Below are 337,799 nucleotides of genomic sequence, written 5' to 3'. Positions count from 1 at the left end.
TGGAAATCCCAAAGGGAGAAAGATTTTATATCTCATCATTCGGAACATGATCCGCCAGCAGAAAGCAGCTCCTAATCATATTGTCGAGTATTATTACAAATTAAAAAAGCAACCTACCCCCAAGAAGGACAAGGTTGCCGTTGTCGCTTGTATGAACAAGCTCATAAAGTGTATGTATTCCATGGCTAGGAATCATACAGAGTACGATTACTCGCACGCGGTCTCAATGGACCAATAACTGTAGTATACCATAGGAACCTTATTTAAAAATAGACAGGGATAAGGTTTATTTCCTATGCCTAGATTTAAAAATAACATCATCAGAATTATTATAAAAACCCTATTGACTAAACGTAGGAAAGAGGCTGGGACATAACGAAAAGTAGTATTTGAAAGGACGAATAGTCTAAAATATGCTGAGTAGCACCGCTACAGGAGAATCCTTCGCTTTCCGGGGACACGGCCTCAGCCTCCTCCGTGGAAAACCGCCACTCCAGAGTCTTCAGACACGTGCTGATCCCCCAGGAGTCTTCGTATTCTCCTTCAGCTAATTTCCATATAAAACAAACGACGAACGTTCCTATTTTCAGGAATGTTCGTCATTTTGGTCTGTCTATCTACTTTTTTTCCCAGCCTCTTCCTTTTATTACACTTCCATAATAATTGGTAAGATCATTGGACGACGCTTTGTTTTTTCAAACAAGAATCGGCTTAGCCCTTCGCGAATGTTGCTCTTTAAACTAGACCACTCGCTTACATTTTCCGTCACACACTTTTGTAAAATCGACGACACCAACTCGTTAGACTGATCAAGTAAGGCTTCCGATTCACGTACATATACAAAACCACGAGAAATAATATTTGGACCAGACACAATCGTACTTGTCTTTTTGTTTAATGTAACAACAACAACAAGAATTCCATCTTTTGAAAGCAAACGACGATCTCTTAACACAATATTACCAACGTCACCAACCCCAAGACCATCAATAAGGACGTGTCCAGAAGGAACTTTCCCTGCGCGGCGTGCTTGATTGTTTGAAAACTCGACCACTTCACCTTTTTCAACGATATAAATACGCTCCGGCTTTATACCAACGTTCATTCCTAGGTCTCTGTGAGCGTGCTGCATACGAATCTCACCGTGAATAGGCAAGAAATATTTCGGCTTCATTAAATTAAGCATTAGCTTGAGTTCTTCTTGAGAACCATGACCTGAAGCGTGTACAGCCTGCGACCCATAAACAACATCAGCACCAATCCGATGAAGTTGATCAATGACAGAAGAAACGCTTTTTTCATTCCCTGGAATCGCAGACGCCGCAATAATAACCGTGTCATTTTCTGTTATGGTAATGTGACGGTGCGCGCCTCTTGCCATCCGTGTCAAAGCAGACATTGGCTCCCCTTGGCTACCTGTAGTTAAAATGACAACTTGCTCTGGCTTATAGCGATTGACTTCATCAATATCGATAACCAGATCCTTAGGCATCTTTAAATAGCCTAACTTAGAAGCAATGGTAATGACGCGAACCATACTCTTTCCAACGATGGACAATTTACGGTTCGCAGCAGCTGTCGCTTGAATCACTTGCTGTAAGCGGTGCACATTTGAAGCGAAAGAGGTAACAATTAAACGTCCTGATGTTCGTGCAAATACATCTTTAATACCAATACCGACTTCTGCTTCAGACTTCGTCGTTCCTGGTCGTTCTGCGTTCGTTGAGTCTGAAAGTAAGCAGAGTACACCTTTTTGACCAATTGCCGCCATTTTACCAATTTCAGCATGTTTTCCATCAACTGGTGTTTGGTCAAACTTAAAGTCTCCCGTATGAACCACTGCACCTTGAGATGTTTCAATACATACGCCTACACAATCAGGGATACTATGGCTTGTACGGAAAAATGATACAGGTGTTTTCCCTAGTTTTACTCTTGAATTAGAATCAATTAAGCGAAGGGTGGTTTCTTTTAAAATGCCTGCTTCTTTTAATTTTTCTTCTACTAAACCTAGGGTTAATTTTGTACCATAGACAGGCACATTTATTTTCTTTAACACATAAGACAAGCCACCAATGTGGTCTTCATGACCATGTGTTAAAATAATTCCTTTTACTCGTTCTTCGTTTTCTACTAAGTACGAAACATCTGGAATGACGATGTCGACACCAAGCATGTCATCGTCAGGGAACATTAACCCAGCATCAACAACAATAATGTCTTCATCGACTTCAATGCCGTACATGTTTTTTCCAATTTCTCCTACACCTCCGAGGGCAAACACTCGGACTTTTCCGTTTTCTATTTCTTGCTTAGACAATGATTTATCCTCCTAAATAATTGGTTAGATTCTCTATTTTATTTATTGATCAGAACGTAATCACGCGTATACTAGGTTCATTATTAGGTCACCGTTAAAGAAACATCTAGAAAGCACAGCGCTAAAAACCTTTTGAACCGCTCATCAGCATTTGCCTAATGTCCCTGAAATGAATGGCAATATTCATACTACACAAGCTTCAAAAGATAGACACACAGTCTTTCGTACAGTCCCCGTTAACAATGAAAAAAAGAATAGATGGTGATCTTCTCACCTTACCCGAACGCATCACTTGAAAACTAGTATACCTTAATTTTCTAGTTAAAAACAAGAGCCTTTCCTCGAACACCGATTCTCCGACAAAAATTATCGATCCTTTTCAAATGGTTTCTTTTTTCGACAAGCGCACACTCTCCCATTTACTAAACAAAAAAAGACATGCAGAGCAACAAGAAATGGTTTGCTCCACATGCCTCACATTTAATTCAATTCTGCTTTATTTTTCATCGTTGCGAAAGTTGCTAAAGCATAATCCACTTGTTTCTTTTCCAGCTCATTTAGTGGAATTAACGGTAGCTGTACATTACCAACGTTTACACCTAGCTGATTTAGAGCATATTTAACACAACTAGGATTCGGAGCTAAGAACATCGCTTTCATCGCTGGCAGTAATTGTCGATGGGCCTTTGCAGCGTCTTCTTTCTGTCCTGTAAGAAATGCGTTAACCATTTGTTTCATTTCCTGTCCGAGCACGTGGGAAGCAACAGACACAATGCCGTCTCCACCAATGGCTAGAACGGGTAATGTTAGTCCATCATCGCCGCTATATACTGCAAATGAGTCTGGCGTTCCTTCAATGATCGCCGCTATTTGTTCCAAATCCCCACTCGCTTCTTTAATGGCAACAATTGAGTCAATAGTCGATAATCGAATGACTGTTTCAGCTTCTAAATGGCAACCTGTGCGGCCTGGAACATTATAAAGCATAATTGGTAGCGACGTTTTCGTTGCCACATGTTGAAAATGAGCATACAACCCGTCTTGTGAAGGCTTATTGTAGTAAGGTGTCACAAGCATAATTGCATCTACACCTGTTTCTTCCGCCATTAGCGATCGTTCAACTGTTGTTTTAGTCGAATTCGTTCCTGTACCAGCGACGATTGGCACTCTACCGTTTACATACTTCACACAAAAGCGAAACAACTGCTCACATGCTTCAAGGGTTAAAAACGGGGACTCACCCGTAGTGCCAGCAACCACAAGTACATCTGTACCGGTGGCTATTAAATGATCTATTAACGATTCAGACGCTTTAAAATCAATTGACCCATTCTCATGAAACGGTGTTACCATCGCCGTCCAGAGTGGTCCGTACTTCCCAGTAGGTTTCACTTGCAATCCCTCCATTTACGCGCTAACGGAATTACGTGATGACTTCATTAAGTTGAAACATTTTGTGAAGAGCATTCACTGCTTTGCTCATATCTTCATTTTTAACGAGAACCCAAATGGTTGTGTGCGAATCAGCGGATTGTAAGATTTGAATGTTTTCCCCGCTTAAAGCCGAAACAATACGCGCAGCAACACCAGGCACACCTGTCATTCCTGCCCCAACAGCGGATACTTTTGCGCACCCTCGCTGAAGCTGTGGCTTGTAGCCTAACTCTGTTAAGATTCGTAAAGCATCGTCTGCCGCTTCGTCTAAGACCGTATACATAACGCCGCTAGGGCTTATATTTATAAAATCAACACTAATTCCCGCTTTCGCCATCGATTTAAACACATTCTCTTGTAAATCAAATTGTCCCTCTTTGGCCGAAACTTTAATCTGCGTTACATTAGACACATGAGCGATACCTGTAATCATTCGTTCATGAATATCCATTCCATGATTTAAAACCCCTGAATTGACTAACGTTCCTTCTGAATCAGAATACGTAGACCGAACGCGAATTGGAATTTTCGCCTGCATCGCTATCTCTACTGCTCTTGGATGGATCACTTTTGCGCCTTGATATGCCATATTACAAATCTCATTGTAGGACATTGATTCAAGCGCTCGAGCATCTTTAACAATACGAGGATCAGCTGTCATCACCCCTTCAACATCCGTAAAGATATCAACGTAATCGGCTTGGATGGCAGCACCTATTGCCGTAGCAGACGTGTCACTACCTCCACGACCAAGGGTCGTCGTTTCACCACTCTTAGACTGACCTTGAAAGCCTGTTACAACCGCAACATCACACGACTCTAATGTCTTTAACAAATGGTCGCATTTCATTTCTCTTATTTTTGCATTTTGGAATTCTTCGTTTGTTACAAAACCAGCCTTTGCCCCAGTCATCGCTTCTGCCTGAACACCGTGAGCGTTTAGTTGCTCTGAAAACACAACCGCTGAAATGGTTTCACCACACGATACGAGCATGTCTTGCTCACGCTTTGAAATATGAGCTTTATGAACTAATGAAAGCAAAGTATCCGTTGCATAAGGATCACCACTTCGTCCCATTGCCGATACGACCACAACGACTTTGTAGCCATCATTTACTGCATTTTGAACATGTTTTATCGCAAGATCTCGTGATTCCTTGGATTTTACTGATGTGCCGCCAAATTTTTGTACAATGATCTTCTTCATACTTATGCCTGCTTTTTTATCAGATTCAATTTAATAAGACTTTCCGCAATTTGAACAGAATTCCATGCAGCACCTTTTAATAGATTGTCAGATACGATCCATGCATGAAAACCGTTATCACGATCTAAATCTTTACGAATGCGACCAACGAATACATCAGGCTTACCAACCGCTGTTGTAACCATTGGATAAACTTGATTAGTCGGATCATCTTGCAACGTGACACCAGGAGCATTGCTTAACCGTTCTTTTACTTCTGCTGCAGATGCACCACTTTTTTCTGTTTCGAAATAGACCGACTCTGAGTGACCTGTTTCAATTGGCAATCGCACACAAGTCGCTGCCACTTCAAGAGAAGGCAAATGCATAATTTTCTTAGTTTCATTGATCATTTTCATTTCTTCAAAGGTAAATCCATTCTCTTGAAACAAGTCAATTTGTGGAATGGCATTAAAGGCAATTTGATAATGATTTTTATCACCTGAAACGGGCAATACCGATGCAGACGCTTCTTCTCCAGCAAGTACCGCTTTTGTTTGAGCTTCCATCTCTTCTACAGCATCAAGACCCGCGCCTGAAACCGCTTGGTAAGTTGAAACAACTACCTTATTTAAGCCGTACGCTTGGCGAATAGGCTCAAGGGCAACCACCATTTGAATGGTTGAACAGTTTGGATTCGCGATAACCCCTTGATGCGACTGTAAATCGTGTTCGTTCACTTCTGGAACCACAAGTGGTACATCTTTATCCATGCGGAACGCACTTGTATTATCTACACAAACAACACCGCGTTTAACGGCTTCTGGAATTAATGCTTTTGATACAGAACCGCCAGCAGAAAAAAGTGCAATATCGATCCCTTCAAATGATGCTGGTGTTGCTTCCTCAACTGTATACGGCTGACCGCGAAACGTAATTGTTTTACCAGCTGATCGTTTTGAAGATAATAGTTTAAGAGTGGATATTGGAAAATCACGCTCTTCAAGTGTTTTTAACATTTGTTGTCCAACCGCACCTGTAGCACCGACAACGGCTAATTGATAAGATTTGTTCGTCATGGTATTCTTCCTCCCTAAAGTTCAGCAGTGGATCTTCTTTATCTTTGTCCTCTACTAAACTTTACGGGATTTAAGAGCAAGACGCAACTGTCCTGCGCCTATTTTTGTGGTTCCGTCGTTAGAACGGGCTGAAGTTGAGTGTAAGAAAGCGCTGCTTCCGCCGCTGGAACAAGCTGATTCATGTCTGCAACAAGAGAATTAGGCTTTTTCTTATAGTCATCCTGACCATAAGGGATAAAGAAAATATTTTTCGTTGCCATCAACCTCATAATGTTCACTCCATTTAAACCAAGACCATCATTTGTCGAGATCCCTAATAAGACCGGTTTACCATTTCGCAGGGTGGATTTGGCCCCCATTAGAACAGGAGAATCAGTCATGGCATTTGCAAATTTTGAGATTGAATTCCCTGTAATTGGTGCAATAATCATTAAGTCTAACGGTGTTTTTGGTCCGAACGGCTCTGCCTTGACCATAGAGTTGACGAACGGTTCTTGTGTAATGCTTTTTAACCGTTTCATCCAATCTTCACTATCCCCAAACTTTGTATCCGTATGCTCAACCGTATAAGTTAAAAAAGGGGATACTTTTGCTCCTAACTGGACGAGTTTTTCAATTTGAGGATACACAGCTTCATATGTGCAGTGGGAGCCTGTTAAACCAAATCCAATATGTTTACCTTTTAACATGTTTTAAACTCCTTTTCCTTCTTATTGGGCGCGTGTTTGTTCAAGCAATAAATCACTCATTACATTGGCAAGAATTTTTCCAGCTGTTTTTGGCGCTACCATACCTGGCAACCCTGGAACAATCATGGATTTCAATCCTCGTTTTTGGGCATAATCATGGTCAATGCCACCTGGTTTTGACGCTAAATCTAATAGAAACGCATGCTGCATCATTTCAGTTAATACGCTTGAGGTTACAATTTTTGCTGGAATTGTATTGATGACTACGTCTACTTGTTTTAGTGCCTGTTTTATGTCATCTAAATGAAACGGCTTCATACCTAGTTGAAAGGCTCTCGCAAGTGATGCTGACTCTTTATCGCCTACAGAGACGTTTGCACCTAACGTTTTAAATGTAGTAGCAAGGGTCATTCCAATTCGACCAAGTCCTAATATAGCGACATTGGCACCATGAATGGTTGAATCCGTATGCTGAATAACAAACATAACAGCACCTTCTGCTGTTGGTATGGAATTGTAGATTGCCACATCATCTCTGTTCATGAGTACCACAATCTCTCGTTTTGCTTGGCTTGCCACTTTCTCTAATCGATTAGACGTAATTCCTGTAAAAATGGTGCATGACTCCGGTGTTTGCTTTAAATGCTTAGCCTCTATCTTGATTTTATTGGAGGAGAATACACTATTAATAAAACCATCATTACCGATGCCTCCTACCGGTAACAAGATCGCTTCAACGGTTTTCCAGTCAATATCATCCATCTCTTCTTTACTAACCCCGATAAAGCCAGCTTCTATCTGTTCAAATCCAACAAGAGAAACACGTGCATCCAATGTTGATAGTTTTCGAACAATTTCAATCTGCCTTGCGTCGCCACCGATCATTACAACATGAATTCCTGTAAGCATGATTGGCCCTCCTACTCGTTCGATTACCCGTCACGATTTATCCGTGCTTCTCTACCATATGTCTTGAAAAACAATTCCGTGCAAACAGAAAAAGCCTGTCACAAATGACAGACTTCTAGCTTTCTTACAACGCTTTTAAAGGCAACGTCGTAGCTCACGTATTTAATTTCTTAAGGATTGTGTATCAATAATAATCATATCTTGACCGATCTTTTTTATTTGCTGCCAGTAAACGGTCACTTCTTTATCTTTACGATTAAATTGATACCACTTGGAAACCGGAACAACAAACGCATGGATATCACCTGATTGCTCATCTAACAACACATCTGTTTGACCTAAAATGCCGAGCCGTTCCCCTTTTTCAAAATCAATAATTTCTTTGTTGGCAATTTCGCTTAATCGCATCACGCTCACCTCTTTCTTCATCGTATGAGGCTTGTCGCTATTCTAGACTATCTCGTAAAGATTGTATCTGGCATTGTTTCGCTTGGTGAAACAATGGATAAAGCAGGAGCATCTTTAAATAGTTGATGAGCTAATTCGTTCACATCATCTAAAGAAATATCGTTAATTCGATTTAGTAGCTCATCTAAACTTTGGTGTTTCTTTAAGAGTAACTCGTTTTTTCCATTCCGGCTCATACGGCTACTTGTACTTTCCAGTCCTAGCATAAGACTGCCTTTTAGCTGTTCTTTTCCATTCTCTAATTCTTTTATTGTTAACCCACCTGCTTGCAGTTGCACTAATACGTTGCTCATTGATTCAGATAAAGCTTGAAGCTGATTCATTTGTGTACCTGCATACACAGTAACCGAGCCGATGTTTTCATAGGCAGAGTGATAGGAAAACACAGAATAACATAATCCTCGCTCTTCCCTTATTTCTTGAAACAAACGACTCGACATACTTCCACCTAAAGCATTATTTAATAAAATTAAATTAAACATTTGATCGGAGCCCACTTCAAGACCGGGATAGGCTAAGCAAAGGTGAGCTTGCTCTGTTTCTTTTTGCAAATGCTTTTGTACAGGAAGAAACATGGCTTTCCGGGTCTGGTGTTGCTTATTAGCAGAAGGGACAGCTGAAAACGTATCTTCTAATTGCGCTAGCAAATCTTCTTGATAATGACCGGCTACCGAGATCACAACACGCTCACCTACATAGTAGTTGTCCATATACGATAAAATTTGCTCTCTAGTAAAGCTAGCAAGGGTTTCTTCAGTTCCTAAAATCGGGTTTGCTAAAGTCGACTGACCAAACGATGCTTCACTTAACAGCTCATGAACAAGGTCGTCTGGCGTATCTTCTACCATTCGTATTTCTTCTAACACGACATTTTTTTCTCGTTCTATTTCTTGCTCGTCGAACACAGAGTGAAAAAACATATCTTGTAATACGTCTACAGCAATGTGGGCATGTTCATCTAGCACTTTGGCGTAATAACATGTATATTCTTTTGCAGTAAAGGCGTTTACTTGTCCGCCTATACGGTCAAAAGCTTCTGCTATCTCTTGTGGGGATCTCGTTTTTGTTCCTTTAAACAACATGTGCTCAATAAAATGAGAAATACCATTCTGTTCATTGTCTTCATTACGAGAACCTGTTTTCACCCATATGCCAATTGCTACTGAACGGACTGTATTATTTTTTTCAGCCATAATTCGTACACCGTTACTTAGCTCTCTTTTATTAATCACTACTTGAACCCCCATTGATGTCTACTTCCATGTTTCGCGGTAAACGGTTTTCGCTCATCAAGTCAGAAACCGTTCCTATTAGTAAATTCTTCTCTTTGATCCCTTTTATCATCGCGTCGAGTCCTTGTGATGATGACTCCGTTGGATGCATGAGTAACATTGATCCAGCTTCCATTTTTGGCACAACTCGATTGACCATTGATTGAACCTCAGGCTTCTTCCAATCAATCGTATCGACTGTCCACATAATCGTATTCATACCGTGAGCATGAGCACGATCAACAACAAGCTGATTATAATCACCACTAGGCGGGGCAAACCACTTAGGTGTTTCGTCTACTGTTGCTTCAATTACTTCTGTTGTTTTTTCTAGCTCTTCGTCTATTTTTTCTATACTTAGTTTACTCATTTGCGGGTGGGAATAAGCATGACTCCCAATCTCGTGTCCCTCTTCTTTTATCATCACAGCTAATTGGGGATTTTTCTTTACCCAAGAACCATCTAAAAAGAACGTGGCATAGACTTGGTGCTGACGAAGCGTTTGAAGCATATCAGGTATATACTCATTTCCCCAAGCCACATTAATAAGCATGGCAGTCATTGGTTTCTCTGACACTCCTCGATAAATGGGTGCAGGGTCTAAATCACTTAAATGTACCTCTGGCTTAGCATCTTTAAAGATCAACATCGATTGGTTAAATGTGCCAGATTCTTTCATCTTATCATAGGATTTTTCAACGTCAACCTCTAGTCCATTGTATCCAGGCATTGCCTTCCAAACACGATCCATTCTCGCATCAATCGCCGGAATATTCACTTTATTGGCGTGTTCAAGAATGGCTTCGTAAAGTGGATCTTCAATGGCTTCAACCATCATCGATGCGTTTAATTTAACCGTTTCTACATATTGATTTGAAAATGGATTTTGGATTGCAACAAGAGCTACTATAACAACGATAGAACAAAGGATAACATGAATAACTTTGTGCTTCATTTATTCCCCTCCTTAACCATGGAAATGCTTCTCTTAGCATGTCTATGTTTTAAGAAGGGCAACTAGAATGAGCAAACAAAAAAGACTAGGAATTTTCCTAGTCCATCTATTACGACTGTTCTTGCTCGTTTGATTGTTCTTCTTGAGCTTTCTCTTCTTTCTCACGCTGTTCCTTTAAAAGAACTTTGCGAGACAAGTTAACACGACCTTGATTATCAATTTCCGTTACACGAACGTCGAGCTCATCACCTAATTTTAAGATGTCCTCAACTTTGTTTACTCGTTCTTCCGCAATTTGTGAAATATGCAGTAAACCATCTTTGCCTTTGAAAATTTCAAGGAACGCACCGAATTTTTCAATTCGCTTTACTTTACCTGTATACGTCTTTCCAACTTCAACTTCACGTACAAGGTCTTCAATAATTTGTTTTGCTTTTCGATTCATCTCAGCGTCAAGGGAAGAAATGTAAACCGTGCCATCCTGTTCGATGTCAATCTTTACATTTGTTTCTTCAATAATCTTATTGATGACTTTCCCACTTGGCCCAATCACATCACGAATCTTATCAGGATTAATGGCTAATGTTAAAATTTTCGGTGCATAGTCCGAAAGTTCTTTACGTGGTTCTTGAATAGCCGTTAACATATTATCAAGAATTTTCAAGCGACCTTGTTTTGCTTGCTCAAGGGCTTGTTCAAGTACTTCTCGGTTTATACCAGAAATTTTGATATCCATTTGTAATGCAGTAATACCAGTTGCTGTACCTGCTACTTTAAAGTCCATGTCGCCTAAGGCATCTTCCATCCCTTGAATATCTGTTAGGACAGTCATATGGTCGCCTTGCTTCACAAGACCCATTGCGATACCTGCTACTGGTGCTTTAATTGGAACGCCAGCATCCATCATCGCAAGAGTACTCGCACAAATACTTGCTTGCGACGTTGAACCGTTTGATTCAAGCACTTCTGACACAAGACGGATCGTGTAAGGAAACTCCTGCTCTGAAGGAATCACTTGCTCAAGCGCTCGTTCACCTAATGCACCGTGTCCAATTTCACGACGTCCAGGAGCCCGAATAGGACCTGTTTCACCAACGCTAAATTGCGGGAAATTATAATGGTGCATAAAACGCTTCGTTTCTTCAATGCCAAGGCCGTCCAAAATCTGAACATCCCCTAATGCACCTAAAGTACAAATGCTTAACGCTTGAGTTTGTCCACGTGTAAACAAACCTGAACCATGTGTACGTGGCAGCATATGAATCTGTGAATCAAGTGGGCGAATTTCGTCTACACCGCGACCATCAGGACGAACCTTATCAACAGTAATAAGACGACGAACTTCTTCTTTTACAAACATTTGTAAAATGCCTTTGACTTCACTTACTTCAACTGTTTCGTCTTCTTCATAACGCTCTACTTGTGCTTTAATAACAGCGTCAATCGCATCTTGACGAGCGTGCTTTTCTTCCACACGAACAGCTTCTTTAATTTGCGCCTCTACAGTTTCTCTAAGGGCATTTTCTAGCTCAGCATCAAATGTTTTTAATTTCAGCTCGCTTTTTTCTTTTCCACATGCTTCCACAATTTTTTCTTGGAACGCAATCATTTCTTTAATATTTTCATGACCAGCTAGAATCGCTTCCAACATCACTTCTTCAGGTACTTCTTTTGCACCTGCTTCAACCATATTAATGGCTTCTTTAGTACCAGCAACAATTAGTTCAATATCACTCTCTGCTAATTGAGCAGGAGTAGGGTTCATAATAAATTCACCATTAATACGACCAACCGTTACCCCAGCAATTGGGCCACCGAAAGGAATATCTGAAACAGATAAAGCAAGAGATGAACCAATCATTGCAGCCATTTCAGACGATGCGCTTTGATCAGAACTCATGACGATGCTAATGACTTGTACTTCATTTCGAAACCCATCGGGGAATAATGGACGAATGGGACGATCAATTAAACGACTTGTTAAGATCGCTTGTTCACTTGGACGCCCTTCACGTTTAATGAACCCTCCTGGTATTTTTCCTGCTGCATATAAACGTTCTTCATAATTGACCGTTAGTGGAAAGAATGGTAGATCTTTAGGTTCCTTCGACGCTGTTGCTGTCGATAAAACCGCAGTCTCACCATAACGGACAAGAACTGCACCATTTGCTTGTTTTGCGAGTTGACCAACTTCAACGCTGAACGTACGTCCAGCCCAGTTGATTGTAAACTCGTGACGTTCTTGATCCATGTATGTGTACTCCTCTCGTACATCTAAAAAAATTCTCATTCTTTATTATGACCGAAACAGCCTAAGTTTAAAAGAGCGAATTACAGCTGTTTCAATGTTTTTTAGATTCCATTGTTTTTCACATGAAGAAAAAAGCGGGAGAACATCCCCCGCTTTTACAAACCTTATCGACGTAAGCCAAGTTTGTCAACTAAGTTACGGTAACGCGTAACATCTTTTTTACGCAAATACGTTAACAAATTACGACGTTGTCCAACCATTTTCAAAAGACCGCGACGTGAGTGGTGATCTTTCTTGTGTGTACGTAAATGATCGTTTAATGAATTAATTTGCTCTGTTAAAATCGCCACTTGAACTTCTGGAGAACCAGTGTCCGTGTCGTGTGTTTTGAAGTCTGCAATTAGTTCATTTTTACGCTCTTGTGTTAAAGCCATTAGAGCCACCTCCTTGTAATGTAACCCTAGTTTCCGAGCAAACGTTGGTGAATCGCTTTGCCAAGAAGCGGGCTGTCCACTGAAAACTTCAGCGAACATTAGTTATTATAGACGGTTGCTCGTAAAAATGCAAGTGCTTTAGTGGATGTTCTCCTCAAGCCATCGCAAACTCGTTTCTTTGTCACGGGTGAGCTGAGCTTTGATCTCATCAATACCGTTAAACTTCTGTTCTGCTCGAATCCACTTAAGGAACTCCACTTCAACTATTTCTCCATAAATATCCTCAGCAAAATGAAAAAGATTCACTTCCACACTTGGTTCTGGTAGATTGTCTACAAAAGTCGGCTTGTAACCAACATTAGCCATACCGTTATACTTGTTCCCCTTTACATAAAACGCAACAACATATACACCGGTTTTCGGTATATGATAGCGATCAGCAGCACTCACGTTTGCAGTCGGGAAGCCAAGTAAACGTCCCCTTGCATCGCCATGGATGACCTCTCCTTTTACTTTATAAGGATAACCAAGAAGAAATGATGCTTTTTGAACGTTGCCTTCCTCCAATTCTTGGCGAATACGTGTCGATGAAATTTTTTCGTCTTCATCCGTTACTTTTTGGATTGTACTATATGTGAAGCGCTTGTTTGCATAGGCGCCGAGCTGCTCCATCGTTCCAGCACCTTTTATACCATATGTAAAATCAAACCCTGCAACGACATGCTCAACCTGAAGGGAAACAATAAAGTCATCGACAAATTGCTGCGGTGTTAACTTAGAAAATGATGGCGTGAAACGAACCGCATAAATTCTGTCGACACCAAGAGCTTTTAAGCGCTCAATCTTTGAATCAAATGGAGTTAAATAGCGCATAGGCACTTCTGGATTTCCAAGAACCTCTTTAGGATGAGGGAAGAACGTCATAACTGCTGCTTCAATTCCTCGTACGTTTGCTTCGTTTATTGCTTTTTTTATAACAGTTTGATGCCCTTTATGAACACCATCAAAATACCCTATTGCCAGAACAGAACGAGTGGCTTCTCTCGTCCACTCTTGTTTATTCATATGATCTAAATCAATTTTTATAAGCTTCATTCCATAAGCCTCCTAAAGTCCTGCTGCCTGAGAGAAAAGCTTTACTGGCTTTATCAATCCTTCTTTTGTCGGGTGAGGTTGATAAAGCGCTAGACATTCTCCATCCTCATTATAAAATAAAAAACGCGTGTCTCCAAAAATTTGGTCTTCGTTCGCTAGTACAGCGCCATTTTTTATTCGTTCTTCGAGAGTACGGTCAGCCGTTCTTCTTGGAAAGTTTGTTAGCGCATGATCAAACGGTAACAGCTTCTCGTACCGTTCTTCTAACGTTAGATTCTCTAACGTTTCAAAGGTGATGGTGTTGGCTAGCTCAAATGAGCCGGAAGCCGTCCTAGTTAAAGAAGACATATGGGCAGGGAAACCAAGCAGATCACCAATATCCACTGCTAACGTACGTACATACGTACCTTTACTGCAGCGTACATGAAAAGAAAAACGTTGGGTGTCATCCTTCGCTTCTTCTACATGTGTTAAGGTTAGCTCATGAATGTTCACTTGCCTCGTCGGTCTATCTACTTCAATACCTTTCCTTGCATATTCATACAATCTTTTCCCATTTACTTTAACAGCCGAATAATAAGGAGGCGTTTGCATGATAGCACCTTGAAATTGTGTGAGGGCTGCTTCGATTTGGCTCTTGGAGACAGATTGGAGAACAGGACGTTGTTCTACTACTTCTCCATAAGCATCCTCAGTCGTCGTCGTAAATCCTAATGTAACGTCTCCTTTATAGGTTTTATCGAAGTCAGACATATACTCAGCCACTTTTGTCGCTTTGCCAATACAAATAGGCAGTACCCCATCAACTTCTGGGTCTAGGGTCCCTGTGTGACCAACTTTCTTTGTTTTGTACAACCGACGAATACGATTCACGCAGTCGTGTGATGTCATTCCCCTTGGTTTATACAAAGCTACTATTCCTGCATCCATTAAGACGATTCCCTTCGCTTAAAGTTATGTAAAAAATGAGGATAGCAATGTTTGCCACCCCCACTTTTTTTACTGACTTTCGTTATCGCTTTTGACTTCTCGTAAAAGCGACTCAATTCGATTTCCGTACTGAATTGATTCATCAATTGAAAAACTTAGCTCTGGCGTTTTTCGAAGACGGATTCTTTTTCCGATCTCTGAACGGATAAACCCTTTTGCCTTTTCTAATCCAGCAAGCGTTGCTTTTTGTTCTTCTTCATCACCAAGAATGGTAATAAAAGCCGTTGCTTGTTGAAGATCACCAGTTACATCAACACCTGTTATGGTGACAAATTTAACTCGTGGATCTTTAATTTCACGTAGAAGAATGTCGCTAAGTTCTTTCTTGATTTGTTCACCAACTCGTTCAGCACGATTGTTCGCCATGACTTTCACCTCTATCAATCTGACTATTCATCAAATCCGTTTGATTCGATCCTACTTCCATGGAGTGCCCTTTTTTAGGACAGATTAAACCCATTCCCAGTCGGTTAAAGTACGCTCTGCCTCGTCATGCCGATCAAGAAGATCGAGGGCTTTTTGCAGTTCTGTTTCAACGCTTTGTTTAGATGAACTCACTGCCGCGATGGTTAGTTCTGCTCGCTGCCATACATTTTGATGGTCAGTTTCTGCAACACTAACATTTAAACGTTGCCGCATTCTCGTTACAATGCTTTTAACAACAGATCGTTTATCCTTTAATGACTGCGCCATAAAGATAAAGCATTCACAACGGACAACCGCTACGTGCATTAGCGCTTAACTTCTTCCATCACGTAGGCTTCAATAATGTCGCCTTCTTTAATGTCGTTAAACTTCTCAAGGGTAATACCACATTCATAACCTGCAGCAACTTCTTTCGCATCATCTTTAAAGCGTTTTAATGCGTTCAGTTCACCTTCATACACAACAATTCCGTCACGGATTAAGCGAACAGCAGAGTTACGGGTAATTTTCCCTTCCGTTACATACGAACCTGCAATGGTACCGATTTTCGATACTTTGAACGTTGTACGCACCTCTACCTGACCAATGACTTTTTCTTCAAACTCAGGGTCAAGTGCACCTTTCATCGCTTGTTCAATTTCATCAATTGCGTTGTAAATAACACGGTGTAGACGAATATCTACATTTTCGGCTTCAGCTACTCGCTTCGCATTAACATCAGGACGAACATTAAAACCGATAACGATGGCATTTGATGCAGAAGCTAAAATAATATCCGACTCGGTAATAGCACCAGCGCCTGTATGAATGATATTCACTTTTACGCCAGCGACATCAATTTTTTCAAGTGATCCTTTCATTGCTTCAACAGACCCTTGAACGTCCGCTTTAATGATGACATTAATATCTTTAATATCCCCTTGTTGGATTTGATTAAAGAGATCATCTAAGCTGACTTTTGATGTTTCAGACAAGTTTTGTTCACGGAAACGAGCCATTAAGCCTTCACCAACCTGGCGCGCTTTTTTCTCGTCTTTAAATGCTTGGAAACGATCGCCTGCTTGTGGAACTTCATTTAACCCTGTTATCTCGACTGGCGCAGACGGACCAACCGTTTTCACACGGCGACCAAGATCATTTACCAATGCACGGACACGACCGAATGTGCTGCCGACAACAACCGCATCTCCAACGTTTAACGTACCACTTTGAACAAGAAGTGTTGCCACAGGGCCACGACCTTTGTCAAGCTGTGCTTCAACAACAGTACCTGTAGCAAGCTTATCAGGATTTGCTTTTAGCTCTTCTACTTCTGAAACAAGTAGAATCATTTCGATCAACTCGTCAATGCCGTCTCCATTCAATGCGGATACGTTAACAAAAATAGTATCCCCGCCCCAAGCTTCTGGCACAAGTTCGTATTCTGTTAATTCTTGCATAACACGGTCAGGATTGGCAGTTTCTTTATCCATTTTATTAACAGCGATAATAATTGGTACTTCTGCTGCTTTTGCGTGACTAATCGCTTCTTTTGTTTGTGGCATTACACCATCATCAGCTGCTACAACAATAATTGCAATATCGGTTACTTGCGCACCACGTGCACGCATCGTTGTAAATGCGGCGTGTCCAGGTGTATCTAAGAACGTAATCTTTTTATTGTTTTGCTCAATTTGATACGCGCCGATATGCTGGGTAATACCACCAGCTTCACCTGCTGTTACTTTTGTATTACGAATAGAATCAAGTAATGTCGTTTTCCCGTGGTCAACGTGACCCATGATGGTGACAACTGGCGGACGCTCTTGCAGTTCTTCTTCTTTATCTTCGCTATCATATAGCTCAATATCAAGTTCATCCACAAACACTTCTTCTTCCACCGCTACGCCGTAATCGGCAGCAAGTAATTCGATTGTATCTTTATCGAGTTCTTGATTGATAGTGGCCATTACACCAAGCTTCATTAGTTTTTTAATTAGTTCAGATGCTTCACGGTGTAGTTTCGCTGCAAGCTCACTTACACTTAAGCTACCTGAAATCATAATTTTTTCAGGTAAAGGCATTTGTTGGTGATTTGGACGGTTTTGTGGTCCGCCACGTTTCTTCCCACGACCTTGATTACGTCGGTTGTTATTTCCAGGTCGTCCTTGATTGCGGTTTCCGCCACCACCAGGACGATTTCCTTGCCCTTGGGCACGGTTATTTGGACCACGGTTTCCACCTTGAGTCGCGTTTCCTTGCTTTTGCGCGCCGCGCTGTTCTTGGCCTGCTGGTTTTTTATCGTTCGGTCGATCATCTGTTTTTTTGTTCATACTTTTTTGATCTCCATTTCCTCCAGAAGCCTGTACTTGTTGGTTGGCTTTCTTTAATGTCTCCTCTTCCACAGTCGACATATGGTTTGACACAGTTTCACCCATCGCTTTTAGCTTTTCGATTAATTGTTTGCTTTGAACATTATTTGCTTTTGCGTATTCATGAATTCGCATTTTTGACATATACATACCTCCATTATTGGTTCAGTAATGCAGCAATTTTCTTAGCAAACCCTTTACTTCGTATGCCTATTACAACACGTGCTTCTTTCCCAATTGCAGAACCGAGTTCGTAACGATCACTAACTGCAAAAAGAGGAACATGATAATAGCTACATTTATCCCGCACTTTTTTTGCTGTATTCTCACTTGCATCACTAGCTAGTAAGACAAGTGCTACATTCTTTTTGCGGACTGCTTCTAACGTTAATTCTTCACCTGTTACAAGCTCGCCTGCACGCATACAAAGCCCGAGTAATGATAAATAGTGTTGGTTAGGGTTCATTTCTTTTTAACCTTCTTTAAATCAGTTAAAAGCTGATCATACACTTCAGCCGTTACGTTCACTTGTAAGTGTCGTGTCAAACTATTTCTTTTTTTCGCCAGCTCAAATACATCTTCATCGTGTGATAAGTAGGCTCCACGACCGTTCTTTTTTCCAGTCGGATCTAGCTCTACGGTTCCTTCAGGTGTTCGGACAATTCGAATCAGTTCACCTTTAGGCTTCATTTCGTTAGTAACGATACATTTTCTAAGCGGTATTTTTCGTTGCTTCATCTTGACCCCCGCCTTATTCGATTAATCTTGCTCTTGTCCAAGAAGATCTTCATCTAGGGTTTCCTCAGCGTCAAGTAAACCTAACTCTCTAGCTTCTGTTTCATTCTTAATATCGATTTTCCAACCGGTTAATTTAGCTGCTAAACGCGCATTTTGACCACGCTTCCCGATCGCTAAAGAAAGCTGATAGTCGGGTACGATCACTTGAGTCATTTTATCCTCTTCGTTTACATTCACACGCATCACTTTTGCTGGGCTTAATGCATTTGCAATATAAACAACTGGATCGTCAGACCATTCAACAATGTCAATTTTTTCCCCTTTAAGTTCGTCCACAATAGTTTGAACGCGTTGTCCTCTTTGTCCAACACATGCACCAACAGAATCCACTTCAGGATTTTCAGAGTGAACGGCAATCTTCGAGCGGTCACCAGCTTCTCGTGATACCGATTTAATTTCAACGGTTCCATCATAAATCTCTGGTACTTCTAGCTCAAACAACCGCTTTAATAAACCCGGGTGCGTACGAGAAATTAAAATTTGAGGTCCTTTTGTTGTTTTTTCGACTTTCGTAATATACGCCTTAATACGATCATTGTGGCGATATACTTCATTCGGCATTTGTTCTGTTAATGGTAACAGTGCCTCTACTTTACCAAGATCGACATAAATAAAGCGGTGATCCTGCCTTTGCACAATTCCATTCATGATGTCTTCTTCACGATCAATAAAGTCTGAATAAATGATGCCACGCTCTGCTTCACGCACACGCTGTGTGACAACTTGTTTTGCCGTTTGCGCAGCAATTCGACCAAAATCTTTTGGCGTAACTTCAATTTCAACGACGTCGTCTACTTCAAAGTTTTGATTAATTCCTTGTGCTTCTTCTTCTGATATTTCTAGTCTTTTATCAAACACTTCTTCAACCACGACTTTACGTGCAAACACACGGATGCTCCCGTTCGTACGGTTTACATCAACACGAACGTTTTGCGCTTGCCCAAAATTCCGTTTATAACCAGAAATAAGTGCTGCTTCAATCGCTTCTATGATGACTTCTTTTTTAATCCCTTTGTCAGCTTCAAGGGTTGTTAAAGCTTCCATAAATTCGCTATTCATGGAAAGCACCTCCTTCGTTTTCTTAACCTAGAACAGAATCGATAAGCGGATATTCGCAATTTTATCGTAAGGAATGGTGTACGTCACAGTACGTGTTTTCACTTTTGTATCCACAGTAAGCTGATTATCTTCAAAAGCCTGCAGCTTCCCTTCAAAGGTTTTTTCTCCATTTAAAGGTTCGTAAGTTGTAATGTAAACACCTTTTCCAACCGCTTTTTCCACGTCTGCTTTTTTCTTTAATGGACGCTCCGCCCCTGGTGAAGACACTTCAAGGAAATAAGCTTCTTTAATAGGGTCCGCTTCGTCTAGCTGTTCACTAAGTTTTTCACTGACCTTTTCGCAGTCATCTAGATCAACGCCTTTATCTGAATCAATATAAACGCGTAAAAACCAGTTCGGCCCTTCTTTTTTGTATTCTACTTCTACTAGTTCAAGCTGTAAGTCGTCTACAATTGGAAGGACCAATTGTTCCACTTTACTAGAGACAATTTTACTCAAGCATCTGTCCCTCCTTTTTCACATAATAAAAACGTATGCCTATCACCAGCATACGTCATCAGGCATATCCAACTTTTCATGCGCCTAGCGAGTTGCGAACAAAAAGAGTGGGTTGCCCCACTCTTTCATCATTCCGTATGCTAACTATTACCATAAACGATTTTATCACAGGATAGAGCCTCGCGCAAGGCTTGTTCTATTTCTTAGAAAAGTGATAGCTGGTTTGACTCAGGGAGATCGTGTAAACATCCGTGATCAGACAAATTTTCGACAACTGTTTTTGTTAACTTCGCACGTTGTTGTAGATCCTCTTTTGACAAAAAGTGACCGTTTTCTCGTGCTTTCACTATATTAAGAGCTGCGTTTGTACCAACCCCGTTTAGTGAGTTAAATGGCGGAAGTAGCGTATCGCCATCTACAATGAATTCAGTTGCCGACGATTTATAAAGGTCGACTTTTTGGAATCCAAAGCCACGTTCACACATCTCAAGAGAAAGTTCAAGGACAGTTAAGACTGCTTTCTCTTTCGGCGCGGCATCTAAGCCTTTTGCGTTAATTTCATCGATTTTAGCACGAATGGAACTTGAACCTTTTATCATCACATCCATCTCAAAATCATCTGCTCGTACCGTAAAGTACGTAGCATAATAAAGGATAGGATGATGCACTTTAAAATAAGCAATTCGTACAGCCATTAACACATACGCTGCAGCGTGGGCTTTAGGGAACATATATTTTATTTTTGTACAAGAATCAATGTACCAGTCCGGCACGTCATGCTTTTTCATTTCTTCAACCCATTCAGGCTGGAGTCCTTTTCCTTTACGAACAAATTCCATAATTTTAAATGCGAGTGAAGACTCTAGCCCTTTGTAGATTAAATAAACCATAATATCATCACGACAGCCAATAACGTCTTTTAATTCACACGTACCATTATAGATCAACTCGTTAGCATTGCCGAGCCATACATCCGTACCGTGGGATAACCCAGAAATTTGCAGAAGTTCAGAGAACGTGCTCGGCTTTGTTTCTTCAAGCATTTGACGCACAAACCGTGTTCCAAATTCAGGAATGCCTAAAGTTCCTGTCTTACACATAATTTGCTCTTCTGTTACGCCTAAAATGTCTGGAGAAGCAAATATTTTCATAACGTCTGGATCATCTGTTGGGATGGTCTTTGGATCAATTCCACTTAAGTCTTGAAGCATTCGAATTGCCGTTGGATCATCGTGTCCGAGTATATCCAGTTTCAAGAGGTTGTCGTGGATGGAATGGAAATCAAAATGAGTGGTTTTCCACTCTGAATTTTTATCGTCTGCCGGGTATTGAATTGGTGAAAAATCATGGATATCTTTATAATCCGGCACAACAATGATTCCACCAGGGTGTTGGCCAGTTGTTCGTTTAACACCGGTACAACCTGAGACGAGCCGGTCAATTTCTGCTCCCCTCATTAATAAATCGTGATCACCTTGATAGCCTTTGACAAAACCATATGCCGTTTTTTCGGCAACTGTTCCGATTGTTCCCGCACGATAGACATACTCTTCACCGAATAAGTCTTTCGTATACGCATGGGCTCTCGGCTGATATTCACCAGAAAAGTTCAAATCAATATCGGGTACTTTGTCTCCTTTAAAGCCTAGAAACGTCTCAAAGGGAATATCTTGACCATCTTTTTGATAAGCCGATCCACACTTAGGACAATTTGCATCTGGTAAGTCATATCCAGATGCAACAGAGCCATCATCAAAGAAATGGGAATGCTGACAGTTCGGACATACATAGTGTGGCGCTAAAGGATTGACTTCAGTAATTTCCGTCATCGTTGCAACAAACGAAGAACCGACGGAACCTCGGGAACCAACCAGATAGCCATCATCAAGTGATTTCTTAACCAGCTTCTGTGAAATTAAATAAATAACTGCAAAGCCGTGCCCAATAATACTATTAAGCTCTTTTTCTAGACGTGCCTCAACAATGTCAGGAAGGGGATTTCCATATATAGCTCTAGCCCTTCCATAGCTCATTTCCCGCATTTCATCATCTGCACCTTCAATTTTCGGTGCATATAATTCGTCTGGAATAGGGTGAACCTCTCCAATTTCATTTGCAATACGATTCGAATTCGTCACAACGAGGTCGTAAGCTTTTTCATCTCCAAGAAATGCAAATTCAGCCAACATTTCATCGGTTGTACGGAAATGAACAAGTGGAAGTGCTTGTCGATTTAATGGATTCGCACCACCTTGAGAAGCAATTAAAATTTTACGGTAAATGGCATCATTTTCATTCACGTAATGAACATTTCCTGTTGCTACAACGGGTAAATTGAGCTGATCTCCTAACGAAATGATTTTCCCAATAATTTCTTGAAGCGCCTGTTCATCTTTAATGAGTTCTCGTTCAATAAGGTGGCGATAGAGACCCGGCGGTTGAATTTCTAGAAAGTCATAGAAACGTGCGATGTTCTCAACTTCGTCTGCTGATTTCTGCATCATGCCTTCAAACACTTCGCCTTTGTCACATGCTGAACCGATTAACAAGCCTTCACGATGCTTGTTTAATTCAGAACGTGGAATTCTCGGCGTGCGGAAGTAATAATTGACGTGAGACATCGTTACAAGCCGGTAAAGATTTTTTAATCCTTCTTGAGATGTTACATGAATCGTTGCGTGAAAAGGGCGCTGCCGATGAAAATTGCCTTGTCCCATATGATTGTTTAATTCATCGTGAAACAAAATCTCTTTTTCCGCTGCATCCTTTACCATTTTCCATAATAAGTAGGCTGTTGCTTGGGTATCGTATATAGCGCGGTGATGACTGACCAGCTCGATATCAAATTTCTTACATAATGTATTTAATCGATGATTTTTTAATTCAGGATAAAGAAATCGACCTAGTTCCAATGTATCAATGACTGGATTTTGCACTTCTGTAAAGCCCATTTTCTTATAGCCAACATTTAAAAATCCAATATCGAAACTTGCATTGTGCGCAACAATCGTTCCAGTGCCTGCAAATTCTTTAAATTGCTTCAGCACATCTAGTGGGTCAGGAGCGCCTTGTAGCATATCATCTGTTATCCCTGTTAAATCAATAATCGTTGAGGATAGAGGCTCTTTAGGATCAGCAAACGATTCAAACGTATCAACGATTTCACCATTTTTGATTTTGACTGCTGCAAGCTCAATCACTGTATTGTAAACTGCAGATAGCCCCGTTGTTTCCACGTCAAACACAACATATTCTTCATCCAGTAGTTTACGATGATCTGAATTGTAGGCAATCGGTACACCATCATCGACAATATTGGCTTCCATTCCGTAAATCACTTTTATGCCATGTTTTTTACTAGCGTTATATGCTTCAGGAAAGGCTTGTACAACACCATGATCCGTAATTGCTACTGCACGATGGCCCCATTTCGCTGCTTGTTCCACATATTGACCAACCGAAGCCATTCCATCCATTTGGCTCATTGTTGAGTGGGTATGCAGCTCAACTCGCTTCTCTTCTGCTGTATCGATACGAGATTTAGGTGTTATTTGATTAAAATCATTTGCAATCATCACAAGATCGCGTACAAATGTATCGTTTTGGATACCTCCGCGGACCTTCATCCACATACCTTTTTTCACAGCTTGTAAAATCGGAATATCTTCTTTATCCCGTGAAAACATCTTCACTAATATTGAATCGGTGTAATCGGTAATTTTAAACGTTAAGAGTGTTCGACCACTTCTTAGCTCTCGGGTTTCTGCAAAAAACACATATCCTTGAACCGTAATTCTTCGTTCTTCATCCACAATTGCTTCAAGGGGAATTGGATCATCCTTAATCGGATAGCCCATTGATAAATTCGCAGCAGAAACTTGTTTCGTCATCTCTTCTTCTTGACGCTTTTTCTCAAGCATTGCCTCTACAACTTTAGAATGATCTTCTTCTTGACGCTTTCGTACAAATTCATCATACGCTTCTTTTGATTCTTCCACCGATATGTGCAACGGAATCGTCGGTAAGCCATAACGAGTACAGATCTGTTTGAACGGTTCCACAAGTTTCCGCTTCATAGCTTGTCCCTCTGCATCATTTTGCGCCACAAGCGCCAAAGCGCCTTTGCTCATGTCTGGCGTTTGCTTTTGTAGTGCAGCTGCAAGAGGTGGTGACAATAGGGAAAACTCACTCATAATAATTGGCCAGTAGTTGTTCCAAGCCTCTTCTGTCATTTCGTTATGATCATACGTGATTGTACAGGTCGCTTTCGCAATCTCTTTAAACGTTACTTCTAATTTCGAGGTAAACAATTGGGCTAAATCAGCAGGAAGAATCGTTTGCAAATGAATATAAAAATGCCACGATTTCGTCTCTCGCGTGATCGCCAATTTTTTTATATAACCGTTTTCGAAATACGCATGTCCATCTGTCGGGACTTGTAGTTGTTCAAGTAATAAACGAAGGCGTTCTTCTCTTGATCCCATTTCATTGTTCACTAAAAATCACTCCCCCGTGCAAGGAAATGGACTGACCGATTGGCCAGTCCACTTCTGTCAATTGGCAAATTCCTTTACCCATTGTACTAGATCTTCTTTTGATAGCTCAAGCTGTTCGCCTGTTTTTCTTACTTTCACTTCAACAATTCCTTCACCTGCACGTTTACCAACTGCAATTCGTACAGGAAGACCAATTAAGTCAGCGTCTTTGAACTTCACTCCGGCGCGCTCACCACGGTCATCAAATAATACATCGATTCCAGCCTGTTTTAAGTCTGTGTAAATCGCTTCTGCTAGTGCTTGCTGCTCTTCATTTTTCACATTAAGGGCTAGCAGGTGAACAAGAAACGGTGCAATAGATACCGGCCATACGATCCCATTTTCATCGTGATGCTGTTCAATCACTGCCGCAATGGTTCTTGAAATGCCAATCCCATAGCAGCCCATTAAAAACGTCTGCGCTTTGCCATTTTGGTCAAGGTATTTGGCTTGTAAAGATTCAGAGTATTTACGACCAAGTTTAAAGACTTGACCTACTTCAATGCCTTCTGCAAATTGAAGGGTTCCTTGTCCATCAGGAGAGGGGTCTCCTTCTTTTACTGTACGCAAATCCTTGTACGCGGTAGCTTGATAATCTTTCCCTGGCCCTACATGCACATAGTGGTAGCCGGTTTCATTTGCACCACAAGCAATGGTTTCCATTCCGTGAATGCGGTGGTCTGCATAAATAGGTACATTGTTCACGTTGACCGGTCCAATAGAACCTGGTGTTGCTCCAAACAGGTCAACAACTTCTTCTTCTGTAGCCATACGCATCTCTTTAGCACCTAACTCATGAAGAGCTTTTACTTCATTTAGCTCATCATTCCCTCGGAGCAGTAAAAGCGAACCTTCACCATCAACGAATACAACTAACGCTTTTAAAATATGATCAGGATCAACACCTAATGCAGCTGCTGCATCATTGACTGTTTTTGCATCAGGAGTTGCTTTCTTTTCAAGTAAGCCATAATCCTGTGATTGAGGCGGTTCTGGTGCGAGGCTCGAAGCCATTTCAAGGTTCGCCGCATAATCCGATCCGTCTGAGTAAGCAATGGTGTCTTCACCAACGGAAGCGAGTGCCATAAATTCATGTGTATCCTTACCACCCATCGTACCAGAGTCAGCAATAACCGGACGGAATGTTAGCCCTACACGTGAAAAAATACGGGAATACGCTTCGTGCATGGCCCAATAGGTCTCATGTAAACTTTCTTCTGAGTCATGAAACGAATACGCATCTTTCATAATAAATTCACGACCACGCAACAAACCGAAACGAGGTCGGCGCTCATCTCTGAATTTCGTTTGGATTTGGTATACATTTAATGGGAGTTTCTTATAAGATGTAATGCCATCTTTAATGATAGTAGTAATGACCTCCTCGTGGGTTGCACCGAGGGCAAAATCACGATTATGACGATCTTTTAACCGGATCAATTCATCGCCCATATCTTCCCACCGCCCAGACTCTTGCCAAAGTTCAGCTGGGTGCAAAGCTGGCAACGTTAATTCCTGAGCGCCAATCCCATCTAATTCTTCACGAATAATCGCTTCAATCTTCGTCATCGCTTTTTTCGCTAATGGAAGATAGGCATATACTCCTGATGCAAGTTGGCGCATCATTCCAGCCCGAAGCATAAGTTGGTGACTTATCGCTTCAGCATCGGCGGGAACATCACGCATCGTTGGTACCAAATAAGTTGACTGTCTCATTGCGTCACTTCCTTTACTCACTTCATCTAACTTAAGAGAATAGCTTGCTTATATCGTTCCACGTCACCACAATCATTAATAACATAACTAACGCAAAACCGATAAATTGAATGGCTCCTTCTTTTTCTGGCGAGACGGGTTTCCCTCGAATGCCTTCGTACGCTAGAAACATTAATCGTCCACCGTCTAGAGCAGGAATTGGGAACAAATTAATGACCCCTAAATTGACACTGAGCAGTGCCGCAAAAAAGAATACTTGGTACGTGCCTGCAGCCACAGCAGAATCCGTTATATTATAAATCCCAACAGGACCAGAAATATAATCCAGTGAAAACTCACCAGTAAGAATCAAACCTAGTGTACTAAAAATAGATGTGGCGAAATCTACAAATGTTGTTGCCGATTCGCCAACAGCTGCAACGAACCCGGATTCTCTTAATGGCGCTACGCCAATCACACCGATTTCTTCGTCAATTTCTGACACATAGTTTGAGCCAGTCGTCAGAGTTACTTCTTGCTGTGAACCATCACGTTCAAAAGTAATCGCCACATCTTGATTTGGTCTTTCACCAATGGCTTGTTGCATATCTTGCCAACGTTCTGTTGCATTTCCATCAACAGCTACGATTAAATCCCCAGCTTGCAAACCGGCTTGTTCTGCTGGCGATCCTTCTATTGGATCAATTTGATTTGTAGAAAAGCCCGCAATGGAGAACAATCCTAACAAAATCACGTACGCTAAAATAAAGTTCATTAATGGTCCTGCAAAGATAGCCATTGCACGAGCCCCTAATGATTTAGACCCAAACTGCCGATGCCATGGCGCATTCATTTGTGCAACTTCATCTTGCACAATCATTGCTTTTTCATGAATAGAATAGCGTATAAGCTCGCCTGAATCCTCATCCATTGTTTCAATATACAGATCATGAACAAGATCAATTCGTTCAACTTGCACAACATGAGCTTCAGGGTGTTTTGATTTGTTGTTAACAATAATTTCGGTTACGCGCTGCTGGTCATCAAATACGAGTCCAACTTCATAACCTGGACGAATAACCGTTTGCTCTGGCTCTTCACCAGCCATTCGAACGTAGCCACCGATCGGTAGTAGACGCACTGTATAAATGGTGTCGTTTCTTTCAAAAGCAAACAGCTTCGGCCCCATTCCAATTGCAAACTCGTAGCAAAGAATGCCTGCCCTCTTTGCAAAAAATAAATGACCCCATTCGTGTACAAATACAAGCACACTGAATATGGCAATAAAAGCTAGTAACGTATTCAACAGCCATACCGCCTTCCTGTTAGTTGTTCATTACACGTGCACGAACTGCTTGGTCAACAGCAAGAATTTCTTCAAGTGAAGGATTCGCTTGCCGTGTGTGTGTATGTAATGCTTGTTCAATTACGTCTTCAATCTGTAAAAAAGTAATCTCACCTTTTAAAAACTTCGCCACAGCCACTTCATTTGCCGCATTTAAAACCGTTGGCATTGTGCCTCCACTTTTGCCTGCTTCATATGCAAATTTCATACAGCGATAACGTTCAAAGTCAAGATCCTTAAAATGGAGCTTCCCAAGTTCGGCAAGATTTAAGCGCTCTCCTTCGGGTCGTGCAAAACGATCAGGGTACGTCAGTGCATACTGGATAGGGACACGCATATCAGGTGTTCCTAATTGAGCAATGACACTCCGATCATGAAACTCTACCATTGAGTGAATAATACTTTCCTTATGGATTACTACATCAATATGGTCATAATCTGTGTTAAATAACCAATTTGCTTCAATCACTTCCAAGCCTTTATTCATCATTGTAGCAGAATCAATCGTAATTTTTGCTCCCATTGACCAGTTTGGATGGGACAGAGCTTGTTCCACAGTGACATCCTGTAGCTCATGACGAGCTTTATCCCGGAAACTTCCCCCTGATGCAGTTAGGATTAATCGATCAATGGCTTTATGAGGTTCTCCATTTAAAGCTTGAAAAATAGCAGAATGCTCACTATCGACAGGAATAAGTGAAACACCTTTTTTTTGCGCTGCTTCCATCACTAGATGGCCTGCTGTTACGAGGGTTTCTTTGTTCGCAATGGCAACAGGCTTGCCAGCATCAATGGCAGCCAATGTTGGTAGTAAACCGACAGACCCTGTAATAGCCGTAACCACCACATCGGCATCAGACGACTTTGCAACCTCTACTAAGCCAGAGTCACCATAATAGAATTCCACTTCTTTGCCAAATTCCCTTTGAAGATTTTTAGCATCCTCTTCTTTTGCCACTGAAACAAGCTTCGGTTTAAATTCTTTAATTTGGTTACGTGCAAGCTCGATATTCACCCCACAGGATAATGCTACTAAGGAAAATGCTTGAGGGTGATCCCGAATCACATCTAATGTCTGTGTACCAATTGAACCTGTCGAGCCTAATAAACTAATTTTTTTCATCGTTTCTCCTCTCCATCTCGCAAGCGTACTACTTTATCTTTTAGATTAATTGCAAAAGATGCAAGAGCGGCATGACAAAGATTAAGCTATCAAATCGATCCAAGATACCACCATGTCCAGGTAGTACATTTCCTGAATCTTTCACGGCATAATGTCGCTTTAACGCTGACTCTACTAAATCACCAATTTGCCCAAAAACGGCTGTGGCAAGCATAATGAAGACAGCGGTTATGTATGAAGTAAATGCCGGAGTAAGGAAAAAGAACAGACTTCCGACGATAACAGCCAATACAATCCCACCGAGAGAGCCTTCAATCGTTTTATTTGGACTAATTTCTGGCCAAAGCTTGTGTTTCCCCATCGCTTTTCCGACGAAGTAAGCACCTGAATCAGTTGTCCAAATTAAGATGATGACAAATAAAACGAGCCATAGGCCGACTTCGGTTACGTTTCGAGCCTCTATTAAGAAATGAAAACCAAAACCTACATATACGCTCGAAAGGATAATAAACCCAACCTCATCAAAGGTCAGTTTATTCTTCGTTAATACCGTTAGCATTAACAAAATGAGGATAAGAAAAATAAACAATTCTATTTTCGTATTTTCTATCGGAATAAATTGATCAAACCAGTTCGTTGGGATTAATAGCAACCACATAGATATCAGGCCGGCTATTCCTCTTAACGATAAGGCTTGAATTTTTTTCATTTTAAGTAATTCCATCATCGCGATTGTTGCCATTAAGGTTACAAAGATGGAGAACCACCAGCCACCTAAAAAAACAAATGCTAAAATGACAACCCCAATCGCTAATCCTGTTACAATTCGTGTTTTCATTACTGTCGCCCTTCCTATAATCCTCCGTAACGTCTACCACGATTTTGATACGTCGCAATGGCTTCACGGAAATGATTCTCATTAAAATCGGGCCAAAGTACAGATGTGAACCAGAATTCACTATACGCAAGTTGCCACAGCATAAAATTACTTAGTCTGATTTCACCACTTGTGCGAATCAATAAGTCTGGATCTTTTAGCTGACAACTCATCAAATGCGCACCAATCACATCTTCATTGATGTCTTCTGCTCGAAGCTCACCTGATTCTACTTTAAACGCAATTTGTTTCATAGCTTCCGCCATCTCAAATCGACTGCCATAATTAAGAGCGAAATTAAGAATTAACCCGGTATTATGCTTAGTCTTTTCAATTGCCTCATCCACAGCTTGAATGGTATGAACTGGCAACGCTTCTTTTGTTCCCATAATTCGGACTTGTACATTTTCTTTAATAAGTGTTGGGAGTTCGCTTTTAAGATAGCGTTCCGGTAAACTTAATAAAAAATCAACCTCCGCTTTCGGGCGCATCCAATTTTCTGTTGAAAATGCATACAGGGTAAGTACTTCCACGTGTAACGCATTTGCCGCTCGGACAATTTTGTTTACATTTTTCATCCCTTCACGATGACCAGCAATGCGAGGGAGGCCTCGGCTGGATGCCCATCTACCGTTGCCATCCATTATAATGGCGACATGCTTTGGAATTCGACTTAAATCAAGGTTTCTATCATATTGCTTTTCCTCTTCTGTATGAAAAGCTTGCTTCCATTTAGAAAATTTCTCGAGCATTCTTCGCCCTCCGTCTCACTAGCGGTTCGCCCTTCACGATGCTTAAAAGTGTAAAAAACCCCCTATTAAAGAGGGTCTCCTACTTTTCTTTATCATACACGTAATTTAATCAGACTTCCATAATTTCCTCTTCTTTTTCTTTAGCACGTGTATCAATTTTACTAATATAAGAGTCTGTTAACTTTTGAATTTTGTCGGTCTCTCCACGAAGCTCGTCCTCTGTCATCTCGCCATCTTTTTGACGTTTTTTCAAATCGTCATTGGCATCACGGCGAATATTACGAACAGCTACTTTAGAGTCTTCGGCAGTTCTTGACACAATTTTACTTAATTCTTTCCGACGCTCTTCTGTTAACGCTGGAATAATAATACGTATAACTTGTCCATCACTTGATGGTGTCAAGCCAAGGTCAGCCTTCATAATTGCTTTTTCAATATTACTAATTGCTGATTTATCAAAAGGTGTAATTAAAAGCAAACGCGCTTCAGGTACCGTAATTGAAGCAAGCTGGTTTAACGGTGTTTCTGCTCCATAATACTCTACCGTAACACGGTCTAAAAGAGCTGGATTTGCGCGACCGGCACGCAATTTCGCTAGTTCACGGTTTAAAGACTCAATGGCTTTATCCATTCTTCCTTTAGTATCATCTTGAATTTGTTTTGACATATCAATTATTTCCCCCTGACCACTGTACCAATTTTTTCGCCTAAAACGGCGCGTTTAATATTGCCTTCTTCCATAATAGAGAATACGACAAGTGGAATGTCGTTGTCCATACATAAGGATGAAGCAGTTGAATCCATTACTTGAAGCCCTTCTTTTAAAACATCCATATACGTAATCGTGTCATATTTTGTTGCATCCTCATTCGTACGAGGGTCTGCATTATAAACGCCATCTACATTGTTTTTCGCCATTAAGATGACTTCTGCCTCGATTTCCGCCGCACGTAGCGCAGAAGTAGTATCCGTTGAAAAGTATGGGTTTCCTGTTCCAGCGGCAAAGATCACAACCCGCTTCTTTTCCAAGTGGCGAATGGCTTTTCTACGAATATAAGGCTCTGCCACTTGTCTCATTTCAATTGATGTTTGCACGCGTGATTCAACACCAATGGATTCAAGGCTATCTTGAAGAGCAAGGGAATTCATTACTGTCGCGAGCATGCCCATATAATCAGCAGTGGCGCGATCCATTCCTTGAGCACTACCAGCCATACCACGCCAAATATTCCCGGCACCAACAACGACGGCTACTTCTACTTCTAGTTCAACAATCTCTCTAATTTGCGTAGCAATAGATTTAATGATTGTCGGATCAATTCCATACCCTTGTTCTCCAGCTAATGCTTCTCCACTAAGCTTTAAAACGACACGATTGTATTTGTTCATTGTGACCTCCGAATTTGCTTTGTTCCTTATCTTTTCTTGTAAAAAAGGGACACGAACGAATGTTGTGTCCCTTTACTAGGTTGTTATTTTTTCACTTGAGACATAACTTCTTCAGCAAAGTTATCTTCACGCTTTTCAATACCTTCGCCTACTTCGTAACGCACAAACGTTTTCACTGTAGCATTTTTCCCTTTAACATACTTCCCTACTTTTTGATCGCCATCTTTAACGAAAGGCTGGTCAAGTAGACATACTTGTTCAAAGAATTTGCTTAAGCGACCTTCAACCATTTTTTCAACGATGTTTTCAGGTTTGCCTTCGTTAAGCGCTTGTTGCTTAAGAACTTCACGCTCACGATCAACAACATCACCCGTTACCTCATCGCGAGAAACATAAGTTGGGTTAATAGCAGCAACGTGCATCGCAATATCTTTAGCAAGTTCTTCATCATTTGAAGATCCAATTAACGTAAGAACGCCAATACGCCCACCCATGTGTAGGTATGAACCAAATACATCACTGTCTTCTTTTTCAACAACTGTGAAACGGCGTAGGGAAAGTTTTTCACCAATTTTTGCAATCGATGAATTAATGTGAGAGAGAACAGTGTCGTCTCCACCTTTAAAGTTTTGCTCTAACGCTACTTCAACTGTTGCTGGGTTTTCAGCTAAAATGTGCTCAGCCAATTCTTTAACAAGCCCTTGGAAGTTTTCATTTTTCGCAACGAAATCTGTCTCAGAGTTCACTTCAACGATAACCGCTTTGTTTCCACTTGTTACAACTGACGCAAGACCTTCTGCTGCAACACGGTCTGCTTTCTTCTCAGCTTTTGCAATACCCTTTTCACGTAGAAAGTCAATTGCTTTGTCCATATCTCCATCAACTTCAACAAGTGCTTTCTTACAATCCATCATGCCAGCGCCTGTTTTTTCACGAAGTTCTTTTACCATACTCGCTGTAACTGCCATTTAAATTCCTCCTATTAACAAATCTTTTTCACAAAAAAAAGGCGGGAAAGGGTTAATCTCCCTTCACCACCCTTTTTGGAGTCCAACATTTATGCTGTCGTCGTTTCCTCAACGTCTTCAGAATTCGTATCTTCTAAGACTACTTCTTCTTCACCAGCAGTTGCTTCAATTACAGCATCAGCCATTTTTCCAGTTAGTAATTTAACAGCGCGAATCGCGTCATCATTACCTGGAATAACATAATCCACTTCATCTGGATCGCAGTTTGTATCTACAATCGCAACGATTGGGATATTAAGCTTGTGTGCTTCAGCAATTGCAATACGCTCTTTACGTGGGTCAATAACGAATAAAGCGTCAGGAATGCTATTCATGTCTTTAATACCGCCTAAGAATTTTTCTAGACGATCCATTTCTTTTTTAAGAAGGATAACTTCTTTTTTAGGAAGAACATCAAATGTGCCATCTTCCTGCATTTTTTCAAGATTCTTTAAGCGTGTAATACGCTTTTGAATTGTCTCGAAGTTCGTTAATGTTCCACCTAACCAACGTTGGTTAATGTAGTACATTCCAGAACGAATCGCTTCGTCACGAACCGAATCCTGTGCTTGTTTCTTAGTACCAACGAAAAGAATTTTTCCTCCGTCAGCCGCAAGATCGCGAACGAAATTATACGCACTCTCGACTTTTTTGACCGTCTTTTGAAGGTCAATAATATAAATACCGTTTCTTTCTGTGAAGATGTAGCGATCCATTTTTGGGTTCCAACGACGAGTCTGATGACCGAAGTGAACACCAGCCTCTAGTAATTGTTTCATGGAGATAACTGCCACACCAAACACCTCCTTATGGTTTTTTTTATCCTCCGCAGCATTCATTTCTTGACGACACACTTATCAATGATAAGAGCACCTTCGCCAAAATCCTTCTGCGTGTGTATTTAACACCGTCAGTAATCGTATCACATTTGCCGTTGATAAGCAAGGAGACGGTGCTAATTATTTTAGTTTTGCTTGTTTAAATGTTGAATAAGCTCGACTTCTCGTATGCCAATCTGTAACGTTTTTGCAATATCAGCAGGACCCTTTCCATTCTGCTGGTAAGTACGCACCTTATCTACTACTTGATCACGATTAAACGATGCCGTTTTATTTTTAGTAGGACGGCTCGTTTCCGTTTTAAAATCGACGACAGTAGACGGTTTTTCGTTCGAATGATTGATTTGTTGATGAAACGTATCCATGACGATTTCATTATCCTTTTTAATGTCGTGTAAAAAAGTAGCAAGCGCTTCTTCTAATTCTTCTTTCGTTAAGCGTTGATTTAGCTGCTGCTGAAGCTTTGTTATCTTGATAGCTAATCCAATGACAGCGAATACAAGTAAGATAATCCATATATCCATTTAACCCCTCCTTCTAACGAACGAACGCTCGTTCCACAAATCCTTGCTTTAGTTTTTTTATCGCTTTTGCGTGAATCTGTGAAATCCTTGATGTAGATAGATTTAATACTCTACCAATGTCGGTTAACGATAGTTCTTCGAAATAACTGAGTTGAATGACAAGCTGCTCGTTTTCATTTAACGCCTTTAGTCGCTCAATCAGTTCATTCTTTGTATCTGTTTGAATAAGACGCTCGCCAGGTTGTTCCATTTGTTCGTCTTTTACCTGCGTTTGATAAACACCATCACCTGTTGATGACACTAGCTCGTCAAACGAAACATTCATACTGATAAATTGATCATATCGAATAGAAGAGATTTCTTTTGATGATAATTTCATTTCAGCAGCAATTTCAGCTTCATGTACGGATCGACCTTGAGCTTGCTCTAGTTGCTCAACAATTTGATCCATTCGCTTAATTTTTTCGCGAATCGTCCGTGGTAAACGATCTTCTTTCCGAAGACCGTCAATCATGGCACCTCGAATACGAAACGACGCATATGTATCAAATTTTAAGTCACGACTTGGATCGAATCGCTGGATGGCATCAAATAATCCTTCTAAAGCATGACTTTTTAATTCATCTTTCGTCACTGTTGCGGGCAATGTTTTTGATACACGCTGAACATGAAATTGAACGAGAGGTAAATAATAGTGAATTAATGCTTCAATCGCTTCACTTGATTTTGATTCGTGCCACAATGCCCAAAGCTCAGCTTCTGATTTCATTCTCTTCCTCTCCTTCTATATCTGTTTAATCGTTTTGCTCGCCGTACGCACATGCATGACGAAAGTAGGAAGTGTAAATTCCACGGTTCTTCCACATGCTCCACCAACATCTTTTGCAACTACTGGGATATAGGCATTTTCAAGCCATTGTGTTACCGCTTCTACATTTCGCCTTCCGATTTGCATGTATTCTTGTCGCATTGCGTGACGGAACATTTGCGCGCCACCTGCTATTTTTGCTTGTAAGTTGCCAGCACCTTGATTAACTAACTCCCTATGTAAAAGCGTCAACGCTGTATCCGCATAGCGCCAAGGATTAAATGCTGTTTTTCTAGCTTGTTTTGAATCTGGAAGCATAATATGCACCATACCGGCGTGCATATGAGTATCATCGTATAGAACAACACAAACACAAGAGCCTAAGCCACACGTTCGCAGTGTTCCTGTATGACTCAACACTTTCCATTCACCTATTGAGATTGTTTCACGTTGCTCTATCATGGACGATCTCTTTCAAGAGCTCTTTTTAATACTGAAACAGCCCTCTCATTCGGTATAAATAGCAAGAAACCTTCCATTCCTTCTTCTTCATTTTTCACTCTCATGGCCGTTTCCATTAGAAAAAACTGATCTACTTCAACAAGCTGATAGGTCGCCTCTGCTAAAACTGCACTTCCAATATCAATGGTTAACTCCGTTACAAGTGGGTAAAGGGTTAATGACGTGAGAGAACCAATCGCTGTTACATAAGAGCCTATAACAATGTTACCAATCTCTTGAAACGCAGAGGAAGCAAGTGGATAAGCTTGTACATCAAGATCATTTACCACATTCGGTAAAACCATATTGACTAGGCGGACCGCTGTATCCATACTTGTTAAGAAAAACATTGTCCCTTCCACGTCACCAGCAATTGGTGCATGTACCGTCGCACACACTTCATGGTGGTATCCACTCAATCGTGGTAAATCTTCCATTTCATGAAGGGCGATTTCTGGCACATTCATCGCTACTTGTCGCTGTAAAAGAGTTGACAAAGCCGTTGCCGCATAACCTGTACTAATGTTGGCAACTTCTTTTAACAAATCTTGTTCCATTGTCACAATGAGCCTCCCCTTTCGTGTAACCATTTTCCAATGTCGATATGAGTCAATTCCCAGTCTACTTGTCCAGTCTTAATGGCTGCATCAGGCATACCGGAAATAATCGCACTTTCTTTCGCTTCCGCTAAAATAGTGCAGCCACCTGATTGTTTTACTGCTTGTAAAGAAGCAGAACCATCTCTTCCCATACCGGTTAAAACAACCAAGATCTTTTTGTTAAAAAACGTAGTCGAAGCAAACAATGTATTAATGGAAGGATGATACAAATCAGCTTGATGCGGTTCTGTGATTTCGAAAAAAGCACGATTTCCTTTCTGGACAAGGGTTGTTTGCCATCCTCCAGGTGCTATATAGACAACACCATTTTGAACTACCTCATCATGCTGGGCTTCCTTTATTTGAAATGAGAACTGCTCATTTAAACGTTTAGCCAATAAAGCGGTAAAATGCCCGGGCATATGCTGGGCAATAACAATTGGGTATGACAAGTGATGTGGTAGCTGTTCAAACAGCTTTTGCAAAGCATTTGGACCACCAGTGGAGCTGCCGATGGCAACAATAACAGAGTGACCATTCCGATCATTCACTTGATTTCGTTCAATCATCATTTTTCTAATAACCAATCTTTTATTAGCAACCCAATTGCCTCATAGACCGCATCCGTAAAACTGGCGCTTGCTTTATTGACTAATCCGAGATCCACTACTTCAATTTGCAGAAAGCGATTTGCCGTTTCACGTAAGTTTAACCGGGCTTGTTGATTTCGTTTCGTTGAATCTATTTCAGATCCGATGATGTAAGCACGAGGAGGTGTATGTTTTTTTAATAATTGATACGCGGTGATGAGTCGCTCTTCATTTGCAGATAGAAACAAAATAGCTGGAATATCGGCTGATCGTAGCACTTCTTCTCCTTCAACTTGGATGAAAAGACATACATCGATCCGCAAAGACGAAGATTGTTGTAGAACATCTGGATGCAGAAGCTGATCTTGAAATTTCGGTCTGAAACGAGCCTTCGCTTCTGGTGTGGCAACGCAAAACGATTCATATCCGTAATCACTCAATGATTGAATCAGTTGCTCGATAATTAGCGCATCCTCTTTATGCTGTATATAAAGATGCAGTGACTTTCTTTTTTTAAGTGCATGCTCAACTGATCGTTGCCGTAAATCATACGCTTGATCCATTGTGTTCCTCCTCCAAACGTAGCCATCCCATTAACTGCTTGGCAGTTGGATAACACAAATCGTTTGGTACATGTTGTCCTGTTGTAACACAGGAAACAGGCTCTTTACGTTTATAAAGTAGCTCTGTCAATAGCGACATGGTTCGTGTTTCATCTTTTTTTGTTAAGATAAAGCTATCGATGGTGATAGGTGAAAACGGCTTTAACAGTTCTTCAAGATCGCTTGATTTCATTGTTAAGCTTAACGCTACGTGGCATTCGACGTCGCTCCTTGTTGTTAAAAATTGAACAAGAGGATCGGCGAGTTGTGAATGCAAATAATTATCTCCTGGTGTATCAATAAAAATCATATCAGCGTTGACCTTCGTGCATAAGGCAGTTAATTCAGATGCATCATATGCAACGTGGCACGGACAGTCTAAAATCTCACTATATTTTTTTAACTGCTCGACTGCAGCAATTCGGAACGTGTCTAATGTAATAAAAGCGATTGATTTTCCTTGCTCATACCGAGCATGAGCAGCAAGCTTCGCAACGGTTGTTGTCTTTCCTACACCGGTTGGTCCCAAAAGACAGCAGATCCGCTTTTCTCCGATTACCGTCGTTTGCGGTTTGATAACAGCCTGTAGCATTTGGTTATAAACTGTTACACCCCCTACTACACCACGATCTTCTATCATTTTTGCCGTTAGGGCCAATCCTTTTTTTACTGTTGGTGTAACCTCTAAACGATCAATATAGGTGTTGACGTTTTGAGCTTCTTTCACAAAGGTACTTTCGTAGGAGGGGGTTCGTTGCTTTTGTTCTTCGATCCCAACCGTCAGTTGACATACTTCTTTTTTAAAGAATCCGAGCCAACCACCCTCCGTTACATAACGAGAGTGCAAGATAACGGCTTTTGAACCGATGCTTTGGCGCATCAATTCATAGGCTTGCTCATACGTAGGTGCTTTGATTTTTTTTATGATCACTGCAATCTCACCACCCCTACACTTTGTACCTCAACACTAGCATCTAATTCATTGTATGAAATGACTGGTACTTGAGGAAGGTAACGTTCAATTAAATGTCGCATATACATCCGAACAGCTGGTGAACATAGAATGACAGCCTGTTGCCCCATTTCTGCTAATTTCGTTGTTTCCGATGCAGTCTGCTGCAAAATCGTTTGTGAATCAGCCGGTGCTAAAGCTAAAAAATGCCCGTTTTCATTTTGTCCAACTGCATCCGCGATACGCTTTTCTACTTCACTCGCAAGGGTAATAACGGCTAGTTTATTTTGCTCGTCTGTTAACTGCTCTGAAATTTGCCGAGAGAGTGCTTGACGAACATATTCCGTCACTACGTCCATATCTTTTGTTCGCGAACCATAATCTGCCAGAGTTTCAAAAATCATTGGTAAATTACGAATGGATAGCTGTTCTCTTAATAGATTCTTCAATACTTTCTGTACATCTCCAATAGATAAAGGTGTTGGCGTAACCTCTTCCACTAGAGTTGGGTACGTTTCTTTTACGTGTTCAATTAACGCCTTGGTTTCTTCTCTTCCTAAAAGTTCGTGCGCATAGGTTTTTAACAACTCGGTTAAATGAGTCGAGATTACCGTTGGCGGATCAACAACCGTGTAGCCAGACAGCTCTGCTTCTTCTTTCACATCTTCTGTTACCCACATGGCTTCTAGACCAAAAGCGGGCTCGACTGTTGCTATGCCTGTAATTCGCTCATCTTCAATCCCTGTGCTCATCGCCATATAATGATCAAGAAGAACCTCTCCTTTTGCAACCACATCACCTTTAATTTTTATTGTATACGCGTTAGGTTCTAACGATAGGTTATCTCGGATGCGAATAACAGGAATCATGGTTCCAAGTTCAAGTGCCATTTGTTTACGAATCATTACGACGCGATCAAGCAAATCGCCCCCTTGATTCGCATCGGCAAGAGGGATCAAACCGTAGCCAAATTCAAACTCTATTGGGTCCATCTTCATTAACGACAGTACAGATTCAGGACCTGTAGGCTCTGGTACATCTGTTGTTTCTTCTTGTAATTGGTGTTCCATTTCCTCTTCAACTGTCCGAGCCTTCGATAAGCGATAACCAGCAAACGCAAGCAATCCAGCAACAGAAAACGTCACAACTTTTGTGATAGGCGTCGTAACCCCTAAAAGGAAAATTGTTGCAGCGGTCACATACAACAGTTTTGGATAAGCTAAAAGTTGCTTTGTTAAGTCATTTCCTAAACTGCCCTCAGAAGCAGCTTTCGTGACAATGACACCTGTTGCAGTTGAAATGAGCAATGCTGGAATTTGCGTAACAAGACCATCTCCAACTGTAAGTAATGTATAGGTACTCGCCGCCGTCGATAAATCCATTCCCATTTGCATCATGCCAATGACAAGACCAAAGACCATATTAATGATGACGATTATAATGCTAGCAATAGCATCTCCTTTTACAAACTTACTTGCTCCGTCCATTGAGCCGTAAAAATCGGCTTCATTTTCAATCTTTTCTCGACGGGCTTTTGCTTCACGATCAGAAATTAACCCTGCGTTCAAATCGGCATCAATACTCATTTGCTTTCCTGGCATTGCGTCAAGGGTAAAGCGGGCACCGACTTCCGACACTCGTTCAGCACCTTTTGTAATGACAAGGAACTGAATAATAATGAGAATCAAGAACACGACAAATCCTACAACTGCATTCCCACCAATTACGAAGCTTCCAAACGTATCAATAACGTTCCCAGCGTGTGCTTCACCTAAAATGGAACGGGTTGTTGACACACTTAATCCTAAGCGAAACAGCGTCACAAGAAGAAGCATTGTCGGAAACACAGAAAATTGAAGCGCGTTTTTTGTATTTAGTGCCACAAGTAAGATAAGCAAAGATAAAGAGATATTAAAAATAATTAATACGTCTAACAAAAATGGAGGGAGTGGTATGATGAGCATCACAATGATTAAAATCACACCAGCAAGTATACTTAAATCTTTCGCTTTCATTGTTTCCCTCCTTCCTTTTTATGTATGGCCGTTTAGTTGATACACATAAGCCAAAACTTCAGCTACCGCTTCAAACATCTCTTCGTTGACTTGGTCATTTACTTGTAAGTTGGCATACATCGTACGTGCAAGCCATACATTTTCAACCATTGGTATGTGATGTTCGCGGGCAATCTTTTTTATTCGTTCTGCAGCATAATCCATTCCTTTAGCTAAAACGTAAGGAGCATCTGCTTTAGCTTGATCGTATTTAAGCGCAACAGCAAAATGAGTCGGGTTTGTAATAATGACGTCTGCCTTAGGAACATCTTGAGCCAATCGCGCCATCGACATTTCCAGTTGCTTTTGCTTTCGTCTCGCTCGAATTTTCGGATCTCCTTCACTCGTCTTGTGCTCATCACGAATATCTTTTTTCGACATTCGTATTTGTTTTTCATGATCGTACCGTTGATAAAGGTAATCGGGTATAGCTAGAATGAGCAAAAGAATAGCAGCAACAATCCCCATCATTAAAGCAAGTTCCCCTACTGTAACAGCACTCACTTCAATATTTTTTTGCGACAACAATAAAACATCTTCAATGTTCATATACAAGACAATGATGACGGCTGCTCCAACAAAAACAATTTTCAGAATGGATTTCGCTAGCTCCACTAATGCTCTCGCAGAAAAGATTCGCTTAGCCCCTTTTATAGGGTCGAGCTTTTCCAGCTTAAGCTTTAGGGGGTCTGTTGTAAAAAGCGACCCTACTTGTAGAAAGCTTCCAAAAGCACCAGCAAGAACTGTAATAGCCATGAGTGGCAACACAAGTATGGCCATGTTCCACGTTAACGTTCGAAACAAACTAGCAATGTTCGGCGTAGTCACATCCATATGAAGAAAGCGTGAAAGGCTATCAAGCATCATCCCTTGTAAGCCACTAAAAATAGCTGGTCCAGCAAACAGCCATAAGATGATAAACGCTACAAAGAGCATAAGCGCTGTATTGACATCTTGACTCTTTGGAATTTGGCCTTTTTTTCTAGAATCTTGCCGCTTTTTCGGTGTTGCTTTTTCGGTTTTTTCATCAGCAAACCATTGTAAATCCATCACAAGTCTACTGTTCACCCTGATCCACCGAACCCTTCTAACAACTCCCGCATGGCAAGAATCATTTCTTTAAACAAATAGTTCATACTCATAAAGAAAACGCCGATATAAATAAAGAGAATAATAAGTCCAGCCATTAGTTTAATCGGCATACCAACGACAAACACATTCATTTGTGGAACGGTTCTAGAAACAATTCCTAAGGCAATATCAACTAAAAATAAAGAACCCACTACCGGAAAAGCCATTGAAACGCCAAAGGCAAATAGAAATCCCATTAACATAGCAACCTGCTCTACTACCGACCCTTGCGCCAGAGGTAAGAACAATTGATCAATTGGGACAAACTCAAAGCTATACACAGCGCCGTCTAATAATAAGTGGTGACCGTCAATAATAAGTAAGTATAGTAGTGCGAATACGTATAAGTAGCTACCAGTAAGCGGACTTTGCGCACCGGTTTGTGGATCAACAACATTTGCAAGCATAAAGCCCATATGAAAATCAATTAATCCCCCGGCAATTTGCACAGCATACAAAAGCATCATTGCGACTAATCCAGTTAAAAGACCAACGAGCGCTTCTTTTATAAGTAATATGGCGTACGTTGCATCAATTGAGACAATCGGAAAATCAACTGACATAACAAGCAGTAACGCAACCATACTAGCGATGCCGACTTTAAATGGTAGTGGAATCGTCCGGTAATTGTATAGCGGAAGCACAAGAAAAAAAGACGCAATCCGAACAAAAACAAGTAAAAACGTCGGATATAGTTGAATAAATACGTCCATTTAGCCAATATACCTAAATAAGTTGCTATAAATGCTATAGGTCATTTCCGTTAATTGCGATAGCATCCATGGCCCAAGAATGACTAACCCAACTAAAACCCCAACAATTTTTGGGATGAAAGCAAGTGTTTGTTCTTGAATTTGTGTTGTGGCTTGAAAGATACTTACGAAAAGACCTAAAGCTAACGCAATAAGTAAAAGTGGTCCGGCAACAAGCAAGACCGTCCATACACCGCTTTGAGCTAGGTTCGTTACCGTTTCAAGATTCATGAAACACGCTCCTTCCTATTGATAGCTAATGAGCAGACTCTGTACGACGAGATACCAGCCATCGACGAGAACAAATAACAAGATTTTAAAAGGTAAGGCAATCATAACTGGTGGTAACATCATCATCCCCATTGACATTAGAACACTCGCGACAATCATATCGATGACAAGAAACGGAATAAAAATAAGAAATCCAATTTGAAAGGCTGTCTTTAATTCACTAATAGCAAAGGCAGGAATAAGCGCTGTAATCGGCACATCTTCTAACGTTTCAGGTTGCTCATAGCCGCCATAGCCCATAAACAAAGCGAGATCCTTTTCTCTTGTGTGTTGTGCCATAAATTGTTTTATTGGTACAATCGCCGCATCAAGTGCCTCTTCTCCTGTAAGCTCACCCTCGGTTAACGGAATATAAGCTGTTTCATACACATCTTGTATTACTGGCGCCATAATAAAAAATGTCATAAATAGAGCCAGTCCAATTAATACTTGATTCGGTGGCGTCGTTTGTGTAGCTAACCCTTGCCGAACAAAAGAAAGAACGATAATAATCCTAGTAAAGCAAGTCATTAAAATTAATATTCCTGGTGCAATTGACAAGATCGTTATGAGTAAAACAATTTGTAGCGTCGTTGCAATACTACCTTCATTTGTTAAGTCGACATTTAAAAACGAAAGAATAAACAAATCCATCATAGAGAGTTCGGACCTTTATCATGCATTTTTACTTTCTTTTTCAACCCTTGATTTTCTAAATTTAATCGAGAAGTCAAGATGTCTTGAAACGTTGAAGACGATGGTCGTTGGTTATCCGTCGTCTTTAACCAAGGTAAGATTTGCGTTAGTCCACCTTGTTCTCCGTCAGGCTGTTGCTTTTTAAGTATGGCTTCAATTTCATCTGGATCGTCTATTGTATCCAATAACCGCACTTGATCACTTACACCAATAACAAGCAGCTTTTCACCAATTCGTACTAGCTGTATCGATCGATTTCCACCTAGTGAGACACCTGAAAGCAAAGACAATCCCTTTGATTCTTGAAAAGACCGTGAGCGTTTGTTTATAAACTTCAATAGTGTTACAAGTAAAAAAATAACAATAAGCAGTGCACCAATCATCTTTAAACCACTAATCCATGGAGACTCGTTAGCTACTGCCGTCTCCTCCTGCTCAGCATCAGAAGAAGCACATGCTTCTGAATCCATTGCTTCCTGTACACTACAATCTTTCGCAAAGGCGTGCTCGTGCTCTACAAGGGCAAAGCAAAGCACGACCACTACGAAAAGAAACCCCTTAACCGATTGCTTTAGAAATGGCATCAATAACTCGATCAGCTTGGAAAGGTTTGACAATAAAGTCTTTTGCCCCTGCTTGAATGGCATCAATAACCATTGCTTGTTGCCCCATTGCCGAGCACATAATCACGCTTGCGTTAGGATCGTACTCTTTAATTTCTTTTAATGCGCTTATTCCATCTTTGTCAGGCATTGTAATATCCATGGTTACTAAATCTGGAGAAAATTCTTTGTATTTCTCAAGCGCTTCGTTTCCATCGTTCGCTTCAGCTACAACCGTAAAACCGTTCTTTTCTAAAATATCTTTTAACATCATTCTCATAAAAGCTGCATCATCTACAATTAAAATTTGTTTCGCCATCGTTGTTTTCTCCCTTTTTCTCAACTAATTCAAGTGATTAATTCGTTCTTTTTTACTAACGATATCTGTAATTCGAACGCCGAAATTCTCATCAATAACGACTACTTCTCCTTTAGCTATAAGTCGATCGTTTACGCGAACATCGACAGGTTCACCAGCTAACTTATCTAGCTCAATAATAGAGCCTTGTGAAATTGTTAAAATTTCTTGTATCGTTTTTTTCGTCCTTCCTAGTTCTACCTTTACTTCTAAAGGGATATCTAGGAGCATATCTAAATTTTTCATCTCGCTATCCGGTAAGTTTGGTTTTTCAAAATTAGAAAAAACCGCTTTTTCGACAAGTTGCTCTTTAGCCATAGTTGGCGTTGGTTGTTTAACACGATTTGGTTCCTCATGTTGTTGAAAGTACGTAGGTTCTTTTATTGATTCCTTTTTTTCTACATGCGTTTCTTCAACTTCATGTGTTTCTCCTAGTAAGGCTTGCGCGTAACTTTTTCCAAATGGCACATTTATAATTTGTAATAATTGAGAGTCAATTAATTCCCCTAACTTCAATGAAAACGAAATGCCGATAAGATGATCGCCTTCCGGAACATACTCAGGCTTTTTTTGTGTATTAAAGTCGACAATTTGCACCCGAGGAGGGGAAATATCAACTCTCCTGTTAAATAATGTAGACATTGATGTTGAAGCAGATCCCATCATTTGATTCATCGCTTCTTGTACAGCACTTAAGTGCATGTCTGTTAGTGTTTCATCTGGTTTCTCACCAGTACCACCTAACATTAAGTCTGCAATAATAGCAGCGTCTTTGGTCGTAATAACAAATAAATTAGAGCCTTCAAAGCCCTCTGTATAATCAACATGAACAACGACGTGAGGATGAGGAAACAAATCATGTAGTGTAGATTGATCTATTGACGTAACAGTCGGCGTTGTGATTTCCACTTTTTGATTTAACAAGGTGGATAACGCTGTCGCAGAGCTACCAAAAGAGATGTTCCCTATTTCCCCAATGGTGTCTTGCTCCATTGGTGTAAGGATGTCAGTAATTTCAACGGTTTCATGCTCTTGGTCATTTTTCTCAGGCTCAGATGGTTCGTCTTCTTTTAACCCTTGTAATAATGCATTAATTTCGTCTTGAGAAAGAGGTCTATCACTCATCTTCCGTTCCTCCTACAATATCTGTCACCTGAATAGCCATTCTGTCTCGCTGTAAGCCTGGTTGACCCTTAAATTTCAATGCGCCACCGACATTCATATGTAAAGGTGATGATAGTTCTTGGTCTAGCGTTATTACATCATCAATGCTTAATTTTAAAAACTCTTCGATTGTAATAGCAGATTTCCCTAAATCTACAGAAACATCAATGGTCGTTTTTTTAAGCTGTCGATTCATCATTTCCTCTTCTTCTGGTGAAATGGAACGTCTTTGCTCTTGGAACCAATGATGATTCGTCAACTTGGGTAAGACATCTTCTAAAACAACATGTGGTAAACAGATCGTCATTAACCCAGACGTCTCGGCAATACTCGTCGCTAATGAGATGACTACAACCGTTTCATTCGGTGAGACCATCTGCAAAAAGTGTGGGTTAACCTCTGTTACTTCTGAAACCGGTTCAAGTTGAACGACAGATGACCACGCTTCTGCAAAACTTCGAACCATTGAATCAAACAGTCCGGACAGAATGTTCTTTTCAATATCTGTCAAATTATCAATTTTGTTAATGCTTGTTCCTCTGCCTCCAAGAACACGATCAAACATCGCATAAGCAACATTAGGATTTGTTTCAAGCAAAAATCGACCACTTAACGGTCTTGGTTCAACTACATTTAAAAACGTCATCGACGGTATAGAACGAACATACTCTTCGTAGGGCACTTGCTCCACAGAGGCAACTTGAATCTGTACAAGTGAGCGGAGCCTTGCTGAAAAATAAGTTGTTAAAATGCGTGCGTAGTTTTCATGAATGCGTGACAAGTTTCTCATCTGGTCTTTGGAAAAACGAAGGGCGCGCTTAAAATCATAGGTTCGCACCTTTTTCTCCGCTTCAACCTTTAATAAGTCTTCTGCACTCTTTTCACCGGTTGTTAATGCTGAAAGAAGTTCGTCAATCTCCCCTTGTGACAATACATCTGCCATAAGCTCACCTCTTCTCTACTGAACAACTTTAGTCGTAGTATATACCGCTTCCACACTCCCTGAATCGAGGTGCTGGTTTAATTGAGTCTTCATTTCTTCTTCTAGCTCTTGGATGCCTTCCGCACCTAACAAATCTTCTGCTGTTGTCTCAGCTAACGCTAATAAGACAACGTGCTTAACTTGAAAATTTCGCTCTTCAAGTTCTGTTAATGTGGTTGCATCATCAAGCTGAATACGAAATTGGGCGCGGATAAATTCACCGCTTTTTAAGTTTGTCGTAATTTCTTCTGTATCAAAGGAGCGTTTATTAATGTTTTCAATAGAGGCACTTGCTTGTTCTGTGCCACTTTGAAACGGACCTATCCCTAAAAGATACAGCCCTCCTACTAGAAGAGCAGCACCCATAACAATACTGAGGAAAACACCTATAATCCGTTTACTCATTCTTCATCCACTCTTTGCTGCTTATAGGAACCAACGAGTCCAATTTCTTTCATAGCTTGATTGATGTTGTTCCCTACCGTTTCTATTGAATCAGCAACAACGATTTTCTTGCCACTCACGAGTGTAATCGTTGTATCAGGATGCGCTTCAATATGCTCGATTAATAATAGATTTAAGAGCATGGAACGCCCGTTTAATCGCGTAACCGAAATCATAGTTATCTCCTATCTCTTTAGATTAACAATTTCTTGTAATATTTCATCAGATGTCGTGATTACACGTGAATTTGCCTGAAAGCCTCGTTGTGCCACAATCATTTCCGTAAATTCATCCGTTAAATCTACATTTGACATTTCTAAAAACCCACTTTGAACTTCTCCAGCTCCGTTTGTATCCGTTATGTTCGGTGCTCCAGAAGCTGCTGTAGCTGAAAATAAATTACCGCCTACCTTCGTTAACCCATCAGGATTTGCAAAAGTTGCAACTTGTAACGTTGTTCCAGGTGCATCCGAACCAACAAAGTTAATCGTTCCTTCAGAATCAATCGTCACTTCCGTTGCATCCTCTGGAACCTCAATTGGTTCACCTGCTTGATTAAGTAAATACGCTCCAGAACTATTGACAATATTATTGTTAGAATCAATATAGAAGTTTCCAGCTCGTGTATAGTACGTCTCACCATTAGATTGGACTGCGAAGAATCCAGCACCATTCATCATTAAATCTAGGCTACGACCGGTGTATTGGGCAGGGCCCTCTCCATGAACCGTATCGATAGCTCCTACAGTTGAACCTGTACCTACTTGCTGAGGGTTTACACCACCTTGGTTCGCTCCTGGTGCAAGAGCTGACTGCATCTGTTGACTCATTAAGTCTTGAAACATAACCCGCCCTTTTTTAAAACCATGGGTATTAACATTGGCGATATTATTACCGATAACATCTAACTTTGTTTGAAACCCTTTCATGCCAGATATGCCTGAATACATTGATCGAATCATGCTTATCGCTCCTTTTCTGTTTGCGTAGCTTGTGTTATTTGTAGCAAATGACCTGCTTTAATCCATTCATCACGATTAATTTCAACGATTAGTTCTCCGTTTTTATCATACTTAACAGCAGTTACTTCACCACTGCCTTCCTTGTCTTCATTTTTCCAAGTCACATGTTTGCCAATTAATTCACTTAAACTCATAAGCTGCTGACTTTTTTGATCTAAATACATATACTGCATAGTCGCATTTAGCTGAGTTAACTGTTCTAGCTGAGAAAACGTTGCTAATTGTGCAATGTATTCACGATCTTCCATCGGATTTGTTGGGTCCTGATGTTGGAGTTGAGTGATTAATAGTTTTAAGAACGCTTCTTGACCTAACGGATTGGATTGTGACTTCGCTTGTTGTTTCTGTGAAGAAAGCAATAGACTTGGATCAATTTGGGTCATATTCTTTCACTCCCCTACTTAATATAGTAGACATCCAGTCTTGAAAATCAGTTGTGTTTTTCTTTTGAGCCGCCTCCAGCAATCGTTGTTTCCTTGTCTGGTCATCTTCTTCTTGGCGCTCTTGCTGCTTTTCTTGGTCAGGTAAATCATCTTCCACCTTCACCACTTCGACTTTTGTGTCCTGTAAAGAACTAAGCTGACGAAGTTGATGAAGAGATCGATCTAAGGATTCTTTCGCCGTCTGACGTTCAGCAATAATTTTCACTACGAATCCTTGGCCTTGCTGCATAAATTGAATGGTCACTCTTCCAAGAGACTCAGGATGAAGCTTCACTAGCACCTGTTGTTGTCGATCAGCCGTATAAGTTGTTTTAGCTGCTCGAATGATTCTTAGAAGTTGTCGGGTTAATAGCGTATCGTTTGACTCTTGTCGTTTTACAGCCTCTGCTCCTACTTTGTCTGCCACCTGCTTGTCGACTACGTATCGTTCACCCGTGTGGATATCATCCTCTTTCTTTGTCGATTCTGGCGTCACTGTAGGAGGTTGACGAGGCGTTCCTGATTGAGACAACTCTTTTTGCACATATTCTTCTGTTAAGGGATGCTTCTCCATGTGGAGAGAACGAACATCCTCTCCACCTGCTTCTTCAACTAGTCCACCATTTGAATTGAAAGCCTTCTCGTCTATCGGTCTCTTACTACCAACATCTGGTGTCACTTGTTTCAATGAAGTTTTCTCAAAGTCTTGTTGCTTTTCGTTTTCTTTTTGTATCCCTTGTTGTTTACTGTTTTCTTGCTTTATGTTTTCTATTTGTATCTCTTGTTGTTTACTGTTTTCTTGCTTTGAAAGCAACTCTTTTCCCTGTTTTTCAATCATGTTAGCAGAAGCTTTTTGGGCTCCCTCATCTACTACTTGTTCAATCAATTGATTAACGTCTCTATTCAATTGTGGTGCGTCATCTTCAGTAATCAGCATAATTCCATCGGATTTATTTAATACCACTGGTTCACTAAGTTGTCTGTCAAACTTAACTGGGCGTATCTCCGTCTCTTTAGACTGCCCATCATCAACTTCCAAAGTAGACTTTAGCGTTAGTGTTGATTGTTCTAGCGTTGAATCTTGTATCATTGGACGTTCAGAAGCATTAACCGCCTTGCCTTGCTTCATTTCAATAGAGGTTTCGCTCATTTCTGCTGAAGAAAAAGTTTCCTTTTCTACTAAACGCGGTTCAGAATCTACAAGCTTATCACCATTTTTAATTGTGTCTCCCTTAAATGAATGGTTTGAAAAAGTGGATTCCTGTTTTATTTCTGTCTGGTAAAACATGTTGACCAGTTCAATTTCTTCTTGCAACGGTATTTGCGAACCCTTGTCGTATGTACTTGTTGCTTCGCCGCTGTCAAGTTGCTCTTCCTTGTTATGACTTTCCATTTGGAATGATACTTGTTCCTTGTATAAATCCATTGTTGTCGAAAATAAAGCCGTTTTTATAGATTTTGGCGAACCACGTTTCGTAAGAATAGAGCCAACTGTAGTTGAGCGGCTTTCCGGTACCGTATTTGTTTGGTGCGTCATTTTCTTAGCCACCCTCATTCGCTAATCGTTCTATTAATTCAGCTCCTTTTTCAGCTGGCAAACGTCCTATAATCGAAGCTCTAAGCGACTCATCCATGGCTTGTACATGCGAGAACGCTTCTTCAAAAGGAAGTTCGTCAATAATTGCTGCCGCTCGCTTAGATGACATTTCCTTATAGGTATTAACAACAGAACGTAGTCGGTTCTCTTGATCTGTGGGACCATTCATTTGCGACGGAACGGAAGCTGATTCTTGTACACCCGTTTCTTCTTCTGACTGTTGGGAAGCACTACTCATTACTGCTAATTCATTTTCTGTTTCACGAAGTTGTGTTTGTAACTGAATAATTTCTTGTTCCAACTCTGCTATCGTTTCTTCTACTGCCTGATCCACATCCGAACGATTTTCTTGGAACAGCGATCCAACGCTTGGTAAACCAAATAATGGACCTATATAAATATAGCCAACAATAAGCAGTAGAACTAACGGTACAAGTGTAGAGACAATAAGCAATTTTGATTGTTTTCGCTTGTCTTTTTTCATCCGATTAATGCCCGATTAAACTGATTTACACTTATTTCGTCCATTTGTTGCTGTTCACGTTTTCGCTCGTCCTGCTCGTATTGCTGTGCTTGTCTCTCTTTTAATCGCTCAAACTGCTTATGTGAACGAGCAGTAAATTGAAATTGCTCTTCTCGTTTTTGCATTTCCATCCGTGCGTGATCTGTCTCTTCTTTCATTTTCAAAATGACCTTCTCTAGCTGTGAAAGATAAAGGGCCGTTTGTACACATTCACTCACTTTCATTCCTAAAGCTTGATTCGATTGAACTGATTTTTCAAGGGTCTCCTTTTCTTTCAATCGTTCATATAAAGACGTTGCTGTACGTTCAAAGGAATCACGTGCCAAGTCAACTTGTTTTTTTGCTTGGATCTGTTCGTTTTTCTTCACATCCATTACTTGCTGAAGAGAAAATGAAAATGTCATTATTCTTTCTTCACTCCTTCCACTAAGTGCATCATTTCGGCGAATGTTGACGAAAAATCATAACTTTCGCCAGAGCGTTGCGACAAAAACTGCAACAACCGCGGCATCGCTTCAATCGCACGGTCAATTGCCGGCGACGCACCCTGCTTATAGGCACCAAGCTGTATTAAATCTTCTGTTTCTTCATAATCAGCAAGCCAGCGCCTCATTTCTTTAGCAGCTCGTGCATGTTCATCGCTTACCAACTCACTCATTAAACGACTAACACTTTTTAACAAATGAATAGCTGGAAATTGTCCTTTATTTGCTAAACCACGATCAAGAATAAAATGACCATCTAAAATACCACGAACAGCATCAGCAATTGGCTCATTCATGTCATCCCCATCAACTAAGACAGTATAAAAGGCGGTAATTGTTCCTTTTTCGCTTGTACCTGCTCGCTCTAACAATTGCGGTAACTTGGCAAACACAGATGGTGGATACCCTTTTGAGGTTGGGGGTTCACCAATTGCTAGTCCAATTTCTCGGTGTGCCATAGCAAAACGAGTAACTGAGTCCATCATTAAGTTAACCGACATACCTTGGTCACGAAAGTATTCTGCGATAGCTGTTGCAGTTAAGGCACCTTTTACTCGCTGCAAAGGTGGCTGATCAGACGTCACGACAATTAGTACAGATTTTTTTAATCCCTCTGACCCAAGATCTCTTTCAATAAAATCCCTTACTTCCCTGCCTCGCTCACCAATAAGGGCTATCACGTTTACATCTGCATCGGACTGCTTTGCAATCATTGACATTAACGTACTTTTCCCAACGCCACTTCCAGCAAAAATGCCTACTCGTTGACCTTTACCCATCGTTAGCATACTATCAATTGCTTTCACTCCAACGCTCATTGTTTCACTAATTCGAGGTCGCGTCATTGGTGGAGGCGGTTCACTATCAGCTGGATAAAACATGTCAAAAGAATCAGTAAACCCATCAGCCGAGTCAAACGGAGTACCAACACCGTCTACTAATTTACCAATCAATGCAGGTCCTACTGGAATGGTTAGGCATTGTTTTGTTGTTTCAACTAAGCTACCTAGTTCTATATGATCAATTCGATCAAGAGGCATAAGCAACACACGATCATGGTCAAAGCCAACTACCTCTGCACGAATCTTCTTTTTTTTATCTTGCCCAGTCCATATATAACAAAGTTCACCGATAAAAGAACGTGGGCCAGAAGATTCAATCGTTAGTCCCGTCACTTTCTTCACTTGTCCGTACCATTTATAAAGTGTACTAGCCTCAACTTGATCAATTAGTTGTTTCCACATAGTCTTTTCCTATCACACGGGTTAGTTGTTGTTTTAGCTCAAGAAGTTGTGTATCTAAAGAAGCATCAAGCCGACCTGCATTTGTAACAATGACACATTCTGTTTCATTCCGTTGACCATCTGGTATAATTCGGAAATCCTGACATGCCGGTAGCTGTTGTTGGAGCTCTTCTTTTGAATGTACGAGCTTTTTGTACCATGAAGGATGTACATACACTTTGACTAATTCCATATCTTTCACTTCTTGCAAGATTTGAGCAACCATTGTAGCAAGGATACCTTCGTGTTCTAACTCACTTTTTAGTACGCGTCTTACGATGGAAAGAACCAGTTCGATTAAGAAGGGTTCATTCTTAACAATTGACTGCTCTACTTGGTCTTGAGCTTGTTCCAATAAATGATGAGCCTCTGTTAATTTCCCTTCATAAATGGACAGCGCCTGTGATTCGCCAGCACTAAAACCGGTTTCATATCCCTCTGACTGCGCTTGTAGCTTTCGTTCTTCCCATTGTTGTTCCAATTGGGTTGCTCGTTCCGCTAGTTCTACTTCAATCTGTTTAGCCCGTGCTCTTGCTTCCAGCAGAATAGACTCTGCTTCTCGGTTCGCTTGAGCTACAAGCTGCTTGCTTTCATCGAGCAACGTCTTCTCTACTTCTGTCTCTGAAACGGTTTCACTTACAGATGGTAGGTCCTGTTTAATTTCCTGGATCCCAATGGCTCGTTTTTTTGACAACTCTGTGCTTACACGAATAACATTAGACAAGGATGTCCTCTCCATTCGTTCGCGCTAAAACGATCTCTCCCATATCTTCAAGGTCACGGATTTTAGCAACAATTCTAGACTGTGCTTCTTCTACATCTCGTAAACGAACCGGCCCCATATATTCCATTTCATCTCTAAACGCCTCAGACATACGCTGTGACATATTTGAGAAAATCGATTCTTTCACATCATCACTCGCTACTTTTAAGGCTAACTGTAAATCATCGTTTTGTACGTCTCGAATCACACGCTGAATAGCTCTCTTTTCAAGAGTGACAATATCTTCAAACACAAACATCCGTTTTTTAATTTCTTCTGCTAGCTCTGGATCTTGGATATACAAGCCGTCAAGAATTGTTCGTTCTGTTGATCGATCGACTCCATTTAATACCTCTACAACGGCTCCAATGCCACCAGCCTCTGTATAGTCTTGAGTAATCGTTTGTGATAACTTTTCTTCTAATACTTTCTCGACTTGAGAAATCACTTCTGGTGAAGAGCGATCCATCATCGCAATTCTCCGCGCCACGTCGGTTTGTATCATTTCTGGTAAGGATGAAATAATTTGACCGGCTTGCTTTGACGGAATATATGCTAGAACAACAGCGATTGTTTGAGGGTGCTCATGCTGTATAAAATTTAAAATTTGCGATGGATCTAGTTTTCTTGCAAAATCGAACGGTCGGACTTGAATTGTTGCCGCCAAACGGTCAATAACAGACGCTGCTTCTTCTTCACCTAACGCTTTCTCTAAAACAGATCGGGCATATCCAATGCCCCCTTGGGATAGGTATTCTCTTGCATCAACAATGGCTTTAAATTCATCTAGCACGTTCGCCTGCGTCTCTTTATCAATTTTTCGCACTGCAGAAATTTCAAGTGACAACAATTCAATTTCTTCTTCTGATAAATGCTTGTATACTTGTGCAGCTGAATCTGGACCAAGCGAAATTAACAATACTGCCGCCTTTTGTTTTCCAGTTAATTGTACGATAGCCAAGCGATCACACTCCTTTACTAATCCTCAGACAACCACGTTCTAAGTAATTTAGAAAATTCTTCTGGGTTTTGATTCGCTAATTGATTCAACTCTTTCAGTTGCTTTTTCTCTTCTTTTTCTTCTTTCTCAGTAAAGCGAATTGGCTCATCTTCTTCTATATCTAGATGGGTGCTTTGATCTTCTAACGCTATGGCATCCACTTGTTTACGGGTCCGAAGTAAAAGAACAATAAGCAAGATGATAAACAGAAGTAACGCTACAGCAGCAATGATCATCCACATTGGCACGCCTTGTGCTGGTTGCTCGTTTTCAATTTGGGCTGATTCAGCGAACGGAACCGATGAGATAGAGACTCGATTCGTTGCTGCCGATGCCTCTTCTACTGTTGCTGGTATCGTTGTCTCAACAATTGTATTGAGCATTGCTGATAGATTGTCCATTTGCTGAGCCGGAAGTTGCATCATCCCTTCAGGTGGATTCACCATCGCCTGTATACTTACATCTCGAATCCGATAGGGGCTTTCAATAATTTCTTTGTGGATTCGATTAAATTCATAATTAATTCGTTCTTCAGTACGTTCTGACTCGCTATCTCCACTAGCAACTGTTCCCGTGTAGTTTGGAATCTCATCACCGGTACCGGTTACACCACCTTCACCGGCTCCAGTACCTTCATAAAATTCGGTAATTCGTTCCGCACTAACGGCTAGCCCTTCCATGTCCTCTTCATTAATAGGCTCTACTAAGTCTTCTGTTCGTTGTTCCTGTGTAAAATCAATGTCTGTTGTGACAGAGACAATAGCATTATTCGGTCCAACAACAGCATGAAGAAGTTGCATAATAGTTTGTTCTAAGTCTGCTTCAATTTGTTGTTTAATTTCTCTTTGAGACTCGAACGAACCAGCTGCGTACGATGAATCATCTTCTTGATATGTATAACTCGTAAAATTTGAATCTGATAAAACAATGTTTTCTACTGGTAGATTTGGTACGCTTCTTGCTATTAAGTGATAGAGTGCTTTTACTTGAGTTTGATCGAGGGATGTACCCGGAGCTAAATCCAATACAACAGCGGCTGTAGCTGACTCTTGACCTGAATTTAGCCACACGCTGTCTTCCGCCAACGTAATGACAACATTGGCATTTTGCACACCTGATATGCTGCTTATTAATCCTGCTAACTCTGTCTGCATGAGAGATCGTTCGATGACGGTGAATTCATTGTCCGTCATACCAAATCCCATTTGCTCTTGAAAGAAACTATAATCAATGCTCCCGCTTTGCGGTAACCCTTCAGCTGCTAAATCTACTTTTAATCGATCCACTTCTCGCTCTGGAACAAGGATGGTTGTACCATCATTTGCTACTTCTGTTGTAACCCCTCTACTTTCAAGTACTTCTTGAATTTGACCAGCCTCTGCTAAAGATAGGTTGCTGTACAAAGGGGCATAATTTGTTCGAAAGCTGAGCGCAATAAGCGCAGCAATCAGTAGCATTAGGACGAATACACTTGCCACAAGTAACAGTTTCTGTGTTTTTGTTCGCTCATTCCAGTAAAGCTTTGCCTTATTTGCTATGTTCGTTACTTTTTCGTTCATGACGCCTCCACATAGGGTTTCATTATACTTGCATGCGCATCATTTCTTGATAGGCTTCTATTACTTTATTCCTTACTTCCAACGTACCTTGCAAGGCAACAGATGCTTTATTTGCCGCAATCATTACTTCATGAAGATCAATGGGTTCTTTTCTTGCCATCGCTTGTGTAGCAGCAGAAGATTGCAATTGAGCTTCATTTACTTTTGATAATGCATCCGTCAATACTTGTTGAAACGACTGATTTATAGGCACATTTTGCTTGGTAGTCGTTTTTTCATCAATTCCTAATTGAAACGGTGATTGCATGGAATGGATTTGCATTAAATTCGCTTACCTCCCAATTTCTAGTGACTTCATTAGCATCGTCTTACTTGCTTGAAGAGCTGTGACATTCGCCTCATAAGAACGAGTAGCGCTAGTCATATCAACCATCTCACGAGCAATATCGACATTTGGCTTGGCAACGTATCCTAATTCATTCGCATCAGGATGAGCAGGGTCATAAACAAGACTTGAGGGTGTTTGGTCATTAATGATGCCTGTTGCCACTACCCCTTCGCTCAATTGTTCTTTTGCTCGATTTAAGTGGCTGGAGAAAGATTGGGACTGTTGGACAACCATCTTTCTTTGATAAGGTTGCCATTCACCATTAACAAGTTCTGCTCTCGTCGTATCTGCATTGGCAATGTTACTTGATGCTACGTCCATTCTTAAGCGTTGCATCGTTAAAGCAGAACTCGAAACGTTCATACTATCGAACATCTTCTTTCCTCCTATCTACTTCCTTTTATAGCAGTTTCTAATGATTGGAAATTACTAGATATTCGATCTACAAGTGCCTGATGGTAAAGTTGATTCTCTGCCATCTTACTCATTTGTTTATCAATATCAACACTATTGCCATTATGGTTATATTGCTGCAAACGTTCATGTAAACCTTGTGTATGAGATTGCGGCAAAGGGAAAGCCAAGTGACGTTCATTTGTTTGTTTCGCTTGAAACTCATTAGAATTTGACTGCGCCGTTTGTAGGACATTTTGAAATGAAACTGACTTCTCTTTGTAATCTGGTGTATCAACATTAGCAATATTAGACGAAATGACTTTCTGCTGATTAGCCGCAAAGTGAAGCGCCTCTTCTAAAACCGAAATCGATTGTGTTGTAAACATCATACCCTCCAATCACGTTAAAAAAGACCTACAACTTTTAAAATAAGCATATTTTTCCAGTTGCTCTACATATGATAAAATTTTACTAGTTATTTTATCTTTTGTCTAAGTACTTTTAGTTTTTTTTTGATTTTGAGCAAAAAGAACTAAGTGTAAAAAGATTTAATAAAACTAAATGCCTATAAATAAATAAGGGTACACGCCTAAAAACCTATATAAAATTTTCTATCTCTGCTAAAATAATGGGAATTATACTATAGGGATGGAAATAGGTTTTATTTTCCATCTCCTTTTTAATCCCATTAAAAAAGTGCTACAATCATTTGATTGCAGCACTCTGACTTTGACGATTTAGTTTTCTTTTAAACGATCCAATTCAACTAAGAATTTATCATTTAATACTTTAATGTACGTTCCTTTCATTCCTAAAGAACGAGATTCAATAACACCAGCACTTTCTAACTTACGTAGCGCATTGACAATAACAGAACGTGTAATACCAACACGGTCCGCGATTTTGCTTGCAACAAGTAAGCCTTCTCGACCATCAAGCTCTTCAAAAATGTGCTCAACCGCTTCAAGCTCACTGTAAGACAATGAACTAATAGCCATTTGTACAACCGCTTTGCTTCTTGCTTCCTCTTCAATTTCTTGGGTTTTCTCATGAAGGATTTCCATACCTACAACGGTAGCACCGTACTCAGCTAAAATTAAGTCATCATCACTAAAATGGTTTTCTAATCTCGAAAGAATAAGAGAGCCAAGACGTTGCCCGCCACCTTTAATTGGTACAATCGTTGTTAAACCATTTTTGAAAATATCACGATTTTCAACAGGGAACGCTGTGTATTCACTGTCTACATCAATATTTGCTGATGTTTCTTCAATTTTGAACAGCCCTTCTGTGTACTCTTCTGGGAATTGACGCTCATCTAGCATTTTTTTCATGCGATCATTTTCAATTTCTTCTTCGATAGAAAAACCAAGAAGTTTCCCTCTTCTACTTACAACAAAGACATTTGACCCAATTGCTTCTCGCAATGTGATCGCCATTTCTCTAAAGTTTACGTGCTGACCACTTGTTTTTTGTAGCATTTCGTTAATTTTCCTAGTTCTTGTTAATAAATCCATTAAAATTCTCTCCTTAAATGTCTATAATATGAATTGACTTAAATCTTGATTCTTGGCAATGGTTCCGAGTTTCTCTTCAACATACTGTTCTGTAATTTCTAGTTGTTCCATGTTGATGTTCGGTGCTTCAAACGATAGATCTTCTAGCAGTTTTTCTAAAAGCGTGTGCAGTCTTCTTGCGCCAATGTTTTCTGTTTCTTGATTTACTTGACTTGCAATCGTCGCAATCTTATGAACAGCTTTGTCTGAAAAATGAATTTCTATACCTTCCGTTTGCAAAAGAGCTTGATATTGCTTTGTTAACGCATTATCCGGTTCTACTAGAATCCTCACAAAATCATCAACGGATAGGCTTCCGAGCTCGACTCTTATAGGGAAACGACCTTGTAGTTCAGGAATGAGATCGGATGGTTTAGCCATATGGAATGCCCCTGCTGCAATAAACAAAATATGATCTGTTTTTACAGCTCCATATTTAGTTACAACGGTTGAACCTTCTACAATTGGTAAAATGTCACGTTGTACACCTTCTCTTGAAACATTTGCACCTTGATCATTCTTCCCCGCTACTTTATCAATCTCATCTATGAATATCATGCCTACTTGTTCGGCACGTTTAATGGCTTCTTGCGTCACATCATCCATATCAATTAGCTTTTGCGCTTCTTCTTCTGTCAAAACGATCCGCGCATCAGCAACAGACATACGTCTTTTTTTCTTTTTCTTTGGAACCATATTCCCGAGCATTTCTTGCATGTTCATGCCCATTTGTTCCATACCGGCTCCACCTTGAAACAAATCCATGAAGCCTTGCGACTGTTCAGAAACTTCAATAGTCACTAATCGTTCCTCTAGTTCGCCATTTACAAGCTTATCGTACATTTTCTTTTTCAAGTTTGCACGATTTACATCTTCTTCTTCCTTCTTGTTCTCATCTTCGTCTTCTTCTTCGCCTGGAGATTGAAACAACATCTCAAACGGATTTTTATAACTGCTTTCTTTCTTTAAAGATGGAACGAGAAGGTTAATTAATTTTTTATCGGCTAGTTCTTTTGCTTGTTCACGAACGAGACCTACTCGCTCCTCTTTAACAAGCCGGACGCTAGATTCAACCAAATCACGTACCATGGATTCCACATCTCGTCCTACATAACCAACTTCTGTAAACTTTGTTGCTTCCACTTTAATGAACGGTGCACCAACAAGTTTTGCCAGCCTTCTAGCAATTTCTGTTTTTCCCACTCCTGTAGGACCAATCATTAAAATGTTTTTCGGCGTAATCTCATCTCTCATATCTTGATCTAAAAGAGTCCGTCGATAGCGATTTCTTAAAGCAATAGCAACAGAACGCTTAGCGCCTTGTTGACCTACGATATATTGGTCCAGCCGTTCCACAATTTGACTCGGTGTTAGTGAACTAGTCATCTACAGCGCACTCCTTTGTCATGATTAAGATTTAAAGCTCTTCAACAATAATTTGATCATTGGTATACACACAAATCTCTGCCGCTGTCTTTAAAGCTGCTTCTGCAATCTCTTTAGCCGATAATTGTGGAGCAAACGTTTTTAAAGCTCGACCAGCACTTAAGGCATAGTTTCCACCGGAACCAATTGCTAGAATACCATCATCAGGTTGAATAACTTCTCCAGTTCCAGAAACTAACAAAAGATCGCTTTTATCCATTACGATTAGCATAGCTTCAAGCTTTCTAAGAACCCGATCACTTCGCCATTCTTTTGCAAGCTCTACAGAAGCACGCTGTAAATTCCCGTTGTACTCTTCAAGCTTTGCTTCAAACTTTTCAAACAATGTAAATGCGTCTGCAACAGAACCAGCAAAGCCTGCAATCACGTTCCCCTTAAAAAGTTTTCTCACTTTCCGGGCAGTATGTTTCATAACAACAGCGTTTCCAAGCGTCACTTGACCATCACCAGACATAGCAAATTGTCCTTTATGTGAAACAGCAAAAATCGTTGTTGCGTGAAAAGATTCCATTGTTTCGCGCTCCTTTTTTCGCACTAGGCTCTCGGATGAGTATGTTTATAGACTGTATATAAACGCTCTTTACTGACATGCGTGTAGATTTGTGTGGTCTTTAACGATTGATGACCCAACAATTCTTGTACCGTTCGTAAGTCGGCTCCCCCATTTAACAAGTGTGTAGCAAAGGAATGTCGAATAGCATGAGGACTTATTTTTTTTTGTACAGCTGTTTGTTGAATCTTTTTTTCCACAATCTTCCGAATGCTTCGATCACTTAATTGATTCCCTCTATTATTAAGAAACAAAGCGGTTGATTCCACGCCTTCTTTTAACAATTTCGGTCTCGCTTCTTGTAAATAATCATGCAAAGCCTCTTCAGCTTTTTTGCCAAAAGGAACATAGCGCTCACGCCGGCCTTTCCCAAACACTCGAACCGTTCCACTTTGCCAGTGAACTTGTTCAAGGTGTAACAAACTACATTCTGACACACGAATACCCGTAGCATAAAGCAATTCGATAATGGCTTTATCTCGTCTATCATAAGGAGTAACTGTTGGTAGCAAGCCTAACCAATGATCCATCTCCTCTTCGTATAAGAAACGAGGCAGCTTCTTATCCTGTTTAGGAGAATACGCATGTAAAAAAGGATTTGTCGTGAGAAATCCTTCTCTTTCTAAGAATTTCCCAAAGCTGCGCAACGATGATAGTTTACGGGCAATCGTACGTTTTGAATAGCCTTCATCAACAAGATGACTAACGAAATAACGAACATCTTGATGAACAAGTTCTTCTAAATGTTTAGATGTTTTTGTAGACAAATAGGTAAATAACTGTTCAATATCTTTTGAATAGTGGGTAACTGTCCATGCTGAACAATTTTTTTCTACTTCTAAATATCGAACAAACCAACTCAGCCATTGCGCTTCCTTGGACTCCACCACATTGTCCTCCTTCTTAGAACTTATAAATTTTAACACAAGTGCGGATCATGAGGCAACAAAAGTCACATATCTTTCATAAAATTCTGAATTGACCCTAATGCCCGTTGAGCTAACGCTTCGTAGCGTTCTTTTTTGTCTTTAATCCGAACATTCATCGGCGGAACAAGACCAAAGTTCGCATTCATTGGTTGGAAGTTATCTGGGTTTGCTGTAGTAATATACGCTGCCATACTTCCAATCATCGTTTCTTCTGGGAAAGGCACTAGTTTTTCGCCAACGCTTTGCTTGTACGCATTGATGCCAGCAGTCAACCCTGCTGCAGCTGACTCTACATATCCTTCTACGCCAGTAATTTGACCAGCAAAGAACAAATCGTCACGCATATGGGTTTGGTAAGTTGGACGCAACAGTTTCGGCGAATTCAAAAATGTATTTCGGTGCATCACACCATAGCGCACAATATCTGCATTTTCAAGACCTGGTATCATTCGAATGACTTCTTTTTGGGGTCCCCATTTTAGATGGGTTTGAAAACCCACCATATTATAAAGGGTACCAGATGTATTATCTTGTCTTAATTGAACGACTGCATAAGGTCGCTTCCCTGTTTTGGGGTCATCTAAACCTACTGGCTTTAATGGACCAAAGAGCATCGTTTTTCTTCCTCTTCCAGCCATTACTTCAATAGGCATACAACCTTCAAAGAAGATTTCTTTTTCGAACTCTTTTAATGGTACAGTTTCTGCCGCAATAAGCGCTTCATAAAAGCGATCAAATTCTTCTTCAGTCATTGGACAATTCAAATAAGCAGCTTCGCCTTTATCGTAACGGCTTTTTAAATACACTTTGTCTCGGTCAATCGTTTCAGCATCAATTATTGGTGCTGCCGCATCATAGAAATAAAGCGATTCTTCCCCTGTTAAAGCTTGTAGTTGTTCAGATAATGCTTTAGATGTTAAAGGGCCAGTTGCAATAATGGTTGGTCCATCTGGAATTGTTGTTAGCTCTTCATTAACAACGGTTACATTTGGGTGCTCCTTCACGTACGTGGTTACTTTTGCTGCAAAATCATGACGATCAACAGCTAGCGCTCCACCAGCAGGAACAGCAGCTTCATCAGCTGCTTTAATAATAACTGAATCCAATCGACGCATTTCCTCTTTTAACACACCGACGGCATTTGCAAGCGAATTCCCTCTTAACGAATTGCTACATACGAGCTCTGCAAATTGATCAGTATGGTGAGCAGGCGTTTGCTTTACAGGTCTCATTTCGTACAACCTTACTTTACCGCCACGTTGCGCGATTTGCCACGCCGCTTCACTCCCTGCCAGACCAGCGCCAACTACATGTATTTCTTTTCGCTCTGTCATCTTCATTCCCCTTTAATTCATAAAAACTATAACAGTATGTACCTTCTTATATCTTCAGCTTCACCTAAAGAAATGAACAGTTATTCGTTCATAGAAACGCCTCCACTCTTCGGCAGAGTGAAGGCTTATTTGTGATCGTACTCATATCATAGTCTCTTTAGTCACGAATTTCAACTAATAGCTACTATAAAACGATGAATTTCGACATTTTACTGTTTTTCTTCCTCATAATCACATGAAGTACATGCGACGAATACACCTTTTTTCGATTTCTTTTCCACTAAAAGGCTTTCGCATTTCGGACAAGGACGGGCGATTGGTTTATCCCATGAGACAAATTCACACTCTGGATAACGATCACATCCATAAAAAATGCGACGTTTTTTACTTTTTCGCTCGACAATATTCCCTTCTTTACATGTCGGACATTTCACACCAATGTCTTTTACAATGGCTTTTGTATTTCGACAATCAGGGAAATTAGAACAAGCCATAAATTTGCCGTAGCGCCCCATTTTATAAACCATTTCATGGCCGCACTTCTCACAGTCTTCACCTGCTGGCTCGTCCTTGATTTCTACTTCTTCCATTTGTTCTTCTGCTACTTCGAGTCGCTTCTCAAAGCTTTTATAAAATTGATCAATAATCTCAATCCAGTTATCGCGTCCGTCTTCAATACTATCAAGATCTTCTTCCATTTTTGCTGTAAATTCAACATCCAATATCTCTGGGAAAAACTCAACGATTAAATCTAATACAATTTCCCCTAGCTCTGTTGGAACAAAACGCTTTTCATCAAGAGCCACATAGCCTCTGCGCTGAATCGTATCAAGGGTTGGTGCATACGTTGATGGGCGTCCAATACCTAGTTCTTCTAACGTTTTTACCAATCGTGCCTCAGTGTAACGCGGAGGCGGCTGGGTAAAATGTTGGTTTGGATTAAGCTCTTGTTTCTCAACCATTTCATTTTCTTGTAAGTCAGGGAGAAGACGATCTTCTTCTTTTTTGTTATCGTCATTTCCTTCAATATACACTTTCATGAAACCTGGAAATTTAAGCTTAGACCCATTTGCGCGAAAAATTACACCGTTATTTTCTAAATCTACGGTCATGGTATCCATTACAGCAGGCGCCATTTCACTTGCAACAAGACGTTCCCACACTAAACGATATAGGCGTAGTTGGTCTCGAGACAGATATTCTTTCATCTGCTTAGGTTCATACATAACAGACGTTGGGCGAATGGCTTCGTGGGCGTCCTGGGTTTTCTTATCTTGCTTTTGTTTTTGCACTTCTTTCTTTGTATACTCTTCACCGTAATTTTTTTGAATATACTCAAACGTCTCTTGTTTGGCGGTATCAGAAATTCTAGTAGAATCTGTTCTCATATAAGTGATTAGACCAACTGTACCTTGCTTTCCTAAATCAATACCTTCATAAAGCTGCTGGGCAATAAGCATGGTTTTTTTTGCTCTAAAATTCAACTTGCGAGCAGCTTCTTGCTGTAAGGAAGAGGTTGTAAATGGCGCAACAGGATTTCGTTTGCGTTCGCGTTTTTTCACTTCAGCAATACGAAAATCGGCTCCACTCAATGTATCAAGAATATGATGAACGTTTTCTTCTGTAGAAAGTGTCTCTTTGTTACCATTTATACTGTGGAATCGAGCTTCAAATTGTTCTTGCCCATAAGAAAATTGTCCTTGGATACTCCAATACTCTTCTGGTACAAACGATTGGATTTCTTTTTCTCGGTCCGTTATTAATTTAACAGCGACAGATTGAACACGCCCTGCGCTTAGTCCTTTTTTTACTTTCTTCCATAATAACGGTGAAATATTATACCCCACTAATCGGTCCAGAATTCGTCTTGCTTGTTGTGCATCAACGAGATCCATATTAATAGGTCTCGGCTGCTTAAAAGCATCTTTAATAGCATTTTTCGTAATCTCATTAAAAACAACACGACAGTCAGAGTGCTCATCAATATTTAGACTGTGAGCTAAATGCCACGCAATTGCTTCCCCTTCGCGATCCGGGTCAGCCGCAAGATAAATGCGTTTCGCTTTTTTTGCCGCAGTCTTTAATTCTTTTAACACTGGTCCTTTACCACGTATTGTAATATACCGAGGTTCATAATTTTCTTCTACACTAACGCCCATTTGGCTTTTAGGCAAATCTCTCACGTGACCCATAGAAGCTTTAACGACATACTTCTTACCTAAATACTTACCAATGGTTTTGGCTTTAGCGGGAGATTCCACGATTACTAAATAATCGGACATGTAAAGCAACTCCCTCATCTTAGTTTCTCTATTTATGAATTAAATCTTCCTCATTATTAAACAGACTTTCCCCGTTTGTCAAACCGAACTTCATTTAATTAAGAAAATCGCTTTCGTTCGATCGATTTCGACATAAAGTTTGGCATGTATTCAAATAGCGTTTGTTCATTGTATAGACAGTATGCTCCTTGACTAATAAGCCAATTCGTCCCCTCTGATTCTGGAGAAAAAATTGACCCTGGCACTGCAAAAACTTCTCGACCTTGTTCAAGAGCTAGATCAGCTGTAATAAGAGAACCGCTTTTTCGCTTTGCTTCTATAATAATGGTGGCATAGGATAAGCCACTAATGATTCGGTTGCGTGTAGGAAAGTGCCATTTTTTCGGCTTTACGTGAGGGGGGTATTCACTGACAACGAGTAAAGACTGTGGAGAGGTATCAGTCAGAAAAGCTTGATGCTCAGGTGGATAAGGATGGAAAAAGCCTGAAGCAGTAACCGCAATTGTACAACCACCTGCCTTTATAGCGCTTTGATGAGCTTCTATATCTACTCCTCTAGCCAGACCACTGACAATCGCACTACCTGTTTCTACAAAGACCGTGGAGAGTCTTTTGACTACTTGTTTACCGTAAAGTGACGGGGTACGAGAACCAACCATCGCTACTTTCTTCATCGTTAATAAATGTTGATTTCCTTTACAATATAATAAAATAGGGGGATCGTAAATATGTGAAAGAAGGGTTGGATAGTGGGAATCTTCAATTGATAGTGGGAAAATATTGTGATGTTTCAACATTGCAACGTATTCGAAGGGGTTAGATTGGTTAAGCCACTGAACGAGCCTTTTAGCAGTTAGATCGCTTATTAAGAGGTTTTTTCTTATTTCGTTTGCGGAGGCGTTATAAATGTTCTGAATGGTCGGGTCCCAAGCTACTAAACGTTTCCAGACACTCGTTTGGCTATAAAGAAGGGCATGCACATGAATCATGCGAACATAACGATCGATGGCACTCAGTCCTTTCTAGAAATGTAGAGAAAACTCCTTACACGTATGCAAGGAGTTCATATTCTCTTAATGGGTAACGCTTTTATCGTAAATATCATTTGCTTTCAAAGATTCAATGAGTGTTTCACCCATAACAGATGGCGTTGCAGCAACACGAATGCCACATGCTTCCATTGTTTTAATCTTTTCTTCTGCTGTTCCCTTACCGCCAGAGATAATCGCGCCAGCATGGCCCATACGTTTTCCTGGAGGAGCTGTTTGGCCACCGATAAAGCCAACAACAGGTTTCGTCATATTTGCTTTCACCCATTCAGCCGCTTCTTCTTCAGCCGTTCCGCCAATTTCACCTATCATAATAACCGCATACGTATCAGGATCATCATTGAAAAGAGATAACACATCAATAAAGTCTGTTCCGTTTACAGGATCTCCACCGATACCAACAGCAGATGATTGACCAATACCAGCTGTTGAAAGTTGGTGAACCGCTTCATACGTAAGTGTTCCTGAACGAGACACAACACCAATGTGGCCTTTTTTATGAATATAGCCTGGCATAATCCCAATCTTACATTCTTCTGGCGTAATGACACCAGGACAGTTTGGTCCAATTAGTCTCGTTTTCTTACCTTTCATATAGCGCTTAACGTTTACCATATCAAGTACAGGAATACCTTCTGTAATACAGATTGCTAGATCAAGCTCAGCATCTGTTGCTTCCATAATAGCATCCCCTGCAAATGCAGGTGGTACATAAATAACGGTTGCGTTCGCACCAGTCGCTTTTACTGCTTCGTCAACAGTATTAAAAACGGGAACACCTTCAATTTCAGTGCCGCCTTTTCCAGGAGTAACACCACCAACTACATTCGTACCATATTCAAGCGCTTGCTTCGTATGAAACAAACCAGTAGCGCCAGTAATACCTTGAACAATCACTTTCGTATCTTTATTAATTAAGATGCTCATTTGTCTAGCTCCACCCTTCTATTTCACTAAAGCTACAATTTTTTGTGCGCCATCGGCCATTGAATCAGCAGCTGTAATATTTAAGCCTGACTCTTTTAATAGTTGTTTTCCAAGCTCTACGTTTGTTCCTTCTAAACGAACGACTAACGGAATCTCAAGACCCACTTCTTTTGTAGCTGTAATGACGCCTTCAGCGATAATGTCACATTTCATAATTCCACCGAAAATGTTTACAAAAATACCTTTTACATTTTCATCTGATAAAATGAGTTTAAATGCCTCTGTTACTTTTTCCGCTGTTGCACCGCCCCCAACGTCAAGGAAGTTTGCGGGATCACCATTGTAATGCTTAATGATATCCATTGTAGCCATAGCGAGGCCAGCTCCATTAACCATGCAGCCGATATTTCCATCTAGTGCAATATAGTTTAAATCATGTTTAGAAGCTTCAATCTCTTTTACATCTTCTTCTTCTAAATCACGTAATTCGACAATATCTTTATGACGGTAAAGCGCATTGGAATCAAAATTGAATTTCGCATCAAGCGCCATTACTTTGCCATCTCCTGTTGTAACAAGAGGGTTAATTTCTGCAATGGATGCATCTTTGTCAACAAACACTTTGTATAGACCCATCATAAATTTAACCGCTTGACCAACAAGCTCTTTCGGTATGTTTATGTTAAATGCAACACGTCTTGCTTGAAATCCTTGTAAACCGACAGCTGGATCAATGACTTCTTTAAAGATCTTTTCAGGAGTCGCTTCCGCAACCTCTTCAATCTCTGTTCCACCTTCTTCAGAGGCCATAAGAACAACGCTTGATGTTGCACGATCGACTACGAGTCCGATATAGTACTCTTTTTGGATGTCGCAACCTTCTTCAATTAGTAAGCGCTTTACTTCTTTACCTGCTGGTCCTGTTTGGTGTGTAACAAGTGTTTTCCCAAGAATTTCATCCGCATATGTACGAACGTCATCCAAATTTTTTGCGACTTTTACGCCACCTGCTTTTCCACGTCCGCCTGCATGTATTTGCGCTTTTACGACAGACACAGAAGAACCAAGTTCCTTTGCCGCTTCTACTGCTTCGTCAACAGAGAATGCTACTTTACCGTTTGGAACGGCAACTCCGTAAGAACGAAGAATTTCTTTACCCTGATACTCATGGATATTCATTCTCTCTCCAGCCTCCTGTTATATCATACACTCGACTCTCGTGTACGAGAATTTTCGTTACTAAGACGAAATCCTTTTTCATTTTAGCATTTTTTTTCATGCTTGTGGAGGGGTAAACGCTATCATTCCGACAATTTCATTTCTTTTCTTTATTATTTTTCTTTTTTTCGTTTTTTTTCTCGTCTTTGTCACCTTTTTCAAATAATTTCTTTAATCCTTTTGCCTGTTGATCTTGTTGAACTTGAGGGAACAATTGGCCAAATTCTCCTGAAAACTCTTCTTCATGATTCTGTTTGTTCGACATATACACACCTCCATTTTTCTTTTTAATATGGTTAAAATGAAAGCTTTTATGTACGTTGAACTAAATTCGTAAGTCCAATGAGGATTTTTGCATTACTTGCCTTTGCTTTAATGCAACGTATGCAAAAACGCTCCTTTTAACGAGGTCTGTCGACATATCCCAGTTATGGTTAGTCAAGCACGTATAGGTAGCTTGAATCATTGTTAAAGATTGCTCACCAACTCTCATCATATTTCCACTTTCTGAAAATTGATTTAGTTGCTGAACAATCCTATCCTGTGTTAACGGTTGCTGCTGAAGTGCATGAATCCATTTAAGATGCTCGTCTGTTAGAGACAAGTTCCACTCTTTCACGCAAAGATGAATAATGGTTTTAAAGGTAGTTAAGCTCATGCTCAATTGTTTTTTCACGGTGAACAGGTCCCGAATAAGGCTATGACTAATGGGACTTTGGCTATTGTAATAGATGTTTAGAAGCCACTCGTCTATACGAAAATATGCTGCTACAGCCGAAATGGATGAATCTGTTTGAAGAAGACGCAGTGTTAGAGCTGGTGCAGGCTTTGTTAGTTGAAACCAATAACTTTTTCCTACTACTAATTCTGCATCTATATCAGCAATAAGCTGTTGATTTTGAATGCGAATCATCGCTCGTTTTTTTTGCGGATAAAGGGCGACGATTGTTCCGAAAACGAGCTGGTTCGTCCTCCAAAGGATATTCATTTACTGATCCTTAGGATGGATACGAGACTTGCCTCGCTCAAGGACAGGCCTGAAGGTCCGACGATGTTCACTTGTCATGCCGTGTCTTTCTAATGCGTCTAAATGCTGCTTCGTTCCGTAACCAGCATGTTGCTCAAAACCATACTCTGGATAAACATGCGCTAGTTTTTCCATATAGTCATCACGCCATACTTTAGCCAGTACCGAACTCGCTGCAATGGATACACTTCTTGAATCGCCCTTAATAAGTGAACGTTGGGACGTTCCGATTGGAAGCTCAATTGCATCAAGTAATAAATAATCTGCAGCAACCCGCAATTGTTGAATCGCTTGCATCATCGCTCTTTTTGTTGCCATTAAGATATTTGTTTCATCAATTTCTTTTGCAGACAAGCTGACAATTTGATAATCTACCGCGTGCTCTTTTATGTATGCTGCATACTGTTCTCGATTTTCTTTTGATAATTTTTTGGAATCCGTTAAACCGAGCAATTTAAAATCGGTTGGCAAAATCACTGCAGCAGCTGTCACAGGACCAGCCAATGGTCCTCTTCCTACTTCATCTACACCGCAAATAGCTTGATAGCCTTGTTGACGTAATTCAAGCTCATAGGTGCTCATATCTAGATGCATTTGCTCAATGGAAGCCATCCGCATTTGAGTGGCATCGTATCGTTTTAGTAGCGCCTGTACACCTTTGCGTTGATCTTCTCTTAGTTCGTTTACCTGTTCTCTCGTTAACTCATTGTTCGCCAATTGGCTTTTTATGGTTGTTATTGAAATCACGTTCTTCTTCTCCTTTTTATCTTTTCATCTATGATATAGTAGGAATGCACGTTTTATAGAGTAGGAGTTTATATGTATGGCATTGGCAGAAGTTATTATTCTTATTGTTATCGGTTTTATAGCCGGAGTCATTAACACCGTTTCAGCAGGAGGTTCTCTATTAACATTACCTTTACTACTTTTTATTGGACTACCTGCAACAGAAGCAAACGCTACAAATCGAGTGGCGATCGTCGCTCAAAGCATTACGTCTATCATTACTTTTAAACGAAAGCAATCGCTTCAATTAAGAAAAAATGCGACGATTTATTTAACGTCTGCTTTTGGCGCTATTTTTGGTGCTTTTTCAGCTTTGTCGATTAGTGACCGTACGTTTATCTTTATTTTAGCCCTAACGATGGTTACATCGATTTTATTTTTAATTTGGAACCCACTTAAAGCTGTCAATCGCACTGTTACACTAACGCCCTTTATGGCGTTTATAGGCGGTGCACTATCTATGGGGATCGGCTTTTATAGTGGTTTCATCCAAGTTGGTGTCGGTTTTTATATTATGATTCTCGCTATCTTACTTTATAAAAAATCATTTGCTGAGGCAACGCTTATTAAAATTATTGTTGCTGGTGTATCAGTGTCTCTCTCTCTTTTCATTTATGCAGCTAATGGACAAGTTAACTGGCTCGTCGGCATTGTTCTCGCGTTAGGAAATATGGCTGGTGCACTAGTAGGTAGCCGTATTGTTTTAGGAAAACAAACTAAGTGGATTCGAATTGTTCTCATCTGTACCATCTTGTTGATGGCCGTTCGCTTGCTGTTCGAACTGTATACGTAATCCTTTCAAACACACAAAACCGAGAATGGCCATTACGTCATTCTCGGTCTATACCGTTCACTCATTCAGGCGTTGGTACACGCTCTAGCGTAATACGGCCAATTGTGCCACTTCTAAGCTCTCTTAATAGCAGTTCAGCCGTACGATCATAATCAACAAGTCCTCCACGCAACATACAGCCTCGTTTACGACCAATCTCATCAAACAGACGACCTACATCTTCACCATCTACATCATCATCAAGCTGATAACGTTTTTGTAGGAGTTCGGGATAAACGTCGAGACAATAGCGCAAAACGAATGCAGCGACATCACCATAATCAAGCAATTCATCTTTAATTGCGCCAGTCGCAGCTAATCGAAAACCAACTTCTTGATCTTCAAATTTTGGCCATAATATTCCTGGAGTATCAAGTAGATCTAAGCTTGTACCAACTTTAATCCACTGCTGTTGCTTTGTAATTCCAGGTCGATCGCCTACTTTAGCTTGCCGCTTATTGACGAGACGATTAATAAACGTGGACTTTCCGACATTTGGAATACCAAGAATAACGGCTCGAAGCGCCCGAGGCTTCATTCCTTTCGATTCCCATTTCTTATATAAATCTTTTGCTAGTGCTTGGCATGCTGGTACAATCTTTTTGATTCCTTGACCGGTTTGGGAATTCACTTCAACGACTGCATGACCTTGCTTTTCAAAAAAATGCTTCCAGCGCTCTGTTTGTTTCGGATCTGCTAAATCTGTTTTATTTAATAAAATAAGACGAGGCTTCTGCTGAACAAGCTCATCAATTACAGGGTTTTGCGATGATACGGGTATGCGCGCATCTAAGAGCTCAATGACAACGTCAATCATAGACAATTTCTCATTGATCTCTCGTCGTGCTTTTGCCATATGCCCTGGATACCATTGAATGGTTTTCATGTCTACACCTACTTACTATTCTACAATTGATATATTTTCAAATGGATAAAAGATGACATTTGCTTTTCCAATAACGTCCTCTTTTGAAACGAGTCCGATGGCACGGCTATCTTTACTTAAGCGTCGATTGTCTCCCATAACAAAGTATGATTCTTCTGGAATGGTGGTACTACCAGTAATCTCTTCCAACGTAAAATCGCCTGTTAAAAGTTGACCTTGTTGTACGCTTTTCTTTAAGCTTTCGAGATAGGGTTCTTCTACAGCCTCTCCGTTAATGAACAGGGTATCCTCTCGATAAACTAATTCATCACCTGGCACACCAATAACTCGTTTAATATAATTTTTCCCTTCAGGAGCATGAAACACAATGATATCAAACCGCTCTGGCTTCGAAAATGTATATTCAATTTGATTCACAATCATTTTGTCACCCGAATCAAGTGTTGGCTGCATTGAATGACCGTCTACCACAATTGGTGCCAACAAAAACATGCGGACGAAAACAGTTGTAATTAAAGCAATGCTGAGGATCTTTGCCCACTCTACAAGATTTGTGCGACTTTTCATTTCGTGCCCCCCTTCCTTCTATCATACCATGTTTTTTCCCATCAGGCATTTCGAATATTGAAAAGGGTTTTTTCTCATAAAAGCGTAGTGAACAGTCCCATTGTCGTACGTCATTTTATAAAAATAGACGCCCTATTAGACGCAAAAAGAAGCGTCCCTCAAATCGAGGAACGCCTCTTCTTTAGTGGTTATATGGACTACAACCACAAATGGTACATTAACGACGAATTTCTTTAATACGTGCTTTTTTACCACGTAAGCTACGTAGGTAATAAAGTTTCGCACGACGTACGCGTCCTTGACGCTTCACTTCGATCTTTTCGATCTTTGGTGAATGTAATGGGAATGTACGTTCAACACCTACACCGTAAGAGATTTTGCGTGCAATAAACGTTTCGCTGATACCAGATCCACGACGCTTAATAACAACACCTTCAAATAACTGAATACGCTCACGAGTACCCTCTACAACTTTTACGTGAATAGAAAGAGTATCTCCTGGACGAAAATCAGGATGATCAGTACGCAACTGCTCTGTAGTGATTTCTTTAATAAGGTTGCTCATCGTATCGTTCCCTCCTTCCCTACAGACATTCTTGCTTAATCAAGCAGCGGAATATCGTAATCTCGCTAATGAAAGCTCATTAGTCACAACTATTATCATAGCACAAACCATTGCCTTAGACAACCAAACAATTAAATTCTTTCAAGCTTTGGTAGTCCTAATATAGAAAAAATCATTTCTAATTGTTCCTTAACGAGCTCTGTTAGTTTTAACCTTCTCTTTTGCTCGTCTGGTGTTGCTTTAATAACAGGACAAAGCGCATAGAAGCGATTGTATAAACTTGCTAATTCAAATGCAAATGTACAAAGTAAGTTCGGCTCTAGCTCACTAATCGAACGTTCAAATGTCCCATTCCATCCAGACACATGTTTAAGGATCGCTCGTTCAGCGTCATCTGCATCGGCAAATGACCCATCAGTTGATGTTAAATGAGCTGCTTGAGCTTTTTGCAAAATGCTATTTGCCCGTGCATATGTGTAGATTAAATAGATTCCTGTGTTGCCTGTTACTTGTGTCGCCTCGTCTAAATCAAAAATAATATCTGATGTTGTGTTATAGCGCAACATATTGTATCGAATCGCAGCAAATGTTAGTGCTTCAATTGTTTCTTCATTTGCCTCTGGGCTTTGCACACGTATAGCTTCCTTCATTTCTAAAATAAGCTCACTAATTTTAATGCCTATTCCTTTTCGACCAGACATCGCATATACTGCTTTTCCTTCTACTGTTTCTAAACCTAGCTTTGCTGCCGTATTCTTACTAAGTGACACGACTCCGTAGGAAACGTGCTTTAATTGTGCAGCTTCCTTCTCATAGCCAGCCGCGTGCAAGGCTTGCTTCACCACTTTCTGTGGATACTCTTGACGGTAATCTATGACATTAATGACTGCATCTCCACGTCCAAACGGTTGTGATTGCCCGACTGCACTAGTTGTCCAAAGAGTCTCTGTTTTTGGTTTATACAAGAAATCATTCTCGAGCAAGCCAAATTTCCACATATGATAAGCAATATCTTTTGCCGTATACGTTAACACACCATTAGAACGAATTAATACTTTGTCTGCTTGGTGTTCAACAGACTCCTCGCTTGCCTCTTGCTTTTCATTTGTTCGAATGACCCAGCAGCCAGCTTGAGGACCGTGCTCTTGTTTAAAAAACACTTCGCTTGTTTGTAATTTTTCAAATGCACGATCCCAAAATCCATTGGCAACAATGTCTCGCTCCCATACTAATAAATCGTAGGTAATATCAAACTGTCCCATTTCCTCTACGTGCTCGGCAGACAACTTATCTGCGACTGCGTAACCTAGCCAAGATATGCTGTTATTTCCTTCTTCAAGCTTATGCAATACGTCATCACGCTTATCTGTAGACAACTCCCCTTTATCGTACAACTGATTTAAAGAGGAATACACATCCCAACAATAGTCACCAAAGCGTGTTGCCGGTTTTTTAGATTCTGTATGTAAAAGAGCCGTGAGGGTATCTGCTAACTGATTACCAAGATCATCTATGTAGTTATGAGTCTCAACTTCTTGATGATCCTGTTTCATCATTCGAGCTAACGTATCACCGATACATGCATTACGTAAATGACCAATATGCGCTGATTTGTTTGGATTAATCGATGTATGCTCAATGACAACTTTCTGTTTATCCACTGGTTTAGTCGTTGATGAAAAAAAATTCACCCTATCCCATGCAATAAAAAAATTAATAAACCCTGGTCGAACAACATCTATTTGTTTAACTGGCAACTCTTTCTCCACAAGCTTCTCTTTTAAATCAAGTGCAATCTCGTATGGATTTTTTTTCGCAACTCGTGCAAGCTTCATCGCAATATTCGTTGCATAGTCTCCATGAGCGAGTTGTGCAGGTTGCTCAATTTCTACCTGCACATCGCCATCATACGTTTTCACAATGTCTTTAATGGTTTGCTGAAGAATCTGGCCGATTTCCATTCTGTTACTCCTTTGTATGATTATTCTGTTTCGTTTTTTAGCTGTTCAATAAAAGCTGCTTCTTCTTTTGTTAATGCATACCCTTTTAATAAATCTGGACGCCGCTTAAATGTACGGCGCAATGATTCTTCTCTCCGCCATTTCTCAATGTTTTCATGGTGACCAGATAATAGAACATCTGGTACCGCTAAACCTTGAAATGTTGACGGTCTTGTATAATGAGGGTGCTCGAGTAAACCAGTAGAATACGAATCGGTTACGGCAGAATTTTCATTTCCAAGCACACCTGGAAGAAGACGTGTGATACTGTCAGTAACAACCATCGCCGCCAATTCGCCACCAGTAAGAACAAAATCCCCAATGGAAATTTCATCTGTGACAAGTGACGTTCGCACACGTTCATCGAACCCTTCATAATGCCCGCAAAGGAAGACGAGGTGGTCTTCTTTGGAGAGTTCTTCTGCCTTTGCTTGCGTAAAGCGTTCCCCTTGTGGGCATAGGAGCACAATTCTCGGTTTCTTTCCACCTTGTTCCGTCACATGGTTTACTGCATCAAAAATCGGCTGTGGGGTGAGCACCATGCCAGCACCGCCACCGTATGGATAATCATCTACTTTCCGATGTTTATTCGTCGTAAATTCACGAAAATCAATGGCTTGATACGTAACGAGGCCTTTCTCCTGAGCCTGCTTTAAGATAGATGACCCAAACACACCTGTAAACATTTCTGGAAATAGGGTTAAGATATCGATTCTCATACATCATCCAGTCCTTCAAGTAGATGCACTTTTACTATACCTTCGTTTAGGCTCACTTCTTTAATGACATCTTCTATATAAGGAAGCAATAAGTCTTTCTTGCCCTTGCGTTCTACAACCCATACATCATTTGCCCCAGTTTCAATAATCTCTTTAATCATTCCTAAAGAATGACCATCTTCATCGATAGCCTGACAACCAATAATTTCATGGTAATAAAATTCATTTTCTCCAAGCTCGCTTAATTGTTTTTCGGAAACGTACATATACTTCCCTTTAAATTCTTCCACTTCATTCATATTCGTATAGCCTTCAAAGGTTAATAAGTCAAAATTCTTATGTTTCCGATGGCTCTTCACTTGAATTAATGTGCCTTTTTCATCTGGTGAAGACGCCACTTTTAACTGGGAGCCAATTGCAAAGCGTTCTTCCCCAAAATCTGTATTCGATAGTACACGCACTTCTCCACGAACACCATGAGTGTTTACTAATCTTCCGACATTAAACCAGTTTGTCATGTTTCTCTGTTCTCACTTTCTCTTATCTCATGAACAACACCGTCTTTAACCACAATCGTCAGCGCATTCTCAGCAGATACCCACTTTGAACCAACTTCGACATCGATGAGGACATCTGTCATTTCAAAGAACAACTCACTTCCTTCTGTCAAATGATTAAGTTGATCCATTTTAAACTGAAGCGATTGTTGTTTTTCTTGACGCCTGTTAATTTCATGATCGAATTTTTCTTTTAATGAAGGAACCATTTGCGAGGGTGTTTTCTTTTGCGCATGATGATACTGAAATTCTAACTGTTTTATTTCACGCTCTAACTGCACTTTTTCCTCTTCAAATGATCGGGTCAGTTCAGCTCGTTTCGTTGACGTTAACACGTGCTTAACAGACGCTTTTCGAATGCATTTCATCACACATTCCTCCTATGCAAAAAAAGGGTGAGGTTTCCCTCTCCCTTTTCAATCAGCAATATCGAGTCGCACACGCTCATGTTGTTTGTTCGCAGCATAAAGCACTGAACGAATCGCTTTCGCTGTTCTTCCTTGCTTTCCAATCACTTTCCCCATATCATCTGGATGTACAGAAAGACGCAAGACGGTTGTTCTTTCCTCATGGGCTTCTTCAACTTGCACAGCATCAGGGTAATCCACTAATGATTTCGCAATATGTTCAACCAAAGCTTTCATCCATTTGATCCTCCTCGGGAGTGATTATTTTGCGTTCTTTTCGTTGTGAAGCTTCTCCATAAGACCCGCATTTGAGAACAAGTTACGAACAGTATCAGATGGTTTTGCACCTTTTAACATCCACTCAAGTGCTTTGTCCTCTTTAATGTTCACTTGTGCTGGTTGAGCGATTGGGTTATACGTTCCAATCTCTTCAATGAATCGTCCATCACGTGGGAAACGAGAATCTGCAACTACTACACGGTAAAATGGGGCTTTTTTAGATCCCATACGTTTTAATCGAATTTTAACAGCCATTAGCTGTACACCTCCAAATAATATTAAACACAATTTTTAATCATATCACTAATGATACGTTCGGACAAGGTTTTTTTAAATCATTTACGATTTAAAATGGGAGTTTAAACCCACCAAGACCTTTGCCACGTTTCTTTCCTTTACCTGCCTGCATCCCTGTCATTTGTTTCATCATCTTCTTCATATCTTCAAACTGCTTTAGCAAACGATTCACATCTTGAATGGTCGTGCCGCTTCCTTTCGCAATTCGTTTCCGACGACTTCCATTAATGACAGCGGGATCACGCTTTTCGAGGGGAGTCATTGACTTCACAATCGCTTCCACTCGAACGAGCTGGTGTTCATCAACCTTTAAATCTTTCATCCCTTTTTTGTTCATTCCAGGCATCATACCAAGCAAATCTTCTAAAGGGCCCATGCTTTTTACTTGCTCAAGTTGTTCTAGGAAATCATCAAATGTAAAATCCATCGTCCGCAATTTTTTCTCAAGCTCTTTTGCTTTCTCTTCATCTACATTTGTTTGCGCCTTTTCAATTAAAGAGAGTACGTCTCCCATCCCAAGAATACGGGACGCCATACGTTCAGGATGAAACGGCTCAAGCTGATCAATCTTTTCACCCATACCTGCAAACTTAATCGGTGTATTGGTGACGGCTTTAATGGATATAGCCGCACCACCACGAGTATCCCCATCAAGCTTCGTTAACACAGCTCCGGTAACATCAAGCTGTTCGTTAAAACTCTCTGCAACGTTCACGGCATCTTGACCAGTCATGGAGTCAACAACAAGCAAAATCTCGTCCGGTTTAACCATTTCCTTAATATCGGAGAGCTCTTTCATTAATGTTTCATCGATATGCAGACGACCTGCCGTATCAAGGATAACATAATCATGATGCTCTTCTTTTGCCTTTTGAACCGCTTGTTTTGCAATTTCAACTGGGCTCACTTGATCACCTAGAGAAAACACAGGCATATCCAGCTGTTTACCAAGGGTCTCTAATTGTTTAATGGCGGCTGGACGATAAATGTCACATGCCACTAAAAGAGGCTTTCGGTTATGATTTTTACGCAAATGATTTGCGAGCTTTGCTGTGGTTGTTGTTTTACCAGCACCTTGCAAGCCAACCATCATGACAATCGTTGGGGCCTTAGCTGCCACAGCAATTTTACTTTGTTCAGAGCCCATTAGCGCTGTTAACTCTTCATTAACGACTTTTATCACTTGTTGACCTGGCGTTAGACTTTTCATAACCTCTTGTCCTAACGCCTTTTCTTTTACACTCGCAATAAACTGCTTCACGACTTTGAAGTTAACATCTGCTTCGAGAAGGGCGAGGCGAACTTCACGCATCATATCTTTAACGTCTTGTTCACTTACTTTCCCTTTTCCGCGGATTTTGGTTAACGTATCTTGCAGGCGTGCGGCGAGTCCTTCAAAAGCCAATCCAATCGCCTCCTACGTCCTAATCAAGTTTTTCTAATTGATCCGCCAGTTCATTCAACAGTTGCCTACGATCGTCGTTTTTGGCATAGTCGCGCAACTGGGCAAATATAGAGCGACGGGCTTCAAACTTCTCTAGCAGACCAAGCTTTGCTTCGTAATCTTCAAGCATGGTTTCTGTTCGTCGAATGTTATCGTACACTGCTTGGCGACTTACTTCGTATTCATCTGCAATTTCACCAAGGGAATAGTCATCTAAATAATAACGGGTCATATAGTTTTGCTGTTTATCCGTTAATAAGGGCTGATAAAAATCAAACAAGTAGTTCATGCGTAACGTTTTATCGAGCATGGTCAAATCTCCTTGTTAAGTCAATTCCCTTTACGTTTAAACATGTTACTACATCAAGCTTCTACTGTCAAGATTTTATCTTAACAACATTTTTAAGCCTCTTTTGTTTCAATCATATCTTTAAATAATCCATAGACAAATTGCTCTGCGTTAAACGGCTGGAGATCATCTTTTTGTTCTCCTAAGCCAATGAACTTCACCGGTATATCAAGCTCTTGTCTTACCGCAATCACAATTCCGCCTTTTGCTGTTCCATCAAGCTTTGTTAACACTAATCCGGTAACATCTGTTGCTTGTCCAAACGCTTTTGCTTGCGCTAACGCATTTTGTCCTGTAGTGGCATCAAGTACGAGCAATACTTCGTGCGGAGCGCCTGGCACTTCTCGCTCAATGACTCGCTTTACTTTCGCTAACTCATTCATTAAGTTTACTTTATTTTGCAGTCGTCCCGCCGTATCGCAAATAAGCACGTCTGCTTTGCGAGACTTTGCTGCTGCCACCGCATCATACATCACCGCAGCCGGATCAGAACCGGCTTGTTGTTTAATCACGGGTACACCAACCCGTTCTCCCCATACGTCAAGTTGCTCAATGGCCCCAGCACGAAATGTATCTCCCGCTGCAAGAACGACTGATTTCCCCTCGGTTTTCAAATGGTGGGCAAGCTTTCCAATAGACGTTGTTTTACCAACTCCATTTACGCCAACAACAAGAATAACCGTTAAGTCTTGCTCCTGTATGTTTAAGGATGTATCATCGCCATCTTTTTCAAGCAATCCAGCTAACTTCTCCGAGATAACCGGCTGGATATCAGCAGTATCTTTAATGTTGCGAAGCTTTACTTCCTCTTTGAGCTCATCCACCAACTCCATTACGTTCGAGACACCAACATCTGCACTAATGAGAAGCTCTTCCAGCTCTTCGAAAAAATCTTCATCTACTTTACGGTAGCGAGCAACAAGCTCATTCATTTTTCCTGAAAAGTTTGTTCTTGTTTTTTCAAGCCCTGTCTTAAATTTCTCTGTCACATCTGTTGTTTGTTGTGTCATTTTCTCTTTTAATTTTTTAAAAAAACTCATCGGCTCACCTAACTTTCTAGTAATTGTTTTGACTCCTCTAATCGAACAGAGACAATTCTCGAAACGCCTGATTCTTCCATCGTTACCCCGTATAACACATCTGCACCTTCCATTGTGCCCTTACGATGCGTGACGACAATAAATTGAGTCCGAGTCGAAAACTCTCGTAAATATTGAGCAAATCGGCTAACATTGGCTTCATCTAAAGCCGCTTCAACTTCATCCAGCACACAGAATGGAACTGGGCGAACCTGCAAGATTGCAAACAGCAACGCAATGGCGGTTAACGCTCGCTCTCCTCCTGAAAGCAAACCGAGCTGCTGTTTTTTCTTTCCAGGAGGTCGTGCAACAATATCAATCCCGGTTGTTAACGGTGCATTTGGATCAGTTAAAATCAGGTCTGCATCCCCACCACCAAATAATTTCACGAACACTTCTTGGAAATGAGTACGGATACTTACAAAAGTCGTCATGAATCGCTTACTCATCTCTTCATCCATTTCGTCAATTGCTTGGTCAAGAGATTGGCGCGCATCAAGCAGATCGGTTTTTTGAGCCGTTAAAAATTGATAGCGGCCATTAATTCGATCGTACTCATCGATTGCACCTAAGTTAATCACGCCAAGCTCTTCTATGGAGCGCCTTAGTAAAGCTAATTGTTTGCGGGAATCGTCCAAAGGCTCTCTTAACGAGTACTGTTGTTTTGCACCTTCATATGAAAGCTCATACTCTTCTCTCAGTCGATTTAAGCGATAATCTAAATCGACATCAAGACGGTTCACGCGAACTTCTAATGCCTGACTTTTTGATAGAACTGTTTCAAGCTCGTCTTGATTTCGTTTATTCTCCAATCCTAAACGTTCATACTGCTCGTTATAGAGTCGCTCTTCTTCCTGTAATGACTGGAGCTGCTTGGAAAGTGCTTCTTTTTCAGCGTTCGCATCAGCAATCAATGTTGTTAACGATTCTCTCGTTATAGTCTGTTCTCCTGCAGTAGAATGCAGAAGTTGATAGTTTTCTGTTTCGATTGCTAGAACACGCTTCACTTCATCGAACTGTTTAACCGTTTCTGCTAGCTGTGTCTGGTGATACGTTAATTGTTGTCTAATTTCAGCACGCGCTACTTTTAATTCAGTTAATTCTGCTTGCCCTTTTTCTTTTGCAAGTTGTTCATGATCAAGCTGAAGCTGGAGTTCTTCGATACGCTTTTCTAATTTTGATGCCTCGGCGGCGGCACGCTGTTCGCCTGCCTCAATTTCCTTCAGACGATTTTTCGTCGCATCGCCTTCTTGCTTTTCGCTTGCTTTCAATCGTTCTAGACGTTCATACTCTCGCTTCGATTGAGTCATTTCCAGCTCTTTGTTTTGGTAACGTTCTCGTACTCGGTCGTACTCTATTGTTAAGGTTTGCTCTTTCTTTTGGAGCTCTTGAATGCTCTGTTGTTTTTCAATGCGCGCTTCTTTTAAGTTTGTTACTTGTTTTTCAAGGGATTCAATCGCATGATCAAGTTGTTTTTTCTTTCCATCAAGTTCTTCTTTTTCACGTTTTCGGCTTAACAAAGAAGATTGATTTTGTTTAACACTTCCACCTGTCATAGAACCACCAGGATTAACAATGTCCCCATCCAATGTCACGATTCGATAACGGTGATTGAATTGCTTAGCAATGCGATTTGCAGACGTTAGCTCTTCTACAATAATGGTTGTGCCAAGTAATGACTCAATGATAGGGCGATATGAATCCTCTACTTCTACAGCTTCAGAAGCCAAACGAACAAATCCTGGTTGTCCTTTTAATCCCTTAGCAACTGCTTCAGGGATTGAACGTGGCTTAATCGTGCTCACAGGCAAGAATGTTGCTCGACCAGCGCGCTGTTCTTTTAAATAGCCAATAGCGGCACGAGCAGCCTGCTCCGTTTCAACGATGACGTGCTGCGCTTGTCCACCTAAAGCAATATCAATGGCTTTTTCGACTTTTTGCGGTACATGGATCAGTTCTGCAACTGCACCAACAACACCTGTTAGACGCTCTCTCTGTTTTAAAACTTCTTTTACACCGTGGAAAAAACCAGAAAAATCATCTTCCATTTCTTGCAACGCTTCTCTTCGGCCATCTATTTTTTGCAGGAGTTTGTACGCTTCATACAGCTTTGTCTCTTTTTTAAATAATGCTTCCTTTGCTTCTTCTTCTGATTGCAAAAGGGTACGTAAAGCATGTTTGTGTTCATCCAACTGCTGTTTCGTTGATTCAAGCTCAGTTTTGTCAAGTTCTAACCTTTGTTCTCCTGACTCAAGTAACTGTCTTACCGTTGCCAGCTCGCTTTCACTTTTATCCGAGAAACGTTGTTTTTGCTCCACTTGTTCATTTAAATAGCGACGTTCATTTCGTAAGGATGCCTGTTCATTTAACCACTCAATATAATCCCCTTTTGCATCTTCAATATCTGCAGCAATGGTTTCCTTTGATTGAGAAAGGGACTGTTCCACCTTTTGATAGGCAGAATCAATGTCTTTACTTTTCGCCTTTAACGATTGATAGGTTTTTTCGAGGTCATCTTTCTTTTTAGCCAGCTCCTCTTGTTCCGCTTCTTTTTGAATGAGTAACTGCTTGCTTTGCTCTTCATCCTTTTGCTTACTTCGCTGTTTCTCTTCTAAAATGCCTTTACGGCCTTCATTTTTTTCTAATTCTTCACTAACTTGAAGATAGCGTTGCTGAATGGAGGAGCTTTTCTCTCGACTCAAGCGCTGTTTTTCTCGAATCGATTCTAATTCGTCTTCGTTCACTGCAAGCTGTTTGCGTTGTTCTCCAATCATCGCTTTTAACTTTTTAAGTTCCTCTGATTGACTTTCCCACTCTGTATGTAACTGAGAAATCTCTTCTGTTGTGACAGCTATGTCAAGGTTTTCTTGCTCTTCTTTAAGGCGTATAAATTCCTTGGCGATTGCCGCCTGTTCCCGAAGAGGCTCAACCTGATCTTCTAATTCATTTAATATATCGTTTACACGATGCAAATTTTCTTCCGTTTGGTTTAACCGTTTTTCTGCTGTCTGCTTCCTAGTTTTATACTTTAATACACCTGCAGCTTCTTCAAAGATTAAACGTCGTTGTTCTGCTTTGCTACTTAATATTTCTTCAATCTTTCCTTGCCCGATAATGGAATAGGCTTCTCTCCCTAATCCAGAGTCAAGGAATAAATCAGTCACATCTTTTAAGCGACAGGTTGTTCCATTAAGTAAATATTCACTGTCGCCAGACCGGTATAGTCTACGAGTCACTCGCACTTCACTATAATCAATCGCCAAATGTTCATCTTCGTTATCTAATACAAGCGATACTTCCGCTACATTAACTGCTTTTCGCGTATCGCTTCCTGCAAAAATAACATCTTCCATTTTCGCTCCACGCAGCGACCGTGCGCTTTGCTCGCCTAATACCCAGCGGATTCCATCGGAAATATTGCTTTTTCCACTTCCGTTTGGCCCAACCACGGCCGTAACACCTTGGTCAAAATCAACTTGTATAGGCTCGCCAAAGGACTTAAAACCTTTGACTTCTATCCGTTTAAGGAACATAAACTTCCCTGCTTTCTTACTCCATACTAACTCGTTTGGTTCATTATGAACCACCCTATTCTATCATATAAAGAACCTCTCGTAATCCAGAAAACCAATTCGTAGTTTTGTTTATAGAGAAAACATGGTATCGTAAGTTTATTCTTACTAAGGGGGACTATAAAATGAGTCAATCTCTATCTATAGATGAAGTCGAGGCTTTACTTAATGATATGAAAAAAAAGTTAAACATTGTTAATGCTAGCGTCATTAAAGCAGACGCTGTTCACGATCGTAAACATCAGGATCTACTTGCCTTACATACGCACGTCATGAGACAACCATCCTTTTCCATTAGTGAACTAGATGAAATTGTTCAAGAGCTTGGCCAACTTCGGGAAGAAGAATAAAAGAAAGCTAGAAAAAAGGAGCCGAACCGCTTCTTTTCTCTAGCTTTTTTTCCAATTGAGCGCATCCAATGCTTGTTTTGCTGCTAACTGTTCCGCTTCTTTTTTGGAGCGGCCGGTTCCACTTCCGATCGTCTCATCATTTAAGCGGACGTTCGATACAAACTCACGATCATGAGCTGGTCCACGCTCTTGGACAATTTGGTATTTAATTTGACCACGATTATCTCGCTGTACAAATTCCTGAAGCTGGCTCTTAAAATCCATTTTATGGGTAAAGGCACCTTCTTTTATTTTCGGGTACATAAACCGTGATAAAAATAAGAAAACGGCATCTAGCCCTTGATCGAGATACAAGGCACCAATAAACGCTTCAAACACGTCAGCGAGTAACGCCGGTCTCGTTCTACCGCCAGTCACTTCTTCTCCTTTTCCAAGTAACACAAGCTGACCAAATTGAAGCTCTTCTGCAAACATGGCGAGAGACGGTTCACATACAATGGAAGCACGCAGCTTCGTCATATCTCCTTCACTCATCGATTTATATGTTTTAAACAAATACTGTGAAACTGCAAGCTCTAATACAGCGTCGCCAAGAAACTCCAGCCGTTCGTTATCTGATGAAGAGAAGATACGCTGCTCATTCACATAGGAGGAATGAGTAAATGCTTGAATCAACAGTTTGCGATTTTCAAATGTTAATGAAGTCCGTACGAGTAAATCGTCGAATTGACGTTTCTGAGCTTCTGTCAATTCTAAACGACGTTGCGTACGTTTTCGATCATTTGGTCTTGGTTTTCTTTGAAATTTAGATGGTTGTACCATACACTTACCTCCAGATGCTGGAGCTCAAAAAGTAAAAAGAGTTCGTTCTTCTTATTTCTTTCTCCTGTCATCATTTTAACAGATTCTTGCTGATCTTTATATGTAAAGATGTGTTAAAGAGCCCTAACAGGTTCGCTGAAAGGGCTCTCTTCAATCGGTTATGCGTTGTTATTTATGTAATCGACAACATCCTTAACCGTTGCAATTTTTTCTGCGTCTTCATCAGCAATTTCCATGTCGAACTCATCTTCAAGCTCCATTACAAGCTCCACCACATCAAGTGAGTCAGCTTTAAGGTCGTCTTTAAAAGATGCCTCAAGCGTTACTTCTGATTCTTCTACACCTAAACGGTCAACGACGATTTTCGTTACGCGCTCCATTACGTCAGCCACACTAGTCACCTCCTTTCAAAAGTACTGGCAAAGTAAAATTGTACTGACACAAGTCGTACGTGTCAAGTAGCCTTTTACGGCATTGCCATTCCACCATCTACATGAAGAGTTTGTCCAGTCATATACTTTGCATCGTCACTTGCTAAAAAGCGCACAACACGAGCAACGTCGTCTGGTTCTCCTAACATACCTAACGGGATTTGTCCAAGTAATGCCTCTTTCGCATCGCCACTTAATTCATCGGTCATATCGGTTGTAATAAAGCCTGGCGCAATGGCATTCACTAAAATATTTCTAGAGGCAAACTCTTTCGCTAGTGTTTTTGTCAACCCTATAACCCCAGCTTTTGCTGCAACATAATTGGCTTGACCTGGGTTTCCAAGCACACCAACAACCGATGCGACATTAATAATGCGTCCAGAGCGCTGTTTCATCATTTGGCGACTGACACCCTTTGCGCAAAGAAATACACCTTTTAAATTTATATCTAGCACATCGTCCCAATCGGATTCTTTCATTCGCATGACTAAATTATCTTTTGTGATCCCAGCGTTATTTACTAAAATGTCAACAGACCCAAACCGCTCTACCGTTTCCTTAATCATGTTCTTTACTTCATCTTCATTTGCAACGTTTGTTTGGATGGCGACTGCTTCTTGACCAATAGCGTTAATCTCACTAACAACTTCTTCAGCTTTCGCTTGATTTCCTGCATAGTTTACAATAATATTGGCACCGTTTTTCGCCAATTCAAGGGCTATCGCTTTACCAATCCCTCTTGATGCACCCGTCACAATTGCTGTTTTTCCAGTAAACATGGCTATTCCCCTTTCAATATTCCCAATACGTTGTCGAAGGAAGCTTGATCCTGGACAGCATGGGCTTGTACTTGACGGTTGATTTTTTTTACAAGCCCCGTTAACACGTTGCCTGGACCAATTTCAATAAATGTATCCACACCTAGCTCAATCATGCGGTTAACGCTTTCTTCAAATCGAACAGGTGAATAAAGCTGTTCTGCTAGAAGGGCTCGAATAACTTCTGGAGCATGTACTTCATCTGCCGTCACGTTCGCAATAACCGGAACCATTGGCATGGTAATGGTTGCACTATGTAAGTCACTTTCAAATTGTTCAGAGGCTGGCTTCATTAGAGAAGAATGAAAAGGACCACTAACCGCAAGCGGCAATGCTCGTCTTGCTCCTTTTTCTTTTGCCAAAGCACTTGCTTGTTCAATACCTGTCGCTGTACCTGATAAAACTACTTGGCCTGGGCAGTTTAAATTTGCCACATTCACTGCGTTACCCGCTGATGTCACCTCTTCACATATAGATTGAAGAGTGTCTTGGTCAAGCCCTAGAACAGCAACCATAGCCCCTTGACCATTAGGTACCGCCTGTTCCATTAAAGTCCCACGCTTATGTACAAGACGGACCGCCTCTGCAAAAGGCAACGCTTCACTTGCTACAAGAGCTGAATATTCACCTAAACTGTGGCCAGCAACATAGTCAGGCTGAATGCCTTCATCTTTAAATAATTGCAGCAAGGCCGTACTCATTGTCACAAGTGCAGGCTGTGCATATGCCGTTTGCTTTAACGTGTCCTCTGGTCCTTCTTTCATTAACTCACTAATGGAAAAGCCTAAAGCGGTATCCGCTTCATTTACAATAGCCGCAGCTTTTTCATTTGTTGCAAAATAATCCGTACCCATACCGACTTTTTGCGAGCCTTGACCAGGAAACAAAAAGGCTATTTTACTCATTTTCCTGCCTCCTATTTAGTAATAAATTGGCTTCAATGACAGCTACTACGTCTTGATCTACCATCTCTTTTGCCTGGCGGATTGCGTGAAAGAATGCATTCGAATCTGAAGAACCATGCGCTTTAATTACCGGTGCTTTTAAACCAAACAAGCCTGCACCACCGTATTCCGAGTAATCCATTTTCTTTTTCAAGCCGGTAAGCTTCGGTTTAAGCATTCCTGCCGCTAGCTTCGCTGAAATCGAGCTAGTTAGCTCTGTTTTCAACATTGAAAATAGCATTTTTGCTGTTCCTTCTATTGTTTTTAAAACAAGATTCCCGGAAAACCCATCACAAACGACAACATCGCAAACACCGTCAAGTAAGTCTCTCGCTTCGACGTTCCCGACAAAATGCAATGTGCTTTCATCCAATAAACGATAGGCTTCCTTCGTTAGCTCTGTTCCTTTCCCTGCCTCCGTGCCTACATTTAACAAGCCAATTCTTGGTTTTTCCACTTGATGGATTTTTTGCATATACGCATCACCAATTACAGCATACTGAAGAAGATGTTCTGCTTTTGCTTCCATATTGGCACCAACATCCAGCAACAGAAATCCATTCCCATCCTTTGTCGGTAACATAGGGGACAAAGCTGGTCGATCAATTCCTTTTTGTCGTCCAACGTAAAGCAAGCCTGCCGTCATAAGTGCGCCTGTATTTCCTGAAGAAATGCAGGCATCGGCATGTTGTGCCTTCACTTCATTTACAGCTAACACCATTGAGGCATCTTTCTTTCGTCTAACGGCCGTTGTAGGTTTATCTGTATCTAAAATAGATTCCACAGTGTGGACCATTGAAATCCTGTTGTGGGAATCCGTTAGCAACGGCTTCATTTTCGTCTCGTCACCAATTAATGTAATTTGAAGATCCGCGAATTCTTTTACAGCACGAATTGCTGCTTCTACTTGTGCATGTGGCGCATGATCGCCGCCCATTGCGTCAATTGCAATTTTCATTCATGATCAACCGCCCTCTTCCTCTGTTTCATGTTGCTTAAACATGACAAAGTCTCCATCGAATACGATTTCTTGATTCACTTTACTTGTAACTGTTACTTTTGTTCGATCTCCATGGGTATTGACAACTTCGGCCTTTGCAATGACACGTTCTCCAAGACGTACTGGTCGTTTAAAGTGAATATTTGCCTTCGCTGTTAAAACCAGCTCATTGTCCATTAATGCAACTGCGAGCGAATTCGCTTGTGCAAATAAATGATGACCGCGAGCAATACCATTTCGAGCAAATACGTGCTCTTCGTTTACCTCAAACATGGAAATCGCTTGTTTTTCAAGGACAAGATCAATAATTTCTCCAATGACTTCATCTGGGGAAAGCGAGATAACCGTATCTCGGTGCTGATAAGCAACATCTTTAATCCGTTCTCGTAATTCAGGTATATTCTTTTCCATCCGGTCTAAACGAATGGTTTGTATACTAACGGAAAAATGCTCAGACAGTGCTTCATCTGTCATAAATGGATTTTCGTTTAACAATTTACTTAATTGTAGTTGTCGTTCTTTTTTCTTTAATCGCATCGTTTGCTTCTCCATCCGTTTATCTACCATTCGTTTTATGACTAGGTACTAAGACTAGTATAAAGTTCTTTCAACAAACCTTCAAGGGTTAATCAATTTTTTCTCCTTCATATGCGCCAATTTCTTTTAAATAGCGGGCTAAATGCGCATACTCTTCATCATGCTCAAGAACATTTGACGAAATAATGACATCAGCATCTTGTCGAGCCGTTTCTAACGTCCGATAATCGTGAACCACATCTGCTAGCTTGAAGTCTGGCAATCCACTTTGTTTAGAACCAAAAAAATCTCCTGGACCTCGTAACTCCAAATCACGTTCAGATAGTACAAAACCATCTGTTGTTTCAGTCATAATACGCATTCGTTCCTTACCGACTTCTGATTTGGGCTTTGCAACTAATATACACGTTGATTGTGCGTCTCCACGCCCTACTCTACCTCGTAACTGGTGCAATTGTGCTAAACCGAAGCGATCAGCGTCATAGATCACCATAACTGTTGCATTTGGAACATTTACACCAACTTCAACAACCGTTGTGGACACAAGGAGCTGTGTGTCATTATTAGCAAAAGCACTCATTACATCCTCTTTTTCCGCAGCAGACAAGCGTCCATGCATTAACCCTACCTGAATATTTCCTTGATAATGGTTTGCGAGCATTGTATAGAGGTCAATGGCATTCTGTACGTCAAGCTTCTCTGATTCTTCAATAAGCGGACTAATGACGTACGCTTGATGTCCGGCCATCACTTCTTTTTCAATAAATCCAAGTACTCGTTCAAATAAATCGTGAGTGACCCAATAGGTCTCAATTGGTTTTCGACCTGCTGGCAGCTCATTAAGCACCGATACATCCATATCACCAAATACTGAAATAGCCAATGTTCTCGGTATTGGTGTGGCAGTCATAAACAGCACATCAGGACTTTCCCCTTTACTTCGTAGCACTCGTCTTTGCTCGACTCCGAAACGATGTTGTTCATCAGTGATAACGAACCCAAGATTGTGGAAGAAAACATCCTCTTGTATTAATGCATGTGTTCCTACGACAATATCTATCTCACCTGTAGCAATTTTTTCAAGAAGTACTGTTCGCTTTTTGCCCTTTACAGAGCCAGCTAAGAGGGCAACAGATAAACCTAGAGGCTCAAACCATTCCGCTAACGATTTCGCATGCTGCTCTGCTAAAATCTCTGTTGGGGCCATTAAGGCGCTTTGGGCTCCAGCTTTTACAACAGCATACATACAGGCTGCTGCAACAGCAGTTTTTCCCGAACCTACGTCTCCTTGTAACAGACGATTCATTCGATAAGGAGAAGAGATATCTGCTAAAATATCGTCAACTGCCTGATTTTGTGCCCCAGTTAATGAAAATGGCAATTGTGCAAAGAATGAATCTAGTTGATCACGACTAACAATAAGCTGTCTTCCTGTTTGCAATTCACGGTGTTGTTGCTTAAATACTCGCATTCGTAGCTGGAAATAAAGCAATTCCTCATAGACGTAGCGTCTTCTCGCTTGTTTAACCAACTCCGGATGAAGCGGATTGTGGAGATGTCGAATGGTTTCTGTTTTATTTAAAAGTTTATACCGTTCCCTTATGGTTGCTGGGAGAGGTTCAACAATCTGATGTTCATACATCTCCAACGCCACTTTTATCCAACGTTGCAGTTGTTTACTTGAAATGGTGCTTGTTGCATGGTAAACAGGCTCAACGTTGCCTTGACGCTCGATTTCACCAAACTTCAACTCACTTCCGGTTATCGTTAGTCGATGGGCATCCCATTTTCCTGTTACCGTCACTGTACTCCCTAGTTGAATCTTTGTTTTTAAAAAAGCTCGATTAAAAAAAATCACCTGAACGAGCACACCATCAACAACCATACGAAAACTTAAGCGATTTTTTTTCTTACCGAAGTAGCGGACAGAAGGCTCACTTTGAATGGTTCCGATCATCGTCACTCGGTCTTCGTGAGCTACGTCTCCTGGAGATTTAAGGGAATAATCTTCATAGCGAAATGGAAAAAACTCTAAAAGGTCTTGGACGGTATAGATCCCAAGACCTCCTAACGCCTTAGCGCTTTCCTCGCCAATGCCTTTTACTGTATCTACACGTAACTGAGACAAATTCACTTCGCACGTTCAGCTGTCTTTCCAAATACAGCTGCCTCCAGTCGACGTCCAGTAGGCGTCGCAGCAAGTCCACCTTCACCTGTTTCTCGCAACGATTCTGGCATCGTCTGACCAATTCGATACATCGCTTCAATTACTTCATCACACGGAATTCTACTCTCAATTCCAGCAAGGGCCATATCAGCAGCCGTAATCGCTAGAGAAGCACCGGCGGCATTTCGTTTTACACAGGGTACTTCAACAAGTCCAGCTACAGGATCACATACCAAACCGAGCATATTCTTTAATGCAATGGCCATCCCATGAGCAGATTGCTTTGGTGTTCCACCTGCAAGCTCTACTAAAGCTGCTGCTGCCATTCCAGTAGCTGATCCTACTTCCGCTTGACAGCCTCCAGCTGCTCCTGAAATAGACGCATTATTGGCGACAACAAAGCCAAGAGCCCCACTTGTAAATAGGAAAGCAAGCTTCTCATCTTCAGTTGGATTAAATTTCCCTTCTACACCGAACAGTACACCAGGAACCACACCGGCAGATCCAGCAGTTGGGGTTGCGCAAATCGTTCCCATTGCAGCATTGACTTCATTTGTCGCCATAGCATTCGCCACTGCTAGTAGGGTTGTTTCACCACCAATCATGTTTCCTTTACGAATATATGCTGCAAGTTTCTTTCCATCGCCCCCTGTTAAACCTGAAACAGAAACGACATCTTCTTCAATCCCACGTTTTACAGCCGCTTCCATTGTGGCTAAATTAATACGCATTTTATTTAGTATTTCTTCACGGGATTTACCTGTAACATTCATCTCTTGTTGAATCATCACTTCTGAGATTGAACACTGTTTTTCTTCTGTTAATGCAAGTAGCTCTGACACATTCCGAAACATTCGTACCCCTCCTTAGTCGTGTATTTTAGTCACATGGGTAATATGAGGTAAGTTTTCTAAAGGATGTAATATAGACTCGTCCACATTTTGATCTACTTCAATAACCATGAGCGCTTGCTCACCTTTTTCCTTCCGAGAAACCTCCATATGCCCGATGTTCAGCTGGTGTTTTGCTAATAAATTACTTACAGCAGCAATGACGCCATACCGATCTTGATGAACCACAAGGATAGCAGGATGATTCCCTGATAATCGAAGCACGAAACCGTTCAGTTCAATAATTTCAATTTTGCCGCCACCAATGGACACACCTACAAGTTCAAACGTCTCTTCTCCTTTATACAGTTTAATGCGAACTGTGTTTGGATGGTGATCAATGGCACCTTCTTCATGAATCGAAATCGTCAGCTTTGCTTTTTCCGCTTCTTCATAGGCTTGACGAATTCGCTCATCATCCGTTTCGTAATCAAGTAGTCCTCCAATAACAGCAACATCTGTCCCATGTCCTTTATACGTTTTCGCAAATGACCCATAAAAATGTAAGTCGGCATGATCCGGCAACTGACCAAACAGCGTTCGTGCTACTTTTCCAATACGCGCAGCGCCTGCTGTATGTGAACTAGATGGGCCAATCATAACTGGGCCAATAATGTCAAACACCGTTCTATACTTCATCGTCTCGCCTCCATTAAAGAACCAAAAAGGTTGCCATCAATGACAGTTGGCAACCTTTTTGTTACTTAGAATCTACTTTTGTCATTGATAAGGAAACCGTTCCTGGCCCGACATGTGCACCAATAACCGCGCCAATCTCAGTTATGACCAACGAGTCAACGGTAAAAGCTTGCTTAATTTCTTCCGCTAATTTTTGCGCAAGCTCTTCATTAACTGCATGTGATATTCCTACTTGAACAGAGTCGCTTCCAAATTGTTCTTGCAGCAATGCCATCATCCGAGACACTGCTTTTTTCTGCCCTCGCACTTTCTCATGTGGGTATACCTCACCATCATCATTGAGAGACAAGATAGGCTTCATTTTCAAAAGGGAGCCTAACAATGCAGAGGCTTTCCCAATTCGTCCATTCTTTTGAAGAAATTCAAGCGTATCAACCATAAAATAAACATTGGTATCGTTCAGCATTTGCTCTAAACGAGCTTGACACGTTGCAAGGTCCGCACCTTGAGCCGCTAGTCTCGCAACCTCCACAACGATTATTCCAATGGCATAAGAAGCACGCTTCGAATTACACACATGAATTGTTAGTTCATTTGCTAGCGCGTCTTTAGCAATTAATGCAGCTTGTACCGTCCCACTTAATTGAGCTGAAAGATGGATAGACAAAATAGCTGATGTGTCCTCGTCTGCAATGGAGCGATACAAATCTTCAAATTGCTGTGGTGATGGCTGTGATGTTTTCGGCATAACGTCTGTTTCTTTTAAACGCTTATAGAAATCACGAGGTTGAAGGGTGACGCCGTCTTCAAATTGCTCATCGCCGAAATGGACATTTAACGGGATAACAGAAATATTTAGTTCGTCAACAAGAGCGTTTGGAATATCCGCTGTTGAGTCAGTCACAACTTTCACTTTCGCCATTGAACGTTCCTCCTCATTTATTATTCAACAGAAAAGATATAGGAATAGAGTGGCTGTCCGCCTTCAACGATATCAATCTCTACATCCTCTGCATGCGTTTGAAGATACGTTTCTAGTTGTTCTGTCACTTCTTCACTAGAACCCTCTCCAGTAATAATCGTAACAACTTCTGAATCATCGTCTACCATTTCACTCAGGAGGTTTGTTGCTGTTTTTACAACATCTTGACCGTTAGCCACGATTTTCTTATTAAAAATACCCATAAAATCGCCTTTTTTAATGGATTGACCGTCCATTTCCGTATCACGAACTGCATACGTCACTTCACCAGTTTTAACATCCATCATCGCCGCTTCCATCGCCGCTGCGTTTTCTTCAATATCACGACCTGGATTAAACGCTAGTAATGCAGCTAAGCCTTGTGGAACTGTTTTCGTCGGCACAACAACACAATGAACATCAGCCACTTCGGCAGCTTGTTCAGCTGACATCACAATGTTGCTATTGTTGGGCAAGATAATAACATTTTTAGCGTGAACTTGCTTAATGGCTGATACGATGTCTTCTGTACTTGGGTTCATCGTTTGACCGCCTGCAACAACCTCATTTACCCCTAAACCTTTAAAGATCTTTTCAATACCAGCACCAACAGAAACTGCTACCATAGCAAACTCTGCGAGCTCTTTTGGCTTAGAAGCTTTCTCTGCTTTTTTCATCGCATGAGAATCAGACAAATTTGACTGCTGTTCACGCATATTTTCGACTTTCACTTGAACAAGGGAACCGTATGCTTGCGCCTCAGTTACGACTTGCCCAGGGTACTCTGCATGAATGTGTATTTTTAATAAGTCATCATCTGATACAACTAATAGTGAATCGCCATACTCACTTAGCTTTAAACGAAACTGATCTTCATCATATGGGTTACGAGCTAACTGTTCGGCGTCAAACTTCACCATTACTTCTGTACAATAACCAAATTCAATCTCACTTGGATCCATGTTTTCATGCCCATCATGATGGTGTTCAGCACGAATAAAATCGTCCATTTTCGGCTCTTGTAAGATTTGTAACGATTCTCCACCTGTAAGCGCTTGTAGAAACCCGACATAAATATATAATAAACCTTGTCCACCAGAGTCAACCACACCAACTTCTTTTAAAACAGGAAGCAAATCTGGCGTACGCGCAAGGGATCGTTCGCCTTCTTTTATAACGGATGTTAAAAACGATTCAAACGCTGTTTCTTTTTTCGCTAGTTTCAAAGCGTGCTTCGCCATCTCTTTTGCAACGGTTAAAATGGTACCTTCCACAGGCTTCATGACTGCTTTATATGCAGTCTTTACGCCTGCTTCCATCGCCTCAGCAAATTGCTCCGTCGTTAATTCTTTTTTTCCCTCAAGTTCTTTTGAAAACCCGCGAAAGAGTTGCGATAGAATGACACCTGAATTTCCTCTTGCGCCCATTAATAAGCCCTTTGCAAATGCAGCTGCCACTTTACTCGCTTCATCAAGTGATGCTTGACGCACTTCCTTTACCCCTGAGGTAATGGTTAAGTTCATATTCGTACCAGTGTCTCCATCGGGTACAGGAAATACGTTAAGCGAATCTACAACTTCCGCTTTTTTCCCGAGCTCATTTGCCCCTTCTATAAACATGTGCGCAAGCTCTTGACCTTTCAGTTTCCTTGTCACCTTGTCTTCCCCCTTTACTCCTATGGATTCGTCACACGAACCCCTTGTACAAAAATATTGACTGATTCTACATCAAGTCCGAGCATTTTTTCCAAATGATACTTAACTTTTGATTGGACGTTATGCGCAACCTCAGATATTTTTGTACCATAACTGACGATAATGTACATATCTATATGGAGTTCATCTCCGTTTTCTCTCGTAATAACACCACGTCTGAAATTCTCTCTACCAAGTAGGTCACTTAACCCATCTTTAAATTGTTTTTGTGAAGCCATTCCGACAATCCCGTAACAATCGATTGCGGCACCTCCTGCAATAGTTGCAACGACATCTTGAGACACATCAATTGTGCCAAACTGAGTTTTCAATTCAATAGTCATGGTTTGCCTCCTTCAATAAAATACAGTGTGCATACGTATCAATATCTTACTATATCACCTACCATTTTAAAAGTCATTTTTTAGTCAAGGAGATTTACTTGTCTTTACTTATTGCTTTCTGTTGATGGCTATGCTAAGATACTTGGGTGACTAAGTCATCGTGATGAAAAACGAGACTGTTTTTAAGGAGGTGCCACTGACATGGCTCGTGAATGTTATATTACTGGTCGTAAAGCGCGTTCTGGAAACAAGCGCTCTCATGCAATGAATAAAACAAAGCGCCGTTGGGGTGCAAACGTACAGAAAGTTCGTATCATGGTAGATGGAAAACCTAAACGTGTATACGTTTCTGCTCGTGCACTTAAATCCGGAAAAGTAGAACGTGTTTAATCAAAAAAAACGCCTTGCAGTTGCAAAGGCGTTTTTTTTGATTAGTCTTTTTTAAACGAGCCAAGCATAACTCTAACAAATCCTCCCAAAAACTTCGGTAGCTTGATCGTATAGAATTTCATAGATCCTCCTCCTAAAGAGCATTTGAGCCGGCCCTTGCTCTAGAAATGTCGTTCGAGTACACATTACGAATAGATGAAGGTCTGACGCACCTGCTAGAGCCAATCGCCTCACTAGCTCTTTACCTATGCATAGAACTTTTTCTATCACCGAACGTGTCCACCCGTCGTTACTCTAGCGTATGCGGGAGAAAAGAAAATCAGACCTACTTTATCCTCGAATTTCTGCAATCGCTTTCTCATAGTGATCGGCTTGAAAAATGGACGACCCTGCTACTAAAATAGTCGCTCCTGCATCTACGCATGCTTTTGCCGTTTCCACATTGATACCCCCATCAACTTGTATATCGACAGGTAGTTTGTATTCATCAATTAAAGCCCGTAGACGTTTAATATTCGTTAACGTCGTTGGAATAAAGGATTGTCCGCCAAAGCCAGGATTCACCGTCATTTGAAGCACGAAGTCAACATCCTGAATAACAGGAATAATGACGTCTGCATACGTGCCTGGATTTAAGACAACCCCTGCTTTAAGCCCTGCCTGTTTAATCGAGTGAATCGTTTTATGTAAATGATTAGTTGCTTCAACGTGAACACTTATACAATCTGCTCCTGCTTTAGCAAAAAAATCAATTTGATTTTCAGGGGCTTGAACCATCAAATGAACATCAAGGGGCAGGCTAGTTAACGGGCGAATCGCTTCTACCATTTGATGACCAAACGTAATCGGTGGTACAAATTGACCATCCATTACATCTATATGAATCCAATCAGCTCCTGCATGCTCCATTTCTTTAACATTATCACCCATTCTTGAGAAATCACTGGCTAAAATAGACGGGGCTATTTTTATCATCTTTAATATCTCCTTTTCTGACTTTTTACTTCTTCTAAAAACTGGAGATAGTTGGTGTATCTCGATTGCTGAATCTCTCCCTCTTCCAACCCTCTCTTCACACCACAACCTGGCTCTTTATCATGCAAACAGCCGCGGAATTTACATTCATCCATTGCTTCAACAAATTCAGGAAAATAAAAGCGTAAATCTTCTTGCTCCATTTGCTCAAAATCTAGTGAGCTAAATCCCGGAGTGTCGGCTATTAAGCCTTGCTCGATTTCAATTAATTCGACATGGCGAGTCGTATGTTTCCCACGCCCTAAATGACTTGAGATTTCATTAGTCTCTAAATTCATCCCTGGTTTTAATAAGTTAAGTAAGGACGATTTTCCGACTCCTGACTGTCCAGCAATTACAGTTACTTTGTCTTTAATAAGTGGTGTTAACTCACTAAAGTCCAGCTCTACTTTTGAGGAAGTATACCGTACTTGATAGCCAATTTTTTCGTAAAGCGAAACAAATGATTGAATAGTCTCCTTCTCATCATCTGTAAGTAAATCCATTTTTGTTACGATTATGATTGGCAAGATCTCTTGTCTCTCTATATGAACGAGAAAGCGATCTAGAAGTGCTGCTGAAAAATCAGGTTCTTTAACAGAGAACAGTAAAAACGCTTGGTCAACATTGGCAATCGGTGGTCGCACAAGTTCATTGCTTCGTTCTTGAATATCCATAATATAGCCATCTGTTGTATTTTCCGCTTGATATTCTACATGATCTCCAACAAGGGGTGAACGCTTTTGTTTACGAAACACACCTCTTGCGCGACACTGTATGATGGTTCCTTTGTCATATACGTAATAATAGCCTGCCAATGCCTTCATAATCAATCCATTCGGCATGCAACTCCTCCTTAAAAAGGCGCGAGAAACGCGCCTTTATTCTTCATATTCATACACATCCGATTCTCGATTAAACTCATCATCGATAAAGACTTCATACGAACCTGGGTAGCTTGGGCTGACCCGTAAATCAATCGTAAAATCTGTTGTCGTCGTAATGGTTTCTTCAATAACAACCCGCTCATCACCTTGGGAATTAGCATCTGTTGCGACGATTCGCACAGCAAAGCTACGTTCCTCTGATTGATGTTCTTCTGAAACAACAACTGTTTGTGTAACTCGATAGACCGAGCTTGGCTCCTCTTCTTCTGTAGGATCTTCTACAGGATCAGCGGCTACCGGGTCCTCGACTTCTCCTTCAGGTTGTTGTGGAACTTCAGGGGTTTCATCTGGTTGATTTGGTTCAGGTCCTCGGGATAACACTATTTCAACACGATCACCTTGTTCCATTGTTGTTAAAGGTTCAGGTGATTGTCGAATAACGCGTCCTGCCGGTATATCCTCATCATGCTCGCGTTCGAACGTACCTCTTAAGCCCTCTGCATTAAAATACGCCCGAACATCTTCTTCGGTTTGATTGACGAGGTCATCTAGCTGAATGGTTTCTGGAACAGCAACAGTGAGTACCACCGTCGTATCGGCTGGAACAACGCTTGAACCATTTGATGGGCTTTGTGAAATGACGGTTCCTTCTTGGGCACTATTATCTTCTCTAGACTGCTCTTCCACTTCAAAACCAAGCTGCTCAAGCAAACGCTCCGCTTGTGTAAACGTATAACCAGAGTAGTCATCTAACGTTACTTCTTCTCTCGATGCTACGACATATAGAGTAACTTCCGATCCTTCTTTCACCGTACGACCAGCTCGTGGAGATTGATTTGCTACTTGTCCGGGTTCATATTCATCTGTTGAGATCGGCTCAACGTTTGCTATCAACCGCTGGTTTTCGATTTCATCAATTGCTTCGTTCTCTTCCATTCCTTCCACATCAGGTATGGTTGTTTCTTCTACAAAAAACACTTCACTCCACAACGTTAGCGCTAGGATAAACGCCCCTATTAATACACCAATGCCAATAATACTGATCCACAGCCATTTCTTTTTCGCTGGCTTTTTTGTTTGTTCTGCTTCCTTTTTTGGACCTTCTTGGTTGACTGCCTCTATTGGGACACTCTCTTGTTTTTGTACTGGAATTTCAATCGTTTTATCTTGATCTTCATTATTCGAAAAGCCAGCTACAATCGGTAGTTCTTTCGTCTTTTCTTCATCGGCTTCTTCTGATTGAGTATGCAACTGCAAGGATTGATTTGGATCTAACGCCATATCACAAGCCCAGATGACGTCTTCGGCAGAATTAAACCGTTGTGACGGGTCTTTCATCGTTGCTTTTTTTATAATGTCTTCCACACTTTGCGGAATACTCGATACTAGTTCCTTAGCCGATGGAATGTCGTTTTGCAAATGCTTAATTGCAATAGATACAGCAGTATCTCCAGAAAACGGAATTCTTCCTGTTACCATTTCAAATAGAACAATCCCTAACGAGTATAAGTCAGAACGGTACGTCACATGACCGCCACGAGCTTGTTCGGGAGATAGATAGTGAACGGACCCCATGACTGAATTTGTATGAGTAATTGTCGTGGATGTCATTGCACGAGCAATCCCAAAGTCAGTTACTTTTGCTTCCCCATCTTCGCTAATAAGAATATTTTGCGGTTTCATATCACGATGGACAATTTGCATAGCGTGGGCATGTCCTACGCCATGCAAAATTTGTTTGAAATAGTCAAGGGCAGTGGCAATATCTAAAGGACCATCTTCTTGAATGACTTCTTTTAGCGTACGGCCCTTTACATACTCCATGACAATATAATAAAGATCTTCTTCTTCTCCAACGTCGAAAATATTGACGATATGAGGATTATTCAAACTTGTTGCTGCTTGCGCTTCTCTTCTAAAGCGCTTAATGAACTGTTCGTCTTTTGAGAATTGAGGCTGAAGTACTTTTACTGCGACATGACGATCTAAAATAACATCAAGTGCTAAATAGACATTCGCCATCCCACCTCCGCCGATGCTGTCCAAAACGACGTAGCGGTCGCCAATTCGTTCTCCAATCATGCTACTCAAGCTCCTCTGTAAATCGTACTAACGCAACAGAAATATTATCTTCGCCTCCACGGTCATTCGCCCGTGCTACTAGAGACTTAGCAATTTGGGACAGCTCATCCTCACGGTTTAATTCTGTAGCTAGTTCAGTATCTTTTACTTTATCAGAAAGGCCATCAGAACAAATCATTAACAAACGAATAGCGTCAGCGGCTATGGTTTCTGTATCAACTTTCACAACAGATTCTGTGCCGAGCGCTCTTAAAACGATGTTTTTTCGCGGATGATCTTCTGCTTCCTCATGGGACAATTGACCATTTTTCACAAGTTCTGCAACAAGGGAATGATCCATCGTTTGCTGCTTTAATCCTTCTTCTGTTACTAAATACAAGCGACTATCGCCAACATGAGCGATGGCAATATAGTCTTCAGTACAAAAAGCAGCAACAGCCGTCGTCCCCATCCCTTCACAATCTTTATTTTCTTTAGCATGGGTATAGATTGCTTGGTTCATTTCAACGAAAGTTTCTTGTAGAAAAGCCTCTGCTTCTACTGCAGACAACGAAACCGGTAATTCATCCCAATTATTCTTCATAATTCGAAGGGCTATAGCACTCGCCACGTCACCAGCTGAATGGCCTCCCATACCATCAGCAACAAACGCTAGTGTTCCCGATGAAGACGTTAAAACTGCACCATTATCCTCATTGTTCGAGCGAACTTTTCCAATGTCAGTTAAAAATGCCGTGCTCTCTACCAAATCCATCACCTCAATTTTTGAATGGCTTATCCTTGTACAATGATTACACGCGCTTTAAAGCAACCATAAAGAATCCATCTGTCTGAAAATCTTGCGGAAGAATGGTTAAACCGTATTGACCAAAACGACCCCTCTCTCTTACTTGCTTCGGTAAACGGTCAAACGCCGCCTCATCAACAACAAAAGGATGATTTGAAAGAAACGCTTCAACAACACGTTCATTCTCTTCACGGTCAACCGTGCACGTACTATACACAAGGGTACCAGTAGGCTGCACAAATTGGCTGGCGTTTGCTAAAATAAGCTGTTGTGTATGTGTAATGCGATTAATATCTTCTTCAGTTTTTGACCATCGAATGTCTGGTTTACGGCGAATAACACCTAATCCGGTACAAGGTGCATCAACAAGAACCCGGTTATAAGAATGGTCTATTCGATCTGTTAACTTTTTGGCATCTTGTGTATCTGCCGTTACATTCGGTAACTGTAAACGCGTCACCTGTTCATGAATGAGTTTAATCTTTTGCTTATGTAAATCAAAAGACGTCACACTTCCTGTTCCATTTAACGTTTCTGCTAGGTGGGTCGTTTTCCCTCCAGGAGCAGCACATGTGTCTAGTACATCCATATCTTCTTCAGCACCCACAAGTAGGCCAACAAGCATAGAAGCTTCATCTTGAGCTGTAAAATAGCCGTTCTGATAAGCGGCTGTTGAGAATGGATTGCCTTTTTTTACGATAACAGCAAGATCAGGCAGGAGCACTGAAGGAACGACTTCCACCCCTTCCTCATCTAACTTACGAATGACTTGTTCCACTGTCGCTTTCATTCGATTTACTCGCAGACTCGTTTCAGGTGGCTCGTTGTTTATGAACGCCATTGCTCTTGCCTCATCATAGCTATACTGTTCTATCCACTTTTTTAATAGCCATTCAGGATGGCTTGTTTCAATGGCTAAGCGAGCCACTTCATCTTTTATGGCACTAAACGTTGGAAGGCCTTCGCGTTGAATGGAGCGCAATACACCATTTACAAGTCCACTTATTCCTTTATGTCCTCGTTTATTGGCAATGGTCACTGCTTCATGAACGATGGCCCGGTCTGGAATACGGTCTAAATAAACCATTTGGTAAACAGAAAGACGCAGTAACACATCAACCCACAACTCTCGCTTCTTCTTGCTTTTCGTTAAAAATGGCGCTAAGTAATAATCGAGTGTTAACCGTCTTGCAACCGTTCCATAAACAAGTTCTGTTAATAAACCTGTATCTTGATGGCTTAGTCCTGCTTCTTTTAACGTATGATTAACGAGTAAATGGCTATAAGCTTGGTTCTTCTCGATCTTAACTAGCGCATCCATTGCGACTTCACGTACGGTTGCTTTATCCTTCGTCATGCTGTACTCCTAAATGATTTGAAATAGTAAATTGATGCGCAAGTAAGCTGGCATCAACTGCTTTTTTTCCTGCAAGCTGAACGTTTTGTAAACAAAGAATCGTTCCTTCTCCACTTGCCACATAGATGCCTTCTTTTGATGCGCGAATAATGACCCCTGGTTGTTCTGATGTTCGTTCATCCGTTGCCATAGCTGCCCACACTTTTAAACGTTTTCCATCCATCCACGTAAATGCACCTGGCCAAGGCCGCATGCCTCGAACTTGATTAGCTAGCTGCTGTGCGGTTTTGTCCCACTGTAACTCTTCTTGTTCACGACGAATGTTTGGCGCAAAGGTTGCTTCTTCATGCACTTGTGGAACAGGATTTGCTCGTTTTTCACGTAAGTCTTCTATTGTCGGGATGAGCAACTCAGCCCCTAACTGACTAAGTTTTGCATGCATCGTGCCTACATCATCTTGGTCATGAATGGGAATGGCTTTTTTGGAAATAACATCACCAGCGTCTAGTTTTTCTTCCATATACATAATTGAGATGCCCGTTTCCTTTTCTCCATCTATTATCGCTTGGTGTATAGGCGCTCCACCGCGGTATTTTGGAAGTAACGATGCATGAACATTAATACAGCCAAGCTCAGGTGCATCAAGTAGGGCTCTCGGTACAATTTGACCATAGGCGGCTGTAACAATGAGATCTGGTTTTAAGGCTACAATGTCTGCATAGTCGTCACGAATTTTTTCTGGTTGTAATACCTGAATGCCGTGCTTTTCCGCCTCTACTTTTACAGGGCTTGGTGTAAGCACACGCTTTCGTCCAACTGGACGGTCAGGCTGTGTAATAACTGCTATAACCGTATAATGGTCAAGTAATGTTTTTAAAATCGGGACTGAAAAATCCGGGGTCCCCATAAAAATAATGTTCACATTCGTCACTCCTGTCCTTACATAAAAAAGTACGGATGGACATCCATACTAATTGATAACCGTTTCGTTGTCGTATCCCGTTGATAATGGTTTAATACGGTTTCTAATGTCTCATATAATTTCGGCTCATGTTTATATTTTATCACGCATTGATAGCGATATCTATCTTTGATACGGGCAATTGGCGAGACAACAGGGCCAAGAACGACCGTATCCTTGCTTAGGCTACGTTTTAAGTATTCCGCTATTTTCCCGGATGTTTTTATTACTATGGCTAAATCTTGATCAGAGATCGTAAGAAGAGCCATATAATAATAAGGGGGATAGCCACCTTGCTTACGTATTCTCATTTCACTTGCGAAAAATTGCTCGTAGTCGTGTTGCTTTACAAGTTGAATGCTGTAATGCTCTGGGGTGTATGATTGAACAATCACTTCTCCTGTTAATTCTGCCCGTCCTGCTCGTCCTGCAACTTGTTCTAACACTTGAAATGTCCGCTCTGCACTTCGAAAATCTGGAATATGGAGCATTGAATCTGCAGCAAGGACACCGACTAACGTGATGTTTGGAAAATCAAGCCCTTTTGCAATCATTTGTGTACCAAGTAAAATATCGCCTTTGCCTTGTCCAAATGCATCGAGTAATGCCTTATGAGAGCCTTTCTTTCTTGTTGTGTCGACATCCATTCGAATAACGGTCGCCTCTGGGAAATGTTTATACAGCTCTTCTTCGACTTTTTGTGTACCTGAGCCGAAGAATCGAATGTGTTCACTTCCACACTCCGAGCATGTTGTTGGCATTGGTTTTTCATCGCCGCAATAATGACATTTTAACGAATGCCCTTTTCGATGGTAGGTGTATGAGATATCACAATAATCACATGATGCCACATAGCCACAATCTCTACACATAACAAATGTTGAATAACCACGTCGATTTAAAAATAGCACCGATTGTTCTTTTCGATCCAACCGGTCTCGGATGCCTTGAAGCAACGCTCTAGAGAACATTGAACGATTACCATTGCGAAGCTCCTCACGCATATCCACAATTTCTACTTCAGGCATCGGCCGTGCATTTACTCGTTCTTGCAACGAAACCAACGTATAGTTGCCTTTCTTTGCACGAGCGAACGATTCAATTGATGGGGTCGCACTTCCTAATATGACTGGCGCTCGATGGATCTCTCCACGGTATTTCGCAACATCTCTTGTATGGTAACGTGGTGCTTCTTCTTGCTTATAACTTGATTCATGCTCTTCATCAACAATAAGTAAACCGAGGTTTGTAAATGGTGCAAATACAGCGGAACGAGCTCCTACAACAACACTGACTTCTTTTCTATGAATTTTCCGCCACTCGTCATATTTCTCCCCATTGGACAAACCAGAATGCATAATGGCTACTAAATTGCCGAAACGAGCTTTAAAACGATTCACCATTTGTGGAGTAAGCGAAATTTCAGGAACAAGCATAATAGCTTCTTGCCCTTTTTCCAGTACTTTAGCAATTGCTTGTAAATAGATTTCCGTTTTTCCACTTCCTGTGACACCGTGCAGTAGAATCGTTTCATATCGGTCTTCCTCAATGGGACGTGAAATCATGTGAAGTGCTTCTTGTTGCTGTGGCGTTAATAAAAGCGGCTCTGATTTGTTAAACGTCTCATTGCTTGTCGGATCCCGGTACACTTCTTGTGCCCACTCACGAACCAACCCTTTGTCAAGTAATGCGTTTAGCGTCGCACGACTCGTTTTCGTTTCGCTCATCGCTTGCTGTGATGGGAAAGGCTGCTTTTTTTTCTTCAAGTATTGAATCAATTCAAACTGCTTCTTCGCTTTTCGCTGAACGGATTCAAGCTCTGCGTCAGATACATCACTAACCGTAACAACTCGTTCTGTTTTCATTTTCGTATGCGCTTTTGTTGCATATTCAATTTCAACAAGACCCGCTTCTATAGCCTTTTTCATTGTAAGAAGATGACTTGGTTCCCCTTTTTTTAACGCATCCCAATCCAATTGATTCCCATTACCAAATAAGATACGTACCTGTTCTGGCAGCTCCGTTTTTTCAACCCTTACTTGAATTTTTTTAGAGACTTTTGTCTTTAATGCCGCTGGTAGCATCGCTTGAAAAGCAGTAACTTGAAAACAAATCGTTGCCTTTGCTAACCACTTGCCAAGGGCTAGCAATTCATCACTCAGCACCGGCACAGGATCCAGTACTTCAATGATGGCTTTCATATTTTTCACGTCACTTGTATCAGTTCGCTCCATAACAAAGCCTTGGATTTTACGCGGTCCAAAAGGTACGACAACCCGAATACCTGGCTGAACAAGCATATCCCATTCGTTTGGAACTTTATAATCAAAGAGTCGATCTGTTTGTGCGGTAGGTACGTCTACAATAATACGCGCAATCACAAGACATCGCTTCTTTTCATATAGGCTTCAATTTCATCAAAAATATGAAGAGCCACATCTTTCTTTGATGCAAGTGGGTAACGTTTCTCATAGTGATCTTTTGCATAAACAGTCACGATATTTGTATCATGATCAAACCCTGCGCCTTCCGTTGTAATATTATTCGCAACAATGAGGTCTAGGTTTTTTCGTTCAAGCTTGTCTTTTGCGTAGAATTCAACGTCTTGCGATTCAGCTGCAAATCCAACAAGCACTTGGCTTTGCTTTAACTCACCTAAACGCTTTAACGTGTCACGGGTTTTCTTTAGCGGTAAAGACCATTGATCTGTTTGTTTCTTACGCTTTTGATTTTCGACAATTTCAGGAGCATAATCTGCTACTGCAGCAGACTTCACAACAATATCAACGTCATTAAATCGCTTTGTCACTTCTTCATAGAGGTCTTCAGCTGATTGTATCGGCACAACATCTACACCGCTAGGAGGCTTTAAGCCTGTTGGACCCGTTACAAGCGTTACATGAGCCCCACGGTTTCTCGCTTCTGTAGCAAGGGCATAGCCTGTCTTGCCAGAAGAATAGTTCGACAAATACCGAACAGGATCGATTTTTTCCCGAGTTGGCCCTGCTGTAATCAACACCCGCTTTCCGGTAAATACAGTTTGATCTAAGCACATCAGTTGAACGAGTTCCAATAAGTCTTCTGGCTCTGCCATTCGACCTTTGCCGACCCATCCACAGGCTAAATAGCCAGCATTGGGTTCAATCACTTGAAAGCCGTACGCTTTTAATTGCTGTAAATTTCGTTGTGTGGCTGGATGGTCATACATATTAACGTTCATAGCCGGGGCAAACACAACAGGTGCTTTCGTTGCTAATAACATCGTCGTTAACATATTATCGGCAAGTCCATTTGCTACCTTTGCCACTGTGTTTGCGCTAGCAGGCGCAACAAGGACAAGGTCGGCTTGATCTGCAAGATCGATATGTGCAATTTTTGTTGAATCAGGCTCATAAAATGTATCTGTATAGACTTCGTTTCTAGACAGTGCTTGAAATGTCGTAGGGGCAATAAATTGCTTTGCAGAGTCAGTCATCACGACATAAACATTTGCCCCAGCTTGTGTGAGTTTGCTAACTAATGCCGCGCTTTTAAAAGCAGCAATTCCTCCACTTACTCCAATAACGATCGTTTTATTTTTAAACACTTTGGTCACCTCGCATAAAAAAAGCTGTCTCCTCTACTAATCACTTACTTTACAAAAGAAGTGCTTTTTAGTCTACGAAGACAGCTTGCTATTTAGTATTTACTCTTTATTGTCCATTTCGTCTTGTGACGGAACGCGATGGGTTAAACGATCTTGCACAATTTCCTCTAAAGCTAATCCAACGAATTTATACGATTTCGGTTGAGTTGCTAGAGGTACTCGACTAGCTACTTCTTTCATTTCTCGAGCACGTCTTGAAGAGACGGTCACAAGTGAGTATTTTGAATCGAGTTTTTCTAATAAGCTATCAATGGATGGATAAAGCATTATTTCTTCACCTCAACTAATTCTTGGTATTTTAATCGCTCACGACGACAGTGTTCAGCTGTAACAATTGCTTTAATACGCTCGACAGCAAGCTCCACTTCATCATTTTCGACAACGTAGTCATACATGCGCATTAAATCAATTTCCTCTTTCGCCACATGCATCCGTTCATTAATAATATCTTCTGTTTCTGTACCTCGACCAACGATGCGATCCCGTAGTTCCTTTAAGCTTGGAGGAGCTAAGAAAATAAAGACACCTTCAGGGAATGCTTTGCGAACCTTTTGTGCTCCTTGAACTTCGATCTCTAAAATAATGTCTCTACCTGCATCAATCGTTTCTCTCACATAATCGATGGGCGTTCCATAAAAATTACCTACATATTCTGCCCATTCAAGCAACGCGTCATTTTGAATCATTTCTTTAAACTCTTCTCTTGATTTAAAGAAATAGTTGACTCCATGTTCCTCTCCAGCTCTTGGCTTTCTCGTTGTCGCAGAAACAGAGTATTCAATCGCTGTATCTTGATTCCGAAGAGCGCCACAAACCGTCCCTTTGCCAACACCAGCTGGACCTGATAGAACGATTAATAGCCCCTTTTCTCGCTTCATCAAAATGGTTTACCTCCCGCTTTTAAGCCTCGTCAGCTTCTTCGTCTTTCGTATGTAATCGTTGAGCAACCGTTTCTGGTTGAACCGCACTTAAGATTACATGGTCAGAATCTGTCACAATGACAGCCCGAGTTCTTCTTCCGTATGTCGCATCAATTAACATATTCCGTTCTCGAGCTTCCTGCATAATGCGCTTGATTGGTGCCGATTCTGGACTGACAATCGAAATAATTCGATTTGCGGAGACAATATTGCCGAAGCCAATGTTGATTAATTTAATGGTCATTCTTCAATCCTCCATAAAAGTAAACGAGCTGCTATTCTATCACTCATTATACCAAATCTCTCTATTGTTATACGGGTAAATATCCGAGAAACTCGTACAAGATTCATGTAAGTACTAATTTTACCTTATTTCGCATGTGCCGTAAAGATCACGAAAAAGGCTGCCTGCCAAAAGAGTTATACGAAAACCTCTTGGAGCAACCTTCGCTATCATTATTGAGCTGTACGTACGTCTTGCTTTTTAAACAATTGAAACCCACCGAGAACAACGGTTGGTATAGCGGCCATACCCATAACGAGTAACCACTCTTGTAAACCTAGAGGGACAGTATGGAAAATGGGTTGAAGCTGAGGTACATAAATAACCGCAATCATGAGAAGAACTGAGATGAATACAGCTCCTACTAAGTATTTGTTTTCAAATAAATTTCTGTGATAGATGGAGTATTCGCTGCGGCAATCAAACACATGTATTAATTGCGCCATCACGAGTGTTAAAAAGGCAACAGTTTGCGCTAAAATAAGTTGTTCAGGATTATTGTTGTACGTAAGTGCAAAAGCCGCGATTGTTACAACACCAATCATAATGCCCCGGCTAATAATTTTCCAACCAAGCCCACGTGCAAAGACACTTTCATTTTGTTTTCGAGGCTTCCGTTTCATAACATCTCCTTCAGCCTGATCCATACCTAATGCAATCGCTGGCAAACCATCTGTTACGAGATTGATCCATAGTATTTGTATCGCTACTAGTGGCAGTGGCATGCCTAATATCATGGCAAATAACATCACTAAAATTTCGCCGACATTAGATGCTAACATGTAGCGAATAAACTTACGAATATTTTCGTAAATATTACGCCCTTCCTTAATCGCTTCTTTAATTGTTAAGAAATTATCATCGGCTAACACTAATTCAGACGCTTCTTTTGCAACATCTGTACCGGTGATTCCCATCGCAATTCCGATATTGGCGGCTTTTATAGCCGGTGCATCGTTTACGCCGTCCCCTGTCATTGCTACAATATGATCACGTTTTTGGAGAGCTTGAACGATCTTTAATTTATGTTCTGGCGATACTCTAGCATAAACGTAAATATCTTCTACCCTATTTTCAAGTTCTTCGACAGAAAGTGTATCAAGGGTCTTCCCATCGATGACAAGACCCCCTTCTGGCAAGATGGTTAGTTCTTTTGCTATCGCTGCTGCTGTTATCTTATGATCTCCAGTAATCATAATCGTTTTAATCCCGGCTTCACGACACTCTTGGATGGCTTGCTTTGCTTCTTCTCGTGGAGGATCGATCATACCTTGAATACCAATAAGGGTTAGATTCGACTCTGCTTCTGTCGTTGTTTTGCACGTTTCGCCTACCTTTAAAGGACGATACGCAATGGCAATCGTTCGTAGCGCTTTACTTGCCATACTATCAACGATAGCATTCACTTGCTTTCGCTCTGTCCCTGTTAAGATGTCATCTAACGTCCCTTTCTGAATACGTTCGCAATGAGCAAGAACAACGTCTGGTGCCCCTTTTGTAATAACATACGATTGCCCCTGCTTATCCTTTACAACAACTGTCATCATCTTTCTTCCCGAATCAAAGGGAAACTCTTGAATTCGATTAAATTGCCCTTGCAAACCTTCTTGTGAATAACCTGCTTTTAAAGCAGATAAAAGGAGTGCACCCTCAGTTGGATCCCCATCTAACACAAGTGTTGTCTTCTTTTTGCGTTTTTCACGCACTTCCTTTTCTACAAGCGTTGCATTATTACAAAGCACTCCATAGCTTAATAGACGACTTACGGTCGGTTTTTTATTGGGTACTACGATCAATTCTTTGTCTTTAAACTGCCCTTCTGTTTCAAAACCATTTCCGGTAACAGTGACGTGTTCACTAGCTGTCCAAAGCTCTTTTACTGTCATTTTATTTTGTGTAAGTGTACCAGTTTTATCTGAACAAATAACAGAAGCGCACCCTAGTGTCTCAACAGCAGGAAGCTTTCGAACGATACCTCGTCGCTTGATCATTCGCTGCACTCCTAGAGCTAATGCAACCGTCACAATAGCAGGTAATCCTTCCGGAATAGCTGCGACAGCCAACGACACCCCTGAAATAAACATCGTTTGCACATCGTGACCTTGTATAACACCAATGCCAACAACAAGAGCTGTTAGCAATAGCGCAACAGCGATTAACGTCTTTCCAAGTTGCTCTAAGCGTCGCTGCAATGGTGTAACAACATTCGTTGTACCTTGAAGAAGGTGAGCAATTTTTCCCATCTCTGTTTTCATTCCTGTAGCAACTACAATGCCTGTTCCACTACCTTGGGTAACCATTGTCCCCATGAAAGCCATATTTTCTTGATCTCCTAGTGAGACGTCTGTATATTCGATAGCATGCTCATGCTTATGAGTTGGAACAGACTCACCGGTTAGAGAAGCTTCATCAATTCGTAAACCGGATACAGATATTAACCGAAGATCAGCTCCAACACGATCTCCAGCACTAACTTTCACATAATCTCCAGGTACAATTTCGCTGGATAGCACTTTCACCCATTCACGATTTCGCAAAACAGTCATTTGCGGTGCCGACAGTTCTTTTAAAGCATCTAGTGACTTTTCTGCTTTTCGTTCTTGCACAAAACCTAGAATTGCATTCAGGAAGACAATACCCATAATTGTCACAGCATCAAGCATTTCGCCTATTAATCCAGATATTAACGTTGCGGCGAGTAATACGAGAACCATAAAGTCTTTAAATTGCGCCAAAAAGGTTGCCAAAGCAGACGCCTTTTCGGCTTCTTTAAGCTTGTTCAATCCATACGTACTGATTCGCTTCTTCACATTCTTATCCGTTAGCCCTTCTGACAAGCTTGCATTGGTTTTATGCTCCACTTCTTCATGCTTCATGTTATACCATTTCATGAATACACCTCACACATCTACATCCATCCTTTGTCCTCATAAACTGTACATGCTATACTTACAAGCCATCTTATTCAGCAAGTCCGAAAAACATGCTATACTTTATCAAGGAAACGAGTTGTAGAAAGTAAAGAGGTGATCACATGTCTTATGATGGCATGATGACAAGAGCTATCACATATGAACTTCAACACTTAATAGGTGGGCGAATATCAAAAATTCACCAACCATTTAAAACAGAATTAATCATGACGATACGAGCAAAAGGAAAGAATCACTCATTGCTCGCTTCTGCCAATGCTCAATTCGCACGTCTTCATGTAACAACTGAAAAATATGACAACCCAAGTGAACCACCAATGTTTTGTATGCTACTACGTAAGCATCTTGAAGGTGGCTTTATTCGTTCGATTAGTCAAGACGGCTTTGATCGCGTCATCCGAATGGCTATCGCAAATAAAGATGAACTTGGCGACCAAACAGAACGCATATTGATCTTTGAAATTATGGGACGTCATAGCAATATCATTCTTACCAACCCCCACTCAGAAACGATTTTAGATAGTATAAAACACGTTCGTTTTGACCAGAGTAGCTATCGAACGGTGGGACCTGGACAAGTCTATAAAGCCCCTCCCGCCCAAGATAAAGTAAATCCATTTCAAGCGGATGCATCTGATGTTGTAAAACACCTTGACTTTAATGCTGGTAAAATGGACAAACAACTGGTATCAGCATTTGCAGGTGTCTCTCCATTACTCGCTAAAGAAATTGTCCATCGGTCAGGCTTTGCAAACAAACAAACGGTACCACATTCGTTTGTTACGATTATGGAACAGATTCAAAATCATCAGTACACATTCACCTTGCGAAAAGGTGCAAAAGAGACTTTTTCTTACCTTTCTCTTCATCATGCAGAAGGAGAAGAACGAGTGTTTCCGACTGCTAGCGAGCTACTGGATGCGTATTACTACGGCAAAGCTGAGCGAGATCGGGTGAAACAGCAGGCTCATGATTTAGAGCGACTGTTGAAAAATGAATACCAAAAAAATATTCGTAAACAAAAAAAACTTGAGCAAACATTAACCCAAGCAGAAGAAGCGACTCAGTTTCAAAAAATGGGTGAACTGCTTACAGCGAATATTTTTGCGATTAAGCGTGGAATGACTGAAATCGAAGTTGTTGATTATTACGATGAGGCAGGCGGAACGATTATCATTGAGCTTGACCCACAGAAAACCCCTTCTGAAAATGCTCAATGGTATTTTAAAAAATACCAGAAAGCCAAAACCGCTCGATTAGAAGTTGTTGATCAGCTAACAAAAACAGAACAAGAATTAGCGTATTTAGAATCCCTTATTCAACAAATGGACTCTGCTTCTCCACGAGATGTTGAGGAAATTCGTGAGGAATTAATGGAAGAGGGCTATGTTAAAAAGCGTCAGCAACAAGGGAAAAAGAAAAAAAAGCAAGCAGCTAACCCAACTCTTGAACGGTATCAATCTTCAACAGGAATTGAATTTCTTGTTGGCAAAAATAACCGTCAAAATGACTATCTTACGAATCGACTGGCTCGCCAAAACGAGATTTGGCTGCATACAAAAGAGATTCCAGGCTCACATGTTGTTGTTCGAGATATGAATCCTGACGAGATAACGCTAAAAGAAGCCGCTCTTATCGCTGCTTTTTTCTCTAAAGCACGGGATTCAAGCTCCGTCCCAGTTGATTATACGAAAATTCGCTACGTAAAAAAACCAAGTGGCGCTAAACCTGGTTATGTCACATACGATAACCAAACAACCCTTTTCGTCACACCAGATGAAGACATTGTGAAACAATTGAAGCTGTAATAAAAACTCATCTGAGGCATAACAACATCATGCACAAAAAAACATAAGAGCGCAAACGACTTCTGATTACTCGTCGTTTGCGCTCTTTTTATTCGTTTTTAATAAGCTTTTGTCAATAGGCCGAGCCCGTCAAGCACCGGTTCATGATCAATGGTGAAATAACCAGCTTCTTTTAACAATTGTGTTAACTGGTGTTCACTTTTGCGATGACGTCGCTCCGATACCGTTGCCCATTTTATAAGAAAGGCGGTTTCCTTTTCCGAAAATTGATGAGTGCTTGCATATGTATTTGCCGCTGCTATTGACATATGAGGAGCAGGATTTAATAAAAAAAGATTGCCACCAGGAGTCGTTGCTTTTCTTAGCTCATGGAGCCCTGTCTCAATAGAAGGTAGTAAAAATAGCGCACACGTTGAAAATACAAGATCATAAGTAGTGCCATTTAAAGGTAAATTCATGGCATCACCTTCAACTGCTTTTGCCTTATTCTCCATGTTAGCTTCTTTAAACAATTCATTTGCTTTCTTAACCATTTCCCTGGAAATATCTATGCCGGTTAACAATTTCGCTTCATGAGCGCCTCTAAGCAGCAGTCGACCCGTTCCGCATCCTACGTCTAAAACCGTCTTGTCTTGCCACGTGCCTGAGAACGCTTTTAGCTGTTGGTGAATCGTTGAAAGCCATTTTGTAGAAACCATTTCATCAAAAAACTGAACCAATGGATCAAATTCGCTTCCTTCCATTTTTCTCACCAGGCTACACCGCCTTTACTTTATCATTGTACCACTAGCCACTCTTCGTTTTGAGGATTGTCCCGCCACAACTCAAGCTTACGTTGCTCTTGTTCCGATATGAATCCTCTTTGTTTTGCTTGTTCAATCAGCGTTTCGTACTCACTTAACACATGGTAAGGCAGGTTCGCTTCTTGAAACTGTACTTCTGCTGCTTGCAATTGGTACGAAAAGATTGCTGCAACAAAGCAAACGTCTCCTCCACTTTCACGCACTGCTTCAGCAGCAGCAATTGAGCTTCCACCTGTAGAAATTAAGTCTTCAATAATAATTACTTTGCTAGCGGCAGCTAAATGTCCTTCAATTTTATTTTTCTTTCCATGCCCTTTTGCACTTCCTCTTACGTAAATCATTGGTAAATTGAGTTCGTCTGCTACCCAAGCAGCGTGTGGAATGCCTGCTGTAGCGGTTCCTGCAATGACTTCAGCATCAGGAGCATATTTCATTATTAATTGCGCTAACCCTTTAGCAATGTCTTTACGCACATTAGGATAGGAAAGTGTCAAACGATTGTCGCAATAAATCGGTGATTTTATTCCTGAGCTCCAAGTAAAGGGTTCATTTGGCGATAATGTTACCGCCTTGATATCTAGTAAGTGATTGGCAATTTTTTGACTCATCGTAGAGCCACTCCCTTCCAGTCTGCATTCATTTCTTTGTATACATGTAACGGATCATTCACTGTTGTTAAACTTCTCCCGACAACAATCCCCCAACTTCCAAGTGCTCTTGCTTCTGCCGGTGTGACAACTCGAATTTGATCACCATGATGATCCGTATGTCGACGAATACCTGGTGTGACAGTTAGAAAGTCAGCCCCACAGCCTTTCTGGATCAAAGGAACTTCTTTAGCGGAACAAACAACCCCATCTAAACCAGCCTCTTTGGCAAGCTGGGCGTACGAACACACAACGCTTTCTAGTGAGCCCTCAATGTGCAGCTGTTGCTTGAGCATTTCTTCATTCGTGCTTGTTAGCTGTGTCACTGCAATCAGTTTCGGTCGTTCTTTTCCTGGTCTTGTACCCGCCTCTAATCCTTCAATGGCGGCTTCCATCATCACTTGACCTCCGGCAGCATGCACGTTCACCATTGAGATTTCCATTTCAGCTAACACACGCATCGTTCGGTTTACAGTATTAGGAATATCATGAAGCTTTAAATCAAGAAAGATCTCATGGCCAGCGTCTTTTAATTCCTCAATCACTTTTACCCCTTCTCGATAAAAAAGTTCCATCCCAACTTTTACGTCGATTTGCTCATCTTGAAAATGCTCTAAAAATTGGCGTCGTTTTCCTCTATGATTAAAGTCTAGTGCAATGAAGAGTGGGTTTTGCAATGTTTCCAGCTCCCTCCTATAATATCTGTCACTGTATTCATTTCCAACTCATCTAACCATTTTGGCAGTTCGTCAATGATTGTCGGGCATGTATATGGATCGACGAAATTTGCTGTTCCTACTGCTACACAGCTTGCACCCGCTAGTAAAAACTCAATTACATCTTGAGCCGATTGAATCCCGCCCATCCCAATAATCGGAATGTCTACTTGCTGACTGACTTGATGAATCATACGGAGGGCTACTGGTTTAATGGCTGGTCCAGACAAGCCACCATACGTATTAGCTAGAATCGGCTGTCGCGTTTTAACGTCAATTCGCATACCTAAAAGGGTATTAATCATTGATAGACCATCTGCACCTGCGTGCTCAACTGCTTTTGCCATAGCAACAATATCACTCACGTTCGGAGACAATTTTACATAAACAGGCACTTGAGAGACAGCTTTTACTTCTCTTGTTAATTCGGCTGCTGTTTCAGGTATAGTACCAAAAGCGATGCCACCCTGCTTTACATTTGGGCACGAAATATTCAGCTCAAGGGCATGGACATTCGTTTCTGCGGAAAGCTGTGCTGCTACTTCAATATAATCGGACATTGTAGACCCGGCAATATTAGCAAGAATCGGCACATCATAGTCGTTAAAACGTGGTAATTCCTTTTCAATTACGCCAGCTAAACCAGGATTTTGTAGTCCGATGGCATTTAGCATTCCAGCTTTTGTTTCCGCTACTCGAGGAGTAGGGTTTCCAAACCGTGGCTCTGGCGTTGTTGCTTTAATGGCAATGGCTCCTAACTCATTTAAATTAAAAAATTGCGCATATTCTTTACCAAATCCAAAGCAACCAGACGCAGGCATAACCGGGTTTTTCATTTTTAGCCCTGGTAAATCTACTCGTAAACGATCCATTTACAGCACAACCTCCCCTACTGGAAAAACAGGTCCATCGGTACAAATTTTTCTGTATTCGTATGCTTCACCCTTTTCAACTGCACACACACATGCAAAACAAGCGCCAATTCCACAACCCATTCGTTCTTCGAGTGAAATAAATGCTCGCTTCCCTCGATATCGCTCTGTTAGCACCTTTAACATTGGTGTTGGTCCACAAGAATAGAGAATATCAGACACTAGCTGTTTGTCATCAATTGCGTTCGTTACGAAACCCTTCATTCCATAAGAGCCGTCTACTGTCGTTACGTAGACGTCACCAAGTTCTCGAAAAGCATCTTCATAGAAAACGTCTTGTTTAGAGGCAAAACCGAGGACGGTTTTAACCGTTACGCCTTTTGCGACAAGTTGTTTAGCCAGATAATACAAAGGTGGCACACCAATACCACCACCAACTAATAGCGCAACATCGCCTGTTTTCGCTTCATTCACAGGAAACCCTTGTCCAAGTGGTCCCATTACATTTAATGATTTGCCTGTTTCATAGGTTGCTAGCCGTTTTGTTCCTGCACCACTAGCACGATAGATCATAGTCACTCGTTTTTTACTGAGATCGACATTTGCAATGCTGATTGGCCGACGTAAAAGCAAGTCTTCTGTTTCGTCAACTCGTACATGAAGAAATTGACCTGGTTCCTTCATCTGCCCAACTGTTGGTCCTTCAAGTACAAGTTCATAACTATCTTTTGCAACCTGTGTTTGGCTAACAACCGTTAGCTTGCCGTAACGATCTCTCATCTTTGTCACTCCTTCATGATTTCATGGAAAGAGTCACTTGCCTGAGGCAGTGACTCCCACGTTTTATACGGGTTGTGGCATACTTTCTGCAGCAAATGTAATGGATTCAAGTACGCTTAGTAGCGCTGCTGCTGTATCAATCGACGTAAGACAAACGACACCATTTTCAACTGATTCTCGTCGAATTCTAAAGCCATCTCTTGCTGGTTGTTTGCCTCTTGTTAGTGTATTGATTACAAACTGCGCCTCACCTTGGCGAATAAGATCAAGTAAATGTGGCTTTCCTTCGTTAATTTTATTAACGATTCGAGCCGGAATTCCTACTTGTTTGAGCTTTTCCGCAGTTCCTGAAGTTGCCATAATGCTAAAACCAATTTCATGAAAACGTTTAGCAATCTCAATGGATTCTTCTTTATCTTTATCCGCAATAGTAAACAACACAGAACCATGCGTTGGAATATTCATTCCTGATGCGACCAGACCTTTATAAAGCGCCTTTTCGAGGGTTCGATCACGTCCCATCACCTCTCCAGTTGACTTCATCTCAGGTCCAAGAGTAATGTCGACACGTCTTAATTTCGCAAATGAGAAGACTGGTACTTTCACTGATACTTCCTTCGCTTCAGGGTGATAGCCTGTACCATACCCTAGCGAAGCTAATGTCTCTCCTAACATGACCCGAGTTGCAATATTTGCCATAGGTACGCCGGTAATTTTACTTAAAAAGGGAACCGTACGGCTCGAACGCGGATTCACTTCTAATACATACACATCATCCTGGTGCCACACAAATTGAATGTTCAGTAAACCTATAATGTTTAGCCCACGAGCAATTTTTGTTGTCCGCTCAATGAGTCGTTCCTTTAAGTAATCAGGTACCGTTTGTGGAGGATAAACAGCGATAGAGTCCCCTGAGTGGACACCTGCTCTTTCAATGTGCTCCATAATCCCTGGGATATACACATCTTCTCCATCGGATATAGCATCAACCTCAAGTTCTTTCCCTGTTAGATAGCGGTCAATTAAAACTGGGTGCTTCGGGTTCACTTTAACAGCTGACTTCATGTACCGTAGCAATTCCTCTTCATGATAAACAATTTCCATTGCTCGACCACCCAGCACATAAGAAGGTCGAACCAGTACAGGATAGCCTATATCCGTTGCAATCACTACTGCGCCTTCCACCGATGTTGCCGTTTTACCAAGTGGTTGAGGAATGTCCAGCTGCATAAGGGTTTGTTCAAATTTATCTCGATTTTCAGCTCGATCCATATCGTCTAGTTGAGTTCCAATAATCGTCACGCCTCTTGCCGCTAAATCAGCAGCAAGATTAATTGCCGTTTGACCACCGAATTGCACTATAACCCCTTTCGGTTGTTCTAGCTGAATAACGTTCATGACATCTTCAATCGTTAATGGTTCAAAATAAAGCTTATCCGATGTTGAAAAGTCAGTTGACACCGTTTCCGGGTTATTGTTCATAATGATTGCTTCATAACCAGCTTCTTTGATCGCCCATACTGTATGCACCGTTGCGTAATCAAATTCAATACCTTGACCAATACGGATAGGACCTGAGCCTAACACCAAAATGCTTTCTTGTTCCGTCACAATCGACTCGTTTTCATGTTCGTAGGTGCTGTAAAAGTATGGCGTAGGCGAAGCAAACTCCGCCGCACACGTATCCACCATTTTATAGACAGGCTTTACCCCGGCTGCATCTCGTAACTCGTATACAGCTTGTTCTTCTGTTTTCCATGCTGAAGCGATAAAGGAATCTGAAAATCCTGCTCGCTTTATTTTTCTTAACACATTCTCATTTGTTCGTGCTTCTTCTAACTGCTCTTCCAAGTTGACAATTCGGGCTAGCTTTCTTAAGAACAACCGATCAATCTTAGTCGTTTCATAAATGTCTTCTATGGATATGCCTTTTCGAAGGAGTGCACCGATGGCAAACAAGCGCTCATCATCCGCTTTTGATACTTTTTGAAGTAATGCATCTGCTGTTTGCTCTTCTAACGTTGAATCAATGAGATGATCGTAGCCTGCCTCCAAAGAGCGAACCGCTTTTAAAAGCGATTCTTCAAGAGATCGCCCAATCGCCATCACTTCACCGGTTGCCTTCATTTGCGTTCCTAATGTTCGATTAGCGCTTTCGAATTTGTCAAACGGCCATCTTGGAATTTTGGAAACAACATAGTCAAGAGCAGGCTCAAAGCTGGCGTACGTTGTTTCAGTAACAGGATTTTTTAATTCATCGAGATGATAGCCAACTGCAATCTTAGCGGCAATTTTAGCAATTGGATAGCCTGTTGCTTTTGAAGCAAGGGCCGAAGAACGACTAACCCGTGGATTCACTTCAATAATATAGTACTGGTCGCTGTGAGCATCGAGGGCAAATTGCACATTACATCCACCTTCAATTCCAAGAGCTCGAATAATTGAGAGGGAAGAGTTACGCAACATTTGATAATCTCGATCTGATAACGTTTGGCTTGGAGCAAAGACGATTGAATCGCCTGTGTGTACGCCAACCGGATCAAAGTTTTCCATATTACAGACAACGATGGCCTCGTCTTGAGCGTCACGCATTACCTCATATTCCACTTCTTTAAACCCAGCTATACTTTTTTCTACAAGACACTGAGTTACCGGGCTATACTTTAAGCCACTCGCAACAATTTCTTGTAAATCTTCTTCATTGTAAGCAATTCCGCCACCTGTTCCCCCTAGGGTGTAGGCAGGTCGAATAATAACAGGGAAACCAATGTGCGCTACAAATTTTTCCGCTTCGGCTAATGTATGAACGATTTCACTTTCAGGTACAGGCTCGCCAAGTAAATTCATGAGCGCTCGGAATTGTTCACGATCTTCCGCTTGTTCTATTGCACTAAGTTTTGTGCCAAGCAATTCAATATCGTATTGTTCGAGTACACCTGCGTTTTTAAGTTCTAACGCCATATTAAGACCGGTTTGTCCTCCTAACGTTGGCAGGAGACCATCTGGACGCTCTTTGCGGATTATTCTCGTTACAAACTCTAATGTTAACGGCTCAATATAAACCTGATCTGCCATCGTAGTGTCTGTCATGATGGTAGCTGGATTAGAATTGATAAGAATAACTTCATACCCTTCTTCTTTTAATGCTTGACACGCTTGAGTGCCTGCATAATCAAATTCCGCTGCTTGACCAATAACAATCGGTCCTGAACCAATCACAAGAATCTTTTTTAAATCTGTACGCTTTGGCATATCAACACTCTCCCCTATCTCAATTAAACAAGTACGTTCGTTTTCGCTGTATTCATCATCCCTATAAATCGATCAAACAAATCGTTTGCATCGTGGGGTCCTGGATTTGCTTCCGGATGGTATTGAACACTAAACGCATCAGCGTAGCGATGTTTCAACCCTTCAACCGTTCCATCATTAACTGCTTCATGAGTTAACATAAGTTCAGTGCCTTCAATGGAATCTAAATCAACTGTATAGCCATGGTTTTGGGCTGTTATATCGATTCGTCCTGTCTCTATCTCTCTTACAGGGTGATTTGAACCACGATGACCAAATCGTAATTTACTCGTTGTCGCCCCACACGCTAAAGCAAGTAGTTGATGGCCTAAACAGATGCCAAAGAGAGGAACTTCTCCAATTAAGGATGCAACAGTTTGAATGGTTTCAGGGACATCTTCTGGATTGCCTGGTCCGTTTGAAACGAGCACGCCATCTACACCTAGACGTTTAATTTCTTGAGCTGTTGTATCATAAGGCACTACAACAACATCGCAGTGGCGTTCAATGAGCGATTGTAAAATACCGTGCTTCATACCACAATCAATTAAGGCAACCCGTTTTCCTTTTCCAGGAACATGATAAGCAGTATTAACAGACACTTGTGATACTTGGGTTGTTAATAGTGGCGAATCCTGCAACATTTTAACAACGTCTTCCACTTGAACGGATAACGAGCAAATGTAGCCTTTTACTGTTCCATGAGCACGTATTTTCCGTGTGAGCATTCGTGTATCAATTCCAGCTATTCCAGGTATGTTTTTGGCTACTAGTAAATCATGGAGAGATTCTTGCTCTCGGTAGTGACTTGGCTCGTGCTCAACTTCTCTTACAATGAGCGCAGCAATGGCTGGATTTAATGATTCAAAGTCATCTCGATTAATTCCGTAGTTTCCAATGAGTGGATACGTAAGCATCACCATTTGTCCACAGTAAGACGGATCGGAAAGAATTTCTTGATAGCCGGTCATTCCTGTATTAAAAACTACTTCTCCACTTATCTCGACATCAGCTCCGAAGCCTTCACCGATCAATACTGTTCCATCTTCCAAGATTAGTTGTTTATCCATTGATGATCCGCTCCTTTGTAAAAACCGCTTTTCCAGCTACATAGGTGGCTTGAGGTACACCTGTTACTTCCCAATGTGCAAATGGTGTATTTTTCCCTTTACTAAAGAACGTTTCAGGGTTAATGGTTTCTTTTGCCTGCAAATCAATAAGCGTAAAATCGGCAGGTGCCCCAACTGATAGTGAGCCGTAAGGAAGGTTAAACGTCTCCGCTGGTTTCACCGTTAACCAATTAAGTAGCTGAGTTAACGTGAACCGACCAGTTTTTACAAAATGGGTATACAAGAGTGGAAAAGCCGTTTCAAGTCCAACAATTCCAAAGGGTGCTCGGTCTATAGTTGATCGTTTCTCTTCTTCTGTATGTGGCGCATGATCCGTTGCAATAAAATCAATCGTTCCATCCAACAGTCCATTTATTAAGGCTTGCTGATCTTCCTTTGCCCGTAGTGGCGGATTCATTTTAAAGTTCGTATCTTGTCCTTCAATGTCATCTTCGCATAGTAAGAGATGATGGGGTGTTACTTCTGCCGTTACGCGAATGCCCGCTTTTTTTGCATCTCGAATTGTTCGCACAGATTCTTTCGTAGAAACGTGACAAACATGGTAGTGACAATCCGCCGCCTCTGCTAGTAGCACATCTCTAGCGATATGTACCGATTCACATACCGAGGGAATACCGTTCAAGCCTTCTCTTCTTGAATAGGACCCTTCATGCACGGAGCCGCTATTAATAAGGGAATTATCTTCACAATGGGCAACAACTGCCATATTAAGTTTAGCAGCTTCTTTCATCGCTTGAAGCATCATACCTGCTTCTTGTATACCGACACCATCGTCTGTGAAAGCGAACGCACCTGCTTCTTTTAACGCAGTAAAATCCGTTAATTCTTTCCCTAGTTGTCTTGTAGTAATGGAGGCATATGGTAAAACACGCACAAAAGCTTTTTCTTCTATACGGTTAACAAGATCCCTCATCGTTTCTTTTGTATCTGGCACTGGGCGTGTATTCGGCATAGCTGCAACCGTTGTGAATCCTCCACGAGCTGCGGCTTTTGTGCCTGTTTCAATCGTTTCCTTTTTCTCTCCACCAGGCTCTCGTAAGTGGATGTGTACATCGACAAATCCTGGGCTAATGAGACATTGACTTGCATCCACTTCTTCTGTGACGTCTGCTGTTTCTTCTACAAAATAGCCATCTTTTATATAAATGTCTTTTTGTTCCTTTTCTCCAGCTTGGTTTAGAATAAATCCGCCACTAATTTTTGTTGTCATCTCTCATCATCTCCCTTATTTGCTTCACATGTTTAACGATTAAATGCTCTTTTTAATACAGCCATTCGAATGGCAACACCGTTTGCACTTTGTTTATAGATTCTTGAACGTTCACATTCAACGAGTTGGCTATCAATTTCCACACCGCGATTCACGGGTGCTGGGTGCATAATAATACTATCCCGCTTCATTTTTCTTTCCCTATCCAGAGTTAAGCCATATTGACCGTGGTACGCTTCCTTAGAAAAAGAATCTCCACTTCCGTGTCGTTCATGTTGTACTCTTAATAACATCATGACATCTGAGCCTTTTACCGCTTCATCCATCGTGACATAACGGTAACGAGTCTGGAAGTCTCCCATCCATTCTGTTGGTCCTGCTACCGAAACCATGGCCCCTAACCGGCTTAAAATTTCTGCATTTGACCGTGCAACTCTACTATGATGTAAATCTCCAACAATGGTAACGTTTAGGCCGTCAAACTCACCGAACTCTTGCTTAATCGTTAACAAATCGAGAAGTGACTGTGTAGGATGATTCCCACATCCATCCCCTGCATTAATAATTGGAATGTCAATGTCTTTTAACTCTTCATAAAATTCATCCTTTGAATGGCGGATTACGACGGCGCTCGCTCCGATTGATTGTAATGTCCGAACCGTATCGTAAAGCGTCTCTCCTTTTTGGGTACTTGAAGACGCACGATCAAATTGCAAAATGTCGAATCCTAACTTCCGTTCAGCAACCTCAAAACTAAATCGAGTTCTTGTGCTAGGCTCGAAAAACAAATTAGCGACAAACGTTTGTTTTTTAGGGTGCCATGCTTCTCCAGCATGAAATTGTTCAGCTTGGTGAAGAAGCTCATATACCTCTTCAATTTGCAATTGAGACATTGTATAGAGGCTCTCATTATGAGAGCCGTATAATTGAACCGCCATTCTTGTCAGCCTCCTTTTATTCGCTCTTTATCCCTTCTTGTTCTTGAAACAGTGGTTGTGTTCCATAGCTTACTTTTTTGTTTGGCAAAATGGCATGTAAGAGTAAACCAATAATTGTTGCTAATGACATCCCGGCTAGTTCAAACGTATCTGAGAATTGAACGGTTGCTCCTCCAATCCCTACAACCAGTATGATCGAGGCAACGACCATGTTTCTCTTTTCACCCATATCTAGCTGATTGTCAACGAGCATTCTTATTCCTGCTGAAGCGATGATGCCGAACAGCATAATTGAAATTCCTCCCATAACGGCTTCTGGAATGGAACTAATCAGTGCGGCCACTTTACCGATAAAAGCAAAGGCGATGGCTAACACGGCTGCTCCTCCGATGACAAACACACTAAATACGCGCGTTATGGCAATGACGCCGACATTTTCACCGTATGTTGTATTCGGTGGTCCACCAATACTTGCGGCAATGATTGTAGCAAACCCATCTCCCATAACCGTTCGATGCATGCCTGGTTTTTGCAGAAAGTCTTTACCGGATATTTTGCTTAGAACCATAAGCTGACCTGTATGCTCTGCTAGTGTTACGAGGGCCACTGGCGCCATAATGGCTACGATTGCCCAATTTATTGAAGGTTCATACGTATAAAACGGTATGATTAACTCTGGTACGGCAAACCAATTTGCTTCTCGTATAGGTGTTAAATCAATTAATCCTTGGCTTAAGGCGAACAAATAACCAGCGATTAAGCCGAGTAAGATAGGGATTAAATTTAAAAATCCTTTAAAGTACATGGTTGCAATAACGGCTACCGCGAGGGTAATGCCTGCCGTAGTAATATGGATCAAGCTGTACTCATCTGTACCTGGTAAATACATGGCGTTACCAACTGCAGTTGTAGCTAAACTTAAACCGATGACCATAATGACTGGCCCAACAACAATTGGTGGTAAAACTTTCTTTATCCATCCTGTTCCAGCCGCTTTAATGACAAGGGCAACGATTCCGTAAATTAACCCTGCAAAGAAACTACCGATCATGGCTCCTTCTGTACCACCAATCGCTTGTGCCGATAGGATCGGAGCGATGAAGGCAAAAGATGAACCTAAGTATGCAGGTACCTGCCCTTTTGTAATAAGTAAGAAAGCGAGCGTTCCAAGTCCACTTGAGAGAAGGGCCGTGGCAGGGCTCATATCAATTAAAAATGGTACTAATACAGTTGCACCAAACATAGCGCATAAATGTTGCAAGCTAAACAGTAGCCATTGATCAGCTCTTGGTACTTCTTGAATTCCTAATCGCATGTTTTTATCGTTCATGTCGTTTCTCCTTTTTTCCCCTCGTACTCCATAGAAAAAGCCTCCTAGTATGTCTAGGAGGCGGCAAGAAAGAAGCACAAATCAACTACTTTGTGATCTTTTTCCTCTTGCCAGCCTCACAGGACCATTTTTAAAGAGGATCTATACAATTGTTACTTCATCGATTTCATCGACTTCTTTTAATTTCGCAGAGATTCGCTCTTGCTTTGACGTTGGCACGTTTTTCCCAACATAATCAGGACGAATGGGCAATTCCCGGTGTCCTCGATCAATTAATACAGCTAGTTGGATAAGTGACGGTCTCCCTAAATCAATTAACGCATCAAGAGCAGAACGAACTGTTCGCCCTGTATAAAGAACATCATCCACAAGAATGACCGTACGACCATTGATATCAACTGGAATATCCGTACCTTGTAATATCGGTTCGTGATCACTCGTTTTCGGTGTTAAATCATCTCGATAAAGGGTAATATCCACTTCACCAACAGGAACGTCTTGACCTTCAATTTCTTTAATTCGCTGAGCCAATCGATTGGCAAGATAAATGCCTCGTGTTTTTATTCCGACTAACACACAATTCTCCACGCCTTTGTTACGTTCAATCACTTCATGTGACATCCTTGTAATAGCCCGGCGCATTGCATCCTCATCAATAATCATTCTTGCCATCTAATTCCCTCCCTACGAAAAAATCCCTAGCTGTCCTTAAAGGAGCAGCTAGGGATTTAGACAGACGCATCCAAATTCACCGACTCCTTGCTAGCCTCACAGGACTATGCTTAAAGGACATTTTCTCTTCTTACGTAGTATGCATCATTTGTTTCTTTTTGTCAATCTTGTTTTCGCAAATCTTCCAGTAGTCCAACCATATCTGCAGGCAACGGAGCAGTGAAAAGACAATTCTCGCCAGTGCGCGGATGAACGAAGCCGAGTGTTTCAGCGTGTAATGCTTGGCCTTCAATTGGTAACGTCTTTTTATAACCGTATTTTGGATCTCCAGCAAGCGGGTGTTCAATATAATGGAAATGAACACGAATTTGGTGAGTCCGACCTGTTTCTAGTTCACACGTTACATACGAATATGCTTGGAACGTCTCTTCAAGGGTAAAATGGGTGACAGCTGGTTTGCTGTTCTTATCGGTAACAGCCATTTTTTGCCGATCCTTTTGATCTCTTCCAATTGGTGCATCAATGGTTCCTTTTTTATGAGAAAGCACACCATGTACAATTGCTTTATAATGACGAATCGTTGTTTTTTTCATTAGTTGTTGAGATAAATGTTCATGAGCATGATCATTTTTTGCTGCCACAATTAGACCAGACGTATCTTTATCAATGCGATGTACAATCCCCGGGCGAGCTTCACCATTAATGCCTGATAGATCATTACAGTGGTAAAGAAGTGCGTGTACCAGCGTTCCCGTATAATGACCAGGTGCTGGATGAACCACCATTCCCCTTGGCTTATTCACAACGATAACGTCCTGATCCTCATAGACTACGTCAAGAGGAATGTTCTCGGCTTTTATTTCCGTTGACTGAACTTCGGGTTCCTCAAGCGCAATAGTGTCTTCTTCTTGGACTTTATAATTGGCTTTTACAAGCTGATTGTTTACTTTCACATGTCCATCTTGAATCCATTTTTGAACATGGGTTCTTGATGTGTCTCCATGTAGCGATACAATTACTTTATCAATTCGTTCGTTTTGTTGCGTTTCATCTATAATCCATTGTTTCATATTAGTTCTTGCTCTCCTTCTTTTCACGCCTAGATTCAAGTAGTAAATTGATTAAAAATAACCCGACACCAACTGTTAAAGCAGAATCGGCAATATTAAAGATCGGGAAGTTTCCGAATGTATCAATGAAATCAACAACCTCTTGGCGGAAAAGACGGTCAATAAAATTACCAATGGCACCACCTAAAATAAGCCCCAGCGCCCATTTTAATAATGTGTGCTTTTTTGCTTCCGTTTGGATAAGATAAATAATCACGCCGACCATTACAACGGTAATAATGTAAAACAACCACATTTGCCCTTGTAAAATGCCGAATGCCGCCCCTGAATTTCGATGAGAGAAAATATGAAAGATATTTTCAATAACGGTGATTCGTTCACCAAGCATCATGTTTTCAACGACAAGCCATTTCGTCAACTGATCGAATCCAATAATAATAATCGCAATTATGTAAGCCATTCAATATCCTCCACTACGTAATAGGCTTAGTGTAGCATAAATATAGAAAAAAGTCTTTGTCGATTCCATGCACGAATGAGCTAGCCTACTGCTTTTAAACTAAATGCAATGAAGCCTCACCAGATAAGGGAGACTTCAAAAAAGCGATGGGGCCATTTCTTATTGATTTCGTTGACGATAAGCTTGATAATGTTCATTTTGTTCAACATGGACACTATCTGGTCCATGATAACCGTCAATTCCTGTGGAAAGGAACCCTTCAAAAGATTCAACGCCATTCGCTCCGTATAAATCTGTATCTCCTGTTTCCTCTTCATATTCAAGTGAAGTATCGTTAAAACGTGCTACTTGTTGATAGGCATCTTCCCCGTCAAATTCTGTTTCCCGCTCCTCTTCATCGTGATTATAGTTTTCAAACCCACCCAAGACATCCTCTTCTGCTGGACGATCAGAAGGAACTCCCGTTTGTTTAATGGAAGCTACCGTCCTCGCTTCAGGATAGGCTCGCAAACGTTCTTCTGGTATAGCCTCTCCTGTTTTTTCGCATATGCCATAAGTCCCGTTATCAATCTTTTCAAGTGCATCTTCAATATCGTGTAACGCTTTTTCTGCGTGATTGAATAAAGCTTCATCCTTTTCTCGCTCAAATAATTCCGTACCGTTATCGGCAGGATGGTTATCATAATTTGACAGTTCGTCTTGCCGTTCAGTACGATCATGAGAGGATTGATGCTGTAGAAGTTCTTTCCTTCTCTGTTGTAGTTGCTCTTTAAACCACGTTGTATCCACTAAGATCACTCCTTTTTCTTAGGATGACCTATTTTTAAGAATGGTTGAGCGGCAAATAAATCCATCACAAAAAAAACAGAAGACTTTAGTGGCATGTTTATCACTGACGTCTTCTGCTTAAACGTTACTACGCTTTTATGTACCGTTATGATTTGCTTTCTTGCTCTTCAAATTCCTTCAACAATTCTTCTTCATTGAATTCGTCATCGCTTCCGGCAAATTGTTCCCAGTCATCGGTTTGAAGCATTTCCATTTGCGCTTCAATTAACATTTTAAAACGCATTTTGTAAACGGAGGCTTGCTTTTTAAGCTCTTCCATTTCCATCATTACTTTTCTTGATTTGCTAAGCGCTTCATTTACAATACGGTTAGCGTTCTTTTCTGATTCCTTAACGATTAGTTGCGCTTCTTTTTGCGCGTTTGAACGTAAGTCATCTGCCGCTTCTTGCGCCACCATAATGGATTTATTTAACGTTTCCTCGATATTGTGAAAATGAGCTAGTTTTTCGTCTTGCGTATTGACTTGCTCAAACAATTCTTTCTTTTCTCGAAGAACAGCTTCATAATCTTTAATAATTTGATCTAAAAATTCGTTTACCTCATCTTCATCATAACCACGAAACGAGCGTGTAAATTCCTTATTATGAATATCTAACGGTGTTAATGGCAACCGTCCCACCTCCATGAAATCCTGATTCTTTTCTTCATTCGACATTCCCCGAAAAATACCTTCTTAAAACTACAAATTTCGCCTCTAAACCAGAATTACTTCTTTCTTCCTACTGTTAAACGTACCTTATCTTTCTTCGTTTGTCCATTTTCTTCTAATACTTTTGCACGACCATACCCTCTTAATGAGAGATAATCGCCAACAGACAAACTGTACGAAGACTGATCAATTGGCTTCCAATTGACTTTAACGTATCCCTTTGTAATCGCTTCGACACTTTTCGAACGAGAGAGATGATACACTGCAGCAAGAACCGTATCTAAACGCCATGATGATACAAGTACGTGATCCCTTTGCCAACTTTCTTCTTCCACTTCAAAGATGTCTGCTTCTTCAAGTGTAATGGATGTTTTACCAACTTGGTCAAGAGTCGCACGCACATACACTGCTGTATCTACAGCTGTTGCAAACGTAAACGAATCTTCCTGAACAATAATGTCTCCAAACTTTTCACGCTTTAAACCGCTATTCATAAGGGCGCCAAGCACATCTCGGTGAGAAAGGGTAACAAATTTTGAGGAGAACGTTGCTTTTAAGAAAGCCAGCTCCCATTTTGGTTCCTCACCACTTAAATAGCTCGGTCTTATAATCGCCCTTTTTCGCTCACAACCTGATGATCCACCATTAAAAAGTAGCTCACAATCAGAATGTTTACCAATTAATGAAGCTAGAATGTCTTGTTGTCTGGGATCAAGAAAATCCGTCAGCCGCTCTTGATGATACAAGGTGACGGACTCCACTAGGTCGTTTACTTGATCAATAAAAGGACGTTCTTCTGGTCGAAAGTGTTCGTACATCTCAAATCCTCCCTTATAATAACGAAAGAACCCAAGCATGTATGAGATTTAGTCCCTGTCGTGCCATGTTGAATAAAAAGATTGCAATCAGTGGTGATAAATCTATCATCCCTATTGGAGGGATAATATTTCTAAAAATAGATAAGTATGGTTCTACAATACTGCCTATGAATTCACCAAAGGCTGAATCTCTTCCACCTACAAAAGACATGACTATCCAAATAAACATTGCAAAAAGATATGCTAACGCTAAATATCCAATTACATTAAATATAAAATTCACAAACAATTCCATCTTGCTGTTCTCACCTACCTTATCAATCACAATTGATTGGCAATATCACTAATTGATCCTGATATTTCCACATTATCCGGTGCACAAATAAAAATGCTTGCTCCGATTTTTTGGATGTCTCCTCCAATAGCATATACGGTTCCACTTAAAAAATCTACTACCCGTAATGCTTGATCATGTTCCATTCTTTGTAAATTAATAACGACTGTTTTCCGGTTTTTTAATTGATCGGCAATGTCTTGACTTTCATCATATGAACGCGGTTCAATGAGAGTCATTTTCGCATGCTGCTGAACACTTTTTAAACTAACGATATTTGATTGCGCGTCTTTTTCTTTTATTTCATTACCTTGAAAACGATTTGGCATCGCCCGCTCCTCTTTTTCCGGCTCATCGACATAGCGTTCGACTTCTTCGACATGGTCATCTAAATTAAAGTAAGTTTTAAACTTTGACTTAAAGCCCATTTCCATCCTCCTTATTCGGACACTTGCTCATTACCTACTAGAATGGTTCCAATGCGAATATACGTTGCACCTTCTTCTACTGCCACTTCAAAGTCATTTGACATGCCCATTGATAGCTCTGTGCAAGGAGCGTGTACATATTCTTTATCAGCAATACGCTGTTGCAGTTGTTTTAAGGCTTTAAAATGCGGACGCGTTTCTTCTGCATTTTCCGCATACGGTGCCATTGTCATTAATCCGATTACTCGGATACGATCATATTCAGCCAACGCCTTTATAAACGAATCGACTTCTTCTGGAGCTAGTCCACTTTTCGACGTTTCTCCTGAAACATTAACTTGTACGAAACAGTCAAGTGTCTTTTCTCGTTCGACTAAGCGCTTTTGCACTTCTTTTGCCAAACTTAACCGATCAAGAGAATGAAGAACACTTATGTGTCCGATGACATCTTTGACTTTGCGCGACTGAAGCGAACCAATGAAGTGCCAAGTTGCGCCATCGCCAATAACTGCTTTTTTCTCAAGCAATCCTTCTAGACGATTCTCGCCAATATGAGAGATGCCTGCTTTAATGGCTTCATTCGCTGTTTGAATGGATACATATTTCGTCACAGCGATAACATGAATCTCTTCTACTCGTCTTCCTACTTTCGACGTAGCTCTCTCCATACGCTTTTTTAACGCGTCATATTGTTTTTCAACCGTTGCATTCATCATTCAACCACCTTCTTCATTCCAATCATACTCATCATTCTACCTGTTTTTCCTTGGTCTTGTCGATGAGAAAAGAAAGCATTGTCTCTAAATGTACAACGATCTGATTCAATAATATGGGCAGACAGAACCCCTGCTTGTTCGAGCAAATAGCGATTTAACGCAGGTAGATGAAGCTGAAAATGATCCGTTCCAGTAGGTGTATAAATCCCTTTATGGTTCGAAGGCAATTGTTCGTCTACTCGGTCTATGACCGTACGATCCACTTCATACTTTTGTTGTGAAATACACGGCCCAATGAGAACATAGATATCAGTGATCTGTACGTGGTGTTTCTCGACCCATTCTTTCACCATTTTGGGTCCAATTTGATCAACCGTGCCTTTCCATCCAGCATGGCATAAACCAATGATCTGATTCTTAGGTGAATAAAAATAAAGCGGGACACAATCAGCATACAAACTCGTTAGCAATATATCCGTTTCTCTTGTGTAAAGTCCATCTGTCTCGTTTATCGCGGTACAAAGAGATCGTGCACCTCGACCTCGATCAGACTTTGTCACTTCTTTAATAACCGAAGCATGTACTTGTTCAGATCCAACCCAATAATCAAGAGAAAAACCTACATCTTTGGCAACGCGTTCACGATTTTGAACCACAGCATTAACCGAGTCTCCTACATGAAACCCCATGTTTAACGTTTTATAAGGAAATTCGCTAACGCCACCATTACGAGTTGTGAAGCCAGCAAACAACTTTTGGTCTAATCCATTAAATTGTTCTTCATATTCAACTCGTTCAGACAACCGCTGCCAGTTTGCTTTCATCTCTGCATGCTCCTTTTTGTATTCCTCGCTTTATTTTACCATAATGAATCTCTAGAATAAATGTTTACGAATAGGGATCTTTTCTTTCCATTGCATGCTCAGCTGAAGGAACAGATTGCTTGTATCGTTCTGGAAGCTCAACTAGGATGACATCAGAGCCAATTTTCACTATATTTTTCCAAGGTATCACGGTTTCGCCTGCATCTCTATTTCCTAAAAACGTCATCATTTTTCCTTGATTTGATATGATAATGGCTTCAATTCTCCCTGTTTCTAGATTAATATCTAAATCATTTAAATGGCCAAGCCGCTTACCGTTTTCCATGTTAACAATGTCTTTAGCTGATAGCTCAGATATTTTCATCATTGTACATCCTCCTCACTAATCACTATATGCGCACCCATAATTACTTTATGAAAAAAAAAGCCGCTGTTGCACACAGCGGCTTTTATCATGATTCAATATGTTTATTCATCTGATGAATAGCACCTTTTTCAAGCCGTGATACTTGTGCTTGAGATATACCGATTTCATCTGCCACTTCCATCTGCGTTTTCCCTTGAAAGAAGCGCATATTTAAAATGACTTTTTCTCGGTCATTTAAACGAACCATCGCTTCCTTAAGTGCAATTTCTTCCACCCAATTGACATCCTTGTTTCGTTCATCACTTATTTGATCCATGACAAAAATTGGATCTCCTCCATCGTTGTAAATCGGTTCAAATAACGAGACAGGATCTTGAATCGCATCAAGCGCAAAAACAATGTCTTCTTTCGGCACATCTAATACAGCTGCAATTTCTTGAACAGTTGGTTCATTTTCACGTTTCTTTTCTGCCATCATCTGATCCCGAACTTGTAATGCTTTATAAGCAATATCTCTTAATGAACGTGATACACGAATAGGATTATTATCCCTTAAGTACCGGCGTATCTCACCAATAATCATTGGCACTGCATACGTAGAAAACTTAACATTTTGACTTAAATCGAAGTTATCAATCGATTTCATTAAACCAATACAACCGACTTGAAATAAGTCATCCACGTTCTCGCCACGGTTATTAAAGCGCTGAATGACACTAAGGACTAAACGAAGATTTCCATTTATTAACGTATCTCTTGCTGGCTCATAACCAGACTGGAGCTGTGAAAATAATTCTCGCATCTCCATATTTTTTAAAACCGGCAGTTTGGATGTATCTACTCCACAGATTTCTACTTTATTTCGAGCCAAATTCTTTACCCCCTAGACGGAAGATGATGTCAAAAAAAGTATCTCCCTGGGAAAAAAATTTATGCACTCTGTTGAAGTAGAAATTTGTTAAAAATAGACACTACCCTTGTCACGACACTGCTAAAAAATAGAAATTATTTTTTTACGCTACACCATTTTATTAAATTCTTTTTGCAGTCGTTTAATAATTCGTTTTTCTAAACGGGATATGTAGGATTGCGAGATACCCAGCATATCCGCGACATCTTTTTGTGTTTTTTCTTCTGTTCCAGTTAAGCCGAAACGTAGTTCCATTATTTGTTTCTCACGGTCTGACAATGTATGAAGAGCTTTGACAAGCAATCGACGATCAACTCTTTCTTCTATCCCCTTCGTAATGATGTCCTCTTCTGTTCCTAGTACATCAGAGAGCAACAGTTCATTCCCATCCCAATCAATATTTAACGGTTCGTCAAAAGACACTTCTGAGCGCGTCTTATTGTTACGACGCAAATACATAAGAATCTCATTTTCAATACAGCGAGAGGCATACGTGGCTAACTTAATTTTCTTTTCAGGATTGAATGTATTAACGGCTTTAATTAGCCCGATAGTACCAATGCTAATCAAGTCTTCTATATTAATTCCGGTGTTTTCAAACTTTCTAGCGATGTATACGACTAAGCGGAGATTACGTTCAATTAAAATCGAACGTACAGCTTCATCACCACTCGGTAGCTTTAGTAGGAGCTCTGCCTCTTCTTCTTTTGATAACGGTGGTGGTAAGGCTTCACTGCCACCAATGTAATAAATTTCATCTTCCTTTAAGCCAAACTTTCTTAATAGGCGATAGATGAACAATCTCCATTTCATTTTTATCATCGCGTCCTCCTTAGCTTACTTGTGATATAACAAGCTGTGGGTGAATAATCGTTTGATAATGCCCTTCAGGCGACAATGCTTCCCCATACAGCCCTAACAACACACGCTTTGTGACAAATTGTTCACCGTCATAATAGATCGTTACTTGATCCGGTTTAAAAGCTGTTAAGTATGGTTGTTTTTGGCCAACCGCCTTAAATGGTACTAATCGGATTCGATGCATAAACGGATGATTTTCTTTTGTTGACATTGTTAGCATGTCATCTGTTTGCTGCTTACCAAGAAATGGATGTAAAAGATCTGCTTCAATAATCATAACAGGTGTTCTCGTTAATGGGTCTTTTAATTGGTTTCCAGTGTCGACTAGCCCCCTTGCCTCAAATCTAAAGTCATCAATAACAATTTCAACTGTTGCCATGTCATTTGCTTGAACTTTCTTTATCTTGAATGTATCAACTTGTTGTTTACTAAACCAAAAAACGAGAGGAAAACCAATCAGAACTAGAGCCCAGCTAATCGTACTTCCACCAAACCCTGGTAGATGACTCGTTAAATCTAATTCACTTTGAAAAAAGTAATGCATGGCAAAAAGCCCGCCGCCAGTAACAAAAGTTAGAAAAAAGAAGCCTGCTAGATTTTGTACGAAATAAGTAAAGCGTATGTATCCAAACGCAATGAATACAATCATACAAGAATAAAAAAACTTTACCATTGGGTTCATAAAGAATGTTACGTAAGGCGTAAACATAAAGAAAACCACAAGGGATGCAACCAGTGATGCCATTCCTATACGAACATAGTTTTTCTTTCTTTTTAACAATAAAGCGGTGCCAATAATAAGGAGAAAATCAATGCCTAGATTCAGTAGCCAGATTAAGTCTAGATAGATGATCATGAACGTTCCTCCTGTATTAATAAAATTTAGTATAGTAGATAGAAAGAAGGAAGTCTGTCATTTCATGGCAAAGACAAGCCTGTTATTTTGAAAGCTTTTGACAAACGTTGTCCTTTCTCTTTTCACCTTAAAGAAAAACAAAAAAAAGACCTACTACCGTATAAAGCTGGTAGCAGGTCTTTTCCATTATCGATTTCTTCTATTTCGGAGGAACGTTGGAATATCAAGTGTATCTGTTTGTTCTTCAGAATTGGCTTTTTGCTTTGAATCTACTGATTTTGATTCAACTGGTTTTGACGATGTCGGCTTTTGAGCAGACGGGCGTGACTGTGGCTTTCTTTCTGCTTCTTCAAAGCCCGTCGCAATAACCGTTACGACAATCTCGTCTTTTAAATTCTCATTAATAACAGATCCAAAAATCATATTAACCTCTTCGTCGCAAGCTTCAGACACAATTTCTGCGGCTTCATGCACTTCGTAAAGGCTTAAGTTCGTTCCACCAGTAATGTTCATCAACACACCTTGAGCACCATCGACGGATGTTTCAAGCAATGGACTAGAGATGGCTTTTTTTGCTGCTTCTGCAGCACGATTCTCACCAGTTGCTACACCAATCCCCATTAAAGCAGAACCTTTTTCACTCATCACCGTTTTAACATCCGCAAAGTCAAGGTTAATCAATCCAGGTGTCGCAATTAAATCAGAAATTCCTTGTACACCTTGTCGAAGAACGTTATCCGCTTCACGGAACGCTTCTAGCATTGGCGTATTTTTATCGACAATCTCTAGCAGTCGGTCGTTTGGTATAACAATTAACGTGTCGACTTTTTCTTTTAATGCAACGATACCAGATAACGCTTGATTTTGACGCTTACGCCCTTCAAACGTAAATGGTCGTGTGACTACACCTACCGTTAGTGCACCAATTTCCTTTGCAACTTCGGCGATCACCGGTGCAGCACCTGTTCCAGTACCTCCACCCATTCCAGCTGTAATAAAGACCATATCCGCCCCATCAAGGACTTCTTCTAACTGTTCACGACTTTCTTCAGCCGCTTTTTTGCCGATATCAGGATTTGCACCTGCACCTAGGCCTCTTGTTAGTTTTCCACCTAGCTGTAGTTTCTTTTCAGCTTTTGATAGGTGTAGTGCTTGTGCATCTGTATTAACGGCGATGAATTCAACGCCTTGTAGTCCGTTTTCAATCATTCGATTAACAGCGTTCGAACCACCGCCACCACATCCAATGACTTTTATTTGTGCTAATTGTTCCATGTCCATTTCAAAATCAAACATTTCGTTGTCCCCCTAACCATACTGGCAGTCAGCTGCTCTTCATTAATCAAAAAATGTCTTAAACCAAGATTTCATCTTGGATTCTTTTTTCTCTTCTTGCGGTTGCTCAACTTCTTTACGCTTGCTTCTTTTGGAAGTTGCTACTGGGTTCGCTTCTTCTTGATTCACTTCTGACTGGGAAAAAGCAGCTGCAATTTCCTTGCCTTGCACACGTCCATTTTTGTGTGCAAAATGAATTAACCCAATACTTACTGTATAGCGCGGCTCACGCACCCCAATATAATTCGGGATGGCAACACGGACATTTCCTTCAAGCATGTCTTTTGTTAATTCAAGAACACCCGGCATCATCACAGCTCCACCGGTCAATACAAAGCCACTTGGAAATTGCTTAAATCCTAACCGAACCAATTCTTTTGCACATAGTTCAATAATTTCTTCTACTCTTGGTTCAATAATACCTGCTAATTCTTGCTGTGTAATTGTATGCCTTTCATTTGAACCGATCTTTTGAATGGTAATCTGTTCTTCTGTAGATGCTTCTGGTACAAAGGCATGTCCATGTTTGCATTTAACGCGCTCTGCCTCTTCGGTTGTGAGCTTTAATCCAACAGCTAAATCATTTGTAATGTGATCGCCGCCGATCGGTAAAACAGATAGTGCAACAAGTGAACCTTGTTCAAAAACGGATACGGTTGTTGAACCGCCTCCAATCTCAATCACACAAACACCTAAACTTTTTTCATCTTTTGAAACAGCTACAGATCCTGTTGCTAAAGAGTTTAAGCTTATTTCAGCAATTGAAAGACCGGCGCGCTCCACACACCTTAACAAATTATGTAAGACGGTTTTTGAACCTGTTATTAACGTTCCTTCCATTTCCAGACGAACGCCAATCATTCCACGAGGGTCAGTAATCTCATCAAGCCCATCCACGATAAATTGTTTTGGAATCACATCAATCACTTCTCTCTCAGGAGGAATTGACATGACTTGTGATGCATCGATGACTCTACGAACATCTTCTACGTTTATTTCTCGATCTGGACTGGAGACAGCGACTACTCCATGACAAGGAGTTAATTCAATGTGACTGCCATTCACTCCGACCACAACATGTTCAATTTTTATGCCAACCATACGTTCCGCTTGCTCCACTGCCCTCTTAATTGACTTAACCGTCTCATCTATATCGACGACGGCTCCTTTCTTAATTCCTTCAGAAGGAACACTACCGACACCTAAAATGTTAATTGACCCTCCAGCAATTTCCGAAACAACGACTTTTACTGAAGAAGTTCCAATGTCTAAACTTACATACGTTTCATTACTCACCAATGGCACCTCCTCATCTGCACAATCATGGTGTTCAACTTTAATAGTTTCATTTTTTTTTATTCACACAAGCAGTATTCGACAAGTGTTAGTAGAATCCTTTAATTCTCGTAGCATTATGTATGTTTTAAGGCTCTTGCTCTTTAGTCTACACCATGTTCTTACAGGTGAAAAGGCAAAACCTCTAGCAATCCTTTATTAAGAATGTGTTACATAGAGTACTGAACCTGATCACGAAAGCTTTTAACCGTAAAAACAGCAGAAACACAAGGAAATAAGAGTAGAAAAATCCTTCAAAACTCCTACTCCTGAGCCGTATCATTTTCCCTAAAATAGGGACTCATTTTCATATAGAGGACACCATCCTGTGCTCCATCGATTTGTGTATGCACTTGCGGATAAGGCTGCATATACTCTGCAAATGAAGATAAATCTGTACGTACTTCCATTCCATCTGTCATATAAAGGGTTAATTCCTCTGGTGCATCCTCAGTAGGCGTATACATAATTTCCGAGATTCGACTAACAATCTCTGGCGCTGTTTGCATTAATTGTTCGCCAATTGTCTCTCTCAATGATTCTTCAGTAAAATCCACCAATATAGGTGCGTCTCCAACAAGTTGACTATCATGTACAGTGTCTAAGATTTGCCCATTTTTTAAAAGGGGCAAATAACCTTCCTCACTATACACATAAGCAACCCGGGGATACTCCTTTACCTGTATAAAAAGAGAAGATGGCAAACGACGGCTTATTTCAATGGACTCCACTTCTTTTAATTGTGTTGTTTGCTCGATTCGAGTGTTCCGATCGATATTCCAAATATTCATTCCTTCACTTAAACCGCTAGCTTCGAGAACCTCTTCATCTGTTAAAAGCTGATTACCACTCACTTGTATGGATTTCACTTCACTCAATGGACTTTGGAAGTACACAAGTACCATCATTAAGACAAAGAACAATACGACTATACTTAATAAACGCTTGTTCGCTTTGCGTCGTCGCTTTTCCTGTAGAGTCGGAATTCTTTCGTTTACAGAAATGACTTTCTCATCATGACTCACATTCATTCCTCCAACTACTTCATTCAGCTGATGAGTGAATACAAGCAAATTAATCTTAGACCTGCTTCTATTCCCTATTTTACTTTTTTAAAACCTATTTTACTGTTGTTTTCTGCATTTTATCATATATTTCCTTTACAATTCTATGAATAATAAATAGAGAGTTCAAAAAAACGAACTCTCTACATGTATCGACACCATCTATCCATTTGTTTAAGGTACATTATTAGCGAGTATGTCTACTAATATTAATTAGCAGACCAATTGACATCAGCATGAGTGTTAAGGATGAACCACCGTAGCTTAAAAGTGGCAGCGTAATGCCGGTAACAGGCATTAAACCAGTAACAACGCCGATGTTTATCATTACTTGAATAACAATCATCGTTACAATACCTGCGGCTAAGAAACTACCAAATAAATCAGGAGCACCTAAAGCAATTCTTACGCCACGCCAGAAAATAATACCAAATAAAAGCAACACAAATAAACCGCCTAAAAAACCTAGTTCCTCTGCTAAAATAGCAAAAATAAAATCGGTTTGTGGTTCTGGCAAATAAAAATATTTTTGCCTACTTTCACCTAAACCCATTCCTAGTAACCCTCCTGGGCCAATGGCTAATAAAGACTGGATAATCTGAAAGCCACTTTCCATTGGATCTGCCCAAGGGTCTAGAAAAGACGTAATCCGTTTAATCCGATAAGGAGCGCTAATGATTAGAACGACAAATCCTGCTACACCAATTAAAAACAAGCCCATAAAATGCTTTACTCTTGCTCCCGCAATAAAAATCATGGCAACGCACGTTCCTACCATAACAGTACCAGTCCCTAAATCTGGCTGGAGCATAATCATTCCAAAGGCAACCATCACAAAAGCGAGCGCCGGTAATAACCCTTTTCTAAACAAGACAATTCGCTTTTGATTCACCGCTAAAAAGTTTGCCAAAAAAATAATCATGGCAATTTTCATAAATTCTGATGGTTGAATCGAAAATGCGCCAATTCCTAGCCAGCTTCTTGCCCCACCTCTAACAAGACCAACACCAGGAATGAGTACGAGCACAAGCAAAATAAAACAAATAATTAGTAACAGCTTTGAATACGTACGCCACGTCCAGTAATCGACTCGAGAAATAAAAAACATCAAGAGGACGCCTACACTTCCAAAAAATAATTGTCTTTTAGCAAAAAACAACGAATCGTTAAAGCGATAGGTTGCCCATGCTTCACTTGCACTGTATACCATAATTAAGCCAACGCTAAGCAAGACAATCGTTGCAACAATTAAGATATAATCGGGCGCCTGTCTTTCTTTATTCATTGTTCACCCCCAGCAAGTACCCTACTACCTAACTATATGAATGAGGTAAAGAAAACATGTCCAAAACATTTGTACATGCTTGAAAGTGTTGTAAAGAAAAAAAGAGGCTGGGACATAACGAAAAGTAGTAGTTGAAAAGACGAATAGTCTAAACTATGCTGAGTAGCACCGCTACAGGAGAATCCTTCGCTTTCCGGGGACACGGCCTCAGCCTCTTCCTTGGAAAACCGCCACTCCAGAGTCTTCAGACACGTGCTGATCCCCTAGGAGTCTTCGGATTCTCCTTTCGCTAATTTTCTTATAAAACAAACGACGAACATTCCTATTTTCAGGAATGTTCGTCATTTTGGTCTGTCTATCTACTTTTGTCCCAGCCTCTTTACCTTATTCCATTAATTGACTGTTACTTAATTGTGAAACAGTAGCTAAAAACGCATCTCCCCGTTCTTCAAACGTCGAGTACTGATCCCAACTTGCACATGCTGGTGAAAGTAGAACAACGTCCTTTACGTTTGAATGTTCAAATGCTTTTGTCGCTGCATCTCGTACATCAATAGCCTGTACAACGTTAATTCCTAATTTGTTCCCTAAAGCTGTTAATTTTGTTTTTGTTTCACCAAAAACGACGAGCGTTTTCACATGGGTTAAACTTGGGCTCAGTTCATCAAACTCATTCCCACGATCCAAACCACCTGCTAGTAAAACAATATCTTGCTTAAAGGAGGCTAATGCAGCTTGTGTCGCCAAAATGTTTGTCGCCTTTGAATCGTTATAGACTTTACGCCCATGAACGTCACCAACGAACTGAAGTCGATGTTTCACGCCAGTAAACGTTGTTAGTACGGTTTTTATTTGCGCATTGGTCCCGCCAGCTAATTTTGCCGCTGCAACAGAAGCAAGCATATTTTCAATATTATGAGCTCCTGGTAAAACAATTTCATCTAGTGGGCAAATGCGTTCTTCGCGAAAATAAATCGCATTATCCTTTATATAAGCACCTGTTGGCAACTCTAATTTCGTTGAAAAAGGAACAAGAGTCGCCTTTGATTGCTGAACATGCTTGGCAACGATGAGATCATCCGCAGAATAAACAAGATAATCCTCTTTCGTCATGTTTTCATACACTTTCGCTTTTGCTTCTATATACAATTCCTTTGACCCATGGTAATCCAAATGAGCATCAAACAAATTAAGCCAGACGGCCACTTTAGGTTTAAATTGCTCCGTACCCATTAATTGAAAACTTGACAGTTCAAGTACCATCACATTCTCTTTTGTTGCTTCTAAGGCTACACTTGTCGCTACAGTTCCTATATTACCAGCAATTAAAGGTGTTCTTTCACTATGCTCAAGCATGGCATGAACGAGAGTCGTCGTTGTTGTTTTTCCGTTCGAACCGGTTATTGCGACAATCTCTGCTTCAGCAATGCGATAGGCAAGTTCGACTTCAGTCCATATAGGAATATTTCGATTCATGGCTTCAGTGATTAAGAGGTTGGAATAGGGTATGCCAGGGTTTTTTATAATTAAACTAGTTGTATCAAGTAAGTGAAGTGGATGACCTCCACAGACAACTTCAATCCCTTTTTCCTCTAGTGCATCCACTTCTTTGCTTTCCGCTCTTGGTTTTCCATCATTTACTGTCACAATAGCACCTAATTTATGAAGAGCTACTGCTGCAGCCATGCCGCTTTTTGCTAAACCAAGCACAAGCACCTGCTTTTTATTTACATGTGGGAAAGGCTTCATGTTAACCACACTCCAATGTAAATTCCCATAATGGCAAAGACTACGCCTAGTAACCAGAACGTGACAACTACACGCCACTCTGACCACCCGACTAATTCATAATGATGATGAAGCGGACTCATCTTAAAAACACGCTTGCCAGTTGTTTTAAAAGAAATAACTTGAATAATAACGGATAAGGTTTCAATGACGAACACGCCACCAATAATGATGAGCATAAGCTCCATCTTAGTCAAAATGGCAATACCTGCAATGGCTCCTCCTAACGCTAACGAACCCGTATCACCCATAAAAACTTTTGCTGGATGAGCATTAAATACAAGAAACCCAAGGAGAGCCCCAGTAATAGCCGTTGAAAATAAAGCTGCATCAATAAAGCCAGTGCTCCAAGCTAGTATCGCAAATGCGGCAAAAGCAATGGCGCCAGTCCCTGATAATAAGCCGTCTAAACCGTCTGTTAAGTTTACTGCGTTACTTCCAGCAAGCAGCATAATCACAACAAGTACAGCATAAAACCACCCTATGTCAAGACCGATGTCTGTTCCAGGAATGGATACTATTGTATCTAGTTCAATGTAAAGTAATCCTACATAAAATAAGCCAGCGATGATCAGTTGCCCAACTAATTTCTGTTTTGATGTTAATCCAAGGTTATGTTTGCGTGCAACTTTTAAATAGTCATCAAAAAAACCAACGACCCCATAGCCGATTGTAACAAGCATAAGTAATAACAATTCTGGTGTAAATTCAAAAAAGACAAAACCAATTAATAGGGATGTCACTAAAATCGATAAGACAATGACAATTCCGCCCATTGTCGGTGTACCGCTTTTCTTTTGATGTGATTTCGGTCCTTCTTCACGAATGCTTTGCCCAAACTTTAAACGCCTTAAAAACGGAATAAAAAGAGGACAAAGGATGACCGCGAATAAAAAGGATAACGATAGGACAATAAGTAACGTCCACTCTTCCATTTTCTAAGCGCCTCCTTTGACAGCCGATAACACTTGCTCCAAAGCAAGACGACGTGATGCCTTCAGCAATACAACGGTGTCATGATTCAAAAGGGGTCGAATGGTTTCAGCTACATCTGAAACGTTCTCAACATGTTCAACCGCAATCGCCCCGTTTTGTTGTTTTACTTCATCATATATCCAATAGCCTTTTTCACCGACACAAACAACGTTGGTAATCGGTGTATCAATCGCACTTACCACACTTCTATGAAGCGCTTCTTCATCTGGACCTAGTTCATAAATATCACCTAATACAACAATTCTTCTCTTAAATTCAGGTAATGATTTTATCGTTTCAATTGCCGCCTTCATTGAACTAGGGTTTGCGTTATACGCATCATTAATGAACGTTGATCCATTTGGTCCTGCTACTTTCTCAAGACGCATACCTGTAATCGTAACGTTTGCTAGTCGTTCTTTGATCGTTTCCGGTGCAAAGCCAACTTGACGCGCAATCCATATGCCATAAGCAGCATTCTTGACGTTGTGCTCACCTAATAGAGGCAAATACCAATCCTTTTCATCTAAAAATGAAAAAGTAAAGCCATCTGCTTTAGGCTGAAACGTTGCGATTGCTTCCTTATTTTGATGATTAAACCCAATTGAAACGGTTTTCTCTTGCTGAAATCCATTTAATAAAGGTTCATCTCCATCTAGCACAAGGAAGCCGTCTTGTTTTAATCCATCTAACATTTCCATCTTTGCGCTTGCAATCCCCTGTCTTGAACCTAAATGCTCGATATGGGCTTCTCCAATATTTGTCACAATAGCTAAATCTGGCTTTGCAAGTTTTGAGAGAAAAGAAATTTCCCCGGCATGGTTCATCCCCATCTCTACAACGGCAAATTTACATTCTTTAGGCATTGAAAGCAACGTTAATGGAACTCCGATATGATTGTTTAAGTTTCCAGCAGTTCGATGGACGAATGGTTCACCACCAAGAAGTTGGAATACAATATCTTTTGTGGTTGTTTTTCCGTTTGAACCTGTTATCCCAATCACATATGGATTGATTTCATCTCGATAGAGCTGAGCCAATTCTTGTAGAGCATGTAGCGGGTCATCCACGAAATAAAGCTGAAACGACGCTGGTATTGACGTAGGCACAGGCTCCTGTTCTTGCCAGATTGCCGCTATCGCTCCAGATGCAATCGCCGAGTCGAGATAATGGTGTCCATTAAACCGTTCACCACTAAGCGGAACGAATAAAGCTGCGTTTGAATCTTTTCGCGAATCGGTTGTGACACTATGAAAAGAAACCGGTCCATCCTGTAGACGTGTCCGCTTCGCAACAGATTCAACTAGTCTTGCTTCAATCATTTTATCCGCTCCTTTAATGCAGCCCTCGCTACTTCACGATCATCAAAATGCGTACGTTCTCGACCGACCTCTTGATAGGTCTCATGGCCTTTACCGGCTATAATGATTATGTCATTCGTTTTCGCTTGTTTCATCGCGTAATGGATCGCCTCTGAACGGTCTACAATTAAGCGATACTGATCTCGATCTAATCCAGCCGTCATCTCTTGTAATATCGTGTTGGGATCTTCTGTTCTCGGGTTATCGGATGTGAAAATGGTCTCGTCTGCATATTTCACAGCAATTTCACCCATAATAGGGCGCTTCGTTTTATCCCGGTCTCCCCCACAACCAACCACTACTCGAATCTGGTTATTCGCAAAGTCTTGTACGGTTTTCAACACATTCTCTAAGCTATCTGGTGTATGAGCATAGTCTACAATAACAGCAAAATCCTGACCAGAGTCTATCGCCTCAAATCTACCAGCTATACCTTCAATGCTTTCTAAGCCTTGTTGAATCGCTGAAAGAGAAATGTTTGATACATAGGCAGCTGATACAGCAGCTAGAACGTTGTAGACATTAAACAGCCCGATTAAGCGTGTTTGGACTTCAATCGATTCACCAAATACAGTCAGCGTAAATGTGGTTCCAGTTGCAGCAGCCCGAATGTTAGACGCCATGACGTCCGCTTGTTTTTTAATTCCGTACGTTATAATATCAGCTGTCGTCATTTGAATTAGTTGATCTGCCACTTGATCGTCGCCATTAAAAATGGCCGTTTTTCCTTCATAAGTGTTTCCAAGTTGTGAAAACAGTAAACTCTTTGCATACATATAGTGATCCATTGATTGATGGTAATCAATATGGTCTGGTGACAAGTTTGTAAAGATGGCAATATCAAAGTCACACCCACGTACTCGACCTAAGTGAAGAGCATGAGAGGATACTTCCATTAATGCCGTATCAACCTGTTTGTCGACCATTTCCTGAAACCTTTGTTGCAAAACGAGTGATTCAGGCGTCGTGTTTTTTGTTTCAATATACACATCGTCTATTTTTGTGTACATCGTGCCAATTAACCCAGTTGTACGATTTTGACCTTTAAACAACTGCTCTAAAATGTGCGTAACCGATGTTTTACCGTTCGTACCAGTTACACCAATGAGTTGTAATTTCTTGGTCGGATGATCGTAAAAGCGATTCGACAGTTGCGCCATTGTTCGCTTTGTATCACGAACCACGAAAACTGGAATTGGTACATCTAACGGGCGTTCTGAAACAATAGCAACTGCCCCTTTTTCATAAGCACTTTGTGCAAAATCATGACCATCCACAGTATAGCCATTAATGCAGAAAAACAACGTGCCTGGACGGACTTCTCTTGAATCCATTTCAATATGATGAATGTCAACTGTCGCTTCCTTTACATTTAACGTATTCATGCCTCTTATACCATGAAGCAATTCGCTTAATTTCATTTTTATTGCCTCCAACGTTCAACAATCAATCTTATCCACGTTTATTTGTTTAAAAGATGAATGAGTAATAAAACACACGTCTCTTATTTTAGTCGTTCTCATTCGTTTTGTCACCCATATAGACACGGATTGTTGAATCTTTTGGAACCCTTGTACCTGGTTCAGGTGCTTGTCGGGCGACAGCTTCCCCTTCACCAGATGCTGAGAGGCGCAATTCATAATGAGATTCATAAATGTCCCTCTTCGTTCGCCCTAACAAATTTGGTACTTCTACTAAACCTTCTTCATCCCATTTAAGTTCTTTTTCAATTTGATCTTTTCTTTTTTCAACACCCATTGCTTCTAAGCTATCCCCGATAATCTTCCCAGCGATTGGAGCGGAAACTTGGCTACCATATTGAACGGCTCCTTTAGCATTATCAATTGCCACATACACAATAATTTCTGGGTCATCCATTGGGGCTACACCAAGAAATGATAGGATATAGTTGTTCTCTAGATAACGACCATCTTTAGCTTTTTGAGCCGTACCTGTCTTTCCACCAACACGGTAACCATCAACAAAAGCTTTTCCACCTGAGCCTTTGGCAACAACATTTTCCATCGCATAGCGAACTTTTTCAGATGTTTCAGGCGAAATGACTTGTCGTTTCATCACCGGATTGTTTCGTTCAACAACCTCCCCTGTGACATCATCTACCCACTCTTTTGCAATGTAAGGTTCGTACAAATAGCCTCCATTGACGGCGGCTGCGACTGCCGCCACTTGTTGAATCGGCGTTACTGCAACCCCTTGACCAAAGGCTGTTGTTGCTTGCTCTAACGGACCTACACGTTCACGATTAAACAAGATGCCTTTCGCTTCACCTTGTAAATCAACGCCGGTCTTTTGACCGAACCCGAAGTCTTCAATATAATCAAACAATCGATCAGTACCTAAGCGTTGACCAAGTTCAACAAATCCTGGGTTACATGAATTTTGCACAACTTCTAAGAACGTTTGTGAACCGTGCCCTCCTCGTTTCCAACAGTGGAGCTTTGTACCTGCTACATCTACGTAACCAGGGTCGTAGAAGTGATCATTGTCTAGATCAACGACATCTTCTTCTAACGCCGCTGCAAGGGTAATTAATTTAAACGTTGAACCAGGCTCATACTGCATCCAGACAGGCTTATTTTGATTGTATATTTCAGCTGGAACATCTCGATAGTTTTCCGGGTTAAAGTGTGGTCGACTGCTCATTGCTAGAATCTCACCATTTTTTGGATTCATCGCAATGGCTATCGCTCCATCTGGATTATACTTTGCTTCTGCAATATCTAACTCCCGTTCCACAATCGTTTGAACACGACTATCAATTGTTAATTTTAAATTTAAGCCATTAATTGGAGCTGTATATTCATCAGCTAAATTTGGCATTTTTGTATTTTTAGCCGTTGAATAAAAGGATACATACCCCTCTGTACCTTTTAACTTTTCATCATAGACGAATTCTAAACCTGTTAGACCTTGATTGTCGATGCCTGCAAATCCAAGTACATGGGATAAATAACTCCCAAAGGGATAGTGACGCTTCGAGTCTTCTGCTATATAAATGCCTTCTATATTTAAACTTCGCACCTCTTGCACTGTTTGTTGGTCCATTTTTTGTCCTTCTGGGCGAATATACACTTTACTTTCTTTTTTCGTTAAATCTTCGTATACCTCGTCCTTATTTGCATTTAATACGGATGCTAATTTTTCTGCTGCATCTGCAGGGTCTTTTATCTGTCTTGGAAAAATAATAATGGAAGGCGTACTAATATTCGTTGCTAATTCGACATCATTTCGATCTAGTATATCGCCTCGCTTTGGTTCAAACGGAATATCTCTCCCCCAAGAATCCTCTGCTTTTTCAGTAAGCCATAAACCTTGTCCGAACTGAACATACCCTAGACGTGCTCCAATGACTGTAAACACGACAATTCCTACAACAAATAACAATAGCAGCCGTTTCCTAACTGTTACATTTGAAACGCGCACGGCTCTCCCCCACTTTCGTTTATCAACATCCTGTCCTATGGTTAACCCTATGAACAAAGACAACTATTTAGAACAAGCTAACGTGGGCATCAGTTCCTATCAAAAACAAAACAAAGAAGACTTAACCGTGGTTAAGTCTTCTTTGTTTTCTTTAGTCCTTTTTAAGAATCATCTTCCGTTTCAGTTTGGTCTTGTTCTTCTTCCATTTCTTCTACCTCTTCTGGAACTGTCGATTCCAAATGGACTTGGAGGGCTTCCCCTTCCGATATGGGCGTTCCAGCAACTGGGCTTTGTTGAACAACATAGCCATTACCTGAATAATCAAGCTCTAATTCAAGGATATTGGTCATTTTTAATACATCTCGGCGTGACCAACCACGCATATCAGGCAACGCTCGGCTTTCCCCATCTGTAATTAAGAGAATAGGCTCATCGTTCAAAACACGCACACCTTCTGCTGGTTCTTGATAGTCAATGCGATCACCTTCACCAACAACAATTACTTTTTTATCCTCTAAAAGCTCGGTTGCATAGGTTGTTCGTTCACCTACGACGTTAACCATATCAAAACCGCTTTCTTCTGCTTCCTCTAGTAATTCTTCTTCGTTTGGTTCTAAATCCAAATAGACCATACTACTTTGCATCACTGCATTAAAGATCATAGAAACAGGATCATTCCCTGATTGCTCAGTCGTTAAGTTGGGCTTCGTTACCGATACGTAAACGACAATTTCAGGGTCCTCATAAGGTGCCATGCCTAAAAAGGAGTATAAATATTGCCCATGGCCATTTAAATAACCACCTTGCTCCGCAATTTGCGCCGTCCCCGTTTTTCCAAGAACATCTACACCTTGAATATCGTACTTACGCCCTGTACCATATTCTTCTGTCACGACACCACGAAGCAAATCACGAACGTGAGCCGCTGTTTCTGCAGAAATAGGCTCACCAACCACTTCACTGCTGCCTTCTTGAAGGACTTTCCCTTCATCATCCTTAATTTCTTGAACAATATACGGTTTCATCATCTTTCCACCGTTTGCAATAGCCGTAGCCGCTTGAACAAGCTGAATAGGAGTCATAGTGGACGTTTGACCAAAGGCGGTTCTTGCAGCATCTGAGCGTCTTCCTTTTTCAAGTTTACCGGCACTTTCTTGACTTAAATCAATCCCTGTGGATTTGGAGAAACCAAAATCTTCTAGATATTGATAAAAAGGTTCAATCCCTAGATCCTCTAACACGAGTTTGGACATCAATACATTCGAAGAACGATGAACGCCCTCTTCATACGAAATCTCTCCCCACCCTTCTGGGTTTACATCTCTAACAGGGTTACTATGCAAATCAATTTCATACTCACCTGATTGAAAGTAGTGATCGTCTTGAAAATAACCTTCTTCAATGGCGGCTGCCACTGTAAACATCTTTAACGTTGATCCAGGTTCAACTGCATCTGCTACTGCATAATTTAAATAGTTTTCAATTTGCCCATGTTGATTTGGGTTAAAGCTTGGTCGATTCGACATTGCCAATATTTCACCTGTTTTTGCATCGGCAGCAATGGCTGTCATCTTTTCAGGGCTAAACTCTAATTCAACTTGCGACATGGCTTGCTCCATAGACGCTTGAATTCGTGTATCTAGAGTTAGTTGCACAGAAGCACCGTCCGATGGTAGCGTAATGTTTTCAGCTGGAGAATTTAAGCGTCCTAAACGGCTATATTCAATTGAGCCATCCGTTGAAGCTAAAAATTCATCAAGTCGTCCTTCTAAGCCAATGCTTCCAATATCTTCGTTAATGCTTTTTTGACCGATTACATGAGATGCAAACGTTTGATTCGGATAATAGCGGCGGGTTGCTTCTTCAAGCTGGATGCCCGGCAGTTTCAAATCTTGAATCGTTTCTTTCGTTTCAAACGATAGATAGCGAGAAGTTGGTCCTAATTCAATTTGATAGCGACCCTCGTCTTTTCCGTCTGTGAGCATCCTCGTTAATTCTTCTACTTCTAGTTGAATAATTGGCGCAAGTTGTTCAGCTGTTCGTTCAATATCTTCTATATAGTTGCCTTTTCCTTGATTTTCAGAGAGCACAGCAAGAACATGATAAGCAGGAATATCTTCAGCTAGCACGCTTCCATGACGATCCGAAATGCTTCCTCTTTCACTTGGCAAAACCTCTGATCGTGAGTAGCGTTCTTCTGCCATAGCGACAAGGTCATTACCTTTGACCTCTTTTGTTACTTGTATATAAGCAATGCGACCAACTAAAACAACAAAGACAGCTAAGAACAGAAATAACAAGACAACGGCTCTCTTATTTGTCACGGCGCGTTTAATTTCCATTTCAATCCCTCCTTTTCACTTAGTAAAGAAAAAACTAGTTCATAGTGAACTAGTTCATCCCTTGTTCTTTCGCTCGACGCATAACATTCTCTGGCGCACTCTCTTCTGCTAGAATGGTCTTAAGCCCGTCATTTTCAACAGTGATTTGGTTCACTTTCGTTTGTTCGGTTTGCAAAGTTGTACTCAACCCATAAAGGTTGGAATAATTATGTACAATGAGGCAGAGCATAGCAAAAAGTACGGTAGCTAGAAATGTCGCAATGACTTTCTCTCCTAATGTAATCCTTGCACGGTAACGAATCACTTGTTTTTCTTTTTGCACCACCCGTTCTTGCGGTTGAGTATACGATTGTCTAGCTAACATACTTTATCCTCCTTTTAATCAAGCCTACAATTTTTCTATCACGCGTAACTTAGCTGATCGCGAGCGGTTGTTCTCTTCTAGTTCGTTGTCTGAAGCTACAATTGGCTTTCTTGTTACTAAAGTGAAAGGAGCTTTTTTATCATCTGGTATAATGGGCAACCCTTTCGGTAGATCTGGAATGGTCGTTTTCTCTTTAAACACTTGCTTGCATAAGCGGTCTTCTAAAGAATGAAAGGTAATAACGGCGAGTCGCCCCCGTTCATTCAACAGCTCTAATGCATCTAGCAATCCATCTTCAAATGCTCCCAATTCATCATTAACAGCAATTCGAATCGCTTGAAACGTACGCTTAGCAGGATGCCCACCTGCACGACGAGCTGGTGCAGGAATAACATCTTTTATGATCTCAACTAACTCCGCTGTTGTTTCAATCGGCTTCTTTACACGTTCACTTTCAATTTTACGCGCTATTTGCTTTGCAAACTTCTCTTCTCCATACCTTGAAATAATGGAAAGTAGCTTTTGAAACGGCCATTCGTTTACCACTTCTTTTGCCGTTAATGGAGCACGCTGGTCCATTCTCATATCGAGTGGCGCATCCTGATGATAACTAAATCCTCTTTCCGCTTCATCTAGTTGAGGAGATGACACACCTAAATCAAACAACACGCCATCGACCTTCATTACCCCATGGGCTGCTAGTTCTTCTTTTAAATAGCGAAAATTACTCCGAATAAACGTTACGTTATGTAGATGATCCTTCAATACTTCTTTTGCATGATTTAATGCAACTTCATCTTGGTCAAATGCGTATAAATGACCTGTTTCAAGTTGCTCTGCTATTCGCTTTGAATGACCTGCTCCACCTAATGTACAATCCACATAGATGCCATCTTTTTTTATATTCAACTGTTGGACTGACTCTTCTTTTAATACGGTTGTATGTAGAAACATCTTGCACCTAATTCCTTTTTTCAATTTACGTTAACGTTATAAGTCAAAGTCAACGAGGTTTTCTGCAATTTCAGCGAAAGAGTCTTCAGAATCTGATACATACTCTTCCCAAAGTGTCTTACTCCATACTTCAACACGACTCGATACGCCAATAACAACACACTCTTTTTCTAATTTAGCATATTCTCTTAAATGATTTGGGACATTTATTCTTCCTTGTTTATCCAATTCACATTCAGCTGCTCCTGAAAAAAAGAATCGTGTAAATGCCCGGGCATCTTTTTTCGTAAATGGGAGTTCTTTTAATTGCCCTTCAAGCTTGTCCCACTCTGACTTTGGATACACAAACAAACAGTGATCTAAGCCTCTCGTTACAACAAATGAAGGACCAAGTGGCTCTCTAAACTTGGCAGGAACGATCATGCGGCCTTTATCATCTATAGAATGCCGATACTCGCCTAAAAACATACTCTGCCAACCTCCCACCACTTTGTACCCTTAACTTACCACAAACCCCCACTTTGTACCACTCTGATCTTCTCATTTCCACAGAATAAAAAAAAATCCTGCATTCCTGCAGGATTTTCAGTAGATTTTTTTATTGACAAAGGTAGACACCTTTAGATGTAAATCAAAAGATGACGACGCGGATGTTGCTCTAATTCATTGAGCAAGCGTTGAACGATGTCGCTACCTGTTACGTTAAGAAGAACGATTGGGTTTAACATTCGTTCTTGTGGACTCGATTGAGGTCGTAACCAACAAATGGCCTCATCATACTTGTTTAATTCTGTTTCATACCTTCGCTTAATCTCTTTCGTCATAAACGTTTCCAAACGAGTTAATTGATCTTGGATAAACGCTTTGTTTTTCAAACTAATGTCATATAACGTCTCGTTCATTTCTTTTGCAAGCTCTCTTAATGGCTGATGAGCTTGCTCCATTTGCTCTTGCGCCCGCTTAATATACGTTTTAATTTCAAATGAGTGCTGAGCATCAAGCCACTGTTGCTTTAAAGTTTCACCGTTTCCTTCTATATAAAAAACTGGATCTTCGCCTTGTTCAACTAAGTGTTTTTCAACATGGCGTGGAATAATCGTTGCCGACATACGTTGCATAACAGGTGTTACGTGAAACTGAAATAAAGAGAAGCTCTCTTTTAACGTTCCCCAATAGGCCAATTCGCCTGGACCTGCAACAAACGCTACCGTCGGTAACAACCATTCCTGCATCAATGGGCGAGTGACAACGTTATTGCTAAACCTGCTTGGGTGTTTTTCTACCTCTTCGACTAATTCATCCTTTGTAAATGTTAGTGAATGATCAGCCATATAGAAGACACCGTCACTATAGTTTAAGCGATACCGCTTTCCGTCTACAGTATAAAAAAGATGCGCATTTTCTTGATCCGTTCCAATCGGTTTTCCGTAGCCTTGTGTGGCAAAGCGGGTTTCCCCTTCTATTTGTGCTGCCTGTAGCTCCTCCACGTGTAAAATTAACGATTTAAAAAAAGGTTTCTCTATTTCTCTTAATACATCATCATCACTATCTAGATAAAGCAACCCTTCCTCAGCAAACAAGTCGTGCATCATACTCATAAAGAAATCTACGTATGTTTTTGACTCAGCTGCACAATTCTCTACCTTTGCTTTTAATTCAGTCGTGTAGGCCGTTTCAGGTAATGATGAAAAAAGTTCTTTTATAAAATCGTGCAATTCACTTTGCGGCAAATGCTTTTTTGATGCTGCCGTGCCGTCTACCTCGTCTGCAAGCAACCGTTTTTTCCATTTATGTTCCTCTTTTTTATAAATTGTCCGTACTTCATCCAAATCATGGTCTTCTCCAGCAATCCAAAACAACGGGACAACAGGTCGTTGTAATTCTTTTTCGTACGTTTTGGCAAGTATAATGACCGACATTGCTTTATATACACTGTATAAAGGACCTGTAAAAAGCCCTGCCTGCTGTCCACCCACGACAACGAGTGCATCTTCATGTTTTAATTTATGTACATTTTCGTCTAGTTTGTTTCGATTGGGCAATCCTTTTGTCCGATTTTCTACATACGTCACAAGCTCTTGTTTATGAGAAAAACGACGTTCACGTAAATCTTGACATCGTTTTTGAAGCCACTGCGTATCCGATGGCATGTAAGAAAAAAAGTCTTTAATGGGCTCTAGACCTTTCTCGTAATCGGCAGCAAAGCCTTTTAACGTCTCCTTACTAAGCTCCTCCATTTTCATCGCTTAAAATCTCCTCACCATGCATTTTCCATATCCGCTTTCCATCATAGCAAAAACAACAAGTACAACCAAATAAGTTGCTTCAAGATTTTTTATTAAGAGCCTTTTGTTTTCCTTTCAGCATCGTGTAAACGAGCTGAAGAGTTGGCATCAGAATGCCACGAGTTTCCCCTCTTTTTAAAATGTAGCCAACAATGGCATCTAATTCAAGTGGGCGTTTATGAATGAGATCGGTTAACATAGATGATTGATTCTCTTTCGTATCCTTACAAAGACGTTCTACTTCCACCCATTTTTCCTCTCGATCGCTCCGTTCTAGTGCCTCTATAATCTCAGTAAAACAAGAGCGCATGGCTTGTTTATAGTGCCCATTCTCTACGAGTTCACCGTTCCTCACATGCAATAAAGCAGTTAATGGATTTATACATGCGTTAAGGATTAACTTTGATTCAAGCATTTCTTGGTAGTCATCTCTCCATAAAACAGTCCATACATCTTGGTTAAAAAGTGACCCCCACTCAGCTTTCCCTGCAGATGAGGTTCCGCGAAAAGGAGCGATTTTTATTCTTCCTTCCCCTTTAACCGACACACGATTTTTTTGTTCTTTTTCTTTTAAGAGTCCATATTCAACTACTCCGACATATGTTGGGCTAGTCATGGTCTCAATCCATTCTAGGTGCCCCATGCCATTTTGAAGAAATAACCAGTTCGTGTGTCGGTGCCCTACATGTTTATAATCAAGCAATACCTGTTCTACTTGATACGACTTTACACACACAATGACACCATCAAAATCCTTTGTATTAGACGGGTTCATTTGTATATCCGTTATGATCGTCTTTTGATTCTTTTTATATAGATGAATACCCTCGTTTTCAAATAACGATTGTTCTTGTTGATTTTTAAGATAAAGGGCGACTTCCACCCCTTGTTGTTTTAAGGATGCAGCCACGAATAACCCTACTGCACCTGCTCCGATAACGGCCACCTTCATCGTCAACACCACCAGTTCATTCAATAACGTCTATTATACGTGTTCTTATAGGATTGTAAAATCAGCTAATGAAGGTTTTTTAATGCGCTTTCATTCATTTTATAGTAAAATAGTAGATGAAATCATCAGTGGAGCAGGAGGATTATACACAATGATTAAAGTAGAACGATTGCTAATTAATTATAAGACGTTAGAAGAATTTACAAATTTTCGTGACTATGGTGCAGCTGAACTGTCAATGAAAGACGATCTTAATCAAAGCATCGTGGAGAATGATAGCGAGTCTCCTTTTTATGGCATTTACTATGGCAAAAAACTTGTTGCCCGTATGAGCCTCTATCAAATTGATGGAGACTTTGATCAGTATTTTGATCCTCCCCAAGATTATTTAGAATTATGGAAGTTAGAAGTATTAGAGCCTTATCGTGGTAAAGGCTATGGAAGAGCACTTGTTGATTTTGCCAAAGAATTTGAAATTCCAGTTAAAACAAATGCGCGTCAAAGTACAGGTGACTTTTGGTCGAAGCTAGGATTTGAACCTATTACGTACCGTGAAGAGCGTGATAGAGGTGAAAGCCCCTACGTTTGGTTTCCTTCAGGCGTGTATGAGCAAAAGAAACCGAAAGAAAAACAATCACAAGAATAGGAAAAAAACAGCCGCGTGTATGCACGTGGCTGTTTTTATAATGATTTTTCAAGTAACGTATGATTGGTCAGTTTTCGAGCTCGATCCATAATTTCAAGCAGAGAGCGATAGTCTTGTGTGATAACACTCTTCTCCTTCTCTACTTTCTCTAGTTGCTCTTTTAACTTTTCATTTTCTGCTTTTAATACACTTGCTTCATAAGCGGCTACTTGTTTTTCTTTCATGGATTGCAAGTAATCGATAACCGCTTCTAAATCTAACGTTTGATCAGATGTCGTTTGGTGTACGTGTTGGAGTGTTTCTGCTGGTTTTTCCTCTTCTTGCTGTAGCACGAAGCTCGACTCCGATTTGGCCTTTTCCTTCTTTAGCACCGTTCGTTTTTTCTTTGCCATATTGACTTCAGCTGTGTATTTCTTTCGAATGGTTGAGTTCCATCTAAACCCACAAGCTGCACTTGTACGTGAAAGCGCTTCTGCTACTTCTTCAAACGCTGCTAGCTGCGTACTGCCTTCTCTAATATGACGCAAAACGGTGTCAGCTAAAAGTAAATCATCTTCATGCGACCAGGCATCTTGACGATTTGCTGTCATGTTCAGCCCCTCCCTTTCCTAATTCTCTTAAACCGTATTAAAGTGTATGCTTCCAACGACCAAAATAGACGTTTCTATTAAATCATCATCTCCAAGTCTACTCCTACTTATACAAAAAAAGAAAGCCATCGGAATGGCTTTCTTTTTATTTTGAAGCTACTTTTTCACCTTTGTAAGAACCACACGCTTTGCAGACACGGTGAGATAGTTTATACTCTCCGCAATCTGGGCATTCTACCATACCTGGTACTTCTAATTTAAGATGTGTACGACGCTTGTTTTTTCTTGTTTTAGATGTTCTTCTAAATGGAACTGCCATGTTTGTTACACCTCCTTAAAATTAAATCGAAGAAAAGCGATTATTTTTCATCGAAGAATTTCGCCAAGTCAGCAAGTCTTGGGTCTATCTGGTCACTGTTCTTCTCGTCTGAAACCAATTCCCAATCCTTCCCAGAAGAAGGAGCAGCTGTTTCGGTTGGTTTATCAGCGAACACTTGCATAGGAATCTCTACAAGAATACGCTCTTGTATCATATGAGATAAATCAATCACATCGCCAGAATACGTAAAGACATCTTCTTCATTTAAATGAGAAGGCGGCATTTCACCTTCTGGTACATAGTGAGCTTGACCCTTTATTTCATATGGCCATTCGACGTCCGCTAACGTTCGGGAACAAGGTAAAACCAAATGTCCCTTTACGACAAACTGAAATGTAAACACATTTCTATTTGCAGTTGCTGTCCCTTTTAAGGAAACAAGACTTGCGGCACGAACATCCTGGTGTTCTTTTAATTGATCTTCCAACAGTACATTTTCATCAAAATGAAGCGATTCATATCGCGCTTGTTGAAGAGCTTGAACGGTCCATTTCATGTATCCTCACCTCATAGGCAACAAAAATTATTATAAGTCTCAACGACTCGAATGTCAACCTTATTTCTTTACAGTAAAAGCCGTTTATTCCGAGCCATTATTCTTGTATAATGTAGCCAAAGACGCCTACTATGTAGTGTATCATGTGAATGTTTTCTATGCAAAAAAAGGAGGAATGTCATGAAAGCCGTTGGTCTTGTCGTTGAATACAACCCGTTTCATAACGGTCACCTTTATCATGTTGGCAAAGCAAAAGAGGACGCTGGAGCGGATGTAGTCATTGCGGTTATGAGCGGCTCGTTTTTACAGAGAGGAGAGCCTGCCCTCGTTTCAAAACATGTCAGAGCAGAAATGGCGCTTCAAGCTGGCGTTGACCTTGTTGTTGAACTCCCTTATGGCTATTCCGTTCAGACTGCTCCGTACTTTGCAGAAGGGGCCGTTCGCCTGCTAACAGCATTACAATGTGCGAACCTTCATTTTGGAAGTGAAGAAGGCGACATTGACCGATTTCTTCAACTTCTTGCTTTTATGAAGAAAAACGATCACGCTTATCAGCAACAGACAAAAGAATTTCTAAAAAAAGGCTATGCTTATCCGAGAGCGAGCGCAGAAGCATTTGCCCTCCTTCACGGTTCAAGTACGCAGCTATCGTTAAATGAGCCAAACAATATTTTAGGCTTTCATTATGTTCAACAAATAGATGCTCAAGCATCTTCCATGGAGCCATTAACAACCTTACGCATCGCAGCAAGCTACCATGATGAGAATATGGGGGAAGGAACGATTGCCAGCGCAACAAGCATTCGTAAAGCATTGTTACATAAAAAAAATGTGGAGTACGTCCTCCCTGCTTCAACAGCAAGGTTACTTGACCACTATAAACAAAGTCATGGCCATGTCCACTTTTGGGAAGACTACTTTCCTTACTTAAAGTATCAAATCCTCACGCGAACACCTGCTGAGCTGAAACAAATTGCTGAGTGTGGAGAAGGATTAGAATACCGATTAATTGAAACAGGAAGGCAAGCGAATTCCTTTTCCGATTGGCTATCACGATTAAAAACAAAACGGTATACGAAAACGAGGTTACAACGCTTATTTGTTCATTTATTAACAAACACAACGAAAGAAGAAATGGCTACAGTTCGGAGTGGTCAGGAGAATCATTATATTCGTTTGCTCGGTATGAGCGAAACAGGAAAAAGCTATTTGAATCAAAATAAAAAGTCATTCGCCTTTCCAATTGTGACACGAGAATCCGAACTAAAGCAGTTTGGCGCATTAGCCTCATTAGACCAACGAGCAACAGCCTGTTATTGGTTAACAAAACCGGGTGCTCTTCATTCTGAGGCGATGAAGCAAGAATTTCAAGTCACGCCTCTTTTATTAAAAAACAGCTAGCATTTTCATGCTAGCTGTTTTCCTTAATCATTCTGCAACGTTTCAAGAAAGGCTATTGCCTCTTCAAAAGTTTCGATCGGAACGATTTCCATATCTGTATTGATTGACTCAGCCGCTGCTCGTGCCTCTTCGTAGTTGTTTCCATTTTTCGGAACCAAGAAATAATCAGCACCCGCACGATCAGAAGCAACTACTTTCTGATTTGCTCCTCCGATTGCACCGACTTCTCCGTCCTCATTAATCGTACCCGTTCCAGCAATTTGTAATCCACTCGTTAAATCAATTTCTTCTAGCTGACTATAGATTTCTAACGCAAAAATTAAACCCGCTGACGGTCCACCAATAGCACCTGCAGCAATGTCTACTTCTGGTGAAAACGTCGCTGTCCGAACGGTCTCCACAGAGACGCCAACGCCAACACGTTCATCACCTAAGTTTAGCTCATCAGGAAAAGTCGAAAAAGCTAAATTTTTCATCAGTGTTTCATCATCCCGTTCAAATGTCATCGTAACAATGTCGCCATCAGAGTAAGCAGCTAGTAAGTCTATAAGCGCTTCACTTGTGCCTACTTCTTCCCCATCGACATGGGTAATAACGTCACCTGGTTCTAGTTGATCAGCTGCTGACATCCCCTCTGTTGTGCCAACGACATAGACACCAGAATAGTCAATCTGCACATCTCCCTTGTTCGATGCACGAAACGCAGCAATTTTTGCATCGTCCTGTGAATGTGCCATTAACAGTTGCTGTCTCTGATTGTATTCTTCGTCCGTCATTCCTGAAGGAGCTGGATTTAACGACCGAAATTCACTAAACAACGACCAGAATAGTAATGCCGGAGTCGCTTTTGCACTCCGAACCGTCGTTAACATAAACGTTCCTTCATCGTCTTTTATTCCGCCTTCAACTGTCACCATCTCTTCAACAGATTCTGCCATTCCAGGTTGACTATAATAGTAAGGAAGCTCAAAACGAACAATCAAGAAGAATACAATAATTAAAACGACCCATTTAATCCATGGAAACGACTTTCGTTTTTGTTCCATTCTTTACCTCCATTGTTTCATTCTTTCTAAGATGTCGGGTAGAAGTTCTCGACATGCTCGTTCACCTTGTTCGATTAATCGTTCGGTTTCCGAAAAATCGAGAGGGGACGAGTGTTTGATAATTGGTCGAACCATAACATCTCCCTGTTCTTTTTGTTTACGTGCTAATTCTCTACCCATTATGTCCATCGTTTGCATGACAATTTCATGAATAGAAGGAGATTGTAAATGTGAACGAAAAAAAGATACATCCACACCAAGAACAATGTCGGCTCCCATTTCACGGACAACGGATACAGGCACTCTTTCTACAACGCCTCCATCTACAAGAAGCTGATCTCCCCATTTTACCGGAACGAAAATGCCTGGAATAGACATACTTGCACGAATCGCTCTTGCCACATCTCCAGTATCGATGACCACTCTATTGCCTGTTAACAAATCTGTGGCAACGACTCGGACTTCTTTATGTAGTTGATGAAAGTGCATCTTTTTTGCTAAGAGTCGCACGAGACTTTCAATTCGATCGCCAGCGATTAAGCCTTGGCGTGATACGGTAAAATCTAAATAAAACTTATTTTTAAATAACCTTGCAAAGCGTTCCATATGTTCAATTGAATGACCAACTCCGTACATAGTAGCAACAAGAGCCCCCATACTGCTTCCTGCTAAGTAGTCCACTTTAATCCCTGCATCTTCCAACGCACGAAGGACGCCGATATGGGCAAACCCACGTGCTCCACCAGAGCCTAAAGCAAGTCCAATTTTAGGGCGTTTTGCTTCCAAAAAAGCTCCTCCTTTACTTGTAAACGAATACGGATATACGTTTTAATCTTATGGTCTAAACCTAAGTGTTATGCGTATATTTAAAAGGACATGCTTTTATCTACTCGTTATTATAAAGGAGTCCTGAACACATGCTTGAAGCGCGACAATCACCTCAACTAAAATCAGCATTATTTGCAATAGCAACCATTGTTTTCGCTTCATCTCTCGTGTTTTTTCCTAAAGAAGCGCTGGAGGCCTCGACAAGAGGGTTAGACATGTGGTGGAATGTTGTCTTTCCTTCTTTATTACCATTTTTTATCGTTTCTGAGCTTTTAATTGGCTTTGGTGTTGTCGCTTTCTTAGGCGTGCTTCTTGAGCCACTCATGCGTCCTCTTTTTAAAGTTCCGGGTATTGGTGGATTTGTTTGGGCTATGGGTCTTGCTAGCGGAAATCCAGCTGGCGCGAAACTAGCTGTTCAGATGCGAAAACTTGGGAAGATCTCACAAATTGAAGGGGAACGTCTAGCTGGCTTTACTAACTCGTCAAATCCATTATTTATTTTCGGCGCAATCGCTGTCGGTTTTTTTCATAACCCAGCTTTAGGCATGATCTTGGCACTCGCTCATTATATTGGCAACATCGTCGTCGGCTTTCTATTTCGTTTTCATGGTAAAAACATGAAAGAAGTGCCCCTCACCCGGGGACCATCATCACTAAAAATCATTGACGCTTTCTCCGCGATGCACCAAGAGCGACTAAAGGATGGTCGTACGTTTGGCAAACTAATTGGTGATGCTGTTCGCTCTTCCATTGAAACCTTACTTTTAATAGGCGGCTTTATTATTTTATTTTCTGTATTAAATCAGCTACTAAGCCTTCTTGGTATACTTTCGCTTATTGCTGCTAGTATTAGTATGTGTTTTGCCTTCATTGGCCTTTCACCAGAACTGGCATATCCATTTATTTCTGGTTTATTTGAAATTACTATAGGTGCTCAAATGATTAGTCAAACAACTGAAGCGAGCTTCTTATCACAACTCATCGTTGTTTCCTTTATTCTCGGATTTGGTGGTTTTTCGATTCAAGCACAGGTAGCAAGCATCTTAGCAGAGTCAGATATTCGCTTTCGTCCTTTTCTCTTGGCTCGTTTTCTTCAAGGATTAACAGCGGCTTGCCTTGTTATTCCTCTGTACTATCTTTTTTATGAGCCGCTAACAGATGAAGTGAGCAGTGGTGGCGTGCGTATCCCAGCCTCCATCGAACAAGGATGGCACTATTTTCTTCATGTCTCACCTTACATCACATTTAGTTTTCTTTGTTTGTTTATTTTACTAAAAACCATGCATCTAAGAAGAAATTCGTTTAGCCGTTAACGGTATACGCTTTTTTTAGTGCTTGTGCAACTGGTTCTGGTACGAGACTCGATACGTCACTACCATAACTTGCAGCTTCTTTCACAATGCTTGAGCTTACATAGCTATATTCCGGCTTTGTCATGAAAAAAAGTGTATCTACTTCTGGAACAATCGTTTTATTCATGGCTGCAATGTTTTCTTCATAATCATAATCCGTACTAGAACGTAATCCTCTTATAATAGCCGAAGCACCATTCGTTTTTGCATATTCAACGAGTAAACCTGTAAATGGTTCCACTACAATATTTGGAATGTGCGCCGTCGCTTGTTTTAAAAGAGCGACTCGCTCTTCTAGTGAAAAAAGCGGACTCTTTTTATTATTGACAGAAACAACAATGATTAACTCATCAAACTGATTAGCAGCTCGCTCAAATAAATCAACATGGCCATTCGTCACCGGATCAAAACTACCTGAGCTAACAGCTCGCCTCATAGTCATTCACCCTTTCATAAATTGTTATTTTCGTCTCTCCATATTGCTCTGTTCGAATGATTTGAAGCGTTGGAAAAGAGGCTAGTTCACTTGATGAAGCTGTTTCACATACAATGAGCCCACCTTCTTCGAGTACCCCACTTGCATCAATTTTTGCCAGCGCTTCTTTTATGTACAACTCCGCTTTTGCGTAAGGCGGATCAATAAGCAATAATTGAAACGTTTCCCCTTTACTTATTAATGCTTGGAGGCCCCTTAAACTATCATTTTTAAACACAGATGCTCGCTCACTCAAGTTTGTATGGCTTAGATTTTGACGTATCGTTTGAATAGCTGGATGTTGAGCGTCAATAAACACACACCGATCCATACCACGACTCAAGGCTTCAATTCCTAAAGCACCGCTTCCGGCAAACAAATCAAGTGCTTGTCCTCCATCAAAATACGGACCAATCACATTAAAGATCGACTCTTTCACTTTATCTGTTGTCGGTCTTGTCTGTTTCGCTGGAACTGGTTTCAACCTTAACCCACCTTGTTGACCAGAAATCACTCTCATATTCTCACCTTACCCTATCAATTAATGAATACATGTATAAAGCACGCAGCTAGCGTACATACTAAGTCTAGCAACACAGTACGTGTTGCGACAACCGCGGAGAAGACTTACATTTCCCCATAAGATCTTCCTCCGGTTTCTCCTCTCCCATTGCCATGTGAGATCATGGCAAGGCATTCTTCTTTATGAAGAATGCCTTTTTTTATCGACACACATCAAAAGTCATGATATGATGCAATCGATTCTTTCAGAAGGAAGTAGGAAAAACAAATGAACCAACGCGTTATAAAATTAGGCAATGGTTACGCGGATTTTTTTGAATTAATGGAACTTGCTGTAACCAATCAATCTCGTTTGATCGCTTGCTTCCAATTAGAAACATTAGATGACAGGATCTCACTTGGCATCGTTTTAAAACCTGCTAAGCACCCTTCTACGTTTATGCCGATCTACCTTTGCCTAGAGGGCTTTAAACGTGATAGTAAAAGAGTACACCAATTTCAAGAGTTTGCAAATCAAGAAGGTCATACGCTACATACTGTTGCGGTGAAGCCTTTGAATCTTTTCTATGATGATGAGCAGTATGCTCGCTATCTAATCGGCTTGCTTCGTTCTCAACGAGTCCTTCCACCTATGGGGTAAAAAATAAACCAGACGAGCGTCTGGTTTAAATGCCTAACTTATAATCGTATTCTTTTGCTTTATCTGGTTTAGCATCTTCAAACTCTGTATTCACAAACGGACGCATGGACGGCTTCACATCAGTTACAAAATGAAACGATTGTAGTTTATTTGTAATGTCATCTACTTTTGCTTGGTCGCAATAGAACAAAACATATTTCATTTTTTTTGATACATATTGGACATGACCAAAGCGCCGTAACTGCCTTGCATATTTTAGTGATGTAAGCCAAACAACAATCCCTTGACGACTTGGACTTATCATTTTTTATACCCCTCTTTTAAAGTTCATCCAACCTTATTTTACCACAATTTTCTTTTTTTATGCAAAAAGAATGTAGCTGCGTTAGCCGCAACTACATCCACCACCAGAACCACAGCCACCACTACAAGACATCGAGTCAAAGAATGGATTTCCAGTTGGTACTTTTATAGATGGCGAAACCATAGACGCTAAGACACCACTTAATTCATTTAGTAAGTCTTCAAGCTCGGTCTCTGCTTTTTTAAATTGAACGACAGATTCGTCCCGATCAAGCTCTCTTTTAGCCATTCGAATATCCGCTGAAACTGTCTTAAAATCAGGGTGGTACTTACCAAACCGCTGTACTTCCTCATGAGAAATTTTCAAGGTTGTAAACCGTTCAATCTTATATTGTGCTTCTTTATCTTGATTAAGGCGATCACGCGCTTCAATATACTGGGAGAACAGTTCTGATTGAAGAATAATAGAAGCCAGTTCATCAGAAGCATTTAAAAGTTCTACCGTATCTAATGTTGCAATCACAGCTGCACCTCCTCCACTTTATTGTATCATGGGTATTTAGTAAATCGAAAGGTTTTTTTCTAATTGACAAGAACGATCAACTTCCCTATAATTCTTTCGACACGTACTGGAGGAAGCTTACATGAATCTTATTACTTTCAACCCTTTCCGCACGATAGGGATACCTGGCATCGATTATGTGAAGCCAGAAAATATGTTTAAAGAGCAAAGCCGCATTGAGCAAGCCGACCTATGTTTATTTCCAGAAAATTGGCAAGTGAATAGCCTTGTTTATGGGCTGAAAAAAAGGATTTTTCCAAGCATCGAGAGCATACACCTCGGCTACAACAAAATTGAAATGACAAGGGCTATGTGGACGGTTTGTCCTGACCATGTTCCATATACACTCATTCTAGGCTCTAGCCCAAAAACCATCCAAGATGTCCTTGAAACATTTCCATTTCCTTTCGTAGCAAAAACAACCCGTTCTTCGATGGGAAGAGGCGTATTCCTCATTCAAAATGAAGCGGACTTCCATGCTTACGCTACCAACCATGACGTTCTGTATGTACAGGAATACATCGAATCACACCGAGATTTACGTCTTTGTTTAATTGGTAATAAAGTTGTAAACAGTTATTGGCGAGAAAGCAGCGGTTTTAAGAACAATGTAGCTCAAGGGGGCGTCATGACTTTTACAGATATTCCGCAAGCAGCCATTACGCTTGTGGAAGAGGTAGCAAGCCGTCTTTCTCTTGATCACGTTGGCTTTGATGTCATTGAACGAAATGGACAGTATTATATACTCGAATTCAATACATTGTTCGGCAATCAAGGCTTTCTTGCACAGGGCATTCGCGTAGAGGATTTCATTTTTGACCACTTAAAAAGTCTGTAACGAATTAATTCGTTACAGACTGTACAGTTTCGGACACCGTATTCGAGCCCATCTTAATCATTTCCATTAACATTACCATCATGCTAACGTTATTCTGCATTCTTTCTACCCGCTGAGGGAATGTTTTCCCATAAAAATAATTCGATTCTTTTTCCATTTCCGCTAAACGCTCTGGATTTCGAGATAAATGCCGATACCATTCTGGATGATACCGCATGAACTCACGGATCTTTTGATCTTGCATCATTTTTGCGCGAATGTCTGCTCTCATAACAACTCCTTAATCTCGTCGAAACGAAAACGGGGAGTCACTTTCTGATCGACGAGTAGGTTCTTGAGGTTTTTGGAACGTTTGCATTAAGTTCTGTACATTCCCAAGTACAGAGCTAAATTGCGTTAAATGGGATTGCAAATCTTGCACATTCATCTTTTTCACTAACCCCATTAGTTGCCCAAGAAATTCTCCTGTCCCCACTGAACTTGCCTCTTCACTTGTATCACTAGTAGATTGATTTGCTTCAACACGCTCTTGTTCTTCTTGCTGACTCTCTGCTACATGCTCTTGCTGAACGTCTTCTGTATACAAGAATGGCTGCCATTGCTCATGCTCTTCTCCTAATATCGACCATTCTTCATAGATGTCTTGCAACGTACGCTTGCCATCCTTCACTTCAGTTACTAAACCAGGATGGTTTTTCACAAAGACTTTAAACTCCCGAACTGAAGGATGCAGATTGGTCGGATTCGTCATCTGTTTCATCCCCTTAATTAGACTTCTGTATGATTAGTGTATACAACAGTCTGGTCCAATGTTCATGTTTTTTTGCTATTTAATCGTGACTTTTGATAAACTAAGACGTGTGCGTAATCTAAGGAAGTGAAAAGGTGAAAACAGTGACAGTAGAAGAAAAGATCCAAGCATTTTTGAACGAAGCATCTCCAGAGGAAAAAAACGTTTTTGAACAAGTTGTTGATGGTTTTATTGCCAAACAACAAAAACAACAATTAACTTATCTATCGGGTATCACACAAGCAGAAGCATCGACTCCTTCAAAGGATACATTCTCCATCCGTGTTCCCATCACACCATTAATCCATAACCCTTTATCAATTGTTCACGGCGGTATGACGGCCACACTACTTGACTCTACAATGGGTGGTGCCGCTATGCAATCGTTACCGGATCATTTAACAGCTGTAACGTCCCAATTAAATATTCATTATATGCGACCTGGTGTTGGCGAGTACCTTGAATGTTTTGCAACAGTTGTTCATTCCGGTAAACAATTGATTGTTGTAGAAGGAAACGCCTATAACAATGAGAAGAAACTAATTGCCAAAGCAACGGGGACATTTTTCGTGATCCCGCTAAACAAATAAACGAGCTTTCTACAGATGCAATAAAAAAACGTCTTAGCGAAACCCTAAGACGTTTTTTTCATTAACCTTCAAATAAGAAGTTCTGAGTGTAATAGGCGTGGTGGACACCGACACCGAGATGAGTAAATTTTTCATGAAGCAGTACAATACGATGGCTATCACTGTTTAACCACCCTTCTACTGCTGCTATTCCGTCTACGTAGTTATAGGCGATATTTTCACCAGCATCCGTAAACAAAACGCTTCCTGCATGAAAGCGATCAGATAATGTACCAAATGTGGGTGACACGTGATCAAAATAATCATCCTTATACATATCCTTACTATGATCCAATGCAACTTTTGCTACCTCGTCAGACCAAACAAATGGTTCTAATTCAAACTTTTTGCGAATTGTGTTCGTGAGCTCAAAAATTTGTTTCTCATTCGCCTTGTCTACTGCTGCAAGTTCGGAAGAGTCTAACACTTGTTTATCCGGTAACTCATTCGTATACCCAAATGAATAAGGTTGTTGGCTTAAAAGCACTTCATTTGATAGAAGACGAACGCTTGAAAGCTGATTTGTATGCACATCCATATAGAACTGTACCCAATAGTCACCAATCTGTGCTAGAGGACGCATCTTCATATCTTGCTCAGATAGTTGAAACGTATACAGTCCTTGCTCCATTTCCAATGGTATCCGATCTTCAAACAAAAACATTCGATTCAATGCTTCATAGCTATGTTGCTGCTCACCTAAAAAGCGCTGGATCGGAGCACCATTAGCTACAACGGTAGTCACGTTTCCATCTTCAACACCAACAGTTAAATACCCATCGTCAATCGAATTATATACCCATGTATGATAGCCAAATGCAGATGGATCAATGCGGTTTGGCTCGCCTAACCACTCTAAAAGATCTTCCTCACTAGCTCCCATAAGTAAACCAATGTGCTGGTTAAATGGAAGATCTGTTTCCTCCACGACTTCATCATCCGTTAGTAAAGCAGGTGTTACCCGCGCCGCGTAGTCCATATGCAAGGACGGTTGCTTTGTTGTAAGAAACTGACCAGCTACCGGCTCTGGAGGAATTTGCCTGTAGTAATAAATGAGGATCACCAACATAACCGTTAAAACCATTAAAAGACTAAGACGCTTATTCATATCCACTGCTCCCTCCTATTCTATCGTATGTTCCTATGCTAGCTATGCATTCACCTTATTCAACTAAACCTTTCACTGTTTAAACAGACCTTCTGAAAAAGTCTGTTTAAACGTTGCATAAGAAAGCGTTTCATACTATGATTAAGAAGTGTGAAACAGCAGTTAAGGAGGAATACTTTTGAAATTCACCGAAACAGGACTAGAAAATCATCAAATTAAATTTACACTTGTACATGACTCAGCAGAATCAGTTGGCTTCGTCCACGCCGATCAATGGGATTACGAGCGCGCTATGTTTGACTACAAAATGGTGCATCACGAAGGCACATTTTACTTGCGAGTTCCCGTTTATGCCGTAAAAGGCGATATTCCTGCTCAATCCACTATCGTTCAAATTATGACTCCTATTCTAGGAAAGCATTATTATCCACATGGTGTTGAATACGAAGGGGAAACATACCCAGATGCAATTGTAGAGAAATCGAAGAAAAAGCTAGAACTATTAGCGCAACGAATTGAAAACGAACTATAAAAAGAGCTGTCCCTTGTGACGGCTCTTTTATTAATAGAATCGACTTCCTTCGTTTTAATATCTTTCTTCATTTACGTTAATAATGGTGTAAAGTCGGTATGTACCGTCTGAACCTTCAACTGTATGAAAGCGAACCTCCCGCTCTATATCTTCCACCGCATCTCCAGTCACCACACGTACATGCTCATGTGCTTCGACAAAGTAATCGCCTTCTTCTGGGTCATACCATACATCGTGAACATCTAGCGAAATGAGCTCCTTTTGTGCATTGCTTTTTTGTAAATCATCCTTTAATCGATGAAGTGCATGATAGAAAGATGTATTCGGTATCAAAAAATCATTTTCTAGACGCTCTGTTTGATTTTCGTTAATGGCAAGCAGCATCTCCGCTTTATAATCATGCACAAAAGTGGATAGCTTTTCAATCACTTCTTCATCGGTAACTTCTTCCAACTGTTCCGGTTCATTGTATCCACATGCCGCTAATACAATAAATAGAAGGAACATTGGAAGCGTTCGAATAAGTGTCCGCACAACAAACCCTTCCTGTTCGCCTGTCCTTCATTAGTATACAAAAATCCTAAAAAAAGAGGAACCTTTAATAGTAAGGTGAAATCAAGATGTAAACTAATACACCTGTAAAGCTTACGTAAAGCCAAATTGGCATTGTCCATCGTGCAATCTTTTTATGGCGCGCATTTTCGCCATTCCATGCTCTTGCAACACTTGTCAATGCAAGCGGCACAATGACAGCTGCTAACACAATATGTGTAATTAAAATGAAATAATAAAAATACTTAATGAAGCCATCAGCACCAAACGCCGTTGATTCTGCTAAAAAGTGGTGCGCTACATAGGTAAAGAGAAAGAAAGTAGTAGTCACAAATGCTGCATAGATAAACCGTTTATGGATGCGTACCTTTCCTTTTATAATGGCAATCAATGCACCTACTAAAAAAAGAAACGTAAATGTATTAAAAATGGCATTCATAAGCGGAAGAATGGTGACATCAAAAGCATCAAATCCCTCTACACCCGGTAATCCTGCTAGAATGCCAATCGCACCAATAAGCACGACAGAAATAATAATAATAGCAGGCTTGTAATTTCGTTTTTTTATTGGTTTATTAAAACCGTTGTCCATCCTTGTCACTCCTTAAACGTTCATCTGTTTCTACTAGTAGTATACTACATAAGAAACCCATCCTACACTAACCCTAGTATTTACAATCTAGTGAACATTAAACATAGACAAATCTTCTTGTCAAACTGTCACATTTAAAGATACGCTTTCAGGCGCAAAAAGAAAAACGAGTATGGCGTAACCTCCATACCCGCTTTCCTTTAACCGTGCATCCTTTTTACTCTCTAGTATTTTACAACACCAATTAGCAACATTAACGCAACAATGGTCGGCATTGTAACAAATATACCAGTGATCATAAAGACAGTTGCCCAAGCATGATCTTTATCTTTCATATGCATAAAAAACAGTAGCTGTAAAAGCAATTGAACGATCGCAAGAATTAAAATGAACGGCACCGCAAAATTATTTGGTACTAAGTCAGCACCTACAGCAACAAACGCGAGAACTGTTAAAAATAAAAGTAAGATAAACACAACAAATTGTTTCTTAATATCTCGCTTCATCTCACGTTTTTCAGCTTCCGTAAGTGAACTCTTTTCAAACGGTTTGCTTAAGTGGTCATCAGCCATATTAATAACCTCCTGCTCCCATTAAGTAAACGACCGTAAAGATGAATACCCACACGACGTCAATAAAGTGCCAGTAAAGACTTGCCACATAAAATTTAGGCGCATTTGTCAACGTAATCCCTTTGCCCCAATTGCGGATAATAAGCAAAGTGATCCAGCAAAGACCAAATAATACGTGAGCCCCGTGAAGACCAACAAGTGTGTAGAAAGCAGATGAGAAAGCACTTGTAGTAAAGCCAAATTCATAATCATGGACATAGTGCTGGAACTCATAAATCTCTAAACCTAAGAATACTAAACCAAGAAGGACTGTGATAATCATCCACGTCATCATTTTCTTAAATTGGTTTTTCTTCATCGCAAACATTGCCATGACACTGGTCATCGAACTTGTTAAAAGAATCATTGTCATAATAAAAACAAGTGGTAATGTAAAGAGTTCATCAGAAGCTGGACCGCTTCCAACACCGTTTCGTAATCCTAAATACGTTCCAAAAAAAGTGGCAAACATGATGGTTTCTCCACCAAGAAAGAACCAAAAGCCTAAAAATTTATTTTTCCCTTCAAGGGTAGCTCGCTCCGGATGAGACGGTAAGCCTTTTGTTGTATCGACTGCACCAGCCATATTATTTGCCACCTCCTAGCTTTTTAAGATCAGCTTTAACTACGCTCTTTGGAATATGATAGCCATGATCATCTTTCAATGAACGCATTGCCATGCCACCGAATGTTAACAAGCCACCAAGAGCAACAACAATCCATGGACTCACAATCGGCTCAGACATCTCTAGCATAATTAAACCAAAGCCTAGGAAATATAAACCAATTGAAATGATAACAGGTAGAATAGAACCATTCGGCATATGAATGTCATCAACTGGTTCAGCCGGTTTCATTGTGCCATCTCCGTGTACTTTCTCGTAAAACAATGGATCAAGTGAACGGATTTGTGGCGTTTGAGCAAAGTTATATTCTGGAACAGGTGTTGGTGTTGCCCATTCCAACGTACGTGCATCCCATGGATCATTGATCCCAATAACGCGCTCACCTTTAATCGCTGAGTAAACGATGTTAATAACAAGTACAATGACTGCAGCAGACATAAAGAATGTTCCAATGGTACTAATCATGTTGAATTCATCAAGACCTTGACCGCCTAAATAGGTATAAACTCGGCGAGGCATTCCCATTAAGCCAAGGAAATGTTGAACAAAGAATGTTAAATGAAAACCAATCGTGAAAAGAATAAAGAACACGATTCCTAATTTTTCATTTAACTTATGGTTAAACATCTTCGGATACCAGTAAAATAATCCAGCAAACAGTGCTAACACAATTCCGCCGACAATAATGTAGTGGAAATGCGCTACAACAAAGTACGTATCATGGTACAAGTAATCTACAGGTGCCATTGCTAGCATAACCCCTGTTACTCCTCCAAGAACGAACGTTGGAACAAACGAAGAAGCAAATAACATTGCCGTATTAAACGTAATTTTTCCGCCCCACATTGTAAAAAGCCAGTTAAAGATCTTAATACCTGTTGGTACAGCAATCGTCATTGTCGCAATCGCAAAGATTGAGTTGGCTACTGGGCCAATTCCTACTGTAAACATATGGTGAGCCCATACCATGAATCCAAGAAAGGCAATAATCATTGTGGCAAAGACCATTGCAGTATATCCGAACAAACGCTTTCTTGAGAATGCTGGAATAACCTCTGATATAATTCCAAATGCAGGTAAAACAAGAATATATACTTCTGGGTGACCAAAAATCCAGAAAATATGTTGCCAAATGACCACGTTTCCTCCTGCTGCCGGGTTAAAGAACTGGGCATCGAAAATCCGCTCTAACATAAGAAGCGCAAGTCCTGCCGCAAGTGGCGTAAATGCAAAGAGAATAAGTGTTGAAGTCACAAATGATGTCCACACAAAAAGAGGTAAGCGCATCATCGTCATTCCTGGCGCACGCATATTAATGATTGTCACTAAGAAGTTAATAGCTGAAATTAATGTACCAATACCAGAAACCTGTAAACCAAGTACATAAAAATCAAGACCAAGCTGTTCTTCATTTAACGATAAAGGAACATAAGCAGTCCATCCTGCATCTGGGCCTCCACCAAAAAACCAGCTTGTTGATAGTAATAAACCACCTGATAAGAATATCCAAAACCCTAATGCATTGACGAATGGAAACGCAACATCTCGAGCACCGATTTGAAGCGGAATCACAAAGTTCATAAATGCAAATAAGAGCGGGGTGGCTGCGAGGAACAACATGATCGTTCCGTGCATTGTAATAAATTCGTTAAACGTTTGCCCGGTTAAAAAGCTATTCTCAGGCATGATAAGCTGAATTCGCATAAAAACAGCCATCAAACCGGCTTTTAAGAAGAAAAGCGTCCCGGCAATCAAGTACATGATGCCGAGCTTTTTATGGTCAACCGTTGTTAGCCAGTCCCAAATGACGCCTTTTTCTTTTTTATAACTAGCCAATCAAGACCCTCCTTTACCCAATCTTCCTTTTAATAATCCGAATCTGTTGGACGTACTTGTAATGAACGTAAGTACGCAATTAAATCTTCCATGTCATCATCACTAATGTCATGTGGTGGCATGTTGTTACCTTGTTTTAACTCTTCAGGGTTTCGAATCCAATTCGCAAGTTCTTCATCGTTATCGATGTCGTACACGCCTGCAAATTTTTGACGATCGCCAAAGTTTGTTAAGGTTGGACCCGTTGCCATTCCTTCTCCACCGATTGCATGACAATTAATACATGCATTTTCTTGGAATACTTCATAGCCCGCTTCAGCGTTTGCAGCTGTTTCTTCAGCTTCAACGGCAAGCATATCGTCTACCCATTGGTCGTACTCATCACGCTCAAGGGCAATAACTTTGAAATCCATAAGCGCGTGGGAAGGTCCACATAATTCTGCACATTTCCCTAAATAGACACCTGGTTCTTCTGCTTGTAGCCATAAAGCATTTGACACACCAGGGATGTTGTCAATTTTGCCGCCTAGCGCAGGCACCCAAAAAGAATGGATAACATCTTCTGCATTAAGCTCAAATACAACACGCTCTCCAACAGGAATATACACTTCTTGACCTGCTGTAAAGCCTTCCTCGTAATCAAACTGCCACCAGTACTGGTGACCAGTCACGTTTATGTATACTGCATCTTCGTGTTCAGCTGGATCAGCATCAACATGGAATTCAAACGTTCCTGTTACGGTTGGAATAAATAAAATAATGAGCAATAGTACAGGAATAACAGTCCATGTAATTTCCATTGCTGTATTTCCGTGAACTTGCTTCGGTAGTTCATCATCGCCTTCTTTGCGGCGGAACTTCACGACGATAATGAAGAATATGGCAAACACGATCACTGATACAAGTGTCATAATCACTAATGACAAGATCATGTTGTCATAGATCCATTGTGCCGCTTCTCCCTTTGGATCAAGCGCAGTCAAGTTCTCTTCACCAAGACAGCCTGATAAAAAAACAAGCACTAGAGCTGCAGGTGTTAAGCGCCACAGTAGGTTTTTTAACATGTTCGATTCCCTCTCTTTCTATGTAGTTGTCTTGGTCTTTTCAAACAGCGGCGTGAATGATAAAATGGCTAGTCCGTCTATGAAACTCGAAAACGGATACAACCCTTCTTAAGCTTTACGGAATATGAGGATAAGTCACCACACATATTCTTACATTCTCCCACATATTCGATTATAACCGAAAATGTGGGCGGTTTCATCAAATTCCTTTTGTTCACATGATTTTCACATTTACAATCTTCAAAAATTGTTCGCAGCTGAAAAATTGACTTTACCCTGTACGTTTTCTTATCATGGAGAAAGTACATTATAAGACCCAATACTAACTTTATCATACTTTTTAACAAGTTTATAGAAGGAATGGTGAAACGATTGCATAAAGGACTAAAAAGATTTGGCGTATTCACCTCACTAGGTGTTCTCCTTGTTCTCATCCAAGGAGCAGTTGTAACAAATACGGGCTCTGGCGAGGGATGTGGTCAAACTTGGCCGCTTTGTTTTGGTCAAGTTATACCACTTGATCCACCACCAGAAACGGTTATTGAATTCTCTCATCGCCTAATTGCAGGAATTGTAGGGATGCTCGTTATTATCATGGCTATTTGGTCATGGCGGACACTAAAGCATTTATCGGAAACGAAATTTCTAGCAATTATTTCTGTTTTCATGATTATTTTTCAAGGTTTACTTGGAGCAGGCGCTGTTGTATTCGGTCAATCTGATCTCATTATGGCACTGCACTTTGGGTTTTCAGCTCTCTCTTTTGCATCTGTCGTCTTATTAACAAGACTTGCATTTGAAGACAGCAACCCTAAAAGACATTATGTACCAATTGTTTCTAAGTCATACAAATGGTTTGTTATTGGTACAACGATTTATTCGTATCTTGCCATTTATACTGGGGCCTACGTCAAGCACCGAGATGCAACCCTTGCTTGTTCTGGTTTTCCACTTTGTAATGGAGAGCTGATTCCCAGTGTCTTCCACGATGCAATTGCTGTGCAACTGCTACACCGAGCTGCGGCAATGATCCTTGTCACTTTACTTCTTATCTTATTTGTTTGGACATTGAAAGCTTATAAAAAACAATCCGTCCTAGTTTTCTGTTCGGTACTCACGATTATTCTCGTTGCTGGACAAGCCGCTTCCGGGATTGCTGTTGTCTTTACCCAGAATTCAACACTGACGATTGGCATTTTCCATGCGCTTTTAATTTCCCTTCTCTTTACTGTACTTTGTTACATGGTCATGCTTGTCAACCGACATAAGCAGAGCTAAAAAAGCCGCCCTTAGGCGGCTTTTTTGCTTAATAGGATTATTCGATTTCAATTAATAGATCGCCTGTAGAAATGGCTTCACCATCTCTAGCATGAACCTTTGTTACTACTCCATTTTTAGCAGCTTGAACGGTTGTTTCCATTTTCATTGCTTCGGTAATCATAAGATGATCGCCTTTTTTCACTTCATCCCCTTCAGAAACGAGTGCTTTCACAACGGTGCCAGGCATTGATGCACCAATATGATTTACATTGTTTTTCTCAGCCTTCGGTCGCAATACCGCATCTGACTTAATGTCTAAATCCAGAATGTTGACTTCACGAGGTTGACCATTTAACTCAAAGTAAACAATTCTTGTGCCATCTCGCTGTGGGTCAGAGATAGAGATTAATTTTACGATTAACGTTTTTCCTTGCTCAATTACAATCTCCACTTCTTCTCCGAGGTGTAACCCGTAGAAGAAGGTTGGCGTATCAAGTACAGACACATCGCCAAACCGTTCACTAAACTCTTCATATTCTTTAAATACTTTTGGATACAGCAAATACGATAGAACGTCATGACTGGTCACTTGACGATCAAGCTCTTTAAACAGCTGCTCGCCTACTTCTTTAAAATCAACGGGCGCAAGTGCTGCACCAGGACGTCCTTCAATCGGGGTTTTACCTTTTAGTATAATTCGTTGAAGTTCCTCTGGGAAGCCTTGATATGGTTTACCAAGCTGGCCTTGGAAGAACTCGACTACTGAATCAGGAAAATCTAAGCTTGCCCCTTTTTCATAAAGATCTTCTTCTGTCAGCTCATTTTGTACCATATAAAGAGCCATGTCACCTACAACTTTAGAAGAAGGTGTTACTTTCACAATGTCACCGAACATGTCGTTTACTGTGCGGTACATTTTCTTCACTTCATTCCATTTCTCATACAGTCCTACCGCTTTTGCTTGCTGCTGTAAATTACTGTATTGACCACCAGGCATTTCGTGTTCATACACCTCTGTATGTGGTGCATTCATACCGCTTTCAAACCCTCTATAAAACTTACGTGTATCATACCAAAATTGATCCAGCTTCTCATATGTCTCAATATTCATTTTCGGCTGACGATCCGTTCCAGCAAGGGCATAATAAAGGCTGTTTGCACTTGGTTGAGATGTTAAACCTGCCATTGAACTAACAGCAACGTCAACAATGTCCACACCTGCTTCTACTGCACGGGCATATGAGAATACACCGTTACCGCTTGTATCATGCATATGGAGATGAATTGGAATATCAATGGTCGCTTTTAACTCACTAACAAGCTGGTACGCCGCTTCGGGTTTTAACAACCCTGCCATATCTTTAATCGCCAAGATATGAGCACCTGATGCTTCGAGTTCTTTCGCCATCTTTTTATAGTAAGGTAAATCGTATTTAGTTTTATTTTTGTCTAAAATATCTCCTGTGTAGCACACTGCTACTTCTGCTACTTTCCCACTTTCACGAACCGCTTCTATTGCTGGTTTCATTGCTTCAACCCAGTTCAAGCTATCAAAGATACGGAATACGTCAATTCCTGCTTCAGCTGATTTTTGAACAAAATCATATACTACATTATCTGGGTAGCTCGTGTATCCAACTGCATTGGAAGCACGAAGCAACATTTGAAATAAGATGTTTGGCGCTTTTTCCCTTAACACGAGCAGTCGCTCCCAAGGGTTTTCATGTAAGAAGCGCATTGCTACATCAAAAGTAGCACCGCCCCACATTTCAAGTGAGAATAAATCAGGTAAAAGATGAGCAGTTGGCTCTGCCACTTTCTTCAAGTCATGCGTTCGCACACGAGTAGCCAGTAAAGATTGATGTGCATCTCGGAATGTTGTATCGGTTAATAGAACGTCTTTCTGTTCATTGACCCACTTAATCAATCCTTCAGGTCCTTTTTCATCCAATAGCTGCTTGGTTCCTGGCTTCACTTCGTCAAGACGATTATAGGCAGGCAAGACCGGCGCATCAAACACCGGCTTTTCTCCTTTTTGTAAGCCTGGATACCCGTTCACAACTGTTTCTCCAATAAAAGACAGCATTTTCGTTCCACGGTCTTTAACCTTTGGAAAGACAAATAATTCTGGTGTTTGGTCGATAAAGCCTGTATTGTATTCCCCATTTAAAAACTTCTTATGGGTCACGACATTCTCTAAAAAGGCTATATTCGTTTTAATGCCGCGGATACGAAATTCACGAAGATTACGTACCATTTTTAACGCAGCATCTTCAAACGTCAATGCCCACGTAGACACTTTTACAAGTAAAGAATCATAGTGCGGACTAATAACTGCACCTTGGAAGCCATTCCCTGCATCTAAACGTACACCAAAACCACCACTAGAACGATACGCATTAATTCGTCCTGTATCTGGCATAAACCCATTAGCTGGATCTTCTGTTGTTACCCGTGATTGAATTGCATACCCGAATAAATGAATATCCTTTTGTGCCGGGATATTGATCTCTTTTTCATGTAATTTATACCCTGCTGTTATCTTTAGCTGAGATTGGACAATATCGATTCCTGTTACCATTTCCGTAATCGTATGCTCAACTTGTACACGAGGATTTACTTCAATGAAATAAAACGCCCCATCGTCCGTCACAAGGAATTCTACCGTTCCCGCGTTCACGTACTGGATGTTTTCCATCAGCTCAACTGCCGCTTGGCAAATATTCGTTCGTACTTCATCCGTTAACGACACACTTGGTGCGATCTCCACTACTTTTTGATGTCGACGCTGTACGGAACAATCTCTTTCATGTAAATGAACAATATTGCCATGCTTGTCCGCTAAGATTTGAACTTCAATATGTTTAGGACGTTCGACAAACTTCTCTACATACACTTCGTCGTTCCCGAAAGCCGATTTAGCTTCTGATTTTGCCCGATCATATGCTTCTTTTAATTCTTCTTCAGCGCGAACAATTCGCATTCCTCGACCACCGCCGCCTAAAGAGGCTTTAATAATAAACGGATACCCATGGTCTGCTGCAAAAGATTTCACTTCATCTAAGTCATTAACCGGTCCATCACTACCAGGAATAACAGGTAAGCCAGCTTTAAGAGCTTGTTCTCTTGCTTGAATCTTGTCACCAAACATCTCTAAGTGCTCCAGCTCTGGACCCACGAATAAAATACCTTCTTCTTTACAACGTCTGGCGAATTCAATATTCTCTGACAAAAAGCCATAGCCTGGATGAATGGCATCAACATCATTTGCTTTAGCGGTCGCAATAATATCTTCAATATCTAAATATGCATCAATTGGCTTTTTTCCTTTACCAACTAAGTACGCTTCATCTGCTTTATAACGATGAAAAGCTCCTGTGTCTTCTTTCGAATAAATGGCAACCGTGCGAATGTTTAATTCTGAACATGCTCGAAAAATACGAATAGCAATCTCTCCACGGTTCGCTACAAGAACTTTCTTAATTGTATGTAATCCATTCATCTCCTTATTCCCTCTCTCCATTTTTTCTCTTTACTTTGACTGATTTCTCTAAATTTCGCAACTAATATGCACAAATTTGATTTCAGAAAAACCGGGCGCATCTGCGTCCCGGTTTTATGTTACTTTAGAGAAGAATCATGAAGTAAAGCTAGTTTTCGTTCTAACTCACTCAAAATTCCCTTCCCTTTTTCTTCTTCAACAAGCCCAAGTCGAATGGCAAAATCAATTTCCCTTGATAAACCAAACATTCTTGTATCTAAAACCTCTTCGTAGAGGGGGCATTGCGGCATTGTCAAGTTTTCAAGCTGAACCTCAATTAGTTGACGGATTTTTTCCGCATCCTCTTGAAGTAAACTATATGCTTTTTCACTTTGGCTTGTCACAGCATGTAACGTCAAATTATCCCCTCCTCGTCTGAGTTCATATCCTACTTCCCATAGTATAGGTGTTTGACGGAAAATGCAATCATTTTCATTGTACGAGATAAGTTTCCAATCGTGACAAATGTCGAATGAAGGCGTATACTTTTCTCTATCGTACATAGTTTTGGAGGGATTCCATGCAAGAATTTGTGTTTTTCATTTCTGGTAAAGTAAAGAAACCACTTACTATCGATCCTACCGTTTGGATTTTTGATGAACGAAAGATTGATTTAACAACATTCTTTGAATCAAATTTGCAGCTAGAAGAAGAAAATGATTTAATTCATTATACTCAAAAGATCTCTCAACAATTTGATAAGGAAATGCTTGAAGGGTCAGAGCCACCTAATCCAAATCGAGATTCGAACCGCATTAAATATAACCGTCAAGAATTAATAAACGGTTCTTTTGGAATGCCTTTACGTTCATTCATTCGTAATGCCGCTCCTTATGAGGATGCACAATCCATTGTCGTTGAAACTACGGAAAATCAACACGTAACACTTCCAATAGAGAAAGCTGATTATTTAATTGCTGCATTCTCGGATAATGGTAAGCCTCTACATAAAGATGGACCTGTACACCTTTATGTAGCTGACGGCGTTAGTCAAACAGCGATTAAACGCGTAAAGCAGCTATCATTCATTTAAAGTAAATCGGCTGCAAGCTGTGCAAGTGCTGAGCGCTCACCTTTTACTAGCTTTATATGACCGCTCAGCGCTTCATTTTTAAACGTCTCTACTGCGTATGTTAAACCATTTGTATATTCATCAAGATACGGATGATCGATTTGTTGAGGATCTCCCATTAATACAACTTTGCTTCGTTCTCCTACACGAGTCAGTATGGTTTTCACTTCATGCTTTGTTAAATTTTGAGCTTCATCAATAATAATGTATTGATCGGGTATGCTTCTTCCTCTAATATACGTTAATGCTTCCACTTGGATAGAGCCAAGGCCAGCAAGAATGCGATCAAGCTCTCCAGGCTTTTTCGTATCAAACAAAAACTCTAGATTATCATAGATTGGTTGCATCCATGGTTTTAACTTCTCTTCTTTTTCTCCGGGTAAATACCCAATGTCTTTTCCAAGAGGCACGATCGGTCTTGCAACAACCAGCTTTTTATAAAGATGCAAATCTTCCGTTTGTAAGAGCCCAGCCGCTAGTGATAGTAACGTTTTGCCTGTACCCGCTTTTCCTACTAATGTGACAAGTGGCAAGTCATTTCGTAACAACAATTCGAAAGCCATTTTCTGCTGTGCATTTCGTGGCTTTATCCCCCATATGTGTTCATGCTCACCAATTAACGGTTTAATTTTTTTACCAAGTAAATCGACTTTACCAATTGCGGAACTAGAAGTTTGTGAATAATCCTTTAAAATGACAAATTGATTCGGATAAAGATGCTCTACCTCTAATTTGTCCACTGCAATTTCACCGTCTTTATAAAAAGCCGTAATCACAGCTTGATTTGTATAGCAATCCTTGTAGCCGCTATATCCTTCGTCACTTTCGATCACCCGATCATTTAGGAAATCTTCCGTTAACAAATCAAACGAATCTGCTTTTACCCGTACAAGAGCATCTTTGCTTACAAGAACGACATCTCGTCCGTTCGCTTTTTCCTTTTCTTCATTTTGTAAATTAAGTGCAACCGCAATAATACGGTTATCATTAGTCATATCTGCAAAGACATGCTTTAAATGTTGGAAGGAACGATGATTTAGTTCAACTCGAACTGTTCCTCCTTCGTGTAGCTTTACTCCTTTATGAAGCTTACCTCCTTCTCTTAATTGGTCAACTATACGAGCAATCATTCGTGCATTTCGACCAACCTCATCCATATTTTTCTTTTTTGAATCCACTTCTTCTAGCACAATTGCCGGAATAATAACCTCATGAGGCTGAAACTGATAGATTGAATAAGGGTCTTGTAACAATACATTCGTATCAAGAACATACATTTTCTTGGCATTAGTCAAAAAAACGCCTCCTAAGTAAGTGCGTTATATATTTGCCTTTCAGTAGAAGCAAGCTTCCTCTCTACTTAATCGTATGAAAAAAGCGCACAACTTAGACGAAGGATTATTGATTATTGTAGGAGTTTCTTTTTGCTCTATTATTCGATACACTAGATGTACCATATGGGTAAAGTGAGGTGTCTGTCTTTAAGACGACAAAATGAAAGTACAATGCGTAATATGCGACTGTATTGAAGATATTGATGACTATAGTGTCATTGCCAAAAAACTCCGTAACCGACCAATTCATACGTACATGTGTAGCAGCTGCCAACAACGGATTGCAAAACGAACAGATGAACGTAAAGCTACCGGCAGTTTCTCCGTTCCACATACACAAAAAGAAGAGAGCGATTGGCCTTAACCAACGCTCCCTCCATTTTCTTCTGATCTCGCTTTTTCTTTTCGGTGCATAAACAAACGAAATCGATAAATACCTAGCACAAGTGCTGAAATGGCTAAAACCGCCATTATTGGTGCCCCAAAAACAAATTCCAAAAACCATAACCCAAAGCTTCCAATGATCAGCATGACATAAACGACAATCATTTTAAGAACAGGTAGTTTTCGCGCAAACCCTAAATTAAAAACAAGAACTGTGAGCAACGTCGTAGCGATAAATGCGACAAAGCCAATCCACGGTTGCTCATAGGTAGCCTGCATAAGCCAAGATAGGTTTTCAACAGGTACCATCTCTTCACCGTTTCGCATAATCCTGCCCCCCTTCGTTCATCTTAAGATTTCGAAGCTAGCTTACGACGTTTTTCTTCTCTTTCACGCTCTGATTTATTTAAAATTTTCTTCCGCAAGCGAATGGATTCAGGCGTCATTTCACAATACTCATCGTCATTTAAATATTCCAATGCTTCTTCAAGAGTTAATATTCTTGGACGTTTCATTGTAACCGTCTGATCTTTCGTTGCTGAACGAACGTTCGTTTGTTGCTTCATTTTTGTAATATTAACCGTTAAATCATTTTCTCGGGTATGCTCTCCGACGATCATACCTTCATAAATTTCTGTACCAGCGTCAAGGAAAATCGTTCCTCGATCTTCAACACCCATAATACCGTATTGAGTTGCTTTCCCAGTTTCCATTGAGACAAGCACACCTTGACGACGACCACCAACGTGACCAGCAACCATTGGCTGATACGAATCAAAGGAATGGTTAATAATACCATATCCGCGTGTTTGTGTTAAAAATTCCGTTGTATAACCGATTAACCCACGAGCAGGAACTAAGAAGTCCAATCGTACTTGTCCTGTTCCAGTGTTTGTCATGTTAACAAGTTCACCTTTACGCTCACCAATTGATTGCATCACCGCACCTTGGTACTCTTCCGGTACATCAATTTGGACACGTTCAACAGGCTCACTTCGAACCCCATCAATGTCCCGAATGATAACTTCTGGTTTAGACACTTGAAGCTCGTACCCTTCACGACGCATATTTTCAATAAGAATGGACAAGTGAAGTTCGCCACGACCAGAAACCACCCATACATCTGGTGAATCTGTGTCTTCAACACGCAAGCTTACATCTGTTTCTAATTCAGATTTAAGACGCTCTTCTAGCTTACGACTCGTCACGAATTTCCCTTCTCTTCCTGCAAAAGGCGAGTTATTGACTAAGAAGGTCATTTGCAATGTTGGTTCATCAATTCTAAGGGTAGGAAGAGCATCTTGATGGTCAATCGGACAAACCGTTTCACCAACGTTAATTTCTTCCATTCCAGAGACAGCAATAAGATCGCCAGCTTTTGCTTCCTCAATTTCCACTCGCTTTAACCCGAGGAAACCAAATAATTTGGTTACACGGAAATGTTTAACCGAACCATCAAGTTTCATTAATGCCACTTGTTCGCCGACTTTCATTGTTCCTCTAAAAATTCGTCCAATTCCGATACGACCTACATAGTCGTTGTAGTCTAGTAACGTAATTTGGAATTGAAGTGGCTCATCGCTATTATCAACCGGCGCAGGAATTGACTCAATAATCGTATTAAACAAGTCTTTCATTGAATCCTCTTGTTTATCAGGCGTTAAAGAAGATGTTCCATTAATGGCTGATGCGTACACCACCGGAAAATCAAGCTGATCTTCATCTGCACCTAAATCAATAAATAAGTCAACCACTTCATCTACCACCTCAGCTGCTCTCGCTGCCGGACGGTCAATTTTGTTTACAACGACAATAGGCGTTAACTTTTGCTCAAGCGCTTTTTTCAGAACAAAGCGAGTTTGAGGCATACAGCCTTCATACGCGTCAACGACGAGCAATACACCGTCAACCATTTTCATAATACGCTCAACTTCACCGCCAAAATCAGCGTGACCAGGCGTATCCATAATATTTATGCGCTTATCCGCGTAGTTGATCGCGGTATTCTTTGCTAAAATGGTAATGCCTCGCTCTTTTTCCAAAGCATTTGAATCCATCGCGCGCTCTTGAACAGTTTCGTGCTGCTGGAATGTGCCAGATTGTTTTAACAATTCGTCAACCAAGGTTGTTTTTCCGTGGTCAACGTGAGCGATAATCGCAATATTTCTTATATCTTCACGTACATTCATTCTATTCTCTCCTTTATTTCCTCCATAGAGATGTTCAACTGTCTAAGTATAGCATAAAGTTGTTTCAGTTCCTATTTTATTTCAAAAACAGCTTCTCACGAAAAAATGTTTCCCATTTTGTCACACGTAACCCTTTCCCTCGTAGTGAGAAAGCGGTACACTATTTAATAGTGAATAGAGGGGGTAAGACGATTTTGAATAAAGAAAATGTGATATTCCTAACACTATCCATTATAACGGTATTGTGTATTATGGGGATTGGCGTCGCTGTTGCGGAACGTAGTCTTCTAATTGCTGTTGTCTCAATCGTTGGAATCGTTGTCTCCATGGGACTTGGATTTGGATTAAGAAAAAAAAACGTGAATAGCCAAAATTAAAATGTAAAAAAGGAGAGCCATTAATGGTTCTCCTTTGTTCGTCTTTTTACAATACTGTTGGTCGCTTCTTCCAAAGGACGAATAATAGCACTCACATCCTGATGGCCGTATTTTTCTTTTGCATGAGCAACTTTTTCCGCTCCTACTTTCACAACATCAAGGGGCATATTAAGCTCTTCAGCTAGTCCTAAAGCTAGTTTAATATCTTTATCTAACAAATTAATGGAGAATCTGGCATCGAAGTTCCGATCCAAAATGGCATCAACGGCCCAATCCATACTTTTTGAAAACCCAGCACTTCGCTTAATAACGTCATACGCAATAGCAGGGTCTACTCCTGCTTTTTCAGCCATTACATAACATTCTGCTAATGCCGACTGGTGCACACCTATTAACATATTGTTTAATAGCTTTACAGTTGTTCCACTTCCGACTTGACCTACCCGAATGATATACTCACCAAACGCTGTTAAAACTTGTTGTACCGGTGGAAACACTTCTTCATCGCACCCACACATAATGGTTAATGTACCAGCTTCGGCTCCCATTGGTCCTCCACTAATTGGTGCATCGACGAAGGCCGTTCCCTTCTTAGCGCTTTCTTGATAGCACCACTCGTTTGTAGCAGGATTGACAGTTGAATGGTCAATAATGACTTTGCCTCTTGAAGCACCAGCAAGCAGACCCATTTCCCCATCGTAAACGTCTTTTATTGAATCAGGTGTTGGTAAACAAGTCATTACAACGTCAACGGTTTCTATTAATGCTTTAGGCGTTTCTTTTTCGAACGCTCCAAAAGCAAGAGCTGTTTCAATCGGTCCTCTACTTCGACTAACCACATACGTTTCATAACCTGCTTCAACAAGGTGTCTAGCCATCGGTAGCCCCATCGTACCAAGTCCAATAAACCCTACCTTCATTGCGATCCCTCCTGCAACTGCTGAACGACGATTTCATGCAATTGTTTCTTTGCAGCGATTACCGTACCTTTCTCAAGAAATGAAAGATCTTCATTCGTAAATCGAGTCGCTTTACAGCCAGCTTGTTCTAACAGTACCGCCCCACCTGCATAATCCCAAGGTGATAGATTAAAGCTTATATAAGCGTCCATGCGATCAACTGCAACATACGCCATTTCAAGAGCAGCCGAACCGTAGGATCTTGTGCCACGACATTTTTGTGCTAGCTGCACTAATTCCGGTTGATAGGCTCGATCTTCAAGTAGCCAATTTGAATTTACACCAAGTATAGCTTCATGAAGCGGCCTCTCTGTTTGTTTCGTCACTTTCTTCTCATTTACAAACAAACCCTCTTCATCATTTGCGTGAAATAACTCCCCTTTCATCACATCGTAAACGATTCCAATCTTACCTACACCGTTTTCGTATATACCGATCGAAATGGCAAAATTCTGCTTCTGATGAACAAAATTCATCGTCCCGTCAATAGGGTCGACAATCCAAACGATTCCTTCTAAGTCCTCAATACCCTCGCTTACCCCTTCTTCTCCGAGAAAACGATGGTCAGGAAACGTACTTGTAATTCGGTTATACAGAAATGCTTCTGTCGATTTATCAACATCGGTTACAAGATCATCAGGATTTGATTTTGTCTTAATTTGAAAGGATCCTTCTAATGCTTCTTTAATGGACTCTCCAGCTTCTATAACCCACTCTTTTGCGTACTGTTCAATTTCTTTCCACGTTGGTTGCATCTTGACCTCCTACATGCTTCATTCCTCTTTATTATCGCACAAACAAATTTGAATACAAAGTTCTGTACCTTCAAAAAAAGAAAAAGTACAAAAATGTACTTTTTCTTTACTATTCTTGAAGACTTAGCCATTCTTGTCTAAATTCATTTAACAATGCTTTACTATGAGTAATCCTGTCACTATCTTCCGCCACTAGTGCATCATATAAGGTCATTAATTGATAATCAATTTCAAGGCGCAAGACGGACAAACGATTTTCAGGTTCAAATGAATGAAAGGACGGAAGAACTTGTTTCATCTGCGACTCTCCTTTTGTACTCAAGGTACATGTTTTTAATTTTCAGATATTATAACATAAAACAGGGGTATCGACTAGTCATTTCTTAAATCTCTGGCAATTGATCTTTCATAAAAAATTCGCTAAGCTTACGGTAAAGAAAAAAAAGGAGCTTTTTCTCATGACAAAAGTTGGTTTTTCTACTGAAGATTTTAATACATTTACGATAGAAGGGCTAGAACCACGTATGGAGGCTATTCGCTCTTCAATTCAGCCAAAATTTCAGCTTATCGGCGAAGAACTTCGGTTGTATGTAGAATCGTTGCTTAATCAAGATATGCATCTGCACATCGCTCAACATGCAAGACGGACAACAAATCCACCAAAAGATACTTGGTTAGCTATTGCAGCAAACAAACGTGGCTACAAAAAACACCCTCATTTTCAAGTTGGTTTATTTGACGACCATCTCTTTGTATGGCTGGCTTATATTTATGAACTACCAGGTAAACAGGACATTGCAAAGCTCTTTCTTGAAAACGAACACGACATGAAAGAGACTGTTCCCGATTCATATATGGTGTCTCTTGACCATACAAAGAAACAAGCTGAACCATTTCAAACCCTTGATCTTACCGCTTCACTTGAACGCTTTCGAGACGTAAAAAAAGCAGAGTGGCTCGTGGGACGTCATTTCTCTGCTTCTGACCCCCTTGTTCAAGATGGTGAAGCTCTTATGACTGAATTAAAACACACTGTTCAAACACTCGTTCCTCTGTACAAGCTATCGTACACTGCTCTTCAATAAGGTATTTGTTCATTTAAAGGATAGCACATTAAAGAGGCTGGGACATAACGAAAAGTAGTATTTGAAAAGACGAATAGTCTAAAATATGCTGAGTAGCACCGCTACAGGAGAATCCTTCGCTTTCCGGGGACACGGCCTCAGCCTCCTCCGTGGAAAACCGCCACTCCAGAGTCTTCAGACACGTGCTGATCCCCCAGGAATCTTCGGGTTCTCCTTCCGCTCATTTTCATATAAAACAAACGACGAACGTTCCTATTTTCAGGAATGTTCGTCATTTTTGTCTGTCTATCTACTTTTGTCCCAGCCTCTTTCTCCAAAGCTAATTCACACTATATTGTTTTCTACAAAGTTGTTGTCCACTAATTAGCGGAATCATTTAAGCTTGAATCTTGCCCTCTTGCTCATTTGCCTGCTTAACTACTTTGTAGCAGGACAAGTTTAATTGCTCGTCTACATCTTTAAATAATTGTTTCTCTTCTGCTTTTGATGGGACAACATGCTTGAAAGCACGATAAGCACTTTTAAGCACACTAGCGTCAACACCCTTTTCTTGCGTTTGTGCAATAAGGTCAAAAAACTCCGCTACTACAACAATCTCTTCTTGACTCCACTCATAACGAATTGGAATATTCATTCTTTCTCACCCTTTCAATTTTTAATAGGCAAATCTGCATTCATTTGCTATACTCTTCTTGTTTGCGTAAATCAAAAACGCATACGTGCATAAGAAATGAGGTGTTCGTTTCATGGAACTGAACCAACAAAAAACGCCATTATTCACAGGGCTTAAACAATATGCAAGCAAAAATCCAACGCCATTTCACATTCCAGGTCATAAAAAGGGTCACGGAATGGATCCTTCTTATCGAGAATTTATAGGGGAAAATGCATTGTCAATTGATTTAATTAATATTGCACCTCTAGATGATCTCCATCATCCACATGGCTTTATCCATGAAGCTCAGCAGCTCGCTGCACATGCTTTCGGTGCAGATTATACCTTTTTTTCTGTCCAAGGCACAAGTGGTGCAATTATGACAATGATCATGAGCGTTTGTAAACCAGGTGACAAAATTATTGTTCCCCGTAACGTTCATAAATCCATCATGTCTGCCATTATTTTCTCTGGAGCGCTTCCAATATTCGTTCACCCAGTAATTGATCGAGCTCATGGAATAGCTCATGGCGTGACGACTACATCCATTCAACGGGCAATTGATGCTCACCCGGACGCTAAAGCCGTTCTTGTTATAAATCCAACCTACTATGGGTTTGCATGTGATTTAAAAGAGATTGTGACTATTGCCCATGCCGCAGCGATCCCTGTTCTTGTCGATGAAGCACATGGGGTTCACACTCATTTCTCTAAAGAACTACCCATTAGTGCTATGGAAGCAGGCGCTGATATGGCAGCAACGAGCGTTCATAAACTTGGGGGATCCTTGACACAAAGTTCGGTTTTAAATGTTAAATCTGGACTTGTCTCTGTCGATCATACCACTGCCATTATGAGCATGTTAACGACCACATCGACGTCGTATATTTTGCTTGCCTCACTCGATGCTGCTCGAAAGCATTTAGCAACAGAAGGGGAAAAAGAACTAAAGCGGGTCATAGCTTTAGCTCATTCTGCTCGTAAACAATTAAATGAAATAAATGGACTTCATTGCATTGGGGAAGAGTGTTTAACCTCTTCCGCTACATTCGCCCATGACCCTACTAAGCTGTTCATTTCGTTAAATGAACTTTCAATTAGTGGTTACGAAGCAGAAGTATGGCTAAGAGACCGTTACGGTATTGAGGTAGAACTATCCGATTTATATAATATTCTCTGCATTATTACCCTAGGCGATGATCAAGCGAAAATTGATTTATTACTAACAGCTATGACCGAACTTGCTGCGTCATTTCGACAAACAGACAAACAATCCATTTCGTTGTCTGTAAAAGTTCCAGATATTCCAACGCTCGCCATTTCACCACGAGATGCCTTCTATTCACAAACGGAATTTGTTTCATTTGATCAATCAGCTGGACGCATTATTGCCGAATTTATTATGGTTTACCCACCTGGAATTCCTATACTGAGTCCAGGAGAATTAATTACGCAAGAAAACTTAGAGTACGTAAAAGAAAATATGAAAGCAGGATTGCCTGTACAAGGTCCAGAAGATCAAACCCTTGCTTTTCTAAAGGTCATTAAGGAGCAGTCTGCTATCCAATAAAAAAACAACGTAGCTTTGAGCTACGTTGTTTTTTGTTGGTTTAATTTTGAGACGAAGAAGGTTTTGCGGATTTTGATTCACAATGCGTACAGTTCGATACAGAATAAAGACGGCTCACTTTCTCTCCCTCAAAGTGGCCTAGTGCCTGACTGCAAACTTGACAAATAAATGTTCCCACAATACATCCTCCTCATAAATTGTAATCGCTTACGTCTTTGTACTTCTATAATAGTATGTATTATTATAGTCGTCAAGGGGTAATTAGTGTGACATAATTATTTTAAAATGTTAACATATTTATAGTTTTAATGGCATACAGTTAATGTTTAAGCATTATGTGGAACAGGGCATACTTTTTCATTTGGTAAGCTTGTCGTTAGACGTTTAACAAAAGACGATCACTACTTAAAAGTAGTGATCGTCTTTATGTTTATTTCAATTGCGCTGGATTAAGAAGTCCATACCCTTTATCACGTAAGCCATTCACTATCTCTTCAAGACCTTCATTTGTCCACTCACGGTCATGCATTAATAAATTACCCCCATTGCCTAGCTCTGGCGCATTTACCATAATATCTGCAATCGATTCTGCCGTCATATAGTTACTGTCCCAATCATATCCATACGTCCAGTTCATTAAGGTCATGCCTTCTTCTTCAACGATCTCTTTTGTAAAATCAGTATTTACCCCAAATGGCGCTCGGAAAAATCTTGGTCGTTCTCCAATGATTTCTTCTATCTGATCATTTAAGCCAACGATTTCTTCTCTTTGCTGCTCTTCTGAAATCTCACCTAGATTCGGGTGGGACATAGTATGGTTGCCAATTTCAAAGCCCATCTCATGAATTTGTACCAATTGCTCCGCTTTTTCATCTGTATTAATAAAATGGCCATTTACAAAGAAAATTGCGGGAGCATCTAACTCTTTCAACGTTTTCGCCATTTCTACTCCATGTTTATCTGGTGCATCATCAATTGTTAACAAAACAACTTCTGGGTCTGCCTCGGTTCCTTCAATCGGTTCAACCGTCCACATAGCTGGATTAATTTCATAAACAATTTCAACTTCTTCTCTCTCAGGCTCATCATCTAAAGCCTCGTTTTCTTCTTCATCTTCCTGAACGTCATCAACTGTTTCGTTATCTTCTGTTTGTTCAGGTTCATCTGCATCGGTAGTTTCAGATGAGCCTTCCTCATTTGAACCACAAGCTGAAAGTGCCATTAGACTTACAGCAGGTATCAAAAGCCATTTCTTCATTTCATAGACCCCTCTCAACAATTTCTTGTCTCATCGTAACATTTTCTTCCTTATTTCGACAGCATAAAAAGGGGAAAGGCCAATATTCATCAAACCGTCAAATGCATAAAATAATTTTCTTCTCCTATACTAAAAAGGCGTTTATGACTTGCTGTGGTAGGGTATTAATAACTGTTGTTACAATCGAGGCGACTGGCACATTGAAAAAATGTATGCTATGATTTTGTCTTGCTTAAAAATGAAATTTCTTTGGAAAGGTAGACAATCACTATGAAGCAAACAACGTCCGTATTTTATATTTCAGTCATTGTTGCACTTGCATTCATTTTTTGGGGTGTTGTTTTTCCAGAAAATATGCTAAATGTAACCGAAAGAATTCAAGGATTTATCTCAACCGAACTAGGATGGTTTTACTTACTTTCAGCAACCTTCTACGTAGCTGTCGGTATTTATTTAATCGTAAGCCCATTTGGTAGTATTCGCTTAGGGAAGCCTGATGAGAAACCAGAATATACATATTTAACTTGGTTCGCATTTTTATTTACTGCTGGTATGGGAATCGGTCTTGTCTTCTGGGGTTCCGCAGAGCCATTATCTCATTATTTCACACCTGCTTCTGCCGACCCAGCTACACAGCAAGCCGCAGCAGAAGCGATGCGCTATTCTATATTTCACTGGGGAATTCATCCTTGGGCCATATACGCTGTTGTCGCGTTAACACTTGCTTACTTTCAATATCGAAAAGATGAACCGGCACTCTTTAGCTCTACCTTTCGTCCTTTAATTGGGCATCGCGTTACTGGTCCAATCGGAAAAACCATTGACGTATTTGTTGTTTTCGCAACGATCTTTGGAACAGCTACATCTTTAGGGTTTGGAGCTGCACAAATTACAGCTGGTCTTATTTATTTATTCCCTTCCTTGGGAAGCATTGACTACAATATTTTTCAAATTGTTGTTATTTTAATTGTTACTATTCTATTTTCTATTTCTGCAACTACAGGAATTGATAAAGGGATTCGCATCTTAAGTAATCTGAATGTACGTCTTGCCATACTATTGATGGCTTTTATACTTCTACTTGGACCAACTAGCTATATTATGGGCGTATTTACACAAGGTATTGGAAGCTACGTGCAAAACTTCTTTGGTATGAGCTTCAGTATGGATGTTTATGATCCAGACTCTTCTTGGGTACAAGACTGGACGCTATTCTACTGGGCATGGTGGATTTCTTGGTCACCATTTGTTGGAGCGTTTATTGCACGGGTATCTCGTGGACGTACCATTCGCGAATTCGTTATTGGCGTTATTGCCTTGCCTTCACTGTTTGGGGCATTTTGGTTTAGCGTATTCGGCGGCTCAAGCATTTACTTCGAGAATCGCGGTGGCGGCCTCTATGAACAAATGGACGCAGGCGGAACGGAAATGGCTTTATTTGCTTTACTTGAACAATTTCCACTCACCTTCTTCGTTGCGTTAATTACTGTTCTATTGATTGCATCCTTCTTTATTACATCTGCTGACTCAGCAACGGTTGTACTAGGCATGCAAACAACAGGAGGTAATTTAAATCCTCCAAATGCTGTAAAATTAATTTGGGGTCTTATTATTGCTGGTACAGCTGGCGTACTCCTCGTTACAAGTGAAGAAGGTTTAGATGCTTTACAAACTGCATCCATTATCGGGGCGTTTCCATTTGCAATTATTATCATTCTCATGATTGTTTCGCTCTTTAAGGAACTACGAAATGAAAAAGAAACGTTGAACGTGAACCGAGAACGATTACGCCAAGAACGTCTTGCGCTTCGTAATGATCGTGAGCGAGTTAAACGTGAACAGCAGCTATTAAAAAAAGAACGTCGTCGTCTTCAAAAAAACAATGAAGAGATGGAATCAAACAAGAAGAAGAAAAACTAACTTTGGAATTTGGAATCGTGGTCGCCTTACAAGATCTTTCTTGATCTGTAAGGCGGCTTTTTTATGTGTTGAACGTAAACGTTACTTCCCCTCCTTAACAAAACCGTAAAAAGATTAATAAATGGACGTTTTTTTCCTATAAATGGTGGGTAAAGAGTACAAATGGAAATTACTGATAAAGGAGTCTGTCAGAATGAAGACACATCACCTCTTATTCGTTGTCTTGTTTAGCGCGATCATCCTTGTATTTATTTTGACATCGACTTCTTTTCTAACAACTGGAAAATCCCATTCCATTGGGCATGATGACATCACCCTTATTTTGTTTTCTGATACAGATGAACTATCTAAAGAACGTACTTATTATCGTGCTATTCAATATTCACAAGAAAATGAAGCGTTTTCTTTTCAAGAGCTTATTTTTAAAGAATCTACGGATATGCGCCCTATCTCTTATTACAATATTGAACATTTTCCAAGCTTACTTATTTATAAAGGAGAAGAGGAACTACTCCGAATATCAGGAAAGCAAGAATTTGAACAGCTCGTTCTCGCTATTACCAACGCCGTGACAAATTAAAAAGATAAGTGCCCACACTTATCTTTTTAATACAAAGGCTTATGCTTTTGAGTCAAACGCGTCCCTTAGCCCATCACCAATGAAATTAATGGCAAGTACGGTAAACAAGATACATAAACCCGGAGGTAACCATGCTTCCGGATTATTACGCAACAATCGAACGCTCTGCGCTTCAGTTAACATATTTCCCCACGTTGGTGTTGGTTGTGGTATACCAAATCCAATAAAGCTTAAAGCAGATTCAGCTACGATCATTGTGGCCATAATAATGGTAGCACTCACAATAATTGGACCTACCGCATTTGGCAAGAAATGCTTACGAATAATTCGAGCATCGGAACAACCTATGCTTCTAGCACTTAATACGTATTCTTTCTCTCGAATTGACATAAACGTCCCTCGCAAAATACGACAGATTTGCGGCCAAGAAGTAATAGCGATAACCATTATAAAGATTGGGACTGTTGTTCGCTCAAGAATAGCCACGATCGTCATAAACAATAAAATAAACGGGAAAATCAACACAATATCCGTCATACGCATGATAAGAGAATCTACTTTTCCCCCATAATAACCTGCAATTGATCCTAGCGTTCCCCCAATAAGAACAGTAAATAACATTGCAAAAAATCCTACCGTAAGGGAAATTCTTGCTCCATATACTAGTCTAGAAAAATTATCTCGACCTGACCCGTCGGTTCCCAACCAATTCTCGCTATCCGCTCTTGCTTCAATTTTTGTTAATTGTGAAGCAGTTGGATCATGAGTAGCAATGACATCTGCAAAAATAGCAATGACAATCATTATACTTAAAAACACAATGCCTACGATTGCTAATTTATTTTTTCGGAAACGGCGGAAGGCAAGCCTTGTTGGACTCACACTTTTCTCCTCAGTTACATTCGGTAGTGTAGGGGCAATATCAGGTGTTTCGTTTAATCTCGGTTCCATTCTTCACTCACCTCAATCAAGTCGAATACGTGGGTCAATGACCGCATAAAAAATATCCGCCAATAAATTTCCTATTAAAACAGATAACCCAATGAGTAAATTCACTGCCATAATAACAGGATAATCTCGATTAGACATACCAGACAGGAACAAGGTCCCTATACCAGGATAATTAAATACGGTTTCAACGATAAACGCACCACTTAGCAGCATGCCAATTTCCATCCCAAGCAAAGTGACAATTGGTATCATCGCATTTCGTAACGTATGCTTGTACAAAACAGAATTTGCCCCAATCCCTTTTGCACGTGCTGTACGGATAAAGTCACTTCCCTTTATATCGAGCATTTCCGATCTCATATAGCGCATAAAGATTGCCGTACTTGAGAGTCCAAGTGTAACACCAGGTAAGACAAGGTGTTGAATTCGACTAATAAATGCTTCAAAACCTGTTAAACCTGGTGAACCAATCGATCCTTGGGTTGGAAACCATCCAAGTCCAAATGAAAATACATAGATCGCTAATAACCCTGCAAAAAAGTTTGGCGTTGCTAATCCTACAAACGCAAATGAAGTAGCCGCGTAGTCTAATACAGAGTATTTTTTTCTTGCTGAATAAATTCCGATTGGGACCGAGACGATTAAGGTTACAAATAAGGCAAAAGCGCCTAAATAAAACGTATTCCCCAATCGCTGTGAAATTAATTCGCTAACGGAACGCCCTGTGAAATGGGTTGACATCCCTAAATCTCCAGTTACCGCTCTTCTTAGCCAATTCCAGTATTGAATATGTATCGGATCATTTAATCCTAATGCAGCTCGCCGTTCCTCAATTACTTCTCGTGGTGTATTGGGATCAATGGCTTCCCCACTTAAAGCATCTCCAGGCGCCAAATAGGCAAACAAGAAAACAATGACAGTAAGAAAAAAAACCATTGGGATAAATTGTATTATGCGCCTTAAAATATATTTGAGCACGTAGGCCACCTCTTTTTAAACCAAAATGAAAGAAAGTTGAAGCAGCTTAGTAAAGCTGCTTCACTCCATAACCTATTCTGAAAGATACCATTCGTGGGTATCGTCTTTAAATGTGAACGGCTTAATAGTTAGGCCTTGAACACGGTTATTAAAAACATGGATTTCACTTTCAGCGTAAAGTGGCACTGTATATGCGTTATCGATATAAAGCTGAGCCCACTCTCCATATTTTTCACGTCTAAATTCTTGATTATCAAATGCTAATTCAGGATCAACCGCTTCTTCTAATAGTTCTTCCTGTGCTTCATCATAGAAACGAGAATAGTTATAGCCTGCTGTTCCACCATTGATTGGCCATGGATCTGGGTCACCTGATGAGAGAGACCAGCCTGCCAAGAACAAATCTAAGTCATTATCATTTTGTTCAATGAGGTCAAAATGTGCTGGCGCTTCACGTGGTGTATTTAAGTTTACTTGAATACCAACCGCTTCTAATTGTTCCTTAATGACTGGCGCTACCTGTTCCCGAACCGGGTTTCCAACTGGATAATCCACATTAATAACAAGATCGTTTCCATCTGGATCTTCTACAAAACCATCACCGTCTACATCTTCGTAGCCAGCATCAGCTAGTTTTTGTTCTGCTAGCTCTGGGTCATATGCTAGCCCTTCAACAGCATCTGGGTTATACGCCCATGAAGCTTCAGGGAACGGCGCATCTAACACTTCACCATGTCCACGTAAAAATCCATCAACAAAGGATTGACGATCAATAGCATGCACAATCGCTTGTCTAAATTCAACATCTTGAAGCTTTTCATTTGGTTCCCAACTATCACGATCCGTTAAACGATCATTCGGACCATGATTCACTTTAAATCCAAGGTACTGGTAACCAAGTTGTGGTTGTTCTTCAATTGTTAATGAATCGTTTCCTTCAATTGTTGCAACATCAGCTGCCGGGAAGTCTCTTGGAACGTAATCAAGTTCCCCTTGTTCAAGCATTCCAGCTGCTACAGAAGCTGAAACAATATTCCACGTAATAGAGTCTAATTTAGGTGCACCTAGGTAGTAATCTTCATTAGCTGTTAATACATACTGCTCATTCTCTAAAGCTTCAGTTAATTGGAATGGACCTGTTCCAATAATTTCACCTGGGTTGATAGAGGCACTATGCGAAGCCATATCTCCAACTTCCACATCGGCAAACACATGCTCAGGAAGAATCGCCATCGCTGTATCTGCTAATGCTTTCACGCTAGGTGTATCGAAGATAAATTTAACAGTGTACTCATCAATTTTCTCTACTCCAGGAAACGCATCTGCATCACCACTTACATACTCCTCGTAGCCAGTAAGTGTATTAACGTAGTTTTGTCTAATTCCTCCAGCACCCGCATAATCTGGATCAGCCATAGCGGTAAATGTAAACACAACGTCATCTGCAGTAAAATCTTCTCCATCATGCCACTTTACATCTTCGCGTAAATAATAGGTCAATTCTGTATTGTCATCGCTAAATTCCCAGTCTTCCGCTAACTCCGGTATAAATTCAAATTCTTCATTTTGCTGTACAAGGCTTTCATGGGTAATGTCTAATATATGAGCATCGTATAAGGACGTATAAAAAATGGGGTTAAATAAGTTATCAGGTGGTGAAAACATGGCTAAATTAACATTTCCACCCTCGACTTCCCCTGCGTCTCCGCCATCGCTTCCCCCGTCATCTGTACCAGTATCTGTATCTCCCCCATTACAAGCGACGAGTGCTGTGGCAAACACAGCTGTTGCTAAAAATGTGTAAAACGGCTTCTTTTTCATTCATCTTCCCCCTATTTTTTCATTCACCTGCTGGTAAGACGTTCATATGTAGAAGCCTCACCCCCCTTAAAAAGTTCAATTTATTCGCTTTTTTCTGTATACAAGTGACAAGCAACAAAATGTTCTGGTTTGTATTCAACTAAATCCGGTCTTTCTTGTTTGCAACGATCATGTACGTGTGGACATCTCGTATGAAATGCACAGCCTACAGGCGGATTTGCAGGACTTGGCAATTCACCTGTTAACGTAATTTTTTGCTTCTTTTGCGTAACGTCTGTGGATGGTACAGCTGAAATTAATGCTTCCGTGTACGGATGCAACTTCCCTTCATACAGATCTTTTTTTGTAGCCACTTCAACAATACGACCTAGATACATAACGGCCACTCTCGTACTAATATGCTTTACGACACTTAAGTCATGAGCGATAAATATATATGTAAGCTTAAATTCATCTTGTAAGTCTTTCATTAAATTTAATACTTGCGATTGTATAGATACATCTAAGGCAGAAACAGGTTCATCTCCGATAATGAGGCTAGGTTTTGTACTTAATGCTCTTGCAATTCCAATACGCTGCCGCTGGCCCCCGGAAAATTCATGTGGGTATTTATCGTATGACTGTTTTGGAAGACCAACCGTTTCGAGTAATTCTTCTGCTCTTTTTTTTCGCTCCGCTTTTGTTGCAACTGTTTTATGTACTAAAAGCGGTTCCTCAATTAATTCACCTATGCTCATTCTAGGATTTAGTGAAGCATACGGATCTTGAAACACCATTTGCATATCTCGGCGAAACGGTCTTAATTTTCGATTTGAGATACCTGAAATTTTCTCTCCCTTGTAAAAAACATCACCGTTGGTTTGATTTTGAAGTTGTAAAAGGATTCTACCTAATGTTGATTTACCTGAACCTGACTCACCAACAATACCAAGGGATTCACCTTCGTAAATTTTTAGAGAAATTCCATCTACTGCCTTTATATGTCCAACGGTTCGTTTTATGACACCTTGTTTGATCGGAAAGTACATTTGTATGTCTTTCGCTTCTATTAGGACATCCTTCATGAATGAACCTCTCTCTCCTGAAGACGTTGTTCGTTAGGCGTTAATGAACCTTCTTGATACATAAGACAGCGAACTTTACGTGCCCCTTCGGTCTTAACTAATTCCGGCAAAACGTCGTTGCAGACATCGGTTGCATAATCGCACCTTGATGCGAATCGACATCCAGAAGGAAATTGATGAGCTGGTGGAACCATCCCTCTTATCGCCTCTAAACGTTCCTTATCGTCCTCTAAATTTGGCATACTTTTTAACAGACCTTGAGTATAAGGGTGACTTGGGCTTGTAAACAATTCATAAGCAGGTGCCTCTTCCACAATTTGTCCTCCGTACATCACAAGTACTCGATCCGCTGTTTCCGCTACGACTCCTAGATCATGGGTAATTAATAGAATAGAAGATTGAAACTCATTTTTCACTTTAATCATGAGATCTAAAATCTGCTGTTGAATGGTTACATCTAAAGCAGTTGTAGGCTCGTCTGCAATTAATAGCTTCGGGTTACAAGACATAGCCATAGCGATCATGACACGCTGTCTCATTCCCCCAGAAAGTTGATGTGGGAATTCTGTTAAGCTTTCTTCAGCCCTGCTAAAACCAACAAGCTTTAATAATTCAATTGCACGTTTTTTCGCCTGATTCTTCGACACATTCGTATGCTTTCGGATTGTTTCAATAATCTGATTTCCGACTGAGAACACAGGGTTTAATGAGGTCATTGGCTCTTGAAAAATCATCGCAATGTCTTTCCCACGAAACTTGTCTAGTTTTTTAGCAGACAACGTATTTAAGTCAGTACCATTTAACGTAATGGCGCCTGTCACTTTTCCCGGTGAGTCTACTAAACCCATAATGGACATGGACGTCATACTTTTTCCACTACCGGACTCTCCTACTAAAGCGACAACTTCATTCTGGTCAATGTGGAAACTAACGTCATCTACAGCTTTAACGAGACGATGCTTGTTCACTTGAAAATAGGTCTTAACATTCTTCAGCTCTAGTAACGGCTTTCCCATCTGTACCTCCGTTAATTTAATTTGCTAATTTTTTGATAATTATAGCACACATTAACCGTTTGCCAATCTTTTTTTGAAAGGATTTCTTACATTATTTTTTTAACACATAAAAAAACCCCTTATTATGATCGAAATCACATAAGGGGTAATGAATGTATTACATTGTGTGTATTGGTGTTCCAAGGGCTACTTCCGCTGTTTCCATAGTAATCTCCCCAAGAGAAGGGTGAGCATGAATGGTAAGAGCAATATCTTCAGCAGTCATACCAGCTTCAATCGCAAGACCTACTTCAGCAATCATATCTGAAGCATTTGGACCTGCAATTTGAGCACCGATAACTAAGCCATCTTCTTTACGTGTTACAAGCTTCATGAAGCCTTCTGTGTCATTAAGAGACAACGCACGGCCGTTTGCTGCAAATGGGAATTTCGCCGCTTTTGCATCATAACCAGCTTCTTTTGCTTCTGCTTCTGTATAACCAACTGTTGCAAGCTCTGGTTCAGAAAAACATACTGCTGGAATAGCAAGATAGTCAATTTCAGACGCTTCGCCGCTAATCGCTTCAGCTGCAATTTTTGCTTCATAAGATGCTTTATGTGCAAGCGCTGGACCAGGAACGATATCACCAATCGCATAAATGTTTTTCACATTTGTACGACATTGCTTGTCAATCTTAACAAGTCCACGATCAGTCATTTCAACGCCGATTCCTTCGAGACCAAGTTCGTCTGTATTCGGTGTACGACCAACTGTAACAAGAACATAATCAGCTTCAATAACCGTCTCTTCACCTTTTACTTCTGCTGTTACTTTTACGCCTTTATCTGTTTCTTCCACGCCTTTAGCCATTGCTTCTGTGTGGAATGTTACATGATTGGCTTTTAATTTCTTTTCAACTAGTTTCGCCATTTGTTTTTCAAAGCCAGGCAAGATTTGTTTGGATCCTTCAAGTACAGTAATTTCGGTACCTAGGTTAGCATATGCACCTGTAAGCTCAATACCGATATACCCGCCACCAATAACAACCATTTTCTTTGGTACTTCTTTTAATGCAAGAGCACCAGTTGAATTGATTACACGGTCTGTGTACTTAAATGATGGGATTTCAATTGGACGAGAACCTGTTGCAATAATACAGTTTTTAAACTTGTATGTGCTTGAGTTCTTTTCATCCATAATTTTAACGGAATCTTCTCCAGAAAAATAAGCTTCTCCACGGATGATTTCCACTTTATTACCTTTTAAAAGTCCTTCCACGCCTCCTGTTAATTTCTTAACAACAGAACCTTTCCACTCTTGGACTTTATCGAAGTTCACTGTTACCTTCTCAGCAACAATTCCCATGTCTTCAGAAGATTTTGCTTGGTGTGCACGATGTCCTGCCTGAATTAATGCTTTTGAAGGAATACATCCAACGTTTAAACAAGCGCCACCCATGCTGTCTTTTTCTACAATAGTTACTTTCTGTCCAAGCTGCGCTGCGCGAATTGCCGCAACGTAGCCTCCTGGACCAGAACCGATTACGAGCGTATCTACTTCTTGTGCGAAATCTCCTACAACCATGTCTTACCCCTCCATCAATAGTAATTGTGGGTCATTAAGCAATCGCTTAATCTGATTTAAAGCGCTTTGTGCCGTTACACCATCAATTAAACGGTGATCGTAGCTAATTGATAGTGATAACATTGTACCCACAACAATTTCGCCATCTTTTACAACTGGCTTCTCTTCAATTCGACCAATCCCAAGAATCATTACTTCTGGGTGGTTAATTACTGGTGTGAACCATTGTCCACTTGCAGAACCAAGGTTTGAAATCGTTGCAGATCCACCTTGCATTTCCGCACTTGAAAGCTTTCCATCACGGGCTTTTACTGCTAGCTCATTAATTTCATCTGCCAATTGGAAGATTGATTTACGGTCTGCGTCTTTAACAACTGGAACAACTAAACCTTGCTCAGTGTCTGCCGCGATTCCGATGTTAAAGTACTTTTTGTAAACAATTTCGCCTGCTTCGTCATCAATAGATGCATTAAGTGCGGGGTACTTACGAATGGCTGATGTTAATGCTTTTACAACGTAAGGAAGATACGTTAATTTTGTACCTTGATCTGCTGCAACTTGCTTGTACTGCTTACGATGAGCAACAAGTGCTGTTACATCAATTTCATCAAGATGCGTTACGTGAGGCGCTGTCTGTTTTGACTTCACCATTGCTTTTGCAATTGCTTTACGGATTCCTTTAAGCGGTACACGTTCTTCAAGTTGTTCGCTAGAAGCAGCAGGTGCAGATGTTGTTGGTTTCGCTGATTTTTCTTCACGTTGATCTGCTGATGAAGTTGTTTCATCGCTTTGATCACCAGATAAGAATGCATCAATGTCTTCTTTTACAACACGTCCATTTTTCCCTGAACCTTTAACGCTTGAAATGGAAACACCTTTTTCACGTGCATACTTACGTACCGATGGCATTGCAATAACACGGGCACCATCGCTTGATTCTGAATCAGCTGATTCAGAAGGTTTTTCTTCTGTTTTCTCAGCCGATGCTGCTTCTGATTTTTCTTCTTTAGCAGACTCATCGCTTCCGCTTTCTTCCTCGCCATCATCTTCAGAACCGTCATCAATGACTAAAATAACGTCTCCAACATAGCTGGTTGTACCTTCGTCTACTTTTACCTCAAGTACTTTACCATCAACTGGCGATGGCAGTTCCACTACAGATTTGTCGTTTTGCACTTCAAGAAGAATATCATCCTCTTTAACTTCGTCGCCTTCTTTAACAAACCATTTTACAATTTCGCCTTCATGGATTCCTTCGCCCACTTCTGGCAGTTTATATTTATAAGCCACGGCTAAGCGCCTCCTTCATTATAACTCGAATTTAATCTCTATAAAAGAAAGAACGACCTAGTTTTCGACTAGCTTCGTTTCTTTCTTAAAATTTTCTTAGAAGTTTATTACTTCTTTTGCTTTTTCTACAATAATAGCTGGGTTCGGTAACCAAGCATCTTCAACTGCAGCGAATGGATAAACCGTATCAGGTGATGTTACACGAAGAACAGGTGCTTCTAAAGAAAGAATCGCACGCTCAGTAATTTCAGCAACGATTTGTGACGCGATTCCAGCTTGTTTTTGCGCTTCTTGTATAACAATTGCGCGGTTTGTTTTTTCAACAGAAGCAATAACCGTCTCAACATCGAATGGGGCAACTGTCATTAAGTCAATGACTTCTGCTTCAATGCCTTCTTCAGCAAGCTCTTCAGCAGCTTTCATTGAAGCTTGTACCATTGCGCCGTAAGCGATCATCGTAATATCTTTTCCTTCACGCTTAATGTCTGCTTTTCCAAGCTCAATCGTGTATTCTTCTTCAGGTACGTCTTGACGGAATGAACGATACAATTTCATATGCTCAAGGAATACAACAGGATCGTTATCACGAATCGCTGAAATTAATAACCCTTTTGCATCGTAAGGATTAGAAGGAATAACTACTTTTAAACCTGGTGTTTGCGCCATTAATCCTTCTAAAGAATCAGCGTGCATCTCAGGTGTTTTTACGCCTCCACCAAATGGTGAACGTACAGTGACAGGCATGGTTTGCTTGTTACCTGAACGATAGCGCCAACGAGACATTTGACCAGCAATAGAATCAAATACTTCAAACACGAATCCAAAGAATTGAATTTCCATAACCGGACGGTGTCCAGTAAGTGCAAGACCAATTGCTAATCCACCAATACCAGACTCTGCTAATGGTGTATCAAACACACGATCTTCACCGAATTCTTTTTGTAAACCTTCTGTTACACGGAAAACGCCGCCGTTTTGACCGACATCTTCACCAAAAACGAGTACATCTTCATTTTTGTTAAGCTCATTACGCATGGCATCCGTAATCGCTTGTGCCATTGTCCAATTACCCATGGGTTACTTCGACTCCTTTGCCGTATACTCTTCCAATTGTTCACGAATGTTTACTGGAGGGTTTTCAAACATAAAGCCTAGCAAGTCTGTAACGTTTTGCTTAGGTGTTTTATCTGCATCTTTAATTGCTTGTTTGATGTCCTCTTTCGCTTGTTCAACGACTTCGTTTTCTTTCTCTTCACTCCAAAGCTTTTTGCCTTCAAGGAATTTACGGAAACGAATAAGTGGATCTTTTTTCGCCCATTCATCATCTTCTTCTGATGTACGGTAGCGAGTTGGATCATCACCAGCCATTGTGTGAGCACCATAACGGTACGTAAGTGTTTCAATAAGTGTCGGACCTTCGCCAGCTAGCGCACGTTTACGCGCATCAAGAGTGGCTTTATAAACAGCCAATACGTCCATTCCGTCAACTTGAATGCCTTCAATTCCAGCTGCTACAGCTTTTTGAGCGATTGTTCTCGCTGCTGATTGCTTTTCAACTGGTACAGAAATAGCAAAACGGTTGTTTTGAACGATGAATACTGCAGGAGCATTGTACGCACCAGCAAAGTTAATTCCTTCATAGAAATCACCTTGAGATGCTCCACCGTCACCTGTATACGTAATCGCAATGTTTTCTTTCTTTTTGCGCTTTAGTCCAAGAGCTACACCGGCTGTTTGGATGATTTGTGCACCAATGATGATTTGAGGAACAACAATATTTAATCCGTCAGGGAATTGGCTTCCTCCAAAATGTCCACGAGACCATAGAAACGCTTGATGTAAAGGTAAACCGTGGAATACAATTTGTGGAATATCGCGATAACCAGGTAAAATCCAATCTTCTTGCTCTAAAGCAAAGTGTGAACCAAGTTGAGATGCCTCTTGTCCAGCCGTCGGCGCATAGAATCCTAAGCGTCCTTGTCTGTTAAGGGAAATCGCACGCTGATCCCAAATACGCGTATAAACCATACGGCGCATAATTTCTTGTAGTTGTTCGTCGCTTAAATCAGGCATTTCTGATTCATTTACGACTTCTCCTTCTTCGTTAAGAATCTGGAAGGTCTCAAATTGTTCTTCAACTTGATCAATTGTCTTTGTACTCAATTTGTTCACCAATCCTTTCAATAGTTAAAAGCGGTATGTGAAGTCTTGCTTGTATACGTTTTTCATTTGAAAAATGCACTGTTAGCATGCCCAATCCTAATGAATACATAACCGCAATAAGTCGTTGTTAAACCAGACAACTGTTTTAGCACTAATCACGCGGTCATCTGTTACAATGAATTGTAATTACTAGTAGTACAACTTCTTACTGATTGTTAGTCTACATGAAGAGCATAATGATCGTCAATCCTTTTGCTTACATATTCCTTACGTTATTCACTAACAATCTTTGGAAACGTTTCATATTTAATGTGTTATAGTATACATTTAATCTGGACTAATACAGTTTGAACACTTTTTATTTCGGTGGTTGGAGTAGGTCACTACATGTAAACGCCATCATTTTGAAATCACTAGAAAGGCCTTTGTTCTATTAAAAACACCCTCCTCCATTTCCACTTTTTACAGTGTGTTTTGAGAGAGGGTGTACAAGTAAGCTTACCTACACTTATTCAAACCGTACTTCTAAATCAGACGCTTCATAAAAAGCTCGCTTTGCGTCATTATAAGCCGTTGTATGTTCATTGAATTGCTCTGTGGCTTCACGACGCTCTTCATACTTTTGGTTTGTTTCTTCAATATGAGCTGTCAGAGTTTCAGCGTCTAACTCTTCGTCTTTTAACATTTCATAAAGCTGTTCATCCAAGTTTAACGATTCTTCATAAATAGTATGTAGGTCTTGATAACTGGCATAACGATTGTCCATCGCTTCTTGAACATCGTTTGCTAAGTTAAGTAAATTTTCATCTTCAAGCTCTGAAAAATCAGCTACAGCATTCTCAAACACATTGTATCCTTCTTCAATGCTTTCTTGTTCATTTGCAAGTAACTCTCGTCTCTCACCTACAGAAGCAATAGCTTCATCTGCTAAGCGAACGATTTCATCATAAGCATCCATGTCCAAATCAACAATTTGTGAATACAGCTCAGCTTCATGTTCTTCCGCATCCATCATCGGCTGTTGTTGCTCATCAAATCCTTCGTTTTCTATTTCAGCGGCCTCTTCTAATGAACTATGAATCGACTCGGTTGCTGTTTGTCCACAGGCTACTAAAAACAAGCTTGAAAATGCCACGGTCGCTATAAACCTTTTCGACAAAAACTTCTCCTCCTTCGAGCTTTCTCAACTCTTTTTTCTCTTCTCTCACAATATCTAACAATAGATCATTTGGCAAGCTTTTACTATTATAAAAAAAGATATAGGCATTTATCCAAACACTTTTTTCTTTCTTGCATAGGATGTGGATATAAATCGCCTAGTGGCGGTTATTAAAGGAGGAACTTTAAATGAGTTATGGAGAAAAGTACGGATATAACTATGGTTACGATCAATGCTGTGAGCCTTATGGGTATGGTTACGGTTATGGGCACCATTGTGGAGGTGGCGGTGGAAAAGGATTTGCGTTAATCGTTGTTCTTTTCATCCTTCTAATTATTGTTGGCGCATCTTGGTTCTCTGGTGGTATAGAGGAAGGTCCAGACTGTGGCGGTTATCAAGGTCCTGGCCCTGGTCCAAAAAAATAATCAAAAAAAGCGACGCGAGTTGTTCGTGTCGCTTTTTTCTGCTTGCACATCGGATTATTTATCCTTAAACTATTGAAAGATAAGTAAAGGAGTGAGATCCATATGATCACAATGAAAGATGTGGTTCGTGAGGGACATCCTGTGTTAAGGAAAGTGGCAGAGCCTGTAGAAACCCCATTAAGTCAAGAAGATAGAGCAACATTGCTTTCCATGCTTGAGTTTTTAAAAAATAGTCAAGACCCTGAAACCGCAGAAACATACGATTTACGCCCTGGTGTTGGTCTTGCGGCTCCACAAATCGGTGTTTCAAAACGATTATTCGCTGTACATGCAACAGATGAAAACGACAAGCTCTATAGCCTTGGCATCGCCAATCCTAAAGTCATTAGCCATTCTGTAGAACAAAATCAGTTGGATAGCGGTGAAGGGTGCCTCTCTGTTGACCGTGAAGTAGACGGGGTTGTGCCAAGACATGCTCGATTAACCGTAAAAGGCATCGATCATAATAACGAAGAGGTTACATTACGCTTACGTGGTTATATTGCTATCGTCTTTCAACATGAGCTTGATCACTTAGATGGGATCATGTTCTATGATCGAATTGAAGGGCTTGAAGATAAATTCAAGCAGCCACTTCCTGGCTTCGCTCTTTAATTTCCAATAACCCCCTCGTGTTTATTTTGTTTGGCAACACACACTAGGAACAAAACAACGAGAGAGGGGGTTTTTCTTTTGTTAAAAAAGTGGCGTGAAAAACTCTTAAAACGGTGCAAAGATCTTTTGCCAAAGTCTTTATTTCTTGATGTGTAATCCAACTTAATTGTGGAAAGACTTGAAGCCATCCGGTATTATTTATACGGGTTGGCTTTTTGGCATTTCTAAAAAGCGTTATTTCCGATATAATAGATAAACAATGGTATTAAAAGGAGAGGTTTAATCATGATCTTTAAAGTGTTTTTTCAAGAAAATTATACACAGGCGCCGGTAAGAGAGCGCACAAATTCTCTATATATTGAGGCTGAAAGTGTAAGTGATGTTCGGGCTAAATTAATCGAACACCCTTACAATATTGAATACATTACACCGCTCACAGGCTCGTTTTTAGAATATGAACAGCAACGTGACGGTTATAAGGTTGTGAATGGATAAATGAAACAAGTAAAGAACAATCAAACCGCTGTATTTGCTCTCGGGGGTATGGGTGAGATTGGGAAAAATACATACGGTGTTCAGTTCCAAGATGAAATCATTCTTATTGACGCAGGCATTATGTTTCCAGAAGATGATTTACTTGGCATCGACTATGTCATCCCAGACTATACGTACCTCGTGAAAAACAAAGATAAAATTAAAGGCTTATTTATTACCCATGGTCACGAAGATCATATTGGTGGCATCCCTTATTTATTAAGAGAGCTAAATATTGACGTATATGGTGGAAAGCTTGCACTTGGACTGTTAAAAGGAAAGTTAGAAGAGCATGGTTTGCTTCGAAATGCGAAGCTGCATCCAATAGCGGAAGACCAAGTTGTGAAGTTTACGAAAACCGCCGTCTCTTTTTTCCGGACAACCCATAGTATTCCTGAGTCTTATGGAATTGTAGTAAAAACCCCTCCAGGAAATGTTGTTCATACTGGAGACTTTAAGTTTGACTTTACACCTGTAGGAGAACCAGCTAATTTAACTAAGATGGCTAAAATCGGCGAAGAAGGCGTCCTTTGCCTATTGTCCGATAGTACTAATAGTGAAATTCCAGACTTCACCATGTCTGAACGAAAAGTTGGTGATAGCATCAACAATATTTTCCGCAAAGTCGATGGTCGAGTCATTTTTGCTACTTTCGCTTCCAATATCCATCGATTGCAGCAAGTCATCGAGGCGGCAGTTGCGAATAACCGTAAAGTTTGTGTGTTCGGTCGTTCCATGGATTCAGCTATAGCAATTGGACAAGAGTTAGGACATATTGTCGCACCAAAAGGAACATTTATTGAGCACTCTCAATTAAATAAGCTTCCTGATAACCAAGTAACGATTCTATGTACCGGTAGTCAAGGAGAGCCAATGGCTGCCTTGTCTCGTATAGCATTTGGTACTCATCGTCAAATTCAGATTATCCCTGGTGATACGGTTGTCTTTTCAAGCTCTCCAATCCCTGGAAATACATTATCTGTCGGTAAAATTATTAATCAACTTTATCGGGCTGGTGCAAATGTTATTCATGGACCACTTAACGATATTCATACGTCTGGCCACGGTGGACAAGAAGAGCAAAAGTTAATGCTTCGCTTAATGAAGCCGCAATATTTCTTACCGATACATGGCGAATACCGGATGTTAAAAACCCATAATAAGCTGGCGCAAGCTTGTGGAGTACCAGCCGATAATTGCTTTATTATGGACAATGGCGACGTCTTAGCTCTTCATCCAAATGAAGCTGGTGTTGTTGGAAAAATTCCTTCTGGTTCTGTTTATGTGGATGGAAACGGCATTGGCGATATTGGGAACATTGTTTTACGTGACCGCCGAATTTTATCTGAAGAGGGTCTCGTCATTGTAGTCGTTAGTTTGGATATGAAGGAATATAAAGTGACTGCAGGGCCTGACTTAATATCTAGAGGCTTCGTTTATATGCGGGAGTCTGGGGACTTAATTCATGAAGCTCAAAAATTACTTACTGCTCACTTGCATCAAGTAATGGAACGGAAAACAAACCAATGGTCTGAAATTAAAAATGAGATTTCGGACTTACTAGGACCTTTCTTATACGAAAGAACAAAAAGGAAGCCAATGATTCTTCCAATTATTATGGAAGTGTAATAACAAGCTTGTCCCATTAAAGTTTAAAAAACAACTTTAATGGGATGAGCTTTTTTTGTAGTCAGTACAGTACCCTTTTGAGAAATTCCGTCAAATATGATACGCTCTACTTTGCAACGAAAAAGGAAAGGGATGAACGTATGTTTGAAAACCTGAATGATTGGCTTTATCATCCAATCACGCAAACACTATGGCAAGTTCTATTTGCCATTATTATTTATTTTATTGTTCGATCAGTTGGTAAAAACATTATTAAAAAGGTATTTGATAAAAAACAATCGAAACAAGTGTCGAAAGCACGATTGCAAACACTTGAGAAATTGCTTCTAAATGTATTTTCATACGTGCTGTTCTTCATCATCGCTTTTAATATACTTGATACTCTAGGCTTTAACTTAGGACCCGTTCTTGCTGCAGCTGGTGTTGTAGGTCTAGCAATTGGTTTCGGTGCTCAAGGGTTAGTAAGTGACGTGGTAACTGGTTTCTTCTTGCTGTTAGAAAGACAGCTAGAGGTTGGAGACTATGTTACGGCAGGTGGTGTTGATGGAATTGTAGAAGAGCTTGGGTTTCGCACAACGATGATTCGAGGCTTTGACGGCACACTGCATTATTTGCCAAATCGCAACATTACAAATGTAGATAATCATTCACGCGGGAATATGCGTGCCCTTGTTGATTTAACGATTCCATCAGGCGAACAAACCGATACTTCCATAAAAAAAGTTCAAGCAGCAATTCAGTCTTTTGACCACCCTGCTTTAGTGACAAAGCCTGAAGTGATTGGCGTTGAAACAAATGACCTATCTACTACTGTTATACGAGTCATTGCGAAAACGGAGAGTATGCAACAATGGGCTGTTGAACGTGAATTACGTAAAGTCATTCGTGCTTATTTTGAAACACAAGAAAACGATGCTTAAAAAAGAGTCTACCAACATCTACGGTAGACTCTTTTGTTATTTGTTTTGATTTGCTAATACTTGTTCTACCCGCTCGCTTACTTCTTGAGCAGTTAAACCATCTGCTGAAACGATACTTCCTTGCCCTTGAGGACTCACCCCTGCTACATCTGCATCTCGACCGGAAACAATACAACAGTCGCAATCACTTGTCTCCGTATTCTGTTGCATATGAACAACATCATGTCCTCGTGATTGAAGCTCGTTTTCAATATCCGTTAATCCAGTTTGAATTCCAATTCTAGCCATTCTCATGACCTCCTTTTATCAATCGTTACTCAATCTAGTTTGCAACGATCAAAAGGAAATTATTCATCCTTCTTGTTTCTGGTTTAAAAACGAACACATATGTTTAACGGCTATTCCAATTGCTTCTTCATGTGGATTTAGCCTGGCATCATGAAGACCAAAAGAGCTATCAACCCCTAGCCAAAACATGAGCCCTGGATAGGCTTTAAGGAAGTAACCAAAGTCCTCTCCAGTCATTGCTTCTTTCGCATGTACAAACTGAATGCCCGGCTGATCTTCACTAAAATCGATAAAAGCTTGTGTTAGCGCTGTATCATTGTTCACTTCACAATAATTCGATCCATAATCAATGGTCGCTTCGCAAGAAAAGCCAACTTCAATCCCCTTAACGAGGGCTTCAATGCGTTGTTTTACTTTCTTCATGGCTTCCATTGACAATGTTCGAATGGTTCCTTCCACTCTCGCTCCACTAGCTATCACATTTTGCTTTGTTCCACCATTTATTACGCCAATAGTAACAACAGCCGAATCAAGGGGATCAACATTTCTCGAAACAATCGATTGCAATTGCGTCACAAAATGAGCGGCGGCTACAACCATGTCATTTGCTGTATGCGGGTAAGCAGCATGACCCCCTTTTCCTTTAAAGTCAATAAAGAGCTCTGATGTGTTGGCAAACAGTAGACCTGTCTTCGTAGAAATTGTTCCAACTGGTAAGTTCGGATCAATATGAAGAGCGTACATCTCTTCCGGCTTCCACTTATCTAATACTCCTGATTCGAGCATTGGTTTTGCTCCACCCGGGCCTTCTTCAGCTGGTTGAAAGACGAACAGCAGCGAAGTTGGTGGTTCATTTTCACTAAAATAATCGAGCATCCCTAGAGCGATTGTCATGTGAAGATCATGACCACAGGCATGCATGGCACCCTCATGAAGTGAGCGGTAAGGAAGGTTCGTTTCTTCTTGAACTGGTAATCCATCCATATCTGCTCGATAAGCAATGGTGTAAGGGGACTTTCCGTCGACTTTTACAATAACGCCTGTGCGCCACTTCGTTACAGTTAACCGCTCTTGGTTTAACGATCCGACTGTGTCTAAAATCAACGCTTGTGTTTTGTGTTCTTCAAATCCAATCTCAGGAATTTGGTGGAATTTACGTCTTAGTTGGATAAGTGCTTCATGATTCATACGTTAAGCTCCTGCTCCACCTCTTGCAACACGCTCGTGAAATGCGAAATAAACAGATCGACTTCTTCACTTGTTACGACCAAGGGTGGTAATAAGCGTATAATTGTTCCTTGTGTAAGGTCAACAAGCACACCTTTTTCAATCATACGTTGTTGAATAAACGCTGCTTGCTTCGGTGTTCCTTTAGTTGGCAGACCTATCATCATCCCACGCCCTCGGAAATGGTCTAAAATATCCGGGAATTGTGCTTGTACGTCGGCTAATCCTTTTTGTAATTGCTCCGAGCGAAGACGACTAGTATGAAGTAACCCTTCTTCAAGCAAATCTAAGACCGTTAACCCTAACGCACAGCTTAAAGGAGACGGTGCGAAGGTTGTTCCATGATCACCAGGTGCAAATAAGTGGGTTAAGTGTGGGCTAACAATCATTCCACCTAGTGGCAGGCCGCCACCAATCCCTTTTGCAAATAAAATAACGTCCGGCTGAACATCAGCCTGCATGTAGGCAAATAACGTTCCTGTTCGCCCCATCCCTGTTTGAATTTCATCCATACAAAAAAGAACATGATGGTCTGCGCACAACTGCGATACAGTTTGCATATATTCGTGGGATAATGGGACGACACCACCAGAACCCAATACTGGTTCCATTACGACAGCGGCTGGTTTCTTTTGAACAAGAATGTCTTCTAACCCTTTTGCATCTTCAGGCTCCACTTCATACACAGGTAGGTCATGTAACGGAAAATCTTGATAAACACCTTCTTGCCTCGTTAACTTCATCGCCCCGAGAGTCCGTCCATGAAAGCTCCGTTTTAAAACAACAACGCCTTTTCTAGAGAAATCATGCTGTTTGCTCCATTTATGGATGAGCTTAATCACAGCCTCTGTCGCCTCTGCGCCAGAATTTGCAAAAAAGACTTTCCCTCCAATTGTCCTTTCTGCCAATTTCTCGGCCAGCTCTACAGCAGGCTTATTCACGTATAGGTTGGAAATATGTAGAAACTTGCTTCCTTGTGCTTGAAGTGTTTTCAAAATAGCAGGATGTGAATGACCCACTACATTAACCGCTAGACCTGTTATGAAATCTAAGTAGTGACGACCTTCTTCATCAATTAAAAAACTTCCTTTTCCCTCGTTAATGACAAGAGGGAGTCGGCGATACGTTCTCATTAATGCTTGTTCATCTCTTTTTAGCCAATCCATGACAAAGACTCCTTTTTATGAAAACAGCTTTGCCTCAAAGGCAAAGCTGGATTATCTAATTAATCTTCATTTAAACGACGAAGCTCTTGCTTAATTTCTGTTTTTCCTTTTGTTTTTTCGTCGATTTCCTTAATCACTTTTGCTGGTGTACCAGCAACCACTGTATTGGCTGGAACATCCTCTGTTACAATTGCACCTGCAGCAACAACAGCTCCTTCTCCAACACGTACACCTTCAAGAATAACCGCATTTGCACCAACAACGACCCCATCTTCCACAATAACCGGGGAAGCGGATGGTGGTTCAATAACACCAGCTAATACAGAGCCTGCGCCGATGTGACAGTTCTTCCCTACCGTTGCACGTCCACCAAGTACAGCATTCATATCAATCATTGTTCCTTCACCAATAACAGCACCAATATTAATACTTGCGCCCATCATGATGACAGCACCTTTGCCAATCTCTACTTGATCGCGAATAATAGCACCTGGTTCAATACGCGCTTCAATTCCTTTCAAGTCAAGAAGCGGGATCGCTGAGTAACGTCGGTCATTTTCCACAACGTAATCTTCAATACTAGCTTCATTCTCTTTTAATACTGGCTCAATAGCGGCCCAATCTCCAAAAATAACCCCAGTATTGTCATTAAAGAACGTTTGTACTTCTTCAGCAAATGAAAGTTTTTCAAGCTGTCCCTTAATATGTATTTTTACAGGTGTTTTCTTCTCTGCTTTTGAAATAAATTGAATAATTTCGTTTGCATCCATCATGTTCATCTGTATAACCTCCTTATGTCACTGTTCATTATGATAAAGTGTGTTTCGAAAAAATGCAATGGACTAGCCTAAGATCCATAGAATAAATGTAATGGAAAACAAACTAAATAAGGTAGTAATGAGTGTAATTGTTGATACTAACTTAGGTCTTGCATCAAATCGAACCGCGTACATAACAATTGTCGCCGCACTTGGCATGGCAGCCGCAACAATAAATACATTTCGAAGCATATCATCTATTGGTAAAACTAACGTTATCCCATAAGCGATGACTGGCGAGATTATCATACGTAGAAACACACCAACACCAATTTTTTCCCATTCAAACTGCTTCCACTCAATCATGGCTAGCTGCATTCCAAGTATGAGCATGACAACTGGAATCGCTGCTGCAGCAACTAAATCAATTGATGCAAACAGTTGTGCAGGAAACGGAACCGAAAAAACATTTAAGCTAAGGGCAAGAACCGTCGCATACGTCGCAGGCATTTTTAGGATGGCTTTAAGGGCTACTGCGATCGTTGCTTTCCCTCTAGCTGCATAGTAAACACCGAAACTATTCATTATGATAGACTGCAAAACCATGAAGGAAATGGCAAGTTCAAAAGCAGTCTCACCGTAAGCGAATAAAATAATAGGTGTTCCATAGTTACCAACATTCATAAAGGCTGTCGATAAAATCATTCCGCTTTCATCTTCAATCGATAATGATCTTGTTTTTGCATACACTTTTGCAAGAATAATTAAGGTAACCATTAAAGTAATTGAAAATATAACCATATAAAAGTAGTCCATATTTAGAGGAGATGTATAAAATGTTCGAAAGACGAGACACGGTGTTAATATGTAAATAGCAACACTTGATACAGAACGTATATCAAGCATAAACGCACGCTGAAGTAAAAACCCTGCTCCAAAAATACAAAATACAGGTAAAACGACTTGAAAAAATAGTGTCACTTAGGTCAACCTTTCTTCTTACAAAACAATGAAGCGTTTAGTAAATTAATGAATAAACAACGTATAATCTTTTGCTAAATCCACTTTCTTAACAGCTTCACCGTGTCGCTCAGCGATGCCTTGAGGAATCATCGTCACAATCGGACGGTGGGGTAACCCTTTATTTTGAGCAACTACGACGCCATAATTTCCGTTCGATAAACGTACCTGACTTCCAGTTGGAAAAAACGTCACACACATCATAAAAGCACTTAAACACAATGAGCTGTATCGCTTAGGAGCAAATGCCAGCATAAATTCTAACGCCTTTGCAAAACTCATTAATGGTTTCTTTTTCCTCTGATTTGTCAATCGATCAAACACATTTGCAATGGCAATTGTCTGTGTTAATTCATGGAGGAAGTTCGCTTTGATTCCCCGTGGATAACCACTACCATCAAGGGATTCATGATGACTAAGAGCAACAATGGAAGCTAAAGGGTCTAGATTTCTTTGCGTTTGCAAATAATTGTATCCTCGCCAAGTATGATCATTTCCTAATGCTTCATTTCCTTCATTATAATTCTCTGAAACGACTTTTCCAATATCATGAAGCAAGGCTGCTCGAACCACTCGCTTTAATGGCTCCTCATTTAACCCATTTTCCATGCCTATTGCGGTAGAGAGAAAAGCAACTGTTAAAGAGTGCTGATAAAGGCTTTCATCTTTCCTATTTAGCAACGCTAACGAGTCTTGCATTTCGGTTTGCTGAAGTACGAGCGTGAAGATTTCTTTCAGTTTAGCGTTCCAGATAAGTGATTTCTCTTCAACTAGTAGGTGTTGATTCGACATATAGAAACGAGTATGTGCGCAAAAGACTGTCTCCTCTGCACTCTGCTGCGATAGTGGGACCAACAATGGTAATGTATCAATACCAAACTGTTTTAACCGTTTTAAATGAACGGTCGTTAAAGAAACCCCTTTTTTTAAAAGGACTTGTCCATCCAAGGAAAAAATCTCTTCACCTAACAATGATCCTGGCATGACATCTTTTAGACGAACGTATTTCGTTTCTAATCCAACTACCATACACATCCCCCCTTCATTCGTTAACGCTTTCATTAAGTATAACTAAGGAACGATGATTTAGGAAGTACGTTAGTTAGGAAAAACCTTGCACATCTATGCAAGGTTCGTTAACTTTCTGCTTTTTCCAACTGATGTCGTTCATGTTCATGGGCGTCAAAGACAACAATAGGCTTTAGTACCGACACACCTTCTTTTGATAGTATATCGAGTATCTCATAGTTAATCTCTTCTTTCACTTCATGCCATTCTGACCAAGCAACCGTTTTTGTGAAATAGTAAATAAAAATGTTATAGCTTGATTCACCAAATTCATCAAAATAGATCATCACTGTGTCCGTTACAACTCCTGGATGACTAATGACAAGCTTGCGAATTTCTTGAACCGAGTGCTCTAAATCCGTTCGCGTTGTTTCTTGACCAACACCAATTGAATAATTAACTCGTCGCATATTCATTTCGGACCAATTCGTTATCGCCTCATTCGACAATGTTTTATTTGGTACAACCACAACAGCATCTGCAAACGTACGTATCTTCGTACTTCTAAATGTAATATCTTCTACCGTCCCTTCTACAGAAGCAGAAGATATCCAGTCGCCTTTTTTAAACGGCTTTTCCGTAATGATGACAATCCCACCAAAGAAATTGGCAACCGTTTCCTGAGCCGCTAATGCAAATGCTAATCCACCTAACCCAAGACCAGCAACAAAACCATTGACATCGACATCAAAGCTAGAGAGTACGGTAACAAAAGTAAGAGCAATGACGACAAAACGAAGAATATTTGAAATAAAGGGCAGCAACATATGGTCATCGCTTAATTGCAGCTTATTCTTTGTATAAGCCATAAACGTACCATGAGTCGAAACGTAGTTGTACAACCCCCATCCACCAAGAATGATTAAACTGGCATTAAAAAAGTTTTGAAGGGCTTCAATATCAGAAAATTTGACGCCGTAATAGACTAGCGCTACACGGGCACCAATAATAACAAAAAGAAAACGAAGGGGTTTCTCATATGAAAGCAACAGTTGAGTAAGAAGTGTTGCGTGTGTTTTACGGGAAAGCCCTAAAATTAATTTAAACAGATACGAAATAAAAATCTTTCGAAATACGAGAAACAAACTAAAAATCCCTATAGTAATTAATAACTTCATCCATGGAAATTCCACAAAAAAACTAACAATTGAATCCCAAATCGTGCTCATGGTCCAACTCCTCTTACAAACAATCTACCCGTATTCTAGCATGGCGAAATGGTTTAGGCTATTGTAAAAGAATGCGAAATAAACGACCCAGTTTGGATTTTTGATTAATGGTGTAAAATGTCGGTCGATTGTTCACATAGGCAACAGGCTTTGATGAAAGTGGAATAATGCGTATCATTACCACTCCTACAAACGCTATAATAAAAATAAAAACATCCACTTTGCGAATAAGCATTCTCGTGTATTCCTCCACTTTTTTTGTTAGTATGCAACAGGATCTGAGCAATTATTTGAGTACCCATGATTTTGATTAATAGAAGCTGTCTATACTAATAATCGTGACAATTTTGTAGACAGGGAAAGACTTCATCAAAAGCACACAATTTATTGATACAATACAAGAGAATATGAATTGGAGGGTTACAAATGAAACGAGGTTTAACAAGTTTTTTGCTTTTCCTTACACTTATGCTCGCATTGCCTAATTTGGCTCACGCTCATTCGCACCAAGAATCGTCTTCACCAGCAGAAAATGAAGAAGTAACAGCACCTTTAGATGAAATAACCGTTACGTTTGATTCAGGTATCGCTAGTGGGAACATGACGGTTACAAACAATACAACAGGTGAAGAAGTGGAGCCTGACTCAATCGACGTAGAATCAACGGTTATGATCGCATCTTTCAATGAAGCACTTCCAAACGGGGAATACGTTGTTTATTGGGAAAACATTGGTGATGATACCCACCATATCGATGGCGAGTTCACTTTTGTAGTCAACGTTGAAGAAGAAGCCGAGGAAGAGTCAACTGTAGAAGAAGACATGACTGAGGAAGAATCAACTGAGGAGGCAACTGAGCAAGAAACAGATTTGGAGCAAGATCAAGCTGAAACAGAAACAGCAGAATCAGGATCTGCCGTTTTATGGATTTCCATCATTCTAGCGATTCTATTTATTGGCGGTCTAATTGGATTTGTTGTATCACGAAAGAAAAAGAACTAGAGTAAGGAAAGAAGTCACTGATGTGGCTTCTTTTTTACTTCATTGATATGGTTTAAGTGCGCTCCTTATGAGCAACCCCGGTTTATGTTGTCAGAAACTAAAGCAACCGATCACTAGAGCAAGGAAAAAATGTTTAAAATCAAGAAGTTTTCGTTTTGAGATTAGACACTTTCAGCTATAATAGTAGTAAGTACTTGTTTTTCAACACATTTCATTTGATGACTACAGATAGCCCCTTTACAAATGTTTATGCTCGGCTACATTAAAATAACGTGTTGTGTTGTATTAAAGGAGGTTGTCTTACATTATGCTTAACCGCACCGTTTTAAAGAAGCTCTTCATTGTTATACTTATTGTTGCAGCGGTGCTTTTTGTTTACTTTAATTTCTCGGCTTTTATGCCTATTCTGTTAGCTTTATTAACGGCAATGATTTTCGAACCGTTTGTTAAATTCTTGAAACGTAAGTTGAAAAGTGAGCGTCGACTGCTACCTGTAACGATTGTCTTCCTCTCGTTTCTACTGATTTCAGGTTTAATCTTGTATGTTTCAGTAAGGTATTTAGTGGAATCGATTTATAGCTGGTCATTGCAAGTGCCTCAATACGCATTTGAAGTACAGCAGTTTGCAGATGAAATGATTGAAGGATTTCAAAACACTCTAGAAAGCATCCCTCAGGGAACAGCCATTATTGCCGAATTAGAGCGATTGTCGACTACAATGGTCGATGCTGTTCTTGGAATTACGGCGACTGTTATCACAACGGTTGCTTCGTGGTTGCAATCTATACCTAATTTACTCTTTGTTGCGTTAATTTACGTGATTACCTTGTTTTTATTTAGTCTAGATTTACCTCGTCTACTAAATAACACCTTTAATTTATTTAAAGACGAAACATCACAAAAGCTTCGATTTGTTTTTCAACGAATGGGGAAAGTGTTTTTAGGTTATTGGAAAGCACAGTTTATTTTAAGCGTAGGCGTTTTTATTGTTTGCTACATTAGCTTACTTTTTATTGCTCCTGGACCAGCACTTATTATGTCCATTCTTATCTGGGTTGTCGATATTATCCCCTTATACGTTGGACCAGCACTTATCCTTGTTCCATGGGGACTAGTGGCAATGATACTAGGAAACACAGCTCAAGGTATTCAGCTCATTATCCTTGCACTCGTTCTACTCATTATCCGCAGGATTATTGAACCAAAAGTATTAGGTGACTCCATTGGTTTAAATGCTTTACCAACTGTGTTATCGATGTATTTCGGCTTTGTTTTCTTTAATGTAATTGGTTTGATTCTCGGTCCTTTTGTCTACATAGCGATTCGTTCAGCAAAAGAAGCTGGCTTATTTCAATTAACCGTTGAAAAAGCACCTATACCGAACAACAAACAATCTCCTTAAAAAAAGCGTAACGAATGTACCATTCGTTACGCTTTTTTATACTAAAGATTTGTTAATGCTTCTTCAATGGTTTCATTTCCGCTCGTTAAGTCAAACGATTGATTAATCGTACGCTCATCTTCAAGACAAGCCATAATAACATTGGCAACATCTTCTCGCGGAATATCTCCGCGATCCAATTCAGCGCTTATCTTCACTTTGCCGCTTCCCTCATCATTTGTAAGGCCACCTGGTCTGATAATCGTATAGTGTAAACCACTTTTTCTGAGCCACTCATCTGCATAATGTTTAGCGGCGCTGTAGTATGGGGCTTTCGACATCCAATTATTGCGATCATGTACGCCAATTGCACTGATGATAATATAGCGGTTAACATTGGCTTGTTTCGCCGCTTCCATTGACTTAATAGCGCCATCAAAATCAATCATCATTGTCTTATCGGCCCCTGTATGACCACCAGAGCCAGCTGTAAAAATAACCGTGTCCACATTTTCCATTAAGGAAGCTAACTCCTCTACCGTCCCTTCAAGGTTTCCGATAACAGCATGTATCCCTAAGTCTTGGTAATTTTCCTGCTGTTCCGTTTTTCGGACCATTGCAATTGGCGTGTGTTCTGTATGCTTTTCTAATTTTTGAACGATATGCCGCCCGATTTGCCCATTTGCACCTATAATTAGTACATTCATTTTATTCATCCTCTCCTCTTTTTCACTCTTTTCACTATACCCTAGTCTAAAATGAGAAAAACATGAAGGAAACAGAAAGCAAACAAAAAAACACCGCATAGTTAAGCGGTGTTCCAAGATGCGCTGTACAAGATTTGAACTTGTGACCCCTTGCCTGTCAAGCAAGTGCTCTCCCACTGAGCTAACAGCGCATACTATTATGTAGGACCAACAAGATATATCTTAGCAAATATTCCTTAAACCGTCAATCATTTTTTCGTGCATTTACTAGCGCAATTATTGTGCAAATAGGTCGTTTTCATGCTAAAATACGAGTATTATGATAGAGAGATGGTGAACGCTGTTGGAATCCGAAAGTTTTAGTACCCCTCGACTAATATTACGTGAGTTAACGCTAGAAGACGCAGCATCGCTCTTACCAATTTGGTCTGACATTCGTGTCACAAGGTACATGAAAATTGAACGATTAACAACGGAAGAGGAAGCTCAGCAATTAATTCAATTATTAAAAAGCCAAATTAAAGCTGGACAATCCTCGCGATACGCAATTATTTTAAAAGACACTAATGCCATTGTTGGTACATGTGGTTTTGAGAGTTTTCAAACAGAACATCATAGCGCTACAATTAGTTATGAATTAGGTAAACGTTACTGGGGAAAAGGATACGCTTCGGAAGCACTATGGGAAATTATTGAAGACGGCTTCCAACGACGTCATATACATCGGATTGAAGCTCGCATTGAACCTGAAAATGACCGTTCTATCCATGCTTTACATAAACTAGGGTTTATGCATGAAGGCCGTTTAAGGGGTGCACTAAAAAAAGGAGATAAATTTGTGGATCAGCTTATTTTCTCCATCTTAGCTGAAGAATTTGAATCATCCTTACGATAATAAAACGTGCGCGATCTTTTCGCGCACGTTTTATTGCTGTTCAATGTCGTATCCTTGATCTTCAATTTCCTGTTCAATCTCTGAGATGCTTACTACGTCGCTATTATAGCGAACAGTCACTTCATGTTTTTCTAACAATACATCTACTTTTTCTACACCGGTTAACCCACCAACAGCTGATTCAATTGCTTGAACACAATGTTGACAAGACATACCGCTTACCTTTACTTTCTGTTCCATGTTGAACAGCTCCTTTGAGATTTACTTTGAAAACCGACTAATCACGTCCATCAGCTCTGAGATCGCTTCATCTCCATTTCCATTTTTAACAGCATCTGCTACACAATGTCTTGAATGATCTTCTAGCATTGTCATACTCACTTTTCTCAACGCTGCTTGAATTGCAGATAACTGGATGAGCACATCCACACAATATCGGTCTTCTTCGACCATTTTTTGAATCCCACGTACTTGTCCTTCTATTCGTTTCAGTCGATTGGTCAACGACGTTTTATCATCATGATGTCTGTGTGTTTTCTGTTCCATTTGCTGCTCGTTCAACCGTGTCACCCCACTTTCTTTTAGTATACAAGAACAACTATTGATTGTAAAAGCAATGACCTCTCTTATTGACACAATGGATCCAATACGATATGTTTTGTTGGTAAATGTCTTACATTAGAGAGATAAAATTTAGATATTGGGAGTGGAGATATGGAGAAGGCAACGGTTTTTTTTGATATTGATGGGACTCTTTTAGATGAAAACAAAGAATTACCTGTATCAACTAAAGAATCGATTAAACAGTTGCAAGCGGATGGACACGATGTGGCGATTGCAACTGGAAGGGCTCCTTATTTTTTCAAAGAGCTAAGAGAAGAGTTACAGATTGATTCTTATATTTGTTTTAACGGCCAATACGTTGTTTATAAAGGTGAGGTCATTTATCAAGACACATTAAACCCAACAACATTTAGTCGCTTTGAGCGCTATGCTACTTCGGTTAATCATCCGCTCATTTTTATGTCAGCTGAAAAATATACAGCAAACCATGCTGAACATCCCTATATACTTGAAAGTATCCATTCATTAAAATTAGACTTACCTTCGTATAACCCGAACTATTACGAGCAAACCAACCTGCACCAAGCGCTACTCTTTTGTAAACCTACGGAAGAAGAACAGTATCGGGAACGGTTTCCTGACTTTAAATTCGTACGCTGGCATCCTCTTTCAGTAGACGTACTGCCTGCTAACGGTTCGAAAGCCCTCGGCATTTCGAAATTTATTGCCCATGCAGGAATTGATTTAAAAGATGTGTATGCATTTGGCGATCAACTAAATGACCTTGAGATGCTGTCTTATGTTGAGCACGGGGTAGCGATGGGTAATGCGCCACAAGAGGTGCAAGCACAAGCACGCTACATTACAAAACACGTGAATGAAGACGGGATTAAGCACGGTCTTTCTCTTGTGGGATTGTTATAAGCTTTAACGTTCTCCCTACTAAAGAAAAAAGAGCAATCAGCAGATCGCTCTTTTTTTCTTAGTTAGAGTATGTATTATCGGCAGTTTACAAAGGTTAATGAACGTCATTACTCGGAGTAATCGACAAGGATTTTTAATTAAAATTTAATAATATTTATATTATTCATAATGAACACTTCTTAAGTTAGAATATAAAGATACTGTAAATAGACATACTTTAAATCTATGTAAGTAAACAAAAGAAAAAATGAGGGGAACTTATGAAAACTTATCCTTTAACAGAGAATGATTTTAACTTAATTGATGAAGCTAAGCGTAAAATTACTCAGCTCTACGAAGATGATAGACATCATATAGGAGCAGCTTTAAAAACAAAGTCAGGTACTATTGTTTCTGCGGTACATATAGAAGCATATATTGGACGGATTACAGTATGTGCTGAAGCTATCGCGATTGGAAATGCCATTTCAAACGGAGAAAAATTCTTTGATACAATTGTTGCCGTTAGGCATCCTTATTCTGATGAAAAAAATAGAGAGTTAAGAGTCGTTAGTCCGTGTGGGATGTGTAGGGAACTCATCTCCGATTATTCACCAGATTGTTTTGTTGTTTTAGATATAGATGGCGAGTTACAAAAAACTAAAATTGGTGAACTAATCCCACTAAAATATAGTCGCGAATCATAGTTTAGAAACTTTAATGAACTAACAGCGAGCGTTAGCAGTATAAAGTATATTAGCTATTAATCTTATGATAGCTTATTTATGCCTATCTATAGTCCAACATAGGACCAAAAACAGGTGCTCTTTACCTCTTAAAGCGACACAAAATAAAGACAACCTCTCCCTTTTTAGGTGTGCCAAATTCTATCCATGCAAAACGCCTCAAAAGCATCGTCAAAAGACACCTCGCGTAAGCTTTCGTAATTACTTAGTGACCGATATTCAAACGACTCTAACTTATTTTTGCGCATAAAAAAGACGCCTCCCTTCAATATCGAAGAAAAGACGTCCATATACGCGAGACTTTTTCCGCATAGTCTTGCGTTTAACGACCAATTATGTAGCGTACAAACCGCATTATAGCGGGCTTTCAACGCGCCTAGCAGGATTCGAACCCACAACGCGAGAACCGGAATCTCGTGTGATATCCCCTTTCACCATAGGCGCCAACGACACGTATAAATATACTTGAATAAGAGGGAGTTGTCAATAAAAATCTCCCTCCACTTATCGTCACGTTGACTGTTGGTTGCTTTCACCTTCAGCAAACATGACTTTAAAGCGCTCATTAATGTCTTCTTCTTTATAACCAGCTTGTCCCAAACGAACACCGAAGTTCTTCGCATAAAGCTGTAATCGCTGAGACATTTTCTTATATTTCTTCGCTTCTTGATTTGAGGCTTCGCTTGCACGACCATCGGCATTTGAAATAATGTTCTCAACAACAAATAACGCCTTCCATAGCGTTTCTTCGTCCATTCCTTGATGAATCGTACTTAATTCATCTACAACTTCTTTATAAAACTGCTGAAACTCTTTAAAGGTAATATCTTCTTCCATATTTAAATAATGTTGGATTTTATCGTATTGCGCTTGCATGTTTTTGACCTCCTTTATTCTCCGTTATTATACCATAGGAGTGATGAGCGTGCGACAGTATGTCGGATCGATTGCCATCGAAAACCCACACAAAAAAAGCTTACTTTAAGAGGAACTTCATCCTCCTAAACTAAGCTTTTCATTTTTATTTACAGTATTCATCAAATGCTTGTTCAAGCTTTTGTACAACTTGTATTGGTTCGTGACCTTCGATTTCGTGGCGTTCCACCATCATTTTAATTTCTCCATCTTTTAAAAGGGCAAACGATGGAGATGAAGGACCGTATCCTTTGAAGTACTCTCTCGCTTTAGCCGTTGCTTCCTTATCTTGACCAGCAAATACAGTCACAAAGCGATCTGGTGTTGCTTCATAGTTTTTCATATATGCCGCCGCCGGACGAGCAATCCCGCCAGCACAACCACATACTGAATTAACCATTACAAGTGTTGTCCCTTTTTCAGTAAGCGTCTGGTCAACATCTTCAACAGTTTGGAGCTGCGTGTAGCCAGCTTGTATCATATCATTTCTTGCATCTTGTACGACATCATTCATGAAAAAATTAAATTGTTGCATGAAATCACCCTCCTCCCTATTATTTTAGGGGAAACGAAACGAATGCACAAGTTTAAAAACTTCCGTTAATAAACAGATGTCGTTTCGTTAATAGCTTCAAGCTTTGTTTTAATAGCTTGTAAAAATTTCCCGCAAATCAGTCCGTCAAGCACACGGTGATCAAGAGAAAGACAAAGGTTCACCATGTGACGAATGGCAATCACCTCTCCTGCTTCTGTATCCAGAACAACTGGTCGTTTAACAATCGATTCCACTGAAAGTATCGCCGCTTGTGGGGTATTAATGATTGGTTGAGACAGAATGGAACCAAATGACCCTGTATTGTTAATGGTAAATGTTCCACCTGTCATATCATCGCTTTTTAACTGACCTGTTCGGACTTTAGTAGCCAGTTCATTTGTGCGCTTCGCTAATCCTTTAACAGTTAATTCATCTGCATGTTTAATAACAGGAACATACAAAGCATCTTCAGTCGCTACTGCCATCGAAAGATGAATGTCTTTTTTACGAATGATCGCGTCACCTACCCACTGGGCATTGACTTCTGGAAATTCTTTTAGCGCTTCGACACAGGCTTTCATGAAGAATGGCAAGTATGTTAAGCTGAAACCCTCTTTTTCTTTAAAGGAGTCTTTTAACCCTTGTCGGACTTTAACTAGATTCGTCACGTCCACTTCAATCATCGTCCATGCATGAGGCGCTTCTGTTTTGCTTTTTACCATATTTGTTGCGATCGCTTTACGAACACCTGAAACAGGAATGCGCTCATCATCAGCAGATGCTACACTGGACGATGGGGTATCAGTGGATTTTATACCGTGTTTTTCCACAGAAACTTTGCTTCCATCTCCTTGCTGAGGATTTGCCACTCCATTTTGTGTACGGTAAGCTTCAACATCTTTTCTCGTAATACGGCCACCTTTTCCAGAACCGGTTATGTCTGCTAAATCAATACCATAATCTTGTGACAAGCGTAAAACAGCTGGTGAATAACGTTGACGCTGGTCTGTTGTTTTTTCTTCGGTTGTCTCTACGTTTGGTTGAACATCGGCTTCATTCGGTGTTTCAGAAGGCTTCTCTTCTTGGCTACTTCCCTCTTCTTCAATCGAACAAATTGCTGTTCCAACGGAGACCGTATCTTCTTCTTTAACAAGTAACGCTTGTATCGTACCTGTATAGGAAGAAGGAATCTCGGCGCTCACTTTATCTGTCATGACTTCAGCTATCGGTTCATATTTCGTTACTTTATCACCAGGCGCTACGAGCCATTTGCTAATCGTTCCTTCTGTTACACTCTCACCTAGCTGAGGCATCGTCATGTTCGTTGCCATCATATTCCTCCTTCTAAAACTCCGCCAGATCGCGGATGGCTTTTTCAACTTTATCAGGATTAATCATAAATTCTTTTTCTAACGTAGGCGCATACGGCATTGCAGGTACATCAGGTCCAGCAAGACGTTTAATAGGTGCATCAAGATCAAATAAGCAATGCTCTGCAATAATTGCGCTCACTTCACTAATAATACTGCCTTCTTTATTATCTTCTGTGATTAATAAAACTTTCCCTGTTTTTCTAGCCGCTTCAATAATACCGTCTTGATCAAGTGGATAAACGGTTCTTAAATCAAGAACATGGGTTTGAATGCCTTCTTTCTCCAAGCGCTCCGCTGCTTGTAAAGCAAAGTGGACGGCAAGACCATAGGTAATGACCGTTACATCGTCTCCTTCACGTTTTACATCTGCCTTGCCAATAGGGAGCGCATAGTCTTCATCCGGGACTTCGCCTTTAATTAATCGATACGCTCGTTTATGTTCAAAGAAAAGAACGGGATCATCAGAACGAATGGCCGCTTTTAGAAGGCCTTTCACATCGTATGGCGTTGATGGCATAACAATCTTTAGCCCGGGTGTATTTGCAAACATCGCTTCAACGCTTTGTGAATGATAAAGGGCTCCATGGATACCACCCCCGTAAGGAGCTCGGATTGTAATCGGACACGTCCAGTCATTGTTTGTGCGGTAGCGGATTTTAGCAGCTTCAGACACAATTTGATTTACAGCTGGCATAATAAAATCAGCAAACTGCATCTCAGCAACAGGTCGCATCCCATACATAGCAGCACCAATTCCTACGCCTGCAATTGCCGACTCAGCTAGCGGGGTATCAATCACTCTCTCCTCACCGAATTGGTCATACAAGCCTGCTGTTGCACGAAACACGCCGCCTCTCTTACCAACGTCTTCACCTAAAACAAAGACACGTTGATCTCGCTCCATCTCTTCATGTAAAGCCTTCGTTACAGCTTCAATATATGATAATACTGCCATTAGTTGCCCTCCTCACTATAAACATGCAAATACATGGTGCTTGGATCTGCGTATGCTGCTGCTTCTGCATATTCTGTTGCTTCATTTACAAGCTGTTTTACCTCTGCTTCCATTTCCTCAAGCACCTGATCAGTTAACAAACTAGCTTCTTGTAAATAAACGGCATACGTGTGAAGGGGGTCCTTTTCTTTTGCTTCTGCTACTTCTTCCCTTGAGCGATAGGCGCGATCATCATCATCACTTGAATGAGGAGTAAGACGATAAGAGACTGTCTCTATTAAAGAAGGACCAGCTCCAGCTCTTGCACGATCAGCCGCTTCCTTTACAGCTTCGTAAACAGCAAGAGGGTCATTTCCATCTACCGTTACACCTGGCATTCCGTAACCAATTGCTCGGTCCGACACTTTCTCACAGGCAAGCTGTTTTTCAATTGGAACACTTATTGCGTATTTATTATTCTCACACATAAAAATAACAGGGAGCTTGTGAACGCCGGCAAAGTTCGCTCCTTCGTGGAAATCACCTTGGTTGGAAGAGCCTTCTCCAAAAGTAGTAAACGTAACAAAATCTTTCTTTTCTAGTCGACCACCTAGTGCTACGCCAACGGCATGTGGCACTTGTGTCGTTACTGGAGAAGAGCCTGTTACAATTCGATTATTTTTTTGTCCAAAATGACCAGGCATTTGACGGCCAGCTGAATTTGGATCTTCTTCTTTTGCGAAACCTGAAAGCATTAAATCTTTTGCAGTCATACCAAATGTTAACACAACCCCCATATCTCGATAATAAGGGAGCACATAGTCTTTGTCTCGGTCAAGTGCAAAGGCCGCGCCTACTTGCGCCGCTTCCTGGCCCTGACAGGAAATAACGAATGGAATTTTCCCTGCTCGATTTAATAACCACATTCGCTCATCAATTCGTCTAGCAAGCAACATCGTGCGATAGATATCAACTGCTTGCGCATCCGTTAACCCTAATTGTTCATGTTTGTTTTTTGTCATTCAAATATCCCTCCCATTACATGTGAATAGCACGTTTATCAATTAATAGAGCCGCCTCACCGATTGCTTCTGACATTGTCGGATGGGGGTGAATCATCTCACCTAATTCGATATGAGCAGCATCAACGTATTTTGCAAGAGCCGCTTCACTAATTAAATCCGTTGCATGAGAGCCAATTATATGAACGCCTAAAACATCATTTGTTTTCTCATCTGAAATGACTTTCACAAACCCTTCTTCTTCTCCTTGAACAAGCGCTTTACCAACTGCGGCAAATGGAAAGGTACCTACTTTCACTGAATGATGTTGTGCTTTTGCTTCCTCTTCTGTCAAGCCTACTTGTGCAGCCTCTGGAAAACTATAAATACAAGATGGGACCATTGTTTTGTTTAGAGGGTCTACCTTTTCACGGGTCATGTGAGCTACGGCGATTAACCCTTCGTGTGTTGCAACGTGAGCGAGCTGCAAGCCGCCAATGCAATCGCCAATGGCATAGATATGCGATTCTTTCGTTTGACCGTACTCATTCACCTTTATGTAACCGCTTTCTAAATCAATTTCTGTGTTTTCTAAGCCAATGCCTCGAACATTCGCCGTTCTTCCAATGGATACCATTAACTTGTCAACATGAAATGGAATTGCTTCTTCTTTTGTTTGTACACTCACTTTTACTCCGTGATCCTCCACAGCAATTGAAGATTCATCAATTGTAGCGTTCGTATAAATGGCCACGCCTCTTTTTTGAAGCTGTTTCATCATTTCCTTGGAAATATCACGATCGGCTGTTGGTATAATACGACTTCCTGCTTCGACAATCGTTACTTTTACACCAAAGTCAATGAGCATGGATGCCCATTCTACTCCAATAACACCCCCACCTACAATGACGATCGAAGAAGGTAATGCGTTAAACTGAAGTGCCTCTTCTGAGCTAATAACCGTTTCCCCATTAAACGGGGTATTCGGTAACGATCGTGGAGAAGAACCTGTTGCTAGTATGACATTTGAGCCTATTAACATTTCATTTTCTCCATCGCCTAAGTCAACTGAGACTGTTCCTGGCGTTGGTGAAAAAATAGACGGTCCTAGCAATGTCCCTCTTCCTTTATATACATCAATTTTTCCTTTTTTCATTAATCCTTTTACACCATTAGCTAAACGGTCAACAATAGTTTGCTTTCGGTTTTGTACTTGTGTGAAATCTAGTTCTGGTTCGCCAATTGACACACCATAGTGACTAGCTTCTTTTGCTAACCGAAAGACTTCTGCACTTCTAAGCAATGCTTTACTTGGAATACACCCTTTATGTAAACAAGTTCCACCTAGGGATTGCTCTTCTACTAGGGCCGTTTTCAACCCTGATTGTGAAGCACGGATGGCGGCAGCATAGCCACCAGTACCGCCACCCACTATTACGAGATCATAATTCTCTGCCATGATAGTCCGCCTCCATTACTTTTTGCGAGAAAGAATATGGTGCTCATTTTGCAAAAATGTTCCTCTTGCGTAACGCATCCGTTCAATTCGTTCTTCTGCCATTTTATCCGCAGCCTGTGAAGTAGGGATTCGCTTTGTATGAGCAATTTCAAATACACGAGAAACATTATCATAAATGCCTTCTACTTTTTTAAATGCTCGATCTCGGTTGTACCCATTTAATTCATCCGCCACATTAATCACGCCACCTGCATTAATAACATAATCAGGGGCATAGGCAATGCCCATATCTTGCAAAATTTGACCATGACGCTCTTCTTTTAATTGATTGTTAGCCGCACCAGCGATCACTTTAGCCGTTAATTTCGCAAGCGTTTCATCATTAATTACGCCACCTAATGCACATGGAGCAAAAATATCACAGTCTTGCTCATAAATATCATCAGGGTCTACTGCTTTTGCCCCAAATTCGGAAACCGCTCGTTCAACAGACGGTTTGTAAATATCTGTAACAATAAGTTGAGCGCCTTCTTCATGCAGATATTTACATAAGTGATAAGCAACATTACCGACACCTTGCACCGCAATCGTTTTACCTGCTAAATCTTCCGAGCCTAGTCCTGCTTTAGCCGCAGCTTTCATCCCAACATAAACACCATAAGCTGTGACTGGTGATGGGTTTCCTGAAGCACCAAAAGCAGGAGAAATACCTGTAACATAATCGGTCTCATCGTGAATAATATCCATATCTTCAACGGTCGTGCCTACGTCTTCTGCAGTAATATAGCGTCCGTTTAATCCTTGAATATAGCGACCAAATGCTCGAAACATTTCTGGATTTTTATCTGTGCGAGCATCGCCAATGATTACTGCTTTACCTCCGCCGAGGTTCAAGCCAGCTGCCGCATTTTTATATGTCATCCCTCTTGAAAGACGTAAGACATCTTCAAAGGCATCCTCTTCTGATTGATAATTCCACATTCTTGTACCGCCAAGTGCAGGTCCTAGCGTTGTATCATGAATCGCTATAATTGCTTTTAACCCTGACGTTTGATCTTGACAAACAACAAGTTGTTCGTAATCTTTTTCTACCATTTTTGTAAATAAATTCATTTTAAATCCCCCTATAAGAATTCTGGCTCGTCTTCACTAGTCACATCTATGCTACATGCAAAAACAATGCCAACTGCTAATCTTAAGGAAATAGGCTAATGTCACCCTTCGCTTGCAAAATCTTGCACTCCCCTGAAATTTTTTGCATGCAAAATCATTCAATCCCATATTTCTCTAATTTATAGTAAAGCGATCGGACAGAAATACCGAGGCGTTTTGCCGCTTCTGTTTTAACATAATGAACATGAGCTAACGTCTCTAAAAGAAACCCACGCTCTTGTTCCGCTAAAAACTGCTCTAGCTTTTCTGGCTTAGTACGATCTACTTTAGGTGCACTTCCTGGTTTTAGCATACTTATATCTGCATGTGCAACAAAATCGATTTCTGTTTCACCTAAGTTTTTGTATATCATTTCTCTTGCCAATACATTTTCTAACTCCCGAATATTACCAGGCCATGTATACTGTTGAAGCTGAGCCAGTGCATAATCCGACAAGTTTCTAATATTGCGTCCATAATCTTCGTTTATCTTTTCAATAAGCCGCAAAGCAAGTATAGGTATGTCTTCAATTCTTTCCCTCAATGGTGGAATATAAATTGGCAATGTATTTAAACGATAATAAAGATCTTCTCTAAACCGTTTTGTTGACATAAATAATTGTAAGTCCACATTTGTGGCTGCAATGACCCGGGCTTTAATTTTAATTGGTTTTGTTCCACCAACTCGAACCACTTCACTTTCTTGAAGAACACGTAATAATTTTGCTTGTGTTTGTAACGACATTTCGCCTACTTCATCAAGAAAGATACTTCCTTCTCCAGCTTCTTCAAATAACCCCTTTTTTCCTGTACGTAAGGCTCCAGAAAAAGCACCTTGTTCGTAACCGAATAGCTCACTTTCAAGAAGTGTTTCTGTCAACGCTGCGCAGTTCACTCGTACAAACGGTTGGTGACGACGTTCACTTTCATAATGGATCGCATGTGCGAATAATTCTTTTCCAGTACCCGTTTCGCCTAATAGCAAAATAGGTAAGGCCGTATTCGCTCCTAATTTCCCTTGAGCAATGGCGTGCTGGATCCCACTGGATTGCCCTAGTATATCTTGAAACGTGTAATGGGATTCAAGACTGGCAATTTTCTTTTTTGCTTGCTTTAATTCACCCATAAGGGAATTTAATTCAGATACATCATGGATAACGCCTATACTTCCTTTTAATTTCTTGTCTACCATAATAGGTGCAACATTTACTATTACGTCTCGTTTCGCTGGACCTAACTTTAACCGCGCCCCTCGCACGGGTCGCTGAGTTTGCAAGACTTGCATATGAATGCTTTCGCCCTCTGAAATGTCCGTTGTTGCTGGTTTACCAATAACTTGTTCTTCCGTTAAACCAGTAATTTTCTTGTAAGCTGGATTTATAAGAAGACCGACGCCATACTCGTCAACAACCGATATTGCATCATTAGAGGAATTAATGATGGCTTCCAGCATTTCTCTCATTCGATTAAGGTCTGTAATTTGCTCAGCCATTTGCCTTGCTTCTGTGACATCTTTAAAGACGGCAATTGCACCTGTAATGTTTCCTTTTGTACTTAACGGCATACGAGTGGTCACGATTTTCGTCCCGTTTGTAAATGTTTGAAGCTGATTGTATTCTGGCTGCTGGCGTTCAATCACACGTGGTAAACCACTTGTTGGCAGTAAGGATTGAATGGCCTGACCAACACTTTCCTGCCGGTTCACATCAGCCATTTCAGCCGCTGCATCGTTTAAATACATGACCGTGTAGTCTGCTTTGACAATAATCACGCCATCATCAATCGAGTCAATTGCTTTTTGCATGAGAGATTGTTTCGAGAACTCAGCACTAATGACTGCCCACACTTCTTCATATGACCAAACATTGTCTTCTGTTTTATCTATCTTTGTATGCCTTTGAATGATTGTAAAATCGTATTGCTTACATGACTGTTCATCCACTAAATCTATATTGTGCTCTGCTGCAAAATCGCTTATTTTAGCTGTTTTGCTATGTATGGCGGCAACAGTAAACATAGGCAGATGCATTAGACATCGTAATAAAGGAAATGCATCAGGACCATCATCAATAAACAGAATCGTATTCATTCTCGCACCTCTGACATTTTTAGTAGTTGGTCATAAATGCTACTGCCATTTATTTTAGTATCGTACAATTAACGATCTTATGCAAGATTAAACTTGTCCATAATGGTTTTTTTGGTCTACAATAGATGTGAAATACGTACAAGAAAGGATGTTCCATGGGCAGAGTAATTGCTTTATTCCTCATTCTCATCCCAATAGTTGGCGCTGGGTATGGTATCAAATTAATGCGTGATGCATTTTTCCTTGTTGAACTATTTCCTTATCCTACTTTATGGATACAATTTTTTGCTGGCTTACTTTTCTTCCTTATTGGATTAGGATTGATGGCAGGATTTATATTCCATAGAGACAAAAAACGTGGCAAAGTAGCAGAAACGTTTTTTAAGAAAGATGATCAACAGCTGTGAGGAGAGCGAATACTTCAGCTGTTGTTTATTTTATTCTGTTGTACCTATTCTTTTAGCCCATTGACAATATGCTCCTTGTAGCACAGGCCAAAAGAAGAATAAAACAATACTTATACAAGCTAATAAAAGGAATAGCAACTGCCCTGATGTTTCTGGAACCGTTACAGTCCATAATGCAAGGGATGCACCAAGAATAAGTGAGCCATTGATACCGTAAACAGCTTGGCCTTCTACTTCTAAAACAATAATGATGTAAAAAATTGTTGTAACATACAAAATGTCTATAAATGTAGGGATCGCCATAAAAAAACAACTAATGATCAGTAACAGTAAATAGTAGATCGTTAATCTAAGCGATACTTTGTTTGCCATATAGCTTGAAAGAGGGAACAACATAAAGCAAGCCGTATTGATACTGAACGCTTTTATATTTCCCATAGACAAAAGATAAGAGAAGAAAACAAGTAACACGACATAACAGCAAATAATTCCAGTTTGATTCATCATTTGCTTCGTTTTTTTCTGCTGTTTTTTTAACTGGCTTAAATCAAGATAAAAACCAACAGCCCAAGTTAAAAAAATGTACGCAACCGCCAAATATGAAAAATAGAGATGAGTTCCCGTTAATAACGAGCTAAGTGCTACATAACTATATAAAAGAAAGCTCCCGAGACTAAATGGGATGAAAGTATGCTGAGCGTTTTTTTTGCTCCATTGTACATCTTTAAAACCGTACATTAAGGCAACAGCAATAAACGGAAGTGATAAAAATAAGGAAGAAATCATGGAACGATCACTTGCTTCCAATTATTCTCTAAAGGATGTATTGCTTTCTTAAAACGTTTAGTTTCTACATTCATTTCAATCCTCTCCCTTTCCTTTTTCTTAGTATTTGGAGAAGGATTGAATCCATACAAAAAAGCGTGTAAATGATCAGATCATTTCACGCTTTTTTTAAAACAATTAGCTTACTTTATGTTCGATTCGAAGTTTATCCGCAACCATAGCAATAAATTCAGAATTCGTAGGTTTTGCTTTAGTGTGACTAACAGTGTAACCAAACAAGTTTGAAATTGAATCAATATTGCCTCTGCTCCAAGCTACTTCAATGGCATGACGAATGGCTCTTTCAACCCGACTAGCCGTTGTATTAAACTTTTTTGCAATGTCAGGGTAAAGCACTTTCGTAATTGAGCCAAGAAGCTCAATATCTTTATATACCATTGTAATGGCTTCTCTTAAATACATGTATCCTTTAATATGTGCAGGAACACCAATTTCGTGAATAATGCTTGTAATGCTCGCATCTAAATTAATTTGCTTACTTTCTTTCCTAGGTGCTGATGCAAACGACATAGACGTTGTTTTTGGTATACGAACCTGTTGTTTTCCTGCAATTTCACGGATTTTTTCCATTAATGCTTCCATGTCAAATGGCTTGAGTACATAGTAAGCAGCTCCAAAGTCTACAGCTCGCTTCGTCACATCTTCTTGACCAAAAGCCGTTAACATGACAATTTGGGGTCTATTGCTTTTTTGACTAAGGCGCTCTAAAACAGCTAATCCATCTAAGTGGGGCATGATAATATCTAACAGTAATACATCTGGTTCTTTTTCTTCAACCAAGCTTAAGCATTCCTGTCCATTAAATGCCGTTCCAGCTACTTCCATATCTGGTTGCGCACCTATATACTCACTCAATAAATGCACTAATTCTCTGTTATCATCAGCGATACAAACGTTAATTTGACTCATTATGTTTTCCCCCAGTTCCTTTTGTTGTATGTAACCGATTCGACAAAGATGCAGACAATCCTTTTAAATAAATCATTTAGATTTTAATTATAGGAAATCCTACGTTTTTCTTGTAAATCTTCTTCTTTTCGACAGATTTTCAATCGTACTTTCTTTTTAATATACCATATCCTTAAAAGGGATGTGACGATTCTTGAGGATTTCTTCACGGTGATTTGGTCTTATAAATGTAAGTAAGAAAAACAAAAGCACCAAGCTAAGCAGAGAATTAACTCGCTTGCGCTTGGTGTTTTACTAATCCTGTATGAATTCCAGATTCCTCTAGCATCCAGCTAATATGACATCCGTATCCAGAAGTAGGATCGTTTACAAACACATGAGTGACTGCTCCAACAATTTTATCCCCTTGTATAATTGGACTACCGCTCATGCCTTGAACAATGCCACCTGTCTTTTCTAACAACCGTTTGTCTGTAACCTTTATAATCATTCCCTTGGTTGCCGGGCTTTCTTGTGGCGTGCTTGAAACAATTTCTATATCAAATTGTTCAACTTCTTCTCCATCTAATACCGTTAATATTTTTGCAGGGCCTTCCTTTACTTCTGAAGCCGTAGAAATCGGTAATGGTTGGTCATAGACGTTATTTTTTAATTGAACCGTCTCATTTAATGTGCCATAAATTCCTAATGCGCTGTTTTTATGAATGGTTCCTAAAATTTCACGATCTTTCGATATACTAGCAAGCTTTTCACCAGGTTCTCCATTGATACCTCTGGAAATGGAGGTAACCGATGATCGTAATAACTGCCCATTTAATACAGAAACTGGCTTCTTTGTATCAATATCCGATATAACATGACCAAGTGCGCCGTATCGCTTACTCTCTGGTTCATAGAAAGTCATCGTGCCCACACCCGCAGCAGAGTCACGAATGTATAAACCAAGACGATACAGATGATCCCCTTTTGCTTTTTCTGGCTTTAGTACAGTCGTTATTTCTTTTTCCCCACGTAATACTTTCACTTTTAATTCCTGATTTTCTTCTCCTGCATGCTGAACTTGTTTAGACACTTCGCTCATCGTATGCATTTTTTCTCCATTAATGTTTGTAATCATATCCCCGACTTCAATTCCTGCAAATTCCCCTGGGGATCTTTGTCCTGATTTTGTGTCTATTTTATGATGACCAACAACTAAAACGCCTTCTGTGTTTAATTTGACTCCAATGGATTGACCGCCTGGTACCACTTTTATTTCTGGTAAAACAGATACATCAATTTTTTTTGCAGGCCAATTTCCATTTTGCAAAGTCACATTTGTATGACCTGTCTTTATTCCTTGAAGAATCGTTTGACTTTCCATTTGCTCTACTTCTATGTGCGAATTTCCCTCAATAGCAAAGCCGTTCGCTTCAATTGCCGTCTCGCTTCCCTCAAATAGAACAATGGATGTGGGAATGTCTATAAACTGTTTAAATTGTGGATTAAATCCCAAAAAAAGTAGACAAACTAAAAACAAGACCCCAATAACATACCGTACACCCTCTTTTAGCAACCTTTTCACTCCTCACTCCCAACCTACACCTCCATGCTGGCTGTACTATTAATGTTGCCTTCACACGGACGAAATATAACTGTAAATAAAAGAAAAAAGCCACCTAATCAAGGTCGCTTTTCCAGTTATCCTTTTTTGTGGGTTGCCAGTTCAAGCAGTTCTTTAGCATTTTCCTTCGTAATCTCAGTCACTTCAAACCCAGACAACATTCTTGCAAGTTCGTTTGTTTTTTCGTCGTCGTTTAATTGAATGACGTCTGTTTTCACTCGTCCTTCAATGGTTTCTTTTCGTATAAATAAGTGGTGATCTGCCATAGCTGCTACTTGAGGTAGGTGCGTAATACATAACACTTGTGAGCCCTCTGATATACGGTACATTTTTTCAGCAATCGCTTGCGCCACTCGACCGCTCACACCTGTATCCACTTCATCAAAAATAACAGATGTAATCTGTTGAGAAGCAGAGAAAATGGTCTTAAGGGCAAGCATGATACGTGAGATTTCTCCACCTGATGCCACTTTTACAAGAGACTTTAATGGTTCCCCTTCATTTGTGGAAATTAAAAACTCTGCTTGATCTTGACCATTTTTATAGAATGTTTCGCCTGTTTCAAGCTGAACGTTAAAGGATGCTTTTTCCATATACAACTGGCTTAACTCGATCATCAGTGAAGATTCAAGCTTTTTTGCTAAACGTTTACGAATATCTGTTAATGCTTCACCTTCGATGGTTAAATCTTCAATAATGGCGTTCCTTGTGTCTTGAAGCTCTTCTAAATGAATGTCCTTATTTTCCATTTCTTCCAGCTCTTGCTCGATGGCTTCTGCATATGCTAACACATCGGCTATAGACTCACCATATTTACGTTTCACTTTTTCAATTTCAGCCAAGCGATTTTCTACATCCTCTAATACTGTTGGATTAAAATCAACTTGATCCAAAGCTTCTCGAATCGAGTAGGAGGCTTCCTCGATGAGGTAATAACTTGATGACACTTGTTCATAAAGTGGTTGCAAATCTGTATCAATGCTTGCTGCTGTTTCCAAATGACTTAGCATACCACTTAAATAATCAAGACCCTTATCTTCTCCATAAAGATGCTCATAGCTTCTTGTTAGCGCTTCGTACAATTTTTCACTATTAGCAAGCTTATTACGGTTTTTTTGGAGTTGTTCATCTTCGCCAATTTGTGCATTTGTCTTGGAGATTTCACCTAGTTGATACGTATATAAATCGGTCTTTTGGGCAATTTCCTGAGCATTTTGATCAAGCTCGTTAATGCGCTTCATTGTGGTTTGAAGCTTATTGAAAAGCTTACGGTATTCATGTAGCGCTTTTTTTATAGCATCCCCACCAAACTGATCTAATAATCCTAAATGTTCATCAGCTCTCATTAGAGACTGGTGCTCATGCTGACCGTGAATATCAACAAGAGCTTGTCCAATTTCGCGTAGGGTTCCAATCGTCATGAGCTTTCCATTTATGCGGCAAATGCTTTTACCTGTATGAGTAATTTCCCGTCTCATAATGAGCATATCATCTTCAACATCGATGCCTAAGGATTCCAACTTAGCTTCTAGTTGATGCCCTTCTTCCATTACAAACAAGCCTTCAATCTCCGCTTTCTTCTCACCGTGGCGAACAAACTCAGCTGAGCCTCTTCCACCTAAAAGCAAGCCAATAGCATCAATAATAATCGACTTTCCAGCACCAGTCTCTCCCGTGAGAACAGTTAACCCTTTCTCAAATGGAATGGTAAGGGAAGAAATGATTGCAAAATTTTTAACGGTTAATTCCATTAGCATAGTAGATTGCCCACCTCATTAAAGCATATTTAAAAATCGTTCCGTGACGGTTTCGCCATTTTTTTCTGTCCGACAAATAATGAGAATGGTATCATCTCCACATATCGTTCCCATTAGTTCTGGCCAGTCTAAATTATCAATGAGAACAGCAATTGCATTCGCATTACCAGGCATTGCTTTCATCACGACTAAGTTTCCAGACTGATCAATGCTTATAAAGCTATCGGTTAATATACGCTTAAGCTTTTGCTGAGGATTAAACTTTTGATCAGCAGGTAAGCTATATTTATAGCGGCCGTCCTGCATAGGGACCTTCACTAAATGTAGTTCTTTAATATCTCTTGACACAGTTGCTTGCGTGACATTGTAACCATCACTTCTTAATTGATCAACTAAATCATCCTGTGTCTCAATTTCTTTATTTGTAATAATTTCTCTTATTTTTATATGGCGTTGTCCTTTAGTCATGCCATCACCTTACCTTTTAACAAATTGATTATGGTTCAGTCTCATCTATTATCTACGGTTTACTTGTTTTGAGCAAGATTTCAAAGCAGAACAGTTTGATTAAGCTGTAAAAGAACCCTCTTTTGCAAGCAAGAAAAAGGTCATCATTGTGTCCATTTCAACGCTAGTATAAAAGAGGGTATCTCTCGTTATTTACTTTCGAAGAGCTTGCGCTGCTTCTACAATGTGCTCAATCGTTTCTGTAGTCAATTCTACGTGTTCCGTTTGTTTTTTTAGATGAAGTAAAAATTCAATGTTGCCGTCCCCACCTGTAATGGGTGAATAATCAAGTGCAAGAGAACTAAAGCCAAGCTCATGAGCAGCTGTTAGAACGGAATGAATAACATGCTTATGCACAAGAGGATCTCGCACAATGCCCTTCTTTCCGACGTGTTCCCTTCCTGCTTCAAATTGCGGTTTCACTAGCGCTATAACATCGCCACCATCGGCAAGAATGGAGTACAACGGCGGTAAAATCAACCTCAAAGAAATAAACGAAACATCAATTGAAGCAAATTCTGGCTGAGATTTGGCAAAATCGTCTTTGGTTGCGTAGCGGAAATTCATTCGTTCCATGACTGTTACACGTTCATCCTGCCTAATTTTCCAAGCCAATTGATTGTAACCAACATCCACAGCATACATGGCTTTTGCATGGTTTTGGAGTGCACAGTCTGTGAAACCTCCAGTTGATGAGCCAATATCTAAACCTACCTTGTTTGCTAGCTCTAAGGAAAAGACGTCAATCGCTTTTTCTAATTTTAAGCCTCCGCGGCTAACGTATTTAAGAGTATCTCCTTTTATACGTAAAGGAACGTCTCTGTCTACTTTTAAGCCCGGTTTATCTAAGCGCTCATGCTCACTGTAAACAAGTCCAGCCATAATACTTCGCTTTGCTTTTTCTCTTGTGTCAGCTAAGCCCCGCTCAACTAATAAGACGTCGAGCCTTTCTTTTTTTCCCATTTGTCATTATGCTCTTTTCTTTTTTTGTGGTAGTTCTGACAGAAGAACATCCGCTATCCGCTCAGGCGTCAAACCAATTTCTTCATATAATTCATCAACACTACCGTGTTCTATAAACCAATCTGGTACACCAAGTCGTTTGATCGATGCTTGAAGGCCATGATCATTATAAAATTCCATTACAGCACTTCCGAAGCCACCTTGAAGGATCGCTTCTTCTACAGTCAAAATCGGTAACTCTTCTTCAGCGATTGTACGGAGCATCTCTTCATCAAGTGGTTTTACTGAATTCGCATTAACCAATCGAACATTATAACCTTGGGCCGTCATGTTTTCAATTGCTTTTTCAGCCACTGGAATCATCGTTCCAAAAGTAAGAATGACCGCATCTGTACCTTCGTTTAACACTTCCCATTTGCCAATTGGGAGCTGCTTTAATTGTGCGTCCATTTTTACGCCAGTTCCATTCCCTCTAGGATAGCGAACGGCGATTGGTCCATCATCATATTTTATCGCTGTATACAGCATATGTTGAAGTTCATTTTCATTTCTAGGATTTAAAATAACCATATTTGGTAACGCTCTTAAGAAGGAGATATCAAACACACCTTGGTGGGTTTCTCCATCTGCTCCAACAAGACCTGCTCGGTCAATTGCTATAAGCACATTCAAATTTTGACGACAAATATCATGAACAACTTGATCATATCCACGTTGCAGGAATGTTGAATAGACAGCAAATACTGGCTTCATGCCTTGTGTAGCAAGACCAGCTGACATTGTTGCTGCATGCTGCTCAGCAATGCCGACATCAATCATTCTTTCTGGAAATTCCTGTGCGAATAAATCAAGTTTTGATCCACCTGGCATTGCTGGAGTAACAGCAACGACACGCTCATCTTCACGAGCAATGGTTTTTAATGTATTTGCAAATACGCTAGGGTAACTTGGAGGCCCGGATTTTTTGACCATTTCACCGTTTTCAATTTTATATGGTCCTGTTCCATGCCAAGCACCTGTTGCGTCATCTTCTGCGGGCTTGTAGCCTTTCCCTTTTTTCGTGACAACATGAACAAGTACCGGTCCACTTACTTTCTTTGCATAATTTAAATTGTTTCTTAAATCGTCTAAATCATGACCGTCAACTGGACCTAAATACGTAAAGCCCATCTCTTCAAAAAAGATTCCTGATACAACCATGTATTTAAGGCTATCCTTTAGTCGCTCCGCTGTATCAGCAAGCTTTCCACCAAATGCAGGAATTTTTCTTACTAACCATTCCAAATCGTCCTTCGCTCGCTGATACTTTCCAGCTGTACGTAGTTTTCCGAGAATATGATGCAGCGCACCAACATTTGGTGCAATCGACATCTCATTGTCGTTTAAAATAACAATTAAGTTCTTTTGTTCATGCCCAATGTGGTTCAGCGCTTCTAATGCCATTCCGCCAGTTAGAGCACCATCGCCAATGATGGCAACCACACTTTCATCGGTTCCTTTTAGGTCCCTTGCTGTCGCCATACCCATTGCGCCAGATAATGATGTAGAGCTATGTCCTGTTTCCCAAACATCATGTTCGCTTTCATTTCGCTTCGGAAATCCACAAAGTCCTTTATATTGACGCATTGTGTCAAACTGGCTTGCTCGTCCAGTTAGAATTTTATGAACATACGCCTGGTGTCCTACATCCCACAAGAACTTGTCTCTCGGTGAATCAAATAATTGGTGAAGGACTAGCGTCAATTCAACCACACCTAAATTTGGTCCAATATGACCACCATTTACAGATAGTTTTTCAATCAAAAACTGGCGAATATCTGTTGCTAACTGTTCAAGTTGTTTATTCGTATAATGTTTAAGGAAGCTGGGATCTTGTATTTCTTCAAGGTTCATAAACGAAACCTCCATTTACTCTTCATTTTTTATCTTTATCTCGTTATGACAATGTACGTCTAGTATAACAAAAACAAGCCTACCTAGAACAGTAATACCCTGTATTGTGAACCATACACCATTCTCATAAAAAAAACCAGCCAAACGGTGCTGGTTCCTTAACGATCCCGATTAACAATATACGTTGCCATATCTTCAAGAAGTGTGTTTCTTAATCCAAGTTCATTTAATGACTGTAATGCTTGATCGTAATGACTCGCTAGCATTGCCTTTGCTCCGTCCAGCCCTAAGATACCAGGATACGTACTTTTGTCGTTATGTACATCGCTGCCGACTGGCTTCCCAATCGCTTCTACGCTGCCTTCAAGATCAAGAATGTCATCTTTAATTTGGAACAGCAAACCAATTTCTTTCCCAAAAGCACGTAATTTCCTTTGATCCTCTGGTGTGGTTCCAGCAATAACTGCCCCTGCTTCAACAGCGAAAGCGAGAAGCTCACCAGTTTTACGATTGTGAATAGATGCAAGTTCATTTACACCGAGTAGTTTCCCCTCTGCTAACATATCGGCAAGCTGCCCACCGACCATACCTTTTGCACCAGCGGCTTCACTAAAAAGGGAAATAAGGTGTAACTTTGTTTCAGCGCTAACGTGAGTGATTTGCGAGAGAAGGTAGAAGCTATGTGTTAAGAGGGCATCACCTGCTAATATCGCGGTTGCTTCGCCAAACACTTTATGATTGGTTGGTTTTCCACGTCTGAGATCATCGTCATCCATTGCTGGTAAATCATCATGAATTAGTGAATAAGTATGAATCATTTCTAGCGCACAAGCTACTTCAAGCCCATCCTTTATCGGAAACTTATATGCATCTAACACAGCCATAAGAAGTACTGGACGCACTCGCTTTCCGCCAGCCTCGATGGAGTAGAGCATCGCTTCTTTTAACCGACTTTCTGTATTTATGGTACGAATGAATTCGGGTAACTCACGTTCAATTAATTGCTTGGTTTCGTGAAGGAACAATTCAAATGTGCGGCTCACTCCTGCTCCTCCTTTTGGACGTTCAGCTCTAGTATTTCACCATCTTCTGTCATAATTTGGTCGAGCTGCTCTTCTATTGAAACTAATTTATCGTGACATGTTTTTGATAAACCAATGCCTTTTTTGTAAAGGTCAATAGCTTTTTCTAGTGCAACATCCCCTTGTTCGAGCCCCTCAACAATTTCCTCTAGCTGTTTCATCGCTTCTTCAAACGGAATATCATTCTTTTGATTGTCCACTTTGATCAACTCCTTCGTGTATGATCTCTTTAATCACGCCTGTTGCTCGTCCATCTTTAAAAAGAAGGCGAATGTCATGGTTCACTTTTAGCTCATCTACGGATTTTAAGAGCTTATTTTCAGCTTCATTATAAACGAGAGAATAACCGCGGTTCATGATTTTTAACGGACTAAGCAATTCAAGTTGCGCAAGAAGAGACGTCAACTGGTTTCGCTTAACCGTCACTTGCTTGTTTAACGCTTGACCTAATCGATGATCCAACACGTTCAACTCTTTCTTCTTTAAAACAGCTGCTGTTTCTGGATGATGGCGTAATAGGCGGTGTTGTATGGATGTATATGAAGATCGTTTTTCTTTTGCAAACCGTTGCATTTCTCGATTCATCCGCTCGACAGCTTGGTCCAACTGCTGTTCCTTTTGCTCAACGAGCTGCCTTGGGTAACGAAAAGCATAAGAGCGCTTCGCATATTGAAGTTGCGCTCGCTTCTTTTCTGCCATTTGCCTCATGGCTCTTACCATCCGTTGCTTGTAATGATCTACTTGCCGTAATTGTTCACGAACATCAGGTACAGCAAACTCTGCTGCTGCTGTAGGTGTAGGCGCCCGTAAATCCGCTACGAAATCACTAATGGTATAATCTGTTTCGTGGCCTACTGCCGAAATAACCGGTATAGTCGATGAACCAATGGCTCTCGCAACCCGTTCTTCATTAAAAGCCCACAGCTCCTCCATTGATCCCCCGCCTCTTCCTACAATAATGAGGTCAAAAAGAGCTGCTTGATTGGCTTGCACTAACGCCCGTTCAATCGAATCAATTGCTAAATGACCTTGAACAGCAACCGGAAAAAGCGTTACGCGAATGTTTGGCATTCTCCGTTTTAACGTCGTCATAATATCACGTATGACGGCACCTGTTTGTGACGTAATCACAGCAATATGCCTTGGATAAGACGGTAAAGGCTTTTTACGCTCAGCAGCAAACAAACCCTCTTGTTCTAGTTGTTTTTTCAAGCGCTCGAAGGCAACGTGCAAGCTTCCTATTCCATCTGGTTGCATTTCTTTAGCGTAGAATTGATATTGCCCGTAAGGTTCATACACATTGACCTCGCCTCTTATGAGCACTTTCATTCCATTTTCAGGAATAAAACGTAAATGTTGATTATAGCCAGCGAACATGACAGACTGCATTCGCGCATTTGCATCTTTAACGGTAAAGTACAGATGTCCTCTAGAATGACGCTTTACGTTCGAAAGCTCACCACGAATCCACACTTCCATTAATTGTGTATCATTCTCAATTAACCGCTTAATGTAACGAGTCGCTTCACTAACGGACCATGCTTCCATAATAGCCCTCCTTCCGCCTTCACTTCTCCTGAAACATTATCGATCTTTTAAGGCTGTTTCATATGCGCCTGATAGTACGCCATTCATAAAACGGCCTGATTCTTGTCCGCCAAAAGCTTTTGCAAGCTCAATGGCTTCATTTAATGAAATGTTTTTTTCAATGTCATCTATATAAAGCATTTCATATAAAGCCATTCGTACAATTGAACGGTCAACATGGCCAAGTCGATCAATGGTATAGCCTTTTAAATTCTGACTAATAAAGTGATCAAGCTGTTCTTTATATGTTAACGTTCCTTTTACTAAATCTAAAAAGAATTCGTTTGATTCCTCTTCCTCGGTGAGCGTGCTCTCGATTGCTTGATCAACCGTTAGTGTTGACACTAAACTAAGCTGATAAAGAACTTGGACGGCTCGAAGTCTTGCCACACGTCTATTCATAGTAAACTCCTTTATTCTTAATCCTGTTCATTATAACGTAAAATCTTGTCTAGGTAAAAACGCAAAGAAAGAGAATCGACCATGGTCAATTCTCTTCTCCATATCATCGTCTTACGTTTATTCAACTTCTTCTTCAACAGATGCATTTGGTGTATCAAAATAGACGCCAACTACATGAACATTTATTTCTGTTAATTGAATGGCAGTCATAGTCTCAAGGGCTTGTTGGATATTTAATTGAATCAACTTTGCCACTTCTGGAACAGATGCTCCGTACGAAATAACGATAGATACATCCACAATAATGCCTTGTTCTGTTAAATCAACTTTAACGCCTTTACCGTGATTTTTGCGACCTAATCGCTCGGCCACATCCGCAGCGAAATTACCTCTTAGTGCTGCCACACCTTCAATCTCTTGTGTAGCAATTCCCGCAATGACTTCAATCACTTCTGGTGAAATTTCAACTTTTCCTAAACCACTTTTTTCTTCATCTAATTCAAGTAATTGATGATCTTCCATTATACACAGCTCCTTTACGATTGTTTAGTAGGTATGACTTCATAGTCTTCAATAAATTTCGTATTGAAATCGCCAGAAACAAACTTTTCATGGTTAAACAAATGTAAATGAAATGGAATCGTTGTATCCACGCCATCAATTTCAAATTCTTCAAGCGCCCGCTTCATCTTTGCAATGGCTTCGTCTCTTGTTTCACCGTGTGTAATCACTTTTGCAATCATGGAGTCATAAAATGGGCTAATGCGATAGCCAGGATACGCTGCTGAATCGACTCTTACACCAAAGCCACCAGGAGCAAGATAATCTTGAATCGTACCAGGTGATGGCATGAAGTTTTTAAGCGGATTTTCAGCGTTGATGCGGCATTCAATTGACCAACCGTTAAACGTAACGTCTTCTTGTTTAACAGTAAGTTTTTCATTGTTGGCAATTCGAATTTGTTCTTTCACCAAGTCAATCCCTGTCACCATTTCTGTCACAGGGTGCTCTACTTGAATACGCGTATTCATTTCCATGAAATAATAACTACCTGTATGATGATCAAAAATAAATTCAACCGTTCCAGCACCTGAATATTCAACCGCTTTCGCAGCAGCCACTGCTGCCGCTCCCATCTCTGCTCGTTTTTCAGGCGTAATCGCTGGAGATGGTGTTTCCTCAACTAACTTTTGAAGTCTTCTTTGAATCGAGCAATCACGTTCACCTAAGTGAATGGTATTCCCGAAATTATCAGCTAATACTTGAATTTCTACATGTCGGAAATCTTCTATATATTTTTCTAAATAAACGCCTGGATTCCCAAAAGCTGTGGCCGCTTCTTGTTGTGTTACGGCAATCCCCGATTTTAACTCTTTTTCATCACGGGCAACCCGGATACCTTTACCGCCTCCGCCTGCCGTTGCTTTAATAATGACTGGATAGCCAATTTCCTCAACAACTTGTTGTGCATCGTCAAATGACTCAATGAGTCCTTCTGAACCAGGCACGACTGGAACTCCAGCAGCTTTCATTGTCTCTCTTGCTACATCTTTTGTTCCCATTTTGCTAATGGCTGATGGGCTTGGACCGATGAATGTAATGTTACAATCTCCACATATCTCTGCAAAATTGGCATTCTCCGATAAAAAGCCATAACCTGGATGAATGGCGTCTGTTTCAGTTAATGTCGCAACACTCATTAAGTTGGTAAAGTTTAAGTAGCTTTTCGCTGACGCTGTTGGCCCGATACAAAAGGCTTCATCTGCTAACTGAACGTGCAATGCATCCGCATCTGCTTCTGAAAACACTGCTACTGTTTCAATTCCGAGCTCTTTGCAAGCTCGAATAATACGTACCGCTATTTCTCCTCTATTTGCAATCAATACTCGTTTTATCATAACTTGTCCTCGCCCCTAGCTATTGACGTTCAACAACCATTAACGGCTGCCCGTATTCTACTAGTTCTCCATTTTCAGCAACAATCTCGACAATCTTTCCTTTTGCTTCAGACACAATTGGATTCATTAACTTCATTGCTTCAACGATACAAACAACCGTATCTTCATTAACAGTATCGCCTTCTTTTACATATGGATCTGCGTCTGGTGAAGGAGCTGCGTAAAACGTTCCAACCATTGGAGACGTAACGGTAACTAAATTTTTGTTCTCTTGAACAGGCTCGGCAGCTGGCTCTGTTTTTGGAGCTTCTTGCACTTGTGTAGGTGCTTGATTCGTAGTTGTAACTGGCGCAACTGCTTGTACAGCTTGTTCACTTACCTGTGTCGCTACTTGCTTTTTTAATGATAACTTTACATTCTCTTGTTCTAGCTCAAGCTCATTAACGGAAGATTGATGTAAGGCATCTATTAGGGTTTTAATTTCTTCTACTTTTAACACAATAAACAACTCCTTATGATTGACAATTCTTCTTAGAACGTTTCATTACTTTATAGACTTCTCGATAAAAGCCTAGATTCCTCTATGTATGCTTCTGTTTAAAAACAAAGAGGAAAGAGGGTTTCCCCTCTTTACTCAGCTGATTCTGTTGGATTTGATACCTCTGTTTTATATTGGCGAAACACAGGAAACTCAGACAGATTATCAGGTATTTTCCCATTTTCTAGCAAAATAATCTTGACGACGTTTTTATTTCTCGCCATATGAAACTTATCACCATACTCATTTTCTTGGGTATACTGCTTTAAGTTTGTATAGTCTTCTTCTTGAATGGAGACACGAAACGAGTCGCCATCCTCGTCTTGAACTTCTTCAGAAAAGCCTACTTCAAATTCAACGATTTGTATATGATCGTTTTTTATGTTTCTTGTTTGCTCAAGGACAGCCTTTGCCCCTTCTGTTAATTCGGACCAATCCATTACAATCTCTCCTTGTTTCATTCTACATTGCTGTATTATACCATGGGTGAGGATGGATTGCATTCTGAATCTAAAAAGAGGACTTGAATTGCTTCAAGCCCTCTGTTCCGATTATTCTCCGTGCTTTACATAAACTTGGTCTTGATCGCTTAAACTTAACTCTTCACGTGCAAGTGACATAATGGCTAACGCTTCCGTTTTTGAAAGAGCGTCTGCTTCAACCAATATTTCAATTTTATTCTCTCCAGTTTGAACAAGTGCATCTGAGTAGCCAATTTCCTTAATTAATTCCTCTAATTGTTCTTCTACATCTGTCACAGCTAGTACTTCTAGTGCACGATCATTTGCGGCAACTTTTTCTTCTGCTGTTGTTTCTGAACTTGCAGCTTCACGACTAACTTCTTCTGCTTCTTTTAGACGAACTTCTTCGCGCTTTAAACGAGCCTCCGTCATTGTATCGCTGCCAGATACTTGGCTTAACAACTCCTCATTTGCATCTTCTTCGTTCATCCCGTCCAATACTTGTTCAGCTTCGTCTAGTATATTGTTTGACGTTGCTTCCTCACCAGAATCATTTAGCACATAGTACGTTCCTAATACGAGCATTAGAGATAACATTGTTAGTAGCCACACTGTTTGTTTTTTCAAGACCATTCTTATTCCTCCTCGATTTTTCTAGGTAATACCGATACGCGATGGGGAGCAACATCCAATAAGCGTGTAACCGCTTCTACAACAAATGCTTTTACTTGAATGTTTTCCACCCCTTCAGCCACAACAAGAACGCCTGCAACGGAAGGTTTCTCGGTTGATCTAACTAAAGGCTCTTCTTTGTCGCCATTACGGATAATGACAACAGACTCTTCTTCTTGAACATCTTCTACTTGGCGTGTCCCACCTTCTCGATCGGTTTCTGAAGTTGTTTGTTTACCTGTGCGCACATTCTTTTCATAAACATGTCGTTCAGATTCCGCTAGATTAACGGTTACGGAAACGGCATTTACGCCAACAATTTCCGTTAATAGATCTCTTAACTCGTTTTCGTAGCGCATTTCATAATCTTCCATTGAATTCCTCTCAGCTTCTTTAGCAAATACTGGTGTTGCGTCCTCTTCTTCTGGGGCAACAGCGGGGAGATCCTCTTGTGCTGGTTGATACAGTTGACCTAAAAGCATGAAGAGTACGCCTATACCGCCTAAGAGCAACAGATACCTGGGCGAAATGTTCCGTTTTTTTTTATCCGGCTGCTTCGGTAACCATTTCTTAAACCAGTCTGTATCTTTTGCTTCATTATTCAATTCACCCATCCCCCTTCCTCTTTTAGCGTTATGACTGAACTCGGCACTCCCCAAATATCCGCTAACATCGAAATCACATCTTCTTCCTTATAAGAACCCGCATCTTCCTTAGGTTCGGTTTCACCAATCGTAATAGACACTGGCTTTACCTCATCTGTCTGAGATGTGCTTGTACGTTCTTCTTCTTGATAAGGAACAACAACTACTTCAATTTGTGTGAATTCTCCTTTGTTATCTTGAATGATGGAAAGGTCCGTGACCATGACGTCTTCGTCCTTTTTTAAGTCTTCATTTGCTTGGTCTTTTAATTGGACAGCCACTTGTTCAGATGTATATGCATCAAAGAACCGTTCTATATCTTTTTTTTGCGAATTTATTTCTTCTTCTACATTTATTCCTTCTGAAGTTGTTTGCTGTATGACTTCATTTAGCCATTCATCTGGGTCTTCATAAAATATGTTCAGAACAGGTTGAAGCAAAAAAAGGAGCAACAGCAAGCTCATCGTTATTTTTACGTAATTCTTTAAATTTGTATTCGGTAACACCATTTCCAATACAACAGCGAGAAGAATAATAATAACAATCGATGTTATCCATTCGTTTATATACGTCATGCCATCCCCTCTTTCATCGCATCATAAAGGCAATATTACTGGCGGCCACCATAATTGTGATTGCTAAGAAAAACATAAAGCCGATTAACGCCATTGCAGCGAATATATAGAGAACAGCTTTTCCTATAATCGCTAAACAATCAATGATGGCACCATTTCCTAGAGGCTGTAAAACAGCAGCTGATAATTGAAAAATTAATGCAATAGAAAGCACTTTTAAAGCAGGGAATGCACAAATCGCCAACAGCATAACTAAACCGCTCATGCCGATTGTATTTTTTAATAATAAAGAAGCACTCATAACCGTGTCTGTTGCATCTGTAAACATTCGTCCAACAACCGGAATGAAGTTGCCTGCAATAAATTTTGCAGCTCGGAGTGTTAGCCCATCTGCAGCAGCTGCTGTTGTGCCTTGAACAGATACAGCGCCTAAGAAAACCGTCATAAAGACGCCAAGCAAGCCTAGTGACAATATTCGAAAAAGATTTGCTAAGCGCGTCACTTTATAGTCGTCTGTAAACGTACTCACGATTCCCAGAACAGCGGAGATAAACAACATTGGTAGCACGAATGTTTTGACTAAAATACCACTCGTATGCACTAAAAAGATGATAACCGGGTGAAATAGAGCTGAACTAGATAGCCCCCCCAAAGATGCCATTAGTGCGAGTAACATCGGTAAGAGCGCAATTGAAAAGTGAATCATTGCGTCAATCGCTTCTATGGCATAGGTCATCGCACTATGAAAGCCATTCATTGCAATCATACACAGTACGAGCAACGTAACTGCGTAAGCGGTTTTGCTTACCGTATGCTGCTCAAAAGCGCTTTGAAACGACTGTAAAATATAAGAGAAGATTGTTAAAAGCAAGATCATACCAAGCAACTTCCCATTTAAAACCAGTTCATGAAGCAAATATTTAATGAAGCCGATAAACCACTCTTTTAAATCAAATGTTTTTTCACCGGTTAAAAAGTCAGTAAGTGAGCCTTTCTGACTCTCTGGTAAAAAACCGCCGTATTCATCAACGATTTCATTCCAGAATACTTGTACCTCATCCATTTTCAAAATAGTGATTTGTTCCTCTACTAAGTCATGGAGGGCTTGTGTTGGATCCTCTTCTTCTGCAGAAACCGTTTCAACATGAAAGGCGATAAATAGCATAAGCAAGGTGGCAACGAAAGCAATCTTACCTTTCATTTATGCTTGTCCTCCTTACGATGGGAGTAGAGCGAGTATCATTTCAATCACCGCTTTAATGATTGGAATCGCAAGGACAAGAATAAAAATTTTCCCTGCTAATTCAATTTTACTCGCTATAGCTGCTTGACCAGCATCCCTAGAAATTTGAGCACCAAATTCTGCAATATAGGCGATCCCAATTATTTTTAAAATCGTTTGTAAATAGACTGTGTGGATATTCGCTTGTACAGCCAAATCGTTAATTAACTGAATGACACTAGCTATTTCATCGAGTAAAAATAAGAAAATGAGAGAGCCAACAAACAACGTTAGCAAAAAAGCAAAAATCGGCTTTTGCTCTTTCACAATTAAAGCTAAGAACGTGGCGATAAGACCTAAACCAACAATTTGCACAATTTCAATCGCCGATCCCCTCCACTTCTAAGCTTGGAATAAGAAAACACTTCTTATTTTTTGAAATAAATCATCTACAATCGTTGCCACCATATAAAGAACAACCACAAATCCAATTAATGTCACCCAATGGGCCCAGTCTTCTTTCCCCATTTGTTTAAGTACTGTATGCAGCATCGCTACAATAATGCCGATTCCTGCTATTTGAAAAATGGTATTTACATCATAGGCCACGTTACCGTTCCTCCTTTTCCCTTGCCCTACATCATTAAAATGACAATGAATAAACCTGCTAACACCCCTAATGTTTTGTACATTTTTTCATACCTTGCTTGAATGACTCTTGCTTCTTCTTCATCTCTTTCTAAGTGAGTTTGCGTTAATTTCAACTGCTTTTGCTGATGATTTCTATCCATTGTCCCGATGGTCGCACCAAATTGTAGTAAGACTTCCTTCTCTTTTTCTTTCAAAGAAAGGGATTTCCAAGTATCCTCAATGGCCGCTTCCCATGCTTTATTAGCAGTGGCTTTCCGTTCGGTTAACTTTAGTGAAAAGGATTTAAATAACGCGGCAACAGGTCCATTTAGCTGTTTGGAAATATTAATGGATGCCTTTGCCAAAGGTGTTTGTCCATATACAATCTCTGCTTCAAGAGATTGCAGCGCAGACCGCAACTGTCGAATGTGTTGCGGACGCTCTTGAAGAAGCCGTGCCTGATAAAAGCCGTACAAAGTCGTACAGCAGATAATTAGAAGCGCCCCTAGCCATCTCATCGTGATTCTACCAATGTAGGAATGCGTATTTTGCTAATAACGCCTGGATAGGGTGTTCTGCCAACTTCAATAACTCGATCAAATGCTTGTTCTTTCAGTAGTTGTTTAAAGATTGGTCGTTTCGCTATCTCTTCAAATGAAAATCCATGAGCAGTTGCCATAATCACAACACCAGCATGTCTCGCTTCAAGAATGGCTTGAGCATCTTCTTCTCTTCCGATTTCATCGACGATCATCACTTGAGGAGACATCGAGCGAATCATCATCATCATGCCTTCTGCTTTGGGACATCCATCTAATACATCTGTTCGAGTACCTAAGTCATGTTGGGGCGTACCGTTCATGCAACCAGCTATTTCGGATCGTTCATCAACAACTGCTACTTTACTCGCTGGAATGGATGCTGTTCCTGTACTCACGTTTCTCGCCAGATCACGTAACAATGTAGTTTTTCCTGTTTGCGGTGCGCCAATAATTAATGTATTGCGCCAGCCATTTTTTCCGTCATGAAGCTCGGAAACAAGCTTATTTGAAACACCTATCTTTTGTTTCGCAACTCGAATATTAAATGATCGAATGGGACGAATCGTTTTGACTTTTCCATTCTCTAAAATCGTTTTTCCAGCTAACCCTACTCGATGCCCACCTTCAATTGTGATATAGCCTTTTTGAAGTTCCTCTTCAAATGCGTATAAAGAGTAAGAACTTAGTTGATTAAGGAACATGCTTGCATCATCTTCTGTGAAAGAAGTGGGGGAAAATAAGGTGATATTGGAAAACAAGCATTCAACTGGCTGGTTAATACGTAAGCGAATCTCTTCTATACTTTTGTTTGTTTTTATCGCTTTTGTTACATAAGCCTCCACGTGTTGAGGCAGCAAGTTCAGAATTGGCTGCATTTGCTTCTACCTCTCTTACTTGGATTTTCTAGACATAGAACGCTTAGCACGTTTTGTATTACGTTATGTAAAAGTAGACAAGTTCAGAACCAACTACACAACAAAAAAACGATCTCCTACATTAGGAAACCGTTTTTTCATCTAGCTCTGTATACAGCATTTGCTGAAGTGGAAGCAAACGCTTGAGTAATTTACGCTGCTGAATAACTTGACCGTCACCTCTTAGGTGAACGAGGTGTTCAGGAAGCTGAATATGGGTACAGTAGCGAACATGATCTCTTACGAACATTTGAATGATCGAATGGTGAGCGTCTGTTCCTTCTGTTGTAATAAGCGTAATTGAAGGTTGATGATCACTCTTTAGCCCACGAAACAGGCGTTTCAAATGTAAATAAGGGGACTTTTTAGCGGGAATGATAAACACTAAATGCGTCCCATTGTTTTGATTAAGATCATGAACAGACATCGTTTCAAGAGAATAAACACTGATAAAGGGATAGGTCATTTGTAAATAAGCTGTTAAACCATCTGCTTTTTTAGATTGACCGTTAATAATGGCTACCTTCATTTAAACACCCCTTATTCTTATTAATTTAATCGGAATTAAGATAATACTAGTGTACGCCATTCAAACAGAGATTGCAACATTGTTTTCAAATAATTTGTTCAGCACTACTCTTTATTTCTTGCTATACTGAGACATAATGTATAAAAGTGAGTGTTGATTAGTGAAAAATTTGCCTTTGATTGAAAGAAATATCGTCCTCGTTGGATTTATGGGTGTAGGAAAAACAACAGTTGGACGCTTACTTGCCCAAAAGCTTTATCGTGATTTCATTGATATTGATGCAGAAATTGAACATGCACAAGGTATGTCTATCCCCAATTTGTTTCGGAAGCACGGAGAGCCCTTTTTTCGAGAAATTGAAAAAGAACACGTACTTCAAGCTAGCGCATCAAGAATGAAAGTCATTTCCCTAGGCGGCGGTGCCTTTACACAAAAAGCCATTCGCGACTACTGTTTACAACATTGCCTAGTTATCTTTTTAGATATTCGATTTGATTCTTGGAAAGAGCGCATTCACATGCTTACTGGTAATCGCCCCATATTAAAAGGAAAGTCAGTAGAAGAATTAGAAGAGCTTTACACATCAAGACAACAAGCCTATGCGTTAAACCATTCACAAATGACAACAGATTCATTAACGGCTGATGAAATTGCAAGCTATTTAAAAGAGTCATTAATTACTGCATATGAGTTAGAAAAGTAAAAGCCGCCGCAATCATGACGATTGCGACGGCTTTTCTTCTTAAACCCTACTACGCTCTAGATACGTAAGAAGAGTTTCTCGTGTCGATAATCAGTTTATCTCCTTGGTTAACAAAGAATGGTACTTGAACGGTTAGACCCGTTTCCACTGTAGCAGGCTTTGTTCCACCTGAAGCTGTATCACCTTTAATTCCAGGTTCTGTTTCAGTTACCTCTAACGTTACTGTGTTAGGAACTTCCACGCCTAGAGTTTCACTTGCAAATGTAATCACATGTACTTCCATATTTTCTTTTAAGAACTTCAGTTCATGCTCAATTTGTTTCGTCGGAAGCTCTAATTGCTCATACGTTTCATTATCCATAAACGTATGCATGTCGCCACTTTCATATAAGTACTGCATACGACGATTTTCAATGTGCGCTTTCGCTACTTTTTCTCCTGCGCGAAACGTTCGTTCTTGAACAGCACCAGTACGTAAGTTACGTAATTTCGAACGTACAAACGCAGCTCCTTTACCTGGTTTTACGTGTTGAAACTCCATTACTTGCCAGATGCCATTATCTACTTCAATCGTTAAACCCGTTTTAAAATCATTAACTGATATCATTCTATGTCCTCCATTTATACACTCTATTTCCACTAGTTACTATACCACAGCTTCACGAGTGTGTCTTCGCCTTTTCAGATTCCTTTTTTATAGGATAATCAGTTCTTTTGAGGAATAATTCAACCGTTCATTTCCTGTTTCTGTAATTAAAATATCATCTTCAATTCGTGTACCACCAACGCCAGGAATATAAATTCCTGGTTCTACCGTAACGACCATACCTGGCTTTAACGTCACATCTGATGACATTGATAAACCAGGCGCTTCATGCACTTCCATTCCTAAACCATGTCCTGTAGAATGCCCGAAATAGTCTCCATAGCCTTTTTCCTTAATATAATCACGAGTGAGTGCATCAGCTTCTTTGCCAGTCATTCCTGGTTTGATGCCATCAATCCCAAGTTGCTGTGCCACACGAACCGTTTCGTAAATGGTTTTCAACTCATCGGATATCGTACCAACGGCGAGGGTACGTGTAATATCAGAACAGTATCCTTCATAATAAGCGCCAAAATCCAACGTAACCAGTTCACCACTCTCAATCGTTTTTTCAGAGGCAACACCATGTGGTAAAGCAGATCGTACACCTGAAGCGACAATAATATCAAAAGATGACGAGACAGCACCTTGTTTGCGCATAAAAAACTCGAGTTCGTTCGAAACGTCTATTTCTTTAACACCTGGTTTAATAAATGTTTGAATATGCGCGTACGCTTTTTCAGCAATATCAGCTGCTTTTTTCATCGTTTGAATCTCTTCAGGAGTTTTAATAAGGCGGAGGGGCTCTACCATTTGATTTATTGCAACAAGAGTTGTTCCTGTTAACGTTTGCTCCAATTGTTCGTATTCTGCATATGTAAGTTTTGTTTTTTCAAATCCTAATTTTTTGATGCCTAAAGAACGAACTTGATCGGCAATTTCGTTCATGAGCGAGCCAGCTTGTTTTACAATTTGAAAGCCGTGCACTTGTTCTTCCGCTTGTTCCACATATCGAAAATCAGTGATGAATTGTGCATCTGATTCAGTGAATAGCACCGCACCTGCTGTACCTGTAAATCCAGTAACATAACGACGATTAATCGGACTCATGATTAAAAACCCATCCAGGTCATGGTTCCGTAATTTTTTTTGCAAGGACTGAATAATAGTCATGCGATTCCCTCATTTCTAAATGGTTAATAAGAGAATTGTAGCACAACTTCATTCAGCTTTAAATGAATCTTCCTTTGACATCGGTTCATTTTGTTCAGCGTACTCATAAGAAATCGAATAGCCAATGAATAATCCATACAAAATAAAGAGGCAGAGCGTTGTCACGATCGTATTCAACGAATAGCTTTGAACAGGTTTAAGATCAACAATAAACGGGTTAAGTATATAAAATACAATGACCCAAAGCAACATACCAAATCCTACACCAGGCCACATACTGTTCACTTTTTGTAACGTCCACTTGTAGAAAAAGGCAATGCCAATCGAGAGAATGGCAATAACAGCAATGCCAACGAGTTGACCAGTGTGTCCTAATTTCCAGTCTCCTAAAGCCCACGGTAACAAGACAAAAGACGGTCCTACTTCTGTTAAATGAAAATAGTAGCTACTATAGCCTATGAACGACCATATTAAACCGCCAAAAAAACCAATAAGGATAACCTTCATTGGAAAGCCCATTTGTTTCGTATCAATGATTTCGTGATCTATTTTATTCATACAATCCACACCTCCACTAGTAGGATGTCCTAAAAAAACCAAAAACATGACTTTTTTTAACAGGATCTCTTCTAATTTTAAAAAAACTGTCGAAATAGAAATTCATCATGCACTTGATTGCGTTGTGTCATTCACTTTATACTAGATATAGAAGAACGTGGTCGATTGTTCATGTCCATTTAGGAAGGGGATTGTTATGAAGAAACTCTTTATGATTTTAGTGCCGATTATTTGTTTACTGGCTTTTATTCAAATTCTTTCAAACATTCCTTACTTTTTAAGCGCCATTGGGGGTATGGCTCTTTTTGCTGGTATCATTTATCTAGGTTACCGATTCTACTTATCTAAACGCTATGGCGTTCCTTTTAAAGGTCGTACATCAAAAGGACCGAACCGATCACAAATACGAAAAGCACAGCGAACAAGCACCGTAAAACCTCAAACAAAAAAACCATACTCTCCTTCTGTTAAACAAAGAGAATTAAATCAGAAGCAATTAAAAAAGGTTCCAAAGCGTCGATCTTCTCCTCATTTAACAGTTATCGAAGGAAAGAATACGAAAAAAAAGAAAAAAGCATAAGGATGCTTTTTTCTTTTTTTATCCGCTCCAGCTAGTTAAAAATTGTGCCGTTTTCTCCTTCCCTAATAAAATCATCTTCTGTTTTTCGTCATCAGTTAAATCAAAATCTGTTGCTTTAATGTGTTCTACCGGTATAAATACAATATTACGTGCATGATCCTGACTTATGTGACGTGCATCATGCGCATGGGTCATTGTTTCAAAAATCGCTTTATACAAATCAAAAGCATTGTGCACTTGATTAACAGGTCGTTCCCCTTCTTTAGGAGCTAATTGAAAGCCAATAACTGGTCTTCTATAACCACCTCGAACACCATCTTTAAAGATCCATATCGGAAAATTACTTAATAAACCACCATCTACAATATAGGACGGCTTGTTCCCTACGGCTTGATTTTTTAATTTAACTGGTTCAAAAAAATAAGGAATACTACAACTCATTCGTACGGCTGTTGCCACACTAAACCGGTTAGGGTCTAAACCGTACTTTGGTAAATCATCTGGAATGACAACCATTTGACCTCTCGTCACATCTGACACAACGATTCGTAATGAACTTGGGGCAAGGTCATTAAACGTTCTGACTCCTTTTTGTTCTAAGCGTTCTCTAATCCACTCTTCTAATTTATCCCCTTTATAGAGACCCATCCGGAAATAAAGGTTTACCCATTTTGTAAGTTTGAATGGTATTAACCGAAATCGCTCATCTCGGAATGTTGCTACATCTAATGAATTTAACATTGTAAAAATATCTTTACTAGAAAAACCTGCCATTAAAAATGCCGCAACAATTGAACCAGCACTTGTACCAGCTATACGCTCAAACAAGAGTCCTCTTCTTTCCGCTTCCTCAATGGCGCCAACGAAGGAAAAAGCTTTTACCCCACCACCAGCAAAGACAGCATCGACCTTCAATACGATCCCCCCTCTTACTTTAACTGTATGAACAAAAGGGGTTGACTCATTTCTTATCAACGAAAAAACAAAAAAGATGCATGGGTCTTGTTACCCCTTGCACCTATTTAAAAAACCGTATTAATCAGCTTGATCGTTTCGCTTCTGAATATCCCTTAATGTCTCCAGTCTACTTTCCTTTTCTTGAAAGTATTGAACTAAATCACCGATTCGATCAATGGCATCCCAGCTAATATGATGTTCAATTCCTTCAACATCTTGATAAATATGATCTTCATTCACACCAATTATTTTCATAAAATCTTCTAGCAATTCATGTCGGTATACTAACCGCTTTCCGATTTTATTACCTTTTGCTGTTAGTATCAAACCTCTATATCGTTCATAAACAAGATAGTCGCTTTTGTCTAGCTTTTGTACCATTTTCGTTACCGAAGAAGGGTGGACTTCAAGTGCTTCTGCAATATCAGATACACGGGCATAGCCTTTTTCTTCAATCAACATATAAATACGTTCTAAATAATCTTCCATGCTCGGTGTTGGCATAGAATCCCCCCAATCCAAAGCGGACATAAATCCATTCAATCTTATCTTACTATAAAATGGGAGGAAGAACCAAGGAGATTACGTGAAGTATTCAATTTTTGCTTGTGGGAAAAAACGATCAATGTAGTCGGTTAGCGTATTTCGCAGCTCTCCAGCTTGCTCATCTTGGTAAACATACTTCCCTCTACCGTAGCGTCCCCACTTGTATTTACGCTCTTCCTCTTCCATTTCAAGCTTTGATTTTGGGTAGCGTTTCTGAATAATACGCTTGGCGGTTTTTGTAAATCGATGCTGGATCATTTCGAACGTTAAATCTTTTTTTGCATAAGCAGGTAAAATCGCTTCTAGTCGCTCAAACAATTCAAGATAACCTTCTTCCCATCCTTCATGCCAAATAATTGGCGCAACGATAAACCCTAATGGGTAATCAGCTTTCGCTACTTTTCCAGCTGCTTCAATACGTTCTAGGAAAGAAGACGTTCCTGGCTCGAAGTATTTAATGACATGTGCCGCATTAACGCTAAAACGAAATCGAGTATTTCCATTATGCTTGGCGTCAAGTAAATGGTCGACATGATGATATTTTGTAACAAACCGTAAACGAGCGTGATCGCGCTCACCCATAAATTCAATCGTCTTCTTTAGAGAATGGGTTAAATGATCGATCCCAACAATATCCGATGTACAAGCCGCTTCAAACCGAGTTGCTTCAGGCGCTCGTTCTTTAATATATCGATCGGCGGATTCATATATATCTTCAAGGTTTACATATGTGCGAATGTATGGCTTATCCCCAAGAGTTGTCTGTAAATAACAGTAATGACAGTGTCCCATACAGCCAGTTGCTAAAGGAATCGCATATTCCGCTGATGGCTTCGATGTATCAAATTTTAACGTTTTACGAACACCAATAACGAGTGTTGATTTCGCGTTTCGGTATTTTTGATTATCATTTTTACCTGGAATGTTCCGCACTTGATTGTGAGAGGTGGTTTCTCTAATTTCAACTCCCTCATTTTTAAACTTTTCATATAGCTGTTTTCCTAACGGATAGTCAAGAGCACGTGGCTCAATATATACTAGCTGAGGATAAAAGGGTCTCACGCTCAACTTCCTTTCCTTCTTTGATACTACTATCGTGCTTAAAAATAAAGATTTCATACAAAGCTTTTTGAACGTTATTGACAAATTGTTAAGGATTACGGAAAATAATAAGGAAAATACGATAAAAAGCGGGGGCATCTTAATGACATACGTTCTCTATAACGATTCAATTCTTGATGAAAATGACGTGGCAATTTCTTATAAAGATCGCGGCTATCATTTTGGGGATGGCGTCTATGAAGTCATTCGCGTTTATAATGGCCACTACTTCACTCTTGATGAACATCTAACTCGACTATACGAAAGTGCAAAAAAAATCGAATTAGAGATTCCTCATTCGTTTGAAGAGTTCAAAACGCTGCTACACGATTATAAAGAAACAGTAAAAACGGAAAACGGCTCGATTTATGTGCAAATTACCCGAGGCGCTAGTGACCGCAATCATTTGTATACGAAAGAAGAAAAGCCGGTCATACTTGGCTTTGAGGTAAAAGGAAAAAGTGTGGAAACTAAGCAAGAAGAAGGTGTTGCTGCTTATGTAACAGAGGATGTACGCTGGCTTCGATGTGATATTAAGTCTTTGAATTTACTTGGAAATGTTATGGCTAAACGAAAAGCATTTGATCATGATTGTGAGGAAGCTATTCTTTATCGTGAATCGGGTGTAACAGAGGGATCATCATCCAATTTATTTTTAATTAATAATGAGACTATATATACCCATCCAGCTAACAATCTTATTTTAAATGGCATTACACGACAAGAGATTTTAACGATTGCAAAAGAACTCGGCATTGGGGTTATTGAAGAACCATTCCCTAAAGAAGTCCTCCTTCACGCAGATGAAGCGTTTATTTCAAGCACTTCACTTGAAATCGTGCCTGTCCATACGTTTAAAGGCGATATTGAAGCAACGATGTCTGTGGGAACGGTAACAAAAAAACTTCAGCAAGCATTCAAAGAACGTGTACAAAAGAAAACAAACGCATCCGTTTAGGATAGCGTTTGTTTGGTGTAGGCAGACTCGTGAATTTTCTGCAAGAAACGGGAAGGCGCTCCAACAGTGAACAGTGCAAGCTCATGCATCGCTCGTGTACATGCTGTGTATAAATGAAATCGTTCTTGCTCCGTATGAAATCGCTGGTCCGACGCATTAAAAACAAGGACTGAATCAAATTCTATTCCTTTTGCTAAATAAATTGGTAACACAACAATTCCCGTATCATATTCGTGATGATCCTCTGTCACAAGCTGAATCGTTAGCCATTCACTTAACGTTGCATGGGCTTTTTTCGCTTCTTCAGCTGTTTTTGTTAAGATAGCAATCGTTTGATACCCTTCGTCTTGATACGCCTCAATAAACTCTACCATTGGTTTAATCACCGTAACTTGATTGGCTGCCTCGATGATGGTCGGCTGTTTTCCGTCTCGGTCGAACGGCTCCACTTTCTTCGGTTCAGGCAAAAGCTCACGGCTAAACGACATAATTGGCTTTGTTGATCGATAACTTTTTTTAAATTCGATGTACGTTGATTCTTTAGGCAGACCTACTCCAGCTAATAATTCTGCGGCGGTACCGGTCTGATGATTTAAGGATTGGGAATAGTCACCAACAATTGTAAAACGGGCACGAGGATATAACATTTGCAAATACATTAATTGAAATGACGAATAATCTTGCGCTTCATCAATAAATACATGTTTAATTGATCGATCTACTTGCAAGCCTTTTAATTGGTCTAACAAGTATAAATAAGGGGTGGCGTCCTCATATGGCATTCGTCCCTTGCTTAACTCGTGAACGGTGAACAAAGCTACTTGCGAAAATCCCTCAACCTTCCCATGGCGGCTTGATAGAAGAAATTGTTGATACATTCCATCAATATCTAAAAACGAAAACGACCGCACTAATCGCTGTAATGGCTTAAAGGCTGCTTTAGTAATCCGCTTTGCTAGCAGCTTCTCTTGTTGCTCCTCAAGATCAAACGTATCACTATTTAATTGCTTTCCGTCTACTTGATGGTACGTCTGCATTAAAGTCTCATTATCGGCAAGCTCTCGTTCTTGTTCCACCCAATCACTTGATCGTTCTTTTCCTTCTTGCTTAGCAAGCTCCTTTAACAACCATTCAGCCGTAAGCTTTAAGCGGTTTTGAAGTGTAATAGAATGGTCTAAGCAGTAAAAATACGTTTGAATATCTGTTTTTTTCACAATCGTACTGCCTTTAAAGCGTAGGTCTTTAAACAAAACACCGTCGATTTCAAGTTCAGCTAAATAATCGTCTAGACAATGTTTAAACAAAGGGCTCGATTTCAACTCAATACTACGCTTCCGTGTACGATAGCGTTCCGTTTGTTCATTTGAAAGCATATACTCCAACTGTTCAAAGTGGTTCTCCACATCAAATTTTTTCCCTAACCGTTTGTATAAATAGCCTTTTAACGTTTGCTGAGTCATATTCTCTTCACCTAGTTCAGGAAGCACAGTTGAAACATAGTTTGAAAACAACTCATTTGGAGAAAACAATATCAATTGTTGCGCATCCAGTTGCTCTCGGTGTCGAAACAATAAATAAGCTGCTCGCTGCATAGCAACAGACGTTTTCCCACTACCCGCTACTCCTTGCACAATTAAAAAGCGATTTCTTTCATTTCGAATCGCTTTATTTTGTTCTTTTTGAATCGTAGATACAATGGTTTTCATGGAAGTGGATGCCTGATCACTTAGCGCTTCTTTGAGTCGTTCATCTCCAATCGCTAGAGAGGTATCAAACATTGCCTTTAACTGCCCCCTGCGAAACACATATTGACGCTTCCCAACTAATTCAGCCTCTATTTCACCTGCAGGCGCATTGTAGGAAATCGGCCCAATTTCTGCGTCATAATACACGCTTGAGATGGGGGCTCGCCAGTCATAGATCAGAAACTCTTCTTCCGCTTCATCCATTAATGAAGCTAACCCTATATAGATAGGCTCCTCTTGCTTCTGTCCCTCCTCTTTTAAATCAATTCGTCCAAAATAAGGAGCATTAGCGAGTCTACGTAGCGTTTTCATTTGCTTTTTCATGACATCGCTACTACGCTCTCGCTCATGTAAAAGCTCTGCTTGCTGGCGGATACTCGAAATGGTTTCTTCTGCATCCTCCGTATTGGAAAAATTCATTGTTACGTTATCCCAAAAGGTTTCTTTTATTTCTTTTTCATCTTCGTGCACACCTTCAAGCTGTTGCTTTAATAGCGTTTGTTTTGTACGAATAAAGGCATGAATAAATGCCGCACGTTCATATTCATAATGCAAAAAAACACGTCCCTCCAGCGAACTCCATTTAACCGTATCGTTTATAGTAGCACAAACGATTTTTCCACTTCAAGGTTTTCATCTCCTATAGTTCCACTCATCGCTTTCATATCGTTCTTTTGCAAGCTGTTGGACTTCCTTTTCTTCCTTCGCTGTTAACGTATAAGGTTCAAGGATTATGTCTAGCCCTTTTTCAAATCCACTTTTAAATGCATGAACGGCTTCTTGCATAGAAACAGGTTTTTCCCTTAACTCATTAATGGCTACAGCTTTCTTTAAGAACTGCTGCTGCATTCGTTCTCGCAATCGATCCGTGCGATAATGAAACAAATCGAACAGCTTGTCGACGTCAAAATCGAATACGATTGAGCCATGCTGCAAAATGACCCCTTTTTGTCTCGTTTGTGCGCTTCCTGCAATTTTTCTACCTTCTACAACAAGTTCATACCAAGAGGGTGCATCAAAACAAACAGAAGAACGAGGGTTTTTTAACGCGTCTTTTTCTTGCTTACTTTCAGGAACAGAAAAGTAAGCAGAGAGACCCAACTCTTTAAACCCCTCAAGTAAACCTGTAGAAATAACACGGTACGCTTCTGTTACAGATGCAGGCATAGCAGGATGATGCTCTGAGACAATAACACTATACGTTAATTCATGTTCGTGAAGAACGCCTCTTCCTCCAGTCGGACGACGTACAAATCCTAACTTGTTTTCTTTTACTTTTTCCAGGTTAATTTCTTTTTCTACCTGTTGAAAGTAGCCAACAGATAAAGTCGCTGGATTCCAACCATAGAAACGAATGGTTGGAGGAATGGTACCATTACTATGCCAATTTAATAACGCTTCATCTAACGCCATATTGTATGAGGGTGCTTTGTTTCCGGAATAAATGAATCTCCAAATTTCAGTCAACTAAATCGCTTCCTTCTTGTTGTTGAATTCGTTTTGCATACTTACGATTGAAAAACCTACGTCCTATCGATATAATAAAGACAGATGAAACATTGAAGGGGAGTTCGCTAGAATTATGGAATTACAGACGATTATTCTTATTGTGCTTACAGTTGCATTACTTACATTTATCGTTGTTCGGTTACGTACACCAAACTATTTAAAAACACTATCTCAAGATGAGTTTATTAAAGGCTACCGAAAAGCGCAACTTATAGATGTTCGTGAGACACGTGAATTTGACGGAGGCCATATCTTAGGCGCACGAAATATTCCAATGTCTCAGCTTCGTCAGCGTCAAAATGAAATTCGCAAAGATCAACCGGTATATATTTACTGTCAATCAGGTGCACGAAGCAAACAAGCAGCAAAACTGATTAAAAAGAAACGTGGAGCCGAAGATATATCTCATCTAAAAGGCGGCTTTCGAAAGTGGACAGGTAAAGTAAAAAAGAAAAAATAAAGCGAAAAGCAGCTGTTATGCACAGCTGCTTTTTCTTCATTTCTTACTACGAATGCACCGTTTCTCCATGACGTTCATATTTTAAAATCGGTTTTCTCGCTGCCAACGTTTCATCTAGTCGGCTCACTACTGTATGGTGTGGCGCTTCTTGAACCACTTCTGGTGTTTTTTCAGCTTCCACTGCAATTTGAATCATGGCGTCTATAAAAGCATCAAGAGTTTCTTTTGACTCTGTCTCAGTCGGCTCAATCATCATACACTCTTCAACATTTAACGGGAAGTAAATAGTTGGAGGATGGTAGCCAAAATCAAGCAATCGTTTCGCTATATCAAGCGTACGAACACCCAGCTTCTTTTGACGTCTTCCAGAGAGCACAAACTCATGTTTACAGTGCTGTGCATATGGTAGATCATAATAAGGTGCCAATCGTCTCATCATATAGTTCGCGTTTAATACTGCGTATTCAGATACGAGTCTTAATCCTTCTGCCCCCATTGTGCGAATATACGTATATGCACGTAAATTAATGCCGTAGTTTCCATAGTAAGGCTTCACACGACCAATAGACTGTGGACGTTGGTAATCGAATTCATATTGATCTGCTTTTTTCACTAAAACTGGTTTTGGTAAAAATGGCAACAAGTCTTTCTTTACACCAACAGGGCCTGAACCTGGTCCGCCGCCTCCATGAGGACCAGTAAATGTTTTATGCAAATTTAAGTGAACAACGTCAAAACCCATATCCCCTGGACGAGTAATGCCTAATATCGCATTTGAATTAGCACCATCGTAATAGAGTTTCCCACCCGCTTCATGAATAATGGAAGCCATTTCAACGATATCAGCTTCAAACAATCCAAGTGTATTCGGGTTTGTAAGCATTAACGCTGCCGTTTCTTCATTGACAACTTCACGTAAATGATCTAAATCAACAAGACCATACTCATTTGTTCGAACTGTTACCGAATCAAATCCTGCTACTGTTGCTGATGCCGGATTTGTACCGTGAGCAGAGTCAGGTACAATCACTTTCGTCCGCTTAAAGTCTCCATTTGCTTCATGATATGCACGAATCATCATGAGTCCTGTCCACTCACCATGAGCACCAGCTGCTGGTTGAAGGGTGACTTCATCCATACCTGTAATTTCTGCAAGTGATGTTTGTAGCTGATACAACATCTTAAGAGAACCTTGGACTTGATACGCAGGCTGGTAAGGGTGTACGTTGCTTAGTCCTGATATTCTCGCTACATCTTCGTTCACTTTTGGATTGTATTTCATGGTGCATGAGCCTAGTGGATAGAAACCTGAATCTACACCATGGTTTCGTCTTGATAAAGCAGTATAGTGCCTCATAATTTGTAATTCAGATACTTGAGGTAACTCTGGCTCCCGCTCACGCAAAAACTCTTCAGGAATAAGGGAACTTATGTCTTCTTCTATAATATCGAGTTCTGGTAAACTATGTCCGAGTCGCCCTTCTTTGCTTTCTTCAAAGATTAGCGCCATTCCTCCGTTTTGTACTGTCATGCGAACGCCCCCAGTTCTTTTGCAAAGTGATCCAACTCTTCTTTTGAACGTAACTCTGTCACACAAATGAGCATTTGGTTTTCACGGCTTTCATCAACTTCTGCTAAATTAAATCCACCAATAATTCCTTTTTTAAAAAGCGCTTTGTTAACGAGTTCAACTGATTGATTCAGTTCAACGACAAATTCATTGAATGTTGCTCCATACGCTTGAATAGTGACTCCTTGTTGCTGGAGCTGTTTCTTTAAATAGTTTGTTTTTTGTACATTTTGTGTGGCCATTTCTTTTACGCCTTTTTTCCCAATAGCCGTCATTGCTACAGAGGCAGCTAACGCATTTAATGCTTGATTCGAACAAATATTTGACGTTGCTTTATCACGACGAATGTGCTGTTCACGGGCTTGCAACGTTAACACAAAGCCTCGATGGCCGTTTTCATCAACCGTTTGACCAACTAGACGTCCTGGCACTTTACGCATTAATTTTTTTGTTGTAGCAAAATAACCACAATGCGGACCACCAAATTGAGTCGGAATACCAAATGGTTGGGCATCTCCAATGACAATATCTGCCCCGAATTCACCAGGGGGTCTTAATAAACCAAGGGCAAGAGGATTACTTGAAACAACAAATTGGGCTTTTGTTGAATGAGTGATTTCCTCAATAGCGGCCAGCGGCTCTAAGCTTCCAAAGAAATTCGGGTGTTGAACAATGACACAAGCAACATCATGATCATGAAGCTGTTTTAACGCTTCTACATCCGTTACACCGTCTTTTGTTTCAATTTCTTTTACATCTAAGTTTTGTCCATACGCGTTTGTTCGCAGTACGTCTCTTGCTTCTGGGTGAACCGATTTTGATACAAGAATCGTTTTCTTTTTTGTATGCCCTGCTGATAACATCGCCGCTTCTGCTAAAGCGGTTGGCCCATCATACATAGATGAATTGGCTAAATCCATACCTGTCAGCTCACAAATCATCGTTTGAAATTCAAAAATTGCTTGTAGTTCACCTTGCGAAATTTCTGGTTGATAAGGCGTATACGCTGTGTAAAATTCTGATCGAGAAATCACATGATCAACAATTGAAGGAATATAATGTTCATAAACACCTGCACCTAAGTACGAAGGAAATTCTTTAATGGATGTATTCTCTTTAGCCAGTTGCTGAAAAAATGATAGCAACTCTGGCTCTTTTAATGCTCGTTCAATTGCTAATGTTCGATTAAAACGTGTATCCCCAGGTATATCTGATAACAACTCTTCAATTGATTGAACACCAATTGCTTGTAGCATATCTTGTTTATCTTCTTCAGTCATTGGTAGATAACGATGTACTTCCACTCAAAATTCCTCCCTTTATCTTAAACACTGCGTTTATAAAATGGCGTTTTCACTACTTTAGCTAGAATGTTTTTACCACGAATATGAACGGTTACTTCAGTATCTAATGCGGAAAAGTCGGCATCTAGTAAGACGAGTCCAACATTTTTTCCTAAAGTCGGTGATTGTGTTCCAGACGTTACAACCCCGATCTTCTTATCCTCTTTATAGACCTCATAACCATGTCTAGGTATACCTCTTCCAATCATTTCAATTCCAACTAGTTTCCGAGTTGGGCCTTCCGTTTTTTGCGCTTTTAATGCCTTTTGACCAATAAAAGGAGTCGCTTTATCTACTTTAACTGCAAAACCGATGCCAGCTTCAATTGGGGAAATTTCACGATTCAGTTCTTGACCGTATAGTGCCAATTTCGCTTCAAATCGTAAAGTATCTCTTGCCCCTAATCCACACGGAAGCAGACCGAACGGTTCTCCTGCTTTTAAAATCTTGTTCCAAAGCCCAGGTGCATCAGTGTGAGAAACATACAGTTCAAAACCGTCTTCTCCTGTATAGCCTGTTCTTGAAAGAAAGGTCGGTACCCCTCCAAGGGATACACCTTCTTGGAAACGAAATGGTTTGATGTTCGTAATCGTCGTTTCTGTGAGTGTTTGTAAAATGTTCACCGCTTTAGGCCCTTGAACAGCGAGTAGCGCCGTTTCTTTCGACACGTTGTTCAAGCTTACATCCCCTTGAATGTGCTCTTGAATCCAAGCAATATCCGACTCAATATTAGCAGCATTCAGAACAAGTACATACGCATCCTCCGAGCGACGATAAACGATTAAATCATCTACCGTCCCCCCGCTTTCTGTGCACATTGCATGGTACTGGGCCTGACCATCTTCCATCTTTGAAAGATCATTTGTCAAAAGTCTTTGTAAATTACTTAGCGCATCTGGTCCCTCTACTTCTAATTCACCCATGTGTGATACATCAAATAGTCCAGCTGACCCGCGAACCGCAAAGTGCTCTGCTTTAATTCCACTAAACGAAACGGGCATTTCCCAACCACCAAAATCAACTGTTTTTGCAAGATTTTGATATTCTTCAAATAAAGGTGTTCGTTGTAACGTCATATGTACCCCTCCTCTAAGTTCTTGACCGATAAAAAAAGGACAAAGCAAACACAACGGTGTTTGCTCTGTCCTTTGAACCAGAAAGTTTCATTCAGATGGTTCTTAGTCTGAATTGTCTTCGTAGGTGGCTTGCTCATCAAGCGCTCTCCAGAGATGCGTCCAGTAAAAGTCTTTTTTGCCTGAGAGATTCACATATGTTTGCTCCTTCGGCGCTATGCTTATGAATCACATAGTCTCTCCCTTTACTATCATCCGCTTTATTCAATTCGCTTATCGTTTAAAAAGCTGGAATTCGTCCATACTAAAAAGAGTCTGTTAACACTTTTAATCCTACCAACGGACAAATAAATAAGCAACAGATTTTTCGCAAATTCAGCATATTTTTTCTTAATATAAAGGATGTGAACCCGTTGGATATTAACATTAATTTCGATAAAGACTGGAATGTTCGGTTTTTAGAGAAGATCGATCAAGATGGTCCTTGGTCAGACTTTGAAACCTATAAACTTGCTTTTGAAGCGCAGCAACATTTACAAATACCAGAATTTAGCGGACTTGTGGCACCACGATACCTCCCGCAGCTTGAGCCTTATCAACACCAAATTGAAGCGGCAGAAACCGTTATTGAGGAGATGCATGGAAAAGCCATTCTTGCTGACGAAGTAGGATTAGGTAAGACTATTGAAGCAGGCCTTGTTTTAAAGGAATACATGATCCGTGGTCTAGTGAAGAAAGCCCTTATTTTAGTACCTGCTTCCCTTGTTTCTCAGTGGGCAAATGAGCTTAATTCAAAGTTCTTTATTCCAGCTATTTCACAAAAAAAAGCATATGTGTGGGAACAATGCGATGTAGTTGTTGCCTCCATTGATACAGCTAAACGGGCACCCCACCGTGACATTGTCTTAGATCAACCATATGACATGGTCATTATTGATGAAGCACATAAATTAAAAAATCCTAAAACAAAAAACTATGAATTTATCCGATTGCTAAAAAAGAAGTACTGTTTGCTTTTAACAGCGACTCCTGTTCAAAACAAGCTTGAGGAAATCTTTAATTTAGTTTCCTTGCTTAAGCCTGGACATCTAGGGAACATTGAAAGTTTTGATAAAGCCTTTCGCTCTGATAAACGGTCAGCTAAAAATGATGAACAACTGCGTTCCCTTGTTCAAAAAGTAATGGTACGTAACAGACGCGAGGATACAGGTATTGAATGGACAAAGCGCGTTGTTCAAACAATCCCTATTGATTTTAGTGCGAGTGAACGCCAGTTCTATGAAAAACTAGAACAAAGTAAAGGGGCACTGAATCACTTTACTTTACTAACCTTAAAGCGAGAATTGTGCTCAAGTCGAGAAGCGGTGTTTATGACGTTAAAAAATACGATTGAAAAAGCCCAAGAAAATGGAAATGACCCTAGTTATGCAGTCAACCTTCTAAACGAAGCGGCTACAATTGAGGGCCATGCGAAAGCAGAAAAAGCGTTAGAGCTAATTAAAACAATAAAGGATAAAGTCATCATTTTTACAGAGTATCGTGCAACACAACTCTATTTGCAATGGTTTTTTAAACAACATCACATTACATCTGTACCATTTCGAGGGGGATTTAAACGTGGAAAAAAAGATTGGATGCGTGAGCTCTTTAAAAACCATGCTCAAGTATTAATTGCAACTGAAGCAGGTGGGGAAGGGATTAACTTGCAATTTTGTCACCACATTATTAACTATGACCTTCCATGGAATCCGATGCGTATTGAACAACGAATTGGACGCTTGCATCGCTTAGGGCAGCAACATGATGTGCAAATTTATAATTTCGCTGTTCAAGATACTGTTGAACAGAAAATATTAGACTTGTTATACGATAAAATTCATTTATTTGAATCTGTTATCGGTCAACTAGATGATATTCTTGCCAAGATTGAACTACCGAATTTAGATGAACATGTCAATAATATTATTGAACACTCTTCCTCAGACGGTGAAATGAAAATCAAATTCGATCACCTCGCTGCCGTGATTAACGAAGCTCAAGAAGAATTAAAGTCAGAAAACGAGGAGAAAGAGGACCATGAATCAGCTTGATATTCACAGCTATTTGAAGCGCTATTTTCTTACACATGATAGTACGCTAGTGGAAGAATCCCCGGCTCATTTAACGGTTAAACTATCCATTAAACTCGATAAAGCTCTAATGAACCGTCCTTTTTATTGGCATTACCAAGAGAAAATCGGTTCTGAACCGAATCCGATGACAATCACGCTCATTACAGATCAAAATCGTTGTCCAGAAGACCTTCAAGGAGAAGTTATTCATTTCGGTTCCCCCCGTTTATCTCAGATTTTTGATTCGGCTAATGAGCTCGGTTCTTTTATACGCATGTACGAAACGAAGTCAAACGTTACAGCAGGCTCGCACCCTCTGCACCCTTGGCTTTCCATCAATGCTAAGCTGTCGTTTCAGTGTGATCGAAAAAAGGACATTCTTCTGTCACTCGGTCTAAATTTAATTCACGGACAAATCGTTCCTCAATTTTTTGAAAAGGTGCAGCAGCTTACTTTAACGCCTAAAATTCCTGATTATTGCTTTACTCTTTCTCCCCTTATTAAGGTAGAGTCTGGCATCACGCGACTTCAAAAAGTGATGAAAACGTATATTGAAAACGAACCAACGGAGTGGGCATTAGCGGCTAAGAAGCGTTGGACTTATGACGAAGCCTTATTGGAATCCTTTTATGAAGGCATAGAAGATAAGCCAGACAGTTACTTTGCTGAAAAAGAAGCATTACGGGAGCGGTATGAGCCTCATATTAACATTTCGATTGTAAATGGAGGCATTTTTTACCTCCATCAACAACTGTTCCAACATTAAAAACCAAGCTACTTATGCAGCTTGGTTTTTGTTTTCACCCTATTCTAATGGAACTCCTCCACCACGAACAATATAGGCATAGATTGTTGCGATTGAAAAGAAACCAAAAACAAGTACAGATACTCCACTAAAGCCTACCGCAAAAAAGTTTTTTCGCTTTAAACTAACGATGGCACCTGCAAAAGAAAAAATTGCTACTAATAATGCTAAACCTGCAAAAACCATGTGCTTTTCCTCCAGTATGTATTTGATTTTATTGTACTCGTTTTCATAGCGTTTGTCGAGGGCTCTTCTTTTCCTAATAAGGAGTGCTATGATACACTTTACTTCATAAGTAAAGGAGGTTTCATATGTTTAAACAAATCCCATTAGGTCCCATTCAAACGAATGCTTACGTACTGTATAACGACGATAAAGAAGCCGTCATCTTCGACCCAGGCGGGGATGCTGAAGCACTTATAACTTGGTTGAAACGTGAACAGCTTACGCCACTTGCGATCTTACTCACACATGCACACTTTGACCACATTGGTGCGGTAGATGCGGTTCGAGACACCTTTTCCATACCTGTATACTTACATACGAAAGAACGCCATTGGTTAGAGGACCCTGCCCTAAATGGTTCCTCACGCCTGACAGGACGGCCAATAACAACTGCGAAGCCTGCAGATCATTTACTTACAAACGAGAAGTCATTAACAATAGGCACCTTTACGTTTTCTGTTTTCCACACACCTGGACACTCACCTGGAAGTGTCTCCTATTATTATCAAAAAGAAGCCGTTTTATTTTCAGGTGATGTTTTATTCCAGCAAAGTATCGGTCGTACAGATCTTCGTGGAGGCGACCACACTTTATTATTAGCAAGCATTCATAATAAGATACTACCTTTACCCGAACGAACAATTGTTGCATCTGGGCATGGCCCTCTTACGACAATCGGTCAAGAAATGGATCACAACCCGTTTCTCACAGGGTATTAAAAGAAACCGCTGCTTACTCACGTTAAGCGGCGGTTTACTGTATGTATATATTAGTGCCCAAAGCTCGGTACATTGATAAAAAGAGCGTAGTATGTAAAACCTACAAAAAACACCGTACAATAGCCTGCAAAAATATACACATATACACGTTCAGACAGCTTTAGGTAGCCAAGCGCAATTAAAATAAATGTTTGCGCAAAAAACAGGAGAGACATATTATACATATTGCCAATGTAAAATAAAACTGCAAAAATTCCTGTCCAAAAACCTAGGCCTCGATACATGCGATCCATCATGTCTACCCCTCCTCTTCTTAAACGGCTGTCCTACCCATTATATACGAGAATATGATTTTTTGTAAATGCTTACTTCCGTTTAAGCTGCCTTTTCAAGACTGAAAGTGCAAATGGGGCCATGCCAAATGCCCAATGAGAAAGAGGTTCTCGTTCCTTCTTCTTTTGCTCACGTTTTTCCGTACGCTCCGATTTCGGTTGATCGATTTTTTTTACGGCTTCCTGGGTTGCAAATTTTAATAAATCTTGGAAAGACATATTCTCACCTCCCCTTTAGTCTTCCCAAGATCCTTTAATCGTATGCTAGTCCCCTTCTTTATAATGAAGCATCTCACCTGATGGACTTACTGTAAAGGTAGCGACTCGTTCTTTCCCATTACGAAGCGTTGCTTTGAGCTTATACGTACCTTCACTGTCTTCTAAGCGCTCTCCTAAAACATCTCCAATTGGAAGTCGTATAAAAAAATCATGTTCATGGTTCGTCACCGCTTTTTGAACGCCGATGTGCAGTAAATTTTCAAGGTGCATAAGATTTTTTTGGTTGTGTAAATAAGCTTGTTCACGGTGATAATAGTCCACTTGCCATAAAAGATAAAGTGTTAGCAGAAGCAGAAAAAAGAGGGTTGGCAAAAAGACCATCCCCTCATCTGAATGTTTGATAAGCATGCACCCACTCTTTCGTCGAAACAAACAGCCTTTCAAACTGTTGACCCGTTTCAAGTGTAATGGAACAATGTAGCTGCCCATAAAACTGGTGATCAGATAACGGCGGTGCGCAATGAAAAGTGGCTACATCGTCTAATAAGATCACTAAACCTTTTTTATCTTTAAAGCGCTGTATTCTTGACTCCATCCTTAACTCATACGAAATGACTGCACCATCAATAATGATTTCTAATGCTTGATTCTGCCACCTTATCATGTCCGCTTCTTTAACGTCTTGATTAATATGATTTAAAAAGCGAATCACATCACCATTGCTATAGTGAACATCCGTCTGGATGAGCAGAAAAAGGTTGGTGAATAGCAAAATGATAAAGCTAACGATACTTAAACCAATTAACTGTTCAACGTACGTAAATCCTTCATGGTTGTGCCAACGCATAGACACATAGCCATTCTTGTTTTTTTACATAGCCTTTTGCACAGCTCTCTACAATAGCCTTATCTTCAGTTGGGAGCCAACCTTCTGTATGCGGTAATTGTAAGCGTTTCTCTTCTAGCTCGTATAGGAGCGTTAATTCCTCGACAACAGCTTGCCGCTTCTCCATTATCCATAAACAAGTTGGCAACAGCGTAAGACCCATTATACTTACGAGCAGGAGTGCAGCAATAGCATCCATCAAGATAAATCCTTCATTGTTGCCGATAAACAATATGCCCCTTTCCGATTTGGACTGTAAATCGTACGTGAAAATGTTCCGTACGTACATCCCAAGAGCCTGACTTACGCGGATGTCCATTCGCCAAAAAAGAGACATCCTCTAGCTTGATCGTCACAGGTTCAATTTCTACATTAGTTGGATAGACAACACGACGCTTTTCTTTTTGATCGACAAATAAAATGAGGGTATTGTCTTCAAAACGTACAGTTGCCACTTTCCCTTCTGTCATTGCTACATGTTGTGCATACACTAGATCATGCTTAAATTGTTCAATGGTTTGTTTTTGGATCGTCTTGTCTTGTGATTGGAAATAGAATATAGGAAGGGATAGAAATAGTGAAAGTAAAAGGAGTGTAAAAAGTAATTCGATTAGCGTGAAACCTTCATTCGTTTTCAATAACAACTTGTCTTCCATTTAAAACTAGTTTTTTGCCAGATGCACAGGTAATGTGATCAACATACTTTTCAGTTACTAACACATCTAGAGAAGCAGGAAGGTTTCCATGCTCCACTTCATAAGCACCAACTTGAGTTTGGACGAGCTTCTTCGTGGCATCACAGCTTTTTCCACCAGCCATATCTGTGTTCTTACTCATATTCGGAAGTGCGATAAGTAGCAATACAGAAATAATCATTAAGACAACAAGCATTTCAATTAATGTAAATCCTTCGTCTTTCTTCATTGTTTTTTTCATAGATCACCTCATCATTCGTGTACGTATGAATCCTTTTCCTCCTTTCTTTTAAACTTATGAACTTAATTAGACAAAAACTTCCATACTCCTGCTAAATTTTCAACTTTTTTTATTCAGGAATTTGATATACTAAAAGGGAGCTTGTACGAGAGGATTTTCTATGTGAAATTTATTTTATTACGTTTAATTCGATTTTATCGCAACTATATCTCTGTTGCACTGCCACCTAGATGTCGATTTTATCCTACCTGTTCTCAATATGGGTTAACTGCTATTGAACAACATGGTGCAATCAAAGGAAGCTACTTAACCATTAAACGGTTATTAAAATGCCATCCTTTTCATCCAGGTGGATTTGATGAAGTACCGGTTCCTAAAATCAAGAAAAAAGACAACGACAGCTAGCTGTCGTTGTCTTTTTTCTTATATGCGGGTGAAGGGACTTGAACCCCCACGTCATAAAGACACTAGATCCTAAGTCTAGCGCGTCTGCCAATTCCGCCACACCCGCGCATTAATGGCGGAGAAGGAGGGATTTGAACCCTCGCGCCGCTTACACGACCTACACCCTTAGCAGGGGCGCCCCTTCAGCCACTTGGGTACTTCTCCGTAATCTATAAGGGATGGGCCTGAGTGGACTCGAACCACCGACCTCACGCTTATCAGGCGTGCGCTCTAACCAGCTGAGCTACAGGCCCCTTTTGTTTACAAAATAAAAAAGCGGGTGATGAGAATCGAACTCACATCATCAGCTTGGAAGGCTGAGGTTTTACCACTAAACTACACCCGCATGGTAATATTATTATAAAAGAGCGGAAGACGAGATTCGAACTCGCGACCCCCACCTTGGCAAGGTGGTGTTCTACCACTGAACTACTTCCGCATATAAATGGCTGGGCTACCTGGGATCGAACCAGGGAATGACGGAATCAAAATCCGTTGCCTTACCGCTTGGCTATAGCCCAAAGTTGGTTGCGGGGGGCGGATTTGAACCACCGACCTTCGGGTTATGAGCCCGACGAGCTACCAGACTGCTCCACCCCGCGTCGTTATCATGCATTTGGACAATGCTTATTCAGAAAGGAATAAACTAAATATGGCGGAGGAAGAGGGATTCGAACCCCCGCGGGCTTTAACACCCCTGTCGGTTTTCAAGACCGATCCCTTCAGCCGGACTTGGGTATTCCTCCGTATAAAGTGGAGCCTAGCGGGATCGAACCGCTGACCTCCTGCGTGCAAAGCAGGCGCTCTCCCAGCTGAGCTAAGGCCCCATAAAGTTAATCTTATGTAAGTCGTACGCAATTACCTTAGCGACATTTAATAATATAGCATATTAAAATGATGAGCACAAGACTTTATTAAAAATTTTTTTTTGGAAACTCTTTCGTCTCTTTATTTTACCTATTAAAGAAACCTCATGCAAGTTTCGCCTACATGAGATTAAACATTTCATACATTGGCAGCATGATAATTAAAAATAAAAAGAATATAAAACTACCGATAAAAAGAAATAAAAGCGGCTGTATAGCCTGCAATCCTCTTTCTATTTTTTGGTCAAGTTCTTCAAGTATCCAATTACTAAAAAATTGCAAATCAGACGCTAATGTACCTGTTCGACTTCCATTCTCAACGATAATGCGTAGTTCGTGCAAATAATATGGCTGTGTTTCTAAATAAGCGGAAAGGCTATAGCCTTCCTTTAAATAATGATTCATTTGATTCGCTTCATCTTTGAAAAAAGGCATGTATGATTGTTTCTCAAAAATAAAAATGGCTTCATGAATTGACATCCCAGTTTGTAACAGTTTTCCTAGTTGCAATGAGAAGTAAAATGTAATGATTTGTTTGAGCATTGCGTTAGTTGGCTTCCATTTTAATAACAAACGTACTTTTTCATGTGGCGTTTTATTTTGCAGATGTCTTCTAACAACAGCGTACACCATCATGGTAAAAATAAGGAGGCCAGCTAAAAAAATTGGAAGGTTTGATAAGAAAGCAAAGAAATAATTAATAAATGGGGGAATTGTTTGATTCATCGTTAAAAACAGTGACTGAAAATGAGGGACAATATAGAGATTTAATAAAACGAGGGCGACGATAGCTCCAAATAGTAAAATGAGGGGATAACGTATTAATTTCTGAAGTTGTAGACTCGTTTTTAACCGTTTTTGATAAAGCTTACTTGCTTCTATTAACCCTTCTGCAACCTTCCCCTGCTCTTCATAAAAGAAAATATACGATTGAACATCAATAGGAAGCTCCATATCGTTTAAGCTTGAAGAAAGAGGTTCTCCATTTGTTAACTTCTGCTCTATGAGTTGAATGATGCGTTGTGTTTCTGTTGTTGACTGAACAGATAAAAAAGTTAGAGCCTGTTCGGTACTATATCCACATTGCAATAGTTCTCCTAATTTCTTAATAAAGGAGATTTTCATTAATTTTGTCATACGTTTACGTTTTTTTATCATCAGCTACCTCATCCGACTTAAACGAACGCATGTCTCATCATCAATCATACCTATCGCCCAAGCTTTTTTTGTGACGGTTAAAAACGGAGCTTGAAGCTGCACTCCATCCATGGCATCCTTTAACTCCTTTCCTATTAGCCAGTCAAACATAGCGATTCGATTGCCTCCCTCCTTTTGTGTAACAAGCTTTTGATAAAGAATCGCTTGGATACAAGAAAGACTACTCTCAATCCCTAAATCCTTTAATCTTTCCAACGTTGAAAATGAATTTGTCACATGAAGGCTAGCAATCACAACATGACCAGTATTGGCTGCTTGGACAGCTATAGCGGCAGTTATTGGATCTCGAACCTCACCAATAACAATAATATCTGGATCATGCCTTAAAATAGCCCGTAACGCATGTTCAAAAGATAGGCCACCTTTTGTCTGAATTTCTACTTGGGTCATGCCTTCGATCCGATGTTCAATAGGATCTTCTACAGAAATAATTCGATAGCGTTGTTTTTCAATAAGTTGCTTGATGATGGAATAGATGGTTGTGGTTTTCCCTGAACCTGTTGAACCGGTTATTAGAACTAAGCCAGGTGTCGCATGTAATAGCTGTTTAAAATAATGTTTGTCTTTTTTGAAAGGAGAAAGCGTTTGTAATGGTTGGAGGCTCGCGCTGTTCAAAATCCGAATGGCGATACTTTCAAGAGGGGCTGTAGGAAGAGTTGAAATTCTCATTGCAATAGACGTTTTGTTCCATTTGTATTCAAATGCCTTACTCTGTGAGTGCCGTCGTTCACTAATGTCCATTCCAACAACGTATTTAAGATGATTCGAAAGTTTTTGAGATTCTTCAATATGAATACGTTGAACAAATGTCAATTTGCCTGTTAATCGATAATAGACGTAATAGCCGTCGTTGCTAGGACTAAGGTGAACATCCGACGCTCCTGCTTTTAGTGCCTGTATAAGTAGCGCATCACTAATAAACATATTTGTCTGTATATCCATTCTAAACTCCTTTCTGCTGTAGTGCTTTATTTATTCAACAGTTCTTTCTTCAATCCCTGCTTCACCTTCTTTTTTTTCGATGTCTTGCTGTTTTTGTTTTTGGGATGGTTTCTGCTGGTTGTTTTCGAATCCACTTTAGGAACTTTCTTAGTTTCTCATCTTGTTTTAAATGAAGAATCGTTGTTAAGCGTGAAGCGAGTTCTTTATTTGTATAAAGCGCATGGATTTGTTTATGACAAGGAATACAAAGATTCGCTGTTTCTGCAAACGTCCCTCCTTCATCCTTTGGTAGTAAATGGTGAATGGTTGTAGCGACATTTTCTCGCTCACACAGTTCACAGTAGCCGCGTTTCTTAATCACCCTTATCTCCTCCTTTATCTTTATATTGAAGTCTACCCTTTTCATTGGTACCATAAAAGCTTGAAAGGAGCTCTCATGCATACGGCACGATATCTGAATCAAACCATTACTATAAACACACTTGAACGATCTGAGTGGAATAAACTGTACTTAGCTAGTAAGCAAGGTAAACTGACTTGCATTCGCTGTGAAGTTCCTTTACGCATGGCATTATCCATTCACGAAAAACCGAGCTTTATTCACCCTGATCCAATAGATGAAGCTTGTTATACAGAGACTAATTCAACGATGTCTGTTCAGAAAGTCCAATCACAACCAAGAGAGTTTTCAGGCTTTCGTTTACCAACAAATAGTCAGATTGAAAAGGAACCAACAAAAGAAACTAAGTGGAAAGAGCCAGAACCTTTAGTGGTCCGTCATCGCTTTCAGGAGCCGAAACCATTGAATAGTCAGTTCGATCCTTACCGCCGCTCTCTTGAAGGTGCATCGCTCTCGTTTAATGAAGAGCAGTGGCGTAGCATAAAAAAAACAGACGGTCCTTTGCTTATTCTTGCAGGAGCAGGTAGCGGAAAAACACGTGTCATAACAGCAAGAGCTGCGTATATGATAACAGAGCTTGGCATTCCGCTTAACCGCATAGCTCTTGTTACCTTTACATCGAAAGCAGCACAAGAAATGAAAGAACGAATGCTGCTTTATCCTGGTATTACGAAGGAAATGGGTGAACGACTACTTATTCGGACGTTTCATAGCTTGTTTTTACAAATGCTTAAACACCATCAAAGCGAGCAATGGCACCACTCACGATTAATTCAATCTCCTCATTATCTTGTGAAACAAATAGGCATGACACTTGGACTTGATGAAAATGAATTTGCATACGATTCAGCAGTGACACAAATTAGTTTTTGGAAGAATCATATGATCGCTCCTGAACAGGTAAAAACGAAAACCGCTTTTGAGGAAAAAGTCAAAACGCTTTACCAAGAATACGAACAACAAAAGCAGGTTCAGCACTATTATGATTTTGACGACATTTTATTAGGTTGTTTAGCCCTTTTACAAGAGAACCCAGCGTTACTAGAAAAATACCAAGAACGATTTTCTTACCTATCTGTTGACGAATTTCAAGATATTAATTTACTTCAATTTGAAATCGTACGTTTGCTTTCTCAAAAGAACGATAACCTTTGTGTCGTTGGTGATGACGACCAATCCATCTATGCCTTTCGTGGAAGTGATCCATCCTTTATCCAGTCGTTTCAATCGTATTATCCATCAGCAATGATTGTGACGCTAGAAGATAATTACCGTTCAACTCATGAAATTATTGGGACCGCCAATACCGTTATACAAAAAAACCAACAACGATTATCCAAAACCTTACGAGCTCAAGTTACAAAGGTGGACAACACACCAACAATCTTTTATCCCTATAATGAGGAAGAAGAAGCATCCATCATTGTTGAAGAGATTACCTCTACTTTGGCAACTGGTCAATCTATTGAGCAAATTGCCGTTCTTTTTCGCACTAGCGCTGGTGCTCGTGCGCTAACAGAGCGTCTCATTGAAGCTGATATTCCCTTTCAGTTAGATCAAACAGCAGGGACGTTTTATGATAAGCCCATTGTTCAGAAAGCACTTGCTTTTTTAAGACTTGCTCTTTATGAGGATCATGATGAAGCGGCTCCTTATGCTTTACAAGCTTTATTCTTAAAACAAGACGAGCACCTTGAATTAATCGCTATTAAACAAAAACGAGCTTGTACATTATTAGAAGCATTCCCTTTTTTAACAGGTACCCAACCGTTCCAAAGAAAAAAATTGCAACAGCTACCAAGGTTATGTAAAAACTTAACGACTCTCTCTCCTATTCAAGCGCTTGAAAGTATTGAGCAAGACATTGGTTTCAAAGATACACTAAAGAAACAAGCCCAAGAAGGAAATCAGCTCGACAAAGGAAGCGATTCATTCCGACAATTAAAAGCATTGGCAAGGCAACACGACACTGTAGCTTCCTTTCTCCATTATATTGACTGTATGACGGTTAAGATAAAAGATCACAAATACCGCCCCCGCTCTCCCGGTGTCCAATTATTAACAATTCATCGCGCAAAAGGGCTAGAGTTTGAACATGTCTTTATAATCGGCTGTGTGGATCGTTCTCTTCCTCACGATTACGCCTTAGATGCTTTGAAAGAAGGAGATGAAGCACCTTTACAAGAAGAACGCCGCTTGATGTATGTAGCAATGACACGAGCAAAATCACGTCTCTATCTTTCTTCTCCTCTTTATTATTTCGAGAATAGAAGCTTTACGTCTCGTTTTCTGCTTCCTGTATTAAAAAACCGCTCACAATCGTGAGCGGTTTTTTCCTTTGGACTAGTACAACCTTCCCTCCTCATAAATTGATAAAGGAGAAAAAATGAAGGGTAGGGAATAAGATGAAGCGACTAACTAGCATTATTATATTAACGTACAATCAGTGGTCTTTAACGAAGCTGTGCTTAGATAGTTTGTTTGAGCACACTGATCAGTCTATGATTGAAATAATCGTAATTGATAATGGATCCACTGACGAAACGAAAAGCCATTTAGAAAAAGAAGAACGAATTACATTTATTGCAAATGACCATAATAAAGGATTTGCAGGAGCATGCAACCAAGGTGCCGCCCTAGCAAAAGGAAACGAGCTACTCTTTCTAAACAATGATACTATTGTTACCTCACAATGGCTCACTCGAATGCAACAAACACTTGACTCGGACCGCCATATTGATTTAGTTGGACCGGTTAGCAACTACGTGAGTGGAGAACAGCTAATTCAAGATCCATATCATTCTCTTGAAGACATTGATGCGTACGCTAAAAAAAGACACGACCTATACGATAATCAAAAGAAATACGTCATGCGGCTAGTTGGCTTTTGTCTACTTGTCCGCAAAGCAGTATTTGATCAAATTGGTGGATTTGATGAACAGTTTGCCATTGGCTCCTTCGAAGATGATGATTTTTGTTTACGCGCTATTCAATCTGGATCTCGTTTAGCGATTGCCCTTGATGCCCATGTGCATCACCACGGTCATGCTACGTTTACTGGTAGCCCAGAAATTAATTTTAATCAAACTTACGCAGAAAATTACGCACGCTATGTAAAAAAATGGGGCACCGACCTCTCTTATTTTATGCATGGCAGACCAGAACTTGTTCAAGTTGTTCCTCAAGACGCAAAGCGTATTTTAGATATTGGATGCGGTGCAGGCGCAACAGGGCTGCAGTTACTAAATCGTCAGCAATGTCAACTCGTTGGCGTAGAAGGAAATGAAAAGATGGCACAGATTGCTCGTAGTTACTATGAGTCAGTCTATACCATCAACATTGATGAAACAATCCCGCCACTGAAAGCAGAATCCTTTGACGTACTTCTATTTGCCGACGTTTTAGAACATTTAAAGGACCCTTGGAAAACGGTTCAAGCATACAGCAAGTTTCTAAAGAAAGACGGAGCTATTATTGCGAGTATCCCAAATATTGCACATGCTGAAGCATTAGTCCCACTTTTAACAGGTCGATTTGATTATCGTGATGCTGGTATATTAGATCGCACTCATTTACGCTTCTTCACACCACAAACATTATACACACTGTTTCCGACTGACCAATTCTCGATCCGTCAACAATTTTCCACACACATTCCTGTCGATGCTAAAATAAGTACATTTTTTCACGAGGTTAGTTTACTAGGTAAAAAATTTGATTTAGAGTTAAATGGTTTGTCAGACTTAATCAAAACCTATCAATCAGTCGTTTTGTTTAAGAAGCTGTAGTTGTTCTTTAAAATAAGAACGGTTGTATTCGATTCGACTGTCATTTGGAAGAAACGTTGCTGCCTGTTCATTGTGCTCATTTGCTTTTTCTGTAAACCCAAGCTTGTCGTAACATACCGCTAATTGAAGGTTTGGTATCCAAGTTTCACATGCGACATTTTGGAAGTAAGCATTCTCTTCTTTATTGCGTATCGCCATTTCATACCAAAATACAGCCTCTGAAAATGCTTGCTTCTCCATAAAGGAGTGACCAATACGACAGCACGTTTCTGGTTTTGGTTTACCATATTCTAATGCTCGAAATGTCCAATCCTTTGCTACTTTCGGCAAGCCTAGGTTGATATAGCAATCAGCTAATTTGTTACAGGAACGAATGAGGTCTTCTGACCACCCTTTATCCGTTTTAATGAACTTCAAATAATACTCAACAGCATCTTCAAACCGACGATGATCTGTTAACTCATTCGCGTAATACAGCAAGTCTCTTGGCGTAAACGCTTGCCCTGATGCTTTCATTCCTTCATATATATCGAGGTTGCGCGTTAAATCATGACCATCATCAGCAGATAAATGGGTGACAGCAATATCACTATGATGCAATTCTCCGAACACTTCTAAATATTCATGAACAGCACCATGCCAAACGAAGCCCCGTTCTCTCTTTACAATTCGAAATCGTCTTATGCTTGATGTAACGCCACCATTCCCATCAAAAGCTAAATGATAATCCATTGATACAGCGTCAACCTTTTCTTCCAGTGTAGACTTTAACTCCTTAAGCTTGTGACGATCCTCTTCTTTTAAAATGTCATCAGCATCTAGCCACATAATGTATGGTTTCGTGGCATAAGAGAACGCTTTGTTTCGAGCTTTAGCAAAGTGGTTTACCCAAGTAAAGTCATACACTTTATCTGTAAACGACGCAGCAATCTCTTTCGTACGATCAGTAGAACCTGTATCAAGAATAATCACTTCATCTACAACCTCTTTCACACTCGTTAAACAGCGCTCTAACACAGCCTCTTCATTCTTTACAATTAAACATAAACTGATTTCAATCATCCCAAACACCTCCACAGCCCATTTTATGTGTCAGCATGTTGTGATGTGCCTGTATACACATAAGCTAAAGATGGCTCCCATCGGTCTATCTTAAGGCCACTTTTTTCAACAGTTAAATTTGGGAGGAGCTCGCGCCTTCTCCCCTCATCACTAAAGCCTCCTCGAACGGTAGTTTTTGAAAATAAGTAACGAAAGCCAAGAAGCAAATCATGCATTAGTTCATCCTCAAATTTATCAAGAAATGGCTGTACATTTACCGCTGGTCCAGCAACCATTGGTATGTTTTCAAGTAAAAGATCCATTTGCATCGTTTCAGGTGTACCAATTTGTTTTGCCTTATTTTTCGGCAAAAGAAACGGCGGCAGTAGTAAGCTCGCTAGCTCTACACTTGCTGTTTGATTTAACATGGTCACTAACCGCTGTCCAGAAAAAAATACCGGCATATCTTCGAGTGACGTAAACAACTTCTCTTGGTCATTGTAAATAAGCGCACTTGGGTGAGCAATTGCTTGTTCAACAAACTGAGCAACATGGTAAATGGTTAAAGGGATAAAACCGTGGTGAAAGAGACAATAATCCCCTCGCGAAAGTCGCTGACCTAGTTCAAATGCTGGTCCCATTTTTTTTATTTGTCGGAGTCGGAGATAAGGTTGTTTCATTTGCTCTAACTGCCAGCATAGTACCGAGCATTCTCCTGCAACGACTGGAATAACTTCTACCGTTTCGTTGCGCTGTAATTGAGCAATCGTCGTAACAAGTGAAGCGTCGTAATGGTCATCAATATAGACGACAAAAGAGACGGGCTTTTTCGGTTGGTCTTCCCACCACGCCTCTCTACATTGTTCAAGCTCTTGCTCATCCCACACTACTTGTGTGTCTACAAGATCAAGATCACCGTGATGAACAATGTAATGAAGGGCTTCTAACGTATCCCCTTGCATGCGTTGCATCGCAGTAGAAAGCTGACTGTTTCCTTGTGCTACATGATTCTTTCGAGGTTTATTCATTTTCAAAACATCAATGGTACAAGGGACCGTTATGTTCTTTGTTTTTTGTAACGCCATACTGTTGGCAAGCATTGGATTCACAAGTGCGGAAACGCCTATCTCTTGAAGTACATGATGGCTCATTGCATGTGGGATGGTTAATAGATTTTCTGCTCGAAGGTCTTCTCTTCCTTGAATATGATTTAAAAAGTAACGTCCTGCTGAGATCGTATCTGCTTTATCGAAATGGGTAATCCAATCTATGGAATTGAGACTCACATCTTCCCCATTTTCAATTGCCACGATAAAGGGGACATATTGCTCCGCCTTTATAACAATATCTGCATCTGTAAACAAATAAATATCTGCATTTGCTGCTTCTGCCCCAATTGCTCGACCTACATCATTCCCTAATGGATAATGAAATTGGATGACGGTAGCCCCTTTTTCACTGGCAACAGAAGCCGTCTGATCCTTTGAGCCATTAACAATGACAATCAGTTCATCAGGGTTGAGCCGATTAATTTCCTCAAGCACTGCACCTAACGTATCTTCTTCATTCATAGCCGGTACAATAACGGCTAATCGATACTCATGATTCCGCTGCACTGGCAGTTTTTGTTGGGAAGACTTTTTCTTAATACGGTTTTGATTTTTGCGTTGAAAATATTGCATTTCCCTTCTCCCTTTCTCTTTTTTGCATCATGAATCGCCTCTTTCGTACATAGGATGGTAGAAATGCCAGCTGAGAGGACTGAGTAAAATGACACAATCCACTTCACGGCTAACACCCGTACAGCTTCATCAACGCCTCATTCATGCAGAATCAGAAATTGTCCGCTTAAATAAAGAACTCGAACGTTATAAAAATGATTATCACTACAACATGATTGATGAATTGCTTGCAGAAAATAAAGAGCTTCTTGACGAGTGTTCACGATTAAAGGAACAAGCACCAATGAACGAGAATCAGTCGCAAAAAACAAGCAGTCAAACGGAAAGCATGGAATCGACAGCAACAGTAGAAAAGAAACAGGATGAGCAAAAGGATGAGCAAAAGGATGAACAACAGCCGTCTCAATCACATGATGAATCCGTCTTCTTTTCAAGCAAAGCCAGTTTACCTAATCAACCAGACTCCCTTGAAGACAACAGTCAAACTAGTTGGTTCACTCGAAGTATAAAAGCGAGATCAAAGAAATAAGCGATAATAATGAATGGTTTCTTTTAGCCCATCCACTAAAGAAACAGAGGCAGAATGACGAAGTATCTTTTCCATCTTATCTGTATAAGGTACACGTTTTTTCATATCTTCAAAGCCACTTTGATATACCTTCTCATATGGAACAAGCTGAATATCTGATTGGCTATTAGTAAGTTGAACAATAGACTGTGCAAGTTGTAAAATCGATATTTCTTTGGAAGACCCAATGTTAATCACTTCACCATTACAATAATCGTCTATTGCACGGCTAGTTGCGTCCACTGTATCTTTCACATATGTGAAACATCTTGTTTGCTTTCCATCGCCATGAACATAAAGGGGCTCATTTCGTAAAGCAGCCGAAATAAAAATGGGAATGACCCCTCCATATAAACCAGACTTTGCCCTCGGACCATACGCATTAAAGTAACGCAAAATTGTTACCGGCAATCCTTTCTTTCCAGCAGCCAAAAACATGTGCTCCTCTAACGCTTTAACTGTTGCATAACACCAACGATGAGTACTTGTTGCTCCTACTAACCGATCTCCATCTTCCCTATAGGGTAGGTCCTCACTTTTTCCGTACACTTCAGAAGTTGATGCAAACACCACTTTCGTTTTCGATTTGATCGCTTTCTCTAGCACGACTTGTGCAGGTATTAAATTTCCTGTGATGATTTCATCTGGTTCCTCTACACAGCGTCGCACACTTAGTGAAGCAGCCAAATGAAACACCACGTCAGCCCACTTCACCCAGTGCTCAGTAACATCAGCATCTTCTACCCGGCTATTTATAAAAAAAAACCGTGTTGAGCGTGCAAATTCCTCTACTAAATCATCATCTCGCACTTGGTCCATAGCGCATACTGTGTGTCCTTCCTGAAGTAGTTTTTCTGTTAAATGAGAACCAATAAACCCCAGTCCTCCTGTGACCAATATGTTCATACGCCCCTCCTATAATTTGTGAATATGTGGCCCTTCGACATTCAGACATTGTTTTGTATCAAAAATGGATTTACTATGCTGAACAATCATGTCGTAGTCAAGATCATCGTGATCGGTCAGGAAAATAACTAGATCAAAGGCAGATAACGTGTCTTTCGCGATCGTAATAGATTGATACGGTTGATCACATAAAGTGTAAACGGGTATGAACGGATCGTGGTAAGCCAAATGAGCGCCTGCTTGAATAAGCCGCTCCGCCACTACAATTGATTTAGACTCTCTCGTATCCCTTATATTCTTTTTGTAAGAAAGACCAATTAATAAGATAGACGCGTCTTCCACAGAGTGAAGCAAGGAGCGAATCCGCTTGATAATATAATCCGGCTGTTCATCATTAACTACTTTAGCTAAATCAATAAACCGTGTTGTTGCTCCAGCTTGATTGACTTTCCATTTAAAATAAAGGGGATCAACTGGGATACAATGCCCTCCTATACCTGGGCCCGGGCGGTACGCGGAAGACCCATATGGCTTCGTATCAGCAGCAACTAAGACTTCTTCAACGTCGATATCTAATTCATAACAGGCCCGTGCCATTTCATTAACAAACGATAGATTAATAAACCGCTGAGTATTTTCAAACATTTTTACTGCCTCTGCCACTCTTGTTGAACTAACAGGAACGAGCTCTTTAAATACGGTTTCATAAACACGTTTCACTTTCTGCAAGCATTCAGAAGTCATTCCACTAATTATTTTTGGGACATCTGTTAAATGAAATTGTTTATTACCTGGATCGATTCGTTCTGGTGAATAACCAACAAAAAACGTTTTTCCAACAAGAAATCCTTCTCCTTCAATAATAGGAACGATAATTTCTTCTGTTGTTCCCGGGAACGTAGAACTTTCTAATATAAGAAGCTGTCCTTGTTGCAAATGTGGCGCTAATTGTTTTAAAGCGGTTTGCACATAACACAAATTAGGGGTTCCCGTACTTGCTAATGGTGTAGGAACACATAATACAATTACCGTCGCCTGTTTTGCCTCTTCACACCGAACTGTTGCGGTAAAGGAGCGTTTCATTAATGCCGTAATGGTTTCATCTTCAATTTCGTTTATATACGAGCGATGTTGGTGTAAGTCATCTACTTTCCCTTGGTCATGATCAATTCCAATGACGTGATGCCCTCTCAGACTACATTCAATCGCTAAAGGTAGCCCAACATACCCTAAGCCAACAATGGCTATCTTCTGTTTCTCCATGTCACACAAACCTCTCTTATTTGTCTTTCTGTACATTTGCCTAATGCGTTACACTATTCACCGTAAAAGCAAAATGTTCAGTAAAGCCGTTTTTTCAGCAAAAAAACTTTCATGAAAGAGCACGAACAAACCGGTGAACGGAGAGCTTACAACCTAAATAAGAAGCAAAAAACCGTTTATCTCTATAGAATAGAAACAAACGGTTTTTCTCATTAAGGTCTTTTTTTACCACAACAGCCGGTATTATGTTTTTTATCGGTAGCCGGCTTCGCAACTGGTTTCTTTGTCACGAAATAACCATGAGGATTCTTTTTGTACTGCATTGCAACCTCTCCTTATATAGAAATGAACGCCTTCTATTCTATGCAAAGATAAGAAAGTTTGTTTAAGGTTTAAAAATAAGCGCACATATTTAGACAACAGTCATACTATACAGTAGTCCGAACGCCTTTAGTTGCTTTGTTAGTATTAACAATTGCCTACTAACGGTTAAAATTAAAAGGAGGTCCCTCCATGAGTCACGATCATGAAAAACACAATGTTTGCATTAGTGTCCCTAAGGTCTTCGATTGGGTGACACGTCAAGTTGATTTACCAACACTTAGCTTTAGAGAGCCTGAACTTTCAACGCTCTTCCCTGATTGCACAGGTCCAACACCGGGACCAGGCTCGCTATGCGCTTTACTACAGGCATTCCCGAATTATCAAACGGTTTGCCGTGTGTTAGAAAATTCTCTTCTAACAAACGAAGTAACAAATCCATTTGGCCGCACAGAAGTTGAGGTTACATTACCAAATGGTGAAGAAGTTTGCTTAGAGAAAGTAAAAGTATTAGCAAAAGGATTAATTGAGGTTGATCTTTTAGATGAGCTTGGGAACCTAATCTGTACCTCAGATCCGATTGATTTTGCAACGATTCAAACGTTCTATCTTTGTGCTCCTGAAGGCACATCTGTAGATGCATTTATTTCTGCAGGTCAGTGTGACGCGGAAGTTGTTTGTGATGCAAACTTCTCCCAACTCGATATTTCATTCTCATTCTGCTTAGATGTTCATGTTTTTGCTGATGTTCGCTTAGAAATTGAAGCAGCTTACTGTAAGCCAAGACATGAATTCCCAGTATCTGATGTCATTTGCAGCGAGAACAAATTTCCACCTCAATGCCCAGTTGTTTTCCCTGGTAAAGGGTTCGGAAAGAAAACGTCTGTTAACTAAACAAGCGTAGGTCGCACTCGTATAGTGCGGCTTTTTTCTGTTTTTTACGTTCCAAGAGTAGATGCACAGCTTTTTCTTCTTATTTTCGAAACTGTCTCATAGACTGTACCAAGGGAAATCAAAAAAGTGAGGCGGTTTACGTGACGGAAGAACGAATGAATACGTTAGATAAAAAAATCATTCAACTGAATCAAAAAATTCTTCACTACCGTTCTGAGGTAGTAAAACAAGATCGATTATTAACAGATCAACGTAAACGGATCCACGATCAAGATACGGTCATTGAAGAATTAACACTTCGTCTAGAGGAATTAGCAAATGACCCGGCTGTTTCGGAAGTAGATTCTGCATCAAAAGTAGAAATCACTCCTTCTTTAGAGGAAAAGGACATTCAAGTAGACTCGTTTTTTACGTATGCAATAATGGCTCCATATGAAACAAATGAAGAGGAGCCCTTCGTCATTAAAGGGCACATGATTATTGAAAACCGTGGAGCATCAGCTTTAAACAACCCCGTCATTTGTTTAAGCTTTAATAAACCCGAGCTCGCAAATTTATCTGGTAGAATTGAACGTTCAAAGAACAATCTACAGCACTACTCAGTATCTCGTGAAGGCGTAACCGATACATGGAAATTTGTTGAGGAGCAAGCAGATAGGCATGCAAAACAAACAGGGCAATTCTGGCTCAGCCCTCCTATTGACACTATTCCAGCACGGTCATCTATCACATTTTCTGACTTTGAAGTGGTCATACCAGCAGTTAAAAAAAACACTTCCCTTTCTTTACAAATTACCGGCTTTGTATATGGAGCCGATTTGACTGAAGGGAAAGCATCTTTAAATACGATTGCTTTAACGGTATCATGAATGTTTTATTACTTACATCTCCTTCGGGAGGAGTCTATCATTTTTTTGAACATGCACTAAAAAAAGGGTTAACGGCATTTGCTACTGTTTACACCCAATCATACATTGCCTGTAATAGTCAGTCGTTGGTTCGGTATTGTCGACAAAACCAGATCAATTGGATCATCACATTTAATGGTTATTTTTTTTCAGCTAAAGATAAAGCGCTTTTTCATGCAAATAAGCTCCCTCCGTTAGCAGTTTGGTTAACAGAAGAGCCTTACCACACCACTTCATCACTAGATGTTCTCACATTCGCTACAGTAGCGTGGTCTGTTGAATCTGGGTCCACTGCATTTTACAAGGAACGTTCTACACCTATTTCTGTTAGCTATGTGCCTCTTGGCTACGATGATCAATCGTTTTATCCTGCAAAGGGTAACGACACTCCACAATATGACCTTGCGTTTGTCGGCTATCCATATGAAAGTCGAATAATGTGGTTAAAGCAAATTGAAGAGCACTTTTCTTTAAAGGTAGCCGTTGTCGGTCCTTGGCAGAAAGATGACCTGCCCTCAAAATTCGACCACATTGCCACTTGGTTACCACCTGAAAAGGTAGGCACCCTCTATCGTCAATCGAATATTGTTTTAAATAGTTATCGAAGTGGGAGCAAAGAAATCGAAGCGAAAAGTATAAACAATCGTACATTTGAAATTGCTGCTACTGCAACCTGCCAGCTTAGTGAATATCGAAGCGGGATTCGAGATTTCTTTTCAGCAGCGGAAATTGCTACGTTTACAAATCAAGAAACCTTACGGACACAACTTCAAGAACTGGTAGAAAACGATGACGTTCGTAATCAGTACGCTCTTTTAAGTTATAAAAGGGTATCAGAGCATACGTTTTCACACCGAGCTCAGCAACTTTATAAAGAGCTTAACTCTTACTCTTCGTAAGAATTAAGCTCTTCTTTTGATAAGCATTGTTTTTTTAGCTGATCATAAAGTGCGACTCCTGAGATTTCATCTACGAGCCACCCTCTCCCCATGGTTTTAACCGCTTCGGCTTGTGCACCTAAATTGAAAGTAAGAACTGGATAACCTAACGTCATTGCCTCATGTGTAGTAAAGGAAAAGGTTTCTGGAACGACAGACGGAATACAGATTACATCAATTTGATCTTTTCGTAACATTTCTTCTAAATTGTCGCCATTATAAGGGCCACGCTCTACTATTTTTCTTCGTTGCTTTAATGTTAAAGCGAGATCCCCATAAGAATAGAGCGCTAACGGAAGGGGAGCTTGCTCAAGATGATCTAATAGTTGAGCTACTACAACCTCTCCCTTATGTAAGAAGACGTTACCAAGAAAACCAAGCCTGAGTTCCTTATGGTTCTGCTGATTATGCTTTCGAATCACGCTTTGTTTCAAATGGGATAGTGAGTGAGGAGTAACGGTAATGTGTATATCAGGAAAATAGGCTAGATACATCTCTTTTGTAGAGACGCTTGGTGCAACAATGGCAGCTGCTTCTTTATAGAGGGTGTAGTAAAAATTTCTCCATTTATCGACTGTAAAAGAAGCACCTCCTGCTTTAATCAAAATAGGCCTGTTTGCTGTTTCTGTTACGCAGCCCTCGCAGACCGAACTATCTTTTTCCATCTCACAATAGCGCTGTTTATGATTGATAAAAAAAACATTTGGACAAACCCCAAAAAAATCATGAAGATAGACGGTATATGGACAATCAAGGGTACGCAACAGTAGCTTCATGTCGCCAAGTGAAAACCCCCATAAATGGTGTAGCTCAATTTTTTTAATGGTCAGCTTTTTTAATCGGTTCATAAGCGCATAAATGGATGAATAGATCTCCTTTTTTCTATTGTTCCATACAAGCCAGAACTGGCGTGTCGTTGTAAAGCATTCAATCGTCTTGCCATTCAATCGTGTTTGGATATACTGACTGACGCCCCCGCCACCGTTATGATGTACAAGAAGAGTGTACATGAATTACATCCTTCTTGAGACGGACTCAACGAAAGCAGCTCCATATGCAATGCTGAGACAAAGGAAAATCGGAAAAAAGACGCTTGGTAGGAACCAAAAACCAATAAAAAAGAATACGGCTACCCATACACTCGTGCACCAATAACACGATAGCAAAGAGCCAATAAATTTACGTACACCTTTCCCTTTCGGATAGGCGTACAAGGTTCCATCTTCTTCTTTTAACTGAATAAAAGGGTTGCGAAACCATTCCATAATGTCGTCCGTTACGAAGAGCCTTGTCATTCTTGCTGTTGCTAATATTAAAATCAACCATTCAAACCACGTCATTTCCCACTCCTCCTCTTCTTTATGCATATGAATAAAGAAAAGAAGATATGAAAACAGGGCTTGTATAAAAGAAAAAAGCGACCAATCACTTCGGTCGCTTTAAAGATTAAACAAGAGATAGTGTGCTATAACCGCCATCTACGTGAATGATTTCCCCTGTAATGCCACGAGATAGATCGCTAGCAAGAAACAGAGCTGTGTCTCCAACCTCTTCCTGTGTCGTCGTTTTACGTAATGGTGCTTTTTCTTCAATTTCTCTTAAAACATCATTAAAACCGCCAATTCCTTTTGCAGCAAGAGTACGAATCGGTCCAGCTGAAATAGCATTCACACGAATACCGTCTTTTCCTAAATCATTTGCTAAATATTTTACACTTGCATCAAGTGCCGCTTTCGCTACGCCCATCACATTGTAATTTTTCACAACACGCTCGCCACCTAAGTACGTTAACGTCATGACGCTTCCACCTTCTGTCATAAGCGGACGCGCAGCCTTACAAACAGCCGTTAATGAATATGCACTAATATTTTGAGCCAAAAGATAGCCATCACGGGTAACGTTTAAATACTCCCCTTCTAATTCTTCTTTATTGGCGAAAGCAATACAGTGCGCAACACCAGAAATGGCTCCAACTTGTTCTTTAATGTCGTTAAACGTTGCATCAATTTCTTCGTCACTTGAAATATCACAAGGAAGAACAAGATGCTCTCCTTCAAGGGATTCAGCTAATGTCTTTACATTTTTTTCTAATCGTTCCCCTGCGTATGTAAATACGAGCTTTGCTCCTGCTTCATCTAGCGATCGCGCAATTGCCCATGCAATGCTTCGCTTATTCGCAACACCCATTACTACATATGTACGTCCAGTCAAATCAATTGATTTCATCTGTAAATCCTCCATTTTTTATTATCAGGTACTAATAGTTTATCACATTATTTATCAGTCAACTAGCATAGAAGGTAAAAAATCTTGATTCGCATCGTCTATCGTCATATCAGCGCAACGGTTCTTCCAATCTTTAGGGAGGGCACTTTTTATCACATACCTTTCTCCAGTTAGAGGTTGTGTAAATGCTAGCTGATAGCAATGCAACGCTTGATGAGTAAAAAACTGCTGATCACCACCATATAAGCCATCTCCTAGAAGGGGCAAGCCAATCGACTGAAGGTGCACACGTATTTGATGTGTTCTTCCTGTTTGCAATTCAAGCTGAAGGAGGCTTTCTTTCCCATTGCTGGCCAATCGTCTGTAATAGGTAAGAGCTGGCTTGCCATCAGCCCTTACTTCTCTTTCGATAATGCTTGAGGCTTTGCGACCTATTGGTGCGTTTATCAGCCCTTCTAATGTCGATACACCCGTGACTAATGCTGTATAATAGCGCTTTAATTCGCCTTGTTGCTGTGCTTTAGAAAGAAGATCGTGAGCATAGCGATGTTTCGCAATCATTAGTAAACCACTCGTTCCACGATCTAATCGATTAACCGCATGAAAAGTTGCAGCAATGTCTTGTTCTTGATAATAGTTCAACACCGCATTCGCTAATGTATGATCTGGATGATCATGGGAAGGAATCGTTGCCACCAGAGCCGGTTTTTCTACTACGAGAAGGTCTGTATCTTCATAGTGAATGGTGAGAGCCATTTTCTGTGGCTTTAAAGATGAACTTACTTGCTCAATAGGAAGACGTATTCGCACGTGATCCCCTTCGTTCACATTTGCTCTAACGGTGACTGGCTCATCGTTCAGATAGATCTCACCACCTTGAAATTTTATCGCAGACAGTAACCGTTTGGAGAGCTGCTTTTCTTCACGTAAAAAAGCGCGCAGTGAGAGATTTGCCTCACTTTGACTAACGCGCCAGTTTAATTCCTTTTTATTCACTGATGAACGACTCCTTCACTCGCTTCCAAAACGGAAACGGACGAAAGCGTGCAAAACGGACTTTTTCTTCCGCTACTCGACATTGAACAGTGTCAACGTTTTCTTCATAATTTGGCACATTAAAATGATCAATCGTTACTTGAACAGATACATCATTTAACAATTTCAATAAGCACGTATGGTGCTGAGGCAACACAAGTGGGGAACCTAACGTACGATAAACGCGATTGTTAATTGAAGCCATTTCAGATAGCTGAATCGATGCTAAGGATGGATGCAAAATAGCACCACCTAACGCTTTATTATATGCTGTGCTTCCTGAAGGCGTCGACATACAGAGGCCGTCTCCTCTAAATGTTTCAAATACCTCGCCTTTTATTTCGACGTTACATACTAGAGATCCTTCTGAACTTTTAATCGTTGATTCATTTAACGCTAAGTAGCGCCTTGAAGCTCGTCCATCTCGATATCGTATCACCACTTCTAATAAAGGGTACTCAACAATTTGATAAGGCGTTTTAATAATATGTGTGACTAGGTGGTCAGCCTCTTCTGGTACCCAGTCTGCATAAAAACCAAGATGCCCTGTATGTATACCTACAAAAGCAGTTTCTTCTAATCGGTGTGCATATAAATGAAACGCTTCAAGTAATGTGCCATCTCCACCTACAGTAATAACAATATCCGGTTCTTCATGATCAAGAAGTAAATCTGCTTTAAGTAACTTTTTTTTCATTGACTCACATAATTCATTCGAAAGGTTATCCCCCCTCGAAGCAACTGAGAACTTCACGCCATTAGCCTCCTGCCTATCCTCTATTTTGGCGTTGTTTTGCGGTAATGATCCGCTGCGCCTCTTGAACTTCATCCCGTATAATTGACATTTCCTCATCTAGCCAAAATGCAGCTTCAGACGCTCGTTGCAATCGCATGTTAATATCATCAGGGATCTCTCCACTGTATTTATAGCGTAATGAGTGCTCAATCGTTGCCCAAAAGTTCATCGACATTGTTCGAATTTGCAATTCGACAATGACATTTTCTCTACCCTTAATCGTATGAACAGGATACTGGAGCATCATGTGGTAGGAACGATACCCACTTGGTTTCTTTTCTTTTATATAATCACGTTCAGAGACGATGACAAAATCCGTTCGAGATCGGATTAAATCAATCACCTTATCAATATCTTCTACAAATTGGGTGACAATTCGAACACCGCCAATATCTTGCATCTCCCCTAAACGGTTAAGAGGGATTTGCTTTCGCTCTGCTTTATTTAAGATGCTAGAAATTGGTTTTACTCGGCCAGTAACAAATTCAATCGGTGTATGGAGAGATGTTTTTTGATATTGCTCGCGAATTCCCTTTAGTTTCACTTTTAACTCGTCTACCGCTTGTTTATAAGGAGTTAAGAAAGAATCCCAATCCATTTTTCATCACCTGCTTTTTCGCTATTCAAACACTGACTTCACTGCCAGTTCAAATGCTTCTCCATAATTTCCATTCCCTTGTATATTTTCTAACAAAAAAGCCATTTCATCATTGAACTGTGCTAATGTCAAACGAGTACTTTCATTCAGTTTCAAATAAAAGGTTGTGTCGCTTTCATAACCTCTCTTCAAATCAGGCCAAACATGTTCATCAAACCGTATACCATGGAAGCCTGTATGATCTTCAATAATATACAAAAATGCAAATTCATCAGAGTCCACTAAAATCCGCTCGCCATCCTTTAAGTCATTGGCACTACGATCGCTTACCTCCTGATCTAAATAGACCGTTGTTACGTCGTCCCCTACCTCAATTGATTGTACATGTAAATATTCCATATGACCCCTCCAACTTGCCTCTTTTTCCGATTATATCTTATCATAAATAAGAGCTAAAACACACATGATGAGTGTAAGCAACGAAAGGAGAGGTGAATAATGACAACAGAAATGGAATATGAAGCAAAATCTCTTCTGACAAAAGAAGAATACGAGCAATTCCAATACGTACTCGGCGAGAAAAAACCAATTACTCAGCAGAACGAGTATTTCGATACAGTTGCATTTCATTTAAAACATGAAAAAGCTGCATTACGCATTCGAACGAAAGAAGGAAAAGTTGTTTTAACGTTAAAACAACAAACAGATGAAGGAATGGTGGAAACCCATCAACAATTAAAAGAAGCGGATCATGCTTTATTACGTTCAGGGACATTGCCTGAAGGGTCTGTAAAAAAAGCTATACAATCCCTCCTTCCAAATCAGACCTCATTTTATCCATATGGTCAGTTGATCACACACCGAATTACGTATCCATATAAAGACGGGTTGCTTTGTCTTGATCACAGTGAGTACAATCATCAAGAAGATTATGAAATTGAATATGAAGGTACCTCAATGACTCAAGCAGTTGAAGTACTAACAGAACTGTTAACGCAACAGCAAATAACGTGTAAACCTGCCGCTAATAAAGTTGCTCGCTTCTTTTCAACCTCTCCGCACTTCACCGATAACTGAATCGTACGTAACAAAAGGAACCAAGCGCACGAAACGTTTGGTTCCTTGTTGTTAGGCTTGCTGGTACGTATTCATTACTTTCGGTACATAGGCTTGGGTTTCTTTAAATGGCGGTATTCCGTTGTATTTATCAACGTTCCCTGGACCCGCATTATAGGCAGCTAGTGCCAGAGATACATTCCCGTTGTAACGGTTAAGCATGTCTTTTATATAACGGACGCCGCCTCGAATATTTTGTTCCGGATCAAATATAGATGTCACACCAAGCCCTCTTGCAGTTCCGGGCATAAGCTGCATCAATCCACTCGCGCCAGCAGAACTTACCGCTTTTTCATTAAAGTTTGACTCGTGCTTGATGATCGCCATTGTCAGTTTTGGATCTACTTGATATTCATTCGAAATCCGTTCAATGAGAGGCATATAGGCTTGCGCGTTTGCAGAAAAAGAAGTACCGTTTGTCGATGAAGAGGAAGCACTTTGTGTAGGCACCTGCTCTAACTGTTGATTAAATAATGGCATTAAAAAAGGTAACGATAAAGAAGAAGATTGCGCAGAAGATGTTTGCTGCATCGCCGTCGCCAAAAACGTGCTAAAATCAGTTTGATCCGTGGTTACGGTTGGAACTGTGCTCGTATTTATGCGATCATAGCCTTGTGCTAGCGGCCAAAAATGAATAGTCAATCTTGTTCACCTACTTTTCACGAACATTTTCTTCTATTGTACAGGGAACTCCAAAATTAGACAATATGATTACCCTTTTCACTCGTTCTAAAACACATGATTTGCCCAACTGGATAAACGTTGCTACAATAGATATATGGTATTGATTTAAAAGGAGCGAGGGTAACCGTGCCTGACCAAAACAAAACTAGCCCTTATGCTTTAATGGGTGGAGACGCAACACTAGATCCTCTCGTTGAAGCTTTTTATGGCTACGTAAAAAACCATAGTGATTTAACTCATTTATTTCCTGACGATTTAACAGAAACAAAAGATAAGCAGAAAAAATTCTTAACGCAATTTTTTGGTGGTCCACAAGCATATACAGAGGAATACGGTCATCCGCGACTGAGGGCCCGTCACATGCCTTTTGTCATTAGTCCTGTACAAGCGGACGCATGGCTTGCTTGCATGGAAAAAGCGATGGACGACGTGCATTTATCAGGTGAAATTCGTGAATTTATGATGCAGCGACTTACATTAACCGCCCATCATATGGTGAATCACGTATCCGCACCAAGGTAAAAGAAAGGAGTTGTACCATGAACCTTAAACGTCATTCCTTTGAAGAGTGTAATCAAGAAATGGGTATTTGTGGCATCTCCGATTCACGTGAGCAATTGCCATTAAAAAAGCCGATTGAAATTTATTTCTTCATCGATCCACTTTGCCATGATTGTTGGACAATTGAACCGATTATAAAAAAGTTTCAAATTGAATATGGTCATTACTTTAAAGTAAGAATTCTTTTAGCAGGGAAATTATCGTATTGGAACGCTTTTAATCGCTCTTTAAAAAAGAAAAACAAACATGAAACACAACTGGATCCAACGATGTGTTGTGCAGGTAAAGTCGAATTAAACAAAATGGATATTAATCCATACAATGCCTATATCGCAGTAAAAGCAGCAGAACTTCAAGGACCTCATGCTGGTCTTCGCTTCCTAAGAAAACTACGAGAAGCATTGTTTCTACGAAAATGCAACGTGACAGATGAAGCTATTTTAAAGCAATGTTCTAAAGAAGCTGGACTTGATGTCGATATCTTTTTAGATGACCTGCATTCTAAGACTGCTACAAAAGCCTTGCAATGTGATATTCAGACCACATCAGAAATGGATGTTGAATCTGTACCAAGTCTCGTTTTTTTTAACGGCAACTCTGAAGAAGCCGGTATAAAAATTTCTGGTCATTACCCTTATCACATATACGTGCAGCTATTAGAAGACATGTTAGGTTTTACCCCTGAGCGAGCATCCCATCCAAACTTGGAGGCATTCCTTTGTCATTATGGATTTTTAGCAACCTCAGAAATTGCTACTGTTCTTGATAAATCGCCTGAAGAGGTCGAACGTTCATTAAAGTCGTTAATGCTTCAGCAAAAAGTAGAGGCGGTCCCGTTCAAATATGGAACTTTTTGGAAATGGATTGCATGAGAAAAGCTACGTATCTTTGACTAGATACGTAGCTTTTTTATATTGCAAAGAGAATGTGACATGCAAAGTCTATCTTAACGTATAATGAAAGTAGAATGCAAGTATTTCTTTATGAACTTTTGCTATTTCTCGTTTCACAAAGGAGCGTCGATCCATTGAAAAAAAGCATGTTCTTCCTTCGTTTGTTGCTGTTGTTTGGTGCATTTGGGCTATACTTAATGAGTTTGTTGCATTTATTTCCCATCTGGATTGCCACACCGTTATTGTTTGGCGCCAGCTACTTTCTCTTTCGGCCAAATCAAAAGAAACACCGGTTTAAAGGCTATCGATCACGGGGTTAAGATGATTATTCGGCAAGCAATTCCTCAAGCTCATTCAACGTGTCTTCAAATCGTTTCATCGTTACCTGTACAGGTTCTTTTGATGTCATATCAACACCAGCTTTTTTCAGAAGCTCAATCGGAAAATCGGTCATGCCAGATTGTAAAAACGTGATAAAACGGTCAGCTGCAGGCTTTCCTTCTTTGTGAATGGCATCTGATAAAGCGACAGCAGCACTATAACCGGTTGCATATTGATACACATAATAGTTCATAAAGAAGTGAGGGATTCGTGCCCATTCATAGGCGATGGCGTCATCTGTAATCACATCAGGCCCATAATACTTCTCATTTAACTCTTTATACGCTTTTGCTAGTGCGTCTTTTGTAATGGCCTGACCTTTTTCGTGATGCTTATGAAGAAAATGCTCAAATTCAGCAAACATTGTTTGACGAAAAACAGTTGTTCTCATCCCATCTAATAATTGATTCAGTAGGTAGATTCTCTTCTGCTTTGTTGTTTCCTTTTTCATTAAATAATCGTGTAGCATCAGCTCATTTAGCGTTGATGCTACTTCTGCTAGAAAAATAGTGTAACGACCATACACCGGAGGCTGATTCTCTCGAGTAAAATAGCTATGAACACTATGACCAAACTCATGTGTAAGAGTCGACAAACTCGTATACGTGTCCTGCCAATTCATTAAGATGAACGGCTTTGTTCCATAGCTGCCTCCACTATAAGCACCACTATCTTTCCCTTTATTTTCATATAAATCAACCCATCGCTCGTTAAGCCCTTTTTGGACTATGTCTACATATTCATCTCCAAGAGGTGCAAGGGATGAAAGCATCGTTTCTTTTGCCTCTTCATAGGTGAAAGGTAATTGAACATCTTGTACAATTGGTGTGTATAAATCGTACATATGTAATGTTTCTAGCTTTAATAAGCGTTTTCTAAGGCGCATATAACGGTGTAAAAGAGGCAAGTTCTTTTCAACCGTTTCAACTAGCTGGTCATACACACGTTCTGGGATATACGTTTCATCGAGGGCTGCTGCCCTTGCTGAATCATAGCCTCTCATCGTCGCTTCAAACTGTTTTGCTTTTACTTCCCCACTTAAAATGGACGCAATTGTATGACTAAATTGCTCATATGAAGCATAGTAAGACTCGTATACTTGTTTTCGGATAAATCGATTTGGCTGCGCCATAAGCGTTATAAATCTACCTGGTGTTACCGTGATGTCTTCTCCCTTTTCATCTTTGACCGTCTTAAACGTCATATCTGCATTTGTTAGGAGGGAATAGGTTTTTCTAGAAGCTGCAAAGGGTTCTTGTAATCGGGATAGTAACGCTTCTTCTTTCTCCGACAAAATATGATCTTTTCGATGATGGATGAATGCAATGTACTGCTTGTATTTCTGCAACGGCTTGTATGATTGTAAAAACTGCGCTAATTCCGATTCACTCATTTGTAAGATCTCTGGTTGCACAAAAGCCGTTTTATCATTGAAATCTACGTACAGCTGTGATCCTTTTTCGCTGCGCTCTTGTAAAACCGAGTTTGTTGTGTCAACATCACTACTATGACGAGCATAGACTAAGATCTTTGTAGCCTCTACTTCCAAATCATAGTACGCTTCTAAAACTTGAAACACTGTGCTTGCTGAAGATACTACTTTCCCTTTATACTTTTGAAACCCCTCCACTTGTGTACGCAACTCTCTACAAGCGTCTTCCCATTGTTCGGGTGTACTATAAATTGATTCCAAGTCCCAAGTTGACTCTTCCGGAACTTCTTCTCGTCTTACTACTTTTTCTTCTGCCATTCCGCGTACCTCCTTCTGTATCGTTTTTTCATTATAACAAGTATTTAGAACAATAGCATCACGACAAATACATCTCTCTTTTTTTATTTTGTTCTGACCATTTTTGTACTAAAATCGTTTCACTATCAGGCGTTTCTTTTGCCGAATAGACTCGTTTACATACGAGAGGTGAATCAGGTAGTTTTTCCAAATAACGAAAGGAAATGAGAAGCTCCAAGTATTGTACAACTAACGTTGGAACAACCCTTTTGTAGGAGCATTGAGCACGCAGCCCCCATTGAAAGTGTTTACCTAAGGTAGTCAATCGTTGGTTGATAGTCGTAAAGGAGAAAGGCTTCTGGAGGGGAAAATGTTCTAAAAGATCAAATATGAAGAAGGTTTGCCATACGTGAGGAGGCGCTGCCACATATACTTGAGCCGGTAATGTCCATCCAATTAATGAAGGGATGCGATCTAACCGCATTTGTTGGTAATAAGGAAGAAGGAAGGGATAACTGAGCATCATTTGTGTAGCTGCTTTTTGACGGTATCGTACGTATTCACTATTTAATGAGGTTACAGGTCGCCAGGGAGGTGAGAATAAGCGTTGAGGAGTTAGTTGATTTATTCTGATAAAATCACAATTAGCAAGGATAAGATTCCCATGTAAACTGAACACATTGGATAGAAAGCAAAACACCTTTTGAATGGGGTCAAAATAATAGAGGTATCGACTGTGGTTGTATAGATAAATGGCATAAAATTCAAATTCCTGCAGTCGAAATTGAGCAGCATGTTTTCGCTTTAATCGCTGTGCACCAAGTATCCAGAGCGGCACAATATTTAACGATCGGTAGGCATTGTTACGAGTAATCATATCTTCTGTACTTATAGTAGAACATTGATATTCAATTGCAATACCTTTTTTGGCTGTTTGGACGTGAATATCTGGACGTTGTTTTGTTTGCGGTAAGTAATGTTCCATTGATGTTTTTGGGAAGGTGTGCAAGAAGAAAGCGTGGAGGATTTCTTTTCCTTTTTGGTGAAGAAGGGATTCATTCGTCGAGCTCCCCTTACATGTGGATAATGTACGATGAGCAAAGTGCCATCGACGTTTTGCTCCTAGCCGCAAGACAACTTCTTGCTTACAGCTTTGACAAAAGAACGCCTCTTCTAGCCTTTTTTTTACCCAGTATTGTCTTGAATGCGAATCATGAATGTGCACTAGAACACCTTTTTGATTTTTCGCCGTATACAAACTACCTCTCCTTTCTTTCTTAATAAAAGACATTCTCGTTATCGTTTTCATAATCCTCCTTTCATCACAAAAAAAAGAAACGTCTGTTGACGTTCCTTTTTAAAACGCTTGCTTTATGATACTCAATCCATTTGTCACAGCAATTTCTTTTCCGTACTCTTTTAGCCTATGAATCGTCAATTCTGACTCGTAGCCAAACTCTAACATACGACTTAATAAATTGTCTTGTTCATCTTCTGTATAATGATCGTTATTAAAGTGGATGTGCAAATAGTAACGACCTTCGTAATGATATAGGCTATTCGCCAAAAACTCAGGCTGCACGGAATGACTTAGAGAAATAACATCTTCGAATTCTCTAAAACCGATAATAATCTCAAGTTGATCGTATTGTGAGTCCACTTGCTTATTTAATTCGTCTAGCTCCGTGTTCCCTTCCTCGATCTCTTCTTCTTTAACCGGAATCTCGAGCTTCATATTTCCATCAGAAATTTGGCCACGTGTCACGAGAATTTCTAAGCCTTTATCGTGTGCATGGACTTGAATCCATAGAGGACCATCAAGCTCAAAGTCATCACGATCACTTGCTTCATTCATCATGTCATAAAAGAGTTCTTCTCCTCGTTCACGATTATACCAGATCTCTTCACGCTCGAAACCACGTTCCTCAATATCTTTATAGGTAATAAAAAATCGAATTGTTGTATCGTTTACGCGTTCAATCTCCATTCTCGCTCCCCCTCCTAACGGATTATGGTTGTCACACTCAAGAAGTGAGCAGATCCTCTATTTCTATTGTATGATAGATCAGAAAAAAATGAAATGAATCTGCATGCTTTCGGCGAGATTATTGATTTATAATTCTCTCTTATTGAGAGAAGAAAGTCAAGAAAAAAACCTTCTGTATCCAACAGAAGGTCATTAATTTACAAGACGTTGTGCTTCTTGAAGTTGGAATGTACGAACTTTTCGTGGCAAAAAGCGACGAATTTCCGCATCATTATACCCAACTTGAAGACGCTTCTCATCAAATATAATCGGTCTACGTAATAATCCAGGATTATCACTAATAATTGTAAATAACTTTTGTAGCGGCAAAGATTCCAGTTCAACATCAAGCTCTTGAAAAACTTTCGAGCGTGTTGAAATGATCTCATCTGTACCGTCTTCAGTCATACGAACGACATGTTTTACTTCTTCTACAGAGAGTGGTGCTGCAAAAATATTCCGCTCTTCAAATGGAATATCATGCTCTTCTAACCATGCTTTTGCTTTTCTACAAGATGTACAACTAGGGGATGTTAGTAGTGTGACCATCTTATTGAATCTCTCCTTTACATCATTATCAATTGGACTTCTATTTGCATTCGTTCACTTAATCACATTCTTATTATACAATTTTGTCTAATAGTTGTATAGTGTTGAACCGTAAAACTTATACAAAGATTAAACAAAAAGTATGTGAAAGACTACAACTAATTATATAATTACCCCGATTTGTTTTTGTTTAAACCTATTTTTTCTTTTATTTATTGCTTTCACGCATAAAAGTAGGAGGGTTTTTAATTCTAATCGTTACAGTTTAATCTAAAAACAACATAACGCTCTCTATATGACAACTGTCATATAAAGAGCGTTACTCGCTTACCTATTTTAAGCACTACATTTTTTCGATTGTGGATACGGGTGGTCATTTAGACGACGTTTTCGAAACTTGCCAAAACGCTTCCGCAATAAATCTTCCCAAATTCGTCGTTTCTTTTTATTTTTTTGCTTTTTTTTCTTTTGCACACAAACACCACCTTTTCAAGAAGGTTTCACAGGTTTGCTTTCTTCCTCATACGTTAATACTTTGTTAACGGGCTCATAGGATTCACCATATAAATGTTTATCTTTATACGTATGAATCGTTTCGTACGTGTGTTTCATTTGTTCATAAATTGTATTCTCATCGTCGTTCTCTGGTGACCAAAAAAGAATTTCTAATTCATTGACTTCATTCGTCGCTAGAGAACGCCGACGATAGCCGATTGATTTAGCATGAGTAAAACCTTCTCGTTTATAGAACCGCTGTCTTTTTTTTGTATCTGTGTCTTCATAATCAACAGGTTCTACTTCTAGTATAATCGGCTTTTTCTTATTTTTCAATTGGTCCAATAATTTTTTCCCTAAACCTGCTCCTCTCGCATTGCTTGAAACAAACAGATAATCGACAAACACAAATTCGTCTGTTTCCACGTACATGAGTACATGTTGATCACTTTCGTCTTTGTGATAAATATCACCTTTCTCTTTTAACAAAAGTTTCATATGCTCTTCCGATTTCATTTCCTCAATAGGAAAATACTCTGCAAGTTTATCATACCAAGTTTTCATGACACATTTCCTCCTTTTTATTGCTACTATACCGTCATTTCACCAATTACAAACCTACTCTCTTGTAGTATTTCCTGACGAGTCGATCTTATGAATACGTTCCCCCTTTAAAAAAGGTTGTTTAACTCGGTCTACACCAAGTTAAACAACCTCTTCTTTATGGATTCACGTAATTAACGCCTTCTGTATACGAGTTACTTGCATTCCAGAGTAAAAATTCATGAATATCATTGTCATGAAGTGCTTTAATCTGAGCTTCAACTTCATTTACACCATAATTTATATAGTTTCCAGATCCTAAATAACTGGCAGTAAAATCTTGCAGCCAAGGTCTTTGAACTGGCTTATCATCACCCAACTCAGCTAGCACATCGTTTTCAAGTTGAGAGTACTCATCCATTACTTCATATGGATACAAATCTGGCTTATCAATATCACCAATGGAAAATGGTCCCCAGTGGCTCGGGTACGGCATTGATGAAATCACGTCAACATTCTTAGAGATTTTCACGAAATCTTGTCCTACATTTTCTTCAAAACCACGCGCTGCAGCACCGAAGATATCAACAGATACATCTACACCAAATGGCTGTAATTCTTCTCGGGCATAGCCAACAAAATCTGCAACTGCGTCAATTCGACTTTCAACAGTAGCTCCATCACCCTCGTCATAATTCCCTAAACCATACTCTAAACTGTCAGAACGGCCTAAGAAACCTTCTGGAAAACGAACATAGTCAAACTGAATGTCTTTAAAGCCCATTTTCGCAGCTTCTTTTGCCACTTCTACATTGTAATCCCATACTTCTTCTAAAAATGGATTGACAAACGCATCACCATTTCGGTTTTTCCATAACTGACCATTGCTTTCTCTAAAAGAAAGCTCAGGCTTTAAGTCAGCAAGAACTGAGTCTTTAAACACAACAATTCGCGCAATAGGATATATATCATTCTCTTCTAAAACCGACATCATTGCAGCAGGATCATCAATATAGTTTTTTGCAATATCGTAAAATGGAGAATCCTCTTCAGGCATATACGTAATGTTTCCAGTATCATCCTTTATGTCAATGACCATTGAATTAATATCTGTCTCATTTACAAAATCAACAAGTGTATTTAATCTTGAGCCGCCTGCAGAATGAGCAGTTAAAAAGATCCCTCTTACGCCGTCTTCAGGATAATCAAACTGATAGCCAGATTGATAGACAAATCGAGCAGATGACGAAGGAATTTCGAACGTTTTGCTTTCACTTGTTACTTTTTGCGAATGCATTAATGCCACACCTGAATCTGCTTTTGCCTCTGTCGTTGTCATTAAAAACAATGCAGACCCAAGTGCACCTGCACCGATCGTATAACAAGTTCGTTTTAAAAAGTTATTCATACCTACACTCCTTAGTTTTAAAAGCTAATCTTCATCTTTAGCATCCCAATCTTCTTCTAACTCTAGTTCTTTCAAAAGCTGCTTTCGTTTCTGCTCTAACCGATCTTTATGCAGCGCAAATTGTTCCTTGTTAAAAAGCCAGCGATTTCCGTCGTAAAAACCTTTTATGTTTCCTAAATGAAGCTGTTCTTTTATGTACGATTCAGTAAGTCCTAAATAGGTGGATAACTGCTCTAACGTAATATACAAATTACGAGCCTCCTCGACATAAAGTATAACGTTCTTAGTTGATTTATGCCATCAAAAAGGCAGAAAAAATTCTAATTTTTTTCAAGAACCTTCCTTTTTTCCCAACATGAACTTTTCAAAATAAAGCATAGCTGATGATCTTAAATACCGCCGCTTTTCGCAACTTATTTTTCATTGTTTCCATTAAAAAAAAGCGCGTTTGACAATAAAGCAATACGTCAATAGCGCTTTTAAATTTTCTTCTATTCTAATCCCACTGGCAAAACATGATGAAGAATTAAAAAGAAATGGAAGACGGAACCGGCTATCACAAATAGGTGCCATACCGCGTGGTGATAAGGAAACCCTCTCCACATATAAAAGACAGTACCAACTGAATAAAAAATACCGCCGATGAGTAAATACCAAATACCTGTAGTTGAAAGTGAGTGAAAAATCGGACCGATTGCAAGCAATGCAAGCCATCCCATCAGTAAATAAATCATTGTTGAAATGAACAAGAATTTTTTAACAAAAAAGATTTTAAAAATCACGCCACCAATTGCAAAGCCCCATGCAATTCCAAATAACGTCCATCCTAAGCCGCCGCCTACTAAAATAAGGGCAATGGGCGTATATGTTCCTGCAATGAACACATAAATGGCTGCATGATCCATTATTTCAAAGACATCTTTTGCTTTGCCAGGTGGAAAGCTATGAACCATTGTTGAAGAACTATATAGGAGCAACATACTTGCCCCGTAAATGGTAAATGTCACAACATGCCAAGCATTTCCATACAAGCTCGAATAGACAATGAGCAGTGTGAGGGCAGCAATACTAAGCAGTGTACCAACACCATGTGTAATGGCATTTGCAATTTCTTCTCGTTTTGTAAAAATATGCGTCTCCGCCAACTAAACCTCTCCTTTACAAACGCTTTAAACCATTATAGCATAGGTAATTAAAACTGCATATTGCTTGGAAGGAGTGAAAAGATGAGAGATGTTACATTAACTCAAGTCTTTGACCATCGTATTACACAAAAATACATTAATCGTTCAGGTATGGCTCATGCCATTCGTGTCGCGTATCACGCGTATGCCTTAGCCATTAATCATAAAGTAGACGTTGATTTAGCTACTAAAGCAGCATTCTTGCATGATATTGGCCATTACACCTGGTATAAAAATGGTAAATGGGACTATTCACTTTATAAAGCGTACGACATCCATCCTATTAAAGGTGCTGAACGTGCCCATAAATTATTAATTCGACTTGGTGAACATCCTAAAAAAGCAAAAGAAATTGCCATTGCTATCCTGCTTCACACCGATTCACATTTACCTCCAAGTCAATTATCGTTAACTCCGCTGCAACAAATAGTGGCACAAGCAGATACCCTTGACGAAGAACCAGGAGGCGATCATCATTATCGTTCTATTACGATGGAACGCGCCCGTAGCCTTCTTCAAGACCTCGATGTGCAAATTGATGCTTTACTGAACGAGTAGACATTCCTACTGTTCACTTATAGATAAAAATTCTTCTTTAGTAATTGGACCATTTATCCGTTGAGTAATGACTCCATTTTGGTTAATAACAATGGTTGTAGGTACACCAAAAATTTGAAATTCCTTTTGCAAGGAACCGTTATGGTCCAAAAGCGGATCAAAAGTAGCGCCATACTGTTGCAAAAATGGCGTTAACTCTTTTACGCTTTTTTCCGAGCTAGTTAAATTTATAGGGATAAATTGGCTCTTTGATTGCTCATTTATCTGATTACTTAAGCTAACAATTGCAGGCATTTCTTCTTGACATGGATAACACCAAGTCGCAAAAAAATGAATCACCGTTTTATTGTTTGCACCAATTTCATAGTGGATTGTCTCTCCATTCAGTGTCGTTCCACTAAAGGGTGCCAACACTTGGTCCATATGAGGACCTTGTTCCTGAGCCTTTACAGTTCCACCTGAACCTGTAACAAGAAGTAGACCAATTAGCCATAGTACACCAACCCATTTTCCTTGCTTCATTTTATCCCTCTTTCTCTTAAGGAGCTTTTTTTATGAATATCTTACATGTGTATCAGTTAGTCGCTGTTCTTGCTTTCTTACTATTTGTTTTCTTTTTTCAAGATATACCTTTTTCTCTACTTTGGTTTTCGCTGTTACTTGCACTAAACATTTGCCTCTTTATTTTGCGCAAGAAAAAGAATAAGCATGATTAATGGAAATCATCCATCACAAACCTGGAGCAATCAGAGTAGGTCCAGTTGCAATTATAGAAAATCTGAATTAGGATAATTTAGGAGTAGACGAACAGGAGTGAACGTTATGCAAACAGTGTTTTCAGGAATTCAGCCGAGCGGTATTTTAACTCTCGGAAATTATTTAGGTGCATTAAAGCACTTTTCTTCTATGCAACATGACTATGACAGTTATTTTTGCATCGTAGACCAACATGCCATTACAGTCCCACAAGAGCGGTTAAAGTTAAGACAACAAATTAGAAGTCTTGCGGCCCTCTATCTCGCATCAGGAATTGATCCTACAAAAGCAACGTTGTTCATTCAATCAGAAGTACCTGCCCACGCTCAGCTTGGCTGGATGATGCAATGTTTATCTTACATTGGTGAACTTGAACGAATGACACAATTTAAAGACAAATCAGCAGGAAAAGATGGTGTTTCATCTGCATTACTTACATATCCACCTTTAATGGCTGCAGACATTTTACTTTATCAAACAACAATTGTTCCTGTTGGAGAAGATCAAAAACAGCACCTAGAGCTTGCTCGTAACTTAGCAGAACGTTTTAATAACAAATATGGAGAAGTATTTACAATTCCAGAGGTTCAGATCCCTAAAGTCGGTGCGCGTATTATGTCACTAAATGATCCGACTAAGAAGATGAGTAAATCAAACCCACAGCCCAAAAGCTATATTTCTTTATTAGATGAACCTAAAACGATTGAAAAGAAGCTAAAGAGTGCTGTTACCGATTCAGATGGAACGATTCGTTTCGATCCAGAAAACAAACCTGCAGTATCAAATCTGCTCTCCATTTTTTCTTTATGTACAGACGAAAGTATTCCATCACTTGAAGAACGTTACCGCGACTCAGGCTACGGTCCATTTAAATCAGACCTTGCTGAAGCAGTTATTCACACCCTAGAACCAGTTCAAAAACGCTATTATGATTTAATTAACTCTAGTGAGTTGGATGACATTCTTGATGCTGGTGCAGAGAAAGCTGCAAAAAAAGCCAACAAGACTTTAAAAAAAGCGGAAAACGCAATCGGCCTTGGGCGAAAAAAAAGGTAAGTAACTACCCCCTCAAAAATCAGTTGAGGGGGTGTTTTTGTGATGGTTGAAAACCACATAAAAACGCCTTCTAATCGAAAGCGTTCTGTGTCGTTCTATCTATTTTTCAAGCGAGCGTTTATGTTCGCTAATTTTAACCGAAGTATATTGGCGTAATCTTTCTCGAATTTTGTTCATTAATTGATAAAACTGTGCCACTTCTTGTGCCTCAAAATCTGAAAATAATGCAGTAAAGTAAGTATGTACCTCTTCCTGATACGCCTTCATTTTCGCTTTTCCCTCTTCTGAGAAATGAACATATTTTAAGCGGCTATCTTTGTCACTCTCTTTAAATTGAATTAAATTTTTTTGTTGTAACTTTTTTAATCGATTGGATACTGCGCTTTTATGAGTCCGTTGGTATTCTGCAATTTCTTTTGATGTTAGTGGTCCTGTTAAATCAATGATAATAAGTACAGCAAGCTGTTCAGGAGAAAGATCCCTGAATTCATGGGTAAGCTCTTCTTCAATTATTTGATGGCCATAAAAAAATACATCTTTAAAGACATCCATAGCTTCTAAAAGCGTATTTTTCAAGTCACCACATCCTTTTATGTCTCCATTTTTAACACGATGAAAAAAAGGCTTCCGACTATGGAACCCTTCTTTTTCGTTTAATAACCGTTTTGCTTTTTTAATACTTTACCAACGAAAAATGATAATCCGAGTGTACCGACTAATAAAACAACTGAAAAGATTTGCATGACTAAATAGGCCATATCGTTTGTATCCAACCGACTTCCCCTCCTTCTTACTTATTATTATTATAAGAGAAAGCCGATTTGATGTAAATAAAACGCTTTAGAAAAGATTTACTTTACTCGTTCTGGATGCTCAAGTTCCCACAGTTTTTCAAAAAACGTATGGCCCTTCACCATGCCCTTACATAACTGATAGTGTTCATTAGACCAACCAGCACCTACACCATCTAATAAATAGGCCCAGACTTCTTCCCGTTCCTTATTTTTCAATTGTTCATAGGCATTTGGGTCCCATTCTGTACACCAATAAATTAATTCAGCATCAGAAGCAGTCGTATATAGTTGATCCAATACCATAAACAATAACTGTTTTAATTGACGTTCACTTCTTGTTAAGCCTTGTAGATCATTTGGACTTAAAGAGAGTAAGTGATATTCTTTTTCAGGCAGAGGGACCGATAATTCATAATATTGAACTTCTTGATCGTTTAGTGCATCGTAGACAAGTTGTTCCTGTCTTGGTGTTAATCGGCTCTTTCGTATCGGTGTTTTATAACCCATTGTATCAACTGCTAAAATCCTTGTTCCATCCGTTACAATAAAACAATAGTCTAACTGAATACGAGACATGTTTTTTCTTAAATAGCTTTTTTGATGTACAGCATCTAACAAGTTCTGTGGTAAATCGAGCAATTGATTTTCGATATAAGTAAAAAGATCCTTACTTGCACGAATTAATTTCACTTGATCCAATACTTCCACACGATCTTCACTTCGCCACTCATGGAACTCGCACACATTATAGCCATTTTCTTCACCTTCGAACCAGTTAACCCAGACATCACGCATCATCACCATACTTCTTCCTCCTCGCTAGTATGTTCTTGATCTCAGTATGGTCAGGGCTTATTGTTCTTAAACCCATCTTCTATAGATCCGTAGCGATAGATTTTTTCTGCAGGTGTTGTAAGAAGCGCGGTTGTTTCTTCGCTTAAAAGAGAGGCGGCTTGATGACACAATTGATAGCCAAGATAGTAACCGAGCATATGAGGTATATTCTTTTTGGCATTTCCGTATAAAAGGTCTTTATACCGTCTTCTACCCATTAATTGGAGCTTTTTAGGACTAATGATGTCTGCCCATTTATCGTTCCACGTCTTATCATATAATGACGTCCACGGTGCCAAATACCCTTCTCCTAACCACTCCTTTACAGCTAGCTCTGCCAACCCTTCCATTACCATCGATTCCAATAATGTAATCGTTTCTTCATTCTCTTTTGTATGAGACAACCTGCAAACATGATGATATTCATGGATTAAAAGGGCAAAAAGATCGTTTGCTTCTATGATTTCCGACACGATTAAAACAATACCATTTTCAAAACTAAGACCCATCATACCTTTCACATCGGTCTGCCTATTCTTTAAATGCTCATTGGCAAGTAAAAGATATATCGGAACATTTGGTCCTTTCCAAGCCTCTTTTAGTTCTAAAAACTTCTCTTGCAAAAATACCCAATAGTTTTTTTTGATAAATAGAGAAAGCGCATCTGTGTCACCTAGTGTAAATAACCCTACCTTTTCCAAATACGTAGCCAACTCTGTATCTGTTCCAAACTGAAAAAGCGGCTGTAACGGCTGAATAAATAATCGTTGAAACGCTAATTCTTCATCTTTTTGATTATGAACATGCTTTAAAAACAATTCACCCCACTTATTTGTGCGAATAACAGCCATCTTCTCCCCCTTATGCTTTCTTACGACTCTCGGTGAATAACTCTCCTGTATAAAAAAGACGCTTTCATTTACACTATGCAAGAAAGACTCCGATCTTGATTATCCGATCTGACCATGCTACGCTTCTGATACACATGTTAAGAATTGGCCTTAAAGGAGATCCATATGACAACGGATGAGCTGACAAAAACACTAGATGCTTTTACACGGTTAACTCGAAAAGAGTGGGCCCGCTTGAATAAAGGATTGCGTTCAAATCTAACGGAACAAGAGCGAAAAGAAATAGAAGGAATTTATGAAACGATATCTGCTTCTGAAGTAAACGATGTGTATATGCCATTATCTGAATTACTTTATAAACGGATGTATCATAATGTAAAACTACATCAAGATATGAATGAATTTTTACAAAGAAGCCGCAAACGGGTTCCCTTTATAATTGGAATTGCTGGAAGCGTCTCTGTTGGGAAGAGCACCACGGCTCGTTTAATTCAAGCACTTGCGAAAAGGTGGCCAAATCAACCAACTGTCTCGCTTGTGACAACCGATGGCTTTTTATATCCAAATGAGGTTCTAGAAGAAAGAGGTTTGATGAAGCGAAAAGGGTTTCCTGAAAGTTACGATATTCGACGCCTCATCTCATTCTTAACTGAACTTAAATCTGGGGTCAATGAAGTTGAAGCGCCTGTCTATTCCCACCTAACATACAATATAGAAGCAGCTCAAACACAGAAAATTGTACAACCTGATGTTGTCATTGTTGAAGGAATTAATGTGTTGCAAGTAAATCGCAAAGGAAAACGAATGCCACCTTTATTCGTCTCTGATTTTTTTGATTACAGTATTTATGTAGATGCTGATGAGGAAGACATCATTTCTTGGTATGTGGAACGATTTCATTTATTAAGAAATACAGCGTTTCAAGACCCAAGCTCATATTTTCATCGCTATAAAAACTTAGACGATAAAGAAGCAACCCAAATGGCCAAATCGATCTGGCATTCCATTAACGGTGTAAACCTTGAGAAGAATATTAAGCCAACTCGATTGCGCGCAGACTTAATCTTAACAAAAGGGAAGCAGCATCGGGTCGAACACATACAACTTCGAAAATAAAAAATACCTTGTTCCGATAAAACGGAACAAGGTATTTTTGTCGTTAACCTTTAAACAATTGAACGAACATTTTCCCATAAGGACCGCCATCAACAATGCCGATTCCAACTTCTGAATAATTGCTACTTAAAATGTTTTCTCTGTGACCTTGAGAGTTCATTAATGCTGTATGAGCTTGCTCAACCGTTTGGTTCCCTGCCAAGTTCTCACCAGCTGTTTGGTATGTAATACCAAAGTGGTCCATCATTTGAAAAGGAGAACCATAAGTAGGTGATTCATGAGCAAAATAATTGTTGTCAATCATATCTTGAGCTTTCACACGAGCCACTTCTGTTAACTCTTGATCTATTTCAAGTGGAGCTAAGCCACTTTCAGCGCGTGCTGAATTAACTAGATCAACCATTTGCTGTTCTTCTTCACTTACATCGCTTGCTTCAGCAGCCTCTTCGCTTGCATCTGACTCTTCTTCTACTACATCCGTCTCTGACTCTGGCGTCTCTTCTTCTACTTCAGGTTGTTGCCAATCTTCTGTAGACCAATTGATTTCACCATATGCTGGAGCTGATGAAAAACAATCACCATTCCATTGTATTGGTGCCGTGTTATATTGATGACCTGTTGACGCCTCTGCACGGTCAACGTGGTTCAATCCTAAAGTAAGTGTTGCTACGAATGTTGCAATCGCAAGTTTCTTCATCCCAGTATCCTCCTAAAATAGATCAAATTGCGTTGCCCAATCTCTTGAGCACATGGCAATCCTAGCATAGCTTTTTTTTTTAGACGATGGAAAAATGTTCATGTGTATCCATGTTAAAATGCTTTGTAATAGTGGATTGGATGCGATTATACAAGTCATGTTGGCTAACAACTTTTCTATTTCAAACTGGAAATTACGTCTATAATGTTATGAAGCTGTAATCTTTGTTTTATCTGTTACATACTTGTCATATTTAGTGCAGCCTTATTGCAAACGTGTTTCCAAACTTTTGGAAAACATTCCTAGGTGCAACGGCTTGTTTTTTTGATAAAGTGATTACGTGCGTTTTTACTAAACATTTTAGGAGTGAACCATGTTATGTTTAAAAAAGTAACTCTTTCATTTATAGCCTTTTTTGGCATTAGTCTGTTTTCTTCTGCTTCAATAGAAGGAAAAACTGTTAAGCATCCTGTACAAAATGGAGAATCTCTCTATACAATAAGTGAACGATATGGCGTATCACAAGCTTCTATCCAACGAATAAATCAGTTGAAAACGAATCAGCTTGAAGCCGGAACGACGTTAACCATTCCTACAGCCATCACTGCTTCCGATCGTGAGTGGATGGCAAAACTTGTTTATGCTGAAGCAAGAGGAGAATCTTATGAAGGAAAAGTGGCGGTCGCTACCGTCTTACTCAACCGCCTTGACCATCCAGAATATCCTGATTCCATGTATAATGTCATTCATCAAGTAACACCATCAGGTCACTATGCGTTTTCTCCGGTATTAGATGGTGCCATTCATAACGATGCCGATGAAGAATCACGTCAAGCAGTAAATGAAGCCATTGCTTATCGTGGGCTAGGTCAACAATCTCTTTATTTCTATAATCCAACTACCGCAACTAGTGGTTGGGTCGCTACTAGAGAGCAAACAATTGTTATTGGTAATCATGTCTTTGCTAAATAAATAGAAAAAAACACATTGTTTGCAAAAACAATGTGTTTTTTTCATAGATATGGGTATGGATAATTAAGAGAGGTGATGACATTGAAGACCATTACACGTTATGATCGAATGGTGACAGGTGCCCTAAGTAGCCGCTTTGAACCACAAGGGGTTGAAACCGTTAAGCGTATCCCAAAAACAAGCCCTACATTACCAACAGCAAGGTCCGTTTCTGAAAACGATATTTATAGTTATGGCTTTGCTTTTTATAGAAAAGAAGCAAAAAGCCCTTCGACTCGAACCAATTCGCTGCCAAATGAATCCCTTCATATTTTAAAAAATCACTACACCTTTAACACGCTTTATCATAAAATCAAACCGCTCATCCACTCCTTATCAACAAGCACATTGGAGAGCCATCAACGTGACATAGAAGTTCTTACAGCTCATTTTCACCGTTTCAATAAAACATCAAACTTGACACCCTATATTCAAGATGGTTTTATTATCGACTCTTACCGATAAGAACGGCGGCTAAAACCGCTGTTTTTTTGTTATACTAATAGGACAAGTGACTCGCCTATGGCATGAAAGGAGTGCTAATATGAAGCTCATCGTTAGCCATATGAATCTCGATTTTGACGGGCTCGCCTCGTTGGTTGCTGCACATAAATTAGATCCTAAAGCTGTTGTAGCGCTCCCTCCTAGTCTAGGAGAGCGAGTAAAGCAATTTTTACATTTGTACACTCGTTCCTTTGAGTGGTTCACGTATAAACAGATTGACTGGAATAACGTCAGGGCCATTACATACGTCGACTGCTCAACAGATGAGCGAGCTGGGATTGCCTCTTTTTTATCTCCAAATGAGATTGAGCGTTCTTATATTGACCACCATCAAACCGAAGCTACTGGTGCAAATATTACATTGTTACTCCAACCAATTATTCAGAACGGAATAAAGATCACGCCTGTAGAAGCAACGTTATTTGGTTTAGGCTTATATAGTGATACAAATCGACTTACAAATGAAACTGTTACGATTGCCGATTTAGAAGCGGCAGCTTTTTTACATGTAAATGGAATGAATTTAAAGGTCATTCATGAATTTTTGCAGGCACACGTCGGTGAACATCCTTTGTTTGAGACCCTTTTTAACGCTGTGGATATTCAAACGATTGCAGAAAAGCGTATTGTCTTTTCCACTTGTATAGCCGATCAGTATATCGGCGATATCGCAGCAGTAGTAGAAGAAATTCATAGCTTGTATGCACCAGACGCAACCATTGTTCTTTGCCAACTGCATCATCACACGTATATGATTGCGCGAGCTACGAGTGCAGATGTACCCATTCAAATTGTTGCGCAACAGTTAGGTGGAAATGGACATGACTATGCCGCTTCTGCCATTTGTCGGAATGAGCCACTCGCTAAAGCATATGCAACTGTACACCGTATGCTCACAACGTGCATACAAGTAAAAATCCCTATCCGTTCTATTATGCATTGGCCAGTTCTAGCCTTTTCCGCTACTTCTACTGCAGCCGAAGTATTTCGTAGCAGCAAGGACTCATCGTATAAAGGATTTCCTGTTGTGAATGATAACAATCAAGTTATTGGAATGCTGACAGCTGCAAAGCTAAAAAAGGCGATCGATTTAAACGGTGGCATTGAATTAGTGTCATCCATCATGTCTAAAAAAGTGCATACATTAAAAGCAACAGACTCAATTGAACAAGGCAAAAAAATGATGGTAGAAAATGTAATTGGTCGCATTCCCATTTGTAAGAACGACGGAACATTAGAAGGAATCATAACTCGTAGCTCGATTATTTCGAGCCAATTTAACCATTCGGCTCACTACAGCGCTAGTGAACTCACTCGCTATTTCGGGGTGAAACCCTTTGCTTTTTTGCAGAAAATAGGGGAGCTCGCTGATGAAAGAAATGTACAGGTGTATATCGTTGGAGGTATTGTGCGTGATCTTATTCTAAACCGTCCTTCAAAGGATATTGATATAGTTGTAGAAGGAGATGCCATTTCGTTTGCCACTACTTTGGCCACACATTTTGGAGGAGAGGTACAACAGCACAATCATTTTTTAACTGCCACATGGATTTTTCAAAACGTTTCAATTGATTTTGTAACAGCAAGAAAGGAACACTATCGTAAACCTGGTGCCCTTCCAGACGTGCAACCAGCTCGTATAAATGATGATTTAGCTCGTCGTGATTTCGCCATTAACGCAATTGCTATTTCACTTAATGCGTCTCGTTTTGGTGATTATTTAGATCCGTTTCAAGGACGTCAACAGATTCAAACAAAGACTATTTCCATTTTGCACCCATTAAGCTTTATAGAAGATCCCACACGCTTGTTTCGAGCACTTCGCTTTGCAAAAAGACTTGACTTTCAGTTAAGCAACGAAACAAAAGAACAGGCAAAATCAATGGGAAATGCTCTTAAGACGATTAGTAAGCAACGGGTTTATCATGAACTGGAGCTAAGTCAACGAGAAAGCCAGCTTCCTTGGTTGTTTCATGCACTTTCTGAATACCCAGTTTGGGAGACTTTAATTGGTGCAGAGATGAGTGAATACGCGTATACACATATTCAACAGTTGTTTCGCGCAAATGTAAGCGAGTCAATTTTTTTGGCTATTGCCGCCATTGCTTACCAGCGCCATTCGTTAACGGCACTGCACGCATTCGCATTAACCAAATTATCGAAGAAGCTTCTAGCCGATATTCAACTTATTGAGCAACACCAAGATGAAATCTCTCTTGACGACTTACATGGCTACCTTTATTCAGTAAAAAGAGATGCCCTTTTATTTATTACGACCCTACCTAATAAAGAAAATGAGCTGTTGTTACGCTATCGAAAAGCGCGAGAGCAGCTAACACCTCTTGTGACTGGAAGAGATTTAATTGCTCTCGGTTTTAAACCGAGTCCGCACTTCTCAACATGGCTGCTAGCTATTGAAAAACGACAGTTACGTGGAGAAATAAAAACAAAAACAGATGCATTAGCGTGGATTTCAAACAAAATAAACAAGCATGAGCGTTAACGCTCATGCTTGTATTCTTTACGCTTCAAAACGTTTAAAGACGAGGGAAGTATTATGCCCTCCAAACCCTAATGAATTGCTTAGAACAGCCTCTACATTCATTTTGCGTGCTTCATTTGGTACATAATCTAAATCACACGCTGGGTCTGGTTCTTCTAAGTTTATAGTTGGTGGCACAATTCCTTCTTCAATCGCTTTCACTGAAAAGATCGCTTCTACTGCTCCAGCAGCACCTAGCAAGTGACCTGTCATCGATTTTGTCGAGCTAACAGCCACTTGATATGCGTACTCACCTAATACCGTTTTAATCGCGTTTGTTTCATAAGGATCGTTTAAATCTGTACTCGTTCCATGTGCATTAATGTAGCTAATTTGCTCATTTTTTAGACCCGAATCAGCAATTGCGGCTGCCATTGCACGAGCTCCACCTTCACCATCTGGTGCTGGCGCAGTCATATGATGTGCGTCACCAGTTGATCCGTAACCGACGATCTCAGCATAAATTTTCGCTCCACGGGCTTTTGCAGATTCTAGGCTTTCTAAAATAAGAATTCCTGCGCCTTCCCCCATAACAAAGCCACTTCGATTTACATCAAACGGTCGTGATGCTTTATCTGGATTATCAGATGTTGTGATGGCTTTTGCAGATGAGAAGCCAGCTACCGCCATATTGGTAATTGGCGCTTCACTCCCCCCTGCAATCATGGCATCTGCATCGCCACGCTGAATGGTTTTGAACGCATCACCAATTGAGTTTGCCCCTGAAGCACATGCTGTTACAGAGCAAGAGTTAGGACCTTTTGCTCCAGTAAAAATAGATACTTGACCACTTGCCATGTCAGGGATCATCATTGGCACAAAGAATGGACTTACACGCCTTGGTCCTTTTTCAATCAATGTCCGAAACTGGGTTTCATAGGTCTCCATTCCACCTATACCAGAACCAATCCATACACCGACACGGGCAGCATTTTCATCGGTTATTTCTAATCCTGAGTCGGCAAGCGCCTGTTTGGCCGAGGCAACGGCAAATTGTGTAAAGCGATCCATTCGCCTTGCTTCTTTTTTATCAATAAAATCCTCTGGATTGAAGTCATTAATTTCTGCAGCTACTTTCATTGGATAAGATTCCGCATCAATCCTTGTTAAATGGCCAATTCCTGACTTACCAGCAATAGCGGCTTCCCAAGAGCTTGCTGCATTTAGTCCCAATGGTGTAACAGCACCAATACCTGTAACAACTACTCGTCGTTTCTCCACTATAGTTCGCTCCTTTAGTTACTTAATCATAATCGAACTTTTCATTAACGTCCCCAGCGCAAGGCAACAGAGCCCCATACAAGACCTGCTCCAAAGCCTACTAGTACTAGTACATCACCGTCTTTAATTTTTCCAGCCTCAAGTTCTTCTACCATCGCCATAGGAATGGATGCAGATGAGGTATTACCAAATTTATTTACGGTGACCGACATTTTTTCTTTCGGTAACTCTAATCGTTCCCGAGACGCTTCCATAATTCGGATATTCGCTTGGTGTGGTACAAGAAAATCAACATCTTCCTTTGTTAAGCCAGCCTTCGTTAATGCGCGAATGGATGAATCCCCCATTTGACGAACGGCAAACTTAAATACTTCCCGACCATTCATTTCAATAAATTTATTCTTCTTATTAATATGCATGCCGCCGGATCCATCTGAACCTAAGTCAAATGCTAGGATACCACGATCTTCTGAAACTGGTCCAACGACACATGCACCTGCTCCATCACCAAATAAAACAGCTGTGTTTCGATCATTCATATCCGTCACTTTGGTTAACTTCTCTACACCTATAACAAGAACATGTTGATAGGCACCTGTTTCAATAAACTGTTGTGCTGTAGCAATTCCGTATATAAAACCAGCGCAAGCAGCACTAATATCCATTGCCGCCGCTTTTGTCGCCCCTAAGCGATTTTGTACAATGGACGATACACTAGGAAACGGCATGTCAGGTGTCACTGTTGCCACTAAAATTAAATCAATGTCTTCTGCCTTTACTTCTGCCGATTCAAGGGCTTTTAATGCTGAATGATAAGCCATTTCTGACGTTTCAACGTCTTCAGCGAATCGTCTCTCTTCAATGCCGGTTCTTGTACGAATCCATTCATCCGACGTTTCTAAAAAGGATTCAAAATCTTTATTTGTGACTACTTTTTCAGGAACAAAGCGTCCTATACCGAGTAAGCCTGCTTTAGCCATGGATATTCCCCTTCCATATCGAACAGAAATTAGTACCTGATACTAATATTAGCAAACAATTTAAGAAACTGTCTAGTACTAATTCTATTCAAGTGGAATGGTTCCCTTTTTTAAACGTCATTTAGACCCTGTAAAAGCGCCTCAAACCATTTATCTAAATCGGTTTTCATCTTTTCTTCCGCTTCATTGGCCGCCGTTTGCTGTTTTATTTTTTCATATGAAGACATAAAGGGTTCTATTTGGCCAGTTTTAAACTGGGCGACTGCATAATAATAGAAGATCTGAATCGGTAAGTGATTTGCTTGCTCCATCATGCCAATAAATGGTGCCATTGCCTCTAGCCCTTTTTCATATTCACCTTTCTTTATAAGTGAAATCCCTTCCTGAACCGGCTGCATAAAACGTTGCAACGGCTGTGTCATTCTTCTTCGCTATCTTTCTGACCTAACTCATACGCTTCATTCATTACTTTGGTAAACAATGCTAGCATTGGCTGCAAATCGTCAAATCCTAGTTCAATCCCTTTTGCTTCTATCAATTCTTTAGCCTCTGGAACATATTTCATCGCAATCTGCATAAATGCCATATTTTTTTCTTGATCAGTCATTATGTGCACAGCCTCCTTTTTATCTTTATTAACGTAACTGATTGTATTTTGATTCGCAAGTGAATTGCCCCAATCTAAAAAAGGAAAGTGAAACGGATAGAAAAACTTGTTATAATAGGTGAATCGACGTTTGGAAATGAGGATGAACATGAACGGAACATTAACGAATAAAATTAACTCAAGACGCACATTTGCAATTATTTCTCACCCAGATGCAGGAAAAACAACGCTTACGGAAAAACTATTGCTCTTTGGTGGTGCGATTCGTGAAGCTGGTACTGTAAAAGGAAGAAAGAACGCAAAACATGCAACAAGTGATTGGATGGAAATAGAAAAGCAACGTGGGATTTCTGTCACAAGCTCTGTCCTCGAATTTTTGTACAATGGCTACCATGTAAATATTTTGGATACACCTGGTCACGAGGACTTTTCAGAAGATACGTATCGGACATTAACTGCTGCTGATTCAGCAACCATGTTAATTGATGCTGCTAAAGGGGTGGAAGCCCAAACAAAGAAATTATTTAAAGTATGTAAGCTTCGCGGTATCCCTATTTTTACCTTTATCAATAAACTGGATCGACAAGGGAGAGACCCGTTTGAACTAATGGAAGAGCTTGAAAACCTTCTAGGAATTCGTTCTTTCCCAATGGGATGGCCAATTGGAATGGGTCAGTCATTTAAAGCCGTCTACGATCGTGTAAATAAACGTTTAGAGCTATACAACCCAAACAATCCGAAAGATATTGATATTATTAGCGTGACTGGTCCAGATGATCCAAAAATTGACGAAGTCGTTAATGACGAAGGGCTTGTACAGCAATTTCGTGAGGAGTTAGAGCTCCTTGATGTAGCTGGAGATGAATATGATTTAGAGCGAATTAACAATGGTGAACTTACACCTATTTTCTTCGGATCAGCTATTTCTAGTTTTGGTGTACAGACTTTTCTTGAACATTTTCTAAGTTTATCACCTGCGCCAAGCCCACGGGATAGCTCCATTGGAACGATCGATCCAATGGAACGTGAACAGTTCTCTGGCTTTATATTTAAAGTTCAAGCGAATATGAATGCGAAGCATCGTGACCGGGTAGCATTTTTGCGCATTACATCAGGTACATTTAAACGAGGAATGTCTGTAAAGCATGTCCGGACGAACAAACCGTTAAAACTCGCACAACCTACGCAATTTTTAGCGCAGAGTCGGAGTATTGTAGACGAGGCTTATGCCGGTGATATAATTGGCTTATTTGATCCAGGTCATTTTCGTATTGGGGACACACTGGTTGAAGGCGAATCATTTGAGTTTAGCGAGATGCCACACTTTTCGCCTGAGCATTTTTCTGCTATTACAGTAAAAGAAGCGCTTAAGCATAAATCGTATGAAAAAGGCCTTCAGCAACTGACTGAAGAAGGTGCTATCCAGCTATTCCGTACGTATAACAAATACGTTGAACAACAAATTGTTGGCGTTGTTGGCGTCCTTCAATTTGAAGTGCTCGAACATCGATTGAAAAGCGAATATCATGTAGATATTCAAATGAGCCGACAACCATTTTCATTTGCACGATGGATTGATGGTGATGAAAAAGAGTTGAGCATATTTAAAGAAAAACAACGGAATTTAGTTACGGATCGTGAAGACCGGATTGTCGCTTTGTTTGAAAATGAATTTCAAATGCGGACAGCCCAGGAAAAATACCCTAATCTACAGTTTTATGAAAACTCGTTTTATAAGAAAACGGTTGAATAAGAAAAACCAGCCATTGGCTGGTTTTTTTACATATGCTTACGAATCATTTCAGCTAAACTACCGTTAAATTCCGCTCGTTTCTGAATATCGTTTCCGCGTAATAACTGTGCGTGCTCTGGTCTTAAACCAATAACTCGTGTTTCAATTCCCATAATCTGTAGAGCTTGGACTAAACGGAGCAACTCTCTCAACCCTAGATTAGTAATAGTACCAACTCCACTAAAGTCAAAGAAAAGATAGTCATAATCAGCTTGATATACATTTTTTGAGATGACTCCTTGATTTTGCTTAATTAAGTGGTCATCTAAGTCACCAAAAAACGGAACAAATGCAAGCTCGGCTGATATGGAAATAAATGGAGCCGACAGTTGTTTAATCATACTTAAAGATTCTTCAAGCTCTTCTTTTTTCTCAAGCAGTTCAAAGTCTGTCTGCGCCAAGCGTCTGCTTTGCTTTTGGACCTTTTCAATCAGCTCTGTTAAGTTTCCATCTTGTTTAATACAAATAATATGGAAACATTCTTCATCCCAATTTGCAAACAATGTATGCAATACATAGGGAGCTTCTATCGTATCCATATTTAACTCGATCTTCCCATTTTCTTGTTTGCCAAGAAAACGTGTTACCTTATCCACACTCCCTATATCTAAAAGATCAATAAACGAATCGGCTTGTTTAAACGCTTGTTTAGCAACAATCGAGCGATTCAAGATTTGATACGTTTCGTCTAACTCAAAATAGGGAACTGGTAAACGATTAATGGCGGACATCCGCATTCACCTCTAACTGTCTTTCCTGCCATTTAGCTAATTCTGCTAAGTTTCCAATTAATACGGTTTGTTCATTACAAAGCGGACTTAAATCGTACATTGATACAAGTCGTCCACCAATAACGATCGTTGGTTTATGAGGTAAATTTTCTAACGTATCAACATACAAACTTAAACTGCGGGCATGATACGGAATAGAAACTGAAATGGCAATGGCATCAGGCTGCCATTTCTTCGCCATCATTTCCGCTTGCTCAAGGGGCACACTGGCTCCTAATAACCGTGTCGTCCAGCCCAACTCTTCCAATAAACAGGCGCACATTTTGATCCCAAGATCATGTTGCTCTTGATCTAAACATAAAAACATCAAGCTTTTGCCGTTTTTGGGCATGCGCCATTTTCGTATATAATGGTGATAGCGTGTTAGTACAAAATCACATGTTGATGTAGCTAAATGTTCATCAGCGATTGTTATCTCATTCTGTTCCCATAGCCACCCAGTATGCGCCATAGCTTTCGTTAACAATTTTTCATATATCCAAATACTATCATATCCCGCATCAGATAGGCGACGGACACAATCCCAAGCACGATCTTCATCTCCGTCAAGTAAGGCGTCTACTAACACTTCCCATGACTGCTCCATTACACGTTCCGCCTCCTCCCAACCGTTTTCCTTCTTTACCTAGTTTAAGAGTAAAGGTTTTACCCTACGAACGCAAGTACGAACAGCTGCTGGAAAACGAGTTATTTTAAGTCATTTTGTCGTATCCACTTTTTTTCTGCCTCCCTGTATGCTTTTAGGCCCTCTTCAAGGGTCCATTTTGGCGAAAAAGGTAGAATGTCCCCATTCTCTTGTTCACTTCCTTCTAACGAATACATTCCATTCTCTTTTTCCATAACCGCATACACATAATCCACTAAATCGTTAATGTAAATCAAATCTGAATTGCCTTGTTTCACCTGTTCATCAATATGAGTAAACGCAAGATTGCTGTGCAATCCATATGCTTGTGGGCTACGCAGAATAAGAAGCCCAAATGGTTTGGAACGAGCCAATGCCTGTAACTCTTCTTCAAGTGAGGTACGTAGCTCACTACCTCTGGTTGTCGATAAATAAAGCAAACGATCATGATGATTTAAGCTAGAAGCAAATGCAAGAACTTCTTCTTTCTTTTCATTATCTGCCACATACACATACACTGCATTCTCGTTTGACAGCCTTACCTCATTTACGTTTTTATGAATAAATGTAAAGTGCGCATTTCTACCCATATTCATTTCGATCATTTGTTTTTCTTGTGTTTTTTCAGCCATATGGTCAACAGCGTTTACTTCCCAACCTTCATCAAGGAACTTGGCGCAAACATGGCTCCCAATAAAACCCAATCCACCAATAACCGTTAGTTTTTTCACTCTAATGACTCCTTTCCTTTATCAGAACACTTCTACGTTGCTGGAATAAATTTTTCAAAAAAATCACTCACTTCGTTCGCTAACAACCGTGTCTCAAGTGGATTTACTTTCACTAGTTCTTCTACGTTGTCTTTTTTTACGTGCCGTAAAAACGATTGAACTGGTAAATGATAGGCGGTAAACAATTTCTCGTCTACATTGGCTACGCTCTCCCTATCACAATGGCTCAACCCATGTTGTCTACTCATTTCTTTTTTAAACCGTTTTAACGTGACCTCGTCTTCTTGATAATGAATGAGACAGTCTTGCAAAGACAAAAGTGGATTAATAAAGGCTGCAGCTCGTATATGAATGTCTTCTGAGCAACATAACTGCTGCGCTATAAGTGCTCCTGTGCCTTCAGCACATAAGAAGATTTTTTCGTTAATAATTTCTTGACGCAATAAAAGTTGAATTAAATGTTCAGCATGCTTCACCGCTGTTTTTGAACCCCATTCGGCAATTAAAAGCCCTGAAGAAAAGACGATATATCCTTTTTTTACAAATGTCTCAATAAAATACTCAGCATGGCCAGAATGAAAGGTTTGGTAATCAAGTAACATAAACAAGGCATAGCCATTTGGCTTTTCTGGAATACAATAGCTATTTTTACAGCCATTTAAGTCGATATAGCGGACATAAACAGGCATAGTGTCCATCTCTCCTGAATGATTTAGATTCGTAATAGCTTATGTTTTTCCTGTAAAATGTGAAAGCAAAATAGAAAAGAAATTTATTCATTCATAAAAAAAAGCTATACACACCTATTAAAAGGTTGTATAGCTTGGTCATAGTAGATGGTTATGGCTTCCGTTTCTGCGTCCATTTACGGTCATCGTTTGTCAGTTCTGGAAAAACATCTCCAGCTTGTAAATGCACAGATTTTGGACGAGTGACCATACTTCCGGTTTCACCAATTTCAACGTAAATTCCATTATTAGGCGCTTTTTGTCCAGCAGTAAATTGTTTATTTTGGCCCATTACTCCACCACCTTTAACAATAAGGATTCCCTAGATTATCATCGATTATGTGAAATAACAGAAGCCAAAATGGCTTTTTGAACGTGAAGTCGATTTTCAGCTTGATCGTATACAACAGATTGTGCTCCATCAATGACGCCACTAGTTACTTCCTCATCACGGTGCGCAGGGAGACAATGCATAAATAGCGCCTTTGAATCAGCTACAGCCATTAATTCTTCGTTTACTTGATACGGCTTCAAATCTAGACTATGTTTGCTTTGCTCGTTTTCATAGCCCATACTCGTCCATACGTCAGTATAGATGATATCTGCCCCTTTTGCTGCAACAAATGGATCCTGCTCCACTTGAATGATCGCTCCTGTTCCCTTTGCTTGTTCTTTTGCTCGAGCGAATACATCACTATCTACCTCGTAGCCTTTAGGACTAGAAATCGTAACATTCATTCCGGTCTTAGCACCAACAGCCATTAAAGAGTGGGCTACGTTGTTTCCATCACCTACATAAACAAGGGTTAAGCCTTTCAAGTCGCCTTTTTTCTCTTTAATCGTCAGGGCATCAGCAAGCGCTTGACAAGGATGATAGGCGTCTGTTAATGCGTTAATAACAGGAACCGTTGCATGGGTTGCAAATTCCTCTACAGTTTGATGTGAATTCGTTCGAATCATAATGGCATCAACATAGCGAGAGAGCACATTTGCTGTATCTTTAATTGGCTCCCCTCGACCAATTTGTAAGTCTTTCGGGCTTAGAAATAACGCATGCCCTCCTAGTTGTGTCATGCCTACCTCAAAAGACACTCTGGTTCTTGTTGACGCATTTTCAAAAATCATACCGAGTGATTTTCCCCTTAGAAGTTCATTGACCTCTCCCTTCCGAGTCTCTTGCTTTAATTCACTTGCTTTCGTTAATAAAAAATCAATTTCCTCGACGGTATAGTCAAGCAGGGTTAACATATGTTTTCCAATTAAATTGATGGCTGTGCTTTGCATAATGTCGACTCCTTTTTCACATTTGATAGGTCTCGCCACTCCGCTATTGACTTTAATGGGAAGGACGGGTGTTGATAATAAGTAAGGCTGGCAGCTACAGTAGCTTGTTCTGTAAAGACTGATAGTTGCTGCGCAAGCGCTTGATGACGATACGTTTCACTGCCTGATTGCCCTGGTAGTGTAAGATCAATAAACGCCTTCGCTCCAGCTGTTTCGATCCAGTCTTCAAATTGGTCCGTTTCAATTGTAAAGCCAGCTTCTTTCAGTAATTCAGAGACGTATTCTTCTATGCCGGCATCTACCTGTAAGAAAACGGATTTGTTAGGGTGATCTTCAAACAGAGTTGGCAATGTCTCAAACGGCGCACTTACTTTTGCTAAAGCCTCTTCAGGCGTTTCACCAATCATCAATAATTCTCCTGTTGATTTCATTTCTGCTCCTAATTTCGGATCAAGACCAGACAACTTTCCGTATGAGAATACAGGTGCTTTAGCAGCAAAGAAAGACGGCTTCTTTTTATCTAGAGGAAGTTGACTAATCGTTTCCCCTAGCATTAGCCTTGTAGCATAGGCAACAAATGGTTCACCTGTTAGTTTTGCTAGAAGCGGTACCGTACGAGAAGCACGAGGATTTACTTCAATCACATAAATCGCATCACCTTGTACAACAAATTGAATGTTAAAAATGCCTTTAAAGTCTATTGCATCGGCTAATTTTTTGGCGATGATCTCTAAACGATTTTGAACCGCACTTCTTAAACGATAAGGTGGTGTAATAGCCAAACTATCACCTGAATGAACGCCTGCTTGTTCTACATGTTCAAACATACCGGCTATATAAATCTCTTTTCCATCTGTTAATACATCTACATCTATTTCAATCCCTTGTACATACGTATCCATAAGGAGCGGAAATAAACCTTTATAAGGATGATGGTTCAAATAATCTTCCACTTGTTTTTTTGATTGTAAGATTGCCATCCCTTGACCTCCAATTACAAATGAAGGTCGCACTAGTATTGGAAATGTTGCTTGATCACAATAGTTTAACGCTTCTTCTATTGACGAAACGGCCTCACCAGGAATTGGTTCAACACCGATTGTTGAAAGTAATGTATAAAATCCTTCACGCTCTTCAAGCTCGTCTACACAAGCAGAGGAAACACCAAATACATGAATTCCTGCTTGTTCCAGCTCTTTGGTCAGCTTTATACCAGTCTGTCCACCTAACGTTACAACAACGCCCTCAACTTGTTCATGATGGACAATAGCCACTACATCTTCAAGAGCAAGAGGTTCAAAGTAAAGACGGTCTGCTGTCATATAGTCTGTACTGACCGTTTCAGGATTGTTATTAATAATGATTGCTTCGTAACCAAGCTCACGAATCGTCTTAGCACCATGAACGGAACAATAATCAAATTCAATTCCTTGACCAATTCGAATAGGACCAGAGCCGATGATGACGATTTTTTTGTTAGGTGAAGGAAGGCTTTCGTTTTCGCCAAAGTAACTTGAATAAAAATATGGAGTCTGAGCTTCAAATTCTCCAGCGCATGTATCAACCATTTTATAAACAGGTCGAATCCCCATTTCTTGGCGCGTGTTTCTTACTTCCTCTTCGGTATTGTTCCATTGATTGGCTAAATTTTGATCAGAAAAGCCAGCTTTTTTGTACATTTCCATCTGGCTTTTTGTTACAGATGATAACGAGTTTGCCTTCAAATCGTTTTCCATCTTAATAAGACTTGCAAAACGTTGTAAGAAAAAGCGATCTATTTTCGTTTCTTGATGAAGCTCTTCGACACTTATTCCACGGCGAAGAAGCTCGAACAGAATAAAGAGACGACGATCATCTGCTTGACAAATCATTTTCCATAGGTGAGATGTCTCTTCTTTAACGAACTCACCTCTTGCTAAATCTTCAATGCCAATTTCCAGTGATCGAATGGCCTTTTGCAGCGCGGCACCAAAGGAGCGTTCGATTGCCATCACTTCACCTGTAGCTTTCATTTGTGTACCGAGGGTACGATCAGCTTGATAAAATTTATCAAACGGCCAGCGTGGAAATTTTACAATACAATAATCCAAGGCTGGTTCAAAGCTTGCGTACGTATGACCTGTAACAGGATTTAACAATTCATGTAGATGATAACCAATGGCTAGCTTGGCAGCTATACGAGCAATGGGGTAACCAGTTGCCTTTGATGCGAGAGCCGATGAACGTGATACCCTTGGGTTCACTTCAATTAAGTAATATTGGTCACTATGCGGATCAAGTGCAAATTGAATATTACAACCACCGATAATACCTAAGGCACGAATGATTTTCGTTGAAGCAGAACGAAGCATTTGATAGTCTCGGTCAGTTAACGTTTGTGATGGAGCCACAACAATGGAATCACCTGTATGAATACCAACCGGATCAATATTTTCCATATTACAGATTGTAATACACGTATCATTCGCATCCCGCATCACTTCGTATTCAATTTCCTTGAAACCGGCAATACTTTTTTCTATTAGACATTGATTAATGGGACTCTGTCTAATTCCATTGGCGACGATCGTACGCAACTGATTTACATTATGGGCGATCCCACCGCCGGAACCACCAAGGGTATAGGCAGGTCTCACAATGATAGGAAAATCAATTTTCTTAGAGAAAGCAACGGCCTCTTCAACCGTATGGATAATATCACTTTCAGGGACAGGTTCTTGTAATTCATTCATTAAATTACGAAATAGCTCTCGATCCTCGCCCTTTTTTATAGACTCAATAGGTGTGCCTAACAAGCTGACGCCATAGTGCTCAAGAATCCCATCATCATGAAGTTTTAACGCTAAATTTAATCCTGTTTGACCACCAAGTGTAGCCAATAGACCATCTGGTTTTTCTTTTTTTATTATATTTTCTACTGTCGCTGCCGTCAGTCGTTCAAAATAAACAACATCAGCACAGTGCTCATCTGTCATAACTGTTGCTGGGTTAGGGTTTAGTAAAATTACGCGAATGCCTTCTTCTTTTAGTGCCAAGCATCCTTGCGTACCGGCATAATCAAATTCTGCTGCCTGGCCAATAACAATTGGTCCTGATCCGATGACTAACACGCTTTTTATGGAAGATTGGTTATGCATATAGATGATCTCTCTCCTTTAGCGCCACAGTTTGAATAAATTCATCAAAAATGGCGTTTGAATCCATTGGTCCAGGGCTTGCTTCTGGATGAAATTGTACCGTCATAACTGGTAAATGCTTATGCATCAGCCCTTCAACGCTTTTATCGTTCACATTCATATAGCGAACGTCAAAATCAGTCTTTTGAATCGATGCCTCGTTTACAACGTAACTATGATTTTGACTTGTCATATAGACTCGATTCGTTTGATAGTCCAAAACGGGCTGATTTGCTCCTCGATGACCGAACGTTAGTTTTTCTGTTTCACCGCCAAAGGCTAGAGCTAGCAGCTGATGACCTAGGCAAATCCCTAATGATGGATAGGTAGTTGCGAGCTCATGGATAGTCGTTAAACACGAATCTAGTTTTTTGGGATTTCCGGGACCATTTGAAAAGATTAGTCCATCTGGTTTCAACTCATCAATGGTTTCTTTTTTTGTCTCATAAGGTACAACGGTTACTTTCATGCCTTTTGCAACAAGTTCATCAACAATAGACTGTTTATAACCGTAATCAATCAGAACAATGTGTTTGATCCCACCCTCGTTGTAAACCTTTCGATCTTTCGTGCTGACAAACGGGACAACATCTTTATGTTCAAGTCCTTCGGCTTCTATAACAGATTGATTAGCATCAGTTGTCATTGTCGCTTTCATATCTCCATGTTTACGAATACGTTTCACGATTGCTCTTGTATCTACTTGCGTCATATATGGAATGCCATGTTTTTCTAAATACATACAAAAGCTCTCTACTTGACTATAATGGGAAGGGTTTTCCTCTACTTCTGCTAAAATAACGCCTTCTACTTTTGGACCTTCGCTTTCAAAGTCCCTTTCGTTTACGCCATAGTTCCCAATCATTGGATACGTAAAGACAACAATTTGTCCTTTAAATGATGGATCACTTACTACCTCTTGATACCCTGTCATCCCTGTAAAGAAGACTATTTCTCCGTTAACTGGGTCCTGCCCATGCCATGTTCCTTCAAATTGCTCTCCACTCTCTAATAAAACGTACCCTTTCACACTCAATCACCTCATAAAGAATAAATATTCTTTTTATCGGATAAAAATACATTTGTGCGTAAAAAAAATGCTCGTTTATCCGTTTTGTTCAATGTCTGTTAAAACAGTCTTTATTATTGTTTGAGCTTCTTCCCACTCTTGCCTCGTTAAAGTAAGCGGCGGTAACAATCGTGTTACATGAGTACCGGCAGGCAATAGTAACAATCCCTTTTCTTCACATCTATGGATGACTTGTTGTGCTTCTACAGTCGTTTCAAGTCCAATAAGGAAGCCACTCCCACGAATGTCTTTCACAATAGAACATGTAGATAGCTCTTGTTTTAGTTCCTGGACCCATTCATTGGACTGCGTACGAATGGTTGCCAAAAATGACGGTTCATAAACGTCTAAAACAGCTTTTACAATTGCCATACCTAATGGATTACCGCCGAAGGTTGAACCATGTGAGCCTGTTTGAAACGATTGGATTAATGCTTTCTTCCCTAACATTGCGCCAACTGGAAACCCGTTACCTAGTCCTTTCGCAACTGTCACGATATCTGGATCCAACCGATAGTGTTCATAGGCGAAGAATGTACCTGTTCGCCCGATTCCTGTTTGGATTTCGTCGATGATTAGCAAGAGATTGTGTTTTTGTTTAAGGGTGTTGATGGCTTCGACATACATTTCGTTGATAACATGTACGCCACCCTCTCCCTGCACAACTTCAATTAGAATCGCAGCTGTATCTTCTTGGACAGCTGCTTCAAGTGCGTCTACATTGTTAAATTCAACATAGGTAAACGAAGATAATAAAGGGCCGTAACCTTCGTGAACAGCAGCTTGACCTGTTGCAGCCATAGAACCAAGTGTTCTCCCGTGAAATGATTGTTTCATTGAAATAATATGCGATTTGCCAGTTGCTTTTCGCGCAAGTTTAATCGCTGCCTCATTGGCTTCAGCCCCACTATTGCAGAAAAACACAGCGTCACAGTTGCTTTTTTCAACAAGCTGTTTTGCTGCTTGTTCTTGAACTTCATAATGAAATAAGTTGGAGCCATGCCATAATAGATCTGCTTGTTTGTGCAAGGCCTGCACGATACTAGGATGATTGTGTCCTAAATTCGTAACGGCAATGCCAGACATAAAATCTAGGTATCGTTTACCATCTTGACTATATAAAAATGCTCCCTTGCCTTGAGTTAACTGGATCTCTTTCTTCTTATAAGTAGGAAATAAATAGCTCATAATCGACTCCATTCTTTATGGAACGAGGGTTCCTTTCTCAATAACCGTGCCACTTTCTACAGTTAATCGCTGTTTTCCACTTACAATACGTACTCGCTGTAAATGATCAGAAAGACTGTTTAATGCACCTGTTACTTTAGGAATCATTCCGCCTGTAATGTCACCTTGCTCAATAAACTTTTTAATATCTTTTTCATTTAGTTTTGCTTGCTTTTCAGCTTGAATATAAACACCATCTACATCCGTCACCACAATAAACTCTTCTGCCGTTAATGCTTTTGCAACCGCTGAAGCAACTGTATCTGCATTAATATTTACTTGCTTCCCACACTCCGTTAAACCTAATGGAGAAACAACTGGAACCATTTGTTCTCGAAGTGCCGTCTCTAGTACGTCGGTATGGACCGCCTTCACATCACCAACTAAACCTAAACGTTGCTCATCTAATAGGGTTGCATGAACAAAACGGTGATCATATCCATTTAACGATATTGCGTTCATTCCTAAAGCCTGAAGTTGACTAACAATGGATTGATTCACCTGATGAAACAAGACGTCCTTTACAATGGTTAGCACCTGTGCCGTTGTCTTTCGTAATCCGTTATCAAATTCGACTTCAATATTAGCCCTTTCCAATTGTTCATTAATGGCTGGGCCACCGCCGTGAACAATAATGAGTTCCTCACCAGAGCGCTGACGTTCAATTAGCCCTTTGTAAAATTCTTCACTAAGTTCAGCTAGCATGCTCCCACCAATTTTTATAACCGTTCGTTTGCTCACGTATAATGACCTCCTAAGTACGATACCCTGCATTTATACGAACATAGTCGTAAGATAAGTCACAGCCCCACGCTTTTCCTACTCCAGTTCCAACATGAAGATTAACTGAGATAACAATGGTTTCCTCTTCTGTCATATACGCCGTTATCTCTTTATCATTCGTTCCGCATGGTTCGCTTTCCTTTAGTGTTGCATATGGACCGATGGCAATATCAATCAGATCGGGAGAAATGGTGCATCCACTATATCCAATTGCACAAATAATCCTACCCCAGTTGCCGTCTTTACCAAATACTGCTGTTTTCACTAAATCAGAACCGACGATCGTTTTCGCTATTTTCCCTGCATCGTCATTGGATTTTGCCCCAACTACCTGTACTTCAATAAGCTTCGTTGCACCTTCTCCATCTCGAGCAATCATTTTAGCAAGCTCGGTTGCACATAGCTGAAATGCCTCTTGAAAAACTCCCCATTGCGGATGATTTTGGTTAAGCTGCTTGTGCTGCACTTTGTTAGATGCTAAGGCAAGTACCATATCATTTGTAGAGGAGTCACCATCTACAGTTATTCGATTGAATGTTTCATTTGTTGTATCTCTTAGTAATTGTTGCAACTCGCTGCCTTTTATTGTAGCGTCAGTAGCTAAAAAACTAAGCATCGTTGCCATGTTTGGATGGATCATCCCCGATCCTTTAGCAACACCAGCAATACGAACAGGCTGCTCATCGATAAGAATTTCTACGCAAATTTCCTTCGTTGTCGTATCTGTCGTTAAAATGGCTTCAGCAAAGCTTCCTTTGCTTTCTGCTACTGATAACGTATTGATTCCTGCTCTAACCTTATCCATTGGTAACTGTTCGCCAATTACACCTGTCGAAGAAACAGCAACATCGGTTTCATTCAAATTGAATTTTTCTGCTACACATTTTTGCATTTCTTTCGCATCAATCATTCCTTGTTTACCTGTACAGGCGTTAGCATTGCCGCTATTTACAACGACTGCTTGTAGCGTACCTGTCGTTTCAATAAGAGATTTCGTAAGACGAAGCGGAGCTGCTTGGATTTGATTTGTCGTAAATACCCCAGCCGCCTCTGCTACGTTCTCGCAGTAGATCAGTCCAAGATCAGGTTTTTTTCGTTTTAATCCGCAATGAGTACCTGTTGTATAGAACCCTTGTACATCATCAATGCAGCCATTTTCAATTACATTTATCTGCTTAAATCGTTGTTCACTTAGAATCACGTCTTTCCCTCCATTACGGATAAACAGGAAGCACCATTAAACCTGTATGCTCCTCCCATTCATTCATTAAATTCATATTTTGAATGGCTTGCCCTGCAGCGCCTTTAACAAGGTTATCAATAACGGATGCGAGAATAACCCGGTTCGTCCTCTCATCATAAGCGACACCAATATCACAATAATTACTTCCATACACATGTTTAGTTTGTGGAAAATCACCAATGTCACGAATACGAATAAATGAATGATGCTCATATGCCTGTTTCAAACAATCATAGAGTTTCTTACTCGTGACACCCTCCACTCCTGACGCATAGATTGTTGCCATAATCCCTCTTACCATTGGAACAAGATGTGGCTGGAAGCTTACTTTAATTTCTTCATTTGTAAAGGCCCTCAGTTCTTGTTCAATTTCTGGTGTATGCTTGTGGGTAGCAACACCATAAATTTTGAAGTTCTCGTTCATTTCACTAAAATGCGTCGTTTGTGATGGGCTCTTTCCAGCTCCAGATGTGCCTGTCTTTGCATCAATAATAATGGATGCTGGATCAATCAATCCTGCTTGTAATACCGGAACTAGCGCAAGCAATATTGCCGTTGGAAAACACCCCGGGTTCGCAATGAGTTGTGCCGATTGAATAGTGTCTTTATTCCATTCACTTAATCCATAGGTTGCCTGTTTTATCAATGAAAGAGATGCCGCTTCTCGTTTGTACCATGTTTCATAGATTGATTGCGAATGTAACCGTAAGTCTCCTGACAAATCAATGACTCGAATGCCTTGATCTAGTAGCCATTGACTCCACTTACTTGAGACGCCTGGTGGTGTCGCTAAAAAGACCGTATCCACTTGACCACTCAGCTCTGCTTCGACTAATGGCCGAAGTGTATATGTATCGCCATTTAATAAATGAGGATAGTGATTGGTTAACAGCACTCCTTCTTCACTCGATGTATAAAGATTAATGGATTCAATTTTTGGATGCTGGTTCAAAAAACGGATTAACTCCACCCCTCCGTATCCACTAGCACCGATAATACCAACATTCATCGTCTCACTCCCGATTCATTTTCTCTTGATATTTACCTATTATAAATATGAATAAAAATAAATTCAACTGTATTTTTATTTTATTTATCCTCTTTTTAAGATACAATAGAATCGATTTAAACCGTCATGCACTGTACTTGTTCATTCCTTATGCAAGGAGCATCTCTCATTTTGCTTTTTTAGTAGAATTAGATTGTGTATACAACATAAAAAAGCACAATCAATAATCGCTTTTAGTGCGATCATCAATTGTGCTTATCCATTTAAAAACGATGAGCAATAGGATTTGCATTACTCCTCATTGGAAACATACGTAATAATATCTGCTAAAATATCATCTTGATTCATTTCAAGTCCATTGTATTTCCTTACCACCTGTCCCTCTTTATTGACTAAAAAGAAACTTGTGGAGTGGATAATATCTTCTGGTGTATCACCATACGCATAAGGAACACGAAAAGCTTCATTTGAAAAGGTTTCAAGTTCATCGATGGCATAACCCGTAAGAAAATCCCAACTTCTAGAACCAATTCCGATGTTTTCAGCATATTGCCTTAATTGCGAGGGTGTGTCGTCAATTGGATCAGCTGTAAAAGTAACAAATTGAAGTGGGTAGCCCTCTGCAAGTAAATCTTGTTGCAATTGATTCATATTTGGCATCATTGTCAAGCAGACAGTCGTACAATTAGTAAATGCGAAATTAGCAAGCCAATGCTCTCCATCTACATCACCCGAACCAAATGATTCATCATTCTGATTGGTAAACGTAAATTCTGGAACATGAATGTTTGCTTCCGTTAAATCAAATTGGGATGATTGGCCCATCCCATACATCCAACCGCAACCAGATAATAAAACTAAAGTGAGTATACTTATCAATGTTTTCAATGTAACCATCCTTCGTCTTTAAGATCGAGGAATATCGCTAATGGTTAATTCACCGTCTTGAAGCTTTTCATTTCTTAACCATTGTTTAAAGACGTAACCAATCGAAATTCCATACACTATTTCTTGGAATACCTTCATTAAAACACCTGCCAATTGCTGATCTGTTCGTGCATCCAAAAATTGCAAGGATTCAGGACTTCCGAATGCTGCCAACAACGCTCCTGGACCTGTTCCTCCAGGTAAGCAATAGGCCATAACATTCGCCCAAATGATCGGGTCCGTATAAACAGCATACATTGCTTGAGGAGCGAATATAATCAATGCACATGCAGGCGTAATTAATAAGCCATTAGCAAAAATATAAAAAATGCGTCGTAATTCTCTAAGCTTGTACGAGCTTGGTACAGGCGCTAAAATAAACCACCACATTAACGCCGCCGCAAAAAGTAGCACCCATTGATAGAGACTATGTAAAAATGGTGCTTGCATGAGCGTGTCAAACATGAGCGGAACATGATAAAATGAAAAAAGACCATTAAACAGAAGTAGCGCAACAATGGGATTCCATACATATCGCAATGGCCGAAATGCCCATTTGCTATTAAGAAAGGCTTCATACCATTTTATTGGAATACCAAGTAGTAGCAATGGCACTGCAACAAAATAGGCAAAGACCATTTGCATCATATGAATTGTCATCATGACATGACCAAAGACGTAAAGTGGACTCCCCCAGCCTAAATAAAGTGCCAACAAGCCGCTCATAAAAAAGAAACCCTTTTTAACAGAGCCTGTTTTTGTTTTTCGGATCAGCCAACAATAAAAAATAGCAACAATGACTATGGATACAAGCAATTCCGGTGTCCATAATGCACGGAATCCTAAGCTTGAAGCAAACGTTTCCATCTGCGTCCTCCTTCCAAGCAGGAACTTCTTATACGTACCTATCATAGCACATCAAGTCCTTATTCCATATGTGCATCCGTGTATTTTTTGTTACTAATTAAAATTAAAGGAGAACGTATGTTACCAAGACATTTAATCGCATTAGACTTAGACGGCACATTACTGCCAGGCAACCAGACAATTTCAACACGTACAAAAGCTGCCTTGTTAAGCGCTAAAAAGGCTGGGCACCTCGTTGCTATTGCAACAGGAAGGCCATATCGAGCCAGTAAACGTTATTATCAAGAACTTAATTTAACAACACCTATTATTAACTTTAATGGGGCAAGCGTTCATCACCCACTTGATCAACAGTATCCGAGAACAAAAGCAACAATTGATTTAGACACAAGTCGACACCTCATTAGAACGTGCCAGCAAGTCGGCATTGAGAACATGATGGTCGAAATTGATGATGCGTTTTATATGGCTAAAAATGAAGGATTCTTTGCGAACTTTCTTACAGAAGGAATTGAGCCAATTGCGTCCGGTACATTAGACGACTTACTTACCGACCCTCCAACAGCCATTCTAGTTGAACCACTCCCAGATAAAACGTTAGAGCTACGAGCTGCATTAGAAGGCACCAAAAGTGAAACAACTTTGCAGCGCTGGTGGAAAGGCAAAGTATCAGTATTAGAAATCGCCCCTAATCATGTGACGAAGGCGACTGCTTTACAAGAATTAGCTACCCACTATAATGTGTCAACTGAACATATTATCGCTTTTGGGGACGAAGAAAATGATTTAGAAATGATCGAATTTGCTGGACAAGGTATTGCCATGGGGAACGCCATTCCAGAATTAAAAGAGATTGCGCACGCAGTTACTGATACAAATGAAGATGATGGAATTGCAAAATATATTGAACAAGCACTTCAACTGAGGTAATCATTTATGGGAGGGGACAATCATGATTGACATTGTTGAACTTTCAGCAGATACAACGGCTGAAACGAAAAGAGAGCTCACCTCTCTCTTTGAAAAACAACTGCATAACATTGCGGGGAAACAAGCGATTACACAAATTGAAACGCTTTTGAACGAAGCCCTTCTTCCCCAATCTCAAACGTATTTCTTTATTGCACGCTATGAAGGCACTGCTGTTGCTTTTGCCTTCTTTAATACAATGACAAGTTTCCAAAAAGGCGGTCAATACATTTGGTTAAATGAAATTTATGTAGACGAAGCGTATCGGAACCAAGGGATTGCTAAAAAACTGTTACTGCGCATTATTTACTGGGCAGAGAATCGAAAAATTAAAGGAATTGAATTGGAAACAGGGTTACATAATGAAGCGACAAAGGCATTGTACAATTCACTTGGATTTTATGACGTTGTTTCAAAACGGTACTCCTTTCGTTTTTAACAATAAGCTATACGCCTATTTTCTTGCGAACTAGGCGTATAGCTTCTTTTTTTTTACGATTTTACATAGACTAAAGCAATCTCTTATTTAGTGCCTTCTGCAAAAGGAGTGTAAGAACATGTCTGCAATTCCTTGGCCGACAGAATTTCAAGAACTTTCAATCAAAATCACAAAACGCACATTGCATCAGTTTATCAAAAACATGATGGCAAATGAATACGCTCTTTACTGGCGCTATGATTCAAGCTTTATCTATCTCATTATTGAGTTGGAAGACTTGGTTCATGAACTTCCTTTCATTCGTAATGAACAGTTTTTAACCCTAAAAGCAAAAAAGCTATATATTTATGATTCCATTCTTTCTGATGTGATTGAAGAACTCTTACAATCTGAAAAAGGAACAGGTGTCGTGAAAAGAATGACGGAAGGGCCACAGTATGTGACAACATACGAGCATGGAGACATTGCCTCTACAGTTGAAATTGAAGGGAGTGAGCAAGGTATGGCGAATAAAAATGTACCGATGATTCAATATAAAGAGAATGGAAAATCCCTTGGTCCAAAAACAATGATCAATGTCATGAATTTAGAAATTAATTATATTTTAATGGAGCTTTTTGAAGCAATGGAAGAAAACAACGAAGAAGCTATCGCTGAACACAAGCACCGTTTGAAAAAATTAGTAAACCGTCGCTCACAAGTAGAAAAACTTCTTAAACTTTAATTGCATTTCACCCTTAGCACATCATGTGCTTTTTTTTTGAGTTTACACCATTTATAGCAAATCATTGGCTAGGCTTTTTTTTCATCGCTAAAACAGGTAAAATAGAGAGATACTGTTTTATCATGAGGTGAAAAATTGACGAACACCTATCGCCGGTTGCGTACTGAAATGGAACCGTTTCTAAAAGGAATGAACCGAAAACTAAAATCATCTCGGTACCTCTCCCCTAATCAAATTGAAACATTTGGGCTAGAGGTGCAATCTGAGTTAAACGTTTATAAAGAAGACGAACAGCTACACGGCTTCTTTGTTATCATTGATTTTATTTATGAACAAGCTCAACAAGACGGAAAATGGTCTTCTCTTGAACGGAGGCTTAATCCTTTTTTTGATACAGTCACTCATTATGTATATACAGCTTCCTTTTCTAAATCAAAGAAGCTAAAAGCACGCTTTGCAAAAATGTTAGGTACGTATGTGGTACAGTCTATGCGCGATAATGACGCCCCTTATGCTCGACTTTTCTCTGCCTATATGAAAACTTTCTCAGCCGATCAAATCGACAAGCTGGACCATTACTTTATTGGGCAAGATATGCACAATGCTTCACGAAGTTTTTGCATAGCTATTAGTTACTTTTATTTATACATCGGTAAAGAATCTCAGGCAATGGTCTTACTGAAGCAAGCAAGCCCAGTATTAGCAAGCGAAGCCGAGGCCCATATTGCATTATTAACACAGCGAGAGCGTTATGAACAGGTGTTACGTTGGTTTGATACATTCTTTCCAAACAAATCGGACAAGCTCGGTACGCTACAAGAGTATTACGATCAGTCAACGTCCTTACATGACTCATCGTCCATTCAGTATGAAACATGGGACCGATGGTTAAAAGCCCCTTCATTTAAACGCTTCAAGACGCTAATGAGTCATTATTCGACTAAACAGAAGGAGCTAGTGCTTGATTATTTATTGCCGCATCTAGAGGAACGACTTTTTAACGAAGCAAATAAACTGGTCTATATTCAAATACTACTTGAAAAGGAAGACTTTGAACGTATTCAGCGCTATTTCCTTTTGAATGAAGCCAATCCATTAGAGTTACATGAGCAGAAGCAGCTGTTATTGCAGCGACTTGCTGAAGCGCGACCTGAGCTCTCGCTTCCTGTTTATCACCAGTTTATTATCCGCTTAGCAGAGAAACGCTCACGAAAATATTATGTCGAAGCAGCTGAGTATGTTGACAAGCTCGCATTCATTTATCGGCGGTTAAATGAACCACATCGATACAATCAATTTAAGCAAATTTTACTGAAACGATATCAATCGTATCGTGCGTTTATTGAGGAGTTGAAACGTCGTGAATCAAACATCAATATGGATTCATAGTGGCTGGGTAGATCAGTCCTTTTTCATATGGGCAGAATCAAAGGGACAACCAACTCAAGGAAAAAGTGGATTTATTTACCCTTTCCTCTACTCTCCTTTTGAATTAAAGCTCCGACTCTTTCAAACCGATCCCATATCGTTTTACGGTACGTTCTTAACGTTATCAAGAGCCATTATTCATGTTCCTCTCGCTTCACGTGAGTTTCAATCTTATGTTGGCTCAACCATTATTTATCAATCGGCTGATTCATGGAAAACACACTTTTTTCCCATTGAAGGGATTGAGCTATCGCTACAAGAATTTGTTCAGTTTTATCCATTATTCCGCACTTGGAAACAGGATTTTCAACTAGCGGATGACTTTCACGTTTGGCTTCGTTTTATGGATAACGTATATAGACTTATTGAAGAAGGTTTTTTTGAGCCAAATCAACATGGTCATTGGATGTTAAAGGTAAAGGATAGCTGGTATACAAACTGGATAAGCGCCATGCCAAAATCAACTTTTTCTATAGCGGCAACTCAAGAGGGTCAGCAATTTGCTCACGAAGAAGATGAAGACTATGTTTTAGCACGAAAAGCCATTATGGAAGCGATTGTTGATGCCACCATTCGAAGTATTGTTCTTGAAGAGGACGTCGCTCTTATTTACGATCAATGGCAGCAGTCGGTTGATGAACCGATCCAGCCTTTTCTGAAGTCTTTAAAAAATAGAGAAACCACAACGATGCTGAAACAATGGCACACGCATTCGTTTCAGCACCAACTCGGATTAAAACAAGAAGAACCATTTAAAACAGCTATTGTGTTAAATGAACCACAAGACAACCAAGACTGGACCTTGTCTCTTGCTTTAATTGATCGAACGAATCAAGAACAACTTGTACCGGTGCAGCAGTTAGCAACTGGAGAACATCCATGGTTAACAAATCCCATCCCGCAGTTAAAGAAAGATTTAACCTATATACAAGATGCGTTCACAGTACTTTCAGGCTTAAATTTATCTTCACCAACTGTTCATGTTAGCAGTGAAGAAGCGTACGAGCTCTTTATGCAGCACGAACAGTTTGAACAAGTAGGCATTACGTTGATTGTTCCGAATCAATTAAAACAAACGCCGTCTATTCAGGTGAAGCTTAAAGATATACAACAAGAGACGTTTAATAGCGTCGATCCACTATTGAATTGGCAAAGTTTATCGCAATTTGATTATTCTATTATGATCGGATCTGAAGAAATGAGCCAAGCCGATTTTCAAGCTTATGTAAATGAGCAAAAATCGCTGCTGAATATTAATAACCAATGGCTCGTTTGGGACCCTAATCTCGCCGAACGGTTAAAACAGTTCCTTGATAAATTACAGCATGACTATACGTATCTAGATGCATGGCGCCTCGATCAGGAAGAAGAATTTGAGGAATTAGAAGATATTGATGTATCCATTGAATGGTCGCAAAAAATACAGGAAAAGCTACCTCACTTATATCGAAACGAGCCTAGCCTTGTCTCCATTCCTTCTACACTAGTTGGAGATTTACGCTCCTATCAACAGCAAGGATTCAGTTGGTTAGTTCATTTAAGACAAATTGGCTTTGGTGGCTGCCTTGCTGATGATATGGGGCTTGGAAAATCCATTCAGACGATAACGTATATTCTATATGTTCTCGAACAGCAAGCGGAAAAAAAGGAGCCTTTTCTTCTTATTTGCCCAACCTCGTTACTTTATAATTGGGAAGCCGAATGTCAGAAGTTTGCTCCAGATTTAAATGTGTTTATTCATCATGGAAATGACCGTCTTCTTGAACAAGATAAGCGACTTTACGAGTACGATTTGATTATTACGTCTTACACACTTGCCTTACGAGATGAGAGCTTGCTTCACACTCATTATTGGAATGGCTTGATTCTCGATGAAGCGCAGCATATAAAAAATAAAGAAACGAAACAGCGTAAATCCATTCGTA

357 protein-coding genes, 11 tRNA genes, 2 pseudogenes and 1 riboswitch (1 of these 371 cut by a window edge) are annotated in these 337,799 nt (G+C 40.2%); of the genes and pseudogenes, 62 read left to right on the top strand and 308 right to left on the bottom strand.

Annotated features, from left to right (window positions below; translation table 11 throughout):
• Window positions 1-238, top strand: a pseudogene (locus tag BK583_RS21060) (IS110 family RNA-guided transposase); the annotation flags it as partial.
• Window positions 239-646: 408 nt separating this feature from the next.
• Here the strand turns inward: BK583_RS21060 and BK583_RS09225 are convergent.
• From BK583_RS09225 to rnhB, 72 genes are all read right to left on the bottom strand, one after another.
• On the bottom strand, window positions 647-2,320 hold the full coding sequence (locus tag BK583_RS09225) for a ribonuclease J (RefSeq protein ID WP_038480624.1): 1,674 nt from the start codon (window positions 2,318-2,320) through the stop codon (window positions 647-649).
• A 480-nt stretch (window positions 2,321-2,800) separates the two neighbouring features.
• Window positions 2,801-3,673, bottom strand: a complete 873-nt coding sequence (gene dapA, locus BK583_RS09220; RefSeq protein ID WP_371836641.1) for a 4-hydroxy-tetrahydrodipicolinate synthase — start codon at window positions 3,671-3,673, stop codon at window positions 2,801-2,803.
• A gap of 70 nt (window positions 3,674-3,743) precedes the next feature.
• Window positions 3,744-4,961 (bottom strand): aspartate kinase, encoded by a 1,218-nt coding sequence (gene dapG, locus BK583_RS09215; RefSeq protein ID WP_055735323.1) that lies wholly within the window; start codon window positions 4,959-4,961, stop codon window positions 3,744-3,746.
• Window positions 4,962-4,963: 2 nt separating this feature from the next.
• Entirely contained in the window at window positions 4,964-6,019 is a 1,056-nt protein-coding gene (asd, locus tag BK583_RS09210) for an aspartate-semialdehyde dehydrogenase (RefSeq protein ID WP_038480630.1), read from the bottom strand.
• Window positions 6,020-6,117: 98 nt separating this feature from the next.
• Window positions 6,118-6,708, bottom strand: a complete 591-nt coding sequence (gene dpaB / locus BK583_RS09205; RefSeq protein ID WP_038480633.1) for a dipicolinate synthase subunit B — start codon at window positions 6,706-6,708, stop codon at window positions 6,118-6,120.
• Between the two features lie 21 nt (window positions 6,709-6,729).
• Window positions 6,730-7,617, bottom strand: a complete 888-nt coding sequence (gene dpaA, locus BK583_RS09200; protein ID WP_055735322.1) for a dipicolinic acid synthetase subunit A — start codon at window positions 7,615-7,617, stop codon at window positions 6,730-6,732.
• 162 nt (window positions 7,618-7,779) lie between these two features.
• A complete protein-coding gene (locus tag BK583_RS09195) occupies window positions 7,780-8,025 on the bottom strand; it encodes a YlmC/YmxH family sporulation protein (protein WP_035398935.1) in 246 nt (81 codons plus the stop codon).
• Window positions 8,026-8,072: 47 nt separating this feature from the next.
• Window positions 8,073-9,317, bottom strand: a complete 1,245-nt coding sequence (locus BK583_RS09190) for a M16 family metallopeptidase (protein WP_038480641.1) — start codon at window positions 9,315-9,317, stop codon at window positions 8,073-8,075.
• On the bottom strand, window positions 9,310-10,311 hold the full coding sequence (locus tag BK583_RS09185; RefSeq protein WP_055735321.1) for a polysaccharide deacetylase family protein: 1,002 nt from the start codon (window positions 10,309-10,311) through the stop codon (window positions 9,310-9,312). The genes BK583_RS09190 and BK583_RS09185 overlap by 8 nt, the downstream gene beginning before the upstream one ends.
• Before the next feature lie 109 nt (window positions 10,312-10,420).
• A complete protein-coding gene (pnp, locus tag BK583_RS09180) occupies window positions 10,421-12,562 on the bottom strand; it encodes a polyribonucleotide nucleotidyltransferase (RefSeq protein ID WP_038480648.1) in 2,142 nt (713 codons plus the stop codon).
• Between the two features lie 164 nt (window positions 12,563-12,726).
• Window positions 12,727-12,996 (bottom strand): 30S ribosomal protein S15, encoded by a 270-nt coding sequence (rpsO, locus tag BK583_RS09175; RefSeq protein ID WP_035398469.1) that lies wholly within the window; start codon window positions 12,994-12,996, stop codon window positions 12,727-12,729.
• Between the two features lie 138 nt (window positions 12,997-13,134).
• Complete coding sequence (locus BK583_RS09170; RefSeq protein ID WP_055735320.1) at window positions 13,135-14,091, bottom strand: bifunctional riboflavin kinase/FAD synthetase; 957 nt, start codon at window positions 14,089-14,091, stop codon at window positions 13,135-13,137.
• 12 nt (window positions 14,092-14,103) lie between these two features.
• Complete coding sequence (gene truB, locus BK583_RS09165) at window positions 14,104-15,021, bottom strand: tRNA pseudouridine(55) synthase TruB (RefSeq protein WP_038480654.1); 918 nt, start codon at window positions 15,019-15,021, stop codon at window positions 14,104-14,106.
• Between the two features lie 69 nt (window positions 15,022-15,090).
• Window positions 15,091-15,447: a 30S ribosome-binding factor RbfA gene (gene rbfA / locus BK583_RS09160; protein WP_055735319.1), complete on the bottom strand. Its 357-nt coding sequence runs from the start codon at window positions 15,445-15,447 to the stop codon at window positions 15,091-15,093.
• A gap of 84 nt (window positions 15,448-15,531) precedes the next feature.
• Window positions 15,532-15,813, bottom strand: a complete 282-nt coding sequence (locus BK583_RS09155) for a DUF503 domain-containing protein (RefSeq protein ID WP_055735318.1) — start codon at window positions 15,811-15,813, stop codon at window positions 15,532-15,534.
• On the bottom strand, window positions 15,813-18,002 hold the full coding sequence (gene infB / locus BK583_RS09150; RefSeq protein ID WP_038480661.1) for a translation initiation factor IF-2: 2,190 nt from the start codon (window positions 18,000-18,002) through the stop codon (window positions 15,813-15,815). Before infB ends, BK583_RS09155 begins: the two co-directional genes overlap by 1 nt.
• A 13-nt stretch (window positions 18,003-18,015) precedes the next feature.
• On the bottom strand, window positions 18,016-18,324 hold the full coding sequence (locus BK583_RS09145) for a YlxQ family RNA-binding protein (RefSeq protein WP_035398481.1): 309 nt from the start codon (window positions 18,322-18,324) through the stop codon (window positions 18,016-18,018).
• Complete coding sequence (gene rnpM / locus BK583_RS09140) at window positions 18,321-18,596, bottom strand: RNase P modulator RnpM (RefSeq protein WP_038480664.1); 276 nt, start codon at window positions 18,594-18,596, stop codon at window positions 18,321-18,323. Before rnpM ends, BK583_RS09145 begins: the two co-directional genes overlap by 4 nt.
• Window positions 18,597-18,617: 21 nt before the next feature.
• Entirely contained in the window at window positions 18,618-19,715 is a 1,098-nt protein-coding gene (gene nusA, locus BK583_RS09135; protein ID WP_038480667.1) for a transcription termination factor NusA, read from the bottom strand.
• A gap of 27 nt (window positions 19,716-19,742) precedes the next feature.
• Entirely contained in the window at window positions 19,743-20,213 is a 471-nt protein-coding gene (rimP, locus tag BK583_RS09130) for a ribosome maturation factor RimP (RefSeq protein WP_038480669.1), read from the bottom strand.
• Between the two features lie 203 nt (window positions 20,214-20,416).
• Window positions 20,417-24,697 carry a PolC-type DNA polymerase III gene (locus BK583_RS09125; protein ID WP_055735488.1) on the bottom strand — a complete coding sequence of 1,427 codons (4,281 nt, stop codon included), beginning with the start codon at window positions 24,695-24,697 and terminating at the stop codon, window positions 20,417-20,419.
• A 69-nt stretch (window positions 24,698-24,766) separates the two neighbouring features.
• Complete coding sequence (locus BK583_RS09120) at window positions 24,767-26,464, bottom strand: proline--tRNA ligase (protein WP_055735317.1); 1,698 nt, start codon at window positions 26,462-26,464, stop codon at window positions 24,767-24,769.
• A 31-nt stretch (window positions 26,465-26,495) separates the two neighbouring features.
• A complete protein-coding gene (rseP, locus tag BK583_RS09115) occupies window positions 26,496-27,749 on the bottom strand; it encodes an RIP metalloprotease RseP (RefSeq protein ID WP_038480674.1) in 1,254 nt (417 codons plus the stop codon).
• Window positions 27,750-27,768: 19 nt separating this feature from the next.
• A complete protein-coding gene (gene dxr, locus BK583_RS09110) occupies window positions 27,769-28,911 on the bottom strand; it encodes a 1-deoxy-D-xylulose-5-phosphate reductoisomerase (protein ID WP_055735316.1) in 1,143 nt (380 codons plus the stop codon).
• Between the two features lie 40 nt (window positions 28,912-28,951).
• The gene (locus BK583_RS09105) at window positions 28,952-29,749 is read right to left on the bottom strand and encodes a phosphatidate cytidylyltransferase (RefSeq protein WP_038480680.1); all 798 of its coding nucleotides are present in this window, start codon (window positions 29,747-29,749) and stop codon (window positions 28,952-28,954) included.
• Window positions 29,750-29,763: 14 nt separating this feature from the next.
• Complete coding sequence (gene uppS / locus BK583_RS09100) at window positions 29,764-30,540, bottom strand: undecaprenyl pyrophosphate synthase (protein ID WP_055735315.1); 777 nt, start codon at window positions 30,538-30,540, stop codon at window positions 29,764-29,766.
• A gap of 109 nt (window positions 30,541-30,649) precedes the next feature.
• Window positions 30,650-31,207 carry a ribosome recycling factor gene (frr, locus tag BK583_RS09095; RefSeq protein WP_038480684.1) on the bottom strand — a complete coding sequence of 186 codons (558 nt, stop codon included), beginning with the start codon at window positions 31,205-31,207 and terminating at the stop codon, window positions 30,650-30,652.
• 5 nt (window positions 31,208-31,212) lie between these two features.
• Window positions 31,213-31,929: a UMP kinase gene (gene pyrH / locus BK583_RS09090; RefSeq protein ID WP_038480687.1), complete on the bottom strand. Its 717-nt coding sequence runs from the start codon at window positions 31,927-31,929 to the stop codon at window positions 31,213-31,215.
• An 83-nt stretch (window positions 31,930-32,012) separates the two neighbouring features.
• Window positions 32,013-32,897, bottom strand: a complete 885-nt coding sequence (gene tsf / locus BK583_RS09085) for a translation elongation factor Ts (protein WP_055735314.1) — start codon at window positions 32,895-32,897, stop codon at window positions 32,013-32,015.
• A gap of 89 nt (window positions 32,898-32,986) precedes the next feature.
• Window positions 32,987-33,730 carry a 30S ribosomal protein S2 gene (gene rpsB, locus BK583_RS09080; RefSeq protein ID WP_035398923.1) on the bottom strand — a complete coding sequence of 248 codons (744 nt, stop codon included), beginning with the start codon at window positions 33,728-33,730 and terminating at the stop codon, window positions 32,987-32,989.
• Between the two features lie 170 nt (window positions 33,731-33,900).
• Window positions 33,901-34,299: a DUF6115 domain-containing protein gene (locus BK583_RS09075; RefSeq protein WP_055735313.1), complete on the bottom strand. Its 399-nt coding sequence runs from the start codon at window positions 34,297-34,299 to the stop codon at window positions 33,901-33,903.
• Between the two features lie 13 nt (window positions 34,300-34,312).
• The gene (locus BK583_RS09070; RefSeq protein ID WP_038480696.1) at window positions 34,313-35,068 is read right to left on the bottom strand and encodes a FliA/WhiG family RNA polymerase sigma factor; all 756 of its coding nucleotides are present in this window, start codon (window positions 35,066-35,068) and stop codon (window positions 34,313-34,315) included.
• A 15-nt stretch (window positions 35,069-35,083) separates the two neighbouring features.
• Window positions 35,084-35,569 (bottom strand): chemotaxis protein CheD, encoded by a 486-nt coding sequence (locus tag BK583_RS09065; protein ID WP_038480699.1) that lies wholly within the window; start codon window positions 35,567-35,569, stop codon window positions 35,084-35,086.
• Window positions 35,566-36,165, bottom strand: a complete 600-nt coding sequence (locus BK583_RS09060) for a chemotaxis protein CheC (RefSeq protein WP_236702347.1) — start codon at window positions 36,163-36,165, stop codon at window positions 35,566-35,568. The genes BK583_RS09065 and BK583_RS09060 overlap by 4 nt, the downstream gene beginning before the upstream one ends.
• Window positions 36,166-36,167: 2 nt before the next feature.
• The gene (locus tag BK583_RS09055) at window positions 36,168-36,779 is read right to left on the bottom strand and encodes a CheB methylesterase domain-containing protein (RefSeq protein WP_139366176.1); all 612 of its coding nucleotides are present in this window, start codon (window positions 36,777-36,779) and stop codon (window positions 36,168-36,170) included.
• Window positions 36,776-37,360 (bottom strand): hypothetical protein, encoded by a 585-nt coding sequence (locus BK583_RS09050; RefSeq protein WP_038480705.1) that lies wholly within the window; start codon window positions 37,358-37,360, stop codon window positions 36,776-36,778. The genes BK583_RS09055 and BK583_RS09050 overlap by 4 nt, the downstream gene beginning before the upstream one ends.
• Window positions 37,344-38,330: a flagellar biosynthesis protein FlhF gene (locus BK583_RS09045; protein WP_055735311.1), complete on the bottom strand. Its 987-nt coding sequence runs from the start codon at window positions 38,328-38,330 to the stop codon at window positions 37,344-37,346. Before BK583_RS09045 ends, BK583_RS09050 begins: the two co-directional genes overlap by 17 nt.
• On the bottom strand, window positions 38,327-40,366 hold the full coding sequence (gene flhA, locus BK583_RS09040; protein ID WP_055735310.1) for a flagellar biosynthesis protein FlhA: 2,040 nt from the start codon (window positions 40,364-40,366) through the stop codon (window positions 38,327-38,329). Before flhA ends, BK583_RS09045 begins: the two co-directional genes overlap by 4 nt.
• 18 nt (window positions 40,367-40,384) lie before the next feature.
• Window positions 40,385-41,473: a flagellar biosynthesis protein FlhB gene (flhB, locus tag BK583_RS09035; protein ID WP_236702337.1), complete on the bottom strand. Its 1,089-nt coding sequence runs from the start codon at window positions 41,471-41,473 to the stop codon at window positions 40,385-40,387.
• Window positions 41,470-42,249, bottom strand: coding sequence for a flagellar biosynthetic protein FliR (gene fliR, locus BK583_RS09030; protein WP_055735309.1), 780 nt, complete (start codon window positions 42,247-42,249; stop codon window positions 41,470-41,472). The genes flhB and fliR overlap by 4 nt, the downstream gene beginning before the upstream one ends.
• Entirely contained in the window at window positions 42,250-42,519 is a 270-nt protein-coding gene (fliQ, locus tag BK583_RS09025) for a flagellar biosynthesis protein FliQ (RefSeq protein WP_038480712.1), read from the bottom strand.
• A gap of 15 nt (window positions 42,520-42,534) precedes the next feature.
• Window positions 42,535-43,212, bottom strand: a complete 678-nt coding sequence (fliP, locus tag BK583_RS09020; RefSeq protein WP_371836640.1) for a flagellar type III secretion system pore protein FliP — start codon at window positions 43,210-43,212, stop codon at window positions 42,535-42,537.
• Window positions 43,212-43,796, bottom strand: a complete 585-nt coding sequence (locus tag BK583_RS09015) for a flagellar biosynthetic protein FliO (RefSeq protein ID WP_055735308.1) — start codon at window positions 43,794-43,796, stop codon at window positions 43,212-43,214. The genes fliP and BK583_RS09015 overlap by 1 nt, the downstream gene beginning before the upstream one ends.
• A 16-nt stretch (window positions 43,797-43,812) precedes the next feature.
• Window positions 43,813-44,175: a response regulator gene (locus tag BK583_RS09010; protein WP_038480718.1), complete on the bottom strand. Its 363-nt coding sequence runs from the start codon at window positions 44,173-44,175 to the stop codon at window positions 43,813-43,815.
• A 24-nt stretch (window positions 44,176-44,199) separates the two neighbouring features.
• Complete coding sequence (gene fliY / locus BK583_RS09005) at window positions 44,200-45,339, bottom strand: flagellar motor switch phosphatase FliY (protein ID WP_055735307.1); 1,140 nt, start codon at window positions 45,337-45,339, stop codon at window positions 44,200-44,202.
• Complete coding sequence (gene fliM / locus BK583_RS09000; protein ID WP_038480726.1) at window positions 45,332-46,321, bottom strand: flagellar motor switch protein FliM; 990 nt, start codon at window positions 46,319-46,321, stop codon at window positions 45,332-45,334. Before fliM ends, fliY begins: the two co-directional genes overlap by 8 nt.
• A 15-nt stretch (window positions 46,322-46,336) precedes the next feature.
• Window positions 46,337-46,765, bottom strand: a complete 429-nt coding sequence (gene fliL / locus BK583_RS08995; protein ID WP_038480728.1) for a flagellar basal body-associated protein FliL — start codon at window positions 46,763-46,765, stop codon at window positions 46,337-46,339.
• Window positions 46,762-46,980 (bottom strand): flagellar FlbD family protein, encoded by a 219-nt coding sequence (locus BK583_RS08990; protein ID WP_038480731.1) that lies wholly within the window; start codon window positions 46,978-46,980, stop codon window positions 46,762-46,764. The genes fliL and BK583_RS08990 overlap by 4 nt, the downstream gene beginning before the upstream one ends.
• A 9-nt stretch (window positions 46,981-46,989) precedes the next feature.
• A complete protein-coding gene (flgG, locus tag BK583_RS08985; RefSeq protein ID WP_038480734.1) occupies window positions 46,990-47,766 on the bottom strand; it encodes a flagellar basal body rod protein FlgG in 777 nt (258 codons plus the stop codon).
• Window positions 47,767-47,768: 2 nt separating this feature from the next.
• On the bottom strand, window positions 47,769-48,209 hold the full coding sequence (gene flgD / locus BK583_RS08980) for a flagellar hook assembly protein FlgD (protein ID WP_055735306.1): 441 nt from the start codon (window positions 48,207-48,209) through the stop codon (window positions 47,769-47,771).
• Window positions 48,196-49,785 (bottom strand): flagellar hook-length control protein FliK, encoded by a 1,590-nt coding sequence (locus tag BK583_RS08975; protein ID WP_055735305.1) that lies wholly within the window; start codon window positions 49,783-49,785, stop codon window positions 48,196-48,198. The genes flgD and BK583_RS08975 overlap by 14 nt, the downstream gene beginning before the upstream one ends.
• A gap of 4 nt (window positions 49,786-49,789) precedes the next feature.
• The gene (locus BK583_RS08970) at window positions 49,790-50,329 is read right to left on the bottom strand and encodes a magnesium transporter MgtE N-terminal domain-containing protein (RefSeq protein WP_055735304.1); all 540 of its coding nucleotides are present in this window, start codon (window positions 50,327-50,329) and stop codon (window positions 49,790-49,792) included.
• Window positions 50,326-50,772: a flagellar export protein FliJ gene (gene fliJ / locus BK583_RS08965; RefSeq protein ID WP_055735303.1), complete on the bottom strand. Its 447-nt coding sequence runs from the start codon at window positions 50,770-50,772 to the stop codon at window positions 50,326-50,328. Before fliJ ends, BK583_RS08970 begins: the two co-directional genes overlap by 4 nt.
• Window positions 50,772-52,097: a FliI/YscN family ATPase gene (locus BK583_RS08960; protein WP_055735302.1), complete on the bottom strand. Its 1,326-nt coding sequence runs from the start codon at window positions 52,095-52,097 to the stop codon at window positions 50,772-50,774. The genes fliJ and BK583_RS08960 overlap by 1 nt, the downstream gene beginning before the upstream one ends.
• Entirely contained in the window at window positions 52,078-52,860 is a 783-nt protein-coding gene (gene fliH / locus BK583_RS08955) for a flagellar assembly protein FliH (RefSeq protein WP_038480750.1), read from the bottom strand. Before fliH ends, BK583_RS08960 begins: the two co-directional genes overlap by 20 nt.
• A complete protein-coding gene (gene fliG / locus BK583_RS08950) occupies window positions 52,853-53,860 on the bottom strand; it encodes a flagellar motor switch protein FliG (protein WP_038480753.1) in 1,008 nt (335 codons plus the stop codon). Before fliG ends, fliH begins: the two co-directional genes overlap by 8 nt.
• A gap of 17 nt (window positions 53,861-53,877) precedes the next feature.
• The gene (gene fliF / locus BK583_RS08945; protein ID WP_055735301.1) at window positions 53,878-55,458 is read right to left on the bottom strand and encodes a flagellar basal-body MS-ring/collar protein FliF; all 1,581 of its coding nucleotides are present in this window, start codon (window positions 55,456-55,458) and stop codon (window positions 53,878-53,880) included.
• 22 nt (window positions 55,459-55,480) lie between these two features.
• The gene (gene fliE, locus BK583_RS08940; protein WP_055735300.1) at window positions 55,481-55,780 is read right to left on the bottom strand and encodes a flagellar hook-basal body complex protein FliE; all 300 of its coding nucleotides are present in this window, start codon (window positions 55,778-55,780) and stop codon (window positions 55,481-55,483) included.
• Between the two features lie 9 nt (window positions 55,781-55,789).
• Window positions 55,790-56,221, bottom strand: a complete 432-nt coding sequence (flgC, locus tag BK583_RS08935; protein ID WP_038480762.1) for a flagellar basal body rod protein FlgC — start codon at window positions 56,219-56,221, stop codon at window positions 55,790-55,792.
• An 11-nt stretch (window positions 56,222-56,232) separates the two neighbouring features.
• Window positions 56,233-56,628, bottom strand: a complete 396-nt coding sequence (gene flgB / locus BK583_RS08930) for a flagellar basal body rod protein FlgB (protein ID WP_051667546.1) — start codon at window positions 56,626-56,628, stop codon at window positions 56,233-56,235.
• 351 nt (window positions 56,629-56,979) lie between these two features.
• Window positions 56,980-57,759, bottom strand: a complete 780-nt coding sequence (codY, locus tag BK583_RS08925) for a GTP-sensing pleiotropic transcriptional regulator CodY (protein WP_038480768.1) — start codon at window positions 57,757-57,759, stop codon at window positions 56,980-56,982.
• Window positions 57,760-57,780: 21 nt separating this feature from the next.
• Window positions 57,781-59,184: an ATP-dependent protease ATPase subunit HslU gene (gene hslU, locus BK583_RS08920; protein WP_038480771.1), complete on the bottom strand. Its 1,404-nt coding sequence runs from the start codon at window positions 59,182-59,184 to the stop codon at window positions 57,781-57,783.
• Window positions 59,185-59,215: 31 nt separating this feature from the next.
• Window positions 59,216-59,755, bottom strand: a complete 540-nt coding sequence (gene hslV, locus BK583_RS08915; RefSeq protein WP_035396960.1) for an ATP-dependent protease subunit HslV — start codon at window positions 59,753-59,755, stop codon at window positions 59,216-59,218.
• A 23-nt stretch (window positions 59,756-59,778) separates the two neighbouring features.
• Complete coding sequence (gene xerC, locus BK583_RS08910) at window positions 59,779-60,684, bottom strand: tyrosine recombinase XerC (protein ID WP_166740168.1); 906 nt, start codon at window positions 60,682-60,684, stop codon at window positions 59,779-59,781.
• A gap of 62 nt (window positions 60,685-60,746) precedes the next feature.
• Window positions 60,747-62,057 carry an FADH(2)-oxidizing methylenetetrahydrofolate--tRNA-(uracil(54)-C(5))-methyltransferase TrmFO gene (trmFO, locus tag BK583_RS08905; protein WP_095150389.1) on the bottom strand — a complete coding sequence of 437 codons (1,311 nt, stop codon included), beginning with the start codon at window positions 62,055-62,057 and terminating at the stop codon, window positions 60,747-60,749.
• 209 nt (window positions 62,058-62,266) lie between these two features.
• Window positions 62,267-64,339, bottom strand: a complete 2,073-nt coding sequence (gene topA, locus BK583_RS08900) for a type I DNA topoisomerase (protein WP_055735865.1) — start codon at window positions 64,337-64,339, stop codon at window positions 62,267-62,269.
• A gap of 98 nt (window positions 64,340-64,437) precedes the next feature.
• Window positions 64,438-65,328 carry a DNA-processing protein DprA gene (gene dprA / locus BK583_RS08895; protein WP_055735864.1) on the bottom strand — a complete coding sequence of 297 codons (891 nt, stop codon included), beginning with the start codon at window positions 65,326-65,328 and terminating at the stop codon, window positions 64,438-64,440.
• 84 nt (window positions 65,329-65,412) lie between these two features.
• Window positions 65,413-66,315 (bottom strand): succinate--CoA ligase subunit alpha, encoded by a 903-nt coding sequence (gene sucD, locus BK583_RS08890; RefSeq protein ID WP_055735863.1) that lies wholly within the window; start codon window positions 66,313-66,315, stop codon window positions 65,413-65,415.
• Window positions 66,316-66,333: 18 nt separating this feature from the next.
• A complete protein-coding gene (sucC, locus tag BK583_RS08885; RefSeq protein ID WP_038480787.1) occupies window positions 66,334-67,494 on the bottom strand; it encodes an ADP-forming succinate--CoA ligase subunit beta in 1,161 nt (386 codons plus the stop codon).
• Window positions 67,495-67,630: 136 nt separating this feature from the next.
• Window positions 67,631-67,798 (bottom strand): hypothetical protein, encoded by a 168-nt coding sequence (locus tag BK583_RS20685; protein ID WP_166740169.1) that lies wholly within the window; start codon window positions 67,796-67,798, stop codon window positions 67,631-67,633.
• A gap of 60 nt (window positions 67,799-67,858) precedes the next feature.
• Window positions 67,859-68,521: a hypothetical protein gene (locus BK583_RS08880; protein ID WP_055735862.1), complete on the bottom strand. Its 663-nt coding sequence runs from the start codon at window positions 68,519-68,521 to the stop codon at window positions 67,859-67,861.
• The gene (rnhB, locus tag BK583_RS08875) at window positions 68,522-69,307 is read right to left on the bottom strand and encodes a ribonuclease HII (protein ID WP_055735861.1); all 786 of its coding nucleotides are present in this window, start codon (window positions 69,305-69,307) and stop codon (window positions 68,522-68,524) included. It abuts the gene before it with no gap.
• A 76-nt stretch (window positions 69,308-69,383) separates the two neighbouring features.
• Between rnhB and BK583_RS08870 the strand changes: the two genes are divergently transcribed.
• The gene (locus tag BK583_RS08870) at window positions 69,384-70,139 is read left to right on the top strand and encodes a sulfite exporter TauE/SafE family protein (protein ID WP_038480796.1); all 756 of its coding nucleotides are present in this window, start codon (window positions 69,384-69,386) and stop codon (window positions 70,137-70,139) included.
• A 61-nt stretch (window positions 70,140-70,200) separates the two neighbouring features.
• On the opposite strand, the gene ylqF is transcribed toward BK583_RS08870, so the two are convergent.
• From ylqF to smc, 13 genes are all read right to left on the bottom strand, one after another.
• Window positions 70,201-71,064: a ribosome biogenesis GTPase YlqF gene (gene ylqF, locus BK583_RS08865; RefSeq protein WP_038480799.1), complete on the bottom strand. Its 864-nt coding sequence runs from the start codon at window positions 71,062-71,064 to the stop codon at window positions 70,201-70,203.
• Between the two features lie 15 nt (window positions 71,065-71,079).
• Window positions 71,080-71,631: a signal peptidase I gene (gene lepB / locus BK583_RS08860; protein ID WP_038480802.1), complete on the bottom strand. Its 552-nt coding sequence runs from the start codon at window positions 71,629-71,631 to the stop codon at window positions 71,080-71,082.
• A 217-nt stretch (window positions 71,632-71,848) separates the two neighbouring features.
• Window positions 71,849-72,196 carry a 50S ribosomal protein L19 gene (rplS, locus tag BK583_RS08855; RefSeq protein WP_035396938.1) on the bottom strand — a complete coding sequence of 116 codons (348 nt, stop codon included), beginning with the start codon at window positions 72,194-72,196 and terminating at the stop codon, window positions 71,849-71,851.
• A gap of 131 nt (window positions 72,197-72,327) precedes the next feature.
• Window positions 72,328-74,157, bottom strand: a complete 1,830-nt coding sequence (locus BK583_RS08850; protein ID WP_055735860.1) for an arginine--tRNA ligase — start codon at window positions 74,155-74,157, stop codon at window positions 72,328-72,330.
• Window positions 74,158-74,177: 20 nt separating this feature from the next.
• The gene (gene trmD / locus BK583_RS08845; RefSeq protein ID WP_055735859.1) at window positions 74,178-74,915 is read right to left on the bottom strand and encodes a tRNA (guanosine(37)-N1)-methyltransferase TrmD; all 738 of its coding nucleotides are present in this window, start codon (window positions 74,913-74,915) and stop codon (window positions 74,178-74,180) included.
• Window positions 74,912-75,433, bottom strand: coding sequence for a ribosome maturation factor RimM (gene rimM / locus BK583_RS08840; protein ID WP_055735858.1), 522 nt, complete (start codon window positions 75,431-75,433; stop codon window positions 74,912-74,914). The genes trmD and rimM overlap by 4 nt, the downstream gene beginning before the upstream one ends.
• On the bottom strand, window positions 75,430-75,840 hold the full coding sequence (locus BK583_RS08835) for a YlqD family protein (protein ID WP_038480814.1): 411 nt from the start codon (window positions 75,838-75,840) through the stop codon (window positions 75,430-75,432). The genes rimM and BK583_RS08835 overlap by 4 nt, the downstream gene beginning before the upstream one ends.
• A 48-nt stretch (window positions 75,841-75,888) precedes the next feature.
• On the bottom strand, window positions 75,889-76,116 hold the full coding sequence (locus BK583_RS08830; RefSeq protein ID WP_035396933.1) for a KH domain-containing protein: 228 nt from the start codon (window positions 76,114-76,116) through the stop codon (window positions 75,889-75,891).
• Window positions 76,117-76,140: 24 nt separating this feature from the next.
• Window positions 76,141-76,413: a 30S ribosomal protein S16 gene (gene rpsP, locus BK583_RS08825; protein ID WP_035396932.1), complete on the bottom strand. Its 273-nt coding sequence runs from the start codon at window positions 76,411-76,413 to the stop codon at window positions 76,141-76,143.
• A 91-nt stretch (window positions 76,414-76,504) separates the two neighbouring features.
• Complete coding sequence (ffh, locus tag BK583_RS08820) at window positions 76,505-77,860, bottom strand: signal recognition particle protein (protein WP_055735857.1); 1,356 nt, start codon at window positions 77,858-77,860, stop codon at window positions 76,505-76,507.
• 19 nt (window positions 77,861-77,879) lie between these two features.
• Window positions 77,880-78,209: a putative DNA-binding protein gene (locus tag BK583_RS08815; RefSeq protein WP_055735856.1), complete on the bottom strand. Its 330-nt coding sequence runs from the start codon at window positions 78,207-78,209 to the stop codon at window positions 77,880-77,882.
• Window positions 78,210-78,301: 92 nt separating this feature from the next.
• Window positions 78,302-79,288, bottom strand: coding sequence for a signal recognition particle-docking protein FtsY (gene ftsY / locus BK583_RS08810; protein WP_038480824.1), 987 nt, complete (start codon window positions 79,286-79,288; stop codon window positions 78,302-78,304).
• An 8-nt stretch (window positions 79,289-79,296) separates the two neighbouring features.
• The gene (gene smc, locus BK583_RS08805; protein WP_055735855.1) at window positions 79,297-82,860 is read right to left on the bottom strand and encodes a chromosome segregation protein SMC; all 3,564 of its coding nucleotides are present in this window, start codon (window positions 82,858-82,860) and stop codon (window positions 79,297-79,299) included.
• 164 nt (window positions 82,861-83,024) lie between these two features.
• On the opposite strand from smc, the gene BK583_RS08800 reads away from it, so the two are divergent.
• Window positions 83,025-83,249: a DUF1128 family protein gene (locus tag BK583_RS08800; protein ID WP_051667548.1), complete on the top strand. Its 225-nt coding sequence runs from the start codon at window positions 83,025-83,027 to the stop codon at window positions 83,247-83,249.
• A gap of 39 nt (window positions 83,250-83,288) precedes the next feature.
• Here BK583_RS08800 and rnc read toward each other — a convergent pair whose 3' ends face one another.
• The 12 genes from rnc to BK583_RS08740 form a co-directional block, all read right to left on the bottom strand.
• Window positions 83,289-84,071, bottom strand: coding sequence for a ribonuclease III (gene rnc / locus BK583_RS08795; protein WP_038480830.1), 783 nt, complete (start codon window positions 84,069-84,071; stop codon window positions 83,289-83,291).
• 158 nt (window positions 84,072-84,229) lie between these two features.
• Window positions 84,230-84,463 carry an acyl carrier protein gene (acpP, locus tag BK583_RS08790; protein WP_035396930.1) on the bottom strand — a complete coding sequence of 78 codons (234 nt, stop codon included), beginning with the start codon at window positions 84,461-84,463 and terminating at the stop codon, window positions 84,230-84,232.
• Window positions 84,464-84,537: 74 nt separating this feature from the next.
• Window positions 84,538-85,281 carry a 3-oxoacyl-[acyl-carrier-protein] reductase gene (gene fabG / locus BK583_RS08785; protein WP_055735854.1) on the bottom strand — a complete coding sequence of 248 codons (744 nt, stop codon included), beginning with the start codon at window positions 85,279-85,281 and terminating at the stop codon, window positions 84,538-84,540.
• Between the two features lie 2 nt (window positions 85,282-85,283).
• The gene (fabD, locus tag BK583_RS08780) at window positions 85,284-86,225 is read right to left on the bottom strand and encodes an ACP S-malonyltransferase (RefSeq protein WP_055735853.1); all 942 of its coding nucleotides are present in this window, start codon (window positions 86,223-86,225) and stop codon (window positions 85,284-85,286) included.
• The gene (plsX, locus tag BK583_RS08775; protein ID WP_055735852.1) at window positions 86,218-87,222 is read right to left on the bottom strand and encodes a phosphate acyltransferase PlsX; all 1,005 of its coding nucleotides are present in this window, start codon (window positions 87,220-87,222) and stop codon (window positions 86,218-86,220) included. The genes fabD and plsX overlap by 8 nt, the downstream gene beginning before the upstream one ends.
• 6 nt (window positions 87,223-87,228) lie before the next feature.
• Window positions 87,229-87,801, bottom strand: a complete 573-nt coding sequence (gene fapR, locus BK583_RS08770; RefSeq protein WP_055735851.1) for a transcription factor FapR — start codon at window positions 87,799-87,801, stop codon at window positions 87,229-87,231.
• Window positions 87,802-87,889: 88 nt separating this feature from the next.
• The gene (gene recG, locus BK583_RS08765) at window positions 87,890-89,935 is read right to left on the bottom strand and encodes an ATP-dependent DNA helicase RecG (RefSeq protein WP_055735850.1); all 2,046 of its coding nucleotides are present in this window, start codon (window positions 89,933-89,935) and stop codon (window positions 87,890-87,892) included.
• Window positions 89,932-90,822: an L-serine ammonia-lyase, iron-sulfur-dependent, subunit alpha gene (sdaAA, locus tag BK583_RS08760; RefSeq protein ID WP_038480848.1), complete on the bottom strand. Its 891-nt coding sequence runs from the start codon at window positions 90,820-90,822 to the stop codon at window positions 89,932-89,934. The genes recG and sdaAA overlap by 4 nt, the downstream gene beginning before the upstream one ends.
• A gap of 12 nt (window positions 90,823-90,834) precedes the next feature.
• Window positions 90,835-91,497: an L-serine ammonia-lyase, iron-sulfur-dependent subunit beta gene (gene sdaAB / locus BK583_RS08755; RefSeq protein ID WP_038480850.1), complete on the bottom strand. Its 663-nt coding sequence runs from the start codon at window positions 91,495-91,497 to the stop codon at window positions 90,835-90,837.
• A 61-nt stretch (window positions 91,498-91,558) separates the two neighbouring features.
• Window positions 91,559-92,419 carry a DegV family protein gene (locus tag BK583_RS08750; RefSeq protein WP_038480853.1) on the bottom strand — a complete coding sequence of 287 codons (861 nt, stop codon included), beginning with the start codon at window positions 92,417-92,419 and terminating at the stop codon, window positions 91,559-91,561.
• Between the two features lie 20 nt (window positions 92,420-92,439).
• Window positions 92,440-94,077, bottom strand: coding sequence for a DAK2 domain-containing protein (locus BK583_RS08745; protein ID WP_055735872.1), 1,638 nt, complete (start codon window positions 94,075-94,077; stop codon window positions 92,440-92,442).
• A 56-nt stretch (window positions 94,078-94,133) separates the two neighbouring features.
• On the bottom strand, window positions 94,134-94,496 hold the full coding sequence (locus BK583_RS08740) for an Asp23/Gls24 family envelope stress response protein (protein ID WP_035395148.1): 363 nt from the start codon (window positions 94,494-94,496) through the stop codon (window positions 94,134-94,136).
• A gap of 201 nt (window positions 94,497-94,697) precedes the next feature.
• Between BK583_RS08740 and rpmB the strand changes: the two genes are divergently transcribed.
• Window positions 94,698-94,886 (top strand): 50S ribosomal protein L28, encoded by a 189-nt coding sequence (gene rpmB, locus BK583_RS08735; protein ID WP_035441949.1) that lies wholly within the window; start codon window positions 94,698-94,700, stop codon window positions 94,884-94,886.
• 41 nt (window positions 94,887-94,927) lie between these two features.
• Here rpmB and spoVM read toward each other — a convergent pair whose 3' ends face one another.
• The 13 genes from spoVM to BK583_RS08670 all read right to left on the bottom strand — a co-directional run bounded on the left by spoVM (window position 94,928) and on the right by BK583_RS08670 (window position 109,714).
• Window positions 94,928-95,008 carry a stage V sporulation protein SpoVM gene (gene spoVM, locus BK583_RS08730; protein WP_035395149.1) on the bottom strand — a complete coding sequence of 27 codons (81 nt, stop codon included), beginning with the start codon at window positions 95,006-95,008 and terminating at the stop codon, window positions 94,928-94,930.
• A gap of 208 nt (window positions 95,009-95,216) precedes the next feature.
• Window positions 95,217-95,861: a ribulose-phosphate 3-epimerase gene (gene rpe, locus BK583_RS08725; protein ID WP_055735849.1), complete on the bottom strand. Its 645-nt coding sequence runs from the start codon at window positions 95,859-95,861 to the stop codon at window positions 95,217-95,219.
• Window positions 95,862-95,863: 2 nt separating this feature from the next.
• Window positions 95,864-96,745, bottom strand: coding sequence for a ribosome small subunit-dependent GTPase A (rsgA, locus tag BK583_RS08720; protein ID WP_038480865.1), 882 nt, complete (start codon window positions 96,743-96,745; stop codon window positions 95,864-95,866).
• Between the two features lie 36 nt (window positions 96,746-96,781).
• Window positions 96,782-98,869 carry a Stk1 family PASTA domain-containing Ser/Thr kinase gene (pknB, locus tag BK583_RS08715; protein ID WP_055735848.1) on the bottom strand — a complete coding sequence of 696 codons (2,088 nt, stop codon included), beginning with the start codon at window positions 98,867-98,869 and terminating at the stop codon, window positions 96,782-96,784.
• 1 nt (window position 98,870) lies between these two features.
• Window positions 98,871-99,617: a Stp1/IreP family PP2C-type Ser/Thr phosphatase gene (locus tag BK583_RS08710; RefSeq protein ID WP_437182808.1), complete on the bottom strand. Its 747-nt coding sequence runs from the start codon at window positions 99,615-99,617 to the stop codon at window positions 98,871-98,873.
• Window positions 99,618-99,660: 43 nt separating this feature from the next.
• On the bottom strand, window positions 99,661-101,013 hold the full coding sequence (rsmB, locus tag BK583_RS08705; protein WP_055735846.1) for a 16S rRNA (cytosine(967)-C(5))-methyltransferase RsmB: 1,353 nt from the start codon (window positions 101,011-101,013) through the stop codon (window positions 99,661-99,663).
• Complete coding sequence (gene fmt, locus BK583_RS08700; protein ID WP_038485779.1) at window positions 101,000-101,920, bottom strand: methionyl-tRNA formyltransferase; 921 nt, start codon at window positions 101,918-101,920, stop codon at window positions 101,000-101,002. The genes rsmB and fmt overlap by 14 nt, the downstream gene beginning before the upstream one ends.
• Window positions 101,921-101,952: 32 nt before the next feature.
• Window positions 101,953-104,355: a primosomal protein N' gene (gene priA / locus BK583_RS08695; protein WP_055735845.1), complete on the bottom strand. Its 2,403-nt coding sequence runs from the start codon at window positions 104,353-104,355 to the stop codon at window positions 101,953-101,955.
• Window positions 104,352-105,560: a bifunctional phosphopantothenoylcysteine decarboxylase/phosphopantothenate--cysteine ligase CoaBC gene (gene coaBC / locus BK583_RS08690; protein WP_055735844.1), complete on the bottom strand. Its 1,209-nt coding sequence runs from the start codon at window positions 105,558-105,560 to the stop codon at window positions 104,352-104,354. The genes priA and coaBC overlap by 4 nt, the downstream gene beginning before the upstream one ends.
• A gap of 99 nt (window positions 105,561-105,659) precedes the next feature.
• The gene (rpoZ, locus tag BK583_RS08685; protein WP_038480880.1) at window positions 105,660-105,887 is read right to left on the bottom strand and encodes a DNA-directed RNA polymerase subunit omega; all 228 of its coding nucleotides are present in this window, start codon (window positions 105,885-105,887) and stop codon (window positions 105,660-105,662) included.
• A complete protein-coding gene (gene gmk / locus BK583_RS08680) occupies window positions 105,887-106,498 on the bottom strand; it encodes a guanylate kinase (protein ID WP_055735871.1) in 612 nt (203 codons plus the stop codon). The genes rpoZ and gmk overlap by 1 nt, the downstream gene beginning before the upstream one ends.
• Before the next feature lie 22 nt (window positions 106,499-106,520).
• Window positions 106,521-106,784 carry an extracellular matrix/biofilm regulator RemA gene (remA, locus tag BK583_RS08675; protein WP_035395155.1) on the bottom strand — a complete coding sequence of 88 codons (264 nt, stop codon included), beginning with the start codon at window positions 106,782-106,784 and terminating at the stop codon, window positions 106,521-106,523.
• Between the two features lie 212 nt (window positions 106,785-106,996).
• Window positions 106,997-109,714 (bottom strand): cation-translocating P-type ATPase, encoded by a 2,718-nt coding sequence (locus BK583_RS08670; RefSeq protein WP_055735843.1) that lies wholly within the window; start codon window positions 109,712-109,714, stop codon window positions 106,997-106,999.
• Between the two features lie 143 nt (window positions 109,715-109,857).
• Here BK583_RS08670 and BK583_RS08665 point away from each other — a divergent pair, with 143 nt between their 5' ends.
• Window positions 109,858-111,564 (top strand): Rqc2 family fibronectin-binding protein, encoded by a 1,707-nt coding sequence (locus tag BK583_RS08665; RefSeq protein WP_055735842.1) that lies wholly within the window; start codon window positions 109,858-109,860, stop codon window positions 111,562-111,564.
• A gap of 98 nt (window positions 111,565-111,662) precedes the next feature.
• Here BK583_RS08665 and BK583_RS08660 read toward each other — a convergent pair whose 3' ends face one another.
• The 39 genes from BK583_RS08660 to BK583_RS08470 form a co-directional block, all read right to left on the bottom strand.
• Complete coding sequence (locus BK583_RS08660; RefSeq protein ID WP_078440094.1) at window positions 111,663-112,307, bottom strand: class I SAM-dependent methyltransferase; 645 nt, start codon at window positions 112,305-112,307, stop codon at window positions 111,663-111,665.
• Between the two features lie 32 nt (window positions 112,308-112,339).
• Window positions 112,340-112,975, bottom strand: coding sequence for an orotate phosphoribosyltransferase (gene pyrE / locus BK583_RS08655; RefSeq protein WP_055735841.1), 636 nt, complete (start codon window positions 112,973-112,975; stop codon window positions 112,340-112,342).
• The gene (pyrF, locus tag BK583_RS08650; RefSeq protein WP_038480897.1) at window positions 112,972-113,691 is read right to left on the bottom strand and encodes an orotidine-5'-phosphate decarboxylase; all 720 of its coding nucleotides are present in this window, start codon (window positions 113,689-113,691) and stop codon (window positions 112,972-112,974) included. Before pyrF ends, pyrE begins: the two co-directional genes overlap by 4 nt.
• The gene (locus BK583_RS08645; protein WP_055735840.1) at window positions 113,664-114,602 is read right to left on the bottom strand and encodes a dihydroorotate dehydrogenase; all 939 of its coding nucleotides are present in this window, start codon (window positions 114,600-114,602) and stop codon (window positions 113,664-113,666) included. The genes pyrF and BK583_RS08645 overlap by 28 nt, the downstream gene beginning before the upstream one ends.
• A complete protein-coding gene (locus BK583_RS08640) occupies window positions 114,603-115,382 on the bottom strand; it encodes a dihydroorotate dehydrogenase electron transfer subunit (RefSeq protein WP_055735839.1) in 780 nt (259 codons plus the stop codon).
• A gap of 63 nt (window positions 115,383-115,445) precedes the next feature.
• Entirely contained in the window at window positions 115,446-118,634 is a 3,189-nt protein-coding gene (carB, locus tag BK583_RS08635; RefSeq protein ID WP_055735838.1) for a carbamoyl-phosphate synthase large subunit, read from the bottom strand.
• 23 nt (window positions 118,635-118,657) lie between these two features.
• On the bottom strand, window positions 118,658-119,743 hold the full coding sequence (locus BK583_RS08630; RefSeq protein WP_055735837.1) for a carbamoyl phosphate synthase small subunit: 1,086 nt from the start codon (window positions 119,741-119,743) through the stop codon (window positions 118,658-118,660).
• A complete protein-coding gene (gene pyrC / locus BK583_RS08625) occupies window positions 119,736-121,013 on the bottom strand; it encodes a dihydroorotase (RefSeq protein WP_055735836.1) in 1,278 nt (425 codons plus the stop codon). The genes BK583_RS08630 and pyrC overlap by 8 nt, the downstream gene beginning before the upstream one ends.
• 32 nt (window positions 121,014-121,045) lie before the next feature.
• Window positions 121,046-121,951: an aspartate carbamoyltransferase catalytic subunit gene (locus BK583_RS08620; protein WP_055735835.1), complete on the bottom strand. Its 906-nt coding sequence runs from the start codon at window positions 121,949-121,951 to the stop codon at window positions 121,046-121,048.
• A gap of 16 nt (window positions 121,952-121,967) precedes the next feature.
• Window positions 121,968-123,281 (bottom strand): solute carrier family 23 protein, encoded by a 1,314-nt coding sequence (locus BK583_RS08615; protein ID WP_038480913.1) that lies wholly within the window; start codon window positions 123,279-123,281, stop codon window positions 121,968-121,970.
• A 141-nt stretch (window positions 123,282-123,422) separates the two neighbouring features.
• Entirely contained in the window at window positions 123,423-123,953 is a 531-nt protein-coding gene (gene pyrR, locus BK583_RS08610) for a bifunctional pyr operon transcriptional regulator/uracil phosphoribosyltransferase PyrR (protein ID WP_038480916.1), read from the bottom strand.
• Between the two features lie 161 nt (window positions 123,954-124,114).
• Window positions 124,115-125,023 carry an RluA family pseudouridine synthase gene (locus BK583_RS08605; protein WP_055735834.1) on the bottom strand — a complete coding sequence of 303 codons (909 nt, stop codon included), beginning with the start codon at window positions 125,021-125,023 and terminating at the stop codon, window positions 124,115-124,117.
• A 1-nt stretch (window position 125,024) separates the two neighbouring features.
• Window positions 125,025-125,483, bottom strand: coding sequence for a signal peptidase II (gene lspA / locus BK583_RS08600; protein WP_038480922.1), 459 nt, complete (start codon window positions 125,481-125,483; stop codon window positions 125,025-125,027).
• A gap of 159 nt (window positions 125,484-125,642) precedes the next feature.
• The gene (locus BK583_RS08595) at window positions 125,643-126,272 is read right to left on the bottom strand and encodes a TraR/DksA C4-type zinc finger protein (RefSeq protein ID WP_095150405.1); all 630 of its coding nucleotides are present in this window, start codon (window positions 126,270-126,272) and stop codon (window positions 125,643-125,645) included.
• 145 nt (window positions 126,273-126,417) lie between these two features.
• Window positions 126,418-126,942 (bottom strand): DivIVA domain-containing protein, encoded by a 525-nt coding sequence (locus tag BK583_RS08590; RefSeq protein WP_038480928.1) that lies wholly within the window; start codon window positions 126,940-126,942, stop codon window positions 126,418-126,420.
• A gap of 95 nt (window positions 126,943-127,037) precedes the next feature.
• Window positions 127,038-127,799, bottom strand: coding sequence for a YlmH family RNA-binding protein (locus BK583_RS08585; RefSeq protein ID WP_055735832.1), 762 nt, complete (start codon window positions 127,797-127,799; stop codon window positions 127,038-127,040).
• 13 nt (window positions 127,800-127,812) lie between these two features.
• On the bottom strand, window positions 127,813-128,094 hold the full coding sequence (locus BK583_RS08580; RefSeq protein ID WP_060704084.1) for a YggT family protein: 282 nt from the start codon (window positions 128,092-128,094) through the stop codon (window positions 127,813-127,815).
• Window positions 128,095-128,120: 26 nt separating this feature from the next.
• The gene (locus tag BK583_RS08575; RefSeq protein WP_055735831.1) at window positions 128,121-128,561 is read right to left on the bottom strand and encodes a cell division protein SepF; all 441 of its coding nucleotides are present in this window, start codon (window positions 128,559-128,561) and stop codon (window positions 128,121-128,123) included.
• Window positions 128,562-128,572: 11 nt separating this feature from the next.
• A complete protein-coding gene (locus BK583_RS08570; protein ID WP_055735830.1) occupies window positions 128,573-129,274 on the bottom strand; it encodes a YggS family pyridoxal phosphate-dependent enzyme in 702 nt (233 codons plus the stop codon).
• On the bottom strand, window positions 129,274-130,101 hold the full coding sequence (gene pgeF / locus BK583_RS08565) for a peptidoglycan editing factor PgeF (protein WP_055735829.1): 828 nt from the start codon (window positions 130,099-130,101) through the stop codon (window positions 129,274-129,276). Before pgeF ends, BK583_RS08570 begins: the two co-directional genes overlap by 1 nt.
• Window positions 130,102-130,165: 64 nt before the next feature.
• Entirely contained in the window at window positions 130,166-130,468 is a 303-nt protein-coding gene (locus tag BK583_RS08560) for a YlmC/YmxH family sporulation protein (protein WP_038480939.1), read from the bottom strand.
• A gap of 85 nt (window positions 130,469-130,553) precedes the next feature.
• The gene (sigG, locus tag BK583_RS08555; protein ID WP_038480942.1) at window positions 130,554-131,339 is read right to left on the bottom strand and encodes an RNA polymerase sporulation sigma factor SigG; all 786 of its coding nucleotides are present in this window, start codon (window positions 131,337-131,339) and stop codon (window positions 130,554-130,556) included.
• A gap of 147 nt (window positions 131,340-131,486) precedes the next feature.
• Window positions 131,487-132,200, bottom strand: a complete 714-nt coding sequence (gene sigE, locus BK583_RS08550; protein WP_038480945.1) for an RNA polymerase sporulation sigma factor SigE — start codon at window positions 132,198-132,200, stop codon at window positions 131,487-131,489.
• Window positions 132,201-132,210: 10 nt separating this feature from the next.
• Entirely contained in the window at window positions 132,211-133,095 is an 885-nt protein-coding gene (spoIIGA, locus tag BK583_RS08545) for a sigma-E processing peptidase SpoIIGA (RefSeq protein ID WP_055735828.1), read from the bottom strand.
• A gap of 186 nt (window positions 133,096-133,281) precedes the next feature.
• The gene (gene ftsZ, locus BK583_RS08540; protein ID WP_055735827.1) at window positions 133,282-134,391 is read right to left on the bottom strand and encodes a cell division protein FtsZ; all 1,110 of its coding nucleotides are present in this window, start codon (window positions 134,389-134,391) and stop codon (window positions 133,282-133,284) included.
• 42 nt (window positions 134,392-134,433) lie between these two features.
• Window positions 134,434-135,729 (bottom strand): cell division protein FtsA, encoded by a 1,296-nt coding sequence (ftsA, locus tag BK583_RS08535; RefSeq protein ID WP_038480954.1) that lies wholly within the window; start codon window positions 135,727-135,729, stop codon window positions 134,434-134,436.
• Window positions 135,730-136,028: 299 nt separating this feature from the next.
• Window positions 136,029-136,790: a cell division protein FtsQ/DivIB gene (locus BK583_RS08530; RefSeq protein ID WP_055735826.1), complete on the bottom strand. Its 762-nt coding sequence runs from the start codon at window positions 136,788-136,790 to the stop codon at window positions 136,029-136,031.
• A 226-nt stretch (window positions 136,791-137,016) separates the two neighbouring features.
• Window positions 137,017-138,114 carry a stage V sporulation protein E gene (gene spoVE, locus BK583_RS08525; RefSeq protein WP_038480960.1) on the bottom strand — a complete coding sequence of 366 codons (1,098 nt, stop codon included), beginning with the start codon at window positions 138,112-138,114 and terminating at the stop codon, window positions 137,017-137,019.
• A 384-nt stretch (window positions 138,115-138,498) separates the two neighbouring features.
• Window positions 138,499-139,863: a UDP-N-acetylmuramoyl-L-alanine--D-glutamate ligase gene (murD, locus tag BK583_RS08520; protein WP_055735825.1), complete on the bottom strand. Its 1,365-nt coding sequence runs from the start codon at window positions 139,861-139,863 to the stop codon at window positions 138,499-138,501.
• On the bottom strand, window positions 139,860-140,837 hold the full coding sequence (gene mraY / locus BK583_RS08515) for a phospho-N-acetylmuramoyl-pentapeptide-transferase (protein WP_038480966.1): 978 nt from the start codon (window positions 140,835-140,837) through the stop codon (window positions 139,860-139,862). Before mraY ends, murD begins: the two co-directional genes overlap by 4 nt.
• A gap of 3 nt (window positions 140,838-140,840) precedes the next feature.
• A complete protein-coding gene (locus BK583_RS08510; RefSeq protein WP_055735824.1) occupies window positions 140,841-142,199 on the bottom strand; it encodes a UDP-N-acetylmuramoyl-tripeptide--D-alanyl-D-alanine ligase in 1,359 nt (452 codons plus the stop codon).
• Window positions 142,196-143,659 carry a UDP-N-acetylmuramoyl-L-alanyl-D-glutamate--2,6-diaminopimelate ligase gene (locus BK583_RS08505; protein ID WP_038480971.1) on the bottom strand — a complete coding sequence of 488 codons (1,464 nt, stop codon included), beginning with the start codon at window positions 143,657-143,659 and terminating at the stop codon, window positions 142,196-142,198. The genes BK583_RS08510 and BK583_RS08505 overlap by 4 nt, the downstream gene beginning before the upstream one ends.
• Before the next feature lie 88 nt (window positions 143,660-143,747).
• Window positions 143,748-145,682, bottom strand: a complete 1,935-nt coding sequence (locus BK583_RS08500; protein ID WP_055735823.1) for a stage V sporulation protein D — start codon at window positions 145,680-145,682, stop codon at window positions 143,748-143,750.
• A gap of 161 nt (window positions 145,683-145,843) precedes the next feature.
• The gene (locus BK583_RS08495) at window positions 145,844-148,024 is read right to left on the bottom strand and encodes a penicillin-binding transpeptidase domain-containing protein (protein WP_055735822.1); all 2,181 of its coding nucleotides are present in this window, start codon (window positions 148,022-148,024) and stop codon (window positions 145,844-145,846) included.
• Window positions 148,025-148,073: 49 nt separating this feature from the next.
• Window positions 148,074-148,388 carry a hypothetical protein gene (locus BK583_RS08490; RefSeq protein ID WP_055735821.1) on the bottom strand — a complete coding sequence of 105 codons (315 nt, stop codon included), beginning with the start codon at window positions 148,386-148,388 and terminating at the stop codon, window positions 148,074-148,076.
• Between the two features lie 24 nt (window positions 148,389-148,412).
• A complete protein-coding gene (rsmH, locus tag BK583_RS08485) occupies window positions 148,413-149,342 on the bottom strand; it encodes a 16S rRNA (cytosine(1402)-N(4))-methyltransferase RsmH (protein ID WP_038480983.1) in 930 nt (309 codons plus the stop codon).
• 36 nt (window positions 149,343-149,378) lie between these two features.
• Window positions 149,379-149,810 carry a division/cell wall cluster transcriptional repressor MraZ gene (gene mraZ / locus BK583_RS08480; RefSeq protein WP_035395175.1) on the bottom strand — a complete coding sequence of 144 codons (432 nt, stop codon included), beginning with the start codon at window positions 149,808-149,810 and terminating at the stop codon, window positions 149,379-149,381.
• 152 nt (window positions 149,811-149,962) lie between these two features.
• A complete protein-coding gene (gene bshC, locus BK583_RS08475) occupies window positions 149,963-151,585 on the bottom strand; it encodes a bacillithiol biosynthesis cysteine-adding enzyme BshC (protein ID WP_055735820.1) in 1,623 nt (540 codons plus the stop codon).
• A gap of 82 nt (window positions 151,586-151,667) precedes the next feature.
• Complete coding sequence (locus BK583_RS08470; protein ID WP_055735819.1) at window positions 151,668-152,579, bottom strand: 2-dehydropantoate 2-reductase; 912 nt, start codon at window positions 152,577-152,579, stop codon at window positions 151,668-151,670.
• Between the two features lie 151 nt (window positions 152,580-152,730).
• Between BK583_RS08470 and BK583_RS08465 the strand changes: the two genes are divergently transcribed.
• Window positions 152,731-153,225 (top strand): N-acetyltransferase, encoded by a 495-nt coding sequence (locus BK583_RS08465; RefSeq protein WP_038480985.1) that lies wholly within the window; start codon window positions 152,731-152,733, stop codon window positions 153,223-153,225.
• Window positions 153,226-153,260: 35 nt separating this feature from the next.
• Here BK583_RS08465 and BK583_RS08460 read toward each other — a convergent pair whose 3' ends face one another.
• The 3 genes from BK583_RS08460 to BK583_RS08450 form a co-directional block, all read right to left on the bottom strand.
• Window positions 153,261-153,815, bottom strand: a complete 555-nt coding sequence (locus BK583_RS08460) for an RsfA family transcriptional regulator (RefSeq protein ID WP_055735818.1) — start codon at window positions 153,813-153,815, stop codon at window positions 153,261-153,263.
• Between the two features lie 145 nt (window positions 153,816-153,960).
• Complete coding sequence (gene rpmF / locus BK583_RS08455) at window positions 153,961-154,134, bottom strand: 50S ribosomal protein L32 (RefSeq protein ID WP_035395180.1); 174 nt, start codon at window positions 154,132-154,134, stop codon at window positions 153,961-153,963.
• Between the two features lie 40 nt (window positions 154,135-154,174).
• Complete coding sequence (locus tag BK583_RS08450; RefSeq protein ID WP_055735817.1) at window positions 154,175-154,690, bottom strand: YceD family protein; 516 nt, start codon at window positions 154,688-154,690, stop codon at window positions 154,175-154,177.
• 180 nt (window positions 154,691-154,870) lie between these two features.
• Here BK583_RS08450 and BK583_RS08445 point away from each other — a divergent pair, with 180 nt between their 5' ends.
• Window positions 154,871-156,091, top strand: a complete 1,221-nt coding sequence (locus BK583_RS08445; RefSeq protein ID WP_055735816.1) for a nucleotidyltransferase — start codon at window positions 154,871-154,873, stop codon at window positions 156,089-156,091.
• A 23-nt stretch (window positions 156,092-156,114) separates the two neighbouring features.
• Here the strand turns inward: BK583_RS08445 and BK583_RS08440 are convergent, their stop codons facing one another.
• A complete protein-coding gene (locus tag BK583_RS08440; RefSeq protein ID WP_055735815.1) occupies window positions 156,115-157,137 on the bottom strand; it encodes a SepM family pheromone-processing serine protease in 1,023 nt (340 codons plus the stop codon).
• A gap of 3 nt (window positions 157,138-157,140) precedes the next feature.
• Complete coding sequence (locus tag BK583_RS08435) at window positions 157,141-157,923, bottom strand: patatin-like phospholipase family protein (RefSeq protein ID WP_038481003.1); 783 nt, start codon at window positions 157,921-157,923, stop codon at window positions 157,141-157,143.
• 131 nt (window positions 157,924-158,054) lie between these two features.
• On the opposite strand from BK583_RS08435, the gene ylbJ reads away from it, so the two are divergent.
• Window positions 158,055-159,278, top strand: coding sequence for a sporulation integral membrane protein YlbJ (gene ylbJ, locus BK583_RS08430; RefSeq protein ID WP_055735814.1), 1,224 nt, complete (start codon window positions 158,055-158,057; stop codon window positions 159,276-159,278).
• Here ylbJ and coaD read toward each other — a convergent pair.
• Both coaD and rsmD read right to left on the bottom strand, forming a co-directional pair.
• Complete coding sequence (gene coaD, locus BK583_RS08425; RefSeq protein WP_038481009.1) at window positions 159,268-159,753, bottom strand: pantetheine-phosphate adenylyltransferase; 486 nt, start codon at window positions 159,751-159,753, stop codon at window positions 159,268-159,270. The genes ylbJ and coaD overlap by 11 nt on opposite strands.
• Window positions 159,737-160,312, bottom strand: coding sequence for a 16S rRNA (guanine(966)-N(2))-methyltransferase RsmD (rsmD, locus tag BK583_RS08420; RefSeq protein ID WP_078440092.1), 576 nt, complete (start codon window positions 160,310-160,312; stop codon window positions 159,737-159,739). The genes coaD and rsmD overlap by 17 nt, the downstream gene beginning before the upstream one ends.
• A 270-nt stretch (window positions 160,313-160,582) precedes the next feature.
• Between rsmD and BK583_RS08415 the strand changes: the two genes are divergently transcribed.
• Window positions 160,583-160,954: a DUF7147 family protein gene (locus BK583_RS08415; protein ID WP_038481015.1), complete on the top strand. Its 372-nt coding sequence runs from the start codon at window positions 160,583-160,585 to the stop codon at window positions 160,952-160,954.
• Window positions 160,955-160,979: 25 nt separating this feature from the next.
• Here the strand turns inward: BK583_RS08415 and BK583_RS08410 are convergent, their stop codons facing one another.
• Window positions 160,980-161,258 (bottom strand): YlbG family protein, encoded by a 279-nt coding sequence (locus tag BK583_RS08410; protein WP_055735812.1) that lies wholly within the window; start codon window positions 161,256-161,258, stop codon window positions 160,980-160,982.
• 81 nt (window positions 161,259-161,339) lie between these two features.
• A complete protein-coding gene (locus BK583_RS08405) occupies window positions 161,340-161,780 on the bottom strand; it encodes a YlbF/YmcA family competence regulator (RefSeq protein ID WP_055735811.1) in 441 nt (146 codons plus the stop codon).
• 121 nt (window positions 161,781-161,901) lie between these two features.
• On the opposite strand from BK583_RS08405, the gene BK583_RS08400 reads away from it, so the two are divergent.
• On the top strand, window positions 161,902-162,657 hold the full coding sequence (locus BK583_RS08400; RefSeq protein ID WP_038481024.1) for an ATP-grasp domain-containing protein: 756 nt from the start codon (window positions 161,902-161,904) through the stop codon (window positions 162,655-162,657).
• A 4-nt stretch (window positions 162,658-162,661) separates the two neighbouring features.
• On the opposite strand, the gene BK583_RS08395 is transcribed toward BK583_RS08400, so the two are convergent.
• Both BK583_RS08395 and BK583_RS08390 read right to left on the bottom strand, forming a co-directional pair.
• Window positions 162,662-162,928, bottom strand: coding sequence for a YlbE-like family protein (locus BK583_RS08395; RefSeq protein WP_038481027.1), 267 nt, complete (start codon window positions 162,926-162,928; stop codon window positions 162,662-162,664).
• A gap of 9 nt (window positions 162,929-162,937) precedes the next feature.
• Window positions 162,938-163,408, bottom strand: coding sequence for a YlbD family protein (locus BK583_RS08390; RefSeq protein ID WP_038481030.1), 471 nt, complete (start codon window positions 163,406-163,408; stop codon window positions 162,938-162,940).
• 134 nt (window positions 163,409-163,542) lie between these two features.
• Between BK583_RS08390 and BK583_RS08385 the strand changes: the two genes are divergently transcribed.
• Entirely contained in the window at window positions 163,543-164,037 is a 495-nt protein-coding gene (locus BK583_RS08385; RefSeq protein WP_236702366.1) for a PaaI family thioesterase, read from the top strand.
• Window positions 164,038-164,098: 61 nt separating this feature from the next.
• Here BK583_RS08385 and BK583_RS08380 read toward each other — a convergent pair whose 3' ends face one another.
• A complete protein-coding gene (locus BK583_RS08380; RefSeq protein ID WP_139366175.1) occupies window positions 164,099-165,184 on the bottom strand; it encodes a CAP domain-containing protein in 1,086 nt (361 codons plus the stop codon).
• Between the two features lie 178 nt (window positions 165,185-165,362).
• Between BK583_RS08380 and BK583_RS08375 the strand changes: the two genes are divergently transcribed.
• A complete protein-coding gene (locus BK583_RS08375) occupies window positions 165,363-165,716 on the top strand; it encodes a YugN family protein (RefSeq protein ID WP_038481033.1) in 354 nt (117 codons plus the stop codon).
• Window positions 165,717-165,770: 54 nt separating this feature from the next.
• Here BK583_RS08375 and BK583_RS08370 read toward each other — a convergent pair whose 3' ends face one another.
• From BK583_RS08370 to coxB, 6 genes are all read right to left on the bottom strand, one after another.
• A complete protein-coding gene (locus BK583_RS08370) occupies window positions 165,771-166,250 on the bottom strand; it encodes a TcaA NTF2-like domain-containing protein (RefSeq protein ID WP_055735809.1) in 480 nt (159 codons plus the stop codon).
• Between the two features lie 64 nt (window positions 166,251-166,314).
• Window positions 166,315-166,860, bottom strand: a complete 546-nt coding sequence (locus BK583_RS08365; RefSeq protein ID WP_038481039.1) for a DUF420 domain-containing protein — start codon at window positions 166,858-166,860, stop codon at window positions 166,315-166,317.
• Window positions 166,861-167,084: 224 nt separating this feature from the next.
• The gene (locus tag BK583_RS08360; protein WP_038481042.1) at window positions 167,085-167,432 is read right to left on the bottom strand and encodes a cytochrome C oxidase subunit IV family protein; all 348 of its coding nucleotides are present in this window, start codon (window positions 167,430-167,432) and stop codon (window positions 167,085-167,087) included.
• A gap of 1 nt (window position 167,433) precedes the next feature.
• The gene (locus tag BK583_RS08355) at window positions 167,434-168,057 is read right to left on the bottom strand and encodes a cytochrome c oxidase subunit 3 (RefSeq protein WP_038481045.1); all 624 of its coding nucleotides are present in this window, start codon (window positions 168,055-168,057) and stop codon (window positions 167,434-167,436) included.
• 1 nt (window position 168,058) lies between these two features.
• On the bottom strand, window positions 168,059-169,933 hold the full coding sequence (gene ctaD / locus BK583_RS08350) for a cytochrome c oxidase subunit I (RefSeq protein WP_038481047.1): 1,875 nt from the start codon (window positions 169,931-169,933) through the stop codon (window positions 168,059-168,061).
• Between the two features lie 29 nt (window positions 169,934-169,962).
• Window positions 169,963-170,997: a cytochrome c oxidase subunit II gene (coxB, locus tag BK583_RS08345; protein WP_038481050.1), complete on the bottom strand. Its 1,035-nt coding sequence runs from the start codon at window positions 170,995-170,997 to the stop codon at window positions 169,963-169,965.
• Between the two features lie 360 nt (window positions 170,998-171,357).
• Between coxB and BK583_RS08340 the strand changes: the two genes are divergently transcribed.
• Window positions 171,358-172,275 carry a COX15/CtaA family protein gene (locus BK583_RS08340; protein ID WP_307188671.1) on the top strand — a complete coding sequence of 306 codons (918 nt, stop codon included), beginning with the start codon at window positions 171,358-171,360 and terminating at the stop codon, window positions 172,273-172,275.
• A 37-nt stretch (window positions 172,276-172,312) separates the two neighbouring features.
• Here the strand turns inward: BK583_RS08340 and pyc are convergent, their stop codons facing one another.
• Entirely contained in the window at window positions 172,313-175,759 is a 3,447-nt protein-coding gene (gene pyc, locus BK583_RS08335) for a pyruvate carboxylase (protein WP_055735869.1), read from the bottom strand.
• A gap of 119 nt (window positions 175,760-175,878) precedes the next feature.
• Window positions 175,879-176,157 (bottom strand): Fpa/YlaN family protein, encoded by a 279-nt coding sequence (locus BK583_RS08330; RefSeq protein WP_035398491.1) that lies wholly within the window; start codon window positions 176,155-176,157, stop codon window positions 175,879-175,881.
• A gap of 161 nt (window positions 176,158-176,318) precedes the next feature.
• Here BK583_RS08330 and BK583_RS08325 point away from each other — a divergent pair, with 161 nt between their 5' ends.
• Window positions 176,319-176,831 (top strand): hypothetical protein, encoded by a 513-nt coding sequence (locus BK583_RS08325; protein ID WP_055735808.1) that lies wholly within the window; start codon window positions 176,319-176,321, stop codon window positions 176,829-176,831.
• Here BK583_RS08325 and BK583_RS08320 read toward each other — a convergent pair.
• Window positions 176,828-178,147: a PhoH family protein gene (locus tag BK583_RS08320; protein WP_055735868.1), complete on the bottom strand. Its 1,320-nt coding sequence runs from the start codon at window positions 178,145-178,147 to the stop codon at window positions 176,828-176,830. The two genes, BK583_RS08325 and BK583_RS08320, sit on opposite strands and share 4 nt — an antisense overlap.
• Window positions 178,148-178,364: 217 nt before the next feature.
• Between BK583_RS08320 and BK583_RS08315 the strand changes: the two genes are divergently transcribed.
• Window positions 178,365-178,568 carry a YlaI family protein gene (locus BK583_RS08315; protein WP_060703933.1) on the top strand — a complete coding sequence of 68 codons (204 nt, stop codon included), beginning with the start codon at window positions 178,365-178,367 and terminating at the stop codon, window positions 178,566-178,568.
• Here BK583_RS08315 and BK583_RS08310 read toward each other — a convergent pair.
• On the bottom strand, window positions 178,565-178,915 hold the full coding sequence (locus tag BK583_RS08310; RefSeq protein ID WP_038481058.1) for a YlaH-like family protein: 351 nt from the start codon (window positions 178,913-178,915) through the stop codon (window positions 178,565-178,567). The genes BK583_RS08315 and BK583_RS08310 overlap by 4 nt on opposite strands.
• A 23-nt stretch (window positions 178,916-178,938) precedes the next feature.
• A complete protein-coding gene (gene typA, locus BK583_RS08305; protein ID WP_038481061.1) occupies window positions 178,939-180,777 on the bottom strand; it encodes a translational GTPase TypA in 1,839 nt (612 codons plus the stop codon).
• 194 nt (window positions 180,778-180,971) lie between these two features.
• Between typA and BK583_RS08300 the strand changes: the two genes are divergently transcribed.
• A complete protein-coding gene (locus BK583_RS08300; RefSeq protein WP_038481064.1) occupies window positions 180,972-181,154 on the top strand; it encodes a DUF5325 family protein in 183 nt (60 codons plus the stop codon).
• 20 nt (window positions 181,155-181,174) lie between these two features.
• Here the strand turns inward: BK583_RS08300 and BK583_RS08295 are convergent, their stop codons facing one another.
• The 3 genes from BK583_RS08295 to BK583_RS08285 form a co-directional block, all read right to left on the bottom strand.
• Window positions 181,175-182,074: an NAD(P)-dependent oxidoreductase gene (locus tag BK583_RS08295; protein ID WP_055735807.1), complete on the bottom strand. Its 900-nt coding sequence runs from the start codon at window positions 182,072-182,074 to the stop codon at window positions 181,175-181,177.
• Window positions 182,071-182,868 carry an inositol monophosphatase family protein gene (locus BK583_RS08290; RefSeq protein ID WP_055735806.1) on the bottom strand — a complete coding sequence of 266 codons (798 nt, stop codon included), beginning with the start codon at window positions 182,866-182,868 and terminating at the stop codon, window positions 182,071-182,073. Before BK583_RS08290 ends, BK583_RS08295 begins: the two co-directional genes overlap by 4 nt.
• Window positions 182,869-182,977: 109 nt before the next feature.
• The gene (locus BK583_RS08285) at window positions 182,978-183,166 is read right to left on the bottom strand and encodes a YkzI domain-containing protein (protein ID WP_055735805.1); all 189 of its coding nucleotides are present in this window, start codon (window positions 183,164-183,166) and stop codon (window positions 182,978-182,980) included.
• Between the two features lie 160 nt (window positions 183,167-183,326).
• Between BK583_RS08285 and BK583_RS08280 the strand changes: the two genes are divergently transcribed.
• The gene (locus BK583_RS08280; protein WP_038481076.1) at window positions 183,327-183,953 is read left to right on the top strand and encodes a DUF1054 domain-containing protein; all 627 of its coding nucleotides are present in this window, start codon (window positions 183,327-183,329) and stop codon (window positions 183,951-183,953) included.
• Window positions 183,954-184,329: 376 nt separating this feature from the next.
• Here the strand turns inward: BK583_RS08280 and BK583_RS08275 are convergent, their stop codons facing one another.
• Entirely contained in the window at window positions 184,330-184,587 is a 258-nt protein-coding gene (locus BK583_RS08275) for a UPF0223 family protein (RefSeq protein ID WP_038481079.1), read from the bottom strand.
• A 118-nt stretch (window positions 184,588-184,705) separates the two neighbouring features.
• On the opposite strand from BK583_RS08275, the gene BK583_RS08270 reads away from it, so the two are divergent.
• A complete protein-coding gene (locus BK583_RS08270; protein ID WP_055735867.1) occupies window positions 184,706-186,178 on the top strand; it encodes an aminotransferase class I/II-fold pyridoxal phosphate-dependent enzyme in 1,473 nt (490 codons plus the stop codon).
• Window positions 186,179-186,218: 40 nt separating this feature from the next.
• Here the strand turns inward: BK583_RS08270 and BK583_RS08265 are convergent, their stop codons facing one another.
• A complete protein-coding gene (locus BK583_RS08265) occupies window positions 186,219-186,356 on the bottom strand; it encodes a GapA-binding peptide SR1P (RefSeq protein WP_139366174.1) in 138 nt (45 codons plus the stop codon).
• Window positions 186,357-186,608: 252 nt separating this feature from the next.
• Entirely contained in the window at window positions 186,609-187,436 is an 828-nt protein-coding gene (locus BK583_RS08260; RefSeq protein ID WP_055735804.1) for a polysaccharide deacetylase family protein, read from the bottom strand.
• A 270-nt stretch (window positions 187,437-187,706) separates the two neighbouring features.
• Here BK583_RS08260 and BK583_RS08255 point away from each other — a divergent pair, with 270 nt between their 5' ends.
• Both BK583_RS08255 and BK583_RS08250 read left to right on the top strand, forming a co-directional pair.
• Window positions 187,707-189,356 (top strand): glycine betaine uptake BCCT transporter, encoded by a 1,650-nt coding sequence (locus tag BK583_RS08255; protein WP_055735803.1) that lies wholly within the window; start codon window positions 187,707-187,709, stop codon window positions 189,354-189,356.
• Window positions 189,357-189,549: 193 nt separating this feature from the next.
• A complete protein-coding gene (locus tag BK583_RS08250; protein WP_055735802.1) occupies window positions 189,550-189,936 on the top strand; it encodes a hypothetical protein in 387 nt (128 codons plus the stop codon).
• Window positions 189,937-189,975: 39 nt separating this feature from the next.
• On the opposite strand, the gene opp4C is transcribed toward BK583_RS08250, so the two are convergent.
• The 10 genes from opp4C to BK583_RS08200 form a co-directional block, all read right to left on the bottom strand.
• Window positions 189,976-190,887 carry an oligopeptide ABC transporter permease gene (gene opp4C / locus BK583_RS08245; RefSeq protein WP_038481091.1) on the bottom strand — a complete coding sequence of 304 codons (912 nt, stop codon included), beginning with the start codon at window positions 190,885-190,887 and terminating at the stop codon, window positions 189,976-189,978.
• A 12-nt stretch (window positions 190,888-190,899) separates the two neighbouring features.
• Window positions 190,900-191,865: an ABC transporter permease gene (locus BK583_RS08240; protein ID WP_038481094.1), complete on the bottom strand. Its 966-nt coding sequence runs from the start codon at window positions 191,863-191,865 to the stop codon at window positions 190,900-190,902.
• 72 nt (window positions 191,866-191,937) lie between these two features.
• The gene (locus tag BK583_RS08235) at window positions 191,938-193,686 is read right to left on the bottom strand and encodes a peptide-binding protein (RefSeq protein WP_055735801.1); all 1,749 of its coding nucleotides are present in this window, start codon (window positions 193,684-193,686) and stop codon (window positions 191,938-191,940) included.
• Window positions 193,687-193,766: 80 nt separating this feature from the next.
• Complete coding sequence (locus BK583_RS08230; protein WP_038481100.1) at window positions 193,767-194,750, bottom strand: ABC transporter ATP-binding protein; 984 nt, start codon at window positions 194,748-194,750, stop codon at window positions 193,767-193,769.
• Window positions 194,747-195,766, bottom strand: coding sequence for an ABC transporter ATP-binding protein (locus BK583_RS08225; RefSeq protein WP_038481103.1), 1,020 nt, complete (start codon window positions 195,764-195,766; stop codon window positions 194,747-194,749). The genes BK583_RS08230 and BK583_RS08225 overlap by 4 nt, the downstream gene beginning before the upstream one ends.
• 157 nt (window positions 195,767-195,923) lie before the next feature.
• Window positions 195,924-197,330, bottom strand: a complete 1,407-nt coding sequence (gene lpdA / locus BK583_RS08220; protein ID WP_038481106.1) for a dihydrolipoyl dehydrogenase — start codon at window positions 197,328-197,330, stop codon at window positions 195,924-195,926.
• Between the two features lie 3 nt (window positions 197,331-197,333).
• Entirely contained in the window at window positions 197,334-198,620 is a 1,287-nt protein-coding gene (locus tag BK583_RS08215; protein ID WP_055735800.1) for a dihydrolipoamide acetyltransferase family protein, read from the bottom strand.
• Window positions 198,621-198,716: 96 nt separating this feature from the next.
• Complete coding sequence (locus tag BK583_RS08210) at window positions 198,717-199,694, bottom strand: alpha-ketoacid dehydrogenase subunit beta (RefSeq protein WP_055735799.1); 978 nt, start codon at window positions 199,692-199,694, stop codon at window positions 198,717-198,719.
• Window positions 199,695-199,697: 3 nt separating this feature from the next.
• Window positions 199,698-200,783 (bottom strand): pyruvate dehydrogenase (acetyl-transferring) E1 component subunit alpha, encoded by a 1,086-nt coding sequence (gene pdhA / locus BK583_RS08205; protein WP_055735798.1) that lies wholly within the window; start codon window positions 200,781-200,783, stop codon window positions 199,698-199,700.
• A 508-nt stretch (window positions 200,784-201,291) separates the two neighbouring features.
• Window positions 201,292-201,942 (bottom strand): YkyA family protein, encoded by a 651-nt coding sequence (locus tag BK583_RS08200; protein ID WP_051667557.1) that lies wholly within the window; start codon window positions 201,940-201,942, stop codon window positions 201,292-201,294.
• 290 nt (window positions 201,943-202,232) lie between these two features.
• Here BK583_RS08200 and BK583_RS21435 point away from each other — a divergent pair.
• The 5 genes and pseudogenes from BK583_RS21435 to BK583_RS08180 all read left to right on the top strand — a co-directional run.
• Window positions 202,233-202,304 (top strand): annotated as a pseudogene (locus BK583_RS21435) (YjcZ family sporulation protein); the annotation flags it as partial.
• A 165-nt stretch (window positions 202,305-202,469) separates the two neighbouring features.
• Window positions 202,470-203,021 carry a peptide deformylase gene (gene def / locus BK583_RS08190; protein ID WP_055735797.1) on the top strand — a complete coding sequence of 184 codons (552 nt, stop codon included), beginning with the start codon at window positions 202,470-202,472 and terminating at the stop codon, window positions 203,019-203,021.
• 285 nt (window positions 203,022-203,306) lie between these two features.
• The gene (locus BK583_RS21005) at window positions 203,307-203,516 is read left to right on the top strand and encodes a DNA-dependent RNA polymerase subunit epsilon (RefSeq protein ID WP_038481124.1); all 210 of its coding nucleotides are present in this window, start codon (window positions 203,307-203,309) and stop codon (window positions 203,514-203,516) included.
• Window positions 203,517-205,184 (top strand): ribonuclease J1, encoded by a 1,668-nt coding sequence (gene rnjA, locus BK583_RS08185; RefSeq protein ID WP_038481126.1) that lies wholly within the window; start codon window positions 203,517-203,519, stop codon window positions 205,182-205,184.
• A gap of 140 nt (window positions 205,185-205,324) precedes the next feature.
• Window positions 205,325-206,104 carry a mechanosensitive ion channel family protein gene (locus tag BK583_RS08180; RefSeq protein WP_055735796.1) on the top strand — a complete coding sequence of 260 codons (780 nt, stop codon included), beginning with the start codon at window positions 205,325-205,327 and terminating at the stop codon, window positions 206,102-206,104.
• Between the two features lie 36 nt (window positions 206,105-206,140).
• Here the strand turns inward: BK583_RS08180 and BK583_RS08175 are convergent, their stop codons facing one another.
• From BK583_RS08175 to BK583_RS20680, 8 genes are all read right to left on the bottom strand, one after another.
• Complete coding sequence (locus BK583_RS08175) at window positions 206,141-206,392, bottom strand: YkuS family protein (protein ID WP_055735795.1); 252 nt, start codon at window positions 206,390-206,392, stop codon at window positions 206,141-206,143.
• Between the two features lie 63 nt (window positions 206,393-206,455).
• The gene (locus BK583_RS08170) at window positions 206,456-207,580 is read right to left on the bottom strand and encodes an N-acetyldiaminopimelate deacetylase (protein WP_055735794.1); all 1,125 of its coding nucleotides are present in this window, start codon (window positions 207,578-207,580) and stop codon (window positions 206,456-206,458) included.
• Window positions 207,577-208,785, bottom strand: coding sequence for an aspartate aminotransferase family protein (locus BK583_RS08165; RefSeq protein ID WP_055735793.1), 1,209 nt, complete (start codon window positions 208,783-208,785; stop codon window positions 207,577-207,579). The genes BK583_RS08170 and BK583_RS08165 overlap by 4 nt, the downstream gene beginning before the upstream one ends.
• A gap of 59 nt (window positions 208,786-208,844) precedes the next feature.
• Entirely contained in the window at window positions 208,845-209,564 is a 720-nt protein-coding gene (dapD, locus tag BK583_RS08160) for a 2,3,4,5-tetrahydropyridine-2,6-dicarboxylate N-acetyltransferase (protein ID WP_038481171.1), read from the bottom strand.
• Window positions 209,565-209,627: 63 nt separating this feature from the next.
• Window positions 209,628-210,524: an AEC family transporter gene (locus tag BK583_RS08155; RefSeq protein WP_055735792.1), complete on the bottom strand. Its 897-nt coding sequence runs from the start codon at window positions 210,522-210,524 to the stop codon at window positions 209,628-209,630.
• A gap of 45 nt (window positions 210,525-210,569) precedes the next feature.
• Window positions 210,570-211,592 (bottom strand): HD-GYP domain-containing protein, encoded by a 1,023-nt coding sequence (locus tag BK583_RS08150; protein WP_055735791.1) that lies wholly within the window; start codon window positions 211,590-211,592, stop codon window positions 210,570-210,572.
• Between the two features lie 107 nt (window positions 211,593-211,699).
• Window positions 211,700-212,800, bottom strand: coding sequence for a mechanosensitive ion channel family protein (locus tag BK583_RS08145; RefSeq protein ID WP_055735790.1), 1,101 nt, complete (start codon window positions 212,798-212,800; stop codon window positions 211,700-211,702).
• 58 nt (window positions 212,801-212,858) lie between these two features.
• Complete coding sequence (locus BK583_RS20680) at window positions 212,859-213,035, bottom strand: hypothetical protein (protein ID WP_160319280.1); 177 nt, start codon at window positions 213,033-213,035, stop codon at window positions 212,859-212,861.
• A 191-nt stretch (window positions 213,036-213,226) separates the two neighbouring features.
• On the opposite strand from BK583_RS20680, the gene BK583_RS08140 reads away from it, so the two are divergent.
• Window positions 213,227-213,802, top strand: coding sequence for a copper resistance CopC family protein (locus BK583_RS08140; RefSeq protein WP_055735789.1), 576 nt, complete (start codon window positions 213,227-213,229; stop codon window positions 213,800-213,802).
• Between the two features lie 307 nt (window positions 213,803-214,109).
• Complete coding sequence (ytvI, locus tag BK583_RS08135) at window positions 214,110-215,204, top strand: sporulation integral membrane protein YtvI (protein ID WP_055735788.1); 1,095 nt, start codon at window positions 214,110-214,112, stop codon at window positions 215,202-215,204.
• Between the two features lie 41 nt (window positions 215,205-215,245).
• Here the strand turns inward: ytvI and BK583_RS08130 are convergent, their stop codons facing one another.
• Window positions 215,246-215,890, bottom strand: a complete 645-nt coding sequence (locus BK583_RS08130; RefSeq protein ID WP_055735866.1) for an SDR family oxidoreductase — start codon at window positions 215,888-215,890, stop codon at window positions 215,246-215,248.
• A gap of 119 nt (window positions 215,891-216,009) precedes the next feature.
• A tRNA-Val gene (locus BK583_RS08125) sits at window positions 216,010-216,081 on the bottom strand.
• 152 nt (window positions 216,082-216,233) lie between these two features.
• Between BK583_RS08125 and BK583_RS08120 the strand changes: the two genes are divergently transcribed.
• A complete protein-coding gene (locus BK583_RS08120) occupies window positions 216,234-216,785 on the top strand; it encodes a GNAT family N-acetyltransferase (RefSeq protein WP_055735787.1) in 552 nt (183 codons plus the stop codon).
• Between the two features lie 30 nt (window positions 216,786-216,815).
• Here BK583_RS08120 and copZ read toward each other — a convergent pair whose 3' ends face one another.
• Window positions 216,816-217,025 carry a copper chaperone CopZ gene (copZ, locus tag BK583_RS08115; RefSeq protein WP_055735786.1) on the bottom strand — a complete coding sequence of 70 codons (210 nt, stop codon included), beginning with the start codon at window positions 217,023-217,025 and terminating at the stop codon, window positions 216,816-216,818.
• A gap of 21 nt (window positions 217,026-217,046) precedes the next feature.
• Window positions 217,047-217,331 (bottom strand): metal-sensing transcriptional repressor, encoded by a 285-nt coding sequence (locus BK583_RS08110; RefSeq protein ID WP_035395847.1) that lies wholly within the window; start codon window positions 217,329-217,331, stop codon window positions 217,047-217,049.
• A gap of 168 nt (window positions 217,332-217,499) precedes the next feature.
• Between BK583_RS08110 and BK583_RS08105 the strand changes: the two genes are divergently transcribed.
• Window positions 217,500-218,273 (top strand): Cof-type HAD-IIB family hydrolase, encoded by a 774-nt coding sequence (locus BK583_RS08105; protein ID WP_038481204.1) that lies wholly within the window; start codon window positions 217,500-217,502, stop codon window positions 218,271-218,273.
• Window positions 218,274-218,533: 260 nt separating this feature from the next.
• Window positions 218,534-218,959, top strand: a complete 426-nt coding sequence (locus tag BK583_RS08100) for a cytidine deaminase (RefSeq protein WP_055736370.1) — start codon at window positions 218,534-218,536, stop codon at window positions 218,957-218,959.
• 410 nt (window positions 218,960-219,369) lie between these two features.
• Here BK583_RS08100 and BK583_RS08095 read toward each other — a convergent pair.
• The 9 genes from BK583_RS08095 to BK583_RS08055 all read right to left on the bottom strand — a co-directional run bounded on the left by BK583_RS08095 (window position 219,370) and on the right by BK583_RS08055 (window position 228,456).
• Window positions 219,370-219,442: transfer RNA gene (locus tag BK583_RS08095), tRNA-Arg, on the bottom strand.
• Window positions 219,443-219,508: 66 nt separating this feature from the next.
• Window positions 219,509-219,874, bottom strand: a complete 366-nt coding sequence (locus BK583_RS08090; RefSeq protein ID WP_038481207.1) for a hypothetical protein — start codon at window positions 219,872-219,874, stop codon at window positions 219,509-219,511.
• A gap of 145 nt (window positions 219,875-220,019) precedes the next feature.
• A complete protein-coding gene (locus BK583_RS08085; protein WP_038481210.1) occupies window positions 220,020-220,448 on the bottom strand; it encodes a BrxA/BrxB family bacilliredoxin in 429 nt (142 codons plus the stop codon).
• Window positions 220,449-220,513: 65 nt separating this feature from the next.
• Window positions 220,514-221,782, bottom strand: coding sequence for a dihydrolipoamide acetyltransferase family protein (locus tag BK583_RS08080; protein ID WP_038481213.1), 1,269 nt, complete (start codon window positions 221,780-221,782; stop codon window positions 220,514-220,516).
• Between the two features lie 10 nt (window positions 221,783-221,792).
• Window positions 221,793-222,776 carry an alpha-ketoacid dehydrogenase subunit beta gene (locus BK583_RS08075; RefSeq protein ID WP_055736369.1) on the bottom strand — a complete coding sequence of 328 codons (984 nt, stop codon included), beginning with the start codon at window positions 222,774-222,776 and terminating at the stop codon, window positions 221,793-221,795.
• Window positions 222,776-223,777: a thiamine pyrophosphate-dependent dehydrogenase E1 component subunit alpha gene (locus BK583_RS08070; protein WP_038481219.1), complete on the bottom strand. Its 1,002-nt coding sequence runs from the start codon at window positions 223,775-223,777 to the stop codon at window positions 222,776-222,778. The genes BK583_RS08075 and BK583_RS08070 overlap by 1 nt, the downstream gene beginning before the upstream one ends.
• A gap of 16 nt (window positions 223,778-223,793) precedes the next feature.
• Window positions 223,794-225,215: a dihydrolipoyl dehydrogenase gene (gene lpdA / locus BK583_RS08065; protein ID WP_055736368.1), complete on the bottom strand. Its 1,422-nt coding sequence runs from the start codon at window positions 225,213-225,215 to the stop codon at window positions 223,794-223,796.
• Window positions 225,216-225,230: 15 nt separating this feature from the next.
• On the bottom strand, window positions 225,231-226,328 hold the full coding sequence (locus BK583_RS08060) for a Glu/Leu/Phe/Val family dehydrogenase (protein WP_038481224.1): 1,098 nt from the start codon (window positions 226,326-226,328) through the stop codon (window positions 225,231-225,233).
• Window positions 226,329-226,482: 154 nt separating this feature from the next.
• On the bottom strand, window positions 226,483-228,456 hold the full coding sequence (locus BK583_RS08055; protein ID WP_055736367.1) for a sigma-54 interaction domain-containing protein: 1,974 nt from the start codon (window positions 228,454-228,456) through the stop codon (window positions 226,483-226,485).
• 155 nt (window positions 228,457-228,611) lie between these two features.
• Between BK583_RS08055 and BK583_RS08050 the strand changes: the two genes are divergently transcribed.
• The gene (locus BK583_RS08050; RefSeq protein WP_038481229.1) at window positions 228,612-228,863 is read left to right on the top strand and encodes a DUF2627 domain-containing protein; all 252 of its coding nucleotides are present in this window, start codon (window positions 228,612-228,614) and stop codon (window positions 228,861-228,863) included.
• Between the two features lie 30 nt (window positions 228,864-228,893).
• On the opposite strand, the gene BK583_RS08045 is transcribed toward BK583_RS08050, so the two are convergent.
• From BK583_RS08045 to BK583_RS07930, 24 genes are all read right to left on the bottom strand, one after another.
• Complete coding sequence (locus BK583_RS08045; RefSeq protein WP_038481232.1) at window positions 228,894-229,649, bottom strand: hypothetical protein; 756 nt, start codon at window positions 229,647-229,649, stop codon at window positions 228,894-228,896.
• 177 nt (window positions 229,650-229,826) lie between these two features.
• The gene (gene spo0A, locus BK583_RS08040) at window positions 229,827-230,618 is read right to left on the bottom strand and encodes a sporulation transcription factor Spo0A (protein WP_038481235.1); all 792 of its coding nucleotides are present in this window, start codon (window positions 230,616-230,618) and stop codon (window positions 229,827-229,829) included.
• 268 nt (window positions 230,619-230,886) lie between these two features.
• Entirely contained in the window at window positions 230,887-232,173 is a 1,287-nt protein-coding gene (gene spoIVB, locus BK583_RS08035; RefSeq protein ID WP_055736365.1) for a SpoIVB peptidase, read from the bottom strand.
• A 125-nt stretch (window positions 232,174-232,298) separates the two neighbouring features.
• Window positions 232,299-233,978, bottom strand: coding sequence for a DNA repair protein RecN (gene recN / locus BK583_RS08030; protein ID WP_055736364.1), 1,680 nt, complete (start codon window positions 233,976-233,978; stop codon window positions 232,299-232,301).
• An 18-nt stretch (window positions 233,979-233,996) separates the two neighbouring features.
• Window positions 233,997-234,446, bottom strand: a complete 450-nt coding sequence (gene ahrC / locus BK583_RS08025; protein WP_035395786.1) for a transcriptional regulator AhrC/ArgR — start codon at window positions 234,444-234,446, stop codon at window positions 233,997-233,999.
• A gap of 192 nt (window positions 234,447-234,638) precedes the next feature.
• Window positions 234,639-235,448 (bottom strand): TlyA family RNA methyltransferase, encoded by an 810-nt coding sequence (locus tag BK583_RS08020; RefSeq protein WP_055736363.1) that lies wholly within the window; start codon window positions 235,446-235,448, stop codon window positions 234,639-234,641.
• 6 nt (window positions 235,449-235,454) lie between these two features.
• Complete coding sequence (gene dxs, locus BK583_RS08015; RefSeq protein ID WP_055736362.1) at window positions 235,455-237,341, bottom strand: 1-deoxy-D-xylulose-5-phosphate synthase; 1,887 nt, start codon at window positions 237,339-237,341, stop codon at window positions 235,455-235,457.
• Between the two features lie 158 nt (window positions 237,342-237,499).
• Window positions 237,500-238,384: a polyprenyl synthetase family protein gene (locus BK583_RS08010; protein WP_038481251.1), complete on the bottom strand. Its 885-nt coding sequence runs from the start codon at window positions 238,382-238,384 to the stop codon at window positions 237,500-237,502.
• The gene (gene xseB, locus BK583_RS08005; protein WP_051667748.1) at window positions 238,381-238,584 is read right to left on the bottom strand and encodes an exodeoxyribonuclease VII small subunit; all 204 of its coding nucleotides are present in this window, start codon (window positions 238,582-238,584) and stop codon (window positions 238,381-238,383) included. The genes BK583_RS08010 and xseB overlap by 4 nt, the downstream gene beginning before the upstream one ends.
• 19 nt (window positions 238,585-238,603) lie before the next feature.
• Window positions 238,604-239,971, bottom strand: coding sequence for an exodeoxyribonuclease VII large subunit (gene xseA, locus BK583_RS08000; RefSeq protein ID WP_055736361.1), 1,368 nt, complete (start codon window positions 239,969-239,971; stop codon window positions 238,604-238,606).
• 36 nt (window positions 239,972-240,007) lie between these two features.
• Complete coding sequence (gene nusB / locus BK583_RS07995) at window positions 240,008-240,412, bottom strand: transcription antitermination factor NusB (RefSeq protein ID WP_038481253.1); 405 nt, start codon at window positions 240,410-240,412, stop codon at window positions 240,008-240,010.
• A gap of 117 nt (window positions 240,413-240,529) precedes the next feature.
• A complete protein-coding gene (locus BK583_RS07990) occupies window positions 240,530-240,934 on the bottom strand; it encodes an Asp23/Gls24 family envelope stress response protein (RefSeq protein WP_038481256.1) in 405 nt (134 codons plus the stop codon).
• A 14-nt stretch (window positions 240,935-240,948) separates the two neighbouring features.
• On the bottom strand, window positions 240,949-242,310 hold the full coding sequence (gene accC / locus BK583_RS07985) for an acetyl-CoA carboxylase biotin carboxylase subunit (protein WP_055736360.1): 1,362 nt from the start codon (window positions 242,308-242,310) through the stop codon (window positions 240,949-240,951).
• 19 nt (window positions 242,311-242,329) lie between these two features.
• Entirely contained in the window at window positions 242,330-242,809 is a 480-nt protein-coding gene (accB, locus tag BK583_RS07980; protein WP_055736359.1) for an acetyl-CoA carboxylase biotin carboxyl carrier protein, read from the bottom strand.
• 131 nt (window positions 242,810-242,940) lie between these two features.
• A complete protein-coding gene (locus BK583_RS07975; protein WP_038481265.1) occupies window positions 242,941-243,288 on the bottom strand; it encodes a hypothetical protein in 348 nt (115 codons plus the stop codon).
• 111 nt (window positions 243,289-243,399) lie between these two features.
• Window positions 243,400-243,942, bottom strand: coding sequence for a SpoIIIAH-like family protein (locus BK583_RS07970; protein WP_038481268.1), 543 nt, complete (start codon window positions 243,940-243,942; stop codon window positions 243,400-243,402).
• Window positions 243,943-243,944: 2 nt separating this feature from the next.
• Window positions 243,945-244,595, bottom strand: a complete 651-nt coding sequence (gene spoIIIAG, locus BK583_RS07965; RefSeq protein WP_055736358.1) for a stage III sporulation protein AG — start codon at window positions 244,593-244,595, stop codon at window positions 243,945-243,947.
• Window positions 244,583-245,200, bottom strand: a complete 618-nt coding sequence (gene spoIIIAF, locus BK583_RS07960; protein ID WP_055736357.1) for a stage III sporulation protein AF — start codon at window positions 245,198-245,200, stop codon at window positions 244,583-244,585. Before spoIIIAF ends, spoIIIAG begins: the two co-directional genes overlap by 13 nt.
• Window positions 245,201-245,213: 13 nt before the next feature.
• On the bottom strand, window positions 245,214-246,401 hold the full coding sequence (gene spoIIIAE, locus BK583_RS07955) for a stage III sporulation protein AE (RefSeq protein WP_055736356.1): 1,188 nt from the start codon (window positions 246,399-246,401) through the stop codon (window positions 245,214-245,216).
• 15 nt (window positions 246,402-246,416) lie between these two features.
• Window positions 246,417-246,806 (bottom strand): stage III sporulation protein AD, encoded by a 390-nt coding sequence (gene spoIIIAD / locus BK583_RS07950; RefSeq protein ID WP_038481278.1) that lies wholly within the window; start codon window positions 246,804-246,806, stop codon window positions 246,417-246,419.
• A gap of 18 nt (window positions 246,807-246,824) precedes the next feature.
• Complete coding sequence (gene spoIIIAC, locus BK583_RS07945) at window positions 246,825-247,031, bottom strand: stage III sporulation protein AC (RefSeq protein ID WP_038481281.1); 207 nt, start codon at window positions 247,029-247,031, stop codon at window positions 246,825-246,827.
• A 26-nt stretch (window positions 247,032-247,057) separates the two neighbouring features.
• Entirely contained in the window at window positions 247,058-247,570 is a 513-nt protein-coding gene (spoIIIAB, locus tag BK583_RS07940; protein ID WP_055736355.1) for a stage III sporulation protein SpoIIIAB, read from the bottom strand.
• A complete protein-coding gene (spoIIIAA, locus tag BK583_RS07935; RefSeq protein ID WP_055736354.1) occupies window positions 247,567-248,469 on the bottom strand; it encodes a stage III sporulation protein AA in 903 nt (300 codons plus the stop codon). The genes spoIIIAB and spoIIIAA overlap by 4 nt, the downstream gene beginning before the upstream one ends.
• A 121-nt stretch (window positions 248,470-248,590) precedes the next feature.
• Entirely contained in the window at window positions 248,591-249,037 is a 447-nt protein-coding gene (locus tag BK583_RS07930; RefSeq protein ID WP_055736353.1) for a hypothetical protein, read from the bottom strand.
• Between the two features lie 160 nt (window positions 249,038-249,197).
• Here BK583_RS07930 and BK583_RS07925 point away from each other — a divergent pair, with 160 nt between their 5' ends.
• Entirely contained in the window at window positions 249,198-249,740 is a 543-nt protein-coding gene (locus BK583_RS07925; protein ID WP_038481293.1) for a shikimate kinase, read from the top strand.
• A 49-nt stretch (window positions 249,741-249,789) separates the two neighbouring features.
• Here the strand turns inward: BK583_RS07925 and efp are convergent, their stop codons facing one another.
• From efp to BK583_RS07910, 3 genes are all read right to left on the bottom strand, one after another.
• Entirely contained in the window at window positions 249,790-250,347 is a 558-nt protein-coding gene (gene efp / locus BK583_RS07920) for an elongation factor P (protein ID WP_035395740.1), read from the bottom strand.
• Window positions 250,348-250,434: 87 nt separating this feature from the next.
• On the bottom strand, window positions 250,435-251,499 hold the full coding sequence (locus BK583_RS07915) for a M24 family metallopeptidase (protein ID WP_055736352.1): 1,065 nt from the start codon (window positions 251,497-251,499) through the stop codon (window positions 250,435-250,437).
• Window positions 251,500-251,547: 48 nt separating this feature from the next.
• A complete protein-coding gene (locus BK583_RS07910; protein ID WP_051667750.1) occupies window positions 251,548-252,057 on the bottom strand; it encodes a YqhR family membrane protein in 510 nt (169 codons plus the stop codon).
• 196 nt (window positions 252,058-252,253) lie between these two features.
• Here BK583_RS07910 and BK583_RS07905 point away from each other — a divergent pair, with 196 nt between their 5' ends.
• Window positions 252,254-252,637 (top strand): hypothetical protein, encoded by a 384-nt coding sequence (locus BK583_RS07905; protein WP_055736351.1) that lies wholly within the window; start codon window positions 252,254-252,256, stop codon window positions 252,635-252,637.
• Between the two features lie 18 nt (window positions 252,638-252,655).
• Here the strand turns inward: BK583_RS07905 and BK583_RS07900 are convergent, their stop codons facing one another.
• The 3 genes from BK583_RS07900 to splB all read right to left on the bottom strand — a co-directional run bounded on the left by BK583_RS07900 (window position 252,656) and on the right by splB (window position 255,202).
• Window positions 252,656-253,552, bottom strand: a complete 897-nt coding sequence (locus BK583_RS07900; protein ID WP_055736350.1) for a patatin-like phospholipase family protein — start codon at window positions 253,550-253,552, stop codon at window positions 252,656-252,658.
• A gap of 120 nt (window positions 253,553-253,672) precedes the next feature.
• Window positions 253,673-254,098, bottom strand: coding sequence for a transcriptional regulator MntR (gene mntR, locus BK583_RS07895; protein ID WP_038481304.1), 426 nt, complete (start codon window positions 254,096-254,098; stop codon window positions 253,673-253,675).
• Window positions 254,099-254,176: 78 nt separating this feature from the next.
• Window positions 254,177-255,202 (bottom strand): spore photoproduct lyase, encoded by a 1,026-nt coding sequence (gene splB / locus BK583_RS07890; RefSeq protein ID WP_038481307.1) that lies wholly within the window; start codon window positions 255,200-255,202, stop codon window positions 254,177-254,179.
• Window positions 255,203-255,344: 142 nt separating this feature from the next.
• On the opposite strand from splB, the gene dat reads away from it, so the two are divergent.
• A complete protein-coding gene (dat, locus tag BK583_RS07885) occupies window positions 255,345-256,199 on the top strand; it encodes a D-amino-acid transaminase (RefSeq protein ID WP_055736349.1) in 855 nt (284 codons plus the stop codon).
• Here the strand turns inward: dat and helD are convergent.
• Together helD and BK583_RS07875 are read right to left on the bottom strand one after the other, a co-directional pair.
• On the bottom strand, window positions 256,196-258,499 hold the full coding sequence (gene helD, locus BK583_RS07880) for an RNA polymerase recycling motor HelD (RefSeq protein WP_055736348.1): 2,304 nt from the start codon (window positions 258,497-258,499) through the stop codon (window positions 256,196-256,198). The two genes, dat and helD, sit on opposite strands and share 4 nt — an antisense overlap.
• A gap of 78 nt (window positions 258,500-258,577) precedes the next feature.
• Complete coding sequence (locus tag BK583_RS07875) at window positions 258,578-259,357, bottom strand: lipoate--protein ligase family protein (protein WP_055736385.1); 780 nt, start codon at window positions 259,355-259,357, stop codon at window positions 258,578-258,580.
• Between the two features lie 169 nt (window positions 259,358-259,526).
• Here BK583_RS07875 and BK583_RS07870 point away from each other — a divergent pair, with 169 nt between their 5' ends.
• Window positions 259,527-259,913 carry a rhodanese-like domain-containing protein gene (locus BK583_RS07870; RefSeq protein ID WP_035395727.1) on the top strand — a complete coding sequence of 129 codons (387 nt, stop codon included), beginning with the start codon at window positions 259,527-259,529 and terminating at the stop codon, window positions 259,911-259,913.
• Window positions 259,914-259,959: 46 nt separating this feature from the next.
• Here the strand turns inward: BK583_RS07870 and gcvPB are convergent, their stop codons facing one another.
• The 3 genes from gcvPB to gcvT are packed head-to-tail and all read right to left on the bottom strand — an operon-like array spanning window position 259,960 to window position 263,902.
• Window positions 259,960-261,444 carry an aminomethyl-transferring glycine dehydrogenase subunit GcvPB gene (gene gcvPB, locus BK583_RS07865; RefSeq protein WP_078440088.1) on the bottom strand — a complete coding sequence of 495 codons (1,485 nt, stop codon included), beginning with the start codon at window positions 261,442-261,444 and terminating at the stop codon, window positions 259,960-259,962.
• Window positions 261,441-262,787 carry an aminomethyl-transferring glycine dehydrogenase subunit GcvPA gene (gcvPA, locus tag BK583_RS07860; protein WP_269083168.1) on the bottom strand — a complete coding sequence of 449 codons (1,347 nt, stop codon included), beginning with the start codon at window positions 262,785-262,787 and terminating at the stop codon, window positions 261,441-261,443. Before gcvPA ends, gcvPB begins: the two co-directional genes overlap by 4 nt.
• A gap of 20 nt (window positions 262,788-262,807) precedes the next feature.
• Window positions 262,808-263,902, bottom strand: a complete 1,095-nt coding sequence (gcvT, locus tag BK583_RS07855) for a glycine cleavage system aminomethyltransferase GcvT (RefSeq protein ID WP_055736347.1) — start codon at window positions 263,900-263,902, stop codon at window positions 262,808-262,810.
• Between the two features lie 156 nt (window positions 263,903-264,058).
• Window positions 264,059-264,154: riboswitch (glycine riboswitch) on the bottom strand.
• Between the two features lie 158 nt (window positions 264,155-264,312).
• Here gcvT and BK583_RS07850 point away from each other — a divergent pair.
• Window positions 264,313-265,989 carry a DEAD/DEAH box helicase gene (locus tag BK583_RS07850; RefSeq protein WP_055736346.1) on the top strand — a complete coding sequence of 559 codons (1,677 nt, stop codon included), beginning with the start codon at window positions 264,313-264,315 and terminating at the stop codon, window positions 265,987-265,989.
• Entirely contained in the window at window positions 265,976-266,776 is an 801-nt protein-coding gene (locus BK583_RS07845) for a YqhG family protein (protein WP_038481325.1), read from the top strand. The genes BK583_RS07850 and BK583_RS07845 overlap by 14 nt, the downstream gene beginning before the upstream one ends.
• Window positions 266,777-266,815: 39 nt before the next feature.
• On the opposite strand, the gene BK583_RS07840 is transcribed toward BK583_RS07845, so the two are convergent.
• Entirely contained in the window at window positions 266,816-267,001 is a 186-nt protein-coding gene (locus BK583_RS07840) for a DUF2759 family protein (protein ID WP_038481328.1), read from the bottom strand.
• Window positions 267,002-267,126: 125 nt separating this feature from the next.
• On the opposite strand from BK583_RS07840, the gene BK583_RS07835 reads away from it, so the two are divergent.
• Window positions 267,127-267,759, top strand: coding sequence for an MBL fold metallo-hydrolase (locus BK583_RS07835; RefSeq protein WP_038481330.1), 633 nt, complete (start codon window positions 267,127-267,129; stop codon window positions 267,757-267,759).
• Window positions 267,760-267,809: 50 nt separating this feature from the next.
• On the opposite strand, the gene BK583_RS07830 is transcribed toward BK583_RS07835, so the two are convergent.
• The 7 genes from BK583_RS07830 to comGC all read right to left on the bottom strand — a co-directional run bounded on the left by BK583_RS07830 (window position 267,810) and on the right by comGC (window position 270,132).
• On the bottom strand, window positions 267,810-268,052 hold the full coding sequence (locus tag BK583_RS07830) for a DUF2626 domain-containing protein (protein ID WP_038485837.1): 243 nt from the start codon (window positions 268,050-268,052) through the stop codon (window positions 267,810-267,812).
• A gap of 72 nt (window positions 268,053-268,124) precedes the next feature.
• Entirely contained in the window at window positions 268,125-268,310 is a 186-nt protein-coding gene (locus tag BK583_RS07825; RefSeq protein WP_038481333.1) for a YqzE family protein, read from the bottom strand.
• Between the two features lie 45 nt (window positions 268,311-268,355).
• Window positions 268,356-268,718 carry a hypothetical protein gene (locus BK583_RS07820; RefSeq protein ID WP_038481336.1) on the bottom strand — a complete coding sequence of 121 codons (363 nt, stop codon included), beginning with the start codon at window positions 268,716-268,718 and terminating at the stop codon, window positions 268,356-268,358.
• Complete coding sequence (locus BK583_RS07815) at window positions 268,696-269,157, bottom strand: hypothetical protein (RefSeq protein WP_055736345.1); 462 nt, start codon at window positions 269,155-269,157, stop codon at window positions 268,696-268,698. The genes BK583_RS07820 and BK583_RS07815 overlap by 23 nt, the downstream gene beginning before the upstream one ends.
• Complete coding sequence (locus BK583_RS07810; RefSeq protein ID WP_055736344.1) at window positions 269,138-269,395, bottom strand: hypothetical protein; 258 nt, start codon at window positions 269,393-269,395, stop codon at window positions 269,138-269,140. Before BK583_RS07810 ends, BK583_RS07815 begins: the two co-directional genes overlap by 20 nt.
• A gap of 13 nt (window positions 269,396-269,408) precedes the next feature.
• Window positions 269,409-269,834, bottom strand: a complete 426-nt coding sequence (gene comGD / locus BK583_RS07805; RefSeq protein ID WP_160319288.1) for a competence type IV pilus minor pilin ComGD — start codon at window positions 269,832-269,834, stop codon at window positions 269,409-269,411.
• Complete coding sequence (gene comGC / locus BK583_RS07800; protein WP_055736342.1) at window positions 269,821-270,132, bottom strand: competence type IV pilus major pilin ComGC; 312 nt, start codon at window positions 270,130-270,132, stop codon at window positions 269,821-269,823. Before comGC ends, comGD begins: the two co-directional genes overlap by 14 nt.
• Window positions 270,133-270,294: 162 nt before the next feature.
• Between comGC and yidD the strand changes: the two genes are divergently transcribed.
• Window positions 270,295-270,537 (top strand): membrane protein insertion efficiency factor YidD, encoded by a 243-nt coding sequence (gene yidD / locus BK583_RS07795; protein WP_038481351.1) that lies wholly within the window; start codon window positions 270,295-270,297, stop codon window positions 270,535-270,537.
• Between the two features lie 23 nt (window positions 270,538-270,560).
• On the opposite strand, the gene BK583_RS07790 is transcribed toward yidD, so the two are convergent.
• From BK583_RS07790 to hlpB, 12 genes are all read right to left on the bottom strand, one after another.
• Window positions 270,561-270,643: transfer RNA gene (locus tag BK583_RS07790), tRNA-Leu, on the bottom strand.
• A 7-nt stretch (window positions 270,644-270,650) separates the two neighbouring features.
• Window positions 270,651-270,741: transfer RNA gene (locus tag BK583_RS07785), tRNA-Ser, on the bottom strand.
• Between the two features lie 15 nt (window positions 270,742-270,756).
• Window positions 270,757-270,830, bottom strand: a tRNA-Ile gene (locus BK583_RS07780).
• A 21-nt stretch (window positions 270,831-270,851) separates the two neighbouring features.
• A tRNA-Gly gene (locus tag BK583_RS07775) sits at window positions 270,852-270,922 on the bottom strand.
• A gap of 21 nt (window positions 270,923-270,943) precedes the next feature.
• Window positions 270,944-271,015, bottom strand: a tRNA-Gly gene (locus BK583_RS07770).
• A 7-nt stretch (window positions 271,016-271,022) separates the two neighbouring features.
• Window positions 271,023-271,097 (bottom strand) — tRNA-Gln (locus tag BK583_RS07765).
• A gap of 4 nt (window positions 271,098-271,101) precedes the next feature.
• Window positions 271,102-271,178 (bottom strand) — tRNA-Met (locus BK583_RS07760).
• Between the two features lie 51 nt (window positions 271,179-271,229).
• Window positions 271,230-271,322: transfer RNA gene (locus BK583_RS07755), tRNA-Ser, on the bottom strand.
• 8 nt (window positions 271,323-271,330) lie between these two features.
• Window positions 271,331-271,403, bottom strand: a tRNA-Ala gene (locus tag BK583_RS07750).
• 159 nt (window positions 271,404-271,562) lie between these two features.
• The gene (comGB, locus tag BK583_RS07745; protein ID WP_038481354.1) at window positions 271,563-272,600 is read right to left on the bottom strand and encodes a competence type IV pilus assembly protein ComGB; all 1,038 of its coding nucleotides are present in this window, start codon (window positions 272,598-272,600) and stop codon (window positions 271,563-271,565) included.
• Window positions 272,601-272,603: 3 nt separating this feature from the next.
• Window positions 272,604-273,602: an ATPase, T2SS/T4P/T4SS family gene (locus BK583_RS07740; protein WP_055736341.1), complete on the bottom strand. Its 999-nt coding sequence runs from the start codon at window positions 273,600-273,602 to the stop codon at window positions 272,604-272,606.
• Window positions 273,603-273,663: 61 nt separating this feature from the next.
• Window positions 273,664-274,008 (bottom strand): HNH nuclease-like protein HlpB, encoded by a 345-nt coding sequence (hlpB, locus tag BK583_RS07735; protein WP_371836649.1) that lies wholly within the window; start codon window positions 274,006-274,008, stop codon window positions 273,664-273,666.
• A 30-nt stretch (window positions 274,009-274,038) separates the two neighbouring features.
• Here hlpB and BK583_RS07730 point away from each other — a divergent pair, with 30 nt between their 5' ends.
• Both BK583_RS07730 and BK583_RS07725 read left to right on the top strand, forming a co-directional pair.
• Window positions 274,039-276,327, top strand: a complete 2,289-nt coding sequence (locus BK583_RS07730; RefSeq protein ID WP_055736340.1) for an ATP-dependent helicase — start codon at window positions 274,039-274,041, stop codon at window positions 276,325-276,327.
• Between the two features lie 80 nt (window positions 276,328-276,407).
• On the top strand, window positions 276,408-277,790 hold the full coding sequence (locus BK583_RS07725) for a glycosyltransferase (RefSeq protein ID WP_055736339.1): 1,383 nt from the start codon (window positions 276,408-276,410) through the stop codon (window positions 277,788-277,790).
• Here the strand turns inward: BK583_RS07725 and BK583_RS07720 are convergent.
• Complete coding sequence (locus BK583_RS07720; protein WP_038481363.1) at window positions 277,764-278,852, bottom strand: glycosyltransferase; 1,089 nt, start codon at window positions 278,850-278,852, stop codon at window positions 277,764-277,766. The two genes, BK583_RS07725 and BK583_RS07720, sit on opposite strands and share 27 nt — an antisense overlap.
• Before the next feature lie 23 nt (window positions 278,853-278,875).
• Window positions 278,876-280,513 (bottom strand): glycosyltransferase family 2 protein, encoded by a 1,638-nt coding sequence (locus BK583_RS07715; RefSeq protein ID WP_055736338.1) that lies wholly within the window; start codon window positions 280,511-280,513, stop codon window positions 278,876-278,878.
• An 88-nt stretch (window positions 280,514-280,601) separates the two neighbouring features.
• Between BK583_RS07715 and BK583_RS07710 the strand changes: the two genes are divergently transcribed.
• Entirely contained in the window at window positions 280,602-281,042 is a 441-nt protein-coding gene (locus BK583_RS07710) for a hypothetical protein (RefSeq protein WP_055736337.1), read from the top strand.
• On the opposite strand, the gene BK583_RS07705 is transcribed toward BK583_RS07710, so the two are convergent.
• A complete protein-coding gene (locus BK583_RS07705; RefSeq protein ID WP_055736336.1) occupies window positions 281,031-281,987 on the bottom strand; it encodes an NAD-dependent epimerase/dehydratase family protein in 957 nt (318 codons plus the stop codon). The genes BK583_RS07710 and BK583_RS07705 overlap by 12 nt on opposite strands.
• A 9-nt stretch (window positions 281,988-281,996) precedes the next feature.
• Window positions 281,997-283,250: a nucleotide sugar dehydrogenase gene (locus BK583_RS07700; RefSeq protein WP_055736335.1), complete on the bottom strand. Its 1,254-nt coding sequence runs from the start codon at window positions 283,248-283,250 to the stop codon at window positions 281,997-281,999.
• 513 nt (window positions 283,251-283,763) lie between these two features.
• Here BK583_RS07700 and BK583_RS07695 point away from each other — a divergent pair.
• The 3 genes from BK583_RS07695 (at window position 283,764) to BK583_RS07685 (ending at window position 286,272) form a co-directional block, all read left to right on the top strand.
• On the top strand, window positions 283,764-284,465 hold the full coding sequence (locus BK583_RS07695) for a BMQ_0737 family morphogenetic spore coat protein (RefSeq protein ID WP_038481377.1): 702 nt from the start codon (window positions 283,764-283,766) through the stop codon (window positions 284,463-284,465).
• Window positions 284,466-284,605: 140 nt separating this feature from the next.
• Entirely contained in the window at window positions 284,606-285,334 is a 729-nt protein-coding gene (locus BK583_RS07690; protein ID WP_055736334.1) for a hypothetical protein, read from the top strand.
• A complete protein-coding gene (locus BK583_RS07685) occupies window positions 285,331-286,272 on the top strand; it encodes a CgeB family protein (RefSeq protein ID WP_055736333.1) in 942 nt (313 codons plus the stop codon). Before BK583_RS07690 ends, BK583_RS07685 begins: the two co-directional genes overlap by 4 nt.
• Here BK583_RS07685 and BK583_RS07680 read toward each other — a convergent pair.
• From BK583_RS07680 to BK583_RS07650, 7 genes are all read right to left on the bottom strand, one after another.
• On the bottom strand, window positions 286,260-287,321 hold the full coding sequence (locus tag BK583_RS07680; RefSeq protein ID WP_055736332.1) for a glycosyltransferase: 1,062 nt from the start codon (window positions 287,319-287,321) through the stop codon (window positions 286,260-286,262). The two genes, BK583_RS07685 and BK583_RS07680, sit on opposite strands and share 13 nt — an antisense overlap.
• Window positions 287,322-287,324: 3 nt before the next feature.
• Window positions 287,325-287,651 carry a DUF1360 domain-containing protein gene (locus BK583_RS07675; RefSeq protein WP_038481389.1) on the bottom strand — a complete coding sequence of 109 codons (327 nt, stop codon included), beginning with the start codon at window positions 287,649-287,651 and terminating at the stop codon, window positions 287,325-287,327.
• A 106-nt stretch (window positions 287,652-287,757) separates the two neighbouring features.
• Complete coding sequence (gene fabI, locus BK583_RS07670; protein ID WP_055736331.1) at window positions 287,758-288,537, bottom strand: enoyl-ACP reductase FabI; 780 nt, start codon at window positions 288,535-288,537, stop codon at window positions 287,758-287,760.
• Between the two features lie 54 nt (window positions 288,538-288,591).
• Complete coding sequence (locus BK583_RS07665; RefSeq protein ID WP_078440086.1) at window positions 288,592-289,533, bottom strand: RluA family pseudouridine synthase; 942 nt, start codon at window positions 289,531-289,533, stop codon at window positions 288,592-288,594.
• Window positions 289,526-290,326 carry an NAD kinase gene (locus BK583_RS07660; protein WP_038481394.1) on the bottom strand — a complete coding sequence of 267 codons (801 nt, stop codon included), beginning with the start codon at window positions 290,324-290,326 and terminating at the stop codon, window positions 289,526-289,528. Before BK583_RS07660 ends, BK583_RS07665 begins: the two co-directional genes overlap by 8 nt.
• Window positions 290,327-290,342: 16 nt before the next feature.
• Complete coding sequence (locus tag BK583_RS07655) at window positions 290,343-290,966, bottom strand: GTP pyrophosphokinase (protein ID WP_038481397.1); 624 nt, start codon at window positions 290,964-290,966, stop codon at window positions 290,343-290,345.
• A gap of 21 nt (window positions 290,967-290,987) precedes the next feature.
• Window positions 290,988-291,365, bottom strand: coding sequence for a UPF0738 family protein (locus BK583_RS07650; protein WP_055736330.1), 378 nt, complete (start codon window positions 291,363-291,365; stop codon window positions 290,988-290,990).
• A 99-nt stretch (window positions 291,366-291,464) separates the two neighbouring features.
• Between BK583_RS07650 and BK583_RS07645 the strand changes: the two genes are divergently transcribed.
• A complete protein-coding gene (locus BK583_RS07645; RefSeq protein WP_038481400.1) occupies window positions 291,465-292,043 on the top strand; it encodes a CYTH domain-containing protein in 579 nt (192 codons plus the stop codon).
• Between the two features lie 51 nt (window positions 292,044-292,094).
• On the opposite strand, the gene BK583_RS07640 is transcribed toward BK583_RS07645, so the two are convergent.
• Window positions 292,095-292,724 (bottom strand): lytic transglycosylase domain-containing protein, encoded by a 630-nt coding sequence (locus BK583_RS07640; protein ID WP_236702397.1) that lies wholly within the window; start codon window positions 292,722-292,724, stop codon window positions 292,095-292,097.
• A 168-nt stretch (window positions 292,725-292,892) separates the two neighbouring features.
• Here BK583_RS07640 and BK583_RS07635 point away from each other — a divergent pair, with 168 nt between their 5' ends.
• From BK583_RS07635 to BK583_RS20440, 3 genes are all read left to right on the top strand, one after another.
• The gene (locus tag BK583_RS07635) at window positions 292,893-293,288 is read left to right on the top strand and encodes a globin domain-containing protein (protein ID WP_055736329.1); all 396 of its coding nucleotides are present in this window, start codon (window positions 292,893-292,895) and stop codon (window positions 293,286-293,288) included.
• 17 nt (window positions 293,289-293,305) lie between these two features.
• Window positions 293,306-294,199: a ClpXP adapter SpxH family protein gene (locus BK583_RS07630; protein WP_055736328.1), complete on the top strand. Its 894-nt coding sequence runs from the start codon at window positions 293,306-293,308 to the stop codon at window positions 294,197-294,199.
• Between the two features lie 155 nt (window positions 294,200-294,354).
• The gene (locus tag BK583_RS20440; protein ID WP_124742292.1) at window positions 294,355-294,540 is read left to right on the top strand and encodes a hypothetical protein; all 186 of its coding nucleotides are present in this window, start codon (window positions 294,355-294,357) and stop codon (window positions 294,538-294,540) included.
• Between the two features lie 5 nt (window positions 294,541-294,545).
• Here the strand turns inward: BK583_RS20440 and pepF are convergent, their stop codons facing one another.
• The 9 genes from pepF to trhA all read right to left on the bottom strand — a co-directional run bounded on the left by pepF (window position 294,546) and on the right by trhA (window position 302,496).
• Complete coding sequence (pepF, locus tag BK583_RS07625) at window positions 294,546-296,351, bottom strand: oligoendopeptidase F (RefSeq protein WP_055736327.1); 1,806 nt, start codon at window positions 296,349-296,351, stop codon at window positions 294,546-294,548.
• 58 nt (window positions 296,352-296,409) lie between these two features.
• On the bottom strand, window positions 296,410-297,639 hold the full coding sequence (locus tag BK583_RS07620; protein WP_055736326.1) for a competence protein CoiA: 1,230 nt from the start codon (window positions 297,637-297,639) through the stop codon (window positions 296,410-296,412).
• A 48-nt stretch (window positions 297,640-297,687) separates the two neighbouring features.
• Window positions 297,688-298,317 carry an adaptor protein MecA gene (gene mecA, locus BK583_RS07615; RefSeq protein WP_055736325.1) on the bottom strand — a complete coding sequence of 210 codons (630 nt, stop codon included), beginning with the start codon at window positions 298,315-298,317 and terminating at the stop codon, window positions 297,688-297,690.
• Window positions 298,318-298,509: 192 nt separating this feature from the next.
• Window positions 298,510-298,905 carry a transcriptional regulator SpxA gene (gene spxA, locus BK583_RS07610; RefSeq protein WP_035397066.1) on the bottom strand — a complete coding sequence of 132 codons (396 nt, stop codon included), beginning with the start codon at window positions 298,903-298,905 and terminating at the stop codon, window positions 298,510-298,512.
• A gap of 336 nt (window positions 298,906-299,241) precedes the next feature.
• Complete coding sequence (locus tag BK583_RS20675; protein WP_158318532.1) at window positions 299,242-299,379, bottom strand: hypothetical protein; 138 nt, start codon at window positions 299,377-299,379, stop codon at window positions 299,242-299,244.
• A gap of 15 nt (window positions 299,380-299,394) precedes the next feature.
• Window positions 299,395-299,964: a GNAT family N-acetyltransferase gene (locus tag BK583_RS07605; RefSeq protein ID WP_038481421.1), complete on the bottom strand. Its 570-nt coding sequence runs from the start codon at window positions 299,962-299,964 to the stop codon at window positions 299,395-299,397.
• A 157-nt stretch (window positions 299,965-300,121) separates the two neighbouring features.
• Complete coding sequence (locus BK583_RS07600; RefSeq protein ID WP_055736324.1) at window positions 300,122-301,351, bottom strand: putative glycoside hydrolase; 1,230 nt, start codon at window positions 301,349-301,351, stop codon at window positions 300,122-300,124.
• 24 nt (window positions 301,352-301,375) lie between these two features.
• Window positions 301,376-301,600 (bottom strand): MerR family transcriptional regulator, encoded by a 225-nt coding sequence (locus tag BK583_RS07595; protein WP_055736323.1) that lies wholly within the window; start codon window positions 301,598-301,600, stop codon window positions 301,376-301,378.
• Window positions 301,601-301,842: 242 nt separating this feature from the next.
• Window positions 301,843-302,496 carry a PAQR family membrane homeostasis protein TrhA gene (gene trhA / locus BK583_RS07590; RefSeq protein ID WP_038481430.1) on the bottom strand — a complete coding sequence of 218 codons (654 nt, stop codon included), beginning with the start codon at window positions 302,494-302,496 and terminating at the stop codon, window positions 301,843-301,845.
• An 81-nt stretch (window positions 302,497-302,577) separates the two neighbouring features.
• Here trhA and BK583_RS07585 point away from each other — a divergent pair, with 81 nt between their 5' ends.
• Window positions 302,578-303,093, top strand: a complete 516-nt coding sequence (locus BK583_RS07585; RefSeq protein WP_038481433.1) for an HD domain-containing protein — start codon at window positions 302,578-302,580, stop codon at window positions 303,091-303,093.
• Window positions 303,094-303,099: 6 nt separating this feature from the next.
• On the opposite strand, the gene BK583_RS07580 is transcribed toward BK583_RS07585, so the two are convergent.
• Entirely contained in the window at window positions 303,100-303,615 is a 516-nt protein-coding gene (locus BK583_RS07580) for a TlpA disulfide reductase family protein (RefSeq protein WP_051667566.1), read from the bottom strand.
• A 32-nt stretch (window positions 303,616-303,647) separates the two neighbouring features.
• On the opposite strand from BK583_RS07580, the gene BK583_RS20670 reads away from it, so the two are divergent.
• Both BK583_RS20670 and trpS read left to right on the top strand, forming a co-directional pair.
• Complete coding sequence (locus tag BK583_RS20670) at window positions 303,648-303,809, top strand: hypothetical protein (protein ID WP_160319287.1); 162 nt, start codon at window positions 303,648-303,650, stop codon at window positions 303,807-303,809.
• A 106-nt stretch (window positions 303,810-303,915) separates the two neighbouring features.
• The gene (trpS, locus tag BK583_RS07575) at window positions 303,916-304,905 is read left to right on the top strand and encodes a tryptophan--tRNA ligase (RefSeq protein WP_038481436.1); all 990 of its coding nucleotides are present in this window, start codon (window positions 303,916-303,918) and stop codon (window positions 304,903-304,905) included.
• 99 nt (window positions 304,906-305,004) lie between these two features.
• Here trpS and BK583_RS07570 read toward each other — a convergent pair whose 3' ends face one another.
• From BK583_RS07570 to BK583_RS07560, 3 genes are all read right to left on the bottom strand, one after another.
• Complete coding sequence (locus tag BK583_RS07570) at window positions 305,005-305,481, bottom strand: MarR family winged helix-turn-helix transcriptional regulator (protein WP_038481438.1); 477 nt, start codon at window positions 305,479-305,481, stop codon at window positions 305,005-305,007.
• A 275-nt stretch (window positions 305,482-305,756) separates the two neighbouring features.
• A complete protein-coding gene (locus BK583_RS07565; RefSeq protein ID WP_038481441.1) occupies window positions 305,757-306,503 on the bottom strand; it encodes a YjbA family protein in 747 nt (248 codons plus the stop codon).
• A 41-nt stretch (window positions 306,504-306,544) separates the two neighbouring features.
• Complete coding sequence (locus BK583_RS07560; RefSeq protein WP_055736322.1) at window positions 306,545-307,384, bottom strand: DUF2268 domain-containing putative Zn-dependent protease; 840 nt, start codon at window positions 307,382-307,384, stop codon at window positions 306,545-306,547.
• Window positions 307,385-307,549: 165 nt separating this feature from the next.
• Here BK583_RS07560 and coaA point away from each other — a divergent pair, with 165 nt between their 5' ends.
• Entirely contained in the window at window positions 307,550-308,500 is a 951-nt protein-coding gene (gene coaA / locus BK583_RS07555; protein ID WP_055736321.1) for a type I pantothenate kinase, read from the top strand.
• Between the two features lie 43 nt (window positions 308,501-308,543).
• Here coaA and BK583_RS07550 read toward each other — a convergent pair whose 3' ends face one another.
• Complete coding sequence (locus tag BK583_RS07550) at window positions 308,544-309,197, bottom strand: CAP domain-containing protein (protein WP_078440085.1); 654 nt, start codon at window positions 309,195-309,197, stop codon at window positions 308,544-308,546.
• A gap of 378 nt (window positions 309,198-309,575) precedes the next feature.
• Here BK583_RS07550 and BK583_RS07545 point away from each other — a divergent pair, with 378 nt between their 5' ends.
• The 3 genes from BK583_RS07545 to BK583_RS07535 all read left to right on the top strand — a co-directional run bounded on the left by BK583_RS07545 (window position 309,576) and on the right by BK583_RS07535 (window position 313,215).
• Window positions 309,576-310,169 (top strand): cell wall hydrolase, encoded by a 594-nt coding sequence (locus BK583_RS07545; protein ID WP_038481444.1) that lies wholly within the window; start codon window positions 309,576-309,578, stop codon window positions 310,167-310,169.
• A gap of 81 nt (window positions 310,170-310,250) precedes the next feature.
• A complete protein-coding gene (locus BK583_RS07540; protein ID WP_139366172.1) occupies window positions 310,251-310,673 on the top strand; it encodes a hypothetical protein in 423 nt (140 codons plus the stop codon).
• A 79-nt stretch (window positions 310,674-310,752) separates the two neighbouring features.
• Entirely contained in the window at window positions 310,753-313,215 is a 2,463-nt protein-coding gene (locus BK583_RS07535) for a CBS domain-containing protein (protein WP_055736319.1), read from the top strand.
• Window positions 313,216-313,233: 18 nt separating this feature from the next.
• Here BK583_RS07535 and fabF read toward each other — a convergent pair whose 3' ends face one another.
• The 4 genes from fabF to BK583_RS07515 all read right to left on the bottom strand — a co-directional run bounded on the left by fabF (window position 313,234) and on the right by BK583_RS07515 (window position 316,062).
• Window positions 313,234-314,475 (bottom strand): beta-ketoacyl-ACP synthase II, encoded by a 1,242-nt coding sequence (fabF, locus tag BK583_RS07530; RefSeq protein ID WP_038481453.1) that lies wholly within the window; start codon window positions 314,473-314,475, stop codon window positions 313,234-313,236.
• Between the two features lie 44 nt (window positions 314,476-314,519).
• Window positions 314,520-315,455 carry a beta-ketoacyl-ACP synthase III gene (locus tag BK583_RS07525; protein ID WP_038481457.1) on the bottom strand — a complete coding sequence of 312 codons (936 nt, stop codon included), beginning with the start codon at window positions 315,453-315,455 and terminating at the stop codon, window positions 314,520-314,522.
• 110 nt (window positions 315,456-315,565) lie between these two features.
• The gene (locus BK583_RS07520; protein ID WP_038481460.1) at window positions 315,566-315,877 is read right to left on the bottom strand and encodes a hypothetical protein; all 312 of its coding nucleotides are present in this window, start codon (window positions 315,875-315,877) and stop codon (window positions 315,566-315,568) included.
• Window positions 315,874-316,062, bottom strand: coding sequence for a ComZ family protein (locus BK583_RS07515; protein ID WP_055736318.1), 189 nt, complete (start codon window positions 316,060-316,062; stop codon window positions 315,874-315,876). The genes BK583_RS07520 and BK583_RS07515 overlap by 4 nt, the downstream gene beginning before the upstream one ends.
• Before the next feature lie 148 nt (window positions 316,063-316,210).
• On the opposite strand from BK583_RS07515, the gene BK583_RS07510 reads away from it, so the two are divergent.
• Window positions 316,211-317,815: a peptide chain release factor 3 gene (locus tag BK583_RS07510; protein WP_078440084.1), complete on the top strand. Its 1,605-nt coding sequence runs from the start codon at window positions 316,211-316,213 to the stop codon at window positions 317,813-317,815.
• Window positions 317,816-317,841: 26 nt separating this feature from the next.
• On the opposite strand, the gene BK583_RS07505 is transcribed toward BK583_RS07510, so the two are convergent.
• From BK583_RS07505 to ctaG, 14 genes are all read right to left on the bottom strand, one after another.
• Window positions 317,842-318,585, bottom strand: coding sequence for an STAS domain-containing protein (locus BK583_RS07505; protein WP_055736317.1), 744 nt, complete (start codon window positions 318,583-318,585; stop codon window positions 317,842-317,844).
• Complete coding sequence (locus tag BK583_RS07500; RefSeq protein WP_038481469.1) at window positions 318,572-319,231, bottom strand: cobalamin B12-binding domain-containing protein; 660 nt, start codon at window positions 319,229-319,231, stop codon at window positions 318,572-318,574. Before BK583_RS07500 ends, BK583_RS07505 begins: the two co-directional genes overlap by 14 nt.
• A 101-nt stretch (window positions 319,232-319,332) precedes the next feature.
• Complete coding sequence (locus BK583_RS07495) at window positions 319,333-320,001, bottom strand: NAD-dependent epimerase/dehydratase family protein (protein WP_055736316.1); 669 nt, start codon at window positions 319,999-320,001, stop codon at window positions 319,333-319,335.
• 32 nt (window positions 320,002-320,033) lie between these two features.
• Window positions 320,034-320,690, bottom strand: a complete 657-nt coding sequence (locus BK583_RS07490; RefSeq protein ID WP_055736315.1) for an alpha/beta fold hydrolase — start codon at window positions 320,688-320,690, stop codon at window positions 320,034-320,036.
• Between the two features lie 151 nt (window positions 320,691-320,841).
• Window positions 320,842-321,021, bottom strand: coding sequence for a YjzC family protein (locus BK583_RS07485; RefSeq protein WP_035395400.1), 180 nt, complete (start codon window positions 321,019-321,021; stop codon window positions 320,842-320,844).
• A gap of 38 nt (window positions 321,022-321,059) precedes the next feature.
• Window positions 321,060-322,013: an ornithine carbamoyltransferase gene (gene argF / locus BK583_RS07480; RefSeq protein ID WP_055736314.1), complete on the bottom strand. Its 954-nt coding sequence runs from the start codon at window positions 322,011-322,013 to the stop codon at window positions 321,060-321,062.
• Entirely contained in the window at window positions 321,989-325,150 is a 3,162-nt protein-coding gene (gene carB, locus BK583_RS07475) for a carbamoyl-phosphate synthase (glutamine-hydrolyzing) large subunit (protein ID WP_055736313.1), read from the bottom strand. Before carB (BK583_RS07475) ends, argF begins: the two co-directional genes overlap by 25 nt.
• Complete coding sequence (locus BK583_RS07470; RefSeq protein ID WP_038481484.1) at window positions 325,143-326,219, bottom strand: carbamoyl phosphate synthase small subunit; 1,077 nt, start codon at window positions 326,217-326,219, stop codon at window positions 325,143-325,145. The genes carB (BK583_RS07475) and BK583_RS07470 overlap by 8 nt, the downstream gene beginning before the upstream one ends.
• Window positions 326,220-326,294: 75 nt before the next feature.
• A complete protein-coding gene (gene argD, locus BK583_RS07465; RefSeq protein WP_038481487.1) occupies window positions 326,295-327,446 on the bottom strand; it encodes an acetylornithine transaminase in 1,152 nt (383 codons plus the stop codon).
• A 15-nt stretch (window positions 327,447-327,461) separates the two neighbouring features.
• Window positions 327,462-328,226, bottom strand: a complete 765-nt coding sequence (gene argB / locus BK583_RS07460; RefSeq protein WP_158318534.1) for an acetylglutamate kinase — start codon at window positions 328,224-328,226, stop codon at window positions 327,462-327,464.
• 13 nt (window positions 328,227-328,239) lie between these two features.
• A complete protein-coding gene (gene argJ, locus BK583_RS07455; protein WP_139366171.1) occupies window positions 328,240-329,469 on the bottom strand; it encodes a bifunctional glutamate N-acetyltransferase/amino-acid acetyltransferase ArgJ in 1,230 nt (409 codons plus the stop codon).
• A gap of 13 nt (window positions 329,470-329,482) precedes the next feature.
• The gene (gene argC, locus BK583_RS07450) at window positions 329,483-330,520 is read right to left on the bottom strand and encodes an N-acetyl-gamma-glutamyl-phosphate reductase (protein ID WP_055736311.1); all 1,038 of its coding nucleotides are present in this window, start codon (window positions 330,518-330,520) and stop codon (window positions 329,483-329,485) included.
• Window positions 330,521-330,811: 291 nt separating this feature from the next.
• Complete coding sequence (locus tag BK583_RS07445) at window positions 330,812-331,408, bottom strand: SCO family protein (protein WP_236702396.1); 597 nt, start codon at window positions 331,406-331,408, stop codon at window positions 330,812-330,814.
• Window positions 331,409-331,426: 18 nt separating this feature from the next.
• Window positions 331,427-332,314: a cytochrome c oxidase assembly factor CtaG gene (gene ctaG, locus BK583_RS07440; RefSeq protein ID WP_055736309.1), complete on the bottom strand. Its 888-nt coding sequence runs from the start codon at window positions 332,312-332,314 to the stop codon at window positions 331,427-331,429.
• 117 nt (window positions 332,315-332,431) lie between these two features.
• On the opposite strand from ctaG, the gene BK583_RS07435 reads away from it, so the two are divergent.
• From BK583_RS07435 to BK583_RS07415, 5 genes are all read left to right on the top strand, one after another.
• A complete protein-coding gene (locus BK583_RS07435; RefSeq protein WP_038481497.1) occupies window positions 332,432-333,244 on the top strand; it encodes a Cof-type HAD-IIB family hydrolase in 813 nt (270 codons plus the stop codon).
• 22 nt (window positions 333,245-333,266) lie between these two features.
• The gene (locus tag BK583_RS07430; protein WP_038481500.1) at window positions 333,267-333,722 is read left to right on the top strand and encodes a GNAT family N-acetyltransferase; all 456 of its coding nucleotides are present in this window, start codon (window positions 333,267-333,269) and stop codon (window positions 333,720-333,722) included.
• 118 nt (window positions 333,723-333,840) lie between these two features.
• Complete coding sequence (locus BK583_RS07425; protein WP_038481503.1) at window positions 333,841-334,446, top strand: YkzI domain-containing protein; 606 nt, start codon at window positions 333,841-333,843, stop codon at window positions 334,444-334,446.
• Window positions 334,447-334,581: 135 nt separating this feature from the next.
• Complete coding sequence (locus tag BK583_RS07420) at window positions 334,582-335,835, top strand: hypothetical protein (protein WP_055736308.1); 1,254 nt, start codon at window positions 334,582-334,584, stop codon at window positions 335,833-335,835.
• Window positions 335,807-337,799 carry the 5' portion of a DEAD/DEAH box helicase gene (locus tag BK583_RS07415; protein ID WP_055736307.1) on the top strand. It continues 971 nt past the right edge of the window, so the window shows 1,993 of its 2,964 coding nt (coding positions 1-1,993); its start codon is at window positions 335,807-335,809; its stop codon lies off the right edge, out of view. Before BK583_RS07420 ends, BK583_RS07415 begins: the two co-directional genes overlap by 29 nt.

Origin of the sequence: Shouchella oshimensis (assembly GCF_002019765.1) — a bacterium.
Taxonomy (GTDB): Bacteria; Bacillota; Bacilli; order Bacillales; family Bacillaceae_D; genus Shouchella; species Shouchella oshimensis.
The sequence above is the reverse complement of the archived record's forward strand: the minus strand, read 5'-3'. Positions and strand labels throughout refer to the sequence as shown.

Coding starts and splice junctions, on each gene's coding strand:
- dapA (WP_371836641.1), bottom strand. CDS start 3,673: ATGGTAACACCGTTTCATGAGAATGGGTCAATTGATTTTAAAGCGTCT.
- dapG (WP_055735323.1), bottom strand. CDS start 4,961: ATGAAGAAGATCATTGTACAAAAATTTGGCGGCACATCAGTAAAATCC.
- asd (WP_038480630.1), bottom strand. CDS start 6,019: ATGACGAACAAATCTTATCAATTAGCCGTTGTCGGTGCTACAGGTGCG.
- dpaB (WP_038480633.1), bottom strand. CDS start 6,708: ATGTTAAAAGGTAAACATATTGGATTTGGTTTAACAGGCTCCCACTGC.
- dpaA (WP_055735322.1), bottom strand. CDS start 7,617: ATGCTTACAGGAATTCATGTTGTAATGATCGGTGGCGACGCAAGGCAG.
- BK583_RS09195 (WP_035398935.1), bottom strand. CDS start 8,025: ATGCGATTAAGCGAAATTGCCAACAAAGAAATTATTGATTTTGAAAAA.
- BK583_RS09185 (WP_055735321.1), bottom strand. CDS start 10,311: ATGAAGCACAAAGTTATTCATGTTATCCTTTGTTCTATCGTTGTTATA.
- pnp (WP_038480648.1), bottom strand. CDS start 12,562: ATGGATCAAGAACGTCACGAGTTTACAATCAACTGGGCTGGACGTACG.
- rpsO (WP_035398469.1), bottom strand. CDS start 12,996: ATGGCTTTAACACAAGAGCGTAAAAATGAACTAATTGCAGACTTCAAA.
- BK583_RS09170 (WP_055735320.1), bottom strand. CDS start 14,091: ATGAAGCTTATAAAAATTGATTTAGATCATATGAATAAACAAGAGTGG.
- truB (WP_038480654.1), bottom strand. CDS start 15,021: ATGGATGCAGGAATAGTAGCTTTGTATAAACCAAGGGGAATGACATCA.
- rbfA (WP_055735319.1), bottom strand. CDS start 15,447: ATGGCGAACAATCGTGCTGAACGAGTTGGTGAACAAATCAAGAAAGAA.
- BK583_RS09155 (WP_055735318.1), bottom strand. CDS start 15,813: ATGCACGTAGCGGTTGTCCGTTGTGAATGCTTTATCTTTATGGCGCAG.
- infB (WP_038480661.1), bottom strand. CDS start 18,002: ATGTCAAAAATGCGAATTCATGAATACGCAAAAGCAAATAATGTTCAA.
- BK583_RS09145 (WP_035398481.1), bottom strand. CDS start 18,324: ATGAACCCTAACCAACACTATTTATCATTACTCGGGCTTTGTATGCGT.
- rnpM (WP_038480664.1), bottom strand. CDS start 18,596: ATGAAGCAACGAAAAATACCGCTTAGAAAATGTATCGTTACTAACGAA.
- nusA (WP_038480667.1), bottom strand. CDS start 19,715: ATGAATAGCGAATTTATGGAAGCTTTAACAACCCTTGAAGCTGACAAA.
- BK583_RS09125 (WP_055735488.1), bottom strand. CDS start 24,697: ATGGGATCAAGAGAAGAACGCCTTCGTTTATTACTTGAACAACTACAA.
- BK583_RS09120 (WP_055735317.1), bottom strand. CDS start 26,464: ATGAGACAGTCAACTTATTTGGTACCAACGATGCGTGATGTTCCCGCC.
- dxr (WP_055735316.1), bottom strand. CDS start 28,911: ATGAAAAAAATTAGTTTATTAGGCTCGACAGGTTCAATTGGTACACAG.
- BK583_RS09105 (WP_038480680.1), bottom strand. CDS start 29,749: ATGAAAACACGAATTGTAACAGGATTAGCGATTGGGGTTGTCATTTTA.
- uppS (WP_055735315.1), bottom strand. CDS start 30,540: ATGCTCGAGAAATTTTCTAAATGGAAGCAAGCTTTTCATACAGAAGAG.
- frr (WP_038480684.1), bottom strand. CDS start 31,207: ATGTCAAAACAAATTCAAGATGATACTAAAGGAAGAATGGATAAAGCC.
- pyrH (WP_038480687.1), bottom strand. CDS start 31,929: ATGAACAAATACAATCGTGTCGTTTTAAAGCTTAGTGGAGAAGCATTA.
- tsf (WP_055735314.1), bottom strand. CDS start 32,897: ATGGCAGTTACAGCGAGTATGGTAAAAGAACTTCGTGAAAAAACAGGC.
- BK583_RS09075 (WP_055735313.1), bottom strand. CDS start 34,299: ATGGATATATGGATTATCTTACTTGTATTCGCTGTCATTGGATTAGCT.
- BK583_RS09070 (WP_038480696.1), bottom strand. CDS start 35,068: ATGAAATCAGAAGCTGAGCTTTGGGCATTGTGGCACGAATCAAAATCA.
- BK583_RS09065 (WP_038480699.1), bottom strand. CDS start 35,569: ATGATAGAGCAACGTGAAACAATCTCAATAGGTGAATGGAAAGTGTTG.
- BK583_RS09060 (WP_236702347.1), bottom strand. CDS start 36,165: ATGGAACAAGATTTGTTAAAAGAAGTTGCCAACATTAGTACAGGTTAT.
- BK583_RS09055 (WP_139366176.1), bottom strand. CDS start 36,779: ATGATGATTGAACGAAATCAAGTGAATGATCGGAATGGTCACTCTGTT.
- BK583_RS09050 (WP_038480705.1), bottom strand. CDS start 37,360: ATGGATCAAGCGTATGATTTACGGCAACGATCAGTTGAGCATGCACTT.
- flhA (WP_055735310.1), bottom strand. CDS start 40,366: ATGAAAGCGAAAGATTTAAGTATACTTGCTGGTGTGATTTTAATCATT.
- fliR (WP_055735309.1), bottom strand. CDS start 42,249: ATGGACGTATTTATTCAACTATATCCGACGTTTTTACTTGTTTTTGTT.
- fliQ (WP_038480712.1), bottom strand. CDS start 42,519: ATGAATCTTGAAACGGTAACGAACCTAGCTCAAAGCGGTGTATGGACG.
- fliP (WP_371836640.1), bottom strand. CDS start 43,212: ATGGATTTGTTTATTCTTTCGTTTTTAAATGTCGACTTAACAAATGAA.
- BK583_RS09010 (WP_038480718.1), bottom strand. CDS start 44,175: ATGGCGAAACAAATTTTAATTGTAGATGATGCAGCTTTTATGAGAATG.
- fliY (WP_055735307.1), bottom strand. CDS start 45,339: ATGAGTGATAGACCTCTTTCTCAAGACGAAATTAATGCATTATTACAA.
- fliM (WP_038480726.1), bottom strand. CDS start 46,321: ATGGCAGATGTATTGTCACAAGGGGAGATTGACGAACTTCTTTCAGCA.
- fliL (WP_038480728.1), bottom strand. CDS start 46,765: ATGAGTAAACGGATTATAGGTGTTTTCCTCAGTATTGTTATGGGTGCT.
- BK583_RS08990 (WP_038480731.1), bottom strand. CDS start 46,980: ATGATTTCGGTTACGCGATTAAACGGGCGTTCCATGCTCTTAAATCTA.
- flgG (WP_038480734.1), bottom strand. CDS start 47,766: ATGATTCGATCAATGTATTCAGGCATATCTGGCATGAAAGGGTTTCAA.
- flgD (WP_055735306.1), bottom strand. CDS start 48,209: ATGACCCAAATTGATCCAAGTCTATTGCTTTCTTCACAGAAACAACAA.
- BK583_RS08975 (WP_055735305.1), bottom strand. CDS start 49,785: ATGACGCACCAAACAAATACGGTACCGGAAAGCCGCTCAACTACAGTT.
- BK583_RS08970 (WP_055735304.1), bottom strand. CDS start 50,329: ATGAAAAAAGACAAGCGAAAACAATCAAAATTGCTTATTGTCTCTACA.
- fliJ (WP_055735303.1), bottom strand. CDS start 50,772: ATGACATTTTCATTTTCTCTTCAGCAAGTAATGGATGTGAAGAAAAAC.
- BK583_RS08960 (WP_055735302.1), bottom strand. CDS start 52,097: ATGTGGAAACAACTAATTGATCAAGTTGAGGCTAGTACACTTTATAAA.
- fliF (WP_055735301.1), bottom strand. CDS start 55,458: ATGAACGAAAAAGTAACGAACATAGCAAATAAGGCAAAGCTTTACTGG.
- fliE (WP_055735300.1), bottom strand. CDS start 55,780: ATGCAAATCCATTCCATGCAATCACCGTTTCAATTAGGAATTGATGAA.
- flgC (WP_038480762.1), bottom strand. CDS start 56,221: ATGTTCGATAGTATGAACGTTTCGAGTTCTGCTTTAACGATGCAACGC.
- flgB (WP_051667546.1), bottom strand. CDS start 56,628: ATGTTTACAACACAATCGATTTCGGTTTTAGAAGAGGCGCTTCACTTT.
- codY (WP_038480768.1), bottom strand. CDS start 57,759: ATGGATTTATTAACAAGAACTAGGAAAATTAACGAAATGCTACAAAAA.
- hslU (WP_038480771.1), bottom strand. CDS start 59,184: ATGACTAGTTCACTAACACCGAGTCAAATTGTGGAACGGCTGGACCAA.
- hslV (WP_035396960.1), bottom strand. CDS start 59,755: ATGGAATCTTTTCACGCAACAACGATTTTTGCTGTTTCACATAAAGGA.
- trmFO (WP_095150389.1), bottom strand. CDS start 62,057: ATGACAGAGCGAAAAGAAATACATGTAGTTGGCGCTGGTCTGGCAGGG.
- topA (WP_055735865.1), bottom strand. CDS start 64,339: ATGTCCGATTATTTAGTAATCGTGGAATCTCCCGCTAAAGCCAAAACC.
- dprA (WP_055735864.1), bottom strand. CDS start 65,328: ATGATTCATGTGCATGCCCTTCTTTATAGCCAAACGAGTGTCTGGAAA.
- sucD (WP_055735863.1), bottom strand. CDS start 66,315: ATGAGCATCTTAATTAATAAAGATACGAAAGTGATTGTTCAAGGTATT.
- sucC (WP_038480787.1), bottom strand. CDS start 67,494: ATGAATATCCATGAGTATCAGGGTAAAGAAATTCTTCGTTCTTACGGA.
- BK583_RS20685 (WP_166740169.1), bottom strand. CDS start 67,798: ATGTCGAACAAACAGAATCATGAAGAAGAGTTTTCAGGAGAATTTGGC.
- BK583_RS08880 (WP_055735862.1), bottom strand. CDS start 68,521: ATGAATATCCTTTGGAGGACGAACCAGCTCGTTTTCGGAACAATCGTC.
- BK583_RS08870 (WP_038480796.1), top strand. CDS start 69,384: ATGGCATTGGCAGAAGTTATTATTCTTATTGTTATCGGTTTTATAGCC.
- ylqF (WP_038480799.1), bottom strand. CDS start 71,064: ATGAAAACCATTCAATGGTATCCAGGGCATATGGCAAAAGCACGACGA.
- lepB (WP_038480802.1), bottom strand. CDS start 71,631: ATGAAAAGTCGCACAAATCTTGTAGAGTGGGCAAAGATCCTCAGCATT.
- rplS (WP_035396938.1), bottom strand. CDS start 72,196: ATGAGCAACCTTATTAAAGAAATCACTACAGAGCAGTTGCGTACTGAT.
- BK583_RS08850 (WP_055735860.1), bottom strand. CDS start 74,157: ATGGAAATCGGCCAGATTCTTCAGCAAACCATTAAAGACATTGTGAAA.
- trmD (WP_055735859.1), bottom strand. CDS start 74,915: ATGAGAATCGATATCTTAACCCTATTTCCAGAAATGTTTACAGGTGTG.
- rimM (WP_055735858.1), bottom strand. CDS start 75,433: ATGACAAACTGGTTTAATGTCGGAAGATTAGTAAACACTCATGGTGTT.
- BK583_RS08835 (WP_038480814.1), bottom strand. CDS start 75,840: ATGAAATGCATTCGAAAAGCGTCTGTTAAGCACGTGTTAACGTCAACG.
- BK583_RS08830 (WP_035396933.1), bottom strand. CDS start 76,116: ATGAAAGCTTTGGTTGAACATATTGCGAAATCATTAGTGGATTACCCT.
- rpsP (WP_035396932.1), bottom strand. CDS start 76,413: ATGGCTGTTAAAATTCGATTAAAACGTATGGGATCTAAAAAAGCCCCA.
- BK583_RS08815 (WP_055735856.1), bottom strand. CDS start 78,209: ATGCTCGATAAAACGTTACGCATGAACTACTTGTTTGATTTTTATCAG.
- ftsY (WP_038480824.1), bottom strand. CDS start 79,288: ATGAGTTTTTTTAAAAAATTAAAAGAGAAAATGACACAACAAACAACA.
- smc (WP_055735855.1), bottom strand. CDS start 82,860: ATGTTCCTTAAACGGATAGAAGTCAAAGGTTTTAAGTCCTTTGGCGAG.
- BK583_RS08800 (WP_051667548.1), top strand. CDS start 83,025: ATGAGTCAATCTCTATCTATAGATGAAGTCGAGGCTTTACTTAATGAT.
- rnc (WP_038480830.1), bottom strand. CDS start 84,071: ATGGTACAACCATCTAAATTTCAAAGAAAACCAAGACCAAATGATCGA.
- fabG (WP_055735854.1), bottom strand. CDS start 85,281: ATGTTTACTGGAAAAACAGCAATTGTGACGGGTGCATCAAGAGGGATT.
- fabD (WP_055735853.1), bottom strand. CDS start 86,225: ATGAGTAAAATAGCCTTTTTGTTTCCTGGTCAAGGCTCGCAAAAAGTC.
- plsX (WP_055735852.1), bottom strand. CDS start 87,222: ATGAAAATTGCAATTGACGCAATGGGCGGCGATCATGCGCCACATGCA.
- fapR (WP_055735851.1), bottom strand. CDS start 87,801: ATGCGATTAAAGAAAAAAGAACGACAACTACAATTAAGTAAATTGTTA.
- sdaAA (WP_038480848.1), bottom strand. CDS start 90,822: ATGTTTCGGAATGTGTCAGAGCTACTTGCATTAACAGAAGAAAAACAG.
- sdaAB (WP_038480850.1), bottom strand. CDS start 91,497: ATGAAGTATAGAACGGTGTTTGACATTATTGGCCCAGTTATGATTGGC.
- BK583_RS08750 (WP_038480853.1), bottom strand. CDS start 92,419: ATGGCGAAAGTGAAAGTTGTGACTGACTCAACAGCGGATATTCCAAAC.
- BK583_RS08745 (WP_055735872.1), bottom strand. CDS start 94,077: ATGTTTATAGAAGGGGCAAATGAGCTCGGGAAAAAAGCGGAAGTTGTA.
- BK583_RS08740 (WP_035395148.1), bottom strand. CDS start 94,496: ATGACTATTGAATTGAAAACTCAGTTTGGCACAATTGATGTGTCTCAA.
- rpmB (WP_035441949.1), top strand. CDS start 94,698: ATGGCTCGTGAATGTTATATTACTGGTCGTAAAGCGCGTTCTGGAAAC.
- spoVM (WP_035395149.1), bottom strand. CDS start 95,008: ATGAAATTCTATACGATCAAGCTACCGAAGTTTTTGGGAGGATTTGTT.
- rpe (WP_055735849.1), bottom strand. CDS start 95,861: ATGATAAAAATAGCCCCGTCTATTTTAGCCAGTGATTTCTCAAGAATG.
- rsgA (WP_038480865.1), bottom strand. CDS start 96,745: ATGCCGAATGGATTGATTATGAAGGCATTGGCAGGCTATTATTACGTA.
- pknB (WP_055735848.1), bottom strand. CDS start 98,869: ATGATTGGAGAACGAATTGGCGACCGCTACGTCGTTTTGGACAGCATC.
- rsmB (WP_055735846.1), bottom strand. CDS start 101,013: ATGACGAAGGATAAAGCAACCGTACGTGAAGTCGCAATGGATGCGCTA.
- fmt (WP_038485779.1), bottom strand. CDS start 101,920: ATGGGGACCCCGGATTTTTCAGTCCCGATTTTAAAAACATTACTTGAC.
- rpoZ (WP_038480880.1), bottom strand. CDS start 105,887: ATGCTTTATCCATCCATTGATAGCTTATTAGAAAAACTCGATTCAAAA.
- gmk (WP_055735871.1), bottom strand. CDS start 106,498: ATGAAGCGAGAAAAGGGGCTATTAATCGTTCTATCAGGTCCAGCTGGT.
- remA (WP_035395155.1), bottom strand. CDS start 106,784: ATGACCATTAAATTAATCAACATTGGCTTCGGCAATATTGTCTCCGCA.
- BK583_RS08670 (WP_055735843.1), bottom strand. CDS start 109,714: ATGAAATGGTATAACATGAAGCATGAAGAAGTGGAGCATAAAACCAAT.
- BK583_RS08665 (WP_055735842.1), top strand. CDS start 109,858: ATGTCTTATGATGGCATGATGACAAGAGCTATCACATATGAACTTCAA.
- BK583_RS08660 (WP_078440094.1), bottom strand. CDS start 112,307: ATGGAAGGAAGCGAATTTGATCCATTGGTTCAGTTTTTTGATGAAATG.
- pyrE (WP_055735841.1), bottom strand. CDS start 112,975: ATGAGTCAAAAAATTGCCAATCACTTACTAGATATCAAGGCGGTAACA.
- BK583_RS08645 (WP_055735840.1), bottom strand. CDS start 114,602: ATGGATCGTTTACGAGTAGATTTACCAGGGCTAAAAATGAAAAACCCG.
- BK583_RS08640 (WP_055735839.1), bottom strand. CDS start 115,382: ATGAGAGATCGTTACGGCAAGCTAACGGTTGTTAGCCAAACACAGGTT.
- carB (WP_055735838.1), bottom strand. CDS start 118,634: ATGCCAAAGCGTACAGATTTAAAAAAGATTCTTGTGATTGGTTCAGGA.
- BK583_RS08630 (WP_055735837.1), bottom strand. CDS start 119,743: ATGGATAAACAACTAATCTTGGAAGATGGAACAGTATTGATCGGTGAA.
- pyrC (WP_055735836.1), bottom strand. CDS start 121,013: ATGACAACAAAAATTAGTGGCGGATTTATTCTAAACCAAGCTGGAGAA.
- BK583_RS08620 (WP_055735835.1), bottom strand. CDS start 121,951: ATGGCGGTTCAATTATACGGCTCTCATAATGAGAGCCTCTATACAATG.
- BK583_RS08615 (WP_038480913.1), bottom strand. CDS start 123,281: ATGAACGATAAAAACATGCGATTAGGAATTCAAGAAGTACCAAGAGCT.
- pyrR (WP_038480916.1), bottom strand. CDS start 123,953: ATGGCAAGAATGATTATTGATGAGGATGCAATGCGCCGGGCTATTACA.
- BK583_RS08605 (WP_055735834.1), bottom strand. CDS start 125,023: ATGAAACAATGGATTATAGATGAAACGCAACAAAACGAACGAATTGAT.
- lspA (WP_038480922.1), bottom strand. CDS start 125,483: ATGGCTTACATAATTGCGATTATTATTATTGGATTCGATCAGTTGACG.
- BK583_RS08585 (WP_055735832.1), bottom strand. CDS start 127,799: ATGTACGAACACTTTCGACCAGAAGAACGTCCTTTTATTGATCAAGTA.
- BK583_RS08580 (WP_060704084.1), bottom strand. CDS start 128,094: ATGGAATTGTTTGTGAATTTTATATTTAATGTAATTGGATATTTAGCG.
- BK583_RS08575 (WP_055735831.1), bottom strand. CDS start 128,561: ATGGGCTTTAAGTCAAAGTTTAAAACTTACTTTAATTTAGATGACCAT.
- BK583_RS08570 (WP_055735830.1), bottom strand. CDS start 129,274: ATGAATGCAACGGTTGAAAAACAATATGACGCGTTAAAAAAGCGTATG.
- pgeF (WP_055735829.1), bottom strand. CDS start 130,101: ATGAAAGCAAACTGGCAGCGGTTGTCTGAACGAGTTGAATATGAAGAA.
- BK583_RS08560 (WP_038480939.1), bottom strand. CDS start 130,468: ATGATGAAAATATCTGAGCTATCAGCTAAAGACATTGTTAACATGGAA.
- sigE (WP_038480945.1), bottom strand. CDS start 132,200: ATGATAAAAATGAAATGGAGATTGTTCATCTATCGCCTATTAAGAAAG.
- spoIIGA (WP_055735828.1), bottom strand. CDS start 133,095: ATGATCATCTATCTAGACTTAATCTGGCTACTGAATCTAGGCATTGAT.
- ftsZ (WP_055735827.1), bottom strand. CDS start 134,391: ATGTTTGATTTTGAAATGGACATGGAACAATTAGCACAAATAAAAGTC.
- spoVE (WP_038480960.1), bottom strand. CDS start 138,114: ATGAATAAAGAAAGACAGGCGCCCGATTATATCTTAATTGTTGCAACG.
- murD (WP_055735825.1), bottom strand. CDS start 139,863: ATGAAGCCTTTCCCACATGTAAATAAAAAGCAGGTGCTTGTGCTTGGT.
- mraY (WP_038480966.1), bottom strand. CDS start 140,837: ATGGAAGAGTGGACGTTACTTATTGTCCTATCGTTATCCTTTTTATTC.
- BK583_RS08510 (WP_055735824.1), bottom strand. CDS start 142,199: ATGATTGAAGCAAGACTAGTTGAATCTGTTGCGAAGCGGACACGTCTA.
- BK583_RS08505 (WP_038480971.1), bottom strand. CDS start 143,659: ATGAAATTAAGCGAATTGCTTCATGGTATAAGAGGCATGAATACGTTA.
- BK583_RS08495 (WP_055735822.1), bottom strand. CDS start 148,024: ATGGAAATTAAACGCGCCGTGACAAATAAGAGAGCCGTTGTCTTGTTA.
- BK583_RS08490 (WP_055735821.1), bottom strand. CDS start 148,388: ATGTTAGCTAGACAATCGTATACTCAACCGCAAGAACGGGTGGTGCAA.
- rsmH (WP_038480983.1), bottom strand. CDS start 149,342: ATGTTTCTACATACAACCGTATTAAAAGAAGAGTCAGTCCAACAGTTG.
- mraZ (WP_035395175.1), bottom strand. CDS start 149,810: ATGTTTTTAGGCGAGTATCGGCATTCTATAGATGATAAAGGCCGCATG.
- bshC (WP_055735820.1), bottom strand. CDS start 151,585: ATGAAAATGGAGGAGCTTAGTAAGGAGACGTTAAAAGGCTTTGCTGCC.
- BK583_RS08470 (WP_055735819.1), bottom strand. CDS start 152,579: ATGAAGGTGGCCGTTATCGGAGCAGGTGCAGTAGGGTTATTCGTGGCT.
- BK583_RS08465 (WP_038480985.1), top strand. CDS start 152,731: ATGATTAAAGTAGAACGATTGCTAATTAATTATAAGACGTTAGAAGAA.
- BK583_RS08460 (WP_055735818.1), bottom strand. CDS start 153,815: ATGACAGCAAATCGTCAAGATGCCTGGTCGCATGAAGATGATTTACTT.
- rpmF (WP_035395180.1), bottom strand. CDS start 154,134: ATGGCAGTTCCATTTAGAAGAACATCTAAAACAAGAAAAAACAAGCGT.
- BK583_RS08450 (WP_055735817.1), bottom strand. CDS start 154,690: ATGAAATGGACCGTTCAAGCTCTTCAACAAGCGCGATATGAATCGCTT.
- BK583_RS08445 (WP_055735816.1), top strand. CDS start 154,871: ATGAAAGCCGTTGGTCTTGTCGTTGAATACAACCCGTTTCATAACGGT.
- BK583_RS08440 (WP_055735815.1), bottom strand. CDS start 157,137: ATGGAACAAAAACGAAAGTCGTTTCCATGGATTAAATGGGTCGTTTTA.
- ylbJ (WP_055735814.1), top strand. CDS start 158,055: ATGCTTGAAGCGCGACAATCACCTCAACTAAAATCAGCATTATTTGCA.
- coaD (WP_038481009.1), bottom strand. CDS start 159,753: ATGAGGCGAGCTGTTAGCTCAGGTAGTTTTGATCCGGTGACGAATGGC.
- rsmD (WP_078440092.1), bottom strand. CDS start 160,312: ATGAGAGTGATTTCTGGTCAACAAGGTGGGTTAAGGTTGAAACCAGTT.
- BK583_RS08415 (WP_038481015.1), top strand. CDS start 160,583: ATGAACCAACGCGTTATAAAATTAGGCAATGGTTACGCGGATTTTTTT.
- BK583_RS08410 (WP_055735812.1), bottom strand. CDS start 161,258: ATGATAAGTCCAAGTCGTCAAGGGATTGTTGTTTGGCTTACATCACTA.
- BK583_RS08400 (WP_038481024.1), top strand. CDS start 161,902: ATGAATCTTATTACTTTCAACCCTTTCCGCACGATAGGGATACCTGGC.
- BK583_RS08395 (WP_038481027.1), bottom strand. CDS start 162,928: ATGAGAGCAGACATTCGCGCAAAAATGATGCAAGATCAAAAGATCCGT.
- BK583_RS08390 (WP_038481030.1), bottom strand. CDS start 163,408: ATGACGAATCCGACCAATCTGCATCCTTCAGTTCGGGAGTTTAAAGTC.
- BK583_RS08380 (WP_139366175.1), bottom strand. CDS start 165,184: ATGAATAAGCGTCTTAGTCTTTTAATGGTTTTAACGGTTATGTTGGTG.
- BK583_RS08365 (WP_038481039.1), bottom strand. CDS start 166,860: ATGGACAACGGTTTTAATAAACCAATAAAAAAACGAAATTACAAGCCT.
- BK583_RS08360 (WP_038481042.1), bottom strand. CDS start 167,432: ATGGCTGATGACCACTTAAGCAAACCGTTTGAAAAGAGTTCACTTACG.
- BK583_RS08355 (WP_038481045.1), bottom strand. CDS start 168,057: ATGGCTGGTGCAGTCGATACAACAAAAGGCTTACCGTCTCATCCGGAG.
- coxB (WP_038481050.1), bottom strand. CDS start 170,997: ATGTTAAAAAACCTACTGTGGCGCTTAACACCTGCAGCTCTAGTGCTT.
- BK583_RS08340 (WP_307188671.1), top strand. CDS start 171,358: ATGGTGAAACGATTGCATAAAGGACTAAAAAGATTTGGCGTATTCACC.
- pyc (WP_055735869.1), bottom strand. CDS start 175,759: ATGAATGGATTACATACAATTAAGAAAGTTCTTGTAGCGAACCGTGGA.
- BK583_RS08325 (WP_055735808.1), top strand. CDS start 176,319: ATGCAAGAATTTGTGTTTTTCATTTCTGGTAAAGTAAAGAAACCACTT.
- BK583_RS08320 (WP_055735868.1), bottom strand. CDS start 178,147: ATGTATGTTCTTGATACGAATGTATTGTTACAAGACCCTTATTCAATC.
- BK583_RS08315 (WP_060703933.1), top strand. CDS start 178,365: ATGAAAGTACAATGCGTAATATGCGACTGTATTGAAGATATTGATGAC.
- BK583_RS08310 (WP_038481058.1), bottom strand. CDS start 178,915: ATGCGAAACGGTGAAGAGATGGTACCTGTTGAAAACCTATCTTGGCTT.
- typA (WP_038481061.1), bottom strand. CDS start 180,777: ATGAATGTACGTGAAGATATAAGAAATATTGCGATTATCGCTCACGTT.
- BK583_RS08295 (WP_055735807.1), bottom strand. CDS start 182,074: ATGAAGGTAGGGTTTATTGGACTTGGTACGATGGGGCTACCGATGGCT.
- BK583_RS08290 (WP_055735806.1), bottom strand. CDS start 182,868: ATGCAACCAACGTGGAAAGAAATTGAACAGTACGCAAAAGAGTGGGTT.
- BK583_RS08285 (WP_055735805.1), bottom strand. CDS start 183,166: ATGAAACAAGTTCTTCCGTCCTTTCATTCATTTGAACCTGAAAATCGT.
- BK583_RS08280 (WP_038481076.1), top strand. CDS start 183,327: ATGACAAAAGTTGGTTTTTCTACTGAAGATTTTAATACATTTACGATA.
- BK583_RS08275 (WP_038481079.1), bottom strand. CDS start 184,587: ATGAATATTCCAATTCGTTATGAGTGGAGTCAAGAAGAGATTGTTGTA.
- BK583_RS08260 (WP_055735804.1), bottom strand. CDS start 187,436: ATGAAGAAATGGCTTTTGATACCTGCTGTAAGTCTAATGGCACTTTCA.
- BK583_RS08255 (WP_055735803.1), top strand. CDS start 187,707: ATGAAGCAAACAACGTCCGTATTTTATATTTCAGTCATTGTTGCACTT.
- BK583_RS08250 (WP_055735802.1), top strand. CDS start 189,550: ATGAAGACACATCACCTCTTATTCGTTGTCTTGTTTAGCGCGATCATC.
- opp4C (WP_038481091.1), bottom strand. CDS start 190,887: ATGGAACCGAGATTAAACGAAACACCTGATATTGCCCCTACACTACCG.
- BK583_RS08235 (WP_055735801.1), bottom strand. CDS start 193,686: ATGAAAAAGAAGCCGTTTTACACATTTTTAGCAACAGCTGTGTTTGCC.
- BK583_RS08230 (WP_038481100.1), bottom strand. CDS start 194,750: ATGAAGGATGTCCTAATAGAAGCGAAAGACATACAAATGTACTTTCCG.
- BK583_RS08225 (WP_038481103.1), bottom strand. CDS start 195,766: ATGGGAAAGCCGTTACTAGAGCTGAAGAATGTTAAGACCTATTTTCAA.
- lpdA (WP_038481106.1), bottom strand. CDS start 197,330: ATGGTTGTAGGAGATTTCGCACAAGAAGTAGATACGCTCGTAATCGGT.
- BK583_RS08210 (WP_055735799.1), bottom strand. CDS start 199,694: ATGGGTAATTGGACAATGGCACAAGCGATTACGGATGCCATGCGTAAT.
- def (WP_055735797.1), top strand. CDS start 202,470: ATGATCACAATGAAAGATGTGGTTCGTGAGGGACATCCTGTGTTAAGG.
- BK583_RS21005 (WP_038481124.1), top strand. CDS start 203,307: ATGATCTTTAAAGTGTTTTTTCAAGAAAATTATACACAGGCGCCGGTA.
- rnjA (WP_038481126.1), top strand. CDS start 203,517: ATGAAACAAGTAAAGAACAATCAAACCGCTGTATTTGCTCTCGGGGGT.
- BK583_RS08180 (WP_055735796.1), top strand. CDS start 205,325: ATGTTTGAAAACCTGAATGATTGGCTTTATCATCCAATCACGCAAACA.
- BK583_RS08175 (WP_055735795.1), bottom strand. CDS start 206,392: ATGGCTAGAATTGGAATTCAAACTGGATTAACGGATATTGAAAACGAG.
- BK583_RS08170 (WP_055735794.1), bottom strand. CDS start 207,580: ATGAATCATGAAGCACTTATCCAACTAAGACGTAAATTCCACCAAATT.
- BK583_RS08165 (WP_055735793.1), bottom strand. CDS start 208,785: ATGGATTGGCTAAAAAGAGATGAACAAGCATTAATGAGAACGTATCGC.
- dapD (WP_038481171.1), bottom strand. CDS start 209,564: ATGAACATGATGGATGCAAACGAAATTATTCAATTTATTTCAAAAGCA.
- BK583_RS08150 (WP_055735791.1), bottom strand. CDS start 211,592: ATGGTAGTTGGATTAGAAACGAAATACGTTCGTCTAAAAGATGTCATG.
- BK583_RS08145 (WP_055735790.1), bottom strand. CDS start 212,800: ATGAGCACGATTTGGGATTCAATTGTTAGTTTTTTTGTGGAATTTCCA.
- BK583_RS20680 (WP_160319280.1), bottom strand. CDS start 213,035: ATGCTTATTCGCAAAGTGGATGTTTTTATTTTTATTATAGCGTTTGTA.
- BK583_RS08140 (WP_055735789.1), top strand. CDS start 213,227: ATGAAACGAGGTTTAACAAGTTTTTTGCTTTTCCTTACACTTATGCTC.
- ytvI (WP_055735788.1), top strand. CDS start 214,110: ATGCTTAACCGCACCGTTTTAAAGAAGCTCTTCATTGTTATACTTATT.
- BK583_RS08130 (WP_055735866.1), bottom strand. CDS start 215,890: ATGAATGTACTAATTATAGGTGCAAATGGGCAAATCGGGCGGCATATC.
- copZ (WP_055735786.1), bottom strand. CDS start 217,025: ATGGAACAGAAAGTAAAGGTAAGCGGTATGTCTTGTCAACATTGTGTT.
- BK583_RS08110 (WP_035395847.1), bottom strand. CDS start 217,331: ATGGAACAGAAAACACACAGACATCATGATGATAAAACGTCGTTGACC.
- BK583_RS08105 (WP_038481204.1), top strand. CDS start 217,500: ATGGAGAAGGCAACGGTTTTTTTTGATATTGATGGGACTCTTTTAGAT.
- BK583_RS08100 (WP_055736370.1), top strand. CDS start 218,534: ATGAAAACTTATCCTTTAACAGAGAATGATTTTAACTTAATTGATGAA.
- BK583_RS08090 (WP_038481207.1), bottom strand. CDS start 219,874: ATGCAAGCGCAATACGATAAAATCCAACATTATTTAAATATGGAAGAA.
- BK583_RS08085 (WP_038481210.1), bottom strand. CDS start 220,448: ATGCAACAATTTAATTTTTTCATGAATGATGTCGTACAAGATGCAAGA.
- BK583_RS08080 (WP_038481213.1), bottom strand. CDS start 221,782: ATGATGGCAACGAACATGACGATGCCTCAGCTAGGTGAGAGTGTAACA.
- BK583_RS08075 (WP_055736369.1), bottom strand. CDS start 222,776: ATGGCAGTATTATCATATATTGAAGCTGTAACGAAGGCTTTACATGAA.
- BK583_RS08070 (WP_038481219.1), bottom strand. CDS start 223,777: ATGACAAAAAACAAACATGAACAATTAGGGTTAACGGATGCGCAAGCA.
- lpdA (WP_055736368.1), bottom strand. CDS start 225,215: ATGGCAGAGAATTATGATCTCGTAATAGTGGGTGGCGGTACTGGTGGC.
- BK583_RS08060 (WP_038481224.1), bottom strand. CDS start 226,328: ATGAATTTATTTACAAAAATGGTAGAAAAAGATTACGAACAACTTGTT.
- BK583_RS08055 (WP_055736367.1), bottom strand. CDS start 228,456: ATGAATACGATTCTGTTTATTGATGATGGTCCTGATGCATTTCCTTTA.
- BK583_RS08050 (WP_038481229.1), top strand. CDS start 228,612: ATGGGCAGAGTAATTGCTTTATTCCTCATTCTCATCCCAATAGTTGGC.
- BK583_RS08045 (WP_038481232.1), bottom strand. CDS start 229,649: ATGATTTCTTCCTTATTTTTATCACTTCCGTTTATTGCTGTTGCCTTA.
- spo0A (WP_038481235.1), bottom strand. CDS start 230,618: ATGAGTCAAATTAACGTTTGTATCGCTGATGATAACAGAGAATTAGTG.
- recN (WP_055736364.1), bottom strand. CDS start 233,978: ATGCTAATGGAATTAACCGTTAAAAATTTTGCAATCATTTCTTCCCTT.
- ahrC (WP_035395786.1), bottom strand. CDS start 234,446: ATGACTAAAGGACAACGCCATATAAAAATAAGAGAAATTATTACAAAT.
- BK583_RS08020 (WP_055736363.1), bottom strand. CDS start 235,448: ATGGGAAAAAAAGAAAGGCTCGACGTCTTATTAGTTGAGCGGGGCTTA.
- dxs (WP_055736362.1), bottom strand. CDS start 237,341: ATGAACCTTGAAGAAATACAAGATCCCAGCTTCCTTAAACATTATACG.
- xseB (WP_051667748.1), bottom strand. CDS start 238,584: ATGAAACAGCTAGAGGAAATTGTTGAGGGGCTCGAACAAGGGGATGTT.
- xseA (WP_055736361.1), bottom strand. CDS start 239,971: ATGGAAGCATGGTCCGTTAGTGAAGCGACTCGTTACATTAAGCGGTTA.
- nusB (WP_038481253.1), bottom strand. CDS start 240,412: ATGAATAGACGTGTGGCAAGACTTCGAGCCGTCCAAGTTCTTTATCAG.
- BK583_RS07990 (WP_038481256.1), bottom strand. CDS start 240,934: ATGGAAGATCATCAATTACTTGAATTAGATGAAGAAAAAAGTGGTTTA.
- accC (WP_055736360.1), bottom strand. CDS start 242,310: ATGATAAAACGAGTATTGATTGCAAATAGAGGAGAAATAGCGGTACGT.
- BK583_RS07975 (WP_038481265.1), bottom strand. CDS start 243,288: ATGGATTGGTCCGAATTAACAGAAGGGGCAAAGGCTGTCCTTGAGCAA.
- BK583_RS07970 (WP_038481268.1), bottom strand. CDS start 243,942: ATGGTCTTGAAAAAACAAACAGTGTGGCTACTAACAATGTTATCTCTA.
- spoIIIAG (WP_055736358.1), bottom strand. CDS start 244,595: ATGGGTGAATTGAATAATGAAGCAAAAGATACAGACTGGTTTAAGAAA.
- spoIIIAF (WP_055736357.1), bottom strand. CDS start 245,200: ATGACGTATATAAACGAATGGATAACATCGATTGTTATTATTATTCTT.
- spoIIIAE (WP_055736356.1), bottom strand. CDS start 246,401: ATGAAAGGTAAGATTGCTTTCGTTGCCACCTTGCTTATGCTATTTATC.
- spoIIIAB (WP_055736355.1), bottom strand. CDS start 247,570: ATGAGATGGCTAGGGGCGCTTCTAATTATCTGCTGTACGACTTTGTAC.
- spoIIIAA (WP_055736354.1), bottom strand. CDS start 248,469: ATGCAGCCAATTCTGAACTTGCTGCCTCAACACGTGGAGGCTTATGTA.
- BK583_RS07930 (WP_055736353.1), bottom strand. CDS start 249,037: ATGAAGGTAGCCATTATTAACGGTCAATCTAAAAAAGCAGATGGTTTA.
- efp (WP_035395740.1), bottom strand. CDS start 250,347: ATGATATCAGTTAATGATTTTAAAACGGGTTTAACGATTGAAGTAGAT.
- BK583_RS07915 (WP_055736352.1), bottom strand. CDS start 251,499: ATGACTATTATTCAGTCCTTGCAAAAAAAATTACGGAACCATGACCTG.
- BK583_RS07910 (WP_051667750.1), bottom strand. CDS start 252,057: ATGAATAAAATAGATCACGAAATCATTGATACGAAACAAATGGGCTTT.
- BK583_RS07905 (WP_055736351.1), top strand. CDS start 252,254: ATGAAGAAACTCTTTATGATTTTAGTGCCGATTATTTGTTTACTGGCT.
- mntR (WP_038481304.1), bottom strand. CDS start 254,098: ATGCCAACACCGAGCATGGAAGATTATTTAGAACGTATTTATATGTTG.
- dat (WP_055736349.1), top strand. CDS start 255,345: ATGACATACGTTCTCTATAACGATTCAATTCTTGATGAAAATGACGTG.
- BK583_RS07875 (WP_055736385.1), bottom strand. CDS start 259,357: ATGGCGTTAGATGAAGCGTTATTAAATTGGCATAGTAATGGTACCATT.
- BK583_RS07870 (WP_035395727.1), top strand. CDS start 259,527: ATGGAATTACAGACGATTATTCTTATTGTGCTTACAGTTGCATTACTT.
- gcvPB (WP_078440088.1), bottom strand. CDS start 261,444: ATGACAGTACAAAACGGAGGAATGGCGCTAATCTTTGAAGAAAGCAAA.
- gcvT (WP_055736347.1), bottom strand. CDS start 263,902: ATGACGTTACAACGAACACCTTTATTTGAAGAATATCAAAATCTTGCA.
- BK583_RS07845 (WP_038481325.1), top strand. CDS start 265,976: ATGAATCAGCTTGATATTCACAGCTATTTGAAGCGCTATTTTCTTACA.
- BK583_RS07840 (WP_038481328.1), bottom strand. CDS start 267,001: ATGGTTTTTGCAGGTTTAGCATTATTAGTAGCAATTTTTTCTTTTGCA.
- BK583_RS07835 (WP_038481330.1), top strand. CDS start 267,127: ATGTTTAAACAAATCCCATTAGGTCCCATTCAAACGAATGCTTACGTA.
- BK583_RS07830 (WP_038485837.1), bottom strand. CDS start 268,052: ATGGATCGCATGTATCGAGGCCTAGGTTTTTGGACAGGAATTTTTGCA.
- BK583_RS07825 (WP_038481333.1), bottom strand. CDS start 268,310: ATGTCTTTCCAAGATTTATTAAAATTTGCAACCCAGGAAGCCGTAAAA.
- BK583_RS07820 (WP_038481336.1), bottom strand. CDS start 268,718: ATGCTTATCAAACATTCAGATGAGGGGATGGTCTTTTTGCCAACCCTC.
- BK583_RS07815 (WP_055736345.1), bottom strand. CDS start 269,157: ATGCGTTGGCACAACCATGAAGGATTTACGTACGTTGAACAGTTAATT.
- BK583_RS07810 (WP_055736344.1), bottom strand. CDS start 269,395: ATGGATGCTATTGCTGCACTCCTGCTCGTAAGTATAATGGGTCTTACG.
- comGC (WP_055736342.1), bottom strand. CDS start 270,132: ATGAAAAAAACAATGAAGAAAGACGAAGGATTTACATTAATTGAAATG.
- comGB (WP_038481354.1), bottom strand. CDS start 272,600: ATGATAAAAAAACGTAAACGTATGACAAAATTAATGAAAATCTCCTTT.
- BK583_RS07740 (WP_055736341.1), bottom strand. CDS start 273,602: ATGGATATACAGACAAATATGTTTATTAGTGATGCGCTACTTATACAG.
- hlpB (WP_371836649.1), bottom strand. CDS start 274,008: ATGAAAAGGGTAGACTTCAATATAAAGATAAAGGAGGAGATAAGGGTG.
- BK583_RS07730 (WP_055736340.1), top strand. CDS start 274,039: ATGCATACGGCACGATATCTGAATCAAACCATTACTATAAACACACTT.
- BK583_RS07725 (WP_055736339.1), top strand. CDS start 276,408: ATGAAGCGACTAACTAGCATTATTATATTAACGTACAATCAGTGGTCT.
- BK583_RS07720 (WP_038481363.1), bottom strand. CDS start 278,852: ATGATTGAAATCAGTTTATGTTTAATTGTAAAGAATGAAGAGGCTGTG.
- BK583_RS07715 (WP_055736338.1), bottom strand. CDS start 280,513: ATGCAATATTTTCAACGCAAAAATCAAAACCGTATTAAGAAAAAGTCT.
- BK583_RS07710 (WP_055736337.1), top strand. CDS start 280,602: ATGACACAATCCACTTCACGGCTAACACCCGTACAGCTTCATCAACGC.
- BK583_RS07705 (WP_055736336.1), bottom strand. CDS start 281,987: ATGAACATATTGGTCACAGGAGGACTGGGGTTTATTGGTTCTCATTTA.
- BK583_RS07700 (WP_055736335.1), bottom strand. CDS start 283,250: ATGGAGAAACAGAAGATAGCCATTGTTGGCTTAGGGTATGTTGGGCTA.
- BK583_RS07695 (WP_038481377.1), top strand. CDS start 283,764: ATGAGTCACGATCATGAAAAACACAATGTTTGCATTAGTGTCCCTAAG.
- BK583_RS07685 (WP_055736333.1), top strand. CDS start 285,331: ATGAATGTTTTATTACTTACATCTCCTTCGGGAGGAGTCTATCATTTT.
- BK583_RS07680 (WP_055736332.1), bottom strand. CDS start 287,321: ATGTACACTCTTCTTGTACATCATAACGGTGGCGGGGGCGTCAGTCAG.
- BK583_RS07675 (WP_038481389.1), bottom strand. CDS start 287,651: ATGACGTGGTTTGAATGGTTGATTTTAATATTAGCAACAGCAAGAATG.
- fabI (WP_055736331.1), bottom strand. CDS start 288,537: ATGAAATCAATTGATTTGACTGGACGTACATATGTAGTAATGGGTGTT.
- BK583_RS07655 (WP_038481397.1), bottom strand. CDS start 290,966: ATGGATTGGGATTCTTTCTTAACTCCTTATAAACAAGCGGTAGACGAG.
- BK583_RS07650 (WP_055736330.1), bottom strand. CDS start 291,365: ATGGAATATTTACATGTACAATCAATTGAGGTAGGGGACGACGTAACA.
- BK583_RS07645 (WP_038481400.1), top strand. CDS start 291,465: ATGACAACAGAAATGGAATATGAAGCAAAATCTCTTCTGACAAAAGAA.
- BK583_RS07630 (WP_055736328.1), top strand. CDS start 293,306: ATGAACCTTAAACGTCATTCCTTTGAAGAGTGTAATCAAGAAATGGGT.
- pepF (WP_055736327.1), bottom strand. CDS start 296,351: ATGGCAGAAGAAAAAGTAGTAAGACGAGAAGAAGTTCCGGAAGAGTCA.
- BK583_RS07620 (WP_055736326.1), bottom strand. CDS start 297,639: ATGAAAACGATAACGAGAATGTCTTTTATTAAGAAAGAAAGGAGAGGT.
- mecA (WP_055736325.1), bottom strand. CDS start 298,317: ATGGAGATTGAACGCGTAAACGATACAACAATTCGATTTTTTATTACC.
- spxA (WP_035397066.1), bottom strand. CDS start 298,905: ATGGTCACACTACTAACATCCCCTAGTTGTACATCTTGTAGAAAAGCA.
- BK583_RS07605 (WP_038481421.1), bottom strand. CDS start 299,964: ATGAAAACTTGGTATGATAAACTTGCAGAGTATTTTCCTATTGAGGAA.
- BK583_RS07600 (WP_055736324.1), bottom strand. CDS start 301,351: ATGAATAACTTTTTAAAACGAACTTGTTATACGATCGGTGCAGGTGCA.
- BK583_RS07585 (WP_038481433.1), top strand. CDS start 302,578: ATGAGAGATGTTACATTAACTCAAGTCTTTGACCATCGTATTACACAA.
- BK583_RS07580 (WP_051667566.1), bottom strand. CDS start 303,615: ATGAAGCAAGGAAAATGGGTTGGTGTACTATGGCTAATTGGTCTACTT.
- BK583_RS20670 (WP_160319287.1), top strand. CDS start 303,648: ATGAATATCTTACATGTGTATCAGTTAGTCGCTGTTCTTGCTTTCTTA.
- trpS (WP_038481436.1), top strand. CDS start 303,916: ATGCAAACAGTGTTTTCAGGAATTCAGCCGAGCGGTATTTTAACTCTC.
- BK583_RS07565 (WP_038481441.1), bottom strand. CDS start 306,503: ATGGTGATGATGCGTGATGTCTGGGTTAACTGGTTCGAAGGTGAAGAA.
- BK583_RS07560 (WP_055736322.1), bottom strand. CDS start 307,384: ATGGCTGTTATTCGCACAAATAAGTGGGGTGAATTGTTTTTAAAGCAT.
- coaA (WP_055736321.1), top strand. CDS start 307,550: ATGACAACGGATGAGCTGACAAAAACACTAGATGCTTTTACACGGTTA.
- BK583_RS07550 (WP_078440085.1), bottom strand. CDS start 309,197: ATGAAGAAACTTGCGATTGCAACATTCGTAGCAACACTTACTTTAGGA.
- BK583_RS07545 (WP_038481444.1), top strand. CDS start 309,576: ATGTTTAAAAAAGTAACTCTTTCATTTATAGCCTTTTTTGGCATTAGT.
- BK583_RS07535 (WP_055736319.1), top strand. CDS start 310,753: ATGAAGCTCATCGTTAGCCATATGAATCTCGATTTTGACGGGCTCGCC.
- BK583_RS07525 (WP_038481457.1), bottom strand. CDS start 315,455: ATGGCTAAAGCAGGCTTACTCGGTATAGGACGCTTTGTTCCTGAAAAA.
- BK583_RS07520 (WP_038481460.1), bottom strand. CDS start 315,877: ATGACACAGCCGTTGCAACGTTTTATGCAGCCGGTTCAGGAAGGGATT.
- BK583_RS07515 (WP_055736318.1), bottom strand. CDS start 316,062: ATGACTGATCAAGAAAAAAATATGGCATTTATGCAGATTGCGATGAAA.
- BK583_RS07510 (WP_078440084.1), top strand. CDS start 316,211: ATGAACGGAACATTAACGAATAAAATTAACTCAAGACGCACATTTGCA.
- BK583_RS07505 (WP_055736317.1), bottom strand. CDS start 318,585: ATGTCCGCCATTAATCGTTTACCAGTTCCCTATTTTGAGTTAGACGAA.
- BK583_RS07500 (WP_038481469.1), bottom strand. CDS start 319,231: ATGGAGCAGTCATGGGAAGTGTTAGTAGACGCCTTACTTGACGGAGAT.
- BK583_RS07490 (WP_055736315.1), bottom strand. CDS start 320,690: ATGCCTGTTTATGTCCGCTATATCGACTTAAATGGCTGTAAAAATAGC.
- BK583_RS07485 (WP_035395400.1), bottom strand. CDS start 321,021: ATGGGCCAAAATAAACAATTTACTGCTGGACAAAAAGCGCCTAATAAT.
- argF (WP_055736314.1), bottom strand. CDS start 322,013: ATGCAAAGCACAGCCATCAATTTAATTGGAAAACATATGTTAACCCTG.
- carB (WP_055736313.1), bottom strand. CDS start 325,150: ATGCATAACCAATCTTCCATAAAAAGCGTGTTAGTCATCGGATCAGGA.
- argD (WP_038481487.1), bottom strand. CDS start 327,446: ATGAGCTATTTATTTCCTACTTATAAGAAGAAAGAGATCCAGTTAACT.
- argC (WP_055736311.1), bottom strand. CDS start 330,520: ATGAATGTTGGTATTATCGGTGCTAGTGGATACGGAGGGGTGGAGTTA.
- ctaG (WP_055736309.1), bottom strand. CDS start 332,314: ATGGAAACGTTTGCTTCAAGCTTAGGATTCCGTGCATTATGGACACCG.
- BK583_RS07435 (WP_038481497.1), top strand. CDS start 332,432: ATGTTACCAAGACATTTAATCGCATTAGACTTAGACGGCACATTACTG.
- BK583_RS07430 (WP_038481500.1), top strand. CDS start 333,267: ATGATTGACATTGTTGAACTTTCAGCAGATACAACGGCTGAAACGAAA.
- BK583_RS07425 (WP_038481503.1), top strand. CDS start 333,841: ATGTCTGCAATTCCTTGGCCGACAGAATTTCAAGAACTTTCAATCAAA.